The organism is Mesorhizobium newzealandense (genome assembly GCF_042682145.1).
GTDB lineage: Bacteria > Pseudomonadota > Alphaproteobacteria > Rhizobiales > Rhizobiaceae > Mesorhizobium > Mesorhizobium newzealandense.
This window is the reverse complement of sequence record NZ_JBHUGZ010000010.1, coordinates 1-336,145: the sequence shown is the minus strand read 5'-3', so window position 1 is coordinate 336,145 and position 336,145 is coordinate 1. Positions and strand designations below refer to the sequence as shown.

Below are 336,145 nucleotides of genomic sequence, written 5' to 3'. Positions count from 1 at the left end.
AAAACAACGCCCTTTCCAGCGGCCCTTCCAGCGTCTCGGCAAAGGCGGTGGCCAGATGGTGGCGGTCGCGGAAGGCGAGTTTGCCGCCGATGAAGACGTGGCAGGCGGTCGCCCCGCAGAAGCGGTCGGTGAGGTCGACATAGAGCGTGTCGGGCACGCTGGTCACGATGGCGCGCTCGGCGGCCGCGGCGCCGTCATTGGCGGCCTCGGCCCTTGGCGTGTCGCAGTGCGGCGACGGCGCCTCGCGCCACCACAGCGTGCGCGCCACGCAGGAGTCGGCGAAGCTGTCGCTGATCGGCGTGTCGCGGATCACTGCCGCCTCGACGCCGGCGCGGCTGAAGGCCTGCAATGTCGAGCGCAGGCCGGCCTGCCAGCGCGCGGTCTCGGCGGTGCGGCTGGCGGCGGGCATGTCGCGCGTCAGATTGCCGATGGAGAATTCCGAGATCACCACCAGGCGCGGCTTGCGGGCGATGATGTCCGCTATCGCCTGCTCGCGCCAGGCGTCGCATTCGGTGTAGTCGCGCTTCAGCACCGTGTTGAAGGTGGAGAGGCGCGAGGCGCGGCACGACGATTTCAGATAGGTGACCACCTTGGTGTCGTTGCGTTTCGCCGCCTCGATCAGCGGCGTCGACCAGTGGTCGGCATGCGAATCGCCGAACAGCACGATGGTGTGGGCGGCGTCGGCCGCGCCGAAAGTGCAAGGCTTGGGCGTCACCGTGTGGAAGTCGAGCAGACAGTTCGTGTCGACGGCGCGCGCGATGGAGGGTCGTTCGGCCGCCCGCTCGATGCCGAGCTGCTGTGGGTCGATGTTGCGCTGGGCCAGATGCGCATTGGCATAGGCCACCACCACGCCGGCACCGGTCAGCGCCAGCGCGGGAACCAGAGCAATTCCAGGAAAAGTGCGAAGCGGTTTTCCGTCCGGAATTGCGCTGAGAAAAAGACCCAGAGCGGTTCGGCGTTTCTTTGAAGCGATGAACTGCTCTGGCGCTCTTGCGCCCACCGTCAGCCAGCCGGCGCGCCGGCCCGGGTTTTCGATCAGGTGATAGGTGAACACCGACAGCGCCAGCGCCAGCGCGCCGCAGCCGAAGCGCTGCGGCACGTTGAGATCCGGCACCAGCATCTGCGCATAGACGATGACCGGCCAGTGCCAGAGATAGAGCGAATAGGAGAGCGCGCCGATCCATTGCAGCGGCGGAAGCGACAAAGCAGCGGCCGGGCCAAAGGATCGCCCATTGATCTGCCTGCTGGCCTGCTCGTCGCCGGCGCCGCTCAACAGCACCAGCACCGTGCCGGCGACCGGCAGCAGCGCATAATAGCCGGGGAAGGGCAGGTCCTCGCTCAGCCACAGATAGGCCGCCGCGATCAGCGCCAGGCCGAGCCAGCCAAGTGCTGCGCGCAGTCCTGCGCGGTGCCCGGGGAAAGCAGCCGGCGCCAGCGTCGCCAGGCCGCCGGCGGCGAACTCCCAGGCACGCAGCGGCGAGGCATAGAACGCCCAGGCTGGCGCGACCACGGTCAACCAGGCGCAGGCGGCGAAGGAGGCGAGGCCCACCGCGCCGATCACGACCACGGCCGTGCGCCGGCCCGGCCGCAGCCAGGCGGCCAGCAGCAGCAGCGCTGGCCAGGCCAGATAGAACTGCTCCTCGACCGACAGCGACCAGAAGTGGATGGAGGGATTGCTGGTGGCGTCGGCTGCGAAATAGTCGAACGACCAGCGCAGCAGCCACAGATTGATGGCATAGGCGGAGGCGAACATGGCGCCGCCCGAATAGAGCGCCTGCTCCTGCGGCGACAGGATGAAATAGCCGGCGGCCAGCGTGGCCAGGATGACGAACAGTGCCGCCGGCAAAAGGCGCCGGGCGCGCCTGGCATAGAAGCGCCAGAGGTCGAGCCTGCCGGTGTCGCCGATCTCCTGCATGAGGTGGGTGGTGATCAGCCAGCCGGAGATGACGAAGAAGATGTCGACGCCGGCAAAGCCGCCGGGCAGGCCGGAAAGGCCGAAATGATAGGCGACGACGCCACCGACGGCGAGTGCGCGCAATCCCTGTATGTCCGGCCGGAACGATGCTGCCACTTTGGCTCCTTCGTGCAAGCCCACCCCTTGGCCCAGCCCCATTGGCAGGGTCGGCCGGGCAGGGTGATATCGCAATGCAACAAATCTATCGCAGTGCAACATGGCAGGTAAAGGGTGGCGGCACGTCAGGCGGGAAACAGGAACGCTGCCGCCGGGTCGAAAAAGACCTGCCGGCTGCAGGGCGACACGTCCTGCGACTGCATGGCGGCCGAGGTCGGCCTGATGTCGACCCCCTCGCCGGCGGCGGTGCGCGCGACGATGCGCCGACGCTCGCCGTAGAAGGCGACGTCGACGATCTCGACGCTGAGCTCCGCGTTCGCCGGGCGCCGTTCCATGCCAAACGCCTCCGGCCGGATCATCAGCCGGGTCTTCTGGCCGTTGCCGAACGTGCCGTTGGCCCTGACCCCGGAGACGACAGAGCCGTCTGCCAGCCGGATCGTCGCCGTGCCATCGCTGGTGGCGAGATGTTCGGCGGCGAGGAAATTCGAATTGCCGATGAAGCCAGCGACGAAATCGGTCGCCGGCCTCAGATAAAGGTCCTCGCCGCTGCCGGTCTGCTCGATGCGGCCGTCCCGGAACAGGGCGATGCGGTCCGACAGATGCAGCGCCTCCTCCTGGTCGTGGGTGACGTAGAGGATGGTGACGCCGGTCTCGCGATGGATGCGGCGGATCTCGCCCTGGATTTCCTCGCGCAGCTTCTTGTCGAGCGCCGACAATGGTTCGTCCATCAACAGGATCGGCGGATCGTAGGCCAGCGCCCGGGCGAGCGCGACGCGCTGCTGCTGGCCGCCCGACAGTGCGCCCGGCAAGCGCGCGGCGAAGCTTTCGAGACGCACCAGCGCCAGCATGTCGGCGACCTTCTTCTTCACCTCGGCCTCCGGCCGGCGGCGAACCCGAAGCGGAAAGGCGACGTTTTCGGCCACCGTCAGATGCGGAAACAGCGTGTAGCGCTGGAAGACCATGCCGATGTTGCGCTTGTGCGAGGGCACGGCAAGCAGTGACTTTCCTTCCAGCTGGACATCGCCGGAACTCGGATCCTGGAAGCCGGCGATCGCGTAGAGCGTCGTCGATTTTCCCGACCCTGAAGGCCCGAGGAAGGTCAGGAACTCGCCCCTGGGTATCTCGAGGGTGACGTCATGCACGGCGGTGATTGCCCCGAACGCCTTGCGCAGATTGCGGATGGAGAGGAAGGGCTGGGTCATGTGCGGAACTTTCGCTGCAGCAGCGCCGTCACCACCATCAGGGCAAGCGTCAGCCCGACGAGCAGGCTGGAGGCGGCGGCGATCACCGGGCTCAGATCCGAGCGCAAACTGCCCCAGATCTTGACGGGCAAGGTTTGCAGGCTGGGGCTGGCCATGAAGATCGCCACCACGACCTCATCCCACGAGGCAAGGAAGGAAAAGATCGCGGCGGAGAAGATGCCGATCCGGATCGACGGCAAGGTGATCCTGAGCTTGGCCTCGAGCGGGCTGGCGCCGCAGACGATGGCCGCGTCCTCGATCGACTTGTCGAAGCCTTCGAGCGCGGTGGCGATCGGGATGATGGCGAAGGGCAGTGCCAGCACGGTGTGGGCGATGACGAAGCCGATGGTTGTGCCGCCGAGGCCAAGGCGAAGGAAGAACGCATAGACGGCGATGGCGAAGACGACGACGGGCAGCACCATCGGCGTCAGCAGCAGGCCGCGCAGGATCTCGCGCCCGGCAAACTGTCCGCGAACCAGGGCAAAGGAGGCGAGCAGGCCGATCGCTACCGCCAGCATCGCCGTCATGGTGGCGATCCTGGCGCTGGTCAGCGCCGCATCGAGCCAGGCCGGATCGGCAAAAAGCTCCTGGTACCATTTGAGCGTCCAGCCGGGCGGCGGGAAGGCCAGCCAGCGCGACGAACCGAAGGAGAGCAGGACGATGAAGACGACCGGCAACAGAAGAAAGCCGGCGACCAGCGCGGTGAAGCCGAGCAGGGCAATCTTCAGCCATCCCATGCGGTCATAGTCGAGCAGCATCTCAGATGCCTCCGCTCATGCGCCTGACGCCGACGAGGCGCAGCTGCAGCGCGTAGAGCGCCATGGTGACGACAAGCAGGATGAAGGCCGCGGCGCTGCCGAGCCCCCAGTTGAGCAGCGACTGGATCATCTGCGCGATCATTTCGGCGAGCATCATGTTCGACGTGCCGCCGAGCAGTGCCGGCGTGACGAAGTAGCCGAGCGACATGACGAAGACCATCAGGCCGCCGGCCGCCACGCCGGGCAGCGACAGCGGCAGCAGGATGCGGCGGAATGCCTGGAAAGGGCTTGCGCCGCACAGTGCCGCCGCGCGCAGCGTCATCGGATCGATCGCCCGCAGCGTGCCGACCAGCGGCAGGATCATGAAGGGCAGCATGATGTAGACCATGCCGATGGTGACGCCGGTGAGATTGTTGATGAGCGGCAGCGGCTGGTCGATGACGCCTGCGGCCATCAGCGTCCGGTTGATGACGCCGGTGCGCTGCAGCAGCACCATCCAGGCATAGGTGCGGGTCAAGAGATTGGTCCACATCGACAGGATGATGACGCCGAAGACGATCGAGGCCAGCCCCGAGGGCATGATCGCCAGCATCCAGGCAACCGGGAAGGCGACGAGGACCGTAACGATCGTGACCACCGACGCGACCAGGAAGGTGTTGAAGAAGACCCGTGCATAGGTGCCGTCGCCCAGCAGGGCCGCGTAGTTCTGCAGGCCGGGCTCGGGTTCCGTGACGCTGCGCAAGAGCAGGGCCAGGACCGGGACGACGAAGAACAGCACGATCAGGACCAGGGCCGGCAGCAGGCCATTGAAGCCTGCCGGCAGCCGCACCGTTCCAAAATTCCGACGTGTTTCGACCGACATGGCAGCGATCCGGGCTAGGGGACGAGACGGCGCGCGCGGTATCGTCCCTTGCTGTTCAAGGGGCAGGCTTACTTTGCCTGCCAGGCATACCAGCGCGCCGCGATGGCGTCGCGGTTCTCGGCCCAGTAGTTCATGTCGAGATTGATCTGTCCGTCGACATGGGCATCCGGAAGCGATTTGACGGCATCGGCCGGCATCTCGGCCTTGGCCTTGGTGTTAACAGGTGCATAGCCGCTGGCCTCGGCGAATTTCGCCTGGCCGGCGGGGCTGCTCGCCGCGGCGAGGAACTTCATCGCCGTGTCCTTGTTCTTGGCACCCTTCGGCACCACCAGCACGTCGGCGGCGGTCAGGTTCTGGTTCCAGGAGACGCCGACATCGGCGCCATCCTTCTCCAGCGCGAAGACGCGGCCGTTCCACAGCTGGCCGAACGTCGCTTCGCCGGACGCGATCAATTGCTGCGACTCCGCGCCGCCGCCCCACCAGACGATGTCCGACTTGATGGTGTCGAGCTTCTTGAAGGCGCGATCGAGATCGAGCGGATAGAGCTTGTCGGCGGGAACGCCATCAGCCAGCAAAGCGATCTCGATGACACCGGGCGCCGACCATTTGTAGAAGGTCCGCTTGCCCGGGAATTTCTTCAGGTCGAACATGTCGGCCCAGCCGGCCGGCTCACCCGAAACGGCGCCCTTGTTCCAGGCGAGCACGAAGGAATAGTAGAAACTGCCGACGGCATGATCGGTGGTGAAGCGCGGATCGAGGTCGGCCTTGGGCACGGCAGTGAAGTCGATCGGTTCGAGCAGTCCGTCCTTGGCCGCCTTGATGGCAAAATCCATCTCGACGTCGACGACATCCCAGTTGACGCTGCCGCTGTCGACCATCGCCTTCAGCTTGCCGTAGTCGGTCGGGCCGTCCTGCATGACCTTGATGCCGGACGCGGCGGTGAACGGTTCGGCCCAGGATTTGGTCTGTGCTTCCTGGGTCGTCCCGCCCCAACTGGTGAACACCATATCCTCGGCCTTTGCGGCCGTCGTTGCCAGAAGTGTTGTTGCGAGCAGTGTCGTTGCAAGAAGGCGGGCAAGGGCGCCGGTGATGATCAGTTTCATGTCGTTCTCCTCTGTTTGTTTTCGTTGTTGGCTGTTCGCGATCGGCGTTTTCGCCTTGATCGCGAATCCCCGTCCGCGGCGGCTACCGCATGACAAAAGGATCGGGAATCGGGTCGTCCGAGATGCGTATCCACACCGACTTCGAACGCGTGTAGTCGCGGATCGCATCGAGGCCGCCCTCGCGGCCGAGGCCCGACTGGCCATAGCCGCCAAACGGAACCAGCGGCGAGACGGCGCGATAGGTGTTGATCCAGACCACGCCGGCATGGATGCCGCGCGCCATGCGATGGGCTTTCGCGAGATTGGTGGTGAACACGCCGGACGCCAGGCCGAACGGCGTGTCGTTGGCCAGCGCCAGCGCTTCGGCTTCCGCGTCGAAGGCGATCACGGAGAGCACGGGACCGAACAGCTCCTCGCGCACGCAGGGCAAGCCGGTGTTGTCATTGGCGTCGATGATCGTCGGCGCGTAATAGAGGCCGCCGGCGTGGCCGGCGGGCCTTTCGCCGCCGGTGACCAGCCGTCCACCCGCGGCAAGGCTTGCCGCCACGATCTTCTCGATCCGTTCGCGCTGCCGCGACGTGGCCAGCGGCCCCATTTCGGTTGCCGGATCCTGCGGGTCGCCGATCCGGATCGCCTCGGCCTTGTGCTTGAGCCGGGCGAGGAATTCGTCCTTCACCGAACGCTCGACCAGCAGGCGCGAGCCGGCGACGCAGCTCTGGCCGGTGGCGGCGAAGATGCCGGCGACGACCGCGTTGGCGGCGCTGTCGAGATCGGCATCGGCAAACACCACGACCGGGCTTTTACCGCCGAGTTCGAGCGTCGTGTAGGCAAGGTTTTCAGCGGTGTTCCTGACGATCTGCCGGGCGGTTGCCGGACCCCCGGTGAAGGCGACGCGGGCGACGAGCGGATGGCTGGTCAGCCGGTGGCCGCAATCATGGCCGAACCCGGTCAGGATGTTCACGCTGCCGGCGGGAAAGCCGGCCTCATGGACGAGTTCAGCGAAGGCCAGCAGCGGGGCAGGGCCGTCTTCGGACGCCTTGAGGACGACAGTGCAGCCGGCCGCCAGCGCCGGCCCGAGCTTGACGGCAGACAGGAAGAGTTGCGAATTCCACGGCACGACGGCCGCGACGACACCGATCGGCTCGGGCCGGATCGTCACTTCCATGTCCGCCTTGTCGATAGGGACAAACGAGCCTTCATGCTTGTCGGCCAGCCCGCCATAATAGCGGTAGTAGTCGCCGACATAGGCGATCTGGGCGCGGGTCTCGCGGATGATCTTGCCGGTGTCGCGCGTCTCGAGTCCGGCCAGCCGATCGGCATTGGCGACGACGAGATCGCCGAGCCGCACCAGAAGCTTGCCGCGCGCCGTCGCCGTCATTGCCGCCCACGGGCCGGAGCGCAGCGCCCGGTGGGCGGCTTCGACGGCGCGGTCGACGTCATCAGATGAAGCGGCGGGCATCCTGGCCCATGCCGTGCCGGTCGACGGGTCGATGCTGTCGAAGGTCGCCGCCGCATCGACGAAGCTGCCGTCTATGTAGTTCCTGAATTCGGCGGTGCTCATCGCGATCCAGCTTTCGGCTCGCAGAAGGCCGGCATCACCCTGTCGATGAAGAGCTGCAGCGACTTCTTCTTGCGCTCATGGGAAAGGCCGCTGTCGATCCAGATCGAATACTGGTCGTAGCCGAGCGCCTCGTAAGCCTTCAGCCTGGCGATCACCTCGTCGGCTTCGCCGATGACGAGGTTCTGCCTGATCTTGTCGGGCGCATATTGCGGCATGGCCGCGATCTCGGCATCGGTCAGTGTTTCCAATATGCCCTGGCGCACCGGCTTCTTGTTCTGGAACCAGGCGCCGAACTGGCAGTAGAATTGCGACAGGTCCTGCGCGAGCCGGTCGGCATCGGCCGCGTCCTCGGCGACGAATGTATGCATCAGGAGCATGATTTCGGGCCGTGCTATGCCGGGGTGGGCACCACAAGCGGTGTTGAAGCGCTCCATCAGGCTGGCCACTTCGCCATCGCCCGAAGCCAGCGGGGTCACCTGGACGTTGCAACCGTTGGAAACCGCGAAGTCGTGCGAGTTCGGATCGCGCGCGGCCACCCAGATCGGCGGATAGGGCTTTTGCAGCGGCTTGGGCGACGAGGTGGTCGAAGGGAAGGTCCAGAACTCGCCGGCGAGCTCGAAATCGCCATCCCACAGGCCGCGGATCGCCGGCACCATCTCGCGCATGCGCTGGCCGGCACCCCAGGCCTCGAGGCCCGGGAAAAGCCGCTGGTATTCGTAGGCATAGGCGCCGCGCGCAATGCCGATGTCGAGCCGGCCGCCGGTGATGACGTCGGCCATCGCCGCTTCGCCGGCAAGCTTGATCGGATGCCAGAACGGCGCGACGATGGTTCCGGTGCCGAGCCGAATGCGCCGGGTCTTGGCGGCGAGCCAGGCGATGTTGATGAACGGGTTCGGCGAGATGGTGAATTCCATCCCGTGATGCTCGCCGATCCAGGCGGTCTCGAAGCCTGCCTCTTCGGCCTGCACAACCAGTTCTTCCAACTCGCCGACAAGCTCGGAATGCGGCTTTGCCAGATCCGATCGCTCCATGTGGACGAAAAGCGAAAATTTCATCAGCTTCACCCGCGACCGGAAAGAACAACTTGAGCATGCGAGGGCTTGGCGAGCGGCCGGACTTCGCCTTCGACCTCGTTGCCGACATAGACGCCGAATGCATCTTCTGTGCGTTCGCGGGCATAGCGGGCAAGCATCGAGCGCACCGCCGGGTCGGCGATCTTGAGATCGGCGAGCTGCTCGATCTCGACAAGCCGCACGCGGCGATCGTCGGAATGGGGTCCATCGACCGTTCCGCGATAGTAGACATGCGTGTGCGAGGGGTCGGCGGCATCGTCCCACACCGCGAACAGGAAGCCGAGCTGGGCGTCGATGGACCGGGCGGCAAGGCGGCCCTTGAGGCTGCGCGCATCTTTCGACGTGCCCAGTCCGCGCCCGGCCGGCAATTCATGAAATCCATCGGTGGTTTCGAAGAACAGCACACGGCCCTCGTTCTCGAGAATGGCGCCGACTTCCGTATCGGGGGGAACTGCCGCCAGCGCTTCCTGGCTGAGGCCGGGCGTCACATAGGTGCCCCTGCAATAACCGAGAGGCTGGGCTCCGTTGTGGCTGAAATCGCGGACGCGGCCGATGAGGATCGAATGATCGCCGGCATCGACCAGCTGCTGCATGTCGCAATCGAACACCGCAACCGAACCGTCGATCAGCGGATTGCCGGTCTGGCCCGGTTGCCAGGCCACGGCTGCGAACTTGTCGGCGGCCTTGGAGGCAAAGGTGCCGGAGTGGGCCTTCTGGTTCTCCGACAAGATGTTGATGGCGAAGCCTTTCGATGTCGAGAAGGCGCTGTGTCCCAGCGCCTTCTTGGCGATGCAGACAAGCACCAGCGGCGGTTCGAGCGAGACCGAGGTGAAGGAGTTGGCGGTGAAGCCGCGCGGTTCGCCTTCAGCGCCGATCGTGGTGACGATGGTGACGCCGGTCAGGAAGGAGCCGAGCGCGCGCCGGAATTCGCCGCTGTCGAACGTGGCATCGGCCTGCGGCTTCGCGGCTTCCCCAGCGTCGAGAAAGGCGCTGATGTGTTTAGTTACTTTTTCGGGAGAAGCTATTGCCATCATGTGTCTTTCTCCGCTGAGCACCAGGCATTGACCACGCGGCGCAAGCCGCGCCATCGCGGCGGACATGGCCGGAGTCGAATTGCTGTCCTGCGACCCGGTCATGAACAGGGCTGGTGCCGCCAGCCCTGCCAGGGCGTCGGCGTGGGCGGCATCGACATGGGCAAAGAGGCGATAGGTGCGCGCGTAGCCTTGCGGGTCGACGCCTTCAAGGGCGGCGCGCGCCATTGCGGCCGCGCCGGCAAGGCTGGCCGGTAGCGGGTCGCCGAACCAGCGGGCAAGTGTAGCCGCGACGGCCGCAGCATCGCCATGCGTGCCGAGCGCGGCGGCGCGTTCGCTCACCGCCTGCGCCAGGGCCGGGGGGCGGCGGAAGACCGAGTTGAGGCAGACGATGGAGCCGACGCGCGAAGGCGCGCGAAGGGCGATTTCCAGGGCGACCAGCGCGCCCATCGAATGGCCGACGATCGATACCGAAGGGAGACCGAGATGGTCGAGCAGGCGCAGCGCCTGATCGGCGAAATCCGACAGCGCGGCATGTTCCGGTGGCAGCGGTGAAACGCCGTGGCCGAGCATGTCGATGGCGATCAGGTCGTGGCGATCCTGCATCTGAGCGATCTGATCCTGCCAGATCGTCGCGTTCATGCCGACGCCGTGAATGAGCAGAACCGGCGCGCCGGAGCCGGCGCGGATGAAGCCGGTGCCGTCCGCAGCCGTGTTGCGGACCGATGCGGGGGCGGCGCTATCAGCCATGCAGATCTCCGACCTCCTTGAGATCCTGATAGCGGTCGCCGATGCGATGGTGCGGGCGACCGCCGATCGAAGCGCCAAGCGCCACCACCAGCTCGTCGGGCGCGGGCGCGTCGCCGATCTGGAAATGCACGGTCAGATAGTGCGAGCGGCGGCCCTCGTCGTTCTTGTCCATCAGCGGGATCATGATCGGCGTGTTCGGCCCGCCGCGCAGGTTGGTGAAGGCGAGATAGGTCTTGGCGCCGACGGCGCGACGGTAGTGATTGCCGAAGTGCAGCGTATGGATCAGCGCCGATGCGTGCTCGATCTCGCCCGAAGTCCCGCAGATCGCAGCCTTGCCATAGCCTTCTATCGCCTCGCCCGAACCGGCGATGGCGATGATTTCGCGAGTCAGCAGTTCGCCGAGGACGGGAGCAAAGGCGCGGATCTCCGGCGACAGGTCGTCGGTGAAACCGCGGCCGGCCCAAGGGTTGGTCAGCACGGCGGCAACGCCGATCAGGCGCAACGGTTTCGGCGCCGCCTTGCCGCCCTCGATAAGCGTGTTCTCGATGTAGATGACGGTCTTCCGAATGGCCGGTTTCATGAAAGTCCTCGGTCGCGAGGGCGCCACGCGGCGCCGTCATCACTGTATCGTCTTATGGTATACCATGCTATGGAGCGCCAAAGACCTTGTCAATCGGCTTCGGAATCTGTTTTGTGACGGCGCGGGGAGGGCGGAGAAGACATGTCAGACGATACGCTGCGGATCGACCGCTCTGCCAAGACGTTGAGGACGCTGGCGCTGGAGCGCATGCGCGAGGCGATCATGGGCTTCCATTTCCAGCCCGGTGAAAGGCTGGTCGAGCGGCCGCTTTGCGATCAGCTCGGGGTGAGCCGTTCCGTCGTGCGCGAGGTCCTGCGGCAACTGGAGGCGGAAGGCCTGGTGCAGATGATACCGGGCCATGGCCCTGCCGTCGCCAGGCCGGATCTCGGCCGCACCGACGAAATCTACGAATTGCGGGCGCTGCTGGAGGGCATCGCGGCGCGGACTTGCGCACTATCGGCCACCGACGCGCAGATCGCTGCGCTCGATGCCGCCTTGAAGAACCTGCTTGACGCGTGGGCGTCAGGCGCGCCGGTCGAGGTGATGCGGGCGACGACCAAATTCTACGAAACGCTGTTCGAGGCGGCCGACAAGCGCATTGCCTGGGAAATCGTGACGGGTCTGAATGTCCGCATCAACCAGCTCCGCTCGATGACCATCGCGTCGCAGAACCGCCGCGAGCCTGCGATCGCCGAGATGACCGAAATCATGGATGCCATCCGGTCGCGCAAGCCGGACCAGGCGGAGGCGGCGGCCCGCCGGCACGTCGAATCCGCCTGGCAGATCGCACGCGACACGCTCCGCCTCGGCTGAGCGCGAACGTCCACGGCCGCCGGCGGTGGATCAGGCCTCGTGCGCGAGACTGACCACCAGCCGATCGACGCCGGGGTCATCGAGGCTGACGATATGGGCCATCTGCATCGCTCGCCTCTTGCTGATCCGGGTGACGTCCTGCCGCATGATGGCCGATACGCAGGCTGGTCCCGATCCGGTCAGGACGAAGGCGCTGCCGACCAGAACCGGCTCCGAGATGGGGGCCCACTGCACGGCCACAATCGTCGGCTCGCTGGTCTGGCGGCGGTTGACGCCGGTGAAATAGATCCAGTTCAGGCGCGAGATCACCACGCCATAGTGGTTGCCGGGCGCCCGTGCTCCGCCCTGGCCATCGCCCGGGACCCACCGCGTCACCCGCCTGAAGGTGACCAGCTCGGCCTCACGCCGCACGAAGGTGACCGAGCGCATCAGAAGGTCGGGGCGGCCGGGGATAGAAAAATAGGTGAAATAGGTACCGCCGGCGATGGCGGGCGACGGCGGGCGCACCATGGTCTCGTAAAGCGTCTGGCGCAGCGATGCGTTGCCATCGTCCTTGGCCGACGCGGCAGCGGGCTCGCGGTACAGCTCATTCTCGTCGATCTTGAAGAAGTCGCAGATCAGCCTGGCGGTGGTCTTGTTGGGAATGGCATGGCCTTGCAGATAGCGCTCGAACTGGGTGCGATTGATGCCAAGCTCACGGCACACCGCGCTCACGGAGGCGTGGCGTTGGATCAGCCGCCTGAGGTTGGCGGCGAGGTTCTCGCGAATTGGCACATCGCCCCCGCGACGGACGTACGGATCGTTATTCAAGCGATAGCTTATATTCGTGCAATCTCGCACATCGCGTTGATTTCGCGAATGGGACCTTTGGCCAATACCGCGGCCGGCGACGCGAAGACTGTACGTTTTTGACAATCCACCTATGCAAGCCATGCAAATGGGCGTAATTCAGTGCCAAGAGCGACCTGGATCGGCCACTCGACATCCTGTGATGGAGGGCGGTTTGGATCATACCGGCCTGGTCGAGCTTCTGGACTATACGCAAGCGCAATTGAGCAAGATACGCCAGGCGGTCGCGGCGAGCGATCACGCCGGCGCCATGTTCACCATCGATTGCCTTGTCGGGGCGGCGGCCGAACAGACGAAATGCAAGCTCGCAAGCCTGGAGCATGCCGGTATGCCAATTGGCCGGGACGCCGAGGTCACGCCGTCGGGCGAGCCGGTCACGGGGAGCCCGACGCCGCGCGCCAGGCGCGCGTCTTGAGCCTTTTTGCAAGGCTTCGCGCCGGGAGCAGATCTGCCGTCTTGATCCCCTACAAATATGTCAAGTTGCGTTCGGGTCTCCCGGGCGGCTACGACGCGCATGAGAATGCCGATGACCTTGTCGCGGAAAGCCCCGGCTATCGCGTGGTGCGAGGCTGGCTGATGTCCCCAGGCGGCATTCTCGACAAGCATTTCATCGTCGAGAACATCCTGACGGGGGAGCGCTTCGACGTTACGCCGCTCGATCTCCGCATGCCATTCTTCGAGCATCCGGGCACAAAGGACGAGTTCGAAGGGCTATGGCACCAGATCAGCATGCCACCCTATTCGCCGCCGGTGCGGCTTGTCGTCCAAGACGACATGGACCGCGGCGCCGGCGCCGCTGCGTCGCAAGCAGTGCTTCAGGCCGGCGGGCCGGACAACGACGCTTGATGCGTCAGCCGGCGTCGATCTCGCCGATCAGCCTGGCATATTCGGCCTCCGCTTCGCCGTAACTGCCATTGGCGAGTTCTTCCAGCCCGGCGCGGTCGCGAATGACGATCTCACCGCGGCGCGAGCGGATGAGCGCGCGGCCTTCCAGCAGCTGGAGGGCAACGGTGACGCCGGGCCGCCGCACACCAAGCATGATGGCCAGGAATTCGTGCGTGATGGCGAGGCGTTCGCCGGGCACCCGGTCGTCGCACATGAGCAGCCACCGCGCCAGCCGCTCCTCGAGCTTCAGGCGCGCGTTGACAAGCGCGGTGCAGCCGGTCTGGGTCAGCAAGGCGTTGACGAAGCGCAGCAGGAACATCCGCAAGGTCGCACTTGCCGCAAGCGCTGCATTGAAAGGGCCGGCATCGATGCGGATGGCTTCGCCTTCGAGCTGCACGAAACACGCATGCACCGCACGGTCGTCGCCCATCACCAGCGAAGATCCCGTCATGCCTTCGAAGCCGATGAAGCCCACTTCGGCCTCGTGGCCGCTCGTCGTCCTGGCGACCACCGAGCCAATGCCCTCTTCGATGAAATAGACGGCCTCGATCGGCACATTGGGGGTCACCAGCATCATCCGCAACGGCAGATCGCAGCGTTGCATATTCGGCTTGAGCAGCGCGAGATCATCCGCGCTCATGCGCCTCAACAGCTCATTTCGGAATTGGTGGCTTTTATCGGGATCAGAGTTTTTGTCGGGATTAGTCATGGCGCGGCCCTGTGCAGGGCAAGAGCCATTCGATCTCCCAGCCGTCCGCGCCCGTATCAACGTGCCGACGATGGCCTGTATATGGGGGTTCGGAACGAAGAAACCTAGGAATACGGTCTGAAATTCGATGCACGGCGCCCCCCAACGCCGTTCGCATACGAAAAGATCGACCGGAACGTTAGTGTCGGAAACGTACCAAGCGCCTCTTGGTACAAAACCGACATATCCCGTTGGAGCGCCGGATCACGGTGAGGGTCGATAATATCCGCCGGCTAACGACAAAGGCGCTTTGTCACATCTGGTCCGGCGACCCGTTCGAATGCGTGGCCAATGACCTCGCGTAATCGCCCCATCGGCGGAGTGGATTGTACGTTTTTTACGGTCGGTGGCGTGGATATTGACTCTGCCGGCGCCCGATTTCATTTTTCGATTCACAGCGTCAGGCAAATGGGTCGCTGCTCCGCGAGGGGCTTCTCATGTCGAGCCTTAACAAGCGCCATCCCGGCTTCTTTCCGTCCGATCTGCAACTGTGCCAGCGTGTCTTCGATCAGATCTGCTGCGAGCGCAAACTTGACCGGATGTCGCTGAAGCCGGACGTGCAGCAACTCGCAGCCACGGTGTTCTGGCTGTTCGAGAATGGCTGCAGCAATGAAAGCGAATTGCTTGAGTGTTTCAGGCGGTTACGCCATTGACCAGGGCCAGAGCCACATCCTCGGCATCCAAGACTGAGACGTTTTAACTCCTGCCGGCCCTATCAAGCCGTAGGGCGCCGGTGCCGCATTTTTCATCCGCCTGAAATCTTTGCCTCGCCGGCAAGCTTGTCTTCTTCACCTCTCAGAAGACCGAAGTCGGCTGAGCGCGTTCCACTGCTGGCATGCAGAAAGCCCTCCGCGGCCAGGCCGCGACGAAGCAGTTCTCGCACGGCGGCCGCGCGGCTCGGCATGCGCTTGTCGAAGCGCCAAGTGTCCAGCGCCGCGAATTCTTCCTCGTTCAGCATGACCTGCAGTCGTTCGGGGCGCTCAAGATTATCGGTCATCGCGGGCCTCCTTCTGCCGGCGTGCGGGCCGGTGAGCCGAATGAGTAAGTGACTTATGTGGCTCACAATCTGCCAATGACCAATTTGGTTCCGAGATAGTCAAACGCTTTTGTTGCACCACGTACTCACAGTGCTTGGGTTACGCCACTGGCTCAACCTACTAACTAATTGATTTTGTTAATGAAAATGTACGAATTGTCTTGCTTTGACGAAGTCGCCGGCGCATGGTGAAAGTGAGGGAAAACCCAGTCCAAAGGACAGGAGTTTGCCATGAACAACTACCCGATCGAGCTGCGTGACGACCTGAACCACACGCTGGTCAAAACAATCTACGAGTTTGGAATCGTCAACATACCGGTTCTGGCGGCGCAGGTGGCCGATCGCCACAGCGGTCTGTCGCTGGCTGACGCCGAACGACTGGTTCTCGGTTTCGCCGAATTCTATTCCGCGCCCATCGAGTTCGACCGATCGGGGTGCGACTGGCGAACGAGGGAGCCCGTCGGCCGAGACAATGACGGCCTGCTTCTCGATATCGTCGAGAGCGAGTTTGGCCGCGCTGCCTGAGCCGCGCGCCTGGCAATGACGGCAAGCGCCCTTGGCCAGAAGGCGTGGCTATTCCGGATCTCTTTCCTGGAGGGGGCGTGGCGACGAATTAGCGGAATGCTCCGCTATATCAGCTTGAGGGAAGCGCGATGCTCCGCCGCCACCCGAACCAACTGTCTCGGCAGAGGATGGTTCCGTGATTGCGGACTGGTCGACGTCCGCCCACAAAGTGGCCTGCTGTAAAGATGACGACGGCAGATCAGCCTCGCCGAGCCACTCGTCGTAGCTGGCGTTCATGGCCGCAGGCAGGTCCTCGGCCTTGTCCATGCCGCCCTGGAACAGTTCCATGACGCGGCGTCCAAGACGTTCCCTGGCCGGGTGGCCCGCGGCAATGCCGGCCTGACGGCAATAGTCATCGAGCACTTTGGCCAGGATAGAAAGCTGATCTGAATCCGCTGAGCCGTTGAAGGTCATCGCGCTTCTCCCATCCTCGGGGCGAAAGCGCGATCTGCTCTTTCAAGCGCCAGCGCCCATTGAATGGCCAGCGACAAACCGACTGTACGCTTCCGACAATCGCTTAGCGAGCCCCCTGAACTGTCCGAAACCGTACCCAACAACCCGTGCAATTGTTCGGCCGCCGGCAACTCGCTAGGTTCGCAACGCAGCGGACCTCAGGAGCTCCTTGCCGGCGCGGGACCCGGGCCCCCGCTCAATCCAATCCCCGCGTCGGCCAATGGTGCCTCGATCGCCGGGTGATGCAAACGGGGACAGTTGATGCCGAGAGACAGACTCGCCTGATGCCAAGAGACAGATTCGAGTGCCTGCAGGAGACGCCCGGCAGCTGGATGGTGTGGGACCATACGGACGGCGCTCCGGCAAAACTCAGCGGCGTCGAGTTGCGCGGCCAGGACAAGCACCGGGCCGAGATCGCGCGCGACATCCTCAGGCGGATCTTTCCGACCGGCCGGGGTGCCGATGCCGCAAGGAGCGACCCCTCGGATGCGTGAGGCGCAGTCGGCACCCGCTTCTGCCTGATCCCTGCGCGTCACCGGTGCAGGCCGAATTCACCCCAACTTCACCTTCGGCTCACGTGCCCACCAGCGCAACTCGCCGAGCCTTGCGACAAAGCCCGCGACATCCTTGGCGGATGACAGTGAAATCACCGCCTCATCCTCGGTAATTCCGGCCTTGGACAACAGCGGAGCTGCCGCTTCGACGAAGCCGATGAACTTGCAATGCGCGAAGGCATCCGCGAGAAAGTCGCGGGCGGTGGATTCCTTCAACAGCTCTGCCATTGCCGGCTTTGCCGGCAACAGCGCAATGGCGTCGTAGAGAACCGATGGCGCGCCTGATATCATCTGTTGCGCGTCGATCCAGCTGCCGTCGCTGGCCTTGGCGCCACCGACCTTTGGCGCGATGATCTCGAAGCTTGCGCCGGCTTTGGTCAACGCTTGCTTCATGGCCGCCAGCAGGCCGGCATCCGTTCCATCGGTCACCACGATGCCGAGCTTGCGACCCTCAAAACGGCCAGGGCCGTTCTTGAGGATGCTGAGCGCGTCCGACGCAGCGAGATCCCGGCGCGTCGCAACGGCCGCATCGGCGGGCTTGGGCATCGTTTTCAAACCGAGCGCGTCCGCCACCCTGCCGGCCAGCCCATCGTCGATGTTCAGAAGATGGGAAACGATACGCTCGCGAATGACCGGGGTTTGCACCTTGCTCAGCTCAAAAGTCAGCGCTGAGGCGATGTGCCCTTGCTCCACGGGGTGCTGGCTGATGTAGAACTGGCGTGCCTGGCTGTAATGATCGGCAAAGGTTTCCGACCGCAACCGAGCCTTTGGTCCGTCTTCGACCTCGGCGAACGACCGGAACCCTTTGGCCGGTGATTCACGGGGGCCTTCGCCCCATGAATTCGGCTGATAGTTGGCACGCCCGGCCGGGTTGCGCATCGCCATGTGCCCGTCCTGCTGGAAATTGTGGAAGGGGCATTTGGGTGCGTTGATCGGCAGGTGGGTAAAGTTGGTGCTGCCCAGCCGTTTGATCTGCGTGTCGAGGTAGGAGAAATTTCGGCCCTGCAGCAGCGGGTCGTTCGAAAAGTCGACGCCGGGCGGTACGTTCTGCGTCATGAACGCGACCTGCTCGGTCTCGGCAAAGAAATTGTCGGGCATGCGATCGAGCACCAGGCGACCGACCGCGATCGGCGGCAGCACTTCCTCGGGGATGAGCTTGGTGGGATCGAGGATGTCGAAGTCGAAGCTGTCCGCGAACGCCTGATCGAACAGCTGGAGCTGCAGTTCCCATTCGGGGAAGTTGCCCGCGTGAATCGCGTCCCACAGGTCGCGGCGATGGAAGTCGGGATCGGCGCCGTTGATCTTGACCGCTTCGTTCCAGGCGACCGACTGGAGACCGAGCTTCGGCTTCCAGAGGAATTTGACGAAGGTTGATTCATCGTTGGCGTTGACCAGCCGGAACGTGTGAACGCCGAAGCCTTCCATGAAGCGCAGGGAACGTGGGATCGCCCTGTCGGACATCGCCCACATGATCATGTGCATGCTTTCCGGGGTGAGGGAAATGAAGTCCCAGAAATTGTCATGCGCGGTCTGCGCCTGCGGGAAGTCGCTGTTGGGCTCGGCCTTGGCGGCGTGGATCAGGTCGGGAAACTTGATCGCATCCTGGATGAAGAACACCGGCATGTTGTTGCCGACGATGTCCCAGTTGCCTTCCTGCGTATAGAGTTTGACGGCGAAGCCACGCACGTCACGGGCAAGATCGGCCGAGCCCTTGTTGCCGGCGACGGTCGAGAAGCGGACGAAAGCCGGCGTCTTTTCGCCGGCGCGCTGGAAGATGTCGGCACGCGTGTATTTCGCCAGCGATTCATAGGTTTCGAAATAGCCGTGAGCGCCATAGCCACGGGCATGGACGACACGCTCGGGAATCCGCTCGTGGTCGAAATGGAAGATCTTTTCGCGGAAGTGAAAGTCTTCCAGCGCCGTCGGACCCCGGGCACCGATCTTGAGAGAATTCTGGTCGTCGGAAACCGCTCCGCCCTGGGCGGTTGTCAGCACCGGCGTCGAGCCGGATGCGACCTGGTGCAGTTCTCCGCCTGCGCCGCGCTGCAGTTTCTGATCGTGGATGGTCGCGGCCATACCAGCCGATTTTGATGCTTGCTTCGCCATGCCGGTAACCCTTCAGGATTGAACGCGCGGGCTGCGCTGTTTGCTCAATCTCCCGGATGGCAATGCGTTCCTTGTGGATTTCAGATCCTTGAACGGCGAAGGCCGCCCGTTCGCACGGGCGGCCTTCGGTCGCCTACAAAGGGCAAAGAACGCTCAGAGGTTCTTGTTGATCGCAGCCGCTGTCTTGTTTGTCGCGTCCTTGACGGCGGACTTCGCGTCGCCAACGGCCTTCTGGACCTTGCCCTTGGCTTCCTGCGCGGCGCCTTCGGCCCGCAGACGGTCATTGCCGACGGCCTTGCCGACGCCTTCCTTGGCTTTGCCTACCGCCTGATTGGCGAGACCCGAAGCCTTGTCGCTGGTGCTTCCCATCGAGTTTTCCTTTCGCGGATTGTTGCCTGACCGGCGAGGACCAACGTCGCCTTGTTCGGAAGGTTCCGCATGCCGCGAGGGGACGAAAACGAAAAGGCCCGCCACCGACGCGAATCGTGACAGGCCTTCTGGAGTAGACCGGGCTTCCCACCGCCCGGCTGCTTTCAAAACTTCACGGCGGGACGATTGTTCCGAAAAACTAAGAAACCGGTGCGTTCGGTCCTGGCCGCGCAGATGAAAAAAACCCCGCCGGCCGGAGCCTGACGGGGCATTTGATTGGAGGAACTCCGGATCGAATGGGAAACGATCCGGGTGAAGAACGCAAACGCCGCGCAAAAGGTTCCGGCGCTGGGGTGGCTTTCGGCCACCTCAGGATGAGCGGGCTCCAACTTCTCCCGTCAATTCTTGTCAACCGGCTTCGAGCGCATGTGCGACACGGTCTCGCGCTCGGCGCGCTTGGAACGTAGCGGCGGCAGGCCGCGGTCGATCAGGTCCATGTCCTCCAGCACCATGTCGCCCATGCGCTTGAAGGCGATGTCGAGGGCGCCGGCACGATGGGCCGAGCGCAGGAAGCCGGGCAGGGCACGTACGGGGTGGTCGGGCGCCAGCGGCTCTTCCGGGAAGACATCGCTGGCGGCGACGATGTGGCCGCTTTTCACCGCCGCCATCAGCGCGGGAAAGTCGACGACGCCGGCGCGGCTGAGCAGGATGAAGGCGGCGCCTTTGCGCATGCTGGCAAAGGCGTCGGCACCAAGAAAGCCCTGGTTCTCGCTGGTCACCGAGGCGACGACGAAGACGAAATCGCTCTGCGACAGCACCTCGTCGAGCGCGGCCGGCTCGACGCCATTGTCGATGAGGATCGACGGCGGCAGCCAGGGATCGAAGACTTTGGTGCGGGTCCGGAAGCCCGACAGCAGCCGGTTCAGCGCGCGGCCGAGATCGCCGAAGCCGACGATGCCGACATCGGCGCCCGACAGCAGCCGCGCGGTCTGGTTGCCGTCGCCGCCCCACAGTTCCTTGCCCTGGCGAAAGGCGAGGTCGGCGTCGACGATGTTGCGGGCGAGGTTGAGCGCCATGGCCAGGCCAAGCTCGGCCACCGGCTCGGCGAAGACCAGGCCGGTGGTGACGACATGGATGCCACGCGCAAACAGCGTCTCGTAGGGCATGTTGTTGATCAAATTGGTCTCGACATTGAAGACGCAGCGCAGCGTTTTCATCGCGTCCAGCATTTCAGGCGTGATCGGCGGCTGGCCGACGATGTAGCGGGCTTCAGCCAGCACATCGGCCGGCAGCGTCGCCACGCCGTCGGGCGTGGTCTCGACGATGCGGTATTTTTTCCGCAAGCGCGCCAGCTGCGGCGGCGTGAAGATGAGGTCGAGCGTGCGTGGTTCCGGCGCGCTGATGACCAGCGGCAAGGCGCTGTTGGACATGGCAATTCCTCCCGGCGCGATCCGACCGCGCCTTCTCGGTGTGTAAATTACCTCCGATTAAACGATTTACAACCGCGAAAAATCGATTTACTCATTTTGGCAGCGGACGAAAAATGCTGACGTTCGCGCCTCGGGAGGAGGACCAATGGCGCATAGGCAGGGCCAGCAGCGGCGTCCGTCGATCCATGACGTGGCAAGCCGTGCCGGCGTGTCGGCCGCCACCGTCTCCAAGGTCATGGCCGGCGTCACCACGGTGAAGCCCGAGAATGCGCAGCGTGTCTTCGATGCCGTCGAGCATTTGGGCTACCGTGTCGATCCGCTGGCTTCCGACATGCGGCGGGCCAAGCGCCGCATCATCGGCGCCATCATGCCCGAGTTCGAGAGCGAATTCTTCGGCCAGATGGTCACCCAGCTCGAAAGCCTGGCCGAGCAGCGCGGCTACACGCTGGTCGCCGCCTCGAGCCGCGAATCCGAAGCGCGCGAGAAGGAAATCCTCGAACGCATGCATGACTGGCGCGTCGCCGGCGTGGTGCTGGCGCCAGTGCGCAACGAGCATGGCCCGGCGGCCGAATTCATGAAGGCCAATGGCATGACCGGCGTGCTGATCGACCGCGTGCTGTCCGACGACGCCTTCGACACGGTTTCGGCCGACAGTGCGGCCGCAAGTGCCGAGGTGGCGCGCGAACTGATCGGCAAGGGTCATCGCCACATCCTGGTCATCGGCCTGGGCGAACAGGCGGCCACCGTGCGCGCCCGCCTCGACGGGTTTCGCGGCACCGCGCTGGCGCTGGCGCCGGACATGCGCATCGACGTCGTGCTCGCCGAAAGCACTGTCGAACCGCTGCGGGCACAATTGCGCGACTACTTCGACAAGTGCGAGGGGAAGGCCGGTGGCCAACGCCCGACGGCCGTCTATTCGCTGTTCCTCAAGGGCACGCTGGTGGCGCTGTCCGAATTCCGCCGGCGCGGCTGGCACTGCCCCAACGACATTTCGCTGGTCGGTTTCGACGATGCCGAATGGATGCAGGTGACATGGCCGGCCATCGCCGCCGTGGTGCAGCCGGTGCACCAGATCGCCGGCCACGCCATGGAGGCGTTGTTTGCCAGGATTGAAGGTGGGGACGGGCCGCCGCGAGCGCGGCTCGAACCTTGCCAGGTTTTGATGCGGGAATCGGTTGGCTCGCCAGGCAACGGCCCGCATTCCGGGGGAGGAAACCGACAATAGCCCCCATTGTCGACAGGCAGTAGCGCTGCACCTGGCCGAATGAAGTCGTCGGCCGCATCGTCGGCATCGGCGACACCAGCGCCGCGGCGGCGCACGACCAGAGAGGCTAGAGCTGATGAATGTTTTTGGACTGCACACGTTCGCCATCGCACCGGTCTGGGACCTCGACCTGATCGAACCGCAGATGGAGCGGCTGAAGGGGCTCGGCATCGGCCTCCTGGAAATCCCGCTGCTGCGCCCCGAGGAGATCGACACCAAACGCACGCGCGCCTTCGCCGAGCGGCAAGGCGTCGAACTGATCCCGTCGCTCGGCCTGCCGGCGGCGCTCGACGTGGTGGCGCGGCCGGACGAGGCGCTGGCTTTCCTGGAACCGGCCCTTTCCGTCTGCGAAGCGGTGGGCAGTGAAGCGCTCGGCGGCGTCACTTACGGCACGATCGGCAAGACGTCCGGACGCGCCCCGACAGTGGGCGAAATCGACGGCATGTGCAGCTTCCTCGCGCGCGCCGCCAAGGCCGCCAAGACGCATGGGCTGAAGCTCGGCATCGAGCCCTGCAACCGCTACGAAACGCATCTGATCAATCGCGGCATCGACGCTACCAACATCATCGAGCGCGTCGGCGCCGACAACATCTTCATCCATCTCGACACCTACCACATGCATATCGAGGAGGAGAGTTTCGAGACTGGCTTCCGCGCCGCGGCGCCCTATCTCGGCTACGTCCATGTCTCCGAAGCCAATCGCGGCGTGCCGGGGCGCGGCATGCTCGACTGGGCGGCCTGCATGAAGGCGATCGCCGCCATCGGCTACACCGGCGCCATTACGCTCGAAAGCATGAACCATGTCGATGTCGACATTGCCGGCGGGCTGGCGGTGTGGCGGCCGGTGGCCGACAATCCGGACGATGTGATTGGCGTCGGGCTGCCGTTCCTGCGCGAGGAGGCGCGGAAGGCTGGATTGACGCTGGGGTGACCGGGCGACGGGGTTGTTCTACGACGCTTCGCCGCTGACAGAATTTGCCCGCCGCTGTCCCAAATGCCTCATCTTGCGGCCGACGATCATCAGCTGGCGGGCGGTGTTGTTGCGCAGGCGGCGGATGCGCCATTCCAGCCCTGTGGCGGTGGTGATCTCCCTGGCATAGTAGCTCACCCGCATGCCGTTCTCATCGGCGGCGACCTTGACCGGGTCGTCATAGAAGGCGCTGATCTTGTCAGCCGCCATGCCTGGTGTTTCGAGCCAGCGCGGAATGTGCACCGAATGGAGCTGATCGACATCGGTCATCACCCGCTCGATGCCGACGCCCGGCGTTGGACATGTCGTACAGAAGGCGTCGCCGACGAAGACAACCCCGTCACGCCGATGCCCTTCCGTCCGCGTCAGATCGATCGGCCTGACCTCGACAGGTTCGTCGATCTTGAAGTTCCCGCACTGCGCCGCGATCTCCGGCATGAGTTCGCAAAGCATTTTCTGCGGGTCCTTGCGGAATGCCTTTGTCCAAGGCTCGCCCGCCTGCCTATACACGAACATGTTCCCACGCATGACGCCGCCGATGGGAAACACGCTGAGATAGGCGACCCGGTCTTCGGCTCGCCTGCCGAAACAAGTCACGGCCTGAAAGCCGCATTCGCCCGGCGGCGTGGCAAGATCGAATCCAATCGAAAGCGAATGAGCCTTGGATTCCTCGATGCGACGGACGCCGACGGCGCGCCGCACCGCCTCGCTGTGGCCGGTGGCCACCACGACCAGCCTGGCCTCGATGACAGCGCCGGTGTTCAGAACAAGCCGCTGCTTGTCGGGTCCGGTGGTGATCTCGGCGACCTTGGCCACGGTCACCGGCACCTCGCGCGGCAAGGCGGCTCGCAAGCCATTGATCAGGGCGCCATAGGAGAATCCGTGTTCCAGGCGCCGATCGCGTGAGAACAATTGGCCAAGGCGAAAGACATGGATGTCGTCCATCGCCGTCATCAGCGGCAGGACGATCGAGTCGAGTCCCAATTTCTCGAACAGACGCGATTGGCCGGTGCCAAGCTTCTCGGCCCGGAACTCATCGGGATGGGTCTGGTGCGGATCGATCAACGCCACCTTGCGGCCGGCTCTGCCAAGCACCGTTGCCAAGGTCGTACCGGCCAGTCCGGCGCCGACGATGGCCACGTCGACTTCGGCTGGGCCAGCCCCTGCGATGGTCATTTCGCTGCCCTTTCTGCTCGTCATCTTCCTGCTCTGCAATCTCTGGTGGAAAATACGCCCGGACCCAAATCAACCTCAAGCAACCTGCGCGCGCGACTGGTGGTAACCAATCTCTAGGTTAATACCGGCCGCCGCCTCTCTGCTTCCAGCGCGGTGCGATCGCCGAACCGTCGATGAACTCGAAGCCGCCCGCCTCGTTGAGGGTGTGCAGCTTGCGCCCACCCCATAGCGCACCGGGATTTAAGATCGTCTCAACGACCTGCTCCATGCCGATCAAATCAAGGTGAGAAATGCGTGCAATGCCGAGAGCCGCGCCATAGCTCCTGCGGCAATCCTGCACCGGTCGCAGCAATTGGCCGCCGCGTTTCACCATGCGGCCGGCCGGGCGCGCCGAGGCGATGTCGATCAGCACCGGATTGTGCGGATGCGGCGTCCAGGGGCCGCGAAAATCCGGCGCCGACCACAGATGAAGCGCGTCGGAGAAGGCGCCTGCACCTTCACCATCCCAGACGGTGGCGAACATCCACCAGCGGCCGCCATGCTCGACCAAAGTGGCGTCACTGGCGACGACGCCGGACAGAAGCGTTGCTTCCTTGACCCAGCCACCCGGGAACGCTGTCGCCCTGTAGAGATCGACCGTGCCGTTGGCGCAGCTTTCCGGCACCATCCAGACCTCGCCGTCGCGCTCGAAGACGAAGGGGTAGGAGAGATGGTAGGGCAGTTCGAGCACGGGCTCGGGGCGTCCGAGCGGGCCTGCCGGACCGAAGGGCACGGCGGAGATGATGGCCTTGCCGAGCCGGTGGATATAGTCCTCGACGAACAGGGTGACCTGGCCCCGGTAAACGATCGGGAATGGATCGGCGTAGAAGCGGCTGCCATCGTCCGGCAGCACCTGCCAGCCCGATGCCGGATGCGCGCGCAGGTCGTACAGGTCCTGGCCGCCGGCTTGCCGCCAGCCGACCTTCCAGTGCGGGGCGTTGTAGCAAAGATGGTAGATCTTCTGGACGATCCGCCGCGCCAAAGCCTTGCCCGCCCTGACGGCAAGCTTGCCGGCCGAGGGCATTGGCGGTGGGGCACCCGTTTGCGTCGGTTCGGGCAGCACCGGCACGGCCTTGGCCGCGCTTGTCATCGCCGCGACGATCAGGCTCGCCGTGCGCGCCAGCATGTCCTGGAAGGAAGCCAGTGCGATGCTGCCATACTCGGTGCCCAGGCGCCCGGCGGCAATCGCAACGCCGTCTTCCTCGATCCGGGCAAGCGGTGTCTGGCCGTTGAGGATCAAGCCCAGCAGGGCCGCTTCTCCACTGGCGCCATCGTAGGTGACGCGCCAGACTCGCGTGCCTTCCAGGCTGACGTCACCACAGAGGTCGAGCACCAGGTCGGGTGAGGGCCGCTCCGTGCGGTAGGGGGCGAGTTGCGAAAGTGGCACATGCCTGGCCAGCCCATTGCGGGGCAAGCCATGTATCGCTGTTTCAAGCTGGAACAAGGCCTCGGCGCTGCGCGGGATGCCGCCGCCAGCCGGCCGGGCGTCGACGAACAGCGTCACCCCCGGAAGCGAGGCCAGGCGCTGAAGCAACGTGACATGAAAAGCGCGGACGCATTGGCTGTCCAGGCGAAGGCTTACCCGCATATCGAACGCCCGACGGTTTGGCGAATGTCGTTGCCGACGCGGCCGGCCCGGTTGAAGTGTTGCACCATCTATGCCCGTCTCCTGCTCAGTTTTGCAATCTCAACACTCCGTTTTCGTTCTAAGCAAACTCCGTGCCAAAATTCATGCGCGCTCCGAACATAATTAATAATGTTTTAACAATTGGAGGAATAGCTAGGCTCACGCCGCAATTTTGTCTTGCAGGCAAATGGAGTATTGTAGGAGGCAGCTATGCTATCATCTCTGCCCGTGGTGCCTCAGCAATACTTTCCGGAAGCGGGATCGGTGGAATCAGCGGGATCTTACGCACCTTCGACTGTCGAGCTTGGCGATCTGAAGCGCATTTTGGTGCGCCGTCGCCTCTGGATCATCGGCACCGCCGTGCTGTTGACGCTCGCAACCCTGCTCTACGGGCTGCTCACCCCCGCGCTCTACAGCTCGGTGGCGGAAATCATCATCGATCCGCAAGACCTGCAAGTCGTCACCAACGATATCAATCCGAGCGGGCTGGCGCCCGACGGCGGCATCACGCAGGTTGAAAGCCAGGTCAGCGTCGTCCAGTCGACCGGCGTGTTGCTGCGGGCGATCAAGGCAACCAATCTGACGGAAGACCCGGAATTCAACGGGCAGGGCATGCTGTCCCGCGTCCTCGGTTCGGGTCCGGCCGCGACCGACAGGACGGTGCAGACGCTCGACGGCCTGCGCCGGCGCCTGGCGGTGAAGCGGGCGGACAAGGTCCTGGTCATCGACGTCATCGTCACCGCCAAGAGCGCCGACAAGGCAGCCCTTCTGGCCAATGCCATCGCACAAGCCTATCTGGCCGACCAGGCGAGCGCGCGCGCAAAATCCGCCACCGATGCCTCGGCGTCGATCACCGCGCGGCTGGACGAACAGCGCAAGCGCGTCCAGCAAGCCGAAAATGCCGTCGAGGCCTACAAGTCGGCCAACAACATGGTGATGACAGCCGGCAATCTGGTCAGCGACCAGGAACTGACCGAGCTCAACACGCAACTGTCGGCGGCGCAAAGCCGCACCGCGACGCTGAAGGCGCAGGTCGACCAGATGCGCAGGCAGGGCGGCACGTCGGACGCAACCTCGGAAGCGATGCGCTCGTCGGTGATTTCGAGCCTGCGGTCACAGGAGGCAACGCTTGTCGACCAGGTCTCGCAGCTTGGCACGGAACTGGGACCGCGCCATCCGTCGATGATCGCCGCGCAGCAGCAGCTGCGTGACACGCGGCAGCTGATCGCGCGCGAGCTCGGCCGGATCCAGACGGCCGCCGAGACCGACTACGTGCGGGCGCTCGCCAACCAGCAGGCGCTGGAAGCGAAGGTCGCCGGCCTCAAGAACAAATCGCTCGACACCGACCAGGCATCCGTGCGGCTGCGCGAATTGCAGCGCGATCTCGAGGCGGTTCGTTCGGTCTACGCAACCTACCTGCAGCGGGCCCAGGAAACGCGCGAGCAGATCAATGTCGACAGCACCAACGCGCGTGTCATTTCGGATGCCATGCCGGCGCAAAAAAAGAGCTGGCCGCCGCTGGGGCTGCTTTTGCTTGGCGCCGTGTTTGGCGGATTGGGGCTGGGCACCGGCCTGGCGCTGATCGCCGAGTACTCCTCGCCGACAGTGCTTTCCAGCAACCAGATGCAATTCACCATCGATGCCCCCGTGCTTGGCATCCTGCCGGCGGGAAGAAAGGCAGGATGGCGCTGGTGGCCTTTCGGCACGAGCCCGGCCGTCGCGTCCAGCCAGAAGACGGACGCTGTCGTCGGTCTCGCGCTCCGGCGCATGTTCAGTTCCGGCCGGCGTCCGCCGGATTGGCCGCTGGTGCCGTCGATCCTGGTGACGTCGCCGCCGGAAGATGGCCAGCAACGCAACAGGATCGCACGGCTCATCGCAAACGCCGCGGCGGCCAGGGGCAGCCGGGTCCTGTTCGTCGATACCAACACCGGCAACGGCCAGAAGGACCCGCAGCCGGGCATACTCGATGTGCTGCGCGGCGAGTATGCGTTTGAAGCCGTCAGCCGCTACGCCCCGGGCAGCAACGTCGCCCTGCTGGGCAGGGGCCGGCCGAAGGCGATGTTCCAGGAAGCGCACGGCGTCTACTTCGCGCAGCACATGCTGTCGCAGGCGAGCCGGAGTTTCGAACTCGTCGTCGTCGATGGCGGTGCGCTGGCCGAGAATCTGAATGCCTCGCCGCTGGTCGCCATGGTCGACGAGATCGTGCTCGTCGCCAGGCTGAACGCCACGCCGATGCGCGATGTGACGGCGGCGGTGCAGGCGATTTCCGTCATGGGGCGGGTGCCGACAGGCGCTTTGCTGGTCGACGAGGTGGCCTGACATGGCCTCCGGCTGGAGCGGAACCGCCTCGACTTTCGGCGCTGCCGCGCCCCGCGCCGGCACCTCCGTCGATGCGGTGACCCAGTTTGGACTGATCGCGGCCGTGGTGGTGCTGTTCAGCGTCTCGGGCGGCATGCTCTGGCTCTTGGGCTACAATTACGACGGCCTGTCAGGCAGCGCGGCAACCAAGATACATCCCTCCACCTATCTCATTATTCTGCTGTTTGCCTGGCGTTCGTGCACGTTCGGCAATCCGGTCGGCTACCTCGTCCACGTCGCCGACAGGCGGCCCGCCACCGCGCTGATGATCGTCATCGCCGTCGTGCTGCTGGTCGTCGTCATCGTCAGGCAACGTCCAGGCATGGCCGGCATGGTCGACACGTTCGTGGCTTCCGGGCTGCTGGTGCTCATGCTCGGCGAGGATGACGAATGGACATTCGCCCGGCTGCGCACCGTCATTCACGCGGTCATGACGGTCAATGCGCTGCTCGCCCTTGTCGAATTCGCCACCAAGACACTGGTGTTTCCCTATCGTTTCGATGGCGAGGTGTTTGCCACCGATCTGCGTTCGAGCGCGCTGCAGGGGCATCCGCTTGTCAACGCCACGCTGACGTCGATCTACGTGCTTGCCCTTTTGAGCGGTGCGAGATCGCTGCCGGCTCCGCTGCGGCTGGCGATGATCGGCCTGCAATGCGCGGCACTCGTTGCGTTCGGCGGCCGTTCGGCGATGGTGGTGACCATCCTCCTGGGTGGCAGCTATCTGCTTTTCCACGGCTTTCGAAAATTGCGCACGGGACGCGTCAACCTGCTCGGCGCCGCCCTGGCGATGATGCTGGTCGCGCTGCTGCCGGCTGCCATCGCCATATTGGCCTCGGAGGGCTTTTTCGATGCGCTGCTCGGCCGCTTCGTTTCGGATGGCGGCAGCGCCAATGCCCGCGTCGAGATGTTCGAGATCTTCAACTATCTGGAACTGCGCGATGTGATCGTCGGGCCGAGCGTCGACCTCGTCGAGAGCCTGCGCCGCATCAACGGCCTCGAATGGGGTATCGAGAATCCATTCATCCGCATGACGGTCTACCAGGGCGCCTTCTTCACCCTTTTGATGATGTCGAGCTTCGCGCTGTTCATGCATGAGGTGGCGCGCCGCTGCCATCCCGGCGTCTGGCTGCCGATGGTGGGCTGGCTCATTCTTCTCAACACCTCGGAGAGCATCTCCTCCAAGACCACGCTCCTCACCAAGATCATGGTGCTTTGTCTCGCCCTTTACCGGCCAGCGCGTTCGGTGATCAGGCCGGTCAAAGCGGTTCGTCCTTTCGCGGAAACGCTCTAAACCTTTATAAGGCAATTGCGGACGGAAAGCCGTTTCACAAAGCTCAATCAAACCGGCTGCCGCCAATGGCCGGGATTGGGCCGCCAGCGGTCTGTCGGCTTTTTGGCGTCCGAAGAACGATAGAGGACGTGCAGGCCGGTGGAACCAAGGTCTGAAGTAGGTCCGCAACAGCCTCTCAGCTCTCAAAACTGAATATCAGGAAAGCACGACGATCAGGGGCGTGCGGCTCCACGAGTGCGGCCTTTCGGATGCTCGGGGTTCAGCGCAAGGCCGACGACCATTTCCACCAAATGATCTCGGAGCGAGCGCTGCCCATCCACGGTGTAGAGCGTGCTGCCAAAAATGCGTGAGAAGGTGGCTTGGTTGGAGACGTTGAAGAAGCTCGACGCGCTGATGTGCCAGTGCAGTTCGAGAGGGGACACGTCTTCACGGAAAAGGCCATCCGCACGCCCGCGCCGGCAAATCGCCTCAAGCTTTTGAATGGCCCCTGCATTCAACAGCCTGATCAGCTCGGACTGTTCTAGATACACGCCATGATGGATGTTTTCGATCATCACGATCCTGATGAAATCCGGGTGGCGGCTGTGATGATCGAAGGTGAACTCGGCGAGCTGCTTCAGTGCCTCGACCGGCGACAGGTGATCAAGCTCCAGCTCCTGCTCGCCCGTTCGCACCTGCCGGTAGGCTTCCTCTAGGACCCGGCCGTAGAGCCGTTCCTTGTCGCCGAAATAGTAGTAGATCATCCGCTTTGACGTATGCGTCTTTGCCGCGATCTCGTCGATGCGCGCGCCGGACAGGCCGTTTGCGGCAAACTCGGTCATCGCCACCGCGAGTATGTTCTTTTGAACGCCGGCGGGATCCTGCTTCCACCCGCTGCGCCCCCCCGCCGCCGCCTTCTCGTTCAGCATCATCTCGTCACTCATGTCCGCTCCTCGCAATCGTGGCACCGGCATCTGAGTCTAGCAAATTAACCGAATAGTACAAAGTTGTTGACGAAATTAACTGACTGGTACAAAGTTGCCTCCAGTTCGATTTGGGAGGATCGCTTGGCCTCGTTGGCCACCACCACTGCGGAAAAATGGGAGACGTCTCCCAGTTCGCGCCGCATATTGGTCGGCTTGCTCGGGCGTGGAATTCAGCTTTCTAGGACGCCGGCGATGCACGAGGCGGAAGGCCGCGCCCAGGGGCTCTCCTGCGTTTATACGCTGCTCGATACCGAAACGATGGGCGAAACTGCCCCTCCTTTGGGCGATCTCATCACCTTTGCCGGGCACTTCGGCTTCACCGGCTTCAACGTCACATTCCCCTACAAACAGGAAATCATCCCGCTGCTCGACGAGCTTTCCGAGGCGGCCGAGATCCTTGGCTCGGTCAACACCGTGGTGTTCCGGGGCGGCCGCCGCATCGGCCACAACACCGACAAGTGGGGATTCAAGGAGAGTTTTCGCCACGGGCTGGCCGGACAGAAGCGTCGGGAGGTGCTGCTGCTGGGAGCCGGCGGCGCCGGCGCTGCCGTGGCCCAAGCCTTGCTGGAAAGCGGCGTCGAGACGCTGCTGGTGACCGACTTGCAGGGTGATCGGGCCGAAGCGCTGGCGTCGCGGCTCGGGTCGGCCGGCGGCACGCAAAAGGTGGAGGTCATCTCGGACCTCGCTGCGGCCTCGGCTCGCGCAGACGGCATCGTCAACGCGACGCCGGTCGGGATGGCAAAGTTGCCCGGCATGCCGATCGCCGCCGATCTGTTGCGGCCGGAGTGCTGGGTCGCCGACATCGTCTACCTGCCGCTCGAAACGGAACTGCTCAGGGAGGCGCGGCAACGGGGTTGCCGCACGCTCAGCGGCGAGGGAATGGCCGTGTTCCAGGCCGTGCGGGCTTTTGAACTTTTCACCGGGCTTGCGCCCGATGTTGAACGGATGAAGGCGGCGTTTGCCGCCTTTGGGAGCGTCCGTGACCCAGCCGACAAAGGACTTGGACACTAGCCAATAGGGAGGAAAGAACATGACTTTCAATGCCACACGCCGGGAACTCCTCGTCGGGGCGGGCGTGCTCGCCACGACGGCAGCCTTTCCGGCACTCGCCCAGGACAAGCCGAAGCTGCGCTTCTCGGCCGTGTTTTCCGAACAGGACATCCGCGCCGACATGATGAAAATGTTCGCCGGCTCGATCAAGGACGACTTCATCTTTGAGGGCTACTACGGCGGCAATCTGTTTAAGCAGGGTACCGAGCTCGTCGCCCTGCAGCGCGGCAATCTCGAGATGGGCAACATCGCACCGCAGGATATCTCCAAGCAGATCCCGTCGTGGTCGATCGTCACCGCCGCCTATTTGTTCCGCGACGCCGCGCATCTGAAAACCTTCTTCGCCGGCGATCTCGGCGCGGAGATGAAGAAGATGACCGAAGACCAGCTTGGCGTGCGCGTGCTCGGGCCGACCTATTTCGGCGCCCGGCAGATCGGCCTCAAGCCGGACAAGAAGATCACCACGCCGGCCGACATGGCGGGCATCAAGCTGCGTATGCCGGGAGGCGACGCATGGCAGTTCCTCGGCACCGCGCTTGGGGCCAATCCCGTCGCGATGGCCTACGCCGAGGTCTACACCGGGCTGCAGACCGGCGCGATCGACGGCCAGGACAATCCGCTGCCGAACGTCGAGAACATGAAGTTCTACGAGGTCATGTCGCAGATCGTGCTGACCTCGCACCTGGTCGGCTTCGATCTGCTGACCGTGTCGAAGAAGGTGTGGGACGACATGGGCGCCGAGAAGCAGGCGAAGTTCCAGGCCGCCGCTGACGCAGCCATCGAATTCAGCACGCAAAAGCACCTTGCGCGCGAGAAGGAGCTGGTCGAGCTGTTCAAGGGCAAGGGCCTCAAGCTCTACGAGCCCGACATCGCTGCGTTCCGCAAATACGCTCAGGAGAAATACCTGTCCTCGGACCTCGCCAAGGACTGGCCGGCCGGCATGGTCGACAAGATCAACGCGCTCTAAGCTGGAGGCGTGGCGGAGATGACTTCCGCCGCGCCTCCTCGTTCCAGAAATGGCTTTCACAGGCGGAGAAGCCCGCGTGACACCTTCGCTCCGAAACCTTGGCCGCTGGCTATACCGGCGCGCCGAGAACGTCCTCGCAGTGATGCTGGCGGCAATGTTCGCGGCCTTCCTGCTGCAGATCGTCTTTCGCTACTTGCTCGACATGCCGATCGGCTGGACCAACGAAATCAGCGTGATCCTGTGGATTTGGCTGGTGCTGTGGGGTGCGGCCTTCGTTGTCCGCGAGGAGGAGGAGATCCGCTTCGACCTCTTCTATGCCTCGGCCCCACCGCGTGTTCGCCGCATCATGTTCCTCATCGCGGCGGCATCGCTGATCGCACTCTATGCGATTTCGTTTCCTGCCGTGCTCGACTACGTGACGTTCATGAAGGTCGAAAAGACCGCCTATCTGAAGATCCGCTTCGACTGGCTGTTCTCGATCTACATCCTGTTCGTCGTGGCTGTCATTCTCCGCTACCTCTGGCTGTCCTGGCAGGCCGTGTTCGGCAAGGCGCCAAAGGAGTTCGATCCTACCAAGGCGGGATCGGGCGTATGAATCTCGCCAGCCCATTCTCGATCTCGGTCGTCGCGATCACCGTGCTTGCCTTCCTCGGACTGCCGATCGGGCACTCCATGATCGCCGGCTCGATCCTCTATCTACTGCTGGCAGGGCTCGACATGGGGACGGCGGCCGAGCAGCTCCTGAACGGGATGTACAACAACTACATCATCCTCGCCGTGCCGCTGTTCATCCTGGCTGCGGAGCTGATGAACATCGGCTCGATGACCGAGCGCCTGCTGCGCTTCTGCGATGCCGTGGTCGGCCGGTTCCGGGGCGGCCTCGCCTACGTCAACGTCGTCCAGAGCATCATCTTTGCGGGCATGTCGGGATCGGCCATCGCCGATGCAGCCGGCACCGGCAAGATGATGCAGATGATGATGACCAAGGACGGCAAGTACACGCCGAGCTACGCCGCGGCGCTGACAGCCGTGACCGCGGTCATCGGGCCGATCATCCCGCCATCGATCCCCATGGTCATCTATGCGCTCGTCTCCGATGCCTCGATCGGCTACCTGTTCCTCGGCGGCGTCATTCCCGGCCTGCTGATGGCGGCGGCGCAGATGGGGATCGTGGCCTATCAGGCGCGGCGCAACAACTTTCCGGTCGAGGCGCCGACACCGCTGCGCGAACTGCCGGGCATCACCTGGCGTGCCTTCCCCTCGCTCATGATGCCGGTCGTCCTGCTCGGCGGCATCTACTCCGGCGTCACCACGCCGACCGAAGCGGCGGCCGTGGCTGCGGCCTATGCTCTGGTTATCTCAGTCGTCCTTTACCGCAGTGTCAGCTTCGCCGACTTCTACAATTCCGTGCTGGCCAGCGCACGTACTTCGGCCTCGATCGGCATGCTGATCGCCGGCGCCCTGGTCTTCAATTATGTGGTCACCGTCGAAAACATCCCGGACTCGATCAAGGTCATTCTCACAAGCTGGGATCTGTCGCCCATCGGCTTCCTGATCCTAATCAATATCCTGCTGCTGCTGCTCGGCTGCGTGCTCGAAGGCACCACGATTCTTCTCGTGATCGTGCCCGTCCTTATCCCGACGGCGCGCGCGCTCGGCATCGACATGGTGCATTTCGGCGTGATGGTGGTGGTCAACATCATGCTCGGCCTAGTGACGCCGCCATACGGTCTGCTGCTGTTCATCATGACGAGGATCGCCGAGGTACCGCTGAAGGACATCGTCCGCGACGTGCTTCCGTTCCTGTGGGCGATGATCGCTTCGCTGGCTCTCATCACTTTTTTCCCGGAGCTCGTGCTCTGGCTGCCGCGGCTACTGGGTTACCAGGGCTGATCGAAGACAAAGGAGCCGTCATGGTGAAGCCTATCTACGTGATCAACGGCCCGAACCTGAACCGTCTCGGCAAGCGCGAACCGGAAATCTACGGCACGACGACGCTGGCCGAGATCGAGGCCGTCTGCCGCGATGCGGCCGGCGACACGCCCGTCCGTTTCCACCAGTCGAACAGCGAAGGCCAGATCATCGACTGGATCCACGAAGCGATCGACGAGGGAGCCGGGATCGTCATCAACCCGGCGGGCTTCTCCTTCACGTCGATCGCCATCCTCGACGCGCTGAAGATGTTCTCCGGCCCGATCGTCGAGCTCCACATCTCGAATATTCACAGGCGAGAGGAGATCTACCACCGATCGCTTGTGTCGAAGATCGCGACCGCGGTCATCGCCGGCCTCGGGCCTCGGGGATATGCCACCGCGGTGAAATCGTTGAGGGAATTGGCCGACGAATAGCGATGGTCGGCGATCTCACCAGGCACCTCACTTCTAGTTTTGACAGGAGTTAACAGGGAAGGGAAGAAAGCCACATGTGTCCTCCAGGATGCCTTCATTCGATCTGCGAAAACGCCACCCGCAGGGGTCTGCTGAAAGCCGGATTTACGCTTGGCCTTGGCGCGGCAGCGGCAGCCACGCTTCCAACCGTGCCGCGAGCCGAGGCGGCGACGACGAGTTTTACCGACACGGTCGACCTCTCTCACGCGCTCTATGAAGGGTTTCCAACCTTCAGCGGCGAGAAATGGTTCACGGTCGAGCATCTCGTCACCTTCGCCAAGGACAAGGTGAACCTCAATCGTTGGACGATCGTCGAGCACAGCGGCACCCACATGGACGCGCCTATCCACTTCTCCGCCGACGGTTTGACGGCCGACATGATCCCGATCTCGGATCTGATCGTCCCTGTCGCCGTCATCAACATCGCGGCGCGCGCCGCCGAGAACGCGGACACATCGCTCACGCCGGATGACATCAAGGCGTGGGAGTCAAAGAACGGACCACTCCCGGAAGGCTGTTGCGTGGTGATGAACTCGGGATGGCACAAGCTGGTCGGCGACCCGAAGTTCACCGGCAACGACAACGAGAAGAGAAATCACACCCCCGGTTTTCATGTCGAGACCGCGCAGTTTCTGATTGGCGAGCGAAAGGTGAAGGGGATCGGTGTCGACACGCTTTCACTGGACACAGGACTTAACTCGGGCGGGGCGTTTCCCGTCCACTACGAATGGTTGGGCAGCGGTCGTTGGGGCGTGGAATGCCTGGCGAACCTCGACGCAATCCCTGAATCCGGAGCGCGTCTCTTCCTCGGGATTCCCAGGGTGAAAGGCGCGACCGGCGGGCCCACCCGCGTCATCGCGCTTCTTTGATGCGACCAGGAACGTCAGGTTACAGATGCTATCTGCTCCTTGGACTTGGCCAAGTCCAAGGAGCATGGCTTGGACCTCGGCGATGAAAACCTCGATCGCCACCGTCTCGATCAGCGGTGACCTCCGCGAGAAGCTCGCGGCCATCGCCGCGGCCGGCTTCGACGGCGTGGAAATATTCGAGAATGACTTTCTTGCTTACGACGGCAGTCCTGCCGAAGTCGGGCGGATGATCAGGGATCACGGCCTGGAGATCACACTGTTCCAGCCTTTCCGCGATTTCGAGGGAATGCCCGAACCGCAACGGTCGCGCGCCTTCGACCGGGCGGAGCGCAAGTTCGACCTGATGCAAGAACTCGGTACGGACCTGATGCTGGTGTGTTCCAACGTCTCGCCGCTCGCGCTGGGCGGCATCGACCGTGCCGCCGACGATTTCCGCGAACTCGGCGAACGGGCAGGACGGCGCGCCCTTCGCGTCGGCTACGAGGCGCTGGCCTGGGGGAGGCATACCAGCGACCATCGCGACGCCTGGGAGATTGTCAGGCGGGCGAACCATCCCAACATCGGACTGATCCTTGACTCCTTCCACACCTTGGCCCGACGGGTGGATGTGGAGACGATCCGCGCCATCCCCGGCGATCGCATTTTCATCGTCCAGCTTGCCGATGCTCCGCTGATTGACATGGACCTGCTGTACTGGAGCCGCCATTTCCGCAACATGCCGGGCGAAGGTGACCTGCCGGTGGTCGACTTCATGCGAGCGGTTGCGGCAACCGGCTACGACGGGCCGTTGTCGCTCGAAATATTCAACGACCAGTTCCGCGGTGGATCGCCCAGGTCTATCGCGGTCGATGGCCACAGGTCCCTGGTCTACCTCATGGACCAGGTTGCACGCGCCGAGCCGGACATCGCGATCGACGTGCCGGCTTTGCCGGAACGTGTCGCGGTCAGCGGCATCGAGTTCGTCGAGTTCGCCGCAAACGAGACCGAGGCTGAAGAGTTGGTGCTGCTGCTGCGTGCCATGGGGTTCTCGCTGGTCGGTCACCACAAGCACAAGGATGTGGTGCTACTTCGCCAGGGCGCCATCAACATTGTCGTCAACACCGAAAAAGAAGGGCTGGCGCACTCCTCGTACCTCGTTCACGGCGCTTCTGCCTATGCGTTCGGATTGAAGGTCGACGATGCGGCCGCAACCGTGGCCCGGGCTCGTGCCTTGGGCGCCGAGCCCTTTGAACAGCGCCATGGTCCCGATGAGCTGGCGATACCGGCGATACGCGGGGTCGGAGGCGGCGTGATCTACTTCATCGACGGCAGGAGCGAGTTGGCAAAAGTCTGGGAGATCGAATTCGAACCGGTCAACGACGTCGGCGACGATGCCGGGCTGATGGCAATCGACCACCTCGCTCAATCAATGAACTATGAGGAGATGCTGACCTGGCTGCTTTTTTACACATCGATCTTCAGGACGACAAAATTGCCCATGGTGGATGTGATCGATCCGGCCGGCGTCGTACGGAGCCAGGTCGTTGAGAGCGATGATGGCGGGCTTAGGCTTACTTTGAATGGTGCTGAGAACCGCAGGACGCTCGCCGGTCACTTTATCGCTGAAAGCTTCGGCTCGGGCGTGCAGCATCTGGCCTTCGCCAGCTGCGATATTTTTCAGACCGCCGACCGCCTGACCGAGCTCGGCTTCAATGGGTTGGAGATCTCACCGAACTACTACGATGATCTCGAAGCACGCCTCGGGCTCGAACCGGAATTCACGAACCGGTTGCGGGCCCGAAACATCCTCTTCGATCGGGATGAGGGCGGTGACTATTTCCAGCTCTACAGCCAGACCTACGGCGAAGGTTTCTTCTTCGAGATCGTCGAGCGGCGCGGCTATCGAGGCTACGGGGCAGCCAATGCCCCGTTCCGCATTGCTGCCCAGAAGCGAACATTGCGGCCAAAAGGCATGCCAAGGATCTAACCGTTCGACGTGACCGAAAAGCGAAACTTCCACTTGGGTCAAAAGCTGCCTTGGCCCCACCTTCGCTACTGGTGCAAACGTGCCGCCTCGCCTGTGCGCTCGGATGTCTGCTTTTGGGATGCGGTTAAGTCTGCTCAACGGGCGAGATGCGGCGCATTGCTGCCATTCCATGGTCGCAAATGAAGGTCTCCCACAGGTCAAAAGCTTGCCGTAGAACCGGCAGTTCTAAAGTGGATCACCGGTCGTAAGCTACCCGACCGGATTGTGCATCGCCAGGAAGACAGCCGTTTCCTCGAAAAACTGGTCGTAGGCTGACGTGCCTTCAATGAGCACGTGGTTATTTCCCGGCAGTTCGACGAACATCGCCCCCGGAATGAGTTTTGCCATCAGGCGGCCCTCCTCGATCGGCACGACGCGATCGCCCACGCAATGCAGCACGAGCGTTGGCACACGGACCCTCTTTGCCAGCGCTGTCACCTCAACTTTGCTGTTCATTTGCCAAAGTCGCATCGCCGCCTCGGGGCTCGTGGCAATGCGCTGTAGTTCGTCAAAGCTCGCCATAATCTCATGTGGGGCGTCGGGGATGAACGTCGAAGTGAAGAAATGCCTGAAAACAGGATTGGGCGAGCCCCAGCCGTCGCGGATCATCATCGCCCCGGCTTCATACAGCTTCCTTTGGTCGAGACCCGGTCGCTTTAGCCGACCTCGGACAAAACCACCCAGCAGGACGAGACATGTCACTTGCTTCGGATGCTCCACAGCATAGCGCACGGAAAAGGCGCAGGCTTGCGAGATGCCGAGAAGCGCGAACCGATCCACCTGTGCGGCGGTCGCGACTGTCGACATGTCACCGGCCATTGCATCTTCCGATATAGTCTCAACCTCCCAGTCCGAGAGGCCGTTTCCGCGTTGATCGAACCGCACGAGATGGCAAAACTTGGCGAGCTTCGCGAGCATCGGACGCCAAATTGGACTGTGCCATTCGTACTCAAGATGGTTCAGCCAATTCGGACCCTTCAGCACCGGCGCTCCCTGGCCAATGCTGGCCCAAGCCAGTTGCACGCCGTCCGACGCCGTCGCGAACTGTACCCTCTGATGCAGCGCCGCCTCGACAGGTCGAGTCGTCTGTAGCGCCGCGTCGGGCGTCCACTGCCAGACACGGATGGGTCGGGAGATGTTCTTTACCCGCTGGTTGCCCATGTCACGGAAGGGGACCTGGATCCGGTCCTCGACTGCCTGATGCACAATGTCCGAGACGCACACGCCGCCCGGCTTGGCGAGCCCCTCTAGCCGCGAGGCCACGTTTACGCCGTCGCCGAAGACGTCTCCGTCCTCGAAGATGAGGTCACCGAGATTGATCCCGACGCGGTAAAGGATTTGGGTGTTCTCAGGCTCACCGCTGTTCCGCTCCGCCATCGATCGTTGGATTTCGATAGCACTCTCAACCGCCTCGACGACGCTCGCAAACTCGACGAGCAGGCCTTCGCCCGTGGTCTTGACGACATTGCCCCGATGCGCCGCGATCCTGGGCCTGACGACCTCACCAATATGTGCCTTCATGCGCGCAAGCGTGCCGGCTTCGTCCACCTCCATCATCCGGCTATAGCCGGAAACATCCGCGGCAAGGATCGCCGCAAGCTTCCGCTCGAAAGGGTTGGCCACCATGCCGTAGCGTACGGGTCGAGCAGCCCTTTTGTCGAGCTGCATTCCTAGCCACGCGCTTCGATGTGCCGCAGCGTTCAGATGCCAGGACCGTACGAGATCGATCGAGCTTCAAACTCATGGTCAGATGTCCGTTCATGGGCCGACAGCAGACCGACAGCTTCGGGTCTCGGATCTTAAATAGCGGACCTTCAAGTCGGTGCGAGTATCGTCGTGACGTGACCCGTTGCGGACATTCTCAGCGAATGTTTACCGCCTAAAACGATGGGTCAAGTGACCCAAGGCGGTGATTGGCATGACGCTGTCGAGAGTGATGTGCGTGATTACGACTATCTTCTCAAGGTTAGGTATTCGGTTCTTGCGCTTTGCATCGGACGAACGGCGCGGCTCCCGACAACTTACCTCGTTTTCTTTGGCCATGGGATTTCGCAGTCCGAATCTTCTGCGCGCTGCCGTTACCGGAGAACGACCCAAAGCTCTTTCGTCGGCGAAGGTCTCAGAATGGCGCATCTGCGACGTGCGCCGGGCGGCCAGACAAGGCCAAATTGAAGCTGGGTCGTAACGCATGAGCGGTGGAAACCAGGCACCCATAGGTATTGGCCCTATCAGGTGACACCACCGTCCAAGGGGGCCGTTTCGGCTACCACCAAGGAGTGCGATCGTCCCTGCAGCACCGTGGTGTTTCGCCCGACTTGGCGTCTATGCCCGTTTTTCGAAAGGTGGGATGCTGATGGCAGGCGCCGACCGGGCGCGGCTGCACCACGGAGACGCGCGATGGAAAAAGAAGAAGTCGATATTGATGACAACGAAGACGAAGACGACGTCTCCAAAATCAACACCGAGGATGCAGGCGATCTCGACATCGATCTGGATCAAGACTCCGAGCTTGGCGACGATGTCGATCTGGGGGTGACGGTCATCGGTTCGCGGCCGGCTATTGTCGAGCTCGACACGGAAGTCGACCAGAACGATGAAATGGATCAGGACGCGGATGTCGACAGCGACGTCGGCGATTCCGGCGGACGTGACATCGAGATCGCGACTGACCAACGGCCCGAGGTCGATCAGCGGATCGACGTCGATGTCGAGGTCAGCGAAGATGACGGGGTCATCGTCGTCGAGGTCGACGCCGAGATTGAAGACGATGTCGAAATCGAGAGCGATCTGAGTGTCGACGTAGACGATGATGATGAAAACGGTCTCGATGCCGATGTCGAACAGAATTCGGAAAACGATGAGAACACCGACGTTGACGTGGAAATCCGCGACGACGTCGACGCTGACGTGGACGTAGACATCGCCTCTCTCGTCGAATCCGCCGTACGTGCCGCCATCGATGCGGCAGAGGATGACGACGCGACCGAGATCAATGTCGATCTCGACGAAGAAGCCGCCGCCGACGGGGACGTCGACATAATCGTGGACCTCAGCGACGCCTGAGCTTCATCGCCGCCGCGACGCGGGACAAGCCGGGGTTTGCCCCGGCTTTCTTCCGGTGCCTGCTGCGCTGCTGTCCTGTGCCCCACCCAAAAGAAGCGCTTCATCCTTCGACGAGCCGGTGGGTTCGCCCGTTCGGGTTGACTCTTGCCCAAGCGAATAAACCAATTGGCATGAGAGTTTCCCGTTTGGGCCGCATGCTCATTGGTAACTATTTTCCCGTGCTGAGAACGGCGATGCTTCCTCCATCGACGCGTTGTCGAAGGATCCACAGGGATCGTCCGGATAGCCCGTCGGTCCGGTCTGCGAGCAGATGCCCGCCAGAGCGGTTCGTCAACCACAGGGAGGGTTAGTCCCATGCCGGACATTGAAGACAATGATTTCGATTTCGACATTGATGCCGATATCGATCAGGACCTCGATCAGGACCAGGATCAGGATGTAGACGTCGATACCGACCAGGACTCCGACGTAGACCTAGACAACACCAACGATTCCGACGTCGACAATGACAACGACCAGGACGCGGACACAGACAACGATGCAGATGCGGACGCAGATGCGGACGCAGATGATGACAGCGACGCCGACGCTGATGCCGATGCCGATGCCGACGGCGATGCCGACAACGACAACGACACCGAAATCGTCACTGATCAAGAGAACGACAATGACGTAGATGTCGATCAGGATCAGGACGTCGACGTAGATGTCAATCAGAATCAATCCGCCGATCAAGACGCGGACATCGATATCGACTTCGATTTCGACTTCGCTTGACCGTCGTTGCTGAAACCAGGCGCCCGGGGCTCATCCGGGCGCCGAGCGATGCCACCCGTCGCAGGCGCAAGCTGCGACGACCGGACTTCGCTCGTCGACGCACTTCAATGCACCGCCAAGACACCCTCGTGGAGATAAACCGACAATGGCTCTCTCCTGGATGAAAAGCGGCGCGGAAGCCGAAATAGAGCGCAAATTTCTTTTTTGCAAAGCTTGGCTGCTTTGGGTGCCCGGCCTCCTCGGGGACAAGTCACTCATGATGCTCGCCTGGATGAAGGCCAGCGCAAGAAACGGGGTCGAGCGCGCGTCGAGGGCAGTACTGCTGGCGGTTCTCACGCTCGGTTTCCTCAGAGACAAATCGCTGGTGGGCCTCGTCTGGATGAGGGCCAGCGCGAGAAACGAGATCGAGCGCGCGTCCAGGGCGCTGCTGTCGGCGGTTCTTGCGCTGGGTCCCCTCAGAGAGAAATCGCTGACGGTCCTCGCGTGGGTGAAGGGGGGCGCCGGGGCCGAGATCGAGCGCGCATGTCGTCTTTCCAAGGTCTGGCTGCTTGCGGTCCTCGCGCGCAACCTCAGTGACTCGCCCGTAGTCCACTCTCGCTTGAAGGGCCGTGGAAGAACCGACGTCGAGCGCGCTTTCAATCTTTGCAAAGCTTCGCTGCTCATGATCCTGGTGCTCAGCTTCTTCGTGAACCTGTTGGCGCTGACGGTTCCCCTTTACCTCCTGCATATCTATGACCACGTCCTTGCGAGCCGCAGTATCGAGACGCTCGTGATGTTGACCTTGATCGTCATCGTTGCGTTGGCCGTGCATGCCATCCTGGAGACCCTGCGCCGCGCGATGCTCATCCGCATTGGGGTGTGGCTCGATGAGCGCCTGCAAGCCCCGGTCCTTATTGCAGCTGTGCAGTCGGCCATGCGCGGTGATCCAGCCGCGGCGGCGCAGGCCTGGCGGGACATTGGCGGCCTCCGCTCCTTCTTCGGCGGCACTGCCTGCACAGCTTTGTTCGATCTTCCGTGGACGCCGATCTTCATTCTCGCGATGATCCTGGTGCATCCGCTTCTCGGCGCGATCGGCCTTTTGGCGGCGGTCGTCCTGTTCGGGCTTGCGATGCTCAATGAAATGGTGACCCGCAAACCCTTTGCCCGGTCGAGCGCCGTCTGGGCAGAGAGCCAACACCGGTTCGAGTCCCTGCTGCGCAATGTTGAAGCAATCAGCGCCATGGGAATGCTGCCTGGGGTGGCCCGCCTCCTACACGATGACCAGTCCGACGCTAAGGAGGCTCAACTCGCCGCCGCAATGCGTGGCTCAGCAATCCAGGCTCTCGCACGCTTCGTCCGACTTCTCGCTCAAGTCGTCGTCATGGCATGCGCAGCCTGGCTGGTGATTCTGCACGATGTTAGCCCAGCGGTGATCTTCGCAACTTCTATCCTGCTGGGCCGGTGTCTCGGCCCAGTCGAGGGCGCGATCGGTACCTGGAAGGCAGTCAGCGGCGTACGTCTGGGCTACAGCCGCCTTCACAAGATCATGGCGGCCGCGCCGCAGCCTCGAAGGGCAATGGAACTACCGCGCCCAAATGGACAACTCTCCGTCGAGCAGGTTACCTTCATGCCGCCGGGCGCGGACACGCCGGCGCTGCGCCGGCTGACCTTCGTCGTCAATCCCGGGCAAATCCTTGGAATAGTCGGTCCCTCAGGGGCCGGGAAGTCGACCCTTGGGCGAATCATTGCGGGCACTCTCGCTCCCACGGTCGGGCATGTGCGCCTCGATAGCGCCGACATCGGGCTCTGGCTGGCCTCCGGTGGTCATCGATATCTCGGCTATCTTCCCCAGGACATCGAGCTCTTAGGCGGGACGGTTCGGCAGAACATCGCCCGCATGCAGGAGGCCCACGCGGATGACGTGATCGCTGCCGCTGCCATGGTGGGCTTGCATGAAGCGATCATGCGGCTGCCTATGGGCTACGAGACTGATATCGGCGAAGGTGGCACGCGGCTGTCCGGCGGGCAGCGGCAGCGGCTCGGCCTGGCACGAGCCCTTTTCGGCCATCCGCGTCTCATCGTTCTGGATGAGCCGAACGCCAGCCTCGACGCCGAAGGCGAGGATGCCTTGCGGCGGGCTATTGAGGAGATGAGGGGGCGAGGATCGACGATCATCGTCATCGCCCAGCGCCTTGGCATCCTGAACATGTCTGACAAGATTCTGGTGCTTGACAACGGCAGAATGGATGCCTTCGGGAACCGTCGGGACGTCGCCAGGAAGATCAAGAGCGGGCGCACCAGCATTGCGGTCAGGCGCCCACAGATCGTAAACGCCCTGAATCGCGCAGGGCAACTTGGCCAGGTTGACTCCTCGGGACCGCCGCCGGCGGCGAGACGCCTCGCTAACGGGGCGGAAGCCGAGGGGGCCGTGTCATGAGAAGCTCGAACCACACTGTGGCGCACGATCTCGCAGACGTCCTGCCGCCACCGCCGGGGACGCCGTTCCGGCGCCTGCGGCTCCTCGCTGCGAGCGCGTTCGCGGTGGTCGGCGTGTTCGTCATCGGCTTCGGCTTCTGGGCAACCTATGCGCCGCTCGAAAGCGCTGCCATCGCTGGAGGGACGATCGAGGCAGAGTCCAGCCGCAAAACCATTCAGCATCTGGAGGGTGGAATAATCGGCCGGATCCTGGTGAAGGACGGCGACGAGGTGACCGCTGGGCAGCCGCTCATCGGGCTGGACAACACAAGGGCTCGCGCCACCGCTCACGTGCTCCAGGCGCAGCTCTGGGAAGCACGGGCCCTGGAGGCGCGCCTGGTGGCGGAGCGCGATGGCCGCGACGCCATCCAGTTCCCGCTTGGCCTTACCTCGGCCGCTCAGGGCAACCCCGCGCTGGCGGAGGTGATGGCCGGGCAAATCAGGATCTTCGATACGCACCACAAGCTCCAGTCATCGCGGATCGGGGTCATTCAGCAGCGCAAGGCTCAGACGAAGGAGGAAATCGCTGCGCTGCGCTTTCAGGCGCAAGCTGCCGCGAAGCGCGCGGCAATCATCAAGAAGGAGATGGCGATTGTTGCCAGCATGGTCGCCAAAGGTCTGCAGACGCGCGGGCGTCTCTTACAGCTCGAGCGCGAACAGGCCGAGATTGACGGACGGTCTGGCGATACACTGGCGCAGGTTTCGCGGGCCAGGCAAGCCATAGGAGAATCGGATGCAATGATCCTCCAGATGAGGAGCGACCAAGACAACAAGAGCGCCGAGATGCTGCGCGACGTTCAAGCACAGATTTACCAGCTTATCGAGCGTATTCAGTCCGCAAGGGAAGTGCTGGGCCGAACAATCGTTCGCGCGCCCGAAGCCGGCACGATCACGGATCTGCGTATCCACACTCTCGGAGGGGTGGTGGTCGCCGGCGAGCCGCTCATGGATCTTGTCCCGCGTCGGGACCGCCTGATAGTGCTGGCTCAGGTCAAACCGGAGGACATCGACCTGGTCCGTGCCGGTCTCCAAGCGCGGGTCCGCCTCCTGGCATACAAGCACCGACGGGTGCCTCCCGTCGATGGCGTCCTTACTTATGTCTCCGCCGACCGCCAAATCGACAAGGAAACGGCGCGGGCCTATTACATCGCCCGCGTCCGGATCAGCGAGACGTCCTTGCGTGAGTTGCCGGAGGTGGAGATCATGCCCGGAATGCCGGCCGAAGTACTGATTAGGACCGGACAGTTCACTGTCGCCCACTATATGCTGCGTCCCCTCCTCGAGAGCTTCAACCGGGCCTTCCGAGAAGATTGAGAGGCTGGGATGCTTCCCACCGATAGAAGAACCCGCGGCGCCCTGCCACCCATCGGAGCCGATCCGCAGGAAATCGCCGGGCCGGAATTGACCGTCGTTGGCAGCTTGGCCGTGCCGAGCGAGATCCCGTTCCCTGCCGCTCCGCCGGCCATGCATTCGGTTGCCGATCAGGCACCGGGCGAGCAGGAAGGCGGGCCGACGGCGCACGGCTTCGATGGGAATCCCGCGACAATGCCGATCAAGAATCTGGCTCCGTCCAGCGACGCGCACGACCTCTCGGGCGCCCTTGGAGCGACGGACGGACCAAACGTCATTTCCATCTCCGTGGCTCAGAATTCCTCCGGGCCGAGATCTCCCGCGATCACCCAGCGAGAAGGCGCCGGCAGCCATGACGGGCACGATCACCAAGATGAGCCAAGCGGCGACGACGCCGGCGGTGGTGTCAGCCTCGGTCCGAACGATAGCGAGTTGGACGAAATCGACGACCCGCCCACTGGTGTCGGCGCCGGTTCGAACGATCTCGGGCCGGCCGGGACCGACGACGTACATAGCATCAATGTGATGCAAACCGTGTTGGTCGACCAGGATGCAAGCTTCGCGGTCAGCGGCTACGTGGGCGAGGTGGCGGCGCGCCTGCACATATTCCAGGATCTTGTGATGGACCAGGACGTAGACATTTCCTTAACCGTCGACGGCGAAGGAAATTTCGCGGTTCTGCTCGATCAGGAAATGCGCATCGATCAGGAGATCGATCTCGATCTCGAAATCTTCGACGTCGACGGTGTACTCCATCTGGATGTTTTCCTGTGGGACTCCGTCGAGGTCGAACAGGATACGACGATCGATCTGCGGATCAGCGACGGACCACCTGGTGGCACGGTCGACGTGAACCAGGATATCGAGCTCGATCAGGACGTCGACATCGACATCGACATCGACAGCGAACTGGAAGAACTTTACGCTGTCAGAGCATATGTTGACGTGCTCCAGCAGGCCAACGCCGATCAGTACGCCGTCGTGGACATCGAGGACTGGAATGGCAAGATCGACATGGATGTGGACGCAACACAAACCGCGATCATCGAACAGCAAACCGTCGTGCAAGTCGATTTTGCACTGGTCTAAATCATCTGGGCAAACCTGATCCATATCGTGTGAATCTGCACGCAGCCGAGGAAACCGGGCGCGAGTTCGTCTCAGCGCGCCACAAATGGGGCGTGAGTGCTTGATCCTGTCGGAGAGGGCGCCCGATGCAGTTGTGCATCGCGTAGGTTTGCCTGTCGATCAGCCGCTGGAATTTACGGTTCGACGCGGAATTGGGATTATCTGCCCGGCGCCACGGCCTGCAGGATCGCGGTGGAAGTCCGTCAGACAGAATTGCCGCAAATTTGTGTCAAATGCGACCGATCTTAACCATACGGCCAACTAAAGGTAGATTAGCAGCAGCTAACTCGCTTATATTATTTTGGGGAGCCAATAAGGAGGGTGTATTGACTCTCTCGCTTTCGGTCGAACAGAACGGCTCGCCTTGCGAGCGTCCTTCCATCGTTATAGTCGACCACCATCCGCTATGGCGAAGTTGTCTCGCGCGGATTCTTCGTGATGAGTTCCGGGATTTCGCTATCCTGGAGATCGAGACCCCGCATCAATTGGACTCCGTGGTCGGGAAAGCTATCAGTCTTGCTACGCTCAACATCGGAGGCGCTGCCATAACGGACGAGCGCGTACTGAAGAGCCTCTCTTTGCTTCACCGATTGCTGCCCGACGCCCCTCTCATGCTCCTCACGCGGCTCGAAGCATCAACTATTTCAGATGCAATGATTTCCGAAGTGACCCGCTTTGGCGTGAGAGGCTACATTGCACACTCCGTTTCTGTCGAGATTGCCTTGGCTGCGCTTCGATTGGTAATCGCCGGTGGCGTTTACTTTCCGCGATCGCTGGACATGGACTGCGCAAGCTGGGTTTCCGTTTCGCCGGAGAATATCGTCGCCTTGCAAACGCCTATTGCCCTAAACGGCATGGCGACCGCGCTGCCCGTGATCGCGAGCCCAGCCAACATCGTATTCACGGGACGCGAGCGACAGGTGCTGGCAACCTTGTTGCGCGGCCTGTCCAACAAGGTCATCGCCAATGAACTGAACTTGTCGCAGAATACGGTCAAGTCGCACATCTCGCGTATCATGCACAAGCTGCATGCGAAGAACAGGACTGAGGCGGTTGTTCTGTCCCAGCACAATGCGCATGTCGCCAATGGAGACGCGCAGAGCGGCATTTCCGACGCATAGAACCCGCACCTAGTAGCCGTCATAGTAACCCAGTCAGATCGGCTCTCTATGATATTTGGATAGACAAATCCGGCGCTATCTCAAGGACGCCATGACCCAACAACTCGCTGCCATCAGGCAGCCCGATGGACATCTCCGCATGGTCCCAATACCATTTGTGCAAGTGAATTTTCTGAGGCACCTACCTCAATGGCCGAAGAACGCGTCCAGCGCCGTCTTGCCGCAATTCTGGCCGCGGACGTTGTCGGCTACAGCCGCCTCATGGAAGCGGACGAGCAAGGAACGCTCGAGGTCCTCAAGGCCCGACGGCGCGATATTCTGACTCCCCTGATCGCTCGATATCGAGGCCGCCTGGTTAAGGTCATGGGTGACGGCGTGTTGGTCGAGTTCGCCAGCGCGGTCGAGGCCGTCCAGTGCGCAGTCGACCTCCAATACCGCACGGCCGAGGCAAACGACAGTTTGCCGGACTCCCGGCGGGTGATCCTGCGCATCGGCATCAATCTCGGCGACATCATTGTGGACGGTAGCGATCTTTACGGCGACGGCGTCAACGTTGCCGCTCGGCTGGAGGCATTGGGCGAACCTGGAGACATCTGCGTTTCGGGCAGCGTTTACGATCAGGTCAAGCGGAAGGTGGAGACCGGGTTCGACGATCTCGGACAGACGTCGTTGAAGAATATTGCTGAGCCCGTGCGCGTCTACCGGGTGCGGCATTTGGCAATTGCAGCCCGGAAAGACGGCGAAACCGTGCCACTGGCGCTGCCGTCAAAACCCTCTATCGCCATCCTGCCTTTCACCAACATGAGCGGCGACGCCGAACAGGACGTGTTCACGGACGGGTTGACTGAAGACCTCATCACCGATCTGTCGCGGAACGCCAGCCTGTTCGTGATCGCCCGCCATTCGACCTTTGCCTACAAGGGAAAGTCGATCGACATCCGGCTGATTGCCCGTGATCTTGGCGTCCGCTATTTGCTGGAAGGCAGCGCCCGCCGTGCCGCTGGTCGTGTGCGCATCAACGTTCAGCTGATCGATGCCGTCAGCGGAACTCATCTTTGGGCGGACCGCTTTGACCGCGATCTTGAAGATATTTTTGCGGTGCAGGACGAGGTGACCGCCAAGATCGTCGAGGCTCTGATCGGCCGCCTGGTGACACAGCCGCCGCCGCGCAACCGGCCAAAAAGCATGGAAGCCTATGATCTTTGCGTGCGTGGCCGGACGCTGATCGGGATTTCGCCGGAGGCGTCGCGCGAATCGCGTCTTCTGTTGCAGCGGGCGATCACGCTCGACCCGGACTATGCGGAGGCGCATCGGCTCCTGGCCTTTCACCTCTGGCAGGCTTGGGCGCAGTGGGGCGAGCCAGAGGTGCCCAACCGGCTTGTGGCCGTTGCCATGGCAGAAAAAGCCGTGAAGCTCGACCCGAACGATGCCGGCTGCCGCTTCGTCCTTGGCCACTTGCTGGCATATGAACGGAGCTGGCCCGCGTCGGATGCGGAGTTCGCGACCGCGCTCGAGATTGACCCGAATTACGCCGATGCCTGGGCGGACCTTTCGGATTTTTCAGTGTTGAGCGGTAAGCCGGCCACCGCGATTGAACAGGTCCAAAAGGCACTGCGCCTGAACCCGCACCCGCCCAAATGGTACTATTGGGATCTGGGATTCGCGCAATACGCCGCCCGCCAGTATGAGTTGGCGGTCGTCACGTTACGCAACGAGGCCACGTACCGAACGATTTCGCGGCGCGTGCTTGCAGCAAGCCTTGCACAACTGGGACGAACGGACGAGGCCCACCAGGAAGGCGCGCTGTTCATGGCGAGCAATCCACATTTCACGATCAGCCATTGGGCCGCTTCACAGCCCTTTCGAGATCAGGCAACGCGTGACCATTTCGTCGACGGATATCGCAAAGCAGGCCTGCCAGATTGAATGAGAACAGCTGAATCGACGGCATCTTCATGATCTTGGCTGATATTGGATGGCAGGTATGATTCAGCTTTCCCGCATGCCGTCGGGGCCGCAGTGGATAGGCGTCTCGAGGCTGCCGCAGCAGCGAATATTTGGTCTCTTCTGCCGGAACGAAATTCGTCATATCGAGACTTGAACATGGCCAGTGAAGACTTTCGGCACCGGAAAGCACAACGCGAGGATCGCCCGGCCCTGATTACGCTCATGGACGCGGCGATCTCTGAACACCAGAACCCCTTTCTAGATTAGTGTGCGACTTGGAAAGCTGCCGCCATCAATTCTTTGGGATTTGGAGCCCGGCATACATTTTGGCCGTCCTCTTCAGCTTCCGTGAAGGTCCAGCGCACAATGCCTTCCCGATCGAGCAAGAACTCGCCGACAAGCGGCATGTGACCGGCGATCATAATCTGCCGGTCGGCCTCCGTAATTTCGTACCCGTCCTTTTTCTCAAAAAAGTCGCCCGCCGCAGCCGGGTTCATCGGCTCGGGCAACTCCCCCGGCCGATCGATCCGCATTGTCATGACCGCGTCCATTCCGAGCTTGTGCGGCCAATCGGTTTCATTCTCCGTGAGCTCGAGGATGGGTAAACCGAAGGCGCGGTGTGAAGCGCCCTTCGGGTCGGATGCGCTAAGAAGATCGGGTAGCGGATGGTAACGGAAGTAGAGCCGCGCACGTTCGACCGGCGTCTTGACCACGGCGAGACATTCTATGCCTATCTCCTTCAGGGCCGGATTGAGCTGCGCCATCACCGCGACATGGCGCCGGCAGAATGGACAATGCAGGCCTCGAAACAAACCGACCAGTAACGGGCTACGGCCTCGAAAATCGTCGAGCGCGATCTTGCCTTCGCGCGAGATCGCGTCGAGCACAATATTCGGTGCCCGGTCGCCCGGCTGCAGCGGGCGGTCGATACCACTCGTGGACATGGACACCTCCTCGCCCCGGATCAGTCAGAAAAAGGCAGCACACCCAGCGTTTCGGAGTTGAGCCCGTGCTTGGGCGCAAAACTTCCTGCGCCAGGGCAAAATAGCTTTCGGCCTCTGCCATTGCCGAGGTCGATTAAGCGTCACAACACCATCATAGCACGGAAAAATCATCTGCGGGTCGCCCGTTTCACGCGCTGTCTCGAGCCAACCGCCAGCACCGGCCTTGCCAAACACGTCGGCCAGCGTGGTCGTTTGGGAAGTCGGATTTCAGGAAGCGCCAAAGGCACCCTGGATGGCCGCTATCGGCGCAAAGTTGCCGTTCCGGCGGCCGGCTCAAGCGGCAAAATCTGACCCCGTTGCCGACATCAGCCCGGACAAGTACCAGTTGCAGGGTCTTCAGGAAGGAAGAAGCTTCGCCGCTCGCAAGGGGTTAGTTCGCGGGGCACGGTGCGCCGGGCGAAGTCAATGAGGTCGTTGGGTGTCTGGAAGACGCGAACGATACGGACCCTTTCTTCACCGGAAATAATTGCGATCTGGGTGCCGTCGGAACTGAAGGCTGCGCGTGTAAGGCCCGGTCGAACGGTCGCTTCGTCCTGGCTGGCGAGGACGGCAATCTGGCGTCCCGATTGCGTCGCCCATAGCCTGACCGTGCGATCTTCGGACGACGCGGTCACGATAAACAAACCACTGGGACTGAACTGGGCGCTGTCCACCGCGCCGCCGTGGCCCCTAAGAACGGCCCTTTCCAGTCCGCCAGAGACGCTCCAGATCCGGACGGTTCCATCGCGTGAGGCAGTCAGCAGCGATTGACCGTCGGGGCTGAAGGCGAGCACCGTCACCTCGTCGGTATGTCCCTCTAGCGTTACGATGTTTGCTCCGTCCATGGTCGACCAAATTCGGGCCGTGTGGTCGAGTGAGCCCGTGGCGACCAGTTGACCGTTCGGGTTGAAGGCCGCTGCCGTGATGCGATCCTGATGCCCCACAAGAGCCTTAAGCTCAGCCCCGCCCGCCTTCAGGAGGTGGCCCGCATTGTCTTCCCTGGCCGCGAGGATCAGACCTCCGTCGGGGCTAAGAATGGCCTGCGGCAGCTTGCTGCTTGTTTTGATGACGGCCAGCTCGGTGCCGGTCGCCGCGTCCCACAGCTGCGCGGTACCGTCGATCGATGCGGAAACAAGCGATTTGCCATCGCGACCAAACTGGATCTGGATCAATCCACCATGTGATCGGAACTGGGCGGTTTCGAATCCCCTGGCCACCTCCCAAATTCGGACCTGGCCCCCAAGAGATGCCGTCGCGACGCGCCTTCCATCGGGACTGAACGTCGCGCGTTGAACGATCTCATGTGTATCGAGCCGGATTATCTCGCGCCCGCTCACAACATCCCACAGATGCGCCGCGCTGTCGCCGCCACCGGTCAGCAGGTGGACATTGTCGGGACTGAAGACCGCGAAAGTCGGCCGATATTCATGAGAGAGCGTCGTCGTCAGTGCGCCGTCGACATCCCACAGCCGAGCTGTGCCATCGTGTGAAGCAGTGAGAAGAATGTTGCCGTCAACCGGGCTGAAATCCAGATGCTCGACTAAAGATTCATGACCGGCGATCGTCGTGACCAACGAGGCGCGTTCAACGTCCCAGATGTGGATCGGTCCATTGACCGAAGCGGTCGCCAGGAAGCGGTCGTCCGGGCTGAAAGCACCGTTCATCTCCTCATCGCGTTCATCCGCACCGATATCAGCCAGCTTCAAACCCGAAACCTCCTGGCCGAGCAGGTCATGCAGCGTTCCTAACGCTCCATCCCAAATCCGGGCAGCGCCGTCGAGTGATACCGTGGCGATTCGCTGACCCCCGTGACTGAAAATCACGCCGTTCAATTGCGTGTCGCTCTTCTGGCCGGCCAACTTTGCGATCTCCGTTCCTTTCGACACATCCAAAAGGCTGGAAGTGCCGCCGTATGAAAGCGGGCCGCACGCGCCAGCCAGCAGCCGGCTTCCGTCCGGGCTGAACGCCAGGCTGTAGGGCCGGGAGTTCACCCGGATTGACCGCGTCAGTGCGCCATCTGCGGTATTCCAGATCGAAACAAAGTGCTTGCGTGCCGTCGCGAAGCTGCGGCCGTCCGGACTGAAGCCAGCCCGTGCATATCCGTCGCTGCTTACACTCAGGACTTTTCTTCCGGTCCGAGCGTCCCAGAGCGCTGCATCGCTGTTCTCCCCCGCCGTCAGCACCTGGTTTCCATTCGGGCTGAAGATTGCCGTTGGATAATTACCTACCGGCTGCAGGATGAAGAGCTGTTCTCCCGAGATGGCGTTCCAGACGCGCGCAGTGCCGTCCCTCGCGGCCGTCAGGATACGGCTCCCGTCCGGGCTGAATTCAGCCCTCTCCACGGCCCCTTCATGACCTTTTAGAACTGCAGTTTCGGCACCGCTGGAGATGTCCCAGATGCCTGCAGTTTTATCGTAGGATGCAGTGACGATGTGATCGCCGCTCGGATTGAACGCCGCATCCGCAACGCCGGCGGCATGCCGGAAGATTTTGATCTGGTGGTGCGCCAGCAGGGCCTTGTAGAGGGCTGCCTCCGCTTCAAAGAGATATGGCCGCTCGGACTGGTCTTTCGAGGGCAGTGCTTCGAGCGCCAAGAGGATCGCAGCCTCGGTGTTGCGCGTCGCCGTGGACTGCTGTGAAAGAAAGGAGAGCGAAAGAGACTGGTTGCGCAGCGCCTGGTCGCGTTGCCACCTCGCTTCCTCCTGCGCCCTAAAGGCGATCAGTGCGCCTGCGCCCGCCATGAGAGCGAGCACTATCGCCATAATCGCGGCATTGCGCGTACGTCCGGCAAGCCGGTTTGCCGCAGCAGCCGCGAGGCTCCGGCGCTCGGCCTCGCGCTCCAGGCGCTCGTGTTTTGCCTCTTCGGCGGCCACGATCAGCGCCAGCTCTGCCTGCCGGTCCTTCTCCTCTCTCTGCTGATGGGCGCGCAAAGACGCCTCGATGTATTCAAGGACGTCATCGTCGACCTCCTCCCGTCTTGACAGCAGCAGCTCTTCGCCCTCCGCGAGACGTTTGCCGGACGGAAGGAGAAGCTCTCGATTCCTGCTCTCGAGGTGCCAACGGTGGGCGTCGGCCCTAAGTCGTTCGCGCGTCTCGAGGAAGTTCCGGTTTGCATTCACAATGTCACCAGCGCGCGGCCAACGGCTTAACAGTGCTTCATGTGCAACGCGGACGAAGACATGCCCTCCGGCGTCCTCATCGCTGACGAGGAGCCGTGCGTCGATCAGGGCCGTGACGAGAGCCGATCGCGCGGGAGTGCCTGCAACTTCGGTGAGCAGGGCCGGACGTGCCGTGACTGTTTCATCGCCCGGATTTGCTGTGGTGAGGGCGCCCAGTACCGGGGGTAAGGCTTCCTGGATCTCGGGCGCCAGCAAGTCTACGACTTCATCGGCGCGGCGCGCGATTGCGCCTTCGAGCCCACCGAGCGCGCGATAATGCGCAAAGGTGAGAACTCGGCGCTCGCGGCCGGCCTGGTACAATGCGTCGAGAACAAACTCAAGAAGCGGCAATGATCTGGGATCGGCAGCTGCTGCCTCCTGCAGCACATCATCGAGCCGCCCCAACTCGGCACTCTCCTCGAAGCGGAGCCCGGCAACGCCCGCCGGTTCGCGGATGATCTGCGCGATCTCTGGGCCAGTCGGCGGCAGGAGTTCGTAGCTGGAGAGGCCGTCCTTGAGCGCCGAGAAACCCGGGACCTCACCACAGCGGTGAAAAAAGTCCGAACGGATCGCCGCGATCACCCAGACCAGTCCGCTCGCGGCGAGCATCGCCATGAGCCGCAGAAGGGCCTCGCGCGTCGCCGGCTGCTTCTCTGTCGTGAATAGCTCCTCCAGCTGATCGATGGCGACAAGCAATCTGATCTGCGAGCGGCCCGACCCGGCGGCCTTGCCAAGTGCCTGTCGGACCATCGCCAGCGCCCGATCCGGCGCGCTCCTGCAGAGCAGAGCAAACTCCGCGGCTGTTACTTCGCAGGACAACTCCGGCACAGCAGCTTCGCTAAGCAGTGCCGCAGCCAGCACAGCGAATGCATCCGGTCCTTCGGAGAGGTGGATCAGGCAGCGGCGCCACAGGGATATGCCCGCCACGGCTCCAGGCCGGGTCAATGACGGCAGCAGGCCAGCGCGCAGGAGGGAAGACTTGCCGCAACCGCTCATTCCGTAGATGAGCAGGAATGCCGTGCCGCAGGCTGCCTGCTGCTCCAGTCTTGCAGTGCAGGCTGCAATCGCCCGCGCTCGGCCGAAGAAGAGGTCGGCATCTTCGAATTCGAAGGCATCGAGACCGCGAAATGGCGACCTGACCGGTTCCTCCGAAGCAAGGGGTACGCGGTAGATGCGCAAGGCGCGTGCGACGTTCTTCAGCTTGTGCTCGCCGAGATCGACGAATTCCAGCGAGAGTCGGTCTTGAGCCTGGGCGTGGACCGCTTCCGCGACGCAAATCCCGCCCGGTCGTGACAACGTTTGCAGATAAGCGGCGACCTCGACGGCCTCGCCCGCGAGGTGGTCGCCCTCGGCGACGACATAACCCAGGTGAACGCCGATGCGGAAGCGCAGGCGCTTTGTCTCGGGAACTTCGCAGTTCCGCCTAGCGACGTCATGCTGGATCTCGCTCGCACACCGCATCGCTTCGACAGGGCCGGTGAACTCGGCGACCACGCTCTCTTCGGCGCTCCAGAACACGCGACCCGCATGTTGAACCAGCAGCCGATCGATGATCTGCCTGTACGCCCGGAAAGTTGCAGCAGAGATCCGCTCATCCTTGCCTGTCGGCCAGCGCTCAGCGGCCACTTCGGCGGCCAGGATGGTGGCCATTCTCGGTCCGGCATTTGAGGGAAGGACCAGCCTGTAACCGCGCCTCGGCACTGTCTGCACGACGGCCTGCCGATTGTCGTTGAGCGCCGCACGGATCTCGTGAATGCATTGCACCAGGCTGTCATCGGTCACGGCTATCCCGTTCCAGACCGCCTTCATCAGGTCGTCCTTGGTGATGACGCGATCAGCGTTCTCCAGAAGGTGACGAAGCACCGCGAAGGCCTGGTGGCGAAGTGCGATTGTCCTGTTGGACTTGTCGCGCAAGGTCTCGCTGCTCAGATCGGCGGTAACGCCGTTGAGTACGAACGTCGTGGGAGGCGAGCTATTCAAGCCGGTTCCCTCAAGCACGAAGCCGCAGTCCAATTCTTCGATCTTAGCACGGTTTCGCGCTGCGAAGAGTCATCACCATCCAGACCGGCGGGGAGCGCAGATTTCGGCGAATGATCGGAAGCCGTTCGTGACCCAGGAGACGCCTCGGACCGACAATTGCATTGTCAGCGAGAGGCTCGCCATGGACTACTTGGCGCAGATTGCCCGATGTGCGGGTGCAAGACCGGTGCTACGGCTCGCGGGCGCCTGCCTGCTCACTCTGTTCTTCGCGATGGCGTCACAGGCTCACTCGACCGACCGTCCCGCGGCGGACCTGGCCGAAGTCGATCTGCAATTGATCCTTGCCGTGGACGTCTCGCCCTCGATGAGCAAAGTTGAGCAAAGAGTGCAACGCGACGGCTACGTCAGTGCCTTCCGCCACGCTGACATCGCGAGGGCAATCAAGTCGGGAGAGCGGCGCAGAATCGCAGTACTTTATCTGGAGTGGGCAGGGCCACGTCAGCAAACAGTCATTATGCCGTGGACAATTGTCGAAAGCATAGACGACGCTCTGACTTTGGCAGACAGGCTCGCAGCGCTGCCGTTGACTGAAGGCTGCGGAACGTCGATTTCCGGCGCATTGTCGGCCGCGAATGATCTGTTCGCGACGAGTGGCTTGCGCAGTCCGCGCAGGGTTGTAGACGTATCCGGCGACGGACCCAACAATGCCGGCGCGCTCCTTGACCCCATCCGGCAGGTTCTTCTTGCGGAAGGCGTGACGATCAACGGGCTGCCTATCGCACTGCCCCGCATTGGCGGGGTCGACGGGTTTGCGATGTACGACCGTTCCAACCTGCAATCCTATTTCGAACGCTGCGTCATTGGCGGACCAGACGCATTTGCTATCGGCGTCACCGAGGCCGCCATGTTCGCCACCGCAGTCCGTCGAAAGCTGGTGCGTGAAATTGCCATGAACATGGGGCAGGTGATCCACGCGGCCTACACCGCGCGTTCAGACCGCACGGTCGATTGCAACGCGATCGGTCAGTTGCCGGGCCGCTAACGATAGGCGATGGGGTGACGGCGATGTGGAGGGCGGGCAGCAACGGAATGCCTTTCGCGCACCGCTGCCCACAGTCAAATTGAGTCAGCTTGCGGACCCCAAGGCAGCCATTGCCCTCAGCAGCGGTGAACGCCGTCGAAGGTCGAGACGAGACGTTAGCTTTTGTCCCCGCGTAGGTCTGGAAATGGCGTGACCACGACCTCCATAATGATCCCCCGCGATGTCTGCTTCCGGCACCAGCAATCTGTCGATATGACCGAGATGAGGCGGAAAGTTGCCGTTCGCGTCATGGAAGACGTAAGTCGGCTTTGGGGTCGACTCGGTTGTTCGGAGTGATTGGGTTTTGCCTAGTCCCCCGGCATGGTCAGGCCAAGCGCCTCGACGACATCAGCGTCGAGGGCACGCGTGGTGTCGTCCATCGCGCCGCTGCCATCCTGGCGTCTGGCTGCCGGTGGTGGGCTGGCTCATTCTTCTCAGCACCTCGGAAAGCATCTCCTCCAAGACCACGCTCCTCACCAAGATCATGGTGCTTTGTCTCGCCCTTACCGGCCAGCGCGTTCGGTGATCAGGCCGGTCAAAGCGGTTCGTCCTTTCGCGGAAACGCAGAACCGCCCTATATCTTTTTAACGCAATTGCGGACGGAAAGCCGTTTCACAAAGCTCAATCAAACTGGCTGCCGCCAATGGCCGGGATTGGGCCGGGAGCGGACTGACAGCTTCGGGCTGCGAATATTCAAGAGCGGACATTTAGGTTGGTGTGGGCATCGTCGTGACCTGACCCTAATCGGACCTTCCGAGACCTATTTTCCTTCCAGAAACCCGACATTCAGTCCAGCCAGCGCTCATGACCCAAGGCGGTCATCCGAGGATGGCGTGACTGCGTGGGTCTTTGAGTATCCACGAGCACCCCCTCCGGGCCGGGACTGCCTCGTAACTCTGGTCAGGGGTCCAGGTTCGCAATGCCGCCAAAGACATCGTGAACCTGCGCCGCCAGCATGTCCGTGGCGGGCTGACGCGGCTCACGCGCCTTGAGCATGAGGTAACGGCACTCTGGCAGTGCTGGCAGGCCCTCATCTGCCCGTACGATCCTCAGCCCTTCGGGCAGGCGATCGTCGGCGAGCGTGTTCGTCACCGCCAGCCCAGCCTGCGCGGCGGCCATCATTCCCTGCGTCGTCGCCGAGGTCGAAACGACGCGATAGCCGCGTCCCGCCTGCTCGAGCGCTCGGATCACCATCCCATGCCACAGGCATTCGTAGGACTCAGACGGACGCCAGGGACAGTCGGCTGGCGCAATCGACAGCGGCAGCGGATCGCGCAGATGCTGGCGGTGAGTGTCTGACGTGATCCACTTCACCGAGCCGCGCCAGATCTCCGCAGCCGGCCACTGCCGGGGCTCCAGTCCCTCCCTCAGCAAGGCCAGGTCGAGCTCGGCGTTCTTCAGTTTCAGAGTCAGGAAGCAGGACGCCGCGACTTCGACCTCCACCTCGACCAACGGCGCGGCCTGCGAGAAGCCATTGAGGATTCGCGGCAGGTAGCGCGCCGACAATTCCGCGGGAATGCCCAACCGGACGGTGCCGTGCACCGGAGTGGCGTGCATCGACCGCATGATGTCGTCGTTGAGCGCCAGCAGTTCCCGCGCCCTTCCAAGCAGGTAGTGCCCCTCCGAGTTGAGTTCCACGCTGCCGCCCTTGCCGCGCACGATCACTTTCTGCCCGAGAACCCCTTCGAGCCTCTGCATCTGTAGGGAGATTGCCGACTGCGTGCGCCCTACGCGGGCGGCTGCGCGGGTGAAGCTCTTCTCCTCTGCGATGGCGACGAAGCTTCGCAGCAGATCGACGTCAAGACCAACCGGCATGCCCATAATCATTAGCGTCGCTCATCGCCGGTATTTGCGCAACTCGTTTCCCTTCCCGCCTGAGGCGCGGCATCCTCGACTTAACGAAGAGGTTGTTTGAGATGCATACGGATCATGGCGCGCCGATTGTATTGCGAAACTCCTTGCAGCCACTGCTGGAGGTGATCTCAAATTCGATGTGGCGCGGGATCAAGCGTGTCAGCGACAGCCGCGAGGCTGCCCGATACGAGGGGGTGGTTGCGAAACTTCCGCCACACCTGCTCTACGACATCGGTGACCGCGACTGCATACTGCCGCCCGTGTCCCGTCGACAAATTCAACATTCATACCAGGAGGCGTTAGAGGTAAAGTGGCAGCGGAGTATCTGACGGGTTCAAGCGCACGTTCGGCTGAGCTGTAATCACGCTGAACGTCGGGATTTGGCGCAGAGGAGGCCATTGCGCATATTAGCTGCTCACCATGCCGAGTAGGCGTCGAAGGACCCGATGGAATGCTGCCGTCCATTTCGCCGAACTGGAACAGCAGGTTGCGCCACAACCGGGCATTCCTGATGCTTCTCAAACGGTCGATTTCTGTTTCAGAAGTCTGTAATTTCTACTTCAGATCATCGCTACTTCAGGTCATCTCCTCCGCGCGTCCGTGTTCGTAACGATGTTCGTATGTCTGGGATATATGCTGGCAGATATTCCGTTCCCAATGCTCGTGATTGGGGGCGTCACGGAAGCAGTCCAAGTCCCATTGTTGCCTATGGCAACTTGAGCTCCGATATTCAGCTCTAGTCCGACGTTAGCATTGAGAGCTCCCGCGAGCCCGCTGAGGTCTGCCGCAGAATTAGCATTTGTGATGCCGAAAGAAAATCTAGCTCCCGCGCAGGCGCCAACTGCCTCTCCGCCGCCACATACGCTGGAGAGACCGCCGGCACCGATGTCGGGCGGATTAGAGCCTAATGCTCCAATCACGCCTCCCGTAGCGGCGTGCCGGATATCGCCTCATTCAAGGTACGCTTTAGGGAGGCAAGCGACGCTATCGAAGGGCAATTTTGGGTCATGAGCGCTAGTTGGGCCGAATGTCCGGTTTCTGGAAGGAAAATGGGTCCCGGAAGGACAGGATTGGGTCAAGGATTGCCGAATGGCTGCTCAGAAGGAAGGGCAGTGAAGGGACGGTTCGAGCCGTTGCGCGAACGGCAGGTTTGGAGAAGCGACATGAATGTCGCGAAATGGCGCAACCGCGACCTCCAGAGTGGTCGCCGGTAATGTCAGCTTCCAGGCAGTGGCATAGTCGACCGCAACGGCCGAGATGAGGCGCAAAGTTGCCGTTCGCGTCATGGAAGACGTAAGTCGGCTTTGGGTCGACTCGGTCGTTCGGAGTGATTGGGTTTTGCCTAGTCCCCCGGCATGGTCAGGCCAAGCGCCTCGATGACATCAGGGTCCAGCACCCGCGTGGTGTCGTCCATCATACCCATGCCGTCGAAGAGGTTCCAGAATGCCCAGCCAAAGCCGAGATCCTCAGCGCCCTGGCGCACGTCGGCGATGTAGCGTGCCCGGTCGGGATTGGGCGCCGCCACATAGCGGGCGTCGGTGCGCAGCGCGCCGAACTCACCCATGATGATGCGCTCCGGCGCAATGCCATGGCCGTCGCCCCAGGCGCGAACCTGGCGGAGATAGTTGTCGACAAAGCGCCGGTCGGGCTGGGCGTCGAAATAGACCTTCAGCACGCGCTCGGTTTCCGCATAGGCGGCCTGCCTGGCCGCCTCCGAGGTTTCGGTGTCCTGCGCCATCCGCGCCCTGACCGACGCCAGCGTCTCTTCCAACGAGCCGGCGGATGCCGGCCACGGCACATTGTTGAGCGAACGGTAAACGGGCTCGCGCATCCACGGCGCGCCCTGATGGCTGAACAGATAGGGTTCGTAGAAATGGAAGGTGAACAGGATCGGCTCGAACGGCGACAGCGGCGCCGGATCGAGCGCGGTCAGCCCGCCGACCATCGAGCCGCAGCCCCCGGTGACGACCAGCGGCAAGGTTGCAGCCGATGCCCGTGCCGCGGTCAGAAGCGCGAGCTGGACCTGCGACCAGACCTCCGAAGCGCAGGCCTGCGGCGGCTCGTTGACCGGCTCGAGCGCCACCTTGCCGGGCTGGAAGCGCTCCAGCCTGCCGGCGAGCTCGCCGACCAGACCGCGATAGAGATCGAAGGCGGGTGCGGCGACGCTGGCGACCATGCGGTCGGGGTTCCAATAGTGGGTAGCGCCATTGGCTTGCACGTTGACGATGATGCCGAGACCGGCGTCTAGGGTGGCGGTGACGGCCGCGTCCAGCATGTCCAGCAACAGGCCGCGGTTGGTGGCGTCGGCTGCCAGGAACGGGCCGGGATCGACCGGCAGGCGGATGAAATCGAGCCCGGTCTCGCGCAACCGGCGCAGGTCGTGCGCGGTCGGAACCGGCCGCTGCGACTGGAAGGGTGGCCAGCCATAGTCGGTGCGCGGTGCCGGGAATTCGCGTGTCAGCGAGAACCAGGGCCAGGCGTTGACGCCGCGCCGAAAGTGCGGCTCGGAGGCGCGGGCGAATGGCGCGATCGAGACGGAGCCAAGTGCCGCCGCCGTCGACAGCGCCGTCCGCAGCACCCGCCGGCGCGACCAACCTGTCATGCGGTGCGGCGCGTAGCGCGATCGGCGGCGATGGCCTCGTCGGCGGTGACACCGAGAAGCCGATAGGCTTCACGCTCATAGGCAACCAGGACATCCTCCCAGCGGAAGGCCTCGCGGGCGCGTGCCCGGGCGGCGATGCCGCAGGTCCTGACCAGGGCATCGTCGTCCTGCGCCTGTTGCATCCGTTCGGCGCAACTGTCGGTGTCGGTGAAGTAGATCGCGGCTGCACCCGCGGTCCAGCGATTGAACGGATTGTCGTGCGCGATCACCATGTTGCCGGCCGCCAGCGCCTCGACCAGCGACGGGTTGGTGCCGCCGACCGTGTGGCCATGCAGATAGGCGCGCGCGTGATAGCGCAATGCTTTCACCGTCGCCTGGTCGTAGATGGCGCCCGGCAGGATCACCGATCCGTTCGCCGCCTTGCGGACGGCGACATGATAGGGGATTTCGTCGGACAGCGTTCCCAGCACCACCAGCTTCATGTCGCGCTTGCGGCTGCAAAAGGCTTCGACGATCGGCAGGATGTTGTTGTCGGGTTCGATGCGCGCGATCGAGATCAGATAGCGACCGGGCTCCAGGCCGAGCGCCCGGACCGGCGCCTCCGGCGCCGATGTCACCGGATCGGCGCCATAGGCGATGGTGGCGATGGCGCTGCGCGGCCGGCGCGTCGCCAGATGGTCGGCGATGGCAGGATGATCGGCGACCAGGCGATGCGAGGCCCAGGCGCCGATCCATTCGTTGAGCCAGAACCATGTGCGCGCCGCCAAACCCCATTTGGGGCGTCGCCACTCGATGCCGTCCATGTTGGTGAAGATCTTGCGCCCCTTCAGCCTCAGCCAGGTCAGGAAAACCGCGCCGTTGTAGCCGAGCACCAGGCAGACGCCCGGCCGCCTGGCGGCGTCGCGCACGCATTGCCAATCGAATTCCAGGGTCGCACGCGGCCCTTTCGAGGCAACCTGGACGTGGATGAGTTCGATGCCGCGCCAGGTTTCGCTGCGCACCCGCTGGTCGATCCGCTCGACCTCGTGCTGGCAATAGACGCCGACCTTCCAGCCTCGCCCGGCAAGAAAAAGCGCCAGTCTTTCGGCGAAGGTTTCAAAGCCGCCATGGGCCGCGGGTATGCCGCGCGTCCCCAGGATCAGAATGGCAGGCTTCTCTGGTCTCATGGCCGGCGGTACTTTCAGATCTGAATATATTAGCGATTGCTGCATCATGAAGAAGCAGACGGGCAACTTCCGTGCCATCTCACGATTTCGGCGCTCGTGCGGATGATCATCGCGCCGGGTTGTAAAAAAACTGTATTGAAGCTGTTGGTTGTTTCATTATCGGTCAACCCTTCTGTGCGTATCTGTGTCGAAACGAGGCATTGCCAGGATTTGGCGTCCGGCAGCCGGACGGTTCAACCAGGCATGGTTCTTGCGGACAAGGTTCCTGCATGCACCGCCCAGCGCGATGGTGCGGCACCTGGCGGGATACAAAGATGCGGATTGCCTGCGTTCATCAGGGTTATGAACTCTATGGTTCCGACCGCAGCTTCGCGGAGAGCGTTGCTGCGCTGCGCGCCGCGTTTCCGTCCGCCGACATCGAGGTGGTGCTGCCGCGCAGCGGGCCGATCGTGCAGATCCTGGAACGCCATGCCAGCCGGATCGTCTTCGAACCGCTCTGGGTGTTGAGGCGCCAGGCCATCGCGCGCCTTGCGACGGTCGAGATGGCGCGATTGCCGATGGCGGTGCTGAGAGCCTGGAGGCGTCTCAGGGATTGCGATCTCACCTACGTCAACACCTCGATCGTGGCCGACTATGCGCTGGCCGCGCGCCTTCTCCCCGACAAGGCCGTCTTGCATATCCACGAGATCCCCGAAGGCGCCATGCGCAGGATCCTCGTCGGCCTGATGCGCTGGAGCCATGCGGACCTCATCTTCAACTCGCATGCGACGCGCGCCGCGTTCGGCGATCCCAAGATCTCGCGCACGCATGTCGTCTACAACGGTGTCGCCGGGCCGGCGGCCGCCGAACCCATGACTTATGACGGCAAGCGCCCTTTGCGGGTGCTGCTGCTCGGCCGCGTCAACAGGATAAAGGGCCAGGAGATCCTGCTCGAAGCGATCGCGTCGATGCCGCCGGAATTGCGGTCGAGGATCGAGGTGCGGCTGGTCGGCGGCGCCTTCGAAAGCGCCGAGCGCGAGCGCGCTTTGGCCGAACTGGTGCGGAGCATGGGCCTGGCCGAGCGGGTCAGCGTATTGCCAGTCGTGGCAGATCCCTCGGCGCACTACCGCTGGGCCGACATCGTCACCGTGCCGTCGCGGCGTCCGGAATCGCTGGGGCGCGTCGCCATCGAGGCGATGGCCTATGGCCGTCCGCCGCTGGTGTCGGCGATCGGCGGCCTGGTGGAAGTGGTCATCGACGGCGAGACCGGCTGGCATGTTCCGCCGGGCGACGCAGCCGCCCTGGCCGACAAACTGCGCGAGATCGTCCTGCGGCCAGATGCCTGGCGTGGTCTCGTCGCCGCAGGCCGGTTGCGATACGAGAAGATTTTCAGCGAGCCGGTGGCAGCGGCGGCGATCGCGGCGATCGCCACCGACAAGCTGAGGGCGGCGCTGGCCAAGCCTGGCCGTGCGCCTGCCGCCCGCGAAGCGGAGACCAGTTCGTGAAGTTCGCGTTTCCTGGCCATCTGCTGCGGCGCCTTGTGCTGATGATCGGCGGCGAGGCCATACAGAGCGGCTTTCACTTCGCGCTCAACATCGCTCTGCTGCATGTGCTGTCGGCGCAGGGATACGGCATCTTCGCCATCGCGATGGTGATGGGGGGGTGTCGGCCTGTCCTACATCAGAGCGCTGACCGCCGTCCCGGCCAGCATATGGATGGGCAAGAGCACCAACAGGGCCGGCGTCGATGCGCATGACGTGACGTTCGGTGGGGCGGCGGTGGTCGTCGCGTCGATCATGGCCGGCGCGACCGCGCTGCTGATGCTGCTGTGGGGTGACGCGGGCAGTATCGCCGCCGGATGCTTCGTCGGCGCCTGGTCGCTGCGCAGTCATATGCGCACGGCTTTCTTCGCACGCCGCCAGCAGATGGTCGTCAGCATAAGCGATTTCGCCTTCACCCTCGCCGGTGCCGCGATGACAGCGCTGGCGATCTGGACGGCGACGAATGTGCTGCAGATGGTGTTCTACGCCCTTGCAGCGGCCAATCTGATCGGCATAGCCGTGCTCGCGCGCCTGGCACCCCGTCCGCTTCGCCTCAGCTTCCGAGCGCCTGTGCGGCGACGCTATGCCAGGCTCTGGCGCCAACTGCGCTGGTCGGGATTCAGCGCGACGACCACCAACATTCAGGGTCAGTGCCTGGCGCTGCTGGTCGCGGGCATTGCCGGTCCGGCGGCGTACGCGCCTATCGCGGCGGTTCTCGTCCTGTTTGCCCCGTTGCGCATAATCAGCCTCGCCTTTGTCAACATGCTGCAGCCCGAGCTTGCGAAGCTGATGGCGAACAATGAAGTCGGGCGCGTGTGGATGCACGCCAAGCTATGGTCCCTTGTCATGGGGCTCGGGAGCCTGGTTTACGGAGCCGGCATTCTGCTTGTCCTGCCGACGATAAGATCCCAGGCCCTCGCGGATGCTTCGGTCAGCGTCATCGGGCTTCTCGCCTTGGCGAACTTCGTGCCGATCATGCTCTATATCATGCCGCGCATCGTCCTCGAGATACTCGGCGAATTCCGGGTCGTGGCGTTCATCACAACGGCCGGCGCGGTCGTCGGGCTGGTGTTGATCGCAATCCTGCTCGCCATCGCTTCCCCGACATGGTCGCTTGCAGGTGCCGCGGTCTCCGAGACCGTTGTGCTCGTGGCCTCATGGTATTCCGTACGCCGCCACATGCTCGCGCTCGAGAGCGGAACGCCTGATAGCGGGACGCCTGACAGCGGGGATAGCCGCCATGACCGCAAGTCGACGTCGTGGCGAGGCGCCGCCCCGCTTGCCACCGGAAAAAGGTAGGAGACAGACGTGTCGATCCAGACATTGACGACTGCGCCCGATACGCCGATGGCTGGAGCACCAGTGCCGGCCGGGCAGGCTATTGATGCGTCCCGAAGCATTGCGGGGGGGGCCTACACGGCGCGGCTGCACACCAGCCTGGAAACCGTCGAGCCGCTCTGGCTTGAATGCCAGGCGAATGGGGTGTGCACCGCCCATCAGCTCTATGCGTGGGCCGAGGGGATCACCAAGCGGCTGATGCCTGACGGCGCCGACCTCCTCGTCGTAGAAGTGGCCGATGCCGGGACTGGTGAATTCAAGATGCTGGTGCCGCTGATGCGGAGGTCGAGGTTCGGACATCGGGTGATCGAATGGCTGAGCTGCGGCGTCTGCGATTATTCAGCGCCGCTGCTGGCGGATGCGAGCCCGTGGACCAGGCAGGGCGCTGAAGCCGCCTGGGCGGCGATCCGCTCCGTGCTGCCGCCTGCGGATCGCATCCACATCACCGGCATTCCGCAACAGATCCGCGGCGTGGCCAATCCGCTGGCGTTGCTTTCGGTGGCACGCGATTCCATCCAAATCACCTCCGGCCTCGTTCTGGAGGGCGACCCGGCGACCCTGATCAAGCGCCATGGCAGGCCGTCTTTCGTCAAAACCTACAACAAGGACTGGCGCCGGCTCGAACGGCACGGCAGCGTGGATCTGGTCGACGCCAACACCCCGGCCTTGCTGGAACGCGTCTTCGGCGCCCTGGTTGAGATGCGGCTCAAGCGTTTTCGCCAACTGGGCCGTTTCGATCTCCTGGCGCAGCCGGCGGTTGTCGATTTCTACCGGAGCGCAGCTCTCCAGGGCCTGTCCGACGGGTCGGTGCGGATCTTCGGATTGCGCGCAGGCGAGGACTGGGTCGCTGCCCAGTACATGCTGGTCCGGCAAGGCACCCTGCATGCCCTCTTGATCGGAATGGACCAGGAGGTGGTGAGCAACGCCTCGCCGGGCATTGCGATCATCGGCACATTGATGAGCTGGGGACTGCGGCAGGGGTTCGACTATTTCGACCTGTCGGTGGGCAGCCAGCCCTACAAGGAACAGTTCGGCACCGAGAGTTTCGTTCTGGCCAAGATCGACGAAACGCTGACGCCTCTCGGCAGGGGCGTGGCAGCCGTCGCTTCGCTTCGCGAGCGGGCCGAGCTTTTCGTGCGCTCCAATCCGCGGCTGCTCAAGACCGCTAAAGGCGTGATGCGCCGCTTGCGGAGGTCGAAGGGCTGAGGGGGAAAAACAGCTCCGGCATGGATCGCCCGCGACGCATCCGATCGCCGCGGGAAAATGGTGGGAGGCAGACATGTCGAGCCGGGCAATGCGAATGGCGCCGATAGCTGGCGGGCAGGCTTCTCCGCCTGCCGCCAGCGCTGGTGCCGACGCGCGTGCCTGCACCGCCCGGCTGCACACCAACCTCGAGACCGTCAAGCCGCTCTGGCTGCAATACCAGACAGACGGCGTCTGCACCGCCCATCAGCACTACGCATGGGCCGAGGGGATCGTCGGTCGGCTGATGCCCAAAGGTGCGGAACTGCTCATCGTCGAGGTGAGCGACGCCGCGACAGGCGAGCCCATAATGCTGGTGCCGCTGATGCGGCGCCGGGCCTTCGGCCACTATGTGGTCGAATGGCTGAACTGTGGCGTTTGCGACTATTCGGCGCCGCTGCTGGCGGCTGCGAGCCCATGGACCAGGCAGGGCGCTGAAGCCGCCTGGGCGGCGGTCCGTTCGGTGCTGCCGCAAGCGGACCGCATCCACATCGCCGGAATCCCGCAACAGGTCCACGGCGTGGCCAATCCGCTGGCCCTGCTTTCGGCGACGCGCGATTCGATCCAGATCACCTCCGGCCTCGTCATGCACGGCGAGCCCGAAGGTCTCATCAGGCGCATCTGCAAGCCCTCCTTCGCCAAGGCCTTCCACAAGCACCGCCGGCGCTTCGAGAGGCTGGGCGGCCTCAGCCTGGTCGAGGCCGACACGCCCGCCTTGGTGGAGGAGCTCTTCGAGCGGCTGCTGGAACTGCGGCTGAAGCGCTTTCGCGAGCTTGGGCGTTTCGATCTCCTGACCCGGCAATCGGCCGTCGATTTCTACCGGAACGCAGCCCTCCAGGGCCTGTCCGACGGATCGGTGCGGCTCTTCGGACTGCGCGTCGGGCAAGCCTGGCTTGCCTCCATCCTTGTGCTGGACAGAAAAGGCACGCTTCACGGCATTCTGCTCGGGATCGACCAGGATGCCGTCTCCAATGCCTCGCCGGGCCTGACGACGATCGCCAAGCTGATGATGTGGGGGCGCGAGCGGGGCTTCGACTATTTCGACCTGTCGGTCGGCAGCCAGGGCTACAAGGAACATATCGGCGCCGCGAGCTCGGTTCTGGCCGAGATCTGCCAACCGCTGACGGTGCGGGGCTGGGCTGCGAACGCAGCCATTTTGTTTCGCAGCCGGGCCGAGGCCAGCGTGCGGTCCCGTCCGCGGCTGCTCAAGGCCGTCCGGGGCGTGACGCAACGCCTGCGGCGATTGAAGGGCTGAGGGCGGTTTGCCAGCGAAATTGACAGGACGGCGGGTCTCGGTCATCCTTGAGCCCAGTCGCCAGGCTGCGGACAGCGGCCTTGTTGCGTGTCAGGGCGACCGAGGGCAGTGTCATGTTCAGTCCCGTCATCGGCCAGAATTCCAAACGTGCCGCGGTGCGCAAGGCGCTTGACCGCCACAAGGTCTACATCACCGCGCAGAGTTTTTCGGCCGGCGCCTACCAGGCACGCGTGCTGGTCGACGGCGAGGCCTACTGGGTCGACGAGTTCCGGCTCGCCCAGCTGCAGCAGGGCCTGTCGCCGGCCGAGCTCGAGTTGACGCCGGCCACAGACGATTGAGAGCGTGAGGCCTGGAGGTAGCGCTCTGTCGGGACGCTTGCACTTGGCTGCCGTGCTTCGACCTATGCCATGACAACCCCACCCAAGCTCAAAACCTATCGCGCCAAGCGCGAATTCTCGAAAACGCCGGAACCGGCCGGCGGGTTGGTCACCGACGAAGGCAACCGCTTCGTCGTCCACAAGCATCACGCCACCGCCGATCACTATGATCTCAGGCTGCAGGTCGGCGATGTGCTGAAGAGCTGGGCGGTGCCGCGCGGACCTTCGCTCAACCCGGCCGACAAACGCCTGGCGGTCGAGACCGAGGATCATCCGCTCGAATATATCGACTTCGAGGGCGTCATTCCCGAGGGCGAGTATGGCGGCGGGCCGATGATCGTCTGGGACACCGGCAGCTGGGCGCCGATGGACGATGTCGAGAAGAGCCTGCGGACCGGCGCGTTCAAGTTCCGGCTGGCCGGCGAGAAGCTCAATGGCGGCTGGATGCTAACCAGGCTGAAGCCAAAACCCGGCGAGGACGAGAACAAGAAGAACTGGCTGCTGTTCAAGGAGCGCGATCTTGCCGCCGACACCGCGCTCGACATCCTGGAGACGCGGCCGGAGAGCGTGAAATCCGGCAAGCGCATCGAAGAGCTGGTGGCACCGGCGAAACCCGCGGCCAAGCCCAAGCCGGGTTCGCTGAAGCCCGGCACGCTGCCGGGCGCCTTCAAGGCCCCGGCGCTCAGCCGCATCGAGCCGCAGCTGGCGACGCAGGTGCCGAAGCCGCCGGGTGGCGACGGCCCTGCGGAGAATACAAATGAGCTCTGGCTGCACGAGATCAAATTCGACGGCTACCGCACCATGGCGCATCTCAGGGACGGCGTGGTCAAGCTGATCACGCGTGGCGGCATCGACTGGACGAAGCGCTATGGCGACCTGCCGCAGGCCTTTGCGAAACTGCCGTGCCGCGACGCCATCATCGACGGCGAGATCGTCGTGCTCGACGCCAAGGGCATCAGCCGTTTCGCGCTGCTGCAGGATGCGCTGGCCGCGGGCGCCGGCAACAAACTGCATTTCTACGCCTTTGACCTGCTTTATCTCGACGGGTGGGACCTGACCAAGGCGCCGCTGGTCCGGCGCAAGGCGCTGCTGGCGCAAATGCTGTCGGGACTAGGCGCCAACTCCGCCATCCAGTTTTCCGATCATGTCGAAGGCTCGGGCCAGGCGCTTTACGACCAGGCGTCGGAACTCGGGCTGGAGGGCGTCGTCTCCAAGCGCGCCACCGCGACCTACCAGAGCGGCCGCACCAAAAGCTGGACCAAGACCAAGGCGCTCCAGACCGGCGACTTCGTCATTGCCGGCTACACCACTTCGGACGCCGCCGAAGGTCTGGCAGCGCTCGGGCTTGCCGAGTTCGAGGACGGCGAACTGCACTATCGCGGCAAGGTCGGCACCGGCTTCGCCGCCGGGACCGCTGCCGAATTGCTGGCCAGGCTGGAGCCGCTCACATCAGGCGCAACGGCGCCCGAAGGCGTGCCGCGCGAAGTCATGCGCGAGATGCACTGGGTGCGGCCGCTGTTTTCGGCCCATATCCACTTTGCCAACCGCACCGCGGACAATGCGCTGCGCCACGCGGTGTTTCGCGGCTTGCGCGATGTCGGCCTGTCGACGCCGGTGTCGGCCAAACGCAAGCGGCTGATCTCGGAGGCCGACCTCGCCACCATCTGGGTGACCAACCCGACGCGGCGCCTGTTCGGCAAGACCGGACCGACCAAGCTCGACATTGCCGTCTACTACGCGCTGGTCGGCGACTTCATGCTGCCGCACATTCTCGGCCGGCCGGTGTCGCTGGTGCGCTGCCCGACCGGCCTGCCGAAGGACTGTTTCTTCCAGCGTCACGCCTTCACCGGCATGCCGCCCTCGGTGGTGACGTTCGAGGCGACCAATTCCGAAGGCGAGACCAAGTCCTATCTCTCGGTCGAAGGCGCCAAGGGCTATCTGGCGCTGGCGCAGTTCGGCGTCGTCGAGTTCCACACCTGGGGCACGCACCGCACAAGCCTCGACAAGCCCGACCAGATCGTCTTCGACCTTGACCCGGGCGAGGGGATCTTGTGGCGCGAGGTGGTCGAGGCGGCCGTGCATATCAAGGGTGAGCTGGAGGGGCTCGGGCTGGTCCCGTTCGCCAAGACCTCGGGCGGCAGCGGCATCCACATCACCGTGCCGGTGACGGGCAAGCAGAACTGGAAGAAACTGCACCAGGCGACCAGCGCGATTTCCACGCATCTGGCGGCAACCGCACCCGATACCTTCACCACCACCATGGGCAAGGACAACCGCAAGAAGCGCATCTTCATCGACTTTCACCGCAATGCGCGCGGCCACACCTCGGCCGCCCCCTATTCGCTGCGCGCCCGCACCAATCTGCCGGCCTCGACACCGGTGAGCTGGGCGGACCTGGAATCGATCGATGCGCCGCAGGATCTGAACTATTCCTCGCTGCCGGGGCTGCTCGCGACATCAGGCGATCCGTGGGCTGAAATCGAGGAGTTTGCGCGGGATTTGCCGGTGATGCCGGGAACGAGGAAGTAGTCGCAGAATGAGGACTGCAGCGATCCTTCGCGCTGCCTTCAAATTCCACGCCATCGACGGTTCGGACAATTTGAATTATTCTGTTGCGGTGACGCCTGCGCCTTCATGGAAGATTTCGTCAGGGATTTGCCTGTATTGTGCGGGGTCGGTGTAGGATTTCCGTGGCGTCGTTCGTCCTTCGGACGAAAAGCGCTGCACCGGTGTGACAGTGCATGGCCGCGTAGGAGTGTTTCATGGCGCCCAGGGCAAGTTGGAAAGGTTACCTCAAGCTCAGCCTCGTCAGCTGTCCGGTGCGGCTATACCCCGCCACCAGCGCCAGCGAGCGCATCAGCTTCAACCAGCTGCACAAGAAGACCCACAACCGCATCAACATGAAGCCGGTCGACCCTGAACTGGGGCTGGTCGAGCGCTCGGATCTGGTCAAGGGCTACGAGTACGAGGACAAGCAGTACATCATCATCGATGACGCCGACCTCGACGCGGTGCGCATCGAATCCAACCATACGATGAACATCGAGGCGTTCGTCGACGAGGGCGAGGTCGACGTCATCTACCAGGATGCGCCCTATTACATGGCGCCGGATGGCGCGATGGCCGAGGAGACCTTTGCCGTGCTGCGCGAAGCGATGCGCAAATCCGGCAAGCTGGCGATCGCGCGCCTTGTGCTGTCCAGCCGCGAGCGGGTGGTGACGATCGGCGCGCGCGAGAACGGCATGTTCGTGTGTACCTTGAGGAACCCGAACGAAGTGCGTGGCACAGCTGAATATTTTGGCAACATCCCGGCCGGCAAACCTGACGCGGAAATGCTGCAGCTGGCCGAAGCGCTGATCAAGCAGAAGGAAACCACCTTCGACCCGAAGAACTACGAGGATCGCTACGAGATCGCGCTGATGACGATGATCCGCGAGAAGCTGAAGGGCCACAAGCCGATCATCGCGGCCGCCCCCGAGCGCGGCAATGTCATCAATTTGATGGATGCGCTGAAGGCCAGCCTGTCGCAGTCGAAGCCGCCGGCCAAGTCGATGAGCAAGGCCGACGAGGCCGCCAAGCCCGCCGCCAAGAAGGCGGCAGCGGGCGGTGCGGCTGAAAATCCGCTCAAGGCCAATCTGCTCAAGGCGGTCGGCAAGAGCAAGAAATGACGGTACCAGCCGTCCTGGTCCCTGGGGCTGTCTTCGGCACGATCGGCGCGCTGGCGGCGTTTCCGCTGCGGCTCGCGGCACGCGAGGTCGAGCGCCAGCACGGCCAATTGCGGCGCGGTGTCACCAGGCGCACCACGCATGTCGTGTTCGGGCGGATGCATCTGGGAAAATCCGGCGATACCGAGATCGAGCGCCGTGTCGCTGCCGAGCGCACGGCCGGGCGCACGCTGATCAGCGAGAACGGTTTCCTGCGCCTGCTCGGGCTGATGAAGGCGCCGGAGGCGTCCTCGCTGTCCAGGCAATCCCTGATCGACCAGTCGCGGCTGTCGGGCGCCGACCTCGACCTGCTGTCGCTGTTCGATGCCTTCGAGCATGACAGCGAACCCTATTCCTTCCGCGACCTGATCCTGGCGCGCAAATATGCCGGGCTGGTGGCCGGCGGGGCGACCTGGGGCGCGATCGCGCTCTCCGTCCACCGCTCGGGCCCGGTGGCTTCGCTGACCGCCAAGTCGCTCAATGTCGGCTCCCAGCATGGGCGCCGCTCCGATGCGATTTATCTCGAAGGCGGGCAGAGCGAACTCGACGGACAATTGCTGTTCGATCTGGGCAACGCCGGTTCTGCCGGCGATGACACGCTGGAAGAATTGTTTGCGGAGGCCGAAGCGGCGGAGGAGGGCGGCGACCATGACGGGGCGGCCGCACTCTACCAGCGCTGTCTGGCCATCGACCCGACAGATGCCATTGCCGCCTTCAACCGCGCCAACTGCCTGCGCGCCGGCGGCCACGGGAGGGAAGCCGCGCACGACTATATCAGAGCGATAAAACTCGACCCGGCCTTCGTCGAGGCGTGGTTCAACCTTGCCGGGCTGATGAGCGAGCAGGGCCGCGAAGCCTCGGCGCGAAAACACCTGCAGAAGGCGATCGCGCTCGACAAGACCTATGCCGATCCGGTGTTCAACCTCGCCCGGCTGGAATTCGACGCCGGCAATCTGCTGGAGGCGCGCCGCAACTGGGCGCGCTATCTCGAACTCGATACGGATTCGGAATGGGCGCGCGTGGCGGCCAAGGGGGTGCAGTTCGTCGATCTGCAACTGGCGCAGAAATCGGCGGGGTGACACACGGCATGCTCGATGCGAAGACCATTCGAAAGCAAGTGGTGGAAGAACTTCAAGCTCGTCTTGGGGCGAAGTGGTTCAAGCCTGGCGGCGCCAAGTTGCTCATCGCGTCCACGGACAACCTGACCGATTTCAGCATCGAGCTGGATTGCTACGCCGATCGCCGCTACGGCGAGTATGACTGCGCACTTGTAGCGGTGTTCAAGTGGAAGAAATTCGCGAAGTTAGACAAGGATTTCTTTGCCTGGTACGAGGTCAAGGATCCAAGCGCGACACAATTCAGGACCCAAAGCATTCGGCGGTCGAGCCAACCGTTTCTTAGGGCAGGGTTCCATGCCGTCGACGGGGATTTCGTCCGAAGTCGTGACACTTTCTGGGTGGCGAAAGAAGCAGATATCGATGCGTTTGTAGCCCAGAGCGTCAGCGATCTCGACGGCAAGGTTGGTGCATGGATCAGGCGATGGTTCACCTGGGCGTCGGCGCTGGATGTGATGGATGGCAATTCGCAATTGTGCGGCGCGTGGCGAGACAGCGCCTATTTCTGCTTGCTTGAGCAGGTTCATGGGCGTGAAGCTGCCTGCAAATGGATAGGCGGTATCGATGCGACTGGTTGGCCAGGATATCTGGCCGCACAGGTGGAGTATCTGCAGTCGCAGGTGTGTGGTGCAGGTGCAGCGCCCGAATAATCTAGTGGTGCAATTCAAGAAGGATTGGCAAGTTCATGCTTCGGAAGGCCGCTCCATGACCACCTTCCTCTTCGACGGCCCCGACACCGCCCCCGTCACCATCCTGCTCGCGCATGGCGCCGGTGCGCCGATGGACTCGGCCTCGATGACCGCCACCGCCACGGCACTGGCCGCGGCCGGGTTCCGCGTCGCCCGCTTCGAATTCCACTATATGGCCGCCCGCCGCTATGGGCACCGCAAGCCGCCGCCGCGGGCGGAGACGGTGAACCCCGAATATGTCAAGGCGATCGCCGACCTCAGGGCGAAGGGCGTCACCGGCCCGCTCATCATCGGCGGCAAATCGATGGGCGGGCGCGTCGCCTCGATGGTCGCCGACGAGATGTTCGCCAAGGGCGAGATCGCCGGGCTTGTCTGCCTCGGCTATCCCTTCCATCCGCCGGCCAAGCCGGAGCAATTGCGGACAAAACATCTCGCCGACCTCAAGACGCCAACGCTGATCTTCCAGGGCACGCGCGACGAGTTTGGCACGCAGGATGAGGTCGCGACTTATGCGCTCTCCGACCGGATCGAGATTGTCTGGCTGGAGGATGGCGACCATGATCTCAAGCCGCGCAAGAGCATCTCCGGTTTCTCCACCGCCGATCACCTGAAGACACTGGCCGGGGCGGTGCAGGCGTGGACGGGCCGGATCGTTTCCTGAGCCGATGAAAATCGCCTCCTTCAACATCAACAACGTCAACAGCCGGCTGGACAATTTGCTGGCATGGCTGGCGATGGCAAAGCCGGATGTCGTGTGCCTGCAGGAGCTGAAGGCGCGCGACACGCAGTTTCCGCGTTCGGCTCTCGTGGCGGCCGGCTATGGCGCGGTGTGGAAGGGCGAGCCGACCTGGAACGGTGTCGCCATCCTGGCGTGCGGTTCGGAACCGGTCCTGACCCGCGATGTCCTGCCCGGCGATGATACCGACAAGCAGAGCCGCTACATCGAGGCGGCGGTGAACGGCATCGTCATCGCTTGCCTCTATGCGCCGAACGGCAATCCGCAGCCCGGGCCGAAATTCCAGTACAAGCTCGCCTGGCACGAACGACTGGAGGCGCATGCCGAGCAGTTGTTGGACACCGGCCTGCCGGTGGTGCTGGCCGGCGACTACAACATCGTGCCCGAGCCGCGCGACATCTACGCGACCCGCTCCTATGATGACAATGCGCTGGTGCAGCCGGAAAGCCGGGCTTCCTTCGCGGCGCTCATCGAGCAGGGCTGGACGGATGCGCTGCGCAAGAAGCACCCGAAGGAAACGCTCTATACGTTCTGGGATTACCGCCGCAACCGCTGGCCGCGCGACGCGGGACTCAGGCTCGACCACATCCTGCTGTCGAAGACACTGGCGCGGCGCCTCACTGCCGCCGGCATCGACCGCGAGGTGCGCGGGCAGGACGGCGCCAGCGACCATGCACCGGTCTGGGTGGAGATCAGGTGAGCGGGGCGAACTTGCCGGGACCTTCGCCATCCATCCCTTTCGCAGAAGGGTAGTGTCTCAGCAAGACGCGGACCGAAGGCAATCCCGATCCGGTGCACGTCAGCACGTCGCATATCGAACGCGCCAATCTCACGATGCGCATGGCAAACCGCCGCTTCACGCGCCTAATGCGTTCTCAAAGAAGTTCGAAAACCATGTCCATATGGTCGCGATTTACACAGTCTGGTACAACTTCATCAAAATGCACAAGACGCTGAAAATGACGCCGGCAATGGCGGCTGGCGTGTCGCAGACGCTTGGTCGATGGACGACCTTTGCAAGAAGACGGATGCAGTTACGCCGAAGCCGGGCAAGTGCGGTCCCAACACAAAGCGATTGAGGGATAATGGATAACAAGACTTTTGCTATCAAGGATGACTTCTCGAACGATTTGGAAGTTCCTTACACAAACAATCAAATTCGGTTCGTCATCACTGATACGTTGCCTTGGACAGATGGCGAGGCGACAGATGCACACTTACAGATCATAACGACGAGAGCTGACTCCTACTTGCAGATTGCGAAAGCGATCATTTTCGACAGCGGTGTCCTGGAGCCTCGGTGTCTATCGCACTCCGCTACCGCTACGACCCCACTCCCACTGCAGATCAGGTTTTGTCCGAAATCTCAAAGAGACTCGCAAACGACGGCGTACGTTTCTTCTACGGTATGGGTACCGAATATCGACGAGACCGCGATTAGCGTTGGTGCCGTTCGCAATTTCAAACTGAGACACTACCCGCAGACGCCATTTTGCGAACACCTTTTCCACGGGTAATCTCAATGAACTGAACTGTGCGGCGTGCCATTTCGGGCGAAGCCTGGAATGGCGCCGAGGGGGGCCGATGAACAGAGTCGTCGACAGGCGGATTGCATTCATCCTGCTGGTGGTGGCCGTGGTTTGCGCCTGGCGCGCCTGGCTGGCGCCTGGCGACGCGGTCGTTGTCTGGCGCGGCGTCTCGTCTTTCGCCGGGGATCCCGCCACCTTGCGGCTGGCCGGATTGCTGGTGGGCGCACTCGCTTGCCTCATTGGCGCGGTGTTGTTCTGGGCCGGTCTTCTGCCGGGGCGGCCGGCGCATGCCACCTGGGCGCCGCTGTTCGGCCGCGCGGCGGACGTGCAGGACACCGGCAGGCCCGGCCTGCGCAAGGCCTTTCTCGTGCTGCCATTGGTGGTGGTCGCGGCGCTGGCCGTTGACCGGTTCGGCCCCGGGCGGACGCATGAAGGCGGCGAGGTTGCCAGCCAGCCCAGCGAACCGAAGCCGGGTGAACCCCAACCCAATGAACCCAAGCCCGGAGAGCCCAAGGGGCAGGACGTCGCCAGCGCCCCGCCGGCACCGGAACCCGTAACTCCACCAGCAGCCGCGCCGCCGGCGCCACCTGCGGTCGCTCCAGCCGCTCCACCGCCGGAAGTGGCCAACCCGCCCGCGGCACCGGCTACCCCGCCTGCGCCCGTGCCGCCGACACCGCCAACGCCTGTCGCTCCGACGCCGCCGGAGGTCGCGGTCATTCCGCCGCCCACCGTCGCGCCGCTGCCGCCACCGGCGCCGGCGCTGCCGACGCAGCCCGAGGGCCACCGCGACGCTGTCGTCTGGCTGGCGGTGGCGCCCGACGGGCACACGATCATGAGCGCCAGCACCGACCACACGATCAAGCTCTGGGACATCGCTGGCAAGCAACTGATCCGCACGCTCGGCGCTCACAAGGACATGGCGCGCACGGCGCTGTTCATGCCCGATGGCGTCAGCGCGCTGACGGCCGGCGATGACGGCGAGATCGTGCAGCGAAAACTTTCCGATGGCGCGGTGCTGCACGTCTACTCGGCGGGCGAGAATGGTGGCGTCAACAAGCTGGCGATCAGCCCGGACGGCAAGCGCGCCGTGACCGGGCACGAGACCGGAAACGTCATCGTCTGGGACCTCGAGAAGGGCACCGTGCTGCATGTGATGAGCGGGCACGACTGGTCGGTCAGCGCGGTCGCCGTCTCGCCCGACGGTACCCGCGCGGTCTCAGGCAGCATCGACGGCACGCTAAAGCTCTGGGACATCGACAGCGGCAGGCAGCTGCGCAGCTGGCACGGGCACGAGCAAGGCACCTATGGCGCCGTGTTCACCGCCGATGGCCACCATCTGATCACCGGCAGCGGCGACTACACGATCAAGCTCTGGGACCTCGACAGCGGCCGCGAAGTACGCCGCTTCGAGGGTCATGAGGGCACCGTCTACACGCTGGCGCTGTCGGCCGACGGCAAGCGCCTGGTCTCCGGTTCGCTCGACGGCACGGCGCGCCTGTGGGACATTGAAACCGGCAGCCAGATCGCCATGTTCGACAGCCAGACCGGCCCGATCTACGCGGTGGCCTTCGCCGCCGACGGCACGGTGCTGACCGGAGGCTACGACCGCACCATCCGCGACTGGCCGGCCGCGGGCGGCGACGGCGTGGTGCTGTTTGCCGGCGCGCCGGGGTGAATGGAACCTTGATCACCTTGCCCGCCGTGCTATGTAAAAAACCATGTCAGCAACCAGCCTCGCGGACAAAGCGCCGCTCATCGTCATCGATCTTCAGACCGGCATGTTCGACGGCGTGCACGAGCCGCCGATCCATGAGGCGCCGGCCATTGTCGAGCGTGCCCGCGCGGTCATCGACTGGGCGCGGCGCGGCGGGCGCAAGGTCGCCTTTATCAGGCATGACGGACCGGCGGGCGATCCGCTGGCGCCGGGTGAGCCGGGCTGGCCGGTATGGCCGGCACTTGGCCAGGCCGAGGACGAGCCGACTTTTGCAAAATCCGTGCGCGATGCCTTCAGCAATCCCGCCTTCGGCGACTGGGTTGCCGGGCAGGGCGCCGGTGGGGTCGTGCTGCTGGGCGCGCAGACCGATTATTGCGTGGCGGCGACCGTCAAGGGCGCCATGGCCAGAGGGCTCGGCGTGACCGTGGTCTCCGATGCGCACAGCACGCTGGACAATGCCGCCGAGAGCGCCCGGCAGATCATCGCCCGGCATAATGGCGAATTCGCAGAGGCCGGCGTCAATCTGGTGACGACGAAGGCGCTGGTCGGCGGCTGAAGCTGTAGGGAACTTCGCGACGGGGCTGATCGTCGCTTCGCGCGGCGGCATTGTCTGGCGCTGGCGGCGCGAGGCGCTGGTCGACGCGGACGGGGGGGGCGCATTGTTGGGATGGCTTGGGCGCCCGCGTCAACCAGGGCGGCTCGTACCGCCGCATCACCACCATTGCACATCGCCGGCCGGCCGACACTTCCGCGAAAGCGGAATAGGCCGGGACCAAAGTGCGGATTCGGCGCCCTTGTCGATCACTGCGTGAAACAGTTTCTCATCGTTGCCGCATTGACCTGTGGCGGGCGAGCGGCGACGACTGGCGCTTCAACCGATGGATGGCGCCGTTGACCGAACAGACGATTTTCATCAACGCGAAACTGGCCGACGGGTCGCGGGTGGACCTGACCGTTGCCGACGGGCGCTTCTGCGCCATCGCGCCGGCCGGGAAGACAGCATCGGTTGGCCCCGCCAGCATCGACCTTGCCATTGTTGATCTTGGGGGCCAACTCGTCGTGCCGGCCTTCGTCGAAGGGCATATCCATCTCGACACCTCGTTTTACGGCGACGCCTGGCGCCCGCACATCCCGTGCAGCAAAGGCTTCGACGTGCGCGAGCGGGTCGCCTTCCAGGCCAGGAACCTGGCCGCCGCAGCACCAATGGGCGAGCGGGCGAAGAACCAGCTCGAGCTCTGCATCGGCAATGGCAGCCTCGCCATGCGCAGCCATGTGATGGTCGACGGCTCGGTCGGGCTGAAGCATCTGCAGACGATCTTGGCGGCGCGCGAAGAGTACCGCGACCTCATCGACATCCAGCTCGTCGCCTTTCCGCAAAGCGGTATCCTGTCCTCCCCTGGCACAGCTGAGTTGCTGGACGAGGCGCTGAAGCTCGGCTGCGACCTGATCGGCGGGCTCGACCCCGCCAGCTTCGACCGCGACGTGAAGGGCCATCTCGACGTGGTGTTCGGCCTGGCGCAAAAGCACGGCGCCGGCGTCGACATCCATCTGCATGATGGCGGCACGCTTGGCCTGTTCCAGGTCGAGGAGATCGCCGCGCGGACGAAGGCGCTGGGCATGCAGGGCCATGTCGCCGTCAGCCATGCCTATGGGCTGGGCGATATTCCGGCCGACGCCTTGCTGAAGGCCGGCGAGATGCTCGCTGGCGCCGGCGTCGCGATCATGACCAATGCGCCGGGCAATCACGCCTTCCCGCCGGTGGCGGCCCTGCGGCAGGCCGGCGTCACCGTGTTCAGCGGCTCCGACAACATTCGCGATTCCTGGTGGCCCTATGGCGATGGTGACATGCTTTCGCGGGCCAATTTGGTCGGCTACCGCTCCGGCTTCTACGAGGACCATGAACTGGCTGCCGCCTTCGACGTGGTGACCCATGCCGGCGCCAGGGCGCTTGGGCTGGAGAGCTACGGCATCGCGGTCGGCGCCAGCGCCGACTTCGTCACCATCACGGCCGAACATGTGCCCGAGGCGGTGGTCGCCGTGCCGAAGGGCCGGACGGTGTATCGCCGGGGCAGGGCGGTGGCGAAAGATGGGAAGATGGTTTGAGGCGCGCGCTCGGTCGGCAGCGTCACGCCGACAAGGGCAATCGATGCTGACTACGGGGAGCCGCCGCCGATCGTATTTCCTGTGCCCGACCGACAAGTCGACCCTCGGGAGTCAGAAGCCGACCGTTCGGGCCGCCATCAACACCAGCATGACCACCGCTGCACTCCAGACAGCGGCCTTTGCCATACTTCTTGCCGCCGGGTTCGATCAGTTGGTCGCACTGCGATCGGTCGCCTGAATCGATCGGGCGGGTGGCGAAGACAGGGCGCGTTGATCCGACGGCTGCTCGCTGAGGTAGAGCGAGCCGCCCAGGACGAGGAACACGATGCCCACCGCCATCAATCCGACCATGAGCACGGCAATCGCCGTGACCGGGCCGTTGCCTGTCTTGATGATGGTGGATCGATGCGGCATCGTTCTGTCCTCCAGACGGGTCCGGCGACGCCGAGACCTCGCGACAAACGACAGCCAAGACGAGATGTTCCCTTGTCGGGCTTCAATGGGGGCCGCATCGGCCCTTTGCGTTTTCGTATAGGACCAAGGTCTGGGGTGCCAGACGCAAAGGTCCGAGGGGCCCTGTTCGGTTCCGGCAATGTCCATTGGACGTTCCGGTATTTTAGTCAAACGTGATATAATGTCGCAGCTGATTCGAGGGGTCAGAATCGGGAAAAAACTTAGCCGGATAAGCATCTTCGCCGCAATCGCGGCACCGAAAATGGCGTCGTTGGCGAGGCCTACTGCAACTTCCGAAGCGATCGACAGTACGCCGTTGCAAGCGGCCCAGCGCAGGTCGCTCTGTCAGTTGCACGCGATCTTTCACGGTCACGCCAAGTCGTGGCGCGCCTTGGTGAGCGCGTTAGCATAGGTTAACTTCGGCTTAAGGGGCTAGCCTCCCACCCTTCGCCTCTCCATCGTATCCAGCCGTTCCTGCAAGTGCCCGTTGAGCACGATCATTTCCTTCAGAGCTTTTACCGCGTCGCCCTCGTGCTGGGCGATGAATTTTTCGGCGACGGCTTGAAGCGAGGTCTCCTGGCGGCTGTCCAGCGTTACGATATGGGCCATTTCAGCACCTTCTGATGTCCTGATGGGGATAGTGAACAAAAACGGAACAAAACTGTCAAGCTTGAATTGACTTGGCGAGGAATGCGTTCCTATTTGTCAGGGAGGTGGGGCGGTTGCTCGCAAGTCAGGGAGAGCCGCGATGGGCAGACGGAAGAGCCGGTATGACAGATTGTTTGCGAGCGATGCGGAGGCGATCCTGCGGGATGCGCTACGCCTGCGCGCCACGGTGCTGGCGGCGCAACTGAACCTCAAGGCCAATGGCGAGCTGTTCTGGCACCTGGTGGGGCTGACGGACAAACTGCATGCGGTGATGGGAATGGTGGCGGAAAAGGAACCCGATTTCCGCGCGGCGTGGCTCGGCCTGCTGCCCCTGCCCGAGGATTATTCCAGCCGGAAATGAGCCATGGCCGGGCCAATGGACAGTGTCGGGCGAGCCGCCAAGGCCAACATGCTGCTGGTCGTCGAGTGCGGCCATTGCTGGCATGTCGGCCGCTTCCGGGCCAACGACGTGGCCAAGGTGGTGGGCTGGAACAAGCCCTTGGAAACCATCCGCTTTCGCTGCAGGCGCTGCAGCCGCAAGGATGCGACTGTGAGGACGCAGTTCATCGACCAGGACCATCCGCCGAAGGGCTACATCTGGGTGCTGCAGAAGGCGAGGGGTTAAAACAGCGAACCCTGCACAGGTGGCGGCGGAGCCTGCAGCGGAAACTTTATCTGCGTGGCGGGTTTGTCGACAATCACCAGCGCGTCGTCAGGCGCGGTGCGCTGCAGGTGGCGGGCCTGCGACCATGGCGCGGTCAGCCAAGTCTCGGTTTCCTCCGGTGTCGTCAAGATGACCGGCATTGCCTTTTCGTGGATCGGTGCGATCAGCGCGTTGGGTTTCGTGGTCAGGAAGCCATAGAGTTCGAAGTCGCCTGGACCGTCCTTGACCTTGCGAACGCCGTGCCAGCGCGTCCACAGGCCGGCGAAGAAGAACAGCGGCTTGTGCTCGTTGAGCGCGAACCAGACATTGCGCTGGATGCCGGTCTCGGGGTCCTTGTCGCCGGGCGTCGGCGAGGGCTCGGCGAAGCTGGTCACCGGCACCACGCAGCGGTTCTCGATACCGACATATTGCTGCCAGTGGCCATATTGCGGGTTGCGGATGTTGGTGGTGCCGTAGTCGGCCTTGCCCTTCACCCGCTCGATCGGCGTCGGCATGCCCCACAAAAGATTGGCCAGCTCGCGTTGGCTGTCCGGGGCGTTGCGCGCCACCGGGCCGGGCTGGTTGGGATAGATGTCGATCGAGGGTTCGAGGTTGCCAAGAATGTCGCGTAGCGCACGCGTCCACTGGCGAACCGCTTCCTGGCTGGTGGTGATGTTGTAGAGGTTGCACATCTCACGCCCTTCCCCGATGCCTGCGCATCTTGTGGGAAAGGGAGGGCAATTTCCAGCGTTCCCTCACGTCTCGTCGAACCGGCCCTCGCGGGTCGGGTGGCGGGTGATCGCGGCTTCTTCCTGATCGTCGGGCAGGGCGTCGTCGCTGTCCTGATAGGCGTTGTCGTCGTCTTCCTCGGGCAGGTCGCCGTCCTTCTCGATGCCGTAGCTGAGCTCGCCGTTTTCCGACACGGAGTCGGGCAGGATCTTGCTGCCCTTGAGGGCGTCCCAATCCTGCTGCTGGATGATCGGCCCGTCGGCTTCCAAGGCATTATTGTCGATATCGGTATGTGGTTTGCTGCGCGGTGCCATGCTGGCCTCCAATCCTGAAATGACTGAAGGCGAAACTCGGGCTGCGGGCGTTGGTTCCCCAGCCTCAAGGGGCACCCAGGCGCGGTTCTCTATGCGTCGGTCCGGGAGAGCGAGGCGGCGAGCCTGCCCAGACTGTCAGCCTGGGTCGGCGCACTCTACCAGCCCATCCATTCGCGCGTGCGCCAGGCAAGTCCCGCGAACGGCGCCATCAGCGCGATGACGACTAACATCAGGGTGAACGGATACTTGGTCGCTGAGGGTCGGGGAGCCATCCGGGCACATCCTTGCTGCAAATTTTTGCCACAACGTCATCCCGGCCACATGGTTGCATTCGCAACCGGGTGTGCTGCCCAGGCTTCGTGTGCTCGGCGCAAGTGCCTTCAAACGAGCCCGCCCTTGCCACCATCCCGGTTGCAAGGTGGGAACCAAGCCTGACGCTTCGCGTTTTTGAGCGTGACCGGTAAGGCTGCCACCTCCGCCGGCGCCGTCTGAGGCTCGCTCTGCTCCCGGCAGAGCGGGCCTTTTTCGTGCCGCTGGATGACGGCGGCAGGAACGACATTGCGTTCTCGACGTTTAGCTGTTCCCAAGGTGTCGAAGCAAATCGACCTCGGCCTTCGACGGATTGCGGGCGAAGCCGACGCGGCGCTTTTCGCTGTCGTCGTCCGAAACGAGGGTTAGCTTCCCGCTGGGACATAGCTCCGCCGGCACGGTTGCGTGCCTTTTAGTCCTGAATAATCACGCGGAAGCACAATTTGTCTGTAAATATTTCAAATATCGTTACGTTTTGCATTAATAAAAAAAGAATAATACGCGTTGGCGTCCAGCCGATGTCATTATCTCTTTATTCTGAAATTTGAGATGGAACTTCAAGGCAGCAGTGGAGTTTTCATGCAGGGCGGATTTTTAGATAGCCCTTATGGAGATTGTCATGAAACTTTATCTTTCGAGTGCGGCGGCTGCGGTCGTCTTGATGAGCGGCCTTGGTGTAGCGATGGCGCAAGACGTCATCGTCGTCCAGCCGGAGCAGAAAACCATCGTTCGCGAATACATCAAGAAGGAGCCACTGGCGTCCGTCAACCTTCTGGGCGTCGAGCTCAAGCTCGGCTCGCCGGTGCCGGATACGGTCCAACTCCGCGAGGTGCCCAACGTCAAGTATCGTGTCGCCGTGATCAACGACCAGACCGTCCTCGTCGATCCCGAGACCCATCAGATCGTCGAAGTCCTGAACTGAGCGAGGTCCCGACATAGGAATGCCCGCGTAAGCCTTGGGAGAAGCCCGCCACCAACGTCGGTGGCGGGCTTTCTTTTGGGGGCGTTGCCGTGCCTGCCCAGCAGCCAGCTAAGGCGCGGTTGACCATGCGGCCGCGTCTCACCAACGGCGCGCATCGATCGCCTCGGCCTGTCGGCCTGCGCGATCTGCCGCATGGATTGGGCTGGCAAAGCGGCCCGCCTGGGTGCAGGGTTGCAGTCGTGCGAAACATTCGCGCGCCGGCACCGAAGCCGGCATTGTATCGCATGCGAAGCCGGCCTTTCGACCGGAGACCTGAAAGTCCTTCGATGACGATCCAGCCCGTCGAGATGAATGCTCGCTATGACGCGCCCCGGATACTCCTTCTGCTTGGCAGTGCGCCCGACGCGGTGCGTTGCGAGCCTTGGCCGAAGCAGGTCTTCAGCCGGATCGTCGCCATCAACAATGCCTGGCGCGTGCGCCCCGATTGGGATTTCCTGATCCACGCCGGTGATTTCCCATCGGACCGGCTGCCCCACGACGCGACCTCGCGGCGGGCTCAGATATTCAGCGCCACGCACTATGTTCCGGCGCAGAACGCGTTCGGTGGCTTCGTCTATGCCGGCGCCACGATGGCGCTGACCGCCGCCTATTGGACCATTCACAGCCAGAAGCCCGATGTGCTGGCATTCCTGGGCTGCGACATGATCTACGACCGGCCGGACAAGACCCATTTCTATGGCATCGGCCAACCCGATCCGTTGCGCGATGACGTCACCTTGCGCAACCTCGAGGCCAAGTCGGCGCGCCTGCTTGTCCAGGCCCTGAAGCACGGCTGCCTGTGCATCAATTTGTCCGACCTGCCGCGCAGCCGGCTGGTCTTTCCCAGTCTCGCCTTCGACGAGCTTGGCGGCCTTTCGCTGGCGCGGATTGCCGAAATGAAGGCGGAAATTCTTGCCGGCATCCGGCTCGACAAGGCCGAAGAGGCCGAGGAGATCGAGAAGGACCTCGGCTATTTCTACGAGGATGGCATGTACTGGAACCATCTCGATGAGATCGACGAGACGTTCCTTGCCGACATCGACCGACTGTGGATGTCGGCCGTCGAGACGAGACTGGTGGGTTGAAGCCGCCAACCTCCCCCACGGGGAGGGAGATCGGCGCGCTATCGGCTCAGCTCACTCCGCTGCCAGCTTGTCCTGCGTATTCGTCTCGAAGTCGCGGGCGTCGTGGCGCTCATGCAGCTGCAAGGCCGGTTCGCCGATGGCGCGGTTGACCATGCGGCCGCGTTTCACCGCCGGGCGTGCGTCGATCGCCTGGGCCCAGCGCTGGACATGCTTGTAGTCCTGCACGGACAGGAACGCGGCGGAATCATTGTACATGCGGCCGAGCGCCAGCCCGCCATACCAGGGCCAGACCGCCATGTCGGCGATGCTGTAGTCCTTGCCGCCGAGATATTCGGTTTCGGCCAGCCGGCGGTCGAGCACGTCCATCTGGCGCTTCACCTCCATCGAGAAGCGGTCGATGGCATATTCGTACTTTTCCGGCGCATAGGCGTAGAAATGGCCGAAGCCGCCGCCGAGATACGGCGCCGAGCCCATCTGCCAGAACAGCCAGGACAGGACTTCGGCGCGGGCCGGCTGTTCGGCCGGCAGGAATTCGCCGAACTTTTCGGCGAGATAGACCAGGATCGAGCCGGATTCGAAGATGCGCACCGGCGTCTTGCCGCCGCGGTCCATCAGAGCGGGAATCTTGGAGTTGGGATTGACCTCGACGAAGCCGCTGCCGAACTGGTCGCCATCGTTGATACGGATCAGCCAGGCGTCGTATTCGGCGCCCTTGTGGCCGCGCGCCAGAAGCTCTTCCAGCATGACGGTCACCTTGACGCCGTTCGGCGTCGCCAGCGAATAGAGCTGCAGCGGGTGCTTGCCGACCGGCAGGTCCTTGTCATGCGTCGGTCCGGCAATCGGCCGGTTGATGCTGGCGAAGGCGCCGCCATTCGCCTTGTTCCAGGTCCATACTTTCGGCGGGATGTAGTCGGTCATTATCGGGGCCTCGTGTCGTGGGGAAGGATCGGCAAGACGCTCTACACCTAGGGCTGCGGACGAGGAAGTTCAACTTGCGTTGAACTATTGTTCATGTCGGCGCTGCCCTGCGTCCGCCTACCGGCGCTTTCCCAGGGCGTTCGAAGCTCGAAAAGCCAAGCAATTGGCTTTTCGTTCGCTGCGCGAACCGCTTCTCACCCCTTGCACCATCTCCCTTGCGGCATACCTATAAGACATATCGCCATAGCATTGCATCGCAGGACAAAAACATGACCCTCAATCCCAATTCGCGCTCGGTCGTTGCCGTGCGGGCCACCGTTCCCGAGGATGCCTTTACGGCCGGGGCGCTGGGCACGCTCAGGGAAGGCAGCGGCGTCGTCATCCGCGACGACGGGCTGGTGCTGACCATCGGCTATCTCATCACCGAAGCAGAGGAAGTGTGGCTGACCAGCCATGACGGCCGCGTCATCCCCGCACACGCGCTGGCCTATGACCAGGAATCGGGCTTCGGCCTGGTGCAGGCGCTGGCGCCGCTCGGCCTGCCGGCGGTGGCGCTGGGCGATGCCGGCAAGGCCAGGATCGGCGATGCGGTCGTGCTTGCCGACGGCATCGGCCGCTCGGTCCAGGCCAAGATCGTCACCAAGCAGGAATTCGCCGGCTATTGGGAGTATCTGCTCGACGAGGCGATCTTCATCGCCCCCGCGCACCCGTCCTGGGGCGGTGCCGGGCTGTTCGGCGCCGACGGCTCGCTGCTCGGCATCGGTTCGCTGCGCCTGCAGATGAGCCGCAACGGCGAGGTCGCCGACATCAACATGGTGGTGCCGATCGATCTGCTGCCGCCGATTCTCGACGACCTCCTGACGCGCGGCCATGTGGCCAGGCCGCCGCGCCCGTGGCTCGGCGCCTTGTCGGCCGAAAGCGACGGCAAGGTGGTGGTGATGAGCGTGACCGAAGGCGGCCCGGCCGCCAAGGCCGGCCTGCGCCAGGGCGACATTATCTCCGACATCCGCGACGGCGCGGTCGATGGGCTGGCCGATTTCTATCGCAAGCTGTGGGAGAGCGGCTCGGCCGGCGCGGAGATCCCGATGCGGGTGCTGCGCGACGGCCGCGAGACCTGGCTGCGTGTCAAATCGGCCGATCGCGGTAGTTTCCTCAAAAAGCCGCAGCTGCAGTAGGCGCATCGGGCCAGGACATTTCGTTGCATCCCAGACTGCTCAAGACCTTCCTCGCGGTGGCGCGGAGCCGCAACATCACGCGCGCCGCCGAAGCGGTTCATCTGGCGCAATCGAGTGTCAGCGACCAGATCCAGTCGCTTGAGTCCGAGCTTGGTGCTGCCCTGTTCACGCGTTCGAAGACGGGCCTCGACCTGACATCGGCGGGATTGGCGTTGAAGCCCATCGCCGAAGACCTGCTGCGGCTCGATGGCGAGGCGCGCGCGGCCGTGCAGGCGGCTGCCGGAGAGGCCAGCGGATCGCTGACCATCGGTGCGCTGGAGACGATTGCCTCGGCCCGGCTGGCGCCCTGGCTGCCGGGGTTTCAGGCCCGTCATCCCGACATCACCGTGCGGATGAAGGTGACCGACAGCGGCGCGCTGCGGCACCTGCTGGAGGATGGCGACATCGACGTCGCCTTCTGCTTCGACCGTCGCGACGTCACCAAGGGCGCCGCCGCCGACCGCCTCGCCAGGCGCACGATCGTTGCCGAACCGCTGGTGCTGGTCGCGGCTCCGGGGCAGGGCTCCGCGCCATCAGACCTTGCCGCGCTTGCCACGCTGCGCTTCGTGGCTACGGAGCCCGGATGCATCTACCGGCACCTGTTCGACACCGCCTTTGCCGAGGCGGGTGTCGCCGCGCCAAAATTTGTCGCCGAGGTCGGCAGTATCGGCACCATTGCGCGGCTGGTCGCGGCCGGCGCGGGGCTTGGCCTTGTTCCGCGCCTTGCCGTCAGCGACGCGCTGGCGCGTGGCGACCTCGCCGAACTGCCATGGCCCAGCCCGATGCGGGCGGCACCGCTGGTGATGATCTGGCGGCGCCGGCGTGTTCAGCCGCCGGCGCTCAGGCGGCTTCTTGCCGCCGCGCGCGACACGCTGGCGCCTGTTTCGGAGCGCTCTCCAACCAGTTCAGAGCCTGAATCGGCGAACCGCTCCAAGGCCTTGCTTTAAAAGCAATTCCTGACGCCAAGCCATTCTAGATCAGCCGGTGCCCGCCCTCGACATGCAGGGTCGTTCCCGTGGTAAAACCGTTGCCGGTCAGGAAGAAGATGGCGTCGGCGATATCGTCGGGTTGGCCGATCCTGCCGACAGGCAGGCGCTCGGCCATCGCGGCCAGCATCTCGGCCTTCCTGTCGCCGGCAACCTGTGCCCAGATCGTGGTGTCGACCCAGCCGGGTGAGACTGCGTTGACGCGGATTGGCGCCAGCTCCACGGCGAGCGCCCGCACCAGCCCTTCGAGCGCCGCATTGACGGCGGCAACGACGGAGCCGCGTGCCGCTGGCCGATAGGCGGCGATGCCGGAGACGAAGGTCATCGACCCGGCGACGCCAAGCCGTGGTGCGCCATGCTTGGCGAGCAGCAGCGGGCCGTAGATCTTGCTCTCCACCACCCGTTGCGCCCCCTTCAGGTCAAGCTCCGGCAACAGCCGGTAGGCGCCTTCGATGTCGGCGGCGGTGCTGACGATATGGTCGAGCCCGCCGATCCGCGCGAACAGTTCAACCACCTGGTCTTCCCGCGTGATGTCGACGGCGGCCACCTCCAGGTTTACTGGGTTGCCCAGCGCCTCGCACGCCTGCCGCAGCCGGTCCTCGCCGCGCCCGGCGATGACGGTCTCGGCACCGGCTTCGACGCATCGCCGCGCCAGCGCCCGGCCCATGCCGGAACCGCCGCCGACGATCAGGATCTTCTGGTTTGAAATGCTCATTTCGCTCTGCCTTTGTTTTGAGGGACAAGGGCAGGGGATTGGCAGTTCGGTGTGGGCCAAGGGAAACGGAAGAAACCGATGGCGCTATCGGAAATGCCGATGGTTCTCAGTCCCGAGCGGAATGGAAGCTCGGCAACGCAAGGTCGCTGGTGGCCGTTCAGCGCGCCAGCGGGCTGTCCCAGACGACAAACAACAGCGCTTTCAACTGGGCAAAGCGTTCCGGTCCGAGCTCGGCGCGCCACTCCTCCTCGATGTCGCGCAGGATGTCGACCATTTTCCAGAAGGCGGCATGCCCCCGTTCGGTGGACCGCACCACGCGCGCGCCGCCTTCGCCCGGAATGTCGGAGCGCACGAGATAGCCGTACCCTTCGAGACTGCTGAGCAACTGGTTGATGGCCTGCTTGCTCATGCCGGCACGCTCGGCGATGGTGCCCGGACGGGCGCCATCGGGTCCGGGAAACTGCAGCACCGCCATATGCGGCAGACGCAATTCGTCGAAACCGGCGGCGTTGAGTTCCTTGATCAGCCGGCGCTGGATCGCCTGCGCCGGCACGCGCAGCAGGGCGCCGATCAGCAGGTCCTCGGTCCTGGTCTGGAGAATTTCCGTTGATGTGGCCATTGACGATCCGGTAAATTGAGTTTACTGACTGTGGTAAATGTAATTTACCCGGGGAGTTTGTGCAATGCCAGCCGTGGATCTTCAGGTCAATCCAGCCAACGAAACCATCGGCACCAAGGGGCTATCGGTTCGCTTCCTGGTGTCGGGCGACAGTTCGAACGGCAGCGTCGCCACCTTCGAGCTGATGGTGCCCGGCGCGCAGCGGCTGCCAGCGCCGGCGCACAGCCACGACCACTACGAAGAGACGATCTACGGCGTCGACGGGGTGTTGACCTGGACCGTCGACGGCAAGGCGATCGAGGTTGGACCGGGGGAGGCGCTGTGCATTCCACGCGGCGCCGTTCACCGGTTTGACAACAATGGCACCAGGGATGCCAAGGCGCTTTGCATCGTCACGCCTGCGGCGATCGGCCCGGACTATTTTCGCGAGGCCTTCGCGGTGTTCAACGCTGCCGCCGGCGGCCCGCCGGACAAGGCCAGGATGATGGACATCATGCGCCGCCATGGGCTGACGCCGGCAGCGCCGCCACCGGCCTGACGCCGGTCGAAGGGACGCCGGTCACTCGCCGCAAGCGCTGAAGGTGGTGCCCGGGTTCCAGTCCTTGAAGGCGATGGTCTGGCCTTCGACCGAGACGGTCTTGTGCTTCGTGCTGCCGTCCGGCTGCTTCCTGCTGCTGGTGCCCTTGCCGGTCAGCACGTTGTATTCGCAGGCGCTTTCGGCATTCTCCTTCAAATAGTCATAATGGTCGTAGGCAAAGCCGGCGACGATGAAGGCACCGTTGCGCCAGGCGATGGTCAGCGTCATGTTGGTCCGCTCGCCGCCGACCGGCATCGCCGGCAGATAGAATTTGATCGAGCCGTTCGGCAGCATCGTCAGCTCGGGCTCGGTGTCGGAGTTCTCGTAGCCCGGCCGGTCATAGCCGTTCCATTCGCCGAGGATCTGCTCGTGCACGATCTCGACGGGCTTGAGGTAATTGTGCTCCTTGTCCCCGAGGAAGAAGTGGATGTCCATCGGATCGCCGGGCTCGGTCTCGACCACCATGGCAAGGTCGACGGCGCCGTCGCCGTTGAAGTCGCCGGTCACCGCAGTGATGATTTTCTGGGTTTCGATGGGCTCGGCCAGGGCCGCTGTGGGCAGGAGAAGAAGAGCGAGCAACAGAGATTTCATGGCATGTTCCGAGGTGTGGAACAGGACCATGGCAGGTCTGCGAGATTTCTACAGCGGGGCGGAGTATTATTTTCGGTCGAGGGCGCGAAGCAACGCCGGCCTAGTGGCGTTGCGCACTCGCAAACACCACCAGGTTCCCGTCGGGATCGCGCATGCGCATGATGTATAAATGGTCGGCTTCCTCGATCGGGCCGGGTTCGAGGCCGGCGTCCACCAGCCTCTGCCTTTCGGGCGCCAGCGGCAGCACGCCCAGCGTCAGCGTGCTGGTGCCGGCCTTGTTCTTGTCCTCGAAGAGCTGCACCTCGGCGCTGTCGCTGAACTGCCATTCGGCCAGGCCCGGCATCGGCCGACGCAGCGGCGCCTTGGCGAAGAGCTTTTCATACCAGCCGATGCTGGCTTCGAGGTTGGAGCAGCTGACATGGGCGAAAATGGTCTGGATCGCCATCGCGAACCTCCAATCGATGGTTGCACTGTAGGCGCAACGCAGCGATGGGTGGTGCGTTCCATCGTCATCCGCCGGCAAGGTCTCTGCTGCCGGAAACCGACAGGGACCCAAGTCACGCTTTTGGCGGATGATTTGGGCACGGTGCTGGAGGCAAGATGTCAGTGATGCGAGCGGCAAGAGCAACGAACGGGCAGGTGTGCTGATGGCGCCGGTCAAGGTCGACCCCGACAAGGTCAGGGAATTCCCGGATCCGGCCAGCTTCCATGCCTGGCTCGGCCAGCACCACGCCACCGAAACCGAGGTGTGGATCAAGGTCCACAAGGTGGGTCGGGACTGAAGTCGATCACGCCCAAGGAGGCCATCGACGTGGTGCTGTGCTTCGGCTGGATCGACGCCGTGCGCAAGGGGCTGGACGACAAGAGCTTCCTGCAGCGCTACACGCCGCGCGGCAAGAAGAGCATCTGGAGCCTGATCAACATCGACAATGTTGCGCGGCTGGTCGAGGCGGGCCGCATGACCGAGCACGGGCTGAGACAGGTCGAGGCGGCCAAGGCCGACGGGCGCTGGGCGCGCGCCTATGGCAGCGGGAAGGAGATGAAGATCCCCGACGATCTGCAGGCGGCGATCGACGCGGAACCCAAGGCAAAGGAGATGCTGGCAAAGCTCAGCGCGCAGAACCGCTTCGCGCTCGCCTTCCGCACCCACAACATGAAGACCGAGGCCGGCCGCAGGAAGAAGATCGAGACCTTCGTCGCGATGCTGACGCGCGGCGAGACGATCTATCCGCAGGGCAAGAAGTGAGCCTCTGGCTATCGTCCAGCCATTGGCGTTGTCGTCTCCATTCCTCTGGTCTCCAAGATCGTCCCGTCGGAGCCGATTGCAAACTCCTCGAAATAGAGAAGCTTTGGATTTTCGCGGATTGCATAGTCCATCTGCACAACGGAAACGCCGTCTTCATAGAGGCGGGCTGGAAATCGCAACCAGTCGTGGTTTGAGTGCAACGCGATGCAGCAACCAGGATTACGAACAATCAGATCTTCGCCAGATGCGTATTGATTGTCTCTTTTGGCCGCGCGAGTTGCCGCTATCAAAACCAGCTGACGATCGCTCAACCGCTCCTGGTAATTGTAGGCGATGGTCCAGCAGACAAGCGCCGCAAAAATGAGCCCGAAGAAGGCACCAACGATCGACAGGAACCTTTTCATTCCGCCCTCGACACTGCCAACAAAACTAGCATCAACGATGTTGCATACATCCTGAAGTTGAACGCATCGTGTCGATCCAAGAAAGATTGGCCGGCTCCATTTAGCCGTTGCCAGTTCGCCCGCCACAATCAGGTTACCATGCAGTCGATCAAGGCGCCGATCACGCCATCAAAGCGTCGTCGCGGACAGCCTGGACAAGAAAGTCGAGCACCGTTGTGACACGCAACGGCATGTTCCGGCGGGATGGGAGTGGGATTCAGCATCGTCAGCTATAGCCCCCGAGGCGACTTCTTGGCGCGATCTGCGTCGGGTACGCCGTCGCGATGTTGAAGCGCGGGCGAGACGATCTATCCGCAGGGCAAGAAGTGAGGCTCTTCGGCGCAGCGCAGGTTCAGCCGATGCCTGGTTTCGGGCGGTTCAACGTTTGAATCGTGGAACCGCTGTAAGGCTTTGATTTTACGCAATTCCGGGTGGAGCGCCGCTGCACATTCTTCCTGAAGTGCGTGTAAGAAAAAGCCGCCCTCGCTTTCGCGAGTGCGGCCTTTTCCCGGGAGGAAGTCAGGAAGATCGGGGAAAGTCTGGGCTTCAAAAACTGGTTTCAAAGATCTGATATCACTGGGCTTGATCGTCCGGTGTCACTCCAAGCAGCTTCAGAGCGTTGGCGAGCGTCCTGATGCCTTGCGCCTGCTTGCGCTCGGCACAGAAGCGGACGGCCGTCTTCTGCAGCGTCGTTGCCTCGGCGACCTCGGTCGTCTCGGCTGTGGTCTGGATGGCCTGGTCCAATTGAAGACTGAGCCGGTCGCATTGTTCGCTGCGGGTGATGGCGGCTTTCGCTTCCGACGGTCCGATCGCGGTGACGGCGAGCGACATGCCGAGCAGGGCACCCATCCATCGGTCAGAACCTCGTTGCATTGCCGATAACCATTCCGTTCGCGTTTTGCCGCGACCATTTTCCGGCCGCCGCAGGGTGGTTTATGCCAGCCGATCTTTTCGCCAGTTTTTCCGAACTGTTGAATCTTGTTTCTGGGTTGTGTCTGGGGACGGTCTTCCCCTTCTCCCCCTGTGGGAGAAGGTATCGCCGAAGGCGACGGATGAGGGGTGTTCCAGGAAACGCCAACGTCTCACTCGGTCCAGCACCCCTCAACCGTCTCAGCGCTAAAGCGCCGATCCACCTTCTCCCACAAGGGGAGAAGGAAGGGCTCGCCGCTCCCGCCACTGCGGCGCTTGCGCCTCTTCCTCTGGCGCCCGCCATCGCGTATGGCCCCGGGGAAAATCCTTCCAAGCTCCAAGCCCCCCGGAAACCGCATGATCAGACTGGAAAGCATCAGCAAGCAGAACGGCCGCCAGCTTGTCTTCATCGAGGCGTCGGCGGCGCTGCAGAAGGGCGAGAAGGTCGGCCTCGTCGGGCCGAACGGCGCCGGCAAGACGACGCTGTTTCGCATGATCACCGGCCAGGAGCAGCCCGACGAAGGCCAGGTGCAGGTCGATCGCGGCGTCACCATCGGCTATTTCAGCCAGGATGTCGGCGACATGGAAGGCCATAGCGCGGTGGCCGAAGTGATGAACGGCGCCGGGCCGGTCAGCGACGTGGCGGCCGAGATGGCCGCGCTCGAGGCGGCCATGGCCGATCCCGAACAGGCCGACCAGATGGACGAGATCATCGCCAGATATGGCGAGGCGCAGCACCGTTTCGAGGAACTCGACGGCTATGCGCTCGACGGCCGCGCCCGCGAGGTGCTCGACGGTCTCGGCTTTTCGCAGGAGATGATGGACGGCGATGTCGGCAAGCTGTCCGGCGGCTGGAAGATGCGCGTGGCGCTGGCCCGCATTCTTCTGATGCGCCCGGATGCCATGCTGCTCGACGAACCGAGCAACCATCTCGACCTCGAAAGCCTGATCTGGCTGGAATCCTTCCTGAAGAACTATGACGGCGCGCTGCTGATGACCTCGCACGACCGCGAGTTCATGAACCGTATCGTCAACAAGGTGGTCGAGATCGACGCCGGCTCGCTGACCGCCTATTCCGGTAATTACGAATTCTACCAGCAGCAGCGGGCGATCGCCGACAAGCAGCAGCAGGCGCAGTTCGAGCGCCAGCAGGCGATGCTGGCCAAGGAGATCGCCTTCATCGAGCGCTTCAAGGCGCGGGCGTCACATGCCGCGCAGGTGCAGAGCCGGGTGAAGAAGCTCGACAAGATCGACCGCGTCGAGCCGCCCAAGCGCCGCCAGACCGTTTCCTTCGATTTCCAGCCGGCGCCGCGCTGCGGCGAGGATGTCGTGACGCTGAAGAACGTCCACAAGGGCTATGGCAGCCGCAGCATCTATGAGGGGCTGGACTTCCAGGTCCGCCGCCGCGAGCGCTGGTGCATCATGGGCGTCAATGGCGCCGGCAAGTCGACGCTGCTGAAGCTGGTCGCCGGCGCCTCGGAACCGGACACCGGCACGGTGGCACGCGGCCCGAGCGTCAAGATGGGCTATTTCGCCCAGCACGCCATGGAGCTGCTGGAAGGCGAGCGCACCGTGTTCCAGACGCTGGAGGACGCGTTCCCGCAGGCAGGCCAGGCGCCGCTTCGCGCGCTCGCCGGATGCTTCGGCTTTTCCGGCGACGAGATCGAGAAGAAATGCCGCGTGCTGTCAGGCGGCGAAAAGGCGCGGCTGGTGATGGCGCTGATGCTGTTCGACCCGCCCAACCTGCTGGTGCTGGACGAGCCGACCAACCACCTCGACATCGCCACCAAGGAGATGCTGATCACGGCACTCTCGCAGTACGAAGGCACCATGCTGTTCGTCTCGCACGACCGGCATTTCCTGGCAGCCCTCTCCAACCGCGTGCTGGAACTGACGCCAGAAGGCATTCACACCTATGGCGGCGGCTATACGGAATATGTCGAGCGGACGGGGCATGAGGCGCCGGGCTTGCGGAGCTAGGGAAGAGGGCCGCCAACCGCACTTCGGCTTACACAAACACGATCGGGTTCCGCTCCTGCCGTGCCGTGCCGATCAATTCCGATAGTCCATTAGCAAATTCCCAGACCCATGGGTCGGTGCTGGATTCGATCAGCAGCAATTCGCGCTCGAGCTCGCCGAAGCTCGGCTCCTCGATAACGTCTCCGACGTGGCTGCCTGAAAAGAGGACAATCCGTTCCAAAGCTGATCCTTCGCCGAGATAGCCGGCGATCGTCTCGCGAAGCGCGGCGACGTGGGCGATGTTTCCGACGCGCCAGTCGCGCGCCGTGACAACGTCCCAGGTGAGATTCACGCCCTCGGGATGGATCACCTCGCATTCGCCAGTTACCGGTTCCCGCTGAAAGCAATAGCCGGGGAATTCCCGCTCCATGGTCGAAGTGCTTTTGAAAACTGCCACATCGAGACCCATGCCGATCCTCCGGTTAGCCCAACCCAAACGGGCGCGCAGCGTTATTCAGGCAATCCCGCCGTCCGCATGGCATCGGTCACGTCATCGATGATATCGGGCGCGATTCCGACGGCCGCCGACCAGCGGCCGATGCTGAAATGCGGATCGAGCGACAAGAGCCGCGTCGCCGCTCCCTTTGCCTCGTCGAGCCGCCCGAGCCTGGCAAGCGGCGCCGCCAGCCATCCGTGCAGGATGCTGAACCCGGGATTCAGTTCCACCGCCCGCCGGCCGGCCGTGACGGCTTGCTCGTGCCTGCCGGACAGGAAGTTGCCGAAGCCGATGATGCCTTGCGGCACACAGCTCATGGCGTCGAGGGGGCTGAGCCGCATCGCCTGCTCGCACCAGTCGATAGCGCGTGCCGCGTCGCCGCCATAGGCCACCGGCACGCAGCCGAACACATAGACGAAGGCGCAGGATGCACTGAGCGCCAGAGCCTGTGAAAACGCCTCGTCGGCCAGCCCGCGGTCGTGCTCCACCAGGCCAATGGTGAACCCGGCCAGAGCGAGCGCCATCGCGTCGCCCGAGCCGTGCTCGATCGCCGCATGGGCATGGCGGATCGACTTCTCGCGGTTCTCCGGCTGCATGCCACCACGCACAAACAGGGTCTGATGCGCCCAGGCGGCAAAGCCGTGGGCAAGCGCATAGGTCGGCTCGATGGCGAGCGCCTGGTCGAGCAGCGGCAGACCTTGGCGGCGCCCTGCGGCATGAAGGTGTAGACATCGGGCAGCGCGCGCAGCAGCAGATCATAGGCGTCGAGACTGTTGGGACGATCGCGTCGGACGCGTTCGATCTCGGCCCGGCGCAGATTGGGCTCGATTGCCGCGACCACGCTGATGGTGATTTCGTCCTGCAGAGCGAACACGTCGGTCAACTCGCGGTCGTAGCGTTCGGCCCAGATATGGCTGCCGTCCTCCGCGTCGATGAGCTGGCCGGTGATGCGGACGCGGCTTCCCACCTTGCGCACGCTGCCTTCCAGCACGTAGCGCACGCCGAGCTCGTGGCCGACCTGCTTCACGTCGACCGCGCGGCCCTTGTAGGTGGAGCTCGAATTCCGGGCGATGACGAACAGCCAGCGGATGCGCGACAGGCCGGTGATGATGTCCTCGACCATGCCGTCGGCGAAATAATCCTGCTCGGGATCGCTGCTCATGTTCACGAAGGGCAGCACGGCGATGGAAGGACGGGCGGGAATGCCCAGGGCAGGCTTCGGTTGCGCCACTGGTGCCGTCGCCTCGACCTCCTCGCGCACAGTGCCGACGAAGCGAAGGCCCCTGCGCAGGATGGTGCGGATCAGCCGCTGCTCCTCGCCACTGTCCTGGAGCGCATTGCGGGCGGCGTTGATGCGGCTGGCGAGCGTCGCGTCGGAGACGATGCGCCCCTGCCACACCGCATCGATCAGGTCGTCCCTGCTGACCACCCGCTCGCGATTGCGGATCAGATATTGCAACAGGTCGAACACCTGCGGCTCGACGGAGATCAGGTCGTTGCCGCGACGCAGTTCGCACCGATCGCCATCCAGGGCGAAATCCTCGAAGAGATACGGCAAGCTGCTGCTCCAGACCGCGCGGGAATTGCGACTCCTGACACTCTAGCCGGGTCGTGGACGCAAAATCAAAGCGGTCTCAAGGTAAAATCAAGAGAGCCTGAAGGTCGCGTCAAAGCGCGCCCGCCAACCCTGCCGCATAGTCCTCCTGCAACCAACGCTCAACCACCGATTTGAACAGGAGAACTCACATGTCGAACACTGCAGCAAAGTCCGTCGTCCTCGTGCATGGCGGCTTCGTCGATGGCTCCGGCTGGGACGGGGTCTACCAGATCCTCAAGAAGGACGGCTATGACGTCACCATCGTCCAGAACCCGACGACCTCGCTCGCCGACGATGTCGCCGTCACCAAGCGCGCCATCGCCACCGCTCCCGGCAACGTCATCCTGGTCGGCCACTCCTATGGCGGCGTCGTGGTGTCGGAGGCCGGCACCGATCCCAAGGTGGCGGGCGTCGTCTACATCGCGGCCTTCGCGCCGGATGCCGGCGAATCGGTTTCGACCCTGATCGCCAACCCGCCGCCCGGAGCGTCGGTGCCGCCGATCCTGCCGCCCGTCGACGGCTTCCTGATGCTCGACAAGGAGAAGTTCGCCGCCTCGTTCGCCGCCGATGTCCGTCCCTCGCTCGCCTCCTTCATGGCGGACTCGCAGGTGCCTTGGGGTGTGGCGGCGCTCGAAGGCAAGGTCACCGCTCCGGCCTGGAAAGTGAAGCCCAGCTGGTATCTCGTCGCCACCGACGACCGGATGATCCCACCGCCGGCGCAGCGCAACATGGCAAGCCGCGCCCAGGCGACGGTCGTTGAAGTGCCCGGCAGCCACGCAGTCTACGTCTCCAATCCCGGCGCCGTCGCCAAGCTCATCGAACAGGCGGCCACCGGCAAGAACTGAACCCGCATGATCGAGATGACGGCCTGGGCGCCTGGCGGCGCTCAGGTTTTTTTCTGTTCCAGTCCGCACCGGCGCTGCGGGGCACTCGCCGGCTGGTGCTGGACGAGCCGACCGACCATCTCGACATCGCCACCAAGGAGATGCTGATCGTAGTACGCCCCGCCTCTCGGAGAACGACGGATTTTGCTGAGATGAGGCAGGTTCCCTCGTTCACCATCGATCGGCAATTTGGGCCAGCGCTCCCGGCGAGAAGCTGCATATCCAAGGCGAAGGCTGCACCGCTGGCGCCGCCTAGGGTTGCTCTTCATATGCTGCGAGTGCTTTCGCGACGCCGGCAACGAGATGTTCGACATCACTCTCATGTTCGTATGCGATCCCGGTTTGCGCAAACTGCAATGGCGAATAATCGGGCGCTATCCGCTTGACCTCCGCAATAATGCGCTGAGCTTCCTTCAGATCGCCGAGTTGAGCGTGGCACCCCGCCAGTCTTGTAAGTCGCCAGGGGGTCTTCGAGGGGACTTTGGACATGCTGACAAGCGCGGCCTTGTAATCTCCAACTGAGTATTGCGCGATGGCGCGATCATAGTGGTACCAGTCTGGATGGATCGGGTTGATCCGTATCGCACTGTCAAGCGCCGCGAGTGCTTCAAGAGGCCTGCCTCTCATCGTGAGCAAGAACCCCATTTGCGCAATCGTATCGGCGTCATATGGATTGAGGTCGAGCGCGCGTTGAAGGTGATGTTCAGCCGCGTCGAACCGACGCGCAGAGATCAAAGCCTGGGCGAGTACGCGATGGCAGCGTGGCTCTTCCGGTGCCAAGGTCACCGCACACTCCCCGCGGTCGATCACTGAATCAAGCAATGCTGGGGATGCCTCAGCATAGCCACCGATAATGAGATCGGCGAGCGCGATATAGGAATGCGCCAAGGCATAAGTCGGGTCCTTTTCGACCGCAGCCTGGAAAAGAGCGCGCGCAGCCTCATTGTCATCATCACCATAACCGCGCAGTCGGGCCAGCCCACGCAGGAGAAGCTCGTATGCGGCCAGGCTGTCGGGAGGTTTTGGCGTTGCGTGCTTGATACCTGCGTCGTCGAGCCGAGCGACCAGCCGGTTCACCACACGGCGGGCGATTTCTTCCTGAATGTCGAAGATCTCGCCGCCGGACGCGGAAAAAGTATCGCTCCAGAGGACTCCACCCGTCGAAGCAGCGACGAGGCTGATCGTGACCCGCATGCCGTCTGCGCGAGTCGTCGCCCTACCGCGAACCAGATAGGTTGCGCCAAGGCTGTCGCCAACGGCACGCCAATCGGAAGCGGAATCCGAGACAAATGCAAATCCGGAATTGCGCGCCAGCACGACGACTGTTCCGAAGCGAGCCAACGCATTGACAATGTCCTCGGCGAAACCGTCGACCAAAGGGGTGTCTTCCGGCGCACCTTCATTGCTGAAACGCAGTACCGCTACGCTCGGCTGCCCGGAGCGCTCTTGCTCCGGCGTATCGAAAACAGAGAGGATGTAGCCGCGTTTGGCGACCGTGCGGATAATGGTTTGGCTTTCGTCGTGCAGCGCCTTTCGCAACTCCCTGACAGCCTGCGTCAGTGAGTCCTCGGTCACAAAGACATCGGGCCACACCGCTGACATCAGTTCCGACTTTGTCGCGACACGCCCAACATTCCTGCTGAGGTAGGTCAACAGATCAAAAGCCTTGGAGCGGAGAGCAACGGGTTTCCCATCGCGCAGCAGCAGCCCACGGGCAAGATCAAGCTCGCAACTGCCAAGTGCCACGTGCCCTGGGTTTTCTCGCGACATTGAATGCCGATCTGACCAGTTCGACCAAACGCTGCCTGATTGGGGTCTCAATCGGCGCGGACGTCAAGGGATCAGGAGAATTTGACCCGCCTTCACTTTGGCTGGAAGCCATATACCTTTCCACGGCCACGATCTCGAGCATTTCGAACATTGTTCCAGGCATGGGGGCACAAGGGGACCCAGCCATGACGCTGGACGCAAATTCCAGGAGTTCATGCCGGGCGGCTTGGCGCGTGTTCTCATTCAGTGACATGTTCGACCTCCTCCGTTTCGCTGTTGAGAACAATGAAGCCAAGGAAAGGGCGCGTACCGGAAAATTTCTGAAATTCTGCTGAATCTCTCCGTCGATCCACCCGTACTTGCTGGCCGCTTCACGATAGGCGGCACCACCATCGCAACGACGGAGCCGGCCTCGCCGATCAGTCGAGCCCGGCGACGCGCAGCCCCTCGATGTAGCGGGCTCGATCCCTTTCGTGGACGATGGGGTGATACTTCTCGACCCAGTCCACGGACACGGTTGGTTGCAGGCGTCGTGCCTGCGATAGCGCGTGGGCCGCGGTGGCGCGATCGCCCGCCATGCCGGCCGAGGCGGCATATGTGCGCCAGGCCGTGCCGAAATTCTGCCTGAGATCCACCGCCCGCCGCTCGAATTCGGCTGCTTCGGCGTAACGCCCGGCCATGAAATGACAGAGCCCAATGACGGAAAGGCTGCCCGCCTGCGTGAAATCGCGCGGGCTGAGCCTGTCGGCCAGCGCGACATGGTGCAGGCCGTCGTCGGGCATGCCCGCATAGGCATAGGTCGATCCAAGGATCATATGCGCATAGGCCAGGCTCGGATTGAGGGTGATCGCTTCGGACAAGGCCTTCACGGCCGGATCGAAACGGCGCGAGGCCATATGCACGAAGCCGGTGGCGAAGTGCGTCCAGGGGTCCTCGGGGTCGCTGCGGATCGCCCGTTGCGCCATGTCGTGGGCGGTCGGCAAGGCGGCTTCGGCATCAGCCAGTCCAAGCATCGCCCTTGCTGCGAGGCCCCAGGCAATCAGGCAGTTGGCGCGCGGATAGTCGGGGTCGATGTCGATGGCTTTCTTGAGCAGCCGCTCGGCGATCTCGAAATCGGGCAGGGAGGCCCAGGTCCACACATAGGGCATCGCCTTCATCACGAACCCCCAGGCGTCGAGGCTGCCGGGCGACCGGCTCTGGAACCGTTCCTGCTCGGCCACGTAGAGCCTGGGCTCGATGGCGCCGATCACGCTCTCGGCAATCTCGTCCTGCAGCGCGAAGAAATCGGCGATCTCCGCATCATAGCGCTCGGCCCAGATCTGGCGCCCGGCGTCGGCGTCGCTCACCCTGGCGTTGATCCTGAGCCGCTGTCCCGAGCGGCGCACGCTTCCGTCGAGCACATAGCGCACGCCGAGCTCGCGCCCGATCTGCTTCACGTCGACCGGCTTGCCGCCATAAGTGAACGACGAGTTGCGCGCCGACACGAACAGCCAGCGCAGCCGCGCGAGGCGGGTGATGATGTCCTCCGCGAGGCCGTCACCGAAATATTGCTGCTCGGCGTCGTCGCTGAGATTGGCAAAGGGCAGGACGGCGATCGAAGGCCCGGCCTCCGCGCTGTCGGGTGGGGCCGCGGCCGCGTCGAGGCAATCCACCACGCCGCCGAAGCGATAGCCGACCCGGGGGATGGTGGCGATCCACTCGGCGTCGTCCGACCCCGGCCCAAGCAGTTTCCGCAGCGAGGCGATCTGGACCGAGAGGTTGCTTTCCTCGACGGCCGCGTGCGGCCACGCCGCGTCCATCAGTTCGGCCTTGGACAGGACCTCGCCGGGCCGCTCCACCAGCGCTCCCAACAGCAGCACGCCGCGATAGCCGACGGGAACGGGCATGCCTTGCCGGAGCAGCGTTCCCGCTTCCGGATTGAGCTCGAACGGGCCGAAGGCAAACCGCTTCCCCACCATGGTGCAAACTAGCATATTTTCGGGGCTTTTTAGAACTATTCGGGCGGGCGCCCGGGACGACAATGCGCGCCCGGCTCATCCTGTCATCGCGTTTCGAGACAGGAGAGCCGAAAATGTCCGCTGTTGTTTTTGACCGTTTCGAGTTTGAGACCGGGACCAGCCAGACGGTTGCGGCGAGCAGACCGCGCCCGCGCGAAGAAGAATTCCGCGCCGCCCTCGACCGCTACATGGCGGATTACATCGACCGCCAGAAGCGCCGCGCCGAAGCAATCGAGGCGCCCCACGGCAATGCCATCGTGACGGCCTTCATCCAGCCGGCCTCGGCTGGTTCAGCACCCGCACGCCGATTTCGTCGATACTTCTTGTGCCGGTCAGCGCCATGGTGACGGACAGTTCCTTGCGAAGGATCTCAATGGCCGTCGCCACACCGGCCTCTCCGCCGGCGCCAAGGCCGTATATGTAGGCCCGGCCGACCAGGCAGCCTCTCGCGCCAAGTGCCAGCGCGCGCATCACATCTTGACCGGACCGCACGCCGCCATCGAACAGCACTTCGGTTTCGCGGCCCACCGCTTCAACGACTTCCGGCAGCTTGGAGATCGTCGATGGTGCGCCATCCAGCTGCCGGCCGCCATGATTGGAGACCACGATCGCGGTTGCGCCGGCCTTGCTGGCGATGCGCGCATCGTCCACGTCGAGAATGCCCTTGATGATGAGCTTGCCTGGCCAGATGCTCCTGATCCACTCGACGTCGTTCCAGTTGAGCGTGGGATCAAACTGATGCGACACCCAGTCCGCGAGTTCCTTGACGCCTTGCTCGCCTTTCACATGGCCGGCGAGATTGCCGAACGTCCAGCGCCTGGCGGTGAGCATCCGCCGGGCCCAGGCGGGTTTGGTCGCGAGTGCGAGAAGGTTGCGCAGGTTCAGCGACGGCGGAACCGAGAGTCCGTTCTTCACGTCGGCGTGGCGCTGTCCCAGCACCTGCAGGTCGACGGTGAGCACCAACGCGCTGCAGCGGGCCGCCGCGGCGCGCTCGACAAGCGAGCGCACGAAGCCGCGGTCCTTCATCACATAGAGCTGGAACCAGAACGGCTTCTCGACCGCCTCGGCAACGTCCTCGATCGAGCAGATCGCCATGGTTCCGAGCGTGTAGGGGACACCGGCCGCCTGCGCGGCGCGGCAAGCGAGAATCTCCCCATCGGCCCACTGCATCCCGCCAATGCCGATCGGTGCCAGCGCTATCGGAAGCGAGGCCTTCTCGCCGAGGATCGTTGTCGCGGTATCCCGTTGCGAAACGTCGACCAGGACGCGCTGGCGGAACGTTATGCGCTCCAGATCCGCGCTGTTGGCGCGCAAGGTCTGTTCGGAATAGGCGCCAGCCTCGACATAGTCGAAAAAGGGTTTGGGAACGCGGCGGCGGGCCGCTTGTCGAAGATCCTCGATGCAGGTCATGTTTTTCAGGCGCAAGGGCGCCGGTGAAGCCTTGGCCTGGGCGCGAAACGCTGCAGCATCGGTGGATTGTCCAAGATCAGGTACTGCGGAGACCAGCCTGTCCATCGTCGGCTCCCTGATGAATATTGTGACCGATCCATTGAATGTCGCCCGCGCGCGGATGTAAATTCACTAGCGAGTATACATTCATCCATCGGTGTGAGCGTCGCTCCGTGCCCAGATCGTCCGACCAGACCCGGCCAGACATATTGCAGGCGGCCTACAAGCTCTTTCGCCGTCGGGGATTCTTCCGCGTCGGCATGGATGAGATCTCGAGTGCCGCAGGCGTCACCAAGCGCACGCTCTACTATCATTTCGACAGCAAGGACGCGTTGCTGACCGCGGTGCTTGCATCACAGCATGAACGCGCCTTCGCCGAGTTCCAGACCTACGGCATCGACCTGTCGGGCGGCCCGGAGCAACTGGTCGACAAGCTCTTCGGTGGGCTGGCCAAATGGTCGGCCAAGCCGCGCTGGCGGGGTCGGGATTTACCCGGCTGGCAATCGAGCTTGCCGATCTCTCCGGCCATCCGGCACGCTCGATGGCGCGTCGGCACAAAGCCTTGATGGAACAGCATCTGGCAACCCTTCTCGCCGAAGCGAAGGTGGCATCGCCGCGCGAGCGGGCGCGCGAGTTGTTCCTGCTGGTCGAGGGTGCGATGGTCATGATCCTGATCCATGGCGACCGCGGCTATTGCACCGCCGCGGCCGATGCCGCCAAAAGACTGGTCGTGAATGGACCTGCCGCTGGAGGCTGATGGTCAAGCCTTCGCTGGCCAACTGAGGACCACGCGCGGACCTATCCAAGCAGATCCGGCTGTTGCCTGAGGATGCGGTCGCAGAGCGGTTGGCACTGAAACCAGCCGGCCAGGGGCGTGCCGTTCACCGCGCGGGTGGCACGGGCATTTTCCGGGTCGACCTGCAGTGGCGTCCCGACGCTTTCGGCGAGGAACTGCGCCTGACAACAGCGTTCCATAGAGATGAACCACCAGACGGCCTCGTCGACGGTCTGGCCAACAGAGAGCAGACCGTGATTGCGCAGGATCGCCGCCTTGTGAGTGCCAAGGCACTCGGCGATGCGTGCGGCTTCGCTCGCCTCGGTGACCAGCACGCGCGTGTCGTCGAAGAAGACGTGGTCCTCATAGAACGCGCAGGCGTCCTGCGTGATGGGATCGAGCAACCGGCCCACCGCCGACCATGCCTTGCCGTAGATGGAGTGGGTGTGCGCGGCCGCAACGACATCCGGCCGCGCCGCGTGGACCTGATGATGAATGGCGAACGCGGCCACATTGACAGGCATCGAGCCTTCGACCACGTCGCCCGCGCTGTCGACCCGAATGAGGTCCGAGACGGTAATGTGCGCGAAATGCATGCCGAACGGATTGACCCAGAAAGTGTCGGTGAATTCCGGGTCACGTGCCGTGATATGTCCGGCGACGCCTTCGCTGAAACCCAGCGCCGCGAATATGCGGAAGCCGGCGGCAAGCCTTTCCTTTCGGTGTTGCCGCTCCTGCCCGAGGTCTTCGAAGCGCGATGGTCCCCGCCTTTTGAAGAGGGGTTCATAGGCCGCCTGCTTGCTGACAGCCAAATCGCTTTCGGTGTCTGGAATTGACGTGACGACGTCCATTGCTCCCTCCCTGGGGTTCCATACCGTCGGCATGACGGCAGGCCTCAGACTGGGGGAGCTTCGGGCTGGAGTCTCAAAGGCTACAGCAATTGTTCCGAATTCTTCCGAATAGGTGCGAAACATTCCAATGTCGCGGCCCTGTCGTGAGGGTAGGGCGCGCCTGGCAGCTACCCGGCCGCCAGCCATTTGCGCGACTGGGCGAAGGTCTTGAAGGCCTTCGCCTCCATCGGGCGGCCGAAAAAGTAGCCTTGCAGGATATCGCAGCCAAGCTCTTTCAGGATGCGCGCGTGCTCCATCGTCTCGACGCCCTCGGCAACCACTTCGATGCCGAGCGACTTGCCGATCTCGATGATCGACGACACCAGATGTCGCTGCGCCGTCGAGCCGGTGATGGGCGTGATCAGTTGGCGGTCGATCTTGAGCCGACGCGGCCGCAGCTTGAGCAGGGAGACGATCGAGGCATGGCCGGTGCCGAAATCGTCGATCTCGATGTCGATGCCGAGTTCCTTGATGTGCTCGATGTTCCAGGTGACCAGGTCATCGTTCTCGTCGAGGAAGATGGACTCCACCAGCTCGAACGACACGGTGCCTTCCTTGATGGCGAGCTGGCGCAGACCCTTGATCAGGTCCTTGTCCTCCAGGCGCCTGGCCGAGACGTTGACCGAGACGCGCGGGATATTGAGATGGCTGCGCGACCAGCGCTCGAAATTCTCCAGCGCCTCCTTGAGGACGATGCGGTCGATCAGCGATACGACATTGAGCTCTTCGGCCACCTTGAGATAGGCGTCGGGGGCCAGGATGCCGCGGCGCGGATGCTTCCAGCGCGACAACGCTTCGACACCGACGATCTCGAGCGTCCTGGCGTCGAACTGCGGCTGAAAATAAGCGATGAATTCGTTCCGCTCCAACCCGCCCAGGATCTCATCGGCGACCTGCTTGGTCCGTACGATCTCGCTCTGCAGTTCCTCGTTGAAGAACTCGTAGCGGTTGCGGCCACGGCCTTTGGCCCGGTAAAGCGCGAGATCGGCGTTGATGAGCAACTGCTTTGCGTCGCCGCTGCTGTTGGCGGCAATGCCGATGCTGACCCCGAACCGGCACTGATGGCCCTGGTAAGCGACAGGCTGGCGCATCTCCTCGATGATGCGGTCGGCGAGTGCCGAGAGTTCGTCGTCGTCCCGCCCATGGCTCACCACGACGAACTCGTCGCCGCCGATGCGCGCAACGAAATCGGCAGAACCGGCATTGGCCGTGATGACCTTCGAGGCATGCATCAGCATGGCGTCGCCCGCTGCGTGGCCCAGCGTGTCGTTGATCTGCTTGAAGCGGTCGAGGTCGAGATGCAGCAGCGCCATGCGGTCGTTTTGGCCGGTTTCGGCCAGCATCTCGTCGAGATAGCGGCGGTTGGGCAGGCCGGTCAGCGAATCGTGCAGCGCCACATGCTCGATATGCGCCTTGGCGAGCTTCAGCTCGGCGTTCTTCGATTCCGACAGCTGGCGCTCGCGAATGAGGTTCTCGTTGAGCAGCACGTCGCTGGTCACGTCCCACTCGGTGCCGATCAACTTGGGCGTGCCGCTGATGTCCTGGAAGAAGCTTGCGCGCGTGCGCACATGACGGATGGCGCCGTCGGGGCGCAGGAGCCGGTATTGCGAGAAGTAGGGGCCTTTTGTCGCCGCGGCCGAATCGAAGTCCTGCTTTGCCCGCTCGATGTCCTCGGGGTGGATCGCCAGCGCCCAGTCGCTATAGCCGCGCGGCTTGCCGTCGGCCGGCTTGCCGTAGATTTCGTTGACGCGGTCGTCCCAAACCAGCTCGTTGGTGGCGAGGTCGTGCTCCCAAACGCCGATGCCCGATGCTTCCAGCGCCAGCTCCAGGCGGCCGGACAGGAGCCTCAACTCGGCGTAGTTCTTTTGCCTTTCGCCGAACAGCCGCCCGGCCACGAGGATCGGCAGCACCACCAGCGCGCCGGCAAGTGCCATCAGCGCCCGCAAGGTCCACTCATTGTTCGGAGCCGGCCAGCCACCCTTGGGGATGGCCGAAATCTGCCAGGAGCCTGAAGGCAGTTGCACATCGGCCGACACGGGATTGCCGGCGACGACATTGCCGTTGCCGAAGAAACGTTCGCCGCCGCCGCCCAGCGCATCCTTGCCGGTGAGCGCGACATCGATGTCGAGATCGGGCTCGGCCAGTCCGCTCGCCGCGTAGAGCCGGTCGACATCGACCACCGCCGAAACGATGCCCCAGAAGCGGTCGCCGCCTCCCGCCGTCGGCACGAAGACCGGGATGCGGCCGATGAAGCCGCGCCCGCCTTGCGCCAGGTTGACCGGTCCGGCAAATACCAGCGCGCGCTGGTCGCGCGCCCGAAGCGCAGCCAGGCGTTGCTCCTCGTTCTTGCGGTAATCGAGCCCGATTGCCTTCTCGTTGCCCTCCATCGGGTACATCAGCGAGATAACGAGGTCTGGCGCGCCGGCGATGTTGTGCAACTGCGATTTCTGCTCGAACAGATTGCCCGCGAGTGATGCGAATCTCTGCTGGCCCATATAGGGCTCTGTAACGATGGCTGAGACGAGGCCCTGAACAAGCTGAAGATTGCCGTTTATGTTGCCTTCCAGCTTGGCGCGGATGACGTTGACCTTGGCCAGCACATCAGCGCGCGCCAGCTGATCGGAAACCCTTCTGTTCTGCTGGTCGGCAATGACGGCGCAGACCATAAGCACAACAAAAGCAATCGCCGCCGGCAAGTTGGCGGAGGAAAAAACGGCCTGTCTCACGCGGCCGAGACTGAGTCCCGTTATGGCCAATTCGACCTGAATACCTTTCCTCGACAATAGCCCGCCGGCCGATCCTAGTAGCAAACGCTTAAATTTAACCTTCCATGCCAGAAAGAAGTTTCTATACCGGGCGCGGACGGATTGGAACGCCTCGGGCTGTGCTCAACCGAGGCCGGGCGCTAAAGGTTCGCTTCGGCGAAGATGCGCGAGGCCCAGTCGAGGAAGACGCGAAGCCGCGGCGAAAGCTGCCTGTTTTGCGGGTAAAGCGCCGACAGCGGCGTCGGAGAGGGAGGGTAGCCGGCCAGCACCTCGACGAGCGTCCCGTCGGCAAGATCCTTCTCGAAGCGATAGCGCGGCGCCTGGATCAAGCCGAGGCCGAGCCGCGCCAGGTCGGCTGCAGTGTCCGAATTGTTGGCCGCCACGCGGCCCGGCAGCCTGACCTCAAGGGTTTTGCCGCCGACGGTGAATTCGAACGGAAGGGTCTCGCCGGTGCGCGACGAGACGAACCCCACCGCCTGGTGGCCATCGAGCGCATCGGGGGAAGTGGGTGTGCCGTGCCGTTCGAGATAGGCGGGGCTGGCGCAGGTGATCTCGCGGACCATCGCCAGCCGCCGCATGATCATACCGCTGTCGGGCGGTTCGCCGACGCGGATCACGCAGTCGACGCCCTCGCGCACGAGATCGACCAGCCGGTCGCTCTGGCCGATCTGCAGGTCGATGCGGGGATAGCGGGCAAGAAACTCCGGCAGGCGCGGCAAAAGGAATGTGCGGGTAAGCAGCGTGCTGGCGTCGATGCGCAGCAGCCCGTAGGGCTCGGCATTGCGGAAAGCGGCCTCGGCGTCCTCGATTTCGGCAAGGATCGACAGGCAGCGCCGGTAATAGGCGTCGCCGTCCTGTGTGGCGTTGACCTGCCGGGTCGTTCGCTCCAGCAGGCGCGCGCCGAGATGCTCTTCCAGCCGCCTTATCGCCTCCGTCGCGGTCGAACGCGGCAGGCCGAGATCGGCGGCGGCAGCGGTGAAGCTGCGCCGCTCCAGGACGCGAACGAAGAGCCGCATGGTGTCGAGCCGATCCATGACATTTGTTCGCAGTTTCCGAATAGTGATGTCAATAGGCGGCTGATTATCCGGAAGATGGCTTGGGCTATATCTGTGTCACCAACAACACGGAGACACTTCCATGACAAACCAGCAGACAGATACGGGCAATCAAACCAGAACCGCGATCGTGACCGGCGCCTCCAAGGGCATCGGTGCCGCCATCGCACAGCGGCTCGCCCGCGACGGCGTCGCCGTCGTCGTCAACTATGCAAGGGGACGCGCGGAGGCGGAAGAGCTTGTGCGTGCGATCGAAGCCGGCGGCGGCAAGGCGATCGCCGTACAGGCCGATATCGCCGATCCGGCCGGCATTGCCGCGCTGTTCGACGCCGGCGAGAAGGCGTTTGGCGGCATCGACATCCTCGTCAACAATGCCGGCATCATGAAGACGGCGCCGATCGTGCAGACCGACGACGCTTCTTTCGATACGCAAATCGCGATCAATCTCGGCGGCGTGTTCCGCGGCATGCGGGAAGGCGCGCGCCGGCTTCGCGACGGCGGCCGCATCATCAATTTCTCGAGCAGCGTCGTCGGCCTCTATCAGCCGGGTTACGGCGTTTATGCCGCCACCAAGGCGGGTGTCGAGGCGATGACCCACATCCTGGCCAAGGAGCTTGGCGCGCGCCGTGTCACCGTCAATGCGGTGGCGCCGGGGCCGATCGAGACCGCCCTGTTCACGGACGGCAAGAGCGAAGCGCAGATCGAGGCCATCGGCAAGATGATCCCGCTCGGCCGGCTCGGCCAGCCCGACGACATTGCCGGGCTGGTGTCGTTCCTGGCCGGGCCGGACAGCGGCTGGGTCAACGGGCAAATCATCCGCGCCAATGGCGGCGTGGTCTGAGGAGACAATCATGCAACAGACAATTCTGATCACAGGTGCCTCCAGCGGCTTCGGCGCCATGACGGCGCGGGCGCTGGCGAAGGCGGGCCACACGGTCTATGCCTCGATGCGCGACCCGGCGGCGCGCGGCGGTGCTGCGGCGGCCGAAATCGAGACGTTCGCCCGCGACGAGGGCGTGGCGCTCAAGGCCATCGCGCTCGATGTCACCTCGGACGCTTCGGCCGAGGCGGCGGTCCGGCTGATCCTCGGCGAGGCCGGCCAGCTCGACGTGCTCATCCACAATGCCGGGCACATGGGGTTTGGACCGACCGAGGCGTTCGCGCCCGAACAGCTGGCACAGCTCTATGACGTCAACGTCGTCGGCACGCAGCGTGTCAACCGGGCGGCCTTGCCGCATATGCGCTCTCTTGGCCGGGGCCAGATGATCTGGGTCGGTTCGAGCAGCACGCGTGGCGGAACCCCGCCCTTCCTTGCGGCCTATTTCGCGGCCAAGGCCGGCATGGATGCGCTGGCGCAGAGCTATGCGCTGGAACTTGCCCGCTTCGGTATCGAGACGACCATCGTCGTGCCGGGCGCCTTCACCAAGGGCACCGAGCATTTTCACCATGCCGCGGCGCCCGCGGATGCGGAGCGCGCGGCGCTCTACTGGTCCGGGCCATACGCCGGTGTCGATGAGCAGGTGCTGAAGGGGCTGGCCGCGCTTGAGCCGGCGGACGCCGATCCGGCCGATATCGCGGCGGCCATCGTCGACCTCGTCGCGATGCCTTGGGGAAGGCGCCCGCTGCGTGTCCACATCGACCCCTCGGACGATGGCGCGACGATCGTCAATGGCGTCGCCGATCGCGTCCGCGCGCAACTCATGGAACGGATCGGCCTTGCCGACCTGCTCCATCCGACTGCCTGAAATCAACTTCGAGAGCAAAGGAAACGATCATGCCATTCGCCAACATCAAGATGCCGCAGGCGGCTCTGTCCAAGGCGCAGAAGGAAGACCTCATCCATCGAACGACCGCGATGTTCGTCGACTTCTTCGGCGAAGCCGCAAGGCCCCATACGATGGTGCTGGTGGAGGAAGTCGCCGACGGCGGCTATGGCCGCGCCGACGAAGTGTTCGTCGTGCCGGAAGCCTATCGCGCCAGGGACTAGCGCCTGAACCGAGCCTTGCGAGGCCTACTTGCCGGCCATGTGGTCGGCAAGCTCCTGGGCTTGGGCGAGAAGTGCCGGGAAGACCGGCTCGCCAGGCAGGTGCTCGCCCATGCAGGCGCGATAGTCGGCATCACCTTTTTCCCAGGCGGCATTGCCGGCATCATACGCCGTTTGGTCCTTGAGATCCGAGGCTTGGTAGGCCTCCTGGAATTTCTGGGCGGCGGCGTCCGCCGAGGCCCACACGGCGTCGCAGGCCGCGATCTTCGGAACAGGCGGTGCCGCGGGCGCCGAGGCGATCATGACGCTGTTGCCCTTGACGATGGTGACGATGACCTGCTGGTCGGGGTTCGGTCCTATGTCCTGCGCCCAGCCGCCGAGCCGTGCAAGGGCGATGTCGGCGCCTTCAGGCTTCTTCAGCGGAAAGTCGAGCGTCCCCGTGAACGCGGCGTCGCTGTTGATGGCCTGGGTGTAGAAGGCATCGAGCTTCAGCGCCGCATCGATGTCGGCGGGCAGCCTGAAGCTCGCGTCCATCTCGGCGGCTCTCGACTTGAGCCAGCGCTCGAGCAGCCCCCGCGTCGTTGCCACGAGGCTCGGGCCGTCGTCGCTTTTGGCGTATCGCAACCCGTCGAGCATGCCGAACCCGATATCGGAGTCGCTCAGGCTTTCGATATTGATCGTGCCGGTCGCCGGAAAGCCCGCAACCGCCAGCGGGCCGAGAATGTCGGACAGACGTTTTTCGAGATCGGCCAGCGCCTTCGTCCCGGCGGCATCGAGCGTTTCAACAGGTTCGTTCGCGCTTTCCATGGCCGCGATGGCGGAAATCGCCTTGTCGCGTGCGGCGATATAGTCGTCCTCGGGCGAGGCCGCAAAAGCCGCTCCGGTTGCGAGCGCGAAGATGATGGTCCAGACCAACCGCATGACATACCCCCATTTTCGGTCTTATCCGGAAGACAATGTGCACGCCGATTCGTGCGGAATGTCAAAATCGGTGCTATATCTGAGCCATGGCCGAAGAGAATGTGACCCCTCGCATTCATCGGAATGCACCTGGAGCGGCTGACCGCCGAGGTCGCCAGCCTGCGCGACGACTGGCGGCGATCCTGCAGCGCCTCGACAACAGCCACAGCAACCTGCCGACCGAGGTGAGGAGCGTCCATTCCCAGATCTCCAGGATGAACGACCGGCTGCGCAAGGTAGAGGACAAGGAGTTGGGCTAATGAGCATATTTGCCAAGATCCGTCAGGTCTACGATCGGCTATGCGAGCGCATAGAGGCGAGCGCTGATCGGATGCGCCAGGAGCGTGAACACCTCAGCGAGCAGGCCGATGAAGCCTACGAGAGGGAGCGCCAGCTAGCTGTTGAGCGCGACTCCAAGCTGTTGGGCCTGCAGTGAAACCGACGGTGACCAGTCGGCGGCTTCAGACCGCGGCCTGAAAGTGGCATTAGCCTTTTGGAACGGGATCCATCGCGATCAATTCGCGCTTATAGGAATTTTATCCGCTAACATCTCTTCAAGAAATTCCAGCATCCGCGCATCTGCCCGGCAGGGTAGAGGGAGGCGCTGTCCCGCCGACCTGTCTCAATCAATTGCAATGCGCTCACGCTTGTTCTGCAGCATCGCTCGGCGCCTTCTTGTGGCGCTCCGCTTGGCGGTGGATGAACGCCGTTGGCACTCTACGGCGCCCCCCTCTGTCCTGCCGGACATCTCCCCCACAAGTGGGGAGATTGGTAGCCTTGACGCCGTGTCCGCCCTGCATCAGTCCTGTTTGCGCTTCTCCACCTCGGCCTTCCTCAGCAAGAACCGCTGGATCTTGCCGCTCGGCGTTTTCGGCAGTTCCGTGACGAAATCGATTTCGCGCGGATAGGCGTGGGCCGAAAGCCGCTTCCTGACATGCTGCGCCAGCTCCTCGGCGAGTTCCGGGCTGCCGCGGAACGAAGATGCCAGGATGACGAAGGCCTTGACGATTTCGGTGCGCTGCGGGTCTGGCACGCCGACGACGGCCGCCTCGTTGACCGCCGGATGCTCGATCAGCGCGCTTTCGACATCGAACGGCCCGATGCGATAGCCGGCCGAGGTGATGACGTCGTCGGCGCGGCCGATGAAGCTGACCGAGCCGTCCGGCTCGAACTCGACCGTGTCGCCGCTGCGGTAATAGCCGCCAGAAATCGCGGGGGTTTCCGCCTGGTGATAGCCGTCGAACCAGCGCAGCGGCGAGTTGGCGATGTCGACGGCGAGGATGCCGGGCTGGTAGGGGCCAAGCTCCTGGCCGGCCTCGTCCAGCACGACGATGCGGTAGCCCGGCATGGTAAAGCCGGCCGAGCCCGGGCGCACCTTGTGCGACAGGCCGTGATGGTTGTTGACCATCATGCCGTTCTCGGTCTGGCCGTAATGGTCATGGATCGGCACGCCGAGATGGGCGTCGAACCAGCGGATCACTTCCGGGTTGAGCGGTTCGCCGGCGCTGCTCACAACGCGCAGCCGGCCCTTGATGCGGGCAGCGGCCTGCCGCCCTTCTGCCAGCAGCAGGCGGAAGGCGGTCGGCGACCCGGCGAGGCTGGTGACGCCGAGGCGCTCGATGAGGTCGTAGGTGCTTTTGGCGGTGAAGGCGCCCTCGTTGAAGGTCGTCGCGATGCCGAGCAGCAAGGGGCCGGTGATGGCGTAGTAGAGGCCGTAGGCCCAGCCCGGATCGGCGATGTTCCAGAAGACGTCGTCGGGGGTGAGCCCGATGGCATCGCGCATATAGGCGCCGAAGGCCAGCAGCGCGCGCAGCGGCACCGGCACGCCCTTGGGCAGGCCGGTCGTGCCCGAGGTCGACATCATCATGAACAGGTCGTCGCCCTTGCGCATCACCGGCTCGCAGGTTGTCGAGGCGGCAGCTAGCGCGGCGCGGAAATCGATGTCGCCCGCCGGCAAGGTTTCGCCCTCGGCAAGGATGGTCGCGGCGCGAGGGCAGTCCGCAACCTCGTCGAGCTTGCCGCGATTGGCCGTGTTGGTGACGACGAGCTTGGCGCCGCTGGTCTTCAGCCGGTGGTCGATGGCCTTCGGGCCGAAGGCGGTGAACAGCGGCTGGTAGACCGCGCCGATGCGCCATGTGCCGAGGATGAGCGCCACCAGTTCGGGAATGCGCGGCAGCATGCCGGCGACGACATCGCCGGGGCCGACGCCAGCTTCCTTGAGCATGGTGCCGACGCGCGCCGACATGTCGGCGAGATCGTCGAAGCTGAATTCCCTGAGCTCACCGCTGGCGGAGATGGCGCGCAGCGCCAGCCGGTCCTCGCCTGTGTAGCGGCCACAGCATTCGACATAGGCATTGATGCCGGTCGCGGGGTCGCCGTGAAGGCGCGCGACTTCATCCTCGATGCGAAAGCGCTGAACGGCATCCGCGTACCGCGGCAAGCCGGCCGAAGTTTCAACCATCGCAGCATCCCTCCGTGGCGGTGTCCTCGTGGACCACCGTCATGCCGACAGGATAGCCAAGATCGCACTGCCGGTCGACGAGGTGATCGCCGCGAGGCCTTGCCACAAACAGGGCAGGGGCTCGCCTGCCGCTTCGGGCACCAGGATCGCCCGGGGGGTATCCGGCCCCGAGCGCTCTCCAACCTCCGGCCTCAGAGGCCGAACCAGCGCGAGCGCCGGCTCGATCCAAACGTCTCCTTGTCGGCGCGCAGCGCCACCGAGGGTTCGTAGTAGGTGCCGGTTGGAGCTGGGCCTGAGAAGAAATCGACCTCGACCTTGCCGATGCGGCCACCGCCGAACTCGATATAGCAGGTGCCGAAGCCGTCATAGAGCGAGCCGCTGCCGCTTTGGCGCAGTTTTGCGATGAGCCCGCTGGCAACGGCGCGCGCCGCACCCTCGGCGAACACGCCGGCCTTGGGCGTGCCGGTGTTGGCGCCGTCGCCGACTGCATAGACGTTCTCGTATTTTGTTTCGAGCGTACGCGGATTGACCGGGATCCAGCCGTTCTCGGCCATGCCGCTTTCCAGCACCACTGGCGGCACGCGATGCTTGGGAACACCGAGGAAGAGATCGAACGGCATTTCCGTGCCGTCGTCGAGCATCGCCACATTGCGGGCATTGTCGACGGAGGCGACGCGCCTGCCGGGGACGAACTTGATGTCGCGTTCGGCAAAGGCCGCCAGCAGCGCCCGCGAGGTGTCGGGCGAGGGTGGTACCGGGCTGCCCAGCGGCAGCACCAGGGTGATCTCGCAGGCCTCGCGCACGCCCTGCCTGACCAGATGGTCATGCAACATCAGCACGCATTCGCTGGGCGCCGGCGGGCACTTGTAGGGCGCCCCGCAGACGCCCACCATCGCCTTGCCTTTCCTGAAGGTCGGCAGCACGTCGCGCAGCCGCTCCGCCCCCGCCACGGTGTAGAACTCGTTGGTTCCCGAAAGCCCCGGCGTGGCGTCGAAATCATATTCGGCACCCAGCGCGACGACGAGGTGGTCGGCGTCGAACACGCCGTCATTGGTGGTCACCCGGCGCCTTTCGGGGTCGATCGAGGTTATCGTGCGCTTCAGCATCCTGACGCCGGGCTTGGCGTAGCTTTTGTAGGGCAGGCGCACGGCCTGCGGCGTCTTCAGGCCGAACATCACGTCCAGCTTGGAAAAGCTGAAGACGAAGGAATCGCTCTGGTCGATCAACGTCACGTCGATGCTGTCGCCCATCGCTTCGGAAAGCAGCGTCGTCAGTTCCAGGCCGCCGAAACCGGCTCCCAGCACGACGATACGTGGTTTGCTTGCAGTGTTCATCTTTGTTCCCCACCAATATTTCCTGGTTGACCGATCATTCCCGTCGTGGCGGCGGGGACGTCCCGTGTCCTCGCCGCCAAAGTGCTGGCCGTCCAAGTCCTCGTCGTATGGCCGATGTCAGGTCAGGACTGGCTGCGGCACGATGCGGATGTAGGGCTTCGGCTCCTTCCAGCCTTGCGGGTAGAGTTGCTTTGCTTCGTCGTTCGACACCGATCCCGCGATGATGACGTCGTCGCCCGGCTTCCAGTTGACCGGCGTCGCCAGGCGATGCTTGGCCGTCAGCTGCAGGGAGTCCACCACGCGCAGCACCTCGTCGAAGTTGCGGCCCGTCGTCATCGGGTAGGATATCACCAGCTTGATCTTCTTGTCCGGGCCGATGACATAGACGTTGCGCACCGTCTGGTTGTCGGCGGCCGTGCGCCCGTCGGCGCTGTTGCCGGCCGACGCCGGCAACATGTCGTAGAGCTGCGAGATGGCGAGCGTCGGGTCGCCGATCATCGGGAAGTTCGGCGCCATGCCTTGCGTCTCGGCGATGTCCTTGGCCCAGCCGGCGTGCTTGTCGACCGGGTCGACGGAGAGGCCGATGACCTTGACGCCGCGCTTGTCGAACTCGGGCTTGAGGCGCGCCATGTAGCCGAGTTCGGTCGTGCACACCGGCGTGTAGTCCTTGGGGTGGGAGAACAGGATGCCCCAATCCTTGCCCAGCCATTCGTGGAAGCTGATCGTGCCTTCTGTGGTCTCGGCGGTGAAGTCGGGGGCGATGTCTGCGATACGGAGTGACATGGTTGCTTTCCTTTCCGGTGGAATTTCGATTGCGGGGGCAAATTAGGAAATCTATGTTCCGCCAGCGTTCCCCAACGCTCCCTGGCTGGTGACGGCTTCTGGCGCCGCCAGGGCCGGGCTTTCCTGATGGTGCCTGCATGCGCGTTTCGATCCATCTGCTCGGCCGCTTCGTCGTCAGCGTCGATGGCCGCCCGATCCCGGCGGCCGACTGGCGGCGCGACCGCGCGTCGGCCCTGGTCAAGCTGCTGGCGCTCAGGTCTGCCCATCGCATCCACCGCGAGCAGGCCATGGAAATTTTCTGGCCCGATGCCGATCCCGAGGCGGCCGGCGCCAATCTGCGCAAGGCCATTCATTTCGCGCGCCGGGCGCTTGGGGCCCACGAGCTGATCGAGGTGAGCAACGACATCGTCTCGCTTGCCCCGCATGCCGAGCTCGAGATCGACGCCGAAAGCTTCGAGGCCGCCGCCAAGGCGGCGCTGCGCGGGAGTGACAGGAGCGCCTATGAGCGTGCCGCCGACCTCTATGGTGGCAGGCTTTTGCCGGACGATCTTTTCGTCGAGTGGCTCGACACGCCGCGCGCGCAATTGCAGCAGCACTACAGCGACCTCTTACGCGCCGGCGGCCTGTGGCAGCGCCTGATCGCGCTCGACCCCGCCGACGAGCAGGCCCAGTGCGCGCTGATGCAGGCGGCACTCGATGCCGGCAACCGCGTCGAGGCCATCCGCCAGTTCAATCAGCTGCGCGACAACCTGCACGCCGAACTCGGCGTCGGGCCGAGTGCGGCGACCATTGCCCTTTACGAGAAGGCGCTGGCACTCTCCGGCGCCGAGACCGTCAACCCGTCGGAGCGCATCCGCACTTCGCTCGCCTGGGGCCTGGTGCATCTGCAAAGCGGCGAGTTCGACAAGGCAAGCGAGATCGCCAGGCACACCCGCGACCTGGCGCTCGGCGCCGACCTGCCGCGCGAAGTCGGCGAGGCGAGCGCGCTGCTCGGCCTCGCCTCGATGATGCGGGCGCAGTGGCCGCAACTGTTCCGTTCCGAATTCATCGAATGGGTTCGCGCCAAGCCGGCCTTTGTGCAGCATGTCTTCGATGGCCACCTTTGCCTGTCCGAATTCTGCCTCTGCAGCGCCTCGGGCCATGCCGAAGTTGCAGGCCTTGCCCGCGAGCTGCTCACTGAGGCCGAGGAGGCCGGATCGAATGCCGGCCGCGGGCTTGCCTGCCTGCTTCTGGGCGAAGCGGCGCTGTTCTCGGGCGACCTCGACGAGGCCGAGCGCCACCTGACCGAGGCCGAGCGGCTGCTGCTCGAGGCGGACGCGGTGGCCGGCCGCGTGCTCGCCATAGAGCGGCTGGCCGAGATCGCGCTGGAGCGCGGCCAGAAATGGCGCGCCAGCCGGCTCATCCAGCGCGGTCTCACCGACGCCGAACGCTCATGGCTGTCGCCGCACCTGATCATGCGCATGCAGGCGCTGGCCGTGCGGGCGGCGGCGACACCCAAGATGGTGGCGCAGGAGATCCTTGCCGGCGACCGGCTGTTGACCCACGGCGCCTGCCAGCCCTGTTCGATGGCGCTGCGTACGGCCTCTGCAATCGCGCTCGCCGAGGCGGGCGAACTGGACCAGGTCGACCGCCGCCTGAACGACGCCGAGCGCATCGCCGGCATGTGGCATGGCGGCCCCTGGGCGGCCGCCCTTTGGGAAGCGCGCGGTGTGCAGCGGCGGGCGCAGAACCACGAGATCCGCGCGCTCGCCGCCTTCGACGAGGCGGCCTCACGCTATCAGGAGCTCGGCCGCCCGCGCGACCAGGCCCGCTGCCTGGCCCGCATGGGCCCCGAGGGCTGACGGCAGGACCGGATTCCTCGCCCATGACGGATGGCGCGTGGGCTGGCCTCACCCGCGCGGGCCTGTATGATCGCAAGGTGAATGCATGGGAGGAGGCTGGCGCATGCGGCTGGATCGCAATCTCTGTCATTGGTGGATTTGCCATCGGTGGATTTGGGCCTTCACCGCCGCCATGGTGCTTTGGCCGCAGGCGGCGCCGGCCGGCAGCATCACGCCCGAGCGGATCACTGCGGCCCTGTCCAGGCTTGAAGCGCTTGCCGAAGCCGCCGTCGCGGACGGTGCCGTACCCGGTCTCGCCATCGCCGTCGTGCACGATGACGAGGTGATCTTCCTGAAGGGTTTCGGACATCGCGAGGCCGGCAAGCCCGAGGCCGTCGACGCCGACACGGTGTTCCAGATCGCCTCCCTTTCCAAGCCGGTCTCCGCCACCGTCGTGGCGGCGCTGGTCAGCGACGGGATCATGTCCTGGGATTCGAAGATCGCCGACCTCGATCCGGCCTTCCGGCTGGCCGATCCCTATCCGACCAGTCAGCTTACCGTCCGTGATCTGTTTTCGCACCGCAGCGGGCTTCCGGGCACCGCCGGAGACGACCTCGAGGACATTGGCTACGACCGCGCCGAGATCCTGCATCGCCTGCGGTTCGTGCCGCCATCGTCGAGCTTTCGCGCCGGCTACTCCTACAGCAATTTCGGACTGACAGAAGGTGCCGTGGCGGCCGCGACGCCGACAGGCAAGCCGTGGGAGGAAGTCGCCGAGGAAAAGCTCTACCGTCCACTTGGCATGGCCTCGACCAGTTCCCGCCATTCGGATTTCATCAAGCACACCAATCGCGCCGCGCTTCACGTCAAGATCGATGGCGCCTGGGCGGCTGAGATAGAGCGCGATCCGGATGCGCAGGCGCCCGCCGGCGGCGTCAGTTCCACGGCTCGTGACCTGTCGCAATGGGTGCGCCTCATCCTCGGCAACGGCGTCTATGCCGGCAAGACACTGATTGCCGCCGATGCGCTGGGTCAGACGCATGTGCCGCTGATGACGCGGGGCAAGAACCCCGTCTCCGGCGGCGAGTCCTTCTACGGCCTCGGCTGGAATGTCGAATTCGGCCGGCATGGCCTGAGCTGGGGCCACGCCGGCGCCTTCAGCGTCGGCGCGCGTACCCTGGTGACAATCTTCCCGGAGGACAAGCTTGGCATCGTCATCGTCACCAACGCCTTTCCGACTGGCGTGCCGGAGGGATTGTCCGACAGTTTCGCCGATCTCGTCTTCGACGGTGCGGTCGGCAAGGATTGGGTCAAGGCGTGGGACGGGATCTATGCAGGCCTGTTCGGCCCGGCGGTGGCGGCGGCCAAGGCCACCTATGCCGCGCCGCCGTCTCCAGCAAGGCCGGCCGGGCCGGCCAGTGCGTATGCCGGCCGCTACGCCAACGACTTTTTCGGCGACGCGGTCGTGTCGAAAGCGGGAGACGGCCTTGTGCTCAAGGTAGGCCTGGCCGGCGCCCGGTCCTATTCATTGACGCATTTCGACGGCGACCTGTTCCTGACCTTTCCGGATGCCGAGACGCCGGACAGGCCCACCGGCGTGAGCTTTGTCGTCGGCCCCGACGGCAAGGCATCGGCCGTGACCATCGGTTTTCTCGACGACAATCATCTCGGCACGCTTCAACGCGTGGGTGACTGACGTTCAAGTCGAACAGTGCCGCCGGCAGTTCAAGATGCCGGTCCGTACTGGAGCAGTTTGAAGCAATCGCCGTTGCCCGACTTCGCCTGCGTCAGCAGGGGTTTCGACCGGTCGATCCATTCCTGATGCGACCTCGCATCGGCTTCGATTGCATCGACCGGTGCAAGGCTGACGAAGCTGCGCCCGTGGCTGAGGAGCCAGCACGCACGGCCGAGAAATCGCCTGCTGCGCTGGCGCAGGAGGTCGGCATCGTAGAAGATGTCGAGCACCTCGTGCTTGATCTTGCGCTCCTTTTCAGGATTGGCGATCGCAAGCTCGACCGGCTCGCCGCCGATCGCGTCCAGCAGATCCTTGTAGTCGAGGGCGAGCTGGGTGGTGGCATATTTGATCTCGCTCTCGTCGCGCACGATGTCGAACCACAGCGTGGGATCGAGCTCGTTGACGACGAACGACGATTCGAAATCGCGCGACAAATTGAGGATATCGAAGTCGCGGACGTCGACGTCGCGTTCGACCAACAGGATCTCGCCGACCTGCTTGCCGAGCGCCGCTCCCTGCGCGCCGATCGCGGCGTTGGTTCCACCAAGTTCGGGACTGACATAGGCCCCGCCTTCATCCAGCAGTGCGTCGAATTCTCCAAGTGACCCGGCGACGGGAGCGCCGCGGGCGATGCGCGCCGCCAGCTTGGCCAGAACCTGCTGGAGTTCCGTTTCGCGTCGGCGCTGGTCCTGGTAATTCTGCTGGAAAAAGAAGATGAACAGCGACACGCCGATGCCGATCAGGATCACGCCCAGCTGCGAAAAGATGTTGCGGTAGTATTCCAGCAGCTTTTCGCGGTGGCGCACGTCGTCGCGCACACTGTGGGCGACGCGCAGATTGACGATCAGCGACAGGATCAGCAGCCCGGCGCCAACCAGGATGAGGCCGCCGATGAGCAGGTAGCCATGGCCTGTGCTGAAATCCATCCCGTTTTCCCTGAACCCCGGACTGCGCAGAATAGTGCCATTTTGCCTAAATACCTATGGGTTCACAGGCGATGGGTCGATGGCGGCAATCATCCGAGATGGTTGACCCGCCTGGCCATCCGGCCGATAGCTCCGCCAGAAATTGCCCCCGAGATATCCGATGACTTCAGACGCCAACCTCAAAGACGCAATCGAGCCCACCTATGACGCCGCCTGGCAGGCCGAAATCCGCGCCGGCGTGCGGCATGTGCGCGATCTGGCTTCGCTGCCGCTGTCGCCGGGCGAGCGCGCGGCGGCTCAAGCGGCGGCCGCGAACCACAAGGTGCGCATCCCAAAAGCCTATCTCGACCTGATCGACTGGACTGACCCCGCCGACCCGATCCGGGCGCAGGTCATTCCGTCGCCAGACGAATTGCTGGAGCAGGACGGCGAGCTCGACGATCCGATCGCCGACCATGACTTCAGCCCGGTGCCGCGCTTGACGCATCGCCATGTCGATAGGGTGCTTCTGTTCCCGACCTATCAATGCGCGGTCTATTGCCGGTTCTGCTTCCGCAAGGAATCGCTGACCGCGATCGGCCGCGGCTATACGCGCGAGGCGCTGGAGCCGGCGCTGGCCTATATCGCCGATCACCCCGAGATCCGCGAGGTGATCCTGACCGGCGGCGACCCGCTGTCGCTGCCGGACAAGGCGCTGGCGGAAATCCGCGCCCGCATCGAGGCGATCGCGCATGTGCGGCTGCTGCGCATCCACACCCGCGTGCCGGTGGCGCTGCCGTCGCGCATCACGTCGGGGTTGGTCGCGGCGCTGCAGGGCCGGCTGATGGTCACGGTCGTCACCCATTTCAACCATCCGCGCGAGATCACCGACGCCACGGAAGCCGCCTGCCGCACGCTGCGGCAAGCCGGCTTCGTCCTGCTCAACCAGAGCGTCCTGCTCAAGGGCGTGAACGACACCGTCGAGGTGCTGGAGGAGCTCTGCCGCGAGCTGATGTACCGCCTCGGCGTCAAACCCTATTACCTGCACCACGGCGACCTCGCGCGGGGCATGGCGCACCGGCGCACCACGATTGCGCAGGGACAGGCGCTGGCCGGCGCGCTGCGCGCCCGCCTGTCGGGCATCTGCAACCCCGTCTATGTGCTCGACCTGCCGGAAGGCGGCGGCAAGGTGCCGATCGGGCCGTGCTATGTCGAGGGACGGGACGGGGAGAGCTGGCGGATGCGCGGGCTGGATGGCGAGGTGAGGGGGTATCGCGAGGTGGTTGGCGAATAGGCTGCACTAACCCGCATCGACAAACGCCAAAACGACCACGCGCGGAGCAACGCAGTATGCGAGGCTGACCTCGCGGCCGGTCTTCGTCACCGCACGGCCTGCATCGAGGTCCACGGTGATGTCCTCATAGCCCAGGACCTCGCGATCGAGCGGATAGGCCGCCTTGTAGACGGCTTCCTTGGCGCAAAACAGGATGCGGCCGGCAAGATGCCGGTCCGCCGTGTCTGTCCGGTCCGCACGGGTTGCAACGAGCGCGAGGATGTCGTCGGGCAAGGGCTGGGCGGGCTCGACGTCGATGCCGAGAGAGGCGATGTGGGCAACATGCGCAACCGCCGCTACGGCCATGTCGTCGTCATGGGCGAGCGAACCGGTTATTCCGTCGGGCCAGACCGGCGTGCCGGATGGCGCACGCAGGATGGCGAAATCGTTGACACCAACATCCGCCAGCAGCCCGTGCGCGATCCAGCGGGCCGCTCCGCTGGCGCGCCGCATGGCTGGTTGGCGCGCGGGGATGGAATGCGCTTCCTCGGGCAGCAGATGGGCCTCGTCGCCGTCGCGTATGACCCGGCATCCGATCCGGACACTTTTGGGCGCAATGGCGATCATCGCCTGCAGCAGGGACGTTTGCGCAAGCGCGACTTCAGGGGAGGGCGGCGGCGTCAACGATCATCTGCCGGCAGGGTGAGGTCGGCGATCATTTCTCCGTCCTCGTCGAGCCCTTGTTCGACGAAGCCGGCGGCGCGATAGAGCCGTCGTGCCGCTTCATTGTGCGGTTCGTAGCAGATTGAAACGTGGCTGATGTGGCCGAGGCTTCTGATTTCGTCCAGCACTTCACGCAACGCAGCCTTGCCGTAGCCTTTGCCCTGCCAAATGCGGTCGATCATGAAGCGGTAGATGCGCGCCTCGTCGTCATCCTGCGGCGCCTCGTACATCAGGAAACCCACGACACGATCCCCAGCCATGACGACGCGCGGCCGCGCGTCGTCATCGGATTTGGCTTCGCGCAGGGAGTCCGCATTGCTGGCGACGAAATCCATCTGCTCCGGAGCCAGTTCCAGAGCCTTGACCAGGGCCCGGTTGGCCTCGGTCACGGAAACGAGACGGATGTCTCCGGCCTTCAAGCCGATGCCCTGGAGGCTTCGTCCGTAACCGGCTCCACGAACCGGTGCAGCTTGGCCGGGTTACCCCGCCAGATGGAGTTGGGCTCCAGCTCTTCACCCTTCATCACGAAGGAGTCGACATCGACCACCGATCCTTCGCCCATCACCACGCCGTAATGGACGAACGCGGAAGGCCCGAGCGTGCAGCCTTTGCCGATGCGGATGTAATCGGACTTGAACGCACCTTCTTCCAGCGAATGGGCCTGGATGACGCAGCCTTCATTCAGCGTGGCGTCATCGCCGATCTCGACCAGCGAACGCTCGGTCAGGTTGGCGCCGCCGTCATAGACCCGCTTGCCCACCTTGACGCCCAGCGTGCGCAGGATCATCGGCCGGAATGGCGTGCCGGCAAACAGGCGCACGATCGGCGAATCGGCAAGCTTCCAGTGGCGTTCGTGGCGCCAGAAGGCGACGTCGTAGATCGTCGTCATTTGCGGCTTCAGCCTGCCGAAACCAAGGCTTGCCCGTTCCACGAAGATGTAGAACGGAATGGTGATCGCGGACGTCAAAAGCACGGCGACGAAGAGGGCGACCTCCGCCCATTCGGTATAGTAGTTCAGCGCGCGGTCCCAGATCGCCAGCGTGGCGAACAGCATGATCCATTGCGTTGCCACGAACAGCAGGATCGTCACTATGTTGTGGCGGTTCTTGTGCGGGATGCGCCGGCGCCGGTCGTCCTCGTCGACACCGGCGATGAGTTCCTTGTCGCGGTTCACCATGCGCGGGATTTCAAAGGAAGGCGAACCGAGAAGGCCGACATTCTCGCGCAACGGCCCATCGATGGGGACCATCACCTTGGTGCCGAGCAGGACGTTGTCGCCGGTGCGTCCATCCGGCGGATAGTAGATGTTGTTGCCGAGATAGTTGCGTTCGCCGATCCGCGTCGGCTCGAGCCTGAATGCGGAGGCGGATTTGTGCATGTTGATCATGAAAAGCCCGTCCGACACCATGGTCTCGGTGCCGATCTCGCACAGGAGAGGGTTTTCGTGCTGCTGGTTGCTGCCGAAGTTGGAACCGGTCTGCACCACCTTGTTGAGGTTCCAGCCGATGGCTCGCATGTAGTGCACGATTGCCGAACTGTCGCCGAACAGCAGGCCGAGCACGCGGGAATTGCTCGAGAATTCGGCGACGGTCTGCAGCCAGTAGCGGAAGCCGTAAAGCGTATAGGTGCGGCCGGGTTTCAACAGCAGGCTGACCAGGCGCGGCACCAGCGTCGCCGCGAGAAAGGCCGCGGCGATGTAGCCAAAAAGCGTGACCGTGGTGCCGATCGCGACAATGCCGATGGTCTCCTGATAGTCGTCGCCGACGTTCTCCCAATAGCTGTGGAACAAGAGCGGCAGCGGGGTGACGATGGCAAACAGGCCAAACAGCTGGACCGCTTCGAAGAGGAAGCGCCGGATGTTGGAAGGATCGACGTTGCGCACCTTGCAATAGTCGGCCGTGGTCGGCACGGCCGGCGATCCATGCCAGCGTTCGCCGTCCGGGATGCTTTGCCCGCGGTGCAGCGAGGACGAATGGCCGAGCTGGGCGCCGTCGCCGATCCGCGTGTCGATGTCGAGCGTGGAGCCGACGCCGACGAAGGCATCGCGGCCGATGGTCAGCGGCCCGGTGTGGATATAGCCGGACTGGGCGCGATAGCCGAGGATCATCGATTCCTTGCGCAGGATCGTGTTGGCGCCGATGGAAATGAGATCCGTGCAGACGGGCACGGATTTCGATTCGATGACGGCATTTTTCCCGAGCTTGGTGCCGAGAAGCTGCAGATAGAAGCTGTAGAGCGGGCTGCCGCGGAACAGCACGACGGGCGCGGTGCGGATCAATGTCTTGACCACCCAGAAGCGGAAGTAGCGCAGGCCCCAGATGGGGAACGCCTCGGCCTTCCAGCGGCCGATGAGCACCCATTTGGCGATGACGGCAAAGCCCGACATGCCGAAGAACACGGCGGCCGAAAGCGCCACGCAGCGCAAATAGAGCTGCAGCGGGTCGTCGAGCGCGTCATACATCCAGTTGAGGCCGTCATTGACCGCCCACAGCGCCCCATAGCTGTAGAGCCCGTAAAACACGAGCTGCGCGGCGCCGCAGGTCCAGTAGGCAAGGTCCGATGCCCGGCGGGTGAGAACGGGCTCGTTGGTGGCCGTCGTCATCTCCTCCGCCACGCTCAGGTGTTTGGCGAGGCGCGCCACGGTCGGATAGAGGTAGATGTCGCGCATCGACGTCGTCGCCCATTCCTTCCGGGTGCGCACGCGCGCGCAGAAATGCGCCATCAGCAGCGAGTTGGCGCCGAGATCGTCGAAGAAATTGTCCTCGACGGACACCTCGTCGAATTTCAGCACCGCGGCCAGTGCGTCGGCCAGGAAGCGCTCGTCGTCATTGCCGGGCGGCACCATCGTGCGATCGGCAGAAAGCCGGACGCTTGTCGGCTTCGGCAGCTGGCGCAGGTCCACCTTGTTGGAGACCGTCATCGGGATGACAGGCAGTTCCTCCAGATAGGACGGCACCATGTAATCGGGCAGTCGTCGCTTCATCGTCTGGGCGAGGTCGGCGCGGGAGATCGCCGGCAGGCCGGGCTTTGGTGCGAAGTAGGCAACGAGTTCGACGCGGCCGGGCTCGATCTCCCAGGTGGTGACGGCAGCCTGCGCAATCTCGGGCTGGTCGAGCAGCACCGCCTCGATCTCGCCGAGTTCGATGCGATAGCCGCGGATCTTCACCTGGGTGTCGATGCGCCCGTTATACTCGATCTCACCCTTGTCGTTGATGCGGCCAAGGTCGCCCGTCCGGTAGATGCGCCTGGACGGGTTGTTCGGCAGGTCGAGGAAATCGGCGATGAATTTCTGGTCCGTCAGGTCCGGCCGGTTGAGATAGCCGACCGCGAGCCCGATGCCGGCGATGCCGATCTCGCCCAGTTCGCCCGGCTCGGCAAGCTGCGGCAGCGAAGCGTCGAGAATGACGATCGAGTAGGTCGGCAGCGGCGCGCCGATCGTCACCGGACTATCAGGCGTCAGCGCGCCCATCGTCGCCGTGACGGTCGCCTCGGTCGGGCCATAGGTGTTGAGGATCTGCCGCCCCGGCTTCGACCAGCGCACCACCAGATTGTGCGGGCAGGCCTCGCCGCCGACCAGCAGCGTGCGCAGGCTGGGCACGTCGCTTGCCATGGACGACAAAAGGGTCGGGCTGCAGGCCATGCAGGTGATGTCATAGTGGCGCAGGAAATCCGCCAGTTCCTCGCCCACGAGCGGCATCTGGCCCGGCGCCGGCACGACTGTCGCGCCGGCGACGAATGGCACCCAGATCTCTTCGGAGGAAAAGTCGAAGGCGATGGTCATGCCCTGATAGACACGATCGCCCGGCCGGTAGCCGTAGGATGCGGCGGCGACGCGGATGAAGTTGACGAAGCTCTGGTGCCTGATGACCACGCCCTTGGGCTTGCCGGTGGTGCCCGAGGTGTAGAGGATGTAGCAGGTGTCGTCCGCTACAGCGGTCTTGGCATGCGGCTTCAGCGGCGCGCTGGACTGTTTGGAGATCTCGGCGGCGGCGCTGTCGATCAACAGGTGCGGAACCGGCAGTTGATCGGCTCGCGACGCATAGGCGGCGATGGTGACGATCAGGCTTACGCTGGCGTCTTCGATGATGAGCGTCATCCGCTCCTGGGGAAACGCGGTGGCCAGCGGCACGAAGGCCGCGCCTGCCTTCATCACCGCCAGCAACGCGACATAGGTCTCCGCCGACCGGTCGAGGATGAGCCCAACCCGGTCGCCCCTTCGCACGCCGCGCTTGACCAGCAGGCGGGCGAACTGGTTGGCACGGCTGTCCAGCTCCCGATACGTCCAGACACGCCCATCGGAGATCACCGCCGGCAACGCGGCAAATGTCTCGGCGAGCTGCTCGAAGACCGTATCGAGCCGCTCACCGGGCAGACCTTGCCGCGCAAAGTCGGCGCCCGTCAGGATCTGGCCGCGCCCGACTGGTCCGGAGTCATGAGCGACCCTTACGAGCGCATCGATGCTTGTGAGGTAAGTCTCGGGCTGGCTGCCCGGTCTTGCCGCGTCCAGTTCGGCCGCATCCAGTTCGGCGATATCGACACCGTGATCCATTTCCATACTTTCCCGTCCTGGCTGTGCAACGCCCAGCGCGGCCAATTTCCGGCCGCCGCGGGATGCTTATGCCAGCCGATCTTTTCGCCAGTTTTTCCGAACTGTTGAGTTTTGTTTCTGGAGTGTGTCCGAGCGCTTTTCCTACCCTCCGCCTGAGGGCTGCGAGCTCAGGTCAACAAAGCCTGACGACAGCCAGCCCGGCGGTGTCGGCGGCTTTGGTTGCGGCGGCTTTTCGATAGGAATTTATTCTTGACATGGTGAGGGCAGCTATGCTACATTTTCGTCCATGGTGCCGATTTGCGCCAATGACCCGCCGCGCAGGCGGGTCTTTGCGTTTGATGCTTCGTCAACCGGGGAAGGTGAAGCCTCCGCCGCCGAGCTCCACGGCGCCACCTTCGTGCAGGCCTTCGCGCATGATCACGCAAATTTTTTGGATCGTTCGGATCGGCTCGGCGTTCTTCCCTGACGCAACGGAGGAACCGACATGGGCGACGAACGGCACGAAAAAATCCAGCAGCGCGCATACGAGATCTGGGAACGCGAAGGCGGCGGCGATCCCGAACAGCACTGGTATCGGGCGGCGGCCGAGATCGACCGCGAGGCAGCGCAGCCGCTGACGGCGGACGACGCTCTGCCGGAAACAAGCGAGATCGCCAGCTCCGACATCCTGGCGGTCGAGGCGCTGGCGATGCGCACCGGCATATCGGGCGACGAGGCGCAGGAGCTGATCGACAGGCTGGGCCACGACCGCGCGGCGACCGAGCAAGCCGCCCGCAGCCTCAAGGTCAAGCGGAAATCCTGATCAGGGAGAGACAGATGATCAGAAAGCTCAAGGACGGAAAATACCGCCTCTATTCGCGCAAGAAGGACGAAAAGACCGGTAAGCGGCGCAATCTAGGCACGTTCGATAATCGCGAGGCGGCGGTGAAGCATGAGCGCGAGGTGCAGTATTTCAAGCGGCAGTGAGGGGGCTGGGCTGCCGAACATTGCGGCGCGGGAAGGAAATTGAAAACAACTGAATGCAACCTGAAACCAGATTGAGACATAACTGAAACACATCGACGCGACAGGCGACATGCGTGCGAAACGCCCTGGGGAGATGGTTGAGCCTTACCCACAAACCCAGGAGCGCGCCGATGACACCCGACCAGATTCGACTAGTCCAGGATAGTTTTCGCGAAGTCGTCCCGATACGCGCGGCTGCCGCCGCCCTGTTCTATGAACGCCTGTTCGCTATCGACGGGAATCTTCGGGCGCTGTTTCCGGTGAGAGACATGACCAAGCAAGGCGCCAAGCTGATGGCGAGCCTGGGCTTTGTCGTGCATGGTCTGGATCGTGCCGAGACCATCCTGCCCACCGTGCGCGAACTCGCCAAGCGTCACGTCACCTACGGTGTCGAGGAGCATCATTACCCGATCGTCGGCCAGGCGCTGATCGAGACGCTGGCGGCCGGCCTCGGCCCAGCTTTCACGCCGGCGGTGCGCGAGGCCTGGGAGGCAGCCTACGGCTTGCTCGCGAGTGTCATGATCGCGGCCGCCCGCGAGGTCCAACTCGCGGCGTGAGGGCAGGCGCGCGCAAGGACGAAAAGACCGGCAAGCGGCGCAACCTCGGCACGTTCGATACCCGCGAGGCGGCGGAGAAGCACGAGCGCGAGGTGCAGTATTTCAAGCGGCACTGAGGGGGCGCTGTTGGCAGGGCAGGCAAGCCGCAGGCCTGGCGGCAACCCTCTACTGCAGCATCCCTGAACTCTGCCAAAGCCAGATTGCGAGCGAGCCGGATCGCCCACGGATCTGTGTTTCCACGGGTCCTTTCAGGGTGCCGGATTGGAACAACGCGCACTCGCGGCCAGCGGCATCGAGCATTCTGTCACTCACCGCGACTTCGGCATTCTGGTCGGCTGCGATCTCCATCAAGCGACTGGCAACGTTGACTGTGTCACCTATGGCCGCGATGTGCTGACGGCCTTCGCCGCCGAGCCGAGAGGCGACGATTGTTCCGTGGTGGGCTCCAATCTTGAAGCCGAGCCGGGATGCAGTCGCTGCCGGCAACGAGGCGAGCCAATCGTTGGTGCGGCTGGAGAGCCCCACACAACAGCGGGCGGCATTGAAGGCGTCATTTGCCGCTGGTTCCGGCAGGCCGAACAGGATCATGGCTCCGTCACCCATGAAACTCGTGACGACGCCACCGCAGCGCGTCACTTCTTCGCCGACCAACGCATGAAAACCGTTCAGGAGTTCGCGTGTGGCGGTCGGTCCCAAGGATTCACTCAGTCCGGTGAAGCCGGATAGGTCAATGAACAGGATGGCGGCGTCTCCCCGAACGGGGTCCGAGAGAAAGTCGCCATGCCTGGCCAGCCACTCCCCCATGCCTGGGGCTTCAACGCGTTGAAGCAATTGGCTCTGCGTTGCGAAAAATTGCGCCCGGCTCCTGCCCAGCCAAAGCTGCGCGGCCCCGAACAGAATAGCCGGCGGAATGGCGGCGGTCATCGGCAATGCGGCGCTCAGCCAGATATGGTGCGAGAAAGCGGTCATGTTGACCACCAACCAGATCAGGATCACGCCGGCGATCGCCGCGAGGCCGCCGGCATTTCGCCGCCATGCCAACAGCCCGACAAGTACCATTGGCAGCACCACTGCAAAGCCGGCATCTGCAAGCCGAACATTCTGGTCTCGCACTATTCCGTCGCCGGCCATCAGGTGGGCAATCGCCGTCGATATGACTTCGACGCCAGGCAGTATGGGATCGAACGGGGTCGGGAAAACATCGCTGGTGCCGGTTGCCGTCGCTCCGATCACGACAATTCGATCGCGGATCGTGCCGGGATCGAGTTGGCCGTCCAGCACGGTCGCCGCGCTGATCGTGCGGATCGTGCCGCGCGGGCCATAGAATGTCAGGGGCAGGATGTGACCAATGTCCGTCCGGATCGAGCGTCCGCCTAGGGATAGATGATCGGTCGCGATTTCTGGATCATGTCCTGCCGCCATGGCGGCGACACGCAAGGGGAAAGACGCTTCCAGCCGATCTCCGGCCCGAAACAGCAACGGCACGAAGCGGGGCGTTCCCGTCTTGTCGGTGGCCACGTTGACGACGCCGACCGCCGCGGCATCCGAGAACGCTTTCAGGGGCCACAGGAACCGCTCGGCATTCGGTACGCGGGCGATGGGTCCTTCGCCCACCGTCCATTGTTCACCTCCGGGGTAGACCGCTGCGGCAGCGATGACGCTTGCACCCCCGCGCAGCGACCGCGCCAGCGCCTCGTCATTGTCTTTTGCCCCGGGATCGACCAGCAGCAGGTCGAGCGCAATGGCTTTCGGTCCAAGCCGCGCTATCGTATCGACAAGCCGGGCAAGCGTGGCGCGGCTGAGGGGATATGCACCCTCGTGCCGCACCGCTTCGTCGTCTATTGCGACAATGGTCATCAGCTCCGGTGGCTTTGCTGGTCCTCGAACAAGCGTTCGAAGATCGGTCATCGTTGCTTCGACGCGATCGAGAAACCACAAATTGCCGCGCCAGTGCGCGAGGCCCAGGCCGGCGCCCCAAAGACCCGCCAGGATGAGCGCGATCAGCGTCGGAAGCGCTCGCCTGCCCACTGCGGCTCACTGGCCGAAACGGGCCAGCAATGCGGAAACGCGCTTGGCGGGCCAGCGCTTGACGGTGAGCGGTCCGGTTCCGGTCTCGACGTCGACGCCTTCGCCCGGCGTCAGCACCACGCCGGCACTGGACGCCGGCCGGTTCACGGCGACGCGACCCCTGAGGACGAAAACAGACGTCTTGCCCCGGCCGACGTCGACAGCCCATTTGGTGCCTCGCGCCGCGGCGATCGCCTGCGGGGTGATAACCGCGAAGCCACCCGGGATCGAGCCGGCCGGAGCATCGAACAGCAGCGCCTTGCGCCGCAGCCTGACCGCATCGACCTTGCCGTTTCGATCGCGGTCCACCAGCGTAAAACGAGAGCCACTTTCGACAATGATGGTAAGGCCTTCCTGACATCTCAGAATCTGTCGGGACGTACCGGCCACCGGCGCCAACGCACACCCCGCGCCCTGCGCCAGGGCGGCATCCACCCAGAAGACACCGGCAAACAGGCCAGCCATCATCAGGCCGCGGAAAAATCGGTCCCTTGCACTCATCACCGCCCCCTTGCGCTCGCAGAAAATTTGCGGCCAAGAAAATCTGCTGCCGTCAGCCTGTGCTTGCCAACCGGCACTTGCAGCCGCGTTGCGCAGAGGCAGCAGGGTGCCGACCGGCGATCCTAGCACAACTACCGGCTCCGACGCCAAACAAGGCGGCGGCGGGTAGTGTCTCAGTTTGAAATTCGATCCCGGTATTGATTTAGACTGAGTTCGTTTGCCCCACCCGCATAATCGGGTTCGGCACCCTGCACAGGGTCGTCTTCCCATCCGCATTCTTTGCAAATTTCATAGTTGCCCGGCTCACTCACGACGCGCGAACCGCAACATGGGCATGGGAATAGTGGGCCTGACATGCGACAAGAATAGCCAGGCCGCTGACTTTTTGTAAGGGCCGCGCTTACCGGGCTTCGGCGCAACGTTAGATTGGCAGCGTGCTTCCCTGCCCTTCGAACCAAGTTCTTTGGCGGCGGCGCTCTTGCCGTCGTCGTGCACGTCGTCGGGTTCATCGCCAGTGGCAATGCGCATGACGCGAATGGCATTGCCGATTACGTCGGAGGGGCGCTTTTGGCCCTTAGGTCATGTGGGCATTGCTATTTCTCGTCTCGCATAGCTTTGGCCTCGCGCCTCATAGCTAGCGCTTTGTCGCTGCCGATTTCACACTTCCAACTGCCATGCGTATGATGCTCTGGAAGGTTGCGGCGAAGCCGCGCCCGGAAGCTCTTTTCTTCAAGGTCGTGATCCCGAGCGACGATAGCCGCATTCGTTGAGTTGTCGCGCATGAAAACCTCCCATGCTTGCCGCTAAGCATATAGGCGTTTGCGCAGGTCGGCCAAACGAATTAGGCGTTTCCACAAATTTCGAACTGAGACACTACCCGGCGGCCGGGTAGTGGGTCAGTTTGAAATTTGCCCAGCCGTCAATCCGCGTCAACCGACTGTCGCACCATGGGGGCGTTAGCGAATTTCTGTCATCCCTGCAGCTCGTTCGATGAGCTTTCGCATCTGTCGGGCTGTACGTCGCAGATTTTGGTCGAAGGCGCTGGTCTTTTCGATATCGGCTAGAGTTGGAACGAGCATTCCTTGGTCTGCGGCCGGAAGCAATGGAATCCAACCGACAGCTAGGCGAGCCCAATTCTGCGACATCAGCAGTCCAGAGTAGACGACATTCACATACGGAAAATCGTCACCGAATTTGCCGACGGCAGCGACAACCTCTGGCATAGGCTTTTCGAGCAGGATCACGACGCGCCAATAATCGCGAGGCTCGCGAAGGCTCCGCCATTGGCCGTCATGGCCTACTTCCCATCCTCCGCCGGCTGTGCGGCGCACAACCAGTTGCTCGCCAAGGTAAATCGAAGGCGGGTTTTCGGAGGTCGATAGCGTCCATTCCATGGTTGTTTTGGTGGCAGACTCGGCGATGGTCTGTCAAATATACAATCGCCTTCCCCGTTGACAGGCCCACGCCACCCTCGACAATACAAGCGGAGCTTTGGATTGGGGGGGCAAGTCATGGCAGAATTGAGCGGTTACTTATGGATGGGAGGACTCGTTCTCGTGTTCGGTGGCCTGTACTGGGCCGCGACGTCGCGCCAGAGGAAGCGATTTAGCGAGTACATTAGTAGATCGGACGCAGAGGTAGAGAGGGCCGACGCCTTATTGAAGGCAAATGATGCGTCGATCGAGGCTTCTCTAACCAACACCAAGGCGGTCGAAGAAAACACGACCGCAATTCGCGATCTGATCGCCAAGATGCAGACAGAGCAGAAGTAAGGTTGCGACAAGATAGCTTAGGCCGCGCGCTCTTGGGTTCGGACCCAAAAGTGGACAGACCGTTAGCGGCGGACTGAAGCAACGCAGCATTTTCCACTTTGAGGCGAAATCATTCTCAACTATGGTCCGCCAGGCTTAAGGCATGGGGGATTGCCGATGGTTTTATCACGCAGGGGTGTCGTGCTTGGCGGCCTGGCGCTGGTCGCGGTCGGTGCAACCGGCAATATTGTTCAAGCCGCGACGGCAAAATCCTTTTTCGCCGGTACCGCCAGCGACAACAATTTTGTCTATCGCAAGACCAACTTCGCCAAGATCGACAAGAGATGGCATCGCCAGATCGTCAAGTATTTCAGCAGCGAGGCGGTCGGCACCGTCGTGGTCGATACCCGCCACCACTTCCTCTACCTCATCATGGAAAACAAGACCGCCATCCGCTACGGCGTCGGCGTCGGCAAGGACGGCTTCAAATGGTACGGCCGCGCGACGATCGACCGCCGCGCGCTGTGGCCGCAATGGGTCCCGCCCCCCGAAATGCGTAAGCGCAGGCCGGAGCTACCGCCCATGATCGAAGGCGGCGCGTCCAACAATCCGCTCGGGCCGCGCGCGCTCTATCTGTACCGCGACGGCGCCGACATAGGCTACCGCCTGCATGGCACGCTGGAGCCATGGAGCATCGGCACCGACGCTTCCAGCGGCTGCATCCGCATGTTCCCGGAAGACATCATCGACCTCTACCAGCGCTGCCCGATCGGCACCGCGGTGGAGGTCCTGCCGCACATCGCCGACCAGGCGCCCGCTTCCACCACTGTCGAATGATTGGCGCCTCATGAACCGCATGATTGAAAACACGCGCCGCCTGCTCGCCGCCGGCCTGCTGGTGCTGACCGCATCCTGCTCGACCAGCAACACACTGGCCCCTTCCACGCCCGACATCACCAACGCCGAGATTGCCGCCTTCCAGAACGTCCAGCCGGGCAGCGAGGAGGATTTTATCCTCAATGTCGGCCGCCGCATTTATTTCACGCAAGGTTCGGCCGCGCTCGATTCTGTCGCAAAGGCCACGCTTGACACCCAGATCGCCTGGTTGGCAAAGCATCCGCGCTGGCTGCTCAAGCTGCAGGGTTTCGCCGACGATCCCGGCGCAAGTGAAACGGCGCTGTCGCAGCAGCGCGCCGATGCGGTGATGGACTACCTCGCCGCCGGCGGCATAGACCGCAACCGCATGTGGGCCAAGGGCTACGGCAAGGACAGGCTCGTCCGCGACTGCCCCAACGCCGCCTGCAGGTCGCAGAACCGCCGCGTTGTGTCTAATTTGCGCGATGAGAGGGACGAGTCGTAGGGGGCTGGTATTCAGCTTCCTCAGTGCCGCGAGGCGATCTCGTCGCGGACTGTCGAAATGATCCCGAAACCAGTCATGGTCACCGGCGCCACACCGAAGTGGGAATTTACCCGTCTCTCCACTTGTATCATTCGCCGCCGCCCGCTTTGGCTTCCGGCATGACTTGCAGCAACGGCTGCGGCGATACTGCGATCTCTCCCGTGAAGGGCCGATCGTGGGCGAGAATCAAGAGAACGGATGCTGCCACGCCGGTCGCAAAACTTCCAAGAGCGATCGCCGATGCCATTCGGTTATCACTATGAACGACCGCGATCGCGAGAAGAGCACAGAAGGCTTGCAGGATCAGGCAGGCCCACTTCGTGGGGTTGACTTGTGCGGAGCTGACGAGAATCCGTTGGCGACGCGCCTCAAAGGCGTCTTCAAGCCACCTCGTAATCTCGCGCTGCGCGATCTCCTGGCCGGGATTGCCTGGCGCCAAAGCCAGCGTCGTCCGCAGCGCCTCGTTAAGCGCCGGCGGGATTATGGTGAGGGTCGCCGCGCTCTCGGCCATCAGCGGCCACTCCTGGCTCGTCGTTTCCTCGATATAGCTGCGCACCAGCGTCCGTAAGCGCGCCTCGGGCTCCCCGGGAAAGCTGCTCGCCAGAAGCACGACCGACCGCAATGCACTGGCCTCGCGATTGACTGCCGCATTGGCGTGATCGTTGTCGCTCCAGACCTGAGCCGCGGTGAACGCCACAAACAAGCCAAAGATGATACCGAGCGGCGGCAACATGCCAGGCGAAAGCGCCTTGAATGACCGCCCCGTGGAGCCCACAGAAAGAGCGGCGATGCCTTGGTGCAGGATGAACGCGACGATATAGGTGGCCCCGAACACGACGAGAGCCATCCAAGCGAGTGGGAGAGTATGCAACCAGCCACTCATAGCAGCGCCTGCCCCATCCTGAGAATTCGTCGTCAGGCGTTTGTAGGGCCGTCGTTCCACTCGTGGCAATGCCACTGTGTTCCATCGTGTCAACAAACTCTATGCACGGGTGCAATCAGCTGCCCACGCCGGTCGAAAGACCTGCTTTACAATCGCGTCGCAGGGGGTGCTTGCGACGGGAGGATTCCCAATTGCCCGCCGATCGATCCCGCCTGGATTGCAGGTGAGGTTGGTGTTTTGCGCTTGGGGCGGACTGCTTCATGATCTGCTGCCGTCAGCCTGTGCTTGCCAACCGGCACTTGCAGCCGCGTTGCGTTGAGGCAGCAGGGTGCCGACCGGCGATGCTGCGGCCTATCTCTACCAAAGGCGAGATCAGCCTACCAATTTGAAACCACGGTTTCGCGATTTGGCCTGCTGTTGACCATGGGCGATTGAGGCATGCAGAATTGGTGACGCCGGCCAACTGGTTGATCTATCCTACCAAGGTCGTGGAGAAGCCAGTTCGCCGCAACGAGTAGGCTGCCGGTAATCAGAAACCACTACATTCTTGAAGACGACCTTTGGTTGCAGCGGCACAAATCATCGCAGAGGAAGAGTCCCGTGGACAATATTATTGTGTAAATTCGATCTCTCTCCCTGTCTCTCGTCTTGCCAAGTCGATTACTGCCTGCAAAGTTCTTGCTAGGCAAGATGGGGGATATAATGCCGACTTTCACTCATGATTTTACGCCGGCTTCAGGTTCAAGTTTAGGCACCACAGTTGACATACCTACGCGCGCTGTCGAAGACGCTGGCTTGATGGAAATTCTTCAAAGTCCGGGGCCTGCAGTAGGGTTATGGGGCCTCTTCGATCCACTCTTATCTACAGCTTCTGCCGAATTCCGGTTCCTATAGCCGCTTGGCCAGTCGCGAGAGGTGAAGACCGCGCTCTCCGGCCTGTTCGGGCGGTTCGTCGCCCGAGCTTACGCCACACTCCATCTTGATCTCACGCATTTCGCTCACGTTACAAAGCCCCCGATGCGCCTTTCGGGTCCAATGCGCGGCGAGCTTCGGCGTGTGCGGCGAAAACGTGGCGATCTGCCAGATTGGGTGGCGTGGGGGTCTTTGCCGGGAATGGCCATCGTCGAAGCCAAGGGCTGTCACGAAAGGAGCGGCCCTCGTCAGACTTTGCGACGTGCCTTCGCTCAAACCGAGCGCGCGGAGATCTGGGGAAGACAGGGGCTGGCCCCTTTCAAGCGCTACGCTATTGCGACGCGGTGGGGGTTCGCTGCGCCGCTTGACTGGGCGCCCATGCTCTCTGTTCACGACCCGGACGAAGAAGGCGACGAAATACTTCCCAAGGAAATCGACGAGTTGCAAGTGGGCGTGATTCGAATGCACTACGCAAGCATGCTCGACCGTCTGGAGTTGCGGACGCTTGCTACCGCGCTCCGTGATCTGGTGACTCGGCGATTCCCCAACATGCATGCTCAAGCGAGCACCCGCGCGACCGCCGCCTTGGAAGCGGCCTCGACACACCGCGTGATGGGCAGTCTCCCAGTCGAACCCCAGGACGAGCTTATTGGAGGATTTGTAACCCGCGGGGGGGTTTTGCCGGCGGACGGGCTTTCTGTATCCGATCAAGAGACGCTGTCGCGGCTAAGCATGAGGCCCGCTTTCGTCGGCGTCGAACGCCACATGCTGAAACTGGCGGTTCTCGGGGATATTTCGTCCATCCGAGACCACCGTCTAACTTTGGGCGAGAAGGAACCAGTGCCTAAAGGCCCGCGCGACGACGGCGCCGGCGGGTGGGTCGTGCGTCTCGATGAAGACGCTGCGCAGATTGAATGAGCTGAACTGAGCCCCATGTAAGCGACTGTTAGCGTGCACCGTTGGCGGTGCGGGATGTTTTTCTGGGGGACAACACTTGGCGGAATTTGAGTCTTGGCGCAGCTATTGGGAGTTTCATCGGACCGTCAGCCGTGAACTGCGTTTCGTACGCACTCGTGAAGCCGAACAGTTTCTGGAAACTGTGCTGGCGACCAGTGCCAAGCGTCGAACAGATTTCAAGGAGGGTTATGTCTTCTGGCGTTCGCAGCTTGGTCATGACTGGCGGGAGGAAGGTGAGGAAGGGGCGACCTTCGAGGTGCTAAGAGCCTATCCGCCTGAGCGCATGAAGCCGTTGCGGGACCGGGCAAGCGACGGCCGTGCCAACCCGAAAGGTATACCGTGCCTGTATCTGGCAACCGAACGAGACACCGCTATTGCGGAGGTCCGACCCTGGATCGGATCGCATGTATCTGTCGCCCAGTTTCGCACGCTGCGGCCACTCACAATCATCGACTGTTCTCGCGGACATAACAAGATGAACCTCTATTTTGAGGAGCCCGACGTAGTCGAGCGTGAGGAGGCAGTGTGGTCTTCCATCGATAGAGCTTTCGCAAAACCTATCACGCGCAGTGACCACTATGCCGACTATGTGCCAACTCAGATAATCGCGGAGCTATTCAAGCGAGAGGGCCTCGACGGCGTCGCCTATAAGAGCAATTTTGGAAAAAACGGTTACAATATCGCACTATTCGACCTTGATGCAGCTGCGCTTTTGAATTGTACCCTGTATGAGGTCAACAAGGTAACGATGGTGTCAGAGCAGGTTGATAATACTTATTTTGTGAAAGAGAACCTTGGAAAGGGTTAGTGAGCGCAGCAGATCGATCTTGCCAGTGTTGTTTCCTGATGACGACATTCGTGCCGTGCTGCTGCCGAAGGCGCATCGGCGGCTTGTGCGAGAGTGCATCCGATACGAAGCGTGGGCGTCTGCCTTAAGAGTTACCCATCAGTCCGAAATCACTGAGGCGGCGGCGCAGACTGGGGACGTTTGATACGCGCGAGGCGGCGGAGAAGCATGAGGAGCGGTTGATTGCCAGCAGTCGCGCCTGCTTGGCGTCAGCCCCGTGCCTGTTTCTGCCGGCAACCGCCCCCTCTTCTGGATCCTAAGACCGCCCCGTGGGAAGCCTCCATCCGTCGCTGGCGATAGCAGCAAGACGGTCTTCCCCGCGAAGCATTGCATTTAGATGATCTTCAAGCTGTTGATCATAAGACGAATCAAAGAGAGGTGAACCGGCGGCAGCAACGAGGAAATTATAGGTCGTCACGTACCGCGAGCGAAGCTGCGCCCTTCCTCGAAGGGATTGGAACTCGCCATCGATAAATGCGGAGCCATCATCATAAACTGCGCGAGTCACCAAGTGTTTGCCGTCAACGATTCCAAATTCCTCCCAATAATAGGGGAAGACTCCATCACCACGCTCAACCTCAGCAATATTTTCCTTTGTACGTGGATAGAGACCCGTTGCGGGCAACGGGCTGAGTTCAACATAAACGAACTCATATTTATAGGAGCCGGGATTGATTGCGGCGACGCGGCGTATGTTCATTTCTTCGCCGTTGAGGACAAAGCGATCACCCTCGTCGGCAAATGAGACAATCTGCAAATTGCTGTTGCCTCGGGACCACCAGATTGGCGTGCCATCCTCAAACTCAAGGGGCTCCTCAAACAATCTTGCTGATCGCTGTCTGATTTGGTTCGAATCGTCAAACCATTCAACCCCACGGACGCCAGGAAATGCGCTCTCGAAACGCTTTGCAAAGATGACCGTACTATGCGCGCCGCCTATCGATGGTCGCTTCGGTTTGGCTTGAATGGCAGCCGCCCTTGCCTCCAAACTAATTGCCGTATCGAGCACAATCTCAGATAAAAGAAGTTGATCTTTGGAGGACAATGGGGCTCGGGTTTCCCTTCCGCTGCGCCTCGCCTCAAAACGCCGGTCAAGATCCGCGATTTTTTTTCGCCGTTCATGCAACAAGATTGTGAGATACGTTGCGCCGATGTCGACGTCGTATTCCCTACCGGGGTCACCGTCGCCATCGTCCTCAAGGTACTGCACCATAGCCGCATGGCGCATCAGTTGCTTTGGGGCAGCGTCAGCATCATTGAAAGGTGCAAGCGTCTCCGTTCCAAGTGCGTTGACGCCGAGATACGAACTGCGAGTTTTCTGCGTGAACCGGATGCACTCTCCGACGAGCCGCTCTTTGATTTCACGGGACCCAGCATTCGGTAGTCCGTTCACTATCTGACCACTGAGCAGATCAAGGAATGCGTTTGCTGAGAAGAAATCTCGGGCGCCATCCTTGTGGATGTCTGATGAAATCTCCAGTGAGGTGACGGTAACTACGCTGCATATCAAGGTGTCGCGCCTCGGCCGGCGCAATACCTTGCCAAGTTCGTCTTCTAAAGAAATTTTTGTTGATTTCCACCGAGAACTGACCCGGCATTTTCACCGAGAATTGACCCGCCTCTCATGTATGTTTCGGTTCGGTGTTGACGGTCAAGGTTCTGGCTTTCTCCTTCGCTTTTTTCGGCTCGTGGGCTGAGCTGTTCTTGAACCGGAAGCTGTCGTTTCCAGTTTCGAGGATGTGGCAATGGTGCGTCAGTCGGTCGAGAAGTGCGGTCGTCATCTTGGCATCGCCGAAGACACTCGCCCACTCGCTGAAGCTGAGGTTTGTGGTGATGATGACGCTGGTGCGTTCGTAGAGTTTGCTCAGCAGATGGAAGAGCAGTGCTCCACCTGATGCGCTGAACGGCAAATAGCCGAGCTCATCCAGGATCACGAGATCGGAATGCACGAGGCGATTGGCGATCTGGCCGGATCGTCCCTGTGCCTTTTCCTGTTCGAGCGCATTGACCAGTTCGACAGTCGAGAAGAAGCGAACCCGTTTGTGATGATGCTCAATAGCCTGCACGCCGAGAGCGGTCGCAATATGGGTTTTGCCTGTCCCTGGGCCGCCGACGAGCACGATGTTGTGGGCGTCATCGATGAACTCGCCGCGATGAAGCTGACGCACCAGGGCCTCGTTGATGTCACTGCTGGTGAAGTCAAAGCCGTTGAGATCGCGATAGGCTGGAAAGCGTGCCGTCTTGAGCTGGTAAGCTGTAGACCTGACCTCCCGTTCCGCTGTCTCGGCCTTCAGCAGTTGCGACAGGATCGGAATGGCGGCTTCAAACGCCGGCGCTCCCTGTTCGGTGAGTTCGCCTACAGCTTGCGCCATGCCGTGCATCTTCAGGCTCCTGAGCATGATGACGATTGCGCCGCTGGCAGGATTATGACGCATGGCGGACCTCCAAAGCCTTCCTCAAGGCGTCGTAGCGCTCGACGTTGGCCTTCGGCTCATTGGTAAGCGCCAAAGCCTGAGGAGCACTGATGGTCGGAGGCGTAAGCGATTTGCCGTCGACGAGGCGATGGAGCAGATTCAGCACATGCGTCTTGGTTGGAACACCGGCCTCCAACGCCATCTCCACAGCCAGGAGCACCGCCTGCTCGTCGTGCTGAAGGACAAGTGCCAGGATGTCGACCATCTCGCGATCGCCGCCCGGCTTCTTGAGCAAATGTTGCTGCAGCGTCCTGAATGCATCGGGAAGTTCAGCAAAGGGTGCTCCGTTGCGAAGGGCGCCGGGTTTGCGCTGAACGACAGCCAGATAATGCCGCCAGTCGTAGACCGTCTGGCCAGGCCGATCATGTGAGCGATCGATGATGCGGCGATGCTCACAGAGGATCAGACCCTCTGCAGCGACAACGATGCGATCTGGATAGACCCGAACGCTGACAGGCCGATTGGCAAAGGATGCAGGCACGCTGTAGCGGTTACGTTCCAGATGGACGAGGCAGGTCGGAGAGACCCGCTTGGTGTATTCGACAAACCCGTCGAAGAGACGAGATGTCGGCATCAGAGTCCGGGCTTCTTCGGCCCAGATGTCATCGATGGTTCCTCGCATCCGGCCATGCGGCGTCTGCTGCCACAGTTCTCGGCAACGCCGCTCAAGCCATTCGTTCAGGGCATCCAGCGATGGAAAGCGTGGAAGCGGTTGCCAGAGCCGATGACGTGCATCCTGAACATTCTTCTCGACTTGCCCTTTCTCCCAGCCGGATGCTGGATTGCAGAACTCGGGTTCGAAGAGGTAGTGGCTGGCCATCGCCATGAAGCGCACATTGACGTCGCGCTCCTTGCCTCGTCCGACCCTGTCGACCGCCGTCTTCATGTTGTCGTAGATGCCGCGGCGGGGAATCCCGCCAAAGACTCGGAAGGCATGGTTGTGTGCGTCAAACAGCATCTCGTGCGTTTGCAGCGGATAGGCTCGAACGATGAAGGCGCGGCTGTAACTCAGCTTCGTATGCGCCACCTGCAGCTTGGTGCGCTCATTGCCGATGATCGCCCAGTCCTCAGACCAATCGAACTGGAATGCTTCCCCAGGCTCGAACGCAAGCGGCACGAATGTCCCGCGCCCTGTCGTCTGTAATTCCCTCTGCAGATCCGCCTTCCACTCCCGGGCGAAAGCAGCAACACGACCGTAAGACCCCTCATAGCCAAGGCTCAGCAGATCGGCATGGAGCTGCTTCATCGTGCGTTTCTGCTTGCGGTTCTTTTTGGCTTCCGTCCTCAGCCAAGCCGACAAACGGTCGGCGAAAGCGTCAAGTTTGCTCGGCCGATCCGCCACCTTGAACTTCGGCTCTACGTCATCAGAGCGCAGATATTTGCGGATGGTATTCCGGGACAGGCCGGTCCTGCGGCAAATCTCCCGGATCGATAGATGCTCTCGAAAATGCCAGCGTCGGATTACGCTCAATAACGCCATGTCGATCACTCCAAAGCCCCCGCTAACGTGCAGGGGTGGTTCAAACATGGGTCAATTCTCGATGGAAATATCCTGTGTTGCCGGGTCAGTTCTCAGTGGCAATCAACAAAATTTTGTAACGAAGAAGCTTTTCCAACCAGTCTGCGCGGTCGATCGCATCCGGTTTCTCTGGTATAACAACGACAATGTCGATGTCACTTCCATCTCCAAACAGAGCGCCGTCACGGTAAATCAAGCTACCGAAGGCATAAATCCCTAACGGGGCCAATTCCTCTCTTACGATTTTTGCCCACTGAGATAGATAGTCCTTTGCTTCTGTGACTAAGTTAGTAGACAAACCGCCCCCCGTTAAGCGCGCTAGCGAGTATGCGAGCGCTTCATTTATATGATAGCTGGTAGAAGTGTGTGCGTGTCGCCCGAGGTTCTCTTCCAATTAGAGAGACGTACACACCGGCTCTTGTGCGTCAGAAAGCAATTGCTGCAGAGTGCGTTTGCCGTGGCAATCCTTCAGCCAAGCTAGGTATGTGGCGGCGAATGGGGTACTCAGCAGATCCTGCGCCGTCGCCAACCAGGTTTTGTACTCGTCGAAAGGTAGGCATATCCCCGCCATCAGCGCCGCAGGCTTGTCCCATTCACTTAGAGAGCCAAGCTGGGTTTTAAGCGCTCGGAAGTAAGCACGATCGTTTGCTAGGCCATGGAAAAAGAAATTTGCACGACGCTCTATTATACTTCTGTTAAAATCGTATGTCTGCCACTCTGATAGGGAAGCTGGCAGAGTTCCATCGACAAACAAGTTCAGAAGCCATGATCTAACATAGGATAAGTCGGAGTAAGGTGACATGTAAAGCAATTCTCTTACCCGAATTTTTACTGATTCTGTATTGAAGTTTTCCTGCTTTGAGGCAGAATTCAAAGCTAAGCAATATTCACGAGGAGAGTAGTAAAGTAAATCGGCATGTTTATCCAGGAGTCGCTCAGCATTGATGTTGGCGGCGAAGCGAAGGGCACGCAAAACAGCTTTAAATATCGACAGGTCAGCAACTTTTTTATCGCCTATCTCGTCAAGCTTGTCGAGTAGTAGATCGGCTGACAAAAATGGATTAGATATGGTGTCGTCGTCATTGGTATCGTCGTCATTTCCATAGTTTATTTTAATAAAAGATTGAATTTTTTCCATTTCGGCGCTGGTGAAAACGTCCTGGAGTCGTACCCTGGAAGATCGTTGTATTTCCTTTATAGAGGTCATTCTTGTTTTTGCCACGTTTAGTGACAGTCCTTCGGTTACCATTAAATGTTCAGCAAGTCGGCAAAGAATCGAGTGTCCCTCTGTACCTGCCGGCACTTCAATGCGAAAATCATCAACGTATCGCGTAAATTTCATGCCCTTGTGTTTTAAAAACATGTCAGTATCGTTTAGAAGGCATTCTGCCAGCATCCTCGAAGCCGTACTCCCAACTGGCAAGCCATAGGATTGTTTGGCGCGGGTTGTTTTAATAATTTTCTTGACCAGATCGGACGGACCCTTCGGGCACCCGGCATCCTGCAGAACATTCTCAATTCTGTGAAAATATATCCTTTGGTAGAAATCGGCGATGTCAGTCACTATCGCCGGGCGATTCTCGGCAAACGGATTTTCAGGCTCCCCAAAATCTGAAAGATACGCCAGCCATTGGTGATAACCGCGCGCAGGTTCGAAAACCTTCAAAGACTCGCCTTCGGAAAAACGATACGCGAAAGCCTCGTTATTTTCCTTTGGCAGTCGCGCCGCTTCGAGATGAGGGGCGCAATCCAGGAGGGCTGCGAGATAGACAACGTTGTCGGATGCGGTAAGCTGATGGGCGATCCTAAATCCCAGCCACGACTTAGGAGTCAATGTCTCTACCGCACCGACCGGCGTGTACTGTCCGATATTGAGTTTCTCGCAGTCCTTAGCGATTGTACCGGGGCGTTCGAGAAAGCATCGCATTTCGGGAAGGCGTGGAAAAAGGTCGGTATCTCCAAATGAACCTAAATGGTTGATGGAGCGCCGAACACTGGCTTCGGAAATCATAAACCTCTCCGAGAATTGGATAAATTTGGAATCCCGGCCATCTTGTCGGGTGGCGCGGCACATGCGGCCAGCGCGGCCAATATCGATACTGTCAAAGCAGCTCGTTTCATAGTCCCCCCAAAGCCCATCAAAAGTGCCCGGCGGCAACATTGCCCAAGCACAAAACGTTGCGCAAGTATTCTTCCGCTAACGACACAGGATTATTCTTGGGTACCGCATTGATAGTAGGCGCGACGTGGCCGCCTACGGGTGATCGGCCCGCCAGCTGGCGCTAATCGCCAGGATCGAGGTTCGCGCCTCTGCGGAGCCGTCCCGAGAACATCTTACTCCACGGGTTCGCCGACGCAGTTCTTAACCCTGGCTATCGACAAAATTAACCTTTCGTTAACCATTCACTCGCTAGCGTTTACCTATCAGTAAGGATTCGCCGCCAGTGACTTTTGCCGCTCCCCTTGAGGCCAAATCCATTCGCTTTCGCGCCCGTTCTTTCGTCGCGTTCACATTGACTCCTGAAGGTCCATTGGCGGCCTGGCTGGAGGGGCTCGATCACTGGATCGGCAATTCACCCGGCTATTTCTCAGGCCGCCCGGTGCTGCTCGATCTGAACACGATGAAGCCGCAGCCGAGCGAGATCGCGGCGCTGGTGGCGGAACTGGCCACGCGCGGCATCCGCATCTATGCCATCGAGCTCGAAGGGGCGTCGCTTGGCGCCGAATTGCCGCCGGTGCTGACCTGCGCCAAGGAGGCGACGACCGATGGCCTGCTGCCCGGCCGCAAGGCGAGGGCGGAGGTTTCCGACAAGGCCGAGGGCAAGGTGCTTGAGGCGCGCGCGGATGCTGGCGCTGCTGGCAAGGGCAAGGCTGGCGCAAGCATGACAGGCGAAAGCGAGCCGCAGGCAGCACAGCCGCAGGAAGCGTCGGGCACGCTGATGATCAAGTCGCCGATCCGCTCCGGCCAGGCGATCGTGCATCCGCATGGCGATGTCATCGTGCTGGGCTCGGTCGCTTCGGGTTCGGAGATCATCGCGGCGGGCTCGATCCATGTCTACGGCACGCTGCGCGGGCGCGCTTCGGCGGGTGCGCTCGGCAACAAGGGCGCGCGCATCTTCTGCCGCCGCAACGAGGCCGAGCTTCTGGCGGTCGACGGCTGGTACGTCACCGCCGAGGAGATGGAAGGTGTTTCGCGCGGCAAGCCGGTGCAGGCGTTTCTCGACGGTGACGCGCTGCGCGTTTCGCCGCTGAGCTGACATTGATTTCGACCGATATTGGGCGGCCGGGCCGCTCGACCACGAACAACAAAGCAACAACAACGGAGGCATTTTCATGGGCAAGGTAGTGGTGGTCACTTCGGGCAAGGGGGGCGTCGGCAAGACGACCTCGACGGCAGCCCTTGGTGCCGCGGTCGCCAAGACCGGCAAGAAGGTGGCCCTGGTCGACTTCGACGTCGGCCTGCGCAACCTCGACCTGATCATGGGCGCCGAACGCCGGGTGGTGTTCGACCTCGTCAACGTCATCCAGGGCTCGGCCAAGCTGTCGCAGGCGCTGATCCGCGACAAGCGGGTGGAGACGCTGTTCCTGCTGCCGGCCTCGCAGACCCGCGACAAGGATGCGCTGACCGAGGAGGGCGTCGGCGAAGTCATCGACAAGCTGCGCTCGGTGTTCGACTACGTCTTCTGCGACAGCCCGGCCGGCATCGAGCGCGGCGCGCAGCTCGCCATGCGCTTTGCCGACGAGGCGGTCATCGTCACCAATCCGGAAGTGAGCTCGGTGCGCGATTCCGATCGCATCATCGGCCTGCTCGATGCCCGCACGCTGCGGGCAGAGCAGGGCGAACAGATCGCCAAGCACGTGCTGGTCACGCGCTATGACGCGGCGCGCGCCTCGCGCGGCGAAATGCTCTCCATCGACGACGTGCTGGAAATCCTGTCGACGCCGCTGCTCGGCATCATTCCAGAGAGCCAGGATGTGCTCAGGGCCTCCAACCTCGGTTCGCCGGTGACGCTGTCGGAGCCGCTGAATGCTGCTGCCAAGGCCTATATCGACGCCGCCAGGCGGCTCGAGGGCGAACAGCTGCCGGTCGTCGTGCCGTTCGAGCGCAAGGGCTTTCTCGATCGTCTTTTGGGAAGGAGGGCGGCATGAACCTGCTCGACATCTTCAAGCGGCGCTCCAGCGCGCCGGTGGCGCGCGAGCGGCTGCAAGTGCTGCTCGCCTATGAGCGCCGCAACCGCAGCCAACCCGACCTCGTCTCCATCCTGCGCGAGGAGATCATGGCCGTCATCGCCAAGCATGTGCAGATCGACCAGGACTATCTGCAGGTCTCGATGGACCGCGGCGAGACCATGTCGACGCTGGAAATCGACATCCAGATCCCCAACAAGAGCGCCGTGCCGCTGGCCATGGCGGGCTGATTTTTTTTACCCGCCCCCTGAAGGTCGCTGCGCAGCAGCGGCGTGGGGGCGGCGCCACCCGCGCCGGCTGGCATCGTTAGGACGTTGATAAGCATTTGGTAATACAAGCCGGGAATGAGATGCTGGCTCGATTTGACGTGTAAAATGCCGTCTTTTTCGGCGGGGCCATGACGTGCGCATCAAAAGCCTGATCATCCTCAGCATGACGAGCGCCGCGGCCTTGATCGGGCTGGTCGGCGGGCTCGCGATCGTTACGCAGATGGCCGTGACCAAGTCGCTGGGTTTGACCGAAGCGACCAACGTCGCCCAGGAACTGGCCGACACGATCGTCTTCAAATCATCCGACGGCTCACCGTCGCTGTTCGAGCGGCCCGACGCGCTGCGCGAATTCCTGGAGCTGCAGCACCATCGCTCGCTTAGGGATTTCCTGGTCGTCGACCCCAACAAGATCCTGCTCGCCCATGCCGCCGACGAAGAACACGAGCTCGGCGAGAAGTTCGATCACGACCCCGGCAACGAAGTCGGCCAGACCCTGGCGGATGGCGTCCCGCGCAAGTTCAGCGATCCGAATGAAGCCAATGACATACTGGCCGTTCCGATCGAGCATCCCAAGGATACGATCGTCGGCGCCGTGCTTTTGGAATACGATCCCTTGCTGCGCGCCGCCGAACAGCGCACCAACAACGTGCTCTGGCTGGTTGGCCTCGCTGCGGCAGCCGCCATACTGGTTGCTGCGGCCTTCGCCTGGGGGCTGCTCAGCCGTTTCGGCGCCGGCCTTTCCGACATGATGCGAGGCATGGAATCGCTGGCCAAAGGCGAGGCCATGACGCGCATCAGCCACGGCCGCAAGGATGAGTTCGGGCAGTTGGCGCGGGGCTTCAACACCATGGCCGACGAGCTTGCAACCGCGCGGGCCCACATCGAGGATATCGTCCAGACGGCGGCCGAAGGCATCGCCGTGCTGAACAGCGATGGCAAGATTGCAAGCGTCAACCCGGCGGCGGCGGCGATGATCGGGCGGCGCGCCGACAAGATCGTCGGGCTGGACTGGGGCGCGGTGATGACGATGCGGGATTCGCGAGGAGCCGAGTTCGCCGCGGGAACCTCTCCCGTCGAGCAGGCCCTGACCACGGGCCGCCAGCACCAAAGCGAAGTGCGCCTGACCAAATCGGATGGCTCGCATGTGCCTGTCATCGCCAGTTGCAGTCCGCTCAGCCGGTCCGACGGCGGCCTCGTGCTGACGCTCAGCGACATCAGCGAGCTGCGCCGCGCCGAAGGGGTGGTCAACGAGCGTGCCGATCAGCTGGCGCTGCTCAACCGCGAACTGCACGAGAAGTCCGAAACCACGACCCGCCTGGTGAAGCTCGGCGAACTGCTGCAGGCCTGCGTCACCTTCCCGGAAGCGTTCTCGGTGGTCGGCACCGCCATGGCCGAGTTCCTCGGCGGCTTGAGCGGGACCGTCCACCTGACCAGCGCGTCGCGCAACCTGGTGGAGGAGATGGCGCATTGGGGCGACGTCCGCTCGAGCGCCACGCAATTCGCGCCGGAAGACTGCTGGGCGCTGAGACGCGGCCAGGAACATGTCGCCGGCCCTGGCATGCTGACGCCGCGCTGCGCCCATATCACCGAGAACGGCAAGAAGGGCTATGTCTGCATGCCTCTGGCGGCGCAAGGCGAAACGCTGGGCATCCTTCATCTGTGCGAGCCGAATGCAGCCGAGAAGCCGCAATGGCTGGCTGAAAGACAACAGATCCTGCGCGGCGTCGTCGACACGCTGGCGCTGGCGCTGGCCAACCTGCGGCTGCGCGAGACGCTGCGGCAGCAGTCGATCCGCGATCCCAACACCGGCCTGTTCAACCGGCGCTATCTCGAGGAGACGAGCAGCCGCGAACTGCGCCGGATGGAGCGCTCGGGCCAGCCGCTGGTGGTCATCATGCTCGATGTCGATCATTTCAAACAGTTCAACGATACGTTCGGCCACGAAGCCGGCGACCTTGTGCTGAAGCAGGTCGCCGCCACCTTGATCGAGCACGCCAGGGACAGCGATGTCGTTTCGCGCTACGGCGGCGAGGAGTTTGCCCTGGTCATGCCGGGAAGCTCGGTCCACGAAGGTGCCGAGCGGGCGGAAGCGCTGCGCCAGGCAATCAGGAAGCTGCATCTGACGCATCGCGGCCGGACGCTGGGCACCGTTACGGCCTCGTTCGGGGTCGCCGCCTATCCCGAGCATGGCGTCGGCTGGACCGAATTGACCAATGCCGCGGATCACGCGCTCTACGATGCCAAGGGCAACGGGCGCGACCGGGTCGCCATCGCGCTGGGCAACGCGCCCGGCGAGCGGCCCCCGATCCAGCTGGTGCCGGCCCCGAAAAGCAGCTGAGACGCCTTTTGAGGTAGGGCAGTCGGTTTCGCCTGCGACAATCGCCTTGCAGTCCGGCAAGCCGGGATGAGGCGAGTTTCTCGGCGGCACATCTCCACCCCTGAAGGTCTCGCGCGGCTTCGCCGAGCCATCTCGCCGGGGCGCGCCACGGGTCTTGCTTGTCCTTCGGCCCCCCACACTCGTGAGGCGAGGAACAAGCTTTCCCACGGCCGCGGCATTGGTTGTTCGCGGCATCCAAACCCCAAATGTCCCGAGCTTGCCTCCCGCCAATGGGGGGCTTCCCCTGCGCAATTAGCGGATGTAAGGATATGTTAGCAATTCGTTAAGTAGCAAGTTGGGGTACGGCGTAAGGGGTATTTGGCCATGAACTTCAAAGGGCTGATCAAGCGTGCTGAAGACGTAGATAAAGCAATTCAAGACCTCGAGATCGATCTGGCGGACGCGCTGGACGCAACTCTCGACGCCGAGGACGAGGCGCCGCCCAAGAGCGGCGATGCCACGGATCCCGCGGCAGCTCCTGACGACCCGCCATCTCAGGCCATTGTGGCAAATGGGGATAGTGCGGCGAATGCGAACGATGCGGGCGATACGGACAGTCCCGACACCGGGCCACGACTGACCTCCCACACCCAGACCCGACTGGCTGCCTTGAGTGCCTTTGAAGGGCTGTTCCATGACGCCAGGGATTATCTGGACGATATCAACGGCAAGCTGTCGGAGATCGCGACCTCACACCATCTGACGCGCGAGTACCTCAACATCCTCCACGGCGACATCATTCGCGCCAACGAGCTGGAGCTGACGAATGCCGGCCTGATCGCCGAACAAAGAACGCTGTCGGAAAAGCTGCACGACGCGGGGCGAAAGCTGCGCGAGCGTGAAAGCACCTGCGAAGTGCTGCAACAGCGCGAGACAAGCCTGGTTCAGGACAGGGACGCGCTTCGCGCGGCGCTTGCCGCGACACGGCTGGAACTCGCGGAGACGGCCAATGCGAGCGCAAGACGCGACGCCGATTTCGGCGACATCGCCAAGCGGCTGACCGCCAGGACGGTCGAGGCCAACAGGCGCCTGCGCGAGAGCAAGATGCTGCGGGAAAAACATGTCAGCCTGTCGATCGAGCTCGACAAGGCGCTGAAGCGGGAAGCCCAGGCGCGCCACAGGCTCGACGAGCTCTCGGCGATCCATGCCAGCGAAGCAGCGCGGCTTGTGGAACTGCTGGCCGCGCTCGGCAAGAGCGAGAAAGAGGAGATGCGGCTGCAGAAGTCGCTCGAGGCCGCACAGGCGAAGCTGTCGGAAATGACCGAAGCGGCCGGCATGGTGGAAGGCGACAGGGAAGCCGAACTGGCGCGCAGCCAGACGGAGATGCGCGGGTTGCGTTCCGAGATCCAGGAGCTGCAATCGCGGCTGGAGTCGGCCTCGAACGAGAACAGCGAGGCCACCGGCGAGATCGCCAGGCTCAAGGTCGAATTGAACGACACCCTGGCCGAAAAGAAAATCGCCGATGAAAGATTGTCCGCGCTCACCGATGAGAACGAAAGCGACAAGGCGAGCCTTTCGAAAGTGAACGCCAATCTTTCACAGCTTATGCTGCAACAGGCGTCGGAACAGATACAGCTCGATGTCCAGAGGCAGGAATGCGAGGACCTCAGGGCCGAAATCCTGTCCCTCAATGCGCGGATAAAGGAATTGCTGCCCTACGAGCGGCTGCACAAGGCCACCAACGGCAGACCGCGCGAGGGCAGCGTGGTCGAGATCACCGGCGTGGTGGCGGAGAAAGCACGCGCAGCGGGCAGGCGGCGCGCCCGCAGGAACCTCCGCGCGACGCCGTAGAGCAGTTCACCGTTTCACGGAAACGGCGAACAGCTCTATCTCTTTGTTTTGACGCAATTCCCTAGGGAAAGCGCTACGCGCTTTTCCCGGGAAAACCGTTTCACACTTTTCCTGGAATTGCTTCTGGCTCACTTCGTCGGCTCCGCGCGACGACGCCTGACTCCCGCCCGGCCCGGGGTGGCGGGCGGCTCGTGCTGGTAAAGCTCGTCCATGGTCAGCGATGCCAGGGCGCCGAAAGGGGCCTGTTTCTTCACCCGGCCGCCGCTCAGGATCACCACGTCGTCGCAGAACGAGATGGTGCTGTGATGGTGGCTGATGACGATGGTCGTGCGGCGGCCGGCTCTCGACTTCAGCGTCTCGACGATGGCCGCTTCCGACAGTCCGTCCACGGCATTGGTCGCTTCATCGAGGATCAGGAGATCGGGATCGCGCACCAGGGCCCTGGCCAGTGCGATCCGCTGCCTCTGTCCCGCCGAGAGATTGACACCGCGGTAGCCAACGACCGTGTCGTAGCCCAGCGGAAGCCGTTCGACGAATTCGTGCGCCTCGGCCAGTCTTGCGGCACGCTCGGCGTCGCCAGCCGTGGCCGCGTCCTGGCCGTAGGTTATGTTTTCAAAAATGGTGCCATCGACCAGTTCCAGCTCCTGGCTGGCCAGTGCGATGTGCCGCCGCCACTGGCTGGCGTCGATCCCGTCGAGCGGTGATCCATCGACGAGGATCCTGCCGGTGTCGGGTTCCACGAAGCGGCACAGAAGGTTGACGATCGTCGTCTTGCCGGCGCCCGAGCGGCCGATCAGCGCCGTCGAGCGGCCGGCGCGGATTTCGAACGTCGCCGAATGCAGCACCACTTCACGCTGGTCGGTGCCGGAATAGGTGAACGTCACGTCATCGAACTCGATGCCCTGGCGCAAGCCGTGGAACGGTCCGTCGCCTTGCGGCGGCTGCGGCTGGCCGGACGGATCCAGCATCCATGTCACCTCTTCGAGCGATCCGCTCAGCCCCTGCAGCTGGCTCCACGACCCTTGCAGGGCCCGCATATGCGGCTGCAGCCGGTAGAGCAGGATGACAAACGCGATGATCAGCGGGAAACTGACCTGCGCCAGCCAGGCGCCGATCACCACCGCCAGAAACAGCACGGCGTGGAGAACCTCCGTCAGCGGCGGCAGCGCGCCCTGGCGCACGAGCAGGACGAAGGAGGCGCGGCGAACCGCATCGGACGCCGTATCGAAGATCGCCTTCTCCCGGCTCTCCTGTCCGAAGATGCGGATCAGCCGTCCGGCATGCACCAGATGCAGCATCTGTGATGCGAGGTGGGAGTTGCGCGAGGCGACGCTGCGGCTGGGCTCTTTCAGATTGGCCGAAAGGATGGCGTGCGCGATCTGGACGGCGGCCAGCCCCAGCGTGACCAACAGCGTCATGCGCCACGAAAGCAGCAGCAGAAAAGCCAAAAGGATGATGGCGGCCGACGCGCTGACGATGGCCGACAGCATGATCTGGATCGCATCCGATGCCCGCCAGGATTCGTTGGAGATGATGTTGAGCAGCCGGCCCGGACTCTGCCGCAGGAAGAACGGGTAGCCGACCCGCAAGAGCCGCTCCGACAAGGCGCTGCGGATCGAATGACTTGCCTTGCCATAGATGAAGGTCGTCAGCAGCGTGTTGGCGAAGGCGAAGACGTTCTTCAGCAGGATCGAGCCGAGGATGGCGATTGAAATGACGACAAGCCGGTCGCGCTCGCTCAGGCCCGCTCCGACATGCTGGAGGACGGCGGAGAAGCCGGCCATTCCCGCTGCATCCCCGTGGCCCATGATAATGCCCAGCAACGGGATGATCAGGCCGATGCCGAAGCCTTCGAGGACGGCGCTGGCCAGGCCGAGAACCACCACGGCCGGAAGCAGGCGCAGTTGCCTCTTTCCGAGCGCCTGGAACAGCATCGGCAGGCTTGGCGGCAGCAATGGCATTACAGCGGTTCACTCACTTGGGCATTTGCCTGTTGATCTTGCCGCACCGGCGCATCTTGCGGCCGTCTCGCCAGCAGGAGAACCGCAAATCGTGCCGCGCCGAGCAAATTCATGCCGACGATCGGCCAGTGCGACAGGTTGAGTTCACGATCGAAGGCAGGCCCGCCCGCCAATTCCCGGAAAGCCGCTCTCGCGGCCCAGTAGAAATGACGAAGCAGCCAGGGCGCATGGCGAACATGTTTCAGGCAGAGTCCGCCATTGCCCAGGCTGTAGTCGCGGTGGAGCTTTTCGATGGATCCGCGATCACGCCGGCCGTGATGATGGAATATCGTCATGTCGGGCACATACTCGACCGCGATGCCGAGCAGCATCGCTCGCACGAGGTAATCGGTATCCTCCGCTGACCGCATTGACCCACCGGCGCCGAAGCGTTCGTCGAAATAGCCGATACGGGCCGCGACATCGCGGTGCATCGTCATGTTGCAGCCCAGCACGAAACCGCCGGGATGAACGTCCGGCGTCAGCCGCTCGCGTACCCGCGAGCGCTTGATCGTGAAAGGCAGATCCCTTTGATCGCCAAGCTCGACACGGCCTCCCCGGATGAGCCAGTGTTCCCCGGACGCATAGTGCCGCTCCAGATTGCGCAGGTAGTCGCAATGCACGGCGCAATCGTCATCCACGAAGACCAGCACACGGCCCCGCGCGCGCCTCAACCCGGCGTTGCGGGCGGCTGCCAATCCGGGGCGTGGCTCGCAAACGGGCGTGAATGGAATGTCCGACATAGCGGCGATGCTGGCCAGGTGTTCCGCGGTGCGGTCGCTCGAGCCGTTGTCGACGACCACGAGTTCGGCCGCGAAGCCGGCATGGGCGCGGCACGCGGCCTGCACCGACTTGATGCAGGCCTCGAGCACGGCGACACGGTTGCGCGTACAGATGATGAAGCTGACTTCCGGCGCCGATCGTTCCGGTCGCGGACCGGCCGGGACGGCGCCAAGCGCCGTCGAACGATCGCGCTGCAGGAGTTGGTGGGTTTTGACGGTCATCCCCCTAGCTCAATTCATAAGGCGCCAGGACCGCCGCGGCGGGCGTGGATTTGAAGAAGTATGCCATGGCGTCCGCTTGCCTGCCGGCCGACAGCGAGGCGCGGCTGAGCCAGGGCGCCCAGGCGCCGGGCCGCAGCGCATATCGCTCGCGGCGCCGGATGACGTTCCACTTCGCGGTCTGCGTCAGCAATTCATGCGTCAGCGGGGGCTGCATTTCGTCAGCGATAAGCTGGTAGAGGAAATAGAACAGGTTCAGCGCCCCGGCCTCGAAGCTCGGCCGCGTGTCGGCCGGCAACGAGCCAATCCGCTCCTCCAGCGCGACGATGAAGTTGGCCGCACGGGCAACCGTGTCGAGGCTGACCGCATCGCCGATGTCGCGCAGGTCCCGCGTGTATTCCGCGAGGCCCTCGCGCTCGAGGTTCTCGGCCACGATCCGCAAATGCGTCCTGCGCATCTCCTTGCTGTGCCGGCTGGTCACGCTTGCCTCATGGACCCGGTAGACGACCAGGTTTTCGGGCATCATGGCTGCCGGGTAGCGGCCGGCCAGCCGCCTGAAAAGATCGAAATCCTCGGCGTGCCTGTAGGTCCTGTCGTAGTGGAGAGCGTCGTCTTCGATGACCTTCCTGTTGTAGACGACCGTCGGATGCATGAAGATCGTGAAGAACATCGCCAGTATGGGAATGCGGCCGAACTGGAACACCGGATCTGGCTTGCCCCTGGCGATGCGGCCGCCGATCAACATGTCGACGCCGGCGCCGCAAAAACCGAGTTCCGGCCGCCGCTCGAACAGCGCCACCTGGCGCGACAATCGCCAGGGATAGGCGACGTCGTCCGCGTCCATCCGCGCGACCAGCTCGCCCTGGGCCTTTCGCAGCCCTTCGTTGAGCGTCGCGACGAGGCCGCGGTTTTCGCGCGAGATGATCGAGATGCGGCTGTCGGCCTGCCGGTGTCGCTCGAGGATCTCGAGCGAATTGTCGGTCGATCCGTCATTGATGGCGATGATCTCCAGGCGGCAGTAGTCCTGCCGCAGGATGCTTCCCAGCGCGGCGGCGAGATAGGGCCCGGCATTGTAGACCGGCAGCAGGACGGAGACGAGCGGCGCGGCGGTCATCGTCTCGCGTCCGTTCGCTGGAGGTCGAGCGATGGTGTGCGGCGGCCATCGGGCAATCGGCCGGGCGCCCCCGCGAACCAGCCGGCATGGCCGGCGCGTGCGGCTTGGGCGCGCGCGACATAGGGGAAGTGGCGCTTCAGGCGGTTGAGCGGCCTTTCGAAAATCAGCCAGGAAATCGAGGCCACGACAATCGTGGCGGCGCTCGCGACCAGCAGCCGCCCGGGCCCTTGCTCCGAGACATTGAGCGGAATCCAGGGCTGCGACTTGACGGCGAGCGACAGCAATATCGGATGATAGAGATAAACGCCGTAGCTGATACGGCCGAGACCCAGCAGTGGCGGCAGTTCGGCAAGCTTGCCGAGGATGCCGCCAAGCCCGCTCGAACAGGCGGTGACGATGACCATCAGCGGCACCAGGGGCAGGACCTGCAGCAGCAGCCAGCGAGCCCATTCCAGCGTCGGATCGGCAGGCGCCGGGACAAACCACTCGATCATCAGGAATGCGGCCGCCAAGGCAGGCCAGCCTAGCCGCATCCATTGCGGCAGGGCAGCGCCTCTGGACCGCCAGCAGGCAAGCAGCGCACCCGACGCCAGCGCATCCATGGATGCCGGCGGCAGCAGGTCGCGTGCCAGCGCCGGGGTGGCAGTGATCGGCCAGTAGAAGCGATAGGCCAACGACAGCAGGATGACGGCGATGCAGACCGGCTCAAAGCGCCGGCGCGGAACCAGCAGGACGATCAGTGGCCAGGCGAGATAGAACTGCTCCTCGATGCTCAGGCTCCAGAAATGGCAGAGAACCCAGGGCGTCCAGTCATTGTGTAGCGCATACCAGAAATTCGACAGATAAAGCGCTTGCCAGATCAGCGATCCCCTGGACTGTTCCAGGTCAAACAGCCAGACGAAGCCCAGGACGGCGAAATAGGGAGGAAATATCCGCAGCGCCCGCCTGATGTAGAAGGATCGCAACGCAGGGCCGGTTTGAAACTCGGCGGCCGCACGCGCTTCCAGCAGCACGCGCGTGATCAGGAAGCCGCTCAGCACGAAGAACAGCCGCACGCCGATATGGCCCCAGAACGAAGATCCTCCCGCCGCGAAGAAATGGGAATACATCACCATCGTCACGGCGATGGCCCTCAGTGCATCCAGTTGGATGTCGCGGGTGTTTGCCATTAGCGGCGTCCGCCGGCGTGATGTCCGCGATGAAGCTGCCGGCCGGCCATTACGAACGGCAGGCCAAGGCGGCCCGCCGTAGCGGCGGCAGCATCAAACCCGCGCTTTGCGAGTCCGCTCAGGCCGGGCTCGAAATCGACGCACGTACAGCTCAAGATGGTCAACCCGGCGGAATCCTTCGGCGTATGTCCAGTCGCAAAACGAGTCCCCCAGGAAATGGTTCGGCTACCGCATTGTGCAGCGCAACACAAAAAATTTACCAAGCCGAAATACTGTGTGAGCAAGCGCTAAATATTGACAAAAACTGCGCGATTTTCGCCATTTTTGGCGGACTACCCAGCATTTCAGGCCTTTTTTAAAGCGTTCTGGCCTGTTCTCTCTGGTTGATTCGAAAAACTCCTGCCTCGAAAAAATAAGAAAAGCTTAGATTTTTCTTAAATCACCTGCGAAATTCGAAAATCTATATTCTGGCTATATGGAATCGGTTCGACACAGTAGCGAATCAATTGGAATCATTGGCGTTTTTCGCGATGCAGCATGGCCGCGGACTTTTCCATGGGTTGCAGCACGGCTCGCTCCTCCCAAAGCAGGCATATCGAAAGCCGCGAGGAAAGCCCTTCACCCGGCAGAGCGGGCTTGCGCATAGGGAAAGATCAGCTCGCCGGAGGCGAAGTCCGGTGGCGACACCACGATCTGCCTCGATCCGTTGCGGAACTGGCCGGCCTCATGGCCTGAGATGCCCTGGAACTGGACCTGCAGGACGCGTGGCAGCGCCCATTCGCCGTTCACGCCGAAGCTGACGGCGCCCATGGCGGTGTCGAAGATCGCGCCTCGCGCGTATGCCGAGAGGCTGGCGTCGTCGAAGCCGCCGGTCGCCTCGATCGCCTGGGCAACCACCTGCATCTGCGCATAGGCGAGCGGCGCCATGTAGTGCCCCAAGAGGTCGACGCCGGCGTCACCGGCGCGCGCCTGGTAGATGTCCAGAAACGCCTGAACGCCGGGGAACATCATCGCGGGGACGGGGACCCAATATTCGTAGTTGACGAAGCCATTGGGCAGCGGGCCGAGCGCCGTCTTCACCGCCGTGTTCTGCGGCCCGATCATGCCGGCGCCAACCATCTGCGGGCGGAACCGGTGTGCATGGATGGCGCGCACGAGGCCGATCGAGTCCTCGAGGTAGGAGCAGAGAAACAGGAGGTCGCAGCCGCTCTCGGCGACAGCGTCGATGACAGGCGCGAAATTCTCGGTCGTCAGCGGATAGGTGGCTTCGTGGACGATGCGGAAGCCGTAGGCCGCTGCATTGGCCTTGGCGCCGAGAATAGGATTCCTGGAGAATTCGGCGTCGGCGGATAGCAGCGCCACGGTGGCCGGCCGAGGCTTCTGCTGCGCGGCGAGCGCGAAGAACCCCTCGGTCAGCGCCGCGTTCGGATCCGGCCCGGTCGGGATCATGGCGAAATAGTTGGGATAGGCGAGCGCGTTGTTGACGCCGAGGCCCATCAGGCCGACGAAGAAGCGCTGCCGTTCCATGATCAGCGGCATCGCCGGCAAAACGGTGTTGGTGCCGTAACCGCCGATGACCAGGTCAACCTTGTCGTCGTCCATCAGCCGCTTGTAGAGGCCGGGGACGAGCGAGGCGTCGCCATGGTCATCGTGGCAGACAAGTTCGACAGGGCGGCCGAGCAAGCCGCCCCGTCTGTTGGTGTCTTCCCGCCAGATGTCATGCGCCAGCCGCGCCGACCGGCTGTTGCCCGCGAGCAGGCCGGTCAGCGACAGGCAATAGCCGATGCGGATGGGCGCGGTGGGCATGATTTGCCTCTTGAAGGTCGGGCCTCTCGAAGTACGTGCCCCCTCGAAGTACGTGCCTCTTGACGTAGGGGCCTGTTCAGGCGCCGGCTTTGGCGCGGGTGGCGAGCAGCTGCATTTCCCAGGCGAAGGCAACGCCACTGGCACCGCCATGTTCGGCAACCACGCCGGCGACGCCGGCGGCCGTGTCTGCGCGCGCCCAGTCGCGCTGCCATTCGCCGAGCACAGCCATCCAGGTGATCGGCACGGCGCCAGCGGCGACCATGCGGCGCACGGCCATGTCATGCGCCTCCAGCGAGACGCCGCCTGAAGCATCCGTAACGATGAACACGTCATAGCCTTCGGCCAGCGCCTGGATCGCCGGCATGGCCAGGCAAATCTCGGTGTAGAGCGCGGCCAGCACGAGTTGCTTGCGCCCGCTCTTCTTCACGATGTCGGTGACTTTGGGGTCTTGCCAGGTGTTGATGAAGGTGCGGTCGATCGGTTTCTGCTCCGGAAAGACATCCTGAAGCCCCTTGATGATGTAGCCGCCGCGCTCCTCGAGCACGGTGGTCAGGATCGTCGGGACATTGAAGACCTTGGCCGTCTTGGCAAGGCCGACGACATTGTTGACGATCATCGTCGGCTCGTGGCTGTTGAGATTGGTGAACTGGTAGGGCTGATGGTCGATCAGCACCAGAATGCTGTCTTCGGGGCGAAGCAGGGCTTCGAGGCCGGTCTTGGGCATGGGAAACTCCTTGGATATGCGGGCGACTGGTTGAAGCGCGTCGCGTTGAAGCGGCTTCAGTCGACGCGCTTCAAGCTTCTGTTTTTATGCATGTCGTTGTCCCAGAACCGCTGCGCACTTTTGGGCGACATGCATCAGGCGCCGGCGGGATCGAGAAAAACGTAAAGCGAATGGATGAGGCCGCCCTGGAAATGCGCGACATCGGTGCCGGTCACCGCGACGGGACCGTTGGGCGGGCCGGACTGCCAGCGCAGCCGCCCGATGCCGTGGTGACCGACGGCAGGGCCGATCGTCGTGAAGACAAAGTCTGGCGGCAGGCTCGACAGCAGCGCATCCACCGCCTGATTGATGGCGACATGACCCGTTGCCGCCGCATGCGGTTCATAGAGCACCGCGTCGTCGGCATAGAGTTGCGCAATGGCGCTCATCCGGCGGGTGGCATCGCGCTCGCCGAATACGCGGGCGAGGTTTGCCTGCATCAGGGCATCGTAGTCGATCGGTTCTGCGGTCATCTTTCACCTTCCGGGTCAGGAGTTCCGGGGAGGTGGATGTCGCAAAGCGCTCAATCCGATGTCTCTCGCCTGTCCGGTCGAGGGACTATTGCTCCGTCACAGGGCGCAACGCACTGTTCGATCCTGCTATTTCCAGCCTGAATCCGCTGTCATCTTGCGATCAGGCGCTGTCGCCTTGCGATCAGCTCTTGCGGTCGCGCCGCCACGTCGCCGGGGTCGCACCGATGAGCTTGCGGAACGTGCGTCCAAAATGCACGGCGTCAGCAAAGCCGGTGGCCTCGGCCACCTGGTCGAGCGTGGCGCGGCTGTCGATGAGCAGCGCCTGCGCGCGCCGGATGCGGGCGTCGAGTTGCCAGTGATACGGCGCCATGCCGGTCGAGGCCTTGAACGCCCGGCTGAAGTGCGATTGCGACAGGCCGGCCAATGCCGCCAGCCGCGCGAGGTCGATACGCTCGGGCAGGTGCGCATCGAGATGGTCGACGACACGCCGAAGCTGCCAGGGCGCCAGGCCCTTGCCGTCGGCGCCGGGCTGCGGCGGATCGGCGAACAGCCGCGCCATGATCGCCGTCGTCAACCCGTCGCCATAGAGTTGCGCCGACGGATCGGGGTCGTTCACCACCTCGGCGAGCAGCCTGACCAGGCTCCAGATGCGGTCATCCGAGAAGCGCAGCCGCGGGGTTGCGGTCGCTTCGCGATCGAACCGGGTAGCCAGCCTTTCGTCCATGGCCGCGAAATCGAACATCAGCGTGGCGTCTCGAACGAAGCGGACGTCGGCGCTGTAGCCCCACATCTCCATGCCGGCAGGTGCGAAGTCCATGTGTCTGGGCCTGTAGCCGGCGGCGCAAGGCTGGTTCTCGCGCAGCCTTGGCTCACAGGGGCTGCCGACCTCTTCCAGCAGGGCAATCAGGCGGGTTTCCGTCTGGTGGGGAAACTGGTGGGCCACTCTGCCGGAGCCGCGCCATTCATTGACGTCGAGAGAGACGCCATTCCAGGCCCGCCGCGCTGTCGACAGGCTGAGCACATTTTCGGGTAGAGGTGCGATGGCGTCGACACGGGCGAGCACGGATCAAATCCTCCTGATGTCGAGAAGACCACCTCTATGTACGCGATCGAGCCGAAACCATAAGCGCCATTGCGGCGAACACAGCGTCACCTGTTTCCACGGGCCGGGTCTGGGTGGGGGTACCGCGCGGCCGTACCGGCACCCGGTCCATCACACCGCCTCGAACACCACCGTCTGCGCCAGCCCGCCGCTCTTGCGATTTTCCAGCGTCACGGTGCCGCCGTAGCGCTCGATGATTTCCTTGGCGATGGCCAGGCCAAGCCCGGCACCCGGAATGGATTGCAGCCGGCCGGGGTCGACGCGGAAGAAGGGTTCGAACGCCTTGTTCAGGAGCTCCGGCGGAATACCCGGTCCATGATCGGAGATGGTGAGCACGGCACGACTGTTGGCCACCGCAAGGTCGATGCTGCATGCCTTGCCATGGGTGGCGGCGTTGACGATCAGGTTACGCAAGGCCCGGCGCAGGCCGAGCGCGCCGGCTTGCACCGAAACGGCATCGAGATGCCCGATCGATACGGCATGGCCGAGCGAGACCATCTCGGCCTCGATATCGCGCACCATCTTTTGCAGATCCACCGGCTCGACGGCATCCTGGTTCACCTCTTCGCGCACCAGGCGGATGGCGCTGTCGGCGATGCGGTCGAGCTCGTCGAGATCGTGAAGCCATTTGTCGCGCTCGTCATCGAGGAACTCGGCGCGCAGCCGCATGCGCGTCATCGGCGTGCGCAGGTCGTGGCCGGCGGCGGCGACCAGGCGCATGCGGCTTTCCATGGCGGTCTTCAGCCGGGACGAGAGCTGGTTCAGCGCGTGCGCCGTCGCCTTGACCTCGGCCGAGCCGACTTCCGGCACCGCCGCCAGCATGCCATCCGATCCGATCTTGGAGACGGCGGCTTCCAGCATCTCGAGCGGCCGGATCAGTACGGCGGTGAAATAGACCGAGACGGCGGTGGCGCCGGCGACGATCAGCGAGATCCAGCCGGCCAGGACCAGCCACTCGCGCCTTGGCGGCGTGATGTGGGGAACCTCCATGATCGCCCAGCGATTGTCGGGCAGGCGCACCGATGCAAGCTGGCCGGGTTCATCCGCCTTGTCGCTGACGATGGCCAGGACGTCGAGGCCGCGGCGGCGCAGGATGTCGTTGAGCATCGCCGTTTCCGGGCGATCCACCTTGCCGCCTGCCGCATGGTCGCTGAATTGCACCCGCAGAACGTCCGGAAGCGGGCCGGGCAGGAGCCGCACCACGAGTTCCATCTGCTGGGCAACCCAGGGCACGGTCAATTCCGGCGGCGGCCCGCCGCCGCGGACGCTGATGACGGCGGCCGTCGCCAGGGCAACCACGCCGACGATCGAGGCGACCAGCAACAGGATGAGGCGCCGGCGCAGCGAGTTCACGCGTGGTTCTCCACCGTGTCGACGCGCGCGGTGAGCTGATAGCCGCCGTTGCGCACCGTCTTGAACAGCGGCCCGTCGCCAGTCTCGGCGAATTTGCGGCGCAGCCGGCTCACCAGCACGTCGACCGAGCGTTCGAGCGGGTCGCGCTCGCGGCCTTGCGTCAGCTCGAGAAGCTGGTCGCGTGACAGCAACCGGCCGGGACGGTCGAGGAACACCTGCAGCAGGTCGAACTCGGCGCCGGTGAGATCGACGGCAATGCCTTGCGCGTCCGTCACCTTGCGGGTGTCGGGTTCCAGCCTGTAGCTGGCGAAGCGGTAGACACGGGCGCGCGGCGGCGCAGGCGCCTCCTCGGGTGTCGAACGCCTGAGCACGGCGCGGATGCGGGCGGTCAGCTCGCGCGGGTTGAAGGGTTTGCCGAGATAGTCGTCGGCGCCGAGCTCCAGGCCGATGATGCGGTCGACATCCTCCTTCAGCGCCGTCAGCAGGATGACGGGAATGTGTGGTTTGCGGTCACGCAGGCTGCGGCAGATATCGAGGCCGGAGCCGTCCGGCAGCATGACGTCGAGCACGGTCAGGTCGAACTGGCCGGTGGCGAGCTTCTGCTCGCATTCGCGCCGGTCCGCCGCCACCGAGACGCGAAAGCCCTGGCCGTCGAGATAGCGCTGGAGAAGCGTCCTGATCTCGCGATCGTCGTCGACGACGAGGATATGGGGTTGTGACTGCATGACCGTGCCCTTGCTTGGCCGCGATTATAGGGAGAGCGGCGCCCAAGCGGCACGGAAAATTGCAACCGAATGTTTCCGGCAGGGCGCGGGAAACATTCGGAAACAAATTGCCCTTTTGCGGAAACCTTCGGCAACACGCCGACGCGAAGCGGACAAACACGCTTCCTATCCTCAGGGCCGTCCGAAGCATGAGAGAAAGGAACAACATCATGCGAAGCAGACTTCTCGCGCTCGGCCTGTTTTCCGCCGCGGCCATCCATCCCGCGCTGGCGGTGCAGCCCGGCCCCGCCACGGCGCCCGGCGACGCGCCACCGGGCATGGCCTTGCAGGATGGCCCGGGTCACGACCCGATGCCCTGGCCCGGTCCGCATGGGCCGATGCGGCATGGCCCCCAAGGTTTTGGGCCGGAAGGCTTTGGTCCCCGCCGCATGGGACCGCCGCCGGAATTCATGCTGGCGGCCCGGCTGGCGGCACTCGAGACCCGCATTGGCGTGCGGACCGAGCAGCTCGATGCCTGGCGCGACTACACCAGCGCATTGCAGGCCGTGCTGACGCCGCCACGGCCCGATCATGATCCGGGTGGGCACGAAGCCAAGGTCCCCGAGGGCGGCAAGCCCGATCCCTTCGCTTTCCAGGAGAAACTGGCGGACGAGGTGACCAAACGGGCGGTCTCGGCCGGCAAGCTGAAGGACGCGATCGCGGCACTTCGCGCCAAGCTGACCCCAGAACAGCTCGAAATCCTCGCTTCGGCGGATCGCCCCCACGGACCACCCCCCGGTCCCTGGGGCGGCCCGCCGGAGGATGCAGCCGGCCCCCGAGGCCTGCCCGACGATGACAGACAGCTCCAGCCGCCCCAGCCCGGGACCGGCGAGCAACTCTGACCGGCTGCGCGCCGGCCGGCCCGATATCCTACCCGTTCTCGGGCCGGCCGGTTTCTTTGCGCGATGGCGGTTGCCATCCGATCGTTCAAATCACGGAATGGAAGCAATGTGGGAAGCCATCATGATGCTGCGGCTGATCGCATCGGTCGGCCCGAAATTGTCGCTCGGCCATGCCGCGCGCGTCAATCGTGCCGCGATGCCGCCAACCCTGCCGGTCGACACGCTGAAGGGCGCGATCCGCCTGAGCTTCGCCGCCTGGCGTCTGTCGCTTCCGCTTTCGGTACCATCCAACAGCCACGCAAATCATGACCGCAAGATCGCGTAAGGTGCTCACGTCCATGGCCGCGGCGCGCGGTTTCATTTTCGTGACTGGCAAGGCGCTTGGCTTATCGCCGCCGATCGGCATACTGACGCCGGTGGGCGTCGCGGCTGAGAATTCGATCTTGCTTGTCGAGTACACTCCGGCCGCACGGAAGGAGCGCGACTTGAGCCGCTTCGAAGCACTGCTCGATGCCGCTCGCAATCTCGGCCGGCTCCTGGTGGAACGATCCGATGCCCAGGCGGCGACCGCAACTCCAGCGAAAGATCATCCCGCCCATGTCTATCCCGTTTAGCCAGTCACTGTCGGCTCGCCGTCTCGCGCCCTGGGCCGCAATGTTGTGCGGCGCGCTTTTTCTGGCCGCCTGTTCGCAGGAGAACAAGGCTCCCGCCGGCATGGGCGCGGCCGGCAAGCCGGAAGTCGGCGTCGTCACGCTGCATCCACAATCGGTCGCGATCACCGCCGAACTGCCGGGGCGCACGGCAGCCTCGCTGACCGCGGATGTGCGTCCGCAGGTGAACGGCATCATCCAGGCGCGCCTGTTCAAGGAGGGCAGCGAGGTGGTGGTCGGGCAGCCGCTCTACCTGATCGATCCGGCAAGCTACCAGGCAGCCTATGATAGCGCGAAAGCGGCCCAGCAGAAGGCGGAAGCGGCGGTTCCCACGGCGCAGGCCAAGTTCGACCGCTACTCCGGCCTTTTGAAGCAGAACGTTGTTTCCAAACAAGATTATGACGATGCCGCCGCCACTCTGGCACAGGCCCAGGCGGATGTGGCGTCGGCCAAGGCCAGTGTCGAGACCGCGCGCATCAGTCTCGACCGCACCTCGATCACCGCGCCGATCGCCGGCCGCATCGACAAATCCACGCTGACGCCAGGCGCGCTGGTCACCGCCAATCAGGATACCTTGCTCACCACCATCCGCGCGCTCGATCCGATCAATGTCGATGTCACGCAGTCGAGCACGAACCTGCTCAACCTGCGGCAGGCCATCAATGAAGGTCGGTTGAAGTTCAGCGGCCCCAATGTCAGCGTCAAGCTGAAGCTCGAGAACGGCACCATCTATGCGCAGACCGGCAAGCTGGAATTCGCCGGCGCCAATGTCGACCAGACGACCGGCACCTTTGCGCTGAGGGCCGAGTTCCCCAATCCGGACCGCCTGCTTCTGCCCGGCATGTATGTGCGGGCGCTGGTCGAGGAGGGTGTCGCCCAGAACAGTTTCCTGGTGCCGCAGCGCGCCGTCAGCCGCAACACCAAGGGCGAGGCGACGGCCCTGGTCATCAATGCCGCGGGCAAGGTCGAAACGCGCGTGCTCGCCGTGCGCAACAGCGTCGGCAACAACTGGCTGGTGGATTCCGGCGTCGGCGACGGCGACCGCGTCATTGTCGAAGGCATGCAGCTGGTGCGCCCCGGCGGCGATGCAACGGGTGTCGAAGTGACGATCGACGAGACGACCGGCGAGGTCAAGGACCGCGGTCAGAGCACATCGGCGGTACCTGCCACGTCCAAGACGGCCAGCAACCAGTCGACAGGGAACTGAGCCGATGTCCGCATTCTTCATCAACCGGCCGATCTTCGCCTGGGTAATCGCCATCGTGATCATGCTGGGCGGCCTATTGGCGCTCACCACGCTGCCGATCTCGCAATACCCGCAGATCGCGCCGACCACGGTGAACATCAGCGCGACCTATCCGGGCGCCGATGCGCAGACAGTCGAGAATTCGGTGACCAAGGTCATCGAGCAAGGCATGACCGGCATCGACAATCTCGACTACATGACGGCGACCTCGACCTCGACCGGTTCGGCCTCGATCACGCTGACCTTCACCACGGCTGCCGATCCTGACACCGCGCAGGTGCAGACGCAGAACAAGCTGCAGCTGGTGCAGTCGCAGCTGCCGCAGGTGGTGCAGAGCAACGGCATCACCGTCTCCAAATCCTCGACCGGCTTCCTGATGGTCATCGGCTTCGTCTCCAGCGACGGCAAGATGAACTCGACCGATCTCGCCGACTATGTCGACAGCACCATCAACGACACGCTGAAGCGCGTCGAAGGTGTCGGCTCGACACAGTTGTTCGGCTCCAGCTATGCCATGCGCATCTGGCTCGATCCGGACAAGCTCGCCAAATATGCCCTGATGCCGAGCGACGTGGCCGCCGCGATCCAGGCCCAGAACACGCAGGTTTCGGCCGGCCAGCTGGGCGGCATGCCGCAACGCAAGGGCCAGCAGCTCAACGCCACGGTGACGGCCAAGAGCCGGTTGCAGACCGCCGAACAGTTCCGCAACATCATCCTGAAGAGCACGACGGACGGCTCGCTGGTTCGCCTCAACGACGTCGCCAGCGTCGAGCTCGGCGCCGAAAGCTATACGACGCAAGCCAACTACAACGGCAAGCCGGCGGCCGGCGTCGCCGTCAACCTGGCGACCGGCGCCAACGCCATCAACACCGCCGAGGCCGTGCGCACGACGATCAACCGGCTGAGCTCGACCTTCCCGCAAGGGGTCGAGGTCGTCTATCCCTACGACACTTCGCCCTTCGTGCGGCTGTCGATCGAGGAGGTGGTCAAGACGCTGGCCGAGGCGATCGTACTGGTGTTCCTGGTGATGTTCATCTTCCTGCAGAACCTGCGCGCCACCATCATCCCGACCATCGCCGTGCCGGTGGTGCTGCTCGGCACGTTCGGCGTGCTGTCGCTGTTCGGCTATTCCGTCAACACGCTGACCATGTTCGCCATGGTGCTCGCCATCGGCCTGCTCGTCGACGACGCCATCGTCGTCGTCGAGAATGTCGAGCGCGTGATGCAGGAGGAAAAGCTGTCGCCGAAAGAGGCGACGCGCAAGTCGATGAACGAGATCACCGGCGCGCTGATCGGCATCGCCACCGTGCTTTCGGCGGTATTCGTGCCGATGGCTTTCTTCGGCGGGTCGACCGGCATCATCTACCGGCAGTTCTCGGTGACCATCGTCTCGGCGATGGCGCTGTCCGTGCTGGTCGCGCTGGTGCTGACGCCGGCACTTTGCGCCACCATCCTGCGGCCGCCCAAGGACCATGCGACGCAGACGGGTCCGTTCGGCTGGTTCAACCGTGTCTTCGATCGCGGCACGACTGCCTACCGCGACGGCTCGCACGGCATCATCAACCGGTCCTGGCGCTTCCTCGTCGTCTTCCTGGCCATCGTCATTGCCATGGGCTGGATGTTTGCCCGGCTGCCGAGCTCGTTCCTGCCGGAAGAGGATCAGGGCATTCTGATCACCAGCGTGCAGTTGCCGGTCGGCGCGACGCAGGACCGGACCGAGCGCGTGCTGGCAGAGGTGACTGACCACTATCTCAAGCAAGAGCAGGACGCTGTCCAAGGGGTCTTCACCGCCTCCGGCTTCGGCTTCGGCGGCGCCGGGCAGAATGTCGGTATTGCTTTCGTGCCGCTGAAGGATTTCAACACGCGCAAATCGCCGGCTTTGGCGGCGCAAGCGGTCGCCGGCCGCGCCATGGGTGCCTTCTCCAAGATCAGGGATGCGCAGGTCTTCGCGCTAGCCCCTCCTGCCATCCAGGGCTTCGGCAACACCAACGGCTTCGATTTCTACCTGCAGGACGTCAATGGTGCCGGCCATGACGCGCTGATCCAGACGCGAAACCAGCTTCTGGCCTTGGCCGGGCAGAGCAAGGTGCTCGCCAACACAAGGCCTAACGGCCAGGAGGACCAGCCGCAATTCTCGATCGACATCGACCAGGAAAAGGCCAGCGCGCTCGGCGTCAGCCTCGCCGACATCAACGACACGCTTTCGACCGCCTGGGGCAGCGACTACGTCAACGATTTCATCGATCGCGGCCGGGTCAAACCGGTCTATCTGCAGGCGGACGCGAACTTCCGCATGCAGCCGGAAGACCTGGACAAATGGCAGGTCCGTAATGCCAGCGGCGTCATGGTGCCGTTCTCGGCCTTCGCCTCCAGCCATTGGACATTCGGCTCGCCCAGGCTCGAGCGCTACAATGGGTCGGCGGCGGTCGAGATCCAGGGCGCGGCGGCAGCGGGCGTCAGCTCGGGTGCCGCCATGGACGAGATCGACAGGCTGGTGGTGCAACTGCCCGCCGGCTACTCCCACGAATGGACCGGGCTGTCGCACCAGGAGCGGCTTTCCGGCAACCAGGCGCTGTCGCTCTACGCGATCTCGGCACTGGTCGTGTTCCTGTGCCTCGCAGCGCTTTATGAGAGCTGGTCGATCCCGTTCGCGGTCATGCTCGCGGTGCCGATCGGCATCTTCGGCGCGCTGCTGGCGGCAAGCTTGTTCGGCCAGACCAACGACGTCTATTTCAAGGTCGGGCTGCTGACCACGATCGGTCTCGCGGCCAAGAACGCCATTCTCATCGTCGAGTTCGCCATCGAGCGGCAGACAGCAGGCATGGGGCTGGTCGAGGCGACGCTGGAAGCGGCGCGACAGCGGCTGCGGCCGATCCTGATGACGTCTTTGGCCTTCATCCTCGGCGTGTTGCCGCTGGCGATCGCCAGCGGTGCGGGCTCCGGCGCGCAGAACTCCGTCGGCATTGGTGTCATGGGCGGTATGATCGCCGCGACCGTGATCGGCGTGTTCCTGGTGCCGCTGCTGTTCGTCACGGTGCGCCGCATCTTCAAGGGCAAGGCGGCCAAACAGGATACTGGGCAGGATACGGGCGAGACGCCGGCAACAGCCAACCAGCAATAAGGGTTTTTCACATGACAGGTTTCGAACGTGGCTCGGTGGCCGCGAGGCACCTCCTTGCGCCTATGCTCTCCGCCGCCTTGCTCGCCGGATGCGTCGTCGGTCCGGATTATCAGACGCCGATCCTGCCGATGCCGGCAAACTGGAGCGGCCAGAAGCCAACCAAGCCCACCCAGCCGGCGCAACTGTCGAGATGGTGGCAGCGGCTGCGCGATCCCATGCTGAACACGCTTGTCGACGAAGCGGTTTCCGGCAATCTCGACGTCGCCACCGCCAAGGCCAAGATCCGCGAGGCGCGCGCCAGCTATCGCCAGAGCGTCGGCACGTTGCTGCCGTCGGTGGACGGCTCCGGCTCGGTCACCCGCAACAAGTCGGCCGTGGCGACGTCGGGCTCGAGCGCCATCTACAGCGAGTACCAGGCCGGCTTCGATGCCAGCTGGGAACTCGACCTGTTCGGCGCCAACCACAGGGGCGTCGAGGCCGCACGCTATGGGCTGGACGCCTCCGAGGAGGAGCTGCGCTCAACCCTTCTGACCCTGGTCGGCGATGTCGCATCCTATTATGCCCAGGCGCGCGGCTATCAGGCCCGCATCGCGCTCGCCAGGCGCTCGGCCGTATCGCAGAGGCAGACCGCCGAACTCACCCGCACCATGGCGCTGGCGGGCACGGCAACCGCCGCCGATGTCGCCAAGGCGATGGGGCAGGCGAGCAGCACCGAAGCCGCGGTTCCGACGCTGGAAGCAAGCTATGCCGAGGCCGTGCATCGTCTCTCGGTGCTGACCGGCCGCCCGCCGGCCGAACTCAGCGAGCGGCTGAAGCGCGGCGCGCCGATCCCGACGCCGCGCCTGCCGATGCCGACCGGCATTCCCGCCGACATCCTGCTGTCGCGTCCCGACGTGCGCATGGCGGAACGGCAATACGCGCAATACACCGCCAGGATCGGCCAGGCCGAGGCGGCGCGCTATCCCTCGGTCAGCCTGACGGGAGACATCAGCACGGCAGCCCTGAAGCTCGGCGATCTCGGCAAGAACTCCTCGATCGGCTGGTCGTTCGGGCCGACGCTCAGCGTGCCGGTGTTCAATGCCGGCCAGCTGCAGGCGGCCGTCGAGGTCGCCAAGGCGCAGCGCGATCAATATTTCATCGCCTACCGATCGTCGGTGCTGACGGCGCTCGAGGACGTAGAGAATGCGCTCGTGCTGTTGTCGCAGGAGCGCATCAGGATCGGCAAGCTTGCCGCTTCGGCGAAATCCTATGGCGAGGCGGCACGCCTCGAAGGCACGCTCTACAAGGCCGGCGAGACAAGCCTGCTCGATGTGCTCGACGCCCAGCGGTCGCTCTATTCGGCGGAGGATACGCTGCTGCAAAGCCGCGTCCTGCTGGCGACCAACTACATCGCCCTCAACAAGGCGCTCGGCGGCGGCTGGGACGGCACGGTCGACAGCGCCAAGCCAGAGGTCATCGACGTCAAGACCGGCCCGCGGCTGGCGTCGAAGCTGGCGGCGCCCTAACCGGTTCGCAAGGCTTCGACTTCGAGACGGCTACGCGGCGCGTGAAGGCCGCCTCCAGCTTTGGCGATGGCGGGCTGGCCGCATCGCTGATACTGATGGTGCCCACGCACAGCACAGGCGCCGCAGATGACATCCGATACACAGAAGGCCGAAGCGGTCGAGCAGTTGCTCGAAACGCCGGACCTTGCCAGCGCGCTGGAAAGCGAACAGTTCAAGAAATTCCTCGACCAGGTACCGATCGCCATTGCCGTTTCGGACCTGGGTTCGAAGGAGCGCGTCGTCTACGCCAATCCGGAATTCGAGAAACTGTCCGGCCTCAAGGCGGCGAAGCTCGCCCGGGAGCAATGGGCGGCGCTTTCCGGCACCGGCCTGCACCAGCAGAAGGACCGGGCGCTCTTCGAGGCGGTCGTCCAGGAGACTGATTTCGTCGGCACGTTCCGGCTGGCGCGGACAGAAGACCAGCCGGCGATCGTCGACGTCTATTCCAACGTCATCGAGGACGACAATGGCAAGGTCTGCTTCCGGCTGGTGGCGCTGGTCGACGTCTCGGCCCATGGCGAGACGGAGGATGCGCGCTCGATCGACGAGCGCATCCGCGAGAAGGACACGCTGTTGCGCGAACTGCAGCACCGGGTGAAGAACAATCTGCAGATGATCACCGCGCTGATCCGCCTCGAAACCCGCAACGCCGCGGAGCCGGACCAGAAGCGTTTCGAGAGGCTGGCGGGGCGCGTCGACGCGCTGGCGATCCTCTACCAGACGCTGTCGGGCGACGATGACAAGGATGAAGTCGATCTCGGCGTCTATCTCAGCCAGATCGCATCGGCGGTGATGAACTCGCACGCGGTCGAGGGCATCCGCCTCGACATGAAGGTCGACACCTATCCGGTATCGATCAACGTCGCCATGCCGACCGGGTTGGTGGTGAATGAGCTTTTGACCAATGCGCTCAAACATGCCTTCCAGGGGCGCGACGGCGGCACGATCACGCTGCACAGCATCGTCGATGGCGATGGCTGCCGCATCGTCGTCGCCGATGACGGCATCGGCCTGCCGGAAGGCGAGACCTGGCCCAAACGCGGCAAGCTCGGCGCGCTGATCGCCCGCTCGCTGACCGAGAATGCCAAGGCGGAATTCGACGTGAATTCGAGCACCAGCGAGGGCACGAGGGTCACCATCGTCTTCAAGCGCTCGGTCGCGGCCGCCGCTTAGGCACGGTGACGCTGAACCAGTGCACCGATGGCCAGAAGTGATGCCTGGCTGCCTTTCGAACCGCGATGCCGGCCCCTTGCCCCAGCCGACAGTTCGCCCTGCCTCACGACAGGCGGGCCGGTTGCCCGTATTCGGCATCCATGCGGCCTAACGCGCGCGGCAGGGAGGACGGACCAAAGTGACATCGACGCCGGTTGCCCGTCGCGAAGCGGCGCCTTTGCCGATCGCAGCACTGATGGGCGCCATGGTGTCGATCCAGATCGGCGCCACCTTCGCCAAGGGCCTGTTCCCGCTGATCGGCGCGCAGGGAACGACGACGCTGCGGCTCGTCGTCGGTGCGCTGATGCTGATCGCGGTGCTGCGGCCGTGGCAGATGCGGCCCTCGCGCGCCACCATGCCATGGCTGATCGCCTATGGCGTGACGCTGTGCGCGCTCAACCTTCTGTTCTATGCCGCACTCGCCACCATTCCGCTCGGCATCGCGGTGGCGCTGGAATTTTCCGGCCCTCTGCTGGTGGCGACCTTGACCTCGCGACGCGCCGGCGACTTTGCCTGGATCGCGCTGGCGGTGGCCGGCATCGTGCTGTTGTCGCCCTTCGTCCATTCGCTGCAGCCGCTTGATCCGACCGGGGTGATGCTGGCGCTGGCGGCCGGCGGTTTCTGGGCGCTCTACATCGTGCTCGCCCAGAAGGCGGGCGCCGAACTCGGCTCGCGCACCACCGCCTACGGCATGGCCATCGCCGCCGTCCTGGTACTGCCCTTCGGCGTGGCGCAGGCAGGAACCGCGCTGGTCGCGCCGTCGATCCTGACCAGCGCGCTGCTGGTCGGGCTGTTCTCCAGCGCGCTGCCGTTCTGGCTGGAGATGGTGGCGCTGACCAGGATGCCGGCCCGCATCTACGGCACGCTGACCTTCCTGGAGCCGGGGCTGGGCGCGCTGATGGGTTTTCTGTTCCTGCACGAAAGCCTGACAGCGCCGCAACTGGCTGGCATCGCCGCCGTGATTGCCGCCGCCTTCGGTGCGGCGTTGACGTCGCGGCCGCCGGTGCCATCGCCGGAGTAGATTTCCAGAGACCAGAGCTACAGGGCGAGCCCGGCCGGCCTGGCGAGGTCGAGCGCTGCCGGCCTTACGCATGTCTGCGCCTATTTCCTGCTCTTGCGCCCCCTCTGGCCTGCCGGCCATCACCCCCATAGGGGAGATTGCGCGCTCAGCCGCGTTCGCCAATCGCCGACGTGAGCTCCCCTCATGGACTTCGCCAAAATACAACCCATATTGAATCCATGGAGCTTTGAGCGTGACCTTCGCGCGGGTGGCCCTTCTTGCCGCGGCCTTCGTTGCCGCAGCTGTCTTTTCTCCCTTCTCTTCGGCCGGGAGCGAGAGGGTCGCGCTGAGCGTCGCCATTGACGGCGCCATCGGGCCGGCAAGCACCAGGCAGTTCGAGGAAGCGCTTGATGTAGCCGCCACGCGGGGCGCCGAAGTTCTCATCCTTCAGCTCGATACGCCCGGCGGGCTGGTCACCTCCATGCGCGACATGATCGCCGATATCCTCGCTTCACCGGTGCCCGTGATCGGCTATGTCGCGCCGGCCGGTGGCCATGCCGCCAGCGCCGGAACCTATATCCTCTACGCCACCCATGTCGCGGCGATGGCGCCCGGCACCAATCTGGGCGCCGCGACGCCGGTCGAGATGGGCGGCCTGCCGTCGCTTCCCGGCGGCGACAAGGACAAGGGCGACCAGAAGGACGCCACCGGGCGGCCGGCGGGCGACGCGATGATGGCCAAGGTCACCAATGACGCAGTTGCCTTGATCCGCTCGCTCGCCGAACTGCGCGGGCGCAATGGTGACTGGGGCGAGAAGGCCGTGCGCGAAGCGGCGAGCCTTTCGGCCAACGCGGCGCTGCAGGCACATGTCATCGACTTCGTCGCCCACGACACCAGCGAGCTGCTGCAACTGGCCGATGGGCGCACCGTCGACGTGGCAGGCCGGAAAGTGGTTCTGGCGACGAAAGGGCTGCCGGTCGAGACACTGGAACCCGGTTGGTTCATCCGGCTGCTCGCCGTCATCACCGATCCGAACGTCGCCGTCATCCTGATGCTGGTCGGCGTCTATGGCATCATCTTCGAGTTCACCAGCCCCGGCGCAGTGGCGCCCGGCGTCATCGGCGCCATCTGCCTCGTGCTCGGCCTCTTTGCGCTCAATCTCTTGCCGATCAACTATGCCGGCCTTGCCCTGATGCTGCTCGGCATAGCCTTCCTCGTCATCGAGGCGTTCAATCCCACCGTCGTGCTTGGGCTCGGCGGCGTGGCTGCCTTTCTGTTCGGCGCCGCCATGCTGCTGAGAGTCGAGGGGCCGGGCTTTGCCATGTCATGGGCCGTCATCGGTCCCGCCGCCGCGTTGACGCTTGGGCTGGCGCTGCTGACCGGCACCTATCTCTGGGCCGCGCGCAGGAGTCCTCCGCGCGTCGGCGGCGAGGCGATGCGCGGCTTGCCGGCCGAGATCCTCGACTGGCAGGGCGGCGAGGGCCATGTGCTGGCCCAGGGCGAGCGCTGGCGGGCGAAGGCCGACGAACCTGTCGCACCGGGCGACAGCGTCGAGGTGACCGACATCAGCGACCTCGTGCTGACGGTGCGGCGGCGCGACGCCGGAAGGAATGGAGCAAGACAATGATGATTGGTTATGTGGCCTATCTGATCGTTGCGCTGGTCGTGATCATGTTCCTGTCAGCGGCCATCCGTATCCTGAGGGAATATCAGCGCGGCGTGGTCTTCACGCTCGGCCGCTTCACCGGGGTCAAGGGTCCCGGTCTCATCATCCTCGTCCCCTTCATCCAGCAGATGGTGAAGGTCGATCTGCGCGTCGTGGTACAGGACGTGCCGCCGCAGGACGTCATTTCGCGCGACAACGTCTCGGTGAAGGTCAACGCGGTGCTCTATTTCCGTATCGTCGACGCCGAGCGGGCGGTCATCCAGGTCGAGGACTTCATGGCCGCCACCAACCAGCTGGCGCAGACCACGCTGCGTTCGGTGCTCGGCAAGCATGAGCTCGACGAGATGCTGTCCGAGCGCGACAAGCTCAACAGCGATATCCAGGAGATCCTCGACCAGCGCACCGATGCCTGGGGCATCAAGGTCTCCAATGTCGAGATCAAGCATGTCGACCTCAACGAGAACATGATCCGCGCCATCGCCAAGCAGGCCGAAGCCGAGCGGCTGCGGCGCGCCAAGGTGATCAATGCCGAGGGCGAGCAGCAGGCGGCGGCGAAACTGGTTGAGGCGGGCCGGATGCTGGCGGCCGAGCCGCAGGCCATGCAACTGCGCTATTTCGAGGCTTTGCACGACATCGCCGGTGAGCGCTCGTCCACGGTGGTGTTTCCGCTGCCGGTGGATCTGCTCAGCCAGTTCATGAAGCAGCAGGGAAAGTAGGGGAGGAGCGCGTAATCTCCCCCGGTGGGGGAGATCAGCGGCTTCACCGCCGCCAGGGCGGCTGACGCTGAAGATTGGCGAGGAAGGGGTGACGGCGATCTCCCCCGCGAGGGGGAGATCGGCAACTTCACCCCTAAATCAGCTTCTCCAGCGTGATCGGCAGGTCGCGCACCCGTTTTCCCGTGGCGTGGAAGACTGCGTTGGCGATCGCCGGTGCGACGCCGACAATGGCGAGTTCGCCGACGCCCTTGCCACCGAGCACCGAGGAGTGCAGGTCGGGGATGCCGACCGAGATCACCTCGATATCGGGAATGTCGGCATTGGTCGGCACCAGATAGTCGGCGAGGTTGTTGTTGACGATGCGGCCATGGCGGCGGTCCATGATGCCTTCTTCGAGCAGCGCCTGGCCGATGCCCATGATGATGCCGCCCTTCCACTGGCTCTCGGCGAGTTTGGGGTTGTAGAGCCGACCGGAATCCAGCGCCGACACCACGCGGGACACGCGCACCGTGCCAAAATCCTCATCGACGCGCACCTCGATGAAATGCGCGCACCAGCTGTGGCGGGAATAGTCGCCTTCGGTGTGCGGCAGCGCCATGGCGATGGTGGTGTAGTTCTTGTAGCGATCCTGCGCCGTCGAATTGGCCGGCATGGTGTCGCCGGTGGCCTCGATGTGGTCGCGGCCGACGCTCGCCAGCAGTTCGGCGACCGAGAGATCGGGACCGTCGCCGCGCGGCGATGAAATACGGCCGTTGGCGACGACCAGCGTGTTGGCCTGCAGCGCATGGAACGGCGAGCGCGGATCGCTGATCGCCAGCCCGACCAGCTGGTCGAGCGCCGCGGTCGCCGCCTTGTAGACGGCGCCGGTCATCACGCCGGCCAGCCGCGACCCGCCGGCGACGCCGGCGCGGGGGAAGCGGGAGTCGCCCAGCTTGACCACGACATTGTTGGCCGGCACCCCGACCGTCTCGGCGGCGGTCTGCGCCAGGATCGTGTAGGTGCCCTGGCCCATGTCGATCGACGAGCTTTCGACCTCGACCGAGCCATCGGCGAGGATGCGCACGATCGCCTCGCCATAGGCGCGCCGCACCGGATAGGTGCCGGCGGCGACACCCCAGCCGATCAGCTGGTTGCCGTCGCGCATCGAGCGCGGTGCGGGCGTGCGCTTTGCCCAGCCGAAGCGTTCGGCGCCTGCAGCAAAAGCCTCGCGCAACTGCCTGGTCGACCAGGCTTTTTTGGCGTGCGGATCCTGCTCGGCATAATTTCTCAGACGGATCTCGAGCGGATCGATGCCAACCTCGTAGGCGAGTTCGTCGATGGCGCTTTCGATGCCGAAGGCCGAGGGGTTTTCGCCCGGCGCGCGCATGGCGCCCGGCACCACCGAATTGACCCGCACGACATTCTGCTTCGAGGAGAAATTCGGCGTCGCGTACATGATCGAGGTGACCGATCCGAGCGGCTCGACCCACATACCGTCGATTGACGTTTCGTTGATGCCGCGATGCACGATCGACTGGATCTTTCCGTCCGCATCGGCGCCGATCGTCACGGTCTGCCGTGTCGCCGCGCGCCCGCCATAGCCGGTGAAGGTCTGCGGCCGCGTCATCACCAGCCTCACCGGCCGGCTGAGCATCTTTGCCGCACTTGCCGCCACCGCGCCATGGCTGAGCGCCAGTGCCTTGGAACCGAAGCCGCCACCGATATAGGGCGAGACCAGCCGCACATTCTCGAATGGCACGCCGAACCATTCGGCATAGGTGCGGGCCATGCCGTCCAGCCACTGGCTCGGCTCCCACACGGTGAGTTTGTCGTCTTCCCAGCGCGCGATGAGGCCATGCGGCTCCATCGGCGCCTGGTATTCGCGCGGCGTGTTGTAGGCGGCGCAGATCCGGACCGGGGCCGAGGCGAAGGCGCCTTGCGCGTCGCCCCATTCCTTGGTCATGGCATCGATAGGGATGCCGTCGCCGGCCTTGGCGTCGCTGAGGTCGACGATGGCCGGGGTCACCTCATAGCTGACCTTGACCAGTGCCGCCGCAGCAACCGCCTGCTCGAAAGTCTCGGCGACCACGGCGGCGACATGCTGGCCCGAAAAGGTGATGTCGCGCGCCAGCGGGCAATAGGGCGCATCGGGTGGCGTCGTGCCGAACCAGTCCGAGGCGGTCCTCAGGCTGATGATGGTGTCCGGGGTCAACACCTTGAGCACGCCGGGTGCTGTCTCGGCGGCGGTGGTGTCGATCGAGCGCACCTTGCCTGACGCAATCGTGCTTTCGACCAGCACGGCGTAGGCGAGCCCTTCGAGCTGCTGCTCGACGGCATACTTAGCGGCACCGGTGATCTTGGCCGGGCCGTCGACGCGCGACAGCCGGCCGCCAACAGCGTCGGCGCCGCCATCGGACGCGTCACCCCGTTTCGATTCACCAACTCTGATGTTGTGAACGGTCATGCCGTTTCTCCCATTTTAAGGATGGCGCGGGCGACGACGCGCGGCGCCAGTTCGATCTTGTAGTGGTTGGCGCCATGGTCGACGGCGCCTTCGACGGCGAGCAGGCTGGCGGCGCGGACGGCGTCCGGCTCCAGCACCTTGCCTTTCAGCGCCTCCTCCACGGCCCGCGCCCGCCACGGTTTGGTCGCGACGCCGCCGAGCGCCACGCGCAGGTCGCGAATAGTGCGTCCGTCGGCCTCGAATTCGATGCCGACAGCGGCGCTTGCCGCGGCAAACTCGTAGGATTGCCGGTCGCGGATCTTCAGATAGGTCGAACGCCGCGCGGCGGCGGAGACGGGGATCTCGATCGCGGTGATCATCTCGCCCGGTTCGATCGCGTGTTCCCTGTCGGGCGTGGTGCCGGGCAAGAGAAAGAAGTCGTCGACCGGAACCCGGCGCTCGCCGAGATGGACGATCGCGTCGAAAGCGACCAGCGCGGTGGCGAGGTCACCCGGATACATGGCGATGCAGGCTTCGCTGGTGCCGAGCACGGCGTGTCCTTTTGTGACGCCGCCGAGCACCGAACAGCCGCTGCCGGGTTCGCGCTTGTTGCAGGCAGGGAAGTTCGAGGGATCGCGGAAATAGGGGCAGCGCGTGCGCTGCATCAGATTGCCGCCGATGGTCGCCATGTTGCGGATCTGCGCCGAAGCCGCCTGCCACAGCGCCTCGGAGACAGCGGGAAAGCGGCTCTTGATGTCGGCGTGGTCGGCGACGTGGCCCATCTTGGCCAGTGCACCGATCGTGGCGCCGCGCTCGCTCACGTCGATCGTGGCCAGGCCCTTGAGATGGGTGATGTCGACCAGGCTGTCGGGCTCGGCGACGCCGCATTTGGCGAGATCGATCAGTGTGGTGCCGCCGGCGAGCAGCATGGCGCCGGGCAGGGCGGCTGCCTGGCGTGCCGCATCCACCGACGTGGCGCGCAGGTACGAAAAATCCCTCATGATGCGACCTCCAAGGCTGCCTGGCGGACAGCGGCGACGATGTGCGGATAGGCGCCGCAGCGGCAGAGATTGCCGGCCATGTATTCGCGGATTTCGTCGTCGGAGCCGGCATGGCCCTCGCGGATGCAGGCGACCGCCGACATGATCTGGCCGGGCGTGCAATAGCCGCACTGGAAGGCATCCTGCTCGAGGAAGGCAGCCTGCACGGGATGCAGTTCGCCCTCCCGTGCAAGCCCCTCTATGGTGGTGACGGTGCGGCCCTCGACTTGCGCGGCCAGCGTCAGGCAGGCGAGCACGCGCTCACCGTCGACATGCACGGTGCAGGCGCCGCACTGGCCGTGGTCGCAGCCTTTCTTGGTGCCGGTCAGGCCGAGCCGGTCGCGCAAGGCGTCGAGCAGGGTGACACGCGGCTCGAGTTGCAGGGCGTGGCGATGGCCGTTGATGTCGAGATGGACGGGAATTGTCGTTTTGGTCATGGGCGTCTGGCTCCAGTTGCTTGACGCGGATGGGGATGATTTGGTGCCGGGGCAGGTGAGGGCAAGGGCGTCAGAAGATGGCGAGGCGGTTCGAAAGACGTGACATACCGGTTCCCCTTCTTATATGATGAAGGCACTCCACTAAATCGGAGGCGCCTCCGTTTATTACGTGGGGGTTGACCCGGCCGGGTTCAAGCCCCTGACACAACGTGGAGAAAAAAATTGGCCGCCGAGCCGTCCGCCATCGCTGAAGAGGTCGCAGAGACCAAGCCGCTGCGCGCCGACGCGCAGCGCAACCGCGACCGGCTGGTCGAGGTGGCGGCCGCCGTCTTTGCCGAGCGTGGCATCGACGCCTCGCTGGAAGAGATCGCGCGCCGCGCCGGCGTCGGCATCGGTACGCTCTACCGGCATTTCCCGACGCGCGAGCATCTGGTCGAGGTGGTCTACCGGCGCGAGGCGGAGGGGTTGTGCGCGGCGGCCGGCGAACTCGCCGGAAAGCACCCGTCCGATGTCGCGCTGGAGCAGTGGATGCAGCGCTTCGTCGACTATATCGCCACCAAGCGCGGCCTGGCGACCAGCCTGCGCATCCTGCTCACCACCAATTCGACGCTGTTTTCCGACACGTCTGGCCGGGTGTCTCAGGCCTTGCGGCAACTGGTCGAGGCGGCGGTGGCCGACGGCACCATCCGTGGCGACGTCGACGCTTCCGATGTGCTGCACGCGCTGTCCGGCATCTACTCGGCGCCCGACACTCCGGAATGGCGCGACCGCTCGCGCCGGCTGGTGTCGCTGCTGATGGACGGGTTGCGGTTCGGGGCGGGGAAATCCGCCCAGGCCTGAATTCTTCCGCGATCGGTCCCGGGGCAGGCGAAAGCCTTGTCGGCGGGCATCTCCACTGGTCATGGCAGGGCAGATACGCACACCGCCCTTGCAACTGAGTGAGAGCGGTTGTTAAATTCCTCACATTTCAGGCGACCGATAGGCCCAACGCATGACTGCTCGCAAAGCGCAAAGGACGGCCCGGCTGATCCATCTGCTATCGGAACGGCGGGTTATCCATCTGAGCGAAGCGGCAACGCTTCTCGGTGTCTCGGAGATGACGGTGCGGCGCGATATCGCCACCAACCAGGGGCAGATCGCCTTTCTCGGCGGACACATATTGGCGGCGGCCGAGATCGATACCGACGCTCCTTACGAACTGGCGACCGCGGCCGACAGCCATGCGGCGGCGAAGCGCGAAGCCTGCCTTCACGCTGTGCGGAAAATTCTTCCCGACGAAACGATCTTCATCGACTGCGGCACGACGCTGATCCATATGATCGACCTCATTCCCGATGATTATCGAATAACGGCAATATGTTACGCCATGAATGTCGCGGAGCGCCTGACCCGCAAAGCCAATGTAACGATCATCATGCTGGGTGGTGTCTATCATCCCGCTTCGGCGTCTTTCTCGGGCACGCATGATTTCGACATTTTGAAGAGCGTCGGCATCAACGCCGCCTTCCTGTCGGCGGCCGGCGTCGATGCCAAACGCGGCGCCACCTGCGAGCATTTTCACGAGGCCGTGGTGAAGCAGAAGGTGATGGGCCTGGCGCGCGAAAAACTACCTCGTCGTCGACAGCAGCAAGATCGGCAAGCTCAAGCGCGCCTTCTTCTCAGCCATGGACGGTTTTGACGCCGTCATCACCGAACATGGCGAGGCCGGCCCGGATTCATTCTAAGGCGTGTTGATATTCAGGCGATGCCGGCCTGCAAACGATGGTTTCCTGCGCTTCCGGTGCTCACGTACCCTAAAGTACGCTCCGCTCCGGTTCTCGAAAACCAGCGTTTTCGGCTCGGCCTGGCCTGAATCTCAAAACCCCTTACGTGGCAGCCAAGCTTCATTTGACATTTCGCCAACCTGATGGAAAAGTCACAAAAAAAGTAAGAGAAGTCTCAAAAAGACGATCTCGATTTTCCGGGTAGGGGACGCGTCAAGGGAAGGAAATGCAGGCGTCATGATCGAACAGGGTTCGATTTCGCCATCGTCCGAGGTGCCCTTGCTGCGCGTCGAGGGCGTCAGGAAGCGGTTCGGCGGCGTCAACGCGCTGCGCGGCGTCAGTCTCGAAATCCAATCCGGTGAAGTGCACGCCCTGCTCGGTGAAAACGGGGCCGGCAAATCGACGCTCATCAAGATCCTGAGCGGCGTGCATGTGCATGATGGCGGCTCGATCGAGATCGGCGGCAAGCCCGCCTCGTTCGCTTCGCCCGCCCAGTCGCGTGATGCCGGCGTGGCCGTCGTCTACCAGGATCTGAGCCTTGTCGAATCGCTCTCGGTTGCCGACAATCTGATGCTGGGGCGAGAGCCGAAGACCCGCTTCGGCTTCCTGAAAAAACGCCAGCTGGTGGCGCAGGCCGAAGCCTTCCTCAAGTCACAGAACATCCCGCTCGATGCCCGCGCCATGGTCGGGTCACTGCCCTTTGCCTATCGTCAGATGACCGAGATCGCCAAGGCGCTGATGGGCGACGTTCGTCTGCTCATCCTCGACGAGCCGACTTCGGCGCTGACCGACGATGAAGAGAAGATCCTGTTCGAGGCGATCCGTGCGGTCGCTGTGCGGGGTGTCGGGGTGATCTACGTCACGCATCGCCTCAATGAGGTCTTCCGGATTTCGAACCGGGTGACCGTTTTCCGCGACGGGCAGAACGCCGGAACCTTTGTCACGCCGCAGACCAATATGAGGCAATTGGTCGGCGCGATCGTTGGGCCGGATCACGCTGTTCTGAAGGCGGACAGCACGGCTGCCGGGCAAAGCGTGCCGTCATCGGTTTCCCCCGGTTCACTTGAAAAGCCCGTGCTCGAATTGAGGGGCGTCAGCAATGACCGGCTGGACCGGACCAATCTCGAGCTGCGCAGCGGCGAAATCCACGGCCTTGCCGGCCTGATCGGCAGCGGACGCACCGAAATCCTGCAGACGATCTTCGGCCTGCGGCCCGTCCAGTCGGGCGACGCCAGCCTGGACGGCGTCTCGCTTGATGGAGCCGATCCGGCCGCGGCAATACGAAAAGGCATCGCGCTGGTGCCGGAGGACCGGCACGTCCAGGGCCTGGTTCTCGAACATTCGATCGAGCGCAATCTGACACTGCCCCGGTTGCCGTATTTCTCCCGCCTCGGCTGGCTGCAGCGCCGCTCGGCGAGCGAGCACGCCAATGCCGCGATGCACCGGCTGGCCGTCAAGGCGCCAGGCGCATCGACGACGGTGAAGAACCTGTCCGGCGGCAACCAGCAGAAGGTCGTGTTCGGCAAATGGAACGAGCCACGGCCGCGCGTGCTGTTGCTCGACGAGCCGACGGTTGGTGTCGATGTCGGCGCGCGCGAGGAGATTTACGGCGTCATTCGTGCCGCGGCAGTGGCTGGAAGCGGTGTGCTGCTAGTGTCTTCGGATCTTTCCGAACTGCTTCAGCTCTGTGACCGCATCTCGATCGTCGTCGATGGCCACATCACCAAGACGATTGCGAGACAGGAATTCGGCAGCGCCGAGGATCTCCATCACCTCATCCAACTTTCGCAGCCATCGGAAGAGCACGCGGCATGACCGACACCCAAAGCCCGGCAAATGAACCAGTGGCGAAGCGGGCACTTGCCGCCAACCAGCCGGGCGGCCGCTCGGCGCTGCAGCATCTGCTTCAGGGCGAGCGCCCCTACATGCTCTACGTCGCCTTCGCCGTCATGCTGATCGTCTTCAGCCTGGCGTCGCCCTGGTTCCTGTCGATCGACAATTTTCTCAACATCGGCCGTCAGACGACGCTGGTCTCGATCATTGCCGTCGGCATGACGTTCGTCATCATATCGCGCCAGATAGACCTGTCCGTCGCCTCGACGCTGGCGCTTTCAGGCATGAGCGCGTCGCTGGCCATGGCCTTCGTCGCCAACAACTGGGTCGTCGGCGCGCTGGCGGGATTGGGCACAGGGGCCGTGATCGGGCTGATCAACGGCGTGCTGACCACCCGTCTCGAAATCCCGTCCTTCCTGGTCACGCTGGGCACGTTGAGCGGTGCGCGCGGCCTGGCGCTGATGGTCACCAACACCAAGCCGGTCATCATCACCAACGAGCATTATTTCGCCATCTTCGGCGAAGGCTCGGTGCTGGGCATCCCGGCGCCGATCCTGTGGACGCTTGGCGTCACCATCGCCGGCATCCTGCTCTTGCACTACAGCGTCTATGGGCGGCGGGTTTATGCGGCGGGCGGCAACCCGACCGCGGCACTCTATTCCGGCGTCCACATCAAGCAAGTCACCACGCTGGCCTTCGTGCTGACCGGGACGCTCGCCGGGCTGGCATCGCTGATCCTGTCGGCGCGTTCGCACGCGGCGCGGCCCGATGTCGTGCAAGGCATGGAGCTCGACGTCATCGCCTCGGTGATCCTCGGCGGCTGCAGCCTGTTCGGCGGCCGCGGCTTCGTGCTGGGCACGCTGCTCGGCAGCCTGATCATCGGCACGCTCAACAACGGGCTGGTGCTGCTTGGCGTCAGCTCGTCGCTGCAACTCGTCATCAAGGGAGCAATCATCGTCGCCGCGGTCGCGTTCACGAGGAGGTAAGGCGCGCATCCGCGGATATCAGCAGAAAATTGCCGGCTCCAAACGGCAACACAAACGTCAACGATCAACGGAGGAAAGTCATGAAGCACTCGGCACGAATCCACTCGCTTTTCCTAACATTGAGCATCGCCGCCAGCGCGTTCGCGCTGTCGACGACCATAAGCCTGGCACAAACGCCGGACACCTGCGTTACCGGCGTCGACATGGCCACGCTCGGCCCCAAGGGCATTGTCGGTCAGGGTCCGCATGGTGAAAAGGCAGCCTCGCCCGACGAGCTGAAATTGAGCGACGACGAAGCCGCCAAGGTCAAGGCCGGCAAGTTCAAGGTCGGCATTTCCATGCAGACGGTGAACCTCGACTGGTCGCAACTGCAAGTGCAAGGCATCAGCGAAACGCTGGCCAAATATGGCGTGACCGTCACCGGCGTGGCGTCGGCCGAATATCAGGTCGACAAGCAGATCGCCGATATCGAAAATACCATCCAGCAGCATCCCGACGGCATCATTTCCATCCCCGTCGATTTCACCGCGACGGCGCCGACCTACAAGAAGGTGGGCGAGGCCGGCATCAAGCTGGTTTTCATGGACAGCATCCCGGTTGGCCTCGAATCCCCAAAGGATTTTGCCTCGATGATCTCGGCCGACAGCCAGGGCAACGGCCAGATTGCGGCGCAGATCCTTGCCTCCTGCATGCCGAAGGGCGGTACCATCGGACTGGTGAATTTCGGTGTCGACTATTTCAGCACCAACGAGCGCACCAAGGGTGTCAGCGAGTGGATGAAGAAGAACCGGCCCGACATCGTCTTGAAGCAGGTCGACTTCACCGACCCCTCGAAGGTGTCGCAGATCTCCGGCGATTTCCTCACCGGCAATCCCGACGTGAAGGGCCTGTTTGCGGTGTGGGACCAGCCGGCGCTCGACACGCTGTCGTCGATGCGCGCGCAAGGCATCGACATCCCGATCACCACGGTCGATCTCGGACTGCAGTCGGCAATCGAGATCGCCAAGGGCGGGCCACTCAAGGCGACGGGTTCGCAGCGTCCCTATGACCAGGGTGTCGCCGAGGCGCTTGCCATGATGAAGGCGCTTATCGGTGAGCCCACGCCCGCCTGGGTCGGTGTCCAATCCTTGCCGGTGGTGCAGTCCAACGTGCTGGAATCCTTCAAGACCGTCTTCCACAAGGATCCGCCGGCCGAACTGGTCGACGCCTGCAACGGTGCCAAGCCGAAGTGCAATTGAGGTAGGCGAAATGGCCTGGGGCGCGCGAAGATCCTGCGCCCCAGGCTGGTTTTTGAGGTGAGAGCGGACAATCTACCCGGAGCCCGACACAGCCGACGGCTCGCGCTGGCTTGTGTCGCTGGTGGGGTTAAGATTCGGCGATGCCAAGACGAGCTTGGGGCGACTGGGAATCGACCCACAACAGTCGGTTTTATGCCAGGAACGGCCATTCATGATGAGCAAACGGTATGCTAGGCGTGATGACTTGATTTGCTTGTCGTCCACGCTTTCGGGGGCATCCGATGTATGTAGGCCGTTCCTACAAGGTGACGGATTTCGCACTCTGGTCGCGGCGCAGTGTCATCTACATGGTGGTGGTGAGCGCACTGGCCGTGGCGGCCTACCGTCTTCCGGGCATCACCGGGTTCTCGGTGCCATGGTCGGTGGTGCTCGTGCTGGGCACCACCGTGTCACTCGTTGCCGGGTTCAAGAATTCGCAGGTATTCACCCGCAGCAGTGAAGCGCTGCAAGCCTTTGCGCAAATTACAGCCAGCAGCCGGATGTGGTCCAATCTCTGCAGGGACTTCAATGACGTGCCGACAGCAAGGCAACTCATCTACCGCCATCTCGCCTGGTTGACGGCACTGCGGTTTGCGCTGCGGCGGCCGATGCCATGGGAATCCATGGGGCGGGCGGCCAATGTCGAATTCCGGCGGCGTTACCGTATCCAGGAGTATGCGAGCTCGATTGCCGACGAACTGCGACCGCTGTTGGCCGAACAGGCCGACGACGTCCTGAAATCGCCGCATCCGGCGATAACCCTGCTTGAAATGCAATCGGTCCAGGTCAATACGTTGTTCAAGGACGCCAGAATCCCTCCGCAGGTCTATGTCGAACTCACGAAGCTGATCCGCGACTTCCATGATCAGCAGGCGCGCTGCGATCGCATCAAGAACAATCCATATCCGCGGCAATACGCCATCGTCAGCTCCATGTTCGTCATGATCTTTTGCACGCTGTTGCCATTCGGGGTCGTTCCGGTCTTTGCCGACATGGGCAAACTGGGCGGCGCGCTCGGCCCGATCGCGATCTGGCTCACGATCCCGTTCAGCACGCTCCTGGGCTGGGCGTACATGTCTCTCGACCAGGTCGGCGAGAGTAGCGCCAACCCGTTCGAGGGCAATGCCAACGATGTTCCGATCTCACAAATCTGCCGCGACATCGAGATCGAGCTGCGCACCGGGCTTGGGGAGGTTGACCTCCCCAAGCCATTGCCGGCGGTCAATGATATCGCGACCTAGGCAAGCGGGGTCATCCGCGCCCGACACAAGGGGTTGGCGCGACCGCTTGCGCCGGCTGACGACATACATAAAAACCCGGCGTGCATGTCACACCAGCGGATCCTGCCTCGTCATGATGTCGGCACCAACAGAAGGAAGCCAATCATGACCGCAAAACTCGATCTCTTCGCCGCCGCCCCTTCGCTGATGAAGGAATGGCAACGCGCGGCCTTTGCCATTTCCTCGAGCCTCGAGCCCAGCCTGGCCGAGCTTGTGAAGATCCGTGCATCGCAGATCAACGGCTGCGCCAATTGCCTCAACATGCATACGGTGTTTGCGCGCGAGGACGGCGAAATCGAGCAGCGCATCTACCTTTTGTCGGCGTGGCGCGAGGCGCCTTGCTATACCGATCGCGAGCGCGCCGCGCTCGGCTGGACCGAGGCGCTGACGCGGATTTGCGAAGGCCATACGCACGAAAGCGCCTATGACGCCCTGGAGGCCGAGTTCACGCCGGAGGAGCAGGTCAAGCTGACCCTGATGATCAAATGTCATCAATGGCTACAACCGCCTCGCGGTCGGGTTCGGTGGCTGGGCCGATCCGGCGGCGATAAGGTCCGCGGCCAAGGCGGCGGCGGCCTAATGTCGAACGCAGGGTCCGAGCATGCGGCGGCGGGTTTCGACCCGCTGCGTCCGACGCTGATGCGCGTCGCCTACCGCATGCTTGGCTCCGTGGCGGATGCCGAGGATGTCGTGCAGGAGGCCTTCATCCGCTGGATGCGGGCCGACCGCAGCGCGGTGCGTGAGCCCGCGGCATTCCTGCGCCGCACCGTCACGCGGCTTTGTCTCGACCAGCTCAAATCCGCGCGCCGCCAGCGTGAGACCTATGTCGGTCCCTGGCTTCCCGATCCAGTCGTGGAAGAGGACGAAGTGGAAGACGTCACTCTGCCGATGATGCTGGTGCTGGAACGTCTTTCTCCGCTCGAGCGGGCGGCGTTTCTGCTGCACGATGTGTTCGGGCTGGGGTTCGAGGAGGTCGCCGCCGCCATCCAGCGCGAACCCGCTGCCTGCCGCCAGCTCGCCGCCCGCGCGCGCACCCATGTCCGCCAGGCGAGACCGCGTTTCAAGGTGGAAAAGCAACGCGGCCTCGAGCTGGCCGAGGCTTTTTTCGCCGCCTCGCGCAGCGGCGACATGAAGGCGCTTGGCGCCATGCTGACGGCCGATGTCAGCGCCCATGCTGATGGCGGCGGAAAGCGTCCGGCAGCCGCGGAAGTGGTGCTGGGGTTCGATGCCGTCATGCAGCAATATGAGCGTGTTGCGGCCTGGCTTCGGAAGCACGGCTCGACACTTGTCCGCGTTGGTTTCGTCAACGGATTGCCCGGCTTCGTCACGCTGGAAGCCGATGGCGAGCTGCAGACGACCGCACTCGACATCGAGGACGGAAAGATCGCGGCCATCTATGTGATGCGCAACCCCGACAAGCTCAGGCACCTGCATTAGGGTGTATTGATATTCAGGTGATGCCGGCCTGCAAACGGTAGCTTCCTGCGCTTCCGGTGCTCACGTACCCAAAAGTACGCTCCGCTCCGGTCCTCGGAACCCACCGTTTTCGGCTCGGCCTGACCTGAATTCCAATACCCTAGGCTGACCGTCAAACGGAAACCGGCGGGCCAAGCGACTAGCCTTTCGCTTCGACCAGGATCACCAGCGACTCCGGCACCACGCCATCGAAGGCCATCGCGTCGGCGGCTGCCTGGCTCTGCATCATCGCCGCCAGGGCGTCCATGTCCGGAACGTCCATCATCAGAGCCACTTGTTTCGGGTTCTGCGGATCGACGAAAGTGCGGATGTTGGTGATCCCAAGGGAGCCGAAAAGCTCCTTGCGCTTGGGCGAACTGAGCCAGTGCTTGCTGTCTTTCGTGATGTTGTGATGGCCAATGATTGTCGGCATGGCATCCTCCCCAGGTGACGCCAGCGGTCGACATCGCCCGCCTGATGCTGCGATCCACCTGTGCAGCCAGTCAGCGCCGTTTCCTTCGGACTGTCAATTAGCGGTTGCTGATGGATGATCGACGCGTTGGTCGCGGGCAGGGCGCGTCCGGGGCGCTCAAAGTTCGAGGCAGACCTTGCCGAATGCTTTTGCGCTTCGTAGTGCGTGAAGGCGGCGGCAATGTCCTCAAGCGGGAAACGGCGGTCGATGACCGGCTTCAGGCGGTTGACCTCTATCGCCCGGATCATGTCTTCCTGGTCCGCCCTGCTGCCAATCGAGATGCCGCTGATGCGGATCTGGTTGGAAAACAGGGCAGGGATCGACACTTCCGCCGCGAAACCGGTGAGGACGCCGATCAGGGCGATGTGGCCGCCCGTCCGGCATGCGGCTAGAGACTGCGCCAGCGTGGCGGGTCCGCCGACCTCGATCACGTGATCGACGCCGCGTCCGTCGGTCAAATCCCTGGCCTTGCGGCCCCAGTCCGGCACGGCCTTGTAGTTGATGACGGCGTCGGCCCCGAGGCTTCGCAGCTTTTCCAGCTTCCGGTCGACGGAAGACGTGGCGATGACCCGGGCGCCGGCGGCTTTGGCGAATTGCAGCGCAAACAGCGATACGCTGCCCGTGCCGAGCACCAGCACCGTGTCGCCGGGCTTGACCTTGCCGCACACAACCAGGCCGCGCCAGGCGGTGACGCCCGTACAGGTGAGCGTTGCCGCCTCGACATGCGTATAGCCCACCGGGGCCTTGGTGAAGGCGTGCGCCGGCATGCAGACATACTCGCTGGCGAAGCCGTCAAAACTTTCTCCCGGTATGTCGCGCTGGGTGGCCGGCGTCATCTCACCACCCAGCCACCAGGGGTAGAAGGTGCTGACGACGCTGTCTCCGGCCTTGAACGCATCGACATCGTTGCCGAGCGCAATCACTTCGCCCGCGCCGTCGGACAGCGGAACGCGGCCATCTGCGAACGGGACCTTGCCCTGCACCGCGAAATCGTCACGCATGTTCAGCGAGCAGGCGCGGATCCTGACCAGCACCTCACCCGGCTTTGGCTGGGGATGGTCTTCCTCGACCAGTTCGAGATTGTCCAGGCCTCCCGGCGCTCTCAGCCTGACCAGCCTCATTGTTGGCGGGCCCGCCGGCCGGACATCACCCTCAGCCAGGGCGCCAGGTGGACGGCGCTCATCATCAGATACATCGCCGGCATGCCGGTGAGGGGCGAGGCGCTGGCGCCCATGCACAGCGCGGAGGACTCGCCCTGAATGCAGGTGAACAGTGCCATCAATGCAAAGGTCGGCGCCGCGGCGAGACACAGCCAGTCGGCGATGCCAAGAGAGACCATGTTTTCAGGAGTCTCACTGCCGGTGCCAGAATGGATATCGCTCATGGTCTTTTCCTTGATGGTCATGGCGGAACCGAGACCAGGACTTGGGTTCCTCTCCCCCGCCAAAGGCCGGGGAGAGGTGGCCGCGAAGCGGCCGGAGTGGGATAGCGTGCGCGACCCTTCCCAACAGGTTCTTGCTTCTAGGCCTTGTCCCGGAACGCCGCCTCGCCGGCAGCCGACACTTCGGCCCATTTCTGGTCGGGCGCGGCCTCGTAATTGTCGTGCCAGTTCCACCAGCTGTAGAGCGGCGTCTGCGGATAGCCTTCGGGCGAGTCCTCCCAGATCTCCTGGCGGCCGAGCGGCGTCGCGTCGAGGTAGCTCCAGACAGTGCCCATCGCCTCGTCGCCGCGGCTGTTGATGAAATAGGTGCGGAAGATGCGATCGCCGTCATGGATGAACACGTTGTGGCCGTGCCATTCGTCGACGCCGAAATCTTTGTCGAAGCTGTCTGTGATGGTGTACCAGGGCATCTCCCAGCCCATCCGCTTCTTCAGCCGCGCGATGTCGGCCTGCGGTGCGCGCGAGGCGTAGGCAAGCGTGGTGTTGCGGGCGTTGAGATGGGCGAGGTGGCCGACCTGGTCGGCGCCGAGCGAACAGCCGCGGCAGGCGTGATCGGGCCAGCCATGAACCCCCGGTTCGAAGAAGGCGCGGTAAACGATCAGCTGGCGGCGGCCTTCGAACAGATCGAGCAGGCTCGCCTTGCCATTCGGCCCTTCGAACACATAGGCCTTGTCCACTTCCATCCATGGCATCCGCCGGCGCTCGGCGGCCAATGCGTCCTTGGCGCGCAGCGTCGCCTTCTCCTTCACCAGCAGCTCTTCGCGCGCGGCCTCCCAGGCCTGCTGCGAAACGACTGGCGGGGTCTTCATTGCGGTGTGCTTGGTCATTGGTCGTCTCCTTTGTCAGTCTGTCGCCGCGCCGTGGCGGCGTGTGGTTGGCTGCGGATCGTGCGGTAGAATAGGGCGGTGACGTGCTGCGGCGGGAGTTACAAGTGTGACGGGATTTGATTGGGCAGGCCCTCCGCAGCAGGGGTGGCGCCCGGCGCGCTCGACCGTGTCGTTCGTCGCGACGAGAGGCAGGTCTTCGAAGTCAGGCATTGTCAGTTGTTCATTTTAAGATGCTTAATATTGATAACTGAGATGCTCAGGCTAGCGAATGCCGACATGGGCGTCAACGGCGGCCTCGTCGCCTTCAGCCAGCCAGATGGCTAGATCCCTGTCATCGCTGTTCTCCCTTGGCGTTCCGCTCGTTGCCGTTTCTGCTTGCTGGGCGATACGGCTTGCGGGTCGGCGTTGGTGACTTAAGTTAGGGAGTGCAGCGCAGGGAGTGGGAGTTACAAGTGTGACGGGATTTGAATGGACTCGCTGATCACGGCGGCAGGGTTGGCGCTGGCGGCGGGCGATCCGCTCGGCGCGCTGGACCGTGTCGCCTTGCGCGACGACGCGCCGGCGCTGGCGCTGCGCGGCATCGCGATGGCGCAACTCGGCGACCTCGACCGCGCCAAGGCGCTGCTGCGGCGGGCCGCGCGCGCCTTCGGCCCGAAAGAGGCGGTGGCGCGCGCCAGATGTGTTGTCGCCGAGGCCGAGATCGCGCTGGTCTCGCGTGACCTCGGCTGGCCGGCCAAGGCGCTTGATGCGGCACGGGCGACGCTGGAAAAGCATGGCGACCGGCTGAACGCGGCGCATGCCGGCCATCTCAAGGTGCGGCGCCTGCTGCTGATCGGGCGCCTCGACGAGGCCGAGGAGGTGCTGGCCGGGCTCGACCCGGCGCCGCTTCCGCCGGCCTCGAGAGCGGCGCACGAACTGGCCGTCGCCGGCATCGCGATGCGGCGCCTCAAGACGAGAGCCGCGCGCACGGCGTTGGAGTGGGCCCGCCACGCCGCCCGCCGGTCGGGCATTCCGGGGCTGATGGCCGAGGTCGACAATGCCTTCCTGGCGTTGGACGCGCCGGCGGCGCGGCTGATCGCGCAGGGCCAGCAGCGCCCCTTGCGGCTCGAGGAGGTCGAGGCGCTGCAGGCGTCGCCGGCGTTGGTCGTCGATGCCTTGCGCAATCTCGTGCGCCAGCAGGAAATCATGGTCTCGCTGGCAACGCGACCGGTGCTGTTTGCGCTGGCGCGTACGCTCGCCGAAGCGTGGCCTGGCGATGTGTCGCGGGCGACGCTTATCGCACGGGCTTTTGGCGGCAGGCACGCCGATGAATCGCACCGCGCCAGGCTGCGGGTCGAGATCGGCCGGTTGCGCGCCGAACTGCGGACGCTGGCCGACATCGGCGCGACGAGCCAAGGCTTCGCGCTGGCGCCGCGGCACGCGCGCGAGGTGGTGGTGCTGGCGCGGCCGATCGAGGAGCGGCACGCGGCGGTGCTGGCCTTCCTTGCCGATGGGGAATCCTGGGCGAGCTCGGCGTTGGCGCTGGCGCTTGGCACCGGCCAGCGCAGCGTGCAGCGGGCGCTGGAGCAGCTCGGCGAGGCCGGCAAGGTGCAGTCGTTCGGGCACGGCCGGGCGCGCCGCTGGATGACGCCGCCGGTGGCGGGATTCACGACCACCTTGTTACTCCCGGCACCGCTGCCGAACGGCTAGGAAGGTATGCCGGATCATCTTGGTGAGGATAGGACATGAAACATTCAGCGGCCGAAATCCTGCGCGAATACGGACCCTTTGCGGGTGTGAACACCGTGCACGGGGTGAGCTTCGACGGGCAGAATGTCTGGTTTGCCTCGGGCGAGAAGCTGAACGCCTTCGATCCGGAAAACGGGCAGGCGCTGCGCTCGATCGATGTCGCCGCGCACGCCGGCACCGCCTATGACGGCCAGCATTTCTTTCAACTCGCCAATGACCGCATCCAGAAGATCGACCCGGATACCGGTCAGGTTCTGGCGACCATTCCGGCGCCCGGCGGCGGCCGCGACTCAGGGCTGACCTGGGCCGAAGGGACGCTCTGGGTGGGGCAGTACCGCGAGCGCAGGATACACCAGATCGACCCCGAGACCGGGGCAATCCTGCGCACCATCGAATCCAACCGCTTCGTCACCGGGGTGACGTGGGTCGACGGCGAGCTGTGGCACGCCACCTGGGAAGGCGAGCAGAGCGACCTGCGCCGCGTCGACCCGCAGACCGGGAAGGTTCTGGAGAAGCTCGACATGCCGGCCGGCATGGGCGTCTCGGGGCTGGAATCCGATGGCGGCGACCGCCTCTTCTGCGGCAGCGTATCCGCCGGGGTGGTGCGGGCGGTGCGGCGTCCCCGGTAAGGCCGCTGCCTCGAACCATTGACAGCGAGGCGGTCCGAAATCCCCACGCAATTTGTCCGGTCGCGACTGGCCGTTGCCGCCTGTCGAACCTAGATAGGGCGTGCACCGGGCGGACCGCCTGGACCAGCTTTGCAAAGGATCCGACATGCATGAACAGCTACCATTGAACGACGGCGCCGCCATTCCCCAGCTCGGCCTTGGCGTGTGGCAGGTCGATCAGGACATCACCGCTGATGTGGTGGGCTGGGGGATCGAGGCCGGCTACCGTCTGATCGACACTGCCGAGGGCTATCGGAACGAGGAAGGCGTCGGAGAGGCGATCCGCGCCGCCGGCGTGCCGCGAGGCGAGCTGTTCATCACCTCCAAGCTGCGCAACGGCGCACACCAGCGCGACGCGGCCCTCAAGGCCTTCGACGAGACGATGGAGAAGCTCGGCATCGAACAGATCGACCTGTTCCTGATCCACTGGCCTGTGCCCGGCAAGGACAGATATGTCGAGGCGTGGAAGACGCTGGTCGAGCTCAGGCAGGCCGGCCGGATCAAGTCGATCGGCGTTTCGAATTTCAACCAGGATCATCTGGAGCGGATCATCGCAGAGACCGGCGTGACGCCCGTCGTCAACCAGATCGAGCTGCATCCCCAGTTCCAGCAGCGCGGCATCAGGGACTTTCATGCCAGGCGCGACATCCGCATCGAAAGCTGGAGCCCGCTGGGTAGCGGCCGGCTGCTGAGCGACCCGACCATCGGGGGTATCGCCAGGAAGCATGGCAAGTCCGCGGCGCAGACGATCATCCGCTGGCACCTTCAGGAAGGGCTGATCGTCATTCCAAAGTCGATCCGCAGGGATCGCATCGCCGCCAATTTCGATGTCTTCGATTTCGAGCTGGACGCGCAGGACCTGCAGACGATCAGCGGTATGGATTCGTCCGCCGGCCGCACCGGCCCGAACCCCGCCACGGCTGCGTTTTTGTTCTGAGCGGACAAGCCCCCTTCTCCCCCAAGGGGAGAAGGGAAACCCACCCTCAAATCCCCGAGCCGTCCAGCTGCTGGGCGTCCTCGCCTTCCCAGGGCGCCGGCATGGAGGCGCGGCTGAGATTGGCTGTCGGCAGCGGCATCCAGCATTTCAGTTCCGGTTCGGCGTATTCGACGACGCGCCCAGGCGAGGAGTCCGACGCGCGCCAGCCTTCGCTGGCGAACTGGTCGGCGCGCGACCAATAGGCGAGGTCGACTTCCGCCGGCCCCTGTTCGGACGGGCGAACCGTGACAAGGATGCGGCTGCCATCCCTCGGCGCCGTCGACATGTGGCGCCACCGTTCGGGCTCGTCCATCGCAATTCCTCCTCGCAACTCTAATGCATGTTGCTCAAAAGTGGCCCCGGTTTTGGGGCAACGACATGCATAAAACAAAGATCTAAAGCGCGTCGCCTGAATCCGTTTCAATGCGACGCGCTTTAGCGTCCGGGAAGTGTCGCCTTGCCGTCAGGGGCGGTCAACCCAAAGTTTGCGCCAGCGGGCGAGTCCTGACGATGTCAGAACCCGGCGGGGTGAGCCGAAGTTGGCGACCGACATATACTTAGAGAGGGAACTTGAAAACGTCGGTCGCCAAGGGGGGCGGTTGGGACGCACCACGTTGGGGACGCGATGCAAGGTCAGGCTACGCGTATGCAGGACGTCTTCAATCGGAACGCCGGCACATGGTGAACGACTGGTTACTATCCACAGGGTTCGCCTGTCCGGAGACGCTCCCACAGCTGTGCGCAACGCGCAGCGGCCGGCCATCGGTGCTCGACGGGCTGTGATCCGGTTGATAAGTCCGTCTGCGAAGGAGCGCCTGAGTCGACCATGACCGTTGCGATCGAGATGGGACACACGACCGCAGGCGCCCCGGCGACGCTGGACCTCGAGGAGCTGCTGGCGACCCGCTTGCTGGTGCAGGGCAATTCGGGCTCCGGCAAGTCGCATCTGCTGCGGCGCCTGCTGGAGCAGAGTTCCCCCTGGGTGCAGCAGACCATCATCGACCCCGAAGGCGACTTCGTCTCGCTGGGTGACCGTTTCGGCCACCTGGTGATCGATGCCGAGGAGCATACCGAACGCGGCCTGCAGAGCGCCGGCGAGCGGGCGCGCATCCACCGCGTCTCCACCGTGCTCAATTTGGAAGGGCTCGACGCCGAGAACCAGATGCGGCGCGCCGCCGCCTTCCTCGGCGGGCTGTTCGAGGTTGCCCGCGACCACTGGTACCCGATGCTGGTGGTGGTGGACGAGGCGCAGCTGTTCGCGCCGGCGGTGGCCGGCGAGGTTTCCGACGAGGCGCGAAAACTCTCGCTCGGCGCCATGACCAATTTGATGTGCCGTGGCCGCAAGCGCGGGCTTGCCGGCATCATCGCCACCCAGCGGCTGGCCAAGCTCGCCAAGAACGTCGCCGCCGAGGCGTCCAATTTCCTCATGGGCCGCACCTTCCTCGATATCGACATGGCGCGCGCCGCCGACCTTTTGGGCATGGAACGGCGGCAGGCGGAGGCGTTTCGCGACCTGGAGCGCGGCCAGTTCATGGCGCTCGGCCCGGCGCTGTCGCGCCGTCCGCTCGGCCTGCGCATCGGCCCGACCGATACAAGTCCACGCAACGGCACGCCGCGGCTGATGCCGCTGCCGGAATCAGCGCTCGAGGACGCCCGCGCCATCATCCTGGCGGCGCCGCCGCCCGAGACGGCGCGCGCGCCGCGCCGGACGGCGTCGCCGGACCTGCTCGACCAGCTGATGGCGGCGAAGTCGGCGGCGCTGGAAATCCGCCCCGAACCGGTGGAGCCGCAAATCAGCGCCGAGGATCTGGCCGAGCGCCGCGAGCGCGTCGACCGTGTGCTGCGCGCCATTCTCGCCCAACCTGACGCGGGCTTCCGTGTCATCGGCGTGCTCTATCAGGAGTTCGTGGTGCGTTGCCGCATCGAGGGCCTCGCTTCGGTCGTGCCGGATCTGCCGGAGTTCCGCCGCATGCTGACGCGCGCCCGCGCCGGGCTCGGCTCCGACATGGCGGCAGGCGATGATGCCTGGCAGGATGTCTCGGTGCGCGCCTCGCTGCTACCCGACGACATGCAAGGCGTGTTCATGATGATCGCCCGCGCGGCGAAGGAGGGCTGGCCATGCCCGAGCGACGCCGCGATCGCCCGCGCCTATGGCTCCCACTCGCTGCGCCGCGCCCGGCGCCTGCTGGCCTATATCGAGGAGCAGGGGCTCATCGTTTGCCAGCTCGACGGGACAGGCCGGCGCACCGTGACGCTGGTCGAACTCGCCTGGGCGACCGCACCGGGCGATCCCAATGCCGAGGAGGCGGAGCAGGGGCGTCTGGCGGTGTGACATTGCATGGCTAGCATGTGCATCATCATGCCCCCAGCTTGTCGAGCAAGGTCTTAGCTTCTTTCAAATCGGGCGTGTCGAAACCCTCGGTGAACCAGCCGTAGGTCGGCGCGAGCAGGTCGTGCGCCTCGGCGCGCTTGCCCTGTTCGGCCAAAAGGCGCGCAAGCGATGTGGCGGCGCGGAGCTCCCAGGATTTGGCACCTTGCTCACGAGACCGTTCGATCGCTTGGCGGAACGAGATTTCAGCCTCGTGGCAATCGCTTGGTTCCGCGGCAGCCCATACGGCACCTCGGAGCCGCAGCAATTCGGCATCGCACCACTGCTCGCGGGTCCGGTTCACCTGGTCGAGAGCCCGATCGATCAGGCGCACGCCGTCCGACGCGCGATTGACACTCCCGAGCAGCTCCCCGAGGAATCCCATCGTATACGCCTGCGTCACTTGCGTTCCGACGGCCTGCATTCGGGCCAGGCTATCCTCAATTTGGGCGATTGCTCGCTCCTTCTGGCCCTGCTTCGCCAAGAGCCATCCCTTCTGCTGGGCGGCCATGGCAGCCCAGAAGGGATAGGCCTGCTCGGTCGCGAACGTGAGCGCACGGTCGATCCGCTCCTCGGCTTCGGCCACCTCGCGTCGGAATAGTCGAAGCCACGCTGCCCATATCAGCACGTAAGCGCGGCTGAAGGGGTGCGCGAGTCGCTCGGCCAAGACGAGGGCGTCTTCCATCCGGGTCAGCGCCTGGTCGGGGTAGCCGAGGTGCCAAAGCACCGCTGACCCGCGACATAGGCAAATCGGCCCGGGATCCTGGCCGTAGAGCGCGAGATGAGCTCGATGTTGCTGTGGGCGATACGCCTCGGAGGCCAGCTCCAAATGTTTCCGTGCCTCCCTGAAGTCGCCGCGCCAAGAAAAGCTGATCCCCCGAGCATAATGGGCTTCGACCACCCACACGGGATCGTTGCTGTGCAGGGCAAGGTCGAGAAGCCGTCCGCTCAGCTCGTGCGCCGACCTGAGTTCGGCGCGCGTGGCCGAGTAGATGGCCAGGCCGAGCAGAACCGGGAAGACATCCGCATCTTCTGGCATCACCTCGCAAAGGCGGCGCGCGCGAGAATATACCCGCTCGACCTCGGCATTTGCGTAGCCATTCTTGGCGGTGAGCACGCGGCCCAGCACCGTTAGTGCTGCGAGCTCGCGCCGCTGGCGCTCCGGGCCCGCAGGGAGCGTTTCGATTAAGTTCAGCGCTTTCTGCAGATGGCTCTGGGCCTCATCGTTGGCCGAACGGTCGTTGGCGCTCTCTCCCGCGCGCTGCCAATAGCTGATGGCCTGAAGAAAGAGGCCGGCAGCCGTATAGTGCTGAGCCACGATCTCGGGCTCGTGTTCGACGACCTCGCCGAAATGCTGCTCGAGCGCGTGGGCGATCCGGGTGTGCAGCTGCTGGCGGCGACTGCGCAGCAAGGTGGCATAAGCGGCATCTCCCACCAATGCGTGCTTGAAGATGCACGTCGCGTGTGGCGGCCGACCGCGAGCGATCACGAGTTCGGCGCTGATGAGTTGGTCGAGGGCGCCCTGCAATTCCCGTTCCTCGCGCTGCGCGACCGCCGCCAGCAGCTCATAGGAGAATTCGCGGCCGATGGCGGCGCCAATCTGCGCGACCTCCCGCGCTGGCGTCATTAGCCGATCGAGCCGCGCCAGCAGAGAATCCTGCAGGGTTGCAGGGATCGCCAACGGTGGCAGCGGGCCCGAGAGTGCGTAGCGGTCGCCTTCATCGGTCAGCACGTCAGATTCAATTACGGCCTTGGTCACCTCCTCGAGGAACAGGGGCACGCCGTCTGTCCTGGCCACCATCTGTTCGAGCAACCCGCGCGGCAGCGCCTTGCCCCCGGTCAACCGCTCCACCAGGGCCGCGCCCTGCCGGCGACTCAAGCGGTTCAGCGTGAGCGAGGTGACCCGCGGGTGGCCGATCCACCGCGGCTCGAACTCAGGGCGGAAACTGAAGATCGCCAATACTGCAAGGCGGGGGATCTGCTGGACCAATCGGTCGAGAAGCTCTAGCGAAGTTGGATCAATCCAGTGGATATCCTCGAAAACCATCAGCACGGGCTGGCGGGCCGCTAAGCCAATAAGCTGCCGGGCCAGAGCCTCGAGGGTCAGCTCCTTCTGGCGCCGAGGGCTGAGGTTCAGGGGTGCGTAGCGGCTGCCTGCCGGGAGCGAAAGGAGCGCCGACAACAAAGGGGCGACGTCACGGACCTTGTCTGTGGACCGTGCCAAGAGACGCTCCAGCTTGTCGAGTTTTACGCTCGGCGAATCGTCTGGATGGAGGCCAGCCGCGCGGGTGAGCTGGACAATCGACGGGCGAAGGGCGCTATTTGCGTGGAACGGCGAGCACTGGCAGCGGATGCGGATGTGCGGCCGGTCCCGCAGGCGCTCGCGGAGCGCCTGAATCAGGTGCGACTTGCCGATGCCGGGCTCGCCGGAGAGCAGGACCACCTGCCCCTCGCCGGACGCGGCCTTGCTCCAGAGCTCCGCGAGCAGAGCAAACTCGTGCTCGCGCCCAACTGTGGGGGCGAGGCCGCTCGTCGCGCGCGCTTCGAACCGAGTCACGGCGGCACTCTCGCGAAGCACGCGCCATGCGCGGATCGGGGCGTCGAACCCTTTCAGGTCGTGCAGGCCCAGGTCGGCGAGGTCGAACAGCCCGCCGAGCAGTCGGCGCGTCGCGAGCGGGATCACGATCTGGCCAGGCGCCGCCAATGCTTGCAACCGCGCCGCCAGGTTCGGCGACTCGCCGACCACCGCTTCCTCCTGCGCCGCTCCTTCGCCGATGAGATCGCCCACCACCACCAGCCCCGTTGCGATGCCGACACGTACCGCAAGCGCCGCTTGTGCCGGGGTCGCGAGCCTTGCGATCGAATCAACGACCGCCAGCCCCGCGCGCACGGCTCGCTCTGCGTCGTCCTCATGCGCCTTCGGATAGCCAAAATACACCAGCACGCCGTCGCCCATGTATTTAGCCACAAACCCGCCAAAGCGACGCACGGCCTCGGCAACGCACGTCTGATAGGCTGCAATCACCTCACGCAAATCTTCAGGGTCCATTCGCGCGGAGAGTGCTGTCGAGCCGACAAGGTCCGAGAACATCACGGTGACCTGGCGGCGCTCTGCGGTGTCCTTCGCGGCGTTGTCGATTGCCAGAGGCGCATCGGACAACAGCGGTGTTGGTGCGCTTGCTTGAGCGCGTAAGGCTGCGATGGCGTCGAGCAGCTTACGACGATGTCCGACAAATCCGACGCCAAGATCCTTCAAGTCCTCGGCCGTCAACCTCGGCAGGACCGTGTCGTCAATTTTATTCTCGCGGAAGGAGGCCTCATACTGTTCGAGGCCAAGCCTCCGCAGCCAACCTCCGACGTCCATGGCGGCGCCCCTGGCTTGCCTACCCACGCATGATCCACCAGGGGAGACGGCCTGTCTAGGACCGGGTTTTGAATGACCGGTTCGGGTCAGTTCGAGACTTCCGACCCACCGGATTGAATGTCTGCATTCTCGCGCGTTCCTACCAGAACCGGTCGGGCCGCTTCCGGTCCAAAAGCAGCCACGTCCCGCCTCCACCCCCTACCTTTCCTCCACAATCCTTAAAGCCGCCGTCACGAACAGCGCGATCAGCCCGACCAAGATCCGCCTTGCCCCTCCGGCATTTGCAGGATGGTCAGCAGCGTCGTCAGCACTGTGAGGATCAGGCGGCCAGTCGCGCCCGCGGCGAAAGCCATTGACGGCGGATAGGTGGAGGGCAGGCCGGCATCGGAGGTGCCCCCCCCCGCGGCTAAAATCTCAATACCCAGGCTTCCACTTTTCCCTTGCCTTTGACTTCGATAGCGCCGCGCGGCTCGAAGACGAATTGGTCCTTGAGCTGTTCGTAGACGGGGCGCGTCACCTGAACAGAGTCGGGAATTCCGCCAGACTCCATGCGGCTCGCCAGGTTCACTGTGTCACCCCATAAATCATAGATGTACTTACTCTTCCCAATGACGCCGGCGACCACCGGCCCGCTGTTGACGCCAACCCTGACCTTCATCGAGACGTTGTGTTCCATCGCGTGCTCGCGGGTAATGTGGACCATGCGGATGGCCATGCGGACCATGCGCTCGGCGTGGTTGGCCACCGGCACGGGTAGGCCGCAGACCGCCATATAGGCGTCGCCCACCGTCTTGATCTTCTCGATACCGAGATCATTGGCGGCAACGTCGAAGCGCGTGAAGAGTCCGTTGAGAAACGTCACGACATCGTGCGGCGGCATCCCCGATGTCAGTGCCGTGAACCCGACCAGGTCTGCGAAGGCAACCGTGACCTCGGCGAAGCCGTCGGCGATCCTCTCCTCGCCAGCGCGCAGCCGGTTGGCGATCGGTGCCGGCAGGACGTTGAGCAGCAGCTGCTCGTTCTCGCGGTTCTTGTTCTCGATCACGACATTCTTTTGGTGCAGATCCTCAACCATGCCATTGAAGGCTGAGCAGAGCTCGCCAATCTCGTCGCGCGTGCGGACCGGCACGCTGACCGCATAGTCGCCAGCAGAGAAGCGTTTCACCCCGGCAGTGAGATCGCGGAGCGGTCCGAGCAGCGCGCGTGACAGCCAGGCGGCGGTGGCGCCCACCACCAGCAGCGCCAGTCCCCCGACGAGCAGCAGATCCCGGCGGAGCTGGGCGATCGGCGCGAAGGCCTCGGCGCTGTCGATCTTGGCGACGAGTGCCCAGTTGACGCCGGGAATCGCGAGCGGGCCCCACGAAGCGAGCGTCGGGACGCCACGGTATCCGATGATCTCGCCTGTGCCTTCGACACCTGATAGCGCAGCCTGGGTGGCCTTGGTGTCGATGCGCTGATGAAGAACCGGTGTGCCGTATCGTTGAATGTCGACGATCTCCTCGTCCGAGGCGCCGACGGATTTGAGTTCGGCGAAGTAGTTCTCCCGGTTCTCATAGAACGCCCGTGGGGCCGAGCGCACCAGATAATCGGGTCCGACGAGATAGGCCTCACCCGTGTCGCCGAACCCTTCCTGCCGCCAGCGGCGATTGCCGGTGACAACATTGTCGATCTCGTCGTTCGACAATTGCGCGACCAGCACTCCGATGACGACGCCCTGGTCGATGACAGGAGCTCCCATGAAGGCGATCGGCGCGCCGCCCGACGGCGCATAGGAGGCGAAATCCTCGAGACAGATGGCTGAAGGGTCTGCGATCTGCGAGCAGCGGGCGACGGCGGCCGCGACGTTGGTGCGGCGGTACGGACCCAACTGAAGGGACGTGGTGAAATCCACCTCCTTCTCGACCGTATAGATCAGGCGACCTGATTTGGGATCGGCAATCATGAAATCGAAAAAGCCGACCGTGGTAGCCGCAGCGCGCATCAGGGGATGATATATGGCATGCAGCCTGGAGTATTCGCTTCCGTCGCCGGCGTCGTCGAGAAGCTTGCGCCGCTCCGCCGGGTTGGGATTTTCCACAATGTAGTGATACTGCAGATAGTAGGGGGCACCACCGACCGGCAGGTAGTCCGACAGGGCTGGTTGCCTGCCCAGGGTGCGCGTCATTCCGGGGATGAAGTTCTCAGCGTACCAATCGCCGACCTTCTGCCGCAGTTCAGGCGGCGCGCCTGCCCGGTCGAGCTGGTCGACCGCGATCCGGAACTCGCGTGTCGCATCGACCACCATCTTGGAAGTGGCAAGCAGGCGCAGCTCCGCCTTGATCGTGCGGAAGTAGGTTTCAACCTGGCGCGCCTTGGTCTGACGGGCGGCCGTGAGTTGGTCGAAGACTGCTTTTTCGAGAGCGTCGCGGGCGCGGAAGTAACCGAGCACCCCGGTCACCAGGACCGCGATCGCGCCAAGAAGGACGAGGGTTGTAAACAGCTTTGCGGCCAAGCCCCAGCCCGCGGGGCGGGATGAGCCGGTCACATCTGGAGAAGACATGAGATCTGACTTTGCTTTTGCATCATGTCTTCGGAAACAGGAGCGTCGGCGTTGCGTCGGACGGCAAGCCAAGATTGTGTTTCATCTGTTACCCTCTCCCTCGCATATGCATACCAATTTTACTGCGAGGCGTGTGCGGGAATGCGTTGTCGATTTGCCGTGGGACCGCACGGCGCAGAAGCGTCGCGGTCTCACGGACACCGTCCCCTCGCTCGCTGGGGTTAGCAGCTATACTCATCAACTGCATAGCGCCGCACCGTGCGCCGCGCCACCCCGGCGAGCAAACGGTTACGGCCGTGGCCTCGCGGCGGGCGCGCAGGCTGGCCGTCTCTTCGGCGCCAGGTGCCGCCGCCAGGTGGATTGTCAGTCGGCCGTGGCCGGCGTCGTGTTTGCGGCTTTCCGCTGGTCGCCTATGGCAAAGACGGCGCTCGCCTCGCTGACGATGGAAACGTGGTCCCGCGCAGCCTTGCCGGCGGCAACGCCGTCGCCACGCAGGATCGCGGTGACGATGGCGTCGTGCTCCTGCCAGGATTTGGCCAGGCGGCCGGGCAGCATGAATTGCGCGCGGCGGAACGGCGCCAGCCGGCTGCGTGTCATCACGGTCATTTCGCAGATATGCGTGCTGTGGGCGCCGCGATAAAGCCGGCTGTGGAACTCGGTGTTGAAATATTCATAGTCCTCCTCGGCGCCCAGCCGCACCAGCCGGGCCGAGGCCTGATGTTCGATCTCGAGCGTGCGGCGTTCGCTGCTGGTCATGCGCTCGGCGGAAAAGCGGGCGCAGATTGCCTCCAGTTCGGCCATGCTTTCGAACATCGAGGCGAGATGCTCCTGCGTGACGACGGCGACGATGGCGCCACGATTGGGCCGTCTCTCGACCAGGCCCATGGCGCTGAGCTGGCCGAGCGCCTCGCGCACCGGCGTGCGAGATACATCGAAGCGGGCGGCAAGCGAGGCCTCGTCGAGCTTTTCACCTGGGCGCAGGAAGCCGGTGACGATGCGGTCGCCGATCGCCCTCACCATCTGATCGACGGTCGTGCCCGACCGGATCAAGCTGCGCTTTCCCGACACGTCCGCTTCGCCTCCCATGCTTCGGCGTCTCAAACCATGAATCCAGCGGCCAAACGGCACGATCCCGACTCAGGCCGCACCCTCTATGCCTATGTTTTAATCTGTCTGTCAAATTGGCGGTTTTCAAGGCAAAAAGTGCATGCAATTGCCTCTCACTTGGGCATGGGTCATTTCGGCACCAATTGATTTCATTGACTAAATTTCGGTATCAGAACTGGCACGGCGATTGCATGCACTTTATTGAGAAGGCGTTAACCGACCCGGAAAAGGGTCCTACAGGGGAGCATTCACATGACCGACAGATTCATGCTTAACCGCCGCCAGTTGCTCAAGACCTCCGCCGCCGGAGCGGCACTCGGACTTGCCTCCGCGGCCTTTCCCGTCAGCCGGGCCTTTGCCGCCGCCGCCACGGTCGGCTTCATCTATGTCGGGCCGAAGGACGACTATGGCTACAACCAGGCGCATGCCGAGGGTGCGGCGGCGCTGAAGGGCATCGAGGGCATCACCGTCGTCGAGGAGGAGAATGTGCCGGAGACGGTCGATGTCCAGAAGACGATGGAATCGATGATCAACCTCGACGGCGCCTCGCTGATCTTCCCGACCTCCTTCGGTTATTTCGACCCGCATATGCTGGCGATGTGCGCGAAATTCCCCGACGTGCAGTTCCGCCATTGCGGCGGCATGTGGAACAAAGACAAGTATCCGATGAATGCCGGGTCCTATTTCGGCTATATCGGCATGGGCCAGTATCTCAACGGCGTCGTCGCCGGTCACACCTCGAAGACTAAGAAGCTCGGCTTCGTTGCGGCCAAGCCCATTCCGCAGGTGCTGCTCAACATCAATTCCTTCCTGCTCGGCGCGCGCTCGGTCGATCCGACCATCACCTGCCAGGTCATCTTCACCGGCGAATGGTCGCTGGCGGTCAAGGAGGCGGAAGCCACCAATGCGCTGGTCGACCAGGGCGCCGATGTCATCACCTGCCATGTCGACAGCCCGAAAGTCGTGGTCGAGACCGCCGCCGGCCGCGGCGCCTTCGTCTGCGGCTATCACGCCAACCAGAGCCCGCTGGCGCCGGAAAAATACCTCACCGGCGCGGAATGGAACTGGGCCAAGGTCTACAAGATGTTCGTCGATGACCTCACGGGCGGCAAGCCGCTGCCCAACTTCACCCGGGGCGGCCTGGCCGACGGCTTCGTCAAGATGAGCCCGCTCGGTCCCGCCGTCGGCGAGCCGGCGCGCAAGCAGTTCGACGCTACGCTGGCCGAGATGATGAAGGGCGGCTTCGCCGTCATCAAGGGTCCGCTGAAGAGCAACAAGGGCGTCGTCGTCGCCACCGAAGGCCAAGCCTTCCCGGAGACCGCGATCGAGCTCGAAAGCATGGACTATCTGGTCGACGGGGTCGTCGGCTCGACCGCCTGATCTGAGGGGAACGGGGCGATGGCAGATACGGTGACAGGGGCCGGCGTGCCGGTAATGTTCGGCGCCAGAGGATATCCGGCGGCGCTGGAATGGATCGCGCGGCGGGCGGAAGCTTTCGTCATTCCGTTCGTGGCGCTGGTCGTCGGCATGGCCCTGTTCAGCCTGTTCATCCTGGCTGTCGGCAAGTCGCCGGTCCTGCTCTATGAAACCATGTGGCGGGGTGGCTTCGGCTCCTGGTTCTCTATCCAGAACTCGCTGTCGCGGGCTGCACCTCTGCTTTTGGCGGCGCTCTGCGTGGCGCTGCCGGCGCGGCTCGGCCTCGTCGTCATCGGCGGCGAGGGCGCCATCGTGCTCGGCGGCGTCGGTGCCGCGGCCATCGGCGTGGCGCTGAGCGGCGCGCCGTCCTTCATCGTCATTCTTGCCATGGGCGTGGCTGGCATGGCCGCCGGCGGCATCTGGATCGGTGCCGTCGGCGCGCTGCGCCACTACCGGGCTGTCAACGAAACCATCTCCAGCCTGCTGATGGCCTACATCGCCATCGCGCTGATGAACCAGCTGGTGGAAGGGCCGCTGCGCGATCCGGCCTCGCTCAACAAGCCGTCGACGCAGCCGCTGGCGGACATCTATCGCATTGGCAACATTCCGGGCATGGACGTGCATTGGGGGCTTGTCGTCGGTGTCGTCGCCTGCATTCTCTCCTGGGTGCTCATCGAAAAGACCCGCTGGGGTTTCGCCGCGCGCATCGCCGGCGGCAATGTGCGCGCGGCACAGGTGCAAGGGCTGGCCGTCGGGCCGCTCATCGTCGGCTTCACCGCGCTGGCCGGCGGCTTTGCCGGGCTCGCCGGCATGCTGGAAGTCGCCGCCGTCCAGGGCAGCGCCAATGCCTCGCTCGCCGCGGGCTACGGCTACACCGGCATCCTCGTCGCCTTTCTCGCTCGCCACAACCCGCTGGCCATCATCCCGGTCGCCATCCTGCTTGGCGGCATCGACGCTTCAGGCGGGCTGATCCAGCGCCGCATGGACCTGCCAGACGCCACCGTGCTTGTGCTCCAGGGCATGATCTTCATCGTCATCCTGTTCAGCGAAACCTTTTACGGTCGCTTCAAGGCCTTCAATCCCGATCTCTGGAAGGGAGCCGCCTGATGGACGCGACCGAGATCGGCCTCTGGGGCGTGCCGCTGGCCATCCTGGGCGGCGCCATCCGCGTGTCGACGCCCTTCATCTTCGTCTCGCTGGGCGAGGCGATCACCGAGCGTTCCGGCCGCATCAATCTGGGTCTCGAAGGCACGCTCGTCTTCGGCGCCATGACCGCCTATGCGGTGGCGGTGATGACCAACTCGCCATGGCTCGGCCTGCTCGCCGCAGCCGGCGCCGGCCTGTGCTTCGGCCTGTTCCATGGCTGGATCTGCAAATTCCCGAAGGTAAACGACATCGCCATCGGCATCGCGCTGATGCTGTTCGGCTCGGGCCTGGCTTTCTTCTTCGGCAAGCCGTTCATCAAGCCGAAGGCGCCCAATTTGCCGGCCATTCCCTTCGGCGGCTGGTCTGACATACCGCAGGTGAAGGCGGCGCTCGACGTCAACGTGCTGTTCCTGATCGGGGCCGTGCTTTCGGTCATCCTGTGGTGGGCCTTCCGCAACACCCGCGCCGGCCTCATCGTGCGCGTCGTCGGCGACAGTTCCGACGCGGCCCGCGCCATGGGTCTCAACCCGGATACGGTGCGGCTACTGGCCACCGGCGTCGGCGGCGCGCTGGCCGGCATCGGCGGCGCCTATCTTTCGCTCTACTATCCCGGCAGCTGGACCGAGCGCATCTCGTCGGGCCAGGGCCTGATGGCAGTGGCGCTGGTCATCTTCGCACGCTGGAACCCGCTCGGCTGCTTTGCCGCCGCCCTTCTGTTCGGCGGGGCGGGCGCTCTCGGCCCGGCGCTGCAATCGGTCGGCGTGACGCAGGGCTATTACATGTTCTACGCCGCTCCCTACATCCTCACCCTCATCATCATGATCGCCACCTCGTCACCGACACGCTCGCTCGTGGGTGCACCGGGTGAACTGTCGATAACCAAATGAGACTGGAGTTTTGCCTATGAACGCCAGAGCCGAATTCATCCAGCACACCATCGACGCCGAGCCCTATCCGTGGCCCTACAATGGCGATCTGCGGCCCGACAACACGGCGCTGATCATCATCGACATGCAGACCGACTTCTGCGGGCCGGGCGGCTATGTCGACCATATGGGCTACGACCTGTCGCTGGTGCGCGCGCCGATCGAGCCGATCAAGGCGGTGCTGTCGGCGATGCGGGCCAAGGGCTACACCATCATCCATACGCGCGAGGGGCATCGGCCCGATCTCGCCGACCTGCCGGCCAACAAGCGCTGGCGCTCGCGCCGCATCAATGCCGGCATCGGCGATGCCGGTCCTTGCGGGCGCATCCTGGTGCGCGGCGAGCCGGGCTGGGACATCATCCCCGATCTTTATCCAATCGAAGGCGAGCCGATCATCGACAAGCCGGGCAAGGGTTCGTTCTGCGCCACCGATCTGGAGCTGATCCTCAACCAGCGCGGCATCCAGAATATCGTGCTGACCGGCATCACCACGGATGTCTGCGTGCACACCACCATGCGCGAGGCCAATGACCGCGGCTATGAGTGCATGATGCTGGAGGATTGCTGCGGGGCGACCGACCACGGCAACCATCTGGCGGCCATCAAGATGATCAAGATGCAGGGCGGCGTCTTCGGCACGGTGTCGAATTCGAAGGCGCTCGTTGCACAGCTGCCCTGAGGGGATATCATGAGGGGGCCACGATGAGTGACAGCGTCAGAAAAGCGGTCGGCGTCGAAACCATCGGCATGACCATGCGCTTCGGCGGCTTCACGGCGCTGGACGGCGTCTCGGTAAAGGTGCCGGCAGGCTCCTTCCACGCGCTGCTCGGCGAGAATGGTGCCGGCAAGTCGACCCTGGTCAAATGCATGATGGGCTTTTACCACCCGACCTCCGGCGACATCCTGGTCGATGAGCGGGAAGTCAAGATCGCCAGTCCAAGGGACGCCTCGGCCGTCGGGCTCGGCATGGTCTACCAGCATTTCACGCTGGTGCCGTCGCTGACGGGGGCGGAGAACCTCGTCATCTCGCGCGAGAAGGTTCCAGGTGTCATCGACTGGCGCAAGGAACGCGCCGACCTTGCCATGTTCATGGAGCGGATGCCGTTCAAGCTGCCGCTCGATGTCAAGGTGGCGGAGCTTGCGGCCGGCGAGAAGCAGAAGCTCGAAATCATCAAGCAGCTCTATCTTGGCCGCAGTTTCCTGGTGCTGGACGAGCCGACCTCGGTGCTGACGCCTGGCGAGGCGCAGGAGGTGCTGGGTCTTGTCCGCGACATGACAAGAGCAGGCGACCTTACCGTGCTGATGATCTCGCACAAGTTCCATGAGGTTACGGCCTTCGCCGACGATGTCAGCGTGCTGCGCAAGGGCAAGCTTACGGGAACCGGCCGCGTCGCCGACCTCGACCACAAGGCGATGGCGGCGATGATGATCGGCGATCAGCCGATCGCCGCACTCGACAGTCGCGCCGCGCCGAAGGCCGATGCCGAGACTGTGCTGAAGATCAGGTCGCTGAAGGCACCCGATAGAACCGGGCTGAAATCGATCAGCATCGTCGATCTCGGCGTGCGCTCCGGCGAGATTGTCGGCATCGCCGGCATTTCCGGCAACGGCCAGAAGGAGTTTCTGGAAGTGCTGGCCGGCCAGCGTCCATGCGAGGCGGGCGAGGTGCTGGTGCGCGGCTCGACCTATGCCGCGACACGCGCCGAGGCGCGGGCGCTCAACGTGCGGCTCATTCCGGAGGAGCCGCTGAAGAATGCCTGCGCCCCGAAAATGACGGTCGCCGAGAACATCTCGTTCCGCACCTTCGACGTGGACGGCAACGGCAGGCCGGTGAGTTGGATCAGCGCCGGCGCCATCCGCGCGTTCAGCGCCAGGCTGGTCGAGCAGTTCAAGGTCAAGACCGCATCGCTGTCGTCGCCCATCGCCTCGCTGTCGGGCGGCAATGTGCAGCGCGCGGTGCTGGCGCGCGAACTGACCGGCGAGGTCGACTTGCTCATTGTCTCCAATCCCTGCTTCGGCCTCGACTTCTCGGCGGTGGCCGAGATCCGCGCCCGCATCATGAAGGCGCGCAATGCGGGTGCGGCCGTGCTTTTGATGTCGGAAGACCTCGACGAACTGCTGGAACTGTCGGACCGCATCTTCGTCATGTCGGACGGCGCGCTGGTCTACGAGACGCCGATCGCGCAGGCGAGCGTGCAGACCATTGGCGAGCATATGGCGGGGCATCACTGATGGCTGAAATCGATGCGCAGCCTTTTGCCTTCGGCTTCAAGCTGGACACGCTGGCGCTGGTGGTCATCGACATGCAGCGCGATTTCGCTGAGCCCGGCGGCTTCGGCGCCAGCCTCGGCAACGATGTCAGCCGCGTCACGGCCATCGTGCCCACGGTGAAGAAGCTGATCGAGGGGTTCCGTGACGCCGGCCTGCCGGTGATCCACACGATGGAATGCCACAGGGCCGACCTTTCCGACCTGCCGCCGGCCAAGCGCAACCGCGGCAATCCGTCGATCCGCATCGGCGATGTCGGGCCGATGGGCCGCGTGCTGATCGTCGGTGAGCCGGGCACGGCAATCCTCGACGAACTGACGCCGCTGCCAGGCGAGATCGTCATCGAGAAGCCGGGCAAGGGCGCTTTCTACGCGACCAGTTTTGGCGACGACCTGAGGCGCCTCGGCGCGCAGCAACTCGTCTTCGCCGGCGTCACCACCGAGGTCTGCGTACAGACGACGATGCGCGAGGCCAATGATCGCGGCTATGAGTGCCTGTTGGCCGAAGACGCGACGGAAAGCTATTTCCCGGAGTTCAAGGCGGCGGCCCTTGCCATGATCCGCGCCCAAGGCGCCATCGTCGGTTGGACGGCGACGACCGACCAGGTGCTGCAGGGAATTGCCAATGGCTAATCTGAGTTTTGCCGGCCTCATCGGTGGTGGCTGGCGCGATATGACGTTCGAGCCTTTTCGCGAGGGCATCACGGTGCACTGGTTGCTGAAGGGCGGACCTGTCGAACCCTCGGTGGCGATCCTCAACTACCGGGCCGGTGCCGGCGTGCCGCGCCACCGCCATGCCGGGCTTGAAACCATCGTCGTGCTCGAGGGCACGCAAAGCGACGAGAACGGCGACTATCCGGCCGGCAGCGTCATCCTGAACCCGGTCGGGACCGAGCATTCGGTGTGGACGAAGGACGGCTGCGTCGTGCTGATCCAGTGGGACCTGCCGGTGATCATTCTGGGGGAGGCGAAATGAGCGATATCCGCTTCGACATCGGCAGCCTGCATGCGGCCTATGCCAGCGGTGTCCCTGTCGCCGCCATGATCGATGCCGTTCATGCCCGCGTCGAGGCAGCTGATGATCCAGGGATATTCATCCATCTCGCCGACAAGGCGGACCTGCTGGCGCAGGCGAAAAAACTCGGACCGTTCAATCCGGTCACCAAGCCACTGTGGGGCGTGCCGTTCGCGGTGAAGGACAACATCGATGTCGCCGGCATGCCGACCACGGCGGCCTGCGCCGAATATGCCTATATGCCGGAGAAGGACGCCACTGTCGTGGCCCGGCTGAGGGCTGCCGGCGCGCTGGTGGTGGGCAAGACCAATCTCGACCAGTTCGCCACCGGCCTTGTCGGCGTGCGCACGCCGTACCCGATCCCGAGGAACGCGGTCGATGCCAGCCTGGTACCGGGAGGCTCCTCGTCGGGGTCTGCGGTTGCGACGGCGCGCGGCATCGTCTCCTTCGCGCTCGGCACCGATACGGCAGGGTCCGGCCGCATCCCCGCCGGCCTCAACAACATCGTCGGGCTGAAGCCGACGGTCGGTGCGCTGTCGGCCGCCGGGGTCGTGCCGGCCTGCCGCACGCTCGACTGCATCTCGGTGTTCGCGCTGACCGTCGACGACGCTTATGCGGTGTTCGGCGTCGCGGCCGCCAAAGATGCAGCCGACGCCTATTCGCGCGCGATCAAGGTGCCGGCCCTGGCCGCGCGCCCACCGATGCTGAGCGTCGGTGTACCTGCGAAGGCCGATTTGAAATTCTTTGGCGACACTTCCATGCAGGCCGGGTTCGAGGCTGCTCTTGCCTTGCTGGAAAAGCTTGGCTGCCGGCTGGTCGAAATCCCGTTCGCAGACTTCTACGCCGCCGCCAACCTTCTCTACGAAGGCGCCTGGGTGGCTGAACGTTTCGCGGCGGTCCGCGACTTCATGGAGGTCAACGAAGCGGCCATGCATCCGGTGACGCGCAAGATCATCGGCGGCGCGCGAAGCCTTTCGGCGGCCGACGCCTTCAAGGGCCTCTATGCGCTTCAGGACTACAAGGCGAAGCTCGCTTCGGTCATCGCCTCGGTCGACCTGTTCTGCGTGCCGACTGCGCCGACGCATTATGCTCTCGATGCGGTGCTCGCCGATCCGATCACCACCAACAGCCGGCTCGGCACCTACACCAACTTCGTCAATCTGCTCGACATGTGCGGCATCGCCGTGCCGACCGGCAAGCGCGATGACGGGCTGCCGATGAGCGTGACCTTGCTCGCTGCGGCGGGCAGGGATGACCTCACCGCGGCACTGGCCCGCGATATCCATGCCGCCAGCGGCCTTGTCCTCGGCGCAACCGGCTGGCAGCAGCCCGGCCACGCGCCGATTGGCGAATGCGCGCCGGATGAGATGATCGATCTGGTGGTTGTTGGCGCGCATCTTTCGGGCATGCCGCTCAACGGCCAGCTAAGCCAGCTCGGCGCACGGTTCTCGCGCGCGGCAAAAACGTCCGCCGCCTACAGACTCTATGCGCTGGCCGGTCAGTCCGTACCAAAGCCCGGGCTGATCCGTGTCGCCGAAGGCGGCTCCGCCGTCGAGGTCGAGGTCTGGCGACTGTCCGCCGATGCCTTCGGCCGTTTCGTAGCGGCCATCCCGCCACCGCTCGGCATCGGCACCATCGAGCTTGAGGACGGCAGTTCGGCCAAGGGATTTCTGGTTGAAACCGCTGGCCTCAGCGGTGCGTCCGACATCTCGTCCTTCGGCGGCTGGCGCCGCTTCGTCGGAAGCAGGGACTTGGCAGACCAAGGCGATCAGCGAGCGAAAAAGGTCCTTTAGCGGCTTAACCAATCAACCACCGCTTGGGTCTATGTGAATGCGGATTGTCCACTATGGTCAGGAGCTGACAGTCGGTTCATCGCCACCCCTACCGCTCCTCCACGATCCGCAAATAAGCCGCCGTCACGAACAGCACGATCAGCCCGAACAATATCCGCCTAGCCCCCTCCGGCATCTGCAGGATGGTCAGCAGCGTCGTCAGCACCGTCAAAATAAGCGCGCCAATGATGGTGCCGGTGTAGCCGCCGCGGCCGCCGAAGATCGAGGTGCCGCCGATGACGGCGGCGGCCACCGAAGGCAGCACCAGCGGTTCGGCGAGCGACAGCGAGGGGGCCTTGATCAGGCCGATATAGAGCAGGCCGGTGATGCCGGCGAGCACGCTGGAGATGACGTAGAGCGCGGTGATGACCTGCCAGTAGCGCACGCCGGACAGGCGCGTTGCGCGCTCATTGTCGCCGACGGCGTAGAGCAGGCGGCCGAAGCCGGTGCGGCTGAGCGTGAAGACGATCAGCGCGGCCAGCGGCACGAACAGCAGCAGGGCGTTGGGTATGCCGTATGTCAGGCCTGTGCCGAGCCAAGCGAGGAAGTCGGGGATCTTGGCGCCGGACGCAATCACCGTGCGCTGGTAGACCTGCAGGCAGCCGGTGCCGATCAGGCTGGTGCCCAGCGTCATGATCAGCGGGTGGACGCGGAAGACGCCGACGCCGATGCCGTTGACGAGACCGATCAGCACCGCCGGCATCATCGCCAGCAGGAAGGCCACCGCCGGGTCCTGGTTGACGACCTGCGTGGCCATGATGAAGGCGCTCATCGTCGCCACCGTGCCGACCGACAGGTCGATGCCGCCGGTCAGCATGGTCATGGTCTGGCAGCCGGCGAGGATCGCCAGCGGTATGGCGAATTTGATGGTGTTGGCGATCCAGCGCTCGTTGACGATGCCAGGGCGCAGGATCTGCAGGATCACCACCAGGATGACGAGCAGGATGATCAGCGGGATCAGCGGCCGGTCGGCCATGAAGCGTTTTACGCGGCGGCCGAAGGGGATGGGTTGGGGGATGGTTGCGGCATTGCTCATGATTGCCGGCTCCGCATGGTGATGAAGGCGCCGAACATCACCACGGCGACCATGATGGCGCCTTCGATGATGGCGGTGACGTTGGGGTCGATGGCAAGCAGCGTCAGGTCGGTGCGGACCAGCCGCAGCACGAAGACGGCGACGATGGGGCCGAGCAGGCCGCCCTTGCCGCCGCCGAGCGCCACGCCGCCCAGCACCACCGCCGCGACACTGGCGAGCAGATAGGGGCCTGGGATGGGCGCGCCGATGCCGGTGCTCATGGTCAGCGCCAGCCCGCCAAAAGCGGCGAACAGACCGGACAGCGCGTAGGCGATGATGCGGGTGCGCGCGACGGGCACGCCGCTGCGGAACGCCGCCAGTTCGCTCGAGCCGATGGCGTAGATGGAGAGGCCGAGCCGCGAGCGCCTAAGCGGGATCCAGATGATGCAGAGGCAGATGACCAGCACCAGCAGCGCCTTCGGCAGCCAGGCATCGATGCCGTCGGGCAGGCCCGGTATCGGCACGGTGCCTGAGATCAGCCCCTTCAGCCATTCGGCGGCGGCACCGCCCGGTGCGTCGAGCACCAGCAGCGCAGCGCCTTGCAGCACGAACAAAGTGGCCAGCGTGACGACGATGTCGGGCACACGGGTGACGACGATGAGCATTCCGTTGACGGCGCCGAGCACGAGGCCCATGGCGAGCACGAAGGGCACCACGAACAGCGCGTATTCCTCCGAGGCGCCATTCATCATCGAGGCGGCGGTGACGCTGGTCAGCGCCATCATGGCGGCGACCGACAGGTCGATGCCGCCAGCGATGACAACCACGGTCTGGGCGGCTACCGCGAAGGCATAGGGCAGCACGGCGCGCACCAGCGAGCCGAAATCGTTGCTGCCATAGGCGGGCTGGATCAGCCTGGTGACGATGAACAGCACGACGAAGAGGACGAACAGGCCGAAGACCCAGCCCTGGCGGCGCAGGAAATGGCTCATGGCGTCGCCCCCGGCGCGGTCGAATCCGTCGAATTCGGGGAATTCGCGGTCTCCGAAGACGAAGAGTGGGGATCGGCAAGGATGCCGATATCCGCCTTGGCGCCGCGCGGCAGGCCATAGGCGGCGCGCATCAGCGCCGGCTCGTCGGCCTCCTCAACCGGGAAGATGTCGACGACGCGGCCGCCGAAGATGACGATGACACGGTCGCAGACACGCTGCACCTCCTCCAGTTCGGAGGTGTAGAACAGCACCGACTTGCCGTTGCCGGCGAGCTCGCGCAGCAGTTTGTAGATCTCCTGCTTGGTGCCGACATCGATGCCGCGCGTCGGGTCGAAGCACAAAAGGGTCCGCGTGTCGGCGGCGATCCAGCGGGCGATGGTCACCTTCTGCTGGTTGCCGCCGGACAGGCGCTGCACTTCCCCTTGCGCACGCGTGTCGATCTGCAGCCGCTCGATGGCGCTGACCACCTTGGCGCGCTCCTGGCGCATGGCAATAGGCCCCCAGTTGCGCAGGGCGGCGCTGAAGGGCAGCGCAATGTTCTCGCGTACCGAGCGCTGCATGGCGAGCGCTTCGGCGCGGTCGCCCGGCACATAGGCCATGCCGGCGCGGATGGCGTCGATCGGGTGGGACAACCTCACCGGCTGGCCGTCGACCTCTATTGCGCCGCCAGATGGCCGGATCGAGCCGGCAAGGGCGGCGAACAGCTCGTCCTGACCCTGGCCTTCGAGGGCGACGACGCCGGCGACCTCGCCATCGGCGAGATCGAAGGAGACGTCGTTGAGCTTGGTGCCGACGCGCAGATTGCGCACGGAGAGCCGCGGGCGGGCAGGGGCGGGCGCAGCCTTTTGGGCAGCGCTGCGGGCCGCAACATGGGTCTTGACGATGCGGGCGCCGAGCATCAGCTCGACGATCTGTTCCTCGACGCCGGGCACGATGTCGACGACGCCGACGGTCTCGCCGTCGCGCAGCACGGTGGCGCGGTCGCAGAGCGCCGAGATTTCGACGAAGCGGTGGGAAATGAAGATCACCGCGCGGCCGCTGTCGCCCTGGCGGCGCACCACTTCCAGCACCTTTTCGGCAAGGTTGGCGGGCAGGGCCGCCGTCATCTCGTCGAGCAGCAGCACGTCGGGCTCGACGGCCAGCGCCCGCGCCAGGTCGAGCACGCGCAGCACGGCCAGCGGAATGTCGCGCGCGGTGTCGCGGATGTCGAGGTCGGGAATGCCGAGTTCGCGCACCCAGGCGCGGAACGGCTCGACCGGCGTGCCGGTCAGCCGCAGATTGGACAGCACGTCGAGATCGGGGATCAGCGACGGCTCCTGGTAGACGGGCAACAGACCGGCGCGGCGCGCGGCGGCGGGCGAGCGTATGTCACGCGCCTCGCCACGGATCAGGATGCGGCCGGCGTTGGCAGAAATAGCGCCGGTCAGGATCTTCACCAGCGTCGACTTGCCGGCGCCGTTGGCGCCCATCAGCGCATGCACCTCGCCCGGCAGGACGGACAGCGACGCGTTGCGCAGCGCGGCAACCGCGCCGTAATTCTTGGCGACGCCGGTGGCGTCGAGGAGAGGACTGCTGGTCAAATCCGGTGTTCTCGATTCAAAAACTATCGTTGGCGCTCTATGGCAGCTCTATCCAGCGGCAAACTTTGACGATGTCGGCCGAAGCGGCGACCTCCCTTCTCCCCTTGTGGGAGAAGGTGGCCTCGCGAAGCGAGGTCGGAAGAGGGGTGTTCCACAAAACACCAACGCCTCATTCCGTCCAGCACCCCTCATCCGTCTCGGCGCTGCGCGCCGATCCACCTTCTCCCACAAGGGGAGAAGGCAGAAGCGCGGCTTGTCAGCCCAGACTTACTCGCCCGGGCCCTTGCACGCCACGATCTGGTCCTTGGTGTAGGTGGTCCAGTCGGGGATCGAGATCGAGACCGGCCATTCGGGGCTGAGCGACGGGTCGGCGGCGGCCTTCAGCTTGGCCTTGCCTTCCTCGGTCGCGTTCTCCCAAAGCTGCGGCTCGACCAGCACGGTCTGCTGAGCCGGCTTCTTGCCGTCGAGGATCTGCAGGGCGAGCGTCACGCCGGCACCGCCGATCGAGCCGGGGTTGGTCACCGCCGCACCGACGAGGCCCTTGACCGAGCTGAGCTGGCCGACGAAGCCGGCATTGTCGGCGCCGACCACCGGCACCAGCGGCGCCTGCGACTCGACCAGCGCGTCGACGATGACGTTGTCGATGCCGGACGTCCAGATGCCGTTGATCGGCGTTCCGGTAGCGAGGAAGGACAGCATCTGCTGCTTGGCCTGGTCCTGCTGCCAGCCGGTGAAGACCTCCTGCGCGACCTTCACGTCGGGGAATTCGGCCAGCGCCTTCTTGAAGCCTTTGTCGCGGTCGCTGTCGGCGGACGCGCCGGCCGCACCGCGCATGTAGAACACCTCGCCCTTGCCGCCCATCTGCTGGAACAGCCACTTGGCGCCGAGATAGGCATATTGCTCCTGGTTGTTGGAGATGATGTAGGCCGACGGTTCGGTGACCGCCTGGTCGACGGCGACGACGACGATGCCGGCCTTGGTGGCTTCCTCGAGGCCCGCCTTGATGCCGGCCGGATCGGCCGGGTTGACGACGATGGCGTCGACCTTGGCGCTGATCAGGTTGCGGATGTCTTCCAGCTGGCCGGCAGCATCCGTGTTGCGGTGGGCGATGTTGAGCTTGGCGACCTCGCCGGAAGCCAGTGCCTGCGCCTTCATGGCGCAGACCATCTCCTCGCGCCAGCCATTGCCCTGCACGGTGTTGGAGATGCCGATGGTGTATTTGCCCGCGGCGGACGAGGCGCCCACCGAGGCCAGGAAGGCCGCGCCGGCAAGCAGCGGGACCATGGTCAGATATTTTTTCATGTCAGACTTCCTCCACATTGTTTTTTCAGTTCAATTCCAAGTCGTTAAACCGCGTCGCGCAGAAAGAGATTCAGGCGGTGCGGCTTAAATTCTTGTACTCCCCATGTCGCTGTCCCAGAAATTCTCCACCCTTTGGGCGACATGCATTTTCCGCGGTCATTTGACGAAGGGTCGCAGCACGTCGCGGGCAAGCAGGAAGCCCCGCTTCACCTGATCGTCGCTGCCTTCAAATCGCCTGTCCTCATGTTCGATGATGATGGGTCCGTCATAGCCGGCCCGGTAGAGGCCGGAGAAGAAGCCGCTCCAGTCGACATCGCCGAGGCCCGGCATGCGCGGCACCTGCCAGCCTATGCCAGCCGAAAGGATTCCGCGCTCATAAAGTCCATCATGATCAATCATCAGGTCCTTGGCATGGGCATGCAGCATGTAGGGGCCGAATTCCCGGATGAAGCGGGCCTGGTCGATCATCTGCCAGACCAGATGCGAGGGGTCGAAATTCATGCCGACATTGCCGCCCCAGGCTTCGAGGATGCGGCGCCAGACCTGCGGCGAATAGGCGATGTTGTGCCCGCCCGGCCACTCGTCATAGCTGAAGATCATCGGGCAGTTCTCGAAGGCCAGCTTGACGCCGTGGTCGCGCGCATGGGCGACGATTTCAGGCCAGACCGTGAGCGCGTCCTGCCAGTTGACGTCGACGGTTTTCGAGGCATCGCCGCCGCAGAAGGTGTTGACGACAGGCACGCCCATATTGGCGGCCAGCACGACCACCTTCTTCAGATGGCTTATCACAGCCTCGCGGTGGGCGGGATCGGGATGCAGCGGGTTGGGGTAGTAGCCGAGGCCGGAGACGGAAATATTCTTGTCCGCCAGCGAGGCGACGATCTCGCTCGCCTGTGAGGGTGAGGTCGAGGCGGCGTCGATGTGGCTGGTGCCGGCATAGCGGCGGCTGGCGCCGGAGGATTTCGGCCAGCAGGCGATTTCCAGCGCCTCGAAACCCGCCGAACTTGCCCAGCCGGCGACCTCGCCAAGCGGCGTCTCCGCGAAGGGTGCGGTGAGCAGTCCAAGTATCATCGTGCCTCCCAGCTCCTATAATGCCGATTGTGCGGGCCGCTTCAACCGTGTGGTGTCGGCTTGTTTCAGATTGCGCCTGACGGTTGCCATCGGATCGTCCGAAAGCAAGCCGTCGAGCGCGGATGTGACGGCCCTGCGGAATTCACGGTTCGCGGCAAGGCCGGGGTCGAAAATGGTGTCGATGGCAAGGATGCCGGCGGCCAGAGCCTGTGCATCGCGGCCGGTCGCGTCGGCAATTGCCGCGACCTTGTCGGCATAGGGGTCTGACACCGACCAGCGTTTGCCGAATTTTTCCGATGCCTGGATCAGATAGGCCATCCAGCCGGCGACCGGCACTGACAGCAGCGCGATGCTCTGGCCGTGCCTCAAGCGGTCGCGGATCGGGTTGAGCAGGCGCTGGACGATCTTCTGCGAGCCGTCGGTGGCGATCTGGTGGTTGCGATGGCGGATCGCGGTGTTCTTCAGCCGGCCGAGGCACTGCGCGACATAGGCAAGCTTCTCCATGCCCGGCACAGGCATCAGTGTCGGCAGCGTTTCCTCGACAAGCATGCGCCGCACGAAGGCCGACAGCAACGGGTCGGCGATGACGTCCGATATGTGCTCGAAGCCGGCCAGCACGCCGAGCGTGGCGAGCGTCGTCTGGGCGCCGTTGAGCACCCGCATCTTGAGATGCTCGAACGGCGTGACGTCGTCGACGAAGCTGGCGCCGGCACGGTCCCAGCGCGGCACGCGGCCGGCGAATTTCTGCTCGATCACCCATTGCCGGAATGGCTCGCCGACGACGACAGCGGCATCGCGGTAGCCGTAGCGCTGCTCGACTGTGTCGAGGTCGGCTTGCGTGGTTGCCGGCGCGATGCGGTCGACCATGGCCGAGGGGAAGGCGGCATTGGCTGCGATCCAGTCGCCGAGACCATTGCCGCGCCGCTGCGCGAAGGCCTGCACGACATTGGCCAGGATGGTGCCGTTGCTCGGGATGTTGTCGCAGGAGAGCAGCGTCAGCGGCTTTCCATGCGTGGCCCTGCGCAGCTCCAATGCCCGCGCCAGGATGCCGGGCACACTGCGCGGCGCCTCGGGGTTGGCGAGGTCATGGATGATGTCGGGATGGCCGAGATCGAGCGCGCCGCTCGACGGGATGTGGCAATAGCCTTTTTCCGTCACCGTCATCGTCACCAGGTCGATGTCTGGGGAGGACAGCACGTCGAGCGCTGGCGCCGCACTCGCCTGGCTGTCGACAACCTTGACGATGCTGCCGATGACGCGAGCTTCGATGCGGCTGTTTTCGCGGATCAGTCGCGTGTAGAGGCCGCCTTGGCTGCCGAGCGTGCCGGCGAGGCCGGGCGGGCGGATGTTGATGCCGACCACGCCCCAACGGTCGAATTGGCTGGCCAGCAGATCGTCGGTGTATTCGGCCTGGTGGCAGCGATGAAAGGCGCCGACGCCGAGATGCGCCATGCCGGGCGCGAGCGCCGCGCGGTCATAGGCCGGCTTCTGGACAGTCGCAGGCAAACGATCGAGCAGCGCCGGCCCAAGTGTCTCGGGGGAGGCGGCAACGCTCACCGGTTCGCCCCGATCACCCACTGTTCCTGGTCGACCAGCGTGCCGGTCATCGGTCCCGCCGCATCGGAAAGCAGGAAGACTGCGAGGTTCGCGATATCGTTGGTCGAGAACAGGCGGCCGAAAGGCTGCGAGGCGTTGGCGGCATCGAGCCAGCCGGAACCGTTGCCCAGCGTGTCGGCCTGCATGGCGCGCTCGGCCGGCGTGTCGGTCCAGCCGACATTGATGCCATTGACGCGGATGCGGTCGAAGCGGTGGGCGTTGGCGGCATTCTTGGTCAGCGTCGCCAGCGCGCCCTTGGTGGCGGAGTAGACCGCGAGTTCCGGCGAGCCGCAATGCGCGTTGATCGACAGGATGTTGAGAATGGCGCCGCCCTGGCCGCGCTTCTTCATGTCGGCGATCGCCGCCTGCATCAGGAAGAACGGCGCGCGTGCGTTGACGGCAAACAGCGACGCCCAGTCATCGAGGTCGGCATCGAGAAAGGATGCGCGGTCGGTCAGGCCGGCGGAGTTGACCAGCGCATCGATGCGGCCGAAGCGATCGATGCAGGCTTGCGCCAACAGGTCGGGGGCTTCGGGGTCGGCGAGGTCGGCCGCGACGAAGACGGTCGGCGTGCCCAGCTGCGAAAGCTCCGCCGCCACCGCGTCGCCGCGTGCCTTCTCGCGGCCGGTGACGAGAATGCCCCCGGCACCGGCAAGCGCGAGTGTCTCGGCGATAGCGCGGCCGATGCCTTGCGTCGCACCGGTGACCAGCGCCACCTTGCCGTTGAGCTGAAGCTCCATTCCTCCTCCCGGAACAAAGTTTCTATTTTTAGAAATATGGAACGCAAATTCCCGATAGTCAATTGTGCCAGCGTCGCTTCATTGGCCGCGGCGCGCGGCGACGCCTTGGACCAGCGCCATGCCGACCGCCAGCGACGCGGCCAGCGAGCGGAAGCCGGCAAAGTCGGATTCCACCACCTCCAGCCAGGCGTCCGACAGCCGGACCAGCGGGCTGAACGTGCTGTCGGTGATGGTGACGATGCGGGCGTTGCGCTCATGCGCCACCGCGACGAGGTCGGGCGTGATCGAATTGTAGGGGCTGAAGGAGACCGCCAGCACGGCGTCCTGCCTGCCGATGCAGCCGACCTGGTCGAGCGCGGTGGAGCCGACATTGTCGACCAGCACGTTGCGCACGCCTTGCTGCGACAGCGTCAGCGAGAGATAGGTGGTGACGGGGAAGGCGCGCTTGGAGCCGATGACATAGATCAGGTCGGCGGCTGCCAGCAGCGCCACCATCTTCTCGAAACCCTTGACGTCGAAGCCGCTCTCGATGCGGCCAAGCGAGGCCTGCGAGGCGCCGACCATGCCGTGCAGGAAATGCAGGTTGGCGTTGGGTTCGGTCTCGGCTCGCTGCTCGCCGCGTCCGTCCGGCCATGAGCCTTTGACGTGGTCCTTGAACAGGCCCTGGAAATCGGAAAAGCCGGCATAGCCGAAGATCTGGGCGAAGCGCACCAGCGTCGAAGGCTGCACGCCGGCCTGTGCCGCCACCTGCGCGATGGTGCCGAGCGCCACGTCGCTCGGATGCTGCCACAGGAAGATGGCGACCTGGCGCAGCCGCTTGGGGAAATGCACCGTGCCCGACGACAGCACCGCGCGCAGTTCCTCATAGGTCTGCGGCTGGATGTAGCCGAGTGCCGCCAGCGAGCGCCCGCGCTTGCGGGTCGCCGCCTCGTCGGCAATGGACCGTCCGGATGTTTTGCCTGCCCCACTCATGATTTCAGGCTAGCGCGGCACGATCGTTTTACAATATGGAAATTGGAAATCGTGTTCGAAAGTGGTAGCGGCGTCATGGCTTGCCGCCCGCAGAAACGGCCTGTCCGGGAGGAATTTGAATCATGGTCTATGCAACATCGGACGGATCGACACGCCAACGTCTGCGGGTCGGCATGGTCGGCGGCGGCCGCAATGCCTTCATCGGCGCCGTGCACCGGCTGGCCATGCGCCTCGACGACCAGATCGCGCTGGTGGCCGGCGCGCTGTCCTCGGACCCTGAGAACGCCGCCGCCTCGGCCGCCGAGATCGGCATCGCGCCGGAGCGCAGCTATGCCGATTATCGCGCCTTGGCGCAGGCCGAAGCCTCGCGGCCGGACGGCATCGAAGCCGTCGTCATCGTCACCCCCAACCATCTTCACGCCCCGATCGCGACAGCCTTCCTCGAAGCCGGCATCGACGTGATCTGCGACAAGCCGCTGTCGACCACGCTGGCCGACGCCGAGGCGCTGGTGGCGCTGGCGCGGACGAAAAAGCGCCGCTTCGTCGTCACCCTCAACAACACCGGCTACGCCATGGTCCGCCAGGCGCGCGAGATGGTGGCGGCGGGCGAACTCGGGCGCATCGTTTCCGTGCATGGCGCCTATATCCAGGACTGGCTGACCAAACCGATCGACGCCGAGGGCCAGAAGCAGGCGGAGTGGCGCACCGATCCGGCAAGGGCAGGGCAGTCGGCGGTGCTGGCCGATATCGGCGTGCATGCCTTCAACCTGGCGAGCTACATCTCCGGCTGCGAGGCCGAGGCGGTCTCGGCCGACCTGTTCACCGCGGTGCCGGGGCGGCGGCTCGACGACAACGCGCATGTGCTGGTGCGCTGGACAGGTGGGGCGCGCGGCACGATCCTGGCCAGCCAGACATCGCCCGGCCACTACAATGATCTCTCCGTGCGGATCTATGGCGACAAAGCCGGGCTCGAATGGTCGGGCGCGCGGCCGGAGGAACTGCGCTTTTCCATCTACGGCGAGGAAACCCGGACCCTGGTGCGCGGCGGCCATGGCTCGACGCAAGAGAGCCGGCGCGTGTCGCGCATGCCGGCGGCGCATCCCGAAGGCTATATCGAGGCCTTTGCCAATTTCTACCGCGACGCCGCCGATATCATCCGCGCCCATCGCTCGGGTGGCGCCGTCGATCCGGCGCGCGCGGCGCAGGTGCCCGATGTCGTCGACGGCGCCCGCGGCGTGAAGTTCGTCGCGGCGGCGGTGGAGTCGAATGCGGCTGGTGGCACGTGGACGGCTGCGCGGTTCGGGTGAGGCTGAGACCTCATCGCTCCTTCAACGTTCCAGCGACCGGCCCGCTGCCTCCATCGGCGGCGCATTGAGGCCGGCGGCGGTCAACCGTGCTTCCACGGCCGCCGCCATGGACAGCACCTGTTCGTCGGCGAAGCGCCGCCCGACGATCTGCAGGCCGACCGGCAGCCCGTCAGCGGCAAATCCGGCCGGCAGCGACAGCGCCGGCAATTGCGGCAGCATGTTGAAGGGGCAGGTCAGGTCGAGCCCCTTGAAGCGGCCATCGGGTAGCGTCGCGGCATGGTCGTCATCGGTCTCGGTCGCCGGCGGTGCGGTGATGGCGCAGGTCGGGCACAGCAGGGCATCGTAGCGTTCGAAGAGCCGCGCCATGTCGCGCCACATCGAGGTGCGCAACAGCTCGACCCGCTTGTAGGCGGTCGCATTCATCGCCAGCCCGCGTTCGGTCATCGATACGACCGACGGGTCCATATGGTGGCGATGGTCAGTGAGTTCGCCGCCAAAGAAGGCCGACATGAAGACGCACCAGAGATCGAACCATTCGTCGTTGACGGCGCGGGTCCAGCCCATCGCCACTTCGTCGACGATGGCACCAGCCCTGCGCATCTCGGCGACCGCCTGGCGGATGACCGCTTCGACCTGCGGCTGGATGGCGTAATAGCCGAGGTCGATCGACAGCGCGAAGCGCTTGCCTTCGAGCCCGCCCGTCTGCGCCGCCGAACCGTCAAATCCGATCGGCAGCGAGGCGATGTCCTCGTCACTGCCGCCAGCCGCCGTCTCCATGAAGGCGACGGCGTCGGCAACGCTGCGCGCCAGCGGCCCGAAATGCGAGATGTTGTCGAAGACGCTGGGCAGGATGGTCATCGGGATGCGGCCGAGACTGGGCTTCAATCCGACGACACCGCAGAAGGCAGCCGGAATGCGCACCGAGCCGCCCATGTCGGTGCCTTCCGCGAACGGCACGACGCCGGTTGCCACGGCGACGCCCGCTCCCCCGGAAGAGCCGCCGCTGGTGCGCTCTGGATTCCACGGGTTGCGGGTCACGCCCCAACGCGGACTGTTGGTGAAGCTGGAAAAGGCGAATTCCGGCGTCGTTGTCTTGCCCATCAGTATGGCGCCGGCGGCCTCCAGGCGGCGGATGCAGAGCGCCGTCTCTGTCGGCACCCAGTTTGCACGCGTCCATGAGCCGAGCGTCGTCAGGTCGCCGGCGGTCGGCGTCAGGTCCTTTGCCGCGAACGGTACGCCATGCAGCGGCCCGGTGGCCTCGCCGCGCGCTACGGTCAGGTCCGCCTGGCGCGCGGCTTCCAGCGCCTGTTCCTCGCGGATGACGGCGAAGGGATTGAGCGTCTGGCTGACCACTTTGGCGCGGCGGATGGACTCGCCCACGACCGTCTCGGCACTGAAGGCACCCGAGCGGATGCCGTCGGCGATCGCCTTGGCGGTCAGGTCCAGCGGATGGGTCATAGCTCGGGTCTCCGGAGGTGCTTTGATGCCGGGCGGCTTTCGCCTCCGGCATGGACCTGTGACATGCAATGTGCTTGTGCGGCGCGGGCGCACCTGCGCAATCTCGCCAATGCCGCAAGCATGAGGTCTACCGTTTCGATGAAGTCCGCCGCCAGACAACCCGGCCCGCATGCGTCCTTCGATGCCTGGAATGCCGGCCTCGGCGCGGCGGCCAACGCGATCGGCTCGCGCGGATTTCCGGATGCGCTGGCGGCGGCGCTGCGCCTTCTTGCGCCCTTCCAGATGATGAACGGCTTTCTCTATTCGCCGGGCGGTCGCGCCTTCGACCTCTACAATGAGAAGATCGTGGCCGCACGTTCGATCATCGTCGACCGCTATCTCGCTGGTGCCTTTGTGCTCGACCCGTTCTACGATGCGGTTCGCGGCGACGGCACCGAGCGCATGATCGTGATGCGGGAGCTGGCGCCCGACGATTTCCTGCAGAGCGAATATCATCGGCAGCACTACGCCACGACCGAGATCGTCGACGAGATCGGTTTCGTGCTGAAGCTGGAAAGCGGCTTTGCCGGTGTCCTGTCGCTGTCGCGAACCGGTGCGGCGCCACTGTTTGCCGGGGACGAGCTGGCGTGGCTCAGATCCGCCGCGCCAGTCGTCTGCGCGCTCGCGGCGAGACACTGGTTTCAGGCTGCCGGCCTCTCGCTCGACCTCAAGAATGCTGCTCCGGCGGCGCGGATCGAGCATCCGTTGCTGACCCGTCGCGAGCTTGAAATCGTCACTCTGGTTCTCAAGGGACATTCCAACCTCTCGCTCGCCGCGGTCCTTTCGCCGTCGCCCAACACGGTCAAGGTCCATCGCCGGCAGATCTATTCGAAGCTCGCCATTTCCAGCCAGGCTGAGCTGTTCCGGCTTTTCCTGGCCTAGAGCATGTCGCACACACAAGTGGCCCAGGTTTGGGACAGCGACATGCGTGAAAACAATGGCTTAAATCGCGTCGCTATGAATCCGATTAAGCGCGACGCGCTTTAAGTCCGCCTCACTCGGCGAAGTCCATTTCCGGGGGCGCGACCTGGAAGAAGCTGGTCAGGTAGGCGAGATAGGCGACGCCGACGGCCAGCCAGACGAGGCCGAGGACCTTGGCGTTCTCGTCGAGGTTCCACAGCAGGAAGAGGTCGCAGACCGCCGCCAGCGCCGGGATGACCAGCCCGATCAGCACGCCAAGCGGATGGACCTGCTGGTCGCGCTTCAGATAGAGCGCGATCACCGAGACGTTGACGGCGGTGAAGGCAAGAAAGGCGCCGAAATTGATGAACGAGGTCGAGGTGGTGACGTCCATGGTCAGTGCCGCGAGGCCGACGGCGCCGACAAGCATCAGGTTGAGGATCGGCGTGTGCCATTTCGGATGCAGGCTGCCGAAGAACGAGACCGGCAGTACGGCGTCGCGCCCCATGGCGTAGAGCAGCCGGCCGACGGTGGCCTGCGCGGCAAGGCCGGAAGTGAATTGCGCGACGACCAGCGTTGCCAGGAAGATGGTGACGAACAGGTCGCCGCCGATCGCCCTGGCGATTTCGGTGGCGGCGGCGTCGACCGAGACGAAGTCCGCGCCTGGATGGGCAAGCTGGGTGATATAGGCCGAGGCGATGAAGATCAGGCCGCCGGCGAGCGCGATGATCAGGATCGCCTTCGGCATGGTGCGGCGCGCGTCCCTGGTCTCCTCGGTCAGCGTCGACACCGCGTCGAACCCGAGAAACGAGTAAGCGGCTATTGCCGCACCCGCAACCGAGGCCGAGAAGGGCACGCCGGTCTTGAAGAAGGGCGTGACCGAGAGCAGGCCGCCAGGGCCGTTCAGCGCCACCACATAGCGGGCGGCCAGCACCAGGAAGGCGACGAGCACGCCGAGCTGCACCACCATCAGGATGAAGTTGACGCGGTTGGCGAAGGCGATGCCGACGACATTGACCAGCGTGGTCAGCGCGATGAAGCCGACGATCCACAGCCAGGCCGGAACCGCGGGAAAGGCCGAGGTGAGATAGGCGGCACCGATCAGCCAGATCACCATTGGCAGGAAGAAATAGTCGAGCAGGACCGCCCAACCGACGAGGAAGCCGACGCTCGGGTTGATCGAGCGGCGGGCGTAGGTATAGGCCGAACCGGCGACGGGATAGACGCGCGCCATGACGCCGTAGCTGATGGCGGTGAGAAGGATGGCCGCTGCCGCGACGAGATAGGCCGTCGCGGTGGTGCCCTGGCTTGTCGCCGCCAGCGCGCCAAAGGTGCCGAAGACGATCATCGGCGTCATGTAGGCCAGGCCGAAGAGCACGACGGACCAGAGTCCGAGCGCGCGGTCGAGTTTGACAGTGTCTTTCATTGTTCCGCCTCCGGGAAGGTTGTGTCCGATGCTTTTTCCGGAGACCGAGGCGGGCATGAGATCGAACCGTTCCGCGCTGGCTGCCGTTCGCATTTCTTGAAGATGAAGGGAAACATGACTTAGCCGGCGCGCGGCGACCATAACCCCAAAGGGGTATGCGAAATCGTCGCTGGCCGGCCAGCCGACGCGCAATGCCGGCCGCTTCGCCTGGGCGCCTTCTCCAGGGAGCGAAGCCGCAGCGGCGGTGGATTCGAATGCGGGGGCGAGGGCGGGGCGGGCTCGATCCGCCGGAACATGCCCGCCCCTGGACCACCACCGCCACGCATCCGCGTCAGCCAGCCCAATCCGAAGCGCCGATCCCATCCTGCCCGAATATTGCCTCTCCGCATCCTCTCCCGGTTAAAAAAGTATCATCCGTTGCCCTGAATCGTGGTGGCGCCTACTGTCATGAGCCGGTACCGTGGTGTCGAAATGCAGAGCCGAAACCAATTCGGCCGGTTTAGGGAATGTGGGCCGAACGCGGCGACGATCCGTGCCGGCCCGGGAGGAAACGGACATGGAACCGGACCTGGAAGTTGTCCAGATACGACGCGGTGAGTCCTTCAAGGCGTGGTCGCATGGCTACCCCTTCCACACGGTACGTTGGCATTTCCATCCCGAATATGAACTGCATCAGGTGATCTTCACCAACGGGCGCTATTTCGTCGGCGACTTCATCGGCGAGTTCGAGCCGGGCAATCTGGTGCTGACCGGGCCCAACCTGCCGCACAATTGGGTGAGCGATATCCCGAGGGACAGCTCCATCCCGCTGCGCGGCCGCATCATCCAGTTTTCGGAAAGCTTCATCGGCGACGCCATGCATGTGCTGCCGGAACTGGCGGGGCTCGGGCCGCTGCTCGAGGCGTCGCGGCGCGGCGTTTTGTTTTCCAGCCGCACCAGCAAGGAGCTGGCGCCGCTGATGGAAGAGATGATGCAGGCGCAAGGCGTGCGCCGCATCGAGCTGTTCATGATGATTGCCGGTCTGCTCAGCCGCGCCCAGGAGTTCCAGCTCCTGGCCAGCGCCAGCTATCGGCCCGATCCGTCGGGCTACATGACCGCCGGCATGAACAAGGCGCTCGCCTATATCAGGGAGAACCTGACGCAGCTGTTCGACGAGGCCGATCTCGCGACTATCGCCGGCCAGTCGACCGGTGCCTTCTCGCGCTCGTTTCGCCGCCACACCGGCATGTCGCTGGTGCAGTATGTCAAGCGGCTGCGCATCAATCTCGCCTGCCAGATCCTGATGAGCGACGAGCAGGCCTCGATCACCGACATCTGCTACGAGGTCGGCTTCAACAATCTGTCCAATTTCAACCGGCAGTTCCTGGCCGAGAAGGGCATGCCGCCCTCGCGTTTCAGGCGCCTGCTGGCCGACAACATCAACGCGGGAAAAGCCGCTTAACGGAGGAGCCAGGGAGGAACCAAGGGAGGAAACACAATTCTTCGCATGACAACGTGGCCCGCATGACGCGGTCCGCGATGGAGAGCGCTTGTCCCGAAAATCCTTCGTCAGCGGAGGATGTCGGCGCGGCTTGAAAGGCCGGCGCCGGGCCCTGGTTCCCAATTGCAGTTGGGGCGAGGGCGGAGGCGTGTCTTCACAACAGCAGTCAACGACCTTCTTACAACCATATCCAGAAACGGAGAAGACCGAATGACCAGATTTTCAATGAAGTCCGCTGGGAAGTCCGCCGGTATGGCAGCCCTTGCGCTGTCGCTGCTGGCCGGCACCGCCGCGATCGCCAGGGCCGCCGAAGTCACCGACGCCACCGTCGCCTTCCTGATGCCTGACCAGGCCTCGACCCGCTACGAACAGCACGACTATCCCGGCTTCGCCGCCGAGATGAAGAAGCTGTGCCCGGGCTGTAAGGTGCTCTACCAGAACGCCGATGCCGACGCCTCGCGCCAGCAGCAGCAGTTCAACTCGGTGATCTCGCAGGGCGCCAAGGCGATCGTGCTCGATCCCGTAGACTCGACCGCCGCCGCCTCGCTGGTCAAGCTGGCGCAGAGCCAGGGCATCAAGGTCATCGCCTATGACCGGCCGATCCCGACCGCGCCGGCCGACTTCTATGTCTCGTTCAACAATGAAGGCATCGGCAAGGCGATCGCCGACTCGCTGGTCGAGCATCTGAAGGCGCTGAAGGTCGATCCGGGCACCGGCGGCGTGCTGCAGATCAACGGCTCGCCGACCGACGCGGCAGCCGGCCTGATCAAGAAGGGCATCCATGAAGGCCTCGACAATAGCGGCTACCAGATCCTGGCCGAATACGACACGCCGGAATGGGCGCCGCCGAAGGCGCAGCAATGGGCCGGTGGCCAGATCACCCGCTTCGGCCCGAAAATCCTCGGCGTCGTCGCCGCCAATGACGGCACCGGTGGTGGCGCCATCGCCGCCTTCAAGGCGGCCGGCGTCGATCCGGTGCCGCCGGTGACCGGCAACGACGCGACGATCGCCGCCTTGCAGCTGATCATCGCCGGCGACCAGTACAACACCATCTCCAAGCCGAGCGAGATCGTGGCCGCGGCTGCCGCCAACGTCGCCATCAAGCTGCTTTCGGGCGAAACGCCGAAGGCCGAGATGACGCTGTACGACACGCCCTCGCAGCTGTTCACACCGGCGGTGGTGACGCAGGAAAACCTGAAGGCCGAGATCATCGACAAGAAGATCAACACCGCGGCCGAACTCTGCGTCGATCGTTACGCGGAAGGCTGCAAGAAGCTGGGCATCGGGGGCTGACCGCGACCCTTGCCCGCTCCGCTGCCTGGCTGCCTAACCATGATCCCGAAAAGTGGGAACCGGTTTTCGGATAAGATCATGGTCAAACAATAAGTCAGAGCCCCACCCCGAATGCATCGGGGTGGAACAGGCTCTGGCGGCGGCCAGGCAGCGCTCACCGCTTTTGAACCGGTTTTTTGAAAGGTGTTCCAGGCATGATCGATACCCCGGACGGACCGGTTCCGACAGGCGAGCTGGTGCTCAGCCTGCACGGCATCTCGAAGAATTTCGGCGCCGTCTCGGCGCTCACCGACATCGATCTCGATGTCCATGCCGGCGAAGTGGTGGCGCTGGTCGGCGACAATGGCGCCGGCAAGTCGACGCTGGTCAAGATCCTCGCCGGCGTGCATCAGCCAAGCTCGGGAACCATCAGCTATCGCGGCAAGCAGGTGACGCTTGCCGACCCAAGTGCTGCGCTGACGCTCGGCATCGCCACGGTGTTCCAGGACCTGGCGCTGTGCGAGAACCTCGACATCGTCGCCAACATCTTCCTCGGCCGCGAGCTCAACCCGCTGCGGCTGGACGAGGTGGCAATGGAAGTGCGCGCCTGGACGCTGCTCAACGAGCTTTCGGCGCGCATTCCCAGTGTGCGCGAGGTCGTCGCTTCGCTGTCGGGCGGCCAGCGCCAGACGGTGGCGATCGCCCGCTCGCTGCTGCTTGAACCCAAGCTCATCCTGCTCGACGAGCCGACGGCGGCGCTTGGCGTGGCGCAGACGGCGGAAGTGCTCAACCTGATCGAGCGCGTGCGCGACCGCGGCCTCGGCGTCGTCATCATCAGCCACAACATGGAGGATGTGCGCGCCGTGGCCGACCGCATCGTCGTGCTGCGGCTTGGCCGCAACAACGGCATCTTCACGCCCGACGCCTCGAACCAGGAGCTGGTCAGCGCCATCACCGGCGCGTCGAACAATTCGGTGTCGCGGCGCGCCGAGCGCCGCCAATCCCGACAAGATCAAACCCAGGAGCCACGCCCATGAGCCGCGACGTGCAACAGGCGGCCCCGGTGCCGCCGCAGCTCGACCGCGCCGATGTGCGCGTCAAGCACGAGGCCGGCTTGAGCGGCGCCATCCGCGCCTTCTTCGACCGGGTGCGCTCGGGCGATCTCGGCTCGCTGCCAGTCATCGTCGGGCTGGTCATCATCTGGACGGTGTTCGCCAGCATCAATCCGATCTTCCTGTCGAGCAGCAATCTGGTCAACCTGCTGTTCGATTCCTCCACCGTCGGCGTCATCGCGCTCGGCATCGTCTGCGTCTTGATGGTCGGCGAGATCGACCTCTCGGTCGGCTCGATCAGCGGCTTTGCCTCGGCCCTGGTCGGCACGCTGTGGGTCAACCAGGGCTGGCCGGTGGCGCTCGCCATCCTCGCCGCGATCGCCGTCGGCGGCTTCATCGGCGCGCTCTATGCGCTGCTGTTCAACCGGCTCGGCATGCCGAGCTTCGTCTCGACGCTGGCCGGCCTGCTGGCTGTGCTTGGCCTGCAGCTCTACATCCTCGGATCGACCGGCTCGATCAACCTGCCTTACGGCTCGAACCTGGTGAATTTCGGCCAGCTGCTGGTGATGCCGAAATTCGTGTCGTTCGCTCTGGCGGCAGTGCCGGGCATCGTCATGCTGGTCACCGGTCTGCGCACCGTTGCGCGCCGCCGCGCCGCCAATCTGTCGGCGCCCTCGACCGGCGGTCTGGTGACGCGGGCGGTGGCTATTACGATCGTGATCGAACTCATCGTCTTCTATCTCAACCAGGCGCGCGGCATTCCGTGGATGTTCGGCCTGTTCGTCGGCCTGGTCATCGCCATGCATTACGCGCTGACGCGGACGAAATGGGGCCGTTCGATGTCCGCGGTCGGCGGCAACCGCGAGGCGGCGCGGCGCGCCGGCATCAATGTGCGGCTGATCTATTCCAGCGCCTTCGTGCTGTGCTCGATGCTGGCCGCCTTCGGCGGCGTGCTGTCGGCGGCGCGGCTGGCCTCGGCCAGCCAGCAGGCCGGCACCGGCGACGTCAATCTCAACGCCATCGCGGCGGCCGTCATCGGCGGCACCAGCCTGTTCGGCGGCCGCGGCAGCGCCTATTCGGCACTGCTCGGCATCATCGTCATCCAGTCGATCGCCAGCGGCTTGACGCTGCTCGATCTGTCCTCGTCGCTTCGGTACATGATCACAGGCGCCGTGCTTGCCATTGCAGTCATCGTCGACTCGCTGGCCCGCCGCTCGCGTGTTTCCCATGGCCGGGCCTGAACCCATCAACAGGAAGAGAAAAATGAGTCAGGAACTGAGCGGAAAAGTTGCGGCCATCACCGGTGCCGCATCGGGCATCGGCCTCGAATGCGCCAGATACATGCTGGCGGCGGGCGCCAGCGTGGTGCTGGTCGACCGCGCCGAGGCGACGCTGAACAGCCTGTGCACGGAGCTCGGCCCCAAGGCGATCCCGCTGGTGATCGACCTGATGCAGCCGTCAAGCGTCGCCACCATGATGCCGCAGATTCTGGAAAAGGCCGGCCAGCTCGACATCTTCCATGCCAATGCCGGCGCCTATGTCGGCGGCGAGGTGCTGACCGGCGATCCCGACGCCTGGGACCGCATGCTGAACCTCAACATCAACGCCGTCTTCCGCTCGATCCACGCGGTGCTGCCGCACATGGTCGAACGCAAGACCGGCGACATCATCGTCACCAGTTCGATCGCCGGGCTGGTTCCGGTGGTCTGGGAGCCGATCTACACCGCCTCCAAGCACGCCGTGCAGGCCTTCGTCCACACGGTGCGCCGGCAGGTCGCCAAGCATGGGCTGCGCGTCGGCGCGGTGGCGCCAGGCCCGGTGGTGACGGCGCTGGTCAGCGACTGGCCGAAAGCCAAGCTCGAGGAAGAGCTCGCCGCCGGCGGCCTGATGCAGCCGCGCGAGGTGGCCGAAGCGGTGATGTTCATGCTGACCCGGCCGCGCAACGTCACGATCCGGGATCTGGTGATCCTGCCGCAGAGCAATGATTTGTGAGGGGAGTAGGGCAGTTAGGGAATAGGCAGTAGGCAGTAGGCAGTAGGGAAGATGTAGACACCTTTACTGTCCGACCTTCGATGAAAAAGCACTTCCTGCTTTCTAACCGGACTCGCTAATATTCTACTGCCTACTGCCTACTGCCTACTGCCTACTGCCTACTGCCTACTGCCTACTCCCCTGAACCGAAGGTTCCACTATGCCCCACTATCTCGGCATCGACGTCGGCACCGGCAGCGCGCGGGCCGGGGTGTTTGACCACACGGGAAACCTGCTTGCCTCGGCCAAGCAGGACATCGAGGTCTGGCGTGAGCCCGGCGACATCGTCGAGCAGTCGAGCAACGACATCTGGCGGGCGGTGTGCACTGCCACCCGTGCCGCCGTGGCTGAAGCCGGCATTGCGCCCGAAGCGATCGCCGGCATCGGCTTCGACGCCACATGTTCGCTGGTGGTGCTGGGCGAGGGCGGCACGCCTCTGGCCGTCGGCCCGTCCAACAATCCCGAACGCAACATCATCGTCTGGATGGATCATCGTGCGGTCGAGCAGACGCGCCGCATCAACCGCAGCGGCGAGGCGGTGCTGAACTATGTCGGTGGCGTCATCTCGCCGGAGATGGAAACGCCGAAGCTTTTGTGGCTGGCCGAAAACAGGCCCGCCACCTTCAACGCCGCCTGGCAGTTCATGGACCTCGCCGATTTCCTGACCTGGCGGGCGACCGGCAGCCTTGCCCGCTCGGTCTGCACGGTGACCTGCAAATGGACCTATCTGGCGCATGAGAGCCGCTGGGACGAGACCTATTTCCGCACCATTGGGCTCGGCGGCCTGGCCGACGAGGCGTTCGCGCGCATCGGCACCGAGATCGTGCCGGCGGGCGCTGCTCTCGGCGGCGGGCTGACCGCTCAGGCGGCGGCGGATCTTGGCCTTGTCCCCGGCACCGCGGTGGCGGCCGGGCTGATCGACGCGCATGCCGGCGGCGTCGGCACGGTCGGTGCGCGCGGCGATTTCGGCAGCGTCCTGTCGCGCATGGCCTATGTCTTCGGCACTTCGGCCTGCACCATGTCGTCGACCGCCGAGCCGGCCTTCGTCGACGGCGTCTGGGGTCCGTATTTCTCGGCCATGGTGCCGGGCCTGTGGCTGAACGAGGGCGGCCAATCGGCGGCGGGCGCGGCCATCGACCATCTGGTGCGCATGCACCCGGCGGCCGGCGAAGCGGCGGCCAAGGCGCTGGCCGAGGGCCTCAGCCTCAGCGCCTGGCTGGCGCTGCAGGCGCAAAGCCGTGGGGGTGCTGCGGCGACGCCCGCGCTGGTCGGCGATATCCATGTCGTGCCCGAATTTCTCGGCAACCGCGCGCCCTTCGCCGATCCGGATGCGCGTGCGCTGATTGCCGGGCTCGATCTCGACGCCAGCCTCGACAGCCTGGTCGGGCTCTATGTCGCCGGCGTCTGCGGGTTGGGTTATGGCGCGCGCCAGATCGTGCGGGCCGAGCATGACAAGGGCATCTCCGTCGACACCATCGTCGTCAGCGGCGGTGCCGGGCAAAGCCCGCTGGTGCGCCAGCTGCTGGCCGACACGACCGGCATGGTGGTGGTGGCTTCGACCTCGCCGGAGCCGGTGTTGCTCGGCTCGGCGATGCTCGGCGCCGTCGCCGCCGGCGCCTACGAGGATCTGGTGACGGCCATGGCCGGCATGGCGGAACTTGGCGAAGTCTATCATCCCGATACTTCGCTGGCCGCCTGGCACGCCAAGCGCTTCGCGGCATTCGAGCTGCTGCAGCAAGCCGGCAAGGCGATCAGGGGCTGATCATTTTCCAATCCGGGTCAACCGGATAGAGCGCTTTGTCGCCAAACTGAATCATCTGGCTTGCGCTACCGGCCCGTGCGTTCAGCGGCGTTGGCGGGAGCGCGTCTGGGACGGCAATGCGTCGCCATTTCCCGCTCACAGTTCCTTCTGCGCCAACTCCCTGAATTCGTCGGGTACCGAGCGCGCCGCCTCCAGCGCCACCGTGCCGTAGCCGACCGCCTGTTTGCCGAAGCGCTCGCGGATCTTGTCGATGGCGCGGTCGGCGCCGAAGCGTGCGAGGCCTTTCCGCGTGCCGGGCCTATGCTTCTCGTCGGCGAGGCCGAGCGGCAGTTCGAGCTGCAATTCGGCACTTTCCTCGAGATGCGAGACCGAGATCGCCAGCAGCGAGATCGTCTTCTCGTGCGGGTGGTCGGCAAGCACGCCGCGCACCAGGTCGCCGGCGATCTCGGCCAGCATGGTGGTGGCCGAGATCGGCTGGTCGAGCGTGATCGAGCGTGTGACGGCGCTGAGATCGGCAAAGCGCACGCGCACCGTCACCGTGCGGCCGGGCCGCGCCTTGGCGCGCAGCCGGCTGGCGACGCGGTCGGCCAGGTGCAGCAGCGTGGGCACGATGACCCGCGCCACGGCAGGTTTCTGCCCAAGCGCCGATTGCGCGCCGGCCGAACGTGCCCGGCGCTTCGTCTCCAGCCTGCGCGGGTCGCGGTTCCACGACAGCGCCGACAGTTTTTCGCCGGCGGCGGGACCGAGCAGCCGCGTCAGCGCGCCGCGGTGCGTCCTGGCCAACTGGCCGATGGTCTCGACGCCGATTTCGGCCAGCCGCGCTTTGGTCGCCGGGCCGACGCCCCACATCAGCCCGACCGGCAGATTGTGCAGGAAGGCGAGCTCGGTGCCGGGGTCGACGACCACCAGCCCGTTGGGCTTGGCGACCTGCGAGGCGATTTTGGCCAGATGCTTGGTGCGCGCCACGCCGATCGAGATCGGCAGGCCGAGTTCTTGCCGCACGCGGCGGCGGATGGTCGTGGCGATCTCTTGCGGGGAGCCGAACAGATGCGTGCAGCCGGCGACGTCGGCAAAGGCCTCGTCGATGGAGATGCGCTCGACCAGCGGGGTGAAATCGTCGAGCACTTTGATCGCCGCGTCGCCCAGCCGCTGGTATTCGCTGAAATTGCCGCCGACGAAGATCAGCTGCGGGCAGAGCTCGCGCGCCTTGCGTCCCGGCATGCCGCCGCGCACGCCGAAGGCGCGAGCCTCATAGGAGGCTGCAAGCACCACGCCACCGCCCACCGCGATCGGCTTGCCGCGCAGCGACGGGTCGAGCAACTGCTCGACAGAGGCATAGAAAGCGTCGAGATCGGCATGCAGGATGGTGGCTGTCGTTTCCATCCGACCGCACATCCGCAGTTGCTGATAGACAGGAACAAATAGAGAACAAAAGGGGACGATTGTCAAGTGCGCGCAGCCGCCTAGACACCATGCTCCGCCCGCAACGCCGCTTTCATCTGTTCCAGCGCCGCCTCTCCGCCGGCCGCCAGATCGTCGGCGATCCGGGCGAGCTTGTCGTCGGCCTTGCGGTGCTTGCTGCCCCAGGCGCCGAGGGTGGCCAGCACGGGCAAGAGGTCGATGCCGGCCTCGGTCAGCCGGTAGACCGTCTTCAGCCCATGTGTCGGGTCGTCGCTGCGGGTGAGGATGCCTTCGTCCTGCAGCGTCTGCAGCCGCTCGGCCAGCGTGCGCGAGGAGATCCCTTCATCGGACTGCAGGAACTCCCGAAAATGCTTTTTCCCGGCGAAGATCAGGTCGCGGATGATGAGCAGCGTCCAGCGGTCGCCGATGAGTTCGAGCGACAGGTTGATCGGGCAACCGGACTTTCCCCTGGCCGACATTTCTATGGTTCCATTTTTAAATCGCTTTACAATTGACATCAATTTTATCTTGCGTCAATGGTTCCAAATGTAAAGCATTCCATGCTGACAGCGCGCCTGGCACAGGCTTTCGCCCGCACCCTTGAGCCGGACAAACCGAGGAGAATGACGATGAAAAAGCTGATCCTGCAGATGCAGATGTCGGTCGACGGCTTTGTCGGCGCCGACGAAGACCATTCCTGGCAGCTCTGGGAATGGGGCGACGACAGCGCCTGGGACGACGCGCTGAAGCAGGATTTCAACGCCGTCTTTGCCGGCATCGACACCATCCTGCTCAGCCGCAAGATGGCCGAGGAGGGGTATCTCACCCATTGGGGCAAAGCGGCGAAGAAATTTCCGAGCGATCCGTTCTACGCCTTCGCGCAGCGCATCGTCGATGCCCGGAAAGTGGTGCTGAGCGACAGGCTCAAGGCCTCGCAATGGGAGCGCACGACGGTGGCCAGCGGCGGCCTGCCACGCGAAGTCAACGCGCTGAAGGCCGGCGTGGGCGGCGACATGGCCGTCTTCGGCGGCGCCGGTTTCGCGTCCGCCCTGATCGCGGCCGGGCTGGTCGACGAGTTCCAGCGGTTCATCAATCCGGCGGTGCTGGGCGCTGGGCGCCGCATCTTCGACCAGGGTGGTTTCCAGACCATGCGCCTGGTCGGCTCGAAGGCCTATGCCTGCGGCATGGTGGTCAACCGCTACGCGCCGGCGGTCTAAGACCGGATCGACTGGCCAGATGGATTCTGCCGCCTCGTGCCCGGGATCATTGCGGACGCGCCCGTTGCCTTAGCCACCGCGTCAGTGCTTCCAGAAATCGCGGTGCGGCTCGTGCAGCTCGTCCTCGATTTCGGGGAAGGGGCCAAAGACCTCGATCTTTTTCTGGCCGGAGCCGAACACGGTACGCGAGGAGAGGCTCATCGTCGGGTTGTCCGGGTGATCTCCGGTCAGCGCCAGGATCTTGGTCTCATCGCCCCCGTAGACCAGCCGCCCGATGTTCGCCCAATACATCGTGCCGGCGCACATCGCGCATGGTTCGAAGGTCGAGACCAGCGTGCATTGCCAGAGGAACTCCGGCTCGTAAGCAGCCGCAGCGCGGCGGGCGAGTTCGGTCTCGGCATGGCGCACGGTGTCGAGATTGCCCTGTCGCATGAGCACGCGATCGTCGGGCCCGACCAGCACGCACCCGAACGGATGATGCCCATGGGCCCTCGCCTCGCGCGCGACGGCGTCGGCGGCGCGAAGGTGGGCGAGCATCTGGTCGCGGGTCATGATCGATTCCCCTCAACGGCGTGACGTGTTTTTCAACCGAGCCCGCGCCGAGCGCCGTCGTTGCCCGGATCCCGAGCGGAGATTGCTACCAAAGGACGGCATTGGCAAGGGCGAGCCCTCGCTGTGAGCGTCCTGCTCCAAGCTCGGTGACAGCGCATGCGGCGGGGCGCGATCGGGGGGAAATCGTGCTGGTCGTCGACAGGCTGCATGGCGATGTCTGGCGGCCGGCGTATCTGGTGCGGATCCCATGCCGATGGCGGCACGATCAGCCGCATCACCGACTACTGTGCCTGCCCGTGGATCCTGGACATGGCATCCGCCGACGCTGGATGAACTGGTGCTTCTTCCCTTCTCCGCGAGGGAAGAAGGGAAGACGGCCTCACTTGGCATCGTGAAAAATGATGCCGACGGTGTGGCGCATGCCTGAGCGCAGCCGGCTGACGCCGTGGCGCATATTGACGCGGTAATTGCCCTTGCTTCCCTGCACCGGCCGGTTGTGGACGGCGAAGGCAACCGCGTCGCCCTGGCGCAGTGGCACCACCTCGACCCGGCTCTGCATGCGCGGCCGCTGCTCGGTCAGCGCGAACTCGCCGCCAGTGAAATCCTTGCCCGGTTCGGAAAGCAGGATCGCCACCTGCAGCGGGAAGGCGAGGTCGCCATAGAGGTCCTGGTGCAGGCAGTTGAAGTCGCCGGGCACATATTGCAGCAACAGCGGCGTCGGCCGCGTCTGGCCGGCGGCGTGGCACTGCTCGAGAAACTCGGCATGCGTCGCGGGGTAGCGCATGGCTTGACCCATGTGCTGGTTCCACTGATTGGCGACCTCGGCCAGCCTGGGATAGAGCGCGCTGCGCAGACCGCCGAGCAGGTCCGGCAAGGGGTAGCGTAAATAGCGGTACTCGCCCTTGCCGAAGCCGTGCCTGGCCATATGGATGTGGCTGCGAAAATGCTGTTCCTCGGGATAGAGCCCAGCGATCTGCCGGCATTCTTCGGGCGAGAGCAATTTCTCGATCACCGCGCAGCCGAAGCCGTCGAGTTCGGCGGCAAGGGCTGGCCAGTCGTAAGCGGCGACGCGCGTCTCAGCGGCTTCGACCACGGATGCGGCAACCTTGGCGTGGGCGTTCATTGAGCGGCCTCCTTGTCGAGCAGGGTGCACTTGCGCTCGACGCCCCAGCGGTAGCCGGCCAGCGTGCCGTCGGCGCGGACAACACGGTGGCAGGGAATGCCGAGCGCGATGGCGTTGGCAGCGCAGGCCGTCGCCACGGCACGGGCACCGTTCGGCTGGCCAAGGCGGCGGGCCAGTGCGGTGTAGGTGACGGTGGCGCCGCACGGGATGGCGCGCAGCACCTCCCACACACGCTGCTGGAATGGCGTGCCGTGGCGCATGTCGAGCGGCAGGTCGAGTCCGGCCGCCGGCGTCTCGACGAAGCGCGCTATGGCCGCGAGATCGTCGCGCAATCCGGCCTCATCTTCGACCAGCATCCTGCCGCGGAAGCGGTTGCCGATGGCATAGGCGATGGCGTCGAGAGCGGCGTCGTTGCGGGCTATCGCCGTCGGTGCGGTCATTTGGGTTTGCATGAGGTTCATTGCCTTCACTCCTTTGTCTGTGCCTGAACCCTACAGAGACGGCTTCCCGCGCTCACTCCGAAGCTTGCTTTCAAATTCAAATCTGCCTGAATGGCGCAAAGGTAGGTGCCGTAGAGGGCTGATTTTGAACCGTTCACACTTCGTCACGTGAGGCGGGTGACGGACAGCTCGCCGAGCAGGAACACTTCGCCGGTCAGCAGGCGAAGCTCGATCTCGCCGGTTGCGGTGCGGCTCCACTCGGCCTTGCCGCCATCGACAAGCTCGCCGATGGCGGTCATGACCAGTGATTTCGCGTCTTGGGGGCGTGGGCTGGCGGCGGCGCCGTTGCCGCGAGGCTTCGCATCGGTGGTGGGAGACCTTGCCATCGCGCGCATTGCCGCCAGGTCCTCCCGCCGTCAGGCCCGCGAAGACCGGTATGCGTTGTCAGATGTCTTGGCCGATCTGCCGGACCCCGCCTCGCGGTCGAGCAGCGCGCGCTTGCGCTCCGCGCCCCAGGCGTAGCCGGACAAGGCACCGTCGTTGCGGATCACGCGGTGGCAGGGGATGGCGACGGCAAGTGCGTTGGCCGCACAGGCGGCGGCGATGGCGCGGGTCGCTTTTGGCGCTCCGATCTGCTGTGCGATTTCAGCGTAAGAGACAGTGCTGCCGACCGGGATGTCCTGAAGGGCCTGCCAGACACGCTGCTGGAAGGCCGTGCCGCGCACGTCGAGCGGCAGGTCGAGGCCGAGCGCCGGCGCTTCGACAAAACCGACGACACGGGCGACCAGCGCCTCATAGTCGCGGTCGCCGCCGATCAGCCATGCCCTGGGGAAACGGTCCTGCAGGTCGCGCACCAGCGTGTCGGGATCGTCGCCAAGCAGGATCGAGGCGACACCTTTTTGGCTCGAGGCGGTGCCGAGCGAGGATTCGCCGACGGCAAAGCGGATCTCTTCATGAGCGCCGCCGTTGCGATAGCGCGTCGGCGTCATGCCGAGCATGCCGGTGGATTTTTCATAGAAACGCCCGCTCGAATTGAAGCCGGCATCGTAGATCGCCACCGTGACACTGGCGCCGGCCTCGAGGCCTTGACGGACCCTTTCGGCGCGGTGGGCGGCGGCATAGTCCTTCGGCGTCAGCCCGGTGACCGCCTTGAAGACGCGGTGGAAATAGGCGGCACTGCGGCCGGCGGCGGCCGCCAGTTCACCGAGCGACGGCTCTTCCTCGCTCTGCTCGACCCTGCGGCAGGCATCGGCGACCATCGCCGCGTTGCCGGCCTCTAGCGACGGGCCATCCGGATTGCAGCGCCGGCACGGGCGAAAGCCGGTTGCCCTGGCCTGATCGAGCGTGCCGTGCAACTGCACGTTCTTCGGGTTGGCGCGCCGCGACGGGCAGGAAGGCCGGCAATAGACGCCGGTCGTCGCCACCGAATACCAGAATTCTCCGTCGGCCGACTTGTCGCGCGCGACGATGCGCGCCCAGCGCGGATCGTCGGCAACCGGCAGCGGCGTGGATTTCAGGTTTTTGGCCAGCGTGATGAACATGGCCGCATTGAAGCCGCCAAAAACCGGCCCCGCCACCCGTTTCCTGCCAAGCGCCGCCGCTCGTCGTCCCCCGAGCCCTCGTTACTACGCCGCCCGCTTGGGTTCGATCGCGAACGGGCTGAGCCCGAGCCATGTCTGCATCTTCCGCGCGATGTCCTGATCGCCAGTCAAGGCGACCTTTGCCCCGGCCTTCTCAACCGTGATCAACCCCATCCAGATCGCCGTCATCGTGTGCAGGTCGGTCGAGACGTAGAGATCGACGTCAAAGCCCGGATCGTACCAGCACAGATCGACCTCGCCGTGCTTTTCGACGATCAGCCACCACGACCGTTTGGACGCCGGTAGCTCCTGATACAGAAATTGTATCACCGTGCGCCCCTCGGGCAGCGGCGAGGGGTTCAGATTGCGCCGCATGTCCCACATCAGCAGCGACGGATCGAGGTTTTTCAACGACAGGCGGGACTCGACCCATTTCTGTCCCCAGAAGCCCATCGCCTCGACGACCGGGCGCAGATCCCGGCCAGCCTCCGTCAGCCGATATTCGAAGATGCCTTTCTCGCCCGGCACTTCCTTGCGCTCGATGATCGACGCCAGTTCGAGCTCCTTCAGCCGTTGCGACAGAAGGGTCGGCGACATTTTCGGCACGCCGCGGCGCAGGTCGTTGAAGCGGGTCGAGCCTGCCACCAGTTCGCGCAGCAGCACCATGGTCCAGCGGGTGCAGAGCACCTCGGCGGCCATCGATAGCGGGCAGAACTGCTTGTATCCGTGCTGGGTCATGATTGCGGCCTCTCCCTCGAACCTGGGCTGAATATTAGGCCTTCATGATTGAAGCGGCCAGTACGGAAACTGTACTGCCCCGGTACAGATCGCGGACTGGCTGGCGAGTGCCCTGACATGCGAGCCCTTTGGCCGGTTGCAGGGGATACCCCTTGCACCGCAAACAGGAGACGACCCATGACCGCTTACATTATCGCAGACATCAAGGTGACGAACCCGCAGTGGATGCCGGCCTACGCCGCATCGGTGCACGATCTCGTCCACAAGCATGGCGGCAGATATCTGTCGCGCAGCGGCAATGTGAAGACGCTTGAAGGCAAGCCGCTCGACACCACACTGATCGCCCTGATGGCGTTCCCGTCGGAAGCGGCGGCGCGCGCCTTCACCAGCGATCCGGCCTATGCGCCCTTCGTCTCGGCCCGTCAGGATGGCAGCGACAGCCGTTTCCAGATGATCGACAACACCGATCTGGCCGGAACGATCCCGTATCTGCCGAAGGGATGATCCTTCCCGGCATTCGTCGCATCGGGACCTCCAAGCAACAACAGTCACAGTCCTTGCGTGCCGGGCCTCCGTATTTTCGGCGGCCGGCCAGCTGTGCTTTTTCAAGAAGAATGGAATGAAGATGACACACAAATTCTGCAACAGGCTTCTCATTGCGGGGGCCATGCTGGCTGTCTGCACCGCGTTCGCGCAGGCCCATCAGGAAGCGGCTGCGTCCGGGCCCAATCCGCTGGCCGACAAGGTACGAGCTGCCAACAGCCGGTTTGTCGACATCAAGGCAGCTATGGCCGAGGGCTATGCGCCCATTCCCTGCGCCAGCGGCATCACCGGCGGCGCCATGGGCATCCACTACGTCAACGGCCGGTATCTGAAGGACGACAAGATCGACATCGCCCGTCCCCAAGCCGTGATGTACGAGCCGATGGCCGACGGCTCGCTGAAGCTGGTGGCGGTCGAATACATCACCTCGAAGGGGCCGGCGTCGCTGGACGGACAGCTGTTCAACTTCAACAGCGCGCCCAACCGCTACGGCCTGGGCGCGTTCTACGAACTGCATGTCTGGGCCTGGAAGGGCAACCCGACCGGCACCTTCGCCGACATGAACCCGAAAGTGTCATGCGAACACGCGATGGCGCCGAGCCAGTAGTGGGCCAAGACCAGGCGGCGCCAATGCCGCCTGGCCACTCACCCGAAGCTGTGGGTCGCGGTAGGCCCGTTCATTGTGGCGCCGGATCCGGAATCGCCGATCCCACCTCGGCGATGTTCCGGCTCGCTTGCGGCAGGACGAAACGCCCCGTCAGGGACCAGAGCAGGGACACCACAAGGATCGAGAGGTAGCCATCCACGGCATAGTGCCAGCCGGTGTAAACCGAGCCGAACAGGATCAGCGCCGCGAAGGACCAGCCGATGATGGCCCACCGACGACCGAAGCCGGCCAGCAAGAACGCATTGAGCGTGGCGATTGCAACATGCACGCTCGGCATGGCGGAGATGCCGGTCCCCAGTTCCGGGCGACCACTTTCGTAGGCTGCAAAGAGATAGCTGGCATAGGCATCGACCGACGTGGCGTAGCCGTGCCGCGCCAGGGCGATCTGCAGTCCGGCAAACCGGTCGCCACCGTAGAACTGGTAGTAGAATATCGGGCCGGTGGACGACAGCAGGGTCGCAAGAACGGTGCCGCACAGGATCGTGGTCAGTGCGAACGCCCATAGATAGCGCAAGCGTCTGACCGGATCGTTCCAGAAGGCGACGAACAGCAAAATGCCGAACCATTGGACATGCCAGACATATGCGTAGCCGGCGAAAATGACGGCTGAAGCCGGTTCGGGAACGACGCTGTGCGCCCATGTCCAGGGATCGGCGCCGTGCAACCGAAAATCAAGCGCCGCCAGGGCGCGGTCGGCGTAGAATGGCACGATGTCCGGGATGGCGACCTTCAAGGTCGTGAAGGCGGTGATGCCGAGAAAGAACAAGAGGATGACGGGTGCGGCTGCCAGCCAACGCTGCCTGAGCGTGTCGAGCATGAACCTGGTCGGGTTGTGCCTGGCAAATGTCAGCGCCACCAGGCCGAGCCCAGCCGCCAGAAGCGCGGGCAGGAAGAAGACGAACGGCTTGGCATAGGAATGCGCCAGATGCAGATAGCGATCCGGCTCCAGGTAGAGCGCGGTCACGGCATAGGCCAGACACAGGGCAGTCAGCAGCCAGCCGCTCCTGGTTGCCGCGATGTCCAGGTCAAAAATGGCAACTGAGCGGCGATTGCCGCTGCTCTGCCCGGTGTGCGCATTCATCGAAGGACATCCCGCCAGCTGCCCAGAAAACTGTATGGAGTATTTCGCAGAAAATGTATTACCGTCTGGTTTACACTTTCATCAAAGTAAAATCATAAAAATTATACAGTTATAATGCGCGATTTGTTGGCAAGGATTCGTTGACGAAGACGTTGCGCGGCGACGCTCCAGCATCATTCGCCGCCATCCGCGGCTTTCGATTGTTGCAGGCTACCTTGTCTTCAGGCTTGGGCGGGATTGAAAGAGGGCCATCGCCTGGGCGGCGATGGCCCTGCAATCAGGCGGCCTTGATCAGGCCGAGCTGGGTGAGCGCAGCGACGCCGTCGTCGAGGCCGATTTCCTCGACGATCCTGCCGTCGACCACCTTCAGCACGGTGGTGCCGGTGAAGCGCATGGTGCGGCCGGTGGCGGCGGGCAGCGAACCGACGAGGAAATCGCTGAAGGCCTGGCCGGTGTGGGTGCCGCCGCCTTCCCACTGGCCGACGACATAGTCGCCCTCGGCGATGAGGTCGGCGGTGGACCGGACGTTGAGGTCGGGGAAGGCGGCGCGGAAGTCGGTCATGAAGGCCTTGATGTCGCCGCGGCCACGGCGCGGCTCATGCAGCGAGTATTTCAGCAGCATGTCCGGCGCGGCGATGTCGTCGACCACAGACAGATCGCAGGTTTCACCCCAGAAGTCGGTGAACCATCTGACGACGACGGCCTTGTTGTCTTCCTGTTTGGTCATTGGGAGGTCCTTTTGTTGTTTGCCAGGGATCACCGCACTGGCCGATGACCCGGGGCAAGCAGTAGGACGATCCGGCGAGCGCAAAACTCCGCTTCTTGCCGGCCAATCGAAAGGCGCGGGGCCGTTGCAGGAATTGGGATGCTGCCGACAATCTGGCAATGCCGGATCACCGCTCTCGGCCGGCCCTCCAACGGTAACTGTTTCTTCTCTGGTTTTGCTGCAGATTGTCCCCGCTGCGGGGACGAGCGAAACAGACGATGACGCGTCAGGACAAGAAAAGTCGCAATGGAACGTTCTGGGCCACGGCGCTGGAACGCGCCCATCTTGGCGTCTGGGACTGGGATCTTGCGACCGGCGACTGCTTCTATTCCGCGACCTGGGCGCGGATGCTGGGCTATGATGAAAGCGAACTTGCCAACGCCAGCGACCTATGGCTGCAACTGACCCATCCCGACGATCGCGAGCGGGCGCTGGCCAGCGGCGACCGCCACATTGCCGGACAGACCGACGCCATCGAGACCGAACTCAGGCTGAAGCACAAGCTGGGCCATTGGGTGTGGGTGCTCGATCGCGGCGGCATCGTCGAGCGCGACGCCTCCGGAAAGCCGCTGCGGCTGATGGGCGTGCAGACCGACATCACCAGGCAGAAGGCGACCGAAGCCGAACTCGAACAGGTCAATGTGCGCTTCCGCCTGGCGCTCGCCGCCAGCGGCACCGGCATCTGGCACCACGACATCGCCACCAGCAAAAGCTATTGGGACACCCGCACCAGGGATATATTCGGCCTCGTTGCCGACACCGACGAGGTGACGGCCGACCTTTGGCACACCTATCTGCATCCCGACGACAAGGAAGCCACCGAGCGTGCCCACGAGGCGGCAGTCGGAACGGATGGCGTCATCGCCAATCAATACCGCATCATCAAGCGCGACGGCGAGCTCCGCCATGTCGAATCGCTGGTCCGCTTCATCGCCGCCGCGGGTGCCGCCGGCCAGATCCTGGGTACGGTGCGCGATATCACCGAGGAGAAGCTGCGCCAGCAGGAGCTCGCCTACGCGGCCCGCCATGACGCGCTGACCGGCCTGTGGAACCGCTCCGCCTTCGACCGGCTGCTCGCCGACCATATCGCGGCGGGTGCGCCGCTGGCGGTGTTCTATGTCGATCTCGACTACTTCAAGGCGCTCAACGATTTCGCCGGCCACGCCGCCGGTGACATGGCGCTGAAGAGCGTTGCCGCCGGCATCCGCGCTTGCCTGCCGCCATCGGCGCATGCGGCGCGGCTGGGCGGCGACGAATTCGCGCTGCTGGTGCCGCATTGCGATGCCGCGCAGGCCGAGCGGATCGCCACTGCCGTGCTTGGCGCGGTGCGCGAGGCCGATCTCGGCCTGGCCGCGTCGACGCGCAAGCTGGCGGCCTCGATCGGTATCGCCTTCGTCGATGACGCCAACACCACGGTGGCCGACGCGCTGGCCTGCGCCGACGACGCCTGCTACGCAGCCAAGGCTGCCGGACGCAACCGTTTCGCGGTGTTCTCCGCGATCGCGGAATCGGGATCGGGCGGGCTGAATGCGGCGCGCATCGCCGCCGACACCGTCGATGCCATGGAAGACGGACGGCTGAAACTGTTCGGCCAGGAAATCCATCGGCTGGGCAGACCCTGGCAAGAGAGCCGCCATGTCGAAGTGCTGGCGAGGCTCTCCGCGCGCAATGGCCGCCTGGTGCCGCCCGGCGAATTCATTCCGGTGGCCGAGCGGTTCGGCATCGCTTCCAGGCTCGACCGCTGGATCATCCGCACCGCGCTGTCGCGGCACGGCGCGGCCCTGCGCGCGGGCACGCTGACGCTCGGCTTCAACCTGTCGGCGCAGACGCTGAGCGATCCGCAGCTGTGGGAGTTCGTCGACAGCATCATCGAGCAGACCGGGGCGCCGCATTCCGGCATCGGCTTCGAGATCACCGAGACCGCCGCGGTCACGAATTTCGACGCCGCCGAACAATTCGTGCGCAAGGCGCGCGAGCGGCACTGCCGGGTCAGCCTCGACGACTTCGGCGCCGGCATGAGTTCGTTCGAATATCTCAGGCGATTCCCCGTCGACACGATCAAGATCGACGGTTCCTTCATCGAGCACATCACGCAAAGCCGCTTCGACCGCGAGATCGTGCTGGCCATCACCAGCATTGCCCGCAGCCTGGGCTGCGATGTTGTGGGCGAGAAGATCGAACGGCAGGACACGTTGACGATGCTGAGCGACATGGGCGTCGCCTTCGGCCAGGGGTTCTTGCTGCACCGGCCGGAACCGCTGGATCACATCGTCATGCGCGCGACCGAGGGAGTGGCGGCCCGCAAGGCATCGTGATCCAGGGTGTTGAGATCCAGGCCGGGCCAGCCGGCCTGAATCTTGTCACATCCTAGGCGGTTCGCCGCGCCGTCGATTGCGGAAACTCCAGCACTCCAGCCTCCGGTGGCCTGTGCTGTGCTTCCGCCACCGTTTCGATCAACAGATCGAGGGCGTCGCATGCCGTGCGGCTCGTCTCGTCACTGCCACGCAGATAGTGATAGGCGCGTTCGAGGTGGATGCGGGCGGCTGAAAAATCACTGGTCAATCGTGTCTCCATGATCCCGCCCTAATGTATCTTGCCGGGCCTGGCGGAACGCGGGGTAAATATCCACAGGCGGCTTTTATTCAAATGCCGCCAATTTTGCCCGCGCTGTCAGCAGAGACTTCGCCCAACTCTTTGCCGCCTCTTGCTGCACGGCTAGACTGCGACGTCCCTTGTCCGAGGTGAGATCGATGATCGTCCAGGCCTGCATCAACGGCGCGCGTCCGCGCGATTTCCACCCCAGGCTGCCGCTCGATGCACAGGCGATGGCCAGCGACGCCGCGGCCTGCGTTGCCGCCGGTGCGGCCGAACTGCATATCCACCCGCGCGACGATGGGCGCGAAAGCCTGGCGGCGGTCGATGCGACCGTGCTGGCGGTGCGCCAGGCCTGCCCGGGCACGCTCATCGGTGTGTCGACCGGTGCCTGGATCGAGAACGATGTCGAGCGGACCCGCGCGGTGATTGCCGGCTGGCGGGAACTTCCCGACTACGCCTCGGTCAATCTGTCGGAGGCCGACGCGCCCGCCGTGATGGAGCTGCTGCGCCAGCGCGGTGTCGGCATCGAGGCCGGGCTTGCCACCGTCGCCGATGCCGAGCGCTTCGTCGGTCTTGCCGGCCACAGCCAGGTGCTGCGCATCCTGATCGAGATCGACATCCAGGACCTGGCCGCAGCACTTGACGAGGCGCACGGCATCGCCGCCGTGCTCGAGCGCGGCGGGGCGCGGCGGCCGATCCTGCTGCACGGCGCCGACGCCACGGTCTGGCCGTTCGTCGAGCTAGCGCATCGCAAGCGCTGGTCGACGCGGGTCGGGCTGGAAGACGGCAAGACGCTCGCCGATGGCATGATCGCGCAGGACAATGCGGCAATCGTTGCGGCGGCCGTGGCGATTTTTCGCGCCGCGCCCGCTGACTGAACGCCGGTCCGCCTCAGGCTTGCCCGCTGGCCGATGCCGTCCAGCTGCGCAAAATGTGTTTCTGGATCTTGCCGGATGCGGTGCGCGGCAGCGCTTGCGTGAGCAAAAACTCCTTCGGCACCTTGTAGCGGGCGATGCGGGTACCGCAGTGGCTTGCCAAATCTGCCGGATCGACCACGCAGCCGGGTTTGACCACGACGAAGGCGCGCCCGACTTCGCCCCAGCGTTGGTCGGCGACGCCGATCACCGCCGCCTCGGCGATGGCGGGGTGGTCGAGCAGCGCCATCTCGATTTCGACCGGGTAGACGTTCTCGCCGCCGGAGATGAACATGTCCTTGCGGCGGTCGACGAGGGTGACAAAGCCTTCGTCGTCCCGCCGCCCGACGTCGCCGGTGCGGAACCAGCCATCGGCGGTGAAGGCGCGCGCTGTCTCTTCCGGCCGGTTCCAGTAGCCTGAGGTGACGCTGGGACCTGACAGCCATATCTCGCCTGGCTCGCCAGCGGCGATATCGCGGCCATCCTCGCCGACGATGCGCAGGTCGATCGTCGGCGCGGCAAGGCCCGCCGCGCCCGCCTTGCGGGCGATCCGGTCGGCCTCGACCGGCATGCCGAGCACGGTGCCTGCTTCCGTCATGCCGAAGCCGTCGACCATGCGCACACCTTGTGCCAGCCCAGAGGATGTCGGCGGCAGGATTGGGCGCGCCGCCGGTGAAGATGGCGATGAGCGAGGTCCAGGTCACAGGGGCAAAACCCGGATCGTCGCGCAGCATTCTGGCCATTTGCGGCACGCAGAAATAGTGGGTGACGCCAAGCGCGGAATCGGCGAGGCGACGGTTGGTGAGGCCGGCATCGAAGCCGGGTGAGATCAACAGCGTGCCACCCTGCAGCAGGGGTGGACGCAGGCTGGCGATGAGGCCGATGACATGGAACATCGGCATGTCGCAGAGGAAGATGCTGGCATTGCCGACCCGCCCGAGCACGCCGAAATTGACAGCCGTGGCGAAGGCGTTGCGCTCGGTGACGATGACCCCTTTCGGCCGGCCCGACGTGCCGGACGTGTAGAGGATGATCGACGGCATATCGTCCGCCGGCAACGGGCGGCGCGGCGCCGGTGCATGCGCCTCGACCGCCGCCGCGAAGGCAGCGACTTCGACCGGCATGCAGCCGCTGGGCGGCGCCATATCGAGGGCCGAGTCATGCAGCAGCAACACCGGATCGCAATCGGCAAGGATTGCCTGCTGCTCGGCGCCGGCGAGCCGCCAGTTGAGCGGCACGAAGATGGCGCCAAGCCGCATCGCGGCCTGCTGCAGGATCAGCAGGTCGGCACTGTTGCGGGCGATCGTAGCAATCCGTTGCCCGGGCCCGATGCCGTAGCCGGTTTCGAGAACGCCGACAGCGCGCTGGATGGCCGCGTCGAGTGCGACGTAGGTCCAGCGCCGGCCGGTGGCCAGATCGACACAGGCGACGCGATCCGGCTGCGCTCTGGCGTGCAGGGCCACGGGGTCCGATGTCGTCCAGGCCGGCATCTGCATCTCCTCCCCAGGGTTGCGCTATGCTTGCACGGTCACCTGGCCTTGTCGTAGGCGGCGAGACCGGGCTTGTAGCTCTTTTCGTCGATGAACTGGCGGATGCCTTCCTTGCGGCCCTCATTGTCGTGGGAGTTGGCTGCCTCCTGGGCGCGCACCAGATAGTCCTCGGCATTGTCATAGGTCATCTCGGCGACGCGGCGGATGGCGTCCTTGGTCGCCTTCAGCGCAATCGGGTTCTTCTTCAGCAGCAGGGTCGCGACCTCGGTGACACGCGCCTTCAGATCCGCCAGCGGCAGGCTTTCGTTGACCAGCTTCCAGGCGGCGGCCTTCCTGCCATCGATGAGTTCGCCGGTCAGCGCATGGTACATGGCATCGCGCATCGACAAGAGGTCGACCACCACCTTGGTGGCGCCGCCGCCGGGCAGGATGCCCCAGTTGATCTCCGACAGGGCGAACTGCGCCTCGTCGGCGGCGAAGGCGAGGTCGCAAGCGAAGAGCGGGCCATAGCCGCCGCCGAAGCACCAGCCATTTACCATGGCGATGGTCGGTTTGCCGTACCAGCGCAGCCGCCGCCACCAGCCATAGGCTTCGGACTGCGCCTTGCGGATGGCGCCAAGACCCTTGGCCTCTGTCTCGCGGAAATACTCCTTGAGGTCCATGCCCGCCGACCAGGCGCTGCCTTCGCCGGACAGCACCAGCACGCCGACATCGTCGCGGAATTCCAGTTGGTCGAGAACCTCCATCATCCGCCGGTTGAGCGCCGGGTTCATGCAGTTGCGCTTGTCCGGCCGGTTGAAGCGCACCCAGGCGATGCCGTTCTCGACATCGAAGGCAACGGTCTCTTCGGTCATGTGCAGGTCCTCCCGTTTCGCCTTAGCATTGATGACAATTGCTATATGGCATAGCTATCATGTTTGCTATGTCGCATAGTCTTTTTCGCTTGACAAGGACCTTGATCGCGGCGATCGGTTGCAACATGGACGAGGCTCACACCAGTCGCAGCGCGCCAGGCGCGGCACCCGAAGACGCGCTGGACGCGCAGATCGGCTACAATCTCAAACGCGCCTCGGCCTTTGCGCTCAACGATTTCGCGGTCGAGCTGACCGAGGCGGCACTGCGCCCGGTCACCTACGGCATGCTGGCGCTGATTGATGAGAAGCCCGGCATCCGCGCCGCCGAGCTCTGCCGCCTGCTCGGCATGAAGAGCGCCAACATGGCGCCGCTGCTCGCCGACCTGGAAGAGCGCGGGCTGGTCGAGCGTGACGACCATGCCGAAGACAAACGCGTGCAGACGCTCGCCCTGACGCCGGCCGCCAGGGAGGCCATGCCCGGATGGCGGCAACGGGTTCGCCGGCACGAAGACCGGTTCCTGCAGCGGCTGACGAAAAAGGAGCGGGCAACGCTGCTGCGCCTGCTGCGGCTGATCTGGACCGACGAGGATTGAGTCCACTTGAGGACCAACTGAAACAAGGGCACGTTCAACGTTGCGGGGGATCGTGTCCAACTGTGGTTCGGAGCTTTTGCATGTCGCTGTCCGGTACGACAACCCGCTACGGAAGCCTCGCCCAGGCATTTCACTGGCTGACGGCACTGCTTGTGCTCATCGCCTTCCTGGTCTCCGAAGGGGGCCCGCCGACGCGGGTCTATTCCGAGGCCCGCGCCCCGACGCTGCTGCTTCACGAATCGCTCGGTTTCACCGTTTTCTGGCTGCTGGTCATTCGCCTGGTCTGGCGCCTGTTCGACCGCATTCCCGAGGCACCGCCGATGCCCGCATGGATGGAGGTCGCGTCGAAGGCAACGCATTGGGCGCTCTGTGCGCTTCTGTTCGCGGTTCCGGCGACCGCCATGCTCGGCGCATGGTTCGGCGGCCACCCGGTGACATTCTACGGCCTGGGAGCGATCGGGCCGTTTTCCGGCACCTGGGGCGCACCGCTGGCGGAGATCCACGGCACGCTTGGCGATATCATCCTATGGCTCGCCGGCCTGCACGCCGCCGCGGCCATCTTCCATCACGTCATCCTGCGCGATCGGGTGCTAAGCCAGATGCTGCCTGGCTTGCCCAAGGTGCGTTGATATTCAGCCGGCCTGCAAACGACGGCTTTTTGCGCTTCTCACGGACCCGAAAGTCCGCTCCGCTCCGGTTGTCGAGCAGACCATTGCTTCGGTTCCAATGCCCTTGGTCCGGACGTTGGCGCTGCCCCTCATCACCCTGCCGGAGACTTCTCCCCGTATTGAACGGGGAGAAGGGAATTGTCGCCGATGATTTCGCCAATCATAAGCGCTGCAAGGATGACGCCGGCGTTGCGGCCGGCTTCTTTCTCCCCGTTCAACGGGGAGAAATGCCCGGCAGGGCAATGAGGGGCAGCGCCGACTTGAACAATGAATTCGGCCAACCTCCTACAGCGCAACGACGCGCCCAAATCCCTTCCGAACCGCCTCGCGATAGGCGAGGTCGGCCGCCACCATGTCCTCCATGGCAACGCCCATCGCCTTGTAGACGGTGACCTGATCGGCGCCGACGCGGCCCGGCCGCAGCCCGAGCAGCATTTCGCCGAGTTCGGTTCCGGCTTGCGGATCGAGACCGGCGAGTTCGCAGGAGCCGACCGGGGTCGGGGCAAAGGCATCCCTGGTCTCGACGAACAGGCCGGCCCGGCCGACAAGCTCGACCGGCAGTTCGCCGCCGGGCGGTGCGACGCCCACCGACGAGACATGGGTGCCGGGGCGCACCCAGTCGGCCGAGATCACCGGCTCGTAGGAATGCGTCGCCAGGCAGACGACATCCGACGAACGCACCGCGGCCTCGATATCGCTGACGGCGACGACGCCGGGATGTTGCGCGGCAAGAGCCTGCGCATCCGCGAACACTTTGGAGACGACGCGGATCTCGGCGAAGTCGCGCACCAGCGGCAGAAGATTGAGGTGCTGGCTGGCCTGCACACCGGCGCCGACCACCGTCACGACCTTGGCGTCACGGCGGGCGAGTTCTCGCACCGACAACACGGCCGAGCCGGAGGTGCGCACGGCGGTGATGTAGGTGCCGTCCATGATGCAGATCGGCATGCCGGTCTCCGGGTCGAACAGATGGATCGTCGCAAGATGGCTGGGGACGCCTTTGGCGATGTTGCCTTCGAAGACGTTGACGATCTTGACCGTCAGATGCATGTCCGCCATCCAGGCCGGCATGGCCAGCGAATAGCCGGCTTGCGGAATATCGAGCTGCGGCCGGGCCGGACTGACGACCTTGCCACCCGACAGCGCCTTGAAGCCGCCGGCCAGCGCGTCGAGAAGCTGGCGAAGGTCGACGCATGTTTTCACCTCGGCTTCGCTCAGAATGAGCACCGGTGTATCGCCCTTGGTCTGGGCGCTGCGGGAGATCGATAGGGATGTCATGGGATCCGCTTTCGTTGTCGGCTGGAGTGCACGGCAACGGTATTGCGATCTGATGGCGTGATGAAATATGCTGTTTTCGCGATTTTGGCGTGACTATCACGCTTGTTCCAGCTCAAAAGTGTGAATCCAGAAATGGCAGATCTCGACCGTATCGATCGTTCGCTGCTGCGCTTGTTGCAGGAGGACGGCCGCCGCACGACGCTCGATCTGGCGCGCCGGGTCGGCCTGTCGCCGACCGGGGCGGCGCAGCGCGTCAAGCGGCTGTTCGCCGAAGGGTTCATCCGCGCGGTGCGGGCCGTTCTCGATCCCGCCAGGATCGGGCAGGCACAGCTCGTCTTCATCGAGGTGCGGCTCGACCATACGGCGCCGCATGTCTTCGACCGGTTCGCCGAGGCGGTGTTGCGGGCGCCCGAGATCATCGAGTGCCACATGGTGGTCGGCGGTTTCGACTATCTGGTCAAGGCGCGTATCGCCGACATGGCGATGTTCCAGGATTTCCTGCAGCGGGTCATCCTGCCGCTGCCCGGCGTCCGGGAAACGCACACCTACGCCTCGATCGCCAATGTGAAGCCAGACGCCCTGTTGCCCGTCTGAATTCCCAGCCACACGGTCGCGTTATTCTGCATGCTGGTTCAGCCTTTCTGGTTCGAACCGGCTGACGAAACCGGTTATAGGTCAGGCACCAAGGCCTCGCTTGCAGTGCCGCCAAACCGAGAAGGAAAGTCCAATGAGTTCAGAGAAAACAGCTGTCGTCGTGGCCGGCGGCAGCGGCATGGGTGCGGCGGCGGCGAAGCGCCTGGCGGCGGATGGCTTCAAGGTCGCCATCCTGTCGTCGTCGGGCAAGGGCGAGGCGCTGGCCAAGGAACTTGGCGGCCTCGGCGTCACCGGCTCCAACCAGTCGAATGAGGATCTGCAGCGTCTCGTCGACCTGACCCTGGAGCGTTATGGTCGCATCGACGTGCTGGTCAACAGCGGCGGCCACGGGCCGCGCGCGCCGATCCTCGAAATCACGGACGAGCAGTGGCACACCGGCATGGATGTCTATCTGCTCAACGTCATCCGGCCGGTGCGCATCGTGGCACCGCAGATGGTCAAGCAGAAGGGCGGCGCCATCATCAACATCTCGACCGCCTGGGTGGTCGAGCCGAGCCCGATGTTCCCGACCTCGGCGGTGTTCCGCGCCGGCCTTGCCGCCTACACGAAAATCTTCGCCAACACCTATGCAGCTGACAATGTGCGCATGAACAACGTGCTGCCCGGCTGGATCGACAGCCTGCCGGCCACCGAAGAGCGCCGCGACAGCGTGCCGATGCAGCGTTACGGCACCTCGGAAGAGATCGCCGCAACCATCGCCTTCCTGGCGTCGGAAGGCGCCGGCTACATCACCGGCCAGAACATCCGCGTCGACGGCGGCATCATCCGCGCTGTTTGAGGTCTCGACCGGGAGGAGCCCCATGTCCGATACCTATCTGCGTTTCGTGCCATATGACTCGCACTGGTACCCCGACGAGCCGGCGGCCGCCGCAGCCATAAAGGTTGCGCGTGAACTGTTCCCGCTGGCCGAGCATGTCGCCGTCGAATTGGAAGAAGGCCTGACGTTCTTTGACGCCGGAGCAAACACGGAAAGCATCCATTGTCCGTTTTGCGGCAGTGACATCGAGGAATGGTGGGGCGACGCGATGGACCAAGGTGCAGCATCGCGCTTCGAAGACCTGTCCGTCACCACGCCGTGCTGCCAAAAGCCCACATCGCTGAACGACCTGCGCTATATCTGGCCGGCGGCGTTCGGTGTCTGCGCGCTTACGGTCGTCGATCCGGGAGTGACCTCCTTGGCCAGCGAGCAGTTGCGGACGATCGAGCAAGCCATGGACTCGCCGCTGAAGGCGATCTGGCAGCACCTCTGAGACGACGAATTCCAATATCCCCAAGGAGCAAAAAATGCGGCTTTTGATACTCGGCACCGGCTGGATGGCGCAGGAGCATGCAAGGCGCTTCGGCGCCATCGAGGGCGTCGACATCGTCGGCGCCGTCGATGTCGATGCGGCGCGCGTCGGTGAATTCGCCGACGGCTTCAAGATCCCCAAACGCTTTACCTCGCTGGAGGAGGCGCTGACATGGGGGGATTTCGACGCGGTGGCCAATGTCACGCCCGACCGCATCCATCACCCGACCACCATGGCGCTGATCGCCGCCGGCAAGCCGGTGCTGTGCGAGAAGCCGCTGGCCGAGAACTTCGGCAAGGCCAGCGAGATGGCCGACGCGGCCGAGGCTGCCGGCCTCGTCAACATGGTGAACCTGACCTATCGCAATGTCGCGGCGCTGCAGAAGGCCCGCCAGATGGTGCAGGCGGGTGAAATCGGCACGGTCAGGCATGTCGAGGCGTCCTATCTGCAAAGCTGGCTGGTGTCGAAATTCTGGGGCGACTGGCGCACCGATCCGAAATGGCTCTGGCGCCTGTCGCGCGGTCACGGCTCGAACGGCGTGCTCGGCGATGTCGGCATCCACATCCTCGATTTCGCCAGCTACGGTGCGGCTCTCGACGTCGACCATGTCTTCTGCCGGCTGCGCGCTTTCGACAAGGCGCCCGGCAACCGCATCGGCGACTACGGGCTCGACGCCAATGACAGCTTCGCCATGACGCTGGATTTTTCCAATGGCGCCTTCGGCGTGGTGCACGCCAGCCGCTGGGCGACCGGCCATCTCAACGAGCTGCGCCTGCGCATCTATGGCGACAAGGGCGGCCTTGAAGTGGTGCACAATCTCGACGGCTCGGTGCTCAAGGCCTGCGTCGGCGAGAATGTCGAGAACGCCAAATGGGAAGAGCTCGACGCCGGCGCGGTGCCGACCAACTACCAGCGCTTCGTCGATGCCGTCGCCAGCGGCGTGCAGACCGAGCCGTCGTTCCGCCACGCCGCCGGCCTGCAGAAGGTGCTCGACCTCGCGGTGGAGTCGGACGAGAAACGGGCGGAGCTGAGGGCGAGTGCGGACACGCAGTGAGGGTGGAGTGCTGATCTCCCCGCAGGGAGAGATTGGCCCTCATCGAGGCCGGCTCCCTTTTCCCAAGATCCCAACCAGTACGGTATTGCTAGGCGCCGCGCGCAATTCTTTCAATCATTTCTTGAAATGGGGACCGGCCGTTTCATGATTTGATGGCGCCTTGCGAACAGGGGAGGCGTCTTTGAGCGACTATATCGGGCTGCCGAAAGCCGAAGTGCACATCCATCTCGAGGGCTGCTTCGAGGCCGATGATGTGATCAGAAACTGCGAGGAAGCCGGCATTCCGCTGCGTGCGCCGCGCGACAGGCTCTTCGAGGCACATGACCTCAAGAGCTTCCTCGAGATGCTCGACTGGTTGTGCGGGACGTTCCGGACGCGCGAGCAACTCGCCACCACGGCCTACAAGTTTGCGCAGCGCATGGGCAGGAGCGGCGTGCGTTATGCCGACGTCATCGTCAACCCGACGCACTGGCCGCATTGGCACAAGAACATCCCGGGGATGATCGACGCATTCGACGCCGGTTTCGCTGCCGCCGAGCAGGACGGACACCCGCCGGTCGGGCTTTGCGTCAGCCTGCTTCGCACCCAGTCGGCGGCGGAAGCGATCGAACTGGTGGAGTTGCTCGGCGCGATCCGACACCCGCGCGTCGTTGCCCTGTCGATCGACGGCAACGAAGCGGCAGCCGGCCGCACTGGCCCGCGCTTCGCCGAGGCGTTTCGCCGTGCCGGCGCGGCGGGCCTGCGGCGCACCGTTCATGCGGGCGAGTCGAGCGGCCCGGAAGGTGTTCGCGACGCAATCGAACTGCTTGGTGCCGACCGCATCGACCACGGCGTACGGGCGATCGAGGAACCGGACCTTGTTGACTTGTTGGCGCAGAAGCAGATTCCCCTGGGCGTCTGCCCGATCTCCAACGTGGCGCTCGGCGTGTATCCGTCGCTTACCGAACATCCGCTCGACGCCCTGCGCAAGGCCGGTGTCGCCGTCTCGATCAACACCGATGATCCGGCGCTGCTCGACACCACTCTCGAAGCATCTTATGCCGCTTGCGCCGAGGCCTTCGCCTGGGAAGACGACACCATCCGCCAGCTCGCCGCGACATCGGTGCACGCCAGCTACGCTGACCCTGCGTTGAAGGCGCAGATCATGGCCGATCTGGAGGCCTGGCGAGCCTAGAGCGGTTCATCGTTTCACCGGTTCTTCCCAGAAATCCCGCCGTGGCCGCCACCGCGCCGCCCGGCAGATCCTTCTAGCCCGGCGGGCGCGGTTTAGTTCGCGGGCACCGCCTCTGCCTGCTGATCCGCGTCGGTCAAGGTCTGCAGGAAGGCGACGATGTCGTCGATCTCGGGATCGGTCAGCGCCGGCCTGTCGCCGGGCTTCTTGCCGAAGGGCGGATCCTGGTTGAGGTTGGCCCAGTAAGCCTTTGGCAAATCGTCGTTTTGCCGGATCGTGCCGTCGGCGTTCTTGGGATACCAGTGGCCGGGATCGCTGTCGCGGCTGGCATAGAAGGCGACCGCGTCGCGCAGCGTGTGGAAATAGCCATTGTGGAAGAAGCTTTTTCGCAGCGCGACGTTGCGCAGCGTCGGCGTCTTGAACAGGCCGCAATATTCCGCCCGGCCGTGGAAATCGGTGCGCAGCGGCCCGCACAGGCCGAGATCGAAATAGGTGGGGTCGGCATTGGCCGGGATGGCCGGATTGCGCGGCACGGCGACGGCGATCAGGCCGAAATCGGTGAACTGCGGCGGCTCGCCGTCATTGGCGGGTTCGCTCAGATGGCAGGAGGCGCAATTGCCCTTGGTCTCGCCCTCGAACAGCGCGCGGCCGCGCAATTCCTGTGCCGACAGCGCAGCCTTGCCGGCGAGGAAGGCATCGTAGCGGCTGGAGTAGGGATAGAAGTCGGGCGCATTCTGCTCGAAGGTGCCAAGCGCCTCGGCGGCGGCGTCGAAGGCATCGTCCGGGTGGTCGAACACGGTGTCGCCGAAGGCGGCCTTGAAATCATCGGCGTATGCCGACTTGCGCAATCCGGCGGTGACGGCGGCGGCATCCTTGTTGGCCATCTCGAACGGCGACAGCATCGGGATCCTGGCCTGGTCGCGGCCGCAGTCGGCGCGGCCGTCCCAGGTCAAGCCGCCGGTCGGGCCGTTGTCGACGCTCTCGTCGCCTTCATCCTCGGAATCGTAGAAATGCTCGGTGAAGGCGGGCACCGCCTGCAGGTAACGCAGCGACGGCACGGCGCGCAGTCCGGGCTGGTCGAGATGCGGCCCGCCCATCTCGACCGGTGCCGCCGAGGCAGGGCCGAAGGCATGGTGCGGATCATGGCAGGACGAGCAGGCCTGCTTGCCGGAGGCCGACAGCGACGTGTCGAAGAACATCTTGCGGCCAAGCGCCGTCAGCGCCTGCGCCCGCGCGAAGGCATCCGCCCGCGACATCGCCCCGGGATGGACGCTGCCGGTTCCGGCGCTGACCATGCTTGCGGAAAGGATCGCGGCGATGCCGAGCATCGACGCGGCGATGGCGCGTTTCTTCCATTGTCCCGCTGTCATGTCGTCCGGTCCGTTTTTCCGCCCCGGAATTAAGACCGTACTGCTGCGGATTGATGACCGGCTCACCCGCTCACGCAACCGTGTTCGCAGGACAAGAAAATGTCACAAAGGTGACAAGGCGTCGACCTAGCGTTTGCCCATGGCTCGTCGCTCCCGGCCATTCATTGCCCTCTAGCCACCACCCCAGCCATGAGGAATTCCCATGACGCGGCCTTTCACCTCGCTTTGCCTGGCCGGCACCGTGCTGACCTCGATTCCGTTTACGGCCAACGCCGCCCCGCCCGGCTACGACAAGATCGACACCGTCGTCGTCATCTATGCCGAGAACCGCAGCTTCGATAATCTCTATGGCGGCTTCCCCGGCGCCAATGGGCTGGCCAACCTCTCGGCCGGCCAGGTGCGCCAGCTCGACCGCGACGGCAAGCCGCTGACTGAACTGCCGCCGGCCTGGGGCGGCCTGACCGCCAAGGGCGTGACGCCGCCGATGACCGAGGCGCAGTCGGCGCATCTCAGCAACGCCAGCTTCGCCATCGACGACGCCGGCGGCTTCAACGAGAAGACCTCCGTCGTCACGCGCGACCTCTGGCACCGCTTCTACCAGGAGCAGATGCAGATCGATGGCGGGAAGAACGACAAGTTCGCCGCCTGGGCCGATTCCGGCGCCCTGGTGATGGGCCATTATGACGGCTCCAGCCTGCCTATGTGGGCGGTGGCGAAGAAGTACGTGCTGGCCGACAATTTCTTCCAGGGCGCCTTCGGTGGCTCCTTCCTCAACCATATCATGCTGGCCTGCGCCTGCGTGCCGGTCTATCCCCACGCCGACACCAGCCCGATCAAGGGCCAGATTGCCGTCGTCGAGGCCGACGGCACGACGCTGAAGGTCGCCGACAATTCGCCGGCCTCGGCGCTCGGCGGCGTGCCGAAATTCGTCAATGACGGCGCCATCACGCCCGACTTCTATGCCGTCAACACCATGCAGCCGCCTTACCAGCCGAGCGCCAACAAGCCGGCCGAAGGCGGCGACACGGCACTGGCCGACCCGACGCAGCCGACCACGCTGCCGCCGCAGCACGACATCACCATCGGCGACCTGTTGTCGCTGAAGGGCGTCAGTTGGGCCTGGTATTCCGGCGCCTGGCAGGCCACGCTCGACGGCAAGAACGCGACGCCGGTGCCGAACTTCCAGTTCCACCACCAGCCGTTCAACTATTTCGCCGCCTACGCGCCTGGCACTGCCGCGCGGGCCGAGCACCTGAGGGATGGCGGCCTGGACGGCGCCGAATTCATCAAGGTGATCGACGACGGCAAACTGCCGGCGGTGAGTTTCTACAAGCCGCAAGGCAATCTCAACGAGCATAGCGGCTATGCCGATGTGACGAGCGGCGACCAGCATCTCGCCGACATCGTCGCGCATCTGGAGAAAAGCCCGCAATGGAGCCACATGCTGGTGGTCGTCACCTATGACGAGAATGGCGGCTTCTGGGACCATGTCGCGCCGCCGAAGGCCGACCGCTGGGGACCGGGCAACCGCATCCCGGCCTTCATCATCTCGCCCTATGCGAAGATGGGCACGGTCGACCACACGCAATACGACACGACGTCGATCCTGCGCTTCATCACCGCGCGCTACGATTTGCCGGTGCTGTCCGGGATCGCTGCCCGCGACAAGGCGCTGCGCAACAACGACCAGCCGCCGATGGGCGACCTGAGTGCTGCGCTTGATCTGAGCCGGTAGAGCGGTTGATTGAACCTCAGTGCGGCGACACCCCTCTGGTCTAGCCGCCTGACCGTCTGATCAGGTCGCGGCCGATCGGCTTCGGTGTCTCGCTGCGCAACACCAGCGCCGTCGTGACCGCGCCGTGACGGGCCACGGCGTCGACGATGGTTTCGAGCTGCGCCGGCGAGGGGACGACCACTTTCAGGATGAAGCAATCCTCGCCGGTCAGTCGGTGCACCTCGGTGATCTGCGGCATCTCGGCGAATTGCTTCAGGCAGGGGCGGATGTGCTCATGCGTGGTGCGCACCCGGATGATCGCCATCATGCCGAGGCCAAGTGCGGCCGGATCAATCACAGCGGTGTAGCCGGCAATGACGCCGCGCTCCTCCAGCCGTTTCACCCGCTCGGAGGTCGCCGGCTGCGACAGGCCGACCCGGCGGCCAAGCTCGGACATGCCGATGCGGCCGTTCTCCTGCATGGCTTCGACAATGGCGATATCGGTCGGATCGAGCGGCGCGCGCTCATCGATGTTTTTCATGGCCACCTTGAATCCATCGGAAGTCTAGCGACTTTTCCGATGGTTTCCCATTTTCCGCCGCGAAGCAAGACGCCACCATGCCGCTTCGATAGATAGGAGCAAGGCGACATGACGCATTTCATCATCCTGCCCGGCAGCGGCGGGTCGGGCCCGGCGCACTGGCAGTCGCGCTGGGAAAGCGCCAATCCGGCGATGCGGCGGTTCCAGCCCTCGAGCTTTGACCTGCCGGATTTCACCGACTGGCTGGCGGCGCTGGAGGCTGCCGTGATCGAGGCGCCCGAGCCGCCGGTGCTGGTTGCGCACAGCCTGTCCTGCCTGCTGATCGCGCATTGGCAGAAGATCTCGCGGCGCCCGGTCAAGGCGGCCTTGCTGGTCGGCGTTCCCGATCCGACGGCGGCGGTCTTCCCTGGATATGGCATGGCTTTCGCCAAAATTCCGCAAGGCCGGCTGCGCTTTGCCTCGCTGGTGGTGACCAGCACCAACGATCCTTATGGCGCGCCGGACTATGCCGAGGCGAGGGCGAAGCAGTGGGGCAGCCGCATGGCCGTCATCGGCGCGTTCGGTCACATCAATGCCGACAGCGGCCTGGGCGACTGGCCGGAAGGTCTTGCGCTTCTCGACGGTCTGGTTTCCGAAGCCTAGAGCCCTTCGTCTTGACGCAATTCCCAAGGGAAAGCGCTACTGCGCTTTTCCCGGGAAAACCGTTTCACAATTTTTCCTGGAATTGTTTTGGCGTCAGCCGCCATTCACCAAGGCGAGGATCAGCTTCTGCAGATTGCCGCCCTGGCCGAGTTCGACGCGGTCGAAATCGCGGCTCGCCTGCCGCTGCGCCTGTGACAGTTCGGACAGGCGTTTCGTCATCTCGGTGCGGATCTTGCTGCATTGGGGATCGTCGGCAACGCTGAGGCCGACGGTCGCCGCCTCGATCTTGCGCACCATGTCGAGGATATCGGCGCCATGTACTTTTTCGTGGGCGCTGACGCCGGCGATAAAAACCTCCCAGTTTTTCTCGATGGCTGGCGGCAGCGGTGCGGAGGGGCTGGGCAAGGTGTAGGTGATGATGAGCTTCGGCCGTGCCGAGACGAGCACGCAGGCTCCGGCCCGCGCCTGATAATCCCTGGTCCAGGTCAGCTTGAAACTGGTGTGGGCGATGGCGCGGGCCACGCCGAGTTTTGGACCCTTCTCGCCGATCGAGCGGTAGAGCTCCGGCCCGGACTGGCCTGAAATGGCGTAGGTCTCGACCTTCTCGACCGGCTTCCAGTCGGCATGGGCGGCGAGCGGCAAGGCCAGCCAGGCGGCGAGCGACAGACACAGACGAACACAGGCTCTCAACACCGCTCTCCGCACAATCAGGACCGGACGCCGCAACGGGCGATGCCACCGGATGGCTTTTCCTATAGAATGCCGGCGGGTGCGGCGGCAAATGTCCGAGGGGGAAGTCATGAGATATCTCATCGTCATGGGTGCGGTGGCGGTCTTGCAGGCCGCGCAGCCGGCGTTTGCCGCTTCGTGCGGCGGCTGGAACGCGAAGATGGAGGAAGACGAGGGTGGCAGCGTGCTGACCGCTTCGGTCTGCGGCGGGCCGAAAGGCGATGCGCATCTGATGCTGACCTGTTTCGACACGCCGGTGCTGAGCTTGGACCTCGGCGCCACCGGCCAGCAGCTGGAGCCCGGCATCAGCGGCTCGTTCGATTTCAAGGCCGACGGCAAGACCGTGACCAAGACGCTGCAGCTCGAAGCCATGTACAACTACTTCGTGGTGAACCTGGCCAAAGCCGATCCGCTGCTCGACGTGCTGCGCGGGAAAGGCGATGTCAGCGTCAGCGCCGCCAAATATGGCCAGACCAGTTTTCCGCTGAAAGGCTCGAGCGCGGCAATAGGCAAGGTGCTGGCGCAATGCGGCAAGGCTGCGGGTGCGGACGGGGATTGAGGCGCGGGCCTTTGCATCATCGCCAACGCGTGGTGCGATGCAGCGCCTACCGCGTGGTCTCGCCATGCGCTGCGACATAGTCGATATCGGACCGGCTGATGCCGATGTCCTTGAGCATGAAGTCGGGCATCGCCTCCAGATGGCGTCGGTCGCAACGGTGGCGCCAGCGGCGTGCCAGGCGTGCAAGCAGGGTCGAGGGCAAGCGCCATTGCCGGGCGCTCCTCGGGACACTTTCAATCTTGGTCATGGTTTCCTCGGAATTCAGCGCGAAGGGTTTGCCGACGTCGCGCCGGCAAACCCTGACGAGGCGTCAGTCGCCCATCCTCATCGCATCGCAGGAGACGTTGGGGTTCATGTCGGCGAAGGTGCCGGTCGGGTTCTTCTTCCACGCCCAGACATGCAGCTCGTAAAAGACCCCGAGGCCATAACGGTTGGGCGCGCTGTTGAAGTTGAACAGCTGCCCCTCGAGTGAGGCCGGGCCTTTTGAGGTGATGTATTCGACCGCCACCAGCTTCAGCGTGCCGTCTGCTATCGGCTCGTACATCACCGCTTCCGGCTTGGCGAGATAGACGGCATCGTCCTTCAGGTAGGCCGCGTTGACATAGTGGATGCCCATGGCCCCACCGGTGATGCCGCTGGCGCAGGGGATCGGTGCGTAGCCTTCAGCGGTGGCCGTCGCCACATTCTCGAACCGGCCGTTGGCGGCGCGCACCTTTTGCGACAGGACATTGGTGTAACTGGCTACAGTGGTGTTGGCCCCATGGGCATGAACCGCCGTCAACGCGATGGCGGACAGCATGGACAGGACGGCAAGGCGCCGGGTCCAAGGAAAGATCGTCATGTTAACTCCATAAGTTTGCTATCGTGCACCGGCCGTCTCGGCCCGAGCGCCTCGGTCGTGGACGGACGCGTGGTCCGCCACCATGGCTGGTCAGGCGCCTGCGGTCTGCGGGCCGATGAAGGCGGCGATCTCCGTCACCTTGTTGGCGGGAAAGCCGCCCTCGCGGGCATGCCGCTCGATGATCTCGGCGCTTTCGGCCTCATGCACGCAGTAGATCTTGTCGCCGGCGACATAGGAGGTGAGCCATTTGTAAGGTACGCCGAGGCCAGCCACGACCTCGTTGGATCTGGCCGAGATTTCCTTGAGCTCGTTGGCACTCAGCCTGTCGGCGCCGGCGATCTCGCGTTCGATGATGAAGGTTGGCATTGTCGGTCTCCGTTGTAGGTTGACGGGCCGATAAAACCGATCGACGTTCGACCCGGTGTGCTGCTCGCCAAGGAAACGGCGCGAGAGCGGTCACACGCTTCGTCCCACGGTGGTGGCGCATGCCATTTGCGAGGATGGAGCAGGCACATGGTGGAAAAATTGGGCGCTACCATCAGGCTTCTTGGCGAACCCGCCATTCTCGATGCGAATGGACAGAGCCAAGCTGTGCGTGGTCATCAGGCATGGGCGCTGCTGGCCCGCGTGCTTCTGGCGCGCGCGCCGCTCGACCGGCGCACACTTGCGGCGGAGCTGTTTCCCGAGACCGTCGATCCGCTGGGTTCGCTGCGTTGGTGCCTGGCCTCGCAACGCAAGGCGCTCAACACCGCCGACTGTCTGAACGGTGACCCGATCGAGGGCCGCTTTGCCGACGATTTGGACATCGACGTGCTGCGGCTGGACCGCGACGATTTCGACATCGAGGCCGCCGGCCCGCTGCTCGGCGCGCTAGAGCCGAGCTGCAGTCCGGAATTCGCCACCTGGCTGCTGGTCGAGCGCGAGCGCATCGCCGGCATCGTCGAATCCCGGATTCGACAGGAGACCATCCGCGCCATGTCGATCGAGGATTATGGCCGCGCCACGCGGCTGGCCGAACTTGGCGTGCGGCGCAGCCCCTATGACGAAAGCGCGCATATATTGCTGGTGAAGAGCCTCGCGCTGGCCGGCCGCTACCAAGCGGCGCTCGAACAGGTCGAGGCGACCGAGGCTGTGTTCGTGGCCGAACTTGGCGAAAAGCCGTCGGCTGCGTTGCGCAGCGCGGCGCGCCGCACCATCTCGTCTCCGCCCAGCGGCATCTCACGCCAGGCCTTCGTCATCTCGCTGATGCAGTCGGGGCTTGCCGCGCTTTCGGCGGGTGCCGTGGACGCCGGCATCGACTGCTTGCGCCGCGCCGTGCGCGACGCCGAAAAGCACAAGGATGCGCATCTGACTTCGCGCGCCATGTTCGAACTCGGCGCAGCGCTTGTGCATTCGGTCAAAGGTTATGACGACGAAGGCTCGGTGCTGCTGCGCCAGAGCACGGAATTGGCGCGTCAGGGGGGCAATGCAGCCATCGCTTCGGCGGGCTTTCGCGAACTCGGCTATGTCGAGGCGCTGGCCGGGCGGCGCCCGTCGGCAGCGACCTATCTCGCGCAGGCGCTGGAATTGGCCGGTGGGGACGACGATTTGGCCGGCATCCATGGCGTCATCGGTTTCAATCTGGTCGACTGGGGTCGGGTCGGTGAAGGGCTCGATCACTACGCGCTGTCGCTGGAGCATGCGCGCTCGGCCGGCAACCGCCGCCGCGAAATCTGGTCGCTGGGACTTGGCGGCTGGGGGCTGCTCGCCGCCGATCGGTTGGAGGAAGCCGACCTCTGGCTGGCGGACTGCCTGGCGCTGGTCGAAGAACAACGTTGGATGTCGTTCCGGCCTTGGCCGGTAGCGGTGCTCAGCGAATCCCGGACCCGCCAGCAAGCGCGTCCCAATGATTTGCGTCCCCGGTTGGAGGAAGCCTTTGCGCTGAGCTGTCAGATGAACGATCCCTGCTGGGAAGGGGCTGTGGCCCGCGCGCTGGCCTTGACCTATGCAGCAGAAGAGGCGTTCGGGCCGGCCATGGAGTGGTTGGGCGAGGCGCGCCGGCGCTGCATGCGCGACACCGACAGTTATGCCGGTTTGCAAGTGGAAATCCTGGCGAGCCAGGTGGAAGTCAATCTGAAGCTGGACCAGCCTGAGACGGCCGACGCCGTCGCCCGAGAATGGCTGGCGCTGGCGGCCAGGACGCACCGCGATTCGCATGTCGCCCGCGCTGCCGCTTTTGTCGCGCGGCGCAGCTGAACCTACCGGAACAGCGTGCCCAGCCTGATCGTCGCCGCCAAAAGCTCCTCGTCCGAAAACCCCGAAAAGCCCAGCACCAGGCCCTGGCGCGGCGGGCCGTCGATGAACATCGAGGACAAGGCCCGGGCGCCGACGCCCGCCGCTTTCGCCGCCTCGACGATGGCGGTGTCCGGTCCGGCGCCCTTCAGCGTCGCCATCAGGTGCTGCCCTTGTTCGGGCACGGTCACGTCGAGGGCGTCGCCGCAATGCGCCTCGAGGCCGCAGGCCAGCACGTCGCGCGCGGCCTGCACGCGGCGTCGCAGCGCACACCGCGTGCGGTCCTGAGCTTGGCTGGTGTGGAAGTTATCCGGCCAAACGCCGATCCCCATCGGTATTGACAAGCCGTCCCCCGGCTCTGTTCTTTCGCGTCCATGATTTACGATCGTTCTCAGCTTGAAGACGTCTTCCGCGCCAAGTCCCGGCTCAAGTTCCTGTTCTTCTGGGGGCATCAGCCGTCCAAAGACGGCCGCGTCACTGCGTCCTGCTTTAGCCAGTGGTGGCATGCCTCGTTCACTGTGGCTGGACGGAGTTATCCGACGGCCGAACATTGGATGATGGCCGAGAAGGCGCGGCTGTTCGGCGATGACGAGACTGCCGCGCAGATCGTACAGGCGGGAAGCCCCAAGCAGGCGAAGCAGCTCGGCCGACAGGTGCGCGGTTTCGACGAGGCCAGATGGGACGCGGAGAAGCGGCGCATCGTGGGCGAGGGGAGTTTTGAGAAATTCCGGCAGAATGCGGCCCTGCGCGAGTATTTGCTGTCGACGGGTGATCAGATCCTGGTCGAGGCGAGCCCGATGGACCGGATATGGGGTATCGGTCTCGCCGCCGACGACAAGAAAGCAGCCAACCCGCTCTTGTGGCGCGGCGAGAACCTGCTGGGGTTTGCCCTGATGCAGGCGCGCGATCGCCTGCGTTGAAGCTGGGTTTCGCTACCCTGCTTCGGGCACGAGGGGCTTGAAGGCTCTCGTGAATGGCAATCCGTTGAATGTGTGGGTACAGCAGGAGCAGGATGGCTCCATATCCTCGACCCGCAAATCGGGATCGACACGCGCAAGGCGATTGTCACCATCGACATAGAGGCCGCTAAAGTATGAGCTCTCGCCACCTCTGATGAATGGCTTTCTTTCGGCCTCACTGCGGGCGACCATCCAGAAGATCGGGTCGGCGCGGTTCAAGCGCGCAACCGCCTCGCTGTGGACTGCCGCCCAGTCGTCGCCGACATGGGACAGCAGGAATTTGAACAGCGGTGTGTAGTCCAGCCCGCGCCGATGTCCGCCGTGCATCGAGCCCCGGCTGGTCCGATCTTCCCGCTCCGTGTTTCGCGACCATCTGTACTCGCCGCCATTGCCGTGATGGACCCCATGGGTTCGGGTGTTCACTTTGCGGAAGAGCGGTTCCTTTGCACGCATGCTGGGTGATCTCTTGTGCGAGGGAGGGTAGGATATGATTGCAGTCGATCACATCCGGCTCAAGCGGCACGTTGCCTACGCCGACGCCTCGCGATATCTCGACACCATGATCACCTTCCGCAAGGCGCAAGCGTCCGACCTACCTGCTATCGTCGCGATGCTGGCCGACGATCCGCTTGGCGCCGGCCGCGAGGACGCCTCGGTGCCGCTGGCGCGCGGCTATGTCGATGCCTTCAACGCCATCGACGCCGATCCCAACCAGCTGCTGGCGGTGGCCGTGGACGGCGGCGAGGTGATCGGCACCTTGCAGATCAGCTTCCTTGCCGGGCTGTCGCGCAAGGGCGCCTGGCGCGGGCAGATCGAGGCGGTCCGGATCGCCAGCCGCCGGCGCTCGGGCGGGATCGGCAGGCTGATGATCGACTGGGCGATCGCGCAATGCCGGGCGCGCAACTGCAGCCTGGTCCAGCTCACCACCGACAGGTCGCGAGCGGACGCGCACCGCTTCTATGAGGAACTCGGCTTCACCGGCAGCCATCTCGGCTACAAGAAGACCTTGTGATGCCCGGCACCATTCCGGCCGGCGCCGACTGGCGTATACCGGAAGGCTGTCAGGCTCTATTCAAATTGCCGGGAAGGGCTGATATAGGTCAGTCAGGTTGACCTATATAAGAATTGTCGCGGGAGGCGCGCCTTGACCTTGATGAATCTGCTGGCTTCGCGCTCGTCGCGCATGAAGGCGTCCGAAATCCGCGAGCTCCTGAAGCTGCTCGACCAGCCCGACATCATCTCCTTTGCCGGCGGCATTCCCGATCCGGCGCTGTTTCCGGCCGAGGCGATCCGCGATGCCTATGCGTCGGTGCTTGGTGGCGGCGAGGCGGGGGCGGCGCTACAGTACCAGGTCTCGGAAGGCTATCTGCCGCTGCGGCGCTGGCTGGCCGGACAGATGGGCAAGCTCGGCGTCGCCTGCGATGAGGCCAACATCTTCATCACCTCCGGCTCGCAGCAGGCGCTGGATTATCTCGGCAAGCTGTTCCTGTCGCCGGGCGACACCGCGCTGGTGACATGGCCGACCTATCTCGGCGCGCTGCAGGCGTTCAACGCCTATGAGCCGCGCTATGAGCGGCTGACGATCGACGGCGGCAACATGACGCCGGCAGCTTATCGCGCTGCCGCCGCCACCAATGGCGGGCGGGCCAAGTTCGCCTATCTGGTGCCGGATTTCGCCAACCCGACCGGCGAGACGCTGAACCGGCAGCAGCGCGAGGCGGTGCTCGACCTCGCCGGCGAGCTCGACATCGCCGTCATCGAAGACGCCGCCTATCGCGCGCTGCGCTATGACGGCGAGGGCGTGCCGCCGATCCTGGCGCTCGACTGCGCCCGTTCCGGCGGCATCGACAAGGCGCGCACGCTCTATTGCGGCTCGTTCTCGAAAATCCTGTCGCCGGGCATGCGCGTCGGCTGGGTGTGCGCGCCGCGCCACATCGTCGAGAAGCTGGTGCTGATGAAGCAGGCCTCCGACCTGCACAGCCCGTCGATCAACCAGGTGGTGATGCATCGTGTCGCCGAAGCCGTGTTCGACGGCCAGGTGGAAAAACTCATCGGCGCCTACCGCGAGCGCCGCGACGGCCTGCTTGCTGCGCTCGAGGCCAACATGCCGGCAGGCGTGACCTGGAGCCGCCCGGAAGGCGGCATGTTCGTCTGGGCGACGCTGCCGGAAGGTTCCGACGCCACCGCACTGCTGGCGCGGGCGGTGAAGGAGGCGCGCGTCGCCTTCGTGCCCGGCAGCGCGTTCTTTGCCGACGCAACCGGGCGCAACACGCTGCGGCTGTCGTTCACGCTCGCCGACCGGCGCGCGGTGAGCGAGGGCATCCCCAGGCTGGCAGCCATATTGAAAGCATGGCGTGCCGACCTGCACTGCCAATGAAGGGACTTTCCGTTCAAGGACAAAAACGGAATGTCTGGAGGCGTAAAAGATCTTGGTTGTATCAAACGCGTTCGCGGAAGGCCGACTGGCTAGCCGTCTTCCTGTTGCTCCTCAAACCATTCTTTCCGGCACAGTTGCGGCTGGGTGACAGATTGCGAGAGCGAAGGGGACCACAGGGGCTGGGTAAATCCTACAGAAACCCATATCTCCGTAAGGCTGCGTCTTCGCATGCGGGGACTTTCTTAGAGCCGGTAGTAAAGGCTTCCGCGCCGAACTGATGAACAAATCTACTGAGTCATCGTACATTCCGATCTAGCTGCACACTTGGCCAAACGTCTTAAGAGGCAGCTTGCACCTAGTCTCAATCGCCAACATAATTCAGCTGGTGTCCGGGAATGATGGGATGGCCTACCTAGAGGAAAACCTCGGCAATGTTGCCGCATTCTGCGTCGGAACTGCCGCCCTAGCTTTGGGAGCTCCTCCAAGCGGGACCATAGAAGCCGCCGTAGGCGCCGCTGGCCTCATCGGCTTCGTCCTAGGCCGTGCCAAGAAATTCGGTCCCGAATGTCATCGCGTTCGAGGCCGCATTCAAGAGGAAGTTCTGGATGGCTACAGGCACCTAATATCGGGCAGCGACGGGAAGTTCGACGCCAGTATCGAGCTCCAAGTGGCCAATGAAGCGCTCAACCAATCTCTGAATGACTGTTTTATTGATCGACAAAGGCTAGCGGCCTGTGCCGTGTCGCCAGCAGGGTTTCCTGCGCAGGCGGTAGTTGTCGTCATGGCGAGCTTGGGAGAGGCCCGCCCGGACCTATTTGGACCAAACCAAAGCGGATCCTTGGCTTACCGCTTCGCCAACGATGTGGTGTTCGCAGGCATCAGGGCTGCTGTCGTGGACCCTGATTACTATCGACGGCTTGAACCGGCCCTCATGCTTGAAATGGCAAAAGCCCTCGGAGGAATTCGAGACACACTCGATGCAGTAGCAACGGCGCAACTCACCAACACTGCTCTCCTTCAGCAAATTGCGTTGCAGCTTGGCATAGTCGGCGGCGGCAGTGCTCTTGACGCCGAATTGTCTCGCCTGGAGCATGAGCTGAATTCGACGCGTTCGGAGCTCTTGGCTCTACTGTCTGAAATTATCGGTCATGGCATCACTGTCGACCAGATGGCTGCTGCTCTCGCCGCAGCAAAAGATAATCTGGAGAGATCGCGCTCAGAGCTGGAACATCTGCGTGGCCTCGCCAACCAAGCTCCCGAAATCGAGCCACATCTCTCTGCCGCCCGCGTCGCATTGGATAATCAGCGCACAATTGACCTCCGTTCAGCGCAGGAAGCCATCCGAACGGCACGAGAGCAGTATCAGCAGGTCGTCTCGGAGCGTCAGAGGGCCGAAGTGGTCAACATAGCGAGACTGCGGGAGGCTGAAGCTTCAATCGCGTTTGCTCGGTCCGACTTTCTCGAAAGCGCGAGGCTTTTTGCCGAAGCGGCTAGTGACCTTCTCAATGTAGAGCCTCTTCTGGCGAGTGAGTTCCAAATGCGGCAAGCAGAGGCGTTCTTGAGCCACGGAGAACGGTTCCCCGGCCTTGCCAGCCTCCGGCAGGCTGTCGATGCTTACCGAGACGTCCTCACCCTGCGAACCCAAGACATGCCCACCCAATGGGCGGAGGCCCAGAACAATCTCGGCGCCGCCTTGACAATCCTCGGCTCCCGTGAAGGCGGACAGGCTTGGCGCGACCACCTCAAACAGGCCATTGAAGCCTTCAGGTGTGCGCTCTCCGTACGAACCCGGAAGGACATGCCCGCCCAATGGGGGCTGACCCAGACGGGTATCGGCAATGCCTTGACTACGCTCGGCTACCGCGAGGGCGGAGAGGTCAAACGCGACTATTTTTATCAGGCCGTCGAGGCACACAGGGCCGCGCTCAGCGTGCGAACGCAGCAAGGCCTGCTCTCCCAATGGGCTGATACCCAGACCAATCTCGGCGTCACGCTCCTACACCTCGGCCACCGGGAGGGCGGAGAGACCGGGCGCGACCACCTCAACAAAGCCATCGAGGCCTTCCGGGCCGCCCTCACCGTTTATACCCAGGAGGACATGCCCATTCAATGGGCGACTTTGCAGCACGATCTCGGCATTGCGCTAGCAGGCCTCGGCAACAGCGAGGGAACGATCGAGCGCGCCGGCCTCAAAAAGTCCGTCGACGACCTCACTGCCATCTTTGCCCAGGCCGGAGTACGGTCGGGGAAGGCCTTTGCACAACTTGTCGAGCGCGGCGGCGCAGAGGTCGAGCGCGACCACTTCAAGCAGGCGGTCGACGCCTTCAAGGCCGCGCTCGCGGTGCGAAGCGAGAAGGACAGGCCCGCCGCATGGGCCGCGAGCCAAAGCGGCCTCGGTTTCGCCTTGTCAGTCCTCGGCAGGAACGAGGGCGGAGAGGCCGGGCGCGACCACCTCACCAAAGGCATCGAGGCCTTCCGGGCCGCCCTCACCGTTTATACTCAGGAGGACATGCCCGCCGACTGGGCCTTGACCCAGAACAATCTCGGCAAGGCGCTGGAATGCCTCGGCCACAGCGAAGGCGGAGAGAGCGGGCGCGACCACCTCACCAAAGCCACCGAGGCCTACCGGGCCGCTCTCTCCGTCTATACCCAGAAGGACATGCCCGCCAACTGGGCCTTGACCCAGAGCAATCTCGATACGGCTCGTAAACACATGGCCATCCGCCGCGGACGGGGCTGGAGCGCGCGGATCTGGGTGCTGATCGTGACCGCGGTTGGCATCGCAGTCTGGTTCATTTCGGGGTTGCTCGGCCGATAACACAATTGGAAGGGGGCCGCATCTTTCCGAGCCATGAGAGCAGCGCGCCGTTTAATTAGCCACAATGTCAGCATAAGCTTGGCGCCGGAGCGGCGTCCTACGCCGCCACGTTCACCAGGTGGTTGAGCGTCGAAAGACTGGTGCGGGCGAGTTTGCGGATCGGTCTTTCGAAATCGTCCTCGCCGGCCTCGACGACGAACACCAATGTCACGAAGTCCAGCATGAACTCGTCGATGGCCGCCGTGACGTCCTGCGACCCGCCCTTAAACCGCCGCAGCAGGGCGTTTGCTTCTTTGACATCGTCGACACCGGCGCTGTCGATCAGCGCTTCGAGCCTCTGAAAACTATCCAACTTGAGTCCTCCCAGCCGCGCCACAACCTGTTGCGCGGTGGAAAGTTCCAGCCGAGAGGGGCTCCGCGAAAAGAAATCGCCCCCAGCGTTTGAATTCCGTCAATTCGACGGCCCGTTGGAAGTCTTTTTATTTGGGTGGAACTTCTGCGGCACATAGAAGTTCTCACCATGTCTGATCCCCCGTCAGACATCAGAAAGCTCAGTATCAGCTTTCCAAAGGCCCGCCGGAACCCCCTCCCGGCGGGCTTTTTTGTTGGGGTGCCATGGCCGAGCGTGTGGCAGGACTGGCGGTTGGCAAGCACCTGCATTGACGGCGCCCTGTCCGAACCTAAATTCGAAAGCCTTGCGAGGAGGAATTTTCATGGAACTGCATCGCGGCCGGCTCATCGACCACATCCAGCTGGTGGTCAGGGATCTGCCCGCCAGCCGGCGCTTCTACGAGGCGGTCTTGCAGGTGCTCGATGTGCCGATCGGTGGTGTCGGCGAGGACTATTTCTGGGCCGACGAACTGTTCGTCTCCAGTGCCGACAGCCGGGCAGCGCAGGGAAAACTCACCGGGCGCCATCATCTCGCCTTCCAAGCAAGGGACCGTGCCATGGTCGATGCCTTCTACAAGGCCGGGCTCGCCGGCGGCGGCACGGACAATGGCGCGCCGGGCGAACGGCCCTATCATCCCGGCTATTACGCTGCCTTCCTGCTCGATCCGGACGGCAACAACATCGAAGCCGTCCATCACGGGCCGGCCAAGCGCAGCGCTCCTTCGGTGAAAATCACCTTCTGAGAGACTGTCTGGAAATTCTACTCCGGCGGCCATCTAGCGGTGTTTTCTGCGCTTCCGGTGCTCACGGACCCAAATGTCCGCTGCGCTCCGGTTCTCGAAACCACCACCATATGGCTCGCCAGAGCGAATTTCGAAACAGTCTCTGGGTGGCTTTCCACCCATTGCGTATCCTCGTATACGAGAATCCAAAAACCGATCGAGGAGTCGCATGAATCCGCTGCCTGAAACCGTGCCGTTCTTCAGCCAGTGGGAAACGCCAGACATGACGATGGACGTGCTCACTGAGGGCGCCGAAGTCGCGCTCCGGCGCGATCCGCTTTGGCAGCGGTCGGGGGCTGAGACACGTGAGGAGTACGCGGTCTGGGCCGCCAACATCTGTGGCATGGCGTGCCTGAAGATGATCCTGGCGACGCGCGGCGAGATCGTTCCGACGATCGAACTGGCCAGGCGCTGCACTGGATATGGCGGCTATGTCGTCAACGAGGGTTCGATCAAGGGACTGATCTACGCGCCATTCGTCAGCTTCGTGCAGGAGGTTTTCGGCCTGCAAGCCGAGGTGATGACGAATGTCGCGACATCGGACATTCCGGCGATCCTGGCACGGTCGCGCTTCTTCATCGCTTCGGTCAGCAGCTCGATCCGCTGGCCCGAGCGCGAGCCACCCTCGAAGGGCGGCCATCTGGTCCTGGTCACCGCGGCGTCGGACGAGGGTTTCCGCTTCCACAATCCGTCCGGCCATACCAGCGCCACACAGGAAAACGCAGAGTTGGCGCCGGCCGATTTCGACCGCTTCTTCGCCAATCGCGGTATTGCGGTTGCCATTTGATTTTTGACAGTTGAGGGATCTCGATGACGGACAAGACAAGGGTGGCCATCCTCTATGGCGGGCGTTCGGCCGAACATGACGTGTCGCGCCTTTCGGCCGCCAATGTGCTGAAGGCAATCGACCGGACACGCTACGAGATCGTGCCGATCGCCATCTCCAGGGATGGCAGGTGGCTGCTGCAAGGTTCGTCGGTCCGCGATGCGGCAGGGGCTCCGGTATCCGAGGATGGTGTGGAGGTCGCGCTGCTGCCCGGCGGCAAGGGCAGGCTGGTCGCCGTGTCGCGGGATGGAACGCAGCCTGACCCCGTCGATGTCGTCTTTCCGGTGCTGCACGGGCCGTTCGGCGAGGACGGCTCGGTGCAGGGCTATGCCGAGGTCGCCGATGTCGCTTATGTCGGCTGCGGCATCCTCGCCTCGGCCGCCGCCATGGACAAGGATGTCGCCAAGCGGCTGATGCGCGAGGCCGGCCTTGCCGTTGCCCGCTCGGTCACCTTGCATCGAAACGATGTCAGTTCATTCCAGGAGATTGCAGGCGTGCTCGGCCTGCCATTCTTCGCCAAGCCGGCGCGCCAGGGCTCGTCCTTCGGGGTGAGCAAGGTGGATGACCGGGACGGTTTCCAGCAGGCCATCGAAACGGCTTTCCGCTATGACGGCAAGGTGCTGATCGAGGAGTTCGTCGAAGGCCGCGAGATCGAGTGCTCGGTGCTGCAGCGGGCCGACGGCACGCTGACGGTGTCGCTGCCCGGCGAGATCATTCCGGCCGGCAAGCACGGTTTCTACACCTATGAGGCCAAGTATCTCGATGCCGACGGCGCGGTGGTCGAGGTGCCCGCCGATGTCCCGGCCGCGGTCGCCGACAGAGCGAGGGAGATGGCGCGGCAGGCCTTTCAGGCGCTCGGCTGCGAAGCGATGGCGCGCGTCGACTTCTTCCTGCGCGCCGACGGTTCGCTGCTGGTCAACGAGGTCAACACGCTTCCCGGCTTCACCGACATCTCGATGTACGCCAAGGCGCTGGCTGCCTCAGGCATAGGCTACAGCCAGACCATCGACGTGCTGGTCGAGCACGCGCTGGCCAGGCATGGGGCGCGAACGGTCTGAGTTCTGGCCGACCGAAATTCAGTCGCCAGGATGATTACTGTGTCCGGGTAGTCGCAAAGCCAAAATGATGCAGCGGATCGTAATTCTCGGAAACGCCGGAAGCGGCAAGTCGACCCTTGCGCGGCAGATCGGTGAGCGGCTGCATTTGCCGGTCGTGCATCTCGACAAACTGTTCTGGGGACCAGGCTGGAGCAAACCCGAACCCGAGGTTTTCCGGGCACGCGTCGGCGCGGCGGTTGCGGGTGCCGGCTGGGTGTGTGAGGGGAACTACTACCGGCAGACCTTTGATTTGAGGCTTCCCAGGGCCGATCTCGTCGTCTGGCTGAACACGCCTCGCACCACCTGTCTGAGACGTGTTGTCCTGCGCAGCGTGTTGAACCGCCCCCGGCCTGATCTGCCGGCCGGATGCACCGAGCATCTGAACGCGGAGTACCTGTCGTTTCTCCGCTACATCTGGAATTTCGATCGCGGCAGCCGGCCTGCCATCGAGGCGGAGCGGGCAATCCGGGGGCCGCTGGTGCCAGTGGTGAACTTGCGTGGCGCCCGTCAAATCACCGAGTTCCTGGATTCGCTTGCCCGCCGGCAATCGTATGGTTCCTGACTTTTGCAGGACGTGAAGAGTGCTTGAAATTTGCCGGCGCTTCCTGATGGCGGCCGCTTGGTCGGGCTTTGCGCGATGTGGGGCGGCGGATTTTCCGCCGCCCCACATCTTACCGGTCACGGATGGTGATATCTTACCGGTCACGGATGATGATGGATATGCCTTTCGGCATCGACTTCTCCAACCGTAAGGCTCTGGAAGCCCGGCATGAGCTGCCATATGGCTGCAAGGCCGATGACCAGATAGGCCAGGCGGGCCAGCATGGCGCCCCCGAGGGCCGTGCCGATTACGTCGTAGCCCGTTACACCCATGGACAGAAAATTGAGACCGCCAAGGATGATGAGGGCGAGGGTGGCGAGGTTCATGATGCGCATAAACGCCTCCTGATGTTGCCTGAGAAAAGGCGCCTAATGTTGCCTTGAGAATAAGGCGCCTGCAAAAAAACGCCTGCCGTTTCAACCGGTTCCGTCAATCACGAAAATGTGAACGGTCGCTGCAGCCGTGAATGCGGCCGGCTTGCTCGACCCGGCCTACTCGACCAGGATATGCGCCTCGCGCGCGGCCTCGACAAAAGCCTCCCTGGCGACGTCGGGGGACACGTCGCCGCTCGTCGCCCGGCGGCAGGCGCGCAGCGCGGACTGATGTTTCACGCTGCCGGTGTCGCGCCAATGTGTCGTGAGCAATTCGATGGCCTGCTGGGTATTGGACAGATTGCGGGTGGAACCGGTGACGCCGACCGACACCACCACGGGTTTGGAGAACCATGCGGTTTGCATTGGAAACCTCGACTGCGTTGCAGCGTTAAAACGCCTCTGGCAGCGTGGGGTTTCATCCCTGCCGATCACTGTCGCGTGAGGCCGCCCGGCAGAGCTGACGCATCCAGGCTCACGGCTGCCAGCCATCACGGTCAAATGTCACCAGGGAACGGTGCGGCCGAGATAGTCGAGATATTCCAGGCCCGGTTTTCCCTGCTTCGCGAGAAGCACGTTCACCAGGCTGGGAATGCTCTCCTCGATGCTCAGCCGTCCGTCCGGGCCGCCCAGATCGGTGCGGACCCAGCCCGGCGCCATCACCACCATGGCGCGCGATGTGCCGGCCTGGCGGGCGGCGAAGCTTCGCATGAACATGTTCAGGGCCGCCTTGCTGCCGCGATAGACCTCACGCTGGCCGGTCTCGTTGTTGGCGACGCTGCCTTGCCCGGATGACATCACGCCGATCAGACCTGTCGCGGGAACGTATGGCTCCAGGCTTTCGATGACACGCATCGGGCTCAGCGAATTGGTGACCATCACCCTGACGAACTCGTCGGTCGTCACATCCGCGATCGTTTCTGCCGGGTTGTTGCTCACGCCGGCGTTGACGAACAGCATGTCGAACAGTCTGCCGGACAGGCGGCCGTGCAGCGCGGCGAGCTGATCGGGCTCGCTAATGTCCAGGATCTCGATCTCGACCCTGCCGCTATACTCGTCCGCCAGATCGTGCAGCAGGGTCCGGGTTGCGCCGCCGCGGACGGTGCCGACGACGTTCCATCCCTTCTTCAGGAACTCGGCCGCCATGGCATGGCCGAGGCCACGCGATGCGCCAATGAGGAGGATCGTGCGGGCTCTGTCGCTCAAAACGGCTGTGGGCATGGGTGAATGTCTTTCGGGTGGTGAGGTTTGATCGCGGATATAAGCAACCACACGCCGGGCGCCAGACGCATCACAATCAAAGTATAGTTGCATCGGGCGCTATGTCAGACCGAGCGGGTGAGGTAGGCTCATTGCATGGACAATGCCGATGTGGATCTGAACCTTCTCGCCGCGCTGGATGTGTTGCTCGCCGAGGGCAGCGTGACCGGGGCGGCCCGCCGTCTCGGCTTGAGTACATCGGCCATGAGCCGGACGCTGACCCGGCTTCGGGCGGCGACAGGCGACCCGCTGCTCGTCCGCGCCGGGCGGGGACTGGTGCCGACACCGCGCGCCGCCGAGCTGCGCGATCGCGTCCATGAGCTTGCGCGGGATGTGCAAGCGGTGCTGCGGCCGCAAATCACCGACGTGGACGCCTCCTCGCTCGACCTGACATTCACCATACGTGTCAGCGAAGCCTTCCTGGAATTTCTGTCCGGCCCCGTCGTGACCGCCGTCACGCAGGCGGCGCCACGCATCTGCCTGCGCTTTGTCGCCAAACCCAACAAGGATGCGCGACCGCTAAGGGAGGGGCTCATCGATCTGGAGATCGGCGTGCTTGGCACCTCCGCGCCGGAGATACGCACCCAATTGCTGTTCCACGACAGGCTTGTCGGCGTCGCGCGGATTGGGCATCCCCTTCTGGGAACAGTGGTGACGCCCGAAAACTATGCGGCCTGCAACCATGTCGTGGCGTCCAAGGAAGGCGATACGGTCGAGCCGATCGATGCTGCGCTGCAGAGGCTGGGGCTGAAACGGGTAATTCGGGTTGTCGTGCCCGGATATCCGGATGCGATGCGGATCGCGCGCCAGTCGGATCTGGTCGCGGCCGTGCCGCGTTCATGTCTTGGCAACACCATGGCATGCGACCACGCCGCCACGGTGGGTCTTGCGGCCTTCGAAATCCCGCTGCCCGTGCCGGAGTTCAAGATATCGGCGATGTGGCATCCGCGCATGGATGCCGACCCGGCACATCGCTGGCTGCGCGACACCGTGATGTCCGTGTGCCGGGCCGCGTATCCGCGACGTCGCGACTAGCCGTTTCTCGGCATGTGATCGGGCTTCCAGTCCTTCGCAACGCTGTCCAGAGCCATCTTGATATGGTCTGGACTGTCGATGTTGCCGCTGAAAAGAGCGATCAGGCGACGTGCCAGATGCTCCCGCGCTGGGTGCGTGCCTTCAATGCCGGCCTGCTCACAATAATCGTCTAGAATTCTGGTGAGTGTCGCCAACTGTATTTCGTCAGCCGTGCCACGTAAGGTCATCTCGCGTCTCCCTGAAGGGCGAAAGCGTGATCGACTCTTTCAAGCGCTCGTTGCCATTGAAGACCGAGCGACAAGTGAACTGTACGCTTTCGTACAGGATTAGCGAGTCATTCTGCGGGGGAACCAGTAACAGTAAAGTGCGTTGTGCCGCATACGGGATGGTTCCGATGACTGACGAGCAAGGAAGGCCACCGGGTGTGCTGGACGACCTTGTTCGCCGTTTGGTCAATGAAACCGGCATCACCGAAGCACAAGCCGCAGAGCTTGTTATCTTCCTTGGGCGCAACTGGGCATCGCTGTTGCGGGAAGCCCGCATTCTAGCTGGAAAACGCTAAAAACCGACCCACTACCCCGTCGCGGCAAAAGTTGCACGCCGGCTCAATATGCCCGATCATGGTGGTTGGCAGGGGAGAGACCAAGTGGCGGCCAATCGTCGAAACGGCACGGCGTCTCCGGCTCATGGGTTGGAGGACATTCTTGCGGCCGCGGCGCCCCATCCGCGAACGTCATTGCCCAATGTGGCGACCACCGTCACGACGGTGGCGGCGCTGTATTTCGGGCGCGAGGTTTTCCTGCCGATCGCCATCGCGCTGCTGCTGACTTTCGCGCTCGCGCCGCTTGTCGCGGCGCTCAAACGGGTCGGCATTCCCAGGATTGCGGCTGTCATTGCCAGCGTGCTCGGCGCTTTCGCGGCGCTTGCCCTGTTCAGCTTCATTGTCGTCACCCAGGTCAGCGAACTGGCGCAAAACATCCCGGTCTACCAGACGAACATCCTGACCAAGATCCGTTCGCTCAAGGAAACCGGCGTCGGGGGAGGCATCATTGCCAAATTGAGCCGCGTGGTCGAGCGCGTCGGTCAGGAGATCAACAGGCAGGACGCTTCGCTGCCGGCCGCCACGCCGGACAAGCCGGTGCGCGAGCCGGTGCCCGTCGAGATCGTCGCGCGCGAACGGCCGCTCGAAGTCCTCCAGAACATAGTCGGCCCGCTGATCAGCCCGCTCGGATCGGCCGGCCTGATCATCGTCGTGGTCATTTTCATGCTGCTCGAGCGGGAGGATCTGCGCGACCGCTTCATCCGGCTTGTCGGCTACGGCGACCTTCATCGCACCACCGAGGCGCTGCGGGATGCCGGTAAGCGGGTGGGCCTCTATCTGCTCATGCAGTTGGTCGTCAACATCGTCTACGCCATACCGATTACAGCCGGGCTGTGGATCCTCGGCATTCCCAATGCGCTGCTGTGGGGGCTGCTTGCGCTGGCGCTGCGTTTCGTTCCCTATATCGGCCCGGCCATCGGCATGCTGCTGCCGCTGTTCCTGGCACTGGCCGTGGCGCCCGGCTGGTCGCTCGTCCTGTGGACGGCCGCGCTGTTCGTGGTGATGGAACTGGTCACCGGCAATGTCGTGGAACCCTGGCTCTACGGGTCGCGGACGGGACTGTCACCGCTGGCGATCATCGTTGCCGCCATCTTCTGGACCTGGCTGTGGGGACCGCTCGGACTGGTGCTGTCAACTCCGCTGACCGTCTGCCTGGTGGTGCTTGGCAGGCACGTGCCGCAGTTCGAATTCCTCGACGTGCTGTTCGGCAATGAGCCCGTTGTTAACGGCTGCGAGAAAGCGCGGACAAATGGTGCCGAGGATTGTGGAGGAGAAAGCGGCCCGATGGGGCCGCTTGGCCCGATGGGGCCGCTTTGTATTTTTTACCAGGAGGGATCGAGAGGATGGGGCTTTTGCCCTGTCTGCTCGTCGCTGGAAGGGTGCTGATCGTCAGGGGCTTGTTGGTGACGGACAAACTGCTGGATGTGGGGAGCGTAACGGCTCCAGATGCAGTCTCGCAGATCGTCGAGGAGTTCGAAGACGGCGGCTGCTTGCTCGGGTGTCCATTCGGCATTGACGATGAACTGGATTCCACGCCCGAGACCGGACGGCTGATGAGGATTTCCGGTCATGCTGCAGGCTCCTTTTCGTCAGCGGGGTGGCTGGTGCGTTGTTGACGCTGCGCCTTCGAGCGCTCGGAGGCTTCCTTGAAGCGGTAAGAATCGCCTTCGATGGGAATGACCTCACAATGGTGCAAAAGGCGATCGACCAGACTGACGACGCAGGCGGCATTGGGGAAGACCTCCGACCATTGCGCGAAGGGCTTGTTGGTGGTGACGATGGTCGAGCGTTTCTCGTATCGGCGGCTGATGAGATCGAACAGCAGATCGGCATGACGGTTGGAATAGGAGAGATATCCGACCTCGTCGATGACCAGGATATCGGGCGCCGCATAGTACTGCAGCTTTCGGCGGAGCATGGAATCGCTGTCGATGGCGGCGAGCTCGCCGAGCATTTCGCTGGCGGTGCGGAAGAGGACCGAATGGCCGGCGACCAGCGCCTGGTAGGCGACGTTAAGAGCGAGCGTGGACTTGCCGACGCCGTTAGGGCCAATAAGGACGATGTTGGCGGCCTCCTTGACGAAGGACAGCGTCATCAGTTCCTCGATGGCGGCGCGATCGATACGACGCGGCCATTTCCAGTCGTAATCGGCCAGTTGCCTGAAGTGGCCAAGCCTGGCGGCGCGCATGCGTCGCCGCAATGAGCGGTCGGAGCGCTCTTCTTCCTCCCATTGAAGCACGGCGGCCAGCCACGGCGCGTCGGCGATTTCGTCCCAGTGGGCGATCAGGCCATTGAGGCGCAGCGCCCTGGCGCGGTTGAACAGGATGCCGGGATTATTCATCGTCGTTGCCTGCGCAAGTGAGTTGATCGTAACGGTCGAGCTTGTGGGGCTGTACGACCGTATCCTTTTTGCGGACATGCTCCGGCAGCCTTGTTTCGACCGGCGGTGGAGCGCCACGCGCGATCCGGCGGCGTTCGAGCGCGACGTGAACCGATCTCGAATGAGAGGCCCCGGCCTGCAAGGCATCTTCGACGGCGGCCTGGAGTTCGGTGGCGCCGTAGAGGTCGAGCAGTTTGAGCATGGCATTGGTGATCGCGCCGATATTGGCGCCGCGCTCGGCGGCGTGGATCATCAGTTTCTGGCAGGCCGGCACGGCGCGCGTCAAACTGTTGAGGCCCCGATGCTGGCGCGCTTCGCGCTTGACGGCGACGAGCGCCTTGAGGTGCCGGGGGTCTTCGATCTGCTGGCCCCGGTCGTAGCTGCGGCGGTGGCTGGCGATCATCGTGGCGGCATCGAATATCCGGACCTGGGCGAGATCGGCGCGCACGGTGAGCGTGCGCCGGACATGAGTATGGGGAACCGAGTAATCGTTCAGGTCGAAGCGGACATAGGGTGTCTTTCCGACCTTCGCGGCGATCTGCTCCTCGATGGGGTACGGGTTGGTGGGCAATGGCAGAAGCATGGGCTGCTCCTGCGCAAACACCTGACGAACCGTCATCGTCCGGTCCTCGGGGCATGGCCGGTCGGCGGCCTGGTTGCGGCACCATTGTTCGGCCTGGGCATTCAGATCGTCGAGGTCCTTGAACTTGCGGGCGATGAAGAAGGCTTCCCGGATGTGGCGAATGGCGCGCTCGACGCGGCCCTTTTCGTTGCCCCGCGCCACGGCGACGGGACGGGGCTCGAAGCGATAATGGCCCGCGAAGGCCAGAAGTGTCGGATGGAACCGGATGGCATCGCCGTGACGCTCAAGCACAGCGCTCTTAAGGTTGTCATAGAGCAGCACCCTGGGCAAACCATTCCAGGCGTTGAACGCACCGGCGTGGCCGCGCAGGAAGTTTTCCATGCGGGCATCAAGAAAGAAGCGCAGATAGATGTCGCGCGAGTAGGACAACACCATGACGAAGGCCATCAGCGGGCGGCGAGCCTTGCCGATTTCGATGTGACCAAAATGCGCCCAGTCGACCTGGCCTTGCTCGCCCGGCAGGGTGCGCAGACGCAGGAACGCTTCCGCAGCCTTGCGCGGACGGTGGAGCGCGATCATATGCCGGAAGTGGGAGGACGAGCCCTTGTAGCCGCGCTCCTGCACCATCCCGTACAGGCGGCTGGCGGTCAGGTCTGGATATGTCTCAAGCGTCCGCTGGACGAACGGCAGATACTGGTCGACCTCGGCGGGACGTATCACCGGCCTGTGGCGGGGCAGACCGGCCTCCTTCAGAACCCGGAAGACCGTCGTATGGTGGCAATGCAATTGCGTTGCGATCGTTCCACAGCGCCACCTCTCAACGTGGTACAGGCGCAGGATCATCGCTTCCTTCTCGGCGGATATGGTCATCGGTTGGGTCTCCATAGTCGTGTTGACGGACATAGGCCCCTCGGCGACGCACGAAGCCGCCGCGAAAGAACGGCGGCAGCCGACAACTGCAGCGCCGGCAGCACGGAGCCGGAGGGATCGATGGCACCGCTTCAGCGGTGACGTCGTCCAGTGCGACGGTGCCGTCGATCAGGGGCGCGTTCAGTCGTGAACCATCCGGCAGACAAGGTGGAGACTGATGCGTCACGTTGTTTTTGCAGCGCTGGCGATATCGGCGGGAGCGGTCGGCGTGGGCAAAGCGGCCCCGGCGGGTGTTCTGGTAGCGCAGCCCCGCCGCACGCAGACTGTCACGGCGGGCTTCATGGGCGCAGTCAGAACCACAGAAGCGCTGACCCCGATCGCAATGCCGGCAAAGCAAGACCTGTGAGCGGCACCGTGCGCAGAGAAAGAAACGACCGGTTTGCATTGCGGCGGCGAACCTCTCGGAACGCCGTCGGGATTGCGGGGAAAAGCTCGACGGAATGCGCCAATGCCATTATGCTGGCGCATACCGTGAACCAGTCGGCATCAGTGCCCGGGGACCTGCAAGTCCCCTCACACGGGCCGTTGGGATAGGACATCGAGTTTACGTGGTAGTGGGTCGATGTCTGATTGCGGCGCTCCGCACATGTAGCATGCGCGGACGCAGCGCGGGATGCGCCTCAGTCGCCCTCCGGGCTCCTGTCGGCGCATCCCGCGCTCTCATCCCCAACCAAATCAGATCATCAGCGTCATTCAGCACCACTCCGAGCCGAATTCCGCATCAATTCCCTCTCGGCGCCATCTATACGCGGTTCTCAACCGCCATCGACACCCGTGCTCGAACCGCACGCACGCCTCTACCAGCGGCTGCTGGCTGGTGATCCGGAGGAAGCCACCGACCACGCCGAGGAGATGCTGGAAGAGAAATATCTGGTCGAATTCTACGACAAGGTGGCCATTCCGGCACTTCTGCTGGGCGAGCGGGACCGTGTGCGCGGCGTCATGGGCGACGCGCAAAGGCGGCAGGTGGCGGCCAGTGCCCTGACCTTGGTGGCCAACCTCGACGACAGCGCACACGAGGAGGCGGCCGAGGAGGATGACCCGCCCGAGGCCGGGGAGGCGGGCGACGATGGCGATGCCGCCGGCGAGGACGAGGCCGAGCTGCCCGATGGCACCGGCATGTCGGTGCTTTGCTCCGGCGGGCGCGGCGAACTCGACGATGCCGCCGCCGCGATGCTGGCGCAGGTGCTGGAAGTGCAGGGCGCGACAGCGTCGAAGGTGGGCTTCGCCGACATGGAACCGGCGAGCATCCGCCGCCTCGACCTCGAAACCATCGACACCGTCGTGGTCGGCTTCCTGAACCGGGATTCTGTCAAGCACGCCCGCTTTCAGGTTCGCCGGCTGAAGCGTGCGAAGGCGTCGCTGCGGGTAGGGATCGTGTTCTGGTCGGAGACCGGCAATGACGACAAGGAGGCGGCCGCCAAGCTGGCCCATGACATGAACGCCGATTTCGTGGCGCATGACATGGTAGCCGCCGTCGCGGGCGCGCTGTCAAAAGAGCCGCCGGTTGCCCTCAAGCTGACCGCCAAACGCCGCCAGCGCCGGCAGCGGGCCGCGCCCAGAAAGGTCTCGGCAGCGGCTGCGAGCTAGGGGCAAAATCCGATCACTCCGCACGACCGGGTTCGGCCCGTTGCGGAGGTTCAGTTGCTAGCGTCGGATGATGCGATGTGACCCAACGGTGACCCTTCATGGTCCGCGTTGGAATGGCAGCAATGCGCCTCTATGTCGGCCATAGAGGCAAACCTCGCCGCGCCCGGAAGCAGACATCGCGGATGACCATGATGGAGGTCGCGGTTGCGCCAGGAGCCGATATTCCGTCGAACATCACCTTTTCGGACTTCAAGGCGAACGCTCGTAGCCGATTTTGTGACGTACCTCATCGGAGCAGGGACTGTTTGCTGCTAGCTCTCGTAGGCCGGTGTGTATGGTCTTGTCATTGGGCTTTCCTTATAATTCTACCCAGTGGAACAGGCTCAACATCTGGAACGGAAGTTGGTCGCTATCCTCGCCGCCGACGTGGTGGGGTACAGCCGCCTGATGGGCCTGGACGAGACGGGCACACTTTCCCGGCTCAAGGCGGTTCGCCGCGAATTCATCGAACCATTGATCGATGGGTACCACGGCCGCGTCGTCAAGCTCATGGGCGATGGGGCGCTGGTCGAATTCGCCAGCGTCGTCGATGCAGTGGCGTGCGCGGTCGAAATTCAGCGGATCGTCGCACGGCAGAACCTCGACCTTCCCGAAGATACCCGGATCGTGTTCCGCATAGGGATCAACTTGGGTGACGTGATCATCGACGGCGACGACTTCTATGGCGACGGCGTCAACATCGCCGCGAGGCTGCAGGGGCTGAGCGATCCCGGTGGTGTCGCCATCTCCGGAACGGCCTACGATCAGGCACGCAACAAGCTCGGTCTGGCTTTCAAGTCGCTGGGTGAACAGCGTCTCAAGAACATCCCTGAGCCGGTCCGCGTTTATCGGGTGCTATTGGAGCAGACGACAATCACCGGCAAGTCGCGCTCTCGACGATGGCCTGTAATCGGCGCCGCGGTGCTCTTCCTTGTTCTGGCGGCAGTGGTTGCGCTGACGGTTTGGCCGCAAGCAATTGCGTTTCTGCGGGGCGATGGCCCCGACACGGTCGATTCGGTGGCGGGCAAGCCTTCCATCGCTGTATTGCCGTTTGGCGATCTTAGTGACGACCCGGCACAGGACTACTTCGCCGAAGGGCTCACAGACGATCTTATCACCGATCTCTCGAAGATCTCTGGGCTCCTCGTCATCGCCCGCCATTCCTCGTTCTCCTTCAAGGATCGATCCCTCGACATCAACGAGATCGCTGAGCAGTTGAATGTCCACTACGTGGTCGAAGGCAGCGTCCGCCGAGAGGGAGATTCGGTCCGCATCAATGTCCAACTCATCGACGCCAAAACAGGAAGTAACATCTGGGCCGAGCGCTACGACCGCGACTATTCCAAGTTATTTGCCCTTCAGGACGAAGTGATCGAGCGAATCGTTGAGGCACTTTCGGTACGTCTGACAGCAGGCGAAAAAACTCAGATCGCCCGCCTCCCGACCCAAAATCTGGAAGCATACGATTTCTATATCCGAGCCGAGCAGAAAGTGTATGCAATCGACTACAAGTCTCTCGGGGAGGCTCTCTCCCTCTATCAAAACGCAATTAAGCTCGATCCTGCATTCGCGGACGCCTATTCGGGCTATGCCCGGGCGACGGTGGACGTGCTAGGCTTCGACTTCCAGCGCCTCATGCTGAGCGCCGTCGCTCGCCAGCGCGCCTACGAGGCGGCAGGTCGAGCGCTGGTGCTCAATCCCCAGTCCTCACGCGCCTATGCCGTGCTCGGTATCCTGCAGATGCTGGATAGCGAATGGGACGAGGCTCTCGCCTCAGTCCAGAAAGCTGTCGCGCTCGACCCGAATGGCGCGGAGGCAGAGCTCAACCTGGCGATCGTGCTGACTTATGCAGGGCAGAACCCGGCGGCGCTGGCGGCAATGGAACGCGTGCTGCAACTCGATCCCAAGCCGCGGGCGCAGGTCTTCGACTATTACGGCTTCGTGCTCTACATGAACCGTCAATATGAGAAGGCCCTGCAGGCGCTGAGGCAAGTCCAGCCGGAAGAGCGGAGCGACCTCGGCCTCGAAACCCTGGCCATGGCTAACGCGCGGTTGGGCCGATTGGCCGAGGCGCACGACGCGGTCGCAGCAATCCTAAAGAAGATCCCCGTGCAGAACCTCGCCGGTTTTCGTGTCGTTTATGCCCACCATCGGCGGCAACAGGATCTCGATCATCGGATAGACGCCCTTCGCTTGGCGGGGCTTCCGGAGCTGTGCTTCGATTTCCGCGGGCGGGATGAGGACCGCCTGGACGCCTCCGCCATACGGGCCCTGGCAGGCGATCGGACCTGGGTCGGACATCAATACAACGGTGCACCGTTTGTGATGGAGCTGAGTGCAAACGGAGATTTCGCCATGAGCTCCCAAAACGGCATAATCTCCGGCGCGTTCACCCTGGAGGACAACCTCTTCTGCACTCGATCCTCAGCGACTTTACTCGGCCGCAAGTTCTGCGGTCCGGTCTATCGCAATCCCCAAGGGAGCAGCGAAAAGCGCGACGAGTATGTTTTGCCGGACTCCGTCACGGTATGGTATTTCTCGGTGTCGCCGTGACACGCCGGTTCAACTCAGAGGGCCGTGAGTTAGTTCAGTTGTCTGCTGCTCTGGCCTCGAATTCCTTTGCTTCGATTCCTGGCCATTGGGCGTCAGCCTTCGCTATGATGGGAGCGGGGGCAGCATCGAAGTCCTCCTCCAGGCCCTCCTTCCCGGAGAAAAGGTAGAGCTTGCCGTCGACGATACGCCAGGCTTCCGGGTCAATGTTCGCAGATGCCTGTTCGAATGCTGTGCCCAGCGTGCAGAAGCCGCCATATTGAGGGGCATAGCGGACCGGCTCGGAAGCGAACGCGTCGCGATGTTTTGCGCTTGCGAAATACCACGTCGCCCCGAGCCATTTCTTCGCGATCTCCGGTGAACCCTTGGTCGGGCGACCGTCTGTGAAATATGCCACCGGATCGTAGCCGAGTATGGCGACGTTGCCGAAGTATCCCGTGTTCACACCGTCAGCGTAGGATGCACCCGTGCCAACGACCAGGAGGCACGCAGCTGTCATCGCGGCCAACAGGAAACTCCGAGGCGCTCTGGAACGGTTCGCTGTCATATCATCCTCCGATGGTCCCAGTGGGGCCGCGCCCCACTCAGTTGCCGGCCGCGAGGCAGTCCACATACGATGCCCCGATCTTGGGTTGGCATTTCGCCCCGTGCTTCTTGAGCAAAACCATCACTTTCGTGCTCTGAAAGAACGTCGCGCGGCTCAGGGGCGTAAACCCGTACTCCTGGATTGCCTCCACCTGTGCGCCGCGCGCAATCAGCAGCTCGGCGACGGCTGTCTGGTTCTCTTCTGCTGCCACATGCAGTGGCGTGATCTTGTGCGTGCTCGACGCGTCGACCTCGGCCCCGTGGTCGAGCAGCAATTTTGCTATGTCCAGGCTTCCTGAGTAGGCTGCCGCATGAAGCGCGGTGAAGCCGCGGTCGTTGCGGGCTTCGATGTCGGCCTTGGCCTCGATCAACGCAATGGCGACCTCGGTCTTGCCGGCAAGCGCCGCATCGATCAGCGGGGTCTGACGGCTCTCGTCGCGATCGTTCACATCGGCGCCTTGTGCCAGGAGCGCGGCGACCTTGCCCGCATCGCCTTCCAGCGCAGCGTCATGAAGCGGCCCTGCGGTCGCCGCACCACCAGCAATTCCAAGCCAGGAAATGCACGCAACGAGCGCAGCAATGCAGACAAGCCGATCCGGGCCTATTCCGAGGGGCGTGACCCTCAGTGAGGCCATCAGCAACCGTATTCGCTTGGTGACGGTCACGACAAACCTCCGGGCGACGTTCGCTCGCAGACCGATTTATGAGATACTCTACTCCATTCGGCGCGCGGGGGCTATGGATTCCGTCATTTCACCAAAGGGTAATCGGCGATGCGCTCCAGGAGATTCTTTGCTCTAGATGGGAAAGGCAGCCTCGCGCGGTTGTGTTTCTGAACCCAGGGCATTGCATCCGCGCGCCGCTTCCATGCGCAAAAGCAATGTTCGGATTGGTCAGGTCATGACGATGCCCGCGCCCCCCAAAATGTCCGTGGCAAACTGCCTTACCCTTTGTTTCGACGCAATTCCGGACGGAAAACCGCTTCACACTTTTCCTGGAATTGCCCTAGCAACTTGGAGCAGGCTGCAGCTGCATTCGACCCGACATTCAACGTGTCGGCGAGCCTTGCTTCAGTTATAGCGAGACTTCAAAATGCGGCCAATCTGGATCAGGTTCAGTAGCACAAAGAAGACATTCCAGCCGACGACGTTCATGAGCGGCGTCGGCTGGCTGTAGAAATACACGGCGAGGCAGATTGCGGCCGCTGTGGTGAGGATTCTCAACCGCAAAATATCCAAGGTGAAGTAGGCGACCACATACATGATATTCGCCATGTTTATGAGAATTTCCATGTCTTTGGTTCCATTTGATGGCGAGCACTCAGATGCGATCGTCCTTGAGGTGCTCTCGAACGGCGTAGGCGATCGCAGCACGGCGAATGCCAATGTCCTTCAGGATATGGTCAGGTAGTTCGCGCAAAGCCCTTTCGGCTCTGCGCGCCCTCAGACCGATCGAAATGCGCTTTAGGTAGTGAAACATCGTTCTCTCCACTGGTCAGGAATCGCGGCGCCAGGGCATGCGGGCAGGCCGCTTCAAGCGCCGCTCTGTTCATTGCTTACTGGTTGGATGACGCTGCCTCACGTTGACAACGCGAGGCAGCGACTGGAGGTCGTCAGACGGCCGCTGTCGAAATCGGATCGTTCCGAAGGATGACCGTGTCGGCAACCGGGTAGAATTCCTCCCCGGGCATGCCAACGCGCTTGGCGTGATCCCGGATGGCCTCACCGTCCTTGGCCTCGTAGATGCAGAAGGTGCCGATGCGCCCATCGGGTTCATGCACAACGTAACTGCGGATCCAGCTGACCGTGCCCGACATCTGCTCCTTGGCGACCTTTGCCGATTTCGCGCCGGCGGCTTCGAGTTCCTGCAGAGATGCCCACGCGCTCGGGCGACGGATGACAAAGAGGTTCATGATTTTTCCCTTTCGCTTTCGCGCCGACCCTTCGCCGGCGCTGCTGATTGCCATGCGGTGCCTGCATGGCTGGGAAAAAATACGTCTCGGGGGACTGATCGTCCTTATCCAGAGCTGATCTCTGGCTGATCTTTCCCGTCGCCGGCTGACAACCTGATCAGCAGATCATCCGGGCAGGCAGGAGGGCAGGGGTCAAGCAGTCAGCGCTTGCAAAGAGCCGTCGACAGGCGATTGGCTATCTTGCAAAAGGCTGTGGCGAAGCATTGCGGCTTCCTCTGCCAATCGCTGCGATCCCAGGTGGCGAGCCGATCTCTCTGCCGCAGTGATTTCCACCTTCGCCCCGCTGATGTCGCCCGAGTTCAGCAATGCCTTCGCTAGCTGAAGCCGAACCCTCGCCGCATGATAATCAACGCCTGTGCTGGTCCAGAGTTGCCGGGCCAGCAGCAGAAGCCGATTGCCGTTCGGGTCGCCTGGCTCGCAAAGCGCAGCCTTGGTTTCGGTTATCAAAGCCTGCGTCGCCGGCTGTCGCCAGCGTTCTGGCTGTGCATCGATTTCAGCGAGATAGATTGATGCTTGGGCTGAGCGCCCACCGCGCGCCGCTATGCAGGCCGCGTTCACCAACAGGTTTCCGCGTCGCTGAAGATGGAACCACGACATCCCCTGTAAAGCCCGATCAAGTGCAGCCAGCGCACCGTCCAGATCGCCGGTTTCGAACAACAGCAGGGCATTGCCCGGCTCCGCATCCCAGCCGAGTGCATAGGCCTGATCGTAGTCGGCACGCGCCGCTGCGAGATCGCCGATCATGGCGAAGATATCACCACGGACGCGAAAGCCTTCGCCAAGCGACCAGGATTCCTCCGCAGAGAGTTTGGGAAGCGCCTCGTTTATGCAGGTGAGGGCCTCAGGCAATATCTGCTGCGCTGCGACGACTTCCGCACGATGAAGGTCACAGGCTCCTGATGTTTGCGCAAAACTTGCGGTGCACCAGCTTTCAAAGCCTTCGCTCCACTGGCGGGCACGCGGCCAGTCGGCAAAAGTCCTGCAACTCCAGAGGATATTGCAGTAAACCAGGCTACCGGTGATGGGGTCGACTTGACTCGACAACGCGATCGCCGCCGCATGGTTTTGCTGCTCGCTGCCCTCATCGATCTTGCCGAGGGCTAGATTGAAAAATCCCTTGTACGTCAGGGTCAGCGCTCGCAGGCCAGGATCTTCGCAATCTTCAGCTATCGCGTGGGCGGCTGACGCCAGTTGAAGCGCTTCCTCCGGGCGACCGCCCGAGGATGCAAGGCGCGATCTCATCCAGAGCAGATATGATTGCGTGCTATCGTCTGGCGACTGAGACAGAAGCGAAGCAGCACGTTCCAGCCATCCCTCCGCAACGGCACCCGATCCGCGTTCGGCCTGGATCTTGGCGAGCGTGACGGCAGATCTCGCGGCGCGCGCGAAATCACCGGCCTCGATATGCGCCGCAACAGCGCGAGCCAGCACAGGGATCGCCTCGGTTGGCCGCCCGCCACATTCGACGACCAGAGCCCAAAGGTCGATGTCCGCCGAAGAGAGAGCTTCAATCTCTGCAAGATTGGCGAAGAGTTTTGCCGCCGCGCCCCAATCGCGTGCCGCTGCCAGCCTGCGCGCCTCAGCAAGATCGTCGGCCCCTTGGAACGAGGCAGGCTGCACATATCCCAGCCCCGGCTCATCGATAGCGAAGCGATAACCGTGGCGAACGTAGCTGTGTATCGCGTCCTGCAAACCGCCCGCTGCAAGCGCCTTGCGGGTGAGGCTGACCACGCGCTGAAGCGAAGCTTCAGTCACAATGACATCCGGCCAAAGAGCGTCCATCAGTTCGTCTTTGGGGACGACTCTGCCTGCGTTGCGGACCAGGTACACCAGCAAGTCAAAAACAAGCGGCTGGATTTTCTGCCCGACGCCTCCCAGCGACAGTTTGCGAGCAGCTTCATCAAGTTCGAATTGTCCAAATGAGTGGTGCATCGCCCCCTTCCGGTGCAACAATCTACCTTATCAAGCGAAAACATGGGAGAGGCTCAAGACGTGTGTGGCTTGGTTGCGCTCTGGCGGCAACAAAGTGCCGCGTGCCCGATGGTGACCTTGGCCTCAAACCCCAGCTTGGCTAGAGTTCGTAGCATGCTGAACGCCATTCACCAACGTCGCGCTCATCTGCACCGACTACGACCGGTCGCGACGGTTCTATGTCGAACTCCTCGGCCTCGATATGATCCGGGAGGTCTATCGGGAGGAGCGGCAGTCATGGAAGGCGGATCTGCGGATCGGGTCCGTCCAGCTGGAATTGTTCTCCTTCCCTGCACCCGTGATGCGGCCGTCCCATCCAGAGGCGACAGGCCTGAGACATCTGGCATTTGCCGTGGCTAATCTTGATCCCGTGATCATGCGCCTGGAAGCCGCCGGCGTTGCCGTTGAGCCAATCCGGATCGACCCATATACAAACCAACGGTTTACCTTTTTCAGCGACCCAGATGGATTGCCGCTGGAGCTCTATGAAGCCCCATAAGGAACGGTTCGCTTTCGCGACCACGCCATCGGAGGCGGGAACGGAAGTCGGCAATTTTGCGGTTGCCCGAAAGCAGCAACCAGCTGGGGGTCGGGTCGCGCCGGGAAACTGCTATGCCGGTTAGACGACTGACGGTCTCATCGGTATCGGCGGAGCCGCGAATCTGTGGTAAGCCGCCGCTCAACCAACCAAAGGACGACACCTGTGAGCGAACCGACCGTGGCCCAGGCTACCGAAAGTATCTATGCCTCCCTCCGGGCGGACAATGCCGACATCGACGCACATATCGCGACGCTTAAGGCGGCGCTGGCACGAGAAGGGATAAAACAGGCGGTGTTCGACCCGACCAAGTTGGCGCAGAACAACCGCTCGGGCCGGAAGTTGATGCAGGCATATTTTCGGCAGCGCGGCGTGAGCGTGAGGTTTTCGGACTAGCAGAGCCGCGCGCGGGCGATCTCGATCGCGCATTTTTCACGGGCGTTCAAGAACGGTATGATGTGGCGCCGAGGGAGTTGCGGGAGAGGCTGCGGGCCGTGGTGCACCAGGGGCAAAAACCGGCCGAGCGAGCTATCACGCCTCAGAGTTGACCAGGAATGAAGCTATGCCAAACCTGCACGACGGGCGCCTTCCCTGATCGCAGCAATGGCGACAGGGTTGGTAACCGGATAGGTGCTGATGAACACTTCGGCCGTGAAGTTCGGGAATTCGTCCTTCAGTCGCGCATTAATCCTGGCGACTTGAGGCGTTTCATTGAGCATCGCATGAGCCATCGCCAGAAATAGAAGTGTTGCGGGCGAGTCTGGCGCAGATTGACGTAGCGCGACCAACGATTCCCGGTGAAGGCCAAGAACGAAGCTGCATCGCGCAAGCATTCCATAATACCAGGGAACATACGGATTTAGCCGGACCGCTCGCTTGGCCAATTCATAGCCCCGCTTCGGGTCGCTTCCAACAAGAGCAAGGCTACCCGCAAGAAAGGCAAGTGCGTCAGCGTCATTTGGAGCCGCCGCCAGCACTCGGTCATGTTCTTCGACAGCAGCTTCGATATCGCCCTGCAATGCCCGAAGATCAGCAAGCATTATGCGGGCGTAAATATCGGCCGGATCGAGCGCCAGCGCTTGCTTGACACATTTGCTCCAGCTCTCGATCGAGCCGGAACCGTCGTCGGTAAACCCGTTGATAGCATCCACAGCATGCGCAAGTGCCAGTGTGGTCCAGGCTCTTGCAAGACCCGGATCGAGTTCGATTGCACGCGTCAGCAGCCGTATCGCCTCCTTGTTCGACTCCCGGGTGAAAAGGTGCTTCTGCTCAAGCCCAAGCAGGTAGCAATCATAGGCCTGCAAACTTGCCGGAGGCTTCCGACGAGCCGCATCGCGTCGCAGATTGGCGAGCTGACCGTGGCCAGTTGCGAGGACATTGATGACGTTCTCGGTCACGCTGTCCAGCATCGCAAACAGGTTGTTCGCGGACCGATCGTAACGCACCGTCCAAACATCAACCCCTGTGTGGGCGTCGACGAGTTGCACGCGGATGCGCACCCGCTGCCCGTCCACTTGAAAACTTCCCTCGATCACATAGTCAGCATTCAACTCTCGTCCGAGGTCTCGCACGTCAACATGCCGTCCCTTGTAAGAAAGCATTGTCTGGCGGGCGATCACCGCAAGGTCGCGGTAACGGGCGAGATCAACTATGAGGTCCGCCGACAAACCATCAGCGATACGAGTCCAGCGTTCTTCTCCGCTTAGATTGTCGAACGGGAGAACCGCGACGACCGGCGGGCCCGACTCGTCGGTCGAAAGGCTTCCGGGTGGTGCCTGGCTGGGGTCCTGATGGCGGTGATCGGCAAGTAACGCAGCAAGTGCCACTTTGCTGCGAACATCGAGTTTCCGATAGATGGCCGAAAGATGGGTCCGAACTGTGGTAGGCGCTATGAAGAGCGTTTCGCCGATTTCGCGATAGGTCATTCCCTCCGCGAATTTTGCCGCGACCATCAGCTCCCGATCCGACAGGCCGGCGAGAGGATTGCCTACGGCGCGAAGCATTGTTTCAAATTTCCCATCCGCTGCCGACCTGTGGCCAGGACCCCCAGCGTCAGGGCGAAAATACTACAGATGCGTCAGCGAAAACACTGCATTTGCACGATTCCATCCGACGGGTCAGCATTCTAGCCTCCGCAGGTCGCAGGGTCTGGTCGCTTGGCAGACTCGGAAACACGGAGGGATCCATGACAAAATTGTCTGTCTTGGCCGCAATACTGGTGCTGTCCGTATCGGCGGGGCCATGCTTGTCTGAAGGCGCCCAAAGTAACGGCAAGCTGATTTCCGAAGATGCGGTGAAAGCCGCCAGCGCTGAACTGTACTCCGACATCCTCGTGCGTGCGTGCAGGAACGGATGGCGGTATCCTCGCAGCCAAATCGAAAACGCATTCAAGCGCCACCTCGCAGAGCTGAAACTGCAGCTTATCGATCAGGGTTACACTGTCTTACCCGACATGACCGCGAATGATCCGCATGTCCAAGGAACGATATCGGGGACTGAACGCCAGCTGATTGGGTCGCGCCGGTTCAGCTGTTCCCACCCATATTGGCGCAACGAATGACCTTCCGCGCGAACAGGCGAGAAGGCGTGGTGCGCCAGAGGCTGCCATTGGTTGTTACTCGCGGACGACCGCTTTCTCCCCGTTGCGGCGATTTCGAGATCGGTCTGTGGCTGGGCTGATTTGTGCGACGGTTCGATGGGCCGTATCGTGCGAAAGAGACCAGCGTGCGGTGAACGCTAGCTTGGCCGACCGATCCACCGCACGATTTCATAGGCCGGCATCGGGCGGCGAAAACCTTTCAGCGTCAGTTCGCCAACAAGAACGGATTCGACCATCGACTCGACAGCGCCGATGACCCGTTGGCTAACGAGAATCTGGCGGGGTTTGGCCTCCTCGCACAAGCGGGCGGCATGGTTCGACACAGTGCCAATGACGGCATAGTCCGAGCGCTGATCAAAACCGATGCGCCCTATGGTTGCGTGGCCCCTGGCAATGCCGATCCCGAAGCCCAGCAAATAGTCCCGCTTGCGCCATCGCTCTGAATGCTCGTCAATCGCGTCGCGCATCGCAGCAGCCATCGAGACGGCTCTCTCGCTGTGGTCGGCGCATAGCAGTGGATCGTTGAAAACGACGACGATACCGTCGCCCACGAACCGCTCGAGAGTTCCCTCGTGGCGGACGATTTGTTCACCAAGACAGGAATGATACTCGGCAAGAACTGTCATGACTTCTTCGGGTTCGGCGGTCTCCGCGAAGGCCGTAAAGCCGCGCAAATCGCAAAAGACAACGGTCACCTCGCGACGGTGGCTCTGCAAGAGCGCGTCTCCATTGCCCGCCGCAACAATGAGGTCGGCGACCTGTTCGGGCAGGAACCGCCTGAGCCGCGCCATTCGCTCGAGCTCCGTCACCTGGTCGGCCACGGTTTGCTCGAGCGAGCGGTTCCAGTCGGAAAGTTGCGCTGCTTGATCCTCAAGGCGCTTGGTCTGGCTCGCGACAGTGTCGTGAAGCGCCTTCTGGCGCAGCATCGAGCGCACCCGCGCCAACAGCGCCTGGTGCTCGAAGGGCTTTGTCAGATAGTCGTCGCCACCGGCGTCCAGCCCCTCGACCACATCGCGCGTGTCGGCCTTCGCGGTGACGAGGATGACCGGAATCGCCTGCAGGGAGATGTCCTGCTTGAGCACGCGCACCACACTGATGCCGTCGAGCTTCGGCATCATGATGTCGAGCAGGATCAGATCCGGCGTGAGTTCGCGGGCTTTCGCAAGCCCCTCTTCACCATCGGCGGCGGTTGCAACTTCGTAGCCGTTCGCCTCGAGCCGCATGCGCAGGATCTCGAGGTTTTCCGGAGTATCGTCGACCGCGAGAATGCGAGGCGGATCGTGCAAGGCGCTGCCTCCCCTAGGAAAGGAACCCGCGAATCTCGGAAAGCAACTGGCGCGGACTGAATGGCTTGGCAATGTAACCATCGCACCCGGCAGCAAGGGCTTTCGCCTCGTCGCCCGACAACGCGTAGGAGGTGACGGCGATAATCGGAATGTGCCGGAGCGCCGGATCGGCCTTGATGCGGCGGGCCGCTTCATACCCGTCGATCACCGGGAGCTGAATGTCCATAAGGATCAGGTCTGGCCGGTGCGCTCCGGCTGCAGCGATGCCGGCGGCCCCGTCCGCCGCCTCGATCAGTTCGTAATCGGTGGTGGCAATGAGATCGCGGATGATCTGGCGGTTGTCCTCGGTGTCTTCCACCATCAGGATTCGTTTGCTCATGCGGCCCTCACGTCCTTGTTCACCCGGATTGGTACCTTGAAACGGAATGTCGACCCTGACCCGAACACGGACTCGACGTCTATGGTTCCGCCATGCATTTCGACGATGCGCTTCGAGATCGCCAGGCCAAGACCTGTGCCACCCTTCTGCCTGGTGCTGCTGTTGTCGACCTGCTGGAATTCTTCGAAGATGAGAGCCTGGTCCTTGGACGCGATGCCGGGACCGGTGTCTCGGACGGTGATCTCGAAGTGCCCGTCGACCGCATCGGCAAGAATGTCGACTGCACCCGTTTCGGTGAACTTGACGGCATTGCCTGCAAGATTGAGCAGGACCTGCGTCAAACGGCGTTCGTCCCCGCGGCCGATTGGAAGGTTCTCGGCAACAGTCGTTGAAAGCTCAAGACCCTTCGCTCGCGCCAGCGGCTCGACAGCCGCAACGGTCGATCGAACAATCTGCGCGACGGAGTAGTCCTCGATCGCCAGCGTGAGCTGGCCGGCTTCGATCTTGGAAAGATCGAGTACGTCGTTGATGAGCCCGAGGAGGTGACGGCCGTTTGCCTGCACGCGCGCGACGGTCGTCTTTGCCCTGTCCGGGAGTTCGCCGTAGATGCCGTCGACCAGCAGTTCTGTGAAGCCCAAGACCGAATTGAGCGGTGTCCTGAGCTCGTGGCTCATATTCGCGAGGAACTGGGACTTGTGGCGGCTAGCTGCCTCCAGCTCCAGGCCTTTCTCCTCGATCTCGCGGAACAGCTTGGCATTCTGGATCGCGAGCACCGATTGGGCTGCGAAGGTCTCCAGCAGGTGGACAACTTGCTCATGGAAGGCACCTGGCTTGTGGCGCCTGACGACCAGTGCACCGACGATCTTGTTGGGCCTCAGCAGCGGAACGATCAGGATACCGCGATATCCGGCATCGACGATCGTCTTTCTAAGGAAGGATGAGGTCTCCTCGCTGAGGTCGGGAAACTGCACCGGCATGCAGCGCCCGGGTGCGTCGCCGATCCCCATGTCGGCCAGCCCGATCGTCTGGTGTGAGACTGCGGCGATAAGCTCATCGCTCATACCGAAGTTTGCGCGCGGACGGAATTGCTGCCGCGTGCTGCTGAACACGTAGATGGTGCCAGCATCCGTCTCCGACAACTGGACCGCTTTGGCGACGATCGTTTTCAGCACCGTGTCGAGATCCAGCGTCGAATTGACCGCCTTGCTCACCTCACCAAGCGCCTCGAGCTCACCAACAGACGCGGCAAGCTCGCGCGTCCGTGACTGCACCGCCTCGAAGAGCCGCGCATTCTCGATGGCGATCACCGCCTGGTCGGCGAATGTCTCGACGAGTGCGATCTCCTTGGGATTGAAAGGTTGCGGCTCAACCCTCGTCATGACGAATACGCCAACGAGATCACCTTCCCGCAACAGCGGGGCAGCGAGGACGGTGCGGAATCCGCCTGCCTCAGCGATCAAGGCAACGCGGTAGTCCGGATCAGCGGTCACGTCTTCAATTTGTACGATCCGCCGTTCTTCGATTACGCGCCCTACGGCGGAGCCTCGGCCTGCGGCAAGCGCTGGAACTGGATTGGCGTCGACATAAGCCCGGAAACTGGGCGGGTAGCCATGCGTCGACACATAGCGGAATGCGCCATCCAGCAACTGCACGATACCACCCTTGTCGGCACGGCAGAGCCTGACAGCCGATTCCACCAACGTATCGAGCACGACCTGCAGATCGAAGGTAGAGCGGCTGATGACCTTCAGAACGTCTGCAGTGGCTGTCTGCTGCTGAAGGGCTTCGTCGAGTTGCTGGGTGCGCGTCTCAATCTCCTGATACAGGCGCCCCAGCTGGTCGGAGGTCTGGTTGACGTTGGCGGCAAGCACTCCAAGTTCGTCGCGATTGGCGACGGCAACCTGTTGGGCGAAGTCGCCGGCCGCTATCTGGCTGAGACGCGCTTCGATCTTCTTGACCGGTTCGATCAACGACCAGGAGATGATGTAGCCGAGCCCCAACGCCAGCAGGATACTGCCCACCGCAAACGAGACCACGATCAGTCTGGACGTGCCGTACGCACCCTCGGTGGTTTCGATGGCCGCCACCATGTCGGCTTCGGCCATGTTGACCAGCTGGTTTGTCAGCCGCTCGAGGCGATCGGCCGACGGTATGATTTCATCAAGCTGAACCTTGCGCGCCTCGTCAGTGCGGCCGGCGTGGACGAGCTCTGCCACGTGCGTCACCCCGGCTGTCAGCCGTTCGTACTCTTGCCTGACCTGGCCAAGCACTTCCACCTCGGCTTTGGCGACGAACTCCATGCGGTCGAGGTCGTAGCCGAACTGATTGAGCTGGCGCAGCGCCGCATCCAGCATCCGGTCGTCCTGAAGCAACAGACCGGTGGAGATGCCGTAGAGCTGGGTGGTCGTATCGTGCTGTACCTGGCGATAGGCCGCGATCCGTCGCTGCAGCTTGATCAGCTCGTTGGTCTGATCGTTGACCCCACTCAGCACCTGCAACCCGACGGCCCCGAGCACGATCAGCAGGCCGACGATCGACAGGAACGCGATCAAGAGCTTGGTCTGGACGCGCGCCGGCAGCCGGGCAACCCAGCCAACGAGCCGGTTCGTTATGCTATTTGGATTCGTCCAAGAGGCTGACAAGGTCATCCCGGAACTCCTCCAAGTCGAACCGGACGCCAAGATACTGTACTCGCAAGATGCCATTGGGGTCTACGAGCGACGTCAACAAGGTATGGTCGACTTCTCCGTTCGCCGCCTTCTTCGCGAAGACCCCGTATTTCCGTCCCACCTCATGGACGACTGCCGGATCACCGGTAAGAAACGACCAGCCCTTCAGATCGGCGCCAAAATTCTGCGCATATTCCTTCAAGACATCGGGCGTATCGCGCTCCGGGTCGACGGTGATCGAAACAAAGTCGATCTTCGATCCGAACGTAGAGCCCAGCTTCTCCTGCACGCTGGCCATATGGGCGGTCAGCATGGGGCAGACGTCGGTACAGTACGTATAGATGAAGGCGATGGCGACCACCTTGCCGCGGAAGTCGCGCAGCGACACCGGCTTGTGGTCCTGCGATATCAGCGTGAAATCCGGTGCAGCGCCCATCATCGGCAGGCGCTCGTCGTGCGGCGCGTCGTGCGCGTATGCCGGCCCGGCCATCAACGCCAGCAGTAAGATGCGCGCCGGCCACTCGCTCACGTTTTCATCTCGCGCTTGATCTCGTTGAGGAAACGCCAATCCGTGCCGTTGGCGATGATCTTGTTAGGGCCGGCCTTGATGAAGCCGACTTCGTTCATCCGCAGTGCGTAGAAGCGCATTGTGTCTTCGGGGTCGAACTCCCGCCACACGTCGTAGCGCGCTTCGCGCAAGCCTTCCAACGCATAGTCGTATCGATCGGTGAACTTGCCATCGACCGATAGTTGCGCAGCCAGTTCGGGATCCGACGCGCAGATGTCGGCGGCCTTGAGAATGGCTCGCAGCACGCGTTTGGTCGCGGCCGGGTGTCTGTCGACATAGTCCGCGCTGCAGGCAAGCATGCAGCAGTAGTGTTGCGACCATGGCCGGTCGGCGGTCGTATTGAGGATCGTGTGGCCGAAGTTCCGGACGCGCTGCTCCTGCGGCTCGGGTGGCACCGCCAGAAAGGCATCGACCTTTCCTTCGTTAAAGAGTTGCATCGAGCTGACGTCCGGGTTCGCGACCCACTCGAGATCGGTGGCGGGATCAAGACCGACAAAGGCGGCCATGAGGGTCACGAGCACGTGCGGAGCTGACGTCAGCGCGAACACGCCCACCCTCTTGCCCTTGAGGTCGGCGATGCTGTTGATGCTTTCGTTGACGATCAGTTCGAGGCAGCCGGAGTGCAGGCCGGTGACTACCTTTATCGGCATGCCGGCTTCGATCATCGCGATGGTCACCGGCACGAATTGCCAATCGAAATCGATCTCGCCACGCGCCATCCACACCGAGGTGTCCTGCAGCATATCCTTGTCCCAATCCGGCACCACGTACCGGACATCAGTGAAGCCTTCGGCCCGCAGTAGGTCCTGAGCAACGAATTGTGGCGCCCAGCAAGCACCCGCCAATCCATTCGCCAGGCGGACCGTCGTCGTTTCCGGGGCCGGTTCGGCCCAGGCATCGGTAGCGGTGCCGAGCAGGCCAGTGGCGCCAGCTGCCGCAGCGCCGGTCAGGAAGTGGCGGCGGTTCTGGATGATCTGCACGAGTCTCTCCTCCCTTGAAAAAGCACAGCGTCTCGGCGATAGGTCTACGTCTTCAGCTCTCGCTTCAGCTCGTTGAGGAACCGCCAATCGGTACCGTCTGCGATGATCTTCTGGGGGCCCGACCTGATCATGCCGGCCTCTTGAAGCCGCAGCGCGTAGAACCGGATCGTGTCTTCCGGATCGTATTCTCGCCACTTGTTGTAAGGCACGTCGGTCATCGTCTGCAGCGCGTAGTCATAGTTGGCCGTGAATCCGTCATCGACGATCTGTCGTGCGACGCGCTGTGGCTCAGAGACGCAAAGGTCGGCGGCTTTCAGAATGGCGCGGACGACGCGCTTGGTCGCGATCGGATTGTTGTGAACGAAGTCGGCGTTGCCGGCCAGCATGCAGCAAAAATACTGCGACCAGGGACGATCGACGGCGCTGTTGACGACTACGTGGCCGACGTTTTGGGCGCGCAGTTCTTGAGGTTCGGGGGGGAAGCCGAGGAACGCATCGATTTCCCCTCGCGTGAAGAGTGTCATTGGTTTGATGGTCGGGCTGGTGACCCAATTTATGTCCTTGACTGGATCCAGCCCGACATAGGCCGCCATGCCCGTCAGAAATACATGCGGACTCGAGCCCAAGCCCTGGACGCCGACACTCTTGCCCTTCAGGTCTCTAATCCCGCGGATATTCTCGTTTCCGAATAGCTCAAAGCAGCCAGGGTGCACCCCGGCCAGCACCGAGATCGGGCCCCCTGCATCCATCGTCACCACAAGCGGCGCGACGAAATTCAAAGTAAAGTCCAGCTCGCCACTCGCGACCGCGTCAGATTGCCCCGCGGCTGTCTCAGTCATTACATAGCGAACCTCAGTGAAGCCCTCCGCATGCAACAACTCCTCGGCAACATATTGGGGCGCGATGCAGATGCCCCTGATCTTTGCAAGGCGGACGCTGGTCGTTTCCGGCGGTGGCTCTGCGGGGAGCGATTGCCGGACCCCAACGAGGCTCGCGGCGCCAGCAGCCGACAGGCCGACCATGAAACGGCGTCGATTCTGAATGATCCGCATGTCACGCTTCCTCCCTGGGACAAAGCAGGCTCAGATTTTCAACTCACGCTTGACCTCGTTGAAGAACTGCCAATCGGTGCCGTGCGCGATGATGTCGTTTGGGTTCGACTTGACCATCCCGGCTTCATGCAGCCGCAGCGAGAAGAATCTCATCGTGTCCTCGGGATCGAAGTCGCGCCAATTGGAGTACGGGAGCTCGCGGAGCGACTGCACGGCGTAGTCGTAGTGTTTGGTGCGTCCGCCATCCACCAGAAGGCGCGCAACCCGCTCCGGCTCGGCCGCGCAGATGTCGACCGATTTTAGCATGGAACGGACGACCCGCTTGGTGGCAGCCGGATTCTTCTCCGCATAGCCAGCGTTGACCGCCAGCATGCAGCAGTAATACTGCGACCACGGCCGGTCCTTCGCGCTGTCGAGTATGACGTGGCCGACTTTGCGGGCGCGGAGGTCTTGAGCCTCAGGCGGAAAAGCCAGGAAGGCGTCGACCTTGCCTTCGGCGAAGAGCTCCGCCGGCTTTGCCGCGCCGACGATCCATTCGATGTCGCGTTGCGGATCGAGCCCGACGTAAGTCGCCATGGCGCTGACGAAGATGTGCGGATCCGATGTCAGGTTATAGCCGACGCCGACCTTGCGGCCTTTGAGATCCGTGATGCTTTTGATGTCCTCGCGTCCAAACAATTCGTAGCAGCCGACATGCATGCCGGAGATCACCTTGATCGGGGCGCCGGTGTCGATCGGAATGACGAGCGCGGTTGCAAAGTTGATGGCGAAGTCGATATCGCCGCGCGCTAGCATCTCGGTCTGTGCGATACCGGGCTCCATTGCGACATAGCGAAAATCCGATAGGCCCTCCGCCCGGATCAACTCCTCGGCGACATATTGCGGAGCGATGCAGATGCCTGGTCCCGCCGCCATGCGAGCGCTGATGGTTTCAGGTGGGGCCTCGGTTGCTGCCGCATTGCGGCCGTTGGCAAGGCCCGCTGCTGCGAGCGCCGACAGGCCTGTGAGGAACCGGCGACGGTTCTGGATAATCTGCACGAGTCTCTCCTCCCTTGAAAAAGCACAGCGTGTCGGCGATAGGTCTACGTCTTCAACTCACGCTTGAGCTCGTCGAGAAAGCGCCAGTCCGTTCCATCGGCGATGATCTGCTGTGGGCTCGACTTGATCATGCCCGTCTCGTGCATGCGCAACGCGTAGAAGCGCATCGAGGCTTCGGCATCGTAATCCCGCCACCTGTCGTACCGGATGTCGTGCAGCGTTTGCAGCGCGTAGTCGTAGCTGGGCACGAACCCTCGATCGACCACTTGCTGCGCTACCAATGGCGGATCCGACGCGCAGAGGTCGGCGCCCTTGAGGATGGCCCTGAGCACGCGCTTTGTCGCCACCGGATGTCTGTCGACATAATCCGCAGTCGCGGAAATCATGCAGCAGAAGTGCTGCGACCACGGCGGGTCGGTGGTCGAGTTGAGGATTGTGTGGCCTACTTTCTTGGAGCGAAGTTCCTGCGTGCGGGGCGGTTGGCCGAGCACTGCATCGTACTTTCCTTCGACGAAGCCTTCCGCAAAATTGTGCTCTTCGATGACCCATTCGATGTCGTTGACGGGATCGAGCCCAACATAGGCGGCCATCAGAGAAACCAACACGTATTGCGGCGAATCCAGCGTAAAGACCCCAACCCGCTTTCCCCGCAGGTCCGAGATGCCTTTGACCCTGTCGTTGGCGATCAGTTCGAGGCACCCGGAGTGCAGTCCGCTTAGTACCCTGATCGGCACGCCAGCATCGATCGACGCCAGATGAATCGGTACATAGTTCACACTGAAATCCGTCTCGCCGTTTGCGATCCACGCCGAATGATCAACCTTCTTGTCACCTTGCACGTAGCGGACATCGGTGAACCCCTCGGCGCGCAGCATCTCTCCGGCGAGGTACAGGCCCGCCCAGCAATAGGCGCCGCCGATGTACCGCGGCAGGCGGACCGAGGTGGTCTCCGGCAGCGGCTCAGCCCAGGCTCGTGTCGTGGTGCCGATAAGGCCGGCGACGCCGGCTGACGCAGCGCCGGCCAGGAAGCGCCGGCGGCTCTGGATGATTTGCATAAGCCTGTCCTTCCTCGATAGGGCGCACGGCGTGTTGGCGATTGCCTACGTCTTCAACTCCTTCTTCAGTTCGCTGAAGAAGCGCCAGTCGGTGCCTTGGGCCAAGAGCTTCTGGGGGGTGCTCTTGAGCATCCCGATCTCGTGGAGGCGCAAGGCGTAGAAGCGCAGGGTGTCCTCAGCGCTATACTCACGCCAACCGTAGGGGAGCCCCTTTATGACCTGGAGGGCATGGTCATAGCGCCTAGTATAGCCCTGCTCCACCAAGAACCGGGCGGACTGCTCGGGCTCGCTGGTGCAGAAATCCGCCGCTTTCAAGATGGCGCGGAGGGCGCGTTTGGTGGCCACCGGATTCGTGCGGACGAACTCCCGGTTCCCAGCCAACATGCAGCAGAAGTATTGCGACCAGGGCCGGTCCACGGTGCTGCTAATCACCACATGGCCGATCTGCTGCTCCCGCATCTCCTGCGGTTCGGGGGGAAAGCCCAGGTAGGCATCGATCTTCCCCTCACTTAGGAGCCGGATGGACTCGGGTCCCGGATGCGTGACGAACTGTATGTCCTTATGGAGGTCCAGGCCCACATAAGCCGTCATAGCGGCGAGAAAGACGTATCGGCTGGAATCCAGCGACGGCACGGCCACGGTCTTCCCCTTGAGGTCGCGGATCGCTTGCACGCGATCGGTCCCGAACAGCTCAAAGCAGCCGACGTGGAGTCCAGCCAGGATGACGATGGGATCCCCAGCCTCCAGGTGGAGAAGGAGCGGGGCGGCGAAATGCGCACTGAGGTCGGCTTCACCAGAGGCGAGAGCCGGCGCGATGTCTGCGGTCCCCCTCTTTTGGAGGTAGTGCACCTCTGTGAACCCTTCGCTGCGCAGCAGTTCTTCGGCTACATACTGGGGGGCCTGACAGATGCTGGGAATCCGGATGAGCCGGATCCGCGTCGTTTCCGGCGGTGGCTCTGCGGAGAGCGATTGGCGGACCCCAACGAGGCTCGCGGCGCCGGCTGCCGAAAGGCCGGCCAGGAAGCGCCGGCGGCTCTGGATGATTTGCATCTCCACGTCTCCCCTTGAGACAAATGGGATCAGGTTTTCAGCTCACGCTTCAACTCGTCGAGCAAGCGCCAGTCGGTTCCGTTGGCGATGATCTGTTGCGGGCTCGATTTGATCATGCCCGTCTCCTGCATGCGCAGTGTGTAGAACCGCAGGGAGTCTTCAGGATCGAATTCCCGCCAGCGGTCGTACCGGATATCCTTGAGCGTTTGGAGCGCGTAGTCGTACGACGGGACGAAATCGCGATCGACCATCTGCTGCGCCACCCGTTGCGGATCCGACACGCATAGGTCGGCGGCCTTGAGGATGGATCGCAAGACCCGCTTGGTCGCCACCGGGTACCTGTTCACGTAGTCCGTGGTGGCGGAGATCATGCAGCAGAAATACTGTGACCATGGGCGGTCGACGGCATTGTTGAGGATCGTGTGGCCGATCTTCTTGGCGCGCAGCTCCTGCGGCTGGGGCGGCGTGCCGAGGAATGCGTCGATCTTTCCCTGGACGAAGAGTTCCGTCGGCTTGACGTCCTCAGTCAGGACCCACTGGATATCGTTCACGGGATCGAGCCCGACATACGCGGACATGAGGGTCAGCCACTTGTGTCGCGAGTTGTTGAAACCATCCACGCCCACCCTCTTGCCCCGCAGATCCGTGACGCTGCGGATGCTCTCCTTGGCGATCAGTTCGAGGCATCCCGAGTGCAACCCGGTTAGCACCTTGATCGGCACGCCGGCGTCGATCGACGCGATCTGATTGGGCGGAAAGTTCACGGAGAAATCCGTCTCACCGCGTGCGATCCATTCCGATTGGTCGACGGTTTTGTCGGCTTCCACGTAGCGAATGTCGGTGAAGCCCTCTGCGCGCATCAGTTCTCCGGCGATGTACGCGCCTGCCCAGCAGTAGGAACCACCAACCCTCCGCGGCAGACGAACCGTCGTTGTTTCCAGCGGCGGCTCCGCGTGGAGTGACTCCGGAAGACCGACGATACCGGCAGCGCCTGCCATCGCAGCGCCGGCCAGGAATCGGCGGCGGGTTTGCATGATCTGCATCCGTACGCTCCACTTCCGAATCGCAAACGGCAAATTCTGGCCGGAACCGAGCAAAAGAGGTTTCGGCGGAGGCAGATGGTCTCGTGGGTGCGACGAGTAGACGAGTAGTTGTGGATTCTATCGCGCCCAGTCCGCTGCGGGAGTCTTGCGCTCTCAGTCGCCGGCTCATGTATTAGTAACCGACGATACGCCGACGATACGCCCAATTTGCGTTGGTTGCGAGCGCAAAACTTACTACGTCAAACGTCCCGCCAGCACCTCGCGCTGACGCGGGGTGGAAAGCCCCGGTCTCGCGATGAGCTGCTATGCATCAGAGGACGCTACTTGCGCCGTTGAGAACCTCGCTCCTGGGTTCAGCTGCTGGTAAGCTGCGCTTGAGTGTTGCGCCTTCATGGACTCATACTGGCCGATGGGCGTCAAATCGGCAGCTCTCCAAGTTGGACACCGGTCATGGCAACTGCGCGGGTCGAGCGACGACTTACGGCCATTTTGATGGCCGACGTCGTCGGCTATTCGCGCCTCGTCGAGCAGGACGAAGCCGGGACGCTGTCCGCTCTGAAGAATCTCCGCTACGACATCCTCGACCCGCTGCTGTCGGACCACCGCGGCCGAATGATCAAGCTCTTGGGCGACGGCTTCCTCGCCGAGTTCGCCTCGGTCGTTGATGCAGTCAACTGCGCGGTCGCCGTGCAGAAGCAGGCTGCCGCCGGACAGGCGGAGATCGCCCCGGAGAGGCGCATTGTCTTGCGCATCGGCATCAATCTCGGCGACGTGGTGGTCGAGGACCACGATCTCCTCGGCGACGGTGTGAACATCGCTGCCCGTCTCGAGCAGCTTTGCGAGCCGGGCGGCGTGCTCATCTCCGGCACGGCCTATGATCATCTCCAGGGCAGGTTCGGCTTGCCGCTCGACTATGCGGGCGAGCAGCAGGTGAAGAACATCGCCCGGCCGGTGCGCGCCTATCGCGTCGACTTCGACGGCACCCGTCAGCCTTGGCGGATGCGCTTCCGGCCATATTCCCGGCGTCTGAGATGGGCCGCGGCACTCGCAGCCATTGTGTTGGTGGCAGGCGCATCCTGGAGCGCATTCATGCGGTCGGGCGCAGCACCGGGCAGCACCTCGAACCGTCCCTCGGTCGCCGTCCTGTCGTTCGACGACATGAGCGGCAACTCGGCGCCCACCTACTATGGCGACGGTGTCGCCGAGGACATCATCTCCATGCTGTCGCGGGTCCCCGACCTGAAGGTCGTCGCCCGCAATTCGTCCTTCACCTACAAGGGCCGCCCCGTCGATGTGCGGCAAGTGGGCAAGGAACTCGGCGTTACGCACGTGCTCGAAGGCAGCATCCGCAAGGACGCCGACCGACTGCGGATCGTCGCGCAGCTCATCGATGCCAAGACCGGCGAGCATGTCTGGGCGGAGCGCTTCGACCGCTCGGGCACGGACCCCTGGGCTCTCCAGGACGAGGTAACCGAGAAGATCGTTGCGGACCTCGTCGGCGACATCGGCACCCTCAAGAAGGCGCAGTATCGTGATGCATGGGGCAAGGACAGCACCAGCCTCCAGGAATACGACTACTACCTCCGCGCTCACGACTTGCTGACCCGGCTCCAGCTCGAGCCAACGGAACAGGCGCGCCAGGTTTCGATAGAGGGGCTGTCCAAATTCCCGGGTTCAGCGCTTCTTAAGCTGGAACTCGGCTATGCCTACTTCGTGCGCGGCTGGAACGGCTGGAGCCAGGACCCGACGGCGGACTATCGCCAAGCCGGCGCTCTCGTGAGGGAGGCGTTGGCTCAACCGGCTCCGTCGCCGATGGAGCGCAGGCTCGGGCATTTTCTGTCCGCCTTCATCCTTTCGACCGAACGAAAGTTCGAGCTGGCGCTTGGCGAAGCGGAGGCGGCGATCGACCTTTCGCCCCACGATGTCTACATGCTCGCCGCTCTGAGCCAGATTTCAGTCATGGCGGGGAACACTGAGCAGGCCCTCGAATGGATCGATCGCGCGGCGTCGCTGGACGCGAACCCCGAGATATCGCAGGAGTTGGCCGTCTATCGAGGCTGGACGCTGGCCGTCAGCGGCAAGTATGAAGAGTCGCTCGCAGCCTTCAGTGGTGACCACGATACCGAGTCGACCTTCGGTCCGGTAATGCGAGCGATTGTGCTCAATCGCCTGGGCCGCACCGAGGCGGCGGCGGCCGAGCTCGGGAAGGCGCTCCAGATCGATCCGAAGTTCACCCAGGCCAAATGGCGCGAGCTCTCCTTCTACAGCGATCCGACGATCGTCGAGCACGAAATCGCAGACCTCGCGAGCCTCGGGCTGCCGGAGAAGTGAGCTTTCGTGGCGGCCTTCTCGCAGCCGGATTCAGGCCGCGTGCTTGGAACCAATGACGGGCGAGACTGTTCAGTTGTAACTTTGACACGACGCGGACCCGCCCTGCCGGCTGGGTAAGCGGCGATCCTTGAGGAGTTCTCATCATGAAGATTTCGTCCCCATTTCGTTCAGTCGCGTTTGCCGTCGTCGCCGCCGCGGGAGTGAGCCTTGCCGGCGCCGCGCATGCCGACAGCGGTACGATCCGCTTCGCCGTCTACAAGGCTGCGTTCTTTGTGGGTGGCTCTGGAGGCGAGGGCACGCTGACCTACCATGGTCGCCGCTATCCCATCTCTGTCGGCGGCATCTCGGGCGGCCTCGCCTTCGGGGTTTCCAAGACCTATTTCAAAGGTACCGTGCGCCATATCAGTCGCGTCCGGGATGTGACGGGGGTCTACGGTGCGGCGGGCGGTGGCGGTGCGCTCGGCAAAGGGGCCCAGGTGATCGTCATGACCAATGCCAAGGGCGCCCAACTCGAACTCACAGGCAAGCAGGTAGGCATGCAAGTCAACGCCGACCTCAGCGGTATGGCCATCACGGTGAAGTAAGGGCCGTCGTGCCTGCAGTCGGCCCACTACGCTGAATACAAGTCGGCTTTCTAGCGCTACCATCCAGGAAGCGGCCGTTCCACAGTCGGCCCAAAACCTTTCGTCCAGTCGTTCCCTTTGGCCATCTTCCTTTTGGCCAAAGGTGGCGCAGGCGAGAAGGTGGGCGCCAAGCGTGTGAGCGGCCGGTGCCCCTGGCCTTCAGGACCATGTGGCCTCGGCCGAAACCCACTTACGGAACGCGGCGATACGAGGGTCGGTCCAGCAATCTCTTCTGCCACACAAGTAATAGGCCTCCCTGTCGTCGGAGATCTGCATATCCTTGAACGGCAGGACCAGTTCTCCCTTGGTGATCTCTTCGTGGAGCACAGAGAGGTCTCCGATCGCGACGCCCTGGCCCATGGCCGCGGCACGATAGGCCATATCGCCGCTGGGAAAGACCTCACCCGAGTTCACGTCAAGAAGGTTCGGCGCAAATCGCCCAGCCCAAACTTCCCAATCGTGCCGATCAGGCGTTTCATGCAGCAGGTTATGGTGAACCAGGTCGGCAGGAGAGGTCAGTGGCACGCCTCTCTCCAGCAGCTTTGGAGAGCAAACTGGGGTGAGGGGGGCTCGCATCACCAGCACCGCCTCGATATCTTTCGGCCGGTTTGGATAACCGCAGTCAAAGGCGAGATCGAACTCACCTCCGAAGAAAATTTCCCAGTCATAGGGAGCGGTCGTTACCCGTACACCGATTGCAGGCCATTGCTGCTTGAAACGGTCAAGTCGCGGTAGCAGCCACCGAATGGAGAAGGTGGGCGGGCAGATGACCTTCAGATGCCGAGGCTGGCGTTGAAGGTCTTGAGTTCCCGCGGCAATGCTCTCGAACGCGGCCGCCAGGATGGGTTGGAAATTGCGGCCGGCATCGGTCAAGACCAACCGGCGCGGCAATCGCCGAAACAATTCCACCTGCAATGCTTCTTCCAGGAGCTTGACGTGCCTGCTGATCGCTCCTTCGGTCACGCATAGCTCCTCAGCCGCGCGCGCAAAGCTTTCATGGCGCGCGGCTGCTTCAAACGCCCGAAGCGCATTGAGTGAAGGGAGATGCATCGACTGTCACTACCTCAGGAATTCTGAGCCTCCGCCTGAGAAAGACTGGTTTGTAGCCGGTACGCTGTCTGCCTACGCTGTCATCTGCAAGCGTGAGGTTGGCACGGAGGCCTGACTGTGAGCAACAATCTTCTGGCGTCGACGTTACAGCACTCGGTCTGGGCGGTTCGAGCAATCAGAATAACAGGCTATGTCTCAAGATGGCGGGAACGGCATTTCTACCGCCGTGACCTCGCGCGACTATCCGAGGTAGCGCCGCACATGATCGACGATATTGGCTTGACGAAAGACCAAGTCGAGTCTGAACTTGCAAAGCCATTCTGGCGATGATCGGGTCCTGTGCGACAGACTTATCAAGCTGCCAAATGGATGCGATTTCGGCCGGCTATTTTTGCGGAATAGAGGGCACTGTCGGCCCGCGCCAGCACGTCGGCAACGATGTCGCTCACCTGGGCCGTCGCGATACCTGCCGAGAACGTGTATCCAAATTCAGGGCGATCTCTGAGGGGTCTTGAGCTGCGAATGGCGGCCAGCATGCGCGCCACGATCAGCTCAGCCGCGTCCGTTGATGTGTTCGGCAGCACCAACAGAAATTCCTCACCTCCCACGCGGCCAAAACAATCGCTCCGTCTCACTTCCCGCTGGATCCGCGCTGCGAAGTCCCGCAAGATAGTGTCACCCGCCTGATGTCCGAACCTGTCGTTGACGTATTTGAAGTTGTCGAGATCGAGCACGCAGACGCAGCCAAGTTCATTGCGCGATTCCGATCGCCGGAGCATTTCTTCCAAACGGGCGGTCACAAAGCGTCGATTGGCAACACCGGTGAGCTCATCCGTATTAGAGGCCTTTATGGCTACGTCCCGGTCTTGCCGAACCGATCGTCCGCTGGCCCGCAATTTCGTGATGTCGTTGGCGATGCAAAGCATCCAGCCTTCACGGTCAACAGTCTCCGTCATCCAGAGCCAGCGTCCTTCAACAAGATCCGTCTCAAATGCCCTGAACCCGATTTTGCCGCGTCTCGACAGCGTGGGGATCAACCAGGCTTCGAAATCCCGCTCCCTTATGACAGTTCCTCTGCCCGCATAGAAATTGCGGCGCATGAGATCTGGCCACAACGGCGTCTCGTCGGGGTCAACGAAAAATGCCGAACGAAATGCTTCATTTGCGTAGCGCAGGCGATCGAAACTGTCATACGCCGCCACCAACACCGGCGTGTGATCGAAGAGATGGAGAAGCTTGCTGGAAATCTCATCCATCCCGCCTTTTACAGGCTCAGGCTTAAGGGGAAATTACCCTTTGAGAACGACCGGGTTTAACGCGTTGCGGGCACCGTCGCGGCCTTTCGGATGAGCGGCTTTGAATGTCCGTTTCCCACCCGTTGCCGTCATTTGGCGTTCTCGAATATCTGGCGGGCGTCGCTTGCGGGCGTTGCGTGGTCAGTCGGAGGCCAATGGTATTTCTGATGGAACGCTAATATACTTAGACGGTCGAAGGAGCAGCGCCTGCCAGATACTGAGGAATGCCATGCGAAGGTTCATCGTCACGGCAATATGTATCGTCGCCGCAACAGCTGCCAGCGCCCATGATTGGTACGAAGACAAGATTGACCCGCAGACGAAATTCAAGTGTTGCGGTGGCTCTGATTGCCGCGCCATACCACGCTCTTCGGTGCGGTTAAGGATCGACGGCGGCTATATTTACTTGCCGCACAATTTCATCATCCCACGGGACCGTGTACAGGAATCCCAAGATGATCAATTCCACATCTGCGAGAATACCTACGTGGTAACCAATCAGCTGTATTTGCGTTGTTTTTTCGCACCTCGTGTCAAGATCTCGCTGCTTCTCCCGAGGCCAAGGTAAATACCGCACGCCAGAAGGCATGTGCCGGCCTCTGTGGGCGAGCCGGCCTCAACCGACCTGAATGCGGCGGGTCACCTGTTGGCTGCTCTCCCAGCAGGTGTGTTTTTGGCAGGCCAGGTCTTTGCCGTCTATGGCAGCGAGACGCTTGTCCAATTATCCCCCAGCCAACCTCGGCAGCAGGAAGATTTCAGCGCCTTTTGGCAATTCCTTCGACCAGGTGTCGCGATAGATCGTCCCGTCGATGGCGACGGCGATGCCACGGTCGATCAAGGGCTCGATGCCTGGATACTGTTCAGCCAGCTTCCTGAACAGCTCCCTTATGTCCTTGGCCTCGATCTCGACCTTGTTCTTGCCTCCGGCGGCCGCGCCAAGCGATCCCCAGAGCGTGACTTCGACCATCAGCCTGCCCGTTTCGTCTCGATCGCCGCCAGGATGCGTGGCGGCGACATCGGAATATGGGTCATCCGTACGCCCGCGGCGTTCGACACCGCATTGGCGATCGCCGCCAGCGGCGGCACGATCGAAGTCTCGCCGACACCGCGCACCCCATAGGGGTGGTTGGGGTTGGGGATCTCGAGGATCTGCGTGTCGATCATCGGCAGGTCCGAGCAGACCGGGATGCGGTAGTCGAGGAAGCCGGGGTTCTGCAGCCGCCCGTCCTTGCCGTAGATATACTCCTCGTTGAGCGCCCAGCCGATGCCTTGCGCGGCACCGCCCTGGTACTGTCCCTCGACATAGGTCGGGTGCACCGCCTTGCCGGCATCCTGCACCACCGTGTAGCGAATGACCCTGGTGGCGCCGGTCTCGGGATCGACCTCGATATCGCAGATATGGGTGGCGAAGGAGACGCCCGCGCCGTCGGCGACGAGCTCGCTGTGGCCGGCGATCGGTCCGCCGGTCTTGCCCGACGCGAGCGCGATTTCCTTCAGCGACAGCTTGCCAAGATTGCCGTGCTTCTCGCCCTTGGCAATCGCGTGGCCCATTTCCCAGACGACGTCGTCGACGGAAATGTCCCACATCTGCGCGGCGCGTTCGCGCAGGATCCTGATCGCGTTGCGGGCGGCCGAGATCGTCGCCATGGAGGACGAGAAGGTGCCCCGGCTGCCGTCCGTCATGTCGTTGTAACCGAGGCTGGAGGTGTCGGCGACGATCGCCTTGACCTGCTCATAGGCGATGCCGAGTTCCTCCGCCGCCACCAGCGACAGCGATGCGCGGGAACCACCGACATCGACCGTGCCGACGGCAAGCGAGACCGAACCGTCCATGCCGATGTTGAGATCGGTGCAGGTCTGGCCGCCGAAGTTGAACCAGAAGCCGCAAGCCATGCCACGGCCCTGGTTCTTGCCCAGCGGCGCCTTCATGTGCGGATGGTTCTTCACCGCTTCGAGCGTCGGGCCGATGCCGATCGGGCCATAAACCGGGCCGTAGGACGATCTGGTGCCTTCCTGCGCGGCGTTCCGGATCCGGAACTCGACCGGATCCATGCCGATCTCCTTGGCCAGCTCGTCGACGGCACTTTCCACCGCGAACGCCGCCATCGGCGCCGACGGCGCGCGATAGGCCGCGGTCTTCGGCCGGTTGACCAGCACTTCGTAGCCGACCGTCTTGACGTTATCGAGCTTGTAGCAGGCAAACGCGGTCATGGCGCCGATCTCGGCCCAGGAGCCGGCATAGGGGCCGCAGGAATAGCGCAGCGTCGCTTCGGCTGCGGTGATGGTGCCGTCCTTGCGGGCGCCGATCTTGACGTCGATCGAGGTGGCGCTGGTCGGGCCCGAGGCGCGGAACACCTCGTCGCGGGTCATCACCAGCTTCACCGGCCGTCCGGCCTTGCGCGACAGCGCCAGCGCCACCGGCTCGGCCCAGACATGGGTCTTGCCACCGAAGCCACCGCCGATCTCCGAGGAGGTGACGCGCAGCTTCGAGGCTTCCATGCCAAGCAACTGCGCGCAGTGCTGGCGGTAGACGAAATGGCCTTGCGTGCAGACCCAGAGGTCTGCGGTGCCGTCGGAGCTGACGCTCGCCACGCAGGCATGCGGCTCGATATAGCCCTGGTGCGTCTGCTCGGTCTTGAAGGAACGCTCGACGATGAAATCGGCGTGGCCGAAACCCTGATGGACATCGCCGTGGCCAAACTGGCTGCGCTTGGTGACGTTGGAGGGTTTTACCGGCTTTTCCTCAAGGCCTTCGGTGAAGATTGCGTCGTTGATGAGAGGCGCGGAGTGCTTCATCGCCTCGTCGACATCGGTGACATGCGGCAACAGCTCGTAGTCGACCTCGATCAGCTTCAGCGCCTGCCTGGCCGTGCGGGCGTCGACGGCGGCGACCGCGGCCACCGCATGGCCGTCATAGAGTGCCTTGCCGCGCGCCATGCAATTGTCGAGGACGTCGTACATGGCGGCATCGCCATCGGTGAGGTCCGGCAGGTCGGCAGCGGTGATCACCGCCTTGACGCCGGGGAGCTTCTCCGCCTTCGAGGTGTCGATCTTCCTGATTTTCGCGTGCGCATGCGGGCTGCGCAGAACACGCCCGACCAGTTGGCCGGCCATGTTGAAGTCGGCGCCGTAGCGGGCGCGGCCCGTGACCTTGTCGACGCCGTCGGGACGGATCGGCCGCGTGCCGACGGATGTGAACTTACGCCCCGAAAAACGCGGATCGAAATTCATCTCAAGCTCCCTTCATCACGGTTGCCGCGTCCTGGACGGCGCGCACGATCTTGTCATAGCCGGTGCAGCGGCAGAGGTTCCCGGCGAGGCCGAAGCGGATTTCCTCCTCGGTCGGATCGGGGTTCTTGGCCAAAAGGTCCTTCGCCGCGATCAGGAAGCCCGGCGTGCAGATGCCGCATTGCAGTGCCGCGTGCTCGAGGAACTTCTGCTGCAGTGGATGCAACTGATCGCCATGCGCCATGCCCTCGACGGTCTCGATGTGCCGGCCTTCAGCTTCCGCGCCGAGCACGAGGCACGAGCACACCAGGCGGTCGTCGAGGACGATGCTGCAGGCGCCGCAGTCGCCGGTGCCGCAGCCTTCCTTGGCGCCCGTCAGCCCGAGGCGATCGCGCAGGACATCGAGCAGCGTCTCGTCCGGCTGGCAAAGATACTCGACAGTGTCGCCGTTGATTGTGGTTGAAACTGCTACACCAGCCATCATTTGCCTCCTGCACGTGCATAGGCTGAAGTGGCGGCCCGCTTGGCCAGCACACCCGCAACCTTCCTTCTGAATTCGACGGTGCCGCGCTTGTCGTCGATGGGACGGCAGGCACCCGAGCAGACCTTGGCGAGCCTCTCAAGCGCGGCTTCGTCGAGCTTGGAGCCGATCAGAACCTGCGCGGCCTCCTCAACCAGAAGCACCGTTGGCGCCGCTGCGCCGATAGCCACGCGGGCCGCTATGACGACACCGCTCTCGTCGAGCGTCAAATTCACGCCGGCGCTGACCACCGCGATATCCATCTCGGTGCGTGGAATGAAACGCAGATAGGCATCGCCCGAGCGCGGTGGGCGCTTGTCGAGCAGGATCGCCTCGATGATCTCGCCTTTGGCCAAGGACGTCTTGCCCGGGCCGGTCGGCACGCTCTCGACGGGAATCGTGCGCCTGCCCGCCGGGCCGACGACCGATGCCCTGGCGCCGGCCGCGACCAGCGCCGGCACGCTGTCGGCCGCCGGCGAGGCGTTGCAGAGATTGCCGGTGATCGTGCAGCGCCCCTGGACCTGCTTCGAGCCGATCAGCTTGGCCGCTTCGACGACGCCGGGCCATGCCTTCTTCAGGGCTGCGCTCTCTCCCAGGACGGCGCAGGGGACCGCGGCACCGATGCTGAAGCCGTCGGCCGTTTCCCTGATCTCGCTCAAGCCCTCGATCGCCTTGATGTCGACGATCAGGTCGGGTTCGACAAAGCCGCCCTTCATTCTCACCAAGAGGTCGCTGCCCCCGGCAAGAATGGCGGCCGTACCGGCCGACCCGGCCAGCTGGCCGACGGCATCTTCGATTGAAAGCGGACGTATGTAGCGCATCGTCTCCCCTTGGTCTTCGCGATCTCAGCGACCGTTATAAACAGTCTCCTCATAATGGCTATCCGGTTCGTCATTTGCGTCGATTGGGCCAGGCGGCGCAAAATCGAGTCCCAAATCAACGGGGACCGCCGTACGCATGCGTCAATCGGATAGGCCGAGGCCTCAAAAAATCCGTGCGCTTGTGTCGGATTGGCCAGACCCAGTTCTTCCTTGGGGCATCGACAGACATGATGAAAGGATAGGATATGCCCGGCACCGTACGTATGCATCGCGTCCTCACGACCAGCCCGGAGAAGGTCTATCGCGCCTTCGTTGAAGCGGACGCGCTGGCGAAATGGCTTCCGCCGAACGGCTTCACCTGCACGGTCCATCACTTCGAGGCAAAGGTCGGCGGCACGTTCAAGATGTCTTTCCGCAACTTCACGACCGGCAACAGCCATTCCTTCGGCGGCGAGTATCTCGAACTCGTTCCGGCCGAGCGCCTGCGATACACCGACAGGTTCGACGATCCTAACCTCCCCGGCGAGATAGAGGTGACGGTGATCTTGAAAAAAGTGTCGGTCGGCACCGAGATTGACATCACCCAGGCCGGCATTCCGGACGTCATCCCGGTCGAGGCCTGCTATCTCGGCTGGCAGGAGTCGCTCAAGAACCTGGCAAGGCTCGTCGAACCCGAGATCGATCAATAGGCTATTCCAGGAAAAGTGCGCAGCGGTTCTCTGTCCGCAATTGCGTAAAACAAGTAGCCGCAGCGACGGATGCGGCGGCCGGAGGACCGGCCGTCGATCAACGTCGGAGCCAAAGGCAGCAACGGGCTTTGAGATGACTTTCGGGAAGCGCTTGTTCACTATGTCCGTTCTTGCTCCGAGTGCCTCTACCGGTCGACCATCGCCAGGCCGCGCTCGCCATAGCGTGGGCCGGAGATTTTTCCCGGCGCAAGCGCCTCGTCGAGCGCGGCCATCTCGGCGGCGTCGAGCCGGATCGCTGCGGCGGCGATGTTCTCCTCCAGATATTTCCTCCGCTTGGTGCCTGGGATCGGCACGATGTCGACGGCGAAATCCGTGCCCTTGTGCAGCAGCCAGGCCAGCGCGACCTGGCCGGGCCTGGCGCCCTTGCTCGCCGCGATGTCGCGCACCTTGGCCGCTGCCTCGACATTGGCGTCGTAGTTTTCGCCCTGGTAGCGCGGATCGTTGCGGCGGTAATCGCCCTCGGGATAGTCCTCCGCGCGCTTGACCTCGCCGGTCAGGAAACCGCGGCCGAGCGGCGAGAACGGCACCAGGCCGATGCCGAGTTCGCCGAGCAGCGGGATGATCTCCGGCTCCAGATTGCGCTCCCACAGCGAATACTCGCTCTGCACCGCCGACACCGGATACACGGCATGCGCCCGGCGGATGTTGGCCGCGCCCGCCTCGGACAGGCCGAAGAAGCGCACCTTGCCTTGCGCGACCAGCTCGCCGACCGTGCCGGCGACATCCTCGATCGGCACAGCCGGGTCGACGCGGTGCTGGTAGAGCAGGTCGATATGGTCGGTGGCGAGCCGGCTGAGCGAGGCGTCCACAACCGCGCGGATATGCTCGGGCCGGCTGTCGGTTCCGTCGAGCTGCTTGCCGTTTTCGATGCGGAAGCCGAATTTGGTGGCGATGGTAACTTGGTCGCGCTTGCCCTTCAGCGCCCGGCCGAGCAGTGCCTCATTGGTATGAGGGCCATAGACCTCGGCGGTGTCGAGGAAGGTGCAGCCGAGTTCGATGGCGCGGTGCAGCGTGGCGATGGATTCGGCCTCATCGGCCGGGCCGTAGTGCTGGCTCATGCCCATGCAGCCGAGGCCGATGGCCGAGACGTGCAGCCCCTGGCTGCCGAGCTTGCGTGTTTTCAGGGTCATGGCTGGCGTTCTCCGGTGGGGGGATGCCAGACTTATAGCAGCCGCTCGCTCAATTCCCACAGCCGTTCTGTCGCATGGAGATCGACGGCACGGTCAAGGCGGTGGCGTGAGATCAGGCTCTTTTCGCAGCCGCTGGATCTAAAAGGTCCTCCCGGCGAAGGTCTGCCGCCGGGAGGTCTCGTATTAGAGCCGGTTCACGTCGCGAGCGCCGTCGCGGCCGATTTCATTTGAGGCGTAGTTCTCGGCGTCGGCGTCAAACCTGGTCCAGCCGTCGGCCCGATATTGGCCGCGACGCTCCTCCAGATTCACGGACTTCGTCTGTCCCAGAATCCTTTCGACCTCGTCCACGAGCTGGTCGTCGACCTTGGCGGTGACCAAAGTCCCGCCTCGGCGGACGCCTTCCGCATAAACGTGGGCGTCGTTCTCAGGCACGCCGGAATCGGTCAGCGCCCCGACGATGCCGCCTGCAGCGCCACCCACCACGGCACCGCCCACGGCGCCGACCGCCGTGGCAGCCAGCCAGCCGGCGGCCACCACGGGGCCGACGCCCGGAATGGCCATGAGGCCAAGCCCGGTCAACAGTCCGCCGGCTCCGCCGACAACGGCACCGAGGCCGGCGCCGTCCGCGGCATCGTCTGAGGCCCTGGATTCGTCGTTGTCGTGCCAGTTGTCGGCGTTGTTGGCGACAATGCTGATATCGGAATGCGGAATGCCGGTGGCATCCAGTTCGCCAACCGCATTGGAAGCGTCGTCATAGTTGTCAAACAGGCCGGTTACAGTTTTCATCTGTTGGATCTCCTTGATGTCGGTTGATTAATTGGTGCCGGCAACGACGTTGCCCTGATAGTCCAGCGCCACTGCAATGGCCTTGCCGCCCTTCGTTGCCTGGCCTCGCCAGATGCCCTGATCGTCCTTGGCCAGCTTGGACACATCCGAGAAGCCGGCATCCTGGATGCGGCCCTTGGCCTGATCCTCGGTGAAGCTGTTGGCACCGGGAACGGGCGCCGACGGGTTGGCGGTGTCGGTCGTGGTCACCGCCGGCGTCGTGGAGGTGATTGCCGCTGACTTGTCACCCACCGTGGAAGCGATCTTTTCGATCATCTCCTGGTGCATCTTCAGTGTCGGAACGGTTTCCTGGGCGAAGGTCTTCAGCTCGGCATTGTCGCCGTCCCTGGCATAGCTTTCGAACAGCTTGACCGCATCGGAATGCGCATCGCGCTGCATCTGGACATAGGGTCCATCGATCGGGTCCGTGGCATTCTGCAGCGTGTCGACATCACCCTTGTGCTTGGCGTCCAGTTCCTTCGGGACTGTCAGCTTCTGCTCGCCGGCGATCGACTCGAGCTTGGCGTTGGCCGCGCCGTGGTCGTCGATCATCTTGTGCGCGAAATCCTTCACGCTTTGGTCCTGTGCTTTGGTTTCGGCAATCTTGCTCGAATTCACTTCGAACATTCCGCCGGCTGCTGCCTTGTCGCCAAAGTCTTGAGCGCTGTCGGCGGCGAGGGCGGGCAGGGCGAAAGCCATAGCTGTAGCGGTGGCCAGTGAGGCCAATAGTAGGCGGGTTTTCATGGGAAGGTCCTTGTTTCTGCACACATGTGCCGTGGAGCTAATCTGCGTCCGCGGCCTTTGTTCCGGACGATCGGCAATATGCTTCCAGGACCCGTCGGGATATCGCGCTTTGGCAGATCGGCGGGCACGGCCCTGTCTGGCGGATGAACGCAACCCGCTCTTGCGTGCTCACCGTGTCATTCAAGGAGGGAAAGACCTGCGACTTAAGTCCGATCATAAGACGCATTGGTCTTGCCAAGGCCCGCCTCGGGAACGGCCAGCGCTCACGGCCGTTGTCTGCTGCAGATTTGCTGGAGGAAAGCTGTGGACAGGAGTGTTGATCAAGCGCGCTGGTTGCTTGCACCGATCTTCGCGGTGGCCATCACCTTTCTGGTGATCGGAATTACCCTCGGCTGACCCTTCAAGGACCGACCCGACTTTTGCTCATCGGCGCAGCTATGTCCCTTCCTGCGCTGATAGGGTTCGCTCGCCGCTCCTGTGCGGCGGGCGAACCCTCAAGTCTCAGGAAGAATAGTAGGTCATGGCAACATAGACCGCCGGTCCAACGATCAGGAAAATCGCCATCCCGATAACCAACGCAATGGCCAGGCGCTCTGTGCGCCTGACAATGTCATCGACCTTGTCGTCGTCAGCCGAAGGGAGGAGGTCAAGGAGGGAAAGAACCTCCGGGACACGAGCCTTGTTGTCATTTGCGGGTCGGTTTTCGCCATCACGCGTGCTCGGTCTCTGGATAAAGGTCACTGTTCGCCTCGCTATGGGAAACGCCTCACCGCCGCTGCGGGGACGCTGGATCTGGTGCCCCGCTATGGGGGAATGGTGGATGGATACTCGGTTGGTCGCCGACGAAAGGACTCATGGTCGGCGGCGCGGTTCTAACGCATTGGCCAGGCAAAGGTTGCCTGCCAGGACTTCAGTCTTACCACCCTCGGACCTTGGCCTGACCCGCGGAACGCAATGCCGCGGGGGTCGTTGCTGACCCGTGATGGCAGTCAAAACCTGGCTGCCAAGTGACGCAACAAAGAAAGATCTGTCATGAAGAAATATCTTGTCAGTACAGTCGCAGGCCTCGCGCTCGTTGCTGGAGTTGGTGCTTCCTTCGCGCAAGACGTCGTCATTCTCAAGCCGGAACAGCAGACGGTGGTTCGCGAATACATCCACAAGCAGAAGCTCGCATCAGTCAGCCTGCTTGGTGTCGAACTCAACGTCGGCACCGCTCTTCCGGACACGGTCGAGCTTCATCAGATCGACGTCCCCGACGTCAGATACAAGTATACGGTCGTCGGAGATCATGCAGTTCTCGTGGACCCGGATACACGCAAGGTCGTGCAGATCATCGAGTAAATCTGCTGCAGCAGACGAGCCCGCTTCCCGGTCTGTTTCGGGAGGCAGGCGGTTCCTGGCTTTGACACGGATTGATCCCGGTTGCCGTGCCGGAACATCTTTTTCGCGCTCCGCTTCGTGTGTGGCGCGACGCTATCGTCAGAACCGTTCGGACGCCTAGCCAGCAAATGGAACTCAAACAGCATTCGGAGATTTCTCCGTCACGATTTTATGAGGAATGGCCAATGTTCACCGACAAGGAGACAAGGGTTCTGGAGGCGGGCCTGCTCCTGGCAGTGCCTGTCTGCGTGGCGGTCACCGCGCTGATCGCTGTCTTCACCTTGGCCTGGGTATGAGGGGCGATAGCTGGATGGGCTGTGCGGTGTCGAGGCATGGCAAGCCGGCAACGAGGGCGGCTGAATACCACCGGTTCGGTCCCCCATGGCTGGGTAGCGCCTATAGGCCAATTGCGCGATTGCTAATATGCTCATAGATCAAGCAGTGCGGGAGGGCATTCAAACGCTGCCCGCAGTGGCCGGTGTGGTCCGTTGCCCCCACGGTGGAGCCCCCACTGCACCGGCCATTCCGTTGCGGCTGGGTAGCGCCATTTGGTCAGCTTGATATCGTTCCCGGGTTGCGCGATTGTCGCCGCTGCCCACGGCGATGAGTACCCATGAAGCGTACGGGAAAAAAGGCGCGGCCTTTCGTGCCGACCGAAATCCATGTCAGCACTATCACGGACGAGAAAGGCCCTCTTGGCATCCTCTCGATCCAGACAACTGAAGGCTTGCTGGATATCGCACTAGACCGGCAGGCTGCCGATGCCATCGTGGACGCCATCAACACAATACGGTCAAAGCTGGATTCGGACGGCAGCGGCATCTAGCTGCGTTCGTCAGATGGAACGGGACATGCCGGTGAACTAGCCCCAGCGGCAGGGTTGGGACTTCAGTCTTGGTCCCGCCAATAGGCTTAGTTGCGCAGTTTCTAATATTCCATAATTTAAGCAGCGCGGGGAACGCAACCCCTTCCCGCAGTGACCGGTGCGGCTTTCGCATCCCCAAGATAGCCCCAAGGCCGCACCGGCCATCGTATCAAGACTGTTCGCGCGGGCTTGGTAGCGCCAGCTACTTCCGCACAATCCATTCGAGCAACTCGGGTTCAATGTCGGCACTACCCATAAACTCGGTGATCAAAAGCGTGGCTTTCGCCCGCCATTGGTCCTCGGGAATGTTCTGTTCGAGGACGGATTTTATGAAGGCGCTGCGAATGATGTCGCAATCAAAAGCCGATATCTGAATACCTGGCTGGTCCATGCCAACTCCCATGAAGGGCGGGAGCACACTACGAACTCTCAATCACCGTTGCTGCCCAACTCGCCCGGTGACGATGCGATTCATATCCCCTTCTCTCATGGGTTCAATGGGATTCGATTGTACGTTTTTAACCAAGCGGCCGGGCGCGTTGTCGGCTTGCTGGCGCGCACTAGCTCCCGCACGCGGCAACCCCTCAAGAAGCCGCAGTGACCGACGCGGTTTTTTAGGCAATGCTTTCGCCGGCAACCGCGCCGGTCATTCAAGCGAGTTGCCATCACCATCGAGATCAGGAATCCCGCGTTGCGGCGAGCCCTTCGACGGAATTCGCCACAACGTCCGTGACGAAAAGCCTTAAGATGGGCGGCCTTGTCGCCGCTGTGGAGCGCGTCCAGCGGGACGTCACCGAAATCCGGCGCGACATCAATGACAGTGATGCGCGAGCTGCGCTCTCCTATGAACAATCAGAACAGCGCGCTAGCATCACTCGTCATCGCCTATTGGCCAGACATCTGGCGCGCTTTGCGGGGTGGCTGACCTGCCTGCCCCACAGGCAGGCCTATTTCGTTTTAGCGGGGAAACTTTTTCCGAAGAGCGAAGTTTGTGCAACAAGCTGCCGCTTTGGCAGCCTTAAACGGAGGATTTTTCCATGAACCTCAAAACGCTCACGATGGGCGCGATGGCGCTTGCGATAATGACTGGCTCGGCACTTGCTGGCAAAACATCGGCGCTGGATGATCCGGCCAAGATGTCTCCCTTCTTCACCGATGCCGGCATGAAGACGATGAAGTCCGAGGCGGAATTCAAAACCGCCTGGATGGCCATGACGGAAGAAGACCGCGCATCCATGATGAAGGAATGCGGCGACGAAGCCATTGCCAAAGAGCACGACAATTTTTGCAAAATGACCAAGCAACTCGGCGGCGCGAACTAGCCGCAGTCAACGCTGTATCGCGAAGTGGCGTGCTTAGAGGCGCGCCATTTCGCAGGTGGCCGCTGCACAGGCCCGGCCCACTGCCGAAGGGCGGCAGGCTTTTTTTAGATGCAACTGATGTTTCCTTCTCAAGTTACCCCTCCGGCCGGCATAACGTCCCCGGGCTGGTAGCCAAGGAAGCCCGTCACCTTTGACCCGAAGGTGGCGGGATTTTTGCGTGTGCTGCTCCAGGGGACCTGAGGCAACGTCAAACGTTTCGGGGCGAGGTCTGCGGAGGGCAGGACCTAAGTCTGATCGCCAAACGCAATGGTCCTATGCATGACATTGCGTGGAACAGCCAGCTTCGAAGGTAATTGTTTCTCCGGAAAGCTCGGAGAAATCAGATGGATAGAAGTGTCAGTCAGGCGCGCTGGTTGCTCGCACCGCTATTCGCGACCGCCGTCACCTTGCTGGTGATCGGAATAGTGCTTGGCTGACATTTTTGCAGATCGGCGCAGCTACGTCCCTCCCTGCGCTGGTACGGTTCGCGAGCCGCTAGGTGCGGCGAGCGGACCCTCAACTTAGAGAATAGGTGAACTGATGTTTCGTGACAAAGAAAGCCGGTTCCTGGAGGCAGGCTTGCTTGCAGCAGTGCCTATCTGCGTAGCCATCACGGCACTGATCGCCTTGTTGACTGTGGCCAGGATATGAACCGGTTCCTTTTCGTGACGGCCGACTTTCTATCTCGGCCACCGGGTTTCTACGTGATGCTCATAGCCATGGTATTGTGCACCGCCCTCGTGCCCTTTGGTCTGACAAATGCGGTTACCTATGCCCTGTCGGTTGCCGCCATCGTGATCACTGGTGTTGTCCTTATACAAGGCTATCGCGACACCGCCGCCATACACGCCAAACTCGATGAGATCATCGTTTCACTGGAGGAAACCAGAAACGACGTGGTCGGATTGGAGCATGCCGAGCCGGAGGAGATCAGGGAAAAGCTTGGGCAACTCGAAGAAGAAGCGGCCCGGCCAGTTGGATCGGGTAGGCGCGAAGGTTCGGAAGCAACAGGAGAGAGATTATGAACAATATCATTTGGCTCGTTGGAGCGGTGGTCGTCGTATTGGTGGTATTGAGCTTTTTTGGCCTCCGCTAGGCCGACGTGAGCATGTCCGTCGACCCAAAACCGGCATCTGGCAAGCCAAAGCGTACACTACGGAAGCGCACAAAGAGGTTGGCCGAGGAGCGATATGATGGCGGTGGGTCTATTGCTACTGTTCCATCTGAAGAAAAGAACTTTCGCGTCTTGTTCCTGTCCAAGGAAACAGGCCTCGACGCGGACAGTGCCCGCGAACTCGTCGACAAGATTGAAAGAGATGGCGCGGCATTGCTGCACGCCGCCCGCCAAATGAAAGCCACTCGCGATGATCGGCAAGCCAGTGAGTGGCTTCGACGGCGAGCCAATCGCCGGCGCTGACAACCAAGGCCACTGGCGACCAGAAGCGGCGGTTGACGGCTAGTGCTTGAGAGTGTCGATCATGCTCCCGCCCAGGGAGCCATGCGATGGAAGACGAAGGCACATGCGCGGTCACCGCGCTCGATTTTCAAGTCATCAGAAGTGCATTTAGAAAATTGGTCGCTCAGGGACTGCTGCCCGAAGATGGGCGGATTAGCCTGGTCGAACGGTTGGTCAAAGATTTGACAGGAACGACCACGGTTGCGGATCGTGGCCAATGACCCGCAAGGTTGACAAGGAAAGAAGCGCCTGAAGATCGCGGGGCGAAGCGATCGAGGCTGAACCATTGGCGCGCGATGCAAAACGGCACGATTGTGCGAGCACCTGCCAGCCAAGGCGACGAAAGAAACCCTAACGGCTGGCGTCATGCAACCAGATTGCCCCTGAAAGGTTCTTGTTATGATTTTGAGCAGGGGCGGCTTCACCGTCAAAAGGTAGCCAATTCATGGACGTCTGCATCGCCCGAACAACGGACGACAATATCAAGGCTGGTAAGAACGGCCTGCTGCTTATTTCAGACAACTATGATGCCTTCGCAGCGCGCGTCCTGGCGGCGAGAAGCGCAGTTCGCACTCTCGACCTCATGTACTATCTCTGGCATGACGACCATACCGGCCGCCTGCTTCTGCAGGAAGTTTTCCGGGCCGCTCAGCGGGGCGTGCGCGTGCGGATGCTCCTTGATGACGTCAACCCGCGCAAAAGCGATTCTGCATATCTCGCGCTGAGCAGTCATCCAAACATCGAGCTGAAGCTGTTCAACCCGAGTGGCGTCAGAGCACGCGGCATTGTTCGCAGTTTCGAAATCCTCCTTCGGCTTTTTGCGTTGACCCGCAGGATGCACAACAAGGCGTGGATCGCCGACGACAACATCGCCATCGTCGGCGGGCGAAACGTCGGCGATGCCTATTTTGATGCAGCAGAAACTAACTTCCGCGACCTCGACGTGCTGCTCCTCGGTCCCGCCGTGCAGCAGACCGCCCAGATTTTTGAGACTTTCTGGGCGTGCCAGGACGCAAAACCAATTGGCGCGCTCGGTGCAGCCGCTGCGACTACGCATGCCCATTTATTTGAAGGAAGCGATGCTGAAATCGAGTCAAAGCTTTTGAACGGGATCGGTGACCATGGGACCATCGCGGAGTTCATCGCGGCAAGCAACGACGTGCATTGGGTGGCACGTGTTCGAGTGATTTCCGACCCGCCGGAGAAGGTGCGCGGTTGGAGACGGCGCAGTTGGCTGTTGAAGGAGTTGCTGCCCATCATTCAGTCGGCGCGCAATTGTCTGGAAATTGTGTCTCCCTATTTCATTCCAGGCAAAAGGGGGTCCGCGATCTTGTCGGACCTTGTCAGCAACGGCGTGGAGGTCGCGGTTCTGACCAATTCCCTGGCAGCCACGGATGTCGCTGCGGTTCACGGGGCCTACGCAAACTATCGCAAGCGATTGCTGCGGAATGGCGTTAAACTTTTTGAGCTTCAGCCCTTCAGCCGGAAGCCGGCGATCTCGGTATTTGGTTCCAAGGGCGCCAGTCTGCACACGAAGGCTTTCAGCGTGGATGACAAGACGGGTTTCGTCGGCTCCTTCAATTTCGACCCACGGTCTGTGTCCTTGAACTCGGAAATGGGAGTGCTTTTTGAGGATGAAAAATTGGTCGCTGAATTGCGCCACCGGTTCCAAGCAGAGATATCACCGGAAGCGAGCTATCGGCTCGAACTGAAAAACAATGTGCTCCACTGGCATGGATGCGACGAAGGCAGGCTCCAAAATTATACGCACGAGCCAGAAGCCGGGATATTCCGCCGCATCCTGGCAACCTTGGTCCGCCACCTCCCGATCGAGTCCCAACTTTAGGCAACGCGCGTCTCGGGTGCCGTCCCTTGCCTTCCAGGCTTTGATGGCGCCGATCATCGATTATGTGGTGCGCCCGAGTGGCGATCCGCCCGCATGAAGCTTTGGCTGGTCATTGCGCCTTTTCAGCGCTTCACCCTCAACGCGACTTCGTGTTGGTGTTGTACTGTCGGTTTGCCGCGTAATCGATAGTGAAGGTTCCCTCTGCAATGCGACCACCCTGCTTCACATTGAAGATAGCAACCGTAGTCGTTAGCCCTCTCTCGTCGGTAAGGCTCCATTTGCGTAAATCAAGAGATTTGCTATCAAACATCATCGTGATATTCGAATTGCCGAAGGCTGATTTGTCGGCAAGCTTAATAAGTATCAGATCGCCTTCTTCTCGCATGCTTTTGAGACGGCTGCCGGAGAAGTCGACCTTGCTGTCGAGTAGGAGCTTGAGTGGCGTCTTCGAGAGCGAATAAAGCCGGGACGTCTTAAGCTTCTTATTATAAACGACCAATGATTTGCCGTCGGCAATAACGTTGACTCCCGATGGGCCGGCATAGTTGAATCGGATCTTGCCCGGACGTTGGAGAAAAAACCTGCCACTTGTCCGTTCCGCCTTCGGGCCGGACTGAACGAAGTCCCCGGACATGGATTTTACTGAGGAGAAGTGTTCGGCAATCGTCTGCGCTGTTGCAGGTGCGGCCGAAAGCGCGGGCGAAAGTGCGAGATTTGTTGCGGCAGCGCTGACAAGGAAGAACCAGACACCAAGCAGACTTTTCGGCTTACAAAGCATGTGATTGTCCTAGCCATGGAGGGCGCGTGATCTGCAGAGATCACGCGCCTCGATGTCAATACCCGTCCGGGCACCGTGCAATGTAAACGCGGCCATGACGATCGCGATACCTGCATTGGCCGGCCTCACTGGCGTGCCCGATCACCGCACCGGCTATCGCGCCGACTGCACCGCCAACGACCGCCCCTTCCACCGGATCGCCAGCCACGGCGGCGCCAATTGCAGCACCTCCCAAGCCGCCAACGGCGGCGCCTTGTTCAGTGCGGGAGCATGCCCCTAGCGGAATGAGCAGGCTCAAAATGAGCAGGGTCTGTTTCATTGTTTCTCTCCTGAGGCCTTAATTAGCCGGGGAGTAAATGCGCCACGGTGTTTTTCGATCCATCGACACCTTGCCCCTCATGGGAGACTATCACCACACCATCACTGAAGCTGCCAAGGCGTTGCGACGCTGATCCTTCGTCGCGCGAAGGGCACAGCTTAGTCCGCAACGATTGGGCTGAAGCAGCCCACAGCGCGTTGGGCACGTCAGGTCAAAGCTCGACTTTGGCGACGTTGTCCTTGTACTCGTCTTTGGGCTCGAACCCGAGCAACATCTTCATCCCTGCCATTATGCTCGATCCGTCCAGCCAAATCTCTGCCTCCCGCGGATCGAACCGCAGCAAAGCTAACTTGGGGTCATCTTTTCCGCCTTCAAACCATGCGGCCACAAAGCGATTCCAAAGCCGATCGATCGTCGCGCGGTCGTTGTCCAGCCAAAGATTCCCTTGCACTGTGGCAAACAGATCGTGGCCCTTAGACGTGAAGGTCGCGGTCGCTTTGCTGCTACCAGTCAGACCCTGAACGAGCTCGGTATCTTTCGCCGTAAAGAACCAGATCGGACCATTTCCGTCAGTCTCTGTCTGTGCCGTCATCGGACGAGGAATGACCTTGGAGTTATCGAGTCCGATCATCATCGTCATATCGGACTTAAGGGATGCCCAGAATTTGGTTTTGAGTTCGGCGGGGGTTGGCATAGGCGTTCCTTTCGGTTGGCGAAAGGGGACAAACGACCGTTGAGCATGTCAGTTCCGACAGACACGGGCGATTTGCAGCCGGTATCTGCGTAGCCATCACGGCACTGATCGCCTTGTTGACTGTGGCCAGGATATGAACCGGTTCCTTTTCGTGACGGCCGACTTTCTATCTCGGCCACCGGGTTTCTACGTGATGCTCATAGCCATGGTATTGTGCACCGCCCTCGTGCCCTTTGGTCTGACAAATGCGGTTACCTATGCCCTGTCGGTTGCCGCCATCGTGATCACTGGTGTTGTCCTCATACAAGGCTATCGCGACACCGCCGCCATCCACGCCAAACTCGATGAGATCATCGTTTCACTTGAGGAACCAGAAACGACGTGGTCGGATTGGAGCATGCCGAGCCGGAGGAGATCAGGGAAAAGCTTGGGAAACTCGAAGAAGAAGCGGCCCGGCCAGTTGGATCGGGTAGGCGCGAAGGTTCGGAAGCAACAGGAGAGAGATCATGAACAATATCATTTGGCTCGTTGGAGCGGTGGTCGTCGTATTGGTGGTATTGAGCTTTTTTGGCCTCCGGTAGGTCTTGTTGATCGACCGGGTGCCCGCCATATCGCCCAAATCGCCCAAATGATGGCGGGCACCCTTCCGACGGAGGGGACTTTGCTCGTCGGTATCCTTCAATGATTAGGAACCCCTAATGTTTCGCGGGTGGGACCTTTGCGCATCATGATAGGACTTCAGTCGCAATCGCGCTGCGAAGGATTCCTGAGCCATCGTTCAAGGCGAAGAAATGGCCTTGGCGCTGGAAGCTCATGGGTCTCGGCGCTCTTGGCGTCACCGGGATGGCTGCCGCCGCGCTGGCCTCGCTTATCATGGCATACTGGTCGGAGATCTGGCGCCTGCTGAGGGGTGGGTGATCAAGTCGAGTGGCCCGGCCGTGGCGCAGGCGCAGGCCAGCCGAAACGCGCTGGCGAGGCTGTCAGCGGCCCAGCGGCCAGGGCGGGGGCTTGGGATTTGACCGCCAGGCCTAACCAGCAAACGGGGTTTGCCGGCTGGCGAATTATAGGCGATTTCAGGCATCCTTGAAATCTAGCGATGCGGCGCGGACCTACTTCCATTGCAGGTGCCGCCTACCCCCAATCTCCAAGTTGATCAAACGACACATGCTCCTTTAGCCTAAAAAAATGTTGGGGGCAGAATTGGGGAGCCTCGCCGCTTCGCAAATGGAGCAGCGAGGCTTTTTTCTAGGCCCTGCGTCGATTAGAAAGCGCATGCAGTAGGTCCGCTTCGTCGGTGATCCCATTCCGGAAAACGCCGACGATTTCCTCTGCGAGTTCTTCCCTCTGTTCCTTGTCTTTTGGGGCTAGACGGCGCTCGATGCACAGTTGGTCGAACACCCGCTGGAGCAAGTCCAGATCAGCGGGCTCGAACACTCCGCTATAACGCTGCAGTGGCATTTGCCGCCCCTCATACACGGCTGATGCGGAACAATCTCACATAGGGGGTTTGGTGGCGAATCACCTGTTCGAGAAGCCGCATTGGCGCACCGTGCTGACCACCAAGAACAAGGAAAAGGCGCTAGCGATGGCGAAGGAGATCGGCGACAAGGTCGAGCAACGCTGAAAGATGGCCGGCGCCTGTTGGACCTGGCTTTTTGGTGGAACCCCTGGGTATCTTGAACCGTTCTCTCGAAATGGCCGTCATCATCATTGGAGCGTTGCTCACTGTCGCTGGCGTTGTGTACATGGCCGGCGCGGTTATATGGCGCGGGCGACTGAGCGATCCGGTGCCTTCTGCTGCTAGGCCTGATCGCCCAACGCCAAATCTCGCAACCCCAGGTCCGACACTTGAGCCGCGTCGGCGCGGCCTCGGCTTCCTTGGCCTGTCGCAGAACTGGCCCGGTCTGCTGATGATGGGGATCGGCCTCATCCTGTTGTTGTCGGTAGCGGTCCTCTAAAGGTCAAGGCTACGCGCTCCCGTCCGTCCTCATCGATCATTCTGACCGGCAGATAGGCTTTCGTTTCTAGCCACTCCTGCAGCACAATCTGAATGAGATCCGACTGGCCGATCTTCATCTCGGCCCGAATGGCCTATGGGCAGGCCGAGGGCCAAGCATGATTGCCTGGCTGGCTTTCACCTTTCCGCTGGCGTCGTGCTGGCGCTGGCTCTGGGACGCCTTTTTCTAGCGACAGCTAACGGAACCGGAACCGCTCTGCGGGTCAGTCTGTGCGTCCTGCTCAGGCGTGATGACCACATCCTGAGCAGCGACCGCGCCGACACCGGCGAAGAGCAACAACGCCGCAGCGGCGCCCGTTTTCATGATTTTCTCCTCTTGCGGCCGGCGCACGGCGAGATCGTCCAAGCCGACCTCCGAGCCGAACTTGGGGCAACGTCAAACGTTCCGGGGTTGAGGCTTCGGTCGGGCGGAGGGTAGGACTTAAGTCTGATCGAAAAACGCAATGGTCCTACGCATGACATTGCGTGGAACAGCCTACTTCGAAGGTTGTTGTTTCCGGGAAAGCTCGGAGAAATCAGATGGATAGAAGTGTTAGTCAGGCGCGCTGGTTGCTAGCGCCGCTGTTCGCGGCGGCCGTCACCTTTCTCGCGATCGGAATAGTGCTTGGCTGATAGGTTTGCAGATCGGCGCAGCTATGTCCCTTCCTGTGCTGATAGGGTTCGCGAGCCGCAAGGCGGTTGGCGAACCCTCAATTGTACCGGGCGCAAAGCCTGCCTTTCCCGGCCTCGCGCCTTAAGAGTTGGTAACATTAGAGTTGTGTAACACTGGGAGGCTTTCTATGGATCGGCGATCCTTCTTGACAGCAATGTTTGGCATTGCAGGGGCCGCGGCCTTTGCAAGCACGGTTCGGCCTATCGACGCAGTGGCCGGTGTTCCAGGGGCCAAAAGCGGCATTCTCGATGAACTCGACGCGCCAGACTCACCGACCTTCGATGACGAAGGTATTCAGGCGGAAGTGGAGCCGGTCTACCATCGGCGCTACCACGACCGCTATTACGACCGCTATTACCGCCGCCACCACCGCCGGCGGGGTTGGAGAAGGGTCTGCCGTAGTTATTGGCGACATGGTCGCCGGCGCGTCCGCTGCTACCGCAGGCGTGTTTGGGGCATGTATCGGTACTAGTACTAGCCCGTGGAGCCTGGGATTGGGCTCGAGCCGACGGCCGCGCCGTGTCGCTGCGGCTGGGGCAAGGACGGTCGCTTCACAAATGGGGCGGCCGGCCTTCCATCGCAGGGGTATGGAATTCGGTACCGCAGCACACTCCAATAGTTCGGCCAGCACCGCAGCAACTTCCCGCAAGAGCGCTCGAAGATTTCTCGGGAACATTTTCGCAAGCCCGAACTTTCTTGGCCGTCAGACCAAGGAGGCTGTCATGAAACGACGCGTCGATCGCGAAAAGATCGAAAGAGCGGACCGCGAGAGCAAACTGATATTGGATGGTGAGCGCAAAGCCAGGGAAGCCAAGACGGCCAGGCTAAGGGAACAGCGACTTGCCCAAAAGAACGTGCCGCAGGCGACCGGAGACGCATCATCGGGAACCGAATAGTCGCAGAGGTTGTGGGAAGGAGCGCCCGCGGAATAGCGACGGGTGTCGCCGTCAAGAGATCGGCGACACGGTCAGGATCGAGACGTCCCAGGGGCTTGGGCGGCGCTTGGCGGCCACAGCGACCTGTGGCTCTGTGGCGTCAGTTGGATCGCGAATTCGCTATCCCTGAGATGCGAATGGCAAGCGCATCCAATCCGTTGTCATAGATCCGCGTCAAAAACGCCTTCCGCGGCGTTGGCTCGCTGGGCTGTGCAACCAAGCAGGTCCCGCCCTCCCAGGCTCGCCGGAGCATTGGTCGTACGATCCCAGACTGCCCAGGTTCCGCCCGTCTGGATGTGACAATAAAATCTGTGCTGGTGGTTTTCCATAGTGGGAAACGTTCAACGCTCGTTCCGGGTCCATGCCGATGGGCGATGTGGTTAATGTCGCGGCCGTTTCGGGAGAGCGGCCATCGGGTGCACGGCGCCGCAGGTATGGAGCCAGGCCGGGACCGTCCCGGACATGGACGAATCGCGCCACCGCTCACAGGCAGCTTGCCTGCCTATTGGATCGAAGCCGGGTGAGGCCGATCGAGCGCGGCCATCGCGCGCTCGCCATCGTCGTCAGCCAGGCCATCCACGAACAGACTGGCCAGGCCGTCGAATTCGATTGCCGCGCCAATGAGTTGCGCCGCCTGCAGGACCAGATGTTCAATGTCCTCGAGGGCGACATTCTCGGCCAGATTCCTGACCCTGACCTGCTCTGCCACCACCGTGATGTTGACGATGCCCGCCGTCTTGGATGCTGTGTGGACCGCTGAGCTGACGTCATCGCGCAGCCGCGCCGAGTAATCGTACCGCATCGAAACCTCCCTAAGGGATCGGTTTTCTGTTCACATGAAAGCATGCATCGGCGGTCGGTTCATGGCAAGTAAAATGTGCAAAATACACAATTAAATCAGTTAGTTAGCATAGTTACACAAATGTGTGGCCGGCGTTTGATCCGCATCATGTGCGGGATGCGCCGTTTACTCATCGCCAGGTCTTGACGCATTATGGGTGTTATCCTAATTATAAGCCAAGTGAGTTAGATACTAACTCGACGTATTTTTGGTCCTGAGCGAGGAAGCGCCATGGCTGAACTGGAACGCCCCGAACGCCTGCAGATCATGCTGACGGCCGACGAACTGGCCGCGCTGGAAAACTGGCGATACGACAAGCGCATGCCGAGCCGCTCGGCAGCGGTCAGGGAACTGCTGCGGCGCGGTCTGGCGTCGGACGGGTTCCTGACGGCGGAGCAGGGGGTCAAGTCGCAGGATTTTGGAATCCTGCCCACCGACGGCAACGGGATTGCCGACGGCGGCAAGGAATAAATGGTGGCCGGCTGGCGGTGGCCCGGCTGCCAGGATGGATCGTCCGCCGGCAATCGGTCGCATTTTGACGCGGATCCGTTCAGTTTCGCGCGCTGAAGGAACGGACGCTTTGTGCCTCATATCGGACATTGAAGCGTCTAACCGGCACGATTACGCCCGTGACGCTGACTCAAGGATAGAGGCCAGATAAGGGGCTCCTACCATGCTGGGCGCATAGAACGTGGCAGGTCTATTGCGAAACCGTGAACCCACACTGCTTCTGTTCCATCTCGATCTGCTTCGTAATGCGGATGGCGTTCTGCGCATAGGCTTCGGTCACGGAGCCGCTGTTCACGGTCTTGTCTTTCAGCGGACTCACGGCTGCGCAGAGGTGAAAAACATGCGGCTCCGTGGACTTTTTGGCGCCATTTTCCGGCGCGATCCAGTAGACAACATCCTGACCGGCGGGGTGATTTGCGTCCTTCGTAGCGGCCGTCACCGCGGCGGAGTCCGTGGAGATCTCTTGCGCCTGGGCGGCGACGTCGGGCGAACAGGCTGTGGTTGGCTGCCCCGTCTTAATCTGGGTCGCGCACACGTTCATGTCCTGGGTGTATTGCTCGACCGACGGAGGTTGGTAGCTGACCCCGATCAGCGTCGCGAGCACGGCAAGGGCTGCGCCCAAACCGCCGGCCACCTTCTTGGTCTGCGGATCCATGTTCTTGTCGGTCAATATCAGGAAAACCAGGGGGAGGAAGGCAATCAGCGTGATGATCGCGCCGAGCTGGTTTTGGAAGAAGAATCTGGCCGTGTCGGATGCGCGGGCCGGATCGTGCCTATTGGCCGCCTTCCACAGCAAGTTGCCGACGATTGCAAAGACCGCGATCCCGACCAGCAAGCCGATCAGCAGCGGCATGTTGCCGTGGTCGAACTTGTGCTGGTAGAACAGGTAGATCCCGGCGATCTCGCCGCCAATGGCTACGATCCAGCAGAGCACGGCGAAAAGGCGCAGCCGCGTCGCGGAAGACTTCTGGCCCTGCGTCGCTTGCCAATCCTTGGTAACGTCTGGCCTGTTGTCGCTCATGACCAATCCCCCGATATCGACACTTTTGCGAATGCGGCGGCAAATCGAAAGGCCAACCCGTTCGGCGCAGCGTCATTGAACCAACGTCTTCATCGACTGCCTTGGCGGCGCCGCGTCAGACCACATCCCATCCATATTGCGCATGAGTTGATCCGTCCAGACCCACGGACGCAGACGGCGGTGCGGCGGTGGCTCCGTTCTCCTTCATCTCCGGCTTGGACTTGATGCTGCCACGGCAATTCGGCAGAGGCCGCGGTGGTCACTGAATCGATCAAAAGCAACATCGGCAGATCAGAACTGCAGCCGGATCGATGGCCTGAGAACCTAGAAGCGGACTGCCTGCTTCCGGCCAATTGCGATCATTCTGGATCTACCTCGCGGCGAAGCCGTTTTGTGCCTATCGGGCCGTTTTCGCCGCGATGGCGGCGCGCCGTTTAATTAGCCACAATGTTACCAGCAGCGGGCCGCCGGCTGGTAGGCCTAAACCCGGCTCCCCCTGGCTCTTCGTATTGAGCAGCAGTTGCTCCAGGTTCGGGAGCAACAGGCTCGCTGGGGAGGGCATTGGGGCGTGCCCCGGCGAGCCGCCTCATCATCGATGATGCCGCTTGCCCAGTCTTGCCTTTGCAAGATTATCTTCAGCGCGGCCAGGTTGCCCACGGGCATCCGGCGCCGGCTCTTTTCATTGCGTCGCGCGTGGCACGAGATAGCTCGTCACGGTGCCTTGACCAATGCCTCGCTTGACCACCACCGTCGTGTAATCCGCTGGCAGCGATGCGGTGACGTTCGGGTCGATCGACTTGCACCTTCCGACGATCTCGCCGTTGGGAGAGCTTGCCAGCCTGTGCGCCAGTGAAGCCCGGCACTGATCGAGCGATATGTACATTGTCGGCGCCATATCGACGGGTCTGCATGTGGCAGCCTGTCCCGGGCTGCACGAAAGCAAAAGCATCACTGCCGCGGTTGCCGGATCCATTCCTGAGTTCCCATGCTGGATGAGCCTCAACGCGCAAGAGCGACCTTGGTTTCGCCGTCGCTAAAAAACCGCTTCGCATTTGTGATGTTGCCCGCATGCTCGGGCCTCAGGGCTGCCAATCAGCTTGTATGGTCCAGCAGTCTGGTCGTGATATCGCGACGATGTTCGTTGTTGGCGCGATCGATGCCTTCCACGGTGATCGCGTACATCCCGTTTTCGATCCTTGCTATCCAGCCTTTTGCTTTCAGATACCAGAGATGAAACTCCAGATGTTCACGTGGACAGCTTGCCAGGCGTTCGATTTCTGAATCGCCAATACCAGGATTGTTGACGTCTTGTCGGCGTTTGACATAAAGCAGCGCGAGCAGTTTGGCCTGAATGACGACGTCCCGTTCGACGCCCTTGGTGTTGCTGGCCTCCTCGGTCAACTCGCGGCGAATGTTCAAATTATCTTTATACTGAATGTCGTACTGCGCGCGCTTGACCGGATCTTTGAGCGTATTGTGGGCATCTATGATTTCGCTGAAGCGGGATTCGTCGCCAGTGTCCCGATTGTCGGGATGATAGCGCATGGCAAAGTAACGAAATATCCGTTCTATCGTTTCCGAGTTGGCGTTCGGGCTGATTTCCAGAAGTTCGTAGTAGTCAATGAACAAATCGGTGCTCCCCCCAACGTCGCTATTAGGCGGCAACGCGTTCGTCAAGACAAAGGGCCTGGCCGCCAAAGTTTTGCGGTCCAGGCCCTTGTCGTCGGGTTCATTCCTAGAGTGCGCCTGTTGCCACCCAGTCGCAAGCTGGACCATGGTCCTAAGGTCGCAAATCCGGTGCCGTCAAATGCAGATATAACCGGTGGGCGGCGGCACGAGCCAAGGATAGGCGCCGCGATCGAGGTCGCCAGCGGTGCTATTCGCCGCGCGGTCTGGCTTTCGGTCCTGGCCTGCTTTCCGTGGGGTTTGCGGCCAATCTGGCGGATCGCCGGTCTCTCAGCCACAGGGACATCTTTTTTCTTGCCAGCAGCTCATCGCGAGCGCCATCCGCGCCATGCTTCGCAGCAATCGCATAGTCGGCTCTGTTGGTTCGATAGTCTTCCTTCTGCCCAGACATCGCTTCCTCCTGTTCCGCAGGCGTTTTCCCTCCTCTGGCCCGCGGAGGGGCTACTAACTGCCGGTGCATCGCGCGAGTCTACCAATTGGGGATTGTATTAAAATGATACAGTCCGCAGTCGCGCCCGCATCTCGTCGCTTTTGATGCCAGCTTCGCCCTGTACCTGCTACAATCCGATATGGCCGGCCGAATAGCGATTGTCCTGGCACTTCTTTTCGCCTTCGCCTACGGATTCGCAAAACTCGTGGAACGTTATGGCAGTGTTGGCGATGCTCCCTCTCCGTGTGCGGAATGGTCAAACCCTGATTGCTCAAACCGGAACGCGGCGCCTGCACAGTATGTTCCACACATCTCGCTTCCCTGGTGATCTCAGGTCGTGTGAAATTTGCGAAGACGCCCAATTCCTTTGCCCAACTTGTGCAAACGCCTCTATGCTTGGCGGAAAGCATAGGAGGCGTCATGGCCAAGCTGACAAACGCTGCTGATATGGCTCTGACCGTTGGTGTTGATCCGACGGCATTTCGGCAGGCATTGCGAAACGCGAAGTTCCCTTGGCACAAGCGCAATGCTGATTGGATTGTTGAGCTCGATAGCGCGGAGCACTCGTCAATGCGGACCGTGCTGGTAACTCTCCTGAAGCGAAAGAAGCCCGATGCCGTCCGGACCTGAAGGCCAGAAGCGCCCGCCGACGTGATCGGCAGATGCCGTCCGCGTCAGCCCGCATGTCGCGCACGTTTATCCGATGATATTCGACAAAAGGCGACCTGAAATGCCTTGGCGGTTGATTTGGCTGGTTCCCGCTCATGGGCTCGAACCACGATTCACGCCTTCAAAGGGCGCTGTCCTACCATTAGACGAAGCGGGATAATGCAACCTGCGCCGACACCCCTAGCCGGTTCGGGCGCCGGGATCAACGCGATCCTCCTGCGATCGGCAATTGGCGATCGGCAATTGGCGGCAAGCCGTCGCCGTCACGGGATACGGCCAACCGGCTCGTCGCACTTGTAGAGCGGGCAGCGGCCGTCACGGGTCGGGACATAGGCCGACATCGGCACGTCGGGCCAGTCGCATTCGTTGCCGAATTGCCTGACATAGCGGTCATAGGTGTTGGGGCCGGTGGTCAGCACCACGGCGCGGCGGCTCTGGATCAGTTGTTGGAGCTGCTGGCAGCTCATCGTGCGGGTGTCGGGCCGGGCCTCAGTGAGGCCGGTCGCGGCAAGCAGCATCGCTGCCGTCGCCAAAGCAGTTCGGTGGATGGGCATGGCGGTTACCTCAGCGGTTTACGTACCACGCGAACGTGTCAGGCGAAACTCGCATCCGGCCGGCGGTTCCGCAACAGCGCGATCCCCTTGCGATCGGCAACTGGCGATCGGCAAGTTGCGATAGACAACTGGCGATCGGCAATGGGCGGCAAGCCGCCGCCGTCAATCCGGGAGATCGCCGATCGGCTGGTCGCAGCGATAGACCGGGCAGTGGCCGTCACGGGTCGGGACATAGGCCGACATCGGCACCTCCGGCCAGTCGCATTCGATGCCGAATTGCCTGACATAGCGGTCATAGGTGTTGGGGCCGGTGGTCAGCACCACGGCATGGCGGCTCTGGATCAGCTGCCGAAGCTGCTGGCAATCCATCGTGCGGGTGTCGGGCCGGGCGGTGGCGAGGCCGGTCGCGGCGAGCAGGATCGCTGCTGTCGTCAAGGCAAGTCGGCGGATGGGCATGGCGGCTACTCGGTGTTTACGTCACGCCAAACTCGCATCCCGTCCCGCGGTTCGGCAACAGCCAGCCGGCCGTCTTCTCGTGGCGCAACCAAATGCCGCGTCGCGCATTGCTGGGA

At 63.4% G+C, this 336,145-nt stretch carries 317 protein-coding genes, 1 tRNA gene and 10 pseudogenes; 162 read left to right on the top strand and 166 right to left on the bottom strand.

Annotation, left to right across the window (positions count from 1 at the left end):
* The 9 genes from ACFSOZ_RS15960 to ACFSOZ_RS15920 form a co-directional block, all read right to left on the bottom strand.
* A partial coding sequence (locus tag ACFSOZ_RS15960; RefSeq protein WP_379099762.1) for an acyltransferase family protein occupies positions 1-2,071 on the bottom strand: 2,071 nt, incomplete at its 3' end.
* Between the two features lie 125 nt (positions 2,072-2,196).
* Positions 2,197-3,273, bottom strand: a complete 1,077-nt coding sequence (locus tag ACFSOZ_RS15955; protein ID WP_379099759.1) for an ABC transporter ATP-binding protein — start codon at positions 3,271-3,273, stop codon at positions 2,197-2,199.
* Positions 3,270-4,070, bottom strand: coding sequence for an ABC transporter permease (locus tag ACFSOZ_RS15950; RefSeq protein ID WP_379099757.1), 801 nt, complete (start codon positions 4,068-4,070; stop codon positions 3,270-3,272). The genes ACFSOZ_RS15955 and ACFSOZ_RS15950 overlap by 4 nt, the downstream gene beginning before the upstream one ends.
* A gap of 1 nt (position 4,071) precedes the next feature.
* Complete coding sequence (locus ACFSOZ_RS15945) at positions 4,072-4,932, bottom strand: ABC transporter permease (protein ID WP_379099754.1); 861 nt, start codon at positions 4,930-4,932, stop codon at positions 4,072-4,074.
* A gap of 68 nt (positions 4,933-5,000) precedes the next feature.
* Entirely contained in the window at positions 5,001-6,035 is a 1,035-nt protein-coding gene (locus ACFSOZ_RS15940; protein ID WP_379099752.1) for an ABC transporter substrate-binding protein, read from the bottom strand.
* Positions 6,036-6,117: 82 nt separating this feature from the next.
* Positions 6,118-7,596, bottom strand: a complete 1,479-nt coding sequence (locus tag ACFSOZ_RS15935) for an aldehyde dehydrogenase (protein WP_379099749.1) — start codon at positions 7,594-7,596, stop codon at positions 6,118-6,120.
* Positions 7,593-8,651, bottom strand: coding sequence for an LLM class flavin-dependent oxidoreductase (locus ACFSOZ_RS15930; RefSeq protein ID WP_379099746.1), 1,059 nt, complete (start codon positions 8,649-8,651; stop codon positions 7,593-7,595). The genes ACFSOZ_RS15935 and ACFSOZ_RS15930 overlap by 4 nt, the downstream gene beginning before the upstream one ends.
* A 5-nt stretch (positions 8,652-8,656) precedes the next feature.
* Positions 8,657-10,450, bottom strand: a complete 1,794-nt coding sequence (locus tag ACFSOZ_RS15925) for an alpha/beta fold hydrolase (RefSeq protein ID WP_379099743.1) — start codon at positions 10,448-10,450, stop codon at positions 8,657-8,659.
* Positions 10,443-11,030: an amino acid synthesis family protein gene (locus ACFSOZ_RS15920; RefSeq protein ID WP_379099739.1), complete on the bottom strand. Its 588-nt coding sequence runs from the start codon at positions 11,028-11,030 to the stop codon at positions 10,443-10,445. Before ACFSOZ_RS15920 ends, ACFSOZ_RS15925 begins: the two co-directional genes overlap by 8 nt.
* A gap of 141 nt (positions 11,031-11,171) precedes the next feature.
* On the opposite strand from ACFSOZ_RS15920, the gene ACFSOZ_RS15915 reads away from it, so the two are divergent.
* Positions 11,172-11,843 carry a GntR family transcriptional regulator gene (locus tag ACFSOZ_RS15915; protein WP_379099737.1) on the top strand — a complete coding sequence of 224 codons (672 nt, stop codon included), beginning with the start codon at positions 11,172-11,174 and terminating at the stop codon, positions 11,841-11,843.
* Between the two features lie 30 nt (positions 11,844-11,873).
* Here the strand turns inward: ACFSOZ_RS15915 and ACFSOZ_RS15910 are convergent, their stop codons facing one another.
* Entirely contained in the window at positions 11,874-12,617 is a 744-nt protein-coding gene (locus ACFSOZ_RS15910; RefSeq protein ID WP_379099803.1) for a helix-turn-helix domain-containing protein, read from the bottom strand.
* 229 nt (positions 12,618-12,846) lie between these two features.
* On the opposite strand from ACFSOZ_RS15910, the gene ACFSOZ_RS15905 reads away from it, so the two are divergent.
* Both ACFSOZ_RS15905 and ACFSOZ_RS15900 read left to right on the top strand, forming a co-directional pair.
* Entirely contained in the window at positions 12,847-13,107 is a 261-nt protein-coding gene (locus tag ACFSOZ_RS15905; RefSeq protein ID WP_379099734.1) for a hypothetical protein, read from the top strand.
* A gap of 41 nt (positions 13,108-13,148) precedes the next feature.
* Complete coding sequence (locus ACFSOZ_RS15900; RefSeq protein WP_379099730.1) at positions 13,149-13,538, top strand: hypothetical protein; 390 nt, start codon at positions 13,149-13,151, stop codon at positions 13,536-13,538.
* A gap of 4 nt (positions 13,539-13,542) precedes the next feature.
* Here ACFSOZ_RS15900 and ACFSOZ_RS15895 read toward each other — a convergent pair whose 3' ends face one another.
* A complete protein-coding gene (locus tag ACFSOZ_RS15895; RefSeq protein ID WP_379099728.1) occupies positions 13,543-14,286 on the bottom strand; it encodes a Crp/Fnr family transcriptional regulator in 744 nt (247 codons plus the stop codon).
* A 476-nt stretch (positions 14,287-14,762) separates the two neighbouring features.
* On the opposite strand from ACFSOZ_RS15895, the gene ACFSOZ_RS15890 reads away from it, so the two are divergent.
* Positions 14,763-14,978, top strand: coding sequence for a hypothetical protein (locus ACFSOZ_RS15890; RefSeq protein WP_379099726.1), 216 nt, complete (start codon positions 14,763-14,765; stop codon positions 14,976-14,978).
* A gap of 92 nt (positions 14,979-15,070) precedes the next feature.
* On the opposite strand, the gene ACFSOZ_RS15885 is transcribed toward ACFSOZ_RS15890, so the two are convergent.
* Positions 15,071-15,322 (bottom strand): hypothetical protein, encoded by a 252-nt coding sequence (locus ACFSOZ_RS15885; protein WP_379099723.1) that lies wholly within the window; start codon positions 15,320-15,322, stop codon positions 15,071-15,073.
* Between the two features lie 270 nt (positions 15,323-15,592).
* Here ACFSOZ_RS15885 and ACFSOZ_RS15880 point away from each other — a divergent pair, with 270 nt between their 5' ends.
* Complete coding sequence (locus tag ACFSOZ_RS15880; protein WP_379099721.1) at positions 15,593-15,886, top strand: hypothetical protein; 294 nt, start codon at positions 15,593-15,595, stop codon at positions 15,884-15,886.
* A gap of 48 nt (positions 15,887-15,934) precedes the next feature.
* Here ACFSOZ_RS15880 and ACFSOZ_RS15875 read toward each other — a convergent pair whose 3' ends face one another.
* Positions 15,935-16,339: a hypothetical protein gene (locus tag ACFSOZ_RS15875; protein WP_379099718.1), complete on the bottom strand. Its 405-nt coding sequence runs from the start codon at positions 16,337-16,339 to the stop codon at positions 15,935-15,937.
* 323 nt (positions 16,340-16,662) lie between these two features.
* Between ACFSOZ_RS15875 and ACFSOZ_RS15870 the strand changes: the two genes are divergently transcribed.
* Entirely contained in the window at positions 16,663-16,872 is a 210-nt protein-coding gene (locus tag ACFSOZ_RS15870; protein WP_379099716.1) for a hypothetical protein, read from the top strand.
* 57 nt (positions 16,873-16,929) lie between these two features.
* Here the strand turns inward: ACFSOZ_RS15870 and katE are convergent, their stop codons facing one another.
* From katE to ACFSOZ_RS15855, 3 genes are all read right to left on the bottom strand, one after another.
* Positions 16,930-19,038 carry a catalase gene (katE, locus tag ACFSOZ_RS15865; RefSeq protein WP_379099713.1) on the bottom strand — a complete coding sequence of 703 codons (2,109 nt, stop codon included), beginning with the start codon at positions 19,036-19,038 and terminating at the stop codon, positions 16,930-16,932.
* A 153-nt stretch (positions 19,039-19,191) separates the two neighbouring features.
* On the bottom strand, positions 19,192-19,407 hold the full coding sequence (locus ACFSOZ_RS15860) for a CsbD family protein (RefSeq protein ID WP_019859538.1): 216 nt from the start codon (positions 19,405-19,407) through the stop codon (positions 19,192-19,194).
* A 398-nt stretch (positions 19,408-19,805) separates the two neighbouring features.
* Positions 19,806-20,837, bottom strand: coding sequence for a hydroxyacid dehydrogenase (locus ACFSOZ_RS15855; protein ID WP_379099709.1), 1,032 nt, complete (start codon positions 20,835-20,837; stop codon positions 19,806-19,808).
* Positions 20,838-20,982: 145 nt separating this feature from the next.
* Here ACFSOZ_RS15855 and ACFSOZ_RS15850 point away from each other — a divergent pair, with 145 nt between their 5' ends.
* Together ACFSOZ_RS15850 and ACFSOZ_RS15845 are read left to right on the top strand one after the other, a co-directional pair.
* Entirely contained in the window at positions 20,983-22,062 is a 1,080-nt protein-coding gene (locus tag ACFSOZ_RS15850; protein ID WP_379099704.1) for a LacI family DNA-binding transcriptional regulator, read from the top strand.
* A 115-nt stretch (positions 22,063-22,177) separates the two neighbouring features.
* Positions 22,178-23,032 (top strand): sugar phosphate isomerase/epimerase family protein, encoded by an 855-nt coding sequence (locus tag ACFSOZ_RS15845; RefSeq protein WP_379099701.1) that lies wholly within the window; start codon positions 22,178-22,180, stop codon positions 23,030-23,032.
* A gap of 18 nt (positions 23,033-23,050) precedes the next feature.
* Here the strand turns inward: ACFSOZ_RS15845 and ACFSOZ_RS15840 are convergent, their stop codons facing one another.
* Together ACFSOZ_RS15840 and ACFSOZ_RS15835 are read right to left on the bottom strand one after the other, a co-directional pair.
* Positions 23,051-24,271 (bottom strand): FAD-dependent oxidoreductase, encoded by a 1,221-nt coding sequence (locus ACFSOZ_RS15840; RefSeq protein WP_379099698.1) that lies wholly within the window; start codon positions 24,269-24,271, stop codon positions 23,051-23,053.
* Positions 24,272-24,365: 94 nt separating this feature from the next.
* Complete coding sequence (locus tag ACFSOZ_RS15835; RefSeq protein ID WP_379099695.1) at positions 24,366-25,874, bottom strand: glucosamine inositolphosphorylceramide transferase family protein; 1,509 nt, start codon at positions 25,872-25,874, stop codon at positions 24,366-24,368.
* Between the two features lie 249 nt (positions 25,875-26,123).
* Between ACFSOZ_RS15835 and ACFSOZ_RS15830 the strand changes: the two genes are divergently transcribed.
* Positions 26,124-28,232: an exopolysaccharide transport family protein gene (locus tag ACFSOZ_RS15830; protein WP_379099692.1), complete on the top strand. Its 2,109-nt coding sequence runs from the start codon at positions 26,124-26,126 to the stop codon at positions 28,230-28,232.
* A gap of 1 nt (position 28,233) precedes the next feature.
* Complete coding sequence (locus ACFSOZ_RS15825) at positions 28,234-29,562, top strand: VpsF family polysaccharide biosynthesis protein (protein ID WP_379099690.1); 1,329 nt, start codon at positions 28,234-28,236, stop codon at positions 29,560-29,562.
* Between the two features lie 212 nt (positions 29,563-29,774).
* Here the strand turns inward: ACFSOZ_RS15825 and ACFSOZ_RS15820 are convergent, their stop codons facing one another.
* A complete protein-coding gene (locus ACFSOZ_RS15820; protein WP_379099687.1) occupies positions 29,775-30,485 on the bottom strand; it encodes a TetR/AcrR family transcriptional regulator in 711 nt (236 codons plus the stop codon).
* 123 nt (positions 30,486-30,608) lie between these two features.
* Between ACFSOZ_RS15820 and ACFSOZ_RS15815 the strand changes: the two genes are divergently transcribed.
* From ACFSOZ_RS15815 to ACFSOZ_RS15785, 7 genes are all read left to right on the top strand, one after another.
* Positions 30,609-31,538 (top strand): shikimate dehydrogenase, encoded by a 930-nt coding sequence (locus tag ACFSOZ_RS15815; RefSeq protein WP_379099684.1) that lies wholly within the window; start codon positions 30,609-30,611, stop codon positions 31,536-31,538.
* A gap of 19 nt (positions 31,539-31,557) precedes the next feature.
* Entirely contained in the window at positions 31,558-32,544 is a 987-nt protein-coding gene (gene dctP, locus ACFSOZ_RS15810) for a TRAP transporter substrate-binding protein DctP (RefSeq protein ID WP_379099681.1), read from the top strand.
* Between the two features lie 76 nt (positions 32,545-32,620).
* Positions 32,621-33,139 (top strand): TRAP transporter small permease, encoded by a 519-nt coding sequence (locus tag ACFSOZ_RS15805; RefSeq protein ID WP_379099678.1) that lies wholly within the window; start codon positions 32,621-32,623, stop codon positions 33,137-33,139.
* Entirely contained in the window at positions 33,136-34,437 is a 1,302-nt protein-coding gene (locus ACFSOZ_RS15800; protein ID WP_379099675.1) for a TRAP transporter large permease, read from the top strand. Before ACFSOZ_RS15805 ends, ACFSOZ_RS15800 begins: the two co-directional genes overlap by 4 nt.
* Before the next feature lie 20 nt (positions 34,438-34,457).
* Entirely contained in the window at positions 34,458-34,892 is a 435-nt protein-coding gene (locus tag ACFSOZ_RS15795; RefSeq protein WP_379099672.1) for a type II 3-dehydroquinate dehydratase, read from the top strand.
* Positions 34,893-34,966: 74 nt separating this feature from the next.
* Positions 34,967-35,800, top strand: a complete 834-nt coding sequence (locus ACFSOZ_RS15790; protein WP_379099669.1) for a cyclase family protein — start codon at positions 34,967-34,969, stop codon at positions 35,798-35,800.
* An 82-nt stretch (positions 35,801-35,882) separates the two neighbouring features.
* Entirely contained in the window at positions 35,883-37,766 is a 1,884-nt protein-coding gene (locus ACFSOZ_RS15785; RefSeq protein ID WP_379099666.1) for a bifunctional sugar phosphate isomerase/epimerase/4-hydroxyphenylpyruvate dioxygenase family protein, read from the top strand.
* Between the two features lie 249 nt (positions 37,767-38,015).
* Here ACFSOZ_RS15785 and ACFSOZ_RS15780 read toward each other — a convergent pair whose 3' ends face one another.
* Complete coding sequence (locus tag ACFSOZ_RS15780; protein WP_379099663.1) at positions 38,016-39,473, bottom strand: alpha/beta fold hydrolase; 1,458 nt, start codon at positions 39,471-39,473, stop codon at positions 38,016-38,018.
* Positions 39,474-40,037: 564 nt separating this feature from the next.
* On the opposite strand from ACFSOZ_RS15780, the gene ACFSOZ_RS15775 reads away from it, so the two are divergent.
* The 7 genes from ACFSOZ_RS15775 (at position 40,038) to ACFSOZ_RS15745 (ending at position 49,624) form a co-directional block, all read left to right on the top strand.
* Complete coding sequence (locus ACFSOZ_RS15775) at positions 40,038-40,868, top strand: hypothetical protein (RefSeq protein WP_379099659.1); 831 nt, start codon at positions 40,038-40,040, stop codon at positions 40,866-40,868.
* A 354-nt stretch (positions 40,869-41,222) separates the two neighbouring features.
* Positions 41,223-41,645, top strand: a complete 423-nt coding sequence (locus ACFSOZ_RS15770; protein ID WP_379099656.1) for a hypothetical protein — start codon at positions 41,223-41,225, stop codon at positions 41,643-41,645.
* 145 nt (positions 41,646-41,790) lie between these two features.
* Positions 41,791-44,061, top strand: a complete 2,271-nt coding sequence (locus ACFSOZ_RS15765) for a type I secretion system permease/ATPase (RefSeq protein WP_379099653.1) — start codon at positions 41,791-41,793, stop codon at positions 44,059-44,061.
* Positions 44,058-45,413 carry an HlyD family type I secretion periplasmic adaptor subunit gene (locus ACFSOZ_RS15760; RefSeq protein WP_379099650.1) on the top strand — a complete coding sequence of 452 codons (1,356 nt, stop codon included), beginning with the start codon at positions 44,058-44,060 and terminating at the stop codon, positions 45,411-45,413. Before ACFSOZ_RS15765 ends, ACFSOZ_RS15760 begins: the two co-directional genes overlap by 4 nt.
* A 9-nt stretch (positions 45,414-45,422) precedes the next feature.
* Entirely contained in the window at positions 45,423-46,538 is a 1,116-nt protein-coding gene (locus tag ACFSOZ_RS15755) for a hypothetical protein (RefSeq protein WP_379099647.1), read from the top strand.
* Positions 46,539-46,903: 365 nt separating this feature from the next.
* Complete coding sequence (locus ACFSOZ_RS15750; RefSeq protein WP_379099644.1) at positions 46,904-47,698, top strand: response regulator transcription factor; 795 nt, start codon at positions 46,904-46,906, stop codon at positions 47,696-47,698.
* Between the two features lie 189 nt (positions 47,699-47,887).
* On the top strand, positions 47,888-49,624 hold the full coding sequence (locus tag ACFSOZ_RS15745; RefSeq protein WP_379099641.1) for an adenylate/guanylate cyclase domain-containing protein: 1,737 nt from the start codon (positions 47,888-47,890) through the stop codon (positions 49,622-49,624).
* Between the two features lie 284 nt (positions 49,625-49,908).
* Here ACFSOZ_RS15745 and ACFSOZ_RS15740 read toward each other — a convergent pair whose 3' ends face one another.
* Complete coding sequence (locus ACFSOZ_RS15740; protein ID WP_379099638.1) at positions 49,909-50,589, bottom strand: redoxin domain-containing protein; 681 nt, start codon at positions 50,587-50,589, stop codon at positions 49,909-49,911.
* 365 nt (positions 50,590-50,954) lie between these two features.
* Entirely contained in the window at positions 50,955-55,766 is a 4,812-nt protein-coding gene (locus ACFSOZ_RS15735) for an nSTAND1 domain-containing NTPase (RefSeq protein ID WP_379099634.1), read from the bottom strand.
* A 127-nt stretch (positions 55,767-55,893) separates the two neighbouring features.
* Here ACFSOZ_RS15735 and ACFSOZ_RS15730 point away from each other — a divergent pair, with 127 nt between their 5' ends.
* Entirely contained in the window at positions 55,894-56,808 is a 915-nt protein-coding gene (locus tag ACFSOZ_RS15730) for a DUF1194 domain-containing protein (protein ID WP_379099631.1), read from the top strand.
* 939 nt (positions 56,809-57,747) lie between these two features.
* Here ACFSOZ_RS15730 and ACFSOZ_RS15725 read toward each other — a convergent pair.
* From ACFSOZ_RS15725 to ACFSOZ_RS15715, 3 genes are all read right to left on the bottom strand, one after another.
* Positions 57,748-58,662, bottom strand: a complete 915-nt coding sequence (locus tag ACFSOZ_RS15725) for a LysR substrate-binding domain-containing protein (RefSeq protein WP_379099628.1) — start codon at positions 58,660-58,662, stop codon at positions 57,748-57,750.
* 1,381 nt (positions 58,663-60,043) lie between these two features.
* Positions 60,044-61,303, bottom strand: a complete 1,260-nt coding sequence (locus ACFSOZ_RS15720; RefSeq protein ID WP_379099624.1) for a glycoside hydrolase family 5 protein — start codon at positions 61,301-61,303, stop codon at positions 60,044-60,046.
* A complete protein-coding gene (locus ACFSOZ_RS15715; RefSeq protein ID WP_379099619.1) occupies positions 61,300-62,469 on the bottom strand; it encodes a DUF1972 domain-containing protein in 1,170 nt (389 codons plus the stop codon). Before ACFSOZ_RS15715 ends, ACFSOZ_RS15720 begins: the two co-directional genes overlap by 4 nt.
* 314 nt (positions 62,470-62,783) lie before the next feature.
* Between ACFSOZ_RS15715 and ACFSOZ_RS15710 the strand changes: the two genes are divergently transcribed.
* From ACFSOZ_RS15710 to ACFSOZ_RS15635, 16 genes and pseudogenes are all read left to right on the top strand, one after another.
* A complete protein-coding gene (locus ACFSOZ_RS15710; RefSeq protein WP_379099616.1) occupies positions 62,784-63,953 on the top strand; it encodes a glycosyltransferase family 4 protein in 1,170 nt (389 codons plus the stop codon).
* Complete coding sequence (locus ACFSOZ_RS15705) at positions 63,950-64,204, top strand: hypothetical protein (RefSeq protein ID WP_379099613.1); 255 nt, start codon at positions 63,950-63,952, stop codon at positions 64,202-64,204. Before ACFSOZ_RS15710 ends, ACFSOZ_RS15705 begins: the two co-directional genes overlap by 4 nt.
* Positions 64,164-65,288: a polysaccharide biosynthesis protein gene (locus tag ACFSOZ_RS15700; protein WP_379099611.1), complete on the top strand. Its 1,125-nt coding sequence runs from the start codon at positions 64,164-64,166 to the stop codon at positions 65,286-65,288. Before ACFSOZ_RS15705 ends, ACFSOZ_RS15700 begins: the two co-directional genes overlap by 41 nt.
* Positions 65,289-65,336: 48 nt before the next feature.
* Positions 65,337-66,533 (top strand): GNAT family N-acetyltransferase, encoded by a 1,197-nt coding sequence (locus ACFSOZ_RS15695; RefSeq protein WP_379099801.1) that lies wholly within the window; start codon positions 65,337-65,339, stop codon positions 66,531-66,533.
* 73 nt (positions 66,534-66,606) lie between these two features.
* Positions 66,607-67,824, top strand: coding sequence for a GNAT family N-acetyltransferase (locus ACFSOZ_RS15690; RefSeq protein ID WP_379099608.1), 1,218 nt, complete (start codon positions 66,607-66,609; stop codon positions 67,822-67,824).
* Positions 67,825-67,937: 113 nt separating this feature from the next.
* On the top strand, positions 67,938-68,162 hold the full coding sequence (locus ACFSOZ_RS15685; RefSeq protein ID WP_306280573.1) for a hypothetical protein: 225 nt from the start codon (positions 67,938-67,940) through the stop codon (positions 68,160-68,162).
* 69 nt (positions 68,163-68,231) lie between these two features.
* Complete coding sequence (ligD, locus tag ACFSOZ_RS15680) at positions 68,232-70,730, top strand: DNA ligase D (protein ID WP_379099605.1); 2,499 nt, start codon at positions 68,232-68,234, stop codon at positions 70,728-70,730.
* Between the two features lie 233 nt (positions 70,731-70,963).
* A complete protein-coding gene (gene ku / locus ACFSOZ_RS15675; RefSeq protein WP_378917904.1) occupies positions 70,964-71,869 on the top strand; it encodes a non-homologous end joining protein Ku in 906 nt (301 codons plus the stop codon).
* Positions 71,866-72,984, top strand: coding sequence for a tetratricopeptide repeat protein (locus ACFSOZ_RS15670; protein ID WP_379099603.1), 1,119 nt, complete (start codon positions 71,866-71,868; stop codon positions 72,982-72,984). Before ku ends, ACFSOZ_RS15670 begins: the two co-directional genes overlap by 4 nt.
* A gap of 8 nt (positions 72,985-72,992) precedes the next feature.
* Positions 72,993-73,670: a hypothetical protein gene (locus tag ACFSOZ_RS15665; RefSeq protein ID WP_379099599.1), complete on the top strand. Its 678-nt coding sequence runs from the start codon at positions 72,993-72,995 to the stop codon at positions 73,668-73,670.
* Positions 73,671-73,725: 55 nt separating this feature from the next.
* Complete coding sequence (locus tag ACFSOZ_RS15660; RefSeq protein WP_379099596.1) at positions 73,726-74,370, top strand: alpha/beta hydrolase family protein; 645 nt, start codon at positions 73,726-73,728, stop codon at positions 74,368-74,370.
* A gap of 4 nt (positions 74,371-74,374) precedes the next feature.
* Positions 74,375-75,145, top strand: a complete 771-nt coding sequence (locus ACFSOZ_RS15655; protein WP_379099593.1) for an exodeoxyribonuclease III — start codon at positions 74,375-74,377, stop codon at positions 75,143-75,145.
* Positions 75,146-75,222: 77 nt separating this feature from the next.
* Positions 75,223-75,538: pseudogene (locus tag ACFSOZ_RS15650) on the top strand (IS1 family transposase); the annotation flags it as partial.
* A 491-nt stretch (positions 75,539-76,029) separates the two neighbouring features.
* Positions 76,030-77,649 carry a WD40 repeat domain-containing protein gene (locus ACFSOZ_RS15645; RefSeq protein WP_379099589.1) on the top strand — a complete coding sequence of 540 codons (1,620 nt, stop codon included), beginning with the start codon at positions 76,030-76,032 and terminating at the stop codon, positions 77,647-77,649.
* Between the two features lie 43 nt (positions 77,650-77,692).
* A complete protein-coding gene (locus tag ACFSOZ_RS15640) occupies positions 77,693-78,244 on the top strand; it encodes an isochorismatase family protein (protein ID WP_379099586.1) in 552 nt (183 codons plus the stop codon).
* 326 nt (positions 78,245-78,570) lie between these two features.
* Positions 78,571-79,791, top strand: coding sequence for an amidohydrolase family protein (locus ACFSOZ_RS15635; protein ID WP_379099583.1), 1,221 nt, complete (start codon positions 78,571-78,573; stop codon positions 79,789-79,791).
* Between the two features lie 207 nt (positions 79,792-79,998).
* Here the strand turns inward: ACFSOZ_RS15635 and ACFSOZ_RS15630 are convergent, their stop codons facing one another.
* The gene (locus ACFSOZ_RS15630) at positions 79,999-80,205 is read right to left on the bottom strand and encodes a hypothetical protein (protein ID WP_379099580.1); all 207 of its coding nucleotides are present in this window, start codon (positions 80,203-80,205) and stop codon (positions 79,999-80,001) included.
* Positions 80,206-80,676: 471 nt separating this feature from the next.
* Positions 80,677-80,853: a hypothetical protein gene (locus ACFSOZ_RS15625; protein ID WP_379099577.1), complete on the bottom strand. Its 177-nt coding sequence runs from the start codon at positions 80,851-80,853 to the stop codon at positions 80,677-80,679.
* Between the two features lie 139 nt (positions 80,854-80,992).
* Between ACFSOZ_RS15625 and ACFSOZ_RS15620 the strand changes: the two genes are divergently transcribed.
* Both ACFSOZ_RS15620 and ACFSOZ_RS15615 read left to right on the top strand, forming a co-directional pair.
* Positions 80,993-81,253 carry a hypothetical protein gene (locus ACFSOZ_RS15620; protein WP_379099574.1) on the top strand — a complete coding sequence of 87 codons (261 nt, stop codon included), beginning with the start codon at positions 80,993-80,995 and terminating at the stop codon, positions 81,251-81,253.
* 3 nt (positions 81,254-81,256) lie between these two features.
* Entirely contained in the window at positions 81,257-81,517 is a 261-nt protein-coding gene (locus ACFSOZ_RS15615) for a hypothetical protein (RefSeq protein ID WP_379099572.1), read from the top strand.
* Here the strand turns inward: ACFSOZ_RS15615 and ACFSOZ_RS15610 are convergent.
* Positions 81,514-82,227: an SOS response-associated peptidase gene (locus tag ACFSOZ_RS15610; protein ID WP_379099569.1), complete on the bottom strand. Its 714-nt coding sequence runs from the start codon at positions 82,225-82,227 to the stop codon at positions 81,514-81,516. The two genes, ACFSOZ_RS15615 and ACFSOZ_RS15610, sit on opposite strands and share 4 nt — an antisense overlap.
* 63 nt (positions 82,228-82,290) lie before the next feature.
* Complete coding sequence (locus tag ACFSOZ_RS15605) at positions 82,291-82,578, bottom strand: hypothetical protein (protein WP_379099566.1); 288 nt, start codon at positions 82,576-82,578, stop codon at positions 82,291-82,293.
* Between the two features lie 928 nt (positions 82,579-83,506).
* Between ACFSOZ_RS15605 and ACFSOZ_RS15600 the strand changes: the two genes are divergently transcribed.
* Both ACFSOZ_RS15600 and ACFSOZ_RS15595 read left to right on the top strand, forming a co-directional pair.
* Entirely contained in the window at positions 83,507-83,809 is a 303-nt protein-coding gene (locus ACFSOZ_RS15600) for a DUF1236 domain-containing protein (RefSeq protein WP_379099563.1), read from the top strand.
* Positions 83,810-84,135: 326 nt separating this feature from the next.
* On the top strand, positions 84,136-84,933 hold the full coding sequence (locus ACFSOZ_RS15595; RefSeq protein ID WP_379099560.1) for a hypothetical protein: 798 nt from the start codon (positions 84,136-84,138) through the stop codon (positions 84,931-84,933).
* 51 nt (positions 84,934-84,984) lie between these two features.
* Here ACFSOZ_RS15595 and yghU read toward each other — a convergent pair whose 3' ends face one another.
* On the bottom strand, positions 84,985-85,851 hold the full coding sequence (yghU, locus tag ACFSOZ_RS15590; protein ID WP_379099557.1) for a glutathione-dependent disulfide-bond oxidoreductase: 867 nt from the start codon (positions 85,849-85,851) through the stop codon (positions 84,985-84,987).
* Between the two features lie 269 nt (positions 85,852-86,120).
* Between yghU and ACFSOZ_RS15585 the strand changes: the two genes are divergently transcribed.
* Complete coding sequence (locus ACFSOZ_RS15585; protein ID WP_379099554.1) at positions 86,121-87,026, top strand: S1C family serine protease; 906 nt, start codon at positions 86,121-86,123, stop codon at positions 87,024-87,026.
* A 23-nt stretch (positions 87,027-87,049) separates the two neighbouring features.
* Complete coding sequence (locus ACFSOZ_RS15580) at positions 87,050-88,012, top strand: LysR family transcriptional regulator (RefSeq protein ID WP_379099551.1); 963 nt, start codon at positions 87,050-87,052, stop codon at positions 88,010-88,012.
* Between the two features lie 25 nt (positions 88,013-88,037).
* Here the strand turns inward: ACFSOZ_RS15580 and ACFSOZ_RS15575 are convergent, their stop codons facing one another.
* Complete coding sequence (locus ACFSOZ_RS15575; RefSeq protein ID WP_379099549.1) at positions 88,038-88,766, bottom strand: SDR family oxidoreductase; 729 nt, start codon at positions 88,764-88,766, stop codon at positions 88,038-88,040.
* Positions 88,767-88,923: 157 nt separating this feature from the next.
* Positions 88,924-89,385, bottom strand: coding sequence for a MarR family winged helix-turn-helix transcriptional regulator (locus ACFSOZ_RS15570; protein WP_379099546.1), 462 nt, complete (start codon positions 89,383-89,385; stop codon positions 88,924-88,926).
* 64 nt (positions 89,386-89,449) lie between these two features.
* On the opposite strand from ACFSOZ_RS15570, the gene ACFSOZ_RS15565 reads away from it, so the two are divergent.
* Positions 89,450-89,923: a cupin domain-containing protein gene (locus ACFSOZ_RS15565; RefSeq protein ID WP_379099543.1), complete on the top strand. Its 474-nt coding sequence runs from the start codon at positions 89,450-89,452 to the stop codon at positions 89,921-89,923.
* Positions 89,924-89,944: 21 nt separating this feature from the next.
* Here ACFSOZ_RS15565 and ACFSOZ_RS15560 read toward each other — a convergent pair whose 3' ends face one another.
* Complete coding sequence (locus ACFSOZ_RS15560) at positions 89,945-90,553, bottom strand: hypothetical protein (RefSeq protein ID WP_379099540.1); 609 nt, start codon at positions 90,551-90,553, stop codon at positions 89,945-89,947.
* A gap of 100 nt (positions 90,554-90,653) precedes the next feature.
* On the bottom strand, positions 90,654-90,998 hold the full coding sequence (locus ACFSOZ_RS15555; RefSeq protein ID WP_379099538.1) for a VOC family protein: 345 nt from the start codon (positions 90,996-90,998) through the stop codon (positions 90,654-90,656).
* A 202-nt stretch (positions 90,999-91,200) separates the two neighbouring features.
* On the opposite strand from ACFSOZ_RS15555, the pseudogene ACFSOZ_RS15550 reads away from it, so the two are divergent.
* Positions 91,201-91,799 (top strand): annotated as a pseudogene (locus ACFSOZ_RS15550) (YdeI/OmpD-associated family protein).
* Positions 91,800-91,807: 8 nt separating this feature from the next.
* On the opposite strand, the gene ACFSOZ_RS15545 reads toward ACFSOZ_RS15550, so the two are convergent.
* On the bottom strand, positions 91,808-92,329 hold the full coding sequence (locus ACFSOZ_RS15545; RefSeq protein ID WP_379099535.1) for a hypothetical protein: 522 nt from the start codon (positions 92,327-92,329) through the stop codon (positions 91,808-91,810).
* A gap of 486 nt (positions 92,330-92,815) precedes the next feature.
* Positions 92,816-93,115, bottom strand: a complete 300-nt coding sequence (locus ACFSOZ_RS15540; RefSeq protein ID WP_379099533.1) for a hypothetical protein — start codon at positions 93,113-93,115, stop codon at positions 92,816-92,818.
* A gap of 393 nt (positions 93,116-93,508) precedes the next feature.
* Here ACFSOZ_RS15540 and ACFSOZ_RS15535 point away from each other — a divergent pair, with 393 nt between their 5' ends.
* Entirely contained in the window at positions 93,509-95,131 is a 1,623-nt protein-coding gene (locus tag ACFSOZ_RS15535) for an ABC-F family ATP-binding cassette domain-containing protein (RefSeq protein ID WP_379099530.1), read from the top strand.
* 28 nt (positions 95,132-95,159) lie between these two features.
* Here ACFSOZ_RS15535 and ACFSOZ_RS15530 read toward each other — a convergent pair whose 3' ends face one another.
* From ACFSOZ_RS15530 to ACFSOZ_RS15520, 3 genes are read right to left on the bottom strand one after another with little or no spacing between them, the layout of a single operon-like run.
* The gene (locus ACFSOZ_RS15530) at positions 95,160-95,579 is read right to left on the bottom strand and encodes a hypothetical protein (RefSeq protein WP_379099527.1); all 420 of its coding nucleotides are present in this window, start codon (positions 95,577-95,579) and stop codon (positions 95,160-95,162) included.
* A 41-nt stretch (positions 95,580-95,620) separates the two neighbouring features.
* A complete protein-coding gene (locus tag ACFSOZ_RS15525) occupies positions 95,621-95,947 on the bottom strand; it encodes a hypothetical protein (protein WP_379099524.1) in 327 nt (108 codons plus the stop codon).
* On the bottom strand, positions 95,920-97,164 hold the full coding sequence (locus ACFSOZ_RS15520) for a winged helix-turn-helix domain-containing protein (protein ID WP_379099521.1): 1,245 nt from the start codon (positions 97,162-97,164) through the stop codon (positions 95,920-95,922). The genes ACFSOZ_RS15525 and ACFSOZ_RS15520 overlap by 28 nt, the downstream gene beginning before the upstream one ends.
* A 188-nt stretch (positions 97,165-97,352) precedes the next feature.
* Between ACFSOZ_RS15520 and ACFSOZ_RS15515 the strand changes: the two genes are divergently transcribed.
* Positions 97,353-98,048, top strand: a complete 696-nt coding sequence (locus tag ACFSOZ_RS15515; protein ID WP_379099518.1) for an alpha/beta hydrolase — start codon at positions 97,353-97,355, stop codon at positions 98,046-98,048.
* A gap of 291 nt (positions 98,049-98,339) precedes the next feature.
* Here the strand turns inward: ACFSOZ_RS15515 and ACFSOZ_RS15510 are convergent, their stop codons facing one another.
* A complete protein-coding gene (locus ACFSOZ_RS15510) occupies positions 98,340-99,833 on the bottom strand; it encodes a winged helix-turn-helix domain-containing protein (protein WP_379099515.1) in 1,494 nt (497 codons plus the stop codon).
* Here ACFSOZ_RS15510 and ACFSOZ_RS15505 point away from each other — a divergent pair.
* Positions 99,827-100,192, top strand: a complete 366-nt coding sequence (locus ACFSOZ_RS15505) for a hypothetical protein (RefSeq protein ID WP_379099512.1) — start codon at positions 99,827-99,829, stop codon at positions 100,190-100,192. The two genes, ACFSOZ_RS15510 and ACFSOZ_RS15505, sit on opposite strands and share 7 nt — an antisense overlap.
* 84 nt (positions 100,193-100,276) lie before the next feature.
* Here ACFSOZ_RS15505 and ACFSOZ_RS15500 read toward each other — a convergent pair whose 3' ends face one another.
* Positions 100,277-101,815 carry a winged helix-turn-helix domain-containing tetratricopeptide repeat protein gene (locus ACFSOZ_RS15500; protein WP_379099509.1) on the bottom strand — a complete coding sequence of 513 codons (1,539 nt, stop codon included), beginning with the start codon at positions 101,813-101,815 and terminating at the stop codon, positions 100,277-100,279.
* Between the two features lie 306 nt (positions 101,816-102,121).
* A complete protein-coding gene (locus ACFSOZ_RS15495) occupies positions 102,122-103,273 on the bottom strand; it encodes an alpha-hydroxy acid oxidase (RefSeq protein WP_379099798.1) in 1,152 nt (383 codons plus the stop codon).
* A 203-nt stretch (positions 103,274-103,476) separates the two neighbouring features.
* Between ACFSOZ_RS15495 and ACFSOZ_RS15490 the strand changes: the two genes are divergently transcribed.
* Together ACFSOZ_RS15490 and ACFSOZ_RS15485 are read left to right on the top strand one after the other, a co-directional pair.
* Entirely contained in the window at positions 103,477-103,869 is a 393-nt protein-coding gene (locus ACFSOZ_RS15490) for a TetR/AcrR family transcriptional regulator (RefSeq protein WP_379099505.1), read from the top strand.
* Positions 103,869-104,060 (top strand): hypothetical protein, encoded by a 192-nt coding sequence (locus ACFSOZ_RS15485; RefSeq protein ID WP_379099503.1) that lies wholly within the window; start codon positions 103,869-103,871, stop codon positions 104,058-104,060. The genes ACFSOZ_RS15490 and ACFSOZ_RS15485 overlap by 1 nt, the downstream gene beginning before the upstream one ends.
* A gap of 41 nt (positions 104,061-104,101) precedes the next feature.
* Here the strand turns inward: ACFSOZ_RS15485 and ACFSOZ_RS15480 are convergent, their stop codons facing one another.
* From ACFSOZ_RS15480 to ACFSOZ_RS15470, 3 genes are all read right to left on the bottom strand, one after another.
* Positions 104,102-104,929, bottom strand: coding sequence for a class II aldolase/adducin family protein (locus ACFSOZ_RS15480; RefSeq protein ID WP_379099500.1), 828 nt, complete (start codon positions 104,927-104,929; stop codon positions 104,102-104,104).
* A 167-nt stretch (positions 104,930-105,096) separates the two neighbouring features.
* A complete protein-coding gene (locus ACFSOZ_RS15475) occupies positions 105,097-107,694 on the bottom strand; it encodes a bifunctional diguanylate cyclase/phosphodiesterase (RefSeq protein ID WP_379099497.1) in 2,598 nt (865 codons plus the stop codon).
* Positions 107,695-107,873: 179 nt separating this feature from the next.
* On the bottom strand, positions 107,874-108,767 hold the full coding sequence (locus tag ACFSOZ_RS15470) for a LysR family transcriptional regulator (RefSeq protein WP_379099495.1): 894 nt from the start codon (positions 108,765-108,767) through the stop codon (positions 107,874-107,876).
* Between the two features lie 103 nt (positions 108,768-108,870).
* On the opposite strand from ACFSOZ_RS15470, the gene ACFSOZ_RS15465 reads away from it, so the two are divergent.
* The 3 genes from ACFSOZ_RS15465 to ACFSOZ_RS15455 are packed head-to-tail and all read left to right on the top strand — an operon-like array spanning position 108,871 to position 110,775.
* Complete coding sequence (locus tag ACFSOZ_RS15465; protein WP_379099492.1) at positions 108,871-109,629, top strand: SDR family oxidoreductase; 759 nt, start codon at positions 108,871-108,873, stop codon at positions 109,627-109,629.
* 7 nt (positions 109,630-109,636) lie between these two features.
* Positions 109,637-110,533: an SDR family oxidoreductase gene (locus tag ACFSOZ_RS15460; RefSeq protein WP_379099795.1), complete on the top strand. Its 897-nt coding sequence runs from the start codon at positions 109,637-109,639 to the stop codon at positions 110,531-110,533.
* Between the two features lie 29 nt (positions 110,534-110,562).
* Positions 110,563-110,775: a tautomerase family protein gene (locus ACFSOZ_RS15455; RefSeq protein ID WP_379099489.1), complete on the top strand. Its 213-nt coding sequence runs from the start codon at positions 110,563-110,565 to the stop codon at positions 110,773-110,775.
* A gap of 24 nt (positions 110,776-110,799) precedes the next feature.
* On the opposite strand, the gene ACFSOZ_RS15450 is transcribed toward ACFSOZ_RS15455, so the two are convergent.
* Positions 110,800-111,693: a hypothetical protein gene (locus ACFSOZ_RS15450; protein ID WP_379099486.1), complete on the bottom strand. Its 894-nt coding sequence runs from the start codon at positions 111,691-111,693 to the stop codon at positions 110,800-110,802.
* A gap of 298 nt (positions 111,694-111,991) precedes the next feature.
* Here ACFSOZ_RS15450 and ACFSOZ_RS15445 point away from each other — a divergent pair, with 298 nt between their 5' ends.
* On the top strand, positions 111,992-112,168 hold the full coding sequence (locus ACFSOZ_RS15445) for a hypothetical protein (protein WP_379099483.1): 177 nt from the start codon (positions 111,992-111,994) through the stop codon (positions 112,166-112,168).
* A 363-nt stretch (positions 112,169-112,531) separates the two neighbouring features.
* Here ACFSOZ_RS15445 and ACFSOZ_RS15440 read toward each other — a convergent pair whose 3' ends face one another.
* The 3 genes from ACFSOZ_RS15440 to ACFSOZ_RS15430 all read right to left on the bottom strand — a co-directional run bounded on the left by ACFSOZ_RS15440 (position 112,532) and on the right by ACFSOZ_RS15430 (position 116,310).
* Complete coding sequence (locus ACFSOZ_RS15440; RefSeq protein WP_379099481.1) at positions 112,532-114,193, bottom strand: acyl-CoA synthetase; 1,662 nt, start codon at positions 114,191-114,193, stop codon at positions 112,532-112,534.
* A gap of 191 nt (positions 114,194-114,384) precedes the next feature.
* On the bottom strand, positions 114,385-115,527 hold the full coding sequence (locus tag ACFSOZ_RS15435; RefSeq protein WP_379099478.1) for an NAD(P)/FAD-dependent oxidoreductase: 1,143 nt from the start codon (positions 115,525-115,527) through the stop codon (positions 114,385-114,387).
* A 117-nt stretch (positions 115,528-115,644) separates the two neighbouring features.
* Entirely contained in the window at positions 115,645-116,310 is a 666-nt protein-coding gene (locus tag ACFSOZ_RS15430; RefSeq protein WP_379099475.1) for a peroxiredoxin, read from the bottom strand.
* Between the two features lie 137 nt (positions 116,311-116,447).
* Here ACFSOZ_RS15430 and ACFSOZ_RS15425 point away from each other — a divergent pair, with 137 nt between their 5' ends.
* Positions 116,448-118,151, top strand: a complete 1,704-nt coding sequence (locus ACFSOZ_RS15425) for a BTAD domain-containing putative transcriptional regulator (protein ID WP_379099472.1) — start codon at positions 116,448-116,450, stop codon at positions 118,149-118,151.
* Positions 118,152-118,254: 103 nt separating this feature from the next.
* Positions 118,255-119,826, top strand: coding sequence for a serine hydrolase (locus tag ACFSOZ_RS15420; protein WP_379099469.1), 1,572 nt, complete (start codon positions 118,255-118,257; stop codon positions 119,824-119,826).
* Positions 119,827-119,855: 29 nt separating this feature from the next.
* Here ACFSOZ_RS15420 and ACFSOZ_RS15415 read toward each other — a convergent pair whose 3' ends face one another.
* A complete protein-coding gene (locus ACFSOZ_RS15415; RefSeq protein WP_379099466.1) occupies positions 119,856-120,791 on the bottom strand; it encodes a hypothetical protein in 936 nt (311 codons plus the stop codon).
* A 160-nt stretch (positions 120,792-120,951) separates the two neighbouring features.
* Between ACFSOZ_RS15415 and ACFSOZ_RS15410 the strand changes: the two genes are divergently transcribed.
* Positions 120,952-122,064 (top strand): KamA family radical SAM protein, encoded by a 1,113-nt coding sequence (locus ACFSOZ_RS15410; RefSeq protein ID WP_379099463.1) that lies wholly within the window; start codon positions 120,952-120,954, stop codon positions 122,062-122,064.
* A gap of 6 nt (positions 122,065-122,070) precedes the next feature.
* On the opposite strand, the gene ACFSOZ_RS15405 is transcribed toward ACFSOZ_RS15410, so the two are convergent.
* The 4 genes from ACFSOZ_RS15405 to ACFSOZ_RS15390 form a co-directional block, all read right to left on the bottom strand.
* Complete coding sequence (locus ACFSOZ_RS15405; protein WP_379099460.1) at positions 122,071-122,727, bottom strand: 4'-phosphopantetheinyl transferase family protein; 657 nt, start codon at positions 122,725-122,727, stop codon at positions 122,071-122,073.
* Entirely contained in the window at positions 122,724-123,185 is a 462-nt protein-coding gene (locus ACFSOZ_RS15400) for a GNAT family N-acetyltransferase (RefSeq protein ID WP_379099455.1), read from the bottom strand. Before ACFSOZ_RS15400 ends, ACFSOZ_RS15405 begins: the two co-directional genes overlap by 4 nt.
* The gene (locus ACFSOZ_RS15395; protein ID WP_379099450.1) at positions 123,182-127,321 is read right to left on the bottom strand and encodes a Pls/PosA family non-ribosomal peptide synthetase; all 4,140 of its coding nucleotides are present in this window, start codon (positions 127,319-127,321) and stop codon (positions 123,182-123,184) included. The genes ACFSOZ_RS15400 and ACFSOZ_RS15395 overlap by 4 nt, the downstream gene beginning before the upstream one ends.
* Positions 127,322-127,661: 340 nt before the next feature.
* Complete coding sequence (locus ACFSOZ_RS15390) at positions 127,662-127,817, bottom strand: hypothetical protein (RefSeq protein ID WP_379099447.1); 156 nt, start codon at positions 127,815-127,817, stop codon at positions 127,662-127,664.
* On the opposite strand from ACFSOZ_RS15390, the gene ACFSOZ_RS15385 reads away from it, so the two are divergent.
* The 3 genes from ACFSOZ_RS15385 (at position 127,800) to ACFSOZ_RS15375 (ending at position 128,877) form a co-directional block, all read left to right on the top strand.
* Entirely contained in the window at positions 127,800-128,117 is a 318-nt protein-coding gene (locus ACFSOZ_RS15385; RefSeq protein WP_379099444.1) for a DUF2934 domain-containing protein, read from the top strand. The two genes, ACFSOZ_RS15390 and ACFSOZ_RS15385, sit on opposite strands and share 18 nt — an antisense overlap.
* A 14-nt stretch (positions 128,118-128,131) precedes the next feature.
* Complete coding sequence (locus ACFSOZ_RS15380) at positions 128,132-128,281, top strand: hypothetical protein (RefSeq protein ID WP_379099442.1); 150 nt, start codon at positions 128,132-128,134, stop codon at positions 128,279-128,281.
* Positions 128,282-128,451: 170 nt separating this feature from the next.
* On the top strand, positions 128,452-128,877 hold the full coding sequence (locus ACFSOZ_RS15375) for a globin family protein (RefSeq protein WP_111543346.1): 426 nt from the start codon (positions 128,452-128,454) through the stop codon (positions 128,875-128,877).
* A gap of 165 nt (positions 128,878-129,042) precedes the next feature.
* Here ACFSOZ_RS15375 and ACFSOZ_RS15370 read toward each other — a convergent pair whose 3' ends face one another.
* The 5 genes from ACFSOZ_RS15370 to ACFSOZ_RS15350 all read right to left on the bottom strand — a co-directional run bounded on the left by ACFSOZ_RS15370 (position 129,043) and on the right by ACFSOZ_RS15350 (position 132,839).
* A complete protein-coding gene (locus tag ACFSOZ_RS15370; protein WP_379099439.1) occupies positions 129,043-130,905 on the bottom strand; it encodes a CHASE2 domain-containing protein in 1,863 nt (620 codons plus the stop codon).
* 6 nt (positions 130,906-130,911) lie between these two features.
* Positions 130,912-131,445, bottom strand: coding sequence for a FecR domain-containing protein (locus ACFSOZ_RS15365; protein ID WP_379099437.1), 534 nt, complete (start codon positions 131,443-131,445; stop codon positions 130,912-130,914).
* A gap of 173 nt (positions 131,446-131,618) precedes the next feature.
* The gene (locus ACFSOZ_RS15360) at positions 131,619-131,801 is read right to left on the bottom strand and encodes a CPCC family cysteine-rich protein (RefSeq protein WP_379099434.1); all 183 of its coding nucleotides are present in this window, start codon (positions 131,799-131,801) and stop codon (positions 131,619-131,621) included.
* Positions 131,802-132,038: 237 nt separating this feature from the next.
* Entirely contained in the window at positions 132,039-132,227 is a 189-nt protein-coding gene (locus ACFSOZ_RS15355) for a hypothetical protein (protein WP_379099431.1), read from the bottom strand.
* Between the two features lie 174 nt (positions 132,228-132,401).
* Entirely contained in the window at positions 132,402-132,839 is a 438-nt protein-coding gene (locus ACFSOZ_RS15350; protein ID WP_379099428.1) for a hypothetical protein, read from the bottom strand.
* Positions 132,840-132,956: 117 nt separating this feature from the next.
* Here ACFSOZ_RS15350 and ACFSOZ_RS15345 point away from each other — a divergent pair, with 117 nt between their 5' ends.
* The 3 genes from ACFSOZ_RS15345 to ACFSOZ_RS15335 all read left to right on the top strand — a co-directional run bounded on the left by ACFSOZ_RS15345 (position 132,957) and on the right by ACFSOZ_RS15335 (position 134,556).
* Positions 132,957-133,217, top strand: a complete 261-nt coding sequence (locus tag ACFSOZ_RS15345) for a hypothetical protein (RefSeq protein WP_379099425.1) — start codon at positions 132,957-132,959, stop codon at positions 133,215-133,217.
* 156 nt (positions 133,218-133,373) lie between these two features.
* On the top strand, positions 133,374-134,033 hold the full coding sequence (locus ACFSOZ_RS15340; RefSeq protein ID WP_379099422.1) for a L,D-transpeptidase: 660 nt from the start codon (positions 133,374-133,376) through the stop codon (positions 134,031-134,033).
* A gap of 10 nt (positions 134,034-134,043) precedes the next feature.
* A complete protein-coding gene (locus ACFSOZ_RS15335; protein ID WP_379099419.1) occupies positions 134,044-134,556 on the top strand; it encodes an OmpA family protein in 513 nt (170 codons plus the stop codon).
* A gap of 127 nt (positions 134,557-134,683) precedes the next feature.
* Here ACFSOZ_RS15335 and ACFSOZ_RS15330 read toward each other — a convergent pair whose 3' ends face one another.
* Positions 134,684-135,430, bottom strand: coding sequence for a bestrophin-like domain (locus ACFSOZ_RS15330; RefSeq protein WP_379099416.1), 747 nt, complete (start codon positions 135,428-135,430; stop codon positions 134,684-134,686).
* 1,161 nt (positions 135,431-136,591) lie between these two features.
* Here ACFSOZ_RS15330 and ACFSOZ_RS15325 point away from each other — a divergent pair.
* Positions 136,592-137,308 (top strand): hypothetical protein, encoded by a 717-nt coding sequence (locus ACFSOZ_RS15325; protein WP_379099413.1) that lies wholly within the window; start codon positions 136,592-136,594, stop codon positions 137,306-137,308.
* A gap of 76 nt (positions 137,309-137,384) precedes the next feature.
* On the top strand, positions 137,385-138,155 hold the full coding sequence (locus ACFSOZ_RS15320; RefSeq protein WP_379099410.1) for an RES family NAD+ phosphorylase: 771 nt from the start codon (positions 137,385-137,387) through the stop codon (positions 138,153-138,155).
* A 295-nt stretch (positions 138,156-138,450) separates the two neighbouring features.
* Here ACFSOZ_RS15320 and ACFSOZ_RS15315 read toward each other — a convergent pair.
* From ACFSOZ_RS15315 to ACFSOZ_RS15295, 5 genes and pseudogenes are all read right to left on the bottom strand, one after another.
* Positions 138,451-139,764 (bottom strand): annotated as a pseudogene (locus ACFSOZ_RS15315) (hypothetical protein); the annotation flags it as partial.
* 52 nt (positions 139,765-139,816) lie between these two features.
* Positions 139,817-140,629: an IS21-like element helper ATPase IstB gene (gene istB, locus ACFSOZ_RS15310; RefSeq protein WP_379095118.1), complete on the bottom strand. Its 813-nt coding sequence runs from the start codon at positions 140,627-140,629 to the stop codon at positions 139,817-139,819.
* Positions 140,619-142,148 carry an IS21 family transposase gene (gene istA / locus ACFSOZ_RS15305; RefSeq protein WP_379099792.1) on the bottom strand — a complete coding sequence of 510 codons (1,530 nt, stop codon included), beginning with the start codon at positions 142,146-142,148 and terminating at the stop codon, positions 140,619-140,621. The genes istB (ACFSOZ_RS15310) and istA (ACFSOZ_RS15305) overlap by 11 nt, the downstream gene beginning before the upstream one ends.
* Before the next feature lie 85 nt (positions 142,149-142,233).
* Positions 142,234-142,485 (bottom strand): nucleotidyltransferase domain-containing protein, encoded by a 252-nt coding sequence (locus ACFSOZ_RS15300; RefSeq protein WP_379099407.1) that lies wholly within the window; start codon positions 142,483-142,485, stop codon positions 142,234-142,236.
* A gap of 96 nt (positions 142,486-142,581) precedes the next feature.
* Complete coding sequence (locus ACFSOZ_RS15295; RefSeq protein WP_379099404.1) at positions 142,582-144,198, bottom strand: RNA-directed DNA polymerase; 1,617 nt, start codon at positions 144,196-144,198, stop codon at positions 142,582-142,584.
* Positions 144,199-144,631: 433 nt separating this feature from the next.
* On the opposite strand from ACFSOZ_RS15295, the gene minC reads away from it, so the two are divergent.
* From minC to ACFSOZ_RS15270, 5 genes are all read left to right on the top strand, one after another.
* Positions 144,632-145,444 carry a septum site-determining protein MinC gene (gene minC / locus ACFSOZ_RS15290; protein WP_379099401.1) on the top strand — a complete coding sequence of 271 codons (813 nt, stop codon included), beginning with the start codon at positions 144,632-144,634 and terminating at the stop codon, positions 145,442-145,444.
* Between the two features lie 76 nt (positions 145,445-145,520).
* Positions 145,521-146,336, top strand: coding sequence for a septum site-determining protein MinD (gene minD, locus ACFSOZ_RS15285; RefSeq protein WP_379099398.1), 816 nt, complete (start codon positions 145,521-145,523; stop codon positions 146,334-146,336).
* Positions 146,333-146,605 carry a cell division topological specificity factor MinE gene (gene minE, locus ACFSOZ_RS15280; protein WP_024501686.1) on the top strand — a complete coding sequence of 91 codons (273 nt, stop codon included), beginning with the start codon at positions 146,333-146,335 and terminating at the stop codon, positions 146,603-146,605. Before minD ends, minE begins: the two co-directional genes overlap by 4 nt.
* Before the next feature lie 172 nt (positions 146,606-146,777).
* Positions 146,778-148,982 (top strand): sensor domain-containing diguanylate cyclase, encoded by a 2,205-nt coding sequence (locus ACFSOZ_RS15275; RefSeq protein WP_379099395.1) that lies wholly within the window; start codon positions 146,778-146,780, stop codon positions 148,980-148,982.
* A 363-nt stretch (positions 148,983-149,345) separates the two neighbouring features.
* A complete protein-coding gene (locus ACFSOZ_RS15270) occupies positions 149,346-150,812 on the top strand; it encodes a coiled-coil domain-containing protein (RefSeq protein ID WP_379099392.1) in 1,467 nt (488 codons plus the stop codon).
* 128 nt (positions 150,813-150,940) lie between these two features.
* Here ACFSOZ_RS15270 and ACFSOZ_RS15265 read toward each other — a convergent pair whose 3' ends face one another.
* From ACFSOZ_RS15265 to ACFSOZ_RS15250, 4 genes are read right to left on the bottom strand one after another with little or no spacing between them, the layout of a single operon-like run.
* The gene (locus ACFSOZ_RS15265) at positions 150,941-152,773 is read right to left on the bottom strand and encodes an ABC transporter ATP-binding protein (protein ID WP_379099389.1); all 1,833 of its coding nucleotides are present in this window, start codon (positions 152,771-152,773) and stop codon (positions 150,941-150,943) included.
* A complete protein-coding gene (locus ACFSOZ_RS15260; protein ID WP_379099386.1) occupies positions 152,773-153,816 on the bottom strand; it encodes a glycosyltransferase family 2 protein in 1,044 nt (347 codons plus the stop codon). Before ACFSOZ_RS15260 ends, ACFSOZ_RS15265 begins: the two co-directional genes overlap by 1 nt.
* A 4-nt stretch (positions 153,817-153,820) precedes the next feature.
* The gene (locus ACFSOZ_RS15255; RefSeq protein ID WP_379099383.1) at positions 153,821-154,927 is read right to left on the bottom strand and encodes a glycosyltransferase family 2 protein; all 1,107 of its coding nucleotides are present in this window, start codon (positions 154,925-154,927) and stop codon (positions 153,821-153,823) included.
* A complete protein-coding gene (locus tag ACFSOZ_RS15250) occupies positions 154,924-156,096 on the bottom strand; it encodes an acyltransferase family protein (RefSeq protein ID WP_379099380.1) in 1,173 nt (390 codons plus the stop codon). Before ACFSOZ_RS15250 ends, ACFSOZ_RS15255 begins: the two co-directional genes overlap by 4 nt.
* 29 nt (positions 156,097-156,125) lie before the next feature.
* Between ACFSOZ_RS15250 and ACFSOZ_RS15245 the strand changes: the two genes are divergently transcribed.
* Positions 156,126-156,455 carry a hypothetical protein gene (locus ACFSOZ_RS15245; RefSeq protein WP_379099377.1) on the top strand — a complete coding sequence of 110 codons (330 nt, stop codon included), beginning with the start codon at positions 156,126-156,128 and terminating at the stop codon, positions 156,453-156,455.
* Positions 156,456-156,714: 259 nt separating this feature from the next.
* Here ACFSOZ_RS15245 and ACFSOZ_RS15240 read toward each other — a convergent pair whose 3' ends face one another.
* The 6 genes from ACFSOZ_RS15240 to ACFSOZ_RS15215 form a co-directional block, all read right to left on the bottom strand.
* Positions 156,715-157,902 carry an amino acid ABC transporter substrate-binding protein gene (locus ACFSOZ_RS15240; RefSeq protein WP_379099374.1) on the bottom strand — a complete coding sequence of 396 codons (1,188 nt, stop codon included), beginning with the start codon at positions 157,900-157,902 and terminating at the stop codon, positions 156,715-156,717.
* Positions 157,903-157,978: 76 nt separating this feature from the next.
* Entirely contained in the window at positions 157,979-158,626 is a 648-nt protein-coding gene (locus ACFSOZ_RS15235) for a hydrolase (protein ID WP_379099372.1), read from the bottom strand.
* Positions 158,627-158,760: 134 nt separating this feature from the next.
* Positions 158,761-159,138, bottom strand: coding sequence for a nuclear transport factor 2 family protein (locus ACFSOZ_RS15230; protein ID WP_379099369.1), 378 nt, complete (start codon positions 159,136-159,138; stop codon positions 158,761-158,763).
* Between the two features lie 181 nt (positions 159,139-159,319).
* Positions 159,320-160,201 (bottom strand): helix-turn-helix domain-containing protein, encoded by an 882-nt coding sequence (locus ACFSOZ_RS15225; RefSeq protein WP_379099365.1) that lies wholly within the window; start codon positions 160,199-160,201, stop codon positions 159,320-159,322.
* A gap of 150 nt (positions 160,202-160,351) precedes the next feature.
* A complete protein-coding gene (locus tag ACFSOZ_RS15220) occupies positions 160,352-161,593 on the bottom strand; it encodes an ATP-binding protein (RefSeq protein ID WP_379099362.1) in 1,242 nt (413 codons plus the stop codon).
* Positions 161,590-162,318, bottom strand: a complete 729-nt coding sequence (locus tag ACFSOZ_RS15215; RefSeq protein WP_379099359.1) for a response regulator — start codon at positions 162,316-162,318, stop codon at positions 161,590-161,592. Before ACFSOZ_RS15215 ends, ACFSOZ_RS15220 begins: the two co-directional genes overlap by 4 nt.
* A 209-nt stretch (positions 162,319-162,527) precedes the next feature.
* Here ACFSOZ_RS15215 and ACFSOZ_RS15210 point away from each other — a divergent pair, with 209 nt between their 5' ends.
* The 10 genes from ACFSOZ_RS15210 to ACFSOZ_RS15165 all read left to right on the top strand — a co-directional run bounded on the left by ACFSOZ_RS15210 (position 162,528) and on the right by ACFSOZ_RS15165 (position 174,354).
* Positions 162,528-163,199: a hypothetical protein gene (locus ACFSOZ_RS15210; protein ID WP_379099357.1), complete on the top strand. Its 672-nt coding sequence runs from the start codon at positions 162,528-162,530 to the stop codon at positions 163,197-163,199.
* 106 nt (positions 163,200-163,305) lie between these two features.
* Entirely contained in the window at positions 163,306-163,524 is a 219-nt protein-coding gene (locus ACFSOZ_RS15205; RefSeq protein WP_379099354.1) for a hypothetical protein, read from the top strand.
* A gap of 13 nt (positions 163,525-163,537) precedes the next feature.
* The gene (locus tag ACFSOZ_RS15200; RefSeq protein WP_379099350.1) at positions 163,538-163,813 is read left to right on the top strand and encodes a hypothetical protein; all 276 of its coding nucleotides are present in this window, start codon (positions 163,538-163,540) and stop codon (positions 163,811-163,813) included.
* A complete protein-coding gene (locus ACFSOZ_RS15195; RefSeq protein WP_379099343.1) occupies positions 163,797-165,056 on the top strand; it encodes an efflux RND transporter periplasmic adaptor subunit in 1,260 nt (419 codons plus the stop codon). The genes ACFSOZ_RS15200 and ACFSOZ_RS15195 overlap by 17 nt, the downstream gene beginning before the upstream one ends.
* Positions 165,057-165,060: 4 nt before the next feature.
* The gene (locus tag ACFSOZ_RS15190; protein ID WP_379099340.1) at positions 165,061-168,216 is read left to right on the top strand and encodes an efflux RND transporter permease subunit; all 3,156 of its coding nucleotides are present in this window, start codon (positions 165,061-165,063) and stop codon (positions 168,214-168,216) included.
* An 11-nt stretch (positions 168,217-168,227) separates the two neighbouring features.
* Complete coding sequence (locus tag ACFSOZ_RS15185) at positions 168,228-169,721, top strand: efflux transporter outer membrane subunit (RefSeq protein WP_379099338.1); 1,494 nt, start codon at positions 168,228-168,230, stop codon at positions 169,719-169,721.
* A gap of 126 nt (positions 169,722-169,847) precedes the next feature.
* A complete protein-coding gene (locus ACFSOZ_RS15180) occupies positions 169,848-170,933 on the top strand; it encodes a sensor histidine kinase (protein ID WP_379099335.1) in 1,086 nt (361 codons plus the stop codon).
* A gap of 178 nt (positions 170,934-171,111) precedes the next feature.
* Entirely contained in the window at positions 171,112-171,993 is an 882-nt protein-coding gene (locus tag ACFSOZ_RS15175; RefSeq protein WP_379099332.1) for an EamA family transporter, read from the top strand.
* Between the two features lie 232 nt (positions 171,994-172,225).
* Positions 172,226-173,599 (top strand): NfeD family protein, encoded by a 1,374-nt coding sequence (locus tag ACFSOZ_RS15170; protein ID WP_379099330.1) that lies wholly within the window; start codon positions 172,226-172,228, stop codon positions 173,597-173,599.
* Complete coding sequence (locus tag ACFSOZ_RS15165; protein WP_379099328.1) at positions 173,596-174,354, top strand: slipin family protein; 759 nt, start codon at positions 173,596-173,598, stop codon at positions 174,352-174,354. The genes ACFSOZ_RS15170 and ACFSOZ_RS15165 overlap by 4 nt, the downstream gene beginning before the upstream one ends.
* 133 nt (positions 174,355-174,487) lie before the next feature.
* Here ACFSOZ_RS15165 and ACFSOZ_RS15160 read toward each other — a convergent pair whose 3' ends face one another.
* From ACFSOZ_RS15160 to ACFSOZ_RS15150, 3 genes are read right to left on the bottom strand one after another with little or no spacing between them, the layout of a single operon-like run.
* Positions 174,488-176,797 (bottom strand): xanthine dehydrogenase family protein molybdopterin-binding subunit, encoded by a 2,310-nt coding sequence (locus ACFSOZ_RS15160; protein WP_379099325.1) that lies wholly within the window; start codon positions 176,795-176,797, stop codon positions 174,488-174,490.
* On the bottom strand, positions 176,794-177,777 hold the full coding sequence (locus tag ACFSOZ_RS15155) for an FAD binding domain-containing protein (protein ID WP_379099323.1): 984 nt from the start codon (positions 177,775-177,777) through the stop codon (positions 176,794-176,796). The genes ACFSOZ_RS15160 and ACFSOZ_RS15155 overlap by 4 nt, the downstream gene beginning before the upstream one ends.
* Complete coding sequence (locus ACFSOZ_RS15150) at positions 177,774-178,253, bottom strand: (2Fe-2S)-binding protein (protein WP_379099320.1); 480 nt, start codon at positions 178,251-178,253, stop codon at positions 177,774-177,776. The genes ACFSOZ_RS15155 and ACFSOZ_RS15150 overlap by 4 nt, the downstream gene beginning before the upstream one ends.
* A 222-nt stretch (positions 178,254-178,475) precedes the next feature.
* Here ACFSOZ_RS15150 and ACFSOZ_RS15145 point away from each other — a divergent pair, with 222 nt between their 5' ends.
* The 8 genes and pseudogenes from ACFSOZ_RS15145 to ACFSOZ_RS15110 all read left to right on the top strand — a co-directional run bounded on the left by ACFSOZ_RS15145 (position 178,476) and on the right by ACFSOZ_RS15110 (position 186,829).
* A complete protein-coding gene (locus ACFSOZ_RS15145) occupies positions 178,476-179,093 on the top strand; it encodes a TetR/AcrR family transcriptional regulator (RefSeq protein ID WP_379099317.1) in 618 nt (205 codons plus the stop codon).
* A 151-nt stretch (positions 179,094-179,244) separates the two neighbouring features.
* Positions 179,245-179,977, top strand: a pseudogene (locus ACFSOZ_RS15140) (DeoR family transcriptional regulator).
* A 276-nt stretch (positions 179,978-180,253) separates the two neighbouring features.
* On the top strand, positions 180,254-181,831 hold the full coding sequence (locus ACFSOZ_RS15135; protein ID WP_379099315.1) for a sugar ABC transporter ATP-binding protein: 1,578 nt from the start codon (positions 180,254-180,256) through the stop codon (positions 181,829-181,831).
* Positions 181,828-182,835: an ABC transporter permease gene (locus ACFSOZ_RS15130; protein WP_379099312.1), complete on the top strand. Its 1,008-nt coding sequence runs from the start codon at positions 181,828-181,830 to the stop codon at positions 182,833-182,835. Before ACFSOZ_RS15135 ends, ACFSOZ_RS15130 begins: the two co-directional genes overlap by 4 nt.
* 80 nt (positions 182,836-182,915) lie before the next feature.
* Positions 182,916-184,073, top strand: a complete 1,158-nt coding sequence (locus ACFSOZ_RS15125; RefSeq protein ID WP_379099309.1) for a substrate-binding domain-containing protein — start codon at positions 182,916-182,918, stop codon at positions 184,071-184,073.
* Positions 184,074-184,378: 305 nt separating this feature from the next.
* Positions 184,379-185,353 carry a bestrophin family protein gene (locus ACFSOZ_RS15120; protein WP_379099306.1) on the top strand — a complete coding sequence of 325 codons (975 nt, stop codon included), beginning with the start codon at positions 184,379-184,381 and terminating at the stop codon, positions 185,351-185,353.
* A gap of 144 nt (positions 185,354-185,497) precedes the next feature.
* Positions 185,498-185,972, top strand: a pseudogene (locus ACFSOZ_RS15115) (carboxymuconolactone decarboxylase family protein).
* A complete protein-coding gene (locus tag ACFSOZ_RS15110) occupies positions 185,972-186,829 on the top strand; it encodes a sigma-70 family RNA polymerase sigma factor (protein ID WP_379099303.1) in 858 nt (285 codons plus the stop codon). Before ACFSOZ_RS15115 ends, ACFSOZ_RS15110 begins: the two are co-directional and overlap by 1 nt.
* A 178-nt stretch (positions 186,830-187,007) precedes the next feature.
* Here the strand turns inward: ACFSOZ_RS15110 and ACFSOZ_RS15105 are convergent, their stop codons facing one another.
* From ACFSOZ_RS15105 to ACFSOZ_RS15090, 4 genes and pseudogenes are all read right to left on the bottom strand, one after another.
* Entirely contained in the window at positions 187,008-187,280 is a 273-nt protein-coding gene (locus tag ACFSOZ_RS15105) for a hypothetical protein (RefSeq protein WP_379099301.1), read from the bottom strand.
* A 242-nt stretch (positions 187,281-187,522) separates the two neighbouring features.
* A pseudogene (locus tag ACFSOZ_RS15100) lies at positions 187,523-188,320 on the bottom strand (zinc-dependent alcohol dehydrogenase family protein); the annotation flags it as partial.
* Between the two features lie 116 nt (positions 188,321-188,436).
* Positions 188,437-188,703 carry a hypothetical protein gene (locus ACFSOZ_RS15095; protein WP_379099790.1) on the bottom strand — a complete coding sequence of 89 codons (267 nt, stop codon included), beginning with the start codon at positions 188,701-188,703 and terminating at the stop codon, positions 188,437-188,439.
* Between the two features lie 137 nt (positions 188,704-188,840).
* A complete protein-coding gene (locus tag ACFSOZ_RS15090) occupies positions 188,841-189,587 on the bottom strand; it encodes a DUF899 domain-containing protein (protein WP_379099299.1) in 747 nt (248 codons plus the stop codon).
* 468 nt (positions 189,588-190,055) lie between these two features.
* Between ACFSOZ_RS15090 and ACFSOZ_RS15085 the strand changes: the two genes are divergently transcribed.
* The 3 genes from ACFSOZ_RS15085 to ACFSOZ_RS15075 all read left to right on the top strand — a co-directional run bounded on the left by ACFSOZ_RS15085 (position 190,056) and on the right by ACFSOZ_RS15075 (position 192,920).
* Positions 190,056-191,276, top strand: a complete 1,221-nt coding sequence (locus tag ACFSOZ_RS15085) for a helix-turn-helix domain-containing protein (RefSeq protein ID WP_379099296.1) — start codon at positions 190,056-190,058, stop codon at positions 191,274-191,276.
* A 35-nt stretch (positions 191,277-191,311) separates the two neighbouring features.
* Complete coding sequence (locus ACFSOZ_RS15080) at positions 191,312-191,944, top strand: Vgb family protein (protein WP_379099293.1); 633 nt, start codon at positions 191,312-191,314, stop codon at positions 191,942-191,944.
* Positions 191,945-192,089: 145 nt separating this feature from the next.
* Positions 192,090-192,920 (top strand): aldo/keto reductase, encoded by an 831-nt coding sequence (locus ACFSOZ_RS15075; protein ID WP_379099291.1) that lies wholly within the window; start codon positions 192,090-192,092, stop codon positions 192,918-192,920.
* 46 nt (positions 192,921-192,966) lie between these two features.
* On the opposite strand, the gene ACFSOZ_RS15070 is transcribed toward ACFSOZ_RS15075, so the two are convergent.
* A complete protein-coding gene (locus tag ACFSOZ_RS15070; protein WP_056591812.1) occupies positions 192,967-193,272 on the bottom strand; it encodes a hypothetical protein in 306 nt (101 codons plus the stop codon).
* A gap of 513 nt (positions 193,273-193,785) precedes the next feature.
* Here ACFSOZ_RS15070 and ACFSOZ_RS15065 point away from each other — a divergent pair.
* A complete protein-coding gene (locus ACFSOZ_RS15065) occupies positions 193,786-195,291 on the top strand; it encodes a helicase HerA domain-containing protein (protein WP_379099288.1) in 1,506 nt (501 codons plus the stop codon).
* Positions 195,292-195,316: 25 nt separating this feature from the next.
* Here ACFSOZ_RS15065 and ACFSOZ_RS15060 read toward each other — a convergent pair whose 3' ends face one another.
* The 3 genes from ACFSOZ_RS15060 to ACFSOZ_RS15050 form a co-directional block, all read right to left on the bottom strand.
* A complete protein-coding gene (locus tag ACFSOZ_RS15060; protein ID WP_379099285.1) occupies positions 195,317-198,691 on the bottom strand; it encodes an AAA family ATPase in 3,375 nt (1,124 codons plus the stop codon).
* 406 nt (positions 198,692-199,097) lie between these two features.
* A complete protein-coding gene (locus tag ACFSOZ_RS15055) occupies positions 199,098-201,230 on the bottom strand; it encodes an adenylate/guanylate cyclase domain-containing protein (protein WP_379099282.1) in 2,133 nt (710 codons plus the stop codon).
* A 363-nt stretch (positions 201,231-201,593) separates the two neighbouring features.
* Positions 201,594-202,316, bottom strand: coding sequence for a GntR family transcriptional regulator (locus tag ACFSOZ_RS15050; protein ID WP_379099279.1), 723 nt, complete (start codon positions 202,314-202,316; stop codon positions 201,594-201,596).
* Between the two features lie 273 nt (positions 202,317-202,589).
* Here ACFSOZ_RS15050 and ACFSOZ_RS15045 point away from each other — a divergent pair, with 273 nt between their 5' ends.
* Genes ACFSOZ_RS15045 through atzF form a run of 8 tightly spaced genes read left to right on the top strand, consistent with a single transcriptional unit; the run spans position 202,590 to position 210,900 of the window.
* Positions 202,590-203,717 carry a BMP family ABC transporter substrate-binding protein gene (locus ACFSOZ_RS15045; protein WP_379099276.1) on the top strand — a complete coding sequence of 376 codons (1,128 nt, stop codon included), beginning with the start codon at positions 202,590-202,592 and terminating at the stop codon, positions 203,715-203,717.
* Positions 203,718-203,771: 54 nt separating this feature from the next.
* Positions 203,772-204,860 (top strand): ABC transporter permease, encoded by a 1,089-nt coding sequence (locus tag ACFSOZ_RS15040; protein ID WP_379099787.1) that lies wholly within the window; start codon positions 203,772-203,774, stop codon positions 204,858-204,860.
* Positions 204,860-205,786 (top strand): ABC transporter permease, encoded by a 927-nt coding sequence (locus tag ACFSOZ_RS15035; RefSeq protein WP_379099273.1) that lies wholly within the window; start codon positions 204,860-204,862, stop codon positions 205,784-205,786. Before ACFSOZ_RS15040 ends, ACFSOZ_RS15035 begins: the two co-directional genes overlap by 1 nt.
* Positions 205,787-205,802: 16 nt before the next feature.
* Positions 205,803-206,504: a biuret amidohydrolase gene (gene biuH / locus ACFSOZ_RS15030; protein WP_379099270.1), complete on the top strand. Its 702-nt coding sequence runs from the start codon at positions 205,803-205,805 to the stop codon at positions 206,502-206,504.
* 23 nt (positions 206,505-206,527) lie between these two features.
* Entirely contained in the window at positions 206,528-208,057 is a 1,530-nt protein-coding gene (locus ACFSOZ_RS15025; RefSeq protein WP_379099267.1) for an ABC transporter ATP-binding protein, read from the top strand.
* Positions 208,057-208,725: a cysteine hydrolase family protein gene (locus ACFSOZ_RS15020; RefSeq protein WP_379099265.1), complete on the top strand. Its 669-nt coding sequence runs from the start codon at positions 208,057-208,059 to the stop codon at positions 208,723-208,725. Before ACFSOZ_RS15025 ends, ACFSOZ_RS15020 begins: the two co-directional genes overlap by 1 nt.
* Positions 208,718-209,068, top strand: a complete 351-nt coding sequence (locus ACFSOZ_RS15015) for a cupin domain-containing protein (RefSeq protein WP_379099262.1) — start codon at positions 208,718-208,720, stop codon at positions 209,066-209,068. The genes ACFSOZ_RS15020 and ACFSOZ_RS15015 overlap by 8 nt, the downstream gene beginning before the upstream one ends.
* Complete coding sequence (gene atzF, locus ACFSOZ_RS15010; RefSeq protein WP_379099259.1) at positions 209,065-210,900, top strand: allophanate hydrolase; 1,836 nt, start codon at positions 209,065-209,067, stop codon at positions 210,898-210,900. Before ACFSOZ_RS15015 ends, atzF begins: the two co-directional genes overlap by 4 nt.
* A gap of 88 nt (positions 210,901-210,988) precedes the next feature.
* Here atzF and ACFSOZ_RS15005 read toward each other — a convergent pair whose 3' ends face one another.
* The 8 genes from ACFSOZ_RS15005 to ACFSOZ_RS14970 all read right to left on the bottom strand — a co-directional run bounded on the left by ACFSOZ_RS15005 (position 210,989) and on the right by ACFSOZ_RS14970 (position 220,207).
* A complete protein-coding gene (locus ACFSOZ_RS15005; RefSeq protein WP_379099257.1) occupies positions 210,989-211,975 on the bottom strand; it encodes an ABC transporter permease in 987 nt (328 codons plus the stop codon).
* Entirely contained in the window at positions 211,972-212,946 is a 975-nt protein-coding gene (locus tag ACFSOZ_RS15000; RefSeq protein WP_379099254.1) for an ABC transporter permease, read from the bottom strand. Before ACFSOZ_RS15000 ends, ACFSOZ_RS15005 begins: the two co-directional genes overlap by 4 nt.
* The gene (locus ACFSOZ_RS14995; RefSeq protein WP_379099251.1) at positions 212,943-214,526 is read right to left on the bottom strand and encodes a sugar ABC transporter ATP-binding protein; all 1,584 of its coding nucleotides are present in this window, start codon (positions 214,524-214,526) and stop codon (positions 212,943-212,945) included. The genes ACFSOZ_RS15000 and ACFSOZ_RS14995 overlap by 4 nt, the downstream gene beginning before the upstream one ends.
* A gap of 267 nt (positions 214,527-214,793) precedes the next feature.
* On the bottom strand, positions 214,794-215,828 hold the full coding sequence (locus ACFSOZ_RS14990; RefSeq protein WP_379099248.1) for an ABC transporter substrate-binding protein: 1,035 nt from the start codon (positions 215,826-215,828) through the stop codon (positions 214,794-214,796).
* Positions 215,829-215,984: 156 nt separating this feature from the next.
* Positions 215,985-216,899 (bottom strand): sugar phosphate isomerase/epimerase family protein, encoded by a 915-nt coding sequence (locus tag ACFSOZ_RS14985; RefSeq protein WP_379099245.1) that lies wholly within the window; start codon positions 216,897-216,899, stop codon positions 215,985-215,987.
* A gap of 15 nt (positions 216,900-216,914) precedes the next feature.
* Positions 216,915-218,456, bottom strand: coding sequence for a mannitol dehydrogenase family protein (locus ACFSOZ_RS14980; RefSeq protein WP_379099242.1), 1,542 nt, complete (start codon positions 218,454-218,456; stop codon positions 216,915-216,917).
* A complete protein-coding gene (locus ACFSOZ_RS14975; protein ID WP_379099239.1) occupies positions 218,453-219,235 on the bottom strand; it encodes an SDR family oxidoreductase in 783 nt (260 codons plus the stop codon). Before ACFSOZ_RS14975 ends, ACFSOZ_RS14980 begins: the two co-directional genes overlap by 4 nt.
* Positions 219,236-219,313: 78 nt before the next feature.
* Positions 219,314-220,207, bottom strand: coding sequence for a MurR/RpiR family transcriptional regulator (locus ACFSOZ_RS14970; RefSeq protein ID WP_379099236.1), 894 nt, complete (start codon positions 220,205-220,207; stop codon positions 219,314-219,316).
* Between the two features lie 122 nt (positions 220,208-220,329).
* Here ACFSOZ_RS14970 and ACFSOZ_RS14965 point away from each other — a divergent pair, with 122 nt between their 5' ends.
* Positions 220,330-221,514 carry a Gfo/Idh/MocA family protein gene (locus tag ACFSOZ_RS14965; protein WP_379099233.1) on the top strand — a complete coding sequence of 395 codons (1,185 nt, stop codon included), beginning with the start codon at positions 220,330-220,332 and terminating at the stop codon, positions 221,512-221,514.
* A 21-nt stretch (positions 221,515-221,535) separates the two neighbouring features.
* Here ACFSOZ_RS14965 and ACFSOZ_RS14960 read toward each other — a convergent pair whose 3' ends face one another.
* On the bottom strand, positions 221,536-222,972 hold the full coding sequence (locus tag ACFSOZ_RS14960; protein WP_379099230.1) for an amidase: 1,437 nt from the start codon (positions 222,970-222,972) through the stop codon (positions 221,536-221,538).
* A gap of 63 nt (positions 222,973-223,035) precedes the next feature.
* Between ACFSOZ_RS14960 and ACFSOZ_RS14955 the strand changes: the two genes are divergently transcribed.
* Entirely contained in the window at positions 223,036-223,893 is an 858-nt protein-coding gene (locus tag ACFSOZ_RS14955) for a helix-turn-helix transcriptional regulator (protein WP_379099227.1), read from the top strand.
* Positions 223,894-224,005: 112 nt separating this feature from the next.
* On the opposite strand, the gene ACFSOZ_RS14950 is transcribed toward ACFSOZ_RS14955, so the two are convergent.
* Positions 224,006-225,337 (bottom strand): APC family permease, encoded by a 1,332-nt coding sequence (locus ACFSOZ_RS14950; RefSeq protein WP_379099224.1) that lies wholly within the window; start codon positions 225,335-225,337, stop codon positions 224,006-224,008.
* Between the two features lie 556 nt (positions 225,338-225,893).
* Between ACFSOZ_RS14950 and ACFSOZ_RS14945 the strand changes: the two genes are divergently transcribed.
* The 6 genes from ACFSOZ_RS14945 to ACFSOZ_RS14920 all read left to right on the top strand — a co-directional run bounded on the left by ACFSOZ_RS14945 (position 225,894) and on the right by ACFSOZ_RS14920 (position 232,934).
* Positions 225,894-226,778 carry a helix-turn-helix domain-containing protein gene (locus ACFSOZ_RS14945; RefSeq protein ID WP_379099222.1) on the top strand — a complete coding sequence of 295 codons (885 nt, stop codon included), beginning with the start codon at positions 225,894-225,896 and terminating at the stop codon, positions 226,776-226,778.
* A 249-nt stretch (positions 226,779-227,027) separates the two neighbouring features.
* Positions 227,028-228,110 (top strand): ABC transporter substrate-binding protein, encoded by a 1,083-nt coding sequence (locus ACFSOZ_RS14940; RefSeq protein ID WP_379099219.1) that lies wholly within the window; start codon positions 227,028-227,030, stop codon positions 228,108-228,110.
* 194 nt (positions 228,111-228,304) lie between these two features.
* Positions 228,305-229,126, top strand: coding sequence for an ATP-binding cassette domain-containing protein (locus ACFSOZ_RS14935; protein WP_379099216.1), 822 nt, complete (start codon positions 228,305-228,307; stop codon positions 229,124-229,126).
* A complete protein-coding gene (locus ACFSOZ_RS14930; RefSeq protein ID WP_379099213.1) occupies positions 229,123-230,382 on the top strand; it encodes a sugar ABC transporter permease in 1,260 nt (419 codons plus the stop codon). The genes ACFSOZ_RS14935 and ACFSOZ_RS14930 overlap by 4 nt, the downstream gene beginning before the upstream one ends.
* A 22-nt stretch (positions 230,383-230,404) precedes the next feature.
* Complete coding sequence (locus tag ACFSOZ_RS14925) at positions 230,405-231,133, top strand: SDR family oxidoreductase (protein WP_379099210.1); 729 nt, start codon at positions 230,405-230,407, stop codon at positions 231,131-231,133.
* A 199-nt stretch (positions 231,134-231,332) separates the two neighbouring features.
* Complete coding sequence (locus tag ACFSOZ_RS14920; RefSeq protein WP_379099207.1) at positions 231,333-232,934, top strand: FGGY-family carbohydrate kinase; 1,602 nt, start codon at positions 231,333-231,335, stop codon at positions 232,932-232,934.
* Positions 232,935-233,069: 135 nt separating this feature from the next.
* Here ACFSOZ_RS14920 and dinB read toward each other — a convergent pair whose 3' ends face one another.
* The gene (gene dinB / locus ACFSOZ_RS14915; protein ID WP_379099199.1) at positions 233,070-234,317 is read right to left on the bottom strand and encodes a DNA polymerase IV; all 1,248 of its coding nucleotides are present in this window, start codon (positions 234,315-234,317) and stop codon (positions 233,070-233,072) included.
* A gap of 80 nt (positions 234,318-234,397) precedes the next feature.
* Positions 234,398-234,814, bottom strand: coding sequence for a winged helix-turn-helix transcriptional regulator (locus ACFSOZ_RS14910; RefSeq protein WP_379099196.1), 417 nt, complete (start codon positions 234,812-234,814; stop codon positions 234,398-234,400).
* 150 nt (positions 234,815-234,964) lie between these two features.
* Between ACFSOZ_RS14910 and ACFSOZ_RS14905 the strand changes: the two genes are divergently transcribed.
* Entirely contained in the window at positions 234,965-235,552 is a 588-nt protein-coding gene (locus ACFSOZ_RS14905) for a dihydrofolate reductase family protein (RefSeq protein ID WP_379099193.1), read from the top strand.
* 81 nt (positions 235,553-235,633) lie between these two features.
* On the opposite strand, the gene ACFSOZ_RS14900 is transcribed toward ACFSOZ_RS14905, so the two are convergent.
* The 6 genes from ACFSOZ_RS14900 to ACFSOZ_RS14875 all read right to left on the bottom strand — a co-directional run bounded on the left by ACFSOZ_RS14900 (position 235,634) and on the right by ACFSOZ_RS14875 (position 239,985).
* Positions 235,634-236,104, bottom strand: coding sequence for a nucleoside deaminase (locus ACFSOZ_RS14900; RefSeq protein ID WP_379099190.1), 471 nt, complete (start codon positions 236,102-236,104; stop codon positions 235,634-235,636).
* A gap of 379 nt (positions 236,105-236,483) precedes the next feature.
* Positions 236,484-237,227 (bottom strand): 2OG-Fe(II) oxygenase, encoded by a 744-nt coding sequence (locus ACFSOZ_RS14895; protein ID WP_379099187.1) that lies wholly within the window; start codon positions 237,225-237,227, stop codon positions 236,484-236,486.
* A complete protein-coding gene (locus ACFSOZ_RS14890) occupies positions 237,224-237,688 on the bottom strand; it encodes a methylated-DNA--[protein]-cysteine S-methyltransferase (protein ID WP_379099184.1) in 465 nt (154 codons plus the stop codon). Before ACFSOZ_RS14890 ends, ACFSOZ_RS14895 begins: the two co-directional genes overlap by 4 nt.
* Positions 237,689-237,831: 143 nt before the next feature.
* Positions 237,832-238,053: a hypothetical protein gene (locus ACFSOZ_RS14885; protein WP_379099181.1), complete on the bottom strand. Its 222-nt coding sequence runs from the start codon at positions 238,051-238,053 to the stop codon at positions 237,832-237,834.
* Between the two features lie 30 nt (positions 238,054-238,083).
* The gene (ada, locus tag ACFSOZ_RS14880; protein ID WP_379099784.1) at positions 238,084-239,208 is read right to left on the bottom strand and encodes a bifunctional DNA-binding transcriptional regulator/O6-methylguanine-DNA methyltransferase Ada; all 1,125 of its coding nucleotides are present in this window, start codon (positions 239,206-239,208) and stop codon (positions 238,084-238,086) included.
* 84 nt (positions 239,209-239,292) lie between these two features.
* Complete coding sequence (locus ACFSOZ_RS14875) at positions 239,293-239,985, bottom strand: winged helix-turn-helix transcriptional regulator (RefSeq protein WP_379099179.1); 693 nt, start codon at positions 239,983-239,985, stop codon at positions 239,293-239,295.
* Positions 239,986-240,162: 177 nt separating this feature from the next.
* On the opposite strand from ACFSOZ_RS14875, the gene ACFSOZ_RS14870 reads away from it, so the two are divergent.
* Both ACFSOZ_RS14870 and ACFSOZ_RS14865 read left to right on the top strand, forming a co-directional pair.
* Positions 240,163-240,489, top strand: coding sequence for a DUF1330 domain-containing protein (locus ACFSOZ_RS14870; protein WP_379099177.1), 327 nt, complete (start codon positions 240,163-240,165; stop codon positions 240,487-240,489).
* Between the two features lie 115 nt (positions 240,490-240,604).
* Positions 240,605-241,135 (top strand): hypothetical protein, encoded by a 531-nt coding sequence (locus tag ACFSOZ_RS14865; protein ID WP_379099174.1) that lies wholly within the window; start codon positions 240,605-240,607, stop codon positions 241,133-241,135.
* A 70-nt stretch (positions 241,136-241,205) separates the two neighbouring features.
* Here ACFSOZ_RS14865 and ACFSOZ_RS14860 read toward each other — a convergent pair whose 3' ends face one another.
* Positions 241,206-242,276 carry a phosphatase PAP2 family protein gene (locus ACFSOZ_RS14860; RefSeq protein WP_379099172.1) on the bottom strand — a complete coding sequence of 357 codons (1,071 nt, stop codon included), beginning with the start codon at positions 242,274-242,276 and terminating at the stop codon, positions 241,206-241,208.
* Between the two features lie 277 nt (positions 242,277-242,553).
* The gene (locus tag ACFSOZ_RS14855) at positions 242,554-243,003 is read right to left on the bottom strand and encodes an ester cyclase (RefSeq protein ID WP_379099169.1); all 450 of its coding nucleotides are present in this window, start codon (positions 243,001-243,003) and stop codon (positions 242,554-242,556) included.
* Between the two features lie 257 nt (positions 243,004-243,260).
* On the opposite strand from ACFSOZ_RS14855, the gene ACFSOZ_RS14850 reads away from it, so the two are divergent.
* Positions 243,261-245,357, top strand: a complete 2,097-nt coding sequence (locus tag ACFSOZ_RS14850; protein ID WP_379099166.1) for an EAL domain-containing protein — start codon at positions 243,261-243,263, stop codon at positions 245,355-245,357.
* A 52-nt stretch (positions 245,358-245,409) separates the two neighbouring features.
* Here the strand turns inward: ACFSOZ_RS14850 and ACFSOZ_RS14845 are convergent, their stop codons facing one another.
* Positions 245,410-245,604 carry a hypothetical protein gene (locus ACFSOZ_RS14845; protein WP_379099163.1) on the bottom strand — a complete coding sequence of 65 codons (195 nt, stop codon included), beginning with the start codon at positions 245,602-245,604 and terminating at the stop codon, positions 245,410-245,412.
* Positions 245,605-245,792: 188 nt separating this feature from the next.
* Between ACFSOZ_RS14845 and ACFSOZ_RS14840 the strand changes: the two genes are divergently transcribed.
* Positions 245,793-246,515: a 3-keto-5-aminohexanoate cleavage protein gene (locus tag ACFSOZ_RS14840; protein WP_379099160.1), complete on the top strand. Its 723-nt coding sequence runs from the start codon at positions 245,793-245,795 to the stop codon at positions 246,513-246,515.
* A gap of 13 nt (positions 246,516-246,528) precedes the next feature.
* Here ACFSOZ_RS14840 and ACFSOZ_RS14835 read toward each other — a convergent pair.
* Both ACFSOZ_RS14835 and ACFSOZ_RS14830 read right to left on the bottom strand, forming a co-directional pair.
* Positions 246,529-248,047: pseudogene (locus tag ACFSOZ_RS14835) on the bottom strand (AMP-binding protein).
* A 32-nt stretch (positions 248,048-248,079) separates the two neighbouring features.
* Positions 248,080-248,895, bottom strand: coding sequence for a p-hydroxycinnamoyl CoA hydratase/lyase (locus ACFSOZ_RS14830; protein WP_379099157.1), 816 nt, complete (start codon positions 248,893-248,895; stop codon positions 248,080-248,082).
* A 125-nt stretch (positions 248,896-249,020) separates the two neighbouring features.
* Between ACFSOZ_RS14830 and ACFSOZ_RS14825 the strand changes: the two genes are divergently transcribed.
* Positions 249,021-249,488, top strand: coding sequence for a MarR family winged helix-turn-helix transcriptional regulator (locus tag ACFSOZ_RS14825; protein ID WP_379099155.1), 468 nt, complete (start codon positions 249,021-249,023; stop codon positions 249,486-249,488).
* An 80-nt stretch (positions 249,489-249,568) separates the two neighbouring features.
* Positions 249,569-250,117: a cytochrome b gene (locus ACFSOZ_RS14820; protein WP_379099152.1), complete on the top strand. Its 549-nt coding sequence runs from the start codon at positions 249,569-249,571 to the stop codon at positions 250,115-250,117.
* Between the two features lie 324 nt (positions 250,118-250,441).
* On the opposite strand, the gene ACFSOZ_RS14815 is transcribed toward ACFSOZ_RS14820, so the two are convergent.
* The gene (locus tag ACFSOZ_RS14815; protein ID WP_379099149.1) at positions 250,442-251,434 is read right to left on the bottom strand and encodes an ornithine cyclodeaminase family protein; all 993 of its coding nucleotides are present in this window, start codon (positions 251,432-251,434) and stop codon (positions 250,442-250,444) included.
* A 132-nt stretch (positions 251,435-251,566) separates the two neighbouring features.
* On the opposite strand from ACFSOZ_RS14815, the gene ACFSOZ_RS14810 reads away from it, so the two are divergent.
* From ACFSOZ_RS14810 to add, 5 genes are all read left to right on the top strand, one after another.
* The gene (locus tag ACFSOZ_RS14810; RefSeq protein WP_379099146.1) at positions 251,567-252,028 is read left to right on the top strand and encodes an Lrp/AsnC ligand binding domain-containing protein; all 462 of its coding nucleotides are present in this window, start codon (positions 251,567-251,569) and stop codon (positions 252,026-252,028) included.
* 133 nt (positions 252,029-252,161) lie between these two features.
* A complete protein-coding gene (locus ACFSOZ_RS14805) occupies positions 252,162-252,866 on the top strand; it encodes an SDR family oxidoreductase (protein ID WP_379099143.1) in 705 nt (234 codons plus the stop codon).
* 22 nt (positions 252,867-252,888) lie between these two features.
* Complete coding sequence (locus ACFSOZ_RS14800) at positions 252,889-253,338, top strand: hypothetical protein (protein ID WP_379099140.1); 450 nt, start codon at positions 252,889-252,891, stop codon at positions 253,336-253,338.
* Positions 253,339-253,372: 34 nt separating this feature from the next.
* A complete protein-coding gene (locus ACFSOZ_RS14795) occupies positions 253,373-254,431 on the top strand; it encodes a Gfo/Idh/MocA family protein (protein ID WP_379099137.1) in 1,059 nt (352 codons plus the stop codon).
* Positions 254,432-254,612: 181 nt separating this feature from the next.
* Positions 254,613-255,605: an adenosine deaminase gene (add, locus tag ACFSOZ_RS14790; protein WP_379099134.1), complete on the top strand. Its 993-nt coding sequence runs from the start codon at positions 254,613-254,615 to the stop codon at positions 255,603-255,605.
* A gap of 92 nt (positions 255,606-255,697) precedes the next feature.
* Here the strand turns inward: add and ACFSOZ_RS14785 are convergent, their stop codons facing one another.
* Positions 255,698-256,930 carry a cytochrome-c peroxidase gene (locus ACFSOZ_RS14785; protein ID WP_379099782.1) on the bottom strand — a complete coding sequence of 411 codons (1,233 nt, stop codon included), beginning with the start codon at positions 256,928-256,930 and terminating at the stop codon, positions 255,698-255,700.
* Positions 256,931-257,174: 244 nt separating this feature from the next.
* On the opposite strand from ACFSOZ_RS14785, the gene ACFSOZ_RS14780 reads away from it, so the two are divergent.
* Complete coding sequence (locus ACFSOZ_RS14780) at positions 257,175-258,707, top strand: acid phosphatase (protein ID WP_379099131.1); 1,533 nt, start codon at positions 257,175-257,177, stop codon at positions 258,705-258,707.
* Between the two features lie 40 nt (positions 258,708-258,747).
* Here ACFSOZ_RS14780 and ACFSOZ_RS14775 read toward each other — a convergent pair whose 3' ends face one another.
* Entirely contained in the window at positions 258,748-259,227 is a 480-nt protein-coding gene (locus tag ACFSOZ_RS14775) for an Lrp/AsnC family transcriptional regulator (RefSeq protein WP_379099129.1), read from the bottom strand.
* Between the two features lie 108 nt (positions 259,228-259,335).
* On the opposite strand from ACFSOZ_RS14775, the gene ACFSOZ_RS14770 reads away from it, so the two are divergent.
* The gene (locus ACFSOZ_RS14770; protein ID WP_379099126.1) at positions 259,336-259,869 is read left to right on the top strand and encodes an RBBP9/YdeN family alpha/beta hydrolase; all 534 of its coding nucleotides are present in this window, start codon (positions 259,336-259,338) and stop codon (positions 259,867-259,869) included.
* 93 nt (positions 259,870-259,962) lie between these two features.
* On the opposite strand, the gene ACFSOZ_RS14765 is transcribed toward ACFSOZ_RS14770, so the two are convergent.
* A complete protein-coding gene (locus ACFSOZ_RS14765) occupies positions 259,963-260,559 on the bottom strand; it encodes a DUF922 domain-containing Zn-dependent protease (protein ID WP_379099123.1) in 597 nt (198 codons plus the stop codon).
* Between the two features lie 109 nt (positions 260,560-260,668).
* On the opposite strand from ACFSOZ_RS14765, the gene ACFSOZ_RS14760 reads away from it, so the two are divergent.
* Entirely contained in the window at positions 260,669-261,157 is a 489-nt protein-coding gene (locus ACFSOZ_RS14760) for a hypothetical protein (protein WP_379099120.1), read from the top strand.
* A gap of 46 nt (positions 261,158-261,203) precedes the next feature.
* On the opposite strand, the gene ACFSOZ_RS14755 is transcribed toward ACFSOZ_RS14760, so the two are convergent.
* From ACFSOZ_RS14755 to ACFSOZ_RS14745, 3 genes are all read right to left on the bottom strand, one after another.
* Positions 261,204-261,404: a DUF1127 domain-containing protein gene (locus tag ACFSOZ_RS14755; protein ID WP_379099118.1), complete on the bottom strand. Its 201-nt coding sequence runs from the start codon at positions 261,402-261,404 to the stop codon at positions 261,204-261,206.
* 63 nt (positions 261,405-261,467) lie between these two features.
* Positions 261,468-261,998, bottom strand: a complete 531-nt coding sequence (locus ACFSOZ_RS14750; RefSeq protein WP_379099115.1) for a hypothetical protein — start codon at positions 261,996-261,998, stop codon at positions 261,468-261,470.
* Positions 261,999-262,088: 90 nt separating this feature from the next.
* Positions 262,089-262,364, bottom strand: a complete 276-nt coding sequence (locus ACFSOZ_RS14745; RefSeq protein ID WP_379099112.1) for a DUF4242 domain-containing protein — start codon at positions 262,362-262,364, stop codon at positions 262,089-262,091.
* Positions 262,365-262,511: 147 nt separating this feature from the next.
* Between ACFSOZ_RS14745 and ACFSOZ_RS14740 the strand changes: the two genes are divergently transcribed.
* A complete protein-coding gene (locus ACFSOZ_RS14740; RefSeq protein WP_379099109.1) occupies positions 262,512-264,233 on the top strand; it encodes a BTAD domain-containing putative transcriptional regulator in 1,722 nt (573 codons plus the stop codon).
* 2 nt (positions 264,234-264,235) lie between these two features.
* On the opposite strand, the gene ACFSOZ_RS14735 is transcribed toward ACFSOZ_RS14740, so the two are convergent.
* Positions 264,236-264,721, bottom strand: coding sequence for an aminotransferase-like domain-containing protein (locus tag ACFSOZ_RS14735; RefSeq protein WP_379099806.1), 486 nt, complete (start codon positions 264,719-264,721; stop codon positions 264,236-264,238).
* Here ACFSOZ_RS14735 and ACFSOZ_RS14730 point away from each other — a divergent pair.
* Positions 264,644-265,189 (top strand): NADAR family protein, encoded by a 546-nt coding sequence (locus ACFSOZ_RS14730; protein ID WP_379099104.1) that lies wholly within the window; start codon positions 264,644-264,646, stop codon positions 265,187-265,189. The two genes, ACFSOZ_RS14735 and ACFSOZ_RS14730, sit on opposite strands and share 78 nt — an antisense overlap.
* 12 nt (positions 265,190-265,201) lie before the next feature.
* On the opposite strand, the gene ACFSOZ_RS14725 is transcribed toward ACFSOZ_RS14730, so the two are convergent.
* Positions 265,202-265,681, bottom strand: a complete 480-nt coding sequence (locus tag ACFSOZ_RS14725; RefSeq protein ID WP_379099101.1) for a hypothetical protein — start codon at positions 265,679-265,681, stop codon at positions 265,202-265,204.
* A 106-nt stretch (positions 265,682-265,787) separates the two neighbouring features.
* On the opposite strand from ACFSOZ_RS14725, the gene ACFSOZ_RS14720 reads away from it, so the two are divergent.
* The 3 genes from ACFSOZ_RS14720 (at position 265,788) to ACFSOZ_RS14710 (ending at position 270,423) form a co-directional block, all read left to right on the top strand.
* The gene (locus tag ACFSOZ_RS14720; RefSeq protein ID WP_379099779.1) at positions 265,788-266,240 is read left to right on the top strand and encodes a GNAT family N-acetyltransferase; all 453 of its coding nucleotides are present in this window, start codon (positions 265,788-265,790) and stop codon (positions 266,238-266,240) included.
* A gap of 141 nt (positions 266,241-266,381) precedes the next feature.
* Entirely contained in the window at positions 266,382-267,605 is a 1,224-nt protein-coding gene (locus ACFSOZ_RS14715) for an aminotransferase-like domain-containing protein (RefSeq protein WP_379099776.1), read from the top strand.
* Between the two features lie 403 nt (positions 267,606-268,008).
* A complete protein-coding gene (locus tag ACFSOZ_RS14710) occupies positions 268,009-270,423 on the top strand; it encodes a tetratricopeptide repeat protein (RefSeq protein WP_379099098.1) in 2,415 nt (804 codons plus the stop codon).
* 97 nt (positions 270,424-270,520) lie between these two features.
* Here ACFSOZ_RS14710 and ACFSOZ_RS14705 read toward each other — a convergent pair whose 3' ends face one another.
* On the bottom strand, positions 270,521-270,775 hold the full coding sequence (locus ACFSOZ_RS14705) for a hypothetical protein (RefSeq protein ID WP_379099095.1): 255 nt from the start codon (positions 270,773-270,775) through the stop codon (positions 270,521-270,523).
* 361 nt (positions 270,776-271,136) lie between these two features.
* On the opposite strand from ACFSOZ_RS14705, the gene ACFSOZ_RS14700 reads away from it, so the two are divergent.
* From ACFSOZ_RS14700 to ACFSOZ_RS14685, 4 genes are all read left to right on the top strand, one after another.
* Positions 271,137-271,556 carry a VOC family protein gene (locus ACFSOZ_RS14700; protein WP_379099092.1) on the top strand — a complete coding sequence of 140 codons (420 nt, stop codon included), beginning with the start codon at positions 271,137-271,139 and terminating at the stop codon, positions 271,554-271,556.
* Positions 271,557-271,764: 208 nt separating this feature from the next.
* On the top strand, positions 271,765-272,382 hold the full coding sequence (locus tag ACFSOZ_RS14695; protein WP_379099089.1) for a C39 family peptidase: 618 nt from the start codon (positions 271,765-271,767) through the stop codon (positions 272,380-272,382).
* A 23-nt stretch (positions 272,383-272,405) separates the two neighbouring features.
* Entirely contained in the window at positions 272,406-273,479 is a 1,074-nt protein-coding gene (locus ACFSOZ_RS14690; RefSeq protein WP_379099086.1) for a D-alanine--D-alanine ligase family protein, read from the top strand.
* 64 nt (positions 273,480-273,543) lie between these two features.
* On the top strand, positions 273,544-274,080 hold the full coding sequence (locus tag ACFSOZ_RS14685) for a P-loop NTPase family protein (protein WP_379099084.1): 537 nt from the start codon (positions 273,544-273,546) through the stop codon (positions 274,078-274,080).
* A 140-nt stretch (positions 274,081-274,220) separates the two neighbouring features.
* Here ACFSOZ_RS14685 and ACFSOZ_RS14680 read toward each other — a convergent pair whose 3' ends face one another.
* The 3 genes from ACFSOZ_RS14680 to ACFSOZ_RS14670 form a co-directional block, all read right to left on the bottom strand.
* Positions 274,221-274,454 (bottom strand): DUF378 domain-containing protein, encoded by a 234-nt coding sequence (locus ACFSOZ_RS14680; RefSeq protein WP_379099081.1) that lies wholly within the window; start codon positions 274,452-274,454, stop codon positions 274,221-274,223.
* 156 nt (positions 274,455-274,610) lie between these two features.
* On the bottom strand, positions 274,611-274,856 hold the full coding sequence (locus ACFSOZ_RS14675; protein ID WP_379099078.1) for a DUF982 domain-containing protein: 246 nt from the start codon (positions 274,854-274,856) through the stop codon (positions 274,611-274,613).
* 138 nt (positions 274,857-274,994) lie between these two features.
* Positions 274,995-275,711 carry an SDR family NAD(P)-dependent oxidoreductase gene (locus ACFSOZ_RS14670; protein ID WP_379099075.1) on the bottom strand — a complete coding sequence of 239 codons (717 nt, stop codon included), beginning with the start codon at positions 275,709-275,711 and terminating at the stop codon, positions 274,995-274,997.
* A gap of 135 nt (positions 275,712-275,846) precedes the next feature.
* Here ACFSOZ_RS14670 and ACFSOZ_RS14665 point away from each other — a divergent pair, with 135 nt between their 5' ends.
* Positions 275,847-276,785, top strand: a complete 939-nt coding sequence (locus ACFSOZ_RS14665; protein WP_379099073.1) for a LysR family transcriptional regulator — start codon at positions 275,847-275,849, stop codon at positions 276,783-276,785.
* Here the strand turns inward: ACFSOZ_RS14665 and ACFSOZ_RS14660 are convergent.
* Positions 276,782-277,012 carry a hypothetical protein gene (locus ACFSOZ_RS14660; RefSeq protein WP_379099071.1) on the bottom strand — a complete coding sequence of 77 codons (231 nt, stop codon included), beginning with the start codon at positions 277,010-277,012 and terminating at the stop codon, positions 276,782-276,784. The two genes, ACFSOZ_RS14665 and ACFSOZ_RS14660, sit on opposite strands and share 4 nt — an antisense overlap.
* Positions 277,013-277,179: 167 nt before the next feature.
* On the opposite strand from ACFSOZ_RS14660, the gene ACFSOZ_RS14655 reads away from it, so the two are divergent.
* Positions 277,180-277,347 carry a hypothetical protein gene (locus tag ACFSOZ_RS14655; protein ID WP_379099069.1) on the top strand — a complete coding sequence of 56 codons (168 nt, stop codon included), beginning with the start codon at positions 277,180-277,182 and terminating at the stop codon, positions 277,345-277,347.
* 84 nt (positions 277,348-277,431) lie between these two features.
* Positions 277,432-278,610: pseudogene (locus ACFSOZ_RS14650) on the top strand (AI-2E family transporter); the annotation flags it as partial.
* Between the two features lie 98 nt (positions 278,611-278,708).
* On the opposite strand, the gene ACFSOZ_RS14645 reads toward ACFSOZ_RS14650, so the two are convergent.
* Genes ACFSOZ_RS14645 through istA (ACFSOZ_RS14635) form a run of 3 tightly spaced genes read right to left on the bottom strand, consistent with a single transcriptional unit; the run spans position 278,709 to position 281,219 of the window.
* Complete coding sequence (locus tag ACFSOZ_RS14645; protein WP_095090155.1) at positions 278,709-278,957, bottom strand: hypothetical protein; 249 nt, start codon at positions 278,955-278,957, stop codon at positions 278,709-278,711.
* Positions 278,954-279,727: an IS21-like element helper ATPase IstB gene (istB, locus tag ACFSOZ_RS14640; RefSeq protein WP_095090157.1), complete on the bottom strand. Its 774-nt coding sequence runs from the start codon at positions 279,725-279,727 to the stop codon at positions 278,954-278,956. The genes ACFSOZ_RS14645 and istB (ACFSOZ_RS14640) overlap by 4 nt, the downstream gene beginning before the upstream one ends.
* Positions 279,720-281,219 carry an IS21 family transposase gene (gene istA, locus ACFSOZ_RS14635; RefSeq protein WP_379097156.1) on the bottom strand — a complete coding sequence of 500 codons (1,500 nt, stop codon included), beginning with the start codon at positions 281,217-281,219 and terminating at the stop codon, positions 279,720-279,722. The genes istB (ACFSOZ_RS14640) and istA (ACFSOZ_RS14635) overlap by 8 nt, the downstream gene beginning before the upstream one ends.
* A gap of 831 nt (positions 281,220-282,050) precedes the next feature.
* Here istA (ACFSOZ_RS14635) and ACFSOZ_RS14630 point away from each other — a divergent pair.
* Both ACFSOZ_RS14630 and ACFSOZ_RS14625 read left to right on the top strand, forming a co-directional pair.
* Positions 282,051-282,869 (top strand): annotated as a pseudogene (locus tag ACFSOZ_RS14630) (AI-2E family transporter); the annotation flags it as partial.
* Positions 282,870-283,271: 402 nt separating this feature from the next.
* Positions 283,272-285,461, top strand: coding sequence for an adenylate/guanylate cyclase domain-containing protein (locus ACFSOZ_RS14625; RefSeq protein ID WP_379099066.1), 2,190 nt, complete (start codon positions 283,272-283,274; stop codon positions 285,459-285,461).
* A 34-nt stretch (positions 285,462-285,495) separates the two neighbouring features.
* On the opposite strand, the gene ACFSOZ_RS14620 is transcribed toward ACFSOZ_RS14625, so the two are convergent.
* The 6 genes from ACFSOZ_RS14620 to ACFSOZ_RS14595 form a co-directional block, all read right to left on the bottom strand.
* Positions 285,496-285,957: a YHS domain-containing (seleno)protein gene (locus tag ACFSOZ_RS14620; RefSeq protein WP_379099773.1), complete on the bottom strand. Its 462-nt coding sequence runs from the start codon at positions 285,955-285,957 to the stop codon at positions 285,496-285,498.
* A gap of 85 nt (positions 285,958-286,042) precedes the next feature.
* Positions 286,043-286,708: an ankyrin repeat domain-containing protein gene (locus ACFSOZ_RS14615; protein ID WP_379099063.1), complete on the bottom strand. Its 666-nt coding sequence runs from the start codon at positions 286,706-286,708 to the stop codon at positions 286,043-286,045.
* Positions 286,709-287,113: 405 nt separating this feature from the next.
* Positions 287,114-287,317 carry a hypothetical protein gene (locus ACFSOZ_RS14610; RefSeq protein ID WP_379099060.1) on the bottom strand — a complete coding sequence of 68 codons (204 nt, stop codon included), beginning with the start codon at positions 287,315-287,317 and terminating at the stop codon, positions 287,114-287,116.
* Between the two features lie 46 nt (positions 287,318-287,363).
* Positions 287,364-287,522 carry a YjiS-like domain-containing protein gene (locus tag ACFSOZ_RS14605; RefSeq protein ID WP_379099057.1) on the bottom strand — a complete coding sequence of 53 codons (159 nt, stop codon included), beginning with the start codon at positions 287,520-287,522 and terminating at the stop codon, positions 287,364-287,366.
* A gap of 133 nt (positions 287,523-287,655) precedes the next feature.
* A complete protein-coding gene (locus ACFSOZ_RS14600; RefSeq protein WP_379099054.1) occupies positions 287,656-287,955 on the bottom strand; it encodes a DUF4242 domain-containing protein in 300 nt (99 codons plus the stop codon).
* A gap of 192 nt (positions 287,956-288,147) precedes the next feature.
* Positions 288,148-289,947 (bottom strand): winged helix-turn-helix domain-containing protein, encoded by a 1,800-nt coding sequence (locus ACFSOZ_RS14595; RefSeq protein ID WP_379099051.1) that lies wholly within the window; start codon positions 289,945-289,947, stop codon positions 288,148-288,150.
* Between the two features lie 184 nt (positions 289,948-290,131).
* Here ACFSOZ_RS14595 and gloA2 point away from each other — a divergent pair, with 184 nt between their 5' ends.
* Positions 290,132-290,485: an SMU1112c/YaeR family gloxylase I-like metalloprotein gene (gene gloA2, locus ACFSOZ_RS14590; RefSeq protein WP_379099771.1), complete on the top strand. Its 354-nt coding sequence runs from the start codon at positions 290,132-290,134 to the stop codon at positions 290,483-290,485.
* A 204-nt stretch (positions 290,486-290,689) separates the two neighbouring features.
* On the top strand, positions 290,690-290,920 hold the full coding sequence (locus ACFSOZ_RS14585) for a hypothetical protein (RefSeq protein WP_379099048.1): 231 nt from the start codon (positions 290,690-290,692) through the stop codon (positions 290,918-290,920).
* A gap of 164 nt (positions 290,921-291,084) precedes the next feature.
* On the opposite strand, the gene ACFSOZ_RS14580 is transcribed toward ACFSOZ_RS14585, so the two are convergent.
* Entirely contained in the window at positions 291,085-292,527 is a 1,443-nt protein-coding gene (locus ACFSOZ_RS14580) for a LuxR C-terminal-related transcriptional regulator (RefSeq protein WP_379099046.1), read from the bottom strand.
* Between the two features lie 182 nt (positions 292,528-292,709).
* Here ACFSOZ_RS14580 and ACFSOZ_RS14575 point away from each other — a divergent pair, with 182 nt between their 5' ends.
* Positions 292,710-293,084: a hypothetical protein gene (locus ACFSOZ_RS14575; RefSeq protein WP_379099043.1), complete on the top strand. Its 375-nt coding sequence runs from the start codon at positions 292,710-292,712 to the stop codon at positions 293,082-293,084.
* 176 nt (positions 293,085-293,260) lie between these two features.
* Here ACFSOZ_RS14575 and ACFSOZ_RS14570 read toward each other — a convergent pair whose 3' ends face one another.
* From ACFSOZ_RS14570 to ACFSOZ_RS14525, 10 genes are read right to left on the bottom strand one after another with little or no spacing between them, the layout of a single operon-like run.
* Entirely contained in the window at positions 293,261-294,409 is a 1,149-nt protein-coding gene (locus ACFSOZ_RS14570; RefSeq protein ID WP_379099040.1) for an adenylate/guanylate cyclase domain-containing protein, read from the bottom strand.
* A 13-nt stretch (positions 294,410-294,422) separates the two neighbouring features.
* Positions 294,423-294,770 carry a response regulator gene (locus tag ACFSOZ_RS14565; RefSeq protein WP_379099037.1) on the bottom strand — a complete coding sequence of 116 codons (348 nt, stop codon included), beginning with the start codon at positions 294,768-294,770 and terminating at the stop codon, positions 294,423-294,425.
* A gap of 14 nt (positions 294,771-294,784) precedes the next feature.
* On the bottom strand, positions 294,785-297,436 hold the full coding sequence (locus ACFSOZ_RS14560; RefSeq protein ID WP_379099034.1) for a GAF domain-containing protein: 2,652 nt from the start codon (positions 297,434-297,436) through the stop codon (positions 294,785-294,787).
* A complete protein-coding gene (locus ACFSOZ_RS14555) occupies positions 297,402-297,986 on the bottom strand; it encodes an SCO family protein (RefSeq protein ID WP_379099031.1) in 585 nt (194 codons plus the stop codon). The genes ACFSOZ_RS14560 and ACFSOZ_RS14555 overlap by 35 nt, the downstream gene beginning before the upstream one ends.
* Entirely contained in the window at positions 297,983-299,005 is a 1,023-nt protein-coding gene (locus ACFSOZ_RS14550; protein WP_379099028.1) for an ABC transporter substrate-binding protein, read from the bottom strand. The genes ACFSOZ_RS14555 and ACFSOZ_RS14550 overlap by 4 nt, the downstream gene beginning before the upstream one ends.
* A 44-nt stretch (positions 299,006-299,049) precedes the next feature.
* Entirely contained in the window at positions 299,050-300,057 is a 1,008-nt protein-coding gene (locus ACFSOZ_RS14545; protein ID WP_379099026.1) for an ABC transporter substrate-binding protein, read from the bottom strand.
* Between the two features lie 30 nt (positions 300,058-300,087).
* The gene (locus tag ACFSOZ_RS14540) at positions 300,088-301,095 is read right to left on the bottom strand and encodes an ABC transporter substrate-binding protein (RefSeq protein WP_379099024.1); all 1,008 of its coding nucleotides are present in this window, start codon (positions 301,093-301,095) and stop codon (positions 300,088-300,090) included.
* Between the two features lie 44 nt (positions 301,096-301,139).
* Positions 301,140-302,150, bottom strand: a complete 1,011-nt coding sequence (locus ACFSOZ_RS14535; protein WP_379099021.1) for an ABC transporter substrate-binding protein — start codon at positions 302,148-302,150, stop codon at positions 301,140-301,142.
* A gap of 45 nt (positions 302,151-302,195) precedes the next feature.
* Positions 302,196-303,200: an ABC transporter substrate-binding protein gene (locus ACFSOZ_RS14530; RefSeq protein WP_379099019.1), complete on the bottom strand. Its 1,005-nt coding sequence runs from the start codon at positions 303,198-303,200 to the stop codon at positions 302,196-302,198.
* Positions 303,201-303,229: 29 nt separating this feature from the next.
* Complete coding sequence (locus tag ACFSOZ_RS14525) at positions 303,230-304,243, bottom strand: ABC transporter substrate-binding protein (protein ID WP_379099016.1); 1,014 nt, start codon at positions 304,241-304,243, stop codon at positions 303,230-303,232.
* A gap of 492 nt (positions 304,244-304,735) precedes the next feature.
* Between ACFSOZ_RS14525 and ACFSOZ_RS14520 the strand changes: the two genes are divergently transcribed.
* On the top strand, positions 304,736-306,574 hold the full coding sequence (locus ACFSOZ_RS14520; RefSeq protein WP_379099014.1) for an adenylate/guanylate cyclase domain-containing protein: 1,839 nt from the start codon (positions 304,736-304,738) through the stop codon (positions 306,572-306,574).
* 143 nt (positions 306,575-306,717) lie between these two features.
* Positions 306,718-307,158, top strand: coding sequence for a lipid-binding SYLF domain-containing protein (locus ACFSOZ_RS14515; protein WP_379099011.1), 441 nt, complete (start codon positions 306,718-306,720; stop codon positions 307,156-307,158).
* A 198-nt stretch (positions 307,159-307,356) separates the two neighbouring features.
* On the opposite strand, the gene ACFSOZ_RS14510 is transcribed toward ACFSOZ_RS14515, so the two are convergent.
* The 6 genes from ACFSOZ_RS14510 to ACFSOZ_RS14485 form a co-directional block, all read right to left on the bottom strand.
* Entirely contained in the window at positions 307,357-308,247 is an 891-nt protein-coding gene (locus ACFSOZ_RS14510) for a LysR substrate-binding domain-containing protein (protein ID WP_379099008.1), read from the bottom strand.
* 353 nt (positions 308,248-308,600) lie between these two features.
* The gene (locus ACFSOZ_RS14505) at positions 308,601-309,503 is read right to left on the bottom strand and encodes a sensor domain-containing diguanylate cyclase (RefSeq protein WP_379099005.1); all 903 of its coding nucleotides are present in this window, start codon (positions 309,501-309,503) and stop codon (positions 308,601-308,603) included.
* 760 nt (positions 309,504-310,263) lie between these two features.
* A complete protein-coding gene (locus ACFSOZ_RS14500) occupies positions 310,264-310,509 on the bottom strand; it encodes a MoaD/ThiS family protein (protein WP_379099002.1) in 246 nt (81 codons plus the stop codon).
* Positions 310,509-312,773 carry a xanthine dehydrogenase family protein molybdopterin-binding subunit gene (locus ACFSOZ_RS14495; protein WP_379098999.1) on the bottom strand — a complete coding sequence of 755 codons (2,265 nt, stop codon included), beginning with the start codon at positions 312,771-312,773 and terminating at the stop codon, positions 310,509-310,511. Before ACFSOZ_RS14495 ends, ACFSOZ_RS14500 begins: the two co-directional genes overlap by 1 nt.
* A gap of 1 nt (position 312,774) precedes the next feature.
* Complete coding sequence (locus ACFSOZ_RS14490) at positions 312,775-313,251, bottom strand: (2Fe-2S)-binding protein (protein WP_379098996.1); 477 nt, start codon at positions 313,249-313,251, stop codon at positions 312,775-312,777.
* A complete protein-coding gene (locus ACFSOZ_RS14485) occupies positions 313,251-314,111 on the bottom strand; it encodes an FAD binding domain-containing protein (protein WP_111543202.1) in 861 nt (286 codons plus the stop codon). The genes ACFSOZ_RS14490 and ACFSOZ_RS14485 overlap by 1 nt, the downstream gene beginning before the upstream one ends.
* A 245-nt stretch (positions 314,112-314,356) precedes the next feature.
* Here ACFSOZ_RS14485 and ACFSOZ_RS14480 point away from each other — a divergent pair, with 245 nt between their 5' ends.
* Positions 314,357-314,800: an SRPBCC family protein gene (locus ACFSOZ_RS14480; protein WP_379098992.1), complete on the top strand. Its 444-nt coding sequence runs from the start codon at positions 314,357-314,359 to the stop codon at positions 314,798-314,800.
* A gap of 185 nt (positions 314,801-314,985) precedes the next feature.
* Here the strand turns inward: ACFSOZ_RS14480 and ACFSOZ_RS14475 are convergent, their stop codons facing one another.
* From ACFSOZ_RS14475 to ACFSOZ_RS14460, 4 genes are all read right to left on the bottom strand, one after another.
* The gene (locus ACFSOZ_RS14475; protein WP_379098989.1) at positions 314,986-315,990 is read right to left on the bottom strand and encodes an aldo/keto reductase; all 1,005 of its coding nucleotides are present in this window, start codon (positions 315,988-315,990) and stop codon (positions 314,986-314,988) included.
* Positions 315,991-316,173: 183 nt separating this feature from the next.
* On the bottom strand, positions 316,174-316,776 hold the full coding sequence (locus ACFSOZ_RS14470; RefSeq protein ID WP_379098986.1) for a general stress protein: 603 nt from the start codon (positions 316,774-316,776) through the stop codon (positions 316,174-316,176).
* Positions 316,777-316,803: 27 nt separating this feature from the next.
* Positions 316,804-317,559, bottom strand: coding sequence for a DUF4142 domain-containing protein (locus tag ACFSOZ_RS14465; protein WP_379098983.1), 756 nt, complete (start codon positions 317,557-317,559; stop codon positions 316,804-316,806).
* A gap of 501 nt (positions 317,560-318,060) precedes the next feature.
* The gene (locus ACFSOZ_RS14460) at positions 318,061-318,300 is read right to left on the bottom strand and encodes a hypothetical protein (protein WP_379098980.1); all 240 of its coding nucleotides are present in this window, start codon (positions 318,298-318,300) and stop codon (positions 318,061-318,063) included.
* 291 nt (positions 318,301-318,591) lie between these two features.
* Here ACFSOZ_RS14460 and ACFSOZ_RS14455 point away from each other — a divergent pair, with 291 nt between their 5' ends.
* On the top strand, positions 318,592-318,900 hold the full coding sequence (locus ACFSOZ_RS14455) for a DUF1236 domain-containing protein (protein ID WP_379098977.1): 309 nt from the start codon (positions 318,592-318,594) through the stop codon (positions 318,898-318,900).
* A 652-nt stretch (positions 318,901-319,552) separates the two neighbouring features.
* On the top strand, positions 319,553-319,765 hold the full coding sequence (locus tag ACFSOZ_RS14450; protein WP_379098974.1) for a hypothetical protein: 213 nt from the start codon (positions 319,553-319,555) through the stop codon (positions 319,763-319,765).
* 241 nt (positions 319,766-320,006) lie between these two features.
* Here ACFSOZ_RS14450 and ACFSOZ_RS14445 read toward each other — a convergent pair whose 3' ends face one another.
* A complete protein-coding gene (locus ACFSOZ_RS14445) occupies positions 320,007-320,195 on the bottom strand; it encodes a hypothetical protein (RefSeq protein ID WP_379098971.1) in 189 nt (62 codons plus the stop codon).
* 230 nt (positions 320,196-320,425) lie between these two features.
* Between ACFSOZ_RS14445 and ACFSOZ_RS14440 the strand changes: the two genes are divergently transcribed.
* From ACFSOZ_RS14440 to ACFSOZ_RS14415, 6 genes are all read left to right on the top strand, one after another.
* Positions 320,426-320,845 (top strand): hypothetical protein, encoded by a 420-nt coding sequence (locus tag ACFSOZ_RS14440; RefSeq protein WP_379098968.1) that lies wholly within the window; start codon positions 320,426-320,428, stop codon positions 320,843-320,845.
* Positions 320,842-321,126 (top strand): hypothetical protein, encoded by a 285-nt coding sequence (locus tag ACFSOZ_RS14435; RefSeq protein ID WP_379098966.1) that lies wholly within the window; start codon positions 320,842-320,844, stop codon positions 321,124-321,126. The genes ACFSOZ_RS14440 and ACFSOZ_RS14435 overlap by 4 nt, the downstream gene beginning before the upstream one ends.
* Before the next feature lie 686 nt (positions 321,127-321,812).
* On the top strand, positions 321,813-322,190 hold the full coding sequence (locus ACFSOZ_RS14430; protein ID WP_379098963.1) for a low affinity iron permease family protein: 378 nt from the start codon (positions 321,813-321,815) through the stop codon (positions 322,188-322,190).
* Positions 322,191-322,339: 149 nt separating this feature from the next.
* Positions 322,340-322,582 (top strand): hypothetical protein, encoded by a 243-nt coding sequence (locus ACFSOZ_RS14425; protein ID WP_379098961.1) that lies wholly within the window; start codon positions 322,340-322,342, stop codon positions 322,580-322,582.
* Between the two features lie 86 nt (positions 322,583-322,668).
* Positions 322,669-322,842: a hypothetical protein gene (locus ACFSOZ_RS14420; protein ID WP_379098958.1), complete on the top strand. Its 174-nt coding sequence runs from the start codon at positions 322,669-322,671 to the stop codon at positions 322,840-322,842.
* Positions 322,843-323,066: 224 nt separating this feature from the next.
* On the top strand, positions 323,067-324,467 hold the full coding sequence (locus ACFSOZ_RS14415; RefSeq protein WP_379098955.1) for a phospholipase D family protein: 1,401 nt from the start codon (positions 323,067-323,069) through the stop codon (positions 324,465-324,467).
* 136 nt (positions 324,468-324,603) lie between these two features.
* Here ACFSOZ_RS14415 and ACFSOZ_RS14410 read toward each other — a convergent pair whose 3' ends face one another.
* From ACFSOZ_RS14410 to ACFSOZ_RS14400, 3 genes are all read right to left on the bottom strand, one after another.
* The gene (locus tag ACFSOZ_RS14410) at positions 324,604-325,245 is read right to left on the bottom strand and encodes a LolA family protein (protein ID WP_379098952.1); all 642 of its coding nucleotides are present in this window, start codon (positions 325,243-325,245) and stop codon (positions 324,604-324,606) included.
* Positions 325,246-325,300: 55 nt separating this feature from the next.
* A complete protein-coding gene (locus ACFSOZ_RS14405) occupies positions 325,301-325,564 on the bottom strand; it encodes a YMGG-like glycine zipper-containing protein (protein WP_379098949.1) in 264 nt (87 codons plus the stop codon).
* A 211-nt stretch (positions 325,565-325,775) separates the two neighbouring features.
* Positions 325,776-326,258 (bottom strand): pyridoxamine 5'-phosphate oxidase family protein, encoded by a 483-nt coding sequence (locus tag ACFSOZ_RS14400; RefSeq protein WP_379098947.1) that lies wholly within the window; start codon positions 326,256-326,258, stop codon positions 325,776-325,778.
* A gap of 133 nt (positions 326,259-326,391) precedes the next feature.
* Here ACFSOZ_RS14400 and ACFSOZ_RS14395 point away from each other — a divergent pair.
* Positions 326,392-326,768 (top strand): annotated as a pseudogene (locus tag ACFSOZ_RS14395) (low affinity iron permease family protein).
* A gap of 237 nt (positions 326,769-327,005) precedes the next feature.
* Positions 327,006-327,176: a DUF1515 family protein gene (locus tag ACFSOZ_RS14390; RefSeq protein WP_379099768.1), complete on the top strand. Its 171-nt coding sequence runs from the start codon at positions 327,006-327,008 to the stop codon at positions 327,174-327,176.
* 327 nt (positions 327,177-327,503) lie between these two features.
* On the opposite strand, the gene ACFSOZ_RS14385 is transcribed toward ACFSOZ_RS14390, so the two are convergent.
* Entirely contained in the window at positions 327,504-327,716 is a 213-nt protein-coding gene (locus tag ACFSOZ_RS14385) for an RNA-binding protein (protein WP_379098944.1), read from the bottom strand.
* Positions 327,717-327,934: 218 nt separating this feature from the next.
* On the opposite strand from ACFSOZ_RS14385, the gene ACFSOZ_RS14380 reads away from it, so the two are divergent.
* Positions 327,935-328,216, top strand: a complete 282-nt coding sequence (locus ACFSOZ_RS14380; RefSeq protein WP_379098941.1) for a hypothetical protein — start codon at positions 327,935-327,937, stop codon at positions 328,214-328,216.
* A gap of 225 nt (positions 328,217-328,441) precedes the next feature.
* Here the strand turns inward: ACFSOZ_RS14380 and ACFSOZ_RS14375 are convergent, their stop codons facing one another.
* Positions 328,442-328,621 (bottom strand): hypothetical protein, encoded by a 180-nt coding sequence (locus ACFSOZ_RS14375; RefSeq protein ID WP_379098938.1) that lies wholly within the window; start codon positions 328,619-328,621, stop codon positions 328,442-328,444.
* Positions 328,622-329,649: 1,028 nt separating this feature from the next.
* Here ACFSOZ_RS14375 and ACFSOZ_RS14370 point away from each other — a divergent pair.
* The gene (locus ACFSOZ_RS14370) at positions 329,650-329,823 is read left to right on the top strand and encodes a hypothetical protein (protein ID WP_379098935.1); all 174 of its coding nucleotides are present in this window, start codon (positions 329,650-329,652) and stop codon (positions 329,821-329,823) included.
* Between the two features lie 541 nt (positions 329,824-330,364).
* Here the strand turns inward: ACFSOZ_RS14370 and ACFSOZ_RS14365 are convergent.
* Entirely contained in the window at positions 330,365-330,664 is a 300-nt protein-coding gene (locus tag ACFSOZ_RS14365) for a hypothetical protein (protein WP_379098932.1), read from the bottom strand.
* Between the two features lie 270 nt (positions 330,665-330,934).
* Here ACFSOZ_RS14365 and ACFSOZ_RS14360 point away from each other — a divergent pair, with 270 nt between their 5' ends.
* A complete protein-coding gene (locus ACFSOZ_RS14360) occupies positions 330,935-331,174 on the top strand; it encodes a hypothetical protein (RefSeq protein ID WP_379098929.1) in 240 nt (79 codons plus the stop codon).
* 229 nt (positions 331,175-331,403) lie between these two features.
* On the opposite strand, the gene ACFSOZ_RS14355 is transcribed toward ACFSOZ_RS14360, so the two are convergent.
* From ACFSOZ_RS14355 to ACFSOZ_RS14345, 3 genes are all read right to left on the bottom strand, one after another.
* The gene (locus ACFSOZ_RS14355) at positions 331,404-332,234 is read right to left on the bottom strand and encodes a hypothetical protein (protein ID WP_379098926.1); all 831 of its coding nucleotides are present in this window, start codon (positions 332,232-332,234) and stop codon (positions 331,404-331,406) included.
* A gap of 679 nt (positions 332,235-332,913) precedes the next feature.
* Positions 332,914-333,117: a hypothetical protein gene (locus tag ACFSOZ_RS14350; protein ID WP_379098923.1), complete on the bottom strand. Its 204-nt coding sequence runs from the start codon at positions 333,115-333,117 to the stop codon at positions 332,914-332,916.
* 209 nt (positions 333,118-333,326) lie between these two features.
* Positions 333,327-333,863, bottom strand: a complete 537-nt coding sequence (locus ACFSOZ_RS14345; protein ID WP_379099765.1) for a DnaJ domain-containing protein — start codon at positions 333,861-333,863, stop codon at positions 333,327-333,329.
* A gap of 907 nt (positions 333,864-334,770) precedes the next feature.
* On the opposite strand from ACFSOZ_RS14345, the gene ACFSOZ_RS14340 reads away from it, so the two are divergent.
* Positions 334,771-334,980 carry a hypothetical protein gene (locus ACFSOZ_RS14340; RefSeq protein WP_379098921.1) on the top strand — a complete coding sequence of 70 codons (210 nt, stop codon included), beginning with the start codon at positions 334,771-334,773 and terminating at the stop codon, positions 334,978-334,980.
* A 122-nt stretch (positions 334,981-335,102) separates the two neighbouring features.
* On the opposite strand, the gene ACFSOZ_RS14335 is transcribed toward ACFSOZ_RS14340, so the two are convergent.
* From ACFSOZ_RS14335 to ACFSOZ_RS14325, 3 genes are all read right to left on the bottom strand, one after another.
* Positions 335,103-335,176: transfer RNA gene (locus ACFSOZ_RS14335), tRNA-Gln, on the bottom strand.
* A 106-nt stretch (positions 335,177-335,282) separates the two neighbouring features.
* A complete protein-coding gene (locus ACFSOZ_RS14330; RefSeq protein WP_379098918.1) occupies positions 335,283-335,573 on the bottom strand; it encodes a hypothetical protein in 291 nt (96 codons plus the stop codon).
* 162 nt (positions 335,574-335,735) lie between these two features.
* Positions 335,736-336,029: a hypothetical protein gene (locus tag ACFSOZ_RS14325; RefSeq protein ID WP_379098916.1), complete on the bottom strand. Its 294-nt coding sequence runs from the start codon at positions 336,027-336,029 to the stop codon at positions 335,736-335,738.
* Positions 336,030-336,145: the final 116 nt, after the last annotated feature.

Excerpts from the sequence above, each read along its gene's own strand:
- ACFSOZ_RS15955 (WP_379099759.1), bottom strand. The coding sequence starts at position 3,273 with ATGACCCAGCCCTTCCTCTCCATCCGCAATCTGCGCAAGGCGTTCGGG.
- ACFSOZ_RS15950 (WP_379099757.1), bottom strand. The coding sequence starts at position 4,070 with ATGCTGCTCGACTATGACCGCATGGGATGGCTGAAGATTGCCCTGCTC.
- ACFSOZ_RS15945 (WP_379099754.1), bottom strand. The coding sequence starts at position 4,932 with ATGTCGGTCGAAACACGTCGGAATTTTGGAACGGTGCGGCTGCCGGCA.
- ACFSOZ_RS15940 (WP_379099752.1), bottom strand. The coding sequence starts at position 6,035 with ATGAAACTGATCATCACCGGCGCCCTTGCCCGCCTTCTTGCAACGACA.
- ACFSOZ_RS15935 (WP_379099749.1), bottom strand. The coding sequence starts at position 7,596 with ATGAGCACCGCCGAATTCAGGAACTACATAGACGGCAGCTTCGTCGAT.
- ACFSOZ_RS15930 (WP_379099746.1), bottom strand. The coding sequence starts at position 8,651 with ATGAAATTTTCGCTTTTCGTCCACATGGAGCGATCGGATCTGGCAAAG.
- ACFSOZ_RS15925 (WP_379099743.1), bottom strand. The coding sequence starts at position 10,450 with ATGGCTGATAGCGCCGCCCCCGCATCGGTCCGCAACACGGCTGCGGAC.
- ACFSOZ_RS15920 (WP_379099739.1), bottom strand. The coding sequence starts at position 11,030 with ATGAAACCGGCCATTCGGAAGACCGTCATCTACATCGAGAACACGCTT.
- ACFSOZ_RS15915 (WP_379099737.1), top strand. The coding sequence starts at position 11,172 with ATGTCAGACGATACGCTGCGGATCGACCGCTCTGCCAAGACGTTGAGG.
- ACFSOZ_RS15895 (WP_379099728.1), bottom strand. The coding sequence starts at position 14,286 with ATGACTAATCCCGACAAAAACTCTGATCCCGATAAAAGCCACCAATTC.
- ACFSOZ_RS15890 (WP_379099726.1), top strand. The coding sequence starts at position 14,763 with ATGTCGAGCCTTAACAAGCGCCATCCCGGCTTCTTTCCGTCCGATCTG.
- ACFSOZ_RS15885 (WP_379099723.1), bottom strand. The coding sequence starts at position 15,322 with ATGACCGATAATCTTGAGCGCCCCGAACGACTGCAGGTCATGCTGAAC.
- ACFSOZ_RS15880 (WP_379099721.1), top strand. The coding sequence starts at position 15,593 with ATGAACAACTACCCGATCGAGCTGCGTGACGACCTGAACCACACGCTG.
- ACFSOZ_RS15875 (WP_379099718.1), bottom strand. The coding sequence starts at position 16,339 with ATGACCTTCAACGGCTCAGCGGATTCAGATCAGCTTTCTATCCTGGCC.
- ACFSOZ_RS15870 (WP_379099716.1), top strand. The coding sequence starts at position 16,663 with ATGCCAAGAGACAGATTCGAGTGCCTGCAGGAGACGCCCGGCAGCTGG.
- katE (WP_379099713.1), bottom strand. The coding sequence starts at position 19,038 with ATGGCGAAGCAAGCATCAAAATCGGCTGGTATGGCCGCGACCATCCAC.
- ACFSOZ_RS15860 (WP_019859538.1), bottom strand. The coding sequence starts at position 19,407 with ATGGGAAGCACCAGCGACAAGGCTTCGGGTCTCGCCAATCAGGCGGTA.
- ACFSOZ_RS15855 (WP_379099709.1), bottom strand. The coding sequence starts at position 20,837 with ATGTCCAACAGCGCCTTGCCGCTGGTCATCAGCGCGCCGGAACCACGC.
- ACFSOZ_RS15850 (WP_379099704.1), top strand. The coding sequence starts at position 20,983 with ATGGCGCATAGGCAGGGCCAGCAGCGGCGTCCGTCGATCCATGACGTG.
- ACFSOZ_RS15845 (WP_379099701.1), top strand. The coding sequence starts at position 22,178 with ATGAATGTTTTTGGACTGCACACGTTCGCCATCGCACCGGTCTGGGAC.
- ACFSOZ_RS15840 (WP_379099698.1), bottom strand. The coding sequence starts at position 24,271 with ATGACGAGCAGAAAGGGCAGCGAAATGACCATCGCAGGGGCTGGCCCA.
- ACFSOZ_RS15835 (WP_379099695.1), bottom strand. The coding sequence starts at position 25,874 with ATGCGGGTAAGCCTTCGCCTGGACAGCCAATGCGTCCGCGCTTTTCAT.
- ACFSOZ_RS15830 (WP_379099692.1), top strand. The coding sequence starts at position 26,124 with ATGCTATCATCTCTGCCCGTGGTGCCTCAGCAATACTTTCCGGAAGCG.
- ACFSOZ_RS15825 (WP_379099690.1), top strand. The coding sequence starts at position 28,234 with ATGGCCTCCGGCTGGAGCGGAACCGCCTCGACTTTCGGCGCTGCCGCG.
- ACFSOZ_RS15820 (WP_379099687.1), bottom strand. The coding sequence starts at position 30,485 with ATGAGTGACGAGATGATGCTGAACGAGAAGGCGGCGGCGGGGGGGCGC.
- dctP (WP_379099681.1), top strand. The coding sequence starts at position 31,558 with ATGACTTTCAATGCCACACGCCGGGAACTCCTCGTCGGGGCGGGCGTG.
- ACFSOZ_RS15800 (WP_379099675.1), top strand. The coding sequence starts at position 33,136 with ATGAATCTCGCCAGCCCATTCTCGATCTCGGTCGTCGCGATCACCGTG.
- ACFSOZ_RS15795 (WP_379099672.1), top strand. The coding sequence starts at position 34,458 with ATGGTGAAGCCTATCTACGTGATCAACGGCCCGAACCTGAACCGTCTC.
- ACFSOZ_RS15790 (WP_379099669.1), top strand. The coding sequence starts at position 34,967 with ATGTGTCCTCCAGGATGCCTTCATTCGATCTGCGAAAACGCCACCCGC.
- ACFSOZ_RS15785 (WP_379099666.1), top strand. The coding sequence starts at position 35,883 with ATGAAAACCTCGATCGCCACCGTCTCGATCAGCGGTGACCTCCGCGAG.
- ACFSOZ_RS15780 (WP_379099663.1), bottom strand. The coding sequence starts at position 39,473 with ATGCAGCTCGACAAAAGGGCTGCTCGACCCGTACGCTACGGCATGGTG.
- ACFSOZ_RS15770 (WP_379099656.1), top strand. The coding sequence starts at position 41,223 with ATGCCGGACATTGAAGACAATGATTTCGATTTCGACATTGATGCCGAT.
- ACFSOZ_RS15765 (WP_379099653.1), top strand. The coding sequence starts at position 41,791 with ATGGCTCTCTCCTGGATGAAAAGCGGCGCGGAAGCCGAAATAGAGCGC.
- ACFSOZ_RS15760 (WP_379099650.1), top strand. The coding sequence starts at position 44,058 with ATGAGAAGCTCGAACCACACTGTGGCGCACGATCTCGCAGACGTCCTG.
- ACFSOZ_RS15755 (WP_379099647.1), top strand. The coding sequence starts at position 45,423 with ATGCTTCCCACCGATAGAAGAACCCGCGGCGCCCTGCCACCCATCGGA.
- ACFSOZ_RS15745 (WP_379099641.1), top strand. The coding sequence starts at position 47,888 with ATGGCCGAAGAACGCGTCCAGCGCCGTCTTGCCGCAATTCTGGCCGCG.
- ACFSOZ_RS15740 (WP_379099638.1), bottom strand. The coding sequence starts at position 50,589 with ATGTCCACGAGTGGTATCGACCGCCCGCTGCAGCCGGGCGACCGGGCA.
- ACFSOZ_RS15725 (WP_379099628.1), bottom strand. The coding sequence starts at position 58,662 with ATGCCGGTTGGTCTTGACGTCGATCTGCTGCGAAGCTTCGTCGCCATC.
- ACFSOZ_RS15720 (WP_379099624.1), bottom strand. The coding sequence starts at position 61,303 with ATGACAGGTTGGTCGCGCCGGCGGGTGCTGCGGACGGCGCTGTCGACG.
- ACFSOZ_RS15715 (WP_379099619.1), bottom strand. The coding sequence starts at position 62,469 with ATGAGACCAGAGAAGCCTGCCATTCTGATCCTGGGGACGCGCGGCATA.
- ACFSOZ_RS15710 (WP_379099616.1), top strand. The coding sequence starts at position 62,784 with ATGCGGATTGCCTGCGTTCATCAGGGTTATGAACTCTATGGTTCCGAC.
- ACFSOZ_RS15700 (WP_379099611.1), top strand. The coding sequence starts at position 64,164 with ATGGGCAAGAGCACCAACAGGGCCGGCGTCGATGCGCATGACGTGACG.
- ACFSOZ_RS15695 (WP_379099801.1), top strand. The coding sequence starts at position 65,337 with ATGGCTGGAGCACCAGTGCCGGCCGGGCAGGCTATTGATGCGTCCCGA.
- ACFSOZ_RS15690 (WP_379099608.1), top strand. The coding sequence starts at position 66,607 with ATGTCGAGCCGGGCAATGCGAATGGCGCCGATAGCTGGCGGGCAGGCT.
- ACFSOZ_RS15685 (WP_306280573.1), top strand. The coding sequence starts at position 67,938 with ATGTTCAGTCCCGTCATCGGCCAGAATTCCAAACGTGCCGCGGTGCGC.
- ligD (WP_379099605.1), top strand. The coding sequence starts at position 68,232 with ATGACAACCCCACCCAAGCTCAAAACCTATCGCGCCAAGCGCGAATTC.
- ku (WP_378917904.1), top strand. The coding sequence starts at position 70,964 with ATGGCGCCCAGGGCAAGTTGGAAAGGTTACCTCAAGCTCAGCCTCGTC.
- ACFSOZ_RS15670 (WP_379099603.1), top strand. The coding sequence starts at position 71,866 with ATGACGGTACCAGCCGTCCTGGTCCCTGGGGCTGTCTTCGGCACGATC.
- ACFSOZ_RS15665 (WP_379099599.1), top strand. The coding sequence starts at position 72,993 with ATGCTCGATGCGAAGACCATTCGAAAGCAAGTGGTGGAAGAACTTCAA.
- ACFSOZ_RS15660 (WP_379099596.1), top strand. The coding sequence starts at position 73,726 with ATGACCACCTTCCTCTTCGACGGCCCCGACACCGCCCCCGTCACCATC.
- ACFSOZ_RS15655 (WP_379099593.1), top strand. The coding sequence starts at position 74,375 with ATGAAAATCGCCTCCTTCAACATCAACAACGTCAACAGCCGGCTGGAC.
- ACFSOZ_RS15645 (WP_379099589.1), top strand. The coding sequence starts at position 76,030 with ATGAACAGAGTCGTCGACAGGCGGATTGCATTCATCCTGCTGGTGGTG.
- ACFSOZ_RS15640 (WP_379099586.1), top strand. The coding sequence starts at position 77,693 with ATGTCAGCAACCAGCCTCGCGGACAAAGCGCCGCTCATCGTCATCGAT.
- ACFSOZ_RS15635 (WP_379099583.1), top strand. The coding sequence starts at position 78,571 with ATGGCGCCGTTGACCGAACAGACGATTTTCATCAACGCGAAACTGGCC.
- ACFSOZ_RS15630 (WP_379099580.1), bottom strand. The coding sequence starts at position 80,205 with ATGCCGCATCGATCCACCATCATCAAGACAGGCAACGGCCCGGTCACG.
- ACFSOZ_RS15625 (WP_379099577.1), bottom strand. The coding sequence starts at position 80,853 with ATGGCCCATATCGTAACGCTGGACAGCCGCCAGGAGACCTCGCTTCAA.
- ACFSOZ_RS15620 (WP_379099574.1), top strand. The coding sequence starts at position 80,993 with ATGGGCAGACGGAAGAGCCGGTATGACAGATTGTTTGCGAGCGATGCG.
- ACFSOZ_RS15615 (WP_379099572.1), top strand. The coding sequence starts at position 81,257 with ATGGCCGGGCCAATGGACAGTGTCGGGCGAGCCGCCAAGGCCAACATG.
- ACFSOZ_RS15610 (WP_379099569.1), bottom strand. The coding sequence starts at position 82,227 with ATGTGCAACCTCTACAACATCACCACCAGCCAGGAAGCGGTTCGCCAG.
- ACFSOZ_RS15605 (WP_379099566.1), bottom strand. The coding sequence starts at position 82,578 with ATGGCACCGCGCAGCAAACCACATACCGATATCGACAATAATGCCTTG.
- ACFSOZ_RS15600 (WP_379099563.1), top strand. The coding sequence starts at position 83,507 with ATGAAACTTTATCTTTCGAGTGCGGCGGCTGCGGTCGTCTTGATGAGC.
- ACFSOZ_RS15595 (WP_379099560.1), top strand. The coding sequence starts at position 84,136 with ATGACGATCCAGCCCGTCGAGATGAATGCTCGCTATGACGCGCCCCGG.
- yghU (WP_379099557.1), bottom strand. The coding sequence starts at position 85,851 with ATGACCGACTACATCCCGCCGAAAGTATGGACCTGGAACAAGGCGAAT.
- ACFSOZ_RS15585 (WP_379099554.1), top strand. The coding sequence starts at position 86,121 with ATGACCCTCAATCCCAATTCGCGCTCGGTCGTTGCCGTGCGGGCCACC.
- ACFSOZ_RS15575 (WP_379099549.1), bottom strand. The coding sequence starts at position 88,766 with ATGAGCATTTCAAACCAGAAGATCCTGATCGTCGGCGGCGGTTCCGGC.
- ACFSOZ_RS15570 (WP_379099546.1), bottom strand. The coding sequence starts at position 89,385 with ATGGCCACATCAACGGAAATTCTCCAGACCAGGACCGAGGACCTGCTG.
- ACFSOZ_RS15565 (WP_379099543.1), top strand. The coding sequence starts at position 89,450 with ATGCCAGCCGTGGATCTTCAGGTCAATCCAGCCAACGAAACCATCGGC.
- ACFSOZ_RS15560 (WP_379099540.1), bottom strand. The coding sequence starts at position 90,553 with ATGAAATCTCTGTTGCTCGCTCTTCTTCTCCTGCCCACAGCGGCCCTG.
- ACFSOZ_RS15555 (WP_379099538.1), bottom strand. The coding sequence starts at position 90,998 with ATGGCGATCCAGACCATTTTCGCCCATGTCAGCTGCTCCAACCTCGAA.
- ACFSOZ_RS15540 (WP_379099533.1), bottom strand. The coding sequence starts at position 93,115 with ATGCAACGAGGTTCTGACCGATGGATGGGTGCCCTGCTCGGCATGTCG.
- ACFSOZ_RS15535 (WP_379099530.1), top strand. The coding sequence starts at position 93,509 with ATGATCAGACTGGAAAGCATCAGCAAGCAGAACGGCCGCCAGCTTGTC.
- ACFSOZ_RS15530 (WP_379099527.1), bottom strand. The coding sequence starts at position 95,579 with ATGGGTCTCGATGTGGCAGTTTTCAAAAGCACTTCGACCATGGAGCGG.
- ACFSOZ_RS15525 (WP_379099524.1), bottom strand. The coding sequence starts at position 95,947 with ATGCGGCTCAGCCCCCTCGACGCCATGAGCTGTGTGCCGCAAGGCATC.
- ACFSOZ_RS15515 (WP_379099518.1), top strand. The coding sequence starts at position 97,353 with ATGTCGAACACTGCAGCAAAGTCCGTCGTCCTCGTGCATGGCGGCTTC.
- ACFSOZ_RS15500 (WP_379099509.1), bottom strand. The coding sequence starts at position 101,815 with ATGGTGGGGAAGCGGTTTGCCTTCGGCCCGTTCGAGCTCAATCCGGAA.
- ACFSOZ_RS15485 (WP_379099503.1), top strand. The coding sequence starts at position 103,869 with ATGGAACAGCATCTGGCAACCCTTCTCGCCGAAGCGAAGGTGGCATCG.
- ACFSOZ_RS15480 (WP_379099500.1), bottom strand. The coding sequence starts at position 104,929 with ATGGACGTCGTCACGTCAATTCCAGACACCGAAAGCGATTTGGCTGTC.
- ACFSOZ_RS15470 (WP_379099495.1), bottom strand. The coding sequence starts at position 108,767 with ATGGATCGGCTCGACACCATGCGGCTCTTCGTTCGCGTCCTGGAGCGG.
- ACFSOZ_RS15465 (WP_379099492.1), top strand. The coding sequence starts at position 108,871 with ATGACAAACCAGCAGACAGATACGGGCAATCAAACCAGAACCGCGATC.
- ACFSOZ_RS15455 (WP_379099489.1), top strand. The coding sequence starts at position 110,563 with ATGCCATTCGCCAACATCAAGATGCCGCAGGCGGCTCTGTCCAAGGCG.
- ACFSOZ_RS15450 (WP_379099486.1), bottom strand. The coding sequence starts at position 111,693 with ATGCGGTTGGTCTGGACCATCATCTTCGCGCTCGCAACCGGAGCGGCT.
- ACFSOZ_RS15445 (WP_379099483.1), top strand. The coding sequence starts at position 111,992 with ATGAGCATATTTGCCAAGATCCGTCAGGTCTACGATCGGCTATGCGAG.
- ACFSOZ_RS15440 (WP_379099481.1), bottom strand. The coding sequence starts at position 114,193 with ATGGTTGAAACTTCGGCCGGCTTGCCGCGGTACGCGGATGCCGTTCAG.
- ACFSOZ_RS15435 (WP_379099478.1), bottom strand. The coding sequence starts at position 115,527 with ATGAACACTGCAAGCAAACCACGTATCGTCGTGCTGGGAGCCGGTTTC.
- ACFSOZ_RS15430 (WP_379099475.1), bottom strand. The coding sequence starts at position 116,310 with ATGTCACTCCGTATCGCAGACATCGCCCCCGACTTCACCGCCGAGACC.
- ACFSOZ_RS15425 (WP_379099472.1), top strand. The coding sequence starts at position 116,448 with ATGCGCGTTTCGATCCATCTGCTCGGCCGCTTCGTCGTCAGCGTCGAT.
- ACFSOZ_RS15420 (WP_379099469.1), top strand. The coding sequence starts at position 118,255 with ATGCGGCTGGATCGCAATCTCTGTCATTGGTGGATTTGCCATCGGTGG.
- ACFSOZ_RS15415 (WP_379099466.1), bottom strand. The coding sequence starts at position 120,791 with ATGGATTTCAGCACAGGCCATGGCTACCTGCTCATCGGCGGCCTCATC.
- ACFSOZ_RS15410 (WP_379099463.1), top strand. The coding sequence starts at position 120,952 with ATGACTTCAGACGCCAACCTCAAAGACGCAATCGAGCCCACCTATGAC.
- ACFSOZ_RS15395 (WP_379099450.1), bottom strand. The coding sequence starts at position 127,321 with ATGGAAATGGATCACGGTGTCGATATCGCCGAACTGGATGCGGCCGAA.
- ACFSOZ_RS15385 (WP_379099444.1), top strand. The coding sequence starts at position 127,800 with ATGGGCGACGAACGGCACGAAAAAATCCAGCAGCGCGCATACGAGATC.
- ACFSOZ_RS15380 (WP_379099442.1), top strand. The coding sequence starts at position 128,132 with ATGATCAGAAAGCTCAAGGACGGAAAATACCGCCTCTATTCGCGCAAG.
- ACFSOZ_RS15375 (WP_111543346.1), top strand. The coding sequence starts at position 128,452 with ATGACACCCGACCAGATTCGACTAGTCCAGGATAGTTTTCGCGAAGTC.
- ACFSOZ_RS15365 (WP_379099437.1), bottom strand. The coding sequence starts at position 131,445 with ATGAGTGCAAGGGACCGATTTTTCCGCGGCCTGATGATGGCTGGCCTG.
- ACFSOZ_RS15360 (WP_379099434.1), bottom strand. The coding sequence starts at position 131,801 with ATGTCAGGCCCACTATTCCCATGCCCATGTTGCGGTTCGCGCGTCGTG.
- ACFSOZ_RS15355 (WP_379099431.1), bottom strand. The coding sequence starts at position 132,227 with ATGCGCGACAACTCAACGAATGCGGCTATCGTCGCTCGGGATCACGAC.
- ACFSOZ_RS15350 (WP_379099428.1), bottom strand. The coding sequence starts at position 132,839 with ATGGAATGGACGCTATCGACCTCCGAAAACCCGCCTTCGATTTACCTT.
- ACFSOZ_RS15345 (WP_379099425.1), top strand. The coding sequence starts at position 132,957 with ATGGCAGAATTGAGCGGTTACTTATGGATGGGAGGACTCGTTCTCGTG.
- ACFSOZ_RS15340 (WP_379099422.1), top strand. The coding sequence starts at position 133,374 with ATGGTTTTATCACGCAGGGGTGTCGTGCTTGGCGGCCTGGCGCTGGTC.
- ACFSOZ_RS15335 (WP_379099419.1), top strand. The coding sequence starts at position 134,044 with ATGAACCGCATGATTGAAAACACGCGCCGCCTGCTCGCCGCCGGCCTG.
- ACFSOZ_RS15325 (WP_379099413.1), top strand. The coding sequence starts at position 136,592 with ATGGCCATCGTCGAAGCCAAGGGCTGTCACGAAAGGAGCGGCCCTCGT.
- istB (WP_379095118.1), bottom strand. The coding sequence starts at position 140,629 with ATGCGTCATAATCCTGCCAGCGGCGCAATCGTCATCATGCTCAGGAGC.
- istA (WP_379099792.1), bottom strand. The coding sequence starts at position 142,148 with ATGGCGTTATTGAGCGTAATCCGACGCTGGCATTTTCGAGAGCATCTA.
- ACFSOZ_RS15295 (WP_379099404.1), bottom strand. The coding sequence starts at position 144,198 with ATGATTTCCGAAGCCAGTGTTCGGCGCTCCATCAACCATTTAGGTTCA.
- minD (WP_379099398.1), top strand. The coding sequence starts at position 145,521 with ATGGGCAAGGTAGTGGTGGTCACTTCGGGCAAGGGGGGCGTCGGCAAG.
- minE (WP_024501686.1), top strand. The coding sequence starts at position 146,333 with ATGAACCTGCTCGACATCTTCAAGCGGCGCTCCAGCGCGCCGGTGGCG.
- ACFSOZ_RS15270 (WP_379099392.1), top strand. The coding sequence starts at position 149,346 with ATGAACTTCAAAGGGCTGATCAAGCGTGCTGAAGACGTAGATAAAGCA.
- ACFSOZ_RS15265 (WP_379099389.1), bottom strand. The coding sequence starts at position 152,773 with ATGCCATTGCTGCCGCCAAGCCTGCCGATGCTGTTCCAGGCGCTCGGA.
- ACFSOZ_RS15260 (WP_379099386.1), bottom strand. The coding sequence starts at position 153,816 with ATGACCGTCAAAACCCACCAACTCCTGCAGCGCGATCGTTCGACGGCG.
- ACFSOZ_RS15255 (WP_379099383.1), bottom strand. The coding sequence starts at position 154,927 with ATGACCGCCGCGCCGCTCGTCTCCGTCCTGCTGCCGGTCTACAATGCC.
- ACFSOZ_RS15250 (WP_379099380.1), bottom strand. The coding sequence starts at position 156,096 with ATGGCAAACACCCGCGACATCCAACTGGATGCACTGAGGGCCATCGCC.
- ACFSOZ_RS15245 (WP_379099377.1), top strand. The coding sequence starts at position 156,126 with ATGAAGCTGCCGGCCGGCCATTACGAACGGCAGGCCAAGGCGGCCCGC.
- ACFSOZ_RS15240 (WP_379099374.1), bottom strand. The coding sequence starts at position 157,902 with ATGCCCACCGCGCCCATCCGCATCGGCTATTGCCTGTCGCTGACCGGC.
- ACFSOZ_RS15235 (WP_379099372.1), bottom strand. The coding sequence starts at position 158,626 with ATGCCCAAGACCGGCCTCGAAGCCCTGCTTCGCCCCGAAGACAGCATT.
- ACFSOZ_RS15230 (WP_379099369.1), bottom strand. The coding sequence starts at position 159,138 with ATGACCGCAGAACCGATCGACTACGATGCCCTGATGCAGGCAAACCTC.
- ACFSOZ_RS15215 (WP_379099359.1), bottom strand. The coding sequence starts at position 162,318 with ATGCAGTCACAACCCCATATCCTCGTCGTCGACGACGATCGCGAGATC.
- ACFSOZ_RS15210 (WP_379099357.1), top strand. The coding sequence starts at position 162,528 with ATGCGAAGCAGACTTCTCGCGCTCGGCCTGTTTTCCGCCGCGGCCATC.
- ACFSOZ_RS15205 (WP_379099354.1), top strand. The coding sequence starts at position 163,306 with ATGTGGGAAGCCATCATGATGCTGCGGCTGATCGCATCGGTCGGCCCG.
- ACFSOZ_RS15200 (WP_379099350.1), top strand. The coding sequence starts at position 163,538 with ATGGCCGCGGCGCGCGGTTTCATTTTCGTGACTGGCAAGGCGCTTGGC.
- ACFSOZ_RS15195 (WP_379099343.1), top strand. The coding sequence starts at position 163,797 with ATGTCTATCCCGTTTAGCCAGTCACTGTCGGCTCGCCGTCTCGCGCCC.
- ACFSOZ_RS15190 (WP_379099340.1), top strand. The coding sequence starts at position 165,061 with ATGTCCGCATTCTTCATCAACCGGCCGATCTTCGCCTGGGTAATCGCC.
- ACFSOZ_RS15185 (WP_379099338.1), top strand. The coding sequence starts at position 168,228 with ATGACAGGTTTCGAACGTGGCTCGGTGGCCGCGAGGCACCTCCTTGCG.
- ACFSOZ_RS15180 (WP_379099335.1), top strand. The coding sequence starts at position 169,848 with ATGACATCCGATACACAGAAGGCCGAAGCGGTCGAGCAGTTGCTCGAA.
- ACFSOZ_RS15165 (WP_379099328.1), top strand. The coding sequence starts at position 173,596 with ATGATGATTGGTTATGTGGCCTATCTGATCGTTGCGCTGGTCGTGATC.
- ACFSOZ_RS15160 (WP_379099325.1), bottom strand. The coding sequence starts at position 176,797 with ATGACCGTTCACAACATCAGAGTTGGTGAATCGAAACGGGGTGACGCG.
- ACFSOZ_RS15155 (WP_379099323.1), bottom strand. The coding sequence starts at position 177,777 with ATGAGGGATTTTTCGTACCTGCGCGCCACGTCGGTGGATGCGGCACGC.
- ACFSOZ_RS15150 (WP_379099320.1), bottom strand. The coding sequence starts at position 178,253 with ATGACCAAAACGACAATTCCCGTCCATCTCGACATCAACGGCCATCGC.
- ACFSOZ_RS15135 (WP_379099315.1), top strand. The coding sequence starts at position 180,254 with ATGATCGAACAGGGTTCGATTTCGCCATCGTCCGAGGTGCCCTTGCTG.
- ACFSOZ_RS15130 (WP_379099312.1), top strand. The coding sequence starts at position 181,828 with ATGACCGACACCCAAAGCCCGGCAAATGAACCAGTGGCGAAGCGGGCA.
- ACFSOZ_RS15125 (WP_379099309.1), top strand. The coding sequence starts at position 182,916 with ATGAAGCACTCGGCACGAATCCACTCGCTTTTCCTAACATTGAGCATC.
- ACFSOZ_RS15110 (WP_379099303.1), top strand. The coding sequence starts at position 185,972 with ATGTCGAACGCAGGGTCCGAGCATGCGGCGGCGGGTTTCGACCCGCTG.
- ACFSOZ_RS15105 (WP_379099301.1), bottom strand. The coding sequence starts at position 187,280 with ATGCCGACAATCATTGGCCATCACAACATCACGAAAGACAGCAAGCAC.
- ACFSOZ_RS15095 (WP_379099790.1), bottom strand. The coding sequence starts at position 188,703 with ATGAGCGATATCCATTCTGGCACCGGCAGTGAGACTCCTGAAAACATG.
- ACFSOZ_RS15090 (WP_379099299.1), bottom strand. The coding sequence starts at position 189,587 with ATGACCAAGCACACCGCAATGAAGACCCCGCCAGTCGTTTCGCAGCAG.
- ACFSOZ_RS15085 (WP_379099296.1), top strand. The coding sequence starts at position 190,056 with ATGGACTCGCTGATCACGGCGGCAGGGTTGGCGCTGGCGGCGGGCGAT.
- ACFSOZ_RS15080 (WP_379099293.1), top strand. The coding sequence starts at position 191,312 with ATGAAACATTCAGCGGCCGAAATCCTGCGCGAATACGGACCCTTTGCG.
- ACFSOZ_RS15075 (WP_379099291.1), top strand. The coding sequence starts at position 192,090 with ATGCATGAACAGCTACCATTGAACGACGGCGCCGCCATTCCCCAGCTC.
- ACFSOZ_RS15070 (WP_056591812.1), bottom strand. The coding sequence starts at position 193,272 with ATGGACGAGCCCGAACGGTGGCGCCACATGTCGACGGCGCCGAGGGAT.
- ACFSOZ_RS15065 (WP_379099288.1), top strand. The coding sequence starts at position 193,786 with ATGACCGTTGCGATCGAGATGGGACACACGACCGCAGGCGCCCCGGCG.
- ACFSOZ_RS15060 (WP_379099285.1), bottom strand. The coding sequence starts at position 198,691 with ATGGACGTCGGAGGTTGGCTGCGGAGGCTTGGCCTCGAACAGTATGAG.
- ACFSOZ_RS15055 (WP_379099282.1), bottom strand. The coding sequence starts at position 201,230 with ATGTCTTCTCCAGATGTGACCGGCTCATCCCGCCCCGCGGGCTGGGGC.
- ACFSOZ_RS15050 (WP_379099279.1), bottom strand. The coding sequence starts at position 202,316 with ATGGGAGGCGAAGCGGACGTGTCGGGAAAGCGCAGCTTGATCCGGTCG.
- ACFSOZ_RS15045 (WP_379099276.1), top strand. The coding sequence starts at position 202,590 with ATGACCGACAGATTCATGCTTAACCGCCGCCAGTTGCTCAAGACCTCC.
- ACFSOZ_RS15040 (WP_379099787.1), top strand. The coding sequence starts at position 203,772 with ATGTTCGGCGCCAGAGGATATCCGGCGGCGCTGGAATGGATCGCGCGG.
- ACFSOZ_RS15035 (WP_379099273.1), top strand. The coding sequence starts at position 204,860 with ATGGACGCGACCGAGATCGGCCTCTGGGGCGTGCCGCTGGCCATCCTG.
- biuH (WP_379099270.1), top strand. The coding sequence starts at position 205,803 with ATGAACGCCAGAGCCGAATTCATCCAGCACACCATCGACGCCGAGCCC.
- ACFSOZ_RS15025 (WP_379099267.1), top strand. The coding sequence starts at position 206,528 with ATGAGTGACAGCGTCAGAAAAGCGGTCGGCGTCGAAACCATCGGCATG.
- ACFSOZ_RS15020 (WP_379099265.1), top strand. The coding sequence starts at position 208,057 with ATGGCTGAAATCGATGCGCAGCCTTTTGCCTTCGGCTTCAAGCTGGAC.
- ACFSOZ_RS15015 (WP_379099262.1), top strand. The coding sequence starts at position 208,718 with ATGGCTAATCTGAGTTTTGCCGGCCTCATCGGTGGTGGCTGGCGCGAT.
- atzF (WP_379099259.1), top strand. The coding sequence starts at position 209,065 with ATGAGCGATATCCGCTTCGACATCGGCAGCCTGCATGCGGCCTATGCC.
- ACFSOZ_RS15005 (WP_379099257.1), bottom strand. The coding sequence starts at position 211,975 with ATGAGCAATGCCGCAACCATCCCCCAACCCATCCCCTTCGGCCGCCGC.
- ACFSOZ_RS15000 (WP_379099254.1), bottom strand. The coding sequence starts at position 212,946 with ATGAGCCATTTCCTGCGCCGCCAGGGCTGGGTCTTCGGCCTGTTCGTC.
- ACFSOZ_RS14990 (WP_379099248.1), bottom strand. The coding sequence starts at position 215,828 with ATGAAAAAATATCTGACCATGGTCCCGCTGCTTGCCGGCGCGGCCTTC.
- ACFSOZ_RS14985 (WP_379099245.1), bottom strand. The coding sequence starts at position 216,899 with ATGATACTTGGACTGCTCACCGCACCCTTCGCGGAGACGCCGCTTGGC.
- ACFSOZ_RS14975 (WP_379099239.1), bottom strand. The coding sequence starts at position 219,235 with ATGGAGCTTCAGCTCAACGGCAAGGTGGCGCTGGTCACCGGTGCGACG.
- ACFSOZ_RS14970 (WP_379099236.1), bottom strand. The coding sequence starts at position 220,207 with ATGAGTGGGGCAGGCAAAACATCCGGACGGTCCATTGCCGACGAGGCG.
- ACFSOZ_RS14965 (WP_379099233.1), top strand. The coding sequence starts at position 220,330 with ATGGTCTATGCAACATCGGACGGATCGACACGCCAACGTCTGCGGGTC.
- ACFSOZ_RS14960 (WP_379099230.1), bottom strand. The coding sequence starts at position 222,972 with ATGACCCATCCGCTGGACCTGACCGCCAAGGCGATCGCCGACGGCATC.
- ACFSOZ_RS14955 (WP_379099227.1), top strand. The coding sequence starts at position 223,036 with ATGCAATGTGCTTGTGCGGCGCGGGCGCACCTGCGCAATCTCGCCAAT.
- ACFSOZ_RS14950 (WP_379099224.1), bottom strand. The coding sequence starts at position 225,337 with ATGAAAGACACTGTCAAACTCGACCGCGCGCTCGGACTCTGGTCCGTC.
- ACFSOZ_RS14945 (WP_379099222.1), top strand. The coding sequence starts at position 225,894 with ATGGAACCGGACCTGGAAGTTGTCCAGATACGACGCGGTGAGTCCTTC.
- ACFSOZ_RS14940 (WP_379099219.1), top strand. The coding sequence starts at position 227,028 with ATGACCAGATTTTCAATGAAGTCCGCTGGGAAGTCCGCCGGTATGGCA.
- ACFSOZ_RS14935 (WP_379099216.1), top strand. The coding sequence starts at position 228,305 with ATGATCGATACCCCGGACGGACCGGTTCCGACAGGCGAGCTGGTGCTC.
- ACFSOZ_RS14930 (WP_379099213.1), top strand. The coding sequence starts at position 229,123 with ATGAGCCGCGACGTGCAACAGGCGGCCCCGGTGCCGCCGCAGCTCGAC.
- ACFSOZ_RS14925 (WP_379099210.1), top strand. The coding sequence starts at position 230,405 with ATGAGTCAGGAACTGAGCGGAAAAGTTGCGGCCATCACCGGTGCCGCA.
- ACFSOZ_RS14920 (WP_379099207.1), top strand. The coding sequence starts at position 231,333 with ATGCCCCACTATCTCGGCATCGACGTCGGCACCGGCAGCGCGCGGGCC.
- dinB (WP_379099199.1), bottom strand. The coding sequence starts at position 234,317 with ATGGAAACGACAGCCACCATCCTGCATGCCGATCTCGACGCTTTCTAT.
- ACFSOZ_RS14910 (WP_379099196.1), bottom strand. The coding sequence starts at position 234,814 with ATGTCGGCCAGGGGAAAGTCCGGTTGCCCGATCAACCTGTCGCTCGAA.
- ACFSOZ_RS14905 (WP_379099193.1), top strand. The coding sequence starts at position 234,965 with ATGAAAAAGCTGATCCTGCAGATGCAGATGTCGGTCGACGGCTTTGTC.
- ACFSOZ_RS14900 (WP_379099190.1), bottom strand. The coding sequence starts at position 236,104 with ATGACCCGCGACCAGATGCTCGCCCACCTTCGCGCCGCCGACGCCGTC.
- ACFSOZ_RS14895 (WP_379099187.1), bottom strand. The coding sequence starts at position 237,227 with ATGAACGCCCACGCCAAGGTTGCCGCATCCGTGGTCGAAGCCGCTGAG.
- ACFSOZ_RS14890 (WP_379099184.1), bottom strand. The coding sequence starts at position 237,688 with ATGAACCTCATGCAAACCCAAATGACCGCACCGACGGCGATAGCCCGC.
- ACFSOZ_RS14885 (WP_379099181.1), bottom strand. The coding sequence starts at position 238,053 with ATGGCAAGGTCTCCCACCACCGATGCGAAGCCTCGCGGCAACGGCGCC.
- ada (WP_379099784.1), bottom strand. The coding sequence starts at position 239,208 with ATGTTCATCACGCTGGCCAAAAACCTGAAATCCACGCCGCTGCCGGTT.
- ACFSOZ_RS14875 (WP_379099179.1), bottom strand. The coding sequence starts at position 239,985 with ATGACCCAGCACGGATACAAGCAGTTCTGCCCGCTATCGATGGCCGCC.
- ACFSOZ_RS14870 (WP_379099177.1), top strand. The coding sequence starts at position 240,163 with ATGACCGCTTACATTATCGCAGACATCAAGGTGACGAACCCGCAGTGG.
- ACFSOZ_RS14865 (WP_379099174.1), top strand. The coding sequence starts at position 240,605 with ATGAAGATGACACACAAATTCTGCAACAGGCTTCTCATTGCGGGGGCC.
- ACFSOZ_RS14860 (WP_379099172.1), bottom strand. The coding sequence starts at position 242,276 with ATGAATGCGCACACCGGGCAGAGCAGCGGCAATCGCCGCTCAGTTGCC.
- ACFSOZ_RS14855 (WP_379099169.1), bottom strand. The coding sequence starts at position 243,003 with ATGACCAAACAGGAAGACAACAAGGCCGTCGTCGTCAGATGGTTCACC.
- ACFSOZ_RS14850 (WP_379099166.1), top strand. The coding sequence starts at position 243,261 with ATGACGCGTCAGGACAAGAAAAGTCGCAATGGAACGTTCTGGGCCACG.
- ACFSOZ_RS14840 (WP_379099160.1), top strand. The coding sequence starts at position 245,793 with ATGATCGTCCAGGCCTGCATCAACGGCGCGCGTCCGCGCGATTTCCAC.
- ACFSOZ_RS14830 (WP_379099157.1), bottom strand. The coding sequence starts at position 248,895 with ATGACCGAAGAGACCGTTGCCTTCGATGTCGAGAACGGCATCGCCTGG.
- ACFSOZ_RS14825 (WP_379099155.1), top strand. The coding sequence starts at position 249,021 with ATGGACGAGGCTCACACCAGTCGCAGCGCGCCAGGCGCGGCACCCGAA.
- ACFSOZ_RS14820 (WP_379099152.1), top strand. The coding sequence starts at position 249,569 with ATGTCGCTGTCCGGTACGACAACCCGCTACGGAAGCCTCGCCCAGGCA.
- ACFSOZ_RS14815 (WP_379099149.1), bottom strand. The coding sequence starts at position 251,434 with ATGACATCCCTATCGATCTCCCGCAGCGCCCAGACCAAGGGCGATACA.
- ACFSOZ_RS14810 (WP_379099146.1), top strand. The coding sequence starts at position 251,567 with ATGGCAGATCTCGACCGTATCGATCGTTCGCTGCTGCGCTTGTTGCAG.
- ACFSOZ_RS14805 (WP_379099143.1), top strand. The coding sequence starts at position 252,162 with ATGAGTTCAGAGAAAACAGCTGTCGTCGTGGCCGGCGGCAGCGGCATG.
- ACFSOZ_RS14800 (WP_379099140.1), top strand. The coding sequence starts at position 252,889 with ATGTCCGATACCTATCTGCGTTTCGTGCCATATGACTCGCACTGGTAC.
- ACFSOZ_RS14795 (WP_379099137.1), top strand. The coding sequence starts at position 253,373 with ATGCGGCTTTTGATACTCGGCACCGGCTGGATGGCGCAGGAGCATGCA.
- ACFSOZ_RS14785 (WP_379099782.1), bottom strand. The coding sequence starts at position 256,930 with ATGCTCGGCATCGCCGCGATCCTTTCCGCAAGCATGGTCAGCGCCGGA.
- ACFSOZ_RS14780 (WP_379099131.1), top strand. The coding sequence starts at position 257,175 with ATGACGCGGCCTTTCACCTCGCTTTGCCTGGCCGGCACCGTGCTGACC.
- ACFSOZ_RS14775 (WP_379099129.1), bottom strand. The coding sequence starts at position 259,227 with ATGAAAAACATCGATGAGCGCGCGCCGCTCGATCCGACCGATATCGCC.
- ACFSOZ_RS14770 (WP_379099126.1), top strand. The coding sequence starts at position 259,336 with ATGACGCATTTCATCATCCTGCCCGGCAGCGGCGGGTCGGGCCCGGCG.
- ACFSOZ_RS14760 (WP_379099120.1), top strand. The coding sequence starts at position 260,669 with ATGAGATATCTCATCGTCATGGGTGCGGTGGCGGTCTTGCAGGCCGCG.
- ACFSOZ_RS14755 (WP_379099118.1), bottom strand. The coding sequence starts at position 261,404 with ATGACCAAGATTGAAAGTGTCCCGAGGAGCGCCCGGCAATGGCGCTTG.
- ACFSOZ_RS14750 (WP_379099115.1), bottom strand. The coding sequence starts at position 261,998 with ATGACGATCTTTCCTTGGACCCGGCGCCTTGCCGTCCTGTCCATGCTG.
- ACFSOZ_RS14745 (WP_379099112.1), bottom strand. The coding sequence starts at position 262,364 with ATGCCAACCTTCATCATCGAACGCGAGATCGCCGGCGCCGACAGGCTG.
- ACFSOZ_RS14740 (WP_379099109.1), top strand. The coding sequence starts at position 262,512 with ATGGTGGAAAAATTGGGCGCTACCATCAGGCTTCTTGGCGAACCCGCC.
- ACFSOZ_RS14730 (WP_379099104.1), top strand. The coding sequence starts at position 264,644 with ATGATTTACGATCGTTCTCAGCTTGAAGACGTCTTCCGCGCCAAGTCC.
- ACFSOZ_RS14735 (WP_379099806.1), bottom strand. The coding sequence starts at position 264,721 with ATGCCCCCAGAAGAACAGGAACTTGAGCCGGGACTTGGCGCGGAAGAC.
- ACFSOZ_RS14725 (WP_379099101.1), bottom strand. The coding sequence starts at position 265,681 with ATGCGTGCAAAGGAACCGCTCTTCCGCAAAGTGAACACCCGAACCCAT.
- ACFSOZ_RS14720 (WP_379099779.1), top strand. The coding sequence starts at position 265,788 with ATGATCACCTTCCGCAAGGCGCAAGCGTCCGACCTACCTGCTATCGTC.
- ACFSOZ_RS14715 (WP_379099776.1), top strand. The coding sequence starts at position 266,382 with ATGAATCTGCTGGCTTCGCGCTCGTCGCGCATGAAGGCGTCCGAAATC.
- ACFSOZ_RS14710 (WP_379099098.1), top strand. The coding sequence starts at position 268,009 with ATGGCCTACCTAGAGGAAAACCTCGGCAATGTTGCCGCATTCTGCGTC.
- ACFSOZ_RS14700 (WP_379099092.1), top strand. The coding sequence starts at position 271,137 with ATGGAACTGCATCGCGGCCGGCTCATCGACCACATCCAGCTGGTGGTC.
- ACFSOZ_RS14695 (WP_379099089.1), top strand. The coding sequence starts at position 271,765 with ATGAATCCGCTGCCTGAAACCGTGCCGTTCTTCAGCCAGTGGGAAACG.
- ACFSOZ_RS14690 (WP_379099086.1), top strand. The coding sequence starts at position 272,406 with ATGACGGACAAGACAAGGGTGGCCATCCTCTATGGCGGGCGTTCGGCC.
- ACFSOZ_RS14685 (WP_379099084.1), top strand. The coding sequence starts at position 273,544 with ATGATGCAGCGGATCGTAATTCTCGGAAACGCCGGAAGCGGCAAGTCG.
- ACFSOZ_RS14680 (WP_379099081.1), bottom strand. The coding sequence starts at position 274,454 with ATGCGCATCATGAACCTCGCCACCCTCGCCCTCATCATCCTTGGCGGT.
- ACFSOZ_RS14675 (WP_379099078.1), bottom strand. The coding sequence starts at position 274,856 with ATGCAAACCGCATGGTTCTCCAAACCCGTGGTGGTGTCGGTCGGCGTC.
- ACFSOZ_RS14670 (WP_379099075.1), bottom strand. The coding sequence starts at position 275,711 with ATGCCCACAGCCGTTTTGAGCGACAGAGCCCGCACGATCCTCCTCATT.
- ACFSOZ_RS14665 (WP_379099073.1), top strand. The coding sequence starts at position 275,847 with ATGGACAATGCCGATGTGGATCTGAACCTTCTCGCCGCGCTGGATGTG.
- ACFSOZ_RS14660 (WP_379099071.1), bottom strand. The coding sequence starts at position 277,012 with ATGACCTTACGTGGCACGGCTGACGAAATACAGTTGGCGACACTCACC.
- ACFSOZ_RS14655 (WP_379099069.1), top strand. The coding sequence starts at position 277,180 with ATGACTGACGAGCAAGGAAGGCCACCGGGTGTGCTGGACGACCTTGTT.
- ACFSOZ_RS14645 (WP_095090155.1), bottom strand. The coding sequence starts at position 278,957 with ATGACCGGAAATCCTCATCAGCCGTCCGGTCTCGGGCGTGGAATCCAG.
- istB (WP_095090157.1), bottom strand. The coding sequence starts at position 279,727 with ATGAATAATCCCGGCATCCTGTTCAACCGCGCCAGGGCGCTGCGCCTC.
- istA (WP_379097156.1), bottom strand. The coding sequence starts at position 281,219 with ATGACCATATCCGCCGAGAAGGAAGCGATGATCCTGCGCCTGTACCAC.
- ACFSOZ_RS14620 (WP_379099773.1), bottom strand. The coding sequence starts at position 285,957 with ATGACAGCTGCGTGCCTCCTGGTCGTTGGCACGGGTGCATCCTACGCT.
- ACFSOZ_RS14610 (WP_379099060.1), bottom strand. The coding sequence starts at position 287,317 with ATGGCGAATATCATGTATGTGGTCGCCTACTTCACCTTGGATATTTTG.
- ACFSOZ_RS14605 (WP_379099057.1), bottom strand. The coding sequence starts at position 287,522 with ATGTTTCACTACCTAAAGCGCATTTCGATCGGTCTGAGGGCGCGCAGA.
- ACFSOZ_RS14600 (WP_379099054.1), bottom strand. The coding sequence starts at position 287,955 with ATGAACCTCTTTGTCATCCGTCGCCCGAGCGCGTGGGCATCTCTGCAG.
- ACFSOZ_RS14595 (WP_379099051.1), bottom strand. The coding sequence starts at position 289,947 with ATGCACCACTCATTTGGACAATTCGAACTTGATGAAGCTGCTCGCAAA.
- ACFSOZ_RS14580 (WP_379099046.1), bottom strand. The coding sequence starts at position 292,527 with ATGCTTCGCGCCGTAGGCAATCCTCTCGCCGGCCTGTCGGATCGGGAG.
- ACFSOZ_RS14575 (WP_379099043.1), top strand. The coding sequence starts at position 292,710 with ATGACAAAATTGTCTGTCTTGGCCGCAATACTGGTGCTGTCCGTATCG.
- ACFSOZ_RS14565 (WP_379099037.1), bottom strand. The coding sequence starts at position 294,770 with ATGGTGGAAGACACCGAGGACAACCGCCAGATCATCCGCGATCTCATT.
- ACFSOZ_RS14560 (WP_379099034.1), bottom strand. The coding sequence starts at position 297,436 with ATGACCTTGTCAGCCTCTTGGACGAATCCAAATAGCATAACGAACCGG.
- ACFSOZ_RS14545 (WP_379099026.1), bottom strand. The coding sequence starts at position 300,057 with ATGCGGATCATTCAGAATCGACGCCGTTTCATGGTCGGCCTGTCGGCT.
- ACFSOZ_RS14535 (WP_379099021.1), bottom strand. The coding sequence starts at position 302,150 with ATGCAAATCATCCAGAGCCGCCGGCGCTTCCTGGCCGGCGCTGCGTCA.
- ACFSOZ_RS14530 (WP_379099019.1), bottom strand. The coding sequence starts at position 303,200 with ATGCAAATCATCCAGAGCCGCCGGCGCTTCCTGGCCGGCCTTTCGGCA.
- ACFSOZ_RS14525 (WP_379099016.1), bottom strand. The coding sequence starts at position 304,243 with ATGCAGATCATGCAAACCCGCCGCCGATTCCTGGCCGGCGCTGCGATG.
- ACFSOZ_RS14520 (WP_379099014.1), top strand. The coding sequence starts at position 304,736 with ATGGCCGACGTCGTCGGCTATTCGCGCCTCGTCGAGCAGGACGAAGCC.
- ACFSOZ_RS14515 (WP_379099011.1), top strand. The coding sequence starts at position 306,718 with ATGAAGATTTCGTCCCCATTTCGTTCAGTCGCGTTTGCCGTCGTCGCC.
- ACFSOZ_RS14510 (WP_379099008.1), bottom strand. The coding sequence starts at position 308,247 with ATGCATCTCCCTTCACTCAATGCGCTTCGGGCGTTTGAAGCAGCCGCG.
- ACFSOZ_RS14505 (WP_379099005.1), bottom strand. The coding sequence starts at position 309,503 with ATGGATGAGATTTCCAGCAAGCTTCTCCATCTCTTCGATCACACGCCG.
- ACFSOZ_RS14500 (WP_379099002.1), bottom strand. The coding sequence starts at position 310,509 with ATGGTCGAAGTCACGCTCTGGGGATCGCTTGGCGCGGCCGCCGGAGGC.
- ACFSOZ_RS14495 (WP_379098999.1), bottom strand. The coding sequence starts at position 312,773 with ATGAATTTCGATCCGCGTTTTTCGGGGCGTAAGTTCACATCCGTCGGC.
- ACFSOZ_RS14490 (WP_379098996.1), bottom strand. The coding sequence starts at position 313,251 with ATGGCTGGTGTAGCAGTTTCAACCACAATCAACGGCGACACTGTCGAG.
- ACFSOZ_RS14485 (WP_111543202.1), bottom strand. The coding sequence starts at position 314,111 with ATGCGCTACATACGTCCGCTTTCAATCGAAGATGCCGTCGGCCAGCTG.
- ACFSOZ_RS14480 (WP_379098992.1), top strand. The coding sequence starts at position 314,357 with ATGCCCGGCACCGTACGTATGCATCGCGTCCTCACGACCAGCCCGGAG.
- ACFSOZ_RS14475 (WP_379098989.1), bottom strand. The coding sequence starts at position 315,990 with ATGACCCTGAAAACACGCAAGCTCGGCAGCCAGGGGCTGCACGTCTCG.
- ACFSOZ_RS14470 (WP_379098986.1), bottom strand. The coding sequence starts at position 316,776 with ATGAAAACTGTAACCGGCCTGTTTGACAACTATGACGACGCTTCCAAT.
- ACFSOZ_RS14465 (WP_379098983.1), bottom strand. The coding sequence starts at position 317,559 with ATGAAAACCCGCCTACTATTGGCCTCACTGGCCACCGCTACAGCTATG.
- ACFSOZ_RS14455 (WP_379098977.1), top strand. The coding sequence starts at position 318,592 with ATGAAGAAATATCTTGTCAGTACAGTCGCAGGCCTCGCGCTCGTTGCT.
- ACFSOZ_RS14450 (WP_379098974.1), top strand. The coding sequence starts at position 319,553 with ATGAAGCGTACGGGAAAAAAGGCGCGGCCTTTCGTGCCGACCGAAATC.
- ACFSOZ_RS14445 (WP_379098971.1), bottom strand. The coding sequence starts at position 320,195 with ATGGACCAGCCAGGTATTCAGATATCGGCTTTTGATTGCGACATCATT.
- ACFSOZ_RS14440 (WP_379098968.1), top strand. The coding sequence starts at position 320,426 with ATGCTTTCGCCGGCAACCGCGCCGGTCATTCAAGCGAGTTGCCATCAC.
- ACFSOZ_RS14435 (WP_379098966.1), top strand. The coding sequence starts at position 320,842 with ATGAACCTCAAAACGCTCACGATGGGCGCGATGGCGCTTGCGATAATG.
- ACFSOZ_RS14430 (WP_379098963.1), top strand. The coding sequence starts at position 321,813 with ATGAACCGGTTCCTTTTCGTGACGGCCGACTTTCTATCTCGGCCACCG.
- ACFSOZ_RS14420 (WP_379098958.1), top strand. The coding sequence starts at position 322,669 with ATGGAAGACGAAGGCACATGCGCGGTCACCGCGCTCGATTTTCAAGTC.
- ACFSOZ_RS14415 (WP_379098955.1), top strand. The coding sequence starts at position 323,067 with ATGGACGTCTGCATCGCCCGAACAACGGACGACAATATCAAGGCTGGT.
- ACFSOZ_RS14410 (WP_379098952.1), bottom strand. The coding sequence starts at position 325,245 with ATGCTTTGTAAGCCGAAAAGTCTGCTTGGTGTCTGGTTCTTCCTTGTC.
- ACFSOZ_RS14405 (WP_379098949.1), bottom strand. The coding sequence starts at position 325,564 with ATGAAACAGACCCTGCTCATTTTGAGCCTGCTCATTCCGCTAGGGGCA.
- ACFSOZ_RS14400 (WP_379098947.1), bottom strand. The coding sequence starts at position 326,258 with ATGCCAACCCCCGCCGAACTCAAAACCAAATTCTGGGCATCCCTTAAG.
- ACFSOZ_RS14385 (WP_379098944.1), bottom strand. The coding sequence starts at position 327,716 with ATGCCACTGCAGCGTTATAGCGGAGTGTTCGAGCCCGCTGATCTGGAC.
- ACFSOZ_RS14370 (WP_379098935.1), top strand. The coding sequence starts at position 329,650 with ATGAAACGACGCGTCGATCGCGAAAAGATCGAAAGAGCGGACCGCGAG.
- ACFSOZ_RS14365 (WP_379098932.1), bottom strand. The coding sequence starts at position 330,664 with ATGCGGTACGATTACTCGGCGCGGCTGCGCGATGACGTCAGCTCAGCG.
- ACFSOZ_RS14360 (WP_379098929.1), top strand. The coding sequence starts at position 330,935 with ATGGCTGAACTGGAACGCCCCGAACGCCTGCAGATCATGCTGACGGCC.
- ACFSOZ_RS14355 (WP_379098926.1), bottom strand. The coding sequence starts at position 332,234 with ATGAGCGACAACAGGCCAGACGTTACCAAGGATTGGCAAGCGACGCAG.
- ACFSOZ_RS14350 (WP_379098923.1), bottom strand. The coding sequence starts at position 333,117 with ATGTACATATCGCTCGATCAGTGCCGGGCTTCACTGGCGCACAGGCTG.
- ACFSOZ_RS14340 (WP_379098921.1), top strand. The coding sequence starts at position 334,771 with ATGGCCAAGCTGACAAACGCTGCTGATATGGCTCTGACCGTTGGTGTT.
- ACFSOZ_RS14330 (WP_379098918.1), bottom strand. The coding sequence starts at position 335,573 with ATGCCCATCCACCGAACTGCTTTGGCGACGGCAGCGATGCTGCTTGCC.
- ACFSOZ_RS14325 (WP_379098916.1), bottom strand. The coding sequence starts at position 336,029 with ATGCCCATCCGCCGACTTGCCTTGACGACAGCAGCGATCCTGCTCGCC.